Annotated in this window: 420 protein-coding genes, 4 tRNA genes, 2 other RNA genes, 3 pseudogenes and 2 riboswitches (1 of these 431 cut by a window edge); of the genes and pseudogenes, 244 read left to right on the top strand and 185 right to left on the bottom strand. The window is 63.0% G+C overall.

Annotation, left to right across the window (positions count from 1 at the left end; translation table 11 throughout):
• The 12 genes from GA0004734_RS14945 to GA0004734_RS14885 all read right to left on the bottom strand — a co-directional run.
• On the bottom strand, positions 1-1914 hold the 5' portion of the coding sequence (locus tag GA0004734_RS14945; RefSeq protein ID WP_092934934.1) for an efflux RND transporter permease subunit. Its footprint begins 1410 nt before the window's first position; only the first 1914 of its 3324 coding nucleotides appear in the window; it begins with the start codon at positions 1912-1914; its stop codon lies beyond the left edge, outside the window.
• 26 nt (positions 1915-1940) lie between these two features.
• Complete coding sequence (locus GA0004734_RS14940) at positions 1941-3197, bottom strand: efflux RND transporter periplasmic adaptor subunit (protein WP_245292432.1); 1257 nt, start codon at positions 3195-3197, stop codon at positions 1941-1943.
• Between the two features lie 292 nt (positions 3198-3489).
• On the bottom strand, positions 3490-4482 hold the full coding sequence (locus GA0004734_RS14935; RefSeq protein WP_092934932.1) for an ABC transporter substrate-binding protein: 993 nt from the start codon (positions 4480-4482) through the stop codon (positions 3490-3492).
• Positions 4483-4511: 29 nt separating this feature from the next.
• Positions 4512-5375: an ABC transporter permease gene (locus GA0004734_RS14930; protein ID WP_092934930.1), complete on the bottom strand. Its 864-nt coding sequence runs from the start codon at positions 5373-5375 to the stop codon at positions 4512-4514.
• Complete coding sequence (locus GA0004734_RS14925; protein ID WP_092934928.1) at positions 5372-6244, bottom strand: ABC transporter permease; 873 nt, start codon at positions 6242-6244, stop codon at positions 5372-5374. The genes GA0004734_RS14930 and GA0004734_RS14925 overlap by 4 nt, the downstream gene beginning before the upstream one ends.
• Positions 6241-6546 carry an endonuclease domain-containing protein gene (locus GA0004734_RS14920; protein ID WP_092934926.1) on the bottom strand — a complete coding sequence of 102 codons (306 nt, stop codon included), beginning with the start codon at positions 6544-6546 and terminating at the stop codon, positions 6241-6243. The genes GA0004734_RS14925 and GA0004734_RS14920 overlap by 4 nt, the downstream gene beginning before the upstream one ends.
• A 226-nt stretch (positions 6547-6772) precedes the next feature.
• Positions 6773-7579, bottom strand: a complete 807-nt coding sequence (locus GA0004734_RS14910; RefSeq protein WP_092936331.1) for an ABC transporter ATP-binding protein — start codon at positions 7577-7579, stop codon at positions 6773-6775.
• Positions 7576-7941, bottom strand: a complete 366-nt coding sequence (locus GA0004734_RS14905; protein WP_092934924.1) for a hypothetical protein — start codon at positions 7939-7941, stop codon at positions 7576-7578. The genes GA0004734_RS14910 and GA0004734_RS14905 overlap by 4 nt, the downstream gene beginning before the upstream one ends.
• The gene (gene hydA, locus GA0004734_RS14900) at positions 7941-9395 is read right to left on the bottom strand and encodes a dihydropyrimidinase (protein ID WP_092934922.1); all 1455 of its coding nucleotides are present in this window, start codon (positions 9393-9395) and stop codon (positions 7941-7943) included. Before hydA ends, GA0004734_RS14905 begins: the two co-directional genes overlap by 1 nt.
• A 22-nt stretch (positions 9396-9417) precedes the next feature.
• The gene (locus GA0004734_RS14895; protein ID WP_175386385.1) at positions 9418-9768 is read right to left on the bottom strand and encodes a type II toxin-antitoxin system PemK/MazF family toxin; all 351 of its coding nucleotides are present in this window, start codon (positions 9766-9768) and stop codon (positions 9418-9420) included.
• Between the two features lie 2 nt (positions 9769-9770).
• Entirely contained in the window at positions 9771-9983 is a 213-nt protein-coding gene (locus tag GA0004734_RS14890) for an antitoxin MazE-like protein (RefSeq protein WP_092934918.1), read from the bottom strand.
• A gap of 32 nt (positions 9984-10015) precedes the next feature.
• Positions 10016-11266 (bottom strand): Zn-dependent hydrolase, encoded by a 1251-nt coding sequence (locus tag GA0004734_RS14885; protein WP_092934916.1) that lies wholly within the window; start codon positions 11264-11266, stop codon positions 10016-10018.
• 274 nt (positions 11267-11540) lie between these two features.
• On the opposite strand from GA0004734_RS14885, the gene GA0004734_RS14880 reads away from it, so the two are divergent.
• Positions 11541-12206 carry a TetR family transcriptional regulator C-terminal domain-containing protein gene (locus GA0004734_RS14880; RefSeq protein WP_092934914.1) on the top strand — a complete coding sequence of 222 codons (666 nt, stop codon included), beginning with the start codon at positions 11541-11543 and terminating at the stop codon, positions 12204-12206.
• 23 nt (positions 12207-12229) lie between these two features.
• Here the strand turns inward: GA0004734_RS14880 and GA0004734_RS14875 are convergent, their stop codons facing one another.
• Positions 12230-13924 carry an adenylate/guanylate cyclase domain-containing protein gene (locus GA0004734_RS14875; protein ID WP_092934912.1) on the bottom strand — a complete coding sequence of 565 codons (1695 nt, stop codon included), beginning with the start codon at positions 13922-13924 and terminating at the stop codon, positions 12230-12232.
• 312 nt (positions 13925-14236) lie between these two features.
• Here GA0004734_RS14875 and mqo point away from each other — a divergent pair, with 312 nt between their 5' ends.
• Positions 14237-15940 (top strand): malate dehydrogenase (quinone), encoded by a 1704-nt coding sequence (gene mqo / locus GA0004734_RS14870; RefSeq protein WP_092934910.1) that lies wholly within the window; start codon positions 14237-14239, stop codon positions 15938-15940.
• Positions 15941-16027: 87 nt separating this feature from the next.
• Here the strand turns inward: mqo and preA are convergent, their stop codons facing one another.
• Together preA and GA0004734_RS14860 are read right to left on the bottom strand one after the other, a co-directional pair.
• Positions 16028-17341, bottom strand: coding sequence for an NAD-dependent dihydropyrimidine dehydrogenase subunit PreA (gene preA, locus GA0004734_RS14865; protein ID WP_092934908.1), 1314 nt, complete (start codon positions 17339-17341; stop codon positions 16028-16030).
• A 12-nt stretch (positions 17342-17353) separates the two neighbouring features.
• Positions 17354-18718, bottom strand: coding sequence for an NAD(P)-dependent oxidoreductase (locus GA0004734_RS14860; protein WP_092934906.1), 1365 nt, complete (start codon positions 18716-18718; stop codon positions 17354-17356).
• Between the two features lie 178 nt (positions 18719-18896).
• Here GA0004734_RS14860 and GA0004734_RS14855 point away from each other — a divergent pair, with 178 nt between their 5' ends.
• From GA0004734_RS14855 to GA0004734_RS14815, 9 genes are all read left to right on the top strand, one after another.
• Entirely contained in the window at positions 18897-19850 is a 954-nt protein-coding gene (locus GA0004734_RS14855; protein ID WP_092934904.1) for a sugar-binding transcriptional regulator, read from the top strand.
• A gap of 149 nt (positions 19851-19999) precedes the next feature.
• Positions 20000-21322: an ABC transporter substrate-binding protein gene (locus tag GA0004734_RS14850; protein ID WP_092934902.1), complete on the top strand. Its 1323-nt coding sequence runs from the start codon at positions 20000-20002 to the stop codon at positions 21320-21322.
• A 271-nt stretch (positions 21323-21593) separates the two neighbouring features.
• Positions 21594-22466, top strand: a complete 873-nt coding sequence (locus GA0004734_RS14845; protein ID WP_092934900.1) for a carbohydrate ABC transporter permease — start codon at positions 21594-21596, stop codon at positions 22464-22466.
• Between the two features lie 13 nt (positions 22467-22479).
• Positions 22480-23304 (top strand): carbohydrate ABC transporter permease, encoded by an 825-nt coding sequence (locus GA0004734_RS14840; RefSeq protein ID WP_092934898.1) that lies wholly within the window; start codon positions 22480-22482, stop codon positions 23302-23304.
• Positions 23305-23350: 46 nt separating this feature from the next.
• Positions 23351-24352: an ABC transporter ATP-binding protein gene (locus GA0004734_RS14835; protein WP_092934896.1), complete on the top strand. Its 1002-nt coding sequence runs from the start codon at positions 23351-23353 to the stop codon at positions 24350-24352.
• Positions 24349-25122, top strand: coding sequence for an L-iditol 2-dehydrogenase (locus tag GA0004734_RS14830; protein WP_092934894.1), 774 nt, complete (start codon positions 24349-24351; stop codon positions 25120-25122). The genes GA0004734_RS14835 and GA0004734_RS14830 overlap by 4 nt, the downstream gene beginning before the upstream one ends.
• 49 nt (positions 25123-25171) lie before the next feature.
• A complete protein-coding gene (locus GA0004734_RS14825; protein WP_092934892.1) occupies positions 25172-26656 on the top strand; it encodes a mannitol dehydrogenase family protein in 1485 nt (494 codons plus the stop codon).
• Positions 26657-26663: 7 nt separating this feature from the next.
• Positions 26664-27353 carry an HAD family hydrolase gene (locus tag GA0004734_RS14820; RefSeq protein WP_092934890.1) on the top strand — a complete coding sequence of 230 codons (690 nt, stop codon included), beginning with the start codon at positions 26664-26666 and terminating at the stop codon, positions 27351-27353.
• A 115-nt stretch (positions 27354-27468) separates the two neighbouring features.
• Complete coding sequence (locus tag GA0004734_RS14815; RefSeq protein WP_092934888.1) at positions 27469-29046, top strand: FGGY-family carbohydrate kinase; 1578 nt, start codon at positions 27469-27471, stop codon at positions 29044-29046.
• 306 nt (positions 29047-29352) lie between these two features.
• On the opposite strand, the gene GA0004734_RS14810 is transcribed toward GA0004734_RS14815, so the two are convergent.
• Together GA0004734_RS14810 and GA0004734_RS14805 are read right to left on the bottom strand one after the other, a co-directional pair.
• Complete coding sequence (locus GA0004734_RS14810; RefSeq protein ID WP_245292431.1) at positions 29353-30384, bottom strand: sensor histidine kinase; 1032 nt, start codon at positions 30382-30384, stop codon at positions 29353-29355.
• Between the two features lie 181 nt (positions 30385-30565).
• Positions 30566-31357, bottom strand: a pseudogene (locus GA0004734_RS14805) (response regulator); the annotation flags it as partial.
• Positions 31358-31497: 140 nt separating this feature from the next.
• Here GA0004734_RS14805 and GA0004734_RS14800 point away from each other — a divergent pair.
• The 3 genes from GA0004734_RS14800 (at position 31498) to GA0004734_RS14790 (ending at position 33920) form a co-directional block, all read left to right on the top strand.
• Positions 31498-31692, top strand: coding sequence for a NepR family anti-sigma factor (locus GA0004734_RS14800; RefSeq protein WP_092936330.1), 195 nt, complete (start codon positions 31498-31500; stop codon positions 31690-31692).
• Positions 31693-31700: 8 nt separating this feature from the next.
• Positions 31701-32255: an RNA polymerase sigma factor gene (locus GA0004734_RS14795; RefSeq protein WP_092936329.1), complete on the top strand. Its 555-nt coding sequence runs from the start codon at positions 31701-31703 to the stop codon at positions 32253-32255.
• 168 nt (positions 32256-32423) lie between these two features.
• Positions 32424-33920: a sensor histidine kinase gene (locus GA0004734_RS14790; protein ID WP_092934884.1), complete on the top strand. Its 1497-nt coding sequence runs from the start codon at positions 32424-32426 to the stop codon at positions 33918-33920.
• A gap of 71 nt (positions 33921-33991) precedes the next feature.
• Here the strand turns inward: GA0004734_RS14790 and GA0004734_RS14785 are convergent, their stop codons facing one another.
• From GA0004734_RS14785 to GA0004734_RS14760, 6 genes are all read right to left on the bottom strand, one after another.
• Positions 33992-34414, bottom strand: coding sequence for a phage holin family protein (locus GA0004734_RS14785; protein WP_092934882.1), 423 nt, complete (start codon positions 34412-34414; stop codon positions 33992-33994).
• A 71-nt stretch (positions 34415-34485) separates the two neighbouring features.
• A complete protein-coding gene (locus GA0004734_RS14780) occupies positions 34486-34845 on the bottom strand; it encodes a hypothetical protein (RefSeq protein ID WP_092934880.1) in 360 nt (119 codons plus the stop codon).
• 251 nt (positions 34846-35096) lie between these two features.
• Entirely contained in the window at positions 35097-35909 is an 813-nt protein-coding gene (locus tag GA0004734_RS14775; protein ID WP_092934878.1) for a heme ABC transporter ATP-binding protein, read from the bottom strand.
• A 5-nt stretch (positions 35910-35914) separates the two neighbouring features.
• Positions 35915-37087 carry a FecCD family ABC transporter permease gene (locus tag GA0004734_RS14770; protein WP_245292430.1) on the bottom strand — a complete coding sequence of 391 codons (1173 nt, stop codon included), beginning with the start codon at positions 37085-37087 and terminating at the stop codon, positions 35915-35917.
• Positions 37074-37994, bottom strand: a complete 921-nt coding sequence (locus tag GA0004734_RS14765; protein WP_245292429.1) for a heme/hemin ABC transporter substrate-binding protein — start codon at positions 37992-37994, stop codon at positions 37074-37076. Before GA0004734_RS14765 ends, GA0004734_RS14770 begins: the two co-directional genes overlap by 14 nt.
• 11 nt (positions 37995-38005) lie before the next feature.
• Positions 38006-39061 (bottom strand): hemin-degrading factor, encoded by a 1056-nt coding sequence (locus tag GA0004734_RS14760; protein ID WP_092934874.1) that lies wholly within the window; start codon positions 39059-39061, stop codon positions 38006-38008.
• Positions 39062-39286: 225 nt separating this feature from the next.
• Here GA0004734_RS14760 and GA0004734_RS14755 point away from each other — a divergent pair, with 225 nt between their 5' ends.
• From GA0004734_RS14755 to GA0004734_RS14735, 5 genes are all read left to right on the top strand, one after another.
• Positions 39287-39682 (top strand): hypothetical protein, encoded by a 396-nt coding sequence (locus GA0004734_RS14755; RefSeq protein WP_245292524.1) that lies wholly within the window; start codon positions 39287-39289, stop codon positions 39680-39682.
• Between the two features lie 43 nt (positions 39683-39725).
• Complete coding sequence (locus GA0004734_RS14750; protein ID WP_092934870.1) at positions 39726-40655, top strand: TonB family protein; 930 nt, start codon at positions 39726-39728, stop codon at positions 40653-40655.
• A gap of 153 nt (positions 40656-40808) precedes the next feature.
• On the top strand, positions 40809-41216 hold the full coding sequence (locus GA0004734_RS14745) for a DUF2325 domain-containing protein (RefSeq protein WP_092934868.1): 408 nt from the start codon (positions 40809-40811) through the stop codon (positions 41214-41216).
• Positions 41217-41233: 17 nt separating this feature from the next.
• A complete protein-coding gene (locus tag GA0004734_RS14740) occupies positions 41234-41464 on the top strand; it encodes a hypothetical protein (RefSeq protein ID WP_092934866.1) in 231 nt (76 codons plus the stop codon).
• A 4-nt stretch (positions 41465-41468) separates the two neighbouring features.
• On the top strand, positions 41469-41783 hold the full coding sequence (locus GA0004734_RS14735; protein WP_092934864.1) for an antibiotic biosynthesis monooxygenase family protein: 315 nt from the start codon (positions 41469-41471) through the stop codon (positions 41781-41783).
• An 83-nt stretch (positions 41784-41866) separates the two neighbouring features.
• Here GA0004734_RS14735 and GA0004734_RS14730 read toward each other — a convergent pair whose 3' ends face one another.
• From GA0004734_RS14730 to GA0004734_RS14715, 4 genes are all read right to left on the bottom strand, one after another.
• Positions 41867-42241, bottom strand: coding sequence for a DUF423 domain-containing protein (locus GA0004734_RS14730; RefSeq protein ID WP_092934862.1), 375 nt, complete (start codon positions 42239-42241; stop codon positions 41867-41869).
• 3 nt (positions 42242-42244) lie between these two features.
• Positions 42245-42640 carry a globin domain-containing protein gene (locus tag GA0004734_RS14725; protein ID WP_092936327.1) on the bottom strand — a complete coding sequence of 132 codons (396 nt, stop codon included), beginning with the start codon at positions 42638-42640 and terminating at the stop codon, positions 42245-42247.
• A 341-nt stretch (positions 42641-42981) separates the two neighbouring features.
• The gene (locus tag GA0004734_RS14720; RefSeq protein WP_092934860.1) at positions 42982-43275 is read right to left on the bottom strand and encodes a type II toxin-antitoxin system RelE/ParE family toxin; all 294 of its coding nucleotides are present in this window, start codon (positions 43273-43275) and stop codon (positions 42982-42984) included.
• Positions 43275-43529 (bottom strand): type II toxin-antitoxin system ParD family antitoxin, encoded by a 255-nt coding sequence (locus GA0004734_RS14715; protein WP_092934858.1) that lies wholly within the window; start codon positions 43527-43529, stop codon positions 43275-43277. Before GA0004734_RS14715 ends, GA0004734_RS14720 begins: the two co-directional genes overlap by 1 nt.
• 129 nt (positions 43530-43658) lie before the next feature.
• Between GA0004734_RS14715 and GA0004734_RS14710 the strand changes: the two genes are divergently transcribed.
• The 3 genes from GA0004734_RS14710 (at position 43659) to GA0004734_RS14700 (ending at position 45964) form a co-directional block, all read left to right on the top strand.
• Positions 43659-44000 (top strand): DMT family transporter, encoded by a 342-nt coding sequence (locus GA0004734_RS14710; RefSeq protein ID WP_175386383.1) that lies wholly within the window; start codon positions 43659-43661, stop codon positions 43998-44000.
• A gap of 126 nt (positions 44001-44126) precedes the next feature.
• Positions 44127-44912 (top strand): ThuA domain-containing protein, encoded by a 786-nt coding sequence (locus GA0004734_RS14705; protein ID WP_092934856.1) that lies wholly within the window; start codon positions 44127-44129, stop codon positions 44910-44912.
• 8 nt (positions 44913-44920) lie between these two features.
• Entirely contained in the window at positions 44921-45964 is a 1044-nt protein-coding gene (locus tag GA0004734_RS14700) for a Gfo/Idh/MocA family protein (RefSeq protein ID WP_175386505.1), read from the top strand.
• A 108-nt stretch (positions 45965-46072) separates the two neighbouring features.
• Here GA0004734_RS14700 and GA0004734_RS14695 read toward each other — a convergent pair whose 3' ends face one another.
• A complete protein-coding gene (locus GA0004734_RS14695) occupies positions 46073-47341 on the bottom strand; it encodes an alpha/beta hydrolase (protein ID WP_175386503.1) in 1269 nt (422 codons plus the stop codon).
• Positions 47342-47595: 254 nt separating this feature from the next.
• On the opposite strand from GA0004734_RS14695, the gene GA0004734_RS14690 reads away from it, so the two are divergent.
• The 6 genes from GA0004734_RS14690 to GA0004734_RS14665 are packed head-to-tail and all read left to right on the top strand — an operon-like array spanning position 47596 to position 53933.
• Positions 47596-48657 (top strand): dipeptidase, encoded by a 1062-nt coding sequence (locus GA0004734_RS14690; protein WP_092934850.1) that lies wholly within the window; start codon positions 47596-47598, stop codon positions 48655-48657.
• Between the two features lie 44 nt (positions 48658-48701).
• On the top strand, positions 48702-50342 hold the full coding sequence (locus GA0004734_RS14685) for an ABC transporter substrate-binding protein (RefSeq protein WP_092934848.1): 1641 nt from the start codon (positions 48702-48704) through the stop codon (positions 50340-50342).
• A 9-nt stretch (positions 50343-50351) separates the two neighbouring features.
• The gene (locus tag GA0004734_RS14680; RefSeq protein ID WP_175386381.1) at positions 50352-51425 is read left to right on the top strand and encodes an ABC transporter permease; all 1074 of its coding nucleotides are present in this window, start codon (positions 50352-50354) and stop codon (positions 51423-51425) included.
• Positions 51422-52351 carry an ABC transporter permease gene (locus GA0004734_RS14675; protein WP_092934846.1) on the top strand — a complete coding sequence of 310 codons (930 nt, stop codon included), beginning with the start codon at positions 51422-51424 and terminating at the stop codon, positions 52349-52351. Before GA0004734_RS14680 ends, GA0004734_RS14675 begins: the two co-directional genes overlap by 4 nt.
• Positions 52348-53181 carry an ABC transporter ATP-binding protein gene (locus tag GA0004734_RS14670; protein ID WP_092934844.1) on the top strand — a complete coding sequence of 278 codons (834 nt, stop codon included), beginning with the start codon at positions 52348-52350 and terminating at the stop codon, positions 53179-53181. Before GA0004734_RS14675 ends, GA0004734_RS14670 begins: the two co-directional genes overlap by 4 nt.
• Positions 53178-53933, top strand: coding sequence for an ABC transporter ATP-binding protein (locus GA0004734_RS14665; RefSeq protein WP_092934843.1), 756 nt, complete (start codon positions 53178-53180; stop codon positions 53931-53933). Before GA0004734_RS14670 ends, GA0004734_RS14665 begins: the two co-directional genes overlap by 4 nt.
• A 151-nt stretch (positions 53934-54084) precedes the next feature.
• On the opposite strand, the gene GA0004734_RS14660 is transcribed toward GA0004734_RS14665, so the two are convergent.
• On the bottom strand, positions 54085-56766 hold the full coding sequence (locus tag GA0004734_RS14660) for a glycosyltransferase (protein ID WP_175386379.1): 2682 nt from the start codon (positions 56764-56766) through the stop codon (positions 54085-54087).
• A 377-nt stretch (positions 56767-57143) separates the two neighbouring features.
• Between GA0004734_RS14660 and GA0004734_RS14655 the strand changes: the two genes are divergently transcribed.
• Positions 57144-58526 carry an ethanolamine ammonia-lyase subunit EutB gene (locus GA0004734_RS14655; protein ID WP_092934839.1) on the top strand — a complete coding sequence of 461 codons (1383 nt, stop codon included), beginning with the start codon at positions 57144-57146 and terminating at the stop codon, positions 58524-58526.
• Position 58527: 1 nt separating this feature from the next.
• Positions 58528-59319 (top strand): ethanolamine ammonia-lyase subunit EutC, encoded by a 792-nt coding sequence (gene eutC, locus GA0004734_RS14650; RefSeq protein WP_092934837.1) that lies wholly within the window; start codon positions 58528-58530, stop codon positions 59317-59319.
• A 146-nt stretch (positions 59320-59465) separates the two neighbouring features.
• On the opposite strand, the gene GA0004734_RS26010 is transcribed toward eutC, so the two are convergent.
• Positions 59466-59642, bottom strand: a complete 177-nt coding sequence (locus GA0004734_RS26010) for a hypothetical protein (protein ID WP_165906830.1) — start codon at positions 59640-59642, stop codon at positions 59466-59468.
• Positions 59643-59946: 304 nt separating this feature from the next.
• Between GA0004734_RS26010 and GA0004734_RS14645 the strand changes: the two genes are divergently transcribed.
• The gene (locus GA0004734_RS14645; protein WP_139056278.1) at positions 59947-60282 is read left to right on the top strand and encodes a hypothetical protein; all 336 of its coding nucleotides are present in this window, start codon (positions 59947-59949) and stop codon (positions 60280-60282) included.
• A gap of 237 nt (positions 60283-60519) precedes the next feature.
• On the top strand, positions 60520-62337 hold the full coding sequence (locus tag GA0004734_RS14640; RefSeq protein ID WP_092934834.1) for a methyl-accepting chemotaxis protein: 1818 nt from the start codon (positions 60520-60522) through the stop codon (positions 62335-62337).
• 205 nt (positions 62338-62542) lie between these two features.
• Here GA0004734_RS14640 and GA0004734_RS14635 read toward each other — a convergent pair.
• Positions 62543-62619 (bottom strand) — tRNA-Arg (locus GA0004734_RS14635).
• A 212-nt stretch (positions 62620-62831) separates the two neighbouring features.
• Between GA0004734_RS14635 and GA0004734_RS14630 the strand changes: the two genes are divergently transcribed.
• On the top strand, positions 62832-63530 hold the full coding sequence (locus GA0004734_RS14630; protein ID WP_092934832.1) for an SDR family NAD(P)-dependent oxidoreductase: 699 nt from the start codon (positions 62832-62834) through the stop codon (positions 63528-63530).
• A 43-nt stretch (positions 63531-63573) separates the two neighbouring features.
• Positions 63574-65127: a cryptochrome/photolyase family protein gene (locus GA0004734_RS14625; protein ID WP_092934830.1), complete on the top strand. Its 1554-nt coding sequence runs from the start codon at positions 63574-63576 to the stop codon at positions 65125-65127.
• Between the two features lie 31 nt (positions 65128-65158).
• Here GA0004734_RS14625 and iolG read toward each other — a convergent pair whose 3' ends face one another.
• Complete coding sequence (gene iolG / locus GA0004734_RS14620) at positions 65159-66154, bottom strand: inositol 2-dehydrogenase (RefSeq protein ID WP_092934828.1); 996 nt, start codon at positions 66152-66154, stop codon at positions 65159-65161.
• Between the two features lie 348 nt (positions 66155-66502).
• Between iolG and GA0004734_RS26420 the strand changes: the two genes are divergently transcribed.
• On the top strand, positions 66503-66784 hold the full coding sequence (locus GA0004734_RS26420; RefSeq protein ID WP_245292428.1) for a hypothetical protein: 282 nt from the start codon (positions 66503-66505) through the stop codon (positions 66782-66784).
• A 23-nt stretch (positions 66785-66807) separates the two neighbouring features.
• Here the strand turns inward: GA0004734_RS26420 and GA0004734_RS14610 are convergent, their stop codons facing one another.
• Both GA0004734_RS14610 and GA0004734_RS14605 read right to left on the bottom strand, forming a co-directional pair.
• Complete coding sequence (locus GA0004734_RS14610; RefSeq protein WP_092934826.1) at positions 66808-67320, bottom strand: hypothetical protein; 513 nt, start codon at positions 67318-67320, stop codon at positions 66808-66810.
• Positions 67321-67431: 111 nt separating this feature from the next.
• Positions 67432-68409: a LysR family transcriptional regulator gene (locus GA0004734_RS14605; protein WP_092934824.1), complete on the bottom strand. Its 978-nt coding sequence runs from the start codon at positions 68407-68409 to the stop codon at positions 67432-67434.
• 278 nt (positions 68410-68687) lie between these two features.
• On the opposite strand from GA0004734_RS14605, the gene chvE reads away from it, so the two are divergent.
• The 6 genes from chvE to GA0004734_RS14575 all read left to right on the top strand — a co-directional run bounded on the left by chvE (position 68688) and on the right by GA0004734_RS14575 (position 74419).
• Positions 68688-69755 (top strand): multiple monosaccharide ABC transporter substrate-binding protein, encoded by a 1068-nt coding sequence (gene chvE, locus GA0004734_RS14600; protein WP_092934822.1) that lies wholly within the window; start codon positions 68688-68690, stop codon positions 69753-69755.
• Between the two features lie 118 nt (positions 69756-69873).
• A complete protein-coding gene (mmsA, locus tag GA0004734_RS14595) occupies positions 69874-71409 on the top strand; it encodes a multiple monosaccharide ABC transporter ATP-binding protein (protein WP_092934820.1) in 1536 nt (511 codons plus the stop codon).
• Entirely contained in the window at positions 71409-72617 is a 1209-nt protein-coding gene (mmsB, locus tag GA0004734_RS14590; RefSeq protein WP_092934818.1) for a multiple monosaccharide ABC transporter permease, read from the top strand. The genes mmsA and mmsB overlap by 1 nt, the downstream gene beginning before the upstream one ends.
• A gap of 97 nt (positions 72618-72714) precedes the next feature.
• Positions 72715-73707: an AraD1 family protein gene (gene araD1, locus GA0004734_RS14585; protein ID WP_092934816.1), complete on the top strand. Its 993-nt coding sequence runs from the start codon at positions 72715-72717 to the stop codon at positions 73705-73707.
• Between the two features lie 57 nt (positions 73708-73764).
• The gene (locus GA0004734_RS14580; RefSeq protein ID WP_139056277.1) at positions 73765-74010 is read left to right on the top strand and encodes a type II toxin-antitoxin system Phd/YefM family antitoxin; all 246 of its coding nucleotides are present in this window, start codon (positions 73765-73767) and stop codon (positions 74008-74010) included.
• A complete protein-coding gene (locus GA0004734_RS14575) occupies positions 73976-74419 on the top strand; it encodes a type II toxin-antitoxin system VapC family toxin (RefSeq protein WP_245292427.1) in 444 nt (147 codons plus the stop codon). Before GA0004734_RS14580 ends, GA0004734_RS14575 begins: the two co-directional genes overlap by 35 nt.
• Positions 74420-74562: 143 nt before the next feature.
• On the opposite strand, the gene GA0004734_RS14570 is transcribed toward GA0004734_RS14575, so the two are convergent.
• The 5 genes from GA0004734_RS14570 to mnmD form a co-directional block, all read right to left on the bottom strand.
• Complete coding sequence (locus GA0004734_RS14570; RefSeq protein ID WP_092934814.1) at positions 74563-75381, bottom strand: transglutaminase family protein; 819 nt, start codon at positions 75379-75381, stop codon at positions 74563-74565.
• A 19-nt stretch (positions 75382-75400) separates the two neighbouring features.
• Positions 75401-76339, bottom strand: a complete 939-nt coding sequence (locus GA0004734_RS14565) for an alpha-E domain-containing protein (RefSeq protein ID WP_092934812.1) — start codon at positions 76337-76339, stop codon at positions 75401-75403.
• A gap of 5 nt (positions 76340-76344) precedes the next feature.
• A complete protein-coding gene (locus GA0004734_RS14560; protein WP_175386500.1) occupies positions 76345-77739 on the bottom strand; it encodes a circularly permuted type 2 ATP-grasp protein in 1395 nt (464 codons plus the stop codon).
• A 309-nt stretch (positions 77740-78048) separates the two neighbouring features.
• Entirely contained in the window at positions 78049-79605 is a 1557-nt protein-coding gene (locus GA0004734_RS14555; RefSeq protein WP_175386375.1) for a DEAD/DEAH box helicase, read from the bottom strand.
• Positions 79606-79897: 292 nt separating this feature from the next.
• Positions 79898-80671, bottom strand: coding sequence for a tRNA (5-methylaminomethyl-2-thiouridine)(34)-methyltransferase MnmD (gene mnmD / locus GA0004734_RS14550; RefSeq protein ID WP_092934806.1), 774 nt, complete (start codon positions 80669-80671; stop codon positions 79898-79900).
• Positions 80672-80709: 38 nt separating this feature from the next.
• Here mnmD and GA0004734_RS14545 point away from each other — a divergent pair, with 38 nt between their 5' ends.
• A complete protein-coding gene (locus GA0004734_RS14545) occupies positions 80710-81873 on the top strand; it encodes an NAD(P)/FAD-dependent oxidoreductase (protein WP_092934803.1) in 1164 nt (387 codons plus the stop codon).
• 52 nt (positions 81874-81925) lie between these two features.
• Here GA0004734_RS14545 and GA0004734_RS14540 read toward each other — a convergent pair whose 3' ends face one another.
• Positions 81926-82279 carry a PRC-barrel domain-containing protein gene (locus tag GA0004734_RS14540; RefSeq protein ID WP_092936323.1) on the bottom strand — a complete coding sequence of 118 codons (354 nt, stop codon included), beginning with the start codon at positions 82277-82279 and terminating at the stop codon, positions 81926-81928.
• A 219-nt stretch (positions 82280-82498) separates the two neighbouring features.
• Between GA0004734_RS14540 and GA0004734_RS14535 the strand changes: the two genes are divergently transcribed.
• From GA0004734_RS14535 to uraH, 5 genes are all read left to right on the top strand, one after another.
• A complete protein-coding gene (locus GA0004734_RS14535) occupies positions 82499-83305 on the top strand; it encodes a DUF1045 domain-containing protein (RefSeq protein WP_092934801.1) in 807 nt (268 codons plus the stop codon).
• Positions 83306-83443: 138 nt separating this feature from the next.
• Entirely contained in the window at positions 83444-84370 is a 927-nt protein-coding gene (gene puuE / locus GA0004734_RS14530) for an allantoinase PuuE (RefSeq protein WP_092934799.1), read from the top strand.
• Positions 84367-84885, top strand: coding sequence for a 2-oxo-4-hydroxy-4-carboxy-5-ureidoimidazoline decarboxylase (gene uraD / locus GA0004734_RS14525; RefSeq protein WP_092934797.1), 519 nt, complete (start codon positions 84367-84369; stop codon positions 84883-84885). The genes puuE and uraD overlap by 4 nt, the downstream gene beginning before the upstream one ends.
• Positions 84882-85388, top strand: coding sequence for an ureidoglycolate lyase (locus GA0004734_RS14520; RefSeq protein ID WP_092934795.1), 507 nt, complete (start codon positions 84882-84884; stop codon positions 85386-85388). The genes uraD and GA0004734_RS14520 overlap by 4 nt, the downstream gene beginning before the upstream one ends.
• Positions 85389-85446: 58 nt before the next feature.
• Positions 85447-85809 carry a hydroxyisourate hydrolase gene (gene uraH / locus GA0004734_RS14515; RefSeq protein ID WP_092936322.1) on the top strand — a complete coding sequence of 121 codons (363 nt, stop codon included), beginning with the start codon at positions 85447-85449 and terminating at the stop codon, positions 85807-85809.
• 62 nt (positions 85810-85871) lie between these two features.
• Here uraH and GA0004734_RS14510 read toward each other — a convergent pair whose 3' ends face one another.
• From GA0004734_RS14510 to GA0004734_RS14485, 6 genes are all read right to left on the bottom strand, one after another.
• Positions 85872-87005 carry an alpha-hydroxy acid oxidase gene (locus GA0004734_RS14510; RefSeq protein ID WP_092934793.1) on the bottom strand — a complete coding sequence of 378 codons (1134 nt, stop codon included), beginning with the start codon at positions 87003-87005 and terminating at the stop codon, positions 85872-85874.
• A gap of 95 nt (positions 87006-87100) precedes the next feature.
• Positions 87101-88411: a guanine deaminase gene (gene guaD / locus GA0004734_RS14505; RefSeq protein ID WP_092934791.1), complete on the bottom strand. Its 1311-nt coding sequence runs from the start codon at positions 88409-88411 to the stop codon at positions 87101-87103.
• On the bottom strand, positions 88408-89634 hold the full coding sequence (locus GA0004734_RS14500; RefSeq protein WP_092934789.1) for a urate hydroxylase PuuD: 1227 nt from the start codon (positions 89632-89634) through the stop codon (positions 88408-88410). The genes guaD and GA0004734_RS14500 overlap by 4 nt, the downstream gene beginning before the upstream one ends.
• Before the next feature lie 174 nt (positions 89635-89808).
• Positions 89809-90252: a hypothetical protein gene (locus GA0004734_RS14495; protein ID WP_092934787.1), complete on the bottom strand. Its 444-nt coding sequence runs from the start codon at positions 90250-90252 to the stop codon at positions 89809-89811.
• On the bottom strand, positions 90249-90503 hold the full coding sequence (locus tag GA0004734_RS14490; RefSeq protein ID WP_092934785.1) for a hypothetical protein: 255 nt from the start codon (positions 90501-90503) through the stop codon (positions 90249-90251). The genes GA0004734_RS14495 and GA0004734_RS14490 overlap by 4 nt, the downstream gene beginning before the upstream one ends.
• Positions 90504-90581: 78 nt before the next feature.
• Positions 90582-91478 carry a LysR substrate-binding domain-containing protein gene (locus tag GA0004734_RS14485; protein ID WP_092934783.1) on the bottom strand — a complete coding sequence of 299 codons (897 nt, stop codon included), beginning with the start codon at positions 91476-91478 and terminating at the stop codon, positions 90582-90584.
• Between the two features lie 109 nt (positions 91479-91587).
• Here GA0004734_RS14485 and GA0004734_RS14480 point away from each other — a divergent pair, with 109 nt between their 5' ends.
• The gene (locus GA0004734_RS14480; protein WP_139056276.1) at positions 91588-91788 is read left to right on the top strand and encodes a hypothetical protein; all 201 of its coding nucleotides are present in this window, start codon (positions 91588-91590) and stop codon (positions 91786-91788) included.
• Here the strand turns inward: GA0004734_RS14480 and xdhC are convergent.
• From xdhC to xdhA, 3 genes are all read right to left on the bottom strand, one after another.
• Positions 91764-92588, bottom strand: coding sequence for a xanthine dehydrogenase accessory protein XdhC (gene xdhC, locus GA0004734_RS14475; protein WP_092934779.1), 825 nt, complete (start codon positions 92586-92588; stop codon positions 91764-91766). The genes GA0004734_RS14480 and xdhC overlap by 25 nt on opposite strands.
• Entirely contained in the window at positions 92585-94936 is a 2352-nt protein-coding gene (gene xdhB, locus GA0004734_RS14470; protein WP_092934777.1) for a xanthine dehydrogenase molybdopterin binding subunit, read from the bottom strand. The genes xdhC and xdhB overlap by 4 nt, the downstream gene beginning before the upstream one ends.
• Positions 94937-95015: 79 nt before the next feature.
• Positions 95016-96512, bottom strand: coding sequence for a xanthine dehydrogenase small subunit (gene xdhA, locus GA0004734_RS14465; protein WP_092934775.1), 1497 nt, complete (start codon positions 96510-96512; stop codon positions 95016-95018).
• A 207-nt stretch (positions 96513-96719) separates the two neighbouring features.
• Here xdhA and GA0004734_RS14460 point away from each other — a divergent pair, with 207 nt between their 5' ends.
• The 4 genes from GA0004734_RS14460 (at position 96720) to sbmA (ending at position 101257) form a co-directional block, all read left to right on the top strand.
• Entirely contained in the window at positions 96720-97778 is a 1059-nt protein-coding gene (locus GA0004734_RS14460) for an LLM class flavin-dependent oxidoreductase (protein ID WP_092934773.1), read from the top strand.
• 135 nt (positions 97779-97913) lie between these two features.
• Positions 97914-98663 carry a type I methionyl aminopeptidase gene (gene map, locus GA0004734_RS14455; protein ID WP_092934771.1) on the top strand — a complete coding sequence of 250 codons (750 nt, stop codon included), beginning with the start codon at positions 97914-97916 and terminating at the stop codon, positions 98661-98663.
• Positions 98663-99862, top strand: a complete 1200-nt coding sequence (locus tag GA0004734_RS14450; RefSeq protein WP_245292426.1) for a YbfB/YjiJ family MFS transporter — start codon at positions 98663-98665, stop codon at positions 99860-99862. The genes map and GA0004734_RS14450 overlap by 1 nt, the downstream gene beginning before the upstream one ends.
• Before the next feature lie 123 nt (positions 99863-99985).
• Entirely contained in the window at positions 99986-101257 is a 1272-nt protein-coding gene (sbmA, locus tag GA0004734_RS14445; RefSeq protein WP_092936320.1) for a peptide antibiotic transporter SbmA, read from the top strand.
• A 20-nt stretch (positions 101258-101277) separates the two neighbouring features.
• On the opposite strand, the gene GA0004734_RS14440 is transcribed toward sbmA, so the two are convergent.
• Positions 101278-102327 (bottom strand): polysaccharide deacetylase, encoded by a 1050-nt coding sequence (locus GA0004734_RS14440; protein WP_092936319.1) that lies wholly within the window; start codon positions 102325-102327, stop codon positions 101278-101280.
• A 342-nt stretch (positions 102328-102669) separates the two neighbouring features.
• Between GA0004734_RS14440 and GA0004734_RS14435 the strand changes: the two genes are divergently transcribed.
• From GA0004734_RS14435 to der, 3 genes are all read left to right on the top strand, one after another.
• The gene (locus tag GA0004734_RS14435; RefSeq protein WP_092934769.1) at positions 102670-103257 is read left to right on the top strand and encodes an NnrU family protein; all 588 of its coding nucleotides are present in this window, start codon (positions 102670-102672) and stop codon (positions 103255-103257) included.
• 139 nt (positions 103258-103396) lie between these two features.
• Positions 103397-104059, top strand: a complete 663-nt coding sequence (locus GA0004734_RS14430) for a tetratricopeptide repeat protein (RefSeq protein WP_092934767.1) — start codon at positions 103397-103399, stop codon at positions 104057-104059.
• Positions 104060-104195: 136 nt separating this feature from the next.
• Positions 104196-105614 (top strand): ribosome biogenesis GTPase Der, encoded by a 1419-nt coding sequence (gene der, locus GA0004734_RS14425; protein WP_092934765.1) that lies wholly within the window; start codon positions 104196-104198, stop codon positions 105612-105614.
• Positions 105615-105761: 147 nt separating this feature from the next.
• On the opposite strand, the gene GA0004734_RS14420 is transcribed toward der, so the two are convergent.
• Positions 105762-106676: a sugar kinase gene (locus tag GA0004734_RS14420; protein ID WP_092934763.1), complete on the bottom strand. Its 915-nt coding sequence runs from the start codon at positions 106674-106676 to the stop codon at positions 105762-105764.
• 190 nt (positions 106677-106866) lie between these two features.
• Between GA0004734_RS14420 and GA0004734_RS14415 the strand changes: the two genes are divergently transcribed.
• The 3 genes from GA0004734_RS14415 to GA0004734_RS14405 are packed head-to-tail and all read left to right on the top strand — an operon-like array spanning position 106867 to position 109239.
• Positions 106867-108519, top strand: a complete 1653-nt coding sequence (locus GA0004734_RS14415) for a beta-galactosidase BglA (RefSeq protein ID WP_092934761.1) — start codon at positions 106867-106869, stop codon at positions 108517-108519.
• Entirely contained in the window at positions 108491-108973 is a 483-nt protein-coding gene (locus GA0004734_RS14410; RefSeq protein ID WP_245292425.1) for a putative toxin-antitoxin system toxin component, PIN family, read from the top strand. The genes GA0004734_RS14415 and GA0004734_RS14410 overlap by 29 nt, the downstream gene beginning before the upstream one ends.
• Complete coding sequence (locus GA0004734_RS14405) at positions 108970-109239, top strand: hypothetical protein (RefSeq protein WP_092934759.1); 270 nt, start codon at positions 108970-108972, stop codon at positions 109237-109239. Before GA0004734_RS14410 ends, GA0004734_RS14405 begins: the two co-directional genes overlap by 4 nt.
• Positions 109240-109243: 4 nt before the next feature.
• Here GA0004734_RS14405 and ade read toward each other — a convergent pair whose 3' ends face one another.
• The 9 genes from ade to GA0004734_RS14360 form a co-directional block, all read right to left on the bottom strand.
• Positions 109244-110941 (bottom strand): adenine deaminase, encoded by a 1698-nt coding sequence (ade, locus tag GA0004734_RS14400; RefSeq protein ID WP_092934757.1) that lies wholly within the window; start codon positions 110939-110941, stop codon positions 109244-109246.
• A gap of 153 nt (positions 110942-111094) precedes the next feature.
• Positions 111095-111823 carry an esterase family protein gene (locus tag GA0004734_RS14395; RefSeq protein WP_092934755.1) on the bottom strand — a complete coding sequence of 243 codons (729 nt, stop codon included), beginning with the start codon at positions 111821-111823 and terminating at the stop codon, positions 111095-111097.
• Positions 111820-112785, bottom strand: a complete 966-nt coding sequence (locus tag GA0004734_RS14390; protein ID WP_092934753.1) for an acetylxylan esterase — start codon at positions 112783-112785, stop codon at positions 111820-111822. Before GA0004734_RS14390 ends, GA0004734_RS14395 begins: the two co-directional genes overlap by 4 nt.
• Positions 112786-112926: 141 nt before the next feature.
• Positions 112927-114255, bottom strand: coding sequence for an aspartate aminotransferase family protein (locus tag GA0004734_RS14385; protein ID WP_092936317.1), 1329 nt, complete (start codon positions 114253-114255; stop codon positions 112927-112929).
• Positions 114256-114592: 337 nt separating this feature from the next.
• Entirely contained in the window at positions 114593-114934 is a 342-nt protein-coding gene (locus GA0004734_RS14380; RefSeq protein ID WP_092934751.1) for an ArsR/SmtB family transcription factor, read from the bottom strand.
• A 119-nt stretch (positions 114935-115053) separates the two neighbouring features.
• On the bottom strand, positions 115054-115794 hold the full coding sequence (locus GA0004734_RS14375; RefSeq protein WP_092934749.1) for a HugZ family pyridoxamine 5'-phosphate oxidase: 741 nt from the start codon (positions 115792-115794) through the stop codon (positions 115054-115056).
• A gap of 125 nt (positions 115795-115919) precedes the next feature.
• A complete protein-coding gene (gene choV, locus GA0004734_RS14370; RefSeq protein WP_092934747.1) occupies positions 115920-116969 on the bottom strand; it encodes a choline ABC transporter ATP-binding protein in 1050 nt (349 codons plus the stop codon).
• On the bottom strand, positions 116966-117811 hold the full coding sequence (gene choW / locus GA0004734_RS14365) for a choline ABC transporter permease subunit (RefSeq protein ID WP_092934745.1): 846 nt from the start codon (positions 117809-117811) through the stop codon (positions 116966-116968). Before choW ends, choV begins: the two co-directional genes overlap by 4 nt.
• Before the next feature lie 182 nt (positions 117812-117993).
• The gene (locus GA0004734_RS14360) at positions 117994-118950 is read right to left on the bottom strand and encodes a choline ABC transporter substrate-binding protein (RefSeq protein ID WP_092934743.1); all 957 of its coding nucleotides are present in this window, start codon (positions 118948-118950) and stop codon (positions 117994-117996) included.
• A gap of 396 nt (positions 118951-119346) precedes the next feature.
• Here GA0004734_RS14360 and GA0004734_RS14355 point away from each other — a divergent pair, with 396 nt between their 5' ends.
• The 3 genes from GA0004734_RS14355 to GA0004734_RS14345 all read left to right on the top strand — a co-directional run bounded on the left by GA0004734_RS14355 (position 119347) and on the right by GA0004734_RS14345 (position 121617).
• A complete protein-coding gene (locus GA0004734_RS14355) occupies positions 119347-119928 on the top strand; it encodes a thymidine kinase (protein ID WP_092934741.1) in 582 nt (193 codons plus the stop codon).
• A gap of 33 nt (positions 119929-119961) precedes the next feature.
• Positions 119962-120360, top strand: a complete 399-nt coding sequence (locus GA0004734_RS14350) for a c-type cytochrome (RefSeq protein ID WP_092934739.1) — start codon at positions 119962-119964, stop codon at positions 120358-120360.
• Between the two features lie 123 nt (positions 120361-120483).
• The gene (locus GA0004734_RS14345; RefSeq protein WP_092934737.1) at positions 120484-121617 is read left to right on the top strand and encodes a DUF2333 family protein; all 1134 of its coding nucleotides are present in this window, start codon (positions 120484-120486) and stop codon (positions 121615-121617) included.
• 9 nt (positions 121618-121626) lie between these two features.
• Here the strand turns inward: GA0004734_RS14345 and GA0004734_RS26690 are convergent, their stop codons facing one another.
• A complete protein-coding gene (locus GA0004734_RS26690) occupies positions 121627-122628 on the bottom strand; it encodes an extensin-like domain-containing protein (protein ID WP_092934735.1) in 1002 nt (333 codons plus the stop codon).
• A 352-nt stretch (positions 122629-122980) separates the two neighbouring features.
• On the opposite strand from GA0004734_RS26690, the gene GA0004734_RS14335 reads away from it, so the two are divergent.
• From GA0004734_RS14335 to queF, 3 genes are all read left to right on the top strand, one after another.
• Complete coding sequence (locus tag GA0004734_RS14335; RefSeq protein ID WP_092934733.1) at positions 122981-125170, top strand: anthranilate synthase; 2190 nt, start codon at positions 122981-122983, stop codon at positions 125168-125170.
• Between the two features lie 314 nt (positions 125171-125484).
• Positions 125485-126453, top strand: coding sequence for a cation diffusion facilitator family transporter (locus GA0004734_RS14330; protein ID WP_092934729.1), 969 nt, complete (start codon positions 125485-125487; stop codon positions 126451-126453).
• Positions 126450-126914: a preQ(1) synthase gene (queF, locus tag GA0004734_RS14325; RefSeq protein WP_092934727.1), complete on the top strand. Its 465-nt coding sequence runs from the start codon at positions 126450-126452 to the stop codon at positions 126912-126914. Before GA0004734_RS14330 ends, queF begins: the two co-directional genes overlap by 4 nt.
• 21 nt (positions 126915-126935) lie before the next feature.
• Here queF and GA0004734_RS14320 read toward each other — a convergent pair whose 3' ends face one another.
• A complete protein-coding gene (locus tag GA0004734_RS14320) occupies positions 126936-127766 on the bottom strand; it encodes a DUF2076 domain-containing protein (RefSeq protein WP_092934725.1) in 831 nt (276 codons plus the stop codon).
• A 205-nt stretch (positions 127767-127971) separates the two neighbouring features.
• Entirely contained in the window at positions 127972-128556 is a 585-nt protein-coding gene (locus GA0004734_RS14315; RefSeq protein WP_092934723.1) for a HupE/UreJ family protein, read from the bottom strand.
• Between the two features lie 274 nt (positions 128557-128830).
• Between GA0004734_RS14315 and GA0004734_RS14310 the strand changes: the two genes are divergently transcribed.
• Entirely contained in the window at positions 128831-129412 is a 582-nt protein-coding gene (locus tag GA0004734_RS14310; protein ID WP_092934721.1) for an ATP-dependent Clp protease proteolytic subunit, read from the top strand.
• A 56-nt stretch (positions 129413-129468) separates the two neighbouring features.
• Here GA0004734_RS14310 and GA0004734_RS14305 read toward each other — a convergent pair whose 3' ends face one another.
• Both GA0004734_RS14305 and GA0004734_RS14300 read right to left on the bottom strand, forming a co-directional pair.
• The gene (locus tag GA0004734_RS14305; RefSeq protein WP_092934719.1) at positions 129469-129855 is read right to left on the bottom strand and encodes a type II toxin-antitoxin system VapC family toxin; all 387 of its coding nucleotides are present in this window, start codon (positions 129853-129855) and stop codon (positions 129469-129471) included.
• On the bottom strand, positions 129852-130130 hold the full coding sequence (locus GA0004734_RS14300) for a type II toxin-antitoxin system Phd/YefM family antitoxin (RefSeq protein WP_092934717.1): 279 nt from the start codon (positions 130128-130130) through the stop codon (positions 129852-129854). The genes GA0004734_RS14305 and GA0004734_RS14300 overlap by 4 nt, the downstream gene beginning before the upstream one ends.
• Positions 130131-130296: 166 nt before the next feature.
• Here GA0004734_RS14300 and GA0004734_RS26685 point away from each other — a divergent pair, with 166 nt between their 5' ends.
• Together GA0004734_RS26685 and leuA are read left to right on the top strand one after the other, a co-directional pair.
• Entirely contained in the window at positions 130297-130422 is a 126-nt protein-coding gene (locus GA0004734_RS26685; RefSeq protein ID WP_274533663.1) for a hypothetical protein, read from the top strand.
• A gap of 202 nt (positions 130423-130624) precedes the next feature.
• Complete coding sequence (leuA, locus tag GA0004734_RS14295; protein ID WP_092934715.1) at positions 130625-132334, top strand: 2-isopropylmalate synthase; 1710 nt, start codon at positions 130625-130627, stop codon at positions 132332-132334.
• 68 nt (positions 132335-132402) lie between these two features.
• On the opposite strand, the gene GA0004734_RS14290 is transcribed toward leuA, so the two are convergent.
• The 4 genes from GA0004734_RS14290 to GA0004734_RS14275 all read right to left on the bottom strand — a co-directional run bounded on the left by GA0004734_RS14290 (position 132403) and on the right by GA0004734_RS14275 (position 135888).
• The gene (locus GA0004734_RS14290; protein WP_092934713.1) at positions 132403-133230 is read right to left on the bottom strand and encodes an anti-sigma factor family protein; all 828 of its coding nucleotides are present in this window, start codon (positions 133228-133230) and stop codon (positions 132403-132405) included.
• A 2-nt stretch (positions 133231-133232) separates the two neighbouring features.
• A complete protein-coding gene (locus tag GA0004734_RS14285) occupies positions 133233-133721 on the bottom strand; it encodes an RNA polymerase sigma factor (RefSeq protein ID WP_092934711.1) in 489 nt (162 codons plus the stop codon).
• Between the two features lie 192 nt (positions 133722-133913).
• Positions 133914-134822 carry a metallophosphoesterase family protein gene (locus GA0004734_RS14280; protein WP_092934710.1) on the bottom strand — a complete coding sequence of 303 codons (909 nt, stop codon included), beginning with the start codon at positions 134820-134822 and terminating at the stop codon, positions 133914-133916.
• 79 nt (positions 134823-134901) lie between these two features.
• Positions 134902-135888 (bottom strand): glutathione S-transferase family protein, encoded by a 987-nt coding sequence (locus tag GA0004734_RS14275; protein WP_092934708.1) that lies wholly within the window; start codon positions 135886-135888, stop codon positions 134902-134904.
• 273 nt (positions 135889-136161) lie between these two features.
• Here GA0004734_RS14275 and GA0004734_RS14270 point away from each other — a divergent pair, with 273 nt between their 5' ends.
• Together GA0004734_RS14270 and GA0004734_RS14265 are read left to right on the top strand one after the other, a co-directional pair.
• Complete coding sequence (locus GA0004734_RS14270) at positions 136162-136662, top strand: GNAT family N-acetyltransferase (protein WP_092936316.1); 501 nt, start codon at positions 136162-136164, stop codon at positions 136660-136662.
• A gap of 103 nt (positions 136663-136765) precedes the next feature.
• On the top strand, positions 136766-137632 hold the full coding sequence (locus GA0004734_RS14265; RefSeq protein ID WP_092934706.1) for an alpha/beta fold hydrolase: 867 nt from the start codon (positions 136766-136768) through the stop codon (positions 137630-137632).
• Here the strand turns inward: GA0004734_RS14265 and GA0004734_RS14260 are convergent.
• The 4 genes from GA0004734_RS14260 to GA0004734_RS14245 are packed head-to-tail and all read right to left on the bottom strand — an operon-like array spanning position 137629 to position 144526.
• Positions 137629-139710: a hypothetical protein gene (locus tag GA0004734_RS14260; protein WP_092934704.1), complete on the bottom strand. Its 2082-nt coding sequence runs from the start codon at positions 139708-139710 to the stop codon at positions 137629-137631. The genes GA0004734_RS14265 and GA0004734_RS14260 overlap by 4 nt on opposite strands.
• Before the next feature lie 10 nt (positions 139711-139720).
• Positions 139721-142588 carry a DUF4159 domain-containing protein gene (locus GA0004734_RS14255; RefSeq protein WP_092934702.1) on the bottom strand — a complete coding sequence of 956 codons (2868 nt, stop codon included), beginning with the start codon at positions 142586-142588 and terminating at the stop codon, positions 139721-139723.
• The gene (locus GA0004734_RS14250) at positions 142585-143508 is read right to left on the bottom strand and encodes a DUF58 domain-containing protein (RefSeq protein WP_175386373.1); all 924 of its coding nucleotides are present in this window, start codon (positions 143506-143508) and stop codon (positions 142585-142587) included. The genes GA0004734_RS14255 and GA0004734_RS14250 overlap by 4 nt, the downstream gene beginning before the upstream one ends.
• 4 nt (positions 143509-143512) lie before the next feature.
• Complete coding sequence (locus GA0004734_RS14245) at positions 143513-144526, bottom strand: AAA family ATPase (protein WP_092934700.1); 1014 nt, start codon at positions 144524-144526, stop codon at positions 143513-143515.
• Between the two features lie 209 nt (positions 144527-144735).
• On the opposite strand from GA0004734_RS14245, the gene GA0004734_RS14240 reads away from it, so the two are divergent.
• Genes GA0004734_RS14240 through GA0004734_RS14230 form a run of 3 tightly spaced genes read left to right on the top strand, consistent with a single transcriptional unit; the run spans position 144736 to position 147306 of the window.
• Entirely contained in the window at positions 144736-145371 is a 636-nt protein-coding gene (locus tag GA0004734_RS14240) for a DUF1285 domain-containing protein (protein ID WP_092936314.1), read from the top strand.
• Positions 145372-145396: 25 nt separating this feature from the next.
• On the top strand, positions 145397-146038 hold the full coding sequence (locus tag GA0004734_RS14235; protein WP_092934698.1) for a CoA pyrophosphatase: 642 nt from the start codon (positions 145397-145399) through the stop codon (positions 146036-146038).
• A complete protein-coding gene (locus tag GA0004734_RS14230; RefSeq protein ID WP_092934696.1) occupies positions 146035-147306 on the top strand; it encodes a CCA tRNA nucleotidyltransferase in 1272 nt (423 codons plus the stop codon). Before GA0004734_RS14235 ends, GA0004734_RS14230 begins: the two co-directional genes overlap by 4 nt.
• Before the next feature lie 56 nt (positions 147307-147362).
• On the opposite strand, the gene GA0004734_RS14225 is transcribed toward GA0004734_RS14230, so the two are convergent.
• Entirely contained in the window at positions 147363-147548 is a 186-nt protein-coding gene (locus tag GA0004734_RS14225) for a DUF1059 domain-containing protein (RefSeq protein WP_092934694.1), read from the bottom strand.
• A gap of 190 nt (positions 147549-147738) precedes the next feature.
• On the opposite strand from GA0004734_RS14225, the gene GA0004734_RS14220 reads away from it, so the two are divergent.
• On the top strand, positions 147739-148218 hold the full coding sequence (locus GA0004734_RS14220) for a DUF4168 domain-containing protein (protein ID WP_092934692.1): 480 nt from the start codon (positions 147739-147741) through the stop codon (positions 148216-148218).
• A 138-nt stretch (positions 148219-148356) separates the two neighbouring features.
• Positions 148357-148902 (top strand): adenine phosphoribosyltransferase, encoded by a 546-nt coding sequence (locus tag GA0004734_RS14215; RefSeq protein ID WP_092934691.1) that lies wholly within the window; start codon positions 148357-148359, stop codon positions 148900-148902.
• Positions 148903-148974: 72 nt separating this feature from the next.
• On the opposite strand, the gene ychF is transcribed toward GA0004734_RS14215, so the two are convergent.
• Positions 148975-150078 (bottom strand): redox-regulated ATPase YchF, encoded by a 1104-nt coding sequence (ychF, locus tag GA0004734_RS14210; RefSeq protein ID WP_092934690.1) that lies wholly within the window; start codon positions 150076-150078, stop codon positions 148975-148977.
• A 164-nt stretch (positions 150079-150242) separates the two neighbouring features.
• On the opposite strand from ychF, the gene GA0004734_RS14205 reads away from it, so the two are divergent.
• The 3 genes from GA0004734_RS14205 to clpS all read left to right on the top strand — a co-directional run bounded on the left by GA0004734_RS14205 (position 150243) and on the right by clpS (position 151315).
• A complete protein-coding gene (locus tag GA0004734_RS14205; RefSeq protein ID WP_092934688.1) occupies positions 150243-150512 on the top strand; it encodes an AbrB/MazE/SpoVT family DNA-binding domain-containing protein in 270 nt (89 codons plus the stop codon).
• Positions 150509-150811, top strand: a complete 303-nt coding sequence (locus GA0004734_RS14200) for a type II toxin-antitoxin system VapC family toxin (RefSeq protein ID WP_092934686.1) — start codon at positions 150509-150511, stop codon at positions 150809-150811. The genes GA0004734_RS14205 and GA0004734_RS14200 overlap by 4 nt, the downstream gene beginning before the upstream one ends.
• A 195-nt stretch (positions 150812-151006) precedes the next feature.
• Entirely contained in the window at positions 151007-151315 is a 309-nt protein-coding gene (gene clpS, locus GA0004734_RS14195; RefSeq protein ID WP_092934684.1) for an ATP-dependent Clp protease adapter ClpS, read from the top strand.
• 37 nt (positions 151316-151352) lie between these two features.
• On the opposite strand, the gene pth is transcribed toward clpS, so the two are convergent.
• The 4 genes from pth to GA0004734_RS14175 all read right to left on the bottom strand — a co-directional run bounded on the left by pth (position 151353) and on the right by GA0004734_RS14175 (position 156274).
• The gene (pth, locus tag GA0004734_RS14190; protein ID WP_092934682.1) at positions 151353-152069 is read right to left on the bottom strand and encodes an aminoacyl-tRNA hydrolase; all 717 of its coding nucleotides are present in this window, start codon (positions 152067-152069) and stop codon (positions 151353-151355) included.
• Between the two features lie 133 nt (positions 152070-152202).
• Positions 152203-152982, bottom strand: a complete 780-nt coding sequence (locus GA0004734_RS14185) for a substrate-binding periplasmic protein (RefSeq protein ID WP_175386370.1) — start codon at positions 152980-152982, stop codon at positions 152203-152205.
• Positions 152983-153036: 54 nt separating this feature from the next.
• On the bottom strand, positions 153037-155409 hold the full coding sequence (locus GA0004734_RS14180; RefSeq protein ID WP_092934678.1) for a putative bifunctional diguanylate cyclase/phosphodiesterase: 2373 nt from the start codon (positions 155407-155409) through the stop codon (positions 153037-153039).
• Between the two features lie 214 nt (positions 155410-155623).
• The gene (locus tag GA0004734_RS14175; RefSeq protein ID WP_092934676.1) at positions 155624-156274 is read right to left on the bottom strand and encodes a 50S ribosomal protein L25/general stress protein Ctc; all 651 of its coding nucleotides are present in this window, start codon (positions 156272-156274) and stop codon (positions 155624-155626) included.
• A 256-nt stretch (positions 156275-156530) separates the two neighbouring features.
• Here GA0004734_RS14175 and GA0004734_RS14170 point away from each other — a divergent pair, with 256 nt between their 5' ends.
• On the top strand, positions 156531-158615 hold the full coding sequence (locus GA0004734_RS14170; RefSeq protein WP_092934674.1) for a putative bifunctional diguanylate cyclase/phosphodiesterase: 2085 nt from the start codon (positions 156531-156533) through the stop codon (positions 158613-158615).
• A gap of 24 nt (positions 158616-158639) precedes the next feature.
• On the opposite strand, the gene GA0004734_RS14165 is transcribed toward GA0004734_RS14170, so the two are convergent.
• On the bottom strand, positions 158640-159839 hold the full coding sequence (locus GA0004734_RS14165; protein WP_092934672.1) for a benzoate/H(+) symporter BenE family transporter: 1200 nt from the start codon (positions 159837-159839) through the stop codon (positions 158640-158642).
• Between the two features lie 211 nt (positions 159840-160050).
• Between GA0004734_RS14165 and GA0004734_RS14160 the strand changes: the two genes are divergently transcribed.
• From GA0004734_RS14160 to GA0004734_RS14150, 3 genes are all read left to right on the top strand, one after another.
• Entirely contained in the window at positions 160051-160998 is a 948-nt protein-coding gene (locus tag GA0004734_RS14160; protein WP_092934670.1) for a helix-turn-helix domain-containing protein, read from the top strand.
• Between the two features lie 158 nt (positions 160999-161156).
• Positions 161157-162665 carry an aldehyde dehydrogenase gene (gene adh, locus GA0004734_RS14155; RefSeq protein ID WP_092934668.1) on the top strand — a complete coding sequence of 503 codons (1509 nt, stop codon included), beginning with the start codon at positions 161157-161159 and terminating at the stop codon, positions 162663-162665.
• A 280-nt stretch (positions 162666-162945) separates the two neighbouring features.
• A complete protein-coding gene (locus GA0004734_RS14150) occupies positions 162946-163317 on the top strand; it encodes a DUF779 domain-containing protein (protein WP_092936313.1) in 372 nt (123 codons plus the stop codon).
• Between the two features lie 12 nt (positions 163318-163329).
• Here GA0004734_RS14150 and GA0004734_RS14145 read toward each other — a convergent pair whose 3' ends face one another.
• Positions 163330-165162 (bottom strand): hypothetical protein, encoded by a 1833-nt coding sequence (locus GA0004734_RS14145; RefSeq protein ID WP_139056275.1) that lies wholly within the window; start codon positions 165160-165162, stop codon positions 163330-163332.
• A 185-nt stretch (positions 165163-165347) separates the two neighbouring features.
• On the opposite strand from GA0004734_RS14145, the gene GA0004734_RS14140 reads away from it, so the two are divergent.
• Genes GA0004734_RS14140 through GA0004734_RS14130 form a run of 3 tightly spaced genes read left to right on the top strand, consistent with a single transcriptional unit; the run spans position 165348 to position 167474 of the window.
• Positions 165348-166364: a glycosyltransferase gene (locus GA0004734_RS14140; RefSeq protein WP_092934664.1), complete on the top strand. Its 1017-nt coding sequence runs from the start codon at positions 165348-165350 to the stop codon at positions 166362-166364.
• A 16-nt stretch (positions 166365-166380) separates the two neighbouring features.
• Positions 166381-167112 (top strand): class I SAM-dependent methyltransferase, encoded by a 732-nt coding sequence (locus tag GA0004734_RS14135; RefSeq protein ID WP_092934662.1) that lies wholly within the window; start codon positions 166381-166383, stop codon positions 167110-167112.
• The gene (locus GA0004734_RS14130) at positions 167109-167474 is read left to right on the top strand and encodes an EamA family transporter (protein ID WP_245292424.1); all 366 of its coding nucleotides are present in this window, start codon (positions 167109-167111) and stop codon (positions 167472-167474) included. The genes GA0004734_RS14135 and GA0004734_RS14130 overlap by 4 nt, the downstream gene beginning before the upstream one ends.
• A gap of 30 nt (positions 167475-167504) precedes the next feature.
• Here GA0004734_RS14130 and GA0004734_RS14125 read toward each other — a convergent pair whose 3' ends face one another.
• From GA0004734_RS14125 to lgt, 6 genes are all read right to left on the bottom strand, one after another.
• Positions 167505-168437, bottom strand: a complete 933-nt coding sequence (locus GA0004734_RS14125) for a ribose-phosphate pyrophosphokinase (RefSeq protein WP_092934660.1) — start codon at positions 168435-168437, stop codon at positions 167505-167507.
• Between the two features lie 265 nt (positions 168438-168702).
• On the bottom strand, positions 168703-169701 hold the full coding sequence (locus GA0004734_RS14120) for a hypothetical protein (protein WP_245292423.1): 999 nt from the start codon (positions 169699-169701) through the stop codon (positions 168703-168705).
• 259 nt (positions 169702-169960) lie between these two features.
• A complete protein-coding gene (locus tag GA0004734_RS14115) occupies positions 169961-171112 on the bottom strand; it encodes a M24 family metallopeptidase (protein ID WP_092934658.1) in 1152 nt (383 codons plus the stop codon).
• A 1-nt stretch (position 171113) separates the two neighbouring features.
• Complete coding sequence (gene pgeF, locus GA0004734_RS14110; RefSeq protein ID WP_092934656.1) at positions 171114-171899, bottom strand: peptidoglycan editing factor PgeF; 786 nt, start codon at positions 171897-171899, stop codon at positions 171114-171116.
• Positions 171900-172094: 195 nt separating this feature from the next.
• Positions 172095-173186, bottom strand: a complete 1092-nt coding sequence (locus GA0004734_RS14105; protein WP_092934654.1) for a class I SAM-dependent methyltransferase — start codon at positions 173184-173186, stop codon at positions 172095-172097.
• On the bottom strand, positions 173183-174034 hold the full coding sequence (gene lgt, locus GA0004734_RS14100) for a prolipoprotein diacylglyceryl transferase (protein ID WP_092936310.1): 852 nt from the start codon (positions 174032-174034) through the stop codon (positions 173183-173185). Before lgt ends, GA0004734_RS14105 begins: the two co-directional genes overlap by 4 nt.
• A 270-nt stretch (positions 174035-174304) precedes the next feature.
• Between lgt and GA0004734_RS14095 the strand changes: the two genes are divergently transcribed.
• The 8 genes from GA0004734_RS14095 (at position 174305) to GA0004734_RS14060 (ending at position 180335) form a co-directional block, all read left to right on the top strand.
• Positions 174305-174565, top strand: a complete 261-nt coding sequence (locus tag GA0004734_RS14095; RefSeq protein ID WP_092934652.1) for an accessory factor UbiK family protein — start codon at positions 174305-174307, stop codon at positions 174563-174565.
• Positions 174566-174998: 433 nt separating this feature from the next.
• Positions 174999-175499 (top strand): YbjN domain-containing protein, encoded by a 501-nt coding sequence (locus GA0004734_RS14090; RefSeq protein WP_092934650.1) that lies wholly within the window; start codon positions 174999-175001, stop codon positions 175497-175499.
• Positions 175496-176320, top strand: a complete 825-nt coding sequence (gene proC / locus GA0004734_RS14085; protein WP_092934648.1) for a pyrroline-5-carboxylate reductase — start codon at positions 175496-175498, stop codon at positions 176318-176320. Before GA0004734_RS14090 ends, proC begins: the two co-directional genes overlap by 4 nt.
• A gap of 22 nt (positions 176321-176342) precedes the next feature.
• The gene (locus GA0004734_RS14080) at positions 176343-176684 is read left to right on the top strand and encodes a tRNA-binding protein (protein ID WP_092934646.1); all 342 of its coding nucleotides are present in this window, start codon (positions 176343-176345) and stop codon (positions 176682-176684) included.
• Between the two features lie 292 nt (positions 176685-176976).
• Entirely contained in the window at positions 176977-177258 is a 282-nt protein-coding gene (locus GA0004734_RS14075) for a PilZ domain-containing protein (RefSeq protein ID WP_092934644.1), read from the top strand.
• Positions 177255-177833 (top strand): TadE family protein, encoded by a 579-nt coding sequence (locus GA0004734_RS14070; RefSeq protein WP_092934642.1) that lies wholly within the window; start codon positions 177255-177257, stop codon positions 177831-177833. The genes GA0004734_RS14075 and GA0004734_RS14070 overlap by 4 nt, the downstream gene beginning before the upstream one ends.
• Complete coding sequence (locus tag GA0004734_RS14065; protein ID WP_092934640.1) at positions 177833-178237, top strand: TadE/TadG family type IV pilus assembly protein; 405 nt, start codon at positions 177833-177835, stop codon at positions 178235-178237. Before GA0004734_RS14070 ends, GA0004734_RS14065 begins: the two co-directional genes overlap by 1 nt.
• 49 nt (positions 178238-178286) lie before the next feature.
• Positions 178287-180335, top strand: coding sequence for a Tad domain-containing protein (locus GA0004734_RS14060; RefSeq protein WP_175386368.1), 2049 nt, complete (start codon positions 178287-178289; stop codon positions 180333-180335).
• A gap of 9 nt (positions 180336-180344) precedes the next feature.
• Here the strand turns inward: GA0004734_RS14060 and GA0004734_RS14055 are convergent, their stop codons facing one another.
• The 3 genes from GA0004734_RS14055 to GA0004734_RS14040 all read right to left on the bottom strand — a co-directional run bounded on the left by GA0004734_RS14055 (position 180345) and on the right by GA0004734_RS14040 (position 183137).
• On the bottom strand, positions 180345-181718 hold the full coding sequence (locus GA0004734_RS14055) for an ATP-binding protein (protein ID WP_092934636.1): 1374 nt from the start codon (positions 181716-181718) through the stop codon (positions 180345-180347).
• A gap of 183 nt (positions 181719-181901) precedes the next feature.
• Positions 181902-182603 carry a response regulator gene (locus GA0004734_RS14045; RefSeq protein ID WP_092934632.1) on the bottom strand — a complete coding sequence of 234 codons (702 nt, stop codon included), beginning with the start codon at positions 182601-182603 and terminating at the stop codon, positions 181902-181904.
• Positions 182604-182684: 81 nt separating this feature from the next.
• Positions 182685-183137 carry a MarR family winged helix-turn-helix transcriptional regulator gene (locus GA0004734_RS14040; protein ID WP_092934630.1) on the bottom strand — a complete coding sequence of 151 codons (453 nt, stop codon included), beginning with the start codon at positions 183135-183137 and terminating at the stop codon, positions 182685-182687.
• A gap of 293 nt (positions 183138-183430) precedes the next feature.
• Between GA0004734_RS14040 and GA0004734_RS26005 the strand changes: the two genes are divergently transcribed.
• Positions 183431-183607 carry a hypothetical protein gene (locus tag GA0004734_RS26005; RefSeq protein WP_175386364.1) on the top strand — a complete coding sequence of 59 codons (177 nt, stop codon included), beginning with the start codon at positions 183431-183433 and terminating at the stop codon, positions 183605-183607.
• Between the two features lie 168 nt (positions 183608-183775).
• On the top strand, positions 183776-184417 hold the full coding sequence (locus tag GA0004734_RS14035) for an MBL fold metallo-hydrolase (RefSeq protein WP_092934628.1): 642 nt from the start codon (positions 183776-183778) through the stop codon (positions 184415-184417).
• A gap of 83 nt (positions 184418-184500) precedes the next feature.
• On the opposite strand, the gene GA0004734_RS14030 is transcribed toward GA0004734_RS14035, so the two are convergent.
• The 5 genes from GA0004734_RS14030 to GA0004734_RS14010 form a co-directional block, all read right to left on the bottom strand.
• Entirely contained in the window at positions 184501-184923 is a 423-nt protein-coding gene (locus tag GA0004734_RS14030) for a BA14K family protein (protein ID WP_092934626.1), read from the bottom strand.
• Positions 184924-185203: 280 nt separating this feature from the next.
• Positions 185204-185419: a cold-shock protein gene (locus GA0004734_RS14025; protein ID WP_092934625.1), complete on the bottom strand. Its 216-nt coding sequence runs from the start codon at positions 185417-185419 to the stop codon at positions 185204-185206.
• A 476-nt stretch (positions 185420-185895) separates the two neighbouring features.
• Positions 185896-186804: a DMT family transporter gene (locus GA0004734_RS14020; RefSeq protein WP_092936309.1), complete on the bottom strand. Its 909-nt coding sequence runs from the start codon at positions 186802-186804 to the stop codon at positions 185896-185898.
• Between the two features lie 184 nt (positions 186805-186988).
• Positions 186989-187177, bottom strand: a complete 189-nt coding sequence (locus GA0004734_RS14015; protein ID WP_092934623.1) for a hypothetical protein — start codon at positions 187175-187177, stop codon at positions 186989-186991.
• A gap of 5 nt (positions 187178-187182) precedes the next feature.
• Positions 187183-187635, bottom strand: a complete 453-nt coding sequence (locus tag GA0004734_RS14010; RefSeq protein WP_092934621.1) for a hypothetical protein — start codon at positions 187633-187635, stop codon at positions 187183-187185.
• 404 nt (positions 187636-188039) lie between these two features.
• Here GA0004734_RS14010 and GA0004734_RS14005 point away from each other — a divergent pair, with 404 nt between their 5' ends.
• Together GA0004734_RS14005 and GA0004734_RS14000 are read left to right on the top strand one after the other, a co-directional pair.
• Entirely contained in the window at positions 188040-189242 is a 1203-nt protein-coding gene (locus GA0004734_RS14005) for a pyridoxal phosphate-dependent aminotransferase (protein WP_092934619.1), read from the top strand.
• A gap of 21 nt (positions 189243-189263) precedes the next feature.
• Positions 189264-190418, top strand: coding sequence for an MFS transporter (locus GA0004734_RS14000; protein ID WP_139056274.1), 1155 nt, complete (start codon positions 189264-189266; stop codon positions 190416-190418).
• 80 nt (positions 190419-190498) lie between these two features.
• Here the strand turns inward: GA0004734_RS14000 and GA0004734_RS13995 are convergent, their stop codons facing one another.
• From GA0004734_RS13995 to trxB, 4 genes are all read right to left on the bottom strand, one after another.
• The gene (locus GA0004734_RS13995) at positions 190499-191626 is read right to left on the bottom strand and encodes an alkene reductase (protein ID WP_092934617.1); all 1128 of its coding nucleotides are present in this window, start codon (positions 191624-191626) and stop codon (positions 190499-190501) included.
• A gap of 37 nt (positions 191627-191663) precedes the next feature.
• Entirely contained in the window at positions 191664-191957 is a 294-nt protein-coding gene (locus GA0004734_RS13990) for an ArsR/SmtB family transcription factor (RefSeq protein WP_092934615.1), read from the bottom strand.
• Between the two features lie 668 nt (positions 191958-192625).
• Positions 192626-193522: a LysR family transcriptional regulator VtlR gene (locus GA0004734_RS13985; RefSeq protein WP_092934613.1), complete on the bottom strand. Its 897-nt coding sequence runs from the start codon at positions 193520-193522 to the stop codon at positions 192626-192628.
• Positions 193523-193633: 111 nt separating this feature from the next.
• On the bottom strand, positions 193634-194608 hold the full coding sequence (trxB, locus tag GA0004734_RS13980; protein ID WP_092934611.1) for a thioredoxin-disulfide reductase: 975 nt from the start codon (positions 194606-194608) through the stop codon (positions 193634-193636).
• Between the two features lie 359 nt (positions 194609-194967).
• Here trxB and GA0004734_RS13975 point away from each other — a divergent pair, with 359 nt between their 5' ends.
• The 4 genes from GA0004734_RS13975 (at position 194968) to GA0004734_RS13960 (ending at position 198454) form a co-directional block, all read left to right on the top strand.
• Positions 194968-195810: a glycosyltransferase family 2 protein gene (locus tag GA0004734_RS13975; protein ID WP_175386362.1), complete on the top strand. Its 843-nt coding sequence runs from the start codon at positions 194968-194970 to the stop codon at positions 195808-195810.
• Between the two features lie 10 nt (positions 195811-195820).
• Positions 195821-196843: a glycosyltransferase gene (locus GA0004734_RS13970; RefSeq protein WP_092934609.1), complete on the top strand. Its 1023-nt coding sequence runs from the start codon at positions 195821-195823 to the stop codon at positions 196841-196843.
• Between the two features lie 231 nt (positions 196844-197074).
• Positions 197075-197542: an Lrp/AsnC family transcriptional regulator gene (locus tag GA0004734_RS13965; protein WP_092936306.1), complete on the top strand. Its 468-nt coding sequence runs from the start codon at positions 197075-197077 to the stop codon at positions 197540-197542.
• Positions 197543-198454 carry a hypothetical protein gene (locus tag GA0004734_RS13960; RefSeq protein ID WP_092934607.1) on the top strand — a complete coding sequence of 304 codons (912 nt, stop codon included), beginning with the start codon at positions 197543-197545 and terminating at the stop codon, positions 198452-198454.
• Between the two features lie 9 nt (positions 198455-198463).
• On the opposite strand, the gene GA0004734_RS13955 is transcribed toward GA0004734_RS13960, so the two are convergent.
• Both GA0004734_RS13955 and greA read right to left on the bottom strand, forming a co-directional pair.
• A complete protein-coding gene (locus tag GA0004734_RS13955) occupies positions 198464-199537 on the bottom strand; it encodes a glycosyltransferase family 4 protein (protein WP_092934605.1) in 1074 nt (357 codons plus the stop codon).
• Between the two features lie 148 nt (positions 199538-199685).
• Positions 199686-200162 carry a transcription elongation factor GreA gene (gene greA, locus GA0004734_RS13950; protein ID WP_062592294.1) on the bottom strand — a complete coding sequence of 159 codons (477 nt, stop codon included), beginning with the start codon at positions 200160-200162 and terminating at the stop codon, positions 199686-199688.
• A 237-nt stretch (positions 200163-200399) separates the two neighbouring features.
• Between greA and GA0004734_RS13945 the strand changes: the two genes are divergently transcribed.
• Positions 200400-200720, top strand: coding sequence for a hypothetical protein (locus GA0004734_RS13945; RefSeq protein WP_139056273.1), 321 nt, complete (start codon positions 200400-200402; stop codon positions 200718-200720).
• Positions 200717-201061 (top strand): hypothetical protein, encoded by a 345-nt coding sequence (locus tag GA0004734_RS13940; RefSeq protein ID WP_092934601.1) that lies wholly within the window; start codon positions 200717-200719, stop codon positions 201059-201061. Before GA0004734_RS13945 ends, GA0004734_RS13940 begins: the two co-directional genes overlap by 4 nt.
• 74 nt (positions 201062-201135) lie before the next feature.
• On the opposite strand, the gene GA0004734_RS13935 is transcribed toward GA0004734_RS13940, so the two are convergent.
• Positions 201136-201327 carry a DUF2283 domain-containing protein gene (locus tag GA0004734_RS13935; protein WP_092934599.1) on the bottom strand — a complete coding sequence of 64 codons (192 nt, stop codon included), beginning with the start codon at positions 201325-201327 and terminating at the stop codon, positions 201136-201138.
• A gap of 256 nt (positions 201328-201583) precedes the next feature.
• A complete protein-coding gene (carB, locus tag GA0004734_RS13925) occupies positions 201584-205069 on the bottom strand; it encodes a carbamoyl-phosphate synthase large subunit (protein WP_092934595.1) in 3486 nt (1161 codons plus the stop codon).
• A gap of 265 nt (positions 205070-205334) precedes the next feature.
• Here carB and GA0004734_RS13920 point away from each other — a divergent pair, with 265 nt between their 5' ends.
• The 4 genes from GA0004734_RS13920 to GA0004734_RS13905 all read left to right on the top strand — a co-directional run bounded on the left by GA0004734_RS13920 (position 205335) and on the right by GA0004734_RS13905 (position 211281).
• On the top strand, positions 205335-206246 hold the full coding sequence (locus GA0004734_RS13920) for a KPN_02809 family neutral zinc metallopeptidase (protein ID WP_092934593.1): 912 nt from the start codon (positions 205335-205337) through the stop codon (positions 206244-206246).
• A gap of 107 nt (positions 206247-206353) precedes the next feature.
• Entirely contained in the window at positions 206354-208267 is a 1914-nt protein-coding gene (locus GA0004734_RS13915) for a PhoX family protein (protein WP_092934591.1), read from the top strand.
• A gap of 221 nt (positions 208268-208488) precedes the next feature.
• The gene (locus GA0004734_RS13910) at positions 208489-209730 is read left to right on the top strand and encodes a TCR/Tet family MFS transporter (RefSeq protein ID WP_092934589.1); all 1242 of its coding nucleotides are present in this window, start codon (positions 208489-208491) and stop codon (positions 209728-209730) included.
• A gap of 153 nt (positions 209731-209883) precedes the next feature.
• Positions 209884-211281 carry an MATE family efflux transporter gene (locus tag GA0004734_RS13905; protein WP_092934587.1) on the top strand — a complete coding sequence of 466 codons (1398 nt, stop codon included), beginning with the start codon at positions 209884-209886 and terminating at the stop codon, positions 211279-211281.
• Positions 211282-211478: 197 nt separating this feature from the next.
• Here the strand turns inward: GA0004734_RS13905 and carA are convergent, their stop codons facing one another.
• Positions 211479-212690 carry a glutamine-hydrolyzing carbamoyl-phosphate synthase small subunit gene (carA, locus tag GA0004734_RS13900; RefSeq protein ID WP_092936305.1) on the bottom strand — a complete coding sequence of 404 codons (1212 nt, stop codon included), beginning with the start codon at positions 212688-212690 and terminating at the stop codon, positions 211479-211481.
• A gap of 312 nt (positions 212691-213002) precedes the next feature.
• Here carA and GA0004734_RS13895 point away from each other — a divergent pair, with 312 nt between their 5' ends.
• The 3 genes from GA0004734_RS13895 (at position 213003) to recQ (ending at position 217871) form a co-directional block, all read left to right on the top strand.
• Positions 213003-213461 carry a GatB/YqeY domain-containing protein gene (locus tag GA0004734_RS13895; RefSeq protein ID WP_092934585.1) on the top strand — a complete coding sequence of 153 codons (459 nt, stop codon included), beginning with the start codon at positions 213003-213005 and terminating at the stop codon, positions 213459-213461.
• A gap of 144 nt (positions 213462-213605) precedes the next feature.
• Entirely contained in the window at positions 213606-215657 is a 2052-nt protein-coding gene (gene dnaG / locus GA0004734_RS13890) for a DNA primase (RefSeq protein ID WP_092936304.1), read from the top strand.
• 414 nt (positions 215658-216071) lie between these two features.
• Positions 216072-217871: a DNA helicase RecQ gene (recQ, locus tag GA0004734_RS13885; RefSeq protein ID WP_245292520.1), complete on the top strand. Its 1800-nt coding sequence runs from the start codon at positions 216072-216074 to the stop codon at positions 217869-217871.
• A 57-nt stretch (positions 217872-217928) separates the two neighbouring features.
• On the opposite strand, the gene GA0004734_RS13880 is transcribed toward recQ, so the two are convergent.
• A complete protein-coding gene (locus GA0004734_RS13880) occupies positions 217929-218267 on the bottom strand; it encodes a hypothetical protein (RefSeq protein WP_139056272.1) in 339 nt (112 codons plus the stop codon).
• A 193-nt stretch (positions 218268-218460) separates the two neighbouring features.
• Here GA0004734_RS13880 and rpoD point away from each other — a divergent pair, with 193 nt between their 5' ends.
• The 7 genes from rpoD to GA0004734_RS13845 all read left to right on the top strand — a co-directional run bounded on the left by rpoD (position 218461) and on the right by GA0004734_RS13845 (position 224719).
• Positions 218461-220515, top strand: a complete 2055-nt coding sequence (gene rpoD / locus GA0004734_RS13875; protein WP_092934581.1) for an RNA polymerase sigma factor RpoD — start codon at positions 218461-218463, stop codon at positions 220513-220515.
• 302 nt (positions 220516-220817) lie between these two features.
• Positions 220818-221393 carry a GNAT family N-acetyltransferase gene (locus tag GA0004734_RS13870; protein ID WP_092934579.1) on the top strand — a complete coding sequence of 192 codons (576 nt, stop codon included), beginning with the start codon at positions 220818-220820 and terminating at the stop codon, positions 221391-221393.
• A 460-nt stretch (positions 221394-221853) separates the two neighbouring features.
• A complete protein-coding gene (locus GA0004734_RS13865) occupies positions 221854-222714 on the top strand; it encodes a DUF930 domain-containing protein (RefSeq protein ID WP_175386359.1) in 861 nt (286 codons plus the stop codon).
• 107 nt (positions 222715-222821) lie between these two features.
• Positions 222822-223175 (top strand): DUF1428 domain-containing protein, encoded by a 354-nt coding sequence (locus GA0004734_RS13860; RefSeq protein WP_092934575.1) that lies wholly within the window; start codon positions 222822-222824, stop codon positions 223173-223175.
• A gap of 39 nt (positions 223176-223214) precedes the next feature.
• Entirely contained in the window at positions 223215-223637 is a 423-nt protein-coding gene (locus GA0004734_RS13855) for a secondary thiamine-phosphate synthase enzyme YjbQ (protein ID WP_092934573.1), read from the top strand.
• 132 nt (positions 223638-223769) lie between these two features.
• Entirely contained in the window at positions 223770-224174 is a 405-nt protein-coding gene (locus GA0004734_RS13850; RefSeq protein WP_092934572.1) for a nuclear transport factor 2 family protein, read from the top strand.
• A gap of 170 nt (positions 224175-224344) precedes the next feature.
• Positions 224345-224719 carry a hypothetical protein gene (locus GA0004734_RS13845; protein ID WP_092934570.1) on the top strand — a complete coding sequence of 125 codons (375 nt, stop codon included), beginning with the start codon at positions 224345-224347 and terminating at the stop codon, positions 224717-224719.
• 281 nt (positions 224720-225000) lie between these two features.
• Here GA0004734_RS13845 and GA0004734_RS13840 read toward each other — a convergent pair whose 3' ends face one another.
• The gene (locus GA0004734_RS13840) at positions 225001-225759 is read right to left on the bottom strand and encodes an SIMPL domain-containing protein (RefSeq protein WP_092934568.1); all 759 of its coding nucleotides are present in this window, start codon (positions 225757-225759) and stop codon (positions 225001-225003) included.
• Positions 225760-225913: 154 nt separating this feature from the next.
• Between GA0004734_RS13840 and GA0004734_RS13835 the strand changes: the two genes are divergently transcribed.
• Positions 225914-225989 (top strand) — tRNA-Ile (locus GA0004734_RS13835).
• A gap of 211 nt (positions 225990-226200) precedes the next feature.
• Here GA0004734_RS13835 and GA0004734_RS13830 read toward each other — a convergent pair.
• Positions 226201-226755 (bottom strand): flavin reductase family protein, encoded by a 555-nt coding sequence (locus GA0004734_RS13830; protein ID WP_092934567.1) that lies wholly within the window; start codon positions 226753-226755, stop codon positions 226201-226203.
• A gap of 219 nt (positions 226756-226974) precedes the next feature.
• Positions 226975-228423: an FAD/NAD(P)-binding protein gene (locus GA0004734_RS13825; protein WP_092934565.1), complete on the bottom strand. Its 1449-nt coding sequence runs from the start codon at positions 228421-228423 to the stop codon at positions 226975-226977.
• A 182-nt stretch (positions 228424-228605) separates the two neighbouring features.
• Here GA0004734_RS13825 and GA0004734_RS13820 point away from each other — a divergent pair, with 182 nt between their 5' ends.
• The 5 genes from GA0004734_RS13820 to GA0004734_RS13800 all read left to right on the top strand — a co-directional run bounded on the left by GA0004734_RS13820 (position 228606) and on the right by GA0004734_RS13800 (position 234060).
• Entirely contained in the window at positions 228606-229586 is a 981-nt protein-coding gene (locus GA0004734_RS13820; protein ID WP_092936303.1) for an aliphatic sulfonate ABC transporter substrate-binding protein, read from the top strand.
• The gene (locus tag GA0004734_RS13815; protein ID WP_092934563.1) at positions 229586-230473 is read left to right on the top strand and encodes an ABC transporter permease; all 888 of its coding nucleotides are present in this window, start codon (positions 229586-229588) and stop codon (positions 230471-230473) included. The genes GA0004734_RS13820 and GA0004734_RS13815 overlap by 1 nt, the downstream gene beginning before the upstream one ends.
• On the top strand, positions 230473-231264 hold the full coding sequence (locus GA0004734_RS13810; RefSeq protein WP_092934561.1) for an ABC transporter ATP-binding protein: 792 nt from the start codon (positions 230473-230475) through the stop codon (positions 231262-231264). The genes GA0004734_RS13815 and GA0004734_RS13810 overlap by 1 nt, the downstream gene beginning before the upstream one ends.
• Complete coding sequence (gene ssuD / locus GA0004734_RS13805) at positions 231261-232430, top strand: FMNH2-dependent alkanesulfonate monooxygenase (RefSeq protein ID WP_092934559.1); 1170 nt, start codon at positions 231261-231263, stop codon at positions 232428-232430. The genes GA0004734_RS13810 and ssuD overlap by 4 nt, the downstream gene beginning before the upstream one ends.
• Positions 232431-232620: 190 nt before the next feature.
• Complete coding sequence (locus GA0004734_RS13800) at positions 232621-234060, top strand: FAD/NAD(P)-binding protein (protein WP_092936302.1); 1440 nt, start codon at positions 232621-232623, stop codon at positions 234058-234060.
• On the opposite strand, the gene GA0004734_RS13795 is transcribed toward GA0004734_RS13800, so the two are convergent.
• A complete protein-coding gene (locus GA0004734_RS13795) occupies positions 233994-236519 on the bottom strand; it encodes a class I SAM-dependent DNA methyltransferase (protein ID WP_348626093.1) in 2526 nt (841 codons plus the stop codon). The genes GA0004734_RS13800 and GA0004734_RS13795 overlap by 67 nt on opposite strands.
• Positions 236520-236554: 35 nt before the next feature.
• Positions 236555-237370 carry a type IIL restriction-modification enzyme MmeI gene (locus tag GA0004734_RS26775; RefSeq protein ID WP_348626092.1) on the bottom strand — a complete coding sequence of 272 codons (816 nt, stop codon included), beginning with the start codon at positions 237368-237370 and terminating at the stop codon, positions 236555-236557.
• Positions 237371-237638: 268 nt separating this feature from the next.
• Here GA0004734_RS26775 and GA0004734_RS13790 point away from each other — a divergent pair, with 268 nt between their 5' ends.
• From GA0004734_RS13790 to GA0004734_RS13760, 7 genes are all read left to right on the top strand, one after another.
• A complete protein-coding gene (locus tag GA0004734_RS13790) occupies positions 237639-239165 on the top strand; it encodes an aldehyde dehydrogenase (NADP(+)) (RefSeq protein ID WP_092934557.1) in 1527 nt (508 codons plus the stop codon).
• Positions 239166-239318: 153 nt separating this feature from the next.
• The gene (locus GA0004734_RS13785) at positions 239319-240077 is read left to right on the top strand and encodes a sulfite exporter TauE/SafE family protein (protein ID WP_092934555.1); all 759 of its coding nucleotides are present in this window, start codon (positions 239319-239321) and stop codon (positions 240075-240077) included.
• 66 nt (positions 240078-240143) lie between these two features.
• Entirely contained in the window at positions 240144-240752 is a 609-nt protein-coding gene (locus tag GA0004734_RS13780; RefSeq protein WP_092934553.1) for a DedA family protein, read from the top strand.
• Between the two features lie 195 nt (positions 240753-240947).
• Positions 240948-241490 carry a sigma-70 family RNA polymerase sigma factor gene (locus GA0004734_RS13775; protein WP_092934551.1) on the top strand — a complete coding sequence of 181 codons (543 nt, stop codon included), beginning with the start codon at positions 240948-240950 and terminating at the stop codon, positions 241488-241490.
• Positions 241487-242206 (top strand): anti-sigma factor, encoded by a 720-nt coding sequence (locus GA0004734_RS13770; protein ID WP_092934549.1) that lies wholly within the window; start codon positions 241487-241489, stop codon positions 242204-242206. Before GA0004734_RS13775 ends, GA0004734_RS13770 begins: the two co-directional genes overlap by 4 nt.
• Before the next feature lie 161 nt (positions 242207-242367).
• Positions 242368-242925, top strand: a complete 558-nt coding sequence (locus tag GA0004734_RS13765; RefSeq protein WP_092934547.1) for a fasciclin domain-containing protein — start codon at positions 242368-242370, stop codon at positions 242923-242925.
• A 270-nt stretch (positions 242926-243195) separates the two neighbouring features.
• On the top strand, positions 243196-243342 hold the full coding sequence (locus GA0004734_RS13760; RefSeq protein ID WP_092934545.1) for a DUF1127 domain-containing protein: 147 nt from the start codon (positions 243196-243198) through the stop codon (positions 243340-243342).
• A gap of 250 nt (positions 243343-243592) precedes the next feature.
• Here GA0004734_RS13760 and GA0004734_RS13755 read toward each other — a convergent pair whose 3' ends face one another.
• A complete protein-coding gene (locus GA0004734_RS13755) occupies positions 243593-244924 on the bottom strand; it encodes a dicarboxylate/amino acid:cation symporter (protein ID WP_092934543.1) in 1332 nt (443 codons plus the stop codon).
• A gap of 314 nt (positions 244925-245238) precedes the next feature.
• On the opposite strand from GA0004734_RS13755, the gene GA0004734_RS13750 reads away from it, so the two are divergent.
• The 3 genes from GA0004734_RS13750 (at position 245239) to GA0004734_RS13740 (ending at position 251338) form a co-directional block, all read left to right on the top strand.
• Positions 245239-246987, top strand: coding sequence for a sensor histidine kinase (locus GA0004734_RS13750; RefSeq protein WP_245292422.1), 1749 nt, complete (start codon positions 245239-245241; stop codon positions 246985-246987).
• Positions 246984-248333: a sigma-54-dependent transcriptional regulator gene (locus GA0004734_RS13745; protein WP_092934539.1), complete on the top strand. Its 1350-nt coding sequence runs from the start codon at positions 246984-246986 to the stop codon at positions 248331-248333. The genes GA0004734_RS13750 and GA0004734_RS13745 overlap by 4 nt, the downstream gene beginning before the upstream one ends.
• A 311-nt stretch (positions 248334-248644) precedes the next feature.
• Positions 248645-251338: a bifunctional diguanylate cyclase/phosphodiesterase gene (locus GA0004734_RS13740; RefSeq protein ID WP_348626091.1), complete on the top strand. Its 2694-nt coding sequence runs from the start codon at positions 248645-248647 to the stop codon at positions 251336-251338.
• Between the two features lie 143 nt (positions 251339-251481).
• Here GA0004734_RS13740 and GA0004734_RS13735 read toward each other — a convergent pair whose 3' ends face one another.
• Positions 251482-253191, bottom strand: a complete 1710-nt coding sequence (locus GA0004734_RS13735; protein ID WP_092934535.1) for a methyl-accepting chemotaxis protein — start codon at positions 253189-253191, stop codon at positions 251482-251484.
• A 316-nt stretch (positions 253192-253507) separates the two neighbouring features.
• On the opposite strand from GA0004734_RS13735, the gene GA0004734_RS13730 reads away from it, so the two are divergent.
• Together GA0004734_RS13730 and GA0004734_RS13725 are read left to right on the top strand one after the other, a co-directional pair.
• Positions 253508-253915: a DUF4112 domain-containing protein gene (locus GA0004734_RS13730; RefSeq protein ID WP_092934533.1), complete on the top strand. Its 408-nt coding sequence runs from the start codon at positions 253508-253510 to the stop codon at positions 253913-253915.
• A 111-nt stretch (positions 253916-254026) separates the two neighbouring features.
• Complete coding sequence (locus GA0004734_RS13725; protein ID WP_092934531.1) at positions 254027-254233, top strand: hypothetical protein; 207 nt, start codon at positions 254027-254029, stop codon at positions 254231-254233.
• Between the two features lie 127 nt (positions 254234-254360).
• Here GA0004734_RS13725 and GA0004734_RS13720 read toward each other — a convergent pair whose 3' ends face one another.
• Entirely contained in the window at positions 254361-254648 is a 288-nt protein-coding gene (locus tag GA0004734_RS13720; protein WP_139056271.1) for a hypothetical protein, read from the bottom strand.
• Positions 254649-254844: 196 nt separating this feature from the next.
• Between GA0004734_RS13720 and GA0004734_RS13715 the strand changes: the two genes are divergently transcribed.
• Positions 254845-256710, top strand: a complete 1866-nt coding sequence (locus GA0004734_RS13715) for a DEAD/DEAH box helicase (RefSeq protein WP_092934527.1) — start codon at positions 254845-254847, stop codon at positions 256708-256710.
• 58 nt (positions 256711-256768) lie between these two features.
• On the opposite strand, the gene GA0004734_RS13710 is transcribed toward GA0004734_RS13715, so the two are convergent.
• From GA0004734_RS13710 to GA0004734_RS13700, 3 genes are all read right to left on the bottom strand, one after another.
• A complete protein-coding gene (locus GA0004734_RS13710; RefSeq protein WP_092934525.1) occupies positions 256769-257443 on the bottom strand; it encodes a sulfite oxidase-like oxidoreductase in 675 nt (224 codons plus the stop codon).
• A 76-nt stretch (positions 257444-257519) separates the two neighbouring features.
• Positions 257520-257777, bottom strand: a complete 258-nt coding sequence (locus tag GA0004734_RS13705; RefSeq protein WP_092934523.1) for a DUF982 domain-containing protein — start codon at positions 257775-257777, stop codon at positions 257520-257522.
• 125 nt (positions 257778-257902) lie between these two features.
• The gene (locus tag GA0004734_RS13700) at positions 257903-258637 is read right to left on the bottom strand and encodes a GntR family transcriptional regulator (protein ID WP_092934521.1); all 735 of its coding nucleotides are present in this window, start codon (positions 258635-258637) and stop codon (positions 257903-257905) included.
• A 245-nt stretch (positions 258638-258882) separates the two neighbouring features.
• Between GA0004734_RS13700 and GA0004734_RS13695 the strand changes: the two genes are divergently transcribed.
• The 6 genes from GA0004734_RS13695 (at position 258883) to GA0004734_RS13665 (ending at position 265379) form a co-directional block, all read left to right on the top strand.
• Positions 258883-259971, top strand: a complete 1089-nt coding sequence (locus GA0004734_RS13695; protein WP_092934519.1) for an ABC transporter ATP-binding protein — start codon at positions 258883-258885, stop codon at positions 259969-259971.
• Between the two features lie 47 nt (positions 259972-260018).
• Entirely contained in the window at positions 260019-261314 is a 1296-nt protein-coding gene (locus tag GA0004734_RS13690) for an ABC transporter substrate-binding protein (protein ID WP_092934517.1), read from the top strand.
• Between the two features lie 138 nt (positions 261315-261452).
• The gene (locus GA0004734_RS13680; RefSeq protein ID WP_092934515.1) at positions 261453-262373 is read left to right on the top strand and encodes an ABC transporter permease; all 921 of its coding nucleotides are present in this window, start codon (positions 261453-261455) and stop codon (positions 262371-262373) included.
• Between the two features lies 1 nt (position 262374).
• Entirely contained in the window at positions 262375-263196 is an 822-nt protein-coding gene (locus GA0004734_RS13675; RefSeq protein ID WP_092934513.1) for an ABC transporter permease, read from the top strand.
• Between the two features lie 8 nt (positions 263197-263204).
• Entirely contained in the window at positions 263205-263945 is a 741-nt protein-coding gene (locus GA0004734_RS13670; protein ID WP_092934511.1) for an aspartate/glutamate racemase family protein, read from the top strand.
• Between the two features lie 132 nt (positions 263946-264077).
• Entirely contained in the window at positions 264078-265379 is a 1302-nt protein-coding gene (locus GA0004734_RS13665; protein ID WP_092934509.1) for a flavin monoamine oxidase family protein, read from the top strand.
• A gap of 6 nt (positions 265380-265385) precedes the next feature.
• On the opposite strand, the gene GA0004734_RS13660 is transcribed toward GA0004734_RS13665, so the two are convergent.
• Positions 265386-266201: a DUF1194 domain-containing protein gene (locus tag GA0004734_RS13660; protein ID WP_280949515.1), complete on the bottom strand. Its 816-nt coding sequence runs from the start codon at positions 266199-266201 to the stop codon at positions 265386-265388.
• A gap of 166 nt (positions 266202-266367) precedes the next feature.
• Between GA0004734_RS13660 and GA0004734_RS13655 the strand changes: the two genes are divergently transcribed.
• A complete protein-coding gene (locus GA0004734_RS13655; protein ID WP_092934507.1) occupies positions 266368-267657 on the top strand; it encodes a glucoamylase family protein in 1290 nt (429 codons plus the stop codon).
• 47 nt (positions 267658-267704) lie between these two features.
• Here the strand turns inward: GA0004734_RS13655 and GA0004734_RS13650 are convergent, their stop codons facing one another.
• The 4 genes from GA0004734_RS13650 to GA0004734_RS13635 all read right to left on the bottom strand — a co-directional run bounded on the left by GA0004734_RS13650 (position 267705) and on the right by GA0004734_RS13635 (position 270318).
• Entirely contained in the window at positions 267705-268463 is a 759-nt protein-coding gene (locus GA0004734_RS13650) for a CbtA family protein (protein WP_092934505.1), read from the bottom strand.
• A gap of 206 nt (positions 268464-268669) precedes the next feature.
• On the bottom strand, positions 268670-268846 hold the full coding sequence (locus tag GA0004734_RS13645; protein WP_092934503.1) for a CbtB domain-containing protein: 177 nt from the start codon (positions 268844-268846) through the stop codon (positions 268670-268672).
• Between the two features lie 48 nt (positions 268847-268894).
• A riboswitch (cobalamin riboswitch) is annotated at positions 268895-269156 on the bottom strand.
• A gap of 50 nt (positions 269157-269206) precedes the next feature.
• Positions 269207-269692 (bottom strand): SRPBCC family protein, encoded by a 486-nt coding sequence (locus GA0004734_RS13640; RefSeq protein WP_245292421.1) that lies wholly within the window; start codon positions 269690-269692, stop codon positions 269207-269209.
• A gap of 92 nt (positions 269693-269784) precedes the next feature.
• On the bottom strand, positions 269785-270318 hold the full coding sequence (locus tag GA0004734_RS13635) for a hypothetical protein (protein WP_092934501.1): 534 nt from the start codon (positions 270316-270318) through the stop codon (positions 269785-269787).
• A 172-nt stretch (positions 270319-270490) separates the two neighbouring features.
• Between GA0004734_RS13635 and GA0004734_RS13630 the strand changes: the two genes are divergently transcribed.
• Positions 270491-270994, top strand: a complete 504-nt coding sequence (locus GA0004734_RS13630; protein ID WP_092934499.1) for a YciE/YciF ferroxidase family protein — start codon at positions 270491-270493, stop codon at positions 270992-270994.
• 79 nt (positions 270995-271073) lie between these two features.
• Here GA0004734_RS13630 and GA0004734_RS13625 read toward each other — a convergent pair whose 3' ends face one another.
• From GA0004734_RS13625 to GA0004734_RS13580, 10 genes are all read right to left on the bottom strand, one after another.
• A complete protein-coding gene (locus tag GA0004734_RS13625) occupies positions 271074-272198 on the bottom strand; it encodes an ABC transporter substrate-binding protein (RefSeq protein WP_092934497.1) in 1125 nt (374 codons plus the stop codon).
• Between the two features lie 6 nt (positions 272199-272204).
• Positions 272205-272984 carry a siderophore-iron reductase FhuF gene (gene fhuF / locus GA0004734_RS13620; protein WP_092934495.1) on the bottom strand — a complete coding sequence of 260 codons (780 nt, stop codon included), beginning with the start codon at positions 272982-272984 and terminating at the stop codon, positions 272205-272207.
• A 6-nt stretch (positions 272985-272990) separates the two neighbouring features.
• Positions 272991-275168, bottom strand: coding sequence for a TonB-dependent siderophore receptor (locus tag GA0004734_RS13615; RefSeq protein ID WP_092934493.1), 2178 nt, complete (start codon positions 275166-275168; stop codon positions 272991-272993).
• Positions 275169-275335: 167 nt separating this feature from the next.
• A complete protein-coding gene (gene msrA / locus GA0004734_RS13610) occupies positions 275336-276067 on the bottom strand; it encodes a peptide-methionine (S)-S-oxide reductase MsrA (RefSeq protein WP_092934491.1) in 732 nt (243 codons plus the stop codon).
• A 387-nt stretch (positions 276068-276454) separates the two neighbouring features.
• The gene (locus GA0004734_RS13605; RefSeq protein WP_092934489.1) at positions 276455-276940 is read right to left on the bottom strand and encodes a 6,7-dimethyl-8-ribityllumazine synthase; all 486 of its coding nucleotides are present in this window, start codon (positions 276938-276940) and stop codon (positions 276455-276457) included.
• Between the two features lie 89 nt (positions 276941-277029).
• Positions 277030-277195, bottom strand: a riboswitch (FMN riboswitch).
• Between the two features lie 73 nt (positions 277196-277268).
• Positions 277269-278330 carry an ABC transporter ATP-binding protein gene (locus GA0004734_RS13600; RefSeq protein WP_092934487.1) on the bottom strand — a complete coding sequence of 354 codons (1062 nt, stop codon included), beginning with the start codon at positions 278328-278330 and terminating at the stop codon, positions 277269-277271.
• 14 nt (positions 278331-278344) lie between these two features.
• The gene (locus GA0004734_RS13595) at positions 278345-279133 is read right to left on the bottom strand and encodes an ABC transporter permease (RefSeq protein ID WP_092934485.1); all 789 of its coding nucleotides are present in this window, start codon (positions 279131-279133) and stop codon (positions 278345-278347) included.
• Complete coding sequence (locus tag GA0004734_RS13590) at positions 279130-280047, bottom strand: ABC transporter permease (RefSeq protein ID WP_092934483.1); 918 nt, start codon at positions 280045-280047, stop codon at positions 279130-279132. The genes GA0004734_RS13595 and GA0004734_RS13590 overlap by 4 nt, the downstream gene beginning before the upstream one ends.
• A gap of 92 nt (positions 280048-280139) precedes the next feature.
• On the bottom strand, positions 280140-281243 hold the full coding sequence (locus GA0004734_RS13585; RefSeq protein WP_092934481.1) for an ABC transporter substrate-binding protein: 1104 nt from the start codon (positions 281241-281243) through the stop codon (positions 280140-280142).
• A gap of 162 nt (positions 281244-281405) precedes the next feature.
• Positions 281406-282317 (bottom strand): MurR/RpiR family transcriptional regulator, encoded by a 912-nt coding sequence (locus tag GA0004734_RS13580; RefSeq protein WP_245292420.1) that lies wholly within the window; start codon positions 282315-282317, stop codon positions 281406-281408.
• A gap of 183 nt (positions 282318-282500) precedes the next feature.
• On the opposite strand from GA0004734_RS13580, the gene GA0004734_RS13575 reads away from it, so the two are divergent.
• The 6 genes from GA0004734_RS13575 (at position 282501) to GA0004734_RS13550 (ending at position 290014) form a co-directional block, all read left to right on the top strand.
• On the top strand, positions 282501-283268 hold the full coding sequence (locus GA0004734_RS13575; RefSeq protein ID WP_092934477.1) for an N-formylglutamate amidohydrolase: 768 nt from the start codon (positions 282501-282503) through the stop codon (positions 283266-283268).
• A 215-nt stretch (positions 283269-283483) separates the two neighbouring features.
• Entirely contained in the window at positions 283484-285067 is a 1584-nt protein-coding gene (locus GA0004734_RS13570) for an amino acid permease (RefSeq protein WP_092934475.1), read from the top strand.
• A gap of 89 nt (positions 285068-285156) precedes the next feature.
• Positions 285157-286521, top strand: coding sequence for a glutamine synthetase family protein (locus GA0004734_RS13565; RefSeq protein WP_092934473.1), 1365 nt, complete (start codon positions 285157-285159; stop codon positions 286519-286521).
• 87 nt (positions 286522-286608) lie between these two features.
• Positions 286609-287994: an aldehyde dehydrogenase family protein gene (locus GA0004734_RS13560; protein WP_092934472.1), complete on the top strand. Its 1386-nt coding sequence runs from the start codon at positions 286609-286611 to the stop codon at positions 287992-287994.
• Positions 287991-289136 (top strand): iron-containing alcohol dehydrogenase, encoded by a 1146-nt coding sequence (locus tag GA0004734_RS13555; protein ID WP_092934470.1) that lies wholly within the window; start codon positions 287991-287993, stop codon positions 289134-289136. Before GA0004734_RS13560 ends, GA0004734_RS13555 begins: the two co-directional genes overlap by 4 nt.
• A gap of 185 nt (positions 289137-289321) precedes the next feature.
• Positions 289322-290014: a ParA family protein gene (locus tag GA0004734_RS13550; RefSeq protein ID WP_092934468.1), complete on the top strand. Its 693-nt coding sequence runs from the start codon at positions 289322-289324 to the stop codon at positions 290012-290014.
• Between the two features lie 66 nt (positions 290015-290080).
• Here GA0004734_RS13550 and GA0004734_RS13545 read toward each other — a convergent pair whose 3' ends face one another.
• Both GA0004734_RS13545 and GA0004734_RS13540 read right to left on the bottom strand, forming a co-directional pair.
• Positions 290081-291382: an NAD(P)/FAD-dependent oxidoreductase gene (locus GA0004734_RS13545; protein ID WP_092934466.1), complete on the bottom strand. Its 1302-nt coding sequence runs from the start codon at positions 291380-291382 to the stop codon at positions 290081-290083.
• 241 nt (positions 291383-291623) lie between these two features.
• Entirely contained in the window at positions 291624-293015 is a 1392-nt protein-coding gene (locus GA0004734_RS13540; protein WP_092934464.1) for a L,D-transpeptidase family protein, read from the bottom strand.
• A gap of 197 nt (positions 293016-293212) precedes the next feature.
• Between GA0004734_RS13540 and GA0004734_RS13535 the strand changes: the two genes are divergently transcribed.
• Positions 293213-294058, top strand: a complete 846-nt coding sequence (locus GA0004734_RS13535) for a DUF4432 family protein (protein WP_092934462.1) — start codon at positions 293213-293215, stop codon at positions 294056-294058.
• Between the two features lie 76 nt (positions 294059-294134).
• On the top strand, positions 294135-294476 hold the full coding sequence (locus GA0004734_RS13530; RefSeq protein WP_092934460.1) for a TIGR01244 family sulfur transferase: 342 nt from the start codon (positions 294135-294137) through the stop codon (positions 294474-294476).
• A gap of 47 nt (positions 294477-294523) precedes the next feature.
• Here GA0004734_RS13530 and GA0004734_RS13525 read toward each other — a convergent pair whose 3' ends face one another.
• Entirely contained in the window at positions 294524-295474 is a 951-nt protein-coding gene (locus GA0004734_RS13525) for an alpha/beta fold hydrolase (protein WP_092934458.1), read from the bottom strand.
• A gap of 161 nt (positions 295475-295635) precedes the next feature.
• Here GA0004734_RS13525 and GA0004734_RS13520 point away from each other — a divergent pair, with 161 nt between their 5' ends.
• The 4 genes from GA0004734_RS13520 (at position 295636) to metF (ending at position 300630) form a co-directional block, all read left to right on the top strand.
• Entirely contained in the window at positions 295636-296679 is a 1044-nt protein-coding gene (locus tag GA0004734_RS13520; protein ID WP_092934456.1) for a ribonuclease T2 family protein, read from the top strand.
• Between the two features lie 151 nt (positions 296680-296830).
• The gene (ettA, locus tag GA0004734_RS13515; RefSeq protein WP_092934454.1) at positions 296831-298480 is read left to right on the top strand and encodes an energy-dependent translational throttle protein EttA; all 1650 of its coding nucleotides are present in this window, start codon (positions 296831-296833) and stop codon (positions 298478-298480) included.
• Positions 298481-298701: 221 nt separating this feature from the next.
• Positions 298702-299715, top strand: a complete 1014-nt coding sequence (locus GA0004734_RS13510) for an ArsR/SmtB family transcription factor (protein WP_092934452.1) — start codon at positions 298702-298704, stop codon at positions 299713-299715.
• Complete coding sequence (gene metF / locus GA0004734_RS13505; RefSeq protein ID WP_092934450.1) at positions 299716-300630, top strand: methylenetetrahydrofolate reductase [NAD(P)H]; 915 nt, start codon at positions 299716-299718, stop codon at positions 300628-300630.
• Positions 300631-301105: 475 nt separating this feature from the next.
• Here metF and GA0004734_RS13500 read toward each other — a convergent pair whose 3' ends face one another.
• Entirely contained in the window at positions 301106-302044 is a 939-nt protein-coding gene (locus GA0004734_RS13500; RefSeq protein ID WP_092934448.1) for a DMT family transporter, read from the bottom strand.
• A 343-nt stretch (positions 302045-302387) separates the two neighbouring features.
• Here GA0004734_RS13500 and GA0004734_RS13495 point away from each other — a divergent pair, with 343 nt between their 5' ends.
• Positions 302388-303689: a cation:proton antiporter gene (locus GA0004734_RS13495; protein ID WP_280949493.1), complete on the top strand. Its 1302-nt coding sequence runs from the start codon at positions 302388-302390 to the stop codon at positions 303687-303689.
• A gap of 68 nt (positions 303690-303757) precedes the next feature.
• Here GA0004734_RS13495 and GA0004734_RS13490 read toward each other — a convergent pair whose 3' ends face one another.
• From GA0004734_RS13490 to GA0004734_RS13475, 4 genes are all read right to left on the bottom strand, one after another.
• A complete protein-coding gene (locus GA0004734_RS13490) occupies positions 303758-305017 on the bottom strand; it encodes a lytic murein transglycosylase (RefSeq protein ID WP_245292418.1) in 1260 nt (419 codons plus the stop codon).
• A 144-nt stretch (positions 305018-305161) separates the two neighbouring features.
• Positions 305162-305962, bottom strand: a complete 801-nt coding sequence (locus GA0004734_RS13485; protein ID WP_092934446.1) for a glycoside hydrolase family 25 protein — start codon at positions 305960-305962, stop codon at positions 305162-305164.
• A 243-nt stretch (positions 305963-306205) separates the two neighbouring features.
• The gene (locus GA0004734_RS13480; RefSeq protein ID WP_092934444.1) at positions 306206-306856 is read right to left on the bottom strand and encodes a class I SAM-dependent methyltransferase; all 651 of its coding nucleotides are present in this window, start codon (positions 306854-306856) and stop codon (positions 306206-306208) included.
• Between the two features lie 5 nt (positions 306857-306861).
• Complete coding sequence (locus tag GA0004734_RS13475) at positions 306862-308142, bottom strand: DUF3419 family protein (protein ID WP_092934442.1); 1281 nt, start codon at positions 308140-308142, stop codon at positions 306862-306864.
• A 234-nt stretch (positions 308143-308376) separates the two neighbouring features.
• On the opposite strand from GA0004734_RS13475, the gene GA0004734_RS13470 reads away from it, so the two are divergent.
• Positions 308377-309759: a putative bifunctional diguanylate cyclase/phosphodiesterase gene (locus tag GA0004734_RS13470; RefSeq protein ID WP_092934440.1), complete on the top strand. Its 1383-nt coding sequence runs from the start codon at positions 308377-308379 to the stop codon at positions 309757-309759.
• A gap of 224 nt (positions 309760-309983) precedes the next feature.
• Positions 309984-311348 carry a serine hydrolase domain-containing protein gene (locus tag GA0004734_RS13465; protein WP_175386357.1) on the top strand — a complete coding sequence of 455 codons (1365 nt, stop codon included), beginning with the start codon at positions 309984-309986 and terminating at the stop codon, positions 311346-311348.
• Positions 311349-311580: 232 nt separating this feature from the next.
• On the opposite strand, the gene GA0004734_RS13460 is transcribed toward GA0004734_RS13465, so the two are convergent.
• Together GA0004734_RS13460 and GA0004734_RS13455 are read right to left on the bottom strand one after the other, a co-directional pair.
• Positions 311581-312609: a lytic transglycosylase domain-containing protein gene (locus GA0004734_RS13460; RefSeq protein ID WP_092934436.1), complete on the bottom strand. Its 1029-nt coding sequence runs from the start codon at positions 312607-312609 to the stop codon at positions 311581-311583.
• A gap of 279 nt (positions 312610-312888) precedes the next feature.
• On the bottom strand, positions 312889-314103 hold the full coding sequence (locus GA0004734_RS13455; RefSeq protein ID WP_092934434.1) for a pyrophosphate--fructose-6-phosphate 1-phosphotransferase: 1215 nt from the start codon (positions 314101-314103) through the stop codon (positions 312889-312891).
• Positions 314104-314414: 311 nt separating this feature from the next.
• Between GA0004734_RS13455 and GA0004734_RS13450 the strand changes: the two genes are divergently transcribed.
• The 17 genes from GA0004734_RS13450 to murB all read left to right on the top strand — a co-directional run bounded on the left by GA0004734_RS13450 (position 314415) and on the right by murB (position 333040).
• Positions 314415-315122, top strand: coding sequence for a J domain-containing protein (locus GA0004734_RS13450; RefSeq protein ID WP_092936297.1), 708 nt, complete (start codon positions 314415-314417; stop codon positions 315120-315122).
• Entirely contained in the window at positions 315119-315883 is a 765-nt protein-coding gene (locus tag GA0004734_RS13445) for an N-acetylmuramoyl-L-alanine amidase (protein ID WP_092934432.1), read from the top strand. The genes GA0004734_RS13450 and GA0004734_RS13445 overlap by 4 nt, the downstream gene beginning before the upstream one ends.
• Positions 315884-316088: 205 nt before the next feature.
• Complete coding sequence (locus GA0004734_RS13440; RefSeq protein WP_245292417.1) at positions 316089-316733, top strand: lytic transglycosylase domain-containing protein; 645 nt, start codon at positions 316089-316091, stop codon at positions 316731-316733.
• 42 nt (positions 316734-316775) lie between these two features.
• On the top strand, positions 316776-317957 hold the full coding sequence (locus GA0004734_RS13435) for an NAD(P)/FAD-dependent oxidoreductase (protein WP_092934430.1): 1182 nt from the start codon (positions 316776-316778) through the stop codon (positions 317955-317957).
• A 65-nt stretch (positions 317958-318022) separates the two neighbouring features.
• Positions 318023-318425: RNase P RNA component class A (rnpB, locus tag GA0004734_RS13430), an RNA gene on the top strand.
• Positions 318426-318861: 436 nt separating this feature from the next.
• Positions 318862-319302 (top strand): division/cell wall cluster transcriptional repressor MraZ, encoded by a 441-nt coding sequence (mraZ, locus tag GA0004734_RS13425; RefSeq protein ID WP_092936295.1) that lies wholly within the window; start codon positions 318862-318864, stop codon positions 319300-319302.
• A gap of 14 nt (positions 319303-319316) precedes the next feature.
• Entirely contained in the window at positions 319317-320342 is a 1026-nt protein-coding gene (gene rsmH, locus GA0004734_RS13420; RefSeq protein ID WP_092934428.1) for a 16S rRNA (cytosine(1402)-N(4))-methyltransferase RsmH, read from the top strand.
• Positions 320343-320345: 3 nt separating this feature from the next.
• Entirely contained in the window at positions 320346-320750 is a 405-nt protein-coding gene (locus tag GA0004734_RS13415; protein ID WP_092934426.1) for a cell division protein FtsL, read from the top strand.
• Positions 320750-322501 carry a peptidoglycan D,D-transpeptidase FtsI family protein gene (locus GA0004734_RS13410; RefSeq protein ID WP_092934424.1) on the top strand — a complete coding sequence of 584 codons (1752 nt, stop codon included), beginning with the start codon at positions 320750-320752 and terminating at the stop codon, positions 322499-322501. The genes GA0004734_RS13415 and GA0004734_RS13410 overlap by 1 nt, the downstream gene beginning before the upstream one ends.
• A gap of 64 nt (positions 322502-322565) precedes the next feature.
• Positions 322566-324059 (top strand): UDP-N-acetylmuramoyl-L-alanyl-D-glutamate--2,6-diaminopimelate ligase, encoded by a 1494-nt coding sequence (locus tag GA0004734_RS13405; protein WP_092934422.1) that lies wholly within the window; start codon positions 322566-322568, stop codon positions 324057-324059.
• A 4-nt stretch (positions 324060-324063) separates the two neighbouring features.
• Positions 324064-325500, top strand: a complete 1437-nt coding sequence (locus tag GA0004734_RS13400; protein WP_092934420.1) for a UDP-N-acetylmuramoylalanyl-D-glutamyl-2,6-diaminopimelate--D-alanyl-D-alanine ligase — start codon at positions 324064-324066, stop codon at positions 325498-325500.
• A gap of 74 nt (positions 325501-325574) precedes the next feature.
• Positions 325575-326675, top strand: a complete 1101-nt coding sequence (mraY, locus tag GA0004734_RS13395; RefSeq protein ID WP_092934418.1) for a phospho-N-acetylmuramoyl-pentapeptide-transferase — start codon at positions 325575-325577, stop codon at positions 326673-326675.
• Between the two features lie 4 nt (positions 326676-326679).
• Positions 326680-328068, top strand: a complete 1389-nt coding sequence (murD, locus tag GA0004734_RS13390) for a UDP-N-acetylmuramoyl-L-alanine--D-glutamate ligase (protein WP_092934416.1) — start codon at positions 326680-326682, stop codon at positions 328066-328068.
• Positions 328069-328141: 73 nt separating this feature from the next.
• The gene (ftsW, locus tag GA0004734_RS13385) at positions 328142-329296 is read left to right on the top strand and encodes a putative lipid II flippase FtsW (RefSeq protein ID WP_092934414.1); all 1155 of its coding nucleotides are present in this window, start codon (positions 328142-328144) and stop codon (positions 329294-329296) included.
• 224 nt (positions 329297-329520) lie between these two features.
• The gene (gene murG, locus GA0004734_RS13380; RefSeq protein WP_092934412.1) at positions 329521-330645 is read left to right on the top strand and encodes an undecaprenyldiphospho-muramoylpentapeptide beta-N-acetylglucosaminyltransferase; all 1125 of its coding nucleotides are present in this window, start codon (positions 329521-329523) and stop codon (positions 330643-330645) included.
• Complete coding sequence (murC, locus tag GA0004734_RS13375) at positions 330642-332069, top strand: UDP-N-acetylmuramate--L-alanine ligase (RefSeq protein WP_092934410.1); 1428 nt, start codon at positions 330642-330644, stop codon at positions 332067-332069. Before murG ends, murC begins: the two co-directional genes overlap by 4 nt.
• Positions 332066-333040, top strand: a complete 975-nt coding sequence (murB, locus tag GA0004734_RS13370) for a UDP-N-acetylmuramate dehydrogenase (RefSeq protein ID WP_092934408.1) — start codon at positions 332066-332068, stop codon at positions 333038-333040. Before murC ends, murB begins: the two co-directional genes overlap by 4 nt.
• 462 nt (positions 333041-333502) lie before the next feature.
• Here murB and GA0004734_RS13365 read toward each other — a convergent pair whose 3' ends face one another.
• A complete protein-coding gene (locus tag GA0004734_RS13365; protein ID WP_092934406.1) occupies positions 333503-334807 on the bottom strand; it encodes an MFS transporter in 1305 nt (434 codons plus the stop codon).
• Between the two features lie 458 nt (positions 334808-335265).
• Between GA0004734_RS13365 and GA0004734_RS13360 the strand changes: the two genes are divergently transcribed.
• The 12 genes from GA0004734_RS13360 (at position 335266) to GA0004734_RS13305 (ending at position 349668) form a co-directional block, all read left to right on the top strand.
• A complete protein-coding gene (locus GA0004734_RS13360; RefSeq protein WP_092934404.1) occupies positions 335266-336192 on the top strand; it encodes a D-alanine--D-alanine ligase in 927 nt (308 codons plus the stop codon).
• A gap of 47 nt (positions 336193-336239) precedes the next feature.
• Entirely contained in the window at positions 336240-337115 is an 876-nt protein-coding gene (locus GA0004734_RS13355; RefSeq protein WP_280142390.1) for a cell division protein FtsQ/DivIB, read from the top strand.
• Positions 337112-338443: a cell division protein FtsA gene (gene ftsA, locus GA0004734_RS13350; RefSeq protein WP_092934399.1), complete on the top strand. Its 1332-nt coding sequence runs from the start codon at positions 337112-337114 to the stop codon at positions 338441-338443. The genes GA0004734_RS13355 and ftsA overlap by 4 nt, the downstream gene beginning before the upstream one ends.
• 87 nt (positions 338444-338530) lie before the next feature.
• Positions 338531-340300, top strand: coding sequence for a cell division protein FtsZ (ftsZ, locus tag GA0004734_RS13345; RefSeq protein ID WP_092934397.1), 1770 nt, complete (start codon positions 338531-338533; stop codon positions 340298-340300).
• 320 nt (positions 340301-340620) lie between these two features.
• Positions 340621-341568, top strand: coding sequence for a UDP-3-O-acyl-N-acetylglucosamine deacetylase (lpxC, locus tag GA0004734_RS13340; protein WP_092936294.1), 948 nt, complete (start codon positions 340621-340623; stop codon positions 341566-341568).
• Between the two features lie 207 nt (positions 341569-341775).
• Positions 341776-342609 carry an outer membrane protein assembly factor BamD gene (locus tag GA0004734_RS13335; RefSeq protein WP_245292517.1) on the top strand — a complete coding sequence of 278 codons (834 nt, stop codon included), beginning with the start codon at positions 341776-341778 and terminating at the stop codon, positions 342607-342609.
• A gap of 21 nt (positions 342610-342630) precedes the next feature.
• Positions 342631-344304, top strand: coding sequence for a DNA repair protein RecN (gene recN, locus GA0004734_RS13330; protein ID WP_092934393.1), 1674 nt, complete (start codon positions 342631-342633; stop codon positions 344302-344304).
• 137 nt (positions 344305-344441) lie between these two features.
• The gene (gene ligA, locus GA0004734_RS13325) at positions 344442-346592 is read left to right on the top strand and encodes an NAD-dependent DNA ligase LigA (RefSeq protein ID WP_092934391.1); all 2151 of its coding nucleotides are present in this window, start codon (positions 344442-344444) and stop codon (positions 346590-346592) included.
• A 115-nt stretch (positions 346593-346707) separates the two neighbouring features.
• Positions 346708-347583, top strand: coding sequence for a pantoate--beta-alanine ligase (gene panC / locus GA0004734_RS13320; protein ID WP_092934389.1), 876 nt, complete (start codon positions 346708-346710; stop codon positions 347581-347583).
• Positions 347580-348413 (top strand): 3-methyl-2-oxobutanoate hydroxymethyltransferase, encoded by an 834-nt coding sequence (panB, locus tag GA0004734_RS13315; RefSeq protein ID WP_092934387.1) that lies wholly within the window; start codon positions 347580-347582, stop codon positions 348411-348413. The genes panC and panB overlap by 4 nt, the downstream gene beginning before the upstream one ends.
• 236 nt (positions 348414-348649) lie before the next feature.
• Positions 348650-349345: an AzlC family ABC transporter permease gene (locus GA0004734_RS13310; protein ID WP_092934385.1), complete on the top strand. Its 696-nt coding sequence runs from the start codon at positions 348650-348652 to the stop codon at positions 349343-349345.
• Positions 349342-349668 (top strand): AzlD family protein, encoded by a 327-nt coding sequence (locus GA0004734_RS13305; RefSeq protein WP_092934383.1) that lies wholly within the window; start codon positions 349342-349344, stop codon positions 349666-349668. Before GA0004734_RS13310 ends, GA0004734_RS13305 begins: the two co-directional genes overlap by 4 nt.
• Before the next feature lie 43 nt (positions 349669-349711).
• Here the strand turns inward: GA0004734_RS13305 and GA0004734_RS13300 are convergent, their stop codons facing one another.
• From GA0004734_RS13300 to GA0004734_RS26000, 5 genes are all read right to left on the bottom strand, one after another.
• Complete coding sequence (locus GA0004734_RS13300) at positions 349712-351541, bottom strand: aminopeptidase P family protein (RefSeq protein ID WP_092936293.1); 1830 nt, start codon at positions 351539-351541, stop codon at positions 349712-349714.
• Positions 351542-351705: 164 nt separating this feature from the next.
• Positions 351706-352649, bottom strand: a protein-coding gene (locus GA0004734_RS13295) for an IS630 family transposase (protein WP_175386493.1) whose coding sequence is annotated in 2 segments (ribosomal slippage) — positions 351706-352313 and positions 352313-352649 — 945 coding nt in all. Because the reading frame shifts where the segments join, the coding sequence is not laid out codon by codon here.
• Positions 352650-353057: 408 nt separating this feature from the next.
• Entirely contained in the window at positions 353058-353939 is an 882-nt protein-coding gene (locus GA0004734_RS13290; RefSeq protein WP_092934381.1) for a 50S ribosomal protein L11 methyltransferase, read from the bottom strand.
• A 115-nt stretch (positions 353940-354054) separates the two neighbouring features.
• A complete protein-coding gene (locus GA0004734_RS13285) occupies positions 354055-354654 on the bottom strand; it encodes an SCO family protein (RefSeq protein ID WP_092934379.1) in 600 nt (199 codons plus the stop codon).
• A gap of 157 nt (positions 354655-354811) precedes the next feature.
• Complete coding sequence (locus tag GA0004734_RS26000; RefSeq protein WP_175386355.1) at positions 354812-354967, bottom strand: hypothetical protein; 156 nt, start codon at positions 354965-354967, stop codon at positions 354812-354814.
• Between the two features lie 211 nt (positions 354968-355178).
• Between GA0004734_RS26000 and GA0004734_RS13280 the strand changes: the two genes are divergently transcribed.
• The 3 genes from GA0004734_RS13280 (at position 355179) to pncA (ending at position 358454) form a co-directional block, all read left to right on the top strand.
• Complete coding sequence (locus GA0004734_RS13280; RefSeq protein ID WP_092934377.1) at positions 355179-357236, top strand: methyl-accepting chemotaxis protein; 2058 nt, start codon at positions 355179-355181, stop codon at positions 357234-357236.
• Positions 357237-357238: 2 nt separating this feature from the next.
• Positions 357239-357703 carry a chemotaxis protein CheW gene (locus tag GA0004734_RS13275; protein WP_092934375.1) on the top strand — a complete coding sequence of 155 codons (465 nt, stop codon included), beginning with the start codon at positions 357239-357241 and terminating at the stop codon, positions 357701-357703.
• A gap of 115 nt (positions 357704-357818) precedes the next feature.
• Positions 357819-358454, top strand: a complete 636-nt coding sequence (gene pncA / locus GA0004734_RS13270) for a bifunctional nicotinamidase/pyrazinamidase (protein WP_092934373.1) — start codon at positions 357819-357821, stop codon at positions 358452-358454.
• Between the two features lie 27 nt (positions 358455-358481).
• Here pncA and GA0004734_RS13265 read toward each other — a convergent pair whose 3' ends face one another.
• Positions 358482-358982, bottom strand: a complete 501-nt coding sequence (locus GA0004734_RS13265; RefSeq protein ID WP_092934371.1) for a CreA family protein — start codon at positions 358980-358982, stop codon at positions 358482-358484.
• A 449-nt stretch (positions 358983-359431) separates the two neighbouring features.
• Between GA0004734_RS13265 and GA0004734_RS13260 the strand changes: the two genes are divergently transcribed.
• A complete protein-coding gene (locus GA0004734_RS13260) occupies positions 359432-360646 on the top strand; it encodes a DUF2778 domain-containing protein (RefSeq protein WP_092934369.1) in 1215 nt (404 codons plus the stop codon).
• Positions 360647-360719: 73 nt separating this feature from the next.
• Entirely contained in the window at positions 360720-361409 is a 690-nt protein-coding gene (locus GA0004734_RS13255; protein ID WP_092934367.1) for a spermidine synthase, read from the top strand.
• 3 nt (positions 361410-361412) lie between these two features.
• Here the strand turns inward: GA0004734_RS13255 and GA0004734_RS13250 are convergent, their stop codons facing one another.
• The gene (locus GA0004734_RS13250) at positions 361413-363971 is read right to left on the bottom strand and encodes an ATP-dependent helicase (protein ID WP_092934365.1); all 2559 of its coding nucleotides are present in this window, start codon (positions 363969-363971) and stop codon (positions 361413-361415) included.
• 231 nt (positions 363972-364202) lie between these two features.
• On the opposite strand from GA0004734_RS13250, the gene GA0004734_RS13245 reads away from it, so the two are divergent.
• The 4 genes from GA0004734_RS13245 (at position 364203) to GA0004734_RS13230 (ending at position 374200) form a co-directional block, all read left to right on the top strand.
• A complete protein-coding gene (locus GA0004734_RS13245; protein WP_092934363.1) occupies positions 364203-365429 on the top strand; it encodes an efflux RND transporter periplasmic adaptor subunit in 1227 nt (408 codons plus the stop codon).
• A complete protein-coding gene (locus tag GA0004734_RS13240; RefSeq protein ID WP_092934361.1) occupies positions 365426-368581 on the top strand; it encodes an efflux RND transporter permease subunit in 3156 nt (1051 codons plus the stop codon). The genes GA0004734_RS13245 and GA0004734_RS13240 overlap by 4 nt, the downstream gene beginning before the upstream one ends.
• A gap of 188 nt (positions 368582-368769) precedes the next feature.
• A complete protein-coding gene (locus GA0004734_RS13235) occupies positions 368770-370179 on the top strand; it encodes an FAD-binding oxidoreductase (RefSeq protein WP_092934359.1) in 1410 nt (469 codons plus the stop codon).
• Positions 370180-370378: 199 nt separating this feature from the next.
• A complete protein-coding gene (locus GA0004734_RS13230; RefSeq protein ID WP_092934357.1) occupies positions 370379-374200 on the top strand; it encodes an AsmA family protein in 3822 nt (1273 codons plus the stop codon).
• A gap of 120 nt (positions 374201-374320) precedes the next feature.
• Here the strand turns inward: GA0004734_RS13230 and GA0004734_RS13225 are convergent, their stop codons facing one another.
• The 5 genes from GA0004734_RS13225 to GA0004734_RS13205 form a co-directional block, all read right to left on the bottom strand.
• Positions 374321-374569, bottom strand: a complete 249-nt coding sequence (locus tag GA0004734_RS13225) for a ribbon-helix-helix domain-containing protein (protein WP_092936292.1) — start codon at positions 374567-374569, stop codon at positions 374321-374323.
• A gap of 73 nt (positions 374570-374642) precedes the next feature.
• Positions 374643-374867 (bottom strand): DUF4169 family protein, encoded by a 225-nt coding sequence (locus GA0004734_RS13220; protein ID WP_092934355.1) that lies wholly within the window; start codon positions 374865-374867, stop codon positions 374643-374645.
• Between the two features lie 6 nt (positions 374868-374873).
• The gene (locus tag GA0004734_RS13215) at positions 374874-375416 is read right to left on the bottom strand and encodes an SspB family protein (protein WP_092934353.1); all 543 of its coding nucleotides are present in this window, start codon (positions 375414-375416) and stop codon (positions 374874-374876) included.
• Between the two features lie 197 nt (positions 375417-375613).
• Positions 375614-376010: a transfer-messenger RNA gene (ssrA, locus tag GA0004734_RS13210) on the bottom strand.
• An 82-nt stretch (positions 376011-376092) separates the two neighbouring features.
• Positions 376093-376971 (bottom strand): transglutaminase-like domain-containing protein, encoded by an 879-nt coding sequence (locus tag GA0004734_RS13205; RefSeq protein ID WP_092934351.1) that lies wholly within the window; start codon positions 376969-376971, stop codon positions 376093-376095.
• A 349-nt stretch (positions 376972-377320) separates the two neighbouring features.
• On the opposite strand from GA0004734_RS13205, the gene GA0004734_RS13200 reads away from it, so the two are divergent.
• The 5 genes from GA0004734_RS13200 (at position 377321) to GA0004734_RS13180 (ending at position 381514) form a co-directional block, all read left to right on the top strand.
• A complete protein-coding gene (locus tag GA0004734_RS13200) occupies positions 377321-378115 on the top strand; it encodes a thymidylate synthase (RefSeq protein ID WP_092934349.1) in 795 nt (264 codons plus the stop codon).
• Positions 378112-378666: a dihydrofolate reductase gene (locus tag GA0004734_RS13195; protein ID WP_092934347.1), complete on the top strand. Its 555-nt coding sequence runs from the start codon at positions 378112-378114 to the stop codon at positions 378664-378666. Before GA0004734_RS13200 ends, GA0004734_RS13195 begins: the two co-directional genes overlap by 4 nt.
• A 144-nt stretch (positions 378667-378810) precedes the next feature.
• Positions 378811-379938, top strand: coding sequence for an FtsH protease activity modulator HflK (gene hflK, locus GA0004734_RS13190; protein WP_092934345.1), 1128 nt, complete (start codon positions 378811-378813; stop codon positions 379936-379938).
• On the top strand, positions 379935-380885 hold the full coding sequence (locus GA0004734_RS13185; protein ID WP_092934343.1) for a protease modulator HflC: 951 nt from the start codon (positions 379935-379937) through the stop codon (positions 380883-380885). The genes hflK and GA0004734_RS13185 overlap by 4 nt, the downstream gene beginning before the upstream one ends.
• Positions 380886-381127: 242 nt before the next feature.
• Positions 381128-381514, top strand: a complete 387-nt coding sequence (locus GA0004734_RS13180; RefSeq protein ID WP_092934341.1) for an ACT domain-containing protein — start codon at positions 381128-381130, stop codon at positions 381512-381514.
• A 36-nt stretch (positions 381515-381550) separates the two neighbouring features.
• On the opposite strand, the gene GA0004734_RS13175 is transcribed toward GA0004734_RS13180, so the two are convergent.
• Positions 381551-381769, bottom strand: coding sequence for an alkylphosphonate utilization protein (locus GA0004734_RS13175; RefSeq protein WP_092934339.1), 219 nt, complete (start codon positions 381767-381769; stop codon positions 381551-381553).
• A 321-nt stretch (positions 381770-382090) separates the two neighbouring features.
• Between GA0004734_RS13175 and GA0004734_RS13170 the strand changes: the two genes are divergently transcribed.
• Positions 382091-383734, top strand: coding sequence for a DegQ family serine endoprotease (locus tag GA0004734_RS13170; protein ID WP_245292416.1), 1644 nt, complete (start codon positions 382091-382093; stop codon positions 383732-383734).
• 48 nt (positions 383735-383782) lie between these two features.
• Here the strand turns inward: GA0004734_RS13170 and GA0004734_RS13165 are convergent, their stop codons facing one another.
• Positions 383783-384328: a GNAT family N-acetyltransferase gene (locus GA0004734_RS13165; RefSeq protein ID WP_092934337.1), complete on the bottom strand. Its 546-nt coding sequence runs from the start codon at positions 384326-384328 to the stop codon at positions 383783-383785.
• Positions 384325-385227, bottom strand: a complete 903-nt coding sequence (gene serB, locus GA0004734_RS13160) for a phosphoserine phosphatase SerB (protein WP_092934335.1) — start codon at positions 385225-385227, stop codon at positions 384325-384327. Before serB ends, GA0004734_RS13165 begins: the two co-directional genes overlap by 4 nt.
• A gap of 1 nt (position 385228) precedes the next feature.
• Between serB and miaA the strand changes: the two genes are divergently transcribed.
• Positions 385229-386122, top strand: coding sequence for a tRNA (adenosine(37)-N6)-dimethylallyltransferase MiaA (gene miaA, locus GA0004734_RS13155; protein ID WP_175386491.1), 894 nt, complete (start codon positions 385229-385231; stop codon positions 386120-386122).
• Positions 386123-386146: 24 nt separating this feature from the next.
• Here miaA and GA0004734_RS13150 read toward each other — a convergent pair whose 3' ends face one another.
• On the bottom strand, positions 386147-388195 hold the full coding sequence (locus tag GA0004734_RS13150) for an ATP-binding protein (protein WP_092934331.1): 2049 nt from the start codon (positions 388193-388195) through the stop codon (positions 386147-386149).
• A 333-nt stretch (positions 388196-388528) separates the two neighbouring features.
• Here GA0004734_RS13150 and GA0004734_RS13145 point away from each other — a divergent pair, with 333 nt between their 5' ends.
• The 4 genes from GA0004734_RS13145 (at position 388529) to ilvN (ending at position 391695) form a co-directional block, all read left to right on the top strand.
• Positions 388529-390334: an acetolactate synthase 3 large subunit gene (locus tag GA0004734_RS13145; protein WP_175386353.1), complete on the top strand. Its 1806-nt coding sequence runs from the start codon at positions 388529-388531 to the stop codon at positions 390332-390334.
• Positions 390335-390419: 85 nt separating this feature from the next.
• On the top strand, positions 390420-390716 hold the full coding sequence (locus GA0004734_RS13140) for an AbrB/MazE/SpoVT family DNA-binding domain-containing protein (protein ID WP_175386351.1): 297 nt from the start codon (positions 390420-390422) through the stop codon (positions 390714-390716).
• Positions 390697-391104 (top strand): type II toxin-antitoxin system VapC family toxin, encoded by a 408-nt coding sequence (locus GA0004734_RS13135; RefSeq protein ID WP_175386349.1) that lies wholly within the window; start codon positions 390697-390699, stop codon positions 391102-391104. Before GA0004734_RS13140 ends, GA0004734_RS13135 begins: the two co-directional genes overlap by 20 nt.
• An 18-nt stretch (positions 391105-391122) precedes the next feature.
• On the top strand, positions 391123-391695 hold the full coding sequence (ilvN, locus tag GA0004734_RS13130) for an acetolactate synthase small subunit (RefSeq protein ID WP_092934325.1): 573 nt from the start codon (positions 391123-391125) through the stop codon (positions 391693-391695).
• A gap of 116 nt (positions 391696-391811) precedes the next feature.
• On the opposite strand, the gene GA0004734_RS13125 is transcribed toward ilvN, so the two are convergent.
• The gene (locus GA0004734_RS13125; protein ID WP_092934323.1) at positions 391812-392654 is read right to left on the bottom strand and encodes an aldo/keto reductase; all 843 of its coding nucleotides are present in this window, start codon (positions 392652-392654) and stop codon (positions 391812-391814) included.
• Between the two features lie 63 nt (positions 392655-392717).
• Entirely contained in the window at positions 392718-393812 is a 1095-nt protein-coding gene (locus GA0004734_RS13120; RefSeq protein WP_092934321.1) for an AbrB family transcriptional regulator, read from the bottom strand.
• A gap of 333 nt (positions 393813-394145) precedes the next feature.
• Between GA0004734_RS13120 and GA0004734_RS13115 the strand changes: the two genes are divergently transcribed.
• Positions 394146-395273, top strand: coding sequence for an ATP-dependent DNA helicase (locus GA0004734_RS13115; RefSeq protein ID WP_092934319.1), 1128 nt, complete (start codon positions 394146-394148; stop codon positions 395271-395273).
• Between the two features lie 43 nt (positions 395274-395316).
• Here the strand turns inward: GA0004734_RS13115 and GA0004734_RS13110 are convergent, their stop codons facing one another.
• Positions 395317-396576: a hypothetical protein gene (locus GA0004734_RS13110; RefSeq protein WP_092934317.1), complete on the bottom strand. Its 1260-nt coding sequence runs from the start codon at positions 396574-396576 to the stop codon at positions 395317-395319.
• A 572-nt stretch (positions 396577-397148) separates the two neighbouring features.
• Here GA0004734_RS13110 and GA0004734_RS13105 point away from each other — a divergent pair.
• Positions 397149-397904, top strand: coding sequence for a pyridoxine 5'-phosphate synthase (locus GA0004734_RS13105; RefSeq protein ID WP_092934315.1), 756 nt, complete (start codon positions 397149-397151; stop codon positions 397902-397904).
• 21 nt (positions 397905-397925) lie between these two features.
• Here GA0004734_RS13105 and GA0004734_RS13100 read toward each other — a convergent pair whose 3' ends face one another.
• Positions 397926-398810 carry an SDR family oxidoreductase gene (locus GA0004734_RS13100; RefSeq protein WP_092934313.1) on the bottom strand — a complete coding sequence of 295 codons (885 nt, stop codon included), beginning with the start codon at positions 398808-398810 and terminating at the stop codon, positions 397926-397928.
• A gap of 195 nt (positions 398811-399005) precedes the next feature.
• On the opposite strand from GA0004734_RS13100, the gene GA0004734_RS13095 reads away from it, so the two are divergent.
• Positions 399006-399368 (top strand): winged helix-turn-helix transcriptional regulator, encoded by a 363-nt coding sequence (locus GA0004734_RS13095; RefSeq protein WP_092936290.1) that lies wholly within the window; start codon positions 399006-399008, stop codon positions 399366-399368.
• A gap of 11 nt (positions 399369-399379) precedes the next feature.
• On the opposite strand, the gene GA0004734_RS13090 is transcribed toward GA0004734_RS13095, so the two are convergent.
• Positions 399380-400102 carry an aspartate/glutamate racemase family protein gene (locus tag GA0004734_RS13090; RefSeq protein ID WP_092936289.1) on the bottom strand — a complete coding sequence of 241 codons (723 nt, stop codon included), beginning with the start codon at positions 400100-400102 and terminating at the stop codon, positions 399380-399382.
• 164 nt (positions 400103-400266) lie between these two features.
• Between GA0004734_RS13090 and GA0004734_RS13085 the strand changes: the two genes are divergently transcribed.
• Positions 400267-400731: an Lrp/AsnC family transcriptional regulator gene (locus GA0004734_RS13085; RefSeq protein WP_092934310.1), complete on the top strand. Its 465-nt coding sequence runs from the start codon at positions 400267-400269 to the stop codon at positions 400729-400731.
• Positions 400732-400735: 4 nt separating this feature from the next.
• On the opposite strand, the gene GA0004734_RS13080 is transcribed toward GA0004734_RS13085, so the two are convergent.
• Positions 400736-401182 (bottom strand): hypothetical protein, encoded by a 447-nt coding sequence (locus tag GA0004734_RS13080; RefSeq protein WP_092934308.1) that lies wholly within the window; start codon positions 401180-401182, stop codon positions 400736-400738.
• A 176-nt stretch (positions 401183-401358) separates the two neighbouring features.
• Between GA0004734_RS13080 and GA0004734_RS13075 the strand changes: the two genes are divergently transcribed.
• From GA0004734_RS13075 to GA0004734_RS13060, 4 genes are all read left to right on the top strand, one after another.
• On the top strand, positions 401359-401988 hold the full coding sequence (locus GA0004734_RS13075; RefSeq protein ID WP_092934306.1) for a TetR/AcrR family transcriptional regulator C-terminal domain-containing protein: 630 nt from the start codon (positions 401359-401361) through the stop codon (positions 401986-401988).
• 52 nt (positions 401989-402040) lie between these two features.
• A complete protein-coding gene (ilvC, locus tag GA0004734_RS13070) occupies positions 402041-403060 on the top strand; it encodes a ketol-acid reductoisomerase (RefSeq protein WP_092934304.1) in 1020 nt (339 codons plus the stop codon).
• Between the two features lie 551 nt (positions 403061-403611).
• Positions 403612-404841 carry an aminotransferase-like domain-containing protein gene (locus GA0004734_RS13065; RefSeq protein WP_092934302.1) on the top strand — a complete coding sequence of 410 codons (1230 nt, stop codon included), beginning with the start codon at positions 403612-403614 and terminating at the stop codon, positions 404839-404841.
• Positions 404842-404936: 95 nt separating this feature from the next.
• Positions 404937-405884 (top strand): SHOCT domain-containing protein, encoded by a 948-nt coding sequence (locus GA0004734_RS13060; RefSeq protein WP_245292415.1) that lies wholly within the window; start codon positions 404937-404939, stop codon positions 405882-405884.
• Positions 405885-405933: 49 nt separating this feature from the next.
• On the opposite strand, the gene GA0004734_RS13055 is transcribed toward GA0004734_RS13060, so the two are convergent.
• Positions 405934-406992 (bottom strand): aldo/keto reductase, encoded by a 1059-nt coding sequence (locus GA0004734_RS13055; protein WP_092934300.1) that lies wholly within the window; start codon positions 406990-406992, stop codon positions 405934-405936.
• A 174-nt stretch (positions 406993-407166) separates the two neighbouring features.
• On the opposite strand from GA0004734_RS13055, the gene GA0004734_RS13050 reads away from it, so the two are divergent.
• The 4 genes from GA0004734_RS13050 (at position 407167) to GA0004734_RS13035 (ending at position 410206) form a co-directional block, all read left to right on the top strand.
• Positions 407167-408270: an endonuclease/exonuclease/phosphatase family protein gene (locus GA0004734_RS13050; protein ID WP_092936287.1), complete on the top strand. Its 1104-nt coding sequence runs from the start codon at positions 407167-407169 to the stop codon at positions 408268-408270.
• Entirely contained in the window at positions 408263-409024 is a 762-nt protein-coding gene (locus GA0004734_RS13045; protein WP_092934298.1) for an NUDIX hydrolase, read from the top strand. The genes GA0004734_RS13050 and GA0004734_RS13045 overlap by 8 nt, the downstream gene beginning before the upstream one ends.
• Before the next feature lie 90 nt (positions 409025-409114).
• Positions 409115-410032 (top strand): PhzF family phenazine biosynthesis protein, encoded by a 918-nt coding sequence (locus tag GA0004734_RS13040; RefSeq protein WP_092934295.1) that lies wholly within the window; start codon positions 409115-409117, stop codon positions 410030-410032.
• A gap of 98 nt (positions 410033-410130) precedes the next feature.
• Positions 410131-410206: transfer RNA gene (locus GA0004734_RS13035), tRNA-Lys, on the top strand.
• Positions 410207-410546: 340 nt separating this feature from the next.
• Here GA0004734_RS13035 and GA0004734_RS13030 read toward each other — a convergent pair.
• Together GA0004734_RS13030 and GA0004734_RS13025 are read right to left on the bottom strand one after the other, a co-directional pair.
• Positions 410547-411554, bottom strand: a pseudogene (locus GA0004734_RS13030) (TRAP transporter substrate-binding protein).
• A 345-nt stretch (positions 411555-411899) separates the two neighbouring features.
• On the bottom strand, positions 411900-412637 hold the full coding sequence (locus GA0004734_RS13025) for a GntR family transcriptional regulator (protein ID WP_092934293.1): 738 nt from the start codon (positions 412635-412637) through the stop codon (positions 411900-411902).
• A gap of 334 nt (positions 412638-412971) precedes the next feature.
• On the opposite strand from GA0004734_RS13025, the gene uxuA reads away from it, so the two are divergent.
• The 7 genes and pseudogenes from uxuA to GA0004734_RS12995 all read left to right on the top strand — a co-directional run bounded on the left by uxuA (position 412972) and on the right by GA0004734_RS12995 (position 420409).
• The gene (uxuA, locus tag GA0004734_RS13020; RefSeq protein ID WP_092934291.1) at positions 412972-414168 is read left to right on the top strand and encodes a mannonate dehydratase; all 1197 of its coding nucleotides are present in this window, start codon (positions 412972-412974) and stop codon (positions 414166-414168) included.
• A 3-nt stretch (positions 414169-414171) separates the two neighbouring features.
• A pseudogene (locus GA0004734_RS26410) lies at positions 414172-414648 on the top strand (mannitol dehydrogenase family protein); the annotation flags it as partial.
• Positions 414563-415582: a mannitol dehydrogenase family protein gene (locus GA0004734_RS26405; RefSeq protein ID WP_348626090.1), complete on the top strand. Its 1020-nt coding sequence runs from the start codon at positions 414563-414565 to the stop codon at positions 415580-415582. The pseudogene GA0004734_RS26410 and the gene GA0004734_RS26405, both read left to right, overlap by 86 nt.
• Positions 415583-415620: 38 nt before the next feature.
• Positions 415621-416637 (top strand): Zn-dependent oxidoreductase, encoded by a 1017-nt coding sequence (locus GA0004734_RS13010; RefSeq protein ID WP_092934289.1) that lies wholly within the window; start codon positions 415621-415623, stop codon positions 416635-416637.
• A gap of 160 nt (positions 416638-416797) precedes the next feature.
• Positions 416798-418507, top strand: a complete 1710-nt coding sequence (locus GA0004734_RS13005) for a methyl-accepting chemotaxis protein (protein WP_092934287.1) — start codon at positions 416798-416800, stop codon at positions 418505-418507.
• Positions 418508-418681: 174 nt separating this feature from the next.
• Positions 418682-419710 carry a four-carbon acid sugar kinase family protein gene (locus GA0004734_RS13000; RefSeq protein ID WP_092934285.1) on the top strand — a complete coding sequence of 343 codons (1029 nt, stop codon included), beginning with the start codon at positions 418682-418684 and terminating at the stop codon, positions 419708-419710.
• A 3-nt stretch (positions 419711-419713) separates the two neighbouring features.
• Positions 419714-420409, top strand: a complete 696-nt coding sequence (locus tag GA0004734_RS12995) for a FadR/GntR family transcriptional regulator (RefSeq protein ID WP_092934283.1) — start codon at positions 419714-419716, stop codon at positions 420407-420409.
• A 46-nt stretch (positions 420410-420455) separates the two neighbouring features.
• Here the strand turns inward: GA0004734_RS12995 and GA0004734_RS12990 are convergent, their stop codons facing one another.
• The 3 genes from GA0004734_RS12990 to GA0004734_RS12980 are packed head-to-tail and all read right to left on the bottom strand — an operon-like array spanning position 420456 to position 423738.
• Positions 420456-421574 (bottom strand): iron-containing alcohol dehydrogenase, encoded by a 1119-nt coding sequence (locus tag GA0004734_RS12990; protein ID WP_092934281.1) that lies wholly within the window; start codon positions 421572-421574, stop codon positions 420456-420458.
• A 5-nt stretch (positions 421575-421579) separates the two neighbouring features.
• Positions 421580-422545 carry a 4-hydroxythreonine-4-phosphate dehydrogenase PdxA gene (gene pdxA, locus GA0004734_RS12985; RefSeq protein WP_092934279.1) on the bottom strand — a complete coding sequence of 322 codons (966 nt, stop codon included), beginning with the start codon at positions 422543-422545 and terminating at the stop codon, positions 421580-421582.
• Entirely contained in the window at positions 422542-423738 is a 1197-nt protein-coding gene (locus GA0004734_RS12980; protein WP_092936286.1) for a sialidase family protein, read from the bottom strand. The genes pdxA and GA0004734_RS12980 overlap by 4 nt, the downstream gene beginning before the upstream one ends.
• Positions 423739-424059: 321 nt before the next feature.
• Here GA0004734_RS12980 and GA0004734_RS12975 point away from each other — a divergent pair, with 321 nt between their 5' ends.
• From GA0004734_RS12975 to GA0004734_RS12945, 7 genes are all read left to right on the top strand, one after another.
• On the top strand, positions 424060-425559 hold the full coding sequence (locus GA0004734_RS12975; protein ID WP_092934277.1) for an ABC transporter substrate-binding protein: 1500 nt from the start codon (positions 424060-424062) through the stop codon (positions 425557-425559).
• A 96-nt stretch (positions 425560-425655) separates the two neighbouring features.
• Entirely contained in the window at positions 425656-426570 is a 915-nt protein-coding gene (locus tag GA0004734_RS12970; RefSeq protein ID WP_092934275.1) for an ABC transporter permease, read from the top strand.
• 10 nt (positions 426571-426580) lie between these two features.
• Positions 426581-427504, top strand: coding sequence for an ABC transporter permease (locus GA0004734_RS12965; protein ID WP_092936285.1), 924 nt, complete (start codon positions 426581-426583; stop codon positions 427502-427504).
• Entirely contained in the window at positions 427497-429113 is a 1617-nt protein-coding gene (locus tag GA0004734_RS12960) for an ABC transporter ATP-binding protein (RefSeq protein WP_092934273.1), read from the top strand. Before GA0004734_RS12965 ends, GA0004734_RS12960 begins: the two co-directional genes overlap by 8 nt.
• 45 nt (positions 429114-429158) lie before the next feature.
• Positions 429159-430046, top strand: coding sequence for a dihydrodipicolinate synthase family protein (locus GA0004734_RS12955; RefSeq protein ID WP_092934271.1), 888 nt, complete (start codon positions 429159-429161; stop codon positions 430044-430046).
• A gap of 135 nt (positions 430047-430181) precedes the next feature.
• A tRNA-Lys gene (locus GA0004734_RS12950) sits at positions 430182-430257 on the top strand.
• Between the two features lie 339 nt (positions 430258-430596).
• Positions 430597-431532: a dihydrodipicolinate synthase family protein gene (locus GA0004734_RS12945; protein ID WP_092934269.1), complete on the top strand. Its 936-nt coding sequence runs from the start codon at positions 430597-430599 to the stop codon at positions 431530-431532.
• Between the two features lie 80 nt (positions 431533-431612).
• On the opposite strand, the gene GA0004734_RS12940 is transcribed toward GA0004734_RS12945, so the two are convergent.
• From GA0004734_RS12940 to xylF, 4 genes are all read right to left on the bottom strand, one after another.
• A complete protein-coding gene (locus GA0004734_RS12940) occupies positions 431613-432599 on the bottom strand; it encodes an aldo/keto reductase (RefSeq protein WP_092934267.1) in 987 nt (328 codons plus the stop codon).
• 186 nt (positions 432600-432785) lie between these two features.
• Complete coding sequence (locus tag GA0004734_RS12935; protein ID WP_092936284.1) at positions 432786-433541, bottom strand: ATP-binding cassette domain-containing protein; 756 nt, start codon at positions 433539-433541, stop codon at positions 432786-432788.
• A 98-nt stretch (positions 433542-433639) separates the two neighbouring features.
• Positions 433640-434953, bottom strand: a complete 1314-nt coding sequence (locus GA0004734_RS12930; protein ID WP_092936283.1) for a sugar ABC transporter permease — start codon at positions 434951-434953, stop codon at positions 433640-433642.
• 196 nt (positions 434954-435149) lie between these two features.
• Positions 435150-436190, bottom strand: coding sequence for a D-xylose ABC transporter substrate-binding protein (xylF, locus tag GA0004734_RS12925; RefSeq protein ID WP_092934265.1), 1041 nt, complete (start codon positions 436188-436190; stop codon positions 435150-435152).
• A 208-nt stretch (positions 436191-436398) separates the two neighbouring features.
• Here xylF and GA0004734_RS12920 point away from each other — a divergent pair, with 208 nt between their 5' ends.
• Positions 436399-437628 (top strand): ROK family transcriptional regulator, encoded by a 1230-nt coding sequence (locus GA0004734_RS12920; RefSeq protein ID WP_092934263.1) that lies wholly within the window; start codon positions 436399-436401, stop codon positions 437626-437628.
• Positions 437629-437694: 66 nt separating this feature from the next.
• Here GA0004734_RS12920 and GA0004734_RS12915 read toward each other — a convergent pair whose 3' ends face one another.
• Both GA0004734_RS12915 and GA0004734_RS12910 read right to left on the bottom strand, forming a co-directional pair.
• Complete coding sequence (locus tag GA0004734_RS12915) at positions 437695-439341, bottom strand: Na/Pi cotransporter family protein (RefSeq protein WP_092934262.1); 1647 nt, start codon at positions 439339-439341, stop codon at positions 437695-437697.
• A gap of 178 nt (positions 439342-439519) precedes the next feature.
• Positions 439520-440182, bottom strand: a complete 663-nt coding sequence (locus tag GA0004734_RS12910; protein WP_092934260.1) for a TetR/AcrR family transcriptional regulator — start codon at positions 440180-440182, stop codon at positions 439520-439522.
• 116 nt (positions 440183-440298) lie between these two features.
• Here GA0004734_RS12910 and GA0004734_RS12905 point away from each other — a divergent pair, with 116 nt between their 5' ends.
• The 5 genes from GA0004734_RS12905 (at position 440299) to GA0004734_RS12885 (ending at position 447230) form a co-directional block, all read left to right on the top strand.
• On the top strand, positions 440299-441384 hold the full coding sequence (locus GA0004734_RS12905) for an efflux RND transporter periplasmic adaptor subunit (protein WP_175386347.1): 1086 nt from the start codon (positions 440299-440301) through the stop codon (positions 441382-441384).
• Positions 441381-442445 (top strand): efflux RND transporter periplasmic adaptor subunit, encoded by a 1065-nt coding sequence (locus GA0004734_RS12900; protein ID WP_092934256.1) that lies wholly within the window; start codon positions 441381-441383, stop codon positions 442443-442445. Before GA0004734_RS12905 ends, GA0004734_RS12900 begins: the two co-directional genes overlap by 4 nt.
• Positions 442442-445534 carry an efflux RND transporter permease subunit gene (locus tag GA0004734_RS12895; protein ID WP_092934254.1) on the top strand — a complete coding sequence of 1031 codons (3093 nt, stop codon included), beginning with the start codon at positions 442442-442444 and terminating at the stop codon, positions 445532-445534. Before GA0004734_RS12900 ends, GA0004734_RS12895 begins: the two co-directional genes overlap by 4 nt.
• A gap of 183 nt (positions 445535-445717) precedes the next feature.
• A complete protein-coding gene (locus tag GA0004734_RS12890; RefSeq protein WP_092934252.1) occupies positions 445718-446449 on the top strand; it encodes a haloacid dehalogenase type II in 732 nt (243 codons plus the stop codon).
• Positions 446439-447230, top strand: a complete 792-nt coding sequence (locus GA0004734_RS12885; protein ID WP_092934250.1) for an aldolase — start codon at positions 446439-446441, stop codon at positions 447228-447230. The genes GA0004734_RS12890 and GA0004734_RS12885 overlap by 11 nt, the downstream gene beginning before the upstream one ends.
• Before the next feature lie 16 nt (positions 447231-447246).
• On the opposite strand, the gene GA0004734_RS12880 is transcribed toward GA0004734_RS12885, so the two are convergent.
• The 3 genes from GA0004734_RS12880 to GA0004734_RS12870 all read right to left on the bottom strand — a co-directional run bounded on the left by GA0004734_RS12880 (position 447247) and on the right by GA0004734_RS12870 (position 449706).
• Positions 447247-448737 carry a PAS domain-containing protein gene (locus tag GA0004734_RS12880; protein WP_092934248.1) on the bottom strand — a complete coding sequence of 497 codons (1491 nt, stop codon included), beginning with the start codon at positions 448735-448737 and terminating at the stop codon, positions 447247-447249.
• A 153-nt stretch (positions 448738-448890) separates the two neighbouring features.
• Positions 448891-449043: an entericidin gene (locus GA0004734_RS12875; RefSeq protein WP_092934246.1), complete on the bottom strand. Its 153-nt coding sequence runs from the start codon at positions 449041-449043 to the stop codon at positions 448891-448893.
• Positions 449044-449112: 69 nt separating this feature from the next.
• Positions 449113-449706, bottom strand: coding sequence for a DNA-3-methyladenine glycosylase (locus GA0004734_RS12870; protein WP_092936282.1), 594 nt, complete (start codon positions 449704-449706; stop codon positions 449113-449115).
• 100 nt (positions 449707-449806) lie between these two features.
• Here GA0004734_RS12870 and GA0004734_RS12865 point away from each other — a divergent pair, with 100 nt between their 5' ends.
• Together GA0004734_RS12865 and GA0004734_RS12860 are read left to right on the top strand one after the other, a co-directional pair.
• Positions 449807-450112, top strand: coding sequence for a hypothetical protein (locus tag GA0004734_RS12865; RefSeq protein ID WP_092934244.1), 306 nt, complete (start codon positions 449807-449809; stop codon positions 450110-450112).
• Positions 450113-450210: 98 nt separating this feature from the next.
• Positions 450211-451164, top strand: a complete 954-nt coding sequence (locus tag GA0004734_RS12860) for a YihY/virulence factor BrkB family protein (RefSeq protein ID WP_245292515.1) — start codon at positions 450211-450213, stop codon at positions 451162-451164.
• A 107-nt stretch (positions 451165-451271) separates the two neighbouring features.
• On the opposite strand, the gene GA0004734_RS12855 is transcribed toward GA0004734_RS12860, so the two are convergent.
• On the bottom strand, positions 451272-451448 hold the full coding sequence (locus tag GA0004734_RS12855) for a DUF2735 domain-containing protein (RefSeq protein WP_092934240.1): 177 nt from the start codon (positions 451446-451448) through the stop codon (positions 451272-451274).
• Between the two features lie 423 nt (positions 451449-451871).
• On the opposite strand from GA0004734_RS12855, the gene GA0004734_RS12850 reads away from it, so the two are divergent.
• Complete coding sequence (locus GA0004734_RS12850; RefSeq protein ID WP_092934238.1) at positions 451872-452912, top strand: glutamine synthetase beta-grasp domain-containing protein; 1041 nt, start codon at positions 451872-451874, stop codon at positions 452910-452912.
• A gap of 347 nt (positions 452913-453259) precedes the next feature.
• Here the strand turns inward: GA0004734_RS12850 and GA0004734_RS12845 are convergent, their stop codons facing one another.
• The 4 genes from GA0004734_RS12845 to GA0004734_RS25990 all read right to left on the bottom strand — a co-directional run bounded on the left by GA0004734_RS12845 (position 453260) and on the right by GA0004734_RS25990 (position 454951).
• The gene (locus GA0004734_RS12845; protein ID WP_092934236.1) at positions 453260-453958 is read right to left on the bottom strand and encodes a TerC family protein; all 699 of its coding nucleotides are present in this window, start codon (positions 453956-453958) and stop codon (positions 453260-453262) included.
• A 227-nt stretch (positions 453959-454185) separates the two neighbouring features.
• On the bottom strand, positions 454186-454356 hold the full coding sequence (locus GA0004734_RS25995) for a hypothetical protein (protein ID WP_175386346.1): 171 nt from the start codon (positions 454354-454356) through the stop codon (positions 454186-454188).
• Positions 454357-454443: 87 nt separating this feature from the next.
• Positions 454444-454626, bottom strand: coding sequence for a hypothetical protein (locus tag GA0004734_RS12840; RefSeq protein ID WP_092934233.1), 183 nt, complete (start codon positions 454624-454626; stop codon positions 454444-454446).
• Between the two features lie 148 nt (positions 454627-454774).
• Entirely contained in the window at positions 454775-454951 is a 177-nt protein-coding gene (locus GA0004734_RS25990; protein ID WP_092936281.1) for a hypothetical protein, read from the bottom strand.
• Positions 454952-455573: 622 nt separating this feature from the next.
• Between GA0004734_RS25990 and GA0004734_RS25985 the strand changes: the two genes are divergently transcribed.
• Both GA0004734_RS25985 and GA0004734_RS12835 read left to right on the top strand, forming a co-directional pair.
• Complete coding sequence (locus tag GA0004734_RS25985) at positions 455574-455738, top strand: hypothetical protein (RefSeq protein ID WP_175386344.1); 165 nt, start codon at positions 455574-455576, stop codon at positions 455736-455738.
• Between the two features lie 112 nt (positions 455739-455850).
• A complete protein-coding gene (locus GA0004734_RS12835; RefSeq protein WP_092934229.1) occupies positions 455851-456087 on the top strand; it encodes a DUF6894 family protein in 237 nt (78 codons plus the stop codon).
• Between the two features lie 32 nt (positions 456088-456119).
• Here GA0004734_RS12835 and GA0004734_RS12830 read toward each other — a convergent pair whose 3' ends face one another.
• The gene (locus tag GA0004734_RS12830; RefSeq protein WP_092934227.1) at positions 456120-458153 is read right to left on the bottom strand and encodes an acyltransferase family protein; all 2034 of its coding nucleotides are present in this window, start codon (positions 458151-458153) and stop codon (positions 456120-456122) included.
• Positions 458154-458200: the final 47 nt, after the last annotated feature.

Here is a 458200-nt window from a genome sequence, read left to right as displayed (position 1 = left end):
TTGCCCGACCAACGGCAGATTGCCGAGCAGCGTGTTGACCAGCTTGTTGATCAAGGAATGGTCGAGCTTTTCCAGCATGACGGTGATGGTGGCGCGGCGCAACTCCAGATCGCCCTTCGGCGAGGCGCCGCCGAGCACGAAGATGCCCTCGACACCCGGGAAATCCTTGATCCGGTCGTAGATCTCGGCCGTCGTGCTGTCGGTATCTTCCAGCATGGCATCCGGCGGCAGTTCGACTGAGAGAACGATGCGCGAGGCGTCCTCCGGCGGCAGGAAGCCGCCGGGAACGGTGAGAAGCAGCATGACGGAACCGACGAGGAAGGCGAGCGCCAAGGAGAGCGTGAGGTAGCGCATGTACCAGCGCCGCGTGGTGGCGGCGACCAGCCAGGTGTAGCCGCGCATGAAGAGGCCGTCGCGCGCTTCCCCATGTCCGTCACCATCGCCGGAGCGCATGAGATAGGCCGCCATGACAGGCGTGATCAGGCGGGCGACCATGAGCGAGAAGAACACCGAGACGGCGACCGTCAGACCGAACTGGATGAAGTACTGCCCGGCAATGCCCGGCATGAACGACACCGGCACGAAGACGGCGATGATGGTGAAGGTGGTGGCGATGACGGCGAGGCCGATCTCGTCCGCCGCCTCGATCGATGCCCTGTAGGGGGATTTTCCCATCTTGATGTGCCGGGCGATGTTCTCGATCTCGACGATCGCATCGTCCACAAGTATGCCGGTCGCAAGCGTTAGCGCGAGGAATGAGACGAGGTTCAGCGAGAAGCCGAGCAGGTCCATGATCCAGAAGGTCGGGATGGCTGAGAGCGGAAGGGCAAGGGCGGAAATCAGTGTCGCGCGCCAGTTGCGCAGGAACAGCAGCACGACGGCCACCGCCAGCAGCGCGCCTTCGAGCAGCGTGTGAAGGGCTGCTTCGTAGTTGCCATAGGTGAAGTAGACGCTGTCGTTGATCAACTGGATCGACACGCCGGGATTGGCGGCGCGCACGGCATCCAGTGACTTTGCGACGGTTTCCGCGACGCTGACCTCGCTCGCGCCCTTGGAGCGGAAGACGGCGAAGGTGACGACGGGCGTGCCGTCGAAGCGCGAGAAGCTCTTCGGCTCCTCATAGGTATCGGTGACGGTGCCGAGTTCCGAGAGGCGCACGAAGCGTCCGTTCGGCATGGCGATCATGGTGTCGGCGAGTGCCGAGACCGAGCGGGCGTCGCCGAGCGTGCGGATCGCCTGTTCGCTGCCACCGATCTGCCCGCGGCCGGAGCCGAGGTCGGTGTTCATCTTGCGCAATTGCGCGTTCACATCGGTCGCGGTTATGCCGTAGGAGTTCAGGCGGCTTTCGTTGAGTTCGACGCGGACCTCGCGGTCGGCGCCGCCGTAGCGGTCAATCCGGCCAATGCCGGTCTGGCCCTGAAGCGCGCGCTTGACCGTATCGTCCACGAACCAGCTGATTTCCTCCAGCGTCATGTCGGGCGCGGAGACGGCGAAGGTCTGGATCGCCTGTCCCTCGATATCGACCTTGGCGACGATCGGCTCCTCGATGCCGGCCGGCAGATCGCCACGGATGCGGTCGATTGCGTCCTTGGTATCCTGCACAGCCTGGTTGGTCGGGATTTCGATCTCGAACTGGACGGCGGTGGTCGAAAGCCCATCGGTGATGGTGGAGGTGACGTGCTTGACCCCAGCGATGCCGGCCACGGCATCCTCAATTTCCTTGGTCACCTGCGTTTCCAGCTCGGCGGGGGCTGCGCCGCTCTGCGCGACGGCGATGGAGACGACGGGAACGTCGATATTGGGGAAGCGCGTGATCGGCAGCGTGTTGAACGACTGATAGCCGAGGAACATCAACAGCACAAAGGTCAGGATCGGTGCGATCGGATTTCGAATGGCCCAGGCCGAAAAGTTCATGGCGGGTCGATCCTCGGTTGGTGGCCTCAGTTGGTGGCCGTCTTGTCGGTGGGGACTGCTGCCTTGACCGGGGTGATGCGATCGCCATCGCGGACATAGGCGCCGGCCTTTGCCACGACCTCGTCACCGTCCTCGATGCCGGAGAGGATCTCGATATAGCGGCCGTCCTGAATGCCCGTCTCGACGCGCGCCATCTCGACCACGCCGTCGCGCACCTTGCGCACCACGGTTTCGGACTTGCCGCTGGTCACGGCGGTGAGCGGCAGGGCCAGCGCCTGCTTTTCCTCGATCGTGATGTCGGCGTTCGCATACATGCCCACACGCGCCCTTTCCGGCTCGGCGATGCTGATGAAGACGGTGCCGAGGCGCGTATCGGCGTCTACGGTCGGCGAGATCAGCCGGATCGTGCCGTTGAGCGTGACGCTGCTATCCGCAAGCTTCAGCTTGGCCTTCTGCCCGACTGCGAGCTTCAGAAGATCGCTTTCCGAGATGTCGGCGCGCATTTCCACCGCGCCATCGCGGATGATGGTGAAAAGCGGCTGGCCGGAGCCCGTGGCAATGGCCCCGACTTTCGCCGTGCGGGCCGAGACCACGCCGGCCACGGGCGCCTTGATGACGGTGCGGGCGAGACGGAGATCGACATCGGAAATCTGGGCTTCGACGACCTTGATGTCGGATTGCGCCACCGCGATCAGTTGCTCGGCGGAATTAACGCGGGCAAGGGCGGCGGCAGCCGCCGCTTCCGTCTGGTCGGCAAGCGCTGTCGAGACGGAGCCGGCTTCCCGCAGCTTGGCATTGCGTGCGGAGACGCGGACGGCTTCCTGCGCATTGGCCTGTGCTTCCACGAGCTGCGCCTGGTACTGGGCGAGCGAGGCGCGAGCCCGGGCAAGGTTCGCCTCGTTCTCGCTGCGGGTCAGCAGCAGAGCGTCGTCGTTCAGCGTGGCCATGGTGCCATCGGCCTTGACGGTATCGCCGATATCGACGGCGAGACTGCGGATCGACAGGCCTTCGACAAGCGGCTGCACGAAGGTTTCCTCGACGGCCTGGATGGTTCCCGTCGCGATGACGCGGTCGATGACTGTCCGTATTTCGGCTTTGGTGACGACGATGGAGGGGTAGGCGGTGTCGGGTGCTGCCTGCGTTTCCGCTTTGGCCGGCGTTGCGTCCTGCGCCAGGGCCTCGCGCGTCAATACGGGTGCCGCCGCCAGCAGAAGCGCCGTCAGAAGTGTGGGAGCCCGCGCAGCCGTGCGCATGCCGTTTGCAAACGTACCTTCACCAGCCATCGGCCTGTCCTCACTGTCGAAATATGCTGAAAGGCGACTGTGTCGCCTTGCTGCCCCGTCATCTCCCGGCACGCGCCACGCCCCCGCAGCACTGCACCCATGAGCGTCTATACCATCATCCCGTATCTGATGCTTGTCGAAATGGAGGCCAAGGTCGCCCTCGCACGTCGCCGAACCCGCGCAAATGCGGGCAGTCTTCACGGTATATGGCGTCGGGATCAGGCATTTTTCAGGCAGAACGCAAAACGCGCGACCGAAGCCGCGCGCTGTCGAATTTGCTCGTGCTAGAGGGCTATTTCAGGGCTGCGTCGGTGATCTCATGCGTCCAAGCGCCGGTCGGTTCCTTGGTGATGACGGGGTCGGAGCCGCCTTTCATCAAGGACGCGACGGTGCGTGCGTAATCGGCTTCATCCAGTGCGCCGTTGGAGCCGGCGGTGAGCTTGGCGATCTCGCCCATCATGCGCTTCTGGTGCTCTTCGGTCTGGGCGCCGGTGGCGTCGTTCTCAAGCACGATGCCGGCGGCTTCATCCACATGCTCCTCGGCATATTTCCAGCCCTTCATCGAGGCGCGGACGAACTTGACCATCTTGTCCTTGAAGGCCGGGTCCTTCAGCTTGTCTTCCAGCACATAGAGACCGTCTTCGAGCGTCGCGACGCCCTGATCCTCGTACTTGAAGGTGACGAGATCCTCCGGCTTGATGCCGGCGTCGAGAACCTGGCCGTATTCGTTATAGGTCATGGTGGAGATGCAGGCGGCCTGCTTCTGGATCAGCGGATCGACGTTGAAGCCCTGCTTCAAGACGGTCACGCCCTCCGGCCCGCCATCCGTCTTTAGGCCGAGCTGGCTCATCCAGGAGAGGAACGGATACTCGTTGCCGAAGAACCAGACGCCGAGCGTCTTGCCCTTGAAATCCGCCGGCGACGTGACGCCGCTTTCCTTGAGGCAGGTCAGCATCATGCCGGATGTCTTGAAGGGCTGGGCGATGTTGACGAGGGCGACGCCCTTTTCGCGCGTGGCAAGCGCCGAGGGCATCCAATCGACCACGACATCGGCGCCACCACCGGCAATGACCTGCGGCGGTGCGATATCCGGCCCGCCCGGCTTGATCTCGACATCGAGACCTTCCGCCTCGTAGAAACCCTTGTCCTTGGCGACGTAGTAGCCGGCGAACTGGGCCTGCGTGACCCATTTCAGCTGCAACGTCACTTTTTCTGCCGCCATGGCGTCGAAAGCGGCCAGCGTCAGCGCGCTGGACAGGAGAAGCGATGCGATTGTCCGTTTCATGTCTGTTCCCTTTGTTATCGTTTGTCTTTTTACGCCTGTCCACCACGGACGGACGGATGCCAGAAGGTGACGACGCGTTCCACCAGCGCCACCACACCATAAAATACCGAGCCGGCCAGCGCCGCCACAGCGATTTCTGCCCAGACCATATCGACATTCATGCGTCCGACTTCGGTGGAGATGCGAAAGCCCATGCCGACGATCGGCGTGCCGAAGAATTCGGCGACGATGGCACCGATCAGCGCCAGCGTCGAGTTGATCTTCAGCGCATTGAAGATGAACGGCCAGGCGGCCGGCAACCGGAGCTTGACCAGCGTCTGGAACCACGAGGCCGCATAGGTCTGCATCAGGTCCTTTTCCATGCTGCTGGCGGCGGCAAGCCCGGTCACCGTGTTCACAAGCATGGGAAAGAACGTCATGATAACAACGACCGCGACCTTGGAGGGCCAGTCGAAACCGAACCACATGACCATGATCGGGGCGACGCCGACGACGGGCAGGGCCGAGACGAAATTGCCGAGCGGCAGCAGGCCCTTTTGCAGGAATGGCGAGCGATCGATGGCGATGGCGACGAGGAAGCCGAGGCCGCAGCCGGCGACATAGCCGGTGAGGACGGATTTGAGGAAGGTCTGGCGGAAATCGGCCCAGAGCGTCGGGAGCGACGAGATCAACCGCGTCCAGATCATGGAGGGCGGGGGCAGCAGGACCGCCGGCACCGCGAAGCCGCGCACGAAACCTTCCCACAGAACGAGCAGGCTGATGCCGAAGAGGATTGGAACGGCGAGGCGAATGGCGCGCTCCGCCGCTTTGGAGGCCGGCTTGCGGCGGACGAGCCATTCGTTGAGCGCCCAGGCCCCGAGCCAGAACAGGATGGCAGGCAGGATGGCGTTCATGGGCGTGCTCCCATCCGGCGCAACACCGCGCTATGGGCATAGCCGACGATGAGGACGAGGATGGCGGCGAGGCCTGCCGCCATGAACAGAGCCGACCAGATCTGTACCGTTTGCCCGTAATAGGAGCCTGCCAGCAGGCGCGCGCCGAGGCCTGCGACAGCGCCCGTCGGAAGCTCGCCCACGATGGCGCCGACCAGCGAGATCGCGACCGCAACCTTCAGTGAGGTGAACAAATAGGGCATGGAAGCCGGCCAGCGGAGCTTCCAGAAGAGCTGCGAGGAGCTGGCGCTGTAGGTGCGCATCAGGTCAAGCTGGATCTGCTCCGGGCTGCGCAGGCCCTTCACCATACCCACGGCGATGGGGAAGAAGGAGAGATAGGTCGAGATCAGAGCTTTGGGCAGCAGCCCGGAAATGCCGATCGCGTTCAGCACGACGATGATCATCGGGGCGATGGCGAGGATCGGGATGGTCTGGCTGGCGATGATCCAGGGCATCAGCGAGCGATCCATCGCCCTGTTGTGCACGATGCCGACCGCCAGCGCGACGCCAAGCAGCGTGCCGAGCCCGAAGCCGACCAACGTGGCCGAAAGCGTGATCCACGCGTGGTAGACGAGGCTGCGCTTGGAGGTCACCGGCTTGTTGATCGTGGTGTCCCACAGTTCGACCAGCACCTGATGGGGCGCCGGCAGAACAGGCCGCGCCTGAGCCATCGTTCGCGGTACGATGTCGGAGAAGGCGATGGTGGTGCCGGCCCGGGCGGCGGTGTCGCGCTCGAAGGGCGCATTGAGGAAGACGGCGGCGGCGTACCAGATGACGAGCAGGGCCGCGAGGATGGTGAGGACAGGGAGGATTTTATCGCGGGCTGTCATGGGGTTGCCTCGGAGAGCAGGTGTGCGAGGCGGTGTTCGATCAGGAAGGCATCGCGATGGCGGTCGTGAATGCGGCCCTTTTCGGTTTCATGACTGTCACCATCCACCTCGATGACGATGCGTGCTGTGAGCCAGGCGAAGTCGGCGATGTAGGGGCCGATGGGGGTTTCACGCCGGAAGCGGGCGCCGCGGGGGTGGAAGTCCCGCAGGATGCTCCACATGATTTGCTCGGCCTTGGTGCATTCCCGGCGGAGGCGTTTGGCGCGGGTTCGCGTGAGTGGGGTGATGTTGGAGTGGGCCATGGTTCGGGTGGTCCCGTTGAGGCGGCGGTGGTTTGGGGAAGGAAGGCCCTCTCTGCCCTGCCGGCCATCTCCCCCACAAGGGGGGAGAGGACCCGTGGCTGGCCGCTCGATCCAGCCAAAAACGTTCAAGACAGAAGCCATGCGCGCGCCACGACTCTTCTCCCCCCTTGTGGGGGAGATAGCCGGCAGGCCAGAGAGGGTTTTTCTTTTCTCCCCCAAACCCGCGCTACTCGTCATAGCTGTGCCCCGCCCGTAGCCCGTCGCGCACGCGGCTGGCGATCTCCAGAAACTCCGGCGTCTCGCGGATATCCAGTGGCCGCTCTCGTGGCAGAGTAGACTCGATGATGTCGGTGATCCGGCCGGGGCGGGGGCTCATGACGACGATCTTGGTGGAGAGGTAGACGGCCTCCGGGATCGAGTGGGTGACGAAGCAGATGGTCTTTTCGGTGCGCGCCCAGAGGTCGAGGAGCTGCTCGTTCAGGTGGTCGCGGACGATCTCGTCGAGCGCGCCGAAGGGCTCGTCCATCAGCAAAAGATCGGCGTCGAAGGCGAGCGCGCGGGCGATGGAGGCGCGCTGCTGCATGCCGCCGGAAAGCTGCCAGGGGAATTTCTTGCCGAAGCCGGAGAGGTTGACCAACGCGAGCGTACGCTCGATCCGCGCCCGCTTCTCGGCCTCGCTATGGCCCATGATCTCCAGCGGCAGGGCGACGTTCTGCTCGATCGTGCGCCAGGGATAGAGCGCCGCGGCTTGAAAAACGTAGCCGTAGGAGCGGTTCTTGCGCGCGTCCTCGGGCGTCGTGCCGTTGACGGTGACGGTGCCGGCGGTCGGTTTTTCCAGATCGGCGATGACGCGCAGGAAGGTGGTCTTGCCGCAGCCGGAGGGGCCGATGAAGGAGACGAAATCGCCCTTGCGAACGTCGAGGTTGACGCCCGTCAACGCGGTTACCGGCCCGTCATCTGTCTTGAAGGTGAGGCCGAGATCGCGGGCCAAGACCACGGAGCGGGCGCTGGGAGAAACGGCGTCGGGTATCATCTGCGGCATTGCGAAAGCGGTCCCCATGTGGTGCCGTCGTTGAAACGGATCGTGTAGCCCGTCGCGCTTCTGTCGAGCGCAACGGTTTCCTTCGGGCCGACCTCGCCTCCGGCGTCGCATCGGGTGCGGATGGAAAAGCCCGATGCGGTTTTCGCCGCCGTTCCCTCGAACTGGCAATACGCGGTGGCGGTGGTGATCCCCTCATCGTTGAGGAGGAAGAAGGCGTCCGCACCGCTCGATTGACCCGTCTTGGCATAGACGCAGCCTTCGGCATTGCCATAGGCGCCGTCGAGAAAGGTGGGTGCGGCGATGCTGACGCCGGAGACGCAGCCGCAGGCGGCAAAAAGCGCGAGGGAACGCATCAGACGCCGCTCGCCGGGATGCCGGTGCGGGTGACCTTGCGCGGTGTGGTGATGTCTTTCCAGGTCGAAAGCGCCTTTGCGACAGGGGTGACCGGCGGGCGGCGCACGAAGGCGCCATGGCCCTCCCGCGTCTTGACCGTATCCTCCTCGATGGCGACCACACCCCGGGTGAGGGTGTAGCGGGGCAGGCCGGTGACGGTCTTCCCTTCGAAGACGTTGTAGTCGATCGCGGATTGCTGGGTCTTTGCCGAGATGGTCTTCGTCCGGCTCGGATCCCAGACGACGAGATCGGCATCGGCGCCGACGAGGATCGCGCCTTTTTTCGGATAGATGTTGAGGATCTTGGCGATGTTGGTCGAGGTCACGGCGACGAACTCGTTCATGGTGATGCGGCCGGTGGCGACGCCGTAGGTCCAGAGCATCGGCATGCGATCTTCGAGACCTCCCGTGCCGTTCGGTATCTTGCGGAAGTCGCCGAGGCCGGAGCGCTTCTGCTGCGTGGTGAAGGCGCAATGGTCGGTCGCCACGCATTGCAGCGAGCCGGAGGACAGACCCGCCCAGAGGCTGTCCTGATGCTGCCTGCTGCGGAACGGTGGCGACATGACGCGGCGGGCGGCGTGGTCCCAGTCGGGGCTGGCATATTCGCTTTCGTCCAGCGTCAGATGCTGGATCAACGGCTCGCCATAGACGCGGATGCCTTTCTGCCGGGCGCGGCGGATGGCCTCGTGGCTCTGCTCGCAGGAGGTGTGGACGATATAGACCGGGCAGCCCGCCATGTCGGCGATCATGATGGCGCGGTTCGTCGCCTCGCCCTCGACCTCCGGCGGGCGGGAATAGGCATGCGCCTCCGGCCCGTCATTGCCCTCGGCCATGAGTTTGGCCTGCATCTGCGCTACCACGTCGCCATTTTCGGCATGAACGAGCGGCAGGGCACCAAGCTCCGCACAGCGCTGGAACGAGGCGAACATCTCGTCGTCATCCACCATCAAGGCGCCCTTGTAGGCCATGAAGTGCTTGAAGGTGTTGATGCCCTTGTCGCGAACGATCGTCTCCATCTCGTCAAACACCTGCGCGCCCCACCAGGTGATCGCCATGTGGAAGGAATAGTCGCAGGCCGCGCGCGAGGTCTTGTTGTGCCACATGTCGAGCGCGTCGAGCAGCGACTGGCCGGGGTTCGGCAGCGCGAAATCCACCACCATCGTCGTGCCGCCAGCCAGCGCCGCCCGGGTGCCGCTCTCGAAATCATCGGCCGAATAGGTGCCCATGAACGGCATTTCCAGATGCGTATGCGGGTCGATGCCGCCGGGCATGACGTAACAGCCGGTCGCGTCGAGACTGTCGCCACCTGTCAGATTCGGCCCGATCTCAGCGATCACGCCGTTCTCGATGCGGATGTCTGCGGTGTAGGTCAGGTCGGCGGTGACGATGGTGCCGTTCTTGATGATGGTGGTCATGGATGCTCCTCCCTCCTGCTTCCTAATGCGGCTGCGGGATGATTGCCTGTCGCAGGCCGGTAATATTAATCAGTGCCGCTTCGACCTGCGATATGTCCGAATCCGTCAGGAAGCCGATCACACCGCGCATCGCCGTTTTCTTGATATGCGTCATCTTGTCGACCATGATCTGAGATGTCTCCTCAAGGCCGTTCTCCGGTGACGGGACGATCGTCGGCCGGTAATTCGGTGAATCCGCCAGATACGTCGTGAAGGCGCAGACAAGCAGAGTGACGTGATTTTCGATATATTCGTCAGCATGAAGAATGACGGCTGGCCTGGGTTTCCCAAGGTTTCCCTGAAACACCGCCAGGACCACATCGCCGCGCTTCAATCTCACGGACGGTCCCAATCTTCATAGGCCGTGGGATCGTAGAGTTCATCGATGCCCGCCTTTTCATCTGCTTCGACCGAGTTCGCTGCCTGACGGCGTGCGTCCGCGAGATAGGACGGGTTGGTGGGGTCAGGCACCCAGACTTCGACCGGGCGATAACCTCGCCTTATAAGGAGGTCACGCTCTTCCGGCGACAATTCTCTCGGACGTCCCATCGTGGTTCTCCTGCTGCCTTTGTCACCCGATCCTACTCCACAATCCCCGCCGTCTCCACCACGGCATGAAACAGCACGTCGCAGCCGGCGCTGGCCCAGTCTCTGGAAATCTCCTCAGCCTCATTGTGCGAAAGACCGCCGACGCAGGGACACATGATCATCGTTGCAGGCGCGACTTTCGCCGCCCAGCAGGCGTCGTGGCCGGCGCCGGAGATGATGTCCATGTGGCTGAGGCCGAGCTTTTCGGCGGCGCTGCGCACCGCCGAGACGAGCGTGGGGTCGAAGGTGACGGGGTCGAAATGGCCGACGGCTTCGACCGCGTAGCCGACGCCGAGATCCGCGCAGATCCGGGCGGCCTCCGCCTCGATACGGGCGCGCATGCGGTCGAGTTTCGCTTGGTCGGGCGTGCGGATGTCGACGGTGAAGACGACCTTGCCGGGCAGGACGTTGCGGGAGTTGGGAGAGAAGAACACCTGACCGACGCCTCCGACGGCGCCCGGCTGCTCGCCCATGGCCACGGTCTGCACCATCTCGACGATGCGCGACATGGCAAGCCCGGCATTGACGCGCAGGTCCATCGGCGTCGAGCCGGTATGCGCCTCGCGTCCCGTCAGGGTGAATTCCAGCCACCAGAGACCCTGGCAATGGGTCACCACGCCGATTGCCTTGTTCTCCGCCTCGAGAATAGGCCCCTGCTCGATGTGATATTCGAAGTAGGCGTGCATCTTGCGCGCGCCCACCTCTTCCTCGCCGAGCCAGCCGATCCGCCTCAGCTCGTCGCCATAGGTCTTGCCCTCCGGGTCCCGGCGGCTATAGGCGTAGTCGAGCGTGTGGACGCCGGCAAAGACGCCGGAGGCCAGCATGGCGGGGGCAAAGCGCGCGCCTTCCTCGTTCGCCCAGTTTGTGACGACCACCGAGTGCTTCGTCTGGAGGCCGAGGTCGTTCATGGTGCGCACGACTTCCAATCCTGCAAGCACACCGAGAACACCGTCATATTTTCCGCCGGTCGGCTGGGTGTCGAGATGCGAGCCAATATAGACGGGCAGGGCAGCCGGATCGGTGCCGGGGCGGGTCGCGAACATGGTTCCCATGCGGTCGATACCCATGGTCATCCCGGCGTCGCGACACCAGGTCGCAAACAGGCTGCGGCCTTCGGCGTCCGCGTCGGTCAGCGTCTGGCGATTGTTGCCACCGGCAATGCCCGGGCCGATCTGCGCCATTTGCATGAGACTGTCCCACAGACGGTCGGCGTCGACGCGCATATTTTCGCCCGGTGAGGCCATGATATCATCCCTCTTTATCCGAACACGGCGATGCGCATTGGCGCGATCCGGCCTTATGTTCGATTGCATTGTTCCCACCGGTCGAATGGGGCATTCTTTTTGTTCGCTCTCGTATCCGTCATTGCGTTTGTCATTGAAGTGACTGATAATTTAACCGGTTGGTAAACATTACAACTTCCGTTGCAGCACTCAAGACGGAAAAACAAAAAAACCGAAAAGCTGCGGGGCGACGGGACGGACATGGCGGCCGGAAGGCCGGCGAAGGGGGTGTGGTATGGCATTGCCAAGAGCAGCGAGAACGCAGCGGCGCACGCGGATCCAAGAGGAGAAGGAAGAGCTCATTCTGGAGGCGGCGCTGGAGGTGTTCGCGACCAACGGCTTCCGTGGCAGCACCATCGACCAGATCGCCGAGGTCGCGGGCATGTCGAAGCCCAATCTGCTCTATTATTTCCGCACGAAGGAGGCGATGCACCGGGCTCTGATCGAACGGGTGCTCGACAGCTGGCTCGATCCGCTGCGCGAGTTCGATGCGGAAGGCAACCCGGTGACCGAGATCCGCAGCTACATCCGGCGCAAGCTTGAGATGGCACGGGATTTTCCGCGCGAAAGCCGGCTTTTCGCGAACGAAGTCCTGCAAGGCGCACCACGGATCGAGGATGCGCTGATGGGGCCGCTGAAGGCGCTTGTGGACGAAAAGGCAACGGTGATCCGCGCCTGGGCCAAGGCCGGCAAGATCGCGAAATGCGACCCCTACCACCTCATCTTCGCTATCTGGGCGACAACCCAGCATTACGCCGACTTCGACGTGCAGGTGCGGGCGGTGCTCGGCAAGGACCGGGCCGGCGAGGGGCGTTTCGAAGACGCGGCCCGGTTTCTGGAGCTTCTTTTCGTCAATGGGCTCGCAGTGAGCGGGCCTGCAACAGGTGGCCCTGCGGCGTAAGATCCTTGTGCGGTAGAGCCTGATCAGGCGCCGGTGCGTGCGGCGTGCGCCACCGCCGCTTTTCTGGCGCGGGCGGCGGCGAGCGGCGTGCCGATCTCCTCGGCATTTTCGACGATCAGTGTTTCCAGCGTACCCTTTCGGCCGCGGATTGCGATATTGTGGCTTTCGCGGTCGTCCAGCGTCAGCCCGGCATAGCGGATAACGTCGGCGGAGACGGCGAGTTGCGCGTCGTATTCCTTGGCGAAACCTTCGAGGCGGCTCGCCGCGTTGATGGTGTCGCCGACAGCCGTCAGGGACGAGGCGCGGCCGTAGCCGATATGGCCGATGATCGCCGGACCCGCATGCATGCCCATGGCGATGCGCAGCGGCTTGTCGAGTTCGCTCGTGAAATTGTGGTTGAGCGTCTCCATGCCGCGGGCGATGCGCGCCGTGGCCTCCAGCGCATTTGCGCAGGCGTCCTCGATCCGGCCGGTGAGGCCGAAGATCGCGAGCACGCCGTCGCCGATGAACTTGTCGATGACGCCACCGGCACCCTCGACGGCTTCGCCGATCGTCTCGAAATAGCGATTGAGCAGGAAGACCGTATCGAACGGCAGCTGCTGCTGGGTGAGCAGCGTGAAGTCGCGCAGGTCGCAGAACAGCACCGCGATACGGCGTTCGCGACCGGCGGCGACGTCCTCGCCGATCTGCGGTCGCACACCGACATTGTCCGCGCCGAGCACAGGAGCGATGGCCACGTCGTGATTTGGCCGAAGCTGGCAGCCGAGGCGAACATTCTCGCCGGCGCGAATGCGGATCAGCGTCTGGCGCTCGCCTTCGCTCGGCGGGGGAAGGCCTTCCAGCCCATCCGTGACGCGGACGCGACAGGTGGAACAGCGCCCCCGTCCGCCGCAGACGGAGAGGTGCGGTATGCCGGCGGAGCGGCTGGCTTCCAGTACGGAGAAGCCGCGCGCGACCGACAGCACCTTGCCATCGGGATAACGGATACGCACCTTGCCGCGAATGGGAAAAGACCGCCAGAGCAGTGTGAAGCCGATGCAGGCCGCAAGCGTATAGAAGATGACCTGCCGGATCTCGGCCAGACGTGCGGGATCGGTGCGGCCCGACATGAACCAGGCATTCGACGGCATTGCGGGTCCGAGGGCGCGGGCGGCGACCATGAAGCCGAGCAGCGACAGCACCGGGACCAGAAGCGCAAGGGTATAGAGCGGCAGTGCCATGCGCGGATACCAGTCCCGGCCGCGCATCCAGAACCAGAAACCGAGACAGCCATGCGCCCAGGCGATGATCAGCGCCGCGGACTGCCAGACGGTGTTGCTGGTTCTCGACCAGATGCGCGGCAGGACATCGCGATAATCGGCGGAGTAGCCCGACAGCATCCAGTCGATGCGGGTGACGGTGACGTGGCTGATCAGCAGGAAGGGCAGAGCGAGCCCCAGCCCGATCTTCAGGGCCTCGCGCATCGGCATGCGCAGCGTCTGCCGCCGCCGCAGGCCATCGAGTGCCAGAACGAAGTGGACGGCGAGCGACCCATAAAGGGCGATAGTTCCCGGCAGGCTGCGCCAGATCTGATTGAAGAGATCCCGGCCACGCTCCATGGCGTCGATCGAAATGAGACCGAGCGCGTGGTTGAGAAAGTGCGTGAGCAAAAAGAGACCCAGGCACACGCCGGTCCAGATATGGAGGCGCTTGCGCAGCTTCGAACGATCGCGTTTCAAGCAGGCTCCGGTCCCAACGGTTGATCACTGGATGCTTATCGGCCAGATTCCCACGCGGAGCAACGCACGAATTGCGACGCCGGTTCGGACAGGATCTCCATCAGCCCATCGCCAGCGGAAGCTCGGCTGCGAGCCGGTCGATTACCAGGCGCGTCCTGCGCGACGAAAGGTCTTCGACGCCGGAAGAGCCACCGCAAAATTTCTGAATGGGCGGATCGTGCATGATTTTCCGTTGCGACAAATTGCCTTGTCACCAAAAAAGGTTTCCCTTATACGGCGATCCTGGGAGGACTAACAAGACGTGAGGTTGACATGGCCGGTGAGAAGAAGAGCGGCGCTCCGCGTTCGGGAACGTCGCAGCATCTGGCCATAAGTCGTCGGCAACTTCTTGGATCCGCTGCAACCGGTGCGGCCGCTCTCACCCTGTCCTCGCTTCCCAGCTGGGCTCTTGCGCCCGAAAAGACGGTGGACGTGCTTCTCGTCGGCGGCGGCATTATGAGCGCAACGCTCGGCCTTCTCATCAACGAGCTGGAGCCGTCCTGGTCGATTGAGATGATCGAGCGGCTGGACGATGTAGCGCTTGAGAGCTCCAACGGCTGGAACAATGCCGGCACCGGGCATTCCGCGCTCGCAGAACTGAATTACACCCCCAAGGATGTGAACGGAAACGTCGATATCAGCCGTGCCGTCGGCATCAACGAATCCTTTCAGATTACCCGTCAGTTCCTCGCGCATCAGGTCGATCGTGGTGTCCTGAAGGATCCCCGGTCCTTCATCAATTCGACACCGCATATGAGCTTCGTCTGGGGTGACGATAATACGGAATTCCTGGAGAAGCGGTTCGAGGCGCTGAAGGCAAGCGCGCTCTTTTCCGGCATGAAGTTCTCGCGCGATCATGACGAGATCGCGAAGTGGGTTCCGATCATGATGGAAGGCCGCGATCGGTCGCAGACGCTGGCCGCGACATGGTCGCCGCTCGGCACCGATGTGAATTTCGGCGAGATTACCCGTCAGTATGTCGCGCATCTGAAAACCCAGCCGACCTTCGGCCTGACGGCCTCCAGCGAAGTGCAGGAGATCACCCGGAACGAGGATGGCACCTGGCGGGTCAGCTACGCCGACACGCGGACCGGCACCCAGAAGGGTGTCATCAACGCGAAATTCGTCTTCCTCGGGGCTGGCGGAGGCGCTCTGCCTCTCTTGCAGATGTCGGGCATTCCCGAAGCTGCGGACTATGCCGGCTTCCCCGTTGGCGGGTCCTTCCTCGTTTGCGAAAAGCCCGAGATCGTCAACCGGCATCTGGCGAAGGCCTATGGTCAGGCTTCGGTCGGCGCGCCGCCGATGTCGGTTCCGCATCTCGATACGCGCATGCTGGACGGTAAGCAGGTCGTGCTCTTCGGCCCCTTTGCGACCTTCTCGACCAAGTTCCTCAAAGACGGCTCCTACTTCGACCTTCCGGCCTCGGTGACGCTGGACAATATTTGGCCGATGCTCCAGGTGGGCATGAACGAGTTCAGCCTCGTCCAGTATCTCGCCGGCCAGCTCCTGATGTCCGACGAGGATCGCCTTGCGGCCCTACGCGAGTATTTCCCGCAGGCCAAGGGTGAAGACTGGCGCCTTTGGCAGGCCGGTCAGCGCGTGCAGATCATCAAGCGCGACCCCGAAAAGGGTGGCGTGCTGAAGCTCGGCACGGAAATCGTCGCCTCGTCTGACGGCACGATCACGGCTCTTCTGGGCGCGTCCCCCGGTGCCTCGACGGCTGCGCCGATCATGCTGGATGTCCTCAAGAAGGTCTTTGCCGAGCGTCTGGCGACGCCGGAATGGCAGGCGCGGGTGCAGGCGATGGTGCCGAGCTACGGCAAGAAGCTGAACGACGATCCGCAGGCGCTCGCGCTGGCCTGGGCCGCGACGAGCGAGCGCCTTCAACTCGCCATCGCCTCGCCGGCCATCGGCGCGACGACGCCTGCCGCCCTTCCGGCCGGTGACGTGCGGCGCGTTCCGGATATGGCGCTCTAAGTCTAGCGACGTTCTCCCTGCCAGCGTCGTTCGCAGCAGGTCATCAGGGGAGCATGGCGATCCGTTCGCCATGCTCTGCTTCATCCGCTACTCCGCCGCCTGCCGTGACATCGGGTTGTTCGGGTGCGTGGTCCAGTTCGCATAGGCGGAAACGACCACTTTACCGGTGCGCTCGTCAAGGGTGCCCGGGGGCAGGGCGACCATGGTGATGCAGTCCTGCACGGGACAGACGTTGACGCAGAGATTGCAGCCGACGCACTCGTCCTCCATCACTTCGAAATGCCTGACGCCATCGACAGACTGCGTGATCGCCTGATGCGAGGTGTCCTCGCAGGCAATGTGGCAGCGGCCGCATTTGATGCAGGCATCCTGATCGATCCGGGCCTTGGCGACATAGTTGAGGTTGAGATACTGCCAGTCCGACACGTTGGGGATCGCCCGGCCGGTGATGTCGTCGAGCGACCGGTGGCCCTTGGCGTCCATCCATGTCGAAAGCCCTGTGATCATCTCCTGGACGATCTTGAATCCGTAGGTCATGGCGGCGGTGCAGACCTGCACGTTGCCGGCACCAAGCACGAGAAACTCCGCCGCGTCGCGCCATGTGGTGATGCCCCCGATGCCGGAGATCGGCAGCCCCTGTGTTTCCGGATCGCGGGCGATCTCGGCCACCATATTGAGCGCGATCGGCTTGACCGCCGGGCCGCAATAGCCGCCATGGCTGCCCTTGCCGTCGATGGAGGGTTCTGGCGCGAATGTGTCGAGGTTGACGGAGGTGATCGAGTTGATCGTGTTGATCAGCGACACGGCATCGGTGCCTCCGGCCTTTGCCGCGCGGGCCGGGTGGCGGATATCGGTGATATTAGGCGTCAGCTTGGTGATCACCGGCATGCGGGTGTACTGCTTGCACCAGCGCACCACCATCTCGATATAGGCGGGCACCTGACCGACGGCCGCACCCATGCCGCGCTCCGACATGCCATGCGGACAGCCGAAATTCAGCTCGATGCCATCGGCGCCGGTCTCCTCCACCAGCGGCAGGATCGCCTTCCAGCTTTCCTCCTCGCAAGGCACCATGATCGAGGCGATCAGGGCGCGGTCGGGCCAGTTCATCTTGACCTGCTTCATTTCCCGCAGGTTGGTGTAGAGGTCGCGATCGGTGATCAGTTCGATGTTGTTGAGGCCGAGGAGCCGCCGGTCGGCGCCCCAGATCGCGCCGTAGCGCGGACCGTTGACGTTGACGACCGGAGGCCCGTCCTCGCCAAGCGTTTTCCAGACGACGCCGCCCCAGCCGGCCTTGAAGGCCCGCTCGACATTGTAGGCCTTGTCGGTCGGCGGGGCCGAGGCGAGCCAGAACGGGTTGGGGGATTTGATGCCGACGAAAGTGTTGCGCAGATCAGCCATGGTTCATCTCCCTCAGGCAACGGCCACCGCCGGCTGGCGCTCGGCCATCAGCGCGCGGTGGATCGATTGAGCGGCGTCGCGGCCCTGGGCGACGGCTGATACAGTGAGGTCCTCGCCGCCGAGACGACAGTCCCCGCCGGCCCAGACGCGGTCGAGCGAGGTTCGCCCCTCCTCATCCACGACAATACGACCGGACTGGAGCGCCACGATGCCGAGCGCGTCGGCCTCGAGGATCTGGCCGATGGCCTTGAGAATATGGTCGGCTGCGAGAATGCCGGTCTCGCCGGTGGCAACCAGCCGTCCGTCCACATCCGATGTATAGTCCAGCTCGATCCCGACGACATTGCCGTCGTCCCGCGCAAGGATGCGTCTTGGCTGCAGCCAGTGGCGAATGGTGACGCCGCGCGACGTGGCGAGATCCTGCTCATAGGCGGAGGCATTCATGTGCTCGCGTCCGCGGCGGTAGCAGATGGTGACTTCCTCGGCACCCAGAAGCTTCGCCTGCACCGCCGCATCGATCGCGGTCATGCCGCCGCCGATGACCACGACGCGCCGGCCGACGGGGATGTCTGTCTTGCCGGGGGATTGGCGCAGGGCCGCAATGAAATCGATCGCATCCTCAACGCCTTCGGCCGCTTCGCCTTCCGTGCGCAGGGCGTTAACGCCGGTCAGGCCCATGCCGAGAAAGACGGCATCGTGGCGTGAGAGGAGATCGGCGAGTTTGATGTCCCGGCCGAGCATTTGGCGATTGCGAATCTCGATGCCGCCGATGGCGAGCACATAGTCGACTTCCCTCTGCGCGAAGTCGTCCGTCGCCTTGTAGGTGGCAATGCCGTATTCGTTCAGACCGCCGGCCTTCTCGCGGGCGTCGTAGATCACGACATCATGGCCGTTGACGGCGAGCCGGTGAGCGCAGGCTAGGCCCGCCGGTCCCGCGCCGACGACGGCCACGGTCTTGCCGGTGGACGGTGCGCGTTCATAGAACTGCCGGCCTTCCGCCATGGCGATGTCGGTGGCAAAGCGCTGGAGCCGGCCGATGGCGACCGGGCGGCCCTCCGCCTCCATGCGGACGCAGGCCTCCTCGCACAGCGTTTCGGTGGGACAGACCCGCGCGCACATGCCACCGAGGATGTTCTGATCGAAAATCGTCTTGGCCGAGCCGATCGGATTACCAGTCGCGATCTGGCGGATGAAAAGGGGGATGTCGATGGAGGTGGGACAGGCCGTCATGCACGGCGCGTCGTAGCAGAAGTAGCAGCGATCGGATGCAACGAGCGCCTCGTGCTCGTCCAGGCGCGGATGCAGATCCGCAAAGTTTACCTCGTATTGACCGGGCGTCAGCCGCCCGCCGATCATTCCGGAGTCCGTCGTTCCCATGTTTTCCTCCCAATGGCAACCGCACGATCAGCAGAGGCTAACATGGAAAATTTCTTGATCAAAAGGTAAAATTTTGGCGCACTCTTTCGTCTTTCCATGCGGCGGCGGGTCGATTGACAGGTCTGGCCAAAAGGTGTCAGCACTTCGGGTTCCCGCTGGACCTTGGGAGAGGCATGGAATGGCACGCAGACCGGAAGCGAATGCACGGCTCGACGATGCGGCACGCGCCGGCTGGCTTTACTACGTCGCGGGACGGACGCAGGACGAGATTGCCGGGCAGATGGGCATCTCGCGCCAATCCGCGCAGCGCCTCGTGTCGCTCGCCATGGCCGAACGGCTGATCAAGGTCCGGCTCGACCACCCGATCGCCGCCTGCATGGAACTCGGGCTTCGGCTGAAAGAGCGTTACGATCTGCGGCAGGCAGAGGTGGTTCCGAGCGATCCGACGTCGTCATCCACCACGGTCGGCATTGCCGAAGCAGGTGCGGCCGAGATCGAACGCTGGCTGAAATCGAGCGATCCGATCATCATGGCGATCGGCACGGGACGGACGCTGAAGGCGGCGATCGACCAGCTGCCGGCCATGGACTGCCCGCAGCATCGCATCGTCTCGCTCACCGGCAATATCGGCGTCGATGGTTCTGCGGCCTATTACAACGTCATCTTTTCCATGGCCGACGCTGTGAAGGCACGGCATTTTCCCATGCCCCTGCCGGTCATCGTGTCCTCGGCCGAAGAGCGCGAGGTGCTGCACAAGCAGATCCTCGTGCAGTCTGCCCTCAGCCTCGGAACGCAGGCCAATATCGCCTTCGTCGGTGTCGGTGAAGTGGGGACGGATGCGCCGCTCTGCCAGGATGGCTTCCTGTCGCGCGACGAGATGGCGCAACTGGTGGAGCAGGGGGCCGCCGGCGAGATCTGCGGCTGGATGTTCGATGGTCATGGGCAGCTCATCGCGGGCGACATCAACAATCGGGTGGCTAGCGTGCCCTTGCCCTCGCGCGAAACATCGACACTGATCGGCATGGCGAAAGGCCGTCGAAAGCACCTCGCTCTGCGCGCCGCCCTGCGTGGCGGACTCATCAACGGTGTTATCACTGACGAGGATACGGCTGAATATCTGCTCGCCCCCTGAGCAAATATGTCAAAAAATTGTCAATTTTTCCGATGGCTTACCGATGTGTTCGGCATCGCAGCATGGAATGCGATTGACAAGGCGGCCCAGAAAATGAGTAATTGCCCGTGAGCGAGGCAAATGCTCATTACTCTTCTGGGAGGAAGATCATGAATTTGAAGACATCTCTGCTGGGCGCATGCTCGGCACTCGTCATTGCAGCCGTTTCCGGCGGTCTGGCCCAGGCCGAGACCCTCACCATCGCGACGGTGAACAATGGCGACATGGTCCGGATGCAGACTCTCACCGACGATTTCACCAAGGCCAATCCCGACATCCAGCTCGAATGGGTGACGCTGGAAGAGAACGTCTTGCGTGAACGCGTCACCACAGACATCGCCACGAAGGGTGGCCAGTACGACGTGCTGACCATCGGCACCTACGAGGTTCCGATCTGGGCCAAGCAGAACTGGCTTCTGCCGCTCGACAACCTCGGTGCCGACTACGATGTCGACGACCTGCTGCCGGCCATCCGCTCGGGCCTGACGGCCGACGGCAAGCTCTATGCCGCACCGTTCTACGGTGAAAGCTCCATGGTGATGTACCGCAAGGACCTCATCGAGAAGGCGGGGCTGACCATGCCCGACGCGCCGACCTGGGACTTCATCAACGACGCGGCGCGCAAGATGACCGACCGTGCCAACGGCATCAACGGCATCTGCCTTCGCGGCAAGGCCGGCTGGGGCGAGAACATGGCGTTCCTGACGGCCACGTCGAACGCCTTCGGCGCACGCTGGTTCGACGAGAACTGGAAGCCGCAGTTCGACCAGCCGGAGTGGAAGAACACGCTCGACATGTACGTCAAGCTGATGAACGATGCCGGCCCGCAGGGCGCCTCGTCCAACGGCTTCAACGAGAACCTGGCGCTCTTCCAGCAGGGCAAGTGCGGCATGTGGATCGACGCCACGGTGGCGGCATCCTTCGTGACCAACCCGAAGGACTCTACCGTTGCCGACAAGGTCGGCTTCGCACTGGCGCCCGACACGGGCCTCGGCAAGCGCGGCAACTGGCTCTGGGCCTGGAACCTCGCCATCCCCGCCGGCACGCAGAAGGCCGAAGCGGCCGAGAAGTTCGTTTCCTGGGCGACCAGCAAGCACTATCTCGACCTCGTCGCGCAGAAGGAAGGCTGGGCCAACGTTCCCCCGGGCACGCGCACCTCGCTCTACCAGAACGCCGAGTACCAGAAGGCGGCACCCTTCGCCAAGATGACGCTCGAGAGCATCAACGCGGCCGACCCGAAGAACCCTTCGACCAAGCCCGTTCCCTACGTCGGTGTCCAGTTCGTGGCCATCCCGGAGTTCCAGAGCCTCGGTACGACGGTCGGCCAGCTGTTCTCGGCAGCCCTTGCCGGACAGATGTCTGTCGACGATGCACTGGCGCAGGCCCAGACGGCAGCGACACGTGAAATGACGCGCGGCGGGTATATCAAGTAAACTCGTAGCTCGATGGGTGGGGTTGTCCGTCACGCGTGATGCGTGGTTGCCCCTCACCCTAGCCCTCTCCCCGCTCGCGGGGAGAGGGGACGTGCCACACGGTAACTCCGAGTGCCCTTCGCCCCGCCAAAGCGGGGAGAAGGTGCCGGCAGGCGGATGAGGGGCCGACCCGCACGCCGCCCGAGACCGACAAACAACCCACACAACAACAAGCCGCCCCTTCCATGGTCGAGGAAGTCAGAGCCGGCGACACCAGAGGGAGGGTCTATCCATGGCAACGCAGAATACCCGAGGCCTTGCCCGGATCATGATGGCGCCGTCCGTCGGGCTGCTGCTGATCTGGATGATCGTGCCGCTGGCAATGACGCTCTGGTTCTCGTTCCAGAACTACAATCTGCTCAATCCGGGCAATGTCAGTTTCGCCGGCCTGTTCAACTATCAGTATTTTTACAGCGATCCCGCCTTCTTCCAGTCGATCTGGAATACGTTGATCATCGTCGTCGGCGTGCTCGCCATCACCGTCATCGGCGGCATCGCCATCGCGCTGATGCTGGACCAGCCGGTCTGGGGGCAGGGGATCGTGCGCATCCTCGTCATCTCCCCGTTCTTCGTCATGCCGCCGGTGGCCGCACTCGTCTGGAAGAACATGATCATGCACCCGCAATACGGGGTGTTTGCCGATATCAGCCGGTTCTTCGGCGTGCAGCCTGTCGACTGGTTCGGGCAATATCCGCTGTTCTCGATCATCATCATCGTCGCCTGGCAGTGGCTGCCGTTTGCGACGCTCATCCTGCTCACCGCCCTGCAATCGCTCGACGGCGAGCAGAAGGAGGCAGCCGAGATGGACGGGGCGAACTTCTTCAACCGGTTCATCTATCTCACCGTGCCGCATCTCGCCCGCTCGATCACCGTCGTCATTCTCATCCAGACGATCTTCCTGCTCGGCGTCTATGCGGAAATCCTCGTCACCACCAATGGCGGACCGGGCTATGCCTCGACCAACCTGCCGTTCCTGATCTATCGCACGGCCCTTCTCGGCTACGACGTCGGCGGCGCATCCGCCGGGGGCATCATCGCCGTAATCCTCGCCAACATCGTCGCCTTCTTCCTGATGCGCGCCGTTGGCAAGAACCTCGACAAGTAGGGAGATCAAGACCATGGCACGCGCCGTATCCACCCGCAGGACCGTCTTCTTCACCGTGCTCGCCTGGATCGTGGCGCTAGTGATCTTCTTCCCGATCCTCTACACGATCATCACCTCGTTCAAATCCGAGACCGAGGCGATCCAGGGTTTCAACCTGATCCCGTCGGGGACCGTGGAGAGCTACGCGGCCGTGCAGGCGCAGAGCAACTACTTCAAGTTCTTCCTGAACTCGGTGATCATCTCGGTCGGCTCGACGTTTCTGGCGCTGCTGATCTCGGTCCCCGCCGCCTGGGCGATGGCCTTCTCGCCGACGCCGCGCACCAAGGACATCCTCATGTGGATGCTCTCCACCAAGATGATGCCGGCTGCCGCCGTCATGGTGCCAATCTACCTTCTGTTCCGCGATTTCGGCCTGCTCGACAGCCGGTTCGGCCTGACCGTCATGCTGACCATGATCAACCTGCCGATCGTCGTCTGGATGCTCTATACCTACTTCCGGGAAATTCCGGGCGAGATCCTCGAAGCCGCCCGCATGGACGGCGCCTCGCTCTGGGGCGAGATCGCCTACGTGCTGACGCCGATGGCGGTGCCGGGCATTGCCTCCACCATGCTGCTCAACATCATCCTCGCCTGGAACGAAGCCTTCTGGACGATCCGCCTGACGACCACGAACGCGGCACCGCTGACGGCCTTCATCGCCTCGTTCTCGTCGCCTCAGGGCCTGTTCTGGGCAAAGCTTTCGGCAGCCTCGACGCTTGCCATCGCGCCGATCCTGATCATGGGCTGGTTCAGCCAGAAGCAGCTTGTGCGCGGCCTGACCTTCGGCGCCGTGAAGTAGCAGATCAATAAAAGATATAACGACAAGACGAGCGGGAGCGCGCACCATGGGCAATATACGTCTGAAGAACGTCTCGAAGAGTTTCGCCGCCACGACGGTCATTCCGGGCATCGACCTCGAAATCAAGGACGGTGAGTTCGTGGTCTTCGTCGGACCGTCGGGCTGCGGCAAGTCCACGCTGCTGCGGATCATCGCAGGCCTTGAGGATGCGACCTCCGGGCATATCGAAATCGACGGCCGCGACGTCACCAACGAGGCGCCCGCCAAGCGCGGCCTCGCCATGGTGTTCCAGTCCTATGCGCTCTATCCGCATATGACGGTGCGCAACAACATCGCCTTCCCGCTGAAGATGGCGAAGATGGAGGAGGGCGCGATCGACAAGAAGGTGACCGAGGCTGCCCGCGTCCTCAACCTCACCAACTATCTCGACCGCCGTCCGGGCCAGCTTTCGGGCGGCCAGCGCCAGCGTGTCGCCATCGGCCGGGCCATCGTGCGCGAGCCCTCCGCCTTCCTCTTCGACGAGCCGCTTTCCAACCTCGATGCGGCGCTGCGCGGCACGATGCGGCTGGAGATCAGCGAACTGCACAACCAGCTGAAGACCACGATGATCTACGTGACCCACGATCAGGTGGAAGCCATGACCATGGCCGACAAGATCGTGGTGCTGAACGCCGGCAATATCGAGCAGGTCGGCTCGCCGCTCGATCTCTACCACAAGCCGAACAACCTGTTCGTCGCGGGCTTCATCGGCTCGCCGCGCATGAATTTTGCGACCGGAGCCTTCGCCAGCGGCTACGACGCCCACACGATTGGCGTGCGGCCCGAGCACCTGAAGCTGTCGCGCGACAGCGGCACGTGGACGGGCAAGGTCAGCGTTGCCGAACACCTCGGCGCCGACACATTCCTGCACATCCAGGTCGAGGGCATCGGTCAGGTGACCGCGCGTATCGCGGGTGACGTGCCCGTGCAGCACGGCGACACCGTCTATCTCACGCCCGACGAGGCGCGCATCCACAAGTTCAACGAGAAGGGCATGGCGATCCGATGAAACGTCTTGAAGGAAAAAGCGCGCTGATCACGGGTTCGGCCCGGGGCATCGGCCGCGCATTCGCGGAAGCCTACATTGCGGAGGGCGCAACCGTCGCAATCGCCGACATCAATCTTGCGCGCGCAACGGAAACCGCGGCCGAACTGGGACCACAGGCCTATCCGGTGGAGATGGACGTGACCCGGCAGGCCTCCATCGACGCGGCGATCGCAACCGTCGTGGAGAAGGCTGGCGGGCTCGACATCCTCGTCAACAATGCGGCTCTGTTCGACCTTGCGCCGATCGCCGAGATTACCCGCGAGAGCTACGACCGGCTGTTTGCGATCAACGTTTCCGGCACGCTGTTCACGCTACAGGCGGCGGCCAAACAGATGATTGCGCAGGGGCGCGGCGGCAAGATCATCAATATGGCGAGCCAGGCCGGAAGGCGCGGCGAAGCGCTGGTTGCCGTTTATTGCGCGACCAAGGCGGCGGTCATCAGCCTGACCCAGTCGGCGGGCCTCAACCTCATTCCGCACGGGATCAACGTCAACGCGATCGCCCCCGGCGTCGTGGACGGCGAGCACTGGGACGGCGTGGACGCGATGTTCGCGAAATACGAGAACCGGCCGCTCGGCGAGAAGAAGAAGCTCGTCGGCGCGGAAGTGCCCTTCGGGCGCATGGGAACCGCGCAGGACCTGACGGGCATGGCCGTGTTCCTTGCCTCTTCCGACAGCGACTACATCGTCTCCCAGACCTACAATGTCGACGGCGGAAACTGGATGAGCTGAGGCTGACGCCCGCTCGATCTCCAGGCCGCTTTCCGAAAAGGGTAACACCATGACCAACAAGCTTTCGCTTGCAAACCTCGACGCCATCAAGGCCACGGCGACCGTTCCTGCCTTCGAGCGCTCCGCGCTGAGCGCCGGGATCGTCCATTTCGGCGTCGGCAATTTCCACCGCGCCCATCAGGCGGTCTATCTGGACGATCTGTTCAACACCGGCCGGGATCTCGACTGGGCGATCGTCGGCGCGGGCGTCTTGCCGTCGGATACCGCCATGCGCGAGAAGCTGGCCGGTCAGGATTATCTCACCACCGTGGTCGAGCAGGACAACAACCGGTCCGCCGCCCGTGTGACCGGGCCGATGATCGACTACCTCGCGCCCGGCAATCCCGCCGAGACGATTGCACGGCTCGCCGATCCGGCAATCCGCATCGTCTCGCTGACGATTACCGAGGGCGGCTACTTCATCGATCCCGCGTCAGGCCACTTCAATCCGCAGCACCCGGCCATCGCTGCAGATGCCGCAAACCCGGATGCGCCGAAGACGGTGTTCGGCCTCATCATCGCTGGGCTCAAGGCGCGGCAGGAAAAGGGTATCCAGCCGTTCACGGTCATGTCCTGCGACAACATTCCCGGCAATGGCGAAGTCACGCATGCCGCCGTCTCCGGGCTCGCCCGGCTGTCGGATACGGCACTCGCCGACTGGATCGACGCGAATGTCGCCTTCCCGAACGGCATGGTCGACCGCATCACGCCGGCAACCGGCCCGCGCGAGATCGGAATCGCGGCCGAGGAATACGGCATCGACGATGCCTGGCCGGTGTTCTGCGAGGAATTCAAGCAGTGGGTGCTGGAGGACCATTTTCCCGCCGGGCGGCCCGCGCTCGAAGCGGTCGGCGTCCAGTTCGTCTCCGATGTGGCGCCCTACGAACTCATGAAAATCCGCATTCTCAACGGCGGCCATGCGGCCATCGCCTACCCAGCAGCCCTGCTCGACATTCATTTCGTGCATGACGCGATGGAGGAGCCGATCATTCAGGCCTTCCTCGAAAAGCTCGAGCACGACGAGATCATTCCGATCGTTCCGCCCGTGCCTGAGACCGATCTCAAGGCCTATTACAAACAGGTCGAGACGCGTCTCTTCAACCCGAAGATCGGCGACACCATTCCCCGCCTCGCCCAGGACGGGTCGAACCGGCAGCCGAAATTCATCCTTCCCTCGACCGGCGACCGCCTGCGTCAGGGCCTCGACGTTGTCGGTCTGGCGCTGGTCTCCGCTCTCTGGTGCCGCTACTTCGCCGGCACGACGGACAGCGGCGCCGCCATCACCTTCAACGACGCCAGCGCGGACCGCCTGCACGAGGCGGCGGTGAAGGCGAAGGACGATCCGATGGCTTTTCTGGCGCTTTCCGACATCTTCGGCGAGGTGGCGCAGTCCGAACTTTTCCGCAAACGTTTTACTCATGCCTTAAAGACGCTATGGGAGCAGGGCACGCGCCAGACGCTGCAGCTTTATCTCGACGGAAAACTGACGGAGTAAGATCATCATGGCCGCACCCGAACTTGTCATCTTCGATTGCGATGGCGTGCTGGTCGACAGCGAGCCCTTGTCTCTCGATGTGCTGGTACGGGTGCTGCGCACCGCCGGTGTCGAGATGGATGCCGAGGAAGCCACCGAGCGGTTTCTCGGCAAGAGCCTGATGACGATGACGAAGATCCTGCATGACGACTTCGGGCTGCATGTGGACGAGCCGTTTCTGGAAGACATGCGGCGGGATCTTTACCAACGGTTCGAAACGGAACTGCAGCCGATTGCCGGGATCGCCGGTGTTCTCGACCATCTGGATGTGCCGCGCTGCGTCGCGTCGTCGAGCCAGATGGAGCGCATCCGCCTGTCGCTGACAATTACCGGGCTCATCGACCGGCTGGACCCGCATATCTTCAGCGCGACCATGGTCACCAACGGCAAGCCGGCCCCCGACCTCTTCCTGCATGCAGCGGGCGTTATGGGCGTGGCGCCGGAAAAATGCATCGTCATTGAGGATAGCCCGGCGGGAGTCGTGGCGGCGAAAGCTGCCGGCATGCGCGTCTTTGCCTTCACGGGCGCCTCGCATGCCCGCACCGAGCGGCATCTCGGCGCCATTCGTGCGCTTCAGCCGGATGCGGTGTTTGACGATATGCGCGAACTCATCCATCTTGTGGCCAAAGAACAAAAGCGGGATGGACACCCAGGCTGACGCACCGCATCGCTTCCAGCATCGACCTTGCGACACCGGCGAGCCTTCGGACAGCGCCGCGCGCCTGTTCGTTGTCCGGAGCCTGGCCGACCATGCGTGACATGACGGGTGCGACATGGGCGATCTGATCGTCGCAGTGGATATCGGCACGGGCAGCGCGCGGGCGGGGATCTTCGATGCCGCTGGTGGCCTTCTGGCGCGGGCGGACTATCCGATCCTCATGAACCGGCCGGAAGAAAACCACGCCGAGCACGATTCCGAAAATATCTGGTCGGCCGTCTGCATCGCCGTGAAGACGGCGCGTGCCAAGGCGGGCGTTCCGGCCGAAGCTATCGCCGCCATCGGTTTCGATGCGACATGCTCGCTTGTCGTGCGCGATCATAACGGCGCGCCGCTGTCGGTCAACCGCAAGGGCGATCCGCGCTGGGACACGATCGTCTGGCTGGACCATCGTGCGCTGGTGCAGGCGGATGCCTGCACGGCGACGGAGCATCCGGTGCTTCGTCACTCCGGCAGCGTCATGTCGCCGGAAATGCAGATGCCCAAACTCCTCTGGCTGAAGCAGACCTTGCCGGAGCAGTGGGAGCGGATCGGCTATCTCTTCGATCTCGCGGACTTCATGTCATGGCGGGCGACGGGCAGTACGATGCGATCGCGCTGCACGCTCACGGCGAAATGGAACTATCTCAGCCATGCCGGCGGCTGGCAGCGGGATTTTCTCGATGTGATCGGACTTCATGACCTTCTGGAGCGCGGAAGCCTTCAGGCCGATGCTTGCCCCGTCGGATCTGCAATCGGCGTGCTGACGGCGGAGGCTGCGGCTGATCTCGGGCTTCACGAGGCGTGCCGGGTCGCGACGGGAGTCATCGATGCCTATGCCGGCGCTATCGGCGTGCTGGGTCAGTTCGCCAGCCGACCCGAGGTGCTGGAGCGGCAACTGGCGCTGATCGCGGGGACATCGAGTTGCGTCGTCGCGTTCTCCCGCGAGATGCGCCCCGGCTTCGGCATGTGGGGACCCTACTACGAGGCCTGTTTTCCCGGACAATGGCTGATCGAAGGGGGACAGTCGGCGACCGGGGCTCTGCTCGACCATGTGGTGCGCAGCCACAGTGCCGGCGGCGAGCCGGACGCGGAAATCCATGCGCGGATCGTGCTGCGCGTTCAGGAACTGCGCGCGGCTTACGGCACGGACTTCGCCGCGCGGCTGCACGTGCTGCCGGATTTCCATGGAAACCGCTCGCCGCTTGCCGATCCGCATGCGCGCGGCGTCATCTCAGGTCTGACGCTCGACAGTTCTTTCGACGCACTTTGCCGGCTCTACTGGCGAACCTGCGTCGCCATCGCGCTCGGCGTGCGGCATATCCTCGCGATGATGAAGGATGCCGGCTATCACGTGGATACGCTGCATGTGACAGGCGGCCATGTGCGCAACCCGCTGCTGATGGACCTGTACAGCGATGCGACGGGCTGCCGTGTCGTGGTGCCGGAAACCACGGATGCGGTACTGCTGGGAACAGCGATGGTCGCTTCCGTTGCCGGTGGTGTTCATGCCGATCTGGCGGCCGCCGGCGCAGCGATGAGCCCGGGCGGCTTCGCACGCCAGCCCGACCCCGCGATGCAGGCTGTCTACGACCGCGACTATGAAAAATTCCTCAGCCTGTACCGTCACCGGGCAGAGCTCGAGGCTGACTGAAAGCCTGACCCCCGCCTGTTTCTCGGCGCGTCAGAAAATTTTGAAAAAAGATATGGAGCCCGGGAACCAATGCTTGGCCGGCGTGTTTACTGAATGTCCGGACCATGGCTCTCATCGCCCCCAATGAGAGCCACCCAAGAATATCCGGCTTCCGACTCACATGCCCCCTCGGTGAGTTGTCGAATACAGCCAGTGCCTCCCCCCGGCACTGGCTGTTTCTTTTTCAGCTTCAGAAAAAATCACACGATTGCGCCGCACTGTCCGCAAAAGTGCGCTCATAATATCCAGATCGCATGAAGGCCTCGTCTAGTCCTCGACGGGGGTGAGGATCTCGTATTCGTGCGCGGGAATCGTCAGATGGTATTCGATCCGATCGGCAGAGGTGACGTAGAGGGCCTTTCCGGCCACGGCGATGGGCACGACGCGTTCAAGCACGGTCCGGGCGAAGCTCGGCTCGTCGTGGTCGCGCGTGTGGTCCGCCTCTGGAAGATGTTCGATCCAGGCGAGCTCAAGGGCGCGTTTGTCATTGAAGACCGTCTCGAAGCAGTCGAGCGTCAGCGAATTCACGCCGGCGGCGATGGCGCCGTGGGAGGCGGAATTGACGATAAGTTCATGCAACGCGAGACCGATGTGGAGCGCGGCATTCGGTGAAAGATGCGCATTGATGCCTGTGGCGACAATCGGCATGCGGGGTTCCGACCAATAGGCAGCGAACTGTTTTTCGGCCAGCGCGAACAGGAACGCTCCCCGCCAGCTGGAATCTGTCACCAGATCCTGCGAATAGGCCAGCGACTGGATGCGTCCGCGGAACTTGACCATGAAACTCTCAAGCGACAGGGCCTGACGCGCCGTCTGGGTCGCGATACCCTGGATGATGGCGAGCAGGTTCTTGGAGCGGTGGCTGAGTTCCCGAAGGAGGGTCTTCAGGACACGTTCCCGGTGACGCGTCTCCGAAATATCGGTGATGACCGAGAGAATGCCATCCGTGCCGTGTGTGGTAATCCGCTCTAGGTCAATCCTGAAGGTCATGAGGCCTGCGGAGGAGGGAAGTTCGACCTCCATGCAGTCGGCTTCCGCTGTGTCGTAAACGGCTTTCTTCATGGCTAGCAGCCGGTTGCCGTCCTCATCGCCGAGAACGCCGATGTCGCCATTTTCGAAGAGAAAGCCGCTCAGGCGGTCGGGCAGGTTGCCGGAGAGAAGAATGTCGAGAGCTTCGGACTGGAAGATGTAACCTGCGCCGGTTTTCTTCACGACGCGGTCCAGCAGTCCGATACTCTCTCCAGCTTCGGCGGCGTTCATCTTGCCGGCTGGAGATGTTGAACTGCTTGCGCTGGTCACGCGGGATGCCTCTTCATTCACTACAATACGGGGCGGCTGACGCGTTAACGAGGCAAAGCCGGGTCCGTTCCATCATTGTTATGATGTTGCGACGATGCCGGCTTGATCGACCGATGAGAAAAGCCGCGCCCGGAAAGGCGCGGCTCGAAGAGGCGGTGCAGGCATGTGCTGCGAATCCCCAGGCAGCCGCCTGGGTCGATTCGTTGAAGAACAGGGCCTGACTGATCAGCGCCTTGACCATGTCGGGATTGAACGGCTTCGTCACGAGGAAGGTCGGTTCGGGACGCTCGCCTGTCAGCAGACGTTCCGGGAAGGCGGTGATGAAGATGACGGGAATGGCTGCGCTGCGCAGGATCTCGTTCACCGCATCGATGCCCGAGCTGCCATCGGCCAGCTGGATGTCGGCGAGCACCATGCTCGGCTGCGTCGCGTTGAAAAGAGCGACCGCCTCGTCGCGCGTGCGCGCGATGCCCGTGACGCGGTGGCCGAGGCTTTCGACCATCTGCTCGATATCGATCGCGATCAGCGGTTCGTCTTCGATGATCATGATGTCGGTCGCCACCTGACGGGAGATTTCCTCGGACGCCCGCTCGATCAGTTGCGCCATGCCGCTTTCCGACGTACCGAGAACTTCAGCGGCTTCGCTGGTGCGGAAGCCCTCGACGGACACCAGCAGGAAAGCCTGACGGGCGAGGGGAGACACGGATGCCAGATTGATGGAGGCGCGTTTCTCCCATGCGAAGGGCGATACCGGCTCCGGAATGAGGACCGAAGAGGATCCGAACAGCTTGGTGTAAAGCTGAAACAGCGCGACGCGGTCGCTGCTCGCTTCCGGGAAAATCGACATATCCGAGATCAGCGCTTCCAGAACGGCGGCGACATAGGCATCGCCCGAGGTCTGGGACCCCGTCAGGGCGCGGGAATACCGGCGCAGATAGGGCAGGAACGGAGCGATCCGGGTGGACAATGACATTCAAAAACTCCCTCAATCCGGCCGAAATCTTGGCCATGACAGTTATGGGAACGTTGATCCAAAAAAAAGGTTCCGTTACGGGAACAAATTTTTCCGTCATGCATTTAGGGTGCGATCACCACGCGAGGTATTTCGTATTCATGACCGATAAAACTGGGGCAAGTTCCGGAGCCGGCGAGCCGGTCCGGTCCGATAATCCACATGCGCAGATCGCGACGAAGTTACGCGCGCTATATGTTTCCGTACAGGAAGAAGCCATTCCCGATCGTTTTCTGGATCTCCTCGAGCAACTCGACGCAGTCGAGCGTCGTCACGTTCCGGATGGTGCGAAATGAGTACGAAGATGCCGGCTGAAGAACCCAGCTTCAAGCGCGAAATGCTGGCCGCCCTGCCGAGCCTGCGCGCTTTTGCCATGTCCCTGATCGGTCGTCACGATCGCGCCGACGATCTGGTGCAGGACACGATCATGAAGGCCTGGGCCAAACAGGATCACTTCGAGATGGGCACCAACATGAAGGCTTGGCTGTTCACGATCCTGCGCAACGAGCTTTACAGCCAGATGCGCAAGCGCGGCCGCGAGGTGCAGGACAGCGACGGTTTCTTCACGGAGTCGCTCGCCCAGCATCCGTCGCAATACGGTTCGCTGGACCTGCAGGATTTCAAGCGCGCGCTGAATATGCTGCCGCCGGACCAGCGTGAAGCTATCATTCTCGTCGGCGCCTCTGGCTTTTCCTACGAGGAAGCCGCGGAGATCTGCGGTTGCGCTCTCGGCACCATCAAGAGCCGCGTGAACCGTGCCCGCCAGCGCCTGTCGGATATTCTGCAGGTGACGGGCGAGAACGAATATGGGCCGGATGCGACATCTGCGCCGCTGACGTCCCGCGCCTTCGTTTCCTGAGCCTAACTGACCACCCAATATCTGTCGGCGCGTTTTCGGACGCGCCGATTTTTTAACCTTGCGCCTTTCACCATTGCTGTCGCGCGCAGGATCATGCAGATTCCGGTCGAACCGATTCAACTCCGCGGACCATCCATTCGGTCCTGGGGATGCCGCAGGCGAGTATTGATGACTGAGACGAAACCGGATTTGCTGCCAGATATCCCTGCGATCATTCTGGATCAGGGCAGGCTTGCTGCCCTGCGGTCGCTTCAACCGGGACGTCTCGGTATGTCGGCCGAATTCCAGGAAGTCGTGGAGGTTGCCGCCGGCATCTTCGACGCACCCGTGGCGCTCCTGACCCTCATCGACGACCGGCGCGAATGGGTGATCGCCCGTGTCGGCACCGACCTTTCCGAGATTGACGCCTTCACCTGTTTCGGCGCGCATGCAGTGGCGACCCATCCGCCTGCACCTTTTGTCGTGCGGGATGCGGCCAGCGATCCCCGGTTTGCCACACAGCCCTGCGTTGCGGATGGGGTGCGCTTTTATGCCGGTGCGCCGCTGCTGGTCGAGGGGCATGCTGTGGGCATGGTCTGCGTCATCGACCGGGTGCCGCGCCTCGACGTGCCGGCGGCGCTGACGGCGCAGTTGCAGCGTCTGGCGCGGATCGCATCGCGCCTGATGAGTTTCAAGGAGGATGCGCGCGCTCGCGCTGCGCGTGCCGAGGTACTCTCGCGCGACGAGAAGCGGCATGCGCAAGCGCTGGAGGCTGCGAATGTCGGCAGCTGGCTCTGGGATGCGGAGACGGGACAGGTGACCTGCAATGCGGCGATGTCGCGGATGTTCGGCGTGACCGCGACGACGATGAGCGCGCGCGACATCATCGGTTTTATTCACCCGGAAGATCGGGCCGGAATGCTGGACAATCTGCGCGCGGCGATGACCGAAGATGCGGAATATGCCAGCACGTTTCGCATCGAGACGACGGGCCGCTGGGTGCTGGGGCGTGGGCGGGTGCACGAGCGCGACGCCTTGGGCAAGCCGAAGAGCTTTCTCGGCGTCAATATCGACGTGACGGCCGAACAGTCCACGACGCAGCGCACGCGTCTGCTTCTGCGGGAGCTCAATCACCGGGTCAAGAACACGCTGGCCATGCTCCAGTCGCTGGCCCGACAGACCCTGCGGCAGACGAGCGATCCGCAGGAGTTCATGACGGCCTTCGCCGGACGCCTTCAGGCGATCTCCGAGGCCCATGGTCTGCTCTCCGACCACGAATGGGGCGAGATCCGGTTGTCGGCCCTGCTCAAGAAGCAGCTGTCTCCGCATGTGCGCGACTACGAGGCACAGATCGAAATCCATAAGGACGAGATCCTTCTCGGCCCCGATCAGGCTGTCGGCCTTGGCCTCGTTTTGCACGAACTGGCGACGAATGCCTATAAATACGGTGCTCTTTCGGTGGCAGACGGGCGTATTGTCATTACGGCGCGCGGTCATCAGGAAGAGACGGGGCGTATCCTTAACCTGACCTGGACGGAAGTCGGTGGCCCCGCGGTGAAGCAGCCCGGCCGGCGCGGCTTTGGGTCCATTCTGATCGAGCGGAGCCTCGACAAGGTCATGGGCAGTTCTGTGAAAGTGGAATATCTCGCTGCGGGTGTCACGGCCCTCGTGCGGCTTCCCCTATAAGGCAGGGACCCTGCTCCAGACGTCGAAAAAGGCCCGGAAGGGCCTTTTTGATGTTCGCATATGAAACGGTATCAGTCGTCATGGCGTCCGCGTGTGACGCCGAGAAGCGCACCGACGGCCATGGCGACGCCTGCGGCGACCAGCGGCTTGCGGCGAAAGACGGTCAGAGCCGTGGTGATGGCAACGTTGGTCTTCAGCTGCGACTGGCGGCGGCGCTCGGCGGCGCGACGCTTTTCGGCAGAGGTCATGGCCGACATGACGATGAAGAGAACGACGGCGATGGCAATGAAGACGCCGCCCATGATGAGCGTTGCCGGGATCATGCCATAGGCGTTGGAAAGCGCGATGGTGCCGGCGACAAGCAGGAAAACATAGGCGGTCAGAAAGAAGACGCCAGCAATCGCCATGAAGATGGCGTTGCGTTTGGTCCGTGCGACGACCGTTGAAATATCAGTGAGTACGACGCCTGACAGTAATGCCGCCAAAGACCCCATGCAGATTCTCCCTCAAACCCTGAAAAGCCGCCCCTCTAGGAGGGACGGCATCCTTAACCTAAGACGGTGCCTTAGCGGCGCGACAACGCGATGAAAGCAATGCCAATCGCGGCAATGGCGCCGACGGTGGCGAGGGGATGTTCGCGGACGGTGTGGCGGACCTGGCGCTCCGTGGACGCGTAACGGTTACGGAGGTCGGAGAGCAGTTGTTCTGCACCGTCCATCATATCGGAAAGACCGGTCTCGGCCTGGCCACGAACGTCGCTGGCGCGCGATGAGAGCATGTGGCTCGCCTTGTTGCCGCGCTTCGACACGAGACTGGCGAGCGAAGCGATGTCGCTGCGCAAATCGCTCAACTGGTCCTCAATGGCGCTACCCATCAGATGATGGCGCTTGCGGCTGGACGAGCTGGAAAACAGACCGAGAGACATGATTTACTCCTTGTTGCCGCGGGTTCTACGACGTCGGTCGGAACAGCCCGACCTTGTGCACCGCAAACGCGGCGAGCGGTCTTTTGTTCCCGGCAGGGCCATTCTCGAGCGCAGTTTGGCGGGATCGAACCGTGGAGGAGGGGGTCCAAAGCATGTCGCGCAAACGTGTGCAGCGGTTTTGCGGGGGACGACATGCGGTAAAACAAGGACCCAAAACCTGTTGCGTGAATCCTTTTTCACGCAACAGGCTGTTAGAGGGCTGTGGTTTGCGGCAGGACGAAGGGCATGCCGGCCGGCGGCAGGGCGCTAACACGCATCGGGCAGCCGAAAACGGTTTCCATCATCTCGTCCGTCATGATCGCGGCGGGAGCGCCGGCTGTCACCACGCGCCCATCCTTCATCATGACGAGGTGATCCGCGAACATCGCCGTCAGGTTGAGATCGTGCATGATGGCGACCACCCCGCCGCCGCGCCGGCAATAGTCGGCGGCCAGCCGCATGATGGTCAGCTGGTGGCGGATATCGAGGCTGGAGACGGGCTCGTCGAGAAGCAGGAAGGCCGGGCGACCGTCCCGTACCGGTTCCCAAATCTGGCTGAGCGCGCGGGCAAGCTGCACGCGCTGCTGCTCGCCGCCGGACAGTTCCTGATAGAACCGGCCGGCAAAACCGCCGAGATCGACGGCTTCGAGAGCATCCTGCGTAATGCGATCCACGAGACCTGGATCGGCCGGCGTGCCGTTCGCACGTGTCGTGGACGCGCCGACGGTGAGGCCCATGCGGACGATCTCGCGAACCGTGAAGGGAAAGGAGATGATGCTGGCCTGCGGGAGAACGGCGCGACGGGTGGCCAGCTGCCACGGCTTCAGGCTGCGGATGTCGTCGCCGCCGATCAGGACGCGGCCGTCGCAGGCGATCTCGCCGGCCAGCGCCTTCATCGTCGTCGTCTTGCCTGAGCCGTTGGGGCCGACAATTGCGGTCAGCTCGCCTGCCCGGGCGGTGAGGCAGACATCATGAAGGACGGCCTTGCTGCCAAGGCGAACATTTACGTCGAGCGCTTCGATCATTGACGTCACAAGCCCATCTGCGTGCGGCCGCGCAGCAGGATCCAGAGGAAGAACGGTGCGCCGGCAAAAGCTGTAATGATGCCGATCGGCAGTTCGGCCGGCGGCACGATGGTGCGCGCAACCATGTCGGCGACGATCAGCAGCGTGCCGCCGAGGAGGGCGGAGGCCGGCAGGAGATAGCGATTGTCGGGGCCGATCAGCAGGCGCAGCACATGCGGCACGACGATGCCGACAAAGCCGATGCCGCCGCTGACCGCGACGGCCGCACCCGTGGATGCGGCGACGGTGACCACGGCCACCGTCTTCAGGCGCTGGACCGGAACGCCCATGTGGAAGGCCGCGGCTTCCCCCAACGTCAGGGCGTTGAGGCCACGCGCAAGAAACGGCACGACGGCGAGCGAGAGCAGGATAATAGGGGCTGCACCGGCGATCTTCGCCCAGCTGGCGCCGGCGAGCGAGCCGAGGCCCCAGAAGGTGAGATCGCGCAACTGCTTGTCGTCGGCGACGAAGATGAGCACGCCCGTGACGGCGCCGGCAAGCGCTGCGAGCGCGACGCCGGCGAGCAGCATTGTGGCGACCGAGGTCTGCCCGCCCCGCGTCGCGATCCGGTAGAGGAGGAAGGTCGTCAGCAGGGCGCCGAGGAAGGCCGCGACCGGAAGCGCATAGAGCCCGACCAGCGCGAAGAGCGGACCGAAGACGGACGCGCCGAGCACGATGGTGAGCACGGCCCCGAGACCCGCACCGGCGGAAACGCCGACCAGGCCGGGATCGGCCAGAGGATTGCGAAACAGGCCCTGCATGACGGCGCCGGAGACGGCAAGCGCCGCCCCTACCAGCAGGCCGAGGACGGCGCGGGGCAGGCGGATGTCGAGGATGATGATGCGGTCGCGCAGGCTGAGCGCGGCGTCCGCGGTTTCCGTGCCGGTCAGCCAGCGCAGCAGATTGCCGATCGAGGCATCGGCGGCACCGGTCATGACCGAAGCGCCGAAGGCGAGAATGGTGATGCCGAGGAGAACCACGATCAGGAGACGGGCAAGGCGCGAGCGATCGCCCGCAGCCCAGTCCGCGCGGATGCCGGCAAGTGGCGAGAGACGCGGCACAGGGTGCGTTTGCCGATGCTGCGCCTGCTGGGGTTCAGGGGCCATGAATTCGCCCGTGATGGCCTTACTGGGATGCATTCGCTTTTCCGTAGATCGCGCGGTTCAACTCCCGCACGGCGCTGGCGGTGCGAGGGCCGAAACCGAGCAAATGGAGACCGTCCATGCGGATAACGCTCTTGCTGGTGGCGGCGGGCGTGAGCGCAAGGGCCGGCTGCTTGAAGACCTCCTCGTCGGAGGCGCTGTGCGATCCGCCGCGCGTCATCATCAGCACCAGATCGGGCTTCGCCTCGATGATCGCCTCGTCGGTGACAGGCTTGTAGCCCGTGAAGGTGTCCGTCGCGTTGATGGCGCCCGAGAGTTTGACGATGGCATCGGCCGCCGTACCCTTGCCCGCAGCCATGATCTTGCCGCCCTGCATGCTGAGGATGAACAGCACCCGTTTGCGCTCGGCGTCCGGACGCGCATCGGCGGCGGCCACGGCGGCATCGAGGTCGGCCTTGACCGTTGCGGCCAGCGCGCTCGCCTTGTCCTCCACGCCGAGGACGGTGCCGACGCGCTCGATCTTGGCGACGATGCCGGCACCGTCATAGCGTTCCGGTACGGTCTCCATGGGGATGGCGGCGTTCTTCAGGACGGCGAGCGTCTCGGGCGGGCCACTGCCTTCGACGGCCAGGATGGCGGTCGGGTTCGTCGCCATGATGCCTTCCGGCGAGAGCTGGCGCATGTAGCCGACATCGGGAACCTTCGTTGCCGCTTCGGGATAGATGCTGGTGGAGTCGCGTCCGACCAGTCGTTTCTCCTCGCCAAGCGCATAAATGATCTCCGTCACATCGCCGCCGACGGAAACGAGACGGGAGGTGTCGATGGGCTTGGCCTCCTGCGCCACGGCCGGTGTGACTGCGGCCAGAGGGGCTGCGAGGATGAGGAGAGCGAGACTGAGAGGCGCAAGATTGGCGCGCAGCCGGCGGTCGAGACGCAGGGTCATGAGACGGTCCTTCAGGCAGCGACGGTGAGATCGAGGCGCGGCAGAGCCTCCATGATGGAACGCCATTCCTCGCGTTCGGCGACGCCTTCCTTGCGCTTGCCGAAAAACTGGATGACCATTTCGCCGCGGGCGTCCAGCGCCTCCAGCGAGGTCACATGGCCATCGGCCGTCGGCTTGCGCACCGCCCAGATCTCGGCGAGCTGGTCCGTGCGCAGGTGCAGGTGGAAGGTCGGGTCCATGATATTGAGCCAGGGACCCATGGTCTTGATATTCTCGACCGGGCCGGAATGGATCTGGATGATGCCCTGATTGCCGACGAAGCACATCAGCGGCAGGGCCACTGCTGCCGAGCCGCGCATCATCGCCTCGACGGCGCTGCCATCGAGCTGCCAGGCGTAATCTTCGCCGATCGCATGCAGGGCCGCACGGCGCTCGATCTTCAGCTTGCGGAGCAGGCCGTGGAACTGGTGCGTGTCCGTCATCCGGCTCCAGCCATCGCGCAGGCCTTCGAGATCCGGGGCTTCGGTCCCGGCGGCTGCGACAGGTGCCAGCGCTTCTGCCGTGAAGGTCTGGGACTGATCCTCTACCGCAAATTCCTTCACAAGGCGGTGATAGGCTTCGAGGTTGGAGTTCGGGCGCAGGTGCACCTTGTGGACGGCGGTGCCTTGGCGGTCGAAATATTGCAGGCTGCGGCGAACGTCCTCGCCATCCGTCTTGGTCACGGCGAAGGCATGTGCCCAGGCGCCCGGGAACACACGAAGGTCGATGTTCTCACCAAGCACGATAGACGCGCCCTTGCCGGTCTTCGGCGTTTCGAACAGGCCGATCTTCTCGTGAACGGTGCTTTCGTTGCGGGTGAGTGCCATCACTTCGCCAAGCTGCGGTGCGAACTCCAGCAGGCGGTTCGCGTCCGCATCGATCCGGATTGCCGTCAGCCCGCATTCGGCCGCAACGAGGGCCGCTTCCGAAATGCCGAGCTGTGCGGCGATCTCGCGCTCGCGCATTTTCGGGTGTTCAGCCCGGTAGGCGCGGATGTCGGCGGGAGAGGGGCGGTTCGGTTCGGTCATGATTCGCTGCCTGGTTCTGGTGGCTGTTTCGGTCAAAAGACGCCGCTTTTCGGGGTGATCCGCGCGCCTTCTATCTTGACTTCATAACTCATCTTTTAATATGGACGCAATATGCCAGCAACGTTCCCCAGGGGACGACGTGCCGGCCAGACCATCGTACCGGAGTTCCGCACCATGATCCGTCGTCCCTTGTCGTCCCTCGTTGCCCTTTCCGCGCTCGCGTTGATGACCTCGTTTGCGCCCGTCTCCGCACAGGGCACCGAAGCTGCCGCTGCCGGGCTTTCGGTCGAATTGAACGATGTTGCGACCTCCGAGCGCGGCTGCAAGCTGACCTTCGTGGCCGGCAACGATCTGACGCAGCCGCTCTCCAAGGTATCGTTCGAATTCGTGCTGTTCGACCAGAAGGGACGCGTCGAGCGCATGGCGGTGCTCGATTTTCGCGATCTGCCGGCGGGCAAGACGAAGGTTCGGCAGTTCGATCTGGCGGGAACGAAATGCGATGCGCTCGGCAGCCTGCTGATCAACGACGCTCCGGTCTGCACCGGCGAGGGCATCGACAAGAGTGCCTGCATGCAAGGTCTGCGGACCGGCTCCAAGTCGCCGGTGGAGTTGAAGGGCTGAGGCAGGAAGCGGGACGCGACGTCAGGAAGGATGGGAACACGCGATGAAGAAAGCGGCGAAATGGGCTCTGGCCCTGTCAGTCTCGGTAGCGGCGCATGCCGGTGCGGCGATCGCCTTCCTGCCGGATGCGCCGCCGCCGCCCTTTGCCGCGACGCAGGGCGGGGAAGAGATGGAGATCGCGCTTCTCGGTAACGCGTTCGAGGATACCGTCGAGTCCGGCACGATCTCCGACACGATCACCCCGATTGAGACGCCGCCCGACGAGGTCGCCGCGCTCGAACCGGAGATAACGGAGACCGAGAGCGAGACGCTGACGCCGACCGAGACGGTTTCCGAGGTGGTGCCGGAGACGGTTCCGACCGAGGCCGACGTCATCCTCCCCGCAGATGCCCTGCCGCCTGTCGTCGCCGAGGAGCCGGAGGTGGTCGCCTCGCTGCCGCCGGTGGCGACGGTCATTCCGGAGACGCGTCCCGAAACGCCGCCGGACGTGGCGGAGAAGCCACCGATACGCAAGCCTGCGCCTGTGAAGAAGGCCCAGGTCGAGAAGCCCAAGAAGAAGCCGGCGCCCATGAAATCCGGCAAGGAAGGCCAGTCGGAAGCTGCCGCCAACAAGGGTCGGGACGATGGCTCGAAACTGGCGACTGCCACCTCCTCTGGCAAGGGGACAAGAGCCAGTTCGGCTGGCAATGCGTCATTCTCGAACTTTGAGGGCAAGGTTCACACAGCGCTGAGGCGGGCCGTTCGCTATCCTTCCCGCGCCGAGAGCAACGGCGTGAAGGGAGTGGTTCAGTTGCAATTCGTGCTTGCCGCCAATGGAAGCGTGAGCGGCTTGAAGGTGCTAAGAAGCAGTGGATCGCCTGTGCTGGATTCGGCGGCACTCGATGCCGCACGCCGTATGCGGTCCCCCAAAATCCCGCCCGAATCCGGAAAATCGACTTGGCTTTTCAACGCTCCGATTTCGTTCACGCGCTGAGGCTTTACGCAGTCGACGCCGTTTGAAGTCGAGGATGTTAAAATATGACAAAAATAATCATGTTTTAACTTTACTCCTTTTATCAAGTTTACTAGGGTCGCTGTAGAAGAAGCGGCGCGAGACGTGCCTGCAGATGGAACGTGGAGATCCACCATGGGCGACAAGCGTCAGCAACAGCGGACAAAACAGAAGCGTTCTGCGACCACTACGGCACCTACAGCGCCGGCCGTGCAGGAAGCACTGAACGTCCGCAGCTTTCTCTACGTCGGCGGGCGGGATTGTCAGGTCGCGCATCTGCGGCAGATCGCCAGCAATTTCGGTGCGGAGCTGATCCATCACGATGGCGGCCTGCGCGAAGCCGTCTCCCGGATCGACAACGTCCTTCCCTCCGTCGATTGCGTCTTCTGCCCGATCGACTGTATCAGTCACGATGCCTGCCTGCGGGTGAAGACCGGCTGCAAGAAGTTCGGCAAGGCCTTCGTGCCGCTGCGCAACGGCAGCAAGTCCAGCCTCGAACGAGCGCTGCACGACCTGCAGGCGGCACGCTCGCGCGCGAACTGACGCGGGATGGATTTTCCATGCAGGACGTTACTTTCTTCGCTTTTCTGGGGCTTCAACCGGCCGAGACGCTTCTCGAAATCCGCGCCCTGAGCGAAGCGCCGATGGCGGGTGCCAACGTCGTTTCGTTCCTGCCGCGCCGGGTACGTTCCTGTCATCAGGGGGTTGCGTCCGGGCAATGCGGCGTTATCGTTCGCTTTCCACAGCGTGGAAAACCTGCTGCGCCGGAGACCATGACGAAGGAAATGTGAAGCGATGTATTTTGCCATGAACCGGTTCCGGATCGCGCTCGGCCATGAAGAGGCCTTCGAGGCGATCTGGAAGAATCGCGATTCCAGCCTTGCCGAGAACCCGGGCTTCAAGGACTTCCGGCTGCTTCGGGGCGAGACGGTGGCGGACGAGGGCTACACGGTGTTCGTCTCGTCTTCGATCTGGAACAGCCATGACGATTTCGTCGCCTGGACCAAGTCGGAGAATTTTCGCGCGGCCCACCGCAATGCCGGCGACAATCGCGCGATGTATATCGGTCCACCGAAGTTCGAGGGCTTTACCGTCGTAGACGGTGCTTGAAGCGCCTGCCGATCCGATTCCGCTTGTCGGGCCAAGATGTTGGCATCATTGGCCTTGCTCTGATGGCGAAGGCCGGTGTGTTTTCAGGCCCGCTTCGGCAGGATGGCGCTGAGGGCGATCAGAGCCCAACCCAGCATCATGAGCATGCCGCCGAGCGGCGCCGACATCGGGAAAAGCCCATGCCCGGCCACGTGCCGCAGCACGAGGTCGCCCGCGAAAATAGCTGTTCCCAGCGCCATGGCGGAGCCCGCGGCAGCGCCGAGGCGGAGGCGTGGCAGAAGACCGGCGAGCGCGAGGAGCGCCGGGGCGTGTGCGAGACACATCGCCGAGGCGCTGCCAAGAAGGCGGGCATCCGTGCCATGCGAGGCCGCGGCGGCAAGCGCCACCCCGGAGAGGCCGAGAAGGCCGGCCGCGGCAAGGAACACGGCCGGAAAAGGGAATTGCAGGCGCTCGGCCATCTCTCAGCCCTCCCGATTGTGCATGTGATGGGCGAGGCGCGTGACCGGCTCCAGAATGATCTTGCGGAACTCGGGGTGATCGACGCTTTCCTCCAGCGCCGTCCGGAAGCAGAAGAGCCAGCCTTCGATTTCCTCCGGGCCGATGGAGGCCGCGAAGTGGCGACGGCGCAGCATCGGGTGACCGTGCTTGTCCGTGTAAAGCGGCGGCCCGCCGAGCCATCCCGTCAGGTAGTCAAAGAGCTTGGCCTCGCTGCCCGCGAGCGATGGCGGATGAACGGCGCGACAGGCGGCGGCTTCCGCCGCCGTATCCATGATCTCGTAGAACCGGCGTGTCAGGCTCCGCACGGTGGCGTCGCCGCCGATCGCGTCGTAGAGGGTGGTGGTACGGGCATCTTCCATGGCGGGCATTCCGGTCTCAGGCAGGGGCAGGCGCGTCTTCACATCTGCGATGAGCGTCTTAAACCCGATTTGCAGAGGGGAGAAGATTCTCCAGCCGATTCAATTGGTCGCTGCTTTGCGCTCTCATGGTGAATCGGGTGGTCGAGACACTGGTGCTCTTGATGGGATATGGACGATCGACCGAGAGAATTCTGCGTTCAAAGTTGCCGATCCTAAGCCGTTGAGATGTGGCAAGCATGTATTTTGAACGAGCGGGAACGCGTTCCCAATGCATAGTCAAAGGCATCGACAGCCTAACTTCGGGATCGTCCATGATGGGTCTGCGGCCATGCCGCGGAGTGTCAGAGGATCTCTCCGATCCAGTCCTCATGCCCGTGGCGAATACGGATCACGAGGATACTCCCGTCATCACCGACCCGATAGACGACGATATGAGCCTTGAAAGGATGAATCCTGACAGGCGGAAAAATTTCGTGGCGCTCACGCGCCATTCGAGGGTTCGAGGCTATGAGTTCGAGCACAGCAAAAAGCTCGTCGTGATATTGCCGGGCAACCAAGGAGCCGAAGACGCGGACACCTTGTTCTGCGATTGCGACGATATCCTCTTCCGCTTCGACAGAGAGGTTAAACGGCATCAATCGCGTCTGCTGGCGTCGTTGGCACGACGAACGGCTGTGGCAAACAAGTCGTCTTTCGATCGGGTCCCAACACCGCTCTCGATTCCGTCATCGACAAAGCGTTGCATTTCGGCAATTTTGTCCGTGCGCGTTTGATCCCTGCGGATAAGGTCTCGAACGTAATCACTTGCATTCGCATAACGACCGGTCTTGGCTTGCGCTTCGACCCACTCTTTCATCGGGTTCGGTAGAGACACATTCATCGTTGCCATTCGAGTCTCCTTCCCGTTCAGGATACGTCTCGGTGGCAAACTTTGTCAAACAAGCGGATGGTGAAAACGGTGGTCTTGACCGGGCATCCGGCGGAACCCAAGATCGACTTTCCCCGTACGGAGATCGCCTTGAGTCCCTTGATGCTCTACGCCGTTCTGATCGTCGCCATCGTCTTCGAGGTGCTCGGCACCTCGGCCATGCAGGCAGCCCAGCACTTCACGCGGCTCGGGCCGACGCTGGTAATGGTCGGTTGCTATGCGGTCGCCTTCTTCTGCCTCTCCTACACGCTGCGCGCCATTCCCGTCGGCATCGCCTATGCCATCTGGAGCGGCCTCGGCATCGTGCTGATTTCCGTGGTGGGCGTCGTCGCCTTCGGGCAGCGGCTCGACGTTCCCGCCGTGCTCGGGCTCGGCCTGATCATTTCCGGTGTGATTGTGATCAACATTTTTTCCAAATCGACCTTCCATTGATGGCAAGGTCGCCGGGCGGGGCTATGCACGTGCTGTGGATGGATCTCCAAGTGCGTCTCCGGAACCTTTTCGATCGTCGGGCCTTGCCCCCGCTGGGGCTGATTCAGTGTTTTGCAGGAGATGATTATGACCATTCGTGCCGTCGTCTGGGGCGAGAACATTCACGAGCATACGAATGCGATTGTCGGAGGCGTCTACCCCAACGGGATGCATACCGCGATCGCCGCCGGCCTCAACGAGCATCCGAACATCGAGGCGACGACAGCCACGTTGCAGGAGCCGGAACACGGCCTCTCCGAGGCGCGTCTTGCGAAGACCGACGTGCTTCTCTGGTGGGGGCACAAGGCGCATGGCGAGGTCGAGGACGAGATCGTCGAGCGCGTGGCGAAACGCGTCTGGGAAGGCATGGGCCTGATCGTGCTGCATTCGGGCCATTTCGCCAAGCCGTTCAAGCGACTGATGGGAACGCCCTGCGCGCTGAAATGGCGCGAGGCGGGCGAGCGGGAAAGGGTCTGGGTCGTCAATCCGCGCCACCCGATTGCCGAGGGTCTCGACGATCATTTCGTGCTCGAGAACGAGGAGATGTATGGCGAGCAGTTCTCCGTGCCGGAGCCGCTGGAAACGGTGTTCATTTCCTGGTTTGCCGGTGGGGAGGTGTTCCGCTCCGGCCTGACCTGGCGCCGCGGTGCCGGCAATATCTTCTACTTCCGTCCGGGACACGAGACCTACCCGACCTATTACGATGCCAATGTAAAGACGGTGCTGAAGAATGCCGTTCGCTGGGCCTATAACCCGCAGAGCGCGCTGACATCGATCTATGATGCCCCGAACGTGCCTGTCGAGCGGGCACTGGAGCCGATCCTGGAGCGCGGGCCGCGTCTGCATAAAGCCGGCGAAGAGGGCTACAAGTGATGCCGCCGATCCGGATCCTCATTCTCGGCACCGGCGGTATGGCAAACACCCATGCGATGAATTTCGAGACGATCTCGGATGCCGTGCTGGTCGCCGCCGTCGATGTGGACCATGCCCGGGTGCGGGCGTTCGCCCTGCGGCACGCTATCCCCACAACATTCACCTCGCTGGACGAGGCGATCGCCTGGGGGAAATTCGATGCCGTGGCGAACGTGACGCCGGACCGCGTGCACCATGCAACGACGCTGGCGCTGCTGGCAGCCGGCAAGCATGTGCTCTGCGAAAAGCCCTTGGCGGAAAACTTCGCCAAGGCCGACGAGATGGCGACGGCGGCGGAGAAGTCCGGCCTCGTGACGATGGTGAACCTGACCTACCGCAACGTTGCCGCGGTGCAGAAGGCGCGGCAGCTCGTCATTTCCGGCGAGATCGGGCAGGTGCGCCATATCGAGGCGTCCTACCTCCAGAGCTGGCTCGTCTCCAAGGCCTGGGGCGATTGGGCGACGGAGTCGCAATGGCTGTGGCGGCTTTCGACCAAGCACGGCTCGAACGGGGTTCTGGGCGATGTCGGCATCCACATCCTCGACTTCGTCGGCTATGGCGCGGCCACCGAGATCGATCACGTCTTTGCCCGGTTGAAGACGTTCGACAAGGCGCCGGGTAACCGGATCGGCGAGTATGACCTCGATGCGAACGACAGCTTCACCATGACGGCCGAGTTCACCAACGGCGCCATGGGCGTCATCCATGCCAGCCGCTGGGCCGTCGGTCACCTTAACGAGTTGCGCCTGCGGATGCATGGCGACAGGGGCGCGCTGGAGGTGGTCCATACCCCCGACGGCGCGACGTTGCGCGCCTGCCTAGGCGACGATGTGGAAAAGGGCATCTGGAAGGTCATCGACCCCGGCACCGTCTTCACCAACTACCAGCGCTTCATCGACGCCATCAAGGTCGGTAAGACCGCCGAACCCGGCTTCCGCCACGCCGCCGACCTGCAAAAGGTGCTGGATCTGGCGCTGGAGACGGAGCGGGAGAGGCGGGAGATGGCTGTTTGAGCGCAGCGTTTGGCCGGCGTTCGGTTGCAACGCTTTGACGGATGTGCGCAAAAAAGAATGTTGCCTCCGGCTCTAAGACCGGAGGCAACAGCTATCATATCCTACGGATCACTGCCCCGTTGCCGTTTCCAGCGTGCCGCCGACCGATCTTCCGAGCCGGTCCACCTGACCGCGGTAGTTCTCGCGGGTTTTCGGATCGAAGATCAGGATCGGCGTGCTGACCGCGATGCTGGCGGCGCTGCCCACCGTCTGCGCGGTGCCGAGCGCCACGGCGCCGACGCGTTCGCCGAGGCCGATATCGCTGTCGGTGACGGTTTGGCCGGCGATCAGGCGGTTGCCGAGCAGTTTCACCACTTCCGGGCTTTCGGCGAATTTACCGTGGTTGAGGCGGTCGCCGGTCTGAAGCGCGGTAAGATCAAGAACGGTGATGCCCGCCTTTTCCAGATTGGTGCGGTAGGGCTCCTGAGTCGGGTCGATCTGGCCGAGGCGTTCCACATTGCCGGAAATGCGGCGCGAGATGGAGAGCGCCCGGTCGTCCTGTGAGACGAAAAGGGTGAATTTTGGCTTGTTCGGCCCCATTGCCTCCCACTGCTTGCCGAACACATCGACGTCGAGATCGGGGGAGGCGAGGATGACGTTGTTGATCTTCGGCGCGACGCGTCCGTCGCGGATCGCCATCTGGCGCAGCGCCTCGACGGTAACCCAGGAGCCCATCGAATGCGCCATGATCGTCACGTCGGCGATGCGCGGGTCGTTCGCGGTGCGGCGCAGCAGGTCTTCCAGCGCGTCGCGGGAGTAGTTTGTGCTTTCCTTGTCGTAGTTGTAGTCGAAGATGCTGGCGCGTGACGGCCATGTGAAGATGATCGGCGCCACGTCGGCCCGGCTGTCGTGCACGATCTGCGCGAAGCGATAGACCGCATCCTCATAGCGATTGTTGAAGCCATGGACGAAGATCAGCACGCGGCGGCTCTTGGGCAGCGAGTCGCGCGTCCATGTCTCCACCTCCGCACGCTCGGCGAGCGGCGTCACCGAGACGGTCGAAAATTCCTTCGAGGGATCGGCCGGCAGCCGCTTCGGCCATTGGACTTGACCGATCTTGCGATTTTTATCCGGCGGGATGGAGACGACGATTTCGGCCGCCGAAAGCTCCGTGCCGCGCTCGCCGCCATAGAGAACGCCAGCCTGCTGCGAGGGTGCGCGGGTCGTCGCCACGAGCATATCGACTTCGGTTGCGCCAGGGGCGGTGCCGGAGGGGATGAGCACGCCGACGGGCCGGCCGGCGCAGGCCGACAGGCTGAGCGCCAGAGCGAGGAGGCCCGCAATGCGCAGGCTTCTGGAGAGGGACGGTGCCGGACGTCCTGTCCGCTGCTCTGTCATCATGACGGAACCCTTCATTTGTTCGTCCGAGACTTGCCAGATTTGACGGGCCACGGAAAACCGTTTCTTGGTCCATCACAAATTGCTGGGATACCGTCACCCGAATGCCACGCCGGCTCTCTCCCGTGCACTGCACATTTTGTTTGCAGTTCGCCGTTGCCAGCCCTTGCTGCATTGTCTAGCATTCATTTTGCCGACAGGCATCCAGCGCATCATGTGATAGTTAATGTCCTGTTTTAGAAGGTTTTTTGACAATGCAGGCAGTTTTCGACGGGCATAATGATGTGCTCTTGCGGCTCTGGAGCCACGCGAGGAGTGGGCAGGATCCCGTCGCGGAATTCCGGAATGGCACGCCTTCCGGGCATATCGACGGCCCGCGTGCAGCCAAGGGTGGTCTCGCAGGCGGTCTCTGCGCCATCTACATTCCCTCGGGCGACCTGATCCTCAAACAGCCGGATGCGAACGGACACTATGTGACACCGATGTCGGCGCCGCTGGAGCGCGCGCCGTCGCTGGAGATCGCCCTGCAATTTGCCGCCATCGCGCTGCGCCTCGATCAGGCCAAGGCCTGGCGGCTCTGCCGCACGACGGCAGAGATCCGCAAGGCGATGGCGGACGGTATTTTCGCGGCCGTGTTGCATATGGAAGGCTGCGAGGCGATCGATGCCGATCTCGCCGCACTCGAGACGTTCTACGCGGCCGGCCTGCGGTCGCTCGGTCCCGTCTGGAGCCGTCACAACATCTTTGGGCATGGCGTGCCGTTCGCCTATCCGATGGACCCGGACACCGGGCCTGGCCTGACGGATGCAGGGTTCGCGCTCGTGCGAGCCTGCAACCGGCTCGGCATCGCCATCGACCTCGCACATATCACCGAGAAGGGCTTCTGGGATGTCGCGAAAACGAGCACGGCGCCGCTGATCGCCAGCCACTCCAACGCCCATGCTCTGACGCCCGTTGCCCGGAACCTGACCGACAAACAGATGGACGCGATCCGTGAAAGCAGCGGACTGGCCGGCCTCAACTATGCCACCACCATGCTGCGCCCGGACGGGCAGGAAAATGCGGCGACGCCGCTCTCCGACATGGTGCGGCATGTGGACTATATGGTCGAGCGCATGGGAATCGACTGCGTCGCGCTCGGATCGGACTTCGACGGGGCAACGATTCCCGCCGAGATTTCGGATGCGGGTGGAAACCAGAACCTGATTGCCGCTCTGCGGAGCGCCGGCTATGGTGAGGACGATCTTACGAAACTCTGCCGGGAAAACTGGCTGCGTGTTCTGTCCAAGGTCTGGCACGAGACCGACCAGGGCTGACGATCAACGGCCGCAAAGGCCAGAATGATAAAGGGAACAGAGCGATGATGCATACTTTCGGCACAACGATGCGACGGTTGACGGCAGGGGCGGCGATCGCGCTCATCATGGCGGCAGCGGCACCCGCCTATGCCGCGACGCCCGCGGACACACTGGTTCAGGCCTGGGCCATCGACGACATCATCTCAATGGATCCGGGCGAGGCCTTCGAGATCTCGACGGCCGAAATCACCGCCAACACCTATAGCCTGCTCGTCCGGCTCGATCTTGCCGATACGTCCAAGGTCAAGGGCGATCTGGCCGAAAGCTGGACGGTGTCCGACGACGGGCTGACCTTCACCTTCAAGCTCAAGCCGGGCATGACCTTTGCCTCGGGCAACCCGATCACCGCCGAAGATGTGGCCTGGTCGATCGAGCGCGTCATCAAGATGGACAAGAGCCCGGCGTTCATTCTGACGCAGTTCGGCCTGAGCGGCGACAATGTGACCGAGAAAGCGAAGGCCGTGGATGCCACCACCTTCACGCTGACGGTCGACAAGCCCTATGCTCCGAGCTTCGTGCTGAACTGCCTGACGGCCACCGTCGGCTCGATCGTCGATAAGAAGCTCGTGATGGAGCATGTCGCACCGGTCGAAAAGACTGCCGAGAACAAGTACGACAACGATTTCGGCAATGCCTGGCTGAAGACGAACTTCGCCGGCTCCGGCCCCTTCAAGCTGCGCGAATGGCGCGCCAACGAAGTCGTCGTGCTGGAGCGCAACGACACATATTTCGGCGAGAAGCCGAAGCTTGCCCGCGTTATCTATCGCCATCTCAAGGAAAGCTCGGGCCAGCGCCTGGCACTTGAGAACGGCGATATCGACATCGCCCGCAACCTCGAGCCGAACGATCTTGAATCGACCGCCGGCAAGGACGGCATCGTGCAGACCAGCGCGCCCAAGGGCACGGTGTTTTATTTCAGCCTCAACCAGAAGAACCCCAACCTTGCCAAGCCGGAGGTGATCGAAGCCTTCAAGTATCTGGTCGATTATGACGCGATCGGCTCCACGCTGATCAAAGGTGTCGGCGAAGTGCACCAGACGTTCCTGCCAAAGGGCGTCCTCGGCGAACTGGACGAGAAGCCCTTCAAGTTTGACGTTGCCAAGGCCAAGGAGTTGCTGACCAAGGCCGGTCTGGCGGACGGCTTTACCGTGACCATGGACGTGCGCAGCAACCAGCCGACCACGGGTATTGCGGAGTCGATCCAGCAGACGGCAGCGCAGGCCGGCATCAAGATCGACATCATTCCTGGTGACGGCAAGCAGACGATCACCAAGTTCCGTGCCCGTACGCACGACATTTACATCGGTGTCTGGGGCCAGGACTATTTCGATCCGAATTCGAATGCCGAGACCTTCACTATCAACTACGACAACGCCGATGACGGCAAGAACAAGACACTCGCATGGCGCAATGCCTGGGACGTTCCGGACCTGACGGAACAGACCAAGGCCGCCCTTCTCGAGAAGGATCCGACGAAGCGTGCCGACATCTACAAGGGCCTGCAGAAGGCCGTTCTCGATCGCGGTCCGTTCGTCGTGATCTATCAGCAGACCGAAGTGGCGGGCGTGCGCAATGACGTGCAGAACTTCAAGCTCGGCCCGAGCTTCGACACGACCTTCCTCGGTGGCGTCACCAAGGAATAGGCCGACCGCATGACCCTTCCCGAAACGTCGCAGATGGTGGCCGGGCGCTCGAAAGGCGCCCGGGCGCGGGGGCGGGCGGCAATCGTCGCGCGCTTCCTCGTGGTCATCGTCACTACCTATCTCGGCCTTCTCGCCGTGACCTTCTTCATCGGCCGGGTGATCCCGATCGATCCGGTGCTCGCCGTTCTCGGCGACCGTGCGCCGGCCCATGTGGTGGAGCGGGTGCGCGAGGAGATGGGTCTGAACCTGCCGCTCTACCAGCAGTTCTTCCGCTATCTCGGCGATGCGCTGCAGGGGAATTTCGGGACGTCGGTGCTCACCACCAATCCTGTGATGACCGACATCCGTCGCGTGCTGCCGGCGACCTTCGAACTTGCAACACTGGGAACGCTGATCGGCAGCCTCATCGGCGTGCCCTTGGGGGTTCTGGCGGCGGTCAAGCGCGGCAGCCTGATCGACCAGGCGGTGCGCGTCGTCGGGCTGATCGGATATTCCGTGCCGATCTTCTGGCTGGCGCTGCTGTCGCTGTTGCTGTTCTACGCACAGCTTCGCTGGGTCGCCTTTCCCGGCCGGATCGATGTGGTCTACGAATATACCTTCACGCCGGAAACGGGGCTTTTCCTGCTGGATTCGCTCTGGCAGGGGCAGTGGGACGTGTTCCGCGACGTCTTTCGCCACATCATCCTGCCGGCAAGCCTGCTCGGCTATGTCTCTCTTGCCTATATCAGCCGGATGACGCGCAATTTCATGCTCAATGAACTGTCGCAGGAATACATCGTTGCGGCCCGGGCAAAGGGACTTTCCGAGGCGCGGATCATCTGGTTCCACGCGCTGCGCAATGCGGCCGTGCCGCTGGTCACCGTCATCGCGCTCTCCTATGCGAGCCTTCTCGAAGGCTCTGTGCTGACCGAGACGGTGTTTGCCTGGCCGGGCATCGGGCTCTACATCACCAATTCGCTGCAGAACGCCGACATGAACGCCGTGCTCGGCGGCACGATCGTGATCGGCTCCATCTTCATCGCCATCAATATCCTGTCCGATATTCTCTACCGGACGCTCGACCCGAGGACGCGCGCGCGATGACGGCTGTACCCTCCGCTCCCATGAGCCGGCGCGACTGGCTTCTTTCCGACCGGCCGCAATCGCGGATGCAGGCGCGGCTCGGCCGGGCCTACATGACGTGGCGCCGGTTTTCCGCCAACCGGCTGGCGCTCGTCGGCCTCGGCATTCTCCTCCTGCTGATTTTCATGGCGGTCTTTGCCGGCGTGTCGTCGCCGCATTCGCCCGTCATCGGCAATCTCGCCGGCGCGCGTTTGCTGCCGCCCGGTTCGCCCGGATATCTACTCGGCACCGACGAGCAGGGGCGCGATATTCTTTCGCGGCTTCTGCACGGGTCCCGGCTGACGCTGTTCGTCATCATCCTCGTCGCCGTCATCGCCGCGCCGACCGGGCTTATCGTCGGCGCGGTCGCCGGCTATGCCGGGGGCTGGGTCGATGCGGTGCTGATGCGGATCACCGATATCTTCCTCGCCTTTCCGAAGCTCGTTCTGGCGCTCGCGCTCGTTGCCGCCCTCGGGCCGGGAATCGAGAACGCGGTGCTGGCCATCGCCGTTACCTCCTGGCCGCCCTATGCACGCATCGCACGGGCGGAAACCATGACCGTGCGCAATGCAGACTATATCGCCGCGGTGCGGCTGATGGGGGCGTCGCCGCTCCGCATCGTGTTGCTGCATGTCATGCCCATGTGTCTGTCGTCGCTGATCGTGCGCATCACGCTCGATATGGCAGGCGTCATCCTGACGGCCGCGGGCCTCGGCTTCCTCGGGCTCGGCGCTCAGCCGCCGCTGCCGGAATGGGGCGCGATGATCGCATCCGGCCGCCGCTTCATCCTCGATCAGTGGTGGGTGGCGACCATGCCGGGCATCGCGATCCTGCTCGTCAGCCTCGCCTTCAACCTTCTGGGCGACGGCCTTCGTGATGCCCTCGACCCGCGCGAGGCCGGACAATGAACCCGTTGTTGACGGTCGAGGACCTGCGCGTCAGCTTCCCCACACGCACTGGGCTGGTGGAGGCGGTGCGCGGCGCGACGTTCTCGCTGGGACGCGAGCGCCTCGGGATCGTTGGCGAAAGCGGTTCGGGAAAATCCCAGACCGGACGCGCCATCATGGGGCTGACACCGCCGCATGCGCGTATCACGGCGAAGACGCTGAATTTCGACGGGATCGATCTGCTCAAGGCCTCTGCACGCCAGAGGCGCGACCTGCGCGGCAATCGCGTCGCCATGATCCTGCAGGATCCGAAATATTCGCTGAACCCGGTGATGACCATCGGCCGGCAGATCGTGGAGACCTTGCGCACGCATCGCAAGATCGGCGCCTCCGAGGCGAAGGAGCGGGCGATCGCCATGCTGGAGGCCGTGCAGATCCGAGATGCCGCACGCGTCTTCGACCTGCACCCGCACGAGGTTTCCGGCGGCATGGGACAGCGCGCGATGATCGCGATGATGCTGATCGCCGAGCCGGAGTTGCTGATCGCCGACGAGCCGACCTCCGCGCTCGACGTGACGGTGCAGCTCGATGTGCTCGGCATTCTCGACAAATTGGTGTCGGAGCGCGGCATGGGGCTGATCTTCGTCAGCCACGACCTGCGGCTGGTCTCGTCCTTCTGCGACCGGGTGATCGTCATGTATGCCGGGCGCATCGTCGAGGAGATCGCTGCCGCCGATCTGCGGAATGCGCGCCATCCCTATACGCAAGGGCTCTTGTCGTGCATGCCGGAGATCGGCAACGACCGGCATCCGCTGCCCGTGCTCGACCGCAAGCCGGAGTGGGCGCTATGAAAATTGCCGTTTCCGCACGCGATGTGACGGTCATCTACGAGGATTTCAAGGCGCTCGACGGTGTCAGCGTCGCGGTCGAAAAGGGGCAGTCCTACGGTCTCGTCGGCGAATCCGGTTCCGGTAAATCGACGTTGCTGCGGGCGATTGCGGGCCTTGCCCCGGTTGCCTCGGGTGCGTTGGAGGTCAACGGCCGGACGCTCAAGCCGCGTCGCCGTGACAAGGCCTTCTATCGCGACGTCCAGATGGTCTTCCAGGACCCCTACGGCTCGCTGCATCCGCGCCAGACCATCGATCGTCTGCTCCAGGAGCCGCTGGCGATCCACGGTATCTCCGACGCCGAGGCGCGGATCGCGCGGGCGCTGGACGAGGTGGGCCTGGGGACAGGATTCCGGTTCCGCTACTCGCACCAGCTCTCCGGCGGGCAGCGGCAGCGCGTGGCGATCGCCCGGGCGCTGATCGTCGAGCCCTCTATCCTGCTTCTGGACGAGCCGACATCCGCGCTCGACGCTTCGGTTCAGGCCGAAGTGCTCAATCTGCTCGAGCAGATCCGGCGCGACCGTGGCCTGACCTTCCTGATGGTCAGCCACGACCTCGGTGTCGTCACGCATATGTGCGACCAGCTCGCCGTGATGAGCAGCGGCAGGGTTGTGGAGCACCTGAGTGCGTCCGATCTCGTTGAAGGCCGGATCACTGCGGACTACACGCGGAACCTGATGGTCGCAAGCAAGGGCTTCGTCCGCACGGAGGCGTGACGTCGCTCGCGCTCCCTGAAGCCGGTCTACGAACCTGCGGTTATGCCCGACAGCGTGCGGGGGTACACACGCGTTTACCCGTTTGTCATCATCACAAAAACGCCCGCGCGTCCTTTACAGAGGCGCGGGCCAAATCTGCGGAATGCCGATGTCAGAGAGATGCACTCTTCCTGACAGGCTCTGCCGAAACCGTCGTCGTGGCCTTGCCGGGCTGAGAGATGGTCTCGGCCAGTGCCAAAAGCGCGTCCGAAAGGGCCGTCGGGCTGTTGATCAGCTTCGGGTCAAGGATATGGCCCGTGCCGGCCTCGCGGATACGATCGGCCTGTGCGCCGAGGTCGAAGACAACCGTGGGGACGCCGGTCTTCAGCGCGATCGATAGGGTATAGCAGAAGGTTTCCGGCCAGACGCTGGGGATGAAGATCATGTCGGGCTGGATGCGCTCGAGCTCGATGAAGGCTTCCTCGTTCGTCGTATAGGCCCCGGTGATCTCCACATCGGCCTTGGTGAGGGCTTCATCGTTATTGGTGTAGCCGACCACGCTGTAGTCGATGCCGAGATAGCGGTCTCGGGAGTCGTTGGCCAATGCCAGCAGGATATCACTGCCTTTGTGAGAGCCGATGGCGCCGATGAGGCTGATGCGGATCTGCCCGTCCGGACGACGCGGCAGGACATCAGGCAGGACGTCCCATGTTTCCTCGTGCGGGACGACGCGGATATCGGCCTTCGGGAAGAAGGTTCGGAAGATCTCGGCCGATGCCTTGCTTGGCGATTCCACCTTGGCATCCACGAGAAACGCGTTGTAGGCCGCGTGGCGGATGTCGGGATCGCAGGGGTCGGTTGCCTGCGGGTTCTTCATCAGAGCCCACTGGCGCAGGTCGGCCATCGTCGGCAAGCCTGCATAGATCTGGTCGGGGCGAATGAGCTGGTAGTGGTGGGTGATGGCCGAGTAGTCGTGCAGCACCAGCGTCTTTTCTGCGCTGAGGCCTGAGAGAGAGGCGAGCAGGGCGCTGTGAAATTCCCAGGTCAGACCGGCGAACGAGTTCACCATGATACGGCTCGGCGAAAGATCGGCCAGCAGTTGCAGCACGAAGGCCATCTCGGTGCGCATGTCGATGTCCACGAGGTTCGGGACATAGATGTCGTCCTGCGAGAACGAGACCATGTGCTGATCATGCACCTTCATCATCAGAGACTTGGTGCCGAGGAGAGCAAGCTCGGTGGCCTTGTCCTTCAGGTAGGTGTCGATGCCGCCGCCCCAGTTGTGGGTGACCATCAGCGCGGCGCCCTTGGCCATGTCGATCAGCCGCGCACGATCCAGCGTGCGGCGGGCCGTCAGTGCCGGATCGGCTTCGAAATGATGACGCACGAGCGCCGGGTAGTTCGGATGCTTGCGCAGCAGCGCCTTCTGACCGGCATCGAAATTCTCCGCCTTGGAGGAGGAGAACGAGACGGAGCCGACGTGGAAGGTGAAGACGTCGCAGGCAAGCAGGTTCTTGTATCCCGCATTCAGGCTGCGCATGCAGAAGTCGTTTTCCTCGCCATAGCCGACCTTGAAGGCGACGGGGTCGAGTGCGCCGATCTCCTCGATGACCGAGCGGCGCATGTAGAAGCAGAAGCCGACGCCGGTCGGCGCCTCCACCGCGACGCCCGCATTGGCACGTCCGGCGATATCGTTCATTTCGGCCGGCGTGCACTCGAGCGACAGAAGGTTGTTCTTGTCGCGCAGCGGATAGCTGCAGAGCGTCGCGTTGTTGGAAAGCGGCGTGATGGTGGCAACGCGCGGGTCCTTGTCGGCATGGGCGATCATCCGCTCGAACCAGCCGGGGAAAACGAAGGCGTCGGAGTTCAGGAGCACGACATCCAGCCCACCCGAGAGATCGGCGATGGCATGGTTGCAGGTCTGGACGAAGCCGCGGTTCTTCTCGCTCAGGTGATAGTCGAACAGACCCTTGTCACCGAGGCGGGCCAGTTCTGCGTTGAGCTTCTGGTCCGGGCCGCAATCGTTGATGACGAGAAGGCTGTAGGCCGCATCGCCGCGTGCTGCGAGTGCATGATAGACGGAGGCAAGCGTCTCGTCGTAGCCCTTGTAGACGGGGAGGATGACGACGGCGCGCGTCTTCTTGCCGAGGATGGCCGGTGAGAGGGCGTCCCACGCAGCGCTGTCGGGCGCCTTTGCCGTGAACCAGCGTTTTTCGCTGAGCGCATTGCCGCGAAAGCCCTTGCTGCGGTTCTTGACGTAGTGCAGGAGCGGCATGGTGCCGGGCTTCAGGTACTTGCGGTACTGGCGCTCGTAGTACCACGGGTCGAAGATATGGGAAGGAGACCGCTTTTCCTTCCAGCCGAACAGGAGGTAGTGGAGGCGCGGATCGACGCCAGCCGATGCGATATCGCCGTTCAGTTCGAGATAGTCTTCCGTAGTGAAGACCTCGTCGATCATCCGGATCGTTTCCGGATAGGAATATTCCGAACCGAGCATCAGGCCCAGTTCCTTCTCGGCTTCCGGGTTGCCGTCGGCCTCGAAGGCTTTGAGGAAGTTCTCGTATCCACCCCACATGTCGCCGCGAAAGCGAAGCATATGCGCAAGGTGGAAGTAGGCTTCAGACTGGTCCGGCGCCAGTTCGCTCGCGGTCACGTAGGCGCTGCGGGCACTGCCGATGTCGCCCATTTCCTTGCGGCAATGACCGAGCTGGATCCAGATCGCAACCTTCGTCGGATCGGCCTTGAGGACCTGTTCATAGAGACGCGCAGCCTCTGCCCAATTGTGGGCGGCGTTCGCCGCATCCGCCCTTTGCAGGAGGGACGCTGTCGCACCTTTGCTTGATGTTCCTTTCAAGAGATCCAACCAGTTTCCGGCAGCCATGAATATCCTCGAAATGAAAATCTGAAAGATGAAATATGCGCCATAGGCGCCCGCTCGATCCGGTGTTCTTAAAGTGCACCTGCACTGACTGTCAAAGGATATCAAGGCTTTCCGATGGCAGGGCAAGCCTCTGTCGGCCCCGAATTATGGTCCGTCACGGCTAACACACTAACAAAGAAAGCGATTTCCCTCGCAGCGCGGCAAGCATTGTGCACTGCGGCGATTTCACCTTGCGGTACTCGGCGTACCGTGGTCTGTATCAGAACGGTCCTGAAGTGAATGGCGAGATCCGGGTTACGCGCAGCGCCGCTCTGCAGTCGTCGTCCGGATGCATGAAGCGGAGACGACACGTGACCTATCGCATCATTGCCGGTGGAACCCTGTGGGCCTTTGCCGACCTGAAGCAGCTGATGACCAAGGCCACGCCGCTTCGCTCGGGCGATGTCCTGGCCGGGGTCGCGGCGTCGAGTGCGGAAGAAAGCGTTGCCGCTCGCATGTGTCTTGCCGACGTGCCGCTGAAGCAGTTCCTCAGCGAGGCGCTCATTCCTTACGAGGTCGATGATGTCACGCGGCTGATCATGGACAGCCATGACGCGACCGCGTTCCGGCCTGTTGCGCACATGACGGTCGGGCAGTTCCGGGACTGGTTGCTCACGCCTGTCGCGAGTCCCGCCGTTCTCTCCGCGCTATCTCGCGGGTTGACGCCCGAGATGGTCGCGGCGGTGTCAAAGCTGATGCGCAACCAGGATCTCATTCTCGTCGCGCGGAAATGTCGCGTCGTTACGCGCTTCCGCAACACGATCGGCTTGGCCGGCACGATGGCGGTGCGACTACAGCCGAACCATCCCTATGACGACAAGCGCGGCATTGCGGCCAGTATCGTCGATGGGCTGCTTTACGGCTGCGGGGATGCGGTGATCGGCATCAATCCGGCTTCCGACAACATTGCCGTGCTGAGCGACCTGAACCACATGCTGGACGAGATCGTGCACCGCTACGACATTCCCACGCAGACCTGCATTCTCACGCATGTGACGTCGTCGATCGGCATGATCGAGCATGGCGTGCCGGTCGATCTGGTGTTCCAGTCGGTGGCCGGGACGCAGAAGACCAACCAGTCGTTCGGCGTGACGCTCGACATACTCAGGGAAGGGCGCGACGCGGCGCTGTCGCTGAAGCGCGGCACCGTCGGCGAAAATGTCATGTATTTCGAGACAGGCCAAGGGTCGGCACTCTCGGCCGGTGGCCATCATGGCGTCGATCAGCAGACCTGCGAGGCCCGCGCCTATGCCGTCTGCCGCGCGTTCGATCCCCTCATCGTCAACACGGTCGTCGGTTTCATCGGCCCGGAATATCTGGCCGACGGCAAGCAGATCGTGCGGGCCGGGCTGGAGGATCACTTCTGCGGCAAGCTCCTTGGCGTACCAATGGGCTGCGACATCTGCTACACCAACCACGCCGAAGCGGACCAGGACGATATGGACGTGCTGCTGACGCTGTTGGGGGCGGCCGGCGTCAACTTCGTCATCGGCGTTCCCGGCGCAGACGATATCATGCTGAACTACCAGTCGACCTCGTTTCACGACCAGCTCTACATCCGCGAGGTTCTCGGCCTTAAGCGCGCGCCGGAGTTCGAGGCATGGTTGCAGCGCATGGGGCTGACGGACGCTGCCGGTCAACTGACCCATTATGGGCTCGACCATCCCTTGCTCACGATTCTGGAGGCGTCCTGAGATGGCGAAGGATCTTCAAACAGCCCATGCGGCCCGTCTGCCGGAGAACAGGAATACGGCACTGAACACGCTGACGGACGCTCGTGTGGGCCTCGGCAGGGTCGGTGCGTCTATGCCGACGGAAGAGGTGCTGAAGTTCGCCTATGCGCATGCCCGCGCCCGCGATGCGGTGCATGCGGACTTCAACGTGCAGACCCTGGCGAACGCATTGGAGGCCATCGGCCTCAAGAGCGTTTCGGTCCGCAGTGCTGCACCGGATCGGATGACCTATCTTCGGCGGCCCGACCTTGGACGTCGGCTTGCCGATGACGATCGTGAGCGTCTGGACGCCTTGCAGACCGAGGGCGTCGATATCGGGATCGTCGTTGCCGACGGTCTTTCGGCAACGGCGGTGCATGTGAATGCCACGCCGTTTCTCGCCGCCCTTCTGCCGCTTCTGCACAGAGCTGGGCTATCGGTCGGTCCGGTCATCTTCGTGCAGAACGCGCGCGTGGCCGTCGGCGACGAGATCGGCGCGCTTCTGCGGGCGCGTCTCGTGCTGGTGCTGATCGGGGAGCGGCCGGGTTTGTCCTCGGCCGATAGCCTCGGCGTCTACCTGACGCATGGGCCGTTGCCCGGACGCTCGGATGCGGAGCGAAACTGCATCTCCAACATTCGCGAGGGCGGCCTCGTTCCGCCGCTTGCTGCCCGCAAAGCGATGTGGCTCGTGAACGAGTCCCTGCGGCGGCAGTTGAGCGGGGTGGCGTTGAAGGAAGAAGAAGCAATGATGATCGGCACGGCTGCCGAAGGCTGATCCTTGCTGGGGTAGCCTTTCAAGCGTCCATGTTGATGACGATACCTTCCCGAATGCGGCCTGCGACACACAGCGCACTCATGCTTTACGCACCTTTCGTCGCGTTCTCAGATTTCTCGACGCTGATCGGAGTTTGGATCCAATGCTCAAGGAATGAGCCAGACGATAACGGCGATGATGAGAGCCCAGGCGGCCAGCGACAGGAAGACGGCGAAAGCCAGCGCCAAGATGCGCAGCGTCGGGGCGAAACGTGACACCTCGTCCGGCCGACGTGCGGCCCATCCGAGAAGAGAGAATTCGCAGGAGAAGATCCAGGCTGGCATCGGTGTTCCCGGTAGGTTCGTCAACACTGACTTGAATACTAGGAGGCTGGGCAAGGACGCAAGCATAAACCGCACGATGTCGTTGTCCGCGGATTTTTCGCAACGTGAGGCGCTGTCTTTGGCATGTCTCGGGTTGTATGCGAAGGCGCCAGCGCCGCCTGGGCTTTCGCCGCCGTTTCTCCAATTAAGGTAAACATCAGCTAACTTAGACGAGGCTTGCGTCTGTTGCCGGCTGTGTGCACTGTGATAGTCGTAACTTATATTTCGCTGGCGGCTTCATCCCCGTGGCCGGAGGTTTTCAGGAATGCGACGTCATCGATACGGGTTTCGACCCACGCGGCGTCTGGTGGCGCTTCTTGGCGCCATGCTGATGTCGCTGGCTCTCTGGTGCCTGCTCTACGTCTCCTCTGTCATGGTGGCGTGGATGTGGTTCGGATGTCTCGTCGTGCTGGCCCTCGCTGCGATGGTCTTCTACGAAAGCGGAGACTTTCACAACGCAAGCTGGCCATTGACCATCCTTGCCTACGCATTCTGGCCACTGACCCTGATCGCCGCGCTCATCTATCTTGCCATTGTCGGTACTGCGGGCGCCGGCAAGCAGGCGGATACGGCCACCGCCACCCGCCTAACGGACTGCTGAGTGTACGTATTCAGTATCTTTCTGCCGCCTCTGCGCATTCCGGCGATCGGGCTTTGCCTGCTTCGGAAGATGCCGCAGAAAAGCACACATAATTCTAATATAAGAAAACCTTGTGTTACCTAAACTTAAGGGTTGAACAGCATACTGTCGCCAAACGCCGCGATGTAGGTCGGTGCCGTTGCGCTTCCCTGGTCATGATGGCCGGGCGGATGTGCGTCCGTCCATTATAGGTGTTTCGTGACAAGGCCATCCATCCGTACATCGCTTATCGGTATCTTCGCCGCCATCGCCGTTCTCACGGCGATTTTCTCCGTCGTGACGCTGCGGTCGCTGTCAAAAACGCAAGCGATTTCGGACAATGTCGTCACGGACGTGTTTCCAGCCGTCTCGGCCGTCAAGGATATCCGCATCGAGCTTGTGTCCATGCGGCTCGGCTATTTCCAGTATCTGGCGGCTCTGACGCCGGAAGCGACGAAAAAGGCTGAAGCCCTTCTGAGCGAAACGCGCCTCCGTATCCAGCATGCTGTGGCGGTCTACACGCCTTACGTCGGTTCCGATTCCGAGCGCGCGCTTCTGCAGCGCGTCACGGACAGCCTTGCCGCCTACGGCAAGGCCGGTGACGACATGATCGCGCTCGCCAAGGTGGGCAATTTCCAGCAGGCCAACGGTATGCTCGAATCCATGGGCAGCATCATCACGCCGGCAGAGACGGGTCTCGACGAACTGATTGCCGAAAACACCGCGCAGGTCACCGAGTCCACTAACCTCATGCATGCGACCTCCGCCGATGCGACCGTGCTGACCTTTATCCTGATCGGCATCGTCTCGACCCTTCTGATTGCCTCGACGCTCTACATCCTGCGCGGGATCGCCAGCCCGATCCGCGCGATCACGACCGCGATGACGGGCCTTGCCAAGGGCGACACCGACAGCGCCATTCCCTACGCCCAGCGCTCCGACGAAATCGGCCAGATGGCCAGCGCGGTCGAAGTCTTCCGGGCGGCAGCCGTGAGCAACAAGGAGCTCCAGAACCAGGCCGAATCCCTGCGGCGCACTGCCGAGGCCGACCGCGAGCGTCATTCGGCCGAGGCCGAACGTGCCGCGCAGGCGCGTCTCGATCAGGCGACATCGAGCCTTGCGGACGGCCTGCGCCGCCTGGCGGCCGGCGATCTCTCCTTCCGTCTCGATGTGCCCTTCGCCCCCGATTTCGAGGCTCTCCGCCACGACCTGAATGCAGCCGTCTCCCAGCTCGACGAGACGCTCGGCGCCGTTGCCCTGGCTGCCGACCAGATCGACAACGGCGCCCGCGAAGTCAGCGAAAGCGCCAACGACCTCTCGCGCCGCACCGAACAGCAGGCAGCCTCGCTCGAGGAGACGGCGGCCGCACTCGACCAGATCACCGCGAATGTCGGCCAGTCCTCCATGCGCACCAACGAGGCCCGCGAAGTGGCATCGCACGCCAACAAGAGCGCGTCCCGATCGGGCGAAGTCGTTGCCGAGGCCGTGACCGCCATGGGCCGTATCGAACATTCGTCGAGCCAGATCTCCTCGATCATCGGCGTCATCGACGAAATCGCCTTCCAGACGAACCTGCTGGCGCTGAACGCCGGCGTCGAGGCGGCGCGGGCCGGCGAAGCCGGCCGCGGCTTTGCCGTCGTCGCGCAGGAGGTCCGGGAACTCGCCCAGCGGTCGGCCAAGGCCGCCAAGGAAATCAAGGACCTCATTCGCAATTCCACGGCCGAAGTCGAAAGCGGCGTCAAGCTGGTACGCGACACCGGCGACGTGCTGAAGATGATCGAGGCGCATGTGATCGAGATCAACGGCCATATGGAGGCTATCGCCACTTCGGCCCGCGAGCAGTCGACCGGCCTTGCCGAGGTGAACATCGCCGTCAACCAAATGGACCAGGTAACGCAGCAGAACGCCGCCATGGTGGAAGAAACCAGCGCCGCCGGAAGCACGCTCGCCAGCGAAAGCGCCCGCCTGCGCGAACTGATCTCCCACTTCACCCTGGGCGGCCGCTCCTCCAACACCCACCAGCGCTACGCCGCCTAAGGCCCAAAGCCCTTCAACCCGAAAACCGGCCGCGTTCGCTCGGCCGGTTTTTTATGTCGGAACCACGGACGCCTCGATGCTCCGGCGTAGGGTCGAGACCGACCCTCTTATAGGAGAGACGGGTAATGAAGGCCTTTGTAGGCTCGGTGTCGGGTTGATCGATTGCTCTCGCCACGGACGTCTGATGCCGGGTATGAGAGGGAAATGGCGCACCCGACAGGATTCGAACCTGTGACCTTTGGAATCGGAATCCAACACTCTATCCAGCTGAGCTACGGGTGCAGCAACCGGCTTTGCCGGGTGGATGAGGGGTTCATAGCTTAGGTTTCGGTTGGCATCAATGGGGAAGAGGGGGATTGGTGGAAATTCAGGTGGGGGGTGGTTGGTGAGGTGGTGCAGGAGATCCGGTTGGGTGTGTGGGGCGTAGATGTTTTAGGATCTGGATCACGGGCCTGCTGGTGGGCCAACGGCGCAGGTGTGGCAGGGAGGATGGGATGCTGGGGTTTCGGCAAGGGTATCGGGCAGTGGTTCTCGGGGCCAGCGGCGGGATCGGGGCTGCGGTTCTGGCGGCGCTTGAGAGCGATCGGGGGTGCGGTGATGCGGTCGGGCTGTCGCGGCGGGATGACGGATTGGATGTGACGGAGGAGGAGGCTGTGCGGGCTGCCGCACTTGGCGTTGCCGAGCGGCTGGGATCGGTGGATCTGGTGTTCGATGCGACCGGGGCGCTGGAGATCGACGGGCATGGACCGGAGAAGACGATCCGGGCGATCGATCCCGCCGTCATGGCGCGGCAGTTTGCGGTGAACGCGATCGGGCCGGCGCTGCTGATCAAGCACTTTGCGCCTTTGCTGCCGCGGGATCGGCGCTGCGTGTTCGCGACGCTGTCTGCGCGGGTGGGGTCCATCGGCGACAACCGGCTCGGCGGGTGGATAGCCTATCGCTCGGCGAAGGCCGCGCTCAACCAGATCGTTCGGACGGCGGCGATCGAGATCGCGCGTACGTGCCCTGAGAGCATTGTCGTATCCTTGCATCCCGGCACGGTGGAAACCGGTCTGACGGCCCTGCATGGGCGGCACGCCCAAAAGCTTTTGCCAGCAGAGGCGGCGTCTGCGCTTCTCTCTATCATCGATGGCCTTTCGCCTTCGCAGACGGGGCAGTTCTTTGCCTATGACGGGACGGAAATTGCATGGTAGCGGCGGCATCGAACGCGCGGCAGATGGCGGGAGGCGATGTGCGATGAGCGGTGGCAACACTCGCAACCTGATCCTCATCCTTGGCGACCAACTGTCGCCGGAGATCTCGAGCCTTGCCAAGGCATCGGCGGATGATGTGGTGCTGATGTGTGAGGTTATGGAGGAGGCGCAATATGTGCGGCATCATCCGAAGAAGATCGCGTTTCTCTTTTCCGCCATGCGCCACTTTGCCGAGGATCTCAGGGCGCGCGGGCTGGCGGTGCGGTATCTGCGCCTGGAGGACGAGGGGAATAGCGGCTCGTTCGGAGGCGAGGTCGGTCGTGCCGTCTCAGAGCTGCGGCCGGACCGCGTCATCGTGACAGAACCGGGCGAGTTCCGCGTGCTGGAGATGATGGACGGCTGGCAGCGGGCGTTGAACGTTCCGGTCGAGATCCGTGACGACACGCGGTTTCTCTGTTCGCGGTCCGAATTCGCAGCCTTTGCCGGCGGGCGACGGCAGTTGCGGATGGAGACGTTCTATCGGGAGATGCGGCAGAAGACGCAGCTTTTGATGGAAGGCGACACGCCGGCCGGCGGGCGCTGGAACTTCGACGCCGATAACCGCAAACCCGCAACGCTCGATCTGTTCTCGCAGCCCCGCAAGGGGTTTAAGCCCGATGCGATCACCCAGGACGTGCTGGAGCTTGTCGGGCGGCGGTTCAGTGCGCATTTCGGGCGGCTGGAGGGCTTCGACTTCGCGGTCACGCGCGCGCAGGCAGAGACGTTGCGGGACCTGTTCATGGTCGATCACCTGCCATGCTTCGGCGAGCGGCAGGATGCGATGCTCTCGGGCGATCCCGCGCTCAGCCACTCGCTGCTCTCGTTCTATCTCAATGCGGGGCTGCTCGATCCTCTGGATCTCTGTCGGCGGGCGGAGGCCGTCTATCTCGCAGGCGATGCGCCGCTGAATGCGGTGGAAGGCTTCGTCCGCCAGATCATCGGCTGGCGCGAGTATATCCGTGGCGTCTACTGGCTGAAGATGCCGGATTACCGCGATATGAATTTTCTGGAGGCCGACCGTGCGCTTCCCGATTTCTACTGGACGGCCGAGACGCGCATGGCTTGCCTGCGGCAGGTGATCACGGAGACGCGCGACAACGCTTATGCCCACCATATCCAGCGGCTGATGATCACCGGAAACTTCGCCATGCTGGCTGGCATCCGTCCGCTTGAGATTCACCAGTGGTATCTCGAAGTCTATGCGGATGCCTATGAGTGGGTCGAGCTGCCGAACGTGATCGGCATGAGCCAGTTTGCCGATGGCGGCTTTCTCGGATCGAAGCCCTATGCCGCGGGCGGCAACTACATCAACCGCATGTCGGACTATTGCGAAGGCTGTGCTTACGACGTGCGCAAGAAGACAGGAAAGAATGCCTGCCCGTTCAACGCGCTCTACTGGGATTTCCTCGATCGCAACGCAGACAAGCTGAAGGGCAACCATCGGCTGGGGCCGGTCTATGCCGCATGGGCGCGGATGAGCCCGGAGAAGAAGCGGGAGACGCGGCAGAGCGCTCAGACATTCCTTGCGGAACTGGACGCCCTGCCGAAAACATACTGACGGCAGCCCTCCGGCAGAGGGCCGTTCGGGTTCAGATCTCGACGTCGATCCGGCGCTTCTCCTTGACCGAACGCAGTGCGGCTTCGGCGAGCGCGAGTGCCGCCAGGCCGTCCGCGCCGGAGGGTGTGATCGGCGTGCCGGTCTCGATGGCGGAGATGAAGCTCGCGATCTCGTTGGAATAGGCCTGGGTATATCGGGTCATAAAGAAATCGTGGAGGGGCGGGCGGGTATAGCCTTCGCCATTGGCGATCTCGATCGAGACGGCGCGCTGGTTTTCCGCCGAGGCGACGCCCTTGGAGCCGTGCACCTCGATGCGCTGGTCATAGCCATAAGTCGCGCGGCGCGAGTTCGAGATGATCGCCTGCTTCCCCGTGGCCGTTTCGAGGATCACGGACACGCTGTCATAATCGCCGGCGGTACCGATGTCGGGATCGACCAGCACCGCAGCATGGGCCGTGACAATGGTCGGCTCTTCGCCGAGGAGGAAGCGCGCCATGTCGAAATCGTGGATCGTCATGTCGCGGAAGATGCCGCCGGAGCGCTTGATGTAGTCGACCGGCGGCGCGCCGGGATCGCGCGAGATGATCGTCACCATTTCGACATCGCCGATGCGGCCGTCATCGATGGCCTGTCGTACCGCCATGAAATGTGGGTCGAAGCGACGGTTGAAGCCGACCATCAGCTTTCCGTCCGTCTCCGCGACCGTCTTCAGGCAATCGCGTACGCGTCCCACGTCGAGGTCGATCGGTTTTTCGCAGAAGATCGCCTTGCCGGCGCGGGCGAAGCGTTCGATCAGGTCCGCGTGGGTATCGGTGGGCGTGCAGATGACGACGGCGTCGATATCGTCGGCCGCCTCGATGGCCTCGATGGTGCGGACATCGCAGCCGTAGCTTTCGGCAATTGCCTGTGCGGCAGCCGGAAACGCATCGGCGACGGCCACGAGACGCGCATGCGCATCGCCGCTGACGGCCTTGGCATGAACCTTTCCGATACGGCCGGCGCCGAGGAGACCAAATCTCACTGTCATGTTACCACTTTCGATAGCGCGGCCCGAGAGCCACAGGACGCGGAATGATGCGCTCACTCCGCTGGAAGCGCTTGGCGATCCGCTCACGGCGGATCAGGCATGTCGAGGAGGGTAAGTGCCGGCAACGCCGTCTCCTCCCGAGGCGTCGCGTCGTCCTGATCGATGTCGAATCCTCCGGAACGAAACATTGATCTGGATTAATTTTTGGAATTTTTATTCCGTCTTCTTCCTGCCCGTCAAGCCGGTACCCTTGCGCTTGCGATGTTTTTTGCGCATGTCATCTGCGCAGAGTGACGCGATCCCGTGATATGGTGCGCTCGGCAGACGTTTGGTCATCCAAGAGGACGCATGCAGAAGTTCATCGACCCGGATCATCCTTTTTATCGTCCTCTCTGGAGGCGGCTGCTGATCGTCGGGAGCTGCGCGCTCTGGACGGCGGTCGAATTCTGGAACGGCGCCTCGACCTGGGGCATGATTTTCCTGGCCGTCACCGCCTACACTTCGGCCACCTTAATCGTGTTCTTCAAGCCAACGATACCATCGACCGATGTCGTGCCGCAGGAGACGGCGGTCGCCCCGCAGCCGCTCGCAGATCCCGACGCGCCGCCAACGGAAGAGCCGAGGGGCTGACGTCAGAGCTCGAGGCCCGCGTGCTATCGGGGGCGCTGTGGTGTCATGCCGATCGGCAGGCCGCGCTTCAGCCGGTGCAATGCTTCGTCCACCAGCATGTTGGCGATCGTCATCCGCGTCGTCGCCGCCTCTCTATCCTCCGGCGCGTGGCGATCCGGATGGTTGCGGTTGGCGAAAGCCCGGCGCTTTTCCGCGAGCGTTACCGGCGTTTCGGCATTCGAGAATTCCAGGTCTTCGGCGATCTGCGCGGGTGTCAGCCGGTCGAGATGGGCGGGACGTTGCCGGGGCAGGGGCCTTGCCGTTTGGAGACCCGGGGCGGGTCGCGGAAGCGGCGGTTCCGGCGCGGTGCTTCCGGCCTCGTCCATTTCGGCATAGGCTTGCCGCACGGTATCGCTGCCGGCGGCGCGTTCCGTATCGAAGGCGAGGCCTGCATTGAAGCCTGCGATGCCCGCACGCGGGGATGCCTCGCCCGCGTCCCGCGGGTCTTCCGCCTCTATGCGCTCGAGCACGGACTGGAAGAGCGATTTGCCGAACATGGCCGTCCTTCCGGCTGAACTGCACATGGATATCGCGCAGCGTATTGTCGTCGTCGCAAGCCAAGCACGACAGGATTGCGTAAGCCTGTCCATGCTGAGACCGGACGCCTGTCAGCCTTTGCTTTCCTGAAGGATCAGGTCGTAAAGCAGCTTGGCGCTCGGCGGCAGTTCGCGACCGCGGGGGGTGATGAGGCTGTAGGGGCGGATGGTGATGGCGAAATCGATCGGGAGGATGCGGATCTCGCCGATCGACGTTCCGTTGCTGGCGACCAGTTCCGCAACGTCCTTGGCCACGGGCGCAATCGCATTGGTGTTGCGCACGATGGAGAGGGTCAGGATAATCGAGGACGTATTGATCGTCGTGGTCGGCAGGGGCACGCCACTTGAGAGAAAACTATCCTCCACGGACCGCCGCAGCAGCGTGCCGGCCGGCTGAAAGACCCAGTCGTAGCCTGGCAGGTCCTCGTGCACGATGACCGGCTTTTCGAGCAGGGGATGGCCCTCGCGGACGATGAGACAGACGTCTTCCGAGCCGATTTCCACAAGGTCGAACTGGCGAGGATCGATATCGTCGGGAATACGACCGATGACGAAATCGTGACGTGCGGCCATCAGTTCGCGGATCAGCACGTTGCTGTTTTCCACCTGGATGCTGATCTCGATACCGGGATAGGCCGTCGTCACCTGGTGCATGGCGGGCACGGCGAGATGCAGGGCAGGGCCGGTGACCGAGCCGAGCGAGACCGAGCCGCCGCGGCCCGTCTTCAACTCGCCGATCTCACGGGCGGTTTCGCGAAGTTCGAGGAAAATGGTGCGCGCGCGTCGAGCAAGCGCCTTGCCATAGGGTGTGAGTTCGACGCCTCGCGCCACGCGCTCGCAAAGGGGTGCCCGCAGGATCGATTCGATTTCTCCGAGCATGCGTGAAGCTGCCGGTTGTGATATGCCGAGGGCCTCCGCAGCCGCGCTGATCTGTCCCCGGTCCTCAATCGCCAGGATCAGGTGCAGGTGGACAAGCTTCAAGCCCGACTTGAAAACATTGCGTGCAGACGTGCCAAGGGGCACAAGCCCTTGATTTTCTGTCTCTTCCATGTGACGTCACCCTCCCAGATCCCCAGTCTTCCAAAAATCACATTCTTTTCGTTTATTATACCAAAAAAAATATGCTCCTAGCCGAATATTGTATTTGACAGTTATGGAGATTGATTCCAGTTTGCGGCGATGTGCGCCGGCGCTAGCGGAGGTTAAAGCCGGGGGGATTTCTTCATTCATTTTCCCTCCACCCTGGAACGAGGTTCCGGGTGCGTCCAGCGCTGCACATATCGCGATGGCCCCAGGCCGGCGCGGTCAACACTCCAGGGAGAGACCTTATGAAATTGGTTACATCACTTCTGGCCGCTGCCGCCATCGGCGTCGCGTCCTTCGCCTTCCCCGCTTTCGCACAGGACAAGGGCGTCGTTGGCATTTCCATGCCGACCAAGACCTCGACCCGCTGGATCTCGGACGGCGAGACCATGGAAAAGCTGTTCAAGGAAGCCGGTTACACCGCCGACCTGCAGTTTGCTGACGACGATATCCCGAACCAGCTCGCCCAGATCGAGAACATGGTCACCAAGGGTGCCAAGGTTCTCGTCATCGGCGCCATCGACGGCACGACCCTCTCCGACATTCTCGCCAAGGCGCACGAAGCCGGCGTCAAGGTCATCGCTTATGACCGCCTGATCCGCGACAGCGGCAACGTCGACTACTACGCGACGTTCGACAACTTTCAGGTCGGCGTTCTCCAGGCAACCACGCTCGTCAACGGCCTGAAGCTGGACGGCGCGACCGAGCCGAAGAACGTCGAACTGTTCGGCGGTTCGCCTGACGACAACAACGCCTTCTTCTTCTACGATGGCGCCATGTCGGTTCTCCAGCCGCTGATCGACGCCAAGAAGATCGTCGTCAAGTCCGGCCAGATGGGCATGGAACAGGTCGGCACGCTGCGTTGGGACGGTGCCGTCGCACAGGCCCGCATGGAAAACCTGCTCTCCTCGACCTACACGGACGCAAAGGTCGATGGCGTTCTTTCTCCCTATGACGGTCTCTCGATCGGCATCATCTCGGCCCTGAAGGGCGTTGGCTACGGCTCGGGCGACATGCCGATGCCGATCGTCACCGGCCAGGACGCCGAGCTGCCTTCGGTCAAGTCGATCATGGCTGGCGAACAGTATTCCACGATCTTCAAGGACACGCGTGAACTGGCCAAGGTTACCGTTGGCATGGTCGATGCCGTGATCAGCGGCAAGGAGCCCCAGATCAACGACACCAAGACCTACGACAACGGCGTCAAGGTCGTCCCGGCCTACCTGCTGAAGCCGGTAGCCGTCGACAAGACCAATGCCAAGGACGTTCTGGTCGGTGCCGGCTACTACACAGCCGAGCAGATCGACAACTAAGCGATCACGCTATCATGGGGTCCGCGATACCCGTCGCGGACCCTTTTGGCATATGGGGAGCCTGACCCTCGGCCGGTCCCACCTCATCACACGACGGACGGCCACTGGAACGCCTGACATGGACAAATACATTCTCGAAATGCGGGGCATCACCAAGACGTTTCCCGGCGTGAAAGCGCTCGACAACGTCAATCTCAAGGTTCGCGAGGGCGAGATCCACGCGCTCGTTGGTGAGAACGGTGCCGGCAAATCGACCCTGATGAAGGTTCTGAGCGGTGTCTATCCCGCCGGCAGCTATGATGGCGATATCGTTTATGACGGCACGGTTCGCCAGTTCAAGGATATCACCGACAGCGAGCATCTCGGTATCATCATCATCCACCAGGAACTGGCGCTCGTTCCGCTGCTCTCGATCGGGGAAAACATCTTCCTCGGCAACGAGGTGGCGACCAAGGGCGTCATCGACTGGAAGGAAACATTCGCTCGGACGCGCGAGCTTCTCGCCAAGGTCGGCCTGAAGGAATCTCCCGCGACGCTGATCACCGACATCGGCGTCGGCAAGCAGCAGCTGGTGGAAATCGCCAAGGCGCTGTCGAAGAAGGTACGCCTGCTGATCCTCGACGAGCCGACCGCGTCGCTCAACGAGACGGATTCGGCAGCCCTGCTTCACCTGCTGATGGAATTCCGCAAGCAGGGCATGACCTCGATCATCATTTCGCACAAGCTGAACGAGATCAAGACGGTCGCCGACAAGATCACCATCCTGCGCGATGGCGGCACGGTGGAAACGCTCGACTGCCACAACGAGGATATCGGCGAGGACCGTATCATCAAGGGCATGGTCGGGCGCGATATGGACGACCGCTATCCGCCGCGCGATCCGAAGATCGGCAACACGCTGCTGGAAGTGAAGAACTGGAACGTCTATCACCAGCACCACCGCGACCGGCAGTTCCTGCATGACGTGAATTTCACGGTTCGCGCCGGCGAAGTCGTCGGCATCGCTGGCCTGATGGGCGCTGGTCGCACCGAAACGGCGATGAGCATCTTCGGTCGTTCCTGGGGCCACAAGATCACCGGCGATGTGATGATGCATGGCAAGCCGGTCGACGTCAGCACCATCCAGAAGGCCATCGAAGCCGGTCTTGCCTATGTCACCGAGGACCGCAAGCATCTGGGTCTCGTGCTGAACAACAACATCATGCACAATACGACGCTCGCCAATCTGCCGGCTGTTGCCAATGGCGGCGTGATCGACGGGCATCGCGAGCGCGAGGTCGCCACCGACTATCGCAAGCGCCTGCGCATCCGCTCGCACTCGATCTATCAGGAAACGGTCAATCTTTCGGGCGGCAACCAGCAGAAGGTCGTGCTGTCCAAGTGGCTGTTCACCAATCCCGAAATCCTCATCCTCGACGAGCCGACACGCGGTATCGACGTCGGTGCGAAATACGAAATCTATTCCATCATCAACCAGCTGGCCGCCGAGGGCAAAGGCATTCTCATGATCTCGTCCGAGATGCCCGAGCTTCTGGGAACCTGCGATCGCATCTACGTCATGAACGAAGGTCGCATCGTCGCGGAGCTTCCCAAGGGTGAAGCCAGCCAGGAATCCATCATGCGAGCCATCATGCGCTCCGGGGAGAAGCACTAATGGTCCTTGAAACCAGCGCACCAACAGCAAAGCCGTCCGTCGGCGCCTATCTGAAAGCCAACATCCGCGAATACGGCCTTCTGGTCGCACTCGTCGTCATCATGTTGTTCTTCCAGTTTGTCACCGGTGGCGTGCTGTTCCGCCCCGTCAACATCACCAACCTGATCCTGCAGAACTCGTTCATCGTCATCATGGCGCTGGGCATGCTGCTGATCATCGTCGCCGGCCATATCGACCTCTCGGTCGGCTCGATCGTTGCCTTTACCGGCGGCTTGTCGGCCGTGATGATGGTGAAATGGGGCATTCACTATTCGCTCGTAGTGCCGCTCTGCCTGGTCCTTGGCGGTCTCGTCGGCGCAGCGCAGGGATACTGGGTCGCCTACCAGAAGATCCCGTCCTTCATCGTGACGCTGGCCGGCATGCTCGTCTTCCGCGGCCTGACCTATCTCATCCTCCAGAACCGCCCGATCGGTCCTTTCCCCAAGGAATTCCAGATCCTGTCAACGGGTTTCGTTCCGGACCTGCTCTATTTCGCAAATCCGAACCCGGAGATCGTCACCAACCTCTTCGCGCTGGTTGCTGTTATCGTCCTCGTCGGTCTCGCCGTCTATTTCGGCATGAAGGACCGCCGCAACAACGACAAGCATGGCACGGAGAACGAGCCTTTCGTGTTCTTCGCCATCCAGATGGCCATCATCGGCGTCGTCGCGATCTTCCTCGGCTTCCAGCTTTCGACCTATCGCGGCTTCCCCAACGTGCTGATCGTCATGGCGCTTCTGATCGCGCTCTACACCTTCGTCACCACGCGTTCGACCATCGGCCGGCGTATCTACGCCATGGGCGGTAACGAGAAGGCCGCTAAGCTTTCGGGTATCAACACCGAGCGCCTGACCTTCCTGACCTTCGTCAACATGGGCGTTCTCGCCGCTCTTGCCGGCATGATCATCGCGGCCCGCCTGAACTCGGCAACGCCGAAGGCCGGCGTCGGCTTCGAGCTCGACGTCATCGCGGCCTGCTTCATCGGCGGCGCATCCGCTTCGGGCGGCGTCGGCAAGATCACCGGTGCGGTCATCGGCGCGTTCATCATGGGCGTCATGAACAACGGCATGTCGATCATGGGTCTCGGCATCGACTACCAGCAGCTGGTCAAGGGCCTGGTTCTGCTCGCTGCCGTGTTCTTCGACGTCTACAACAAGAACAAGGGCTGATCGTCGCCTGAAAAGGTCACGTTCACGTCGTTGAGATCGCGCCGCCGTCCGACACGCTCGGATGGCGGCGTTCGCATTTGAAACGGGAGAGAATACTATGCTGATGTCGCAGATCCGCAATGAGGACGGTCCGATCACGGTCGCGGTTCGCGAGGAAGGCGAGCCGGCCCGTGCCGTTCGCGGTGCGTTGAGCGTCTATGATCTTGCGATGGAGGCTGCAAACTCCGGCCGAACGCTTGGCGATGTCGTGACGGCGCGGGGCGTGGCGGGTGTGGTCGATCTTCAGGCAGCCTATGCGGAAGGCCGGTTCCTGCCGCCGATCACCCATCCCGATCCGGCGCATCTCCACCTGACCGGCACGGGCCTCACCCATCTCGGCTCCGCTGCCACCCGCGATGCGATGCATACCTCGGCAACGACCGACGAAGCGGCGATGACGGATTCCATGAAGATGTTCCGAATGGGGCTGGAAGGCGGCAAGCCGAAGCCGGGCGAGACGGGCGTTCAGCCGGAATGGTTCTACAAGGGCAACGGCCTGCAACTCGCGTCACCGAGCGGCGATCTCGTCTCGCCCGCCTTCGCCGCCGATGGCGGGGAGGAGCCCGAAATCGCCGGGATCTACATCATCGCAGACAACGGCCAGCCCTTCCGGCTCGGCTTTGCCGTTGCCAACGAGTTTTCCGACCATGTCACCGAGCGGGTCAACTACCTCTTCCTCGCGCACTCCAAGCTGCGCCCCGCCAGCTTCGGCCCGGAGATCCGCATCGGCAATGCCCCGCGGGATATCCGGGGCACCTCCCGCATCCTGCGCAACGGCGCCGTCCTCTGGGAAAAGCCCTTCCTCTCCGGTGAAGCCAACATGTCCCACAGCTTCGCCAACCTCGAATATCACCACTTCAAATACAGCCTGTTCCGTGCGCCGGGCGATGTGCACGTGCATATGTTCGGCACGGCGACGCTGTCGTTCGGAGATGGTGTGCGGGCCGAGGCGGGCGATGTGTTCGAGATGGAGGCTGCTGGGTTCGGGCTGCCGCTGAGGAACCGGCTGGTCGCGGGGGCTGAGGTGGTTGTGAGGGTGGGGGTGTTGTGAGGACTTGTGCCTTATCGGCGAAGGTCTTATCTTTTCCTCCTGAACCGGAGATGTGCCATGAACGTTCGGCATGTGGGTACTGTTGAATTTGAAGCGACGTGCATGACCATCATCGACCGTATGAAGGATGATGGGGAGGCTGTGATCGTCACCAAGGATGGCGAACCCGTAGCGCTGGTAACCCCGCTTTCCCCATCAAATGGTCGTCGGAGTGTGATCGGCGCTCTCAAGACGCCAGCTTATAGCTTTGCGGATCCATTCGGTTCGGTTGTCGAGCCTGGAGATTGGACCGCACTGTCTTGATGGTGCTGGTACGCATGTCCTCGTCTGGGCCATTCAGGACGATCCCAAGCTGAAGCGCGAGGCAAGAACGCTTCTTGACACGGCGACGGCACAAGGCCGGGTGCTTATCCCTGCGATCAGTTTATGGGAAATTGCAATGCTCGTGGAAAAGGGCCGTATTGTTCTCGGCATCGATGTCAGTCGATGGATAGAGCAGGTCACTGCGTTGCCGGGCATTGAGATTGCGCCGCTTACCGGTCCGATCTCCGTCGAGAGTGTCCGGTTGCCTGGAACCTTCCACGCAGACCCGGCCGACCGGATGATTGTCGCGACGGCCCGTCATCATGCTTTGCCGTTGATGACGGCGGATAAAGCGATTTTGGCCTACAGCGCGGCCGGGCATATCGATACAATTCCGGCATTGCGCTGACATTGCTCTGCGTGCTGCTTAAGCATTGGACGCGAGAGTTGTGATCGGCTCTATCCGGTTGCCGAGAGGTCGCTGACATATCTTCGGACATAGCCTGGTTCGTCGCAGCCTCTCGGATAACCGGACATTCCGAGCTTCGACCCTCAACTCTGACTCTGGCTCTGCCCCTGCTGTTCCACCGTTAACGCCACCGTCAGCGTTTCGTTCGCGGCCCCGTGGACCAGTCCCGAGATCGGGGCTGCATCGCGGTAGTCCAGGCCGGTGGCGATGCGGACGTAGCGTTCGTCGGGGCAGACGTCGTTGGCTGCGTCGAAGCCGACCCAGCCGAGGCCGGGAAGGTGGGCTTCGGCCCAGGCATGGGTGGCGGTCTGCTCGATGCGGTCGTCCATCATCAGATAGCCGGAGACGTAGCGGGAGGGCAGGCCGACCGAGCGGGCGCAGGCGATGAAGATGTGGGCGTGGTCCTGACAGACGCCGATACCGCGGGTCAGCGCCTCGTCCGCCGTCGTTTCCGTGCCGGTCGATCCCGGCTCGAAGGCGACGGCCTGGTGGATCGCGCCCATGAGGTTGTGCATCTGCGCGAGGACACCGTCGCCGGATTGGGACTTGGCGAGATCGCGGATCTGCTTCGTCCGCTTGGTCAGCGGTGTGTCGCGCTGGAAGAGCCAGAGCGGGATGTAGGACTGGTGTGGCCCGAATACCCCGGCGCGATCCTCCGTCTCGACCTCGCCGCGCGCCACGATGCGCATGCGGATCTGGTCTCCCATGACGCTGACGAGGGTGACGCGGTTGGCGAAATGATCCTCGTAACCGACCTCCACCTTCGCGCCTTCCACCGATGTCTCCCAGTTCAGAACGGTCTGTCCCGGCTGGGTGAAGGGCGTGAGGCGGAGCCGTTGCAGCGAGTAGCTGACCGGCTCCGCATAGCTGTATTCGGTCGTATGGGTGATTTTCAGTCGCATGCGCCTGATATGTCCTTGTTCAATAGAACCGGTAGCCGTCGGAGATTTCTTGGCTCAGACGATTGTTCTGGATGATGAACGTCTCGATATACTCGTGCAGGCCCTGATCCATCACGTCCTTGATCGAGCAGTTCCGCAGCGATTTCAGCGTGTTCCCAGACGTTTCATGCGCGCTGTGCCGCTCGCCGTATTCCCGTTCGAGATAACCGAGATTGCTGTTGATCTTGTCGTAGCAATAGGCGAGCGAGCGCGGCATGCGACCGTTAAGGATGAGGAAATCGGCGATGTTCGCCGCCTTGTATTCCGCCTCGTACACCCAGCCATAGCTGCGATGGGCCGAGACGGAGCGCAGGATCGACTCCCATTGCACGTTGTCGATGGCGGTACCCACTTGCGAGACGGCCGGCAGCAGGACGTAGTATTTCACGTCGAGAATGCGGGCGGTGTTATCGGCGCGCTCGATGAAGGTGCCGATGCGCGAGAAGTTGAACAGGTCGTTCCGCAGCATCGTGCCGTGGAACGCACCACGGATGAGGCCCGTTTTGCGCTTGATGGCGTCGATGACCTCCGGCAGGTCGGCGGCCTTCACACGGCGGGCGAGCATGGATTTGAGATCGAGATAACACTCATTGACCGCCTCCCATGTTTCGCGCGTCAGGGCGGTGCGCACCATGCGGGCATTGCTGCGGGCGGCTTCGATACAGGACAGCACGCTCGACGGATTGGTCGTCTCGCGCAGCAGGAAATCGACGGCGTCGGCGCTGGTCGCGCTTTCGTAGCGTTGTTCGTAAATGTCGATGACGCCCGAGCTCTGAAGCACGCTTTCCCAGTTGTCTTCGCCGAGATGCGAGCGGGTGAGGGACATGCGCAGTCCGGCATCCACGAGGCGGGCGCTGTTTTCGGCCCGCTCGATATAGCGGAACATCCAGTAAAGGCCGTTTGCGGTTCTTCCAAGCATGCCGGTCAGTCCTCCAGTACCCAAGTGTCCTTCGTGCCGCCACCCTGGCTGGAATTCACCACCAGAGAGCCGGCCTTCAGGGCCACGCGGGTCAAGCCGCCGGGAATGATCTGCACCTTGTCGGACACCAGCACATAAGGTCGGAGATCGACATGGCGCGGCGCGATGCCCTTGTTGACCATGATCGGTACGGTCGAGAGGGATAAGGTCGGCTGGGCGATGTAGTTGCTCGGACGCGTCTTCAGCTTGTCGGCAAACAGCGCACGTTCTTTCTTGGAGGCCGTCGGGCCGACCAGCATGCCGTAGCCGCCGGAGCCGTGGACCTCTTTCACGACAAGGTCGGCGAGGTTGTCGAGCACATATTGCAGGCTCGAAGGCTCGGAACATCGCCATGTCGGCACGTTCTCGAGCAGCGCCTTCTGGCCTGTGTAGAACTCCACGATCTCGGGCATGTAGGAGTAGATCGCCTTGTCGTCGCAAATCCCGGTGCCGGGGGCGTTGGCGATGGTGATGTTGCCGGCGCGGTAGACATCCATGATGCCGGGAATGCCAAGCGCGGATTCCGGCTTGAAGGTCAGAGGATCGAGGTAATCGTCGTCCACACGGCGGTAGAGCACGTCGATCGCCTCGTAGCCGCGCGTGGTGCGCATGCGCACCTTGCCGTCGATGACGCGAAGGTCCGAGCCTTCGACCAGCTCGACGCCCATCATGTCCGCGAGGAAGGCGTGTTCGTAATAGGCGGAATTGTAGATGCCCGGCGTGAGCACGGCGACGCGGGGCTTGCCCTCGCAGCCGGGAGGCGCCACGGCGGCCAGCGAATGGCGCAGCAGATAGGGGTAGTTTTCCACCGGCTGGACGCGGTTCTGGTAGAACAGCTCGGGGAACATCTGCATCATCGTTTCGCGGTTTTCGAGCATGTAGCTGACGCCGGAAGGCGTGCGTGCATTGTCCTCGAGAACGTAGAATTGGTCTTCGCCGGTGCGCACGATATCGGTGCCGACGATGTGGGTGTAGACCCCGCCCGGCGGCCGCATGCCGACCATCTGCGGCAGAAAGGCGTCGTTCTTCTCGATCAGCTCGCGCGGAATGCGGCCGGCCTTGATGATTTCCTGCTTGTGGTAGATGTCGTCAAGAAAGGCGTTGAGCGCCAGCACGCGCTGCTCGATGCCCTGCGCAAGGCGGCGCCATTCACGCGCGGAGATGATGCGCGGGATGATGTCGAACGGGATGAGCTTTTCGGCGCTGTCGGCATGACCGTACACGGCAAAGGTGATGCCGGTCTTGCGGAAGATGTTCTCGGCCTCTTTCGACTTGGCGATCAGGCGGGCTCTGTCCTGGTTGGCATACCACTCGTTATATGTCGTGTAAGGCGGTCGCGGAGTGTTGTCCGCATTCATCATTTCATCGAATGCCAACGGCTTGGTCCCCTTTTTAAGCCATTTGATTACAAGCGCTTTGGCAATGCAAGAAGCATGCTCGTTTCAGACAGAAAGAAATTTTCACCCGTTCTGGCTGTCCCCTCAAGGGGTGACATGGCTTTCGCGTGCGGAATGGCAAGGCGCGTTTCATCTGGACGCGCTGCATTTTCGCGCAACATCTTCGCAACTGCTTATTGAATAAGCGTATGCCTTCGGTGCGCTGGGGCCTTGCAAACAAAAACGGCGGAACTTTTGGTCCCGCCGTTTTTCCTTACTCATTGGCCAGCGTGATTACGCTTCTTCGCGGCGCGAGCCTTCGCGGCGCTGGGCTGCCTGTGCGCCCGGGCTACCGGCTGCCGGGCGAGGGCCGCGGCTGGAGGTGCGGGGTGCGCCGCCCGGGCGGCCGTTCCGGTTGCCGTTGCGCTTGGCAAGGGCTGCCTGATGGGCGGCCTGTGCGGCAGGACCCTGGCCCTTGCGGTGCTCGCGGCGCGCGCTGTCGTCACCGGCCAGCAGGTCGTCGCCTGCAAACGGGCTCGGTGCCTGTGCCACGCGGGCCGGGCGGTTGTTCTCGCCGCCACGGTTCTCGTTGCGACCGTCATTGCGCCCCTGGCCACCGCGGTTCTCGCCACGGCCCTGGCCGTTGCGACCTTCATTGTTGCTGCCACGGCCGCCATTGCCGCGCGCATTGCGGGCTGCCGGTGCGCGGGAGATGTTGGCCGGCGCTTCGCCGCTGGCGACCGTTATGGTCATGCCCATCAGCTTCTCGATGTCGCGCAGCAGGCGAGCTTCGTCCGGTGCGCAGAAGGCGATGGCGATGCCGTCGCGGCCGGCACGAGCCGTACGGCCGATGCGGTGAACATAGGCTTCGGCGACTTCCGGCAGATCGTAGTTGTAGACATGGGTGATGCCGGGAATGTCGATGCCGCGTGCGGCGACGTCGGTGGCGACCAGAACCTTGATCTCGCCGTCACGGAAGGCCTTGAGGGCGCGCTCGCGCTGGCCCTGGCTCTTGTTGCCGTGGATGGAGGCTGCGGAATAACCGACCGATTCCAGATGCTTCATCAGCTTTTCGGCGCCATGCTTGGTGCGCGAGAAGACGATGGCGCGGCCATCGGGGTTTGCCGTCAGCGACTGCTTCAGCAGCGTGACCTTGCCGTCCTTGCCGTTGACGAAATGCACGAACTGCTCGATCTTGTCGGCAGCCTTGCCGGCTGTTGCCACTTCGACGCGCTTCGGGTCGGTCAGGTAGTCGCCGGCCAGATCCGCGATCGCCTTCGGCATGGTTGCCGAGAACAGCAGGGTCTGGCGGTTCTTAGGAACGAGCTTGGAGATTTTGCGCAGGTCGTGGATGAAGCCGAGGTCCAGCATCTGGTCGGCTTCGTCGAGCACGAGATAGCGCGCGGTGGTCAGCGTCACGGCCTTGCGGTTGAGAAGGTCGAGCAGGCGGCCGGGGGTGGCGACGAGGATCTCGACACCGCGTTCCAGCTGCTGGGTTTGCTTGTTGATGGAGGCGCCGCCGACGACGAGGCCGATGCGCAGCGGGCTCTTCTTGACGAAGACCTTCAGGTTGGCGGCGATCTGGTTCACCAGTTCGCGGGTCGGGGCGAGGATCAGGGCGCGCACGTTGCGCGGATCGGCGCGCTTGCCATCGGCGAGCATGCGCTCGATCATCGGCAGGCCGAACGCAGCGGTCTTGCCGGTGCCGGTCTGTGCGAGGCCAATGAGGTCATGACCTGCGAGAACGAGCGGAATGGCTTCGGCCTGAATCGGCGTCGGCACGGTGAAACCTTCAAGGGTAAGGTTCGCAACCATCTGCTCGGAGAGGCCAAGGGAAGAAAAATTGGTCAAAGGTATGCCTTTCGGGGCGCCAAACGACAGGGACCGGAACAACGCTTCTTTGCGGTTCCGGGTCATCTGGTTTCAAGAACCCCGCGTGAAATGGGATCTTGGTGGGTTGAAAAAGCTGTCTGCGCTGCGGGTGCCGAATATGGCACGGTCTCATGGGTGCGCTTGGCCTTCGCGACGGAATGACAAAATCCGCTGGGCACGCTCACGCGGCGGCCGGAAGGTGACGCTGGCCCTCATGTCGTTGTTTCCCGGCCGAAAGTCAAGCTGTCTTTTCGCATGTGCGAACGGACCATCATTCGTACAGGGTGCGTGCAAGCTCCGTTGGCTTGGTGCCGCACAACATTTCCCGCTTGCCGGCAAAGCCCTTGCGGCGCTCCACCACGAAGCCCGCTGACTGCAGATTGCGGCGCACGAAACCGGCGGCGGCGTAGGTGGCAAACGTGCCGGCTGGCGCCGTGCGGTCGTGCACCGCTGCCATGAGCGCCTGCGACCACATGTCGGGATTGCGCGAGGGTGCGAAGCCGTCGAGGTACCAGGCGTCGATCGTGCCGGCATAGGCTGCAACGCCGTCGATGGCCGGGCCGCAGACGATGGTGAGCGTGATGTCGTTTGCGAGGTCGAGACGGACGCTGCCGGACAGCGTCTGCGGCCATGCGGCAACCAGCCCGTTGCGCTCGTCCGTGATCTCGGGCCAGGCGGAGAGGGCGCGCGCGATGTCTGTAGCCTGCATCGGGAAACGCTCGAACGAGGTGAAGGCGAAGCGGGCGTCGGCCGGTTTCTCAGCCATCTTCCATTGCCGCCATGTTTCGCAGAAATTGAGACCGGTGCCGAAACCGAGTTCGCCTATGGAGATGTCCTGCCTGTCGCGCCAACGATCCGGCAGGCCATTACCGTTCAGGAAGACATGACCGCATTCCAGCCGTCCATCCGTGCGGCAATAAAAATGATCGTCAAATTCAACGGAATACGGCATATCGCCGGTATGCCAGTCGAGTGTCTGGCGGTCCGGCGCCTGATGGTTCGGCGTCGGGGCTTCAACGGCTTTCGTCGGGTGGCTTTCGGTCATGGACAAGCGATAATGAGCCCTTTGGGCAAGGTCAATCGATGGCGGATGTTAAGACGGATCTGGTCGTCATCGGCGGGGGCATCATGGGCCTCTGGGCGGCGCTTCATGCGGCGCGCGCGGGGCTTGAGGTGCTGCTCGTGGAGCGGGCGACGATCGGGGCAGGCGCGAGCGGCGGGCTGCTCGGCGCGCTGATGCCGCACACGCCGGACCGCTGGAACGACAAGAAGCAGTTCCAGTTCGATGCGTTGGTTTCGCTGGAGGGCGAGATCCGACGGATGGAGGCCGAGACCGGTCTTTCCGCAGGATACCGGCGAACGGGCCGGCTCATTCCGCTCGCAAAGCCGCATTTACGACAGATCGCGCTGCGGCAGGTGGCGGATGCAGATGTGAACTGGCGAAGCGGCGAGCGCCGCTTTGCCTGGAGCGTTCTGGATACCGCACCGGATGGCCTTTTCTCGTCGGATGTCGTCGCGCACGGAGCCGTTTTCGATCGACTGGCCGCACGTGTTTCGCCGCGCGGATTCCTGAGCCTGTTGACGTCCGTACTCTCTGGTATGCCCAATGTGACCATCCGCGAGGGTTGCGCCGTACGCGAAATTGATCCGCGTCAGGGGCGGGTGGTTATCGCCGAAGGAACCGTGGTCCATGCCGGCCATATCGTGCTGGCGGCGGGCGTCGATAGCTTTCCACTCATCGACGGCTTGCCGACGTTGGCTGGCGGAGTGGCAAGGCCGGGGAGCGGCACGGGCGTCAAGGGGCAGGCGGCGCGGCTGGCGGTCGATCTCGATCCCGCGCTGCCGATCCTTTATTCGGACGGCATCTACGTCATCGCGCATGACGCGGGCGGCGTTGCGATCGGCAGCACCAGCGAGGTAGATTATGCCGATCCGTTTTCGACCGACTATCGGCTCGACGATCTGCTCGTCAAAGCGGAGAGGCTGGTCCCGGAACTGGCGGGCGCGCCGATCCTCGAGCGTTGGGCGGGCCTGCGTCCGAGGGCGATCGGACGGGATCCGATGGCCGGGCCGCATCCGGATCATTCCCGCCTGCATCTCCTGACCGGCGGCTTTAAGATCAGCTTCGGCATCGCACATCGTCTGGCACAGGCCGTGGTGGAGGGGATCACCGCACACGCGGGCGATGGAAACGGGGGTATCGTACTGCCTCAATCATTCCGATGCGAAAGCCATCTTTCTCCCTGAAAGAAGGGCGCTGCCTCCCGGCGCGCCCTTCATCGTCGTATTTCACGCACAGCTACATCCAGTAGGGCGGCACACCGTAATAATCGTAGACAAGGCGACCGTTTTCGCGGTTCCAGTCATATTCGTCGTCGCTGCGATACTTCGGAGCTTTCTCGACCTGCTCGCGGGTCAACTGTGTCCTGTAGCCGCCAAGCTCTTCATCATAGCTGAGCTTCGTCCACGGGATCGGGTAATGATCTTCGCCAATGCCAAGAAATCCACCGAAGCCGAGCACTGCGTAGGCGACCTGACCGCTGCGCTTGCCGATGATCAAGCGTTCGATCGAGCCGATCCGCTTGCCGTCTGCTCCGTAGACGCGCGTTCCTTCAACCTTGTCACTGGCAATAAGATCATGAGTCTCGACGATGCTGGCGTCCTGAAGCTTCTGGCCGTCCCCCGGATGATCGGGGCTGTCGCCGTGCAGATTGGGGTTGTGATAGGTCACGTTCCTTCTCCTCTTCTGGCTTGATGGTCTTAAAACGTGCGAATGGCCGTCCGGGTTCCGTTGTTTTCGATGCACATTGAGGCTGTCTTCGTCAGGCTGTCATGCAAATCACGTAGCGCAGGGGGCAAATCGAGGTTTGCCATGCGCTACGCCATTTGCTTCACCCCGCCGATCCATGATCCGCTCTCCGTTGCCGCAGCCGAATGGCTGGGGCGAAACGTCTATTCCGGTGACCTTTGCGAGCAACTGTCGGTGGCAGGATGCAGCGCGCAGGATGTCGCCTTCTACACCGCCGTGCCGCGTCGCTACGGCTTCCACGGGTCGATCAAGGCGCCATTTCCTCTGGCGCCGGACCGGACCGAATCAGCACTTCTGAAGGCGATGATGCGGTTTGCCGGCGATATCACCCCGTTCGAGATTCCGGATCTCGAGGTCTCCTGGCTCGGCAGCGCTTTCGGGCTCAGCCCGCGCGTGCCTTGCGAGCCGATGACGCATCTCGCGGCACGGGTCGTCCAGGCCTTCGATGAGTTCCGTGCGCCCTTTACCGAGCAGGATATTGAGCGGCTTGATTCCGACAAGCTGACGGCACCGCAGTTTTCGAACCTGCACCGCTGGGGACATCCTTTCGTCATGGACGAATTCCGGTTCCACATGATGCTGACCGGACCCATGACGGCTGCCATGCGCGCGAAGATGGAAGGGCCGTTGCGGGCGCATTTCGAGCCCCTGCTCGCGCAACCGGTAAAGGTGGCGAGCCTTGCGCTGTTCATCGAGCCCGGGGCGGGCGCGCCGCTGCGCGTGCATTCCCAGCACCCTCTCGGCAAGCTTTCGGCACATAAGCCGACGGCGCGCTTTGCCGTGCCTTCCGATCCCACCGCCTCGGCGGCGACGCCTGCGCGTGAGGTGCAGATGGCGCAGGCCATGCGGCGGCTGACGACGAGCGCCTGATCACCGGCGCTGGAGACAGGCGCATCCGACCGACGTTCGAGCCGTGAAGGCCTCTCCGATTTCGGCTGTCGATATCGCTCTTTATGCCTCGACTTTCCTGCCTCGGATGGTACCGTTTGGCGACAAAGAGGGGTGACTATGGATTTTTCGACACCGCGCGATCTCGTCGGCTACGGCCGTCATCTGCCGGAGGTTCAATGGCCCGGCGAGGCCAGGATCGCCGTTCAATTCGTCGTCAACTACGAGGAAGGCGGCGAGAGCACGATCATGGACGGCGAGAAGGCCTCCGAATCGCTGCTGTCGGAGATCGTCGGCGCGCAGCCCTGGCCCGGGCAGCGCAATCTGAACATGGAATCGATCTATGAATACGGCTCGCGCGCGGGCTTCTGGCGGCTGTGGCGCCTGTTCACAAGCCGCAACGTGCCGGTAACGGTCTATGGTGTGACGCTGGCGATGGCGCGTAACCCGGACGCGGTTGCCGCCATGAAGGAAGCCGACTGGGAAATTGCCAGCCACGGTTATCGCTGGCTGGAATACAAGGACTTTACCGAGGAGGAGGAGCGCCGCCACATCACGGATGCGGTGCGGCTGCACACGGAACTCACCGGCTCGCATCCGCTCGGTCTCTATCAGGGCAAGCCTTCCGACAACACGCTGAAGCTGGTCATCGAGGAAGGCGGCTTCCTCTATTCCTCTGACAGCTATGCCGACGAGTTGCCCTATTGGGTGCCCGGCAAGACGCCGGAGACGCCGCATCTCATCATTCCCTACACGCTCGATGCCAACGACATGCGGTTCGCCACGCCACAGGGGTTCAATTCCGGCGACCAGTTTTTCACCTATCTCAAGGACACGTTCGACGTGCTCTATGAGGAGGGTGCCGAGGGGAGCCCGAAAATGATGAATATCGGCCTTCACTGCCGTCTCGTCGGGAGACCCGGGCGGGCAGCGGCGCTGGCACGTTTCGTCGATTACGTGCTGTCCAAGGATAAGGTTTGGATCGCCAAACGGATCGACATCGCCCACCACTGGCATGCACATCACAAGCCGGAGGCTGGCCTATGAGCATTGCGAAGGACAGCGCCGAGGGCCAGGCGTTTATCGGCCGGTTCGGAGGTATCTTCGAGCATTCCCCATGGGTCGCCGAAGAGGCACTCGAAGGGTTGCCGGACGGGCCGCCGACGGCCTCAACCGTGCATACGGCGATGGTGAGGGCTTTCCGGGCCGCCTCGGACGAGAGGCGGCTTCAGGTCCTGCGCGCGCATCCCGATCTGGCCGGCCGTCTGGCCATTGCCGGCGACCTGACAGCCGACAGCAAGGCTGAACAGGCCTCGGCCGGTCTCGATCGTTTGACGCCGGAGGAGCATGAGCGCTTCACCACCTGCAACGCGATCTATACCGACAAGTTCGGCTTTCCCTTCATCATCGCCGTGCGCGGCAAGACGAAGGAGGATATTCTCGCGGCGTTCGAGGCGCGTCTGGACAATACGCCGGACGAGGAATTCGCGACAGCCACCGCCGAGGTGGAGACGATCGCGCGGCTGCGGCTCGACGCTCTTCTTCCGGGATCGGCCGCATGAGCGGGCTCGTCCTGCCCATCGAGCCGCTGACAACGGAGGCCTTCGCGCCTTTCGGCAGTGTCATCGAGGCCGATCCCGCAACGATGCGGCTCATCAATGGCGGCACGACGGAGCGGTTTCATGCGCTCGCAAGGGCCGAAGCTGCCGGCGAGGACGCGCGCGTCGTCATCAACATCTTCCGAGGACAGCCACGGCTGTTTCCCTATGCCGTCGATATGATGGAGCGGCACCCCTGGGGCTCGCAGAGCTTCGTTCCGCTCGATAACCGGTCCTGGCTGGCGGTCGTGGCGGAAGACGAGGGCGGGTTGCCCGGTCGTCCGCGCGTGTTTGCCTGCTCGGGGCGTCAGGGTGTGCAGTACGGCCGCAATGTCTGGCACCACCCGCTGATCGCCGTCGGCGCGGTCAGCGATTTTCTGGTGGTCGATCGCGAGGGCGGCGAGCATAATCTGGAAGAGGTCTTTTTCGAGACCGCTTTTACGATCGCAGCATCTTCGATTTCCTGATCTTTCTGTTCACCAATCCCATCGGCATTCAGCCGGTCGGTTCTGAAAAGAGGTAATGATGACCGCCACCGGCCGCTTGACCACCCATGTTCTCGATGCGGCGCTGGGCCGGCCGGCCGCCGGCATGCAGGTCGCGCTTTTCCACATCGAAGGCGAGGCGCGGACGCTCTTGAAGATCGTGGCGACGAACAGTGACGGACGGGTGGACGCGCCGCTTCTCGAGGGCGAGGCCCTTGTGCGCGGGACCTATGAACTCGTCTTCCACGCCGGTGACTATCTCAAAGCGAGCGGAACGTCGCTCTCCGATCCGCCGTTTCTCGACATCATTCCTCTGCGCTTCGGCATTGCCGACCCAGCGGCGCATTACCATGTGCCGCTGCTGCTTTCGCCCTACAGCTACTCGACCTATCGCGGAAGCTGACCGGCCTTCGTATTCTGCATGTCGTTATCGCAAAACCGCCGCGCACTTTTGCGCGACAGGCTTCAGGTATCGAGGATATCCCTGTTGACGTCGAGGATGTCGCGCTTGCCGCAGAGCGCCATGGTGATGTCGAGTTCCTTGCGCAGGATGTCGAGCGCCAGCAGTACGCCGGTCTTGCCGCCGGCGCCCAGACCGTAAAGAAACGGGCGGCCGATATAGGTGCCGCGCGCGCCGAGGGCCACGGCCTTGAGGATATCCTGTCCCGAGCGGATGCCGCCGTCTATATGGATTTCGATGTCGCCGCCGACCGCATCGACGATGCGGGGCAGCATTGAAATCGAGGACGCCGCGCCATCGAGTTGCCGTCCGCCATGGTTGGAAACGATGATCGCATCCGCGCCGGTCTTTGCCGCCATGCGGGCATCTTCCGGATCGAGGATGCCCTTCAGAATCAGCGGACCGCCCCAGAGCTGTTTGATCCAGGCGACGTCGTCCCAGGAAAGTTTCGGGTCGAATTGCTCGGCCGTCCAGGCGGACAGGGAGGAGAGATCCGAGACGTTCTTGGCGTGACCGACGATATTGCCGAAGCCGCGCCGCTGGGTTTGCAGCATTTTCAGGCACCAGCCAGGGCGCGTTGCCATCTGCCAGATATGTTTCGGCGTGAATTTCGGCGGCGCCGAGAGACCGTTGCGCAGATCCTTGTGACGCTGCCCGAGGATCTGCAGGTCGAGCGTCAGCACCAGCGCCGAGCATTTCGCAGCCTTGGCGCGCTCGATGAGATTGCGGACGAAATCCCGGTCCTTCATCACGTAGAGCTGGAACCAGAACGGTTTGGTCGTCACCGAGGCCACGTCCTCGATCGAGCAGATGCTCATGGTCGAAAGCGTGAACGGCACGCCGAACTCTTCCGCTGCCTGTGCCGCCAGCATCTCGCCATCGGCATGCTGCATGCCGGTCAAGCCCGTTGGGGAGAGGGCGACCGGCATCGAGACCTTTTGCCCGATCATGGTGGTGGCCAGCGAGCGGTTGGTCATATCGACCAGCACACGCTGGCGCAGCTTGATCGTGTGGTAGTCCGCCTCGTTGGCGCGATAGGTGCCTTCGGTCCAGGCGCCACTATCGGCGTAGTCGAAGAACATTTTCGGCACGCGGCGCTTGGCCAGAGCTTTGAGGTCGCTGATTTCGAGGGACGGCATGGGCAAGCTCCGCAGTGGGGTGTCGCTTTCCTCCTATCACGCGGGAGCGCTGTCGTTAAGCGGTTGCGGTCCATCTGGTCAATAAAATTGACCAGTCAACGCAATGTGCTTTTTGCCGCGCGCCCGGCAATGTAGGTTTCCACCACGGCGCGGTCGTCGCCCATGGTCTGGAGCAGGAACAGTTCGTCGGACAGGGAGGTGACGACCTCGGCTTTCAGCGTCATGGCCGGCGTTGCCGCCATGTCGAGCACGATGAGGTCGGCGTCGGTTCCCGCCTCCAGCGTGCCGATGCGCTCCGACAGGGACAGGGCCTCGGCATTGCCGAGCGTCAGGTAGTAATAGCTGTCGAACGGGTTCAGCCGCTCGCCCAGCAATTGCTGGATCTTGTAGGCCTCGTCCATGGTGCGCAGCATAGAATAGCTCGATCCCCCGCCGATATCGGAGGCGACCGAAATGCGCACAGGTTTTTCCCGCCGCTCCAGTTCCTTCAGGGGAAACAGGCCGGAGCCGAGGAAAAGGTTGGATGTGGGACAGTGCACGGCGATGGAGCCTGTCTCGCTCATCGCATCCCGCTCGCGCTGCGACAGGTGAATGGCGTGACCGAACAGGGATTTCTGTCCCATCAGGCCGTAGTTTGCATAGACGTCGGTGTAATCGGCAGCGTTCGGGTAGAGCGAGAGGGTATAATCGATCTCGTCGCGGTTTTCGGACAGATGCGTCTGGATGTGCAGGTCCGGGAATTCGGCGGCGAGCGCTTGTGCGGCCGACATCTGCTCCGGCGTCGAGGTGATGGCAAAGCGGGGCGTGATGGCGACGTGGTTTCGGCCCTTGCCGTGCCATTGGGCGATGACGGCGCGGGTCTCGTCATAGCCCATCTCGGGCGTGTCGAGCAGGCCCTGTGGGGCATTGCGGTCCATCATCACCTTGCCGGCGACCATGCGCATGTCGCGCTTCATCGCTTCCGCGAAAAACGCATCGGCTGAGGTCTTGTGGACGGAGCAATAGGCGACCGCCGTCGTCGTGCCGTGGCGGATCATCTCGTCGAAGAAATGCACCGCGATGCGCTCCGCATGCGCTGTTTCCACAAAGCGGCATTCTTCCGGGAAGGTGTAGGTGTTCAGCCATTCCAGCAAGTTGGCAGCGTAGGAGCCGATGACCTGCATTTGCGGAAAATGGACATGGGTATCGATGAAACCGGGAAGGATGAGGTGTGGCCTGTGGTCTATCTCGATGACATCTTCCGGTGCCTGCTCGCGAACGGTCGCATAGGCTCCGTTCGCAACGATCAGGTCATCGCGCAGCAGCAGGGCGCCGTCGGTTTCGTAGATATAGGCCTGTGCGTCGTCCATCGACAAAGGGCGGCGGCGGAATGTCAGCGTGCGGCCGCGAAGAAGCGTAGATGTCATCGTGTGGTGGTTCCCGCGGCGCTTTCGAACCAGGCGGCGATCAGCGCCCGTTCGTCGGCCGTCATGTCGGTGAGGTTGCCGGGCGGCATGGCGTGGCTGCGGCCGGCCTGAAGGTAGATCTCGCGGGCATGGGCTGCGATCTCGCCGTCATTCTCCAGCATCACGCCCTTCGGCGCCCGCACGAGACCCTCATAGACCGGTTCGGCGGCATGACACATGGAGCAGCGGGTCGAGACCGTGTCGCGTACGGCGGGAAAATGGGCGTTCTCGGCGAAGCGGGTGAAGGCGGGTGAGACGGCGGCCGTGCCGGGCAGTTTCGGCGCCGTCGAGAGCCACATGATGAGGATGAAGAGAAGGACCGTAACGAGCCACGTCCATGTCGGGCGGCCCTTGCGGGCATGTGTGGTGTTGAACCAGTGGCGGATGGTGACGCCCATGAGGAAGACGAGCGCCGCGATGATCCAGCTATAGGCCGTGGCGAAAGCCAGCGGGTAGTGGTTCGACAGCATGAAGAAGATGACCGGCAGCGTCAGGTAGTTGTTGTGCAGCGAGCGCTGCTTGGCGATCGCGCCATATTTCGGATCTGGCGTGCGCCCGGCGATCAGGTCCGCCACCACGATGCGCTGGTTGGGCATGATGATGAAGAAGACGTTGGCCGACATGATGGTGGCGGTGAACGCGCCGAGATGGAGGAAGGCGGCGCGACCGGTAAAGATCTGCGTGTAGCCCCAGGCCATGGCCACCAGCGCCACATAGAGCAGGCCCATCAGCGTCCAGGTGTTCTTGCCGAGGGGCGACTTGCAGAGCAGGTCGTAGAAGAGCCAGCCGATGCCGAGCGATGCGAGCGACAGGAGGATCGCGGTGGTGGAGGAGATATCGAGCACATGGCGATCGACGAGGAACAGGTCCGCACCGCCGTAATAGACCAGACAGAGGAGGGCGAAGCCCGACAGCCAGGTGGTGTAGGCCTCCCATTTGAACCAGGTCAGGTGCTCCGGCATCATGGCCGGGGCAACGAGGTATTTCTGGATATGGTAGAACCCGCCGCCATGGACCTGCCATTCCTCGCCATAGGCCCCGACCGGCAGATGCGGCCGCTTGACCAGTCCGAGATCGAGCGCGATGAAATAGAAGGAGGACCCGATCCAGGCGATCGCTGTGATCACGTGCAGCCAGCGCACGGCGAAGGCCAGCCACTCCCAGACGATCGCGTATTCGTACATTCCTGTCCCCTTTCATGCCCCCCGCCTGTCACATTGCGAGAATTTTCAGGGCGAGGGAAGGGGCGCTTTCTCAAAGATCGGCGTGCTCGACAAGATATTTGGTGGCGAGCGCGATATGGCGGGGGATTGAGGACGTCAGTTGCTAACGCAGCGGCGTTGCAGGGGGGGGCGGGATCACTCGTCCCGTGGGGTGAACGAGAGCTTCTTCCTCTTATTTTCGGCCAGAATGGCCGATTTGATGCGCTTGAAGAACGCTTCTGGAATGAACCCGTAATCGACACGCTCTGGGACATCCGGTCTCGGGCGTAAATCGTAACCGGGCCAAATGAAGCGGTTGAGCTGCGTTAGCCGTACCCAATGCCTGCCACCGTCCAGTCCCAGGGTCCGAGCGACCGCGCGGGGCATTTCGAGCGATGCCGATACCTCTTCAGGTGCGGGCGCGGAATGCGTTATAGGTACGACAACGATCTGGATTTCTGCCGTTTCCCGGAGATTTGCCGCTAGAACGATGGCGCAGGGTCTGTCCTTGGCTGCTTCGTATCTGCCTTTGTCGTGATCCTCTTTCCAGAGGAAGGCATATCGAACCACCAGACCCGGTGCAGGGGCCGGTAATTTCACGCCGGTGAAATGCCATAGCGCGCACTCTCGAGATCCGATAGTGTTTCATCGTCCAGCTCGCCGACGATGAGTACTTCGCGCTCCCGGCGCTTCAGTCTTTTGTAGTGCTCAAGCTCACTAGCTGAGAGATAGCCACCGACGACCCGGCCATGGCTGGTGATTTCGATCATCTTTTCGGTAATGGCCTCGTCCTGATAGCGCGCAAAGCTGCGAGAAAAGACGGTCGCTGGTATTTTCAGAGCCTCGGACATCGATATCTCCCGTTCTGTGTAAAATACGTAAAATACAAAAATCGTCAAGGTTTAACTGGAGCCGGGTTACCGCAATCGTTACGCCTGAGCCCCGGCAAACTCCTCCAGAACCCAGTCGCGGAAAGCGCGAATCTTGGGAACGTTGCGGCGGCTTTCGGCGTAGGCGAGCCAGTAGTTCCGTCCGTCGTTGCAGAGGATATCGAAGGGAACGAGGAGGCGACCGGCGGCGATGTCGTCCGCGTAGTGGGCGGGGTTGACGATGGCGACGCCCTGTCCGGCCATGGCTGCCGCCGCATCGAAGGTCTGGACGCCGAAATCGTTCGGCGTGAGGGTGTCGAGTTTCGGATCGGCGACGCCGGCAGCCGTGAACCATTGTTTCCACCACGGATCGGATGGACTGATGAGCGGCAGTTTCAGAAGATCGGCGGGCGCGCAGATGCCGCCATGGGCTTTGGCAAGCTCCGGGCTGAGGATGGGCGCGAAGTCGAGGCGCATGATGTGGTGGCTGATCAGGCCCGGCCAATCGCCCGTACCCCAGCGGATGGCGATGTCGGCGTTCTCTGTCTGGAAATCGATCATGCGGGCGCCGGTGACGAGTCGCACGGCGATTTGCGGGTGCCGGAACTGAAAGGTGCCGAGGCGCCGGGTCAGCCATTGCTGGGCGAAGGTGGGCGTGGAATGCAGGATGAGGATTTCGCTCGATGCGCGCCGCGCCGCCACCACGGCCTCTCCCAGAAGATCGAACCCTTGGGCGACCTTCGGCAGCAGCCGTTCCCCCGTCTCCGTCAACGTGATCTGGCGCGGGCGGCGCAGGAAGAGGGGTTCGCCGATATTCTCCTCGAGCAGCTTGATCTGATAGCTGACGGCCGTCTGGGTGAGGCCGAGTTCCTCGCCGGCGCGGGTGAAGCTCGACAGGCGTGCGACAGCCTCGAAGACGCGCAGGGCGTTCAGCGGGAACTGTCGGGACATCTTCATGGATCAGGTCTCTTGATGGCATCAGGCGAATGTTCGATTGGATTTCGACCATGCGCAGGCCGATGATGCAAGCCACTCCTGACCGAATGGTGATGCCATGAGCTTGCAGATGACACGACCCGTCCTTCTTCCTACGCGGAAAACTTGCGGGCTCGGCCATGCCCTGCGGCGTCTGCGGGCGGTGTTCGCGCGGCTCCTGCCGGCGCGATATCCACGGCTGGATCTGGAGGGCATGCCACTGCATCTCCAGCGCGATCTCGGCTTTCTCGATGGCCGCGATCCGCGCTACGAGCCGGCGGTGCGCCAGTAGGCGTCGAGCGCGGCCAGCACTTCGGCCACCGTCATCGCTGCGATCACGGCGGGGCGCTTGTCGCTCACGGTCTTGCCGCCGATGGGCAGGACGAGGCGGGAGAGGGCGGCGTCATCAAGCCCTTCGTCGCGCGCCCAGCTGGCGAAGGTCGCGCGTTTGGTCTTCGAGCCGATCATACCGGTATAGGCGAGGTCCGTGCGGGAGAGGGCTTCCCGAGCGATCAGAAAATCCAATGCATGGTCATGCGTGAGAATGATGACGGCGCTGCCGGGGGCTATGTCCTTCACGAGGGCTTCCGGCATAGCCGTCAGGCGGTGGCTGGCGCGCGACGACATCAAGTCGAGTTCGGTGCCGCGCGTCTCCACCGCGATGGTGCGTACCGGCAGGAGCACCAGCGCATCGGCCAGCGCCCGGCCGACATGACCGCCGCCGAACAACCAGACCTCCGGAAAGCCGTCGACGCGGGCTTGCAGCATGGCATCGAGGTCGTCCCGCGCCGATGCGTCGAGCGGGCGGAAGGAAAGCGCAACGCGGCCGCCGCAGCATTGTCCGATCTCAGGCCCGAGCGGGATGTCGAGACGCGTCTCGGCCGTCATGCCCGCCAGCATGTTGCGGGCGTGATCGATCGCCATATGCTCCATCTGCCCGCCGCCGACGGTGCCGTGGCTGTCGGTGGGCGAGACGAGCATGAAGGCGCCGGTCTCGCGCGGGGTCGAGCCGCGCGTTTCCGAAACGTCGATCCAGACGATATGTGCCTCGCGGGCGAGAAATGCCTGCAGGCTGCCGACGACATATTTCATGAGGCGGCACGCATCCGTTCGACGGCCATCAGCACGCGTTCCGGCGTGGCCGGTGCATCGAGGCGGGGGCACTGACGATACTCGCCGACGCTTGCGACCGCCATGGAGATGGCTTCCAGCACCGAGATCGGCAGGTTGAACGGCGGCTCGCCAACGGCCTTGGAGCGGCCTATGGTCTCCTCGCCGTTTTCGCTCCACTCCGCCAGTTTGACGTTGAAGATCTTCGGGCGGTCGGAGGCGAGAGGTATCTTGTAGGTCGAGGGCGCATGGGTGCGCAGCCGGCCTTTGTCGTCCCACCAGAGCTCTTCCGTCGTCAGCCAGCCCATGCCCTGCACGAAGCCGCCTTCGATCTGCCCGATATCGATCGCCGGGTTGAGCGAGCGGCCGACATCGTGGAGCACGTCCACCCGCTCGACCATGTATTCGCCGGTCAACGTATCGATCGAGACCTCCGAGACGGCAGCGCCATAGGCGAAGTAGTAGAAAGGGGTACCGCGCCCGGTGTTGCGGTCCCAGTGGATTTTCGGCGTCTTGTAGAAGCCGGCGGCGGACAGCTGGATGCGGGCGAAATAGGCTTGCTTGACGAGGTCGTTGAAGGGGACGCGCTCCTCGCCGATGAGAACATGGTTCGGCACGAAGGAGACCTTGTCCGGCGTCGTCTGCCAGCGTTCGGCCGCAAAAGCGACGAGACGTTCCTTGATCTGGCGGGCGGCATCGGCCGCAGCCATGCCGTTGAGGTCGGTGCCGGAGGAGGCGGCGGTGGCCGATGTGTTCGGCACCTTGCCCGTCGTGGTCGCGGTGATCTTCACGCGGTCGATATCGACCTGGAAGCTGTCCGCCAGCACCTGCGCGATCTTGGTGTAGAGCCCCTGGCCCATCTCCGTGCCGCCATGGTTCAGGTGGATCGAGCCGTCCTGATAGACATGGACCAGAGCGCCCGCCTGATTGAAGGCGGTCATGGTGAAGGAGATGCCGAACTTGACCGGCGTCAGCGCGATGCCCTTGCGGATGATGCGGCTGCCCGCGTTGAAAGCGAGAATATCGGCGCGGCGCTTCCGGTAGTCGGCACTTTCCTCAAGGTCCGCCACCAGCTTGCTGATGATGTTGTCCTCGACCTGTTGGTGATAGGGGGTGAGATCGCGGCCGGAGCCTTTTTCGCCGTAGAAGTTCAGCTTGCGGATATCCAGCGTGTCCTTGCCGAGCGCATAGGCGATCTCCTCGATCATGCGTTCGGCACCGACGATGCCCTGCGGCCCGCCAAAGCCGCGATAGGCGGTGTTGGAGACGGTGTTGGTCTTCAGAGGTTCGGAGGTCAGGCGCACGTGCGGATAGAAATAGGCGCCATCCGCGTGGAAGAGGGCGCGGTCTGTGACCGGGCCGGACAGGTCGGAGGAGTAGCCGCAGCGGGCAGCGAAGGTTGCGTCCACGGCATGAATGCGGCCGTCATCGTCGAAGCCGACCTCGTATTCGACGAGGAAATCGTGACGCTTGCCGGTGCAGGCCATGTCCTCGTCGCGGTCGGGGCGGAATTTCACCGGACGGTTCAGCTTCTTGGCTGCAACGGCCGCGATGGCGGCGAACTGGTTGCCCTGCGTCTCCTTGCCGCCGAAGCCGCCGCCCATGCGGCGAACCTGCACGGTGACCGCGTTGGAGGGGACCCCGAGCACATGCGCGACCATGTGCTGGACCTCGCTCGGATGCTGGGTCGAGGACCAGACGGTGATATCGTCGTCCTCGCCGGGAATGGCAAAGGCGATGTGGCTTTCGAGATAGAAGTGCTCCTGCCCGCCGATGCGCATTTCGCCCTTCACGCGGCGCGGCGCGTTCGGCATTTCGTGCGCGGCATCGCCGCGCGAAAGCGTCAGCGGCTTGGTCACCAGCTTGCCGCCGGCCTCGCGCGCCTGGATGACGTCGATGGCGTGCGGCAGGTCGTTGTAGACGATGCTGGCAAGGCGGGTGGCCCGGCGGGCGGCGTCGCGCGTTTCGGCAATGACGGCGAATGCAGCCTGACCGTGGAACTCGACGCGACCCTCCGCCAGCACCGGTTCGTCATCGAGGTGGCTGGGGCTGATGTCGTTGGAATGGGGCATGTCGCGCGCGGTGAGAACGCAGACGACGCCGGGATAGGCTTCCACGGCGCCGAGATCCATCGAGACGATCTCGGCATGGGCGCGGTCGGTCAGGCCGAGGGCCGCATGTAAAGTCCCCGCCGGCTCGGGCATATCGTCGATATAGTCGGCACTGCCGGCCACATGCTTGTGCGCGCTGTCATGGCGCAGGTTCTTGTGCATACCGCCGCGAATGGTGGTTGCGATGGTCTTGCGCTCTTCGAAGGTGGAGGTGTCCATGGCGTTCCTGACGTTCGTTGGCGTCTTGCATACATTGGGCGGGATGGAAGACAGGCCAGAGAGGGCCTTTCTTCTCACATCATTCCGCGGCCTCGAACCGCACCAGCTCCGCCGGTGCGCCGGATGTTTCCAGATAGAAGCGCAACAGCAGGTTCTTGGCCGTCAGCGCGCGATAGGTGCTCGTAGCGCGCCAGTCGCTTAACGGCTGGTAATCGAGGTCGAAGGCCGGGCGGGCGGCTGTCACGGTTTCCTCTGTCCACGGCTTGCCAATCAGCGCATCCTCGACGGCCGTGGCGCGCTTCGGCGTGCCGGCCATGCCGCCGAAGGCGATGCGGGCGGATGTGACGATGCCTTCCGGCGATACGGCAAGGCGAAAGGCGGCGCAGAGGGCGGAAATATCCTCGTCGCGACGCTTGGAGATCTTGTAGACGGCGAAGTGCTCGTCAGTGGGCAAGGTGGGGACGAACAAGCTCTCGACGAACTCCCCCGGGTGGCGGTCCTGCCGGCCATAGGCGATGAAATAGCTCTCCAGCGGCAGGGTGCGCGTGCCGGAGATGGAGCGGAGCGTGACGGTCGCCTCGAGCGCGATCAAAGGCGGCGGCGTGTCGCCGATGGGCGAGCCGTTGGCGATGTTGCCGCCGATGGTACCCATGTTGCGCACCTGATCGCCGCCGAGCCTGTCGAGCAGCTTCCCGAGCGGCGGCAGGCGGCGCGCCAGCGTGGAAAAGGCGAGCGAATAGGTGACGCCGGCGCCGATGGTGATGCCGTCGGGCGTTTCGGTGATCGATTGCAGATCCGAAAGGCCGTTGACGAAGATGACGGGATTGATGGCCCGCATCTGCTTCGTCACCCAGAGGCCGACATCGGTGGAACCCGCAACGACGGTGGCGCCCGGATATTCGGCGAGCGCTCCGGCCAGCGCCTGCGCCGAGCCGGGAACAACGAGGCGGGCGTCGGGCGGGCCGAGAACGATGGTTTCGCCGGTGGGCAGACCCGACAGAAACCCACGAACGCGATCGCGCATTTTCAGGATCGGATCGAAGACGGCATCGGGCCGGGCGGTGGCGACGGCTTCGGCCGCGCGCACGATCGGCTCGTAGCCGGTGCATCGACAGAGATTGCCCTGAAGCGCCTTTTCGATGTCGGCGCGGCCGGGATTGTCCTTCGACAGCCAGAGGCCGTAGAGCGACATGACGAAGCCCGGCGTGCAGAAGCCGCATTGCGAGCCGTGGTAGTCCACCATGGCCTGCTGCACCGGATGCAGGGTGCCGTCGCGTGCCGCCAGATGCTCGACGGTGACGACATGGGTGGCGCTGAGCGAGCCCACGAAACGGATGCAGGCATTGACGCCTTCATAGACGAGGTTTCCGGCGACCAGACGCCCGACGAGAACGGTGCAGGCGCCGCAGTCACCTTCGGCGCAGCCTTCCTTAGTGCCGGTCAGCCGGCGCTCCAGCCGAAGAAAATCGAGCAGGGTCGCGGTGGGCGCAACGGTCGTGAGGGCGATTTCGCGGTCGTTGAGCAGGAACCGGATGCTGCCGGAAGACGAATGGACGGTTTCGGTGGTGCTGGTCATACGGACCCCTTGTCTTGACGGGCAAGACTAAGCGCAAAGACAGCCGCATGACAATTGCTTTTGGCAGCCGGCTCACTCATCCCGAGCGGACTACGCTGCCTTTGGCCGTAAACAGCGCGGCGACGCAGCGTTCTGTCTTTGGCTGTGGGAAAACGCGATGCCCATGTTTATGTGTAGGACGAACATCATCAGCAGGGCAGGCGCATCATGGAACTCGGTCTTTATACCTTCGGCGATGTCGACCCCAAAGCCGCCGACAAGGGCCGCGAGGGCGAGCGCCGGCTGAAGAACCTGCTGGAAGAAATCGAGCTCGCCGACCAGGTCGGCCTCGACGTGTTCGGGCTCGGGGAGCATCACCGGGCCGATTATGTCGTCTCGTCCCCGGCCGTCGTGCTGGCGGCGGCGGCGGCGCGCACCAGCCGCATCCGCCTGAGCAGTGCCGTGACCGTGCTATCGTCGGACGATCCGGTGCGCGTGTTCCAGCAGTTCGCGACGCTCGATCTTCTCTCCGGTGGACGTGCGGAGATCATGGCGGGGCGTGGCTCCTTCATCGAATCGTTTCCGCTGTTCGGCTATCCGCTGGAGGATTACGACGACCTGTTTTCCGAAAAGCTCGACCTCTTGATGGCCTTGCGCAACGACGAGATCGTGACGTGGGAGGGCGAGAAGCGGGCAGCCCTTCACGATCGCGGCGTCTATCCACGACCGTTGCAGGCACCGCTGCCGCTGTGGGTGGCCGTTGGCGGCACACCGCAGTCGGTGGCGCGGGCCGGTGCGCTCGGCCTGCCGGTGGCGCTGGCCATCATCGGCGGCGAGCCGGCGCGTTATGCGCCGCTGTTCGATCTCTACCGCGAGGCCGCGCGGCGGGCCGGGCAGCCGGCAACGGGGCTGAAGACCAGCATCAACGTGCATGGCTTCATCGCCGATACGACTCAAGCTGCAGCCGACCAGTTCTACGGCCCGCAGGCCGAGGTCATGGACCGGATCGGCCGCGAACGCGGCTGGGGGCCGACAAACCGGGCGCATTTCGATCAGGCGATCGGTCCGCGCGGCAATCTGTTTCTGGGCGATCCGGAGACGGTTGCCGAAAAGATCGTCCGGCATCACCGGATCTTCCGCAACGATCGTTTCCTGTTGCAGATGGCAATCGGCCCGATGCCACACGACCAGATCATGCGCGGCATCGAGCTCTACGGCACGAGGGTCGCGCCGCTGGTGCGCGCGGGGATCGCCGAGGACGCAGCGCGGGCGGCGAACGCCGTTTGAGACGCGATGGCGATTCCCGCCAGCCGCCCGGCTTCCTTGCGGGCAATAAGCGGAGTACATAGGTTTGCTTTTCGACCGGCGCACCGGGGGCCTCGTTCCCCACTGCACCGCACCAGCTTTCGGATATGAACGACCATGACCCTTGAAAATGCCGACGATCTCGAACGCCTGAAGGAGATCGGCCGGATCTGCGCCAATACGCTTCAAATCATGGGCGCAGCTCTTGAACCGGGCATGACCACGGCAGAACTCGACCTCATCGGCCGCAAGGCGCTGGAGGCGGAGGGCGCGCAGTCTGCACCGGAGCTTTCCTATCGCTTTCCCGGCGCGACCTGCATCAGCGTCAACGAAGAGGTCGCACATGGCATTCCCGGGCCAAGGGTGATCGCGGCCGGCGATCTGGTCAATATCGACGTTTCAGCTGAAAAAGGCGGTTTGTTCGCCGATACCGGCGCGTCCTTCGCCGTGCCGCCGATCTCGCGCGCGACGGAACGGCTCTGCCGCGACGGCAAGCGCGCCATGTGGGTGGGGCTGAACGAGGTCAAGGCGGGCAAGCCGCTCGCCGCCATCGGCAATGCCATCGGTGCCTTTGCCCGCAAGAACCGGTACACGCTGATCTCCAACCTCGCCAGCCATGGTGTCGGGCGCTCATTGCACGAGGAGCCGACCGAAATCTCTACCTGGCCGGACAAGCACGAGAAGCGGCGCATGGAGGACGGAATGGTTTTCACCATCGAGCCCTTCCTGTCGATGGGCGCGCAGTATGCCGAAGGCGGCGACGATGCCTGGACGCTCTACAGCGAGCCGCGCGCGCCGACCGTGCAGTACGAGCACACCGTCGTCGTGACGCGCAACGGTCCTCTCGTCGTGACGCTGCCCGGCTGATGCCCCATACGCGCACATCGGGTTTCCGGCTCTTGGCGACGGCAATGGCCGGCGCGATCGCGATGGCGGTTGCCATGGGCTTTGGCCGGTTCTCCTACACGCCGATCCTGCCGGGTATGATGCTGGACATTCCGCTATCGCCGGGGCAGGCCGGGATCATAGCGGCGGCCAACTTCGTCGGGTATCTGCTCGGCGCCGTGCTGGCCGGTCTCTCCTTCGCGCAAGGGCGAGAGCGGGTGATCGGTCTCGGCATGCTGGTTGCGACCACCGTGCTGCTCTGCGCCATGGGGCTGACAACCTCTGTGGCGATGTTCGCGCTGATCCGGTTTCTCGCCGGCATGGCCAGCGCCTTCACCATGATCATGATCTCCCAGATCGTGCTGACCCGAGGTGCGGCGGCCGGCAGCAGCCATGTGCAATCCCTGCATTTCGCGGGCGTCGGGCTCGGCATCGCCGCCTCGTCGCTGATGGTCTGGCTGCTGCCGTCGGGCCAGGGCGAAGCCTTGGCGAACTGGCGGGAGGCGTGGTTTGCGGGGGCTTTCCTCGCTCTGCTCGGCACCGCCTGCGTGGCGCTGCTGCTGCCGGATGGGCCGACGAGCACCGCGAGCGCGAGCGTGGCCGAGCCGCCGCTCGTCTGGACGCGGCCGTTTGCGGCCTTGACGCTGACCTACGGCCTGTTCGGCTTCGGTTACGTGATTACCGCGACCTTTCTGGTCGCCATGGCGCGCGCGGGTGCGGTGGATCACACGATCGAGTTTCTCTCCTGGCTCGTTACGGGTCTGAGTGCCGCGGCCTCCGTTGCCGCATGGCGGAAGGCGGTGCCGCGCTTCGGCATCGTCGGCGTCTATCTCATCGGCCTCCTCGTGGAAGCGCTCGGCCTCATCCTTACCGTGGTTCTGCCGTTTCCGGCGGCACCGCTGGCCGGCGGTCTGCTTTTGGGCGCCACCTTCGTCATGATCACGGCCTTCGGCCTCCAGATCGGCCGGGCGCTGGCGCCCGCCAGCCAGCGCCGCGCGCTCGCCGTCATGACCGCCGCCTTCGGCATCGGCCAGATCGTCGGCCCGCTCGTCGCCGGCTGGCTCGCCGAAAGCACCGGCAGCTTCACGCTGCCGACGCTCATCGCCAGCGGCGTCCTCATTCTCTGCGCGGTCATCATCTTCGCCGAGCGCCGGGGTATCCGCAGGGCATCGGGGCTTTGAGATGCCCACCCGGGATTAAAAAGCTGTAACCTTTCAAGGGTGTGATTGTGAAGCCTCTCCAATTGGCCTAGGTTCGCCGCCATGAACGCGGGCGGTTCGCCCGCCAGCCAGAAGGTTCCCGCCTTGTTTCATTCGTTCTTTCCCAAGCCGAAGTTGTTTTTCACGTCGCTGATCGTGTGGACGCTCGTCTGCATTTTCCTCTGGTATGGCTTCGTTGCGGATTGGGGTGCCTCCATCGGCTATGCGCCGATCCCGGAGGATCAGATGCCGATCGATCTGCGCTTCTTCCTGACGCCGGACAATCGTTTCTTCTATGCCTATTTCTTCGTCTGTACCGTGCTCTTCGGTGGGGTCTGGAACTATATCGCCCGGGATCATCCCTGGATCGATTGGTCCATCTGGGGCTCGGCGCTTATCCTCTTCTGCACCTATTTCGGCGTGCAGGTGTATGTCGCGATCAACAACTGGCGCCGCCCTTTCGGCGATCTCCTGCAGAATGCCCTGACGGGCAAGCCGGGCGTTACCGTCTGGGATTTCTATTCGCTGCAGCTGATCTTCTGCCAGATCGTCTTTCTCAGCATGTTCGTGTCGATCCTCACGGACTTCTTCGTCAGCCATTATGTGTTCCGCTGGCGCACCGCGATGAACGACTACTACATGTCGCAGTGGGAGCGTGTCAGGCACATCGAAGGCGCTTCGCAGCGTGTGCAGGAAGATACGATGCGCTTCGCCAACATTCTCGAAGGGTTGGGCGTCAGCCTCATCAATTCGGTGATGACGCTGATCGCCTTTCTTCCCATCCTGTTTGCCCTGTCGAGCTACGTTACGGAACTGCCGGTCATCGGGCCGATTGCGCATTCGCTGTTCTGGCTGGCCATTGGTTGGTCGGCATTCGGCACGCTGCTACTGGCCTTTGCCGGCATCAAGCTGCCGGGCCTGCATTTTCGCAACCAGCGCGTCGAGGCGGCGTACCGCAAGGAGCTCGTCTATGGTGAGGATCATGCCGATCGCGCACAGCCGATCACCGTCGTCGAGTTGTTTTCCAATGTGCGCCGAAACTACTTCCGCATGTATTGGCACTACCTGTACTTCAACGTCGCTCGTTATTTCTACATTCAGGCCGATGCTCTGTTCGTGACCTTCATGCTGGTACCGACCATCGTCGCGGGCAAGATCACCTATGGTATCTACCAGCAGATCGCCACTGCCTTCGGTCAAGTTTCCAACTCGTTCCAATACCTCGTCAATTCCTGGACGACGATCATCGAACTCTTGTCCATCCACAAACGCCTGAAGGCATTCGAAGCTGCGATCGATGATCTGCCGCTGCCGGATATCGATCAGCGATACCTGAAAGGTCAGAACGAAGAAGAGGTAAGTCCCGCTCAGCCCTGATCCGTTCTTTCCCGTGACGATCAAAAGGCGGAGGGATCCGCCTTTTTTCGTGCCTCGATCAGCGGGAGGGCCTGCGCATAGCTGACGCAGGCGACGTCCTGTTTCCGGCAGGTCTCCGTGAGGAAGGTCTCCAGCGCGCGCCAGTAGGCGCCGCCGTTCATTTCCACGAAGTGGAAGCCGAGCTGGAGCGGGATGCGGGCGCCGTCGTACTGGGCGGCGAAGGCATCGCGGTAGGCCTTCAGCGTGCGTTGTTCGAAGGTGGCGCTGTCCTTGCGGTTTTCGACCCCCATCGAGTGGCGGACGAAGAGATTGTAATCCATGCCGATGACGCGGCGGCCGGTCGGGCCTTCGGGGATCAGCGGCAGGCCGAAGCGCTGGATGCCATCCTCAAGGGTGGGCCAGGCTGGCCCCTTGGTGACAAGGCTGGCGTCGTAGGACAGGCCCGCCTTTCGCTCGGCCGGAACGAGCCCGGCGCTGGTCGAGAGATACGGCGCGCGAAACCCCTTGATGCCGTCGATCATGCTGCGCCAGCCGTCTGGTTCTTCGGGGCCAATGCCGCCGGCCTTCCAGCCATTGTCGAGCGCTGCATCGAAGGCGGTGAATTCGGCGCTCCAGTCCTTCTCGCTCCAGTCCTTGCCATCGAAGTGGCCGCAGCCATGACTGCCGATGTCGTGGCCATCCTGATGGGCCTGCCAGATGTGACGCACGCGCGTCGCGATTTCGTCGCGGCTCTGGGCATAGCCAACATTGGACGCCCCGACCTTGTGGCCGCTCGCTTGATAGGAGCGCCCACCCTCGGCCCTGGTCATCAGGAAGGTGCAGGAGAGGAAATAGGTGAAGTGCGCGCCGACCCTCGGCCCCATGGCGAGGCTCCGCTCCCAGAGCCGATTGTCGTGGGCACCGTCGAACGAGATGATGACGAGTTGCTGGAAGTTCGATGGTGTCGTCGTGGACAGTGATGGCGGAGCGGTCTGTGCTGCCGGCTGCGGCGGGTCCGCCCGCACGACCGACGGCGCCAGCGTCATCGACGGCAGGAGGAGGGCGGCCAAGGGGGCAGAGGATCTGTGCATGCGGAAACCTGACGTGATGCGCCCGCTGCGGACCATGGCGATCTGGGCGCGATGTCGGCCCGCAGCAGAGAGATGTTGAACACGGCGCGACCGGAGGGAGACGATCGGCGCTCGCCCATGCGACAGGAATGCGGCGATCCTTTGAAGCCGTGACAGCCAAAGGCCATAGAATGCGGAAAAACCGACGGAAAGTGGCTTTCGAGGCGTGCGGAGCGCAGCATATCAGAAAAGCGTTGCAGATGCCCGGATTTGCTTCATAAATCTTTGTTAACCCTTTCGGGTGCCGTCTATGGGCGGCTGAAGCTGTTGGGCGACGGCGTGACACAGTGATGGGGTGCAGCCATGGGACTACTGGTTCTCGGTATCGTCGTTCTCTTGGGCGTGCATCTGCTGCGGATCGTGGTGCCCGGCCTGCGCGCAGCGCTGATCGTGCGGTTGGGCAAGCCCACCTTCATGGTGCTCTACGGGCTCGTCAGCCTCGCGGGTCTCTGTCTTGTCGTGGTGGGCTTCGGGCAGGCGCGGGCCGTCACCGGCCTGCTCTATGCGCCGCCGGTGTTCCTCAAGCATGTGGCGCTGCTGCTCATGTTGCCCGCCTTCATCTGTCTCGCCGCCGGGTTTCTCCCGGCCGGGCGGATTGCGGTGAAGACACGGCACCCGCAGGTGCTCGCCATCAAGATCTGGGCGCTGGCGCATCTGCTGGCCAATGGCGAGACGGCATCCGTACTCCTGTTCGGCGCATTTCTTGTCTGGGGCGTCATTGCAAGAATGTCGCTGAAGCGGCGCGCAAGGGCGGGTGAGGATGTGCTGCCGGTCTTTCGCTCGCCGCGCTTCGACGTCATGGCGATCGCGCTCGGCCTTCTGGCTTATGTCCTTTTCGTGCTGAAGCTTCACGAGGTGATGATCGGAGTGTCGCCGATCGCGCTCTCGTGAAACGCTTTCGAGCGGATTTATGAGAGCGGGGTGCTCACAATGGCGCGATTTCGCCTTGCCCCCTTACAATATGCGCGAAATAGGCTAGAAGCGCGGCTTTGACAGAAATGGCAGAGAAGGCCGGTCCGCCGGAACCCGAATGGCGCATCAGAACGACAGTTTCATCCGCGAGGTCAATGACGAGCTTCGCTCCGAGCAGGTCAAGGCGGTCTGGCTCCGCTTCGGCGGCATTCTTGCCATGCTCGCGATTCTCATCGTCATCGGCACGATCGGCAAGGTGGCCTATGATTACTGGCACGAGACCTCGGCCTCGGCATCGGGCGATGAGTTTCTGGCAGCCCTGACGCTGGCCAAGGACAACAAGACCGACGAGGCACTTGCCGCCTTCGACAAGCTGGAAGCCGACGGTTATGGCGCCTATCCGGTTCTGGCGCAGATGCGCGCGGCGACGCTGAAGGCCCAGAAGGGCGATACCGCCGCCGCCGTCACGGCTTTCACCGAGATTTCGAAGAACGATGCGATCGTGCAGCCGATGCGGGACGCAGCCCGCATCCGTGCCGCTTATCTGCTGGTTGATACCGGCACCTACGCGCAGGTCGCGGCAGAAGCCGAACAGCTGGCGGTGGACGGCAACGGCCTGCGCAGCTCCGCCCGCGAAGCGCTGGGCCTCGCCGCCTACAAGGCCGGCGACAAGGTCAAGGCGAAAGAGTGGTTCCAGCAGATCGTCGACGACAACCAGGCACCCCGCGGCCTTGCCAACCGGGCGCGCATGCTTCTGGACGTCATGGCGTCCACGCAGTGACATGAACCCCGCGACGCTGCCCCTCGCAGGGCGGTTTGCGGGATGAACCGAGAGGTCGCAACGCCCAGTGCCCGTCATGACGACGGGCGGCGCTACGGCCGGTACAGCGGCGTGAACGCCGCGACAGGATTTTGAGATGAACTTCACCGTCGCCATCGTCGGCCGCCCCAATGTCGGCAAGTCCACGCTCTTCAACCGCCTTGTGGGCAAGAAACTGGCGCTGGTCGATGACACCCCGGGCGTAACGCGCGACCGGCGGCCGGGCGATGCGAAGCTCGTCGATCTCCGCTTTACCATCATCGACACGGCCGGCCTCGAGCAGTCCGGCCCCGAGACCTTGCAGGGCCGCATGTGGGCGCAGACGGAGGCCGCGATCGACGAGGCCGACCTGACGCTGTTTGTGGTCGATGCCAAGGCAGGCCTGACGCCGGCCGACCAGACGCTGGCCGACCTCTTGCGCCGGCGCGGCAAGCCCGTCGTGCTCGTCGCCAACAAGTCGGAAGCCAAGGGCTCCGACGGCGGCTTCTACGATGCCTTCACGCTCGGCCTCGGCGATCCCTGCCCGATTTCGGCCGAGCACGGGCAGGGCATGATCGACCTGCGCGATGCCATCGTCGAGGCGATCGGCGAGGAGCGGGCCTTCCCGCCCGTCGTGGACGAAGCCGAGACGGATATCGACCTGCGCAAGACGGCTGACGAGGGCGACGACGACGAGGAGCCGGTCTATGACGAGACCAAGCCGCTCCGTGTCGCCATCATCGGACGTCCGAATGCGGGCAAATCGACGCTGATCAATCGCTTTCTGGGCGAGGATCGCCTGCTGACCGGGCCGGAAGCGGGCATCACGCGCGACTCCATCTCGGTGGAATGGGACTGGCGCGGACGCACGATCAAGATGTTCGATACGGCCGGCATGCGCAAGAAGGCGCGTGTGCAGGAGAAGCTGGAAAAGCTCTCGGTTGCCGACAGCCTGCGCTCGATCCGCTTTGCCGAATCCGTCGTCATCGTCTTCGACGCCACCATCCCGTTCGAGAAGCAGGACCTGCAACTGGTCGATCTCGTGATCCGCGAGGGTCGTGCGGCCGTGCTCGCCTTCAACAAATGGGATCTTGTCGAGGACCCGCAGGCGCTGCTGGCCGATCTTCGCGAGAAGACCGAGCGGCTGTTGCCGCAGGCACGCGGCATCCGGGCGGTGCCGATGTCCGGGCAGACCGGCTACGGGCTCGACAAGCTGATGCAGTCGATCATCGACACGGACAAGGTCTGGAACCGCCGCATCTCGACGGCGCGACTGAACAAGTGGCTCGATGCGCAGCAGACGCAGCATCCGCCACCGGCTGTCTCGGGCCGTCGCCTGAAGCTGAAATACATGACGCAGGTCAAGGCCCGCCCGCCAGGCTTCATGATCTCGTGTACGCGGCCGGACTCCGTGCCGGAAAGCTATATCCGCTACCTGACCAACGGCCTGCGCGCCGACTTTGAGCTGCCCGGCGTGCCGATCCGCATTCACCTCCGGGCGTCCGAGAACCCGTTCGAGGGCAAGAAGCGTCGCTGAGATCGCTCCATCGGGTGCCGTCTGAAGACGGCCCGATGCGGATCTTTTCTCAGGTCATCGCCCAATGCGGTGGTTTGCGAGTCGATCCCGGAATTTTGAGCGGCAGTTCGCGTGAGTTTTCACGCGAACGGGCTTGTTAAAGGGGTGTTACGCCTGCGGCAGATGCTCGACAGGCACGAGCGCGCCGTGATGCGCGATGACGGCGGCGGCGACGCGGGCGGAGAATGCTGCGGCCTCGGCCGGAGCAACGCCCGTGAGAACCCTTGCCAGAAACGCGCCGTTGAAGCTGTCGCCTGCGCTCGTCGTATCAACGACGGTCTCCACCTTCGGCGGCGATATGCGCGCGACGTCGTTTGCTCCATCGGAGAGAAGCGCGTCTCCGCCGCCATTCTTGACGAGGACCATGTCTGCGCCCCACTGCCGGTATCGGGCAATCGTCGCCTCGGGGTCGGCATCGCCGAAATGCGCCTGCTCGTCATCGAAGCTCGGCAGAAGCACGGTCGAGGCGCGGGCGCCGGCCTCAACAGCAGCGCGCAGGGTTGCCGCGTCGTCCCACAGGCGGGACCGGATATTAGGGTCGAAGACGACGCGCTTTCCCGCAGCCTTTGCGCGGCGCAGTTCGAGGATCAGCGTCTCGCGTGCCTCGGGAGGAAGGATGGCCAGCGTGATGCCGGAGAAGACGATGGTGTCGGCTTTGTCGATGGCGCTGCGCAGATGCGTGGCATCGTCTGCGAGCTTTCGCGCGGCAGATGCCGAGCGCCAATAGGAGAAGCTGCGCTCGCCATCCTTGAGGTGGATCATGTAGAGGCCGGGGGCGGCGCCCTCGATCTGCCGGATATCCTCGGTGAGGATGGCCTTGCTGCCGATGAAGGCGAGCATCTCCTGCGACAGGAGGTCGGTGCCGACGGCGCTGAGATAGGCGACGTCGACATCGGCGGGGAGGTAGGTCCGGGCATAATAGGCGGCGTTCAGGGTGTCGCCGGCAAAGCCCTTGCGCAGCAGCCCGCTGCCGGCATCGCCCAGTTCCACCATGCATTCGCCGATCGCCAGAAGCCGTGCCATCGCTGTTCTCCTCTTTGCTTTTGCCGGATAAAGCCTGCGCGTGGGGATAGCAAGGCAGCGCGTCTGTTTGAGAGACTAAATTAGCAGTGCTTTCGTTGGCGCGCGCCGGAAAGGCGCTCTCGCGTCATTGCTTCACGGGGTGCCGATCGTTAAACATCGATTTGTCCCCCTCATTCAGAAGGAATCGTCCATGGCCTCTTCCTCGAAGACCAACCCGGACTGGTGGCGCGGCGCGGTGATCTATCAGGTCTATCCGCGCTCGTTCCAGGATACGAACGGAGACGGTATCGGGGACCTCAGGGGCATCACCGCGCGGCTGCCGCATATTGCGAGCCTCGGCGTCGATGCCATCTGGCTCTCGCCCTTCTTCACCTCGCCCATGGCGGATATGGGCTACGACGTCTCGGATTATTGCGATGTCGATCCGATGTTCGGAACGCTGGCCGATTTCGATGTGATGCTCGCGGAAGCGCACCGCCTCGGTCTCAAGATCATCATCGATCAGGTCATCTCCCACACATCAGACCAGCATCCCTGGTTCAAGGAGAGCCGGACGAGCCGCAACAATGCGCGCGCCGACTGGTATGTCTGGGCGGATGCGAAACCCGACGGAACGGCGCCGAACAACTGGCTGTCGATCTTCGGCGGGCCGGCTTGGGAATGGGACGGCGTGCGCCGCCAATATTATCTGCACAATTTTCTCGGCTCGCAACCGGACCTGAACTTCCACAATCCGCAGATTCAGGAAGCCGTGCTCGACACGGTCCGCTTCTGGCTGGAGCGCGGCGTGGACGGTTTCCGGCTGGATACGGTCAATTACTACTTCCATGATAAGGAACTGCGCGACAACCCGCCGCTCGGGCATGGAGATGACGGGCCGGGGCTCGATGCGCCCGACGTCAACCCCTACGGCATGCAGAGCCATCTCTATGACAAGACGCAGCCGGAGAACATCGGCTTCCTCAAGCGTTTCCGCGCGCTGCTGGAGGAATATGACGATCGCACGGCTGTCGGCGAGGTTGGCGATGGCGGGCGCTCGCTGAAGACGCTGGCGGCCTATGTCAGCGACGGCGACAAGCTGCACATGTGCTATACGTTCGATCTCCTGGGGCCGGACTTCACGGCGAGCCATATCCGGCATTGCGTCTCGTCGTTTCAGGAGTCAGTGACGGACGGCTGGGTCTGCTGGGCGTTTTCCAACCATGACGTCCAGCGGCACGTGTCGCGTTTCATCCAGAACGAGAGCGAGCGGGAGCGGATCGGCAAGCTGGCCATCTCCGTGCTCGCAACGCTGCGCGGCTCCATCTGCCTCTATCAGGGCGAGGAACTGGCCTTGCCGGAGGCCGACCTCGAATTGCACGAGTTGCGCGACCCCTACGGCATCCGCTTCTGGCCGGCCTTCAAGGGCCGCGACGGGTGCCGCACGCCGATGCCATGGGAACATGTCGGCCAGAGCGGCGGCTTCTCCACGGGGCAGCCCTGGCTGCCGGTGCCGGATGTGCACAAGGCTATCGCCGTCGATGTGCAGGATGCCGCGCCCGACTCGGTGCTCGCGCACTACCGGGCAACGCTCGCTTTCCGCAAGGCGCACCCGGAGCTCTTCGACGGCGGCATGACCTTCCTTGAGACGAATCAGGACATCCTGATCTTCACCCGCGAGAAGGCGGGCGAGAAACTGCTCTTCGTCTTCAACCTCCGTCGGGGTCCGCAGACCGTGACGTTGCCAAAGGGCATGACCATTGCCGCGGCGCTGCCTCTGCCGGGCTTCGACACGGCGCGCATCGAGAAAGGCGAGATCGTGCTGGAGGCGCTGGATGCGTTTTGCGGGCGGGTTTCCGGATGACGTTCGAGCTTCGTTGCCGTTCCTTCGAAGCTTCATGAGGGTCGTGATAGACACGAATGTCCTGACCGGTGCATTTCGCAGCCGGGCAGGCTCTTCCTATCAGATTCTGGTCCGAATGCATGCTGGTCAGCTCCTGCCATTGGTCAGCACCGCCTTGTTCTCTGAGTACGAGGGGGTCATGAAGCGACCTGAACAGCGCACTGTCAGCGGCCTATCGGAAGCCGACGTCGATGACATTCTTGCGATCATCGCAAATCTGGCGCAGGGTGTTCATATATATTTCAGTTGGCGCCCGCAGCTGATCGACCCAGGGGACGAGATGGTTCTTGATACCGCCGTCAACGGGCGGGCAGAGGCGGTCATCACCTACAACGTTCGCCATCTAAAGGATGCCTGCCGGAGGTTCGGTATACCCGTCATGACGCCGGCAGACTTGTTGAGGAGATTGGTATGAACAAAGCTGTCCACGCCGTCGAACTTCCGGCTCGTCTCCGGGATGCAGCCGAGAGGCTTGCTGAAATGGAGGGCGTTTCCGTCGATGATTGGATCGCCTTTGCGGTTGCCCAAAAGGTCGGGTCATCGGAAGCTGTTGCTGAGTTTCTGAAACATAAGGCAACCGGTGCGACAGGACGGGATCTCCTTTACTATCTCGACCGGGTTCCGAATGCTGCTCCTATGCCTGGCGACGAGCTTCCAGAGGGTTGGAATCAGAGTAACTGAAGCTTCACCCGATCAGCATGAACCGATCCACATCCACCAGCCCCCTGTCCGAAATCTTCAGATGCGGGATCACGGGCAAGGGTAGGAAGGCGAGCTGGAGGAAGGGTTCCTGCAAGGTGGCGCCGAGAGCGAACGCCGCCTGGCGGAGATGGTGGAGCGTGTCGCGGACGCTTTCATAGGGTTCCGGGCTCATGAGGCCTGCAACGGGGAGAGCGATTTCGCCGGTTACGACGCCGTCTTCCACCACCACGAAGCCGCCTTTGATCTCGCCGAGGCGGTTGGCTGCAAATGCCATGTCGTCGGGATCGACGCCGACGACGCAGATATTGTGGCTGTCGTGTCCGACCGTCGAAGCGATCGCGCCCTTCTTGAGGCCGAAGCCCTGGACGAAGCCGTTGGCGTGGTTGCCGTTCACGCCATGGCGCTCGATGACCGCGACCTTGATGATATCCCGTCCCAGATCGACGCCCGTCTGGTTGCCGTCCTCCGGCAGCTGAAACCGGCGATGCTCGGTGATGATCTTGCCCGGGAGCACGCCGATGACGGACGTCTCTCCTTCCGCATAGGGTACGGCGAAGGCGGCGGCGTGGATATGGCCCGCCTTGACGCTGTCGAGCCCGACGGCTGCTACAGGGCGGCGGCTCGCAAAGAGAGCATCGGTCACGCGGCGCCCGCCAGAGAAAACCATCTGCGCCTTGCAGGTCTCGAGGCTATCCACCACCACGAGATCGGCGCGCCAGCCGGGGGCCACCAGTCCGCGGTCTCTCAGGCCGAAGGCGCGGGCGGCGGAGATGGAGGCGGCGCGATAGACGACGAGGGGGGCCACACCGTGCGCAATCGCCTCGCGGATCATGTAGTCGAGATGGCCTTCCTCGGCGATATCGAGCGGATTGCGATCGTCGGTGCAGAGCGCTAGAAAGGGCGACAGCCGCTCGGTCAGGATCGGCATCAGGGCATGCAGGTCTTTCGAGACCGAGCCTTCGCGCACGAGGATGTGCATGCCCTTGCGGATCTTCTCCAGCGCTTCCTCCGCCGTCGTGCATTCATGATCGGTGCGGATGCCGGCTGCGAGATAGCCGTTGAGGTCGAGACCGCGCAGCAGCGGCGCGTGGCCGTCGATATGGCCATCCTGAAAGGCCTCGAGCTTGGCGAGACAGATGGGATCTCTATGGATGACGCCCGGGAAGTTCATGAATTCGGCAAGGCCGATGACCTTCTCGTGGTTTCGATAGGGAAGAAGGGCCTCGATCGGCAGGTTGGCGCCCGACGTCTCCAGATGCGTCGCCGGGACGCAGCTCGAAAGCTGCACCCGAATATCCATGATGGTTTCGCGGGCGCTGTCGAGGAAGAATTCGATGCCTTCGGTGCCAAGCACGTTGGCGATCTCGTGCGGGTCGCAGATGGCGGTCGTGACGCCATAAGGCAGAACGCAACGATCGAACTCGTGTGGCGTCACCAGCGAGGATTCGATGTGCAGATGCGTATCGATAAAGCCCGGCACGACGATACGGCCGGAAATGTCGATCTCTTCTACGCCCCGATAACTGCCGCAGGTGCCGACGATGCGGTCTCCACAGAGGGCGATATCGGATTCGATGCATTCGCCGGTGACGAGATCGAAGAAGCGGCCATTCTTGAGGACGATGTCTGCAGCGACGCGGCCCGTGCCCTGGTCGATACGGTCGGAGAGGGAGGCGGACATGGGAGCTCCGATTCTGGCGGCGATAAGCGGGATGATAGGGTGGCGATGTCTGGTGCGGTGCGCCAAGGCACATCATAGAGGGCGAAGCGGGCAGGGGAAGAGTGGTCTGCGAATTGTCCTGTCGCCGGTGCTCTGGATCGGTCCGCGCGGCCGTCAGATGTAGAGCGCGGCCATCTTGCGCCAGGACTGGCCGCGATGGGCGCGACCGTCCCAGACGTGGAGCTGGTGGCCGACGCCCTTTTCGCTCAGCAACTGGCTCAGATGCCGGTTGTTATCGAGGAAAGGGTCGGCATCGCCGATGGTCAGAACGATTTCGACGGACCTCAACCGATCTAGCCGCCAGTCCTGCGAGAGGCCGGGGAGGAAATGCGTCGGCGTGTGGAAATAGACCTCTTCGTCATAATGGCCGTCGAGCAGATTCGAGAAGCTCTCGATCTCCAGCGTCAGGTCGTAGCGGCCGGAAAAGGCGACGAGCTTGGAAAAGAGGTGAGGATGGCGGAAGACGAGGCTGGCTGCCTGATAGGCGCCGAGGCTGCAGCCATGGACGATGGTGGCGCCGTACGGGTTCTTGTGCGCCATGAGCGGCAGCACCTCGTTGAGGACGTATTCCTCCAGCGCCCTGTGGCGGCGGATACGGTCGGCGGGATGGAGGCTGCGGTCGTAGAACGTTTCCCGCGCAAGCCCCTCGATGCAGAAGAGCTGTAGATGACCGGCGCGCACCTTGTCTGCCAATGTATCGACGAGGCCGAGCTTCTCGTATTCCCAAAATCGTCCTTCACGCGTGGGGAACATCAGCACCTTCGCGCCTGCATGCCCGAACACGAGCAACTCCATGTCACGATGGAGCCGCGGACTGTACCAGCGCAGATATTCGCGATTCATGGTGCCCCGAAGAGGTTCCCGACTTTTGCCATCAGTGCAGAGGACTGCGCTGCCTGACCAGGATAATCGAAATGCCCGGCGTCGAGGATGAAGATTTCGTTACAAGTTCTGATCGGCAGCGCGTTGGCAACGGAGAACTGGCAGGGCGGGGCGACGGCGGGATCGAAGCGAGCCACGGCGCACAAAAGAGGGACGGCGATGCGGCTAGCGGCGGTCGCCGCATCGAAAAGCCGTAGCGTCTGCCCTACCTCCGGGTGGTTGTGTCCATAGGCCTGAACGGCGCGGGCGCTGCCGATGGTAGGCAGAGTGAGCCAGAGCGGCCGGTTTCCGAATGTTGGAACCACGAGGTGGCCCCGGTCGATACGGTCGTCATAGGGAATGGCGAGCGCGCCAATTCCGCCGCCAAGGCTGATGCCGCTGTAGCCGACACGGCCTTTCGTGCCTGGATAGAGCCTGTTCAATACGCTGACGGCGACCCACACGTCCTCGACGCAGCCGCCGATGATGTACCGGTCCGGCTTGTCGATATCGTGCAGCACGTGCCAGCCTGGCTCGGGCGAGATCGGCGGGCGGGAACTGCGGGAAAGGCCGCGAAAGCAGGGAAAGAGAATAGCCGTGTCTTCGACCGGCAGATCGAGATCCGGCTGGTCGCGTCCGCCATAGCCGTGGCCGACGACGAGGCCGCGGCGTACATTGCCGTGGCCAGGAACGAGAAGCCAGCCGCCGATGCGGAAGCCGTCCGTCGAGGTATAGGAGAGATCGTGGACGACCCACTTTCGATGCTGCGTCGCCGAGGGTGTGAGACGCGGGTTCGGATCGATCCCGCGCGCCGTGCGGTGGCGTGCCTGCCAGAAGGCGTCGAACCCCTCGACTTCCGGCGGTAGGCGGATCGCGCGGAGTTCCGGCAGCCCGAGGCCATAGGTGGGGTCGAAATCAAAGGGGTGACGTTTTGGTATGCTCATGGTCGGCAAGGCTCGTTTTGCGGCAGAGGGTGGCCTGACGCGGAGCGCGGAAAGGCCTGCTGCCGATCTTGCCGTGCGGACATGGTTCGTGCATGACCATCTCCCGCGCCCTGTCGTGACGCGGGAGACGACGAAGGTCGCTCAAATTCCGCTTTCGAGCACCTGCCGGATGCCGCCAACGAGCTCATCGATCTCAGCTTCCGTGATGATCAGCGGCGGTGACAAGGCAATCGTGTCGCCGGTGGTGCGGATCAACAGGCCATTCTCATAGGCTTTGAGGAAGGCCGAGAAAGCGCGCTTCGTGGGCTCGCCGGCGATCGGAGCGAGCTCAATGGCGCCGATGAGGCCGATGTTGCGGATGTCGATGACATGCGGGCAGTCGCGCAGCGCATGCAGAGCGTTTTCCCAATAGGGTGCGAGCGTGGCTGCGCGGGTCAGAAGGCCCTCGTCACGGTAGGTGTCGAGCGTGGCGATAGCGGCGGCCGAGGCGATCGGGTTCCCGGAATAGGTATAGCCGTGGAAGAACTCGATCATGTGTTCGGGTCCCTGCATGAACGCGTCGTGGATCTCCGACGTCACGAAGACGGCGCCCATGGGGATGACGCCGTTGGTGAGGCCTTTCGCCGTGACGATCATGTCCGGCATGACGTCGAAATACTGTGCCGCGAACGGCGTCCCCAGCCGCCCGTAGCCGGTGATGACCTCGTCGAAGATCAACAGGATGCCGTGCTTGGTGCAGATCTCGCGCAGTTTTTGCAGATAGCCCTTCGGCGGGATGAGCACGCCGGTGGAGCCTGCGACGGGCTCCACGATAACGGCGGCGATGGTGGAGGCATCGTGCAGGGTGACGATGCGTTCGAGTTCGGAGGCGATGTCGCCGCCATGCTCGGGCTCGCCCTTGGTGAAGGCGTTCTTGTCCGGCATATGCGTGTGCGGCATGTGATCGACGCCGCTGAGCAGCGTGCCGAACATCTTGCGGTTCGAGACGATGCCGCCGACGGAGATGCCGCCGAAATTGACGCCGTGGTAGCCGCGCTCGCGGCCGATGAGGCGCGAACGCGCGCCGTCGCCCTTCACCCGGTGATAGGCGAGGGCGACCTTGAGAGCCGTATCGACCGATTCAGAGCCGGAATTCGTATAGAGCACATGGTTGAAGCCCTCGGGCGCAATGTCCACGAGGCGGTTGGCAAGCTCGAACGCCTTGGGGTGGCCGAGCTGGAAGGCGGGGGCATAATCGAGCTCGCCCGCCTGTTCGCGGATGGCCTCGGTGATCAGCGGGCGGCAGTGCCCGGCATTGACGCACCAAAGTCCGGCCGTGCCGTCGAGAACGGTGCGCCCGTCATGCGTCTTGTAGTGCATGTCCTTCGCCGAGACGAACATGCGTGGTTCCTTCTTGAACTGCCGGTTCGACGTGAAGGGCATCCAGAAGGCGCGCAGATCGTTGGGAGTGGCGTTCAGGCGGTTCGACATGACGGTCTCCATGGCCAACACGGCCATTTGGCGTTTGAGCTGATCGGCGAATTTTATCCGATGGTCAAACTATCAGCGGGCCTGAGGGCGTCAAGATATGCCGCATGCGTTGTCGTGCCGGGGCAGGCGTCACGAGAATAATTTATGTAAGTCACAAATAACACTTGAGATGATTGAGAAAAGAAAAAAGCCAGGAACCGTTCTGACTCCTGGCTTTCGTCACGCAAAATTTGCCCGCCTCGACAAAGGCTGGGTTGAGGGTTATGCGTTGCTATCTGCCCGCTTCGCGCCGCCGTACATCTCGACTTTCGCCGATACCAGCGGCTTTCGCGCAATATTACGCAGAGCGGCGACGCGGCTGTGCTTCTTCCTTCGCGTCTGCTGCGCCGTAGATTTCGGACAGCATCGAGAGGACCTTCAAAACGGACTCGGACGAAGACGAGTAGTAGATCGTCTGGGCGTCGCGGCGTGTCGTAACCAGGCTCTGGGCCCGAAGCTTCGACAGGTGTTGCGAAAGTGCAGACTGACTAAGGCCGACCTGAGCAGCAAGCGCTCCGACAGCCATTTCGCCCTTGACCAGTTCGTTCAGGATCAGCAGCCGCTTCGGGTTGGCCATAGCCGAAAGAAAATCCGCAGCGACCTCGGCTTTTTCATGCTGGTGGGGAGGAATTGTTTCCATGCCATACTCCATGCGACGTCTTGGCCCCACCCATTTGGTGCGGCTAGAATGAGACAATTAGGCATGACGCATAAAGGGAACAACAGGCCTATGCGAGATTTAGGGGTACTTCGGGGGAGTTAACGGTAAAGTTTGACGAACATTGCGCGGAGATCCGCTGTGTTTTCAACCTGCCGGGGAAAGACCACCCGACGGAATGCGTCTCCGAAGGCAAGATCGATTCCCTCGGCATCGATGCCCGTCACTTGCCAGCCCGGAGTAACCGGCTCGGGATCGTCCACAACCCTATATGTGACAGCATCTCCGTTGCTTTCGAGTTCGTCAAGAAGAACGCGTTCTGCTGCTGCGATTTCTTCCAGCGCAGGCGACGCGATCAGAAGGTCATTTCCTCCCAACACGTAAGCCCGGCCGAAGCCCGCATTGAAGCTTGCGCGGAGAGGTGCAAGCCGGAAAAACAGGAAATCGGGGAAATCGATATAAAGCTGCGCTTTGGGATGGCGCCCCAGGAAGCGGGACCGCAAGCGCGGGTGCCGCGGGTCCGTGTGCGTCACGGGTTCCGCCTCGCACTGCACGGTGATTCTCGGATGTGCGAGTGGATCGCCCTTGCCCGTGCGTCCGGCAAGCAGCGAGCACCTGACATCGGCGAGCAGCGCCTGCGTATGGGTTGCCAGCCGCGAGGCCAAGATGACCGGCGTGCCGTCGATGTCGAAGCCAAGGAGCACACGGCTGACGAAGGGGAAGCCGTCGCTGGCCGGTTCGAGAACGGCGATGGCTGCGCTGCGCTGTTCACGCAGGACAAGGCGGGCGAGCTTTCGCGCCGCCTCGTCCGTTTCGCGCAATACGGGTGGTTTGTCTGTCATTTCGGGGCTCCCTGACGTCGCGACGCTTCGTCGTTCGCGGCACGTGTCGCGAACGATTCGGCTCGGGAGCCTACAGAGCAAAGCTGTCTTGTGAAGCCGCTTTGGCTGGACGCGTGCTGGAGGCCTCAGGGGCGCGTTCGATGCCGCGTCAGGCCCTCAATCACGTCCTGAGCGTCGATGGTCCCGATGACGGCACCGTTTTCGACGACGCCGATCGCGCCCGGCTGGCGGGTCATGGCGTCGAGGATGTCGATCAGCGGCGTATCGGGTGCTGCTGTGGCACTGACGCCACCAGGCGAGGGGCGCTGGGCAAGGCCGCGCTGCATGACATCTGTCGCGGTCAGCATGGTGATCGGGTTCATGTGCTGAACGAAATCGGCCACATACTGATTGGCGGGGTTCTTGACGATTTCCTGCGGCGTGCCGCACTGGATGATGCGTCCACCCTCCATGATGGCGATGCGGTTGCCGATCCGGAAGGCTTCGTCCAGATCGTGACTGACGAACAGAATGGTCTTTTTCAGCCGGCGCTGGAATTCGAGAAGCTCGTCCTGCAGGCGCGTGCGGATGAGCGGGTCGAGTGCCGAAAAAGGCTCGTCCATCAGGAGGATCGGCGCGCCGGTGGCAAAGGCCCGGGCAAGGCCGACGCGCTGCTGCATACCGCCGGAGAGCTCCTGCACCTTGCGGCCGGCCCACTGCGTGAGGTTGACCAGTTCCAGCTGTTCGCCGACGCGGCGCCGGCGCTCGGCATCTGGCACGCCGGCAAGCTCGAGTCCGAAGCCGACATTGTCCTCGACCGTGCGCCAGGGCAGAAGCGCGAACTGCTGGAACACCATGGAGACGGTGTGCATGCGGAAGTCGCGCAAGGCCTTGGACGTCGCGCGGTAAGGGTCGATCGTGCCGTTGCCCGTCTTCACGCTGACATTGCCACGCACCACAGGCGCCAGACCATTGACCGCTCGCAGCAGCGTCGACTTTCCAGAGCCCGACAGCCCCATCAGCACGAGGATTTCGCCTTCGCGCACGGTGAGCGATGCACCGGCCACGCCGAGAACGAGACCCGTGGCCTCGCCGATCTCGTCGCGGGTCTTGCCGGCATCGACCATCTGCAAGGCCCTTTCGGGGCGTTCGCCGAACACGATATCGACATTTCCGAAGATCACGGCATCGCTCATGCGCCTTCTCCTTCGTCCGAGGAGCGGAAGAGGCGATCGAGAATGATCGCGAGAATAACGATGCAGAGGCCGGCCTCGAAGCCCTTGGCGACGTTAACCGTGTTCAGCGCGCGCAGCACGGGAACGCCGAGCCCGTTGGCACCGACGAGGGCGGAGATGACCACCATGGACAGCGACAGCATGATGGTCTGGGTAAGGCCTGCCATGATCTGCGGCGTGGCGAAGGGCAGCTCGATCTTGCGCAGCACCTGCGATGGCGTGGCGCCGAAGGACACGGCCGCCTCTGTCAGGGAGGGTGGGGTCGAGATGATGCCGAGCCGCGTCAGGCGGATGGGCGCCGGAATCGCGAAGATGACGGTGGCGATCAGACCGGGGACCATGCCGAGGCCGAAAAGGATCAACGCAGGAATGAGATAGACGAAGGTCGGGATGGTCTGCATCAGGTCAAGTACGGGGCGCATGAAGGCGTAGACCCAGGCGCGCCGCGCGGCGGCGATGCCCAGGGGAATGCCGATGGCCATGGAGACGACGCTTGCCGCCAGCACGAGGGCCAGCGTTTCCGTCGTTTCCTTCCAGTAACCCTGGTTGATGATGAGCAGCAGGCCAAGGCCGGTGAAGAGCGTGACGCCGATGGAGCGGCGCAGCCACCAGGCCAGTACGGTGACGATGCCGACGACGACGAGGGGATGTGGATACTGCAGAACGAAAAGAATGGCCGTGACGACGCCCGACAGGAAGCTGGAGAGCTGGTCGAAGAACAGGCTGAAATTGGTCGTCAACCAGTCGACGAAGGCCTTCGCGCCCTGGCCGATAGGAACACGGTGTCCTGTCAGAAAATCCATGCGGGATCCTCTCCTGAAAGAGTGACGGATGATACGACATCGATCGCTGAGACATCATGGACCGCGCAGGCGCGGATCGCAAAGGCCGGATCGAAGAAAGACGGATCTGAGGGAAATGGGGCTTGGATAAGCCTGGATGCCAGTGCGGAAAAGGCGGAGTTTCCCCCGCCTTCATGTCTGGATCAGAGGCCGAGTGCCGCTTTGACGGCCGGTAGGCCATCCTTGCCGTCCAGCGTCGTGACGCCGGCAAGCCAGGGTTCGATGGCGGTCGGGTTGGCCTTCAGCCATTCCTTCGCTGCCGTCTCGGGCTCCTCGCTGTCGTTCAGGATCTTGCCCATGATATGGTTTTCCATATCGAGGGTGAACTTCACGTTGGAGATCAGCTTGCCGATATTCGGGCATTCCGACACATAGCCGGCGCGCGTGTTGGTGTAGACGGTCGCGCCGCCGAAGTTCGGGCCGAAGGTGGAGTCGCCGCCCGTAAGGTAGGTCATCTCGAATGTCGAATTCATCGGGTGGGGAGCCCAGCCGAGCCAGACGACCGGCTTGTCGTCCTTCTGGGCGCGCGCGACCTGCGACAGCATGCCCTGTTCCGAGCTTTCGACGATCTCGAGACCGCCCATGCCCATCTCGTTCTTCTCGATCAGCGTCATGACGAGGCGATTGCCGTCATTGCCTGGCTCGATGCCGTAGATCTTGCCGCCGAGTTCGTCCTTGTGCTTGCCGATGTCGGAGAAGTCCTTGATGCCGAGAGCGGCACCCTTTGCATTGGTGGCGAGCGTGTATTTCGCGCCTTCAAGGTTCGCGCCTAGCGATTCGACCGTCTTGTCGTCCAGATAGGGCTTTACGTCCTTTTCCTGCGCCGGCATCCAGTTGCCGAGGAAGACGTCGATGTCCTTGTTCTTCAGCGACTGGTAGGTGACGGGAACCGATAGCACCTTGATGTCCGGCGTGTAGCCGAGGCCTTCGACAACAGCTGCAACCGTTGCGGTCGTGGCCGTGATGTCCGTCCAGCCGACATCGGAGAAGCGCACGGTGGCACAGCTTGCCGGGTCGGCGGCGAGCGCGGTTCCAGCGCTCAGCGCGCTCAGAGAAACGGCGGCGGACAGCGTGAGCAGGCGGGCGAAACTTCTGGTCATTGGTTTTTTGTTCCCCTGTTATGACGTCAGAAAGAGCATCGGATCCTCGGCATGTCCAGATCCGACGGTGAGGTCAGTGTATTGCGCTTGCGAACTCACGCGGCCCGTAATGCGACAGCAGATGTCGCAATGGCGCATTCCATGATCACGATCGAATTTAGTGGACCGTCGATCCGGAGTGCGATGTCGAACCGGCGAGGGCGGTCGAGCGTTCACGATCGTGAACATAGGGCATCGAATTACCGAGGCATAGGTGCAAGGGCGAGAATGACCGAAGCCGGCCCCCCGAACAGGGCTCTGGCCAAATGGCGTTTGGTCAGGCATGAAGCCGCCGGCCGGGGCGCTATGCGCCGCCCCATCCCGCGGTGCGCTTGAAAACCCGAAAGGATCGTCGGCATGGCCAAGCTCTATTTCCACTACGCCACGATGAACGCCGGCAAATCGACCCTGCTGCTGCAATCCTCCTACAATTACGAAGAGCGCGGCATGCGGACGGTGGTGCTGATAGCCGCCTTCGACAACCGGGCCGGCGAGGGGCGCGTTTCCTCCCGCATCGGCCTGTCATCGGATGCCATCGCGTTCAGCGTTGCGGACGATCTTTATGCACTGGTCAAGGATGCGATATCGCAGACGGATGCGGCGTGCGTATTCGTGGACGAGGCGCAGTTTCTGAGCGAGGCGCAGGTGTGGCAGCTTGCACGGGTGGCCGACCGGCTCGGCGTGCCGGTCATGGCCTATGGTCTGCGCACCGATTTCCGCGGACAGCTGTTTCCGGGTTCCGCAGCGCTTCTGGCGATCGCGGACGAATTGCGCGAGGTGCGGACCATCTGCCATTGCGGCCGCAAGGCGACCATGGTGGTGCGCCTCGACGGGCAGGGCCGCGTAATGCATGAAGGCGCGCAGGTCGAGATCGGCGGCAACGAGAAATACGTGTCCTACTGCCGCCGGCACTGGGACGACCGGATGCACGAAGCGTAAGCTGTGTTTCCACCTTATCCACGGGAGCACGACATGCGCATTGGTTTCATCCTCTGTCTTCTGATCTGCTTCGTTGCAGCCGGAGGTGCGGCGCGCGCCGGAGATGCCCCGATTGGAGATGCAGGAGCGGGGGAACGGGTGTTTCGCAAATGCGGCGCCTGCCACACGGCGACGGGGCCAGAGAACCGTGTTGGCCCCAGCCTGCAAGGCGTCGTCGGCCGGGCCGTCGCGCATGTCGCAGGCTATGGCTATTCGGATGCGATGACGGCGTTCGCCAGCGACGGCAAGGTGTGGGACGAGGCAAGGCTCTCGGCTTATCTGCTGGCGCCGCGCGCCATGGTTCCCGGTACGCGCATGAGCTTTGCCGGCCTGAAAACCGACAAGGATATAGCCGACGTGATCGCCTATCTGAAAAGCACGGCTGCGCAATAAAGCGCGAGGCCGGACGAAGCCGGTTGTGGCGGGTGGCCGCTATGCCTATGTCTCAGGCTGGGCAGCAAGCGCCGTGTCCCAAGTCCTGTGTCATCCGTCCTATCAATTAAGGAACACGCCTCCATGCTCGAACCGGTCGTCGCGTTCTTCCAGCGCCTCTTTTCAGCGATCGGCCGGGGGCTGGGCATTGCCATCTCCTGGCTCCTGTTTCCCTTCGTCAAATTTGCCGGCTGGTTCCGGGCAAGTGGCGGCTGGATCGTCAAGGGACCGGTCGCCGCCATCGTCATCCTGTTCGTCGGTCTCTACGGCTATTTTCTCTATACCACGCAGGCCTGGACGAATTTCGATCCCGACTACGTCAACCGCTATAACTTCGCGGCACGCAAGACCGATGCCGGGCTGCCGGTGAAGCTGGCGCCGGGTGCCGCCGCTCCGGCAACGCCAACCTGCGAGCGTTCGGCCATCGTCGATGTCGCCTCGGACCTGATCGATTTCAATGTCGACGAGAATGCCTGGATATCCTCCATGCTGCTCTACAAGGCGGGCTTCTTCGGTATCGACTGGGACCACACCCCGTTCCTCGACAACAAGGCATCCTTTCAGCGCGGCGTGAATCAGGCGGTGCGGCGCACGACGGTGGAGCTGGTGGATTCGCTCGGCCGCGTGCGCGGCACGTCTGGCATCAACGAGAACCTGCAAAAGGCCCGCAGCAACATGCAGTTCGATGAGGGCGCATGGTATTTCGGGCTCGACCCCTTCGGCCCGAAGACGCCAACACCGAGTTTCTACCGGTCCGCCAAGCGCGATCTGCAGGCGTTCAACGAGAGTCTCGTGAAATGCGAGGCGACCTTCGATGGCCGCTCGGACAATCTGATCGAGTTCATCGACCGCATTTCCAACGATATCGGCAATACCTCGGCGATGATCCGCGAGCGTTCCGAAGACCATAATGGCGGCTGGTTCGATACGCGGGCGGACGACCGTTTCTGGTTCGCCTATGGTCAGCTCTACGGCTATTACGGCGTGATGGCAGCGGCCGGCGCCGACTTCGACGGCGTCATCACCCAGCGTGGGCTGGCGCCGATCTGGGCGGAAAGCCTGAAGCAGCTGCGCTCGGCGCTCCGCATCCAGCCGGCCATCATCTCCAACGGCCGTGAGGACGGCTGGATCATGCCGACCCACCTCGCGACCATGGGCTTCTACATCCTGCGCGTTCGCTCCAATCTCGTGGAGATGCGCGACATTCTGGCCCGTTAAGCTCTGAAATCAGCGGCAATAACGGTAGTTACCGCGCCGTTGCAGCACGTCGAAATGCAGGTGGTTTTCGTGAGCCTCGTCGCTGCCGGGGTCCAGCACCGTTTCGAAATAGAGGCATCCGGTGGCCGTCACCGCACGCTGGAAGGCGCCGGAAAGCGTGCCGTCCTCGTCGCGCGGCTGGATCGCGATCGTTTCGCCGTTCCTGAAGGTGAAGGAGGCGATGTCGATGGCATTGCCGCGGGCATGCTCGGAAATCTTGCCCGTCGAGGCATTGTTGCGCAGGCGGCAGATATAGCTGGAGGCCTGGTTGATGGTCTTCAGCGCGCCATCCTCCGACATCGCGACGCGGGCCGCTGGAAGTACGGCCTCCTTCGTCCAGCGGGCAAGTTCCAGCGCGGCCTCGCAGCGCAGCGTCGCCTCTGGCGCGAGCTTGATGCCCGGCAGGATCTCGGACACGGAAATCGGCTTGTCGATACCGCAGCCCTGGCCATCGTCGATGCGCGGCTTTTCCGAGAAAGTCGTGCCGAGCGCCTTCAGATCCGTCAGGCACTGCGCATAGGCTGCGGGCTCTTCCGGGGTGATGACGCGTTCTGCGGCGGGCGTCGTGGTCTTGGGGTCGGCGGGCTTGTCAGCAGGCGCAGAATCGCCCGGTGCCGGCACGTCGGACTTCGTCTCCGGCCGGGCGGCATCGGGCTCTGCCGGGGGCTCCGCCGGTTTCTTCGTCTCACTCTCCGGCTTCCCGGTTTCGGGCTCTGCCGGCGCGGCGTCGGTTGCCGGTGGCGCAGGTTTCGTCTCGGGCTTTGGAACATCTTTGGACGCTGCCGGTTCGACCGGCTGACCGTCGGTGCTCGTTGCCTCGGACTGCTTTTCCGTCGTCGGCGCGGATTGCGTCTCGGCGGTTGCGGGCTTCGTGTCCGGAACGGGGCCGGCCTCCGGCAGGCCTGCGCCTGCGAGGACAAGAACGGTCGGGATGACCATCAGGGGGAAAAGCAGCGGCAGATGTCGACGCATAGGGACCCATCCAGTTTCAGGCGGCGCTCTGGCCGGTCATGCTCAACTAGGTGCGCGACAACTGTCGGCGAGGGGCATGACGAACGGTTTGCCGCGAGGTGTCGCCCTTTCGCCACGGTGTCATCATCGCGAAGCCTGCTTTTGCAGCGCTTGCCGCTTGCCAGATCGCGATCTCCGCGCTAACAGTTTTTCATGATCAACGCACGCATCCTTTCTGTCTGGTGGTGGGCTCGCTAAAGCGGCCTCGATCAGTCCTGCGTGATGGATTTTTACGATAAGCCGCCCGGAGTTTCGAGGCGGCTTTTTTGCATTCTGGCCGTGCTCGTTTCCCGAGCCAGAACGGAGCGAACGAATGGCGACGACTAAGCTTGAAGACGGTGCGGAATCCTACGTGACGCAGGGCGGGATCACCGTCACGCGCCGCCGGCGCGAGGCGTCCTATGCCGATGCGATTTCGACCTATGTGGACCAGCTCGACGAGCGGCGCGGCGCGGTGTTTTCCTCCAACTACGAGTATCCCGGTCGCTACACCCGCTGGGATACGGCGATTGTCGATCCGCCGCTCGGCATCTCCTCTTTCGGCCGTTCGCTCTGGATCGAAGCCTATAACGAACGCGGCGAGGTGCTGCTTGCTGTCATCGCCGGGCACCTGAAGGGCGTGAAGGACATCACCTTGGGAGCGCTGACGGCCCGGCGGCTGGACCTGACGATCGACATGCCGGACCACGTCTTCACCGAGGAAGAGCGCTCGAAGACGCCCACCGTCTTCACGGTGCTGCGGGCCGTCACGGCGCTGTTCTTCTCGGCCGAAGATGCGAGCCTCGGCCTCTACGGCGCCTTCGGCTACGACCTTGCCTTCCAGTTCGATGCCATCGATTTCAAGCTGAAGCGCCCGGACGATCAGCGCGATATGGTGCTGTTCCTGCCCGACGAGATCCTTGTGGTCGATCACTACGCCGCCAAGGCCTGGATCGACCGCTATGATTTCGCGCTCGGCGATCTCTCCACCTTCGGCAAGGCCGGTGACATCGAGTCTGAAGCTTTCCGCGTCGTCGACAGCATTCCACCGAAAGGCGACCATCGCCCCGGCGAGTATGCCGAGTTGGTGACGAAGGCCAAGGAAAGCTTCCGCCGGGGCGATCTCTTCGAGGTCGTACCCGGCCAGAAATTCTACGAGCGCTGCGACAGCAAGCCCTCGGAGATCTCCAACCGGCTGAAGGCGATCAACCCGTCGCCCTATTCCTTCTTCATCAATCTCGGGCATCAGGAGTATCTGGTCGGCGCATCGCCGGAGATGTTCGTGCGCGTGTCCGGCCGGCGGATCGAGACCTGCCCGATTTCCGGCACCATCAAGCGCGGCGCGGATCCGATTGCCGACAGCGAGCAGATCCTGAAGCTCCTGAACTCCAAAAAGGACGAATCCGAGCTGACGATGTGCTCGGACGTCGACCGCAACGACAAGAGCCGCGTCTGCGTACCCGGTTCCGTAAAGGTCATCGGGCGCCGGCAGATCGAGATGTATTCGCGGCTGATCCACACGGTGGACCATATCGAAGGGCGCCTGCGCGACGATATGGATGCCTTCGACGGCTTCCTCAGCCACGCCTGGGCCGTGACGGTCACCGGCGCGCCGAAGCTGTGGGCCATGCGCTTCATCGAGAGCCATGAGAAGAGCCCGCGCGCCTGGTACGGTGGTGCGATCGGCATGGTCGGGTTCAACGGCGACATGAACACGGGGCTGACGCTGCGCACCATCCGCATCAAGGATGGCATCGCCGAGGTGCGGGCGGGCGCAACGCTGCTCAACGACAGCGATCCGCATGAGGAAGAAGCCGAAACCGAACTGAAGGCATCCGCGATGATTGCAGCCATTCGTGACGCGAAATCCGCCAACAGCCATGGCAAGGGCCGCGACGTTGCGCCTGTCGGCACCGGGGTCAAGATCCTTCTGGTCGATCACGAGGACAGTTTCGTCCACACGCTGGCCAATTATTTCCGCCAGACGGGCGCGACGGTCACCACGGTTCGCTCGCCGGTTGCCGACAGCATTTTCGACAGCGTGAAGCCGGATCTCGTCGTTCTCTCACCCGGTCCCGGTTCGCCTAGGGATTTCGATTGCAAGGCGACCATCAAGAAGGCGCGCGCCCACGATCTGCCGATCTTCGGCGTCTGCCTCGGGCTCCAGGCTTTGGCGGAGGCCTATGGTGGCGATCTGCGCCAGCTGGCGGTGCCGATGCATGGCAAGCCATCGCGCATCCGCGTGCTGGAACCGGGCATCGTCTTTTCCGGTCTCGGCAAGGAAGTGACCGTCGGGCGTTATCACTCGATCTTCGCCGACCCCTCGACCTTGCCGCGTGATTTCATGATTACGGCCGAAAGCGATGACGGCACCATCATGGGCATCGAGCATACGAAGGAGCCCATCGCGGCCGTGCAGTTCCACCCGGAATCGATCATGACACTTGGCGGCGATGCCGGCATGCGGATGATCGAGAATGTGGTGGCGCATCTGGCCAAGCGCGCCAAGGTGAAAGCCGCCTGATAAGCTGGATATAACCCTGTTCGGCCTGTTTTAGGGTCTTGCATGCCCGTGCCTTTTCCGCGAAAGGGTGCGGGCAAACGCGTTTCGGGCAGAGACATCGAGGCCGCGACCGCTCCCTTCGACGGGATGGCCGGCGACCGTGCAGATCAGGCATTCCAGATAATTCCGCGTTAGAATACGTCGCGCCGTCGTCACCATCGCGCCGTCGGGCGTCAACAGCATGAGAGGCCGGCCCGTCGTCTTCTTTGATTTCGTTTGTCTTTTCGGGATAACCAGTTTCCACTTATCCCTGACAAACTCCAGAGGTACGTTCCATGACGACGACAAGCACCATTAACCGCGCCCAGCGGCTTGCCTTCTGGACCATTCCGTTGTCGCTTCTCGTGCTGGCCATGAAGATGGCGGCGTGGTGGTTCACGGGGTCCGTGGCGTTGCTGTCCGATGGCCTGGAATCGATCGTCAATGTCGTCGCCGCCGTCGTCGCCTTCGTGGTGATCGGCTATGCTGCAAAGCCAGCCGATGACGACCATCCGTTCGGGCATCACAAGGCAGAGTATTTCTCGGCCGTCATCGAGGGTGTGCTGATCGTCGTCGCGGCGCTCGTGATCGTCTACGAGGCGGTGCCAGCGGTTCTTTCGCCGCAGCCGATCGAGGCGCCGGCCATCGGCCTTGCGATCAACCTTGCGGCCGGTGTCGTCAACGCGATCTGGGCGACCGTTCTGCTGCGCGCCGGAAAGGCGTTCCGGTCGCCGGCTCTGTCGGCCGACGGTCACCACATCATGTCGGATGTGGTCACCTCGGGCGGCGTGCTGGTTGGCCTGCTGCTGGCGATCGTCACGGGCTACACCATCCTCGATCCGCTTCTCGCCGTCATCGTTGCAGGCAACATCCTGTTTCAGGGCTGGAAGGTCATCGCCGGCTCGATCAGCGGCTTGATGGATCGGGCGGTGGAGACCGCGGAAGACGCGGAAATCCGCGCGGCGATTGCGGGCAATGCAGCGGGCTCGCTCGGCGTGCACGACTTGAAGACCCGGCAGGCTGCCTCCGTCATCTTCGTCGATTTCCACATGGTGGTGCCGGCGGACATGACGGTGGGGGCCGCGCATGATATTTGCGACCGCATCGAGGACGCCATCCGCGCCGTCAACGGCGCCGCCAAGATCGCCATTCACATCGAGCCGGAGAGCGAAAAAGCTCACGGCATCCGCGTAAAGGTGACGCCGAGCCGCGCCGAGCCGGGTTCGCGCGACGCACCACGACACCAAGAAGGAGCAGACACATGAGCAAGACCGATGTTTCCGGGCTGTCCATGCTGGGGCAGGCCGCCGCCAGTCCAACCAACCCCGAAGAAGCGGTGCTGGAGCGCGTTCCGAGCAACCACGCAGGCACGGATTTCGTGGTGCGCTTCACCGCGCCCGAGTTCACGTCGCTCTGCCCGATGACCGGACAGCCGGACTTTGCGCATATCGTCATCGACTACGTGCCGGATGGCTGGCTGGTCGAGTCGAAGTCGCTCAAGCTGTTCCTGCATGCGTTCCGCAATCACGGCGCTTTTCATGAGGATTGCACGCTCGATATCGCCAAGCGTCTCGTGGATCTGCTCTCGCCCAAGTGGCTGCGGATCGGCGCCTACTGGTATCCGCGCGGCGGCATTCCGATCGACGTGTTCTGGCAGACGGGCAACCCGCCCGAAGGCGTCTGGTTGCCCGACCAGGGCGTCCAGCCCTATCGCGGCCGGGGCTGACCGCCTAAAGCGCGGGGCGGCTTACACGTCCGTCGTGTCGTCGGAGCCGAAGTCGGTGTCGACATCATCGCCCTGCGATGTGTCGAAATCGGCCTGCTGCCAGCCATCATTGTCGGCGGGCGTATCCGGCGTAGCGTCTGTCGGTGTGGTATCGGACGCCTGTGTCACGGCATCGTCGCCATAATAGTTGTTGATCGTGGTTTCCTCGATCGGTGCCGCGGTTTGCGTCGCGCTGCTAAGGCCGAGCGACGACATGTGGTTGCCGAAGATGCCACTGAGCGAGTTGGCAAGCAGCATGCCGCCCGCAACACCCGCCGCCGTTCCTATGGCGCCTCGCAGGAAGCTACCGCCTGCCGACGTCTGTTGCGGCTGACGTTCCCACGGTCCGCTCGCGGGCTGCTGCTGCGGCGAATAGGGCTGTTGGGGTGCCGGATAGGCCGGGCGCGGCGCGCTGCCCCAGGGGCCGCCGGCGGCGGAACGATCGGCAGGGTAAGCCTGTCCGCCCTGAGGGGCAGTCGGATTCGGTTGCGGCTTTTCCGACGATCCGAAAAGTGAGCCGAGAAAGCCGCCCGAATGGCTTTCGCGCGGCTCATTGTCGCGTTCGGTCTCCAGCGCGTGGATGCGTTCCTCGCTGCGGCGAAGCTGCGTCTCGAGGGATTCGATTCGCTGTGCTGCGGCCTCCAGGCCCTTTTCCTGAATGATGACGGCTTGGGCGAGGTAATAGGGCGCTGAGGGCTGGCTGCGGACGGCCTGATCAATCAGTGTTTCCGCCTCCCGGTCGCGTGGCGTCGAGGATGCTGTGCGGACTCGCTCGAAAAGGCCGCTGAGAAGGGATTGTTCTTCCGGTGACATGGTCGTCTCCCAAGGGCGGGATCATTCCAGAATGATGCTGCCGCTTGTCGCTTCTTCATGGACCGGTCTCGCGGCGATGTACCGCCCGATCCACGCTGGCAGGGTTGCCATGTTCTCGACTAGACGAAGAAAATCCGGCTTTTCAGGGCCGGATTTGGGCAGGAAGCGAAAGATTTTTCGGGTCGTTCGGAAGCAGATAGCCCGGTCAGCCGGCGACGAAGAGCGCCGCACCCGTCACTGCCGTTGCGGCACCGAGAAAGCGGGAGACGAGGCGCGCATTGCCCATGCGGCCGATCATGAGGCCGAGGCCGATACCGGCTGCGTGCAGGGCTGCCGTGGAGATCGCGAAGCCGAGGCCAAAGGGCAGGGCAGTTGCCGCACCCAGTTCGCCGCCATGCGCATAGCCGTGGAAGAGGGCGAAGATGCCGACGACGCCCGCGCCGGCGGCGGCGGGCATGCGCACCGCCATGGCCACCAGCAGGCCCAGAGCGACGATGGAGGCCAGGATGGCGGGCTCGACAAAGGGCAGGTGCAGGCCGGAGAGCGCCAGCGCGAAGCCGAGCGCCATCGTGACGACGAAGGCGGTGGGCACGGCAAGAATGGCGCGGCCGCCCATCTGCGCCGCCCAGAGGCCGACGGCGACCATGACCAGCACATGATCGAGGCCCGATAGCGGATGGGTGATGCCTGCCATCATCGAGCCATGTCCGGCCGGGTCGAGATGGGCGAAGGCCGGAGCGGCGGAAAGCGCGAAAGCCGCGGCAGCGGCGGCGAGAAAGCGACGTGTCATGATGGTCCCCTCAGTTCATGGCGGCGTGTGGGATCTGCTTGGGAGGCTCGCCGCCGTTATCGTTGCCATGCACATCCTAATCCGCCTTCGCGCGGTGTCCATACGGCAAATGCCCCAGATGGGTCCAAAGGCCGGCTCTTAACCATCGCGAACGGTCGGGCCTTTGCCGGGCTCGGGGCTTGTTGCCCCGGGTCTTGTGTTTGTTGCATTGTCATCGCGGTCGAGTCGCCTTATCTGAGCGGGTAGACAGATGAAATCTCGCGGGAGACAGCGGATGAACGAAGACGAGGACGACAAGAAGACGGAACTGCCCCTGGGCAAGGAAACTGAGGCGAACCTTTTCAAGTCGCGCTCTATTTTCATCTACGGCCCGATCAACCAGGAACTGGCGCAGAAGGTCTGCTCGCAGCTCGTGGCCCTCTCGTCTGCCAGCGATGAAGATATCCGCATCTTCGTCAATTCGCCGGGCGGCCATGTCGAATCCGGCGACAGTATTCACGACATGATCAAGTTCGTGAAGCCGAAGGTCTGGATCATCGGTACGGGCTGGGTCGCCTCCGCCGGTGCGCTGATCTATGTTTCGGTGCCGAAGGAGCAGCGTCTTTGCCTGCCCAACACCCGCTTCCTGTTGCACCAACCCTCGGGCGGCACGCGCGGCATGGCATCCGACATCGAGATCCAGGCACGTGAAATCATCAAGATGAACGAGCGCCTGAACCGGATCTTCTCGGAAGCAACCGGCCAGCCGATCGAAAAGATCGCCAAGGACACGGACCGCGACTACTGGCTGTCTGCCGAAGACGCCAAGACCTACGGTCTGGTCTCGCGGATCGTCACGAACGTCGCCGAGATCTGAGCCATTCTGCCTCCGATGAAATTCTGGACCCCGCCGCTTACCGGCGGGGTTTTTCGTTATGGGGCGGCGGTTGCCGAGAGGGGATGATCTGCCAGAGCCCGGTCGATGGTGACGAGCCGCATGTTCTCGATGGCACACTGGACGACGAGGAGCCTGTCGAACGGATCGCGAGTCGACGGCTCCGGCGAGATGGTATGGAGGGCATGATGTTCGTTGATGGGAAGGATGATCATTCCGGCTCCGGCGATGCTCCTCGGCAGGTTCTCCAAGCTGTCTCCGAACGCCAGCTTCCCGAGCCGGAATTTGATGGCCATCTCCCACAAAGTCGCGGTGCTGATGTAATTCGTGTGGCCATCGAGACGTTGCCTGATGTCGTCAGGCAGGGCGGACGTCTGTTGACGCAGAATGGAAATAAAGATCTGCGTGTCCAGCAGATGTCTCACCGATCGTTTACCCGCGGCGGCAGCGGCGTAATGAGAAAGTCCTCTGGAAGCGGATCATCGAAATCCGCGGCCACGTAAGTAACGATATCGGTAATACCGTTTTCGCGCTTATAGGCTTCCAGCCCCTCCCAATCGATCCCGCCTTGCTTTTTCGCCGGAACCAACTCCATCACCGGCTTGCCGTTGCGGGTCACGGTGAAGCGCTCGCCGTCTTCGACGCGACGGGCGAGTTCGGTCAGACGATTCTTGGCGTCTCGGATCGGGATCATGGTCATGTGGCTATTGTAGCCGCAAAATCGGAATTTGCAATTTCTCCGCCACCGGCATCCGATCGGACGAGCACGTATGGTTCTTTCGTCAAAAGATGCATTCCACACGCGCAACTGCCTTTTTCTTCACCCACCCTTGCCCTTTCTTTTGCCTCCGGCTATAGAGCCCGTCATGTCGAAGAACAGCGCCAAGATCATCGAGCAGTTTTCCCGTGGACGCACCGTCGTTCGCGATCGCTCGCGCGCGTTCACCTCGCTTCTCCTTCTCGGCCTTACGCGCGGTTGCCGGGTTCTTTAAGGAGCGCCCGGTGGCCGACAAGCCCACCGGCACAGCTCCTTAGACTCCGCTAAAATCCAACGTCTGCGCAGCACATCTCCTTATTTGCCATCGTCAACCGACGTGCGATCGGTTATGGCATCCCGCGCGACGTTTCACCGTGACAGCGATCCATGCCCGTATCGACCCGATGCCGGACGCTGTGAAGTCGAAGAGAACCGAAATGATCCTGAAGTCCCATACTGTCAAACAGGGCATGCCCGCGGCCGCCGTCAAATATCAGCCTTATCCGCAGGTTCCGATCACCGACCGTACATGGCCGTCGAAGACGATTTCGAGCCCGCCCATCTGGTGTTCCGTCGATCTGCGTGACGGCAATCAATCGCTGGTCGATCCCATGGGGCATGACCGCAAGGCGCGGATGTTCCAGTTGCTGGTCGACATGGGGTTCAATGAAATCGAGATCGGCTTCCCCTCCGCATCGCAGACCGACTTCGATTTCGCGCGCTGGTGCATCGAGGAGGGCAATATCCCGGCCGACCTCTCCTTGCAGGTTCTGGTTCAGTGCCGTCCGGAATTGATCACGCGGACGTTCGAGGCGCTGCAAGGCGCCAACAAGCCGATCGTGCATTTCTACAATTCGACAAGCGAGTTGCAGCGCCGGGTGGTGTTTGCCAAGGACGTTCCGGGCATCAAGCAGATCGCCACGGATGCGGCGAAGATGATTGCGGACATGGCGGCGAAGGCCGGGGGCGATTTCCGATTCGAATATTCGCCGGAAAGCTTTACCGGTACGGAACTGGAGGTGTCGCTGGAGATCTGCAATGCCGTCGCCGAGATCATCAAGCCGACAGCCGAGAACAAGCTGATCCTGAACCTGCCGTCGACCGTGGAAATGTCCACGCCGAACATCTACGCCGACCAGATCGAGTGGATGTGCCGCAATCTCGACAATCGCGAAAACATCATCATCTCGCTGCACCCGCACAACGACCGGGGCACGGGCATCGCCGCGGCGGAACTCGGTCTGATGGCCGGTGCCGACCGTGTCGAGGGAACGCTGTTCGGCAATGGCGAGCGCACCGGCAATGTGGACATCGTGACGCTGGCGCTGAACATGTTCACGCAAGGGGTGGACCCGCAGATCGATTGCTCCGACATCGAGCGCATCAAGGACGTCTACGAGTATTCCAACCAGATGGCGATTACCGAGCGTCACCCTTATGTCGGCGAACTGGTCTACACGGCCTTCTCCGGCTCGCATCAGGATGCGATCAACAAGGGCATGAAGGCGATCAAGACCGCCAACAAGCCGCAGTGGGAAGTGCCCTATCTGCCGATCGATCCGCGTGACGTCGGGCGGTCCTACGAGGCGATCATCCGGATCAATTCCCAGTCGGGCAAGGGCGGCATCGCCTACATCCTGCAGGAGGATTACGGCATCAACCTGCCGCGTGCGCTGCAGGTCGAGTTCCGCGAGGACATCCAGCGGATCACCGACGAGCAGGGCAAGGAGCTGCCCTCCAAGGCGATCCATGCGCGGTTCCTGGAGCGCTATATCGAGCAGCCGGGCGCACGCATCCGCTATGTCGATCACACGACGCTGCCGCTCGGCGAGCATCGCGGCGCACGCATCGTGCAGGCCGAGATCACGGATCGCGGCGAGACGAAGATGATCGAGGGGCGTGGCACGGGACCGATCGACGGCTTCATCAATGCGCTGTCGCTCTATCTCGGCGTCGATATCTCGGTTGCCGACTATTCCGAGCATTCGCTCCAGCAGGGTTCGAACGCGGCGGCTATTGCCTATGTCGAGGTGCAGCACAATGGCGGCAAGCTGTTCGGGGCCGGCATTAACACCAATATCGTCACGGCGTCTCTGGAAGCCATCGTGTCGGCTGCCAATCGTGTGATCGAGGAGCAGGTGGCCTGATCGTCTGCCGCTGATCCTGAGAGATCATCATCCCCGGATGGCAACGTCCGGGGATTTTTGTTTTCAGGCTACATCACGTCCGCGATCGCGTCGGCGAGGTCCTTGAAGTTGGCGGTGGCCGAGGGGCCGACGACGACATAGGTGGCGCCCGGCTCGTTCCAGGAAATGAGCGCGAGGTCGTCTCGCATGCTTTCTATCATCCGGCCGCTCTCGTCCGTGGTCGGTGAGCGCTGGAAACAGATGGCGTAGACCTCGCCGTCCTCATCCTTGAAGAGCAGTTGTGCGGTCGGCTTGCCGGCGGCGACCAGCAGGCGGGCGCCCTGGAAGGTGAGCTTGCTTGTCGAGAGATCCGGAACGGCGAAGGACACGCCGGTGCTGGCGGTCAGCCAGTTGCGGATCTCCTCGTCGTTTTCGGCGGTGACTTCGACCAGATGGCGTGGCTGGCGCGAATAGACCCGGTGCGCATCCGTGACGTCGTCGAGCCAGGTGCGGGCCTTGACGACCGGCGTCGGCGGTGTGTTGTCGTCGATGGTGCGGCCGATGAGATAGCCGGTGGAGCCGCCGATGAGCAGCATGCCGCAGGAGGCGGCCAGCGCTCCGCGCCAGAGCTTGCGCCGTTGTTTCCGTGGTGCGCCGACCACGCGTTCCTGCTTGGGGTTGATGTCGATACCCTGGCGGATGCGGCGGGCAAGCGACAAGGGCACGGGATCGTGCAGGAAAGCTTCGAAGCCGGAGGCACCGAAGGCGCTGCCCTGTTTCAGGTGCTCGAGCAGCCGACGGGCCTCGGCATCCCTAGCCAAAAGCTGGTCGATCTCCCGGCGCTCGTTCTCGTCCACTTCGCCATCGAGATAGGCTGACAGCCGCGCCTCGATGGAGGGACTTTTCGTGTTCTGCAAGGTCAGGCCCTTCTTTCCGTCATGTCGGAGGCCATCGAAGCCAGCCGCGCCCGGGCGGTCGCCAGCTTGGCCGCGATGACATCCGGCGCCAGGTCCAGGATCCGGCCGGCGTCGCGATAGGTTCTATGCTCGACGGCAACCAGAAGGAAGGCGCTGGCAAGCCCTTCGGGCATTGAAATGATCATCTGCTGCACGACGCCGGCAGTGACCGCTTTCCCCGACGGGCTATGGCCGTCCTGCAGATTAGCGGGGATGCGCTTGCGGCCCGTGGTCTCGTCGCGCAGGGTGCGCGCCAGCGTGTACAGCGCGTCTTCCAGCCGACCATGGCCGTTCCAGACCGGCTGGCGTCCCGTTGCGCGCTCGCACACCGTCTGCACAAGGTCATCGGCCTGCAGTCCGTCGCGCGTCAGGGTCAGGGCAAAGCGCCTCAACCTCGGCAGCAGACTGACGAGATCACGGCTGATGTCGATCGTTTCCTGAGCTGGGCGCATCGCTTTCACCTGCGGAGGTTTAGTCCGGACTCCCGACGCTTCATGGTCGGCGTCAAGCCATCGGCTCCCGTTTGTCGAACCGCTGAGATATGAAACCATCGGCTGCCGCTTCGCAAGCCGAGGCATGGTTCTATCACGGTTTTTTGCCGATCACGATGTGGTGGCGCGGTGGTGGTTTCCGTTTTTGCGCGCTCAGGCGAGGAAACGCGTGGTTTCCGCCAGGTGCACGCCTTGTCCGATCTCGTTCAACTCGAAGCGCTCCCGCAGCAGTTTCCAGTTGCCAGGGCTTCCCGATATCGAGAAGAGGTTGAACCCGGCAGGGGGCTTGGAGCCGCCGAGGCCCTGCGATGCCGAGGCGATGCCGACGACGGGCACGGGCATCTTCTGGCCGCGCAAGGAGTAGACCGTGTTGAGATGGGTATGCCCATGGAGCACGAGCTCCGCGCCGCCTGCCGAGATGGTGGCGCCGAAGCGGCGGATACCGATCATGCGCTTATGGGTGGGCGTCGCACCGCGGATCGGCGGATGGTGGATCATGACGACGCGGAAGAGGCCGGCCTCTCCGGCGGCCCGCAGCAGGTTGACCGTCTCGCGGGCCTGACGGCGGCCGAAATAGCCGCTGGCGGCGAAGGGCGGCGTGGCAAGGGCCGTGGAACAGCCGATGATCGCGACATTGCCGCGAACGCGCATATAGGGGTAGCAGTGGAAGTCCTCGTTCCACACCGCGGGCGCATCTTCGCCCCGCATGAAGGGATACCAGGCCTTCGTCGCCTTCTCATAGGCGCCCGGCACATAGGCGTCGTGATTGCCGGGGATCACCGAGATATTGCGCGGCTCGCCGGCATCCGTCAGCCATGCTCTTACCGTCTCGATCTCCCGAGAGGAGGCGAGGTTGACCATGTCGCCGGTGATGGCGAGATGATCCGGGTCGATCCGGTCGATCGCATCCATCAGCGTGTTCAGCGTATCCCCCACCATATGGCTGCGCCGGTTGCGATGCCAGTTGATGAAACCGGTGATGCGTTTCGAGGCGAGTTCGCGAAGGGACAGGCTGGGGAGGGGACCGAGATGGATGTCGGAGATATGCGCTAGTTTGAACATGGGTTCTACCTAGCGCATATCCTCGCAAAAGCTAACCGCCGCGGCACGCTTTTGCCACGATCTTGAACGGCACAGGCAATCAGCCCGCTGTCAGGTGTTCCCGGCCATGCGGGCTGTCGAGGTCGAGGCGGGGACCTTCCGGCACAATGCCGGTCGGGTTGATGGTGTTGTGGCTCTCGTAATAGTGATGCTTGATGTGGTGCATATTCACCGTGCCGGCGACACCGGGGGTCTGGTAGAGGTCCTTCAGGTAGCCCTGCAGGTTGGGATAGTCGGCTATGCGGCGGATGTTGCATTTGAAGTGGCCGACATAGACCGGATCGAACCGCACCAGTGTCGTAAACAACCGCCAGTCGGCCTCGGTCACGCGATCGCCGAGGAGATAGCGCCGGATCGACAGCCGCTCTTCGAGATCATCGAGCGTTTCGAAGATCGCCTCGACGCTTTCCGCATAGGCGTCCTGTGTGGTGGCGAAGCCGGCCTTGTAGACGCCGTTGTTGACGGTGTCGTAGATGCGGGCGTTAAGCCCATCGATCTCGCTGCGCAGGTCGGTCGGGTAGAGGTCGAGCGTCGATCCGGTCAGCCCGTCGAAGGCGGCGTTGAGCATGCGGATGATGTCGGCGGATTCGTTGGAGACAAGCTTGTTCTGCGTCTTGTCCCACAGGACGGGAACGGTGACGCGGCCGGAGTATTTCGGATCGGCACGGACGTAGATTTCGGACAGCGCCTTTGCGCCGAAGAGATGATCCCGCGTATCCCCCGGACCGTCCTTGAACTCCCAGCCCTTCGACAGCATGAGGTAATCGACGACGGAGACCGAGATCAGGTCCTTGAGACCCTTCAGCGTCCGGAAGATCAGCGTGCGATGGGCCCAGGGACAGGCAAGCGAGACATAGAGGTGGTAGCGTCCGGCTTCGGCCTTGAAGCCGGCTTCGCCCGTCGGACCCGCACGGCCATCTGCCGTCACCCAGTTGCGGAACTGCGATTCGGAGCGCTTGAAATGCCCCTTGGTCGCTGCGGTATCGTACCAGACGTCGTGCCAGATGCCCTCGACCAGCATGCCCATGGATCGGTTTCCTCGTTGTCGTTTCCCGTGTCTTCGATGTCACACAAGATAGGAGACCGGCAATGTCCGGACAGGCATGTCGCGGTGAACGATGCGTTTTCACTTGGTGATGCATTTTTTTTCTGCTATCGGCGCACCAGCTTTTTCTCGAAAGACGTGAACATGCATTTTGCAGGAAACCCTCGACGACGCTGATGACCATGCTTTCGGGCATGCGCGGTCGCGCGTTGCCGTTCCCCATGTTTCGTTCGCCAATCGGGTTTCCCTATGTTCATGCACAAGCACGACCTCGTCTATCTGACGGAAGATGCCTCCCACACCGCCGCTATCGAACTGATCAATGAGGAAGCCTTCGGCCCCGGCCGGTTTGCGCGCGCGGCCGCTCGCATCCGCGAACAGGGGCCGCATGATCGCTCTCTGTCCTTCATCTGCGCCGACGATGGCGAAACGATCGGTTCCGTTCGGATGACGCCGGTCTTTGCCGGTCCTGTCTGCGCCCATCTGCTGGGGCCGCTGGCCGTGCGGCCTTCCCACAAGAACAGGGGAATCGGGCGGGAACTGGTGCGGATCGCCGTGGAGGCCGCCCGGCGGAAGGGCTCGGAGGCCGTGATCCTCGTCGGCGACGCCGCCTATTATCAGCCGCTCGGCTTCGAGCCGGTCGCCCGCGGCGCGCTGGCGTTTCCCGGCCCGGTCGATATGGCGAGGGTTCTGGTGGTGCCGATCGGCGCCGACATCCATGCGCGGCTTGCCGGCGACATCCGCTGGCGCGGCTGATCGCGCCAATTGTCGGGCTTCACGTAAGCGTTCCTCAACACCGTACGGGTAGTCTCGCGGTGTATCCGGACGCTACGCCGGACGAAGCCAAGGTTGCGTGCTCATGTCCGGTCTCAAGGGTCTCGTGCTCGCGTTCATTGTCTTTGCGCTCGGCTACCTCGGAGTAGCGGGCGACGAGCGGTGGTACCGCTTCAATCCGCCGCCGCCGCTGCCGCGCGCCGATGAAAGCGGCTTTGCCGCCGTCAACGGGATCCGCATGTATTATGCGGTCTACGGCAAGGGGAAGGGATCACCGATCCTGCTCATCCATGGCGGTATGGGAAGCGCCGATGTCTGGGGTTTCCAGGTGCCGCTCCTTGCGAAGACCCACGAGGTCATCATTGCCGACAGCCGGGGGCATGGCCATTCCACCCGAACGAATGCCCCCTTCACCTATCATCTCATGGCCGAGGACTACATCGCCCTGCTCGATGCGTTGAAGATCGAGCGAACGGCGCTCGTCGGCTGGAGCGATGGCGGCATCATCGGGCTCGACATCGCCCTGCATCATCCTGAACGGCTGACGAAACTCTTCGCGCAGGCCGCCAACGTCTCGCCGGACGGCCTTCTTCCCCAACCGCGTTTCTCGCTGCACCAGTCTGATGGCAATCGTGACGAGACGGATTATCGCCGTCTCTCCTCGACGCCCGACGACTATCCGGTATTTCGTGACGCCATAGCCAAGCTCTGGGAGACCGAGCCTCATTACACCGAAGCCGACCTGAAGAGTATCCGCGTGCCCACCCTGATCGCTCTCGGGGATCATGACGAAGCGGTTAGCCGTACGCATTCCGAATATATCGCCCGCACGATTCCCGGTGCCCGGTTCCTTCTGCTCAAGGATGTCGGCCACAAGGCGATCTATCAGGACCCGGCAGGCTATGCCGCCGCCGTACTTGCTTTCATCGACGGCACAAGTCCCAAGAGCTAGCGGCCTTCGCGATACCAGGTGCTGGAGAGCACGAGGAGCAGCGCCGCAAGGCCGAGGAAGCCGGCGAAGAGCGGGAGAGAGTTGACGCCCTTCAGAACGGTTTCATCCGTCATGCGCAGCGACATCCGATTGGCATCGGCGACGCGGACCGGACCCCGAACGGGCAGGATGGCGGGGAGGTCGATGGTGCCGGAGGCATCGGCCACGCGGTGGACGATCCCCTTCGTCTTCTCCGCCAAAGGCGACAGTGTATCCTCCGTCGAGACCGTCGCCTTGAACTCCGGCGCGTCCACGCTGCCGACATGGACGAGCGTCGTCAGGTCGCCATTGGCCACCTCGAACAGGCCGGTTTCGCCGGTGCGCACATCCGCGCGGTAAAGCCCGGGCTCGCGCTCGGTCAAGGCAACGTCCTGCGTTTCGCCCGAGGGCAGAGTGAGGCGCGCGGGGCCGGGATCGCCGGCAATGGTCTGGCGGGTGAGTTCCAGCGTCCGGCCGCTGGCGCGCGCGGTCAGGGCTTCCTCTTCCAAGGCGGGTTCCTGCATCAGCCAATGGGCCATGCGGCGGTAGAGCGAGACGCTCGGACCACCGCCCTCGAAGCCGCGTGCCCAGAGCCAGCCCTGATCGGACAGGAGCATGGCGACGCGGCCCTTGCCAACCCGGTTCAGCACCAGCAGGGGCTTGTTGTCGGCGCCCTGCATGATCGTCTGTCCTTCCGGCGGATCGACATCGACGGTGCGGAACCAGCGGCCCCAATGTGGCGGTTCGCTGTTTGCGCCCTCGAGCCCGCGTGTCACGGGATGCTTCCGGCCCTCGTTGGTCAATCGCGGAAAGAAGGCTTTGTCGTTCATCTGCCCGGTCGGACTCGCGGGAAGGACGGCGGAGAGGGGCGTGGTGGCGATCGAGTCGGCACCCGCATGTTCCGGGCCGGCGGCGATCAGCAGAGCGCCGCCGTTTTCGACATATTGCGCGATGTTGTCGTAATAGATGATCGGCAGCACGCCGCGATGCTGGTAGCGGTCGAAGATGATCAGGTCGAACTCGTTGATCTTCTCGATGAACAGTTCGCGCGTGGGGAAGGCAATCAACGACAGTTCGTTGATCGGCGTGCCATCCTGTTTTTCCGGTGGGCGCAGAATGGTGAAATGTACGAGATCGACCGATGCGTCGGACTTGAGCAGGTTGCGCCAGGCGCGCTCGCCGGAGTGTGGTTCGCCGGAGACGAGGAGCACGCGCAGGTTCTCGCGGATGCCGTCGAGCACGTGAACCGCGCGATTGTTCGCCTCGGTGACTTCGCCGGCCAGCGGCGCCACGGCGAACTCCAGAATATTGTTACCGCCGCGTGGCACGGTGAAGCTGAACGGGATGTCGGTTCCCGGCTCCGCCTGCTGCGTGGCGATCTGCTGGCCGTTCAGGCTGACGGTGACCTCGGCGGCGCCGACAGGTGTCCGCCCGTCGTCGATGACGCGGAAGGTGACAGCCTGCTCCTCGCCGACGATGCCAAAGCGAGGCCCGCTGATGACCTCGATGCGGCGGTCGTATTCATCGGGTTGGCCCGTGATGAGCCCGTGGACCGGTGCATCGAAGCCGAGTGGCTGGTTGATGTCGGGTACGTCGTGGATCTGCCCGTCGGTAATGAAGATGGCGCCGCCGACACGGGCCGGCGGCACGTCGGACAGCGCGTTCGAGAGAGCCGAGAACAGGCGCGTCGATGGCGTCTCCGTTTCGGCATCGTCGGCGGCTTCCACGATGCGCGGCTCGATCTGCGGGAAGCGCGCAAGGCGTTCCTTCAGGGTTGCGAGAGCCTGATCGGTCATGGCGCGCCGGCTGGCCGCACCCTGTCCCACATCCTGGCTCTGGCTGCGATCGACCACCACGGCGACGATGGTGGACAGCGGCTCGCGTTCTTCCTGAAAGAACACCGGATTGGCCAACGCAAGGCAAAGCGCGGCCAGCGCTAGCGCGCGGAGCACGGCGCCGCGAACGCCGCGCCATAGCGACAGCGCGACCAGAAGGGCAGCGACGATCGACAAGGCGATCAGCGCGGCCTGGGGAACGAGGGGCGAAAATTCGATGGTCATTGATGGGCCTTCACTGGCCGAGCCGTTCGAGCAGCGCCGGGATATGCACCTGATCGGCCTTGTAGTTGCCGGTGAGCATATACATCATGATGTTGACGCCCGAACGGAACGCGTATTCGCGCTGCATCTCGTCCGGTGGCACCGTTGGCAGCAGCGGCGCGCCATTGTCGTCGGTCGCCCATGCGCCCGCCAGATCATTGCCCGTGATCATGATCGGCGACACCCCGTCGCCCGAGCGGGCAGGGCGTTCCGATTGTTCGCTTGTGCTTTGCGGCTGCGCTTCGATCCACAAAGGACTGCCGGTATAGCGGCCGGGGAAGGACGTGAGCAGGTAGAATGACTTGGTCAGCACATTGTCGGTCGGCACGGGTTCGAGCGGGGGAATGTCGAGATCCGCCAGAATAGCCTGCAAGCGCTCGGTGTTCGGGCTCGTGCCGGAGGCGGCCGACAGGGAGGAGAGCTGATCGCGCGTGTCGAAGAGCACTGTACCGCCGGCGCGCATATAGGCGTCGATCCGGCTGATGGCGGCAGGGCTCGGTATTTCGGCACTGGCGGAAATCGGCCAGTAGATCAGCGAGTAGAACGACAACTCGTCCTTGGAGATATCCAGACCGACAGGCGCGCCGGGCTCCAGCGTCGTGCGGTAGGTCAGGAACTCGGTGAGGCCGGCGAGCCCGCGCTCGGAGATACGATCGACCTCGCTTTCTCCGGTGACGACATAGGCCAGGTGCGTGTTGTCGAGATGACCGAGGATTTCGTCGTCGCCGGGACGGGTATCGTCGAAGGGACCTTGCGCGGGCGCTGCCGGCGCCTGCGGGGCGGTTTGCGCCTGTGCATGTGCCGCCTGTGGCGAGAGCGCGTTCACGCCAAGAGCAGTGAAACCGAGGGCCAGCATGGCGGTTGCCGTGCGTAGGCGATTGTTACGCGCGAACGTGCCGGCCATGAAGAGAACGATCAGCGTGTCCACCAACAGCAGAACCAGAGCGGCAGTAAAGAGGGCGGGTTTCATCGACCAGGCCTCGCTGCCGATCAGGGCTTCGCTCGTGTAGGGCATCGGCAGATCCGTGCTTTCGATCGGACGCAGGGTCGCATCCCGGGGCAGGAGATTAAGCGCGACGAAGCCTTCCTCGGAGCCGTAGAGGCCGGGAGGATGCTCCCCATCGGCCACGGGCGTGACGCCGGCCGCGATCTCCAGCGGACGCGCGCCGCCGGTTTCGGTCACGAGGGTGCCGTCGGCATTCATCAAGCGGTAGGGTGGCAGGGCCTGCGCCGCAGCGCTGCCTTCGCTGGTCACGCCGCCGCTGCGCGACAGCTGCACGACGCGGCGCAGCATCTCCACGAAATCGCCGGAGATCGGCAGGTTCGACCATGTCGCCTCGGCGCTGACATGGAAGAGAACGATGCGGCCGGCGCCGAGCGTGCGCGTGGTGACGAGCGGCGTGCCGTCGGCAAGGCTGGCCCAGGTCCGCTGCGAGAGGTCGGCCGTGGGCTCGGCCAGCACCTGCCGGTTGACGGTAATGCCTTCCGGGCGCGGCATGCCGGCAAATGGGCTGGTGGCAGGGTAGGGCGCGAGCGGCTGTGGTTCCGACCAAGAGAGGGTGCCGCCAAGCGCGCGTTCGCCCTGGCGCAGGCGCACCGGCACCAGCGGGTCATCGGCCGGAGCGGCTGCAAGACGTGGCCCGGCGAAGCGCACCAGCGTGCCGCCGTTCTGGATCCAGCGCGTCATGGCCGGCGTCGTATCCTCCGGCAGCCGGCCGATATCGGCCATGATGACCATCGATGGCTTCTGCTCGAGAAGCTGCGGCAGCGCGATTGCGAGGTCGGTCTCCGTCGGCTGGACGAGATCGGCATAGGGCGCCAGCGCGCGATTGATGTAGTAAAGCGGCGACAGGAGCGGCTGGGACTGGTCGCGCGCCTCACCGGAGAGAAGCGCCACGCGGCGGCGGCGGAAGCCGTCATCCAGCAGATAGGTGCTGCCCGCGGTGGCAAGGCCATCGATACCGATGCGGGCGAAATCGTTGCGCAGTTCGAAAGGCGCCGTCAGTGTACCGGAGGCAGTGGCTTCACCCGCTGGAAAGATGATGCTGCCGTTCGAGATGGCCCTGCCGCGCGTGTCGAAGGCGGTGAGCGCCACGGTGCGGGGGGCAGCACTCTGAAGCCGCGTCGCGGTGATCCGCATGGCATCTGCCTCGTTGACGGCGCCGGTCAGCGCGATTGCATCCCCGCCGTCACCCTCAATCAGCCGCAGGCTTTGCGGGGACAAGGTCGCAAGATCGCGCATGACCGTGTCGTCGCCCGAAGCAATGCCGTCGCTGATGAAGGCGAGCGTGCCAGGGCGCGTGCCGTCAAGCCCGGTGCGCAGGGCCGCGACGGCCTCTGCACGGTTCGGGCGCAGCGGACGTGGAGCAGCGGCGGCCAGACGCGTGCGAGCGGCCGTGGCTGTGCCGGGAACGCCGTCATTCTCCGGGTCTGCGGAAAAGACGATGGACACCGGAACGTCGGCGGCTTCGGCTTCTGTGATCAGCGCATCGGCTGTGCGCACGCGGCGTTCCCAGTCGTTTGCCGTCGCCCAGCCATTGTCGATGACAAGCGCCAGCGGCCCCGAAGACGACAGCGTGCCGGCTCTCGGGTTAACAACCGGATCGGCGATGGCGAGGATGATCAGCGCCGCCATCAACATCCGCAAGGCCGTCAGCCACCACGGGCTTTTCGACGGCGTTTCTTCGCGCTTCAGGACGCTGGCGAGAATGCGCAGCGGTGGGAAGACCTCGGTGACGGGTTTGGGTGGTGTCAGCCGCAGCAGCCACCAGATCGCAGGCAGCGCGACCAGCGCTGCGAGCATCAACGGGCTGGAGAAGACGAAGGGCAGGAAGCTCATAGCTGGCCCCCATGCGTGGCGCGTCCGGGCATGCCGGACAGGTGCATGTGAACGGAAACGAGAGCTTCGGAAGCGAGATGGTCTGTGCGGTGGGGAATGAAGGTCCAACCCATGTGGCGCAGGCCTTCGCCCAGACTATCACGCCGCGCGAAGTAGGCGCGGCGATAATCCTCGGCCAATATTTCGGCGCGGCCGGCGGTCAGCTTCTCACCCGTTTCCGGATCGGTGAATTCGGTGCGTCCGGCATAGGGGAACGTTTCCTCGGCCGGGTCGGCGACTTCGATGACGTGACCGCGCATGCCTCGCCGGCCAAGCGGACCGAGGCGTTCCATGATGGCGGGGGCGGGATCGAGGAAGTCGCCGATCAGCACGAGATCGCTCCAGCCACGGATCATGCCGGTCGCCGGCAGTCCGGCAGACAGGTTGCTGTGCATCAGCGCTGTCGCCAGACGTTCGGCGGCATTGCGCGCAGAGACCGGTTCCATCACGCCGGGGCAGCCGATGCGCTCGCCCGAGCGGGCGAGGATTTCGGCCAGCGCCAGCATGAGCACCAACGCGCGGCTTTCCTTCGACACCGCGCCGAAGCGGGACTTGTACATCATCGACGGCGACAGGTCGGCCCAGAGCCAGATCGTGTGGGCGGCCTCCCATTCCCTGTCGCGGACATAGGTGTGGTCATCGCGGGCGGAGCGGCGCCAGTCGATGCGCGACAGGCTCTCGCCATCCGAATAGGGCCGGAACTGCCAAAAGTTCTCGCCGATGCCGCGACGGCGGCGGCCGTGCCAGCCGGAAATGACGGTGTTGGCGATGCGGCGGGCTTCGACCATGCAGTCCGGCACCAGCGCGGCTCGGCTCTGGGCGCGTGCGAGGACCTCGCCGGAGGGCGTGCGATCGACGATGTGCCCGACGGCGTTCACCATCCGGTCAGGCCTTAAGGGTCTTGACGAGGCCGGCGATGACGTCGCGCACCGACATGCCTTCCGCACGGGCGGCAAATGTCAGCGCCATACGGTGCTGCAGAACGGGTTCCGCCAGCGCTGCGATATCGTCGACCGAGGGTGCGAGGCGACCATCGTAGAGCGCGCGGGCGCGGGCGGTCAGCATCAGCGACTGGCCGGCGCGGGGGCCTGGACCCCAGGCGACATGGCGATCCGTTTCGGCGTTGCCGTGGCCCGGGCGGGCGGAGCGGACGAGCGTCAGGATCGCATCGACCACGGTTTCGCTCACCGGCATCTGCCGGATGAGGTTCTGGATGCCCATGAGCTGCGGCGCATCCAGCACCGCCTTGACGCTGCTCTCCTGCGTTCCGGTGGTCTCCAGCAGGATGCGGCGTTCGGCGGCAAGCTCCGGGTAATCGACATCCACCTGCATCAGGAACCGGTCGAGCTGGGCTTCCGGCAGCGGGTAGGTGCCTTCCTGTTCCAGCGGGTTCTGGGTGGCGAGCACGTGGAACGGGCGCGGCAGGTCGTTGCGTTGCCCGGCGACGGTCACGTGATATTCCTGCATGGCCTGCAGTAGAGCGGACTGGGTGCGCGGGCTCGCACGGTTGATCTCGTCGGCCATCAGCAACTGGGTGAAAATCGGGCCGGGCACGAAGCGGAACGAGCGGCGTCCCGTCTCGTCCTGATCCATCACTTCGGAACCGAGAATATCGGACGGCATCAAATCGGGGGTGAACTGCACGCGGTTGCTGTCGAGACCGAGTACAGTGCCGAGCGTCGTCACGAGCTTGGTCTTCGCAAGGCCGGGCACGCCCACGAGCAGTGCATGGCCGCCGGAGAGAACGGCGAGCAATGTCTGCTCGACCACGCTTTCCTGGCCGAAGATGACCTTGCCGACTTCCGTGCGGATGACGGCGATGTCGGCCAAAGCCTTTTCGGCAGCGGCCACGATCGCCTTATCGTCGAGCGCGGCGTCCGCCGTGTTCATCAGTCCCATCGCTTAACTCTCCGCTCGCCCGGCGCCCTCGATGACCCTGATCCGAACGGGAATTCGAATCGCATCCGCGCCTGTTCCGTGTTCCATTTCAAACTAGCTATCACCTTCAGGCTGACAAGCCACGCAAGGCGCACTATCTCGTGAAGCTCATTCTGATAGAACGCAAGATCACTTTATGCCGCACGATCACGGGCAAACGGGACGGAACGATGGCAGCTGCGAAAACGGATGACAAAAGCGATGCTGCCGGTCTTGCAGCCATGATCGCCCGCGCGGCGGGACAGGCCGTTACCGTAGAGGGGGCCGCGCCGCGCGGCGTACCGCCCGTGGAACGCTGGAACCCGCCCTTCTGCGGCGATCTCGATATGGAAATCCGTGCCGACGGAACCTGGTTCTACATGGGGACGCCCATCGGCCGGCCGGCGCTGGTGCGCCTGTTCTCCACCGTTCTGCGCAAGGACGAGGACGGCAAGACCTATCTGGTGACGCCGGTGGAGAAAGTCGGTATCCGCGTGGTGGATGCGCCTTTCCTCGCGGTGGAAATGACGGTGACGCATCGAGATGGCGCGCCTGTGCTGTCGTTTCGGACCAATGTCGGCGATGTCGTGGAAGCCGGCTTAGAGCATCCCCTGCGTTTCGAGATCGCCGGCGAGCATGCCGAGATGAAGCCTTACCTGCATGTGCGGGGCCGGCTGGAGGCGCTGGTGTCGCGGGCGGTGATGTACGATCTGGCGGCGCTTGGCGAGGAGATCGAGATCGATGGCGTGCCCACCTTCGCCGTGCGCTCCGGTGGTTCCGTATTCTCGATGATGCCGGCGGAAACGCTGGCGGCCCTGGCCGAATGATCGCGGGCTGGACGATGACGCTCTCATGACGGACGCTATCAACACTGATTTCTCCGCGGCGGCATTCCGGAGTCGCGCGGTTTCGCAGACCGGCGGGCCGATCGATCTCGCCTGGCGGGATCACGCCGACATCCTGCTCAATCCCGATGTCGTGCCTTACATCGAGACTCTGTCGCTGAAGGACGCCGCCGTGCTGGTACCCGTGGTGGACGACGGTGCCGATGCGCGGGTGATCTTCACGGAGCGGACGGCGACGCTGCGCAAGCATTCCGGGCAGATTGCCTTTCCCGGCGGTTCCGTCGATCCCGAAGACCGCTCGGTCGAGGACGCGGCGCTCCGGGAAACCGAGGAGGAGATCGGCCTCCATCGTGCGTTCATCGAGCCCGTCGCGCGGTTGCCGCATTACATGGCGCTCTCGGGCTTTCGGATCACGCCGGTGCTGGGCATCGTTCGTCCCGGCTACACGCTGTCCCTGAACCCGGCGGAGGTCGCATCGTCTTTCGAGGTGCCGCTGTCCTTTCTGATGAACCCTGATAACCACACCGTCGACAGCGGGATGTGGAAAGGCTCGACGCGCCATTATTACGCCATGCCCTATGAGGGACATCGGATCTGGGGCATCACGGCCGGCATCGTCCGGATGCTGTATGAAAGGCTTTACGCATGACACCTGCCGCACTCTCCGTCACGGATCAGCCCTGGTTTCAGGCGCCGGCGCTTCGCCGCGTCTTCGACCTCTTGAATGCGGATGGCGGGGAGGTTCGCGTCGTTGGCGGTGCGGTGCGCAACGCGCTCATGGGTGCCGCGGTCAGCGAGGTGGATCTGGCGACGACGCTGACGCCGGATGTGGTGACGGCGCGGGCGAAGGCGGCCGGTATCAAGGTCGTGCCGACGGGGATCGCGCATGGCACCGTGACGCTGGTGGTGGACGGCGCGCCCTTCGAGGTTACCACGCTGCGCCGCGACGTTTCGACCGATGGCCGGCACGCCGAAGTCGCATTCGGGACCGATTGGGCCGTGGACGCGGCCCGGCGCGACCTGACGATGAACGCGCTCTACGCGACCGCATCCGGCGAGGTGGTCGATCTCGTTGACGGTGTCGCCGATATCGAACGGGGCATGGTGCGCTTCATCGGGCCGGCGGCCGAGCGGGTGGCGGAAGACTATCTGCGCATCCTCCGCTTCTTCCGGTTCTTCGCCTGGTACGGCGCCTTCCGGCCGGATGCGGATGGCTTGCGGGCCTCGGCACAGGCAAAATCGAAGCTTTCAACGCTCTCGGCGGAGCGGATCTGGGCGGAGCTGAAGAAGCTTCTGTCCGCGAAGGATCCCGGTCGGGCGTTGTTGTGGATGCGGACCTCCGGGGTGCTCACCGAAATCCTGCCGGAGAGCGAGAAATGGGGCATCGACGCCATCCCCGGTCTCGTGGCGACCGAGCAAGCCCTTGGGTGGCCAGTCGATCCATTGCTGCGGCTGGCGGCCATGGTTCCTCCAGACACCGGCAGGCTGGAGGCGATGGCTACGCGCCTGCGTTTCTCCAAAGCAGAAGGCGCTGCCATGCAGGCTTTTGCTTTGGCAGGGTCGATCAAGGATAGCATGGCTGAGGCTGCGCTCGACCGGGTCCTGTATCGGCAAGGTGCGGGCGGCGTGGTGTTCCGTCTGAAGCTGGCGCTTGCTTCCGCACGCCAGAAGGCGGAAGGCGACGGCGATGCGATGGCAATGGTCGGACGTCTCGGGCGGTTGCTCGACCGGGCAATGGCCTGGCGAAAGCCGGTGTTTCCCGTCAGCGGCAGTGATTTGATTGCGGCCGGCATCTCGCCGGGTCCAGCCATGGGGGCAACGCTGGCGGAGCTCGAAGAAGCCTGGATCACCTCCGGTTTTCACGAAAGCCGGGAAAACCTGCTTGCGCGGGTGACAGACGCGCCCACGGCGCGCTGAGCTCGGACACGAACGAAAGCCGCAGGCCGGATACCTGCGGCTTTCGTCCCATTCGTTCAGGCCGCTTTCGTTTCATCCGCTATCCGCGACTTGATGTTGTCGATCATCGTCTCGCGGATCACATCTTCACCATGAGCCTGTCGCAAGTGCTCTACCGTGCGCCTCACGATTTCAGCGTCGTTATCGGCCCGGGTATGCCAGTCGCATCCCGGCACCAGCGCGCCACATTCAAACAGTCTCATCTCTTCCTCCTCTGTTTCCTCCTGCCGCTTAACCTCTTGGATAGCGGCTGAGGCAAACCCACGAGATGGACGGATGGTTCCAGAAATCGGCTTCTCGTCACATTCTCGCCGGGTGGACAAGTCAGAAGGGGCGCGGGCTGAGAAACGCAACGGAAGCGCATTGCTTCCCGGAAACACGGAAGGACACTTCATGAACAACCGCCCTACGACGCTCCGTACCAAGGCTGCCTCCACCCCCGTCGCATCGTTGACGGCTGCACTCCTCGGTATCCTTGTCGTCCAGTCGCCGGCCTTCGCGCAGGGTGCGGCCGAGCCGCAGGCGACCCAACCGCGCACGCCACAGGCCGGAGCCTCTCAGGTTCCAGCACCTCAGGCTCAGATTCCCCAAGCGGCGCTCACCGACGAGAAGCTGAAGGCCTTTGCCGTCGCCTATCTTCAGGTCGATAAGGTGCGGCAGGATTATACCCAGAAGATCGGCACCACCACCGATGCGGCGGCCAAGCAGAAGCTGCAGAACGAGGCCAACCAGCAGATGATCAAGGCCGTGGAGACCTCACCCGGCATGTCGTTGAACGACTACAAGACGATCATTACCGCTGCGCAATCCGACCCGACCGTCGCGCGCAAGGTGCAGGAAAACCTGCAGAAGAACCCCTCTGCAGCCGATTGATCGACACCATTGACGGTCCGGCGGACGGCCGGACCGCTTCCTTGCGGGATGCCGTTTTCGCGAAAAATGCTGTAGGGCCGGGAGGGGTCCGGTGCTAAAGGTTGGCGGTAACAGACCTTTGCGAGGCCTTCCGTTTTCATGACGTCTTCCCTACAGAGCGAGCTTGCCGCCGCCATCCGCACCATCGAGAATTATCCGAAGCCCGGCATTCTCTTTCGCGACATCACCACACTTCTCGGCAATCCCCGGGCGTTTCGTCGTTCGATCGACGAACTCGTTCACCCCTATGCCGGGACCAAGATCGACAAGGTCGCCGGCATCGAGGCGCGCGGCTTCATCCTCGGCGGCGCCGTGGCCCACCAGCTGTCTTCGGGGTTCGTGCCCATCCGCAAGAAGGGCAAGCTGCCGCACGATACGGTGCGCATCGCCTATAGCCTCGAATATGGCGTGGACGAGATGGAGATGCACCGCGACGCCATCACGCCGGGGGAGAAGGTCATCGTCATCGACGACCTGATCGCCACGGGCGGCACGGCGGAAGGGGCCTGCAAGCTCCTGAAACAGATGGGCGCCGATATCGTCGCCGCCTGCTTCGTCATCGACCTTCCCGATCTCGGCGGCCGCAAAAAGCTCGAGGCCCTGGGCGTCGAGGTGCGCACGCTGGTCGAATTTTCAGGTCATTGAACAAAACGGCCTCAGGCACGTCCGAAGAGGAGATGTCTGAGGCCGTTTATTCTTGCCGCTGCTTGTCAGCGATTAGGTGTTGAAGCGGAAGTGAATGACGTCACCATCCTGCACGACATATTCCTTGCCTTCGTCGCGTGCCTTGCCGGCTTCCTTGGCACCGCTTTCGCCGCCGAACTGAATGTAGTCGTCGAAGGCGATAGTGTTCGCGCGGATGAAGCCGCGTTCGAAATCGGAATGAATGACGCCGGCTGCGGCCGGTGCCTTGGTACCGCGCTCGATGGTCCAGGCGCGCGTTTCCTTCGGGCCAACCGTGAAGTAGGTAATCAGGTCTAGCAGCTTGTAGCCGGCGCGAATGAGACGGTCGAGACCGGCTTCGCTCAGCCCGAGCGCTTCGAGGAATTCCCGCGATTCTTCTTCCGGCAGCTGCGCGACTTCGGATTCGATGGCGGCAGAGATGACCACGGTTTCCGCGCCTTGCGCCTTGGCCATCGCCTCGACAGCACGCGTATGGGCATTGCCATCGACCGCGTCGGCTTCGGCGACATTGCAGACGTAAAGGACGGGGTGCGAGGTCAGGAGGTTGAGGCCCTTCAGGATCAGCAGTTCCTCGGCGTTCAACGTTGACAGCAGCGTGCGGACCGGCTTGCCCTCGTTCAGGAGCTTCAGCGACGCATCCATGATCGGCAGGGCGGCGACCGATTCCTTGTCCTTGGAGCTTGCTCGCTTGCGGGTCTGCTCGGTGCGGCGCTCCAGGCTTTCGAGGTCGGCGAGCATCAGCTCGGTCTCGATCGTGTCGGCATCCGCAACCGGATCGATCTTGCCCTCGACATGGGTGATGTCGTCGTCCTCGAAGCAGCGCAGCACGTGCACCACGGCATCGACTTCGCGGATGTTGGCGAGAAACTGATTGCCGAGGCCTTCGCCCTTCGATGCGCCGCGCACGAGACCGGCGATATCGACGAAGGCGATGCGGGTCGGAATGAGCTCCTTGGACTTGGCGATATCGGCCAGCTTGCGCATCCGCGGATCCGGCACGGCGACTTCACCCGTGTTCGGCTCGATGGTGCAGAAGGGATAATTGGCCGCCTGCGCCTGCGCCGTCTTCGTCAGCGCGTTGAACAGCGTGGACTTGCCGACATTCGGCAGACCGACGATACCGCATTTGAAACCCATGGCGTGACGACCCGTCTCTTCTCGTTTTGCAATGCGGTGCCTATGGGCGAAAGCGGCTAAGGGGTCAAGGGGTGGGCTGCCGTCGGCAGGTCCGAGCGCTCGCGCGCCTTGTCGCTCCTGCTGTCTGTGTTACCATCCCGCGATAACGAAAGGACGGTGGGAAGGTGCGCCTCAAAGTCTCGGACGATGGAAAGATTGTGCTGAACAGGGATGTGCTGGAAGCGCTTGGCCTCCGGCCCGGTGACGAAGTGGACGTCGATGTCGTTCCGCACCATCGGACATCGCGGCAGGTCGTTCCGCGAGCGCGTCCGGTTGAAAGCCTGTTCGGCATGTTCTCTTACAAGGCCGACCGGCCGCATACGCTTGATGAAATCAAGGAGGCTATCGCTGCAGGCTATGCGGGCGAGATTGGTCAAGACGAGCCGAAACCGTGAAGGCGACCATCGATACCAACATTCTCGTTCGCATGCTGACCCGGGATCACCCCCAGGAGAGCCCCGTCGCCGAGGTATTCTTCCGTCAGAACGACGTCGTGATCACCAACCAGACACTGTGCGAGATGTGTTGGGTTCTCAGGCGCGTTTACCGGTTCACCACGGCGGAGTTGCGGCAGGCGATCACAGCGCTTCGAGATACGCAGACGGTGACGGTCGATCGGGATGCGGTCGCGCTCGGTCTTTCGTTTCTGGAGGCTGGCGGTGATTTTCCCGATGCCATTATTCTCCACGAGTGAGCGAAGATGGGTGCGGGAACATATGCAACGTTCGACCGCAAGGCGGTCGCCAGAGCCGAGCGGCACGGTCTGCCGGCGCAGCTTCTCGTCGCGGGTGGGTGAAGCGGTGCTCGTGCCGGGCTTGAAACAGGCAGCTTGCGATGTGATATAGCGGCATGCCTGCATCCGGGCCTTTCCGTCAGAAGGCACTTGCCCATGAGCGATGATACCACCACCACGCCGAAGACCGTGACCAAGCCGAAGCTCGATCGGCCGAAGCTCTACAAGGTCATTCTCCTGAATGACGACTATACGCCGCGCGACTTCGTCATCATGGTGTTAAAGATCGTCTTCCGGATGAGCGAGGAGACCGGCTACCGGATGATGCTGACCGCCCACAAGATGGGCTCCTGCGTTCTTCTCGTCTGCGCGCGCGATATCGCGGAGACGAAGGCGAAGGAAGCGACGGACCTTGCCAAGGACGCCGGTTTTCCGATGATGCTGACCACCGAGCCGGAAAACTGATCGGGTCATCGCGGCGGCATTGAACGCTGCGGGATGCTTACTCGTCCTTGTTGCCGAACAGCTTCTTCAGCATGTCTGCCATCGGACCTGTCGTCGGCAGGATCTTCGGCTGGGCATGGTTGCGCGCCGCACGGATATGGGACTGGCCGGCGGGCTTCCCCTTCTGCGCCGGTTCAGCCGGTGGTGGGCTGCCGGTGGCGAGCGCGAGCTTGTTCATGAGTTGCGAATCCTCACCCCTGGCCAGCATGTCGGCGTTATCGGCAAGCGCTTCCAGCAGCGGGTCCAGCCAGATGCGGTCGGCCTTGGCGAAATCGCCGAGAACGTGGCGTTCCACCAGTTCCTTGGCACCGGGATGGCCGATGCCAAGGCGCAGGCGACGGTATTCGCGGCCGCAATGGGCGTCCATGGACTTGATGCCGTTATGTCCTCCGTGGCCGCCGCCCGTCTTCAGCCTGGCCTTGCCGGGCACGAGATCGAGCTCGTCATAGATGGCGACGACGCTGCCGACCGGAACCTTGTAGAAGCGCATGGCCTCGCCGACGGATTCGCCCGAGAGATTCATGAAGGTCTGTGGCTTCATCAACAACACACGCTCGCCCCCCAGGTCACCTTCGGCGATCTCGGCCTTGAACTTCTTCGTCCACGGGGAGAAGGCATGACGGCGGTGGATCGCGTCGAGGGCCATGAAGCCGATATTGTGGCGGTTTCCCGCATATTTTGGGCCAGGATTGCCCAGTCCTGCAAAGATCAGCATGTTTCGTCTCGAGTCGGTCACCGGTTCGGGAGCATGGCCGCTCTTGCCGACGCATGCTGTTAAGCCGATGTCTTGCACCGTGCAGGGCCGTTCGTGTCAAGCCGGTTCGCTATGCGGAGGCGTCGGCACAGCCCTATTTCGAAGAATTTTCGTAGCGACGCTCCATCTCGGCCTGGGTGCCATCGGCGATCAGGCGGTCGAGCACCGCCTGCATGTCGGCGATGGTCCTGTCCGGCACGGCCTTGTTGCAGGCGATGCCCGAGCGTGTCGTTTCCACGTCGAGGATCGCTTCGAGCGGCTGCCCCTGTTCGCGCAACTTGTCGAAGGTCTTGCGGGTCAGCAGCACCAGGTCGACGCGGCCGGCCAGAAGTTTCTTCAGGGAGAGGTCGATGCTCGGAGCGGTGTCGAGGTGCGGAAATCCCCGGGCGAGAGCGAAGAGTTCACCGCTGTCGTCCTTGTGAACGGCGACGGTGAAAGCCTTGGCGGCTTCGATCGAGCGGGGGCGGGCTTTGCCGCCGGTGCGGCCGATCAGCATGAGGGTATCGATATTCAGCGGCGACACCCATTTGAAGCGCTCTGCGCGTTCCGGCAGCAGGGTCGTCGTAAAGACGCAGGTCGCGGGGTTGGTTTCCGCCGTCGCGATCGCGCGGGCCCAGGGAACGATGTCGAGCGTGTAGTCGGGATGGACCTCGGCCATGATGCGGCGAACCTGATCCACCGAGGAGCCGGTGATCTCGCCGTCCTGCGTGAAGCCGAAGGGTGGATATTCCTCCGTCAGCATCGTGAGCGTACGGAGGCCCTCAGGCGCTTCGGACGTTTGCGCAAGCGTGCGGGTATTTGGGAGAAGGAGACCCAGAAGGACCACGCCCGATACCGTCAAACCCCGTGCCTGCCATGATCTCATTCGCTGCATGCCTGCCGTCATTCCTTGTTGCTTTCTCGGGGGCGGCTGTCTGGTGTGGTCCGTTCAGGCCGTCGTCGCCTTGGCTTCCGAGTTGCTCTCCAGCATTTTCAGCATCTCGCCGATCGGCATCGGCTTGCTGAAGAAGTAGCCTTGGCCGTAGTCGATGCCGAGCTTCTTCAGAAGCTCCCAGTCCTCGAGTGTCTCGATGCCCTCGGCGACCGTGTCATATCCCATCTGGTTGGAGATGGTGCGGATGCCTTTGATGAGCATGCGGCTCTTGCGGCGGACGTCGACCTCATCGGCCGTCAGCGACCGCGTGAAGGATTGGTCCACCTTGACGATATCGACGGGGAAGCGGTTGAGGTAGCTGAGCGAGGAATAGCCGGTGCCGAAATCGTCGAGCGCGATGCGGCAACCGAATTCGCCGAGCTGCTTCAGCACGGCATGAACATCCGGGCTGTCGAGCATGAGGACGGCTTCCGTGATTTCGATCACGATGCGGCTCGGCGCGATGTGGTTCTTCAGAAGCAGCGCCGCGAGTTTGTGGGGCAAGGTGGTCTCGAACTGCATCGGCGAGAAGTTGACCGCGAGATAGGTCTCGCCGGTGCCTTCCAAACGTGAGATGACGGCGAGATGGCCGATGGCTTTCTCCAGAATGCGCTCGCCGATGCGGCCGATCGTGCCGGTTTCCTCCGCGATGCCGATGATGCGGGCGGGGGCAAGAATGCCCTTTTCCGGATGATTCAGGCGCATCAGGGCTTCGAAGCCGACGATGCGGCCATCGCTCATGCCGACGATCGGCTGGAGATAGGCCTCGAACCAGTCCTCGCGCAGGCCGGCTTCGATGTACTGTGCAATCTCGTGGCGTTCGCGTGCCGCGTCGAGCATGGAGGTGTCGAACATCTGTTTGCCGTTCTTGCCGCCATGCTTGCGCGCATACATGGCGATGTCGGATTTCAGCAGGAGGTCAGAGGCGTTTTTGGCATGGATCGGGTAGAGCGCGATGCCGATGCTGCAGCTGACCGACAGCTCAGTGCCGCGCACGGTGATCGGTTCGGCAAGACCCGCACAGATATTGTCGCCGATATCGCTCGCCAGCGTCTCCACATTCTCGCCGTTGATGAGGATGGCGAACTCGTCGCCACCGATGCGCGACATCGTATCTTCCGGCCGCAGGTTGGCGCGAATACGGGAGACGACCTGCCGCAGCACTTCATCGCCAACCGCATGGCCGAAATTATCGTTGATCCATTTGAAGCGATCGAGATCGATGAAAACACAGGCAAGTTCGCCCGACCGCTCGTCGGCTTTGCGGATGCCCGCATCCAGCGCCGCCTCGAAGCCTTGACGGTTCAGGAGGCCGGTCAGATGGTCCGTCATGGCCTGTACGTGATTGCGGCTTTCGGCCTGCTTCAGCGCGGTGATATCGGTCATAACGGCAAGGGCGGCGTCCTCGGTCTGGCCATGGCCGAGCGTCATGGTTTCCTGGATCAGCACGGTCATCATCTCGCCGTTCGCCTTCACGAAAGGGACGGTGACCTCGCAGGTGCTCTGGAGGCCGGCCGCGATGCGGCGTTCGCGATAGGCCGCATGGGCCGAAGGTTCGATGAGGTCCGAAAACAGGCGGTCGATGACGGCTTCCCGTGCATAACCGGTCTTGCTCAGCCAGAAATTGCTGACGGCGACGATCCTGTCTTCAAGATCAATGGAAAACAGCATGGCAGGGGTCAGGTTGTAGATCTCGGTGGAGCGGGCGTGGGCGCGACGAAGGGCGTTCTGTTCGTTCTCCAGACGGCTCTGCATCTCGTTGAACTTGAGCACGAGCGCGCCCATCTCGTCGTCCGACTCCCACTCGACCCTCTGGCGCGACCCGAACATGCGGCTCATCTCGATAGCGGCGGTCAGGCGCAGGAGCGGGCGGATGACGGTGATGCGGTTGCCGACGATGGCAGCGATGAACACCACCGCGATGGCGACGATGAGAATTGAGAAGATGACGAGTTCGTCGTTGCCGAAGCGGGTCAGGAGACCGTCGGTCCGCACGTGCAGCTCGACCGTCCCCACGAACTTCCTGCCCGTCGGGGCGTAGTAGACGATGTCGCGCGACAGGACCGAATGCGGCCCCGCGGTTTCGTTGTCCGCGGCGGGATAGGCTGCCGAGAGGCCGGCCGACGTGCCGGAGACCTTCACGAAGGCGATGTTACCGTCGGCGGCGAGCGCACGCGCGATCTGGTTCATGGCTTCCGTGTCGAAGTCCCAGAGCGGCTTTGCCAGAGCTTTCGACCCGGCATCCAGCATGACCTCGGCATTGGCGAGATGCTCGCGTTCGATGCGGCCGGACGAGAGATAGAGGAAGAGGACGATCAGCGGCGCGACGAAGACCAGCATGGCGCCGCAGACGATCGCAACGAAGCGATGTTCCACAGAATGCATCATTGTCCTGCCTCAAAAAACGTCCGTGCCATCGCCCATTCCCTGCACAGTGCAGCATGATGGAGCACGCAGCACGACCTGCGGCAACATGATCATAAAAGCATTAAATGTTATTGAAGCGATGGAGTCCTGGCGGAAGACAAAAGGCCCGCCTGCGGGGTGCAGGCGGGCCTTTCGATGGGGCAGTGGTGCTCGTAAACTTAACCGGAGTTAAGGTTTACTCAGCGTTACCTTCGTTCGCAGCATCACCGGCAGCTTCGCCAGCCGGTGTGCCTTCTTCTTCTTCGGCCGTCAGGACGTCCGGAGCAGCGATCGTCGCAACCGTGAAGTCACGGTCGGTGATCGTCAGCGTGGCGTTCTCGGGCAGCTTGATGTCCGAGATGTGGATGCCGTCGCCGACCTTGGAAAGGCCGCTGAGGTCAACGGTGATGGCTTCCGGGATCGCGTTCGCGGGAACGACCAGTTCGATCGTGTGACGGACGACGTTCAGAACGCCGCCGTTCTTGATGGCAGCGGACTTGTCTTCGTTTTCGAAGTGAACGGGCACTTCAACAGTGACGACGCTGTTCTTCGACACGCGCAGGAAGTCGACATGCATGGTGAAATCGCGCACCGGGTCGAGCTGATAGTCCTTCGGAAGGACCTGGATCTTCTCGCCATTGACGTCGATCGTGGCAACCGTGGTCATGAAACCGCCGGCATGAATGCGCTGCGTGACTTCCTTCGTGGACAGGGCGATGGAAATCGGCGTCTGCTTGTCACCGTAGATGACAGCAGGAATAAGACCGTTGCGGCGAAGTTCACGGGAGGACCCCTTACCAACCCGTTCGCGCGTTTCGGCCTTGAGCTCGTAAGTTGCGTTGCTCATGGCAGTACCTTTCTTGTTGTGAAGCATTCGCAGGGCGCAATGGCCTTGCGAATTGAGGTTTTGAGGCCTCATCCGCGTTTGCCTCCAAGGGTGTCTGCGCGGACGCGCGTCCATAACGGAGAACGCCCGGAATTGCAATGCTTCGCGCTCCACGGCCGTTCAGAGGTCGCTAACCGTTTCAAGAGAACGCGTCGGAGCATTAACGGCCTGAGGGGTGCGGGCATGTCAGGTGTAGGCCGTCTCTCATAGGTGTTTCATGCTGAAATTTCTTACCTGCGTGACGAACGACCATGCATATCCTCTGCTGGTCGCAGCGCTCGCCGTCTGCGTTCTCGGCTCCGTCCTGACGATGCGGCTTTACGCCCGCGTGCGGCGGACGCAGGGCGTCCAGAAGCTGAACTGGCTGTTTCTCTCAGGATGCATCGGCGGCTCAACCATCTGGTCGACGCACTTCATCGCGATGCTCAGCTACCGGATGCCGCTCGATCACGCCTATGATCCTCTGATGACTCTGTGGTCGCTGGCCATCGCGGTCAGCTTCACGCTGTTCGGCTTTGCCGTCACCGCCGGGCGGCAGACCGGCGCCACCATCGAGGTCGGCGGCGGCATCGTCGGGCTGGGTATCGTCTCCATGCACTATGTCGGCATGGCTGCACTGCTCGTCGCGGGCATCAAGACGTGGGACACGGTGCTGACGATTGCGGCTGTCGTGCTGTCCGTCGGCTTCGGTGCCGTTGCCACCAACCGTATCGCGCGGCCGGTCACCCGTTTCTGCAAATATGGCGGTGCTGCCGGCCTTATCCTTGCGATCCTCTCGCTGCATTTCACGGCGTTGACGGGTATGACGGTGTCCCCGGACCCTACGATCTCGATCCCTGCAATGGCGGTGGAGGAGAGCGTGCTGGCCGCGATGGTCCTTTTGATCATGACCGTCATGATGGCGCTCGGCGCCTCGGCCTATGTGATCGACCTGAACTCCAACCAGATGGCCGCGGAACGATACCGTCATCTGTCGTCGCACGATGCCTTGACCGGTTTGCCGAACCGGCAGGCGCTTCACGAGCATGTCGGTGAAGCGATGCGGCAGCCGCGCGACGATACGGCGCGTCTGGCGCTGGTGTTCATCGGCATCAACCGGTTCAAGGACGTGAACGATGCCCATGGTCAGGTCTTCGGCGACCGCGTGTTGCGGGCAATTGCAGAAGGGGTGTCCGGCATCCTGCAACCGGGCGAATTTCTCGCGCGGGTCGGCGGCGACGAGTTCGTGGCCGTTCGAGACCGCTTCTTCATGAAGGCCGATGCAAAAGAATTCGCCGAGCGGATCCTCAGCGCCGTGAGCCTGCCGATGGACCTCGAAGGGCAGGCTTTCCGGGTGACGGCGAGTGCCGGTATCGCACTCTTTCCCGGTTCGGCCCAGACCGCCATTGACCTTGTTGCGCAGGCGGATCTCGCCATGCACCGAGCCAAGATCAACGGGGCGAGCGCGGTTCGGTTCTACAAGCCGAGCATGGATACGGCCACGCGCGACCGTAGCCTCCTGTCGATCGACCTTCATCAATCCATCGACCGTGGCGAACTCGAACTCTATTACCAGCCGCAGAACGATACGCTGAGCCGCGATATCATCGGCTACGAGGTTCTCCTGCGCTGGCGTCACCCGACGCGGGGCATGGTGTCGCCTGCCGAGTTCATTCCGCTGGCGGAGCGGACGGGCTTCATCCAGACGCTCGGCGACTGGGTGCTGGAAACTGCTTGCCGGGAAGCATCATCCTGGGCACAGCCGCTGCGCATTGCCGTCAACGTCGCACCCGCCCAGCTGGCGGACGTGGCTCTGCCGCACCGGGTGCGCGACATCCTCATCCAGACGGGACTTCCGGCCGGCCGGCTCGAACTCGAGATCACCGAATCCGGTATCATCGGCGACCAGCAGCACGCCCTGCACATCATCCGACAACTGAAGGCCATGGGCGTGAAGATTGCCATGGACGACTACGGCACCGGCTATTCCTCGCTGTCGACGCTGCAGAACTTCCCGTTCGACAAGATCAAGATCGATCGCAGCTTCGTTGACGGCATCGGCCGCAGCCGGCCCGCCGAGGCGATCGTGCGCTCGACCATCATCCTGGCACGCAGCCTCGATATTCCCGTTCTCGCCGAAGGGGTGGAGACCGAGGAGCACATGACCTTCCTGTGCGGCGAGGGGTGTCTGCAGGTTCAGGGCTTTCTGTTCGGAAGGCCTCAGCCGCTGTCGGACATCAAGACCGCTGTCATGACAGTCGTCGAGATCGCCCCGCCGGTGGACGCGGAGATCGTCGATCTTCCCCAGGCGACGGCCGCCTGACGATGTCAGCCGGCCTGAAGCAGCTTAGGAGGGCCGCGAAGACGTGCCACGTCGGGACCGGACATGGCCGAGGACCAGCATGAGCCCGCCCGCGACGATGCCCCAGAAAGCGCCCGAGATACCGGCAAAGCTGACGCCTGATGCCGTGACGAGGAAGGTGATGGCGGCACCGTCCCGGCTTTCCGCATCCTTGAACGCGGCGGACGCCGATGTCGCGAAGGCGCCGATCAGCGCGAGGCCCGCCACGGCCTGGATGAGCACAGGCGGCGCGAGACCGACGAGCAGGGTCACGGTGGCCGCGAGAAGCCCGAAGACGATGTAGAAGATGCCGGCGATGATGGCGGACCAGTAGCGTCGTGCCGGATCGGCATGCGAATCCGGCCCGGCGCACATGGCTGCCGTGATCGCCGCCAGGTTGACGGCATGCCCGCCAAAGGGGACGGCAAAGAGCGAGAAGACGCCGGTCGCGGCAAAGAGCGGGCCTGGTTCGGGTGCGTAGCCGTGGACTTTCAGCACCGCGATGCCCGGAATATTCTGCGACGCCATGGTGACGACGAAGAGGGGCAGGGCGATGGAGACGAGCCCTGCGAGCGTGAACACCGGCATGACGAACACCGGCTGCGGGACAAGCGTTGCGACGACCCGATCCATCGTACCGGGGGGAATGTCGATGCCGAAGACGATGACGAGGGTGAAGGCGAGGAGGGCGGCGGGTACCGCCAGCAGCCGGTTGATCGCCCCAGCAATCGCCCAGGCCAGCACGATCGGCAGGCCGAGCGCGGGATCGACACCTACGGCCTTGACCGGAGCGAAGCAGAGCGACAGGAGGACGCCCGCGAGCATGGCGTTTGCGAGCGGTGCCGGGATCATGGCGACAAGTCGGCCGAGCGGGCGCCAGAGGCCGGCAATCACGATCATGATGCCGCAGAGCACGAAGCCGCCGGCGGCAGCCGGAAATCCACCCGCGATCGCGCCGGAACTGGCAATCAGGGCTGCGCCCGGCGTCGACCAGGCGATGCTGATGGGCAGGCGGGTCCAGACGCTCAACAGGATCGCGAGGATGCCCATCGAGACCGACAGGGCCATCAGCCCGGATGCCGCCTCGGCCTCGGTCGCACCCACGGCCGACAATCCGTGCAGGATGACGGCGAAGGAACTGGCAAAGCCGACAAAGGCCGTAAGGAGGCCCATGAACAGGCTCTGGAAAGAGATGTCGCGCAGCATGATGGTCCGTGGGAAAGCAGAGAAGGAGTCTGGCCCTTGCGGGCACGGTGTCTCCTCGCTGTAGCAAGTTGGAAGCCGTGAGAACACATGCCGGCGCGAAATTTCCCGGGCGCTTTCCCGGCTACAGCGAGAGGACCGGCGCGCCCGGCATGGACGTTTCCCGAAATCCCGTTATAGTGCCGTTACCGTCAGCTTTCGGGGAGGAGAGCGGATGAACCATTCGGATCACGTCCAGGCCGTGGCGCATCATGCGTCGGCGGCAGCCAGTTCGCCCGTTGCCGCCTCGTGGCGGCGATGCGTGACTGTGCACGGGCTTTCGCCGGAGGAAGCGCGTTCCCCGCTGCGGCTCGACGAGCGGGCGTTTCGTTTCGCGCGCGAGGAAAACGGAGCTCTGCTCGAAGAGGCACGCGGCGAGATCGACAGGCTGTTTGCGACCGTCGGGAAGGCGGGTTGCTGCCTGCTGCTGACGGATGGCAACGGGGTCGCACTGGAGCGACGAGGTGCTGCCGGCGATGACGACGATTTTCGCGGCATCGGTCTCTGGTCCGGTACGCTCTGGAGCGAGGCCAGCGTCGGCACCAACGGCATCGGTACGGCGATCGCCGACGAGCGACCCATCGTCATCTATCGCGACCAGCATTTCCTCAGCCGCAATACCGGCCTTTCCTGCGCTACCGCGCCGATCCGCGACCATCGCGGCAGGGTGACGGCGGCGATCGACATTTCCACCTGCCGCGACGATGCCGGGGAGATGGCGATGAGCATTCTCTCGCAGGCGGTGCGCGATGCCGCCGCACGCATCGAATCGAATCTCTTCCATCGTGCCTTTCGCGGCCATCGCGTGCTGCTGGTGCCGGCGGAGGGCAAGGCGAGCCCGGCGCTGCTTGCCATCGATCGCGACGACCTCGTCCTCGGTGCGACGCGGGCGGCCCGACTGACGCTCGGAATCGACGATGTGAGGATCGCCGCCGGCATTCCCGCCTCCGACCTCTTGCACGACCGTCCCTCGGGCGAGCACGAGAACCTGGACGACGCGGAACGCGCGGCGTTGCGTCGGGTATTGTCGCGCGCCAGCGGCAACGTGTCGGCGGCGGCTGAATGCCTCGGCATCAGCCGCGCCACGCTCTACCGGAAGATGAAAAAGCTCTCGATCGATTGATATGCTCGATGTTTGCACTGCAACACGGGTTGCAGCGCACGCGTGTCGCAAATGTGAGACAGTCGTGCGTTCGATCGGCTTATCCCCCCTTTTGCCGGAGGGTCTTCCGGCGCAGGGTCTTCCCAGACAGACGTTGCTGTTTCTTGGAGGAGACCCACATGCTGCACCAGAAGATCGTCGAAAACCCGTTCAAGCAGAAGTACGGCAACTTTATCGGCGGCGCATGGCGCGATGCCGCAAGCGGCCGCACGTTCGACAATACGACGCCGATTACCGGCGGCGTGCTGTGCCAGATCGCCCGTTCGGAAGCCGCGGATGTGGAGCTGGCGCTCGATGCCGCCCATGCCGCCAAGGACAAATGGGGCCGCACCTCGACCACCGAGCGCGCCAATATTCTCATGAAGATCGCGCAGCGCATGGAAGACAATATGGAGCTTCTGGCGCGGGCGGAAACCTGGGACAACGGCAAGCCGTTGCGGGAAACCATGGCGGCCGATATGCCGCTTGCCATCGACCATTTTCGCTATTTCGCGTCCTGCGTCCGAGCCCAGGAGGGTACGATCGGCGAGGTGGACCACGATACCATCGCCTATCACTTCCACGAGCCGCTCGGCGTCGTCGCCCAGATCATACCCTGGAACTTCCCGATTCTCATGGCGGCCTGGAAGCTCGCGCCGGCGCTCGCCGCCGGAAATTGCGTGATCCTGAAGCCGGCCGAACAGACGCCGGCCTCCATCCTCGTCTGGGCCGAGCTGATCGCCGACCTGCTGCCGCCCGGCGTGCTCAACATCGTCAACGGCTTCGGTCTGGAAGCCGGCAAGCCGCTGGCGACCAATCCGCGCATCAATAAAGTGGCCTTCACCGGTGAGACCTCCACCGGCCGGCTGATCATGCAATATGCCAGCCAGAACCTCATTCCCGTGACGCTGGAACTCGGCGGCAAGTCGCCCAACATCTTCTTCGAAGACGTGATGCGCGAGGATGACGACTATCTCGACAAGGCGCTCGAAGGCTTCGCCATGTTCGCGCTGAACCAGGGCGAGGTGTGCACCTGCCCGAGCCGCGCGCTGATCCACGAGAAAATCTACGACCGGTTCATGGAGAAGGCGCTGAAGCGCGTCGCCGCCATCAAGCAGGGCAATCCGCTCGATATGTCGACCATGATCGGCGCGCAGGCCTCCAGCGAGCAGCTGGAAAAGATCCTGTCCTACATGGATATCGGCCGGCAGGAAGGCGCGGAGGTCCTGATCGGCGGTGAGCGCAACACACTGGAAGGCGAACTGGCCGGCGGTTTCTACGTCAAGCCGACCGTGTTCAAGGGCCATAACAAGATGCGGGTGTTCCAGGAGGAAATCTTCGGCCCGGTTGTCTCGGTCACAACCTTCAAGGACGATGCGGAAGCGCTGGAGATCGCCAACGACACGCTCTACGGTCTCGGCTCGGGCGTGTGGAGCCGGGATGCGAACCGTTGCTACAACTTCGGCCGCAATATCCAGGCCGGTCGCGTCTGGACGAATTGCTACCATGCCTATCCCGCCCACGCGGCGTTCGGCGGCTACAAGCAGTCCGGCATCGGGCGCGAGACGCACAAGATGATGCTCGATCACTATCAGCAGACCAAGAATATGCTGGTCAGCTACAGCCCGAAGGCGCTCGGCTTCTTCTGAGCAGCAGATCGCGGAATGAAGAAACGCCATCTCCCGGCTTGCCGGGGGGTGGTCACGAGCGGTTTAGCTCAGCCATGATGGACGACCAGCGCCAGCGCGCTCCAGAGCAGAAGCGACAGGCTTATGCAGCTCAGATAGCACTCCGTGCGATATGACATGATGTGATCCTCCCAAATCCTGATCGCAAGTATGACACAATGATGAACGGTCGGCCAATCGATAAATTTAGGTATTGCTCATGAAGGATGGCATTCATATGCAGGGCGTTTTCGTCGGCGATATGCAGGACGGGCAGAAGCGGGTTTTGGCGACAGAGGCGGCGCTCGCCTTCATCGAGGAGATCCGCCTCGACCATCCCGACATCCTGTTCCATCAGTCGGGCGGTTGCTGCGATGGTTCCTCGCCCATGTGCTATCCGGCGGACGACTATATCGTCGGCGACCATGATGTGCGCCTCGGTGAGATCGGCGGCGTGCCGGTCTATATCAGCGGCAGCCAGTTCGAAGTGTGGAAACATACGCAGCTGATCATCGACGTCGTTCCCGGACGCGGCGGCATGTTCTCGCTCGACAATGGTCGCGAGCGGCGGTTTCTCACGCGCTCACGTCTGTTCTCCGGCGGGGAGGCTTGCGCCGTTCCCGCCCGCAACTGACCGGGCGGGTGCTCACGGGATGACGCGGAAGATCTTCAGTGCTGGGTCTTCCGGCGTTGCGACAGGCTGAAGGTAGGCGGGGATGAACCCTTTGCCGAGTGTCGCATAGAGCCCGTCGGGCGCACGCTCCGCGATCAGGCTCGTCTGGCCGTCCTCTGCGCAGAAGGCGAGCAGGGTGACGCCGTCGCGGATCAGCAGATCTTTCGCCGTCTCCGTCGAGGCAAGGCCGATGTTGAGTTCCGCCAGCATGCCGGCCTGGTTGCGATGATAGGGTGCGGTGAGCACGCTGTGATGCGTGAAGCGCAGAATGGACGCGCCGAGGTTGGAGGGCGCCGCGACGACGCCCGCCGGCTCATGGGTCAGGGGCGTGATCGCATCGCGCGCGACGCAGGCGCCTTGCTCCATCCCCGCCATCACCGTGTCGTCCGTACCCGCAATCTTCGCCACGGCTGCCGAAGCGACTGCCCAGACGCTCGGAATCGAGACCAGCATCAGCCCGGCGAAGGCGAGTTCCACGCCAATCTTTCTCGGTTCGCGGTGCGCGCGGGTGCGAAGGTCCGAAACGGCAAGCGACAACGGGAAAATCGACAGGACGTTGAGAAAGGTCGTGCCCCGGATTTGCAGCATGCTGATCGCGAGAGTGGGAAGGCAAAGGGCGAGAAAGACGAGATGCGGCTCCCTCCGCTCATTTCGCCAGATGCGGACGAGGCAGACGATGATGGCGATGGTGCCGGCTGCAAAGCCGAATCCGAGATAGGAGGGCATGGTCTGCACCATCTGCACGATGGACTGCGCTTCCTGCACCCTCTCCAGCCACAGGGTCTTGAGAAGCGGATCGAGCGAGGCGAGCGGATTTTGCAGGCATTGCGGCGCGATCGACACCGTGACGGCGGCAACGGCTGCGCCGGACGCTGCGAGGGCGAGGAGCCGTGCTCGCCGTGAACGGCGGCTCGTGCAGCGGGCGGAGAGAGAGAGCGCGAGGCCGCCCGCGGTCGCGATGGCGAAGAAGCCGAGCGAGAGATTGTCGCAGGTGACCATGGCATAGAGGCGCGGCGGCGTGGTGGCGAGGAAGACGGCCGCGACCGTGGCGGCGAGCGACAGGCCGAAGGTTCTGGCGGCGCCCTCCATCGGCTCGCCATGCCACGCCCAGCGCAGCGCGACGACGATACCGGCGATGGCCACCAAGGGCGTCGTTTCCACACCGACCGCGACGGCGAGCCCGGCCGTGACACCGGCGAGGGCATGGCCGCTCTTCCGGCCGAGAGGGTCGGTGAGGCCCGCCACGAGCAGGGCGATCAGGGCGAGCTGGACGTTGTGATGGTCGATATTTCCCGGCTGGAAGCGCACATTGCTGATCAGCGACAGGACGATAAGAACGAGACCGATCATCATGCTCTGGCGTCCGCCGATGTTCCAGCAGGCTTTTGCCACGCCGATGACGACGGGGACGATCAACAGGATCGGCCAGAGGAAGAGGGCTGCCGCCTCGCTGGCCTCCGGTGTCAGGAACAGGCCGAAGAGGGCGATCAGCCCGGCAATCGGCAGGTCCACGAGGCGCGACCAGTGCATCAGGGTGCCGCCGTCGAGGCCGAGGCGGTACTGCATCATGTCGAACCAGCCTTGCCCGGCGAGAAAATCCCGGATCTCGACGAGGCGCATGGCGTCGTCATTGTCCGCCCCGACATAATCCGTGGCCCTGATGCCGGCGACGACGGAAGCGATGGCGACGATGAGAATGGCAAGGATGACCGCGACCCGAGGCTCATGCGTCCATGCCCGTTTCGTCTTGGGCGATGCATTTGCTCTGGGTTCGGCGTTGCGGAGGTCGTGGTCGGAAAGGGTCACGGCGGATGGCCTCGCAATCGTCGTCCGGGGCGTCCGGCTGGCGGGAACCATAGAAGGGGAAGGTGAAAAAACCTTTGTCGAACAGGGCGGCGGCGGGCGCACCGTAGATCGGTGCGTGTGCAACATCTTCAACGAGACCTTAAGAATTCCCGGTCATTGTCGTGCGACCGCCACGGATGAACCCGATGCAGACGCTTCCGACAGATCTCAGGATCGCCGTACTCCTTCCCTGTTACAACGAAGCGGCGACGATCGTGTCGGTCGTCCATGCGTTCCGCATGGCGCTGCCTCTCGCGCGCATCCATGTCTACGACAACAACTCGACCGACGAGACGGCCCTGCGGGCAGCGCTTGCCGGCGCGGTCGTCACGCGGGAGACCCGGCAGGGCAAGGGCCATGTCGTCCGGCGCATGTTCTCGGACGTCGATGCCGATATCTATGTGATGGCGGACGGGGATGGCACCTATTCGGCGGCGGACGCGCCCACGCTCATCGCCACGCTGATCTCCGAGCGCGCGGACATGGTGGTGGGGACGCGACGGGGCGTGACGGCGGATGCAGGCCGGCAGGGGCACGCCTTCGGCAACCGGCTGTTCAACCGGCTTTACCGCACACTGTTCGGCAACGATTTCTCCGACATTTTTTCAGGATACCGCGTGTTCTCGCGGCGCTTTGCCAAAAGTTTCCCGGCCGTTTCCGGCGGGTTCGAGATCGAGACCGAGATGTCGGTGCATGCCTCGCGGCTGAAACTGCCGGTCTGCGAGATGCCGCTGGATTATGGCCGGAGACCCGAGGGATCGCATTCCAAGCTTTCCACCTTCCGGGACGGGGGCAGAATCCTCTGGATGTTCGCGATGCTGATGAAGGAGACGCGGCCCTTCACCTTCTTCGGTGCCATCAGCACCGCCTTCATGGTGTCGAGCCTGATCTTCATGGCACCGGTTCTGGTCGAATATTTCGAGACCGGTCTCGTCCGGCGCATGCCGACCTGGGTTCTGTCGGTGGCGCTGATGATGATCTCCTTCATGATGTTCACCGCCGGGCTGATCCTCGACTCGCTTGCCCGCGCCCGCGCCGAGCAGCTGCGGCTGCACTACATGGCTCTGCCGTCGAGCCCCTTCCTTTCCGTGGCCGTGTCCATGCCGGTCTCGGCCGAGCCCATGCCGGGCGAGACAAGCGATGTGCAGAGCGCGGCTGCGTGATTCCGGAGACCGAGCGATGAACCGCGAGACCACCAACCGTATCCGCTTCGTGCTGGAGGACCTGCTGCCGCCGGTGCTGCGGGATTCCAGCCTGTTCCGGGCGGCCGCCAAGCTGGTCTGGGGTGAGCACATCGTCCACCTCGCCCGGTTTCGCGCCCGCGCGCCGTTTCTGTCGGAGGCGGAGTATGAGGACCTCTACCGCAAGCATCCCCGCGTGCATGAGGGGACCGACAACTCGTCCGCCTGCATTCGCCGCATTGCAGGCGCGATAGAAGGCGAGAGCGTCTGCGACGTCGGCTGCGGGACGGGGGCGCTGCTCAGGCATATCCAGGCGGCACAGCCCGGCCTCAGCCGCGTGACCGGCGTCGATTTCGTGGTCGAGGATGCCGCAAGTCTTCCCGGCGTCGAATATGTCGCCGCGCGGATCGAGGATCTGCCGTTCGCGGATGGCGAATTCGATACGGTCGTCTGCACCCATGTGATCGAGCATGTGCTCGACTATCAAAAGGCTATTGCCGAGTTGCGCCGGATCGCGCGCCGCCGGCTGATCATCGTCGTGCCGCGCGAGCGGGAGTATCGCTACAGCTTCAACCCGCATTTCAACTTCTTCCCCTATACGCACTCCTTCCTGCGCGCCGTCCACCCGGTTCCCGCGATCCACGTTTGCGAGGATATCGGCCGCGATATCTTCTATTGCGAGACGGTGGAACGGCTGGGGGACGGCTGCGGCATCGAGGCGGCGGCGTGATCGGGGGAAACTACAGCCCCGCGCTCTGGCTGGGCCTGACAGGCACGCCCATGATGATTGCGATGGGGCAGGTGCTTTTCAAGCTGTCGAGCCGCACGACGGGCGAGTTCAACGTGGCGGGCATCGTCGCGCTTCTGCTCAATCCGCTGATGATCGCGGCGCTGACCGTGTACGGCATCGGGACGCTCGTCTGGATCTTCGTGCTGAAAAGCGTTCCCCTGACGATGGCCTATTCGTTCATGGCGCTGACGTTCTGCTTCGTGCCGGTGCTCGCCAGCGTCTTCCTTGGGGAAACGCTGACGCTGCGCACCGCCATCGGTGCCGCGCTGCTCGTCGGCGGCATGATCGTTATCAACAGTTGAGACACACGCCCGTCGCCGGGCTGCTCCCGATCAGTCGAACAGGCTGGAAACGGATTCTTCCTGGCTGGTGCGGTTGATGGCTTCGCCGATCAGGTTTGCCGTCGAGATCACGCGAATATTGTGCGCGGACTGCACGGCCGTCGTCGGCTGGATGCTGTCGGTGATGACCAGCTCCTTCAGCTTGGACGAGGTGACGCGGGCGACCGCGCCGCCGGAGAGGACGCCGTGGGTGATGTAGGCGGTGACGCTGGTCGCGCCGTTCTTGAGCAGGGCTTCCGCCGCGTTGCAGAGCGTGCCGCCGCTGTCGACGATGTCGTCGATCAGCAGGCAATCCTTGCCGGTGACGTCGCCGATGACGTTCATGACTTCGGACTCACCGGCGCGCTCGCGGCGCTTGTCGACGATGGCCAGCTGACAGTCCAGTCGCTTGGCGAGCGACCGGGCGCGCACCACGCCGCCCACGTCGGGCGAAACGACCATGACGTTGCTGAGGTCGTAGTGTTCCTTGATGTCGCGCGTCAGGATCGGCACCGAATAGAGGTTGTCCGTCGGGATGTCGAAGAAGCCCTGAATCTGGCCTGCATGCAGGTCAAGCGTCAGAACGCGGTCGGCGCCGGCCTCGGTAATCAGGTTGGCGACGAGCTTGGCGGAGATCGGTGTGCGCGGACCCGGTTTGCGGTCCTGCCGGGCATAGCCAAAATACGGGAGGACCGCCGTGATGCGCCGTGCCGACGAGCGGCGCATGGCGTCGATCATGATCAGCAGTTCCATCAGGTGATCGTTCGTCGGGAAGGATGTGGACTGGACGAGGAAGACATCCTCGCCGCGCACGTTCTCCTGAATCTCGACGAAGATTTCCTGATCGGCGAAACGCCGGACCGTCGCCCGCCCGAGCGGAAGATTGAGATAGTTGCAGATCGCTTCGGCGAGGAGCCGGTTCGAGTTGCCCGCGAAAACCTTCATCGATGGTCCGCCTGTCGTGCTGTCCGGGATAGGCCCGAACCGGACGGTCCGTTTGCCGTAATCCGCAAGATTCCGTAAACCCGCATCCCAATGCGCGTCGGTCTCAGGGAGCGTGCCCCCGTCAATGCCGATGGGCGCTTCATAGCGGCCTTGTCCCCGAATGCAAGAGGAACGCCGGCATGGAGAGGGTTTATCCGAAAAAGATTTCGAAGGCGCTGCCGAGAAGGGCGCTTTAGAGGTCGTGAAAACACGGTCATGCTCATTTTCAACCGGCCGTGGCATCCCGCCAGGTCAGGTATTGCCCGACGCTCTTGGTGGCGATGTCGCGCATGGTCTGCGGCGGAACGCCCGACCAGAGATCGGCGCCTTTGGTATCGACGCTGTCTTGCCCCTGGATGCGATGCAGACGGTTACCGGCTTGGTCGAGCACGTCCCAGACATAGACGATGGTGGTCTTGCGGCCGTCCTTGAACGCTGAGAAATAGCCCTTCAGGATATGCTGGCTTCCGCCATCCGCTGCCGTCTTGATGGTGAGGCCATGCGAGCGTGCGTCCGCGCCCAACTGTTCGGAGAGGGGGCGGATGGCCTCGACGGGTGCGCCCATGATGGGGAGGAAGCGGATGCTGCCGGCAGGGCCGGCCTTGGCGGCAGGCGCGATGGCAGCTTGCTCTTCCGGTGCGCTGTTGGCTTCTGCGGGCACATCGGTTTGCGCTGCCTCTGCCGGCTCCCTCGCCGGTTCGGATTGCGGCGCCTCTGCCGTGTGGGTGCGTGCGGCCGCCTCGGTCTCGCTGACCTGATTGCCGTTTGCAGGAAAGCCGACCGCGCTTTCGGACGATGAGATCTGCGGGGGCGGGTTGCTGGCGAGCGCCTGGGCCTGCGCCTCGAAGGAGCCGGCGGGGTTGCGGTAGCTTTCGTCGCCGCGCGCAAAGGCGGTGCCGGTGATGTCGGGCTGGTCGGCCCGCGGCGCGGACGGATCGGTATAATTCGGATCGGAGAGGCTGGCCAATCGCTGCACCCGCATCTCATGAACTGCCACCGCGCCAGCAGGTGCGCTGTTCACGACCGGTTGTTGCGATTGCATGGTGTCGAGGTCGGCCTGATTGACCGGGGAGGACTGGTAGCTCCCATCGCCGACGTTCTCCGGCGGCGTCAACGCGTCGATGCTGTTGCAGGACGACAGGGCGAGAAGAAGGGACATGGCCAAGAGCGGCGTCGCCGCACGAATGCGCGCGATGTTCGTCGTCGTTGCGAAAAGGGTGCGCACGGTCGACCTCCGTCCTGGACAGATGCAGCGTATGTCGCCCGTCTCCAGCACCGGTCACGCCTCGTGAGGCCGATCGAACCCGCTGGAGTATTACACGCCGATACGCTGGCACAATACGACGCCATCCGACGGGCCTATCCCGCCGGTCCTGACATCAGACAACCAGTCTACGGCAATAATCCTAAGAAGGCGTATTGATCTGGCTTCCCCTTTTTGGGGCTGGCGCGGGTTCGATCCCGCTCTATCGCCCGGCAAGACCTCAGAGGTCGATGACGTCGAGACCGTAGCGCGACATTGCCCGTGGCGCGCCGTCGGTCGTCAGGTAGGTCTGCCCGAGCGTCATGGCCGTGCCGCTGTCGCTGTCCATGATGATCATGTGAACGAAGAGCGACATATTGGGCAGTATCTCCTGCGGATTGCCGGCATGGAACATCTGCTGCTCCATCCATGAGGGGGAGAAACGGGCGCCAAGCGAGTAGCCGCAGGCGTTCAGCCGGTGCTTGGCGAGGCCGCGCTCGTCCATGATCTTCGCATGGACATCGAAGACGGTGCCGAAGGTATTGCCCGGCCGCAGGACCATCTCGATCGCCTGAATGGTTTCGCGGCAAGCGCTGTAAAGCTCGCGATGACGGTTGGTCACCTCACCAACCACGATCGTGCGCATCATAGCCGCGTGATAATGGGCGCTGACGCCCGCCCATTCGAGCGTCAGCTGGTCCTGCGCGTCGAGCTTGCGGCGGCCGGCCTTGTAGCGGCAGAGGAGGGCGTCCGCGCCGGAGCCGATAATGAACTCGTTGGCCGGATAATCGCCGCCGCCTGCAAAGACAGCACCCTGCATGGCCGCGAGGATCGCCGCCTCGTCGCCGCCGGGGCCGATTAACGGCAGGGCGGCATCCAGCGCGTCGTCGGCAAGGCTTGCGGCCTTCTCGACATGAGCGATTTCGGCCGGGCTCTTGATGAGCCGCAGCCGGCCGACCAGCATGGATGCGTCGATGATCTGGCCGAAGCTCGCCATCTGGTTGTCGAGCAGCCGGGCGATGCGGCCGGTCATGCCGTGCGTGTCGTACTCGATGCCGATGCGGGCGCCGAGGAGGTCGAGTTCGCTCAGCAGGTTTTTCAGGTCCATCGTCGGGTCGGCATTGACCCTGTCGACCCAGACCTGGATGCGCTCGATATTGGAGGTGTGGCGCGCCTGGCGCAGGTCGGCCGACCGCGTGAGCAGCACCATCGAGCCGTCGGACTTCACCACCAGCGTCTGGAAGAAGCAGTAGCCGAAGGTGTCGTAGCCGGTCAGCCAGTACATGCTCTCCTGCGCAAAGAGCAGCAGCGCGTCGAGCTTGTCCTCGCGCATCTTCGCCGTGAGGCTGGCAAGGCGTGCGGCGTACTCGTCCTGGGTGAAGTGAAGGGCCATGTCATGCCTCCCTGATGCTGATGGCGGAAATCTGCCGGCCGTAATCCGGCTCGCCGCGATGAGTCGTCCGGCGGTACGAAAAGAAACGTGCCTCGTCCTCATAGGTGCAGAGGTCGAGCTTCTCGGCCTTGACGCCGGCTGCCAGAAGGCGGGCGGCGGTAAGGCCGGGGAGGTCGAACATCGCGTGATCCGCGCGCGTCGAAGGCGTAAAGAAAGGAGCGTATCCGGCATCGTGTGCGAGAAAGCGTTCGACGAATTCCGGGCCGACCTCGTAATTGTCGGGGCCGATGGAGGGGCCGAGGCAGGCGATGATGGTTTCGCGTGTGGCGCCGAGGGCGACCATGGCCGAAATCGTGTTTTCGAGGACGCCCGTCAGTGCACCCTTCCAGCCGGCATGTGCCGCGCCGACGACGCCAGCTTGTGGATCGGCAAAGAGGATCGGGCCGCAATCGGCCGAGAGGACACCGAGCACGATACCGGGCGTCGCCGTAACCAGCGCATCGGCTTCCGACCGCGTGCCATCGTAATCATCGCCTATGGTCACGACATCCGGCGAGTGGATCTGATGGACAGTGGCAAGTCTTTCGACGGGCTGGCAGAACCATGCGGCGACGCGGGCGCGATTTTCCTCGATATGGGCACGGTCGTCCCTCGAACCAAGGCCGACGTTCAGGCCTTCGTAGAGACCTTCCGAAACGCCGCCCTTGCGGGTGAAGAAGCCGTGGGCAACGGATGCAGAGGTCAGCAGCGGGCTCTGGAGCGGGGAGGTCAAGGCGTCGTTCTGCATTGGTCTTTCGCCCCTTTTGATGTCAGCGTTCTTCGGAAAGCGGGAGATGCCGGGAATGGCTCGCCTCTGATGTGTGCGGGATGTTGACCCTTTGCCGCCCGCCCTGTCAATCGCGCAGGCGGCAGACAGTGTCGGCGGCGACGGACCGTCATCCGCTCTCGATGAGGTCGAGACCAGGTGTCGGTTGCGATCCGCTCAGGCCTGAAACGGTACCAGGGCAATGGCCGGGTGGCTGACGGCGAGGACTTTGAACAGTTCGCCCATCTTGCCTTCGCCCGAGCCGGAAAGCCGTTCCGCATCCTGGCGCACGCCTTCCTGCACGAGGATGTCCTTGCCGCGCGCGAGCGCCTCGGCACGTTCGCGGATGCCCAGAGCAAGCAGGAAATCGCCCTGATAGGTCAGGCCATTGATGCGGAGGCCTTCCGCAACGGCGCGGCGAGCCAGCTGTTCGAAATCGACATGGCTGGTGATGTCGGCTTCACCCGGATGGGCGAGCGGGGGGTCGAACTGGTGGGCGCGAACCGCTTGCAGCGTATCGCCGTAATTCGTTGCCATATGGCCATAGTCGATGATGAGGGCCGAGCCGTCTGTGCGCTTCAGCCGTGCGGAAATCGCGGCCATGACGGCGTCACGGGCCGGGGCGACCTCGAAGATGGTGCCGAGGGGCAGGTTGTCTCCCGGCGGCAGAAGGTCAGGATCGATGGTGGCGACGCCTGCCGTGAAGCAGAGATTGTCCTCAGCGTCGAGGCCGACCATGCGCTCGCGAAAACCCTGCTCGGTCTTCACGAACTGGCGGATGGGGATGGCGTCGAAGAGTTCGTTTGCGACGAGCAACAGGAAGCCGTCCGGGATCTCCTCGAAGCTCTCGTGCCAGGCGATCTTGAACTTGTGGGCGACGAGGGTCTGGCTTTGGACTTTCTGCAGGCGCTCGCTGGTTTCGACCAGATGCACGCTGGCCTTTTCGTAGAGCTCGGGCGACAGGCGCGAGAGGACGCGCAGGATATCCGCCATCATCGTGCCGCGGCCGGGGCCGATCTCGGCGATGGCCACCGCTTCCGGCTGTCCGTGCCGGCGCCAGGCCTCGAACAGGAACATGCCGATGAGTTCGCCGAACAACTGGCTGATTTCGGGTGCCGTGATGAAATCGCCGCTCTGTCCGAAGGGTTCGCGGGTGCGGTAGTAACCGTGCTCGGGATCTGCGAGGCAGAGGGCGAAGTAGTCGGTGACGCTGATCGGTCCCGTTGCCAGGATGATCGCCTTGATCTTGTCTGCAAGCGGCGTGGTCATCGGCGTCCCCTCGAAAGGGATGCCGACCGGCGGGCGCGCAGGATCGCCCAGAGGCCGAGACCGACCATCGGCAGCGACAGCAGCATGCCCATCGTCAGCCAGCCCCCGGCGAGATAGCCGATCTGCGCGTCGGGCTCGCGGAAGAACTCGACGAAGATGCGGGCAAGGCCGTAGCCGGTGATGAAGACGCCGGCGACGAGGCCGGGCTTGCGCAGGGCATGGCGCTTGTAGATGAGGAAGGCGAGCACGAGGAGCAGAAGGATGCCTTCGAGGCCTGCCTCGTAGAGCTGGCTCGGATGGCGGGCGAACGGCCCGCCGGTCGGGAATACGATCGCCCAGGGCATGGAGGAGAGGCGGCCCCACAGCTCGCCATTGATGAAGTTGGCAAGGCGGCCGAACAGCAGGCCGATGGGTACCACGGCGGCCACGACGTCGAACAGGCTCCAGATCGGAATGGATCGCTTGCGGGCGAAGAGCAGCATGGCGAGGATCGTGCCGATAAGGCCGCCATGGAAGGACATGCCGCCGTTCCAGATCTCGAACGCCCGCAGCGGATTGGCGATGACGGAGGGCAGGTCGTAGAACAGGATGTAGCCGATGCGTCCGCCACCGACGATGCCGACCGCCACCCAGAGGAGGAAATCGTCGAGATCGACCTCGGTGATCGGTGCCTTGCCGCCCCACAGCGTCTCGTTGCGCACGATCCGCCGGGCGTAGAACCAGCCGAGCAGGATGCCAGCGACGTAGGCAAGGCCATACCAGTGGATCTGCAGCGGGCCGATGGCGATCAGGACGGGATCGATCTCCGGGAAGGGCAGGATCGAGAGAAGGCTTGCGATGGGTTCCAAAGGACGTGCTTCAGCCTCGGTTTCACCCGGCCGATCCTTTGGCAGACCCGGCAACGGATCAGGACCTGCGGCGGGTGGTTTCTCTGCGGACCGGTCTTTCGCCACGCCCGCCTGCTCGGGACCATGGCGGGCGGCATGCATGGGGTCAAGCGAGGCGAGGGGTGCAAGCCCCATGATTCACTGGTTTTTCCTTGCAAGCCGGCCCTGCCTCTCCTACCTCCATATCACAGGCGCCGTGCGGCGCTCCAACCGCTATCCCGGAGGGACATCATGACGACGACAGGCGCAAACCGCATTCTCGACGATCTTGCCAAGCTGATGACGGACGCGGCCGGTGCGGCGCAAGGTGTGCGGCGCGAAGCGGAAACCATGTTCCGCACGCAGGGCGAGCGCATCCTCAACACGATGGACGTGGTGAAGCGCGAGGAATTCGAGGTGGTGCGCGAGATGGCACTGCGGGCGCGCGAGGAAAACGACGCCCTTCTGGCGCGTGTCGCCCTTCTGGAAGCCCAGCTCGCCGAGAAGGGCTGATCGGGCTTTCGATCTGCTGATTTCCAGAAGCGGGGAGCGCATCTCTCCGCTTCTTTGTCGTCTTCCCGCGGTCTTGGGTCCGCAGATGGACGTCGGACGGTCGAAAACGAGAAAAATTTCGACCCTGTGGACATCCCTAAAAAACGCAATCCGCTGAATCCTTTACTGACTCAGGCTGAATCAGTTTCCAAAGCTCTATCCACAGCTGCGACGCCTTTTTCAAGCCGTTGGGGCTGGTCTGCAGACTCCGGCGTTATACACTGATTTTACAAGATGATTCGAAACGGGTCACACGAGATACGGGCAGAGTCATCGGTTCGACCTCGTCGTGCGTTCGTCGATCATTCCATGTTGTTTCCGGTGTCGTCGGGCTTGTGGGGCTTCGCGTGAGAACGCGATGGCGCATGCCACGCTGGAACTTTGAAGGTGAAGCATGAGCCTCGTAGAACTGGAACTGCAGCGTCAATCCAATCCGGTCGATATGATCGAGTTCGTCGCGGCCAACAACGACTGGACCTTCGAGCGTTCCGGAGAAGACGAGATCGCGATGACGGTGGAGGGCAAGTGGTCCGACTACCACGTCTCCTTCTCGTGGATGGAAGAGTTCGAGGCCCTGCATCTCGCCTGCGCCTTCGACATCAAGGTTCCCGAAAGTCGCGTCAACGAGGTCATCCGGCTTCTGTCCCATATTAACGGCCAGGTGCTGATGGGCCATTTCGATCTCTGGCGTCAGGAAGACGTCGTCATCTTCCGCCAGTCGCTGTTGCTGTCTGGCGGCGCGGAACCGACGAACCGCCAGGTCGAGGTTCTGTTGTCGAGCGCGCTCGATGCCTGCGAGAGCTATTTTCAGGCATTTCAGTTCGTGGTCTGGTCCGGCGTCGATGCCGAACGCGCGGTCGAGGCCGTGATGTTCGAAACGGTTGGAGAAGCCTGAGCGTGGCGGCGAGCAATATGGGGCCGATCGTCCTCGTCGGTGCCGGCAATATGGGCGGCGCCATGCTGGCCGGCTGGTTGAAAAGCGGTATCTCCGGCACTGATGTGCTGGTGCTCGATCCCGGTCCTGCACCCGCCATGGCGGCGCTGATCGCAGAACATGGCGCGCGTCACGTGACGTCCGCGCCGGAGGGCGTCACGGCATCCGTGCTGTTCCTCGCGGTCAAGCCGCAGGTCATGGGCGCCGTGCTGCCGGGCCTTGCTGCCCTTGTCGGGTCGCAGACCGTGGTGGTGTCGGTTGCCGCCGGCAAGACGCTCGGTTTCCTCCAGTCGCATCTCGGCGACGCCGCCATGGTGCGGGCCATGCCGAACACGCCGGCCATGATCGGTCGCGGCATTACCGGGGCTTTTGCCAATGCGAAGGTCGGCGAAGATCAGCGCACGCGGGTCAACGATCTCCTGAAGGTGTCCGGTCCGGTCGAATGGGTCGATAGCGAGGCCGACATCGATGCCGTCACAGCGCTTTCGGGCAGCGGGCCGGCCTATGTTTTCTATCTCGTCGAATGCATGGCAGAAGCCGGTCGCAAGGCCGGCCTTCGGGCGGACCTCGCCATGCGTCTCGCACGGGAAACCGTCGCGGGGGCTGGCGAACTGCTTCACCAGTCCCCCGATGACGCCTCGAAGCTTCGCCACAACGTGACATCGCCCGGCGGCACCACGGCCGCGGCACTTGCCGTTCTGATGGCCGACGACGGCATGCAGCCGCTTTTTATCGCCGCCATCGCCGCCGCGCGGCAACGGGCCGAAGAACTGGCCAACTAGAGATTCCTGAAAGGGCGGCCCTATGACCGAAACAATCACCTATGCCGATTTCGAACGTGTCGATATCCGTACCGGGACGATCGTTGAGGCCTCCGCCTTTCCGGAAGCGCGCAAGCCCGCCATCAAGCTGGTCATCGATTTCGGCCCGGAGATCGGGCTGAAGAAATCCTCGGCGCAGATCACCGTCCATTATGATCTGGAAACGTTGGTTGGGCGCCAAGTGCTCGGGGTCGTCAACTTTCCGCCCCGGCAGATCGGGCCGTTCCGGTCCGAAGTCCTGACGCTGGGTTTCGAGGACGAGGCCGGCGCCATCGTTCTTGCCGCGTCCGACAAGCCGGTTCCGAACGGCCGGAAGCTTCTCTAACGCCGATATGTCCTGCTTTAGACTGAGCCCGCGCTTTTCGCTGCGGGAGGCGACGGCATGTTTGCTCGACCGCCTCTACGGCGGGACGCGGAGCGTCGCGATGTCCGAATTTCACGGACACAGAATCGTAAATCTTAGAAATTGCTAATTTTGCTAGCGTCGCTTTAGAAAAGCATTAAGTTATCAACGGTAGTCTTTTCTGCACAACCGGTCGCAGACGCACGTCACGTGTCGGCTGAGGCGGCCATGGGACCGCAACGGTTTTTGCTCCTCGTTGCCTCGGGAGAGATGCATGGAAGAACATCGAAGTAGACCTCGTATGAGAACGTTCAAATCCGGTCGTTTGGTCTTCAATGAAGGCAGATCAACCCTTGATTGTGTCGTTCGTAATATCTCGGACGGTGGAGCGAAGCTTTCTTTCAATCATGTTGCTGCCATTCCTGACGTCTTTCAAATCTCGCTGTCAGACGGCGCGCAGAAGACCTGCCGAATCGTGTGGCGAAAGTCGTTGGATGTCGGCGTGTCATTCGACATGTCAGGCGGCGATACGAACCCCTCGGCCGAGAACGTATGAAAATCGTGTCCCGCGGTCGCTGCGCTCGTGTCTGGATGGGCGGTCTAGGTCTGCCTTTGCAACAGGCCGGGGAGTTGCGGAGAGATAATTCCGGTGTTGCAGCCGTCGAGTTCGCTCTGGTTGCGCCGCTGTTCCTGTTGTTGATTGTCGGGCTTGTCGATCTCGGTTTTGCCTATCACGCGAAGCTGAGGGTCAATGCGGCCATTTCGGCGGCTTCCTACTACGCATTCCAGAAGGGCCAGGCGCTGACCGCGGCCACGGCTGCTGCCTACAAGACAGATGTCGAGGGCGTTGCGAGCAACCTGCTGGCCAATCTGAGCGACGATCTCTCGGTCGAGGTCGTTATCAATAACGATCCTACGGGAGCGCAAGCATCGACCACCTTCTGCGTTTCGGGCTATCCGCCTGCATTCACTGCTGCGGGTGCGAAGAGCGTCAGCTGTGGCGGCAACGTCACGTCGGGAAAATTCGTTCGGATCGATGTCAGCGGCCACATCACGCCGATTTTCGTCTCCGCGAACCTGTTCGACGGCTATCTCGCCGTTGCCGACTCCGCACTTGTAAGGATTCAGTGATGCACACGTTTCTAAACCGGCGTGACGGGGCGACAGCCGTCGAATTCGCCATCATCGCACCCGTGTTCCTGTCGATGATGTTCGGCGCGATCGTCATGGGGATCGCCATCTGGAGCACGTCGGTGCTCAATCAGGTCGCGGCTGAGTCCGCGCGGTGTCTGGCTGTGGGCGGCGCCGACTGCACGGATCTTCCGAGCGGCTGCATATCCGCTGCGGCGATCTGCTTCGTCACGACGCTTGCGGACCGTCGCGGCCTGCCCGGGCTGTCGGTATCGGATATCAGCATCGAACCCGACGCGTCTATCGGGGTGGCCGTTTCCACGCGCGTCACGCTCACCCGGCCCTTCACGCTGCTTGGCTATACCATGACGCTCTCCGGCAGTGCGTCCTATCCGAACAGCTGATTCCACGCCGCCGGGGCGCTCAAGATCGATGCTCAGAAAGGGCAATGACATGAGGGACATCCGCACGGACGACGAGGGATCTGTGGCGATCATGTCGGTGTTTGCCATTTTGCTGATCCTGATGATCTCTGCGCTCGTGCTGGAGACGTCGTCGCTCTCTGTCGATAAGCTTCGGGCACAGCGGACGGCCGACATCGCAAACCTGGCCGCTGCGAATACGGGATCACCGATCGTCAATGGTGCGCCCAGCAACACAGCGCTCGCGACGGCCCGGCAGATGGCCATCGCCAACGGCTTCCCGCCGAGCGGCGTCGTAACGAGGGTCACGGCCGGGCGTACGGGGCTTTCCGAACTGTCGACGGACATCCGGTACGACAGTCCGCTCGCTTTCGGTCAACTGCTGACGGCGAGCCCGACGGTCCCCGTGGATGGATCATCGTCAGCGCGCATCATAGCGATGTCGGCGGAAGGCGATTGCATCCGGTCGATGACGGGGCCTGTCAACATCTACGGGAATGCCGTCATCGATGGTCCCGAGTGTTATATCGGGGCTGCCACCTATCTCCATGTGTGTGGCAACGCATCCGTTGCCGCCAGAAAGGCAACTGTCCACTACCCTCGTACATCGGAGAAAGCCTACATCTGCAAGGAGGGGCAAATCGATCCGCCACTCTCGAGCTTTACTTTCGACACCACCAGCGTCGATCTACTGGCGACCGATCCGCGCATCGTGGCGATCAAAGCGCGCCTGAAGGCCATGACAAAGTGGGCCTACGGAACGAAGATCCCGAAAACGTCACTCCAGCCAACCACGCCCAATGGCAAGGACGAGAGCTATGCGGATACTACCGTTTCGCTGTCCGCGACGCGCCTTTACGGCACGCTGACGATCTCCAACTCCACTCTGGACTTCACCGGAACCGGGGCGCCCGATCCGAACTGTCTGACGCCGACGACGATCAGCGGAAACCTGATCCTTTCGGGGGTCAACCGGCTGACATTCGCGTCCGGTTGTTACGCCATCGGCGGCTACATCCTGAACGAAGATGGCGCTTCCACCCGTTTCGATCCGTTGCCGGGCGCTCGCGTCACATTTGCGTTCAAGCAGTATATCGATAATAGAGCGGCGAAACTGTCGTTCGGCGATATGACGCTTTTGCCCTCGGGTGACGTTCGCAACCCGGAAGAAAACGTCCTGACGACGAGCGACATGGCTTTTTCGCTTCTCGGGGACGTTCGCAATGCGGACGGAGGCACACTGACGTTCGGCGACGGATCATTCCGCTTCGGGGCCGGCATCATCAACGGGAGCGGAACCCTGTCGTTCGGGAATGGCGCCTATTATGTCAATGGGGGTTCCATCATCAACGGAGCAGGGTCCATGACATTCGGCAACGGCGCCTTCTATCTCTGGGGTGGCTCGCTCGCCAACAGCTCGACCGGCTCCGTCACCTTTGGAAACGGTGGCTTCTATTTCTACGGGGGGACCGTCACGAATGTGCGCGGGCGTCTGACATTCGGCGATGGGCCTTTCGAGTTCTGGGGCGGATCGCTGGCGCTCAATCCCGGCTCGGATACCGTCTTCGGCTTCGGAGACATGAACTTCTACGGGGGTACGGCTTATTTCCACGGCGCCAGCACGCTGATCGGGCGAAATGCGATCGGCGATTCCGTGGGTGGTTCGAGTTCGGTTTTCTTTTACGGCGGATCCTTCTCCATGAAGTCGGAAAGGCTTGTCGCCGTGGGCACGACGCTCGCGTTCTACGGTGGCAGCGTTAGCCTGTACGGCGTTGGCGAGATGAATGTGACGGCTCCCACGGGAGATCTGCCGGCTTTCGGCTACAAGAACATTCTCTTCTACATCTATGGCGGGGCCTTCAGCCTCTATCAGTCGAATGTCACCGATATCCTGTCGGGTATCATCTATGTGCCGGGCACAAATATTTCGATCTATGGCAGCCAGACCGTAACGATACCCGATGGCGGCTGCTTTCAGGTCGTCGGCGGGGTCGTGGACATCTACCAGAACGCGTCGTTGAAGATGCGGCCTTGCAGCGGCGGGGCGGCGGTGCCTCAGACAGTATCGCTTACGCGGTAACGCTCTGCCTCACGCGGGAACCCGCGCGACGGCCCTTAATCCTCCGAGCGGACTGTCCGACAGGATGACGTTGCCACCATGGCTTCGGGCGATGTCGCGTGCGATGGACAGGCCGAGGCCCGTGCCCGTGCTGTCGAGATTGCGGGCTTCGTCCAGCCGGAAGAAGGGCTTGAACACGTCCTCTCGGGACCGCTCGGGAATGCCCGGGCCATTGTCGTCGATGGTGACGGACAGCCACCGCTGCCCGTGCCGCGCCTCGATATGGATCGTATCGGCATAACGATAGGCGTTGGATGCGAGATTGAGGATGAGGCGCGTGAAGGCATTGGGGCGCACCCGGACGTCGTCGTCGCCTTCGATGACGGTGGTCAGCGTCTTGCCGTGCAGTTCGGCCTCCGCCGAGAGGCGCGTCATGACATCCGTCAGCTTCAGCGTGCCGACATCTTCCTCCGCCTCGCCGCGCACGAAGGCGAGGTAGCCTTCGAGCATGCTTTGCATGTCCTCGACATCCTGGTTCAGCGGCTGCAGATCGGGATGGTCGCCGGCAATGGCGAGCTGCAGCTTGAAGCGGGTGAGGATGGTGCGCAGGTCGTGGCTGACGCCCGACAGCATGGTGGTGCGCTGCTCCATCTGCCGCTCGATCCGCTCGCGCATCTGGATGAAGGCAAGGCCTGCCCGGCGAACCTCCTCCGCGCCGCGCGGCGAGAAATCGTCGATCTTCTGTCCCTTGCCGAAACTCTCGGCGGCCCGCGCCAGATGCAGGATCGGCCGGATCTGGCCCCGCAGGAACAGGATGGCGATGAGCAGGAGCACCAGGGAGGCGCCGACCATCCAGACGATGAAGATGTGCGTGTTGGAGGCATAGGCGGAATTGCGGCGCACGGTGACGCGCAGGATGCGGGCGCCGTCGAGCTTGATGCGGACATAGACGTTGTCCTCGCTGGAGATCGTATCCAGCCAGAAAGGCAGTTGCGTTTCCTGCCGGATCTCGTCGGAGAGAATACGGTTGAGGATATCGAAATAGGGCTGGCGAACCGGCATCGGCAATTCGCCGCCGTTCTCCAGCGAGATGACGAGCCCCAGCTGCCGGCGGGCGATCGTTTCGATATCCGGATAGGAGGTGGGCGGCATGGTGTTGATCAGGTCGATGACCGCCGCGATATCGGAGGTCACCGCTGCCGAGAGCCGTTGCGTAACAAGTTGCCAGTGCCGCTCCATGAAGACGAAGGCGACGATGGACTGGAGAAGCACCATGGGGATGATGACGATCAGCAGCGAGCGGGCATAGAGTCCCATCGGCAGGTGCCGGCGGAGCCAGCGGGCAAACGGGCTGCGCGGCTTCTCCCCGCGTTCCGTCTTCGTCTGGCGAACGGCTTCGATCATCGTCGTCCTCCGGGGTATCCGGGATGGTGGCATCTGTTCAAACGCAGTTTATAGCCGCTGGCCGCTGGCCGCTGGCCGCTGGCCGCTGGCCGCTGGCCGCTGGCCGCTGGCCGCTGGCCGCTGGCCGCGCCGCTGGCCGCTGGCCGCTGGCCGCTGGCCGCTGGCCGGCCGTCACGACATAGTTCAGTCCACAGCCAGCTTGTAGCCGATGCCGCGCACGGTCTGCAGCCAGACGGGGTTCGACGGGTCGTCCTCGATCTTGCGGCGCAGACGGTTGATCTGGACATCGATGGTGCGCTCGCCGACCTCGATGTCATCGCTCACCAGCTCGTGCCGCGGGATGGTCTCGCCGGCGCGCTGGGAGAAGAGCATCATAATCTCCTGCTCACGGTCCGTCAGGCGGATATGATCCGCGCCACGGCGCAGTTCCCGCCGAACGACAGAAAAGGTGAAGGGGCCGAAGATGACCTGCTCCACCTTTGGCGACTGGACTGGCATATTGCGGCGCAGGATGTTGTTGATCCGCAGGACCAGTTCGCGCGGGTCGAAGGGTTTTGGCAGGTAGTCGTCAGCGCCGGCTTCCAGTCCCTCGACACGGGCATTGGTCTCGGCAAGGGCCGTCAGCATGATGATCGGCACGGTCTTGAGGCGGCGCAGGCTCTGGGTCAGCGAAATTCCGGTTTCGCCCGGCATCATGACGTCGACGATGAGGAGGTCGAAGTCGATACCCTGGAGACGGCGACGCGCCTCGTCGGCATCGGCCGCCGTCGTGACGCGAAAGCCCTGCTCGACGAGATAGCGGTTGAGAAGGTCGCGAATGCGGCGGTCGTCATCGACGACAAGAAGATGCGGCGCATCGTCGGGGAGGGAGAAGTGTTTCGTCATCGTCGTCGCTCTCTGGAACCTCTCCGGCCAACTCCGGCTCCCTGTTTTCAACGCTGTGCCCGGCAGCGAAGCTATCGGGCTTTAGACGGGTCCTGTCTTCATGCTGGCGAGAAAGCGACGAACGACATCGCGGCCGCCGGGTCCGACCTTTGCCAGAGCGTCAGCTATGCGCTTCGACTGTGGCTCCGCCAAGGCTTTGGCCAGCGCCTTGCCCTCGCGTGTCGTGTAGAGCATGCGCTGGCGCCGGTCTTCGGGGCCTGCAAGCTGATGGATGTAGCCGCCATCGATCAACTGCTTCAGCACACGCGCCAGGCTTTGCTTGGTGATCTTCAGCGTCTCCAGCAGGTCGGCCACGGTCATGCCGGGTTCGCGATCGACGAAGTGCAGCACGCGATGGTGCGCCCGGCCGAAGCCTCGCTTTTCCAGAATGACATCTGGGTCGGAGGTGAAGTCGCGATAAGCGAAGAAGAACAGCTCGATCAGCTCGTAGTCGAGGCCGTTGCGCTCGGCAGAGGACGGCTCGGCAGGGCGCATCTTCTCTGCGGGAGTAACGTGTTCAGCCAAAGGTGTCTGTTCTGCCAAATGCCTGTGTCCTGCGGATATATTGTCCCGTACGAGCGGATCGCCATCGCCTCGCTCCGGAAGCGCGGCCACGACGTTGTGCTCTTTCTACCGTTTGCACAGGCGCTCTGCCAGCAGGAAAGCGTGTTTGTTGCCGCTTTGCAACAGCGTCTTTCGACCATCTTGAAATAGCCGCACTTGGCGGCGGAGAGGTGGAACCTTTGCCGCGGAACTGCATTGCGAGGTCAGATACAAGGACCCGTGCCATGCAGACCGAAACAATCTCTCCCGTCTCCTCGACAGCCGAACAGCTTCGCCCGGTCGTCATCACTGTCGTTCTCGCCAAGATCGCCGTCTTTGCCCTGTTAATGACCACGATCAATTATCCCGTGTTGCCGACGTTGAGCACCAGCGACACGCTCGAAATCGCAGCCGTCCGTTAAGCTGACTGCGCGATAAACGTTGGGCGAGATGTCGTTCGGCCCGATTGCCTGTTTCCCCGCAGCGACGTTGCGCCTATATCGGCTGCGCGTCGCAACCTTGCCGGCAAGGCGAGCGTCGTTTGGTTGGATTGGCAGTCCCCCGCGGGCTAGCCTTAGGCGAGGTTTCTCATGCTTCAGGCAGGCATCATTCCCGTTACGCATTTCCAGCAGAACTGCACTATTCTTTTCGACAGCGAAACCAAGGAAGGTGTCGTTGTCGATCCCGGTGGCGATGTCGATGTGATCCTCCAGACGGTCCGCGAGAATGGTATCGACCTCAAGGCCATCTGGCTGACGCACGGGCATATCGACCATGCCGGTGGCGCCAAGGAGCTGAAAGAGGCGACCGGTCTCGAGATCATCGGGCCGCACGAGGATGACAAGCCACTTCTGGAAAAACTGGAAGCGCAGGCTGAGCGGTTCGGCCTGACGATGAAGGTAGAGAACGTGCTGCCGGATCGGTGGCTATCCGATGGGGATACGGTGTCGTTCGGAACCCATGTCTTTGACGTTCTACATTGCCCCGGCCACGCGCCCGGCCATGTTGTCTATGTCAATCAGCTTCAGCGCTTCGCCCATGTCGGCGACGTCCTGTTCCGCGGCTCGATCGGACGGACGGATTTGCCAGGCGGGGATCACCAGCAGTTGCTCGATTCGATCCGCACCAAGATCCTGCCGCTCGGCGATGATTTTGGCTTTATCTGCGGCCACGGCCCCGGCGGGCAGATCGGCGAGGAGCGCCGAACGAATCCCTATCTGCGCGGGCTCTGACGGCGCGTCATTTACGGCTGATACGAAGAAGGCCACGCTTCCGGGAAGTGTGGCCTTCTTCGTCAGAGTCTTACGCCGGTTTATCAGCCGGCGTTGCAGAAGTAGGATCGGCCGTCATATCCGACGAAGGTACCTGTGCGGGAGTCGAACGAGCGGTAGCGGTTCGAGCAGTAGCGATACCAAGACGGGGACCAGGGCTCCAGCGAGCCGTAATTGTTGACGACGACAGGGCGCGGACGGCGATAGACCGGGGCTGGTTCATAATAGTCGGCGGCCGGCGGGTCGATGTAGACGCGTTCTTCGTTGCGGTAGCGCGGTGCGCTGGCAATGGCGCCGCCGACGATCAGGCCGGTGGCAAGGCCGACGGCGCCGAGCGCCAGGCCGTCATTGCCGCGATGATGATGGCGACGGTACCGCCAGTCGTCCGCATGCGCCGGCGTCATGCTCGGCAGTACTGCAGAGAGCGAGGCGATGGTAAGAACTGCAGCTTTGACCAAGGTTCTCATAGCTTTGATCCTGTCTCACGGGACGAAACGGCTCGTCCCTTACGATGACACCAATTTAGGTGGGCCAAACTGAATGCAAGGTGAACGGTTCATTTTCGTGGCGATCGGTGAAAAGCTCGAGCTTTCCGGCGCGAGAGCGGTAAACGTCACTTCACTCTCAAGCGCAGAGGTACAACATAATCGACAGCGCGCCAGTGGAACCGCTTGTGCTTGTCGAATGCGGCGCAAAAACCCGGCGCTGAAGCCGGGTCTCCGTTATCGTCTGCGAGGGGCTTACGTCTCAGCCGGAGACGTTGAGGTTGACGGCCTTCGGGCCTTTGCCGCGGCGGTCTGGCTCGGTGTCGTAGCTGACCTTCTGGTTTTCGGTCAGGTCATTGAGGCCGGAAGCCTGGACGGCAGAGATGTGGACGAAGATGTCCGCGCCGCCATTGTCAGGCTTGATGAAGCCGAAGCCCTTGTCGGTGTTGAAGAATTTTACAATGCCAGTTTCGGCCATACGTCAGGTCCTTTTTCCTCTGCCCAGATGCGGCGGGCAGCATTGCGAATGTGCCCATGGGGCGAGTGGCAGGCATGTCTCGACTGTGAGGAAAGGTCCCGTCATTCATGTCCCGTACCGGACCTACCGCCCCGACACTGGCCACCCGGAGAATTTTTGCGTCCCCGGTGCGCATTTATTCTTAAGGTCTTCCCGTGTTCGCAGATTGCCCGAACGCATTAAACTTGATGCGTTTATTTTCAATTGGCAAGCAAAAGTTTATTGAAACAAGTCAGTCATTTGCGTTTGTCTAAAATCGGCGCAGCTGCCGATAAACCTCGCTTTTACCTCCTGTATTGCAAGCTATTGAAAAGATTTTCGTTTGAGCGCGGTCTGGTTAAAAAACAGGCTGAATGCGACGTGAGATGTCGTCATCCTACATCCGCATTGCCAGGCTGCCGCCGGGCCGCACACGCGCCCAAGGTTGTAAGATCGAGCTAACCCACTGACGAGACAGGGCTCTCGCCGGTTCTGCGGCGACCGAGTTCCGGGACGATTTCCACCATCAGCATGGCTGCGAAGATGATGATGCCGCCGAGGTAACCAATCGGCGCGATGGTTTCGCCCAGAAGCAACACGCTGAAGAATGCTGCAAACAATGCTTCGCTCGACAGGAAGATCGCGGCTTGCGGCGCCGTCGTGTAGCGCTGCCCGACGACCTGCAGGGTGAAGGCGACCGCGCTGGAGAAGATGCCGGAATAAAGGAACTCCGTCGTCGTTGCCCGGATGGCGTCGAGCGACAACGGCTCCATAAAGAGCGCGATGCCGCCGGCAAGGACGGCACAGGTGGCGAACTGGATGAGCGACAGAGCGAAGGGGCGGCCGCTCGAATGGGCGAAGACGGCGATGAGGATGACCTGCACGGCGCAGAAGAGCGCGGCGAGAATGGTCAGCAGATCCCCACCCGTCAGCGCCGATAGGGAGCCTCCGGACAGGAGGAAGATGCCGAGGAACGCCAGACCGGCAGCGGGCCAGATGATCCAGTGGGGGCGTCGGCGTAGGAAGAGGACGGTGAGGATGGGGACGAGCACGACGTAAAGACCGGTGAGGAAGCCGGAATTGGCGACCGAGGTCGTCATGATGCCGATCTGCTGGGCGAGGGCGGCGAGGAAGAGAGAGACGCCGATGGCGATGAAGCCGCGCATATCCCGACGACTGAGGGGGACTGCCGCCTGGCGGCGTTCGCGGAGTGCGAACGGCGCGAGCACGACGGCGGCGATGAGGAACCGCAGGCTCGTGAACCAGAGCGGGCCGATGGTTTCCATCGCCGTGGATTGCGCGACGAAGCCAGCGCCCCAGATGGCGCCGGCGAGAAGAAGGACGAGATTGGCCTGAATGCGCGTCACGACCTGCTCCCTCAACCGCTTGCTCGGCGCCTCGGCTAGCAGGCGGGGGGTATCATGACAAGGTCTTCTACTGCGCTCGACCTAAAGCTTCTCGTGCAAAAGTGGGCCGCGGCTGTGCGACAACGACATGAGAAAAAACACGAGCTTAATGCGTGTGCGGCAATCTGAAAGATCGCGACGCGCTTCAAAGCGCTGCGACAAACACCGCGCCCGGGCCGGCGACGATGCGGCTCTGGAGGAAGAGGCCCTTGCCGACCAGCATCATGCCGGCAAGCGCCACGATGACGATGGCGGCGACGACGATGGTCTCCAGCGCGTTCAGGCCGGAGAAAAGGCCGAGGCGGGTCTGTTTGTGATCGGGTTCGGAGGCCATATGTATCACGCTTCCCACGACAGGCCGCGAACCTGCCAGCGCCAGAGACCGAAGCTGACCGCAGCCATGGCCGCGCCTGCCAGGAGCATCAGGCCGATGGCGATATGGCGTTCCGCCGGCATGATGCGGCCAGGCAGAGAGAAGGCGCTGATGCTGGCAAGCTGGCGGGCCGAGAGGATGGCGCCCGTCGACATGCGGTCCGGCTCCGTCAGCGTCGCATTATCCAGCCAGAGCATCGGATTGTTGACCGTTGAACCCGTCGCTTCGATCAGCGCCGGCGGTTTGCCGAGCGGAAACAGCGTGTCATCCGCCTGCTCGATCGCCAGTTCCGTCTGCCACCGCATCTCGCTGCTCTCTCCGGCCGCCGCACCGCCCGCAAAGGCAAGCGTCGTCGCAATCGCCAGGCCGAAAACGGCGCGGCGTGGCAACGACAGGGCAGGTGGTGCGGAAACGGACATGACGAACCTCGGTGGCAGGCGGCAGGAGCTTTGGCGGATAGGATGTAGAAGGCGCTCCGAAATCGGCCTCATATCGACCGAATTGCGGCATGCTCCGGCAAATGTCGTGGCAAAAAAAAGGCGGCGGGATAAGGCGGAAATATCTGTTTTTATTAAGGAAAAATAAACGGATGCGGCAGGCTCCGCGCAAGCCTTCGAGGCCTCGGAATGGAGGCCAAATTGCTTGATTCGCCGTTGATTCAGCATTCATCGACGCTGATCATGTCATCCATCAAACCTCGTCATGTCACGAGGCGTTGCGGCCTTTCTGCTTGAATTGACGGTTTACATTCGACATACAGCTAACGCTCCGGGCCAATTCTTTGCCGGGGCATCCTTGTCGTAACCATCAGGACCGTCCCATCATGGCCTTTCTCGCCGACGCTCTTTCCCGTGTGAAGCCCTCCGCCACCATCGCCGTGTCGCAGAAGGCGCGCGAACTCAAAGCGAAGGGCCGGGACGTGATCGGCCTTGGCGCCGGCGAGCCGGATTTCGATACGCCCGACAACATCAAGCAGGCGGCCATCGAGGCGATCAACCGCGGCGAGACGAAGTACACGCCGGTCTCCGGCATTCCGGAACTGCGCGAGGCGATCGCCAGGAAGTTCAAGCGCGAAAACAATCTCGATTACACCGCAGCGCAGACGATCGTCGGCACCGGAGGCAAGCAGATCCTGTTCAACGCCTTCATGGCGACGATGAACCCCGGTGACGAGGTCGTTATCCCCGCGCCCTACTGGGTGTCCTACCCGGAAATGGTGTCGATCTGCGGCGGCACGCCTGTGTTCGTCGAAGCGACGCAGGCCAACAATTTCAAGCTGACGGCCGAGGATCTGGACAAGGCGATCACGCCGAAGACCAAGTGGTTCATCTTCAACTCGCCATCGAACCCTTCTGGTGCCGCCTATTCGCACGACGAGTTGAAGGCGCTGACGGATGTGCTGCTGAAGCATCCCCATGTCTGGGTGCTGACCGACGACATGTACGAGCATCTGACCTATGGCGAATTCAAGTTCGCGACACCCGTCGAAGTCGAGCCCAAGCTCTATGAGCGGACGCTGACGATGAACGGCGTTTCCAAGGCCTATGCCATGACGGGATGGCGCATCGGCTATGCCGCCGGTCCGCTGCCGCTCATCAAGGCCATGGATATGATCCAGGGTCAGCAGACGTCGGGCGCCTGCTCGATCGCCCAGTGGGCAGCCGTCGAAGCGCTCAATGGCACGCAGGATTTCATCCCCGAGAACAAGAAGATCTTCGAAGGCCGCCGCGACCTCGTGGTGTCCATGCTCAACCAGGCAACCGGCATCGAGTGCCCGTCTCCGGAAGGCGCCTTCTATGTCTACCCCTCCTGCAAGGGGCTGATCGGCAAGACGGCGCCCACCGGCAAGGTGATCGAAACGGACGAGGACTTCGTGTCGGAACTGCTGGAATCGGAAGGCGTTGCCGTCGTTCATGGTTCGGCCTTCGGCCTCGGTCCGAACTTCCGCATCTCCTACGCCACGTCGGAGGCGCTTCTGGAGGAAGCCTGCAAGCGCATCCAGCGCTTCTGCGCCGCCTGCAAGTAAGCACAGGAATAGGCGCGCCTCTTGACCATCGCCGGGCATCACAGGATCTACATCTGCTTCTTCCTGTTTGCCGTGGCGCTGGGGGCGTTGCTTGCGCGCATGCCCGACCTGCAGGTTGCCCTGCAGGTCGACAAGTCGGAACTCGGCCTGACCCTGATCGGCATGGCCATCGGCGCGCTGATCTCGCTGACCGTGTCCTCGCCGCTGATCGAGCGGCTTGGCCCGAAAATCACCGCTTATATCACCGTCATCGGTACGGCGGCGTGCTATGCGTTGGTGCCGTGGATGCCGGGTCCTGCCGGAGTCTTTGCCGTGCTGCTCGTTGCGGGCATGCTGGCCGGTGCGCTCGAAATCAATCTCAATGTCGAACTCGGGCGCGTCGAGGCGGCCACCGGCCGCAGTGTGATGAACCGGGCGCATGGCTGCTGGAGCCTCGGCTTCTTCGTAACGGCGCTGGTCGCGTCGTTCATCCGCCAGTCCGGCGTGTCCATGCAGGTCCATCTCGGCGTGACGCTGCTTGCGGTCATCGTCTTCGCGTGGGTGGCAATCCGGGGGCTTGAGGCCGCGCCGGTGGATGCGACGCATCTGCCGGAGGAAAAGGCGCCGGCCTTCGCTTTCCCGACCATGGGCCTCCTGCCGCTCTGCCTGATCGGTATCGCCGCATTCCTGGTGGAGGGGGCGGGCATCGACTGGTCGGCGATCTACATGCGCGACGTGTTCCAGTCGGAGCCCTTCGTCGGCGGATTGGGGCTGACGCTCTTCACGTTCTTCATGGCGCTGGTGCGCATGGTGGCCGATCCCCTTGTCGAGCGCTTCGGCAGCCGGACGGTTGCCGCCTCGCTGCTGGTGCTGTCGGCCATCGGGATTGCCGCCGTCGGCCTGTCGCCACATCCTGTCGTGGCGCTCTTCGGCTTCGCGCTGATGGGCGCAGGGTGCAGCGCCGTCTATCCGCTCGCCGTGTCTGCCGCCGCCCAGCGGCGCGACCGCGCCCCGCATGTCAACGTCGCCTCGCTCGGGCAGGTGACGTTCATCATCTTCTTCTTTGCGCCGCCGCTTCTCGGTTTCGTCGCCGAACACGCCGGCATCCGGGCCTCTTACTTCATCTGCCTGCCGCTGGTCATCGGCGCGCTGTTCTGCGTGCCGTCCTTGAAGGGCGTTGCCGCGCGCACCGCTTGACCCCCACGCAGCATCCGAGCTTCCGGCATGAAAAAGGCTCGCATTGCTGCGGGCCTCTCGGTATTCGATATATGAGATGATTATTCCGCGGCCTGCTGGGTCAGGACGGGATAGTCCGTGTAGCCCTTGGCGCCGCCGCCGTAGAACGTGTCCGGGTCGAACGCGTTCAGGGGTGCGTCCTGCTTCAGGCGGTCCACGAGGTCCGGGTTGGAGATGAAGGGCTTGCCGAAGGCGACGAGATCGACGCGGCCGCTTTCAACCGACTCGATCGCCAGCTTGCGGTCATAACCATTGTTCGCCATCCAGGCAGCCTTGCCGCCGGCGGCCTCGTAGGTCGCGCGGAGCGCTGCGAAGTCAAACGCGGTATCGCCCTGCTTGAAATCGCGATCGCCGCCGGTCGCGCCTTCGATGATGTGGATATAGGCCAGATCGTGCTTTGCGAGGCCCTTGACGACATGGTCGAATAACGGCTGCGGCTCGGGATCGAACGCATCGTTTGCCGGCGTTACGGGTGAGAGGCGGATGCCGGTGCGGCCGGCGCCGATTTCCGCAACGATGGCGTCGGTGACGTCGAACAGGAATCGAGCACGGTTCTCGATGGAGCCGCCATAGGCGTCCGTCCGCTCGTTGGTTCCGGAGCGCAGGAACTGGTCGATTAGGTAGCCGTTGGCCGCATGGATTTCGACGCCGTCGAAGCCTGCATCGATGGCCGCACGGGCGGCCTTGCGGTAGTCCTCAACGATGCCCGGAAGCTCCGAGGCTTCCAGCGCGCGCGGCTCGGACGTCGGTACGAATTCGCCCGTGCCATCAGGGTGGCGGATATAGGTCTTGGCCTTGGCGGTGATGGCAGACGCCGAAACCGGCTGGCCTTCGCCCGGCTGCAGCGAGGTGTGCGAGATACGGCCGACATGCCACATCTGGACGACGATCTTGCCGCCGGCCGCGTGCACGGCGCTCGTGACCTTCTTCCAGCCATCGAGCGCTTCCGACGTGTAGAGGCCGGGAACGTCCGCATAGCCCTGTCCCTGATGGGTAATGGCTGTGGCTTCGGTGATGATGAGGCCGGCTGTGGCGCGCTGTTCGTAATAGGTGACGTTCAGCGTGTTCGGCACGGCACCCGGCGAGCGATTGCGCGTCAGCGGCGCCATGACGATGCGGTTGGCAAGCGCGATGTCGCCGGCGGTCGTGGGGTCGAAGAGAGACGTCATGGAATGTCCTTTCCAGTCGGGTCGGGGGAGGGAAGCTTCAGAGGGCTGTGCCGATTTCGGCAAGGAACGCCTGAATGGTGTCTTCGTTGCGCTTGTAGAAGATCCACTGGCCGACGCGTCGGGTCGTCACCAGGTCTGCGCGCTGAAGGATGGCAAGATGCGCCGATACGGTGGATTGCGACAGGCCGACCGTCTCGAACTGGCTGGCGCAGACGCCCATCTCGACGGGGTGCGCCTGAGACGAAAAATGCGCGTGGGGATCCTTCAGCTTGGTCAGAATCTCCACCCGCTTGGGATGCGCCAGCGCCTTGAGAATTTCGGTCAGGTCCATATCAGCCCATCGCACGATGGCGATTTCTAAATTGTCTTCTCCCGATATGTGGATCGTCTAAATACGATTTACAAGATCGGCGGGAGAGAATTTGGGAAGCGGGCAAAAAAAAGGACCTGCGGTCAAACCGAGGTCCTTGAGATGTGAAGGTTGGATAACCTCCAGAGGGGAACAGCTGGTGCGGTGATACTGGGAGGGAAAAATGATCACCAAGTGCATCAGCTGAATTTTATATGGGAAAGGACTGTGACGAATTCAACATTCGCATTGCGATTTCGGTGAGAATTTTTAGAGCAGACGTCGAGGGCGCTGCGCGTGTGGCAGAGCAAAATCCGGACAAAAAAAGAGGGCGCCAAGTAAACTTGGGCCCTTTTAAATTATGAAGGTTATTCAACCTCCAGAGGGGAACAGCTGCTGCGGTGGCACTGGGAGGAAAATCGCCACCAAAGATGCATCAGCTATGGTCGGTATGATCGTTTCTTAGGCGGCCAGCAATCAATTTATATGCACATCAGCCATGCACAAGGCGCATCTCTGCTTAAGTTTCAAGCAAACTAAATGCATAGCTCCTCTCAGCGATATGCCGTTGCCGAATAAGCGTAACATTAACAGGATGTTGAGATAGGGACTTTGGGTGGCTGAAATTTCGGCACTTCTAAAACGCGCGGCTAGAAGTTCCAGTTGCGCGCCTTGGAGACGATGAAGTCCCGGAAGACCTTCAGCTTCGCCGCATTTTTCAACTCATCGGGATAGCAGAAATACGTATCGAATGACGGGATATCGGCGCCGATGGGCAACTGGATCAGGCCAGGATCGCGCCCGACGATGTAGTCCGGCATCATGGCAATGCCGATGCCGAGCAGACAAGCACGCTTGATGGAGGTCTGACTGTTGATCTGCAGGTGCGAAGTGCGTGGATTGTCGCTCTCTCGTCCCGCAATCGCCAGCCAGTTCACGTCGAGAAGATAGTTCGGCGCCGGCTCGCCGAAGGTGATGATACGGTGGTTGTCGAGGTCCTCGATAGACTGCGGCTCGCCATGCTTGTTGATGTAGGAGGGGGCGGCGTAAAGGTGCATGTGCACCGTGAACAGCTTGCGCTGGATCAGATCCGACTGCTGCGGCTGACGAAGGCGGATGGCGCAATCGGCGTGGCGCATGTTCACGTCGAGTTCCTCGTTGTCGAGGATGAGCTGGACCGACATATCGGGATACAGCGCCAGAAACTCCTGCACCTTATCCGTCAGCCAGCCTTGGCCGAGGCCGACGGTGGTGGTGATGCGCAGCTTGCCGGACGGCTTGTCGGTCGTTTCCGTCAGGAGGACCTTCACGCTTTCCAGCTTCATCAGCACTTCATGCGCAGTGCGATACAGGATCTCGCCCTGTTCGGTGAGGATCAGGCCGCGGGCATGACGGTGAAAGAGCTTGATGCCGACATCCTGCTCCAGTGAGGAGACCTGCCGGCTGATGGCTGACTGGGACAGATGCAGCTTGTCGGCCGCATGGGTAAAGGAACCTGCTTCCGCCGCCGCATGGAAGATGCGCAGTTTATCCCAGTCAAGCGGCATTCCGTCCCCCCACTCAACGCCCGCAAGGGAAAGCGGTGCTGCTTCCCCTCATCCGGCGCTTCTTTCGTTCCCACATGGCACCATCAGTGATGCCTCGTTCTCTCGCAGCGTCTACTCGGCTGCAATTGCGACGGGCATATGACCCGCCAGAAATTTCTCGGCTTCCAGCGCGGCCATGCAGCCCATTCCTGCCGCCGTGATCGCCTGCCGGTAGATATCGTCGGTCACATCGCCGGCGGCATACACGCCCTCGACATCCGTTGCCGTCGAATCGGGTGCCGTCCAGAGGTAGCCGTTCGGCTTCAGACGCAGCTTTCCCTTGAAAAGTTCGGTTGCCGGCGCGTGGCCGATGGCCACGAAGACGCCGTCGATCGGCATCTCCGACATCTCGCCCGTGCGCGTGTTGCGTAGAGTGACGCCGGTGACGGAGGCCGGCATAGGCGGCTTCGGTGGCGTGCCGGTATAGGCGGCGATCTCGTGGTCCCAGACGATCTTCACGTTCGGCTTGGCGAACAGGCGCTCTTGCAGAATGCGTTCGGCCCGGAAGTGGTCGCGGCGGTGCACGACGGTCACGGTTTTCGCGAGGTTCGACAGATAGAGCGCTTCCTCGACGGCCGAGTTGCCGCCACCGACGACGATGACGTCCTTGTTGCGGTAGAAGAAGCCGTCGCAGGTCGCGCAGGCGGAGACGCCGAAGCCCTTGAATGTCTCCTCCGTCTCGATCCCGAGCCACTTCGCCTTGGCGCCGGTGGCGATAACGATGGTATCGGCGGTCCAGGCGGTGCCGCTATCGGTCGTCAGGCGGAACGGGCGGACCGAGACGTCCACGGACGTCACGAGGTCGCTGACGATCTCCGTGCCGACATGCACGGCCTGCTTCAGCATCTGCTCCATCAACCACGGGCCTTGGATCGGATCGCCGAAGCCCGGATAGTTTTCAACATCCGTGGTGATCATCAGCTGGCCGCCCTGTTCCATGCCGGCGATGAGAACGGGGTTCAGCATGGCGCGGGCGGCGTAGATAGCGGCGGTGTAGCCGGCCGGGCCGGAGCCGATGATAAGGAGTTTCGTGTGGCGGGACGTCATGGCGTATCCTTGGGCGCGGTCTCAAGCCCGGTTTCCGGAACATGCGCGCGAAACGGGCGATTTTGATAACGGCAGAAGTGCTCAGTGTAGGTATGAGGGTCAAGCAGTTTCAAGTGCGCCTCACAGGAATACCACATTTGATTGTCGACGGTACCGGCTTTTCGGCCCTCCGGCGCGGATCAGGCGCATCCGCGGGGCAAGCGGGCCGAAGGGTGCCGAGACAGCCAATGCCAAGGCGTCCGATCGACAAATAATTAAACATTAGTAATTTAGATCATTTTCTTTTAGCGTGCGTTACCGGTCCGGGGCGCTGATCATGTGTCTCGATCCCTACGCCGGAAGCCGTCGATGGTCGAGACATGATGCACAGCAGAATAGAACTTACCCCCAAGGCGGCGCCTCTTGCCCTTTCTGTGTTCATCATCTGCAAGAACGAGGAAGCCTATCTCGAGAACTGCATCGAGAGTCTTGCCGGATGTGCAGAGATCGTCATCGTTGATTCCGGTTCGACCGACGGCACCCTGCCGCTCATCCGCCGCTACATCGCCGCAGGCTGGCCCATCCGCCTCTTCGAGGAGGCATGGCGGGGCTATGCCGGGCAGAAACAGTTCGCGCTCGACCAGTGCACGCAGCCCTGGTGCCTGAACGTCGATTCCGACGAGCGGCTGGACGGGCCGCTTCGCGCAGACTTGCCGAGGCTTCTGAATGCGGAGCCCGAGGTGGTCGCCTGGAGGGTCGCAAGGCGGCCGTGCCTCATCGGCCATGGGTTCACGCCTCTGCATGTCCGCGAGCGCAAGAACCTGCGGCTCGTTCGGCGCGGCAAGGGCGCCTACGATCTCAGTCAGGCGGTGCATGAGGGGATCTCGGCGGATGGCACCGTGCGCAATGCGCAGACCGGCAGCCTGCTGCACTACCGTCCGCTGCCGATGGACGAGCAGATTCTCAAGGAAAATCATTACTCCACGCTGAAGGCCGATCAGGCCTACAATACCGGCCGGCGCCCGAAGGCGCTCAGTCTGGTTTTCTCGCCCCCGATCTATTTTCTCCGGCTTTACCTGAAGACCGGCCTCTGGCGCTGCGGCACCTCCGGCTTCATCGAGGCCATGACCGGTGCGGTCTATTCCTTCCTGACCCAGGCAAAGCTCCACCAGCGGCACGCTCTTCGCACCCGCGCCAATCTCGACGATTCGCAGAACAGGTAATCCCAGCATCATGAAAGTTTTCCACTTCCACTTCGGAAAGGATGGGGGAGCCGAGATGTTTTTCGTGCACCTCGTCGGTGCCCTCGGGCGTCGCGGCGTCGAGCAGACGGCGGTCATTCGGCGAGATCGAAAATGGCGCGTGGATATCGCGCCCCATGCCCGGATCATCCAAAGCAATTTCCGCAATATGTCGCTCGACAGGCTGACACTGCCTTTGCGGGTTCAGTGGCTTGCAGAGCGGGAACGACCGGACGCCATCATGTCCTGGGCAACGCGGGGTAGCCGGCTGATGCCGCGTTACCGCCACGGCCTTACGCTGTCCCGGCTGGGCGACTACCCGACACATCTCGGCTATTTCAAGAACACGGATGCGCTCGTCTGCAACACGCCGGGCATTGCAGATCATGTGCGTCGGATCGGCTGGACACGCGGCGTCGAGGTCATCTCCAACTTCACCACGACGGAGCCGGTGCAGCCCGTGCTGCGCAGTACGGTCAATACGCCGGAGGGCGTGCCTGTGGTGATGACGATGGGGCGTTTCGTCAGGCGCAAGGGCTTCCACACCCTTATCGATGCCGTCGCGAAGCTGCCTGACGTCTTCCTCTGGATCGCGGGCGATGGCGAGGAGCGTCCGGCGCTCGAAGCGCTTGCGCTGGAACGCGGCATGCAGGGGCGCACCCGGTTTCTCGGCTGGCAGAAGGATACGCGGGCCTATGTCGCCGCAGCCGACGTCTTCGTGATGCCGTCGTCGCACGAGCCACTGGGCAATGTCATCCTTGAGGCGTGGGCACAGAAGCGGCCCGTGGTGTCTTCGCGCTCGGAAGGTCCGTCCTGGTTCATGCAGGACGGCGAGAACGGGCTGTTTGCCGAGATCGACAATGCGGGCCAGTTTGCCGATGCGATCGCGCGGATCCTCGCCGATCCGGTTCTTGCCCGCGATCTCGGGGAGGGCGGGCGTGCGACCCTGATGCGGCAGTTCTCGGAAGAGGCGACGGCGGCGGCTTATATCGATCTTTTCAGCCGTCGCAAGTGAAGCGCGGCCGCTGTCGCGGTGAGCGTGGACTCGGGACTCCGCGTCGGCCGCTTATAAATCTTCTTGCTCCAAGCGGGACGATGATGCAGAACCCGAAGGGTCTGCAGCGCGTCGGTGCCCGGGCCAAACAGGCCATCGTGTCTCTCGCGTGACAGCGTCATATCCTGCAGCGTTCCAAGCGCGCCAGAAACGGTGCCGCGCTGTGCAGGCGAAGAAGAGGTGGTCACTCCCGTGCTGCGCGCCGATCTCGATCAGATCGACATCAAAATCCTCCGCGAACTTCAAGCCGATGGACGGATCACGAATGTAGAGCTTGCCGCCCGGGTCGGCATTTCCGCGCCGCCCTGTCTGCGCCGCGTCCGGCGGCTGGAGGAAACGGGGATCATCGAGGGTTATCGCACGGTGCTGAACGGCCCGATGCTGGGCCTCGATCTAGTCGCCTTCTGCATGGTGGGCCTGAAGCATCAATCGGACGCCAATCTGAAAGCCTTCTCGGCTGCGACCACGGCCTGGCCCCTCGTCCGGCAGGCGTGGCTCGTCAATGGAGACAGCGATTTCCTCCTTCATTGCGTTGCCGAAAACCTCACGACCTTCCAGAATTTCGTGATCGAGGACCTGACGGCGAACGAGCAGGTGGACACAGTCCGGACAATGCTGACGATCCGCCCGGTCAAGAAGGTCGGGCTGGTGGATATCTGAATGGCTTCCGATCGACCGCTTCGCCGCCGGATCTGGAAACTGGCCGCCACGCTCGCCTACGGCCGTCGTCGCGCCCACGCTTATGACTGGGCGCCATCGCTGCGCATCGAGCCGGCACCCTACGGCCTGGAGAAAACGATCCTCTTCCGCAATCGCCCGGCCGGTACGCTGTTGCCGCCGTCTGCGCTGTCGGACCTTGCAGGCAGCGACATCACCATCGTCGGCTCCGGGCCGTCCGTTCGCGATGCCGATCTCGGCGCGCTCGCCAACCGCAGCACGCTTCTCCTCAACGGGGCCATCGCGCTCGTTCCGGAGCGGATCGCCCGGCCGCTTGGCTTCGTCGTCGAGGATGAACGTTTCGTCTATCGGCATTTTCAGGCTTTCATGGCCGGTCTCGACCCGAGCATTCTTTGCCTGTTTTCCGTCGCCGTTATCCGGGCAATTCTGGAGCACGACCCCGACTGGCTGATCGAGAGGCCCGTCATCCTCATCGACAATCTGCTAAAGCCCTATGGCGAGAACCGGCGGGATCTTGCCGCCGTGTCCCGCATGCCGGCGGTCACCGTGGATGCACCAAGCCGCTCCGGTGTGTCGCTCGACCCGGCTTTGGGGGTCTTTCAGGGGGGGAGCGTGGCGGTGTCGGCGCTTCAGTTTGCGCTGATCTGCCGCCCCCGGATCATCGGCTTTATCGGCATCGACATTGCCAATGCGGCACAGCCGCGGTTCTACGAGACGCACGGTGAGACAGTCTTTTCGGGCGTGTCGGAAGCCGAGGGACGAATCCTTGGACATATGCGGCTTGCAAAGACGGTCGGCGAGGCGCGGGGATCGACCTTCGTCAACTACTCGCCTTCGTCGGCACTACAGAAAATCGGTATTCCCTACAGCAACAGGCTCACCGGTTCGCGCTGAGGGCTGGGTTCAAACGGGCGGGACGTCTCTGCCCAGCAATCCATCGTAAACCTTCGACAGCGCTTTCGCCTCACGTTCGATGCCAAACTCGGCGCGGACATGGGCAAGGCCGGACTGGCCATGGGCCGTCGCGCGGGCAGGGGCCTGGAGGTAGAGGCGGAGTGCCGTCGTGAGGGCCTCTCCGTCGCCGGCGGGCACGACCGCACCGGTTTCGCCGGGGCGAATCATCTCGGCATAGGCGCCGGCATCGGAGGCAACGACGGCGGCACCCGAGGCCATGGCTTCGAGCGGCGTCAGGCCGAAGCCTTCGTTGCGCGAGGGGGCGACCAGCAGCGAGACGCGACGGTACCACGGCTTGATGTCATTGACCTCGCCGAGAAACCGGATGCGGTCGGACAGGCCGGCGTCGGCGATGGAGGTTTTCAGGCCGGAGGCGAATGTCTCGTGCTCGGGGGTCACGCGGCCGCAGATCACGGCGGTCCATTCGGGATGATCCGGCAGCAGCGCGATCATTGACTCGACGAAAAGATCGGTGCCCTTCTGCGGTCGCACGCGCCCGAAACAGCCGACGAGCCGGCGGCCGGCAAGACCGTCCGGTGCGGGTTCGCGTCCGCCGGTCGCAGGAGGGTGAAAGCGGTCGAGATCGACGCCATGGCGGATGACGGTGTGGGGCACGTCCAGAAAGCTGCCGGAGCGGGCCGATGTGGCCACGACGGCGTCCATGCGCCGGATCAGTCCCTTGGTCCACCGCGAATGCCTGCGCTGTGCGGCGGAGGTGAACAGCAGCTTCAGCGGCAGGCGCAACACATCGCGCAGAAAAATCCCCGGGAGCATTTCGAGGTTTCGGCGGGCATGCCAGATGCGTGCCGTGCAGCCTTCCGGCGGACGTCGTAGATGGACAAGATCGCGAAAACGGATTGCGGGCAGGTCTTCCGGCAGGCCGGGGCCGAGCGTCGCGATGCGCTCGCCCATGCGGGTCTGCACCGGCACGAGTTGCACAATGGTCGAGGTGACGCCGGAAAGCCGCTTCTTGAAATTCGGAGCGATGATATCGACGGTGCGGATGTCCAGAAACCTGCTCATGATGGTGTGAGGATAAAGGAACTGCAGCGATCCGTCACGCGCGGGTACAGGTCATCCACCACGCATTCACGCCGGTCGCGGTTTCCTGCCACCGGAAGCACAACGGCCCCCAACGTGAGTCGGGAGCCGTTGCAGTGTACGTTCAGGATCAACCCCAGTTGATCGCGAGGATTTCGTAGGCCTTCGAGCCGCCCGGGGCGACGACCTCGATCGAATCGCCGACTTCCTTGCCGATCAGCGCGCGGGCGATGGGCGAGGAGATGGAAATACGGCCCTGCTTCACGTCGGCTTCCTGGTCGCCGACGATCTGGTAGGTCTTGTTTTCTTCCGTGTCTTCGTCGATCAGCTTGACGGTGGCGCCGAACTTGATCTTGGAGCCGGACATCTTCGAAAGGTCGATCACTTCAGCGCGGGCGACGTAGTCTTCGACCTCACCGATACGGCCTTCGTTGTGGCTCTGCGCTTCCTTGGCGGCGTGGTATTCGGCATTTTCCGAAAGGTCGCCATGGGCGCGCGCTTCGGCAATCGCCTCGATGATCCGCGGCCGCTCTTCCTGCTGGCGCCAGCGCAGCTCTTCCTGCAGCTTGGCAAAGCCGCTCTGCGTCATCGGTACTTTTTCGACCATTTCAACGTCCTTCATGGTGCGCCCCGGGCCTGCGCAGGCAGGCCCGAAGCAAAATAAAACGGCATCCGGAGCGTCAACTCCGGAACCGTTCAAAACATCAAGGCAATAACTATAGCAGAAACGTCCGGTGGGAAGCCAGATGTTTCGAAGAATGTCGATGGGCCATGGACTTGTCCGGCGTTCACAGGAACCAAGCGGCGCATGAGACAGTTCCGACCGACAACATGGAGCATGTCGATGAACCCCGAATTTCCCGAGCAATCCCGTGATCAGATCGATGGACGCCTGAACGCCTACAGGCGCCTCCTGATCGGCCTCATGACGCATGTCGCCCGCGATGCCGACGGACGTGCACTGCTCGAAACGATGGCACGCGATACCGAGATCGTCGCGGACCATGAAGAGGATCCTGGCGTGGTCTCAGACGAGGGCTTTGCAGGCCAGCGCCTTGCCGACGACGAGATCCGCTCCATCATCATGACGGCTTTGACACGGGCGGAGGCGCTTGCCGCCACGCGATTGGCTGCATCCAGAACTGAAAAAGGAGACCCATCATGACCCAGAACGATATCCGCCAGCTTCGGCTCTACCGGCTGGTTCCCTTGGCCGAACCGGGCGATCCGGGCTGGAGCAACGCACCGAGCCAGGGAGAGATCGTCGTGCGGGCCGAGTCGCCGGCCGACGCTCGCATCGTGGCAGCCGAAGCGGAATTGGACTTCACCGAGATCGACGCCAAACCGGCCGAAGGCACGGACACGCGGATGGCCAGCGTCTTCCGGAACGAAAAGCTCTATACGGTCATCGAGGAGCCAGTCAGCCCCGCCTTCGGACACGAGGGTGAGCGTGGGGTGGTACAGGGTACGGTCTCTGTCGGGACGATCAGGCCGACACAGGTCTAAGGTCGTTTCCATTTGGTCGGGAGAAGAACAAAGTGCCGCGCGACGCCTTTGGCGTGACGCAACCGCTCGCGTTGTCAGGCGACGTCGAGAAGCGACGAGGAGAGATGCGAACGGGCGTTGAGAACTTCCATCCCGACAATGCGGCCCTGATCGTCGTAATCCAGAACGATTCCCTCGGAGACCTCCGCACTTTCCGTGACGATTTCGCTTGAGAGCCGGATGTAGGCCGCGTCGGACGACCTGTCATATTCAACAATGGGCTTCATGCCGGTTTCCTTGCATCGCGATCGAGGAACGCAGACACTACACGACATTCAACGTCGTCTTCAACGCATGCGACGCGGAGAATCCGCCCGTCTCGCATGGGGATCGCTCGAAAACACCGTCGGACGGCCGGATCGCGGGGATCCGGTTCCGTCCATTCCGGCGTCCGTATGGTTTCTTCGATCCAGTCTTTGGACAACTCTCGCTGCAGGATAACCGTTTCCGCATGCATCGTGTAGCGGACCGGCTTTTCCATTGTCAGAAATAGCTCTGGAGCGGCCGGACTTCCAGATTGCCGGCCTTCAGCGCCTTGATCGCGGCAGCCGCTGCTTCGGCACCGGCCATCGTGGTGAAGTAGGGGACCTTCTGCATCAACGTGGCGCGGCGGAGGGACTTGGAATCCGAGATTGCCTTGTTGCTGTCGGTCGTGTTGATGACGAGCTGGACCTGACGGTTGCGAATGGCGTCCTCGATATGCGGACGGCCTTCCTGAACCTTGTTGATCTTGGTCGTCGCGATGCCGTTGGCTTCGAGGAAACGGGCGGTACCGCCAGTTGCCAGCACCTTGAAGCCGATATCCGTCAGGATGCGGATGGCCGGGAGGACGCCGTCCTTGTCTCCGTCGCGAACAGAGACGAAAACCGTGCCTTCGCGCGGTAGATCGACGCCGGCGCCGAGCTGCGCCTTGGCAAAAGCGAGTGCGAAATCGGTATCAAGGCCGATGACTTCGCCCGTCGAGCGCATTTCCGGTCCAAGCAGGATGTCTACGCCGGGGAAGCGGGCGAAGGGGAAGACGGCTTCCTTGACGGCGATATGCTTCAGCGCGCGCGGGTCGGGCTTGCCGCCATAGGCTGCGAAGCACTGGTCGAGCGTCTCCCCGGCCATGACGCGGGCGGCGATCTTGGCGATTGGCGCCCCGATCGTCTTGGCGACGAAAGGCACCGTGCGTGAGGCACGCGGGTTGACTTCGAGCACGTAGACCACGCCGTCCTTGATGGCGAACTGCACGTTCATCAGGCCGCCGACGTTCAGCGCTTTCGCCATGGCTTTCGCCTGCCGCTCAAGCTCGTCCAGCATGTCGTTGGACAGGGTGCGCGGGGGCAGGGAGCAGGCGCTGTCACCCGAATGGATGCCGGCCTCCTCAATGTGCTCCATGATCCCGGCGACGTAGACGTCCTTGCCATCCGAGATGCAGTCCACATCGACTTCGATGGCGTTTGCCAGATAGCTGTCGAAAAGAAGCGGGTTCTTGCCGAGCAGCGTGTTGATCTGGCCCGTCTTGTCGTTGGGATAGCGCTGCTTGATGTCCTCCGGCACGAGTTCCGGAACGGTATCGAGCAGGTAGGTCTGCAACATGCTTTCCGAGTGGATGATCTGCATGGCGCGGCCGCCCAGAACATAGGACGGGCGCACGACCAGCGGGAAGCCGATCTCGGAAGCAACGAGGCGGGCCTGCTCGACGGAGTAGGCGATGCCGTTATTGGGCTGGTTGAGGTCGAGCTTCATCAGAAGCTTCTGGAAGCGGTCGCGGTCTTCGGCTAGGTCGATCATGTCGGGTGCCGTGCCGAGGATCGGAATGCCGTTCTTTTCCAGGGCTTCGGCAAGTTTCAGCGGGGTCTGGCCGCCGAACTGCACGATGACGCCGACGAGTTCGCCGCGCGTCTGCTCCATCTTCAGGATCTCGATCACGTCTTCGGCCGTCAGCGGCTCGAAATAGAGCCGGTCGGACGTGTCGTAATCGGTGGAAACCGTTTCCGGGTTGCAGTTGATCATGATCGCTTCGAAGCCCGCATCCTTCAGCGCGAAGGCTGCGTGGCAGCAGCAGTAATCGAACTCGATGCCCTGTCCGATGCGGTTCGGGCCGCCGCCAAGGATGACGACCTTCTTGCGGTCGGAGATCCCGGCTTCGCTGCGGGCCTTGCCGACGAAGGGTGTCTCGTAGGTCGAATACATATAGGCGGTGGGCGATGCGAACTCGGCAGCACAAGTGTCGATGCGCTTGTAGACCGGGCGAACGTCAAGGGCGTTGCGCTTTTCGGCGACTTCCTTCGGGCGCTTGCCCGAGAGGGTGGCGAGGCGGGCATCCGAAAAACCCATGGCCTTCAGCATGCGCAGGTTCTCGGCATCATCCGGCAGGCCGTGCTCGCGAATGCGGGATTCCATGTCCACGATGGCCTTGAGCTGGGCGATGAACCACGGGTCGATCTTCGAGCCGTCATGCACGTCGGCTTCCGACATGCCGAGGCGCAGCGCCTGTGCGACCATGCGCAGGCGGTCGGGCGTCGGCGTGCCGATGGCGGCGCGGATGGCATTGCGGCCGTCGCTGCCGTCGTCGAGGCCGGGGATCTCGATCTCGTCAAGGCCGGTGAGCCCCGTTTCCATGCCGCGCAGGGCCTTCTGAAGCGATTCGGCGAAGGTGCGGCCGATGGCCATGACCTCGCCGACGGACTTCATGGCGGTGGTCAGAACGGGCGAAGCGCCCGGGAACTTCTCGAAGGCGAAGCGCGGGATCTTCGTCACCACATAGTCGATGGACGGTTCGAACGAGGCCGGCGTCGCGCCGCCGGTGATATCGTTCTCAAGCTCGTCCAGCGTGTAGCCGACGGCGAGCTTGGCGGCGATCTTGGCGATCGGGAAGCCGGTCGCCTTGGAAGCCAGCGCCGACGAACGGGAAACGCGCGGGTTCATCTCGATGACGACGAGACGACCGTCCTTGGGGTTGACGGCGAACTGCACGTTCGAGCCGCCGGTTTCGACGCCGATCTCGCGCAGCACCGCGATCGAGGCGTTGCGCATGATCTGGTATTCCTTGTCGGTCAAGGTCAGTGCAGGGGCAACGGTGATGCTGTCGCCGGTGTGGACGCCCATCGGGTCGATATTCTCGATCGAGCAGATGATAATGCAGTTGTCGGCCGTGTCGCGCACGACTTCCATCTCGTATTCCTTCCAGCCGAGCACCGATTCCTCGATCAGCACTTCGGTGGTGGGCGAGGCATCGAGGCCGGAGGAGACGATCTCGAAGAATTCCGAGCGGTTATAGGCGATGCCGCCGCCGGTGCCGCCAAGCGTGAAGGACGGGCGGATGATGGTGGGGAGGCCGATCTGGTCGATCGCCTGCGCGGCGATCGCCATCGCGTGGCTCATATAGCGCTGCTTGCGGTCGGTCTCGCCGAGGTTCCACTGATTCTCGAGCGCATCCAGCGCGGTATCGAGATCGGCGCCCGACAGGCTTTCCTTCAGCTTGTTGCGCTCGGCCTCATGCATCTTGCGGTCGGCGTCCTTGATGTCGGTGGCGTTCGCTAGCATCGACCTCGGCGTTTCCAGTCCGATGCGGGCCATGGCCTCGCGAAAGAGCGCGCGGTCTTCGGCCATGTCGATAGCTGCGGGCTTCGCGCCGATCATCTCGACATTGTAGCGGTCGAGAACGCCCATTCTTTTCAGGGAGAGCGCGGTGTTCAGCGCCGTCTGGCCGCCCATGGTGGGCAGCAGCGCATCCGGGCGCTCCTTGGCGATGATCTTGGCCACCACTTCCGGGGTGATCGGCTCGACATAGGTCGCGTCCGCAAGACCGGGATCCGTCATGATGGTCGCCGGATTGGAGTTGACCAGAATGACCCGGAACCCTTCTTCCTTCAGCGCCTTGCAGGCCTGTGTCCCGGAATAATCGAACTCGCATGCCTGGCCAATGACGATCGGTCCAGCGCCGATGATGAGGATGGACTTGATATCTTGGCGCTTGGGCATGGTCTCGGTTCCGCTTTTCAGGCTGCGCGAAAAGCCGGCTCCGATGGCGGGTGTCCATCGGCCGGTCGTGCAGTCTCACGTCTTTAAGGCTAGAAGGGGCTTATAGGGAAATGGCGGCCGGAGCGAAACCCCGAAATCGCGATCACAACAGGAAAATGCGGGCCGAAAAGTGCTGGCAAACGCATTCGGCGCCGGGGATACCCTTTCGCCCGGCATGCGTTATATCGGATCCATCTGTGATACCGAACCAAGGGAGTGAACCGCCATGGAATGGAAGGGCCGTCGCCAGTCGAGCAATGTCGAGGATCGGAGCGGCTCCGGGCCAGTACGGGGCGGTTTCGGCCGCGGTGGGGGTTTCCGCATTCCGATGGGCGGCGGACGCGGGGGCGGCTTGAGCATCGGCACCATCATCTTCCTCGTGGTCATCTATTTCATCTTCAAGGCGATGGGCATCGACCTGCTGCAGGTTCTCGATGGCGGCCAGACGGGGCAGTCCGGTTACGAGCAAAGCCAGAGCAGCACGCAGGGCACGGCCGAGCAGGAGGAAACCAAGGCTTTCATCCGCACGGTTCTCGCCGAGACGGAGGATACGTGGAACGGTATCTTCCAGTCGAACGGCCAGACCTATCGCGAGCCGACGCTGGTGTTCTTCACGGGCGGCGTGCAGTCGGCCTGCGGCCAGGCCTCGTCTGCCTCGGGGCCGTTCTACTGCCCGGGCGACCAGAAGGTCTATCTCGACACCTCCTTCTTTGATGAGCTTTCTCAGCGTTTCGAGGCCTCCGGCGATTTCGCGCAGGCCTATGTCGTTGCGCATGAGGTGGGGCATCACGTACAGAACCTGCTCGGCACGCTGCCGCAGGTGAACGAGCAGCGTCAGGGAATGGACGAGGCTTCGTCCAACGAGCTTTCCGTGCGGACCGAGCTTCAGGCCGACTGCTACGCCGGCATCTGGGGCAAGTATACGCAGCAGAAGGGCCTGCTGGAGCAGGGTGACCTCGAAGAGGCGCTCAATGCCGCGACCCAGATCGGCGACGATACGCTGCAGAAGCGGACACAGGGCTATGTCGTGCCGGAAAGCTTCAACCACGGCACCTCTCAGCAGCGCGCAACGTGGTTCAAGCGCGGCTTCGATAGCGGGCAGCTTCAGGCCTGCGATACGTTCAACAATCCTGTCTGATCAACACGGCACGCGGGCCGTTTCACCTGCCCGCGTGTTCGCTGTCTCTTCCATGTCATGAGCGGTCGCTAATCCAGGCGCATTCCAACGCATCAGGAGCGCTTCTCATGGCAGACTGTCCCAGCACATCATCGCCCGTTATCCGCGACATCATCGCGGCGCGTGCCTCGCGTCGCAGCTTTCTCAAGGGCTTTACGGCGATGGGCACCATCGCGGCGACCGGCACCGGCTTCGTCGGATCGCTGTTTTCAGAGGAGAGCTTCGCGGCTTCGTCCTCGTCTACCTTGCAGTTCACCGAGTTGAAGCGTGTCTACGACAAGGACATGGCGGTTGCGCCCGGCTACAGGGCCGACCTGGTCGCGCGCTGGGGCGACCCGCTGACCGGCGCCACATCCGCCTTTGACGGAACCGTGCCGTCCGCCGCCGAGCAACAGGTGCGTTTCGGCTATAATTGTGACTACATCGCCTTCATGCCATTGCCCAAGGGTTCCACCAGCGCCGATCATGGCCTCCTTTGCGTCAACAATGAATACATCTCCCCGAACGTGATCTTTCCCGGCATGACCGAGGACGATGCCGGTGCGAAGATGACGCGGGAGCAGGTCGATTTCGGCATGGCTGCCATGGGCCACTCCATCGTCGAGGTGAAGATGGAGAACGGTGCCTGGGCCATGGTTCAGGACAGCATGTACAATCGCCGCCTGACGGTGGAGACCCCGATGGCGCTGTCCGGCCCCGTCGCGGGCCATGATCTCGTCAAGACCAAAGACGACCCTGCGGGTCGCCTTGCGCGCGGCACCAACTACAATTGCGGCGGCGGCGTCACCCCCTGGGGCACGGTGCTGACCTGCGAGGAGGGTGCTTCCGATACGTTTGGTGGCAAGCCCGAGGGGTCGGCGATCGCGCCGGTGCTGGAGCGCTACGGCTTCGATGGTTCCGATATCTATGGCCGCGCCCGCTTCCATGATCGCTTCGATATGACCAAAGAGCCCAACGAACCGAACCGTTTCGACTGGGTGGTCGAGATCGACCCTTACGATCCGTCCTCCACGCCGATCAAGCGCACGGCGCTCGGCCGCATGAGCCACGAGGCCTCCACAGTCGTGCACAACAAGGACGGCCGGATCGTCGTCTACATGGGCGATGACGACTATTTCGAATACACCTATCGTTTCGTCACGAAGGCGGCCTTCGACCCGGCAAAGCCGGAAACGGCGAAGGACATTCTGGACGATGGCATCCTGTCCGTCGCGCGCTTCGATCCTGACGGTACGCTGCACTGGCTGCCGCTGGTGCACGGGCAGGGGCCGCTGACCGCTGAAAACGGCTTTGCCTCCCAGGCGGAGGTGCTGCTCAAAACGCGGCTTGCCGCAGACGCGGTCGGGGCGACGCCAATGGACCGGCCGGAAGACATGGAGACCAACCCGGTCACGGGTCGTGTCTATGCCGTCATGACCAAGAACAAGAAGCGCGCGCAGGACAAGCTGAATCCCGCCAACACCCGGCCGGAAAACCTCTGGGGGCATATCGTCGAGCTGATCCCGCCTGGCGGACGCGGTAAAGACGCAGACCATACGGGCGACATCTATGAATGGGACCTGTTCGTTCTCGCGGGCAATCCGGCCGATGCGGCGACGAAGGCGAGCTTCCACCCGGAAACCTCCGAAAACGGCTGGTTCGTCTGTCCCGACAACATCACCTTCGACCCCTCCGGCCGGCTCTGGGTCGCGACGGACGGCGCCAACGATTTCGGCCTGCCGGACGGGATCTACGGTATTGATACCGAAGGTCCGGCCCGCGGTCTGCCGAAGCTGCTCTTTACCTGTCCCGCCGGTGCGGAGGCGACCGGTCCTTGCTTCACGCCCGATGGCAAGACGCTGTTCGTCTCCGTGCAGCATCCGGCGGAGGATGCCGAAACACTGGACAAGGCCGAAACCCTCTGGCCGGACTTCAAGGGCACGCTGCCCCGGCCGTCCGTAGTCGCGATCCGCAAGATCGAGGACGGTGCCGTCGGCGCCTGATACGTATATCGTTGCTGGATGACCCGGCCGTCTCACGGGCCTGGTTATCTTCTCTTTCCCCCGCCGGCACGAGAGGTGAGGATTGCGTCGACAATGGTCGTTGCCTCACCTCCCGCTTGCCTTTACAGGAGCAAGAAGCAGACCGAGCCCGCCGGAGTTGGACGGTTGGCGGCAAGGCCTCGCGTTTTCAGACGCGCGGTGCGGGAGTGGGGAGGTTTGGCATGATCGATCCGGCTGCTGCGAGACGGGGGCTTTTTCTCGTCTTCATGATTCTCTTCCTCGACGTCATCGGCATCGCGATCATCATGCCGGTGCTGCCGGCCTTCCTTGCGGAACTGACGGGAGATACGGTCAGCGGCACGGCCATCGACGGCGGATGGCTCTTGCTCGTCTATTCCGGCATGCAGTTTCTGTTTGCCCCGCTGATCGGCAATCTTTCCGACAGGTTCGGACGCCGCCCCGTGCTTCTCGCATCGGTACTGACATTCGCCATCGACAATCTGATCTGCGCGCTGGCCACCAGCTTCGGCATGCTGTTCGTCGGGCGCATCCTCGCCGGCATTTCCGGTGCCAGCTTTTCCACCGCGTCCGCTTTTATTGCCGACGTTTCCGACGACAGCAATCGCGCCAAGAATTTCGGCCTGATCGGCATCGCCTTCGGTACAGGCTTTGCCCTGGGGCCAGTCATCGGTGGCGCCCTCGGAGAGTTTGGCCCACGCGTGCCGTTCTACGGCGCGGCGCTGCTCTCCTTCGTCAACTTCGTTATCGCCTTCTTCCTGCTGCCGGAGACTCTGGAGCGCAAGCATCGCCGGCGGTTCGAGTGGCGGCGGGCCAATCCGCTCGGCGCGCTTCGCCAGATGCGCAACTATCCCGGTATCGGCTGGGTCCTGCTGGTGTTCTTCCTCTATTGGCAGGCCCATGCGGTCTATCCTGCGGTCTGGTCCTTCGTCGCCACCTATCGCTATGGCTGGAGCGAGGGGCAGATCGGTCTGTCGCTCGGCGTCTTCGGGATCTGCAGCGCAATCGTGATGGCGTTCATCCTGCCGCGCGTCATTCCCGTGCTCGGCGAATGGCGCGCCGGCGCGGTCGGCTTGGCCTTCTGCTGCGTCGGGCTTTTCGGCTATGCCTTCGCCTTTCAAGGCTGGATGGTCTATGCCGTGATCGCGTCCACGTGCCTGGAGGCGCTTGCCGATCCGCCGCTGCGCTCGATCGCGGCTGCCAAAGTACCGCCTTCCGCGCAGGGTGAACTGCAGGGCGCGCTTTCCAGCATCTCTTCCTTCACGACCATCCTCGGGCCGCTGGTCTTCGCGCATCTCTTCAGCCGGTTCACGGCGCCGGATGCGCCGGTGACCTTTGCCGGTGCACCCTACATCCTCTCCGCCGTCCTCATCGCCGCCGCCGTTTTCCTCTACGTGACGCGCCTGAGACCGAACGGGGCCTCGGACGAACTTCCGCGGATCTGACCGGAACTGCTTCGAAAACGATCAATCCGTGTGATGTTTCGATGAAATTGTTAGCATGACCTGCCTTTTGCTGGAGGTTTGCAGCCATTCGCGCTATGAGCGACACGTCGCGTGAGCCCATTCCGGCCGCGACGGACCAGAGGCTTCTCGATTATGCTGACGTCAACGCACCCCGCTGCGGGGGATATCCGTGGGGACAATTCCTGGGCTGCACATTTCCGTGGAAGCGTCATTCTCGGCGTGCCTTTCGTGGCCGCGCAGATCGCGCAGCTGGCCATCAACACCACGGATGTCGTGATGGTGGGAAAGCTGGGTGCGACGGAACTTGCCTCCATCATCCTCGCGACGCAGATGTTCTTCACCATTTTCGTGTTCGGATCCGGCTTTTCCAACGCGGTCGTGCCGATGGTGGCGCAGGCTGTGGGGCGTGGTGACGTCGTCTCGACGCGGCGTTCCGTTCGCATGGGCATGTGGGCGGTGCTGATCTATGGCGTCCTCACCGCACCGATCCTGTGGGCAGCCGAGCCGATCCTGCTCTTTGCCGGACAGCAGCCGGAGGTGGCCGCGAAGGCCGCCGGCTATCTGCATGTCGCACAATGGGCTGTCTTTCCGAGCCTGGTCTTCATGGTGTTGCGCGCCTTCCTCAGCGGACTGGAGCGCGCGGGGATCATTCTCTACATCACCCTGATCACGCTCGTTCTCAATGCCGGCTTCTGCTACCTGCTGATCTATGGCCATTTCGGCTTTCCGGCGCTCGGCATGGTCGGAGCGGCCTGGGCGGCACTGGCGGTCGCCATCCTCGGCCTCGTGCTCGCCATCGTCTACATCCAGCGACACGCGGAACTGCGCGGCTTCGAACTCTTCGTACGGTTCTGGAATCCGGACTGGCATGCGCTGAAGGAAGTCGTGCTGCTGGGCCTGCCGATCGCCCTAACGATTCTCGCCGAAGTCAGCCTCTTCACTGTTGCGTCGCTGCTCATGGGCACGATCGGCACCGTGGAACTGGCCGCCCACGGCATCGCCCTGCAATTTGCCTCCATCGCCTTCATGATTCCGCTCGGACTTGCCCAGGCTGCGACCGTTCGCGTCGGGCTTGCCTATGGCCGCGGCGACATGGAAGGTGTGCGAAAAGCCGGCATCTCGGCACTCGCGCTCGGCATCATCTGTGCCGCCCTCGGCTCGACGCTGTTTGCCGTCATACCTTACGCACTCGCCGCACTCTATCTCGACACCACCCGGACGGATGCAGCGCTTGTGCTGGCCTATGCCGGCCCGCTGATCGTCATTGCTGGCGCCTTCCAGCTCGTCGATGGCCTGCAGGCCATTGCCGCCGGCATGCTTCGCGGATTGAAGGATACGACGGTGCCGATGGTGCTGGCGCTGATCTCCTACTGGCCGATCGGCTTCTTTTCCGCCTGGATCTTCGCCTTTCCGCTTGGCTTCGGCGGGCAGGGCGTCTGGTACGGCTTCTCGCTCGGCCTGCTTGCCGCAGCCGTGCTGCTGAACGCGCGGTTCTTCCGCATTGTTCGCAAATTGAGCGAACCGGCCTAGGAGAGTTCGGGCCTGCCTCGCAGGTTCGGGCGGGTTCCGACAGGACTTCATCTCAGACGGTGGGGATAACGCCGGCGCGCATCGGGCAGGCGCGGACCGTCAACTGCGGCATCGATCCGCGCCGAGGTCCCGTTCTCGAAGCCGGCTGCTGGCAAGCTGACCGGCGGTGATCCGGCGGCTCAGCCTGCGTCAGCCCATCAGGCGCGTTCCGCCAGAGCGACCTCGCCCTTCTTCTCGCGCAGCAGGTTGACGAAACGGCGGAAGAGGTAGTGGCTGTCCTGCGGGCCGGGAAAGGCTTCCGGGTGATGCTGGACGGAGAAGACCGGCTTACCGGAGAGGCGCAGGCCGCAATTGGTACCATCGAACAAGGAGACGTGGGTCTCCTCGACGCCGGCCGGGAGCGAGGCCGAGTCGACCGCGAAGCCGTGGTTCATCGAGACGATTTCGACCTTGCCGGTCGTATGGTCCTTCACCGGATGGTTGGCGCCGTGATGGCCCTGGTGCATCTTTTCGGTCTTGCCGCCGAGCGCAAGGCCCAGCATCTGATGGCCGAGGCAGATGCCGAAGACCGGGATGTCGGTTTCGATCAGTTCGCGGATGACAGGCACGGCATATTCCCCGGTCGCTGCCGGATCTCCCGGGCCGTTCGAGAGGAAGACGCCATCCGGGTTGAGCGCGAGGATATCGTCCTTGTTCGCCGTCGCCGGGACGACCGTCACCTTGCAGTCGAGCCCGGTGAAGAGGCGCAGGATGTTGCGCTTCACACCGTAGTCGATGCAGACGACATGGTACTTCGCCGCATCCGCTGTCAGTTCGCTGGCGCCTTCGTTCCAGACCCAGGGCTTTTCGCTCCAGACAGAGGACTGACCGGAGGTCGCGACCTTGGCCAGGTCGAGGCCTTCGAGGCCGCTCCAGTCCTTCGCCATCGCCTTTAGCGCGTCGATGTCGAACTGCCCATTGGCATCATGGGCGATGACGGCGTTCGGCGCGCCGTTCTCACGGATCCAGGCGGTCAGAGCGCGCGTGTCGATGCCGCACATGCCAACGATCCCGCGGGCCTTCAGCCAGGCGTCGAGATGGCGCACGGCCCGGTAGTTGGAGGGGTTGGTGATATCGGCCTTGAAGATGACGCCGACCGCGCCGTGGCGGGCAGCCGGCGTCAGGTCCTCGATGTCTTCGTCATTGGCACCGACATTGCCGATATGGGGGAAGGTGAAGGTGACGATCTGGCCGAGATAGGACGGGTCGGTCAGGATTTCCTGGTAGCCGGTGAGGGCCGTGTTGAAACAGACTTCGGCAGGAACGGCGCCGGTCGCCCCGATGCCCTTGCCTTCGATCACGGTGCCGTCCGCCAGGACGAGCATGGCGGTTGCGGTTTCAATGGTCCATGGAGCGGTCATCGGCGTCATCCCGTTGCGGCGAGGCGGCGGAAGATCGGGCCACCGGGTCGCCAAGCTTCTCAGCACCCGGTGCCGCCCGGCGCATGCGGGCGCGGGTCGCAATTCGGGTCTCTCTTGGTGCAGGTCCCCGACATAAGCGCGCGGTTGCGCGCGGTCAACCACTGCCAATGGAAATCCGCTGAATAATGCGGTCCCGCGCAGCGCCGCTCGCAACAGGTCGCCGGCCATCCCATTTGATGACGAAGCTGTTTGTTGCGGCCTTGCCGATGGTCTATGAGGGCCGCCAGGACGACACACCCACAAGAGACGAGGGAGATACCCATGCTGCGCGACACGATCAACGATGCCCTGAAGACGGCCATGAAAGCCAAGGATGCCCGCCGGGTTTCCACGCTGCGACTGGTGCAGGCCGCGCTGAAGGACCGCGATATCGCCAATCGCGGCGTCGGCAAGCCGGAAACGACCGATGACGAACTGCTGCAGATCCTTGCGAAAATGGTCAAGCAGCGCGAAGAATCGGCGAAGGTCTACGAGGATGCGGGCCGGCCGGAACTGGCGACCCATGAGCGCGAGGAAATCGCCATCATCGCCGACTTCCAGCCGGAGCAGTTCTCCGAAGCGCGGGTGAAGGAGGTCGTTGCGGCCGCGATTGCCGATGCTGAGGCAACGGGGCCGAAGGACATGGGCAAGGTCATGGCGATCCTGAAGGAGCGGCATGCCGGCCAGATGGATTTCGCCAAGGCATCCGGCGTGCTGAAGGGCCTTCTGTCGGGCGCCTGACGTCGCGCGTTTGCGCGATGTCCGGCGGTCGATGACACGGCTGCCGGCTTCGTTTTCCCCGCCCGCGAGTGTCTTGCCTGTGGATAGCGGTGAGGGATGTTGCGCGCTGTAGCGGTGCGGCGCGCAAGCGACTATATCGGGCGCATGCGTTTTTCCCCGACCTTTCTCGAAGAGATCAAGGATCGCGTTCCGATTTCGGACGTGATCGGCAAGCGCGTGACCTGGGACCGGAAGAAGACCAACGCGTCCAAGGGCGACTATTGGGCCTGCTGTCCCTTTCACGGAGAGAAGTCGCCGAGCTTCCACTGCGAAGATCGGAAGGGGCGCTATCACTGCTTCGGCTGCGGTGTTTCCGGCGATCATTTCCGGTTTCTGAACGAACTCGACGGGATGAGCTTTCCCGAGGCCGTGCAGCAGATCGCCGATCTCGCCGGTGTTGCGATGCCGCAGCCGGATGTGGAAGCGGAGAAGCGCGACAGGGAGCGTTCGACCCTGCAGGACGTCATGGAAATGGCGACGCAATTCTTTCAGGATCAACTTCAGACGGCGAACGGCGCGCGTGCGCGGGCCTATCTGCGTGACCGGGGCCTGACGGGGCGGACGATCGAGACGTTCCGGCTCGGTTACGCGCCGGAAAGCCGCAATGCCTTGAAGGAGCACCTTGCCAACAAGGGCATTCCGCGCGAGCAGATCGAGGCCTGCGGTCTCGTGGTGCACGGTCCCGACATCGCGGTATCCTATGACCGTTTTCGCGACCGGATCATGTTTCCGATCCTGTCGTCGCGTGAGAAGGTGATCGCATTCGGCGGGCGGGCCATGTCGCCCGATGCGCCGGCAAAATACCTGAATTCCAACGAGACCGAGCTCTTTCACAAGGGCAACGTGCTCTATAATTTTGCCCGCGCCCGCCGGACGCTGGGGGGCGCGGATGGCAACGACACGATCATCGCCGTCGAAGGCTATATGGACGTCATCGCTCTCCATCAGGCGGGAATCGAGAACGCGGTGGCGCCGCTTGGAACGGCGCTGACCGAGAACCAGCTGGAGCTTCTCTGGAAGCTGACGCAGGAGCCGATCCTCTGCTTCGATGGTGACGGCGCCGGTATCCGGGCTGCCAATCGCGCCGTCGATCTGGCACTGCCGCACCTGAAGCCCGGTCGCTCCGTGCGGTTCGCGCTGCTGCCGGACGGCAAGGACCCCGACGATCTCGTGCGGGAAGAGGGGCGTGCGCCGTTTGACCGCGTCCTGGTGGCGGCGCGATCCCTTTCCGAAATGGTCTGGACCCGGGAGATTCAGTCGGGAAGCTTCGAGACGCCGGAAAGGCGGGCGGAGCTCGAGGCGAAGCTGAAGCAGGTCGTCGGCGTGATCGGCGACGAGAGCGTTCGCCGGCACTACGGGCAGGCGATGCGCGACCGGCTCAATACCTATCTGCGTGGGCCGCAGCGCTCCGGCTTTCAAGGCGGCGCCTTTCAGGGCGGAAACCATGGGCGCGGCGGAGGGACGAGCGGCTTCCTGTCCGGTGGCGGACAAAGGAGCGGTGGGCAAGGCGGTGGCCGATCCGGCGGTCGCGTCGGTTTCGGCAAGGAATCGGCGCCGATGCGCAGTCTTTCGGGCGTATCCGACCGGCTGGCGCGGTCCTCGATCGTCTCCGGCGTGCAGTCGCTGCCCCCGCTGAAGGAAAGCGTGCTGGCCCTGACGATCGTCAATCATCCCGACGTGCTGTTTGCCGAGTATGACGAGATCTCGGTGATCGACTACGAGAGCAAGGAGCTTCAGCGCCTCTGGTCGCAGGTGCTGAACGCGGCGGCCGCCAAGGGGCCGCGGCTGACCCGGGAAATGCTGGTCGAAAACCTGGAGGCCGCCGGTTTTGCCGGGCTGCTTGCCATGCTCGACCAGCAGGTTCGCTTCGCCCGCCTCTGGATCGCCACGCAGGCGGCCGACCCTGCCGATGCGCTGGAGGGTTATCGACAGGCTCTGGCGCTGCACAAGCGTACGAAAGCGCTTCTCTGGCAGCGTCGCGAGCTGGAGCGCGATCTCGCACGGGCGACGGAAGATGGCGACGACGACCTGGCAAGCCTTGTTCTGCGCAATCTGGAAGAGGTGCAGAACGAAGTGGAGCGCCTGGAGAACCAGGAGGCGATTATTGAAGGATTCGGCGTGCTCTCCGGACGGGTCAAAGGGCCGGGTGCCAAATGACGGATGGACTGTAGAGGTCATTCCGCTGCTCCTTGTCCCGGCTCCGGTTGATGGCTTCCAACACGCGATGCGCTCTGGTCTGCGCGAAGAGGCGCGTTTCGTTCATGAGTCAAGCCTAATTCATATTCTGAACAAATCAAGAACAAATTGCTTTTCTTTCGTCTCTCTTTCTGTATTCTCTTAAGTCACGCCAGCTGGGCAGCAGGTGCACTCTGCTGTGGTCTTCATGGCGTTCGGCAGCCGGCGCCCTCGCGCAGACTGGTGGAATCGTGCAGAATGGCTTTTATGACATCTTCTCAAGTGCCTTCTCTCTCGACACGTAACGATCCGCCTTTCGATCCGGTTCTCGATCCATCGGGCAGACAACGGCGTGAGTCCGGGCCGACCACATTTCAAGCAACCGGCAAGGCGCCGCTGGATGTGTTGAAATCCGTCTACGGCTATTCCGTTTTTCGCGGACAGCAGGGCGATGTGGTCGAGCATGTGGTTTCCGGCGGGGATGCGGTGGTGCTGTTCCCGACGGGGGCCGGTAAGTCTCTCTGTTTCCAGGTGCCGGCGCTGTGCCGCTCGGGGCTCGGGATCGTCGTGTCTCCCTTGATCGCGCTGATGCGCGACCAGGTGGAGGCTTTGAAAGCGCTCGGCGTTCGGGCGGCGGCGCTGAACTCGTCGCTGTCCCGCGAAGACTTCATCGATGTGCGACGTTCCGTGCGAGAGGGGACGCTCGATCTGCTCTACGTCACGCCGGAGCGGATCGTGACCGATGGGTTTCGCGAGATGGTGGCGGGGGTGGAGATCGCACTGTTCGCGATCGACGAGGCGCATTGCGTATCGCAATGGGGGCATGATTTCCGGCCGGAATATCGCACGCTCGGGCAGCTTGCGACGCTCTATCCCGGCGTGCCGCGTCTGGCGCTGACGGCGACGGCCGATCCGCAGACGCGCGGGGATATCATCGAGCGGCTGGCACTGTCCGATGCGCGTGTGTTCAGCTCGAGTTTTGACCGGCCGAACATCGCCTACGAGATCGTCGAACGCGACCAGCCGCGCCAGCAATTGCTGCGTTTCCTCTCGCGGCACAAGGGGGCGAGCGGCATCGTATATTGCCTGTCGCGTGCGAAGGTGGAAGACACGGCGGAATGGCTGAATGGGCAGGGCATCCGGGCGCGCGCCTACCATGCCGGCATGGATCGCGCCGTGCGTGACGCGAACCAGGACGCCTTCCTGAAGGAGGAAAACCTCTGCCTCGTGGCGACGGTCGCCTTCGGCATGGGGATCGACAAGCCGGATGTGCGCTATGTGGCGCATCTCGATCTGCCGGGCTCCGTCGAGGCCTATTACCAGGAGACAGGGCGCGCCGGGCGTGATGGCCAGCCGTCTCAGGCCTGGATGGCCTATGGCATGGCCGACGTCATTCAGCGGCGCAAGATGATCGATGAAGGCGGAGCGGCCGAGGACATCAAGCGCATCGAGCGGGGCAAGCTCGGGTCGCTTCTCGGCATCTGCGAGACGGCCTCCTGCCGGCGGCAGGCGATCCTCGCGCATTTTGGAGAGCGGCATGCCGGCGGCTGCGGCAACTGCGATACCTGCCTCAATCCGGTGGAGACATGGGACGGCACGGAGGCGGCCATCAAAGCGCTGGCCGCCGTCTATCGCACGGGCGAACGCTTTGGTGCAGGTCATGTCATCGATGTGCTCACCGGCACCGTGAACGAGAAGACGACGCGGTTTGGCCATACGGATATGCCGGTGTTCGGGGCGGGCAAGGAGATTGCGGCGAAGACCTGGCAGTCGATCCTGCGGCAGTTGCTGGCCGCCGGCTTCCTCAGCGTCGATCACGCCGCGTTCGGCGCCTTGAAACTGGAGTCGACAGCGCGGGCGGTCTTCAAGAAGGAAACGGACGTGCGGTTCCGCAAGGACCGCCCGACATCTGCCAAGGCCGCCAGACATGCACGCTCGCCGGCAGCAAAGGAAAAGGCCGCGCTGGACGGATCGGATCTTGAACTCTTCGAGGCGCTCCGGGGGACGCGTGCGGAAATCGCCCGCGGCATGAACGTGCCGCCCTATGTCGTCTTCCCGGATACGACGTTGATCGCGCTTGCCAAGATGAGGCCTGATGATGCGGACGATCTGCTGGATGTTCCCGGCATCGGGCAGAGCAAGAAGGAGCGGTTCGGCGAGACGTTCCTGGAGGTCATCCGGACATTCCGCGGATAGTATCCGCCCGTCCTTGAAGCCTGTCTCTCGACCGAATGCCGTGGTTCAGCTGGACCGTCATGCGCGAACGCAGCCTTCGTCTTGTTGGAAGGCTCTTTTCATGCCAAGTGCAAGAAAGTCTTGTGGGATGTGACTTACCCGTGGGAGCGTCTCGGGTGAAAGAAGACCAGCGCGGTTGCTTGCGTGCGCAACCTTTCGTCTTGCTCTTGTCTTGCGGGTGAAACGTCCTACATCTGCATAGCAGATAGACATAGCGGCAATGCCGAGCCTTAATTCCGGCGTTTTTCGCCTAATTGCGCTGTTTTCTGCCGGAAGAGCTTGACGTAGCCAAAGAATCTGGGAATCAACCGTCTTTGGCTTGGAAGGTTTATTGGATACGGCGGAAACGATCATCATGCAAGTGATGTTTGGAGCGTGCTGCTGTCGCAGCCGACCGGGATGATCGCGGCAGATGCCGTGGTTAATCGGGAATTAATATCAGCCCGTTAGGTCAGGGGTAATGTTCGCGGTGTTGCGCCGAAAGGCGCCCGGGCCACACGGCTCGTCACCGCTCCAACGTGGAATGCTGGTCCAAAGAAAGCGACGAAGAATGGCAACCAAAGTCAAAGAGAACGAAGAAGCCGAATCTGAACGCGACGGCGCAACGGACGGCCCGCTTCTCGATCTCTCGGACGACGCGGTCAAGAAGATGATCAAGGCCGCCAAGAAGCGCGGCTACGTCACGATGGACGAGTTGAATTCCGTGCTTCCGTCCGAAGAGGTGACCTCCGAGCAGATCGAAGACACGATGGCCATGTTGTCCGACATGGGTATCAATGTCGTCGAGGATGAAGAGGTCGACGAGAGCGCGTCCGGCGGCGAAGAAGAGGCAAGCGACGACGAGCCCGATAGCGAGGGGGGCGAAATCGCGACCTCAAGCGGCACCGCGCTTGCAACCGCCAAGAAGAAAGAACCGACGGACCGGACGGACGATCCGGTGCGGATGTATCTGCGCGAAATGGGCTCGGTCGAGCTGCTGTCGCGCGAGGGCGAAATCGCGATCGCCAAGCGCATCGAGGCTGGTCGCGAGACGATGATCGCGGGTCTCTGCGAGAGCCCGCTGACGTTCCAGGCCATCATTATCTGGCGTGACGAACTGAACGAAGGCCAGACGCTCCTGCGCGAGATTATCGATCTCGAAACGACCTATTCGGGGCCGGAAGCCAAGGCTGCGCCGCAGTTCCAGTCGCCCGAGAAGATCGAGGCAGACCGGAAGGCGGCCGAAGAGAAGGAAAAAACCCGCCGTTCGCGCAGCAGCGAAGACGACATCACCAATGTCGGTGGCGAGGGCCTGCCGCCCGAGGAGGAGGAAGAGGACGACGACGAGTCGAACCTTTCGCTCGCCGCGATGGAAGCGGAACTGCGCCCGCAGGTCATGGAAACGCTCGACATCATTGCCGAGACCTACAAGAAGCTGCGCAAGCTGCAGGACCAGCAGGTCGAGTTGCGGATGAATGCTGCGACGGGATCGCTGACATCCGCCCAGGAAAAGAAGTACAAGGAGCTCAAGGACGAGCTCATCACCGCTGTGAAGTCGCTGTCCCTCAACCAGAATCGCGTCGATAACCTGGTCGAGCAGCTCTACGACATCAACAAGCGGCTGGTGCAGAACGAAGGCAAGCTGCTGCGTCTGGCCGAAAGCTACGGCGTGAAGCGCGACTCGTTCCTGGAGCAGTATTCCGGCAGCGAACTTGTGACGAACTGGATGGAAACGGTCAGCAACCTGACGGGACGTGGCTGGGCGCCCTTCGTGAAGAACGAAGAGCACATGATCAGCACAATTCGTGGCGAGATTCACAATCTGGCGACGGAAACCGGTATCTCGATCTCGGAATTCCGGCGGATCGTTCACATGGTCCAGAAGGGCGAACGTGAAGCCCGGATCGCGAAGAAGGAGATGGTGGAAGCCAACCTCCGCCTCGTGATCTCGATCGCCAAGAAGTACACGAACCGTGGCCTTCAGTTTCTGGATCTGATCCAGGAAGGCAATATCGGCCTCATGAAGGCGGTCGATAAGTTCGAGTATCGTCGCGGCTACAAGTTCTCGACCTATGCCACATGGTGGATCCGGCAAGCGATCACACGTTCGATTGCCGACCAGGCGCGCACGATCCGTATTCCGGTACACATGATCGAGACGATCAACAAGATCGTCCGCACATCGCGCCAGATGCTGCACGAGATCGGCCGCGAGCCGACCCCGGAAGAGCTGGCCGAGAAGCTGGCCATGCCGCTTGAGAAGGTCCGCAAGGTCCTGAAGATCGCCAAGGAGCCGATTTCGCTCGAAACCCCGGTGGGCGACGAGGAAGACAGCCATCTTGGCGACTTCATCGAGGACAAGAACGCGCTTCTGCCGATCGACGCCGCCATTCAGGCGAACCTGCGCGAGACGACGACACGCGTTCTGGCATCGCTGACGCCGCGCGAAGAACGCGTCCTGCGCATGCGCTTCGGCATTGGCATGAACACGGACCACACGTTGGAAGAAGTCGGCCAGCAGTTCTCGGTCACGCGCGAACGTATTCGCCAGATCGAAGCGAAGGCGCTTCGCAAGCTTAAGCACCCAAGCCGGTCGCGCAAGCTGCGATCGTTCCTCGACAGCTGAGCCAATCATTTAAGCACGATAATCAAACGGCGTCCGCGACCAAGCGGGCGCCGTTTTCGTTTATGGGCTGAGGTGTGCGGGAGGTGACGGCATCATGCGCTGGCCGGCCTCCTTGACTGTCGGCAGTAAGCTGCATACGCTTTGTCGTATGAACCGCATCTGCTTCATGACGACCTGCATCGTGACATCCCGCATGGGGTGTGCGGAGCGTTGTCGGGACTGATCGTCTGTTCCGCCGTCCGTGCCCCCTTCCAAAGGGTGGCCCGGTGACGGCTCGCCCTTGACCCTTCAAGGAGCGATCCATGGCTGATCCATTACCTTTCTCACATTCTTACCCCGATCGTCGTCTTCCCGAAGGGCTGAGACTTCGAGCGGCCGAACAGCGCGATGTCGCAGGGATCACGGAGCTTTCCAATCTTCCGCTTTATCGGGCGGGCACGCAAAGGCTGCCGTTTCAAAGCGAAGAAGCTACGGCACGGTGGTTGGGGGCAGGCGGGGAGGCGGCATCGACGGTGGTGGTGGCGGAGATCGATGGGCGAATCGTGGGGCTAGGTGGCCTGCATCGCCAGACCGGCCGGCGCCAGCATGTCGCCATTCTCGGCTTCGGCGTTCATGACGATTTTCAACGGCAGGGTATCGGCGTCGCTCTGCTCGATGCGCTTCTGGATGCGGCTTTCAACTGGCTGCAGATCCGGCGTGTGGAACTGACGGTGTTTTCCGACAATGCTGGGGCGATCGCGCTTTACGAGCGTTCTGGCTTTCGGCGCGAAGGCCTGTTGCGGGCCTATGCGTTTCGCAACGGTGCCTATGCCGATGTTATCGCCATGGCGAAAATGTCCTCGGACCTCGGCTTTGAACCTGTGCAGGCAGAAAGCTGATCGTTATCCGTGACGAGAAAACCCCGGCGAGGCCGCCCTCCGCTTGGTCTTGCGGCGGAAAGTGCCTATGTCCATCCCCGTGACATCAGATTCTTCTCAGCGGCGGTACGATAGACCTCTCCTGGCGATCCTCGCCTCGCTAGCGCTTCATGCCGCCGTTGTTGCGCCATTCCTTCTGCACCTTCCCGAGAAAACGGCAGAGGCGCCGGTCGAGCCGAGCGTCACCGTGGAAATCGTGCCCGAGCCGGAACCACCACAGCCGCCGCCGCCAGAGCCCGAGGCCACGAAAGCGGAGAAGGCACCGCGGCAGCCAGCCGCTGCCGCCAAGCCGGAGTCTGCATCTCCTCCTCCACCACCCGGCGAGACACCGGCTCCGGCCGAGCCGCCGCCTGCCGCGCCATCGCGGCCCTTCGAAGCGTCTGCGGCGGCAGAGCCGGATGCGCCTCCGGATCCCGTCGAGATGCCGGCACCGGACGGTGACGCGAAACACGTTGATACGGTACCGCCCGAGCCGGTCGAGGCGCCACCGACGAGCCCCGCGCAAGCGGACAAACCGGATACGGCACCCCCCACCACGGCCAAGGCGCCTATCACAGAACCGACGCCGGGTTCGGCCGCATCACCAACGCCTGCGCCAGAACCAGAACAGACGGAGACGCCTTCGGCCGTACCGGAGATCCTCGCGGGCACAACCATTTCGGGTGAAGGAAAGGGGTCGGCCGTTTCTCCCGTGTCACCGAAGCCCGCCACCGAGGCACCTTCTGCCGAGCAAGAGCCGCAGCCTTTGCGCGAAACACCTCCCCCGGAGGATGGTAAGAGCTCAGAGGAAACGCCAGCCGCTCCGCTGCCGGAGAGTGCGGACGACTCGCCGATGACGCCGAGTGAGCAGGCGGCCTACGTTCCCGCCACGCCCGCCATCCCGCAGGCAAAGCCGACACCGGCGCCGGCACCGAAGCCGGCGAAGACGCTCTATTCCAAGAACATTCTGGCAGATCCGCGTGTGCGCGGCGCCTTGGACACGTTGCCGCCGGAAGCACGTCTCGTGCAGATCTGCAGCATCGAGGCGCTTGAGCAGACAAGACACTCCAGCGCGGCGTTTGTCCCGGAGATTATCAAGGTGTTCGGGAGGAATGGTGGTTTGATTTCCGGGCAGCATCTCAGCGCCCGCGGTGGCGCCGTCCGATCCCGCGGCGTGTGGCGCGAGATCACGTTCGAATGCACCGTCAACGCCACGTTCGATACGATTACGGCCTTCCGCTTTGCCCTTGGCGGAACGATTCCGCGCAGCGCCTGGGCCAGCCGCCGTCTTCCCGCGGATTGAGTTTGCACCTTTTGCGGCCGGCTCGTCCCTCATTGCGGAACATCTCGCCAGCCTTCGCCTTCTTTCGCCATACCGAACGCACGCTCTTGCGCGTGAAAGGAGGAGATATGACCTACGTCGATGGCTTCATCGTCGCCGTGCGCCGGGATCGGCTCGACGCATATTCGGACCTTGCGCGCTTGGCCAGCGCAGTCTGGAAGGCGCACGGAGCACTGGGTTACGTGGAATGCGTCGGCGACGATCTGCCCTATGGGCACGTCACCTCGTTTCCCCGCGCCGTGCAGGCAACCGCGGACGAGGTGGTGATCTTCGCCTGGATCGTCTACGCCTCCAAGGCCGAGCGAGACCTGATCGTGCCGAGGGTCATGGCGGATCCGCGACTGAAGATCGATCCTCAGGCCATGCCGTTCGACGGACAGAGAATGATCTATGGTGGGTTCAACATGCTTGTTCAAGTATAGAACAGGCTTCCGCCGATCCATCAGCATCCGGGAGATATCATGCCACAGACTATGCTGACCGTATCGACCCGCGGCGCGGGGCTCTACGAGTTTACCGGCGAGGTGCAGGCCTTTGTGCGACAGTCCGGGGTCGAAGAGGGATTGCTGACGGTGTTCGTCCGTCATACCTCCTGCTCGCTGCTCATCCAGGAAAATGCTGATCCCGACGTGCGGCGGGATCTCGACACGTTCTTCTCGCGCCTCGTACCGCCGTCCGACGACCCCACCATGTGTTGGGTCATTCACACCGACGAGGGGCCGGACGACATGCCGGCGCATATCAAGGCGGCACTCACCGCCGTGTCGATCGGCATTCCCGTATCGGTGGGGCGCCTTGTGCTCGGCACGTGGCAAGGCCTCTATCTCTTCGAACATCGCCAGCGCCCGCATCGGCGCGAGGTGGTGCTTCATCTGGGATGTTAGTCGAGAGCATTCATGCCGGCTGTGCGGCGACGGTCCGCACGAGACCGCTGCTTGACATCGGCTGCGCCCACATCCTCCTTTCTCATGGGCATATGCTTTGATAATGTGTGGGCGGACGACGATGGAGGAGAGATGACCGACGTACAGACGATCGCGCAACGTTTCATGGAGGCGCTGAACCACCGCGATTTCGAGACGATCGCAGGGTTTCTGGACGAGGATGCGGCACTCGATACCCTGACCGGACAGCGTGCCATCGGCTCGCATCCGTTGCGGCTGGCGATCATGAGCTACTTCCGGCATTTTGATGAGGAATTCGTCGATATGGTGCCGATGCGCGATCAGCTCGGCCAGCGCGTCGCCGTGGATGTTACAGCGCGCGGACACTATCGTGAGAGCATGGCCGGCTTTCCCCCGGCAAGTGGGCAGTCCTATTCGATCCCGAGCGTCTTCGTCTTCGAGTTCGACGGGCCGAGCGTGACGCGCCTCACCCATTACCGCAACATCCGCATCTTCGAGCAGCAATTGCTGCGCTAGAGGGCATCTCTCGGGGCGGCTCGTTCAAAATGAACGGGACGTGAATGTGCGATTTTACCTACATTCAGCTTCCTCGCGCTAGAAAGGGGGCCTTCGCCAGAAGACGGCGAGCAACAAATGAACGCCCTGCGGCGACGCCGCTGCGCTCCAGACGATCGAGGAAACGCTCTATGAAAACCATGATCACCCGACTTGCCGTTGCCGCGCTGATCGGCGTCTCCGGCCTTTCCGCCTTTGCCGGCACCGCATCCGCCGACCAGATCCGTCTCGGCCTCCACTCCGGCTCCGTGGTCGATGTTCAGTATCGCGACGAGCGCGACTGGTCGCGCAACCGCCACGATCGCGACCGCCGCGACTGGGGCCGTGACCGCCGGGGTCGTTGCGCACCGTGGCTTGCTGCCGACAAGGCCAGCGCCTACGGCCTGCGGCGCGCCCGTGTGGTTGATGTCACCCCACGCCGTGTCGTCGTGGAAGGCCGCTTTCGAGGCGGTTTCCGCACGGTAACATTCGCAAATGTCCGGGGATGCCCCGCTCTCGGCCGGTAATCCAGCTACCGGCCTTATGATCGGCGTCTTGCTATGCCGATCGCATGAATCGAAAAGCCTGCCGGGTCCAAACGGGGCCGGCAGGCTTTTTCAATGATGGGTGCTCTTGATGAGAATTTGCAGGGAAGAGGAGAGAGCCTGGCGACGAACCGTCCCGCTGCTTCGGCGCGAATCTCCTCTGCCTCCGCCGGGCCTTGGGCCTTACGAGCGGCGATGGGCATTCCTAGCCCCCAGAGGACGGAGCGGCGAGCCAGGACAAGGCTCGCCGCTTCATTTTGCTGTCAGGAATTGATCGCAAAGGTTACGTTGACAGTGACGTTATAGCTGTTTTCGCCGTTTGCGATCGGAACGGACGTTTCGGCCATATCCTTGGCCATGGCGCGGGCCATGGGCATCGGTTCGGGGCGGCCGGCACTCTCGTTGATCTCGATCACCCGCCCGAGTTTGACGCCCGCCGCTTCGGCAAGCGTCCGCGCCTTTGTTATCGCGTCGGCAACGGCCGCCTTGCGGGCTTCGTCGAGCGTTGCCTCCGGCTTGTCGTTCGTGAACTGGATGCTGCCGCCCTGATTGACGCCGAGTGTCACGGCCTGATCGATGATCGCGCCCAGCTTGGCGATCTCGCGCAGACGCACGGTCAGCGTGTTGGCCACCTGATAGCCGATGAGGGTCGGGGGCTCGGTGCCGTTGTTGTTTTCGGGGTAGCGGTACTGCGGATTGACCGCAAAGCCGGAGGTCTGGAGATCCCGATCGGCAATACCGCCGGTGCGCAGGGCGCCCAGAACATCGGTCATCGCCTTCGAGTTGCCATCGAGCGCTTCCCGCGCCGTCTTGCCATCCGTCACCACGCTGAAGGAGAGGATCGCCATATCTGGCGCGACAGCCGCGCGTCCTTCGCCGCTGACCTCGATCACGGCCTCGCGATGCGGCGGCGGCGGTGTCTGGGCGAAAGCGGGCAGGGCCGCCGTGGTCGCCACGGCGAACGCAAGAGTGGCAGCGAGGCCAGCCGGAAGGGCACGGCGCAGGCGGAGCGTTGACGTCATATCAGGTTCTTTCTCTTCATCTATTTCGTCCCTGCGACCTTGTTGCGGGCCGAATGTGAAGGGAATACGGCGGTCCCTTGTGACAATCCCGAAATTCCGCTAAAGCCATCCCGCGGAGGCCACCATTGACCTCCCGCAAACGGCACCGCCGTCAGGGCCTGTAGCTCAATGGTTAGAGCCGGCGGCTCATAACCGCTTGGTTGGGGGTTCGAGTCCCTCCGGGCCCACCATTTCAATTCCTAGTAATTGAAATCATTTCATTATTTTGAATGCACCCCTTCTAAGTTTCTCTGTGAGGGGCAAGTCCGGCTTCGGAATCTGCGCTGTAGCTCAGCCTTCAGCAGCCATGTTCCTGAGCGTCATCGTCCGTCCGGAAAAGCCCGGACCTTGCAATCGAGTCTCTCACGAACAGTTCGGAGGCCACCCCTGAACGGGCTTCCTTTACCCTCGGAACGTGCCGTATCCACCGTTGTGGTAGAGCAAGGGTACGCCATCCTTTTGCCTGATGGCGAGGACGCGGCCGATGATGATGGCGTGGGTGTGGTGTTCGATGATGTGCTCGACCTCGCAGTCGATAGCGGAGAGGGCCTCGCTGAGGACGGGGGCGCCGCTGGCGAGTCTTGTCCACGCGGCGCCTTCATAGCGGGCGGGGCCTCGGAGACCGTCTTTTCCGGCGAAGCGATCGGCGATGTCCCGTTGGTCGTCCGACAGGATGTTGACGCAGAAATGGCCGTGGCGGGCGATCACCGGCCAGCTGGAGGACGAGCGGTTGATGTTGACGATCATCGTCGGAGGATCGACGCTCAGGGCCGTTGCGGAGGTGACCGTCGCGCCGGTCCGGTCGTCCGTGCCCGCGGTGATGACGGAGACCGTGGCGGCGACGTGGCGCATGGCCTGCTTCAACTGCTCTGTTCCATCGTACGGGACGATGGACGGCGGCGCTTTGGCCGCAGCGCTGATACCGTTTGCGGCTGAAGAGGTCTTGGCAAGGCTCATCGCATTTTCTTTCCGGAATGGCCGGGCTTGAAGCTGGCGGCATGTGTTCGGCGCGGGCGATGTGGCAGATCCGTATGTCTGTCCATCTCCGGTCGGCCGGCAGGATAATGTCTACGTTAATTCTAGACAAAGAAGAGAATGCCACCGCAGGCATCGCACCGGGAATGGATTACCGTTTTTCACCGGCTCTTACGGTGCGGTGATCGCGGCGGCGTGCTGTTACGCAAGCAGCGCTTCGGCGACGCGAGCGGCGACGAAGCGGGCGTGCTCGCTCACCTCCGGCAGTCCCATCAGCTCGCCGAAGCGACCGCGGGCAAGCGGACCGGAGATCATGAGGCTGTCGTTCGGTAGGCCGTCTGTGTTGAGCGCGCGAAATTCCGCGTCGCAATCGATGCCGAGGCCCGTCGGGTCGAGGCGGAGATGGCCGGCGTCCCGGAGATCGCGCAGCCAGGCCTGGCTGTCGAGAATGCCGCCATGGGCGGGGCCGGTGGTCACGACCACGGCGTCGAAGAGGCGTTCGATGGTGCTGGCCAACCCTTTCAGCTTCAGCGTGACACGGATGCGATCTTCCTCGATGCGGGCCTGCCGGACGGAGCCTGCGACGATGTCGAGACGGCCCGCTTCGATCGCCGTATCGAGGGCCTGTTCGACCTGCGGGGCGATGCGGAAGCGGTGGACGTCCCAGAAGACCCGAAGGTGTCGGACGATGCGGCGGCGCTCGGAGATCGACAGGCCGGGCCAGAAGGTGGCGGCCTGTGTGCGAACCTGATCGATGACGGCATGCCATGTGAGGCCGGCGGCTTCCGTCGTGCGGATCGCGTCGCGGATCTGTTTGACGAGCTCGCGGGCAGAGGTGGGTGGTGGGGTGAGAAAGTCGCCGAAGGGCTCCTGCGGGAACGGCGCATGGCCGCGTGCGCGCAGACCACGGCGCGAAACGGAGAGGATGCGGCCGTGATGGCCAGTGCCCGTGAGCGAGGCAACGACATCGGCGGAGGTCAGGCCGTTTCCGACGATGAGGACATCGTCGTGCGGGCGGATCGCGGCGAGGGAGCGGGGTCGCGTCGGATCGGGCACGAAGCGTGGATGGTCACCCAGCGCCTCGGCGAGCGCGCGGGGCGGTGCCGGTGGCGGATGCGTCGTGGCGATGACGACGAGGGCGGCGTCGTGGCGTGTCCCGGTGTCGTCCTCGACCTCCCATCCGCCAGCAGCGCTGCGCACCGCCGTCACGGCCGGGCGGACGTGGCGCACGGCGCCGCTTTCGATGTGTGGTTTCAGGCTGTCGGCGACATAGGCGCCGAACATGCCGCGTCGCGGGTAGAGTGCACCGTCCGGGCGTCTTGCCTCGTTGTCTTCGGCGATCGCGTTCGTCCGCTCGAGCCAGGCTACGAAGTGCTCGGGCTCGTCCGGGTGCAGGCTCATGCGGGCCGCGGGCACGTTGATGCGGTGGGCCGGATCGGCGGTGTCATAGGCAAGGCCGCGGCCGATTTCGGCGCGGGGCTCGAAGACGACGATGTCGGTCTGGAAGGCGACGTCGGCGTTTCCGGCTAAGTGATAGGCGACCGCCGCACCGGAAAACCCGCCACCGATGATGGCGATGGTCTTGCGGGCGGCTACCCTGGGCTGGCCTGTCTGAACCGCGGCCGACAGGCGCACATCGGTGATCGTCATGAGGGTATCACATCCATTCGCTTCGAGTGGGCGCACCTTCCACCGAATGCGGGTCTCCTGCAAATGTAGAAATTCTAAGGATTTGGTAGATAATAGAAAGGCATTCCTTCTTCCCGGCATGTCTCCTTTCTACCTTCCTGATCTTCCCGGCAGCGGCCGGCGGCGAAAGGACGGTGGGCGACATGGCGACGATTTTGGACAAATTTCTGGCACTCGGCATTGCTACCGGCGTGGTGCTTGGCGGGGCCGTGAGCGGCGCGCTCGCTGCCGATGTGAAGGAGATCCGGATCGACTGGGCAACCTATAATCCGGTCAGTCTGCTCCTCAAGAAGGAAGGCCTGCTGGAAAAGGCGTTCGAGAAGGACGGGATCAGCATTCGCTGGGTCCAGTCTGCCGGGTCCAACAAGGCGCTCGAATATCTGAATGCCGGCTCGATCGATTTCGGGTCCACGGCCGGCGCTGCGGCGCTGATCGCCCGCGTCAACGGCAATCCCATCAAGTCCGTTTATGTCTACTCGCGTCCGGAGTGGACGGCGCTGGTGACGGGCAAGGACTCCAAGATTGTGAGCGTCGCCGATCTCAAGGGCAAGACGGTTGCCGTGACGCGCGGAACGGATCCGCACGTGTTTCTGGTGCGGGCGCTGGCAGATGCCGGCCTGACATCGAAAGACGTGACGTTCGTGCTGCTGCAGCACGCCGATGGCCGGCTGGCGCTGAGCCGCGGCGATGTCGATGCCTGGGCGGGTCTAGATCCGCTGATGGCGGCGTCCGAAGTGGAGGAGGGCGCAAAGCTCTTCTATCGCAACCCGGAGAACAACAGCTGGGGCGTTCTGAACACGCCGGAAAGCTTTGCCGCCGAACACCCCGACATCGTGAAGCGTGTTCTGGCCGCCTATGAGGAGGCGCGCAAGCAGGCGCTGGCCGATCCCGCTGCGTTGAAGGCGGCGCTAATCAATGCCGCGAAGCTGCCCGAGGCGGTCATCGACCGACAGCTGGAGCGCACGGATCTTTCGACATCGCGCATCGGCGATGTGCAGGCCGAGACCATCACCAAGGCGGGCCTTGCTCTTCAGGAGGCGGGCGTTCTGCCGGCCGATGCCGATATCCGGAAAACGGTGGCCGACCTTATCGACCCAAGCTTCAGTCAGGATCTCATTAAGTAATGACCATCGGCGCGGCAGAAGCAGGATTGGGAACGGGCATCGGCGACGGGCGGACGGACAAGGCTGCCGTTTCGCGACGGGCATTCTGGCTCCGCTCTTCGACAAGCGGCTGGGGCGGTGCGCTCATTCGGTTCGCCCTTGCCGTTGCACTGCCGATCAGCGCGTTTCTTCTTTGGGAGTTGGCTGTCGATAGCGGGCTGACTACCGGGCGGCTCGTTCCGCCGCCGTCGCGCATTCTTGCCACGCTCGCCGATCTGTGGACTGAGGGGCAACTGGCCGACCATATCGCCTCGACTTGTCTGCGGGTGCTGCTTGGCTTTCTCACTGGCGCCGCGGCCGGTGCGCTTGCGGGAAGCCTTACCGGCTATTTCCGGCTCGTGCATGCAGCGGTCGATCCGACCTTGCAGGCGCTGCGCGCCATTCCGTCGATCGCCTGGGTGCCGCTGTTCATTCTCTGGTTCGGCATCTTCGAGACGTCCAAGGTGGTGCTGATCGCCACGGGCGTGTTCTTTCCCGTCTATCTCGGCGTATCCACGGCGCTGCTGTCGGTCGATCGCAAGATCGTCGAGGTCGGGCGGATCTTCCGGCTGAGTGGGTTCGATCTCGTTCGGCGCATTCTCTTTCCCGCCGTGCTGCCGGCCTTCATCGTCTCGCTGCGGGCGGGGCTCGGGCTCGGCTGGATGTTCGTCGTCGCAGCGGAGTTCATGGGGGCATCGGAAGGCCTTGGCTATCTTCTTGTGGATGGCCAGCAGCTCGGCAAGCCGGACCAGATCATGGCGGCGATCCTGATCTTCGCGGTCATCGGCAAGCTGTCGGATGCGCTTCTGGTGCGCGCCACCGCGCCGCTCATTGCGTGGCAGGACAATTTCAGCCGGGGAGGTCTCTGATGCTCTCGCTGACAGGACTGGGCAAGACCTATGCAGCTGGCATGCAGGCGCTCGCCGGCTTTACACTGGACGCACGGCCGGGCGAGATCGTGGCTGTCATCGGGGGTTCCGGCTGCGGCAAGAGCACGCTTCTGCGGCTGATCGGCGGGCTCGACACGCCGACCACGGGCACCGTCAGCATCAATGGCGAAACGGTGAAGCAGCCGCATCCGCTGATCAACCTCATCTTTCAGGAGCCGCGCCTTCTGCCCTGGCTCAGCGTTGGGGACAATGTCGGCTTCGGGCTTGCGCATCTGTCACGGGCGGAGCAGGCATCGCGGATCCACGAGGCGCTCTGTCGTGTGAGCCTGGAGGCCTATGGCGACCGGCTGCCCAAGGCGCTCTCCGGCGGGCAGGCGCAGCGCGTCGCCATTGCCCGCGCGCTGGTGACCCGGCCGGAGGTTCTACTGCTCGACGAGCCGTTCTCCGCGCTCGACGCCTTGACGCGCGAGACGCTTCAGCAACATCTCCTCGATATCTGGTCGGAGACGCAGGCGACGATGATCCTCGTGACGCTCGATATCGACGAGGCCGTTTCGCTCGCCCACCGCGTCATCGTCATGAAGCCGTGGCCCGGCCGCATTCTCGACGAGATCGTCATCGCGCGACCGCACCAGCGCGGCGGTGCCGATTTCGATCGTGCGAGGGTCGCCGTCCGCGCCGCGCTCGATCAATCCCTTTCCGCCTCCGCCCCTGCTGAAATCCGCAAGGTCTGGACACAGCATCCTTCCGTTCTGGAGACATCGTCATGACTTCCGCCCCTGAAAAAATCAACGTCCTCTGGTTCCTGCCGACCCATGGCGACAGCCGCTATCTCGGCACCACCATCGGTGGCCGCAATGTCGATCTGGCCTATCTCAAGCAGGTTGCGCAGGCAGCCGATTCGCTCGGCTATTACGGCGTGCTCATCCCCACCGGCAAGAGTTGCGAAGACAGCTGGGTCGTCGCGTCGGCGCTCGCACCCCTCACGGAAAAGCTGAAATATCTGATCGCCGTTCGTCCCGGCCTGTTGTCGCCGACGCTAGCCGCCCGGATGACGGCGACGCTCGACCGCATTTCAGAAGGCCGCGTGCTCATCAACGTCGTGACCGGTGGCGATCCGATCGAGAACAAGGGCGACGGCATTCACTATGCCCACGCCGAGCGTTACGAGGTGACGGAGGAGTTCCTCCACATCTACAAGGCGCTGCTTCAGGGCGAGACGGTCAACCACAAGGGCAAGCACTTCGATATTCAGGATGGGCGCGTGCTGTTCCCGTCCTACCAGACGCCGCATCCGCCGCTGTACTTCGGCGGCTCCTCCGGTATCGGGCAGGAAGTTGCGGCCCGCACCATCGATAAGTATCTGACCTGGGGTGAACCGCCGGAGGACGTGGCAAAGAAGATCGCCGAGGTTCGGGCGCTGGCCGACAGCGAAGGCCGCGAGGTCACCTTCGGTATCCGCCTGCATGTCATCGTGCGTGAGACGGCGGAAGCGGCCTGGCGGGCGGCCGACGAACTCATCCAGTATCTCGATGACGATACGATCGCGGCGGCCCAGAAGGTATTCGAGCGCATGGACTCGGTGGGCCAGAGCCGCATGAGCCGCCTGCATGGCGGCCGTCGCGACAAGCTGGAGGTGAGCCCCAATCTCTGGGCGGGTGTCGGCCTCGTGCGCGGTGGCGCCGGCACGGCACTGGTGGGCGATCCCGACCAGGTGAAGGCGCGGATGGAGGAGTATCGCGAGATCGGCATCGATACGTTCATCATGTCGGGCTATCCACATCTCGAGGAGGCCTACCGTTTCGGCGAGCTGGTCCTACCGAACCTGCCGCTGGCACATCCCGTCAGGACGCGCGAAAAGTCGATCAATACCGGGCCGTTCGGCGAGACGATCGCAGGCGACCATCGCCCGACGCTGAAGGTCAGCCAGTCCTGATGTCCTGACATCATCGCCGATACCGGTGCCTGCTCTCGGGGCACGGTATCGGCAATGGCTATGCTGCTTCGTCTATAAAATTACTCGACAAAAGCCGTCATGTCTCTACCTTGGGCATGGTGTGGCCATCAGGCGTTTCTGTTTGCTGCCGGATACTTCCGCGATGCCGCGCCGAACACAGACGGAGGGGATGCTCTTGCATTATGATGTTGCGGTCGTCGGCTCGGGGTTTTCGGCCATCGCGGTCAGCGTTCACCTGTTGCGGTCGCTGCCGCCGTCGGCCACCATCGCGGTTGTCGGTGACGATCCGGCCTTTGGCCGGGGCACCGCCTACCGCACCGAGTTCCATCTTCACCGGTTGAACGTGCCCGCGGGGCGCATGAGCCTGTTCCCGGACGAGCCGGATCATTTTCTCAATTGGCTGGAGCGGCAGGGGCGCGGTATCTCACGCGACGAGTTTGCCTCGCGGGGCGACTATGGGCTCTATCTCCGCGATACGCTCGCCTCTCTGCTGAGGGATCGCCATGCGCGCCCCAAACTCGATTTCATCCGGGCAAAAGCGACCGGATGCGTCCGCTCGCAGGAAGACGGGCTGCTGTTTCAACTGGCGGATGGCGAGAGCCTGCATGCGCGTGCCGTGGCCCTGTGTCTTGGTGTCGGCACGGCGGATCTGCCGCTTCGGGAAGAGCGGATCGCAGACGCTGCGCGCCGGCGGCTGGTGCGCAATCCGTGGCGGCTGAAGTGGCTTTCGAAGGTGAAGCCGGACGACACCATCTGTATCCTCGGCTCCGGCCTGACGATGATCGACCAAGTGCTGACGCTGCGGGGACGGGGGCATCGTGGCGTGATCCACGTTCTCTCGCGGCGCGGGCTGGTGCCGCATGCTCATGCCCGGCATCATGGCACGGCCGTGCTGCCGTACCTTCCCGAAGATCCTCTGACGATCAGCGGTATTCTGAAGGCGCTGCGCGCCCAGGTCCGTGCTGGTGCGGAATGGCGGTCGGTGATGGATGGCCTGCGACCGCGAACGCAGGCTCTGTGGCAGCGGCTTTCCCCGCCCGAGCGGTCCCGCTTCCTGCGGCATGCTCTTGCCTGGTGGAACATCCACCGCCACCGTGTCGCGCCGACCGTGTTCGAGCAGTTCGATGCGCTGCGTCGCGATGGGTCCGTGAAGGTTCATGCCGGGTTTTTGCGCGATATCGGCATCGACGGAAACCGGCCCTGCCTTTGCTACCGGCCACGCGGTTTGCAGGATGTCGTGTCCTTGCCCGTCGACTGGGTGGTCAACTGCACCGGTATGGAGCGCGCCGGCATCGGGCATTCGCCCCTGCTGGTTGAAATGTCGGATCAGGGGATCATCATTCCCGACCGGTTGGGCCTCGGCTTGCAGGTCGATGAGATGTCGCGCGCCATCGGCGCCGAGGGCGTGGCTCGCCGGGGTCTCTTTGCCGTGGGTGCGTTGACGGCCGGACAGTTCTGGGAGATCACGGCGGTGCCGGATATCCGCGTCCAGGCACAGACGGTTGCCGGCGCCATCATCGCGGATATTGCGCTGGTCAAAGCTCACGCCGCGCGGCGGAATGCGAACGTTCTTCCCATGTCCGAGGTGGAGACCAGCCCCATCCGGTAGAGAGATGCGAGCACGCTGGCGACGGCCGGGCGGATCCGCTGTCCCTGGCGGAACCGTCCGGCGATGTCGGCCGCATCGACGGCACCGCCGCTGGCAATCAAGGCATCGATGACAAGCGCGGTCTGCGCGGCGTCGTCGCGGGCGGGGAAGGGTGGCAGGCTTGCTGAAGCGGCAGCAACGCTTTGGGGAAGGCCGAGATCGGCCTCGATCTGCTGCGCTCTTTCGGTTTCGGAGCCAAAGCGCTCGATCTGGTAGTCCGGGCGGACCCAGCGAACGATTCCACGCTTCTCCTCCCGGGCGCGTTCCCTGTTCAAGGCAACGAGGTGGGCCAGCATGTCGGCTTGCGGCAGGTTTGCCGGCCAGCCATAGGCGGCGGCCACGGCCATATCCAACTCGTCGTGAAGCTCTCTCAGGATCAGAACGAGACCGTTTTCGAAGATCCGGCGTTCCCTCGGCTCCAAGCGGTCGGGATGCGTGCCGGCGACGATGCGGTCGAGCACGTTGTAGAGGCCGGTCAATGTCAGGTGGGGATGGGCTTCAAGCACGCGTTTGCGATGGGCGTCGAGCGCTTCACCGCCAAGGCCGATCCGGTTCCGGTGCGTGTCCGCCAGAATAGGGAACGGGAAGGGGTTGAAGCAGCGGGATTTCGAGTATCGGGGCCTGTCTTCAAGCGTGCCACCCTGCGCCGCCGCCCACATCGCGTGCCAGCGGGACGAGAGGATGCCGAGGACCGCAGCGTCGTCCGTGGCGATGACGACCAGCATGTTGTCGGGCAGGATATCCGCATCGAGGAACTGAAAGACGCGATGCTTTGCCGTCTCGACCGTGGCGATGTAGCGGGACAAGCCGGCAAGGGCCGGGCGAAGCTCGCGGCGCGGTTCGCCGAAGATCCACCAGTTGTCGCGGTAGGTCGCCCTGTTGTTGCGGTCCCGTTCCGGCTTCACGGTCAGCCTCAAATGCTGGTAGAGTTCGGGGTAGAATGTGCGCACGTCCTCCTGCGTTCGCCCGAGGAGGTCGATGGCCATCGCCTCACGAGGCCGGCTCGTCAGATCGCGGCTGTTGCGATAGGCCCGGATGTGCGTGTCGAGACCGGCATGCCTGCCACGTCCGAGATGCTCCGCCTCTTTCCGGCTGACGATGAAGCCCGCCCCATGAAGTTTGACGCCGGGCGAGCAGATCCCGATATTCGCCCTGAGGCCTCCCGCGGCGGAGACATCGGCGCCGATGGTCAGGTCCGCGTTAATCCTGCCGGACGTCTCGCGAAACAGGATCACCGGCGTATCCGTCGCCACGCCGTCTTCCGAGACCACCTCCATCAGCCGTCCTTCCAACCTGCCGGCTTCGACCACGGTCATGGCGATCCGCACGGCGGCGCTGTCGCGCGTGACCTTCGTCCAGGGATGGTCGGGAATCGCCATGACCAGCGAGACCGGCGACCTGGCGCTCATATGGCGTTCCAGGACGCGGCGCTGGAAGACCTGGCTGATCGAATTTGTGGTGACGAAGCCGAAGCGCTTGAGGCGGGTGCCTTGGCGGGTCAGAAGCTCGGCGGACCTGTCCCACCAGTACATCACGAAATCGGCGCTCTCGTTCATGTGGGGGTGCGCGGCCCAAAGGGCTTGCGCATAAGCGTCGCCCATTCGGTTGCGCAGGTCCTTGCCGCCGATGAAGGGCGGGTTGCCGACGATGTAGTCGGCTTCCGGCCAGTCCGGTGGACGAGGATCGCCGGGTGAGGCGAGAACCGCATCCATGCAGCGGATATTGTGAAACGCCTTGAGGATCGGCTCGGAGGGGATGCCGCCATTGTTGCGGAAGTGCAGTTGCAGATGACCGATCCAGAGGACGAGTTCGGCGATGGCCGCGGCACGGGGGTTGACCTCCAGTCCGAGAAACTGGTGCGGATCGACGGTGTGGCTCTCCAGCCCGTGCAGCGCTTCCTGTCCGCCGAGATCGTTGAGCGCCTCCAGCACATCGCTTTCCAGCGTTTTCATCAGTTCCAGCGAGACATAGAGAAAGTTGGCGGTGCCGCAGGCGGGGTCGAGGATGCGCAGGTTGCAGAGCCGGTCGTGAAACGCCTGAACGCTGGCAATCGCCTGCTTCTCCCGGCCTTCGGTCTTCTGTCGGTCCGCTGTCGCGCGGATGCCGGCCCACTCCAGCCGCAAGGGGTCGATGACGGTCGCGATGACCAGCCGCTCCACATAGGCACGGGGCGTGTAATGCGCGCCGAGGCGGCGGCGGTCGGTCGGGTCGAGCGCCTGTTCGAGGAAAGTTCCGAAAATGGCGGGCTCGACATCCTTCCAGTCGTGGTTTGCCGCGGCGGCCAGTTCACCGATCTCCTCGCGCCGCAGGGGCAGGGCACGGCGATTGCGGAAGAACTCGCCGTTGAAACGCCGCACCGGGTGGCGGATGGTGGCGGAGAAGCCGCCTTCGTCCATTGCGCGCCAAAGCTCCTCCATCATGCCGGGAAAGATTTCCAGCCGATCGGCACAGTCCTTCAGCAGGACCTTGAACTGTTGCGTGGCAGAAGGTCCACGTCCTCGGCGAACATGGTGAACAGCACGCGCATCAGGAACATCGCGACGTCTTCCGTGGGATGGCCCGCCTTCTCCAGTGCTTGGGAGACCTTGGCGATCCGGGTGGCGATCTCGCGGGTGACCTTGGCGGCGTGGCGGGCGGGGTCAAGAGACAGCGGATCGGACCAGATGGCGACGAGGCGCTTGCGCACAGTCTCGTCGCGCAGGTCTTCCAGATAGATGCGGTAGGCGCGTCGGTCCGGGAAGATGTCGTAGGCCTTCCCGTCGCGTCGAAAGTTCGCGTAGATTTCGATGCAGTGGCCGACGTCGCAGACGAGGAGGAAAGGTGGAGGATCATGATCGGGCGGTAGCAGACGCACGTAATCCTCGGCTTGCGCGCGCGCATTGCGCATCAGCACGTCCCAGGCGCGACCGGCTCCGCGCCGGCCGCGGGTCTGCGGCTCCATACCGGGGAAGGCCAGCATGTTCTCTGCGGAGCCCGCCGTGCCGCGCAGGCTCTTGTCGCCGAAGATCCGGCTTTGCTTGGCCTCCAGCACGAAGCAATCACGCTTATAGAGGTCGATCCGGCGGCGCGTGGGTGCGCCTTCGCGGTTGGGCTCGCGAACCACCCGCTCGAAGACGTAATCATTGCCCTCGGTGCTGGCGGCGGCTGGCTGGGCGTGGGGCAGGCCGAGAAGATCGCAGAGTTCAGTGAGAAACAGGGCGTAGTTGGCGCGCTCCTGCCCACCTTCCTGTCCCTGCCACCGACGAATGAACGTTTCAACTGCGGACTGCACGCACGTCCCCCTTGCATCCGTTTATCTCTGGGAGACTCCTGACCGAGATGCAAGTATAAATTACATTTCAACCTGATGCTCGTTTTACGTGCTGTCTCTGGCTTAGGGTGAAAGTCGAAATTCTGCAGGGCTGTGTGGTAATCCGGCTCTTGCGGTTTAAATCACCGGCGCCACACCCTATACAAACCTCCACACGCTGCGGTGCGACAGGCGCCGTGGCGAACGGTGGCATCGGACGCTGCCTCATGACAGGACCAAGGAGACAAGCATGACCCTCACAGGCGAACTTCTCATCGGTGCAACGGCGCGGCGCGGGCAGGGCGGTGCAATCGCCGGGTACGACGCCGCAACAGGTGAGGCGCTGCCCACGGTCTTCTCGGGTGCGACGGTTGCCGATGTGGAAGAAGCCGCAGCGCTCGCCTGGGAGGCGTTCGGCATCTATCGCGAGACGGCGCTCGAAGCTCGCGCGGCGTTTCTCGAAACCATCGCCCAGAATATCCTCGACATCGGCGATAGCCTGATCGAGCGCGCCATGGCCGAGTCCGGCCTGCCGCGCGCACGACTGGAAGGCGAGCGGCGCCGGACGGTCGGCCAGCTTCGGCTGTTTGCCGCCGAAGTGCGGGCCGGCGAATTCCAGAGCCTGCGTTTCGATGCGCCGGACCCGGAGCGCAAGCCCGCGCCGAAGCCGGACCTGCGCCTGCGCAACATCGCCGTCGGCCCGGTCGCCGTTTTCGGCGCCTCCAACTTTCCGTTGGCCTTTTCGGTTGCCGGTGGGGATACGGCCTCGGCGCTTGCCGCCGGTTGCCCTGTGATCGTCAAGGCGCATTCCGCCCATCCGGGCACGTCGGAGCTCGTCGGCCGCGCCGTACAGAAGGCGGTTGCAGATTGCAGCCTGCCGGCTGGAACGTTCTCGATGCTGTTCGATGAGGACCGCGCAATCGGTCAGGCACTGGTGGCTGATTATCGCATCCGCGCCGTCGGCTTCACCGGCTCGCGAGCCGGTGGTACGGCGCTGATGAAGATCGCGGCGGAACGCCCGATGCCGATCCCGGTCTATGCCGAGATGAGCTCGATCAACCCGGTCATCCTGTTCGAACATGCGCTCGCCACTCGCGGTGCCGCCATCGGCAAGGCCTTTGCCGGCTCGCTGACGCTCGGCGCCGGCCAGTTCTGCACCAATCCCGGCCTGATCCTCGCCATCGACGGGCCTGGACTCGATGCCTTCATCGCGGCCTCCGGCGAGGCGCTGAGCGCCATTCCCGCGCAGACCATGCTGACCAGCGGCATCTGCAAGGCTTATCTTTCGGGCGTTGCCCGCCTTTCGGGCCATGCCGAGGTGAAGACGCTGGCACAGGGGCTGGAAGGCACCGCTACGCAGGGACGTGCCGCCTTGTTCGAGACGAGCGCCAAGGCCTTCCTCGCGCATCACGAATTGCAGGACGAAGTCTTCGGGGCTGCCGGTCTCATTATCCGTTGCGCCGATGCCGGCGAACTGGAAGCGGTGATCGACGCGATGGAAGGTCAGCTGACGGCTGCGCTGCATATCGACGAAGCGGATCACGAAGCGGCCCGCAAGCTCCTGCCGAAGCTCGAACTTCTGGCCGGGCGCCTGCTCGTCAACGGGTTCGGCACCGGCGTCGAGGTGTCTCCGGCGATGGTCCATGGCGGACCCTATCCGGCAACGTCGGACGGCCGCACGACGTCCGTCGGCACGCTGGCGATCTATCGCTTCCTGCGTCCGGTCAGCTATCAGGACCTGCCGCAGGCACTGCTGCCGGAAGCTCTGGTCCGCTAAGTTTCGACGCTTCCTCGGACGGCCCACCGGGCAGCTTTGGACTTGACGACGTGCCGCCGATCCTGAAGAGATCGGCGGACACGCCGCGGTCTCCGGAGGAGCCTCGATTGCGGCATCCTCTCGCGTTAAGGCGGCGTCCGCGCCGGCAATTCCATGATCGAACACACGCCGCTGGTGGTCGCCATCGCCGTCGTCGCCGCCTTTCTGGTCGGTCTGTCCAAGGGTGGGCTGCCGATGGTCGGCACCATTTCCGTGCCGCTGCTGGCGCTCGTCATCTCGCCCGTGACGGCGGCGGCGCTGCTGTTGCCGATCTATGTCGCGAGCGACATGGTCGGGCTCTATCTCTACCGCAAGGACTTCTCGCGCCGGAACCTGGTCATCCTGACGCCTGCGGCGCTCTTTGGCGTGTTTCTTGGCTGGATGTTCAGCGCCCATCTCTCGGCCGTGGTCATCGGCGCGCTCGTCGGGCTCGTCGGTGTGCTCTTCTGCCTCAACATCTGGTTCGGCGCGCGCTACCGGAAGGCCGCTCGTGAGGCCGATGTTCGAGGCGGTCTCTTCTGGGGAACGCTGACGGGACTGACGAGCTTCGTGTCCCATTCCGGCGCGCCGCCCTACCAGATGTATGTGCTGCCGCAGCGGTTGGAGAAAATGACATTTGCCGGGACGTCCACCATCCTTTTCGCCATCGTCAATGTCGCAAAAATCTTTCCGTACTGGCAGTTGCAGCAGTTCTCCAACTACGACACCTCGTTGGTCCTCTGGCTGGCGCCGGCCGCTGTCTTCGGCACGATTGCGGGCCGTCGGCTCACGCTCGTCATCCCCGATGGCCTGTTCTTCCAGATCGTGCAGTTCACGTTGATGATACTGTCGATCAAACTTATTGCCGATTACGTGATCACACTCGTGCGGTAAGCCTCTTCCTTTCGCACCGCAGCAACATCACATTGGGGCCGGAACAATACCCCTGTTCGAGGACCCATGGAAAATATCGTTGAAAGCCTGATGCAGATGTTCGGCCCCTGGGGCATCGCGCTTCTCATGTTCCTGGAACACATTTTCCCGCCGATCCCGTCGGAACTCATCATGCCGCTCGCCGGCTATCGTGCCTCGCAGGGCGATATGTCGATCGTGACCGTCATCGTTGCCGGCAGCATCGGATCGCTGCTCGGGGTCATGCCGTGGTATTATGCCGGGCGGAAGCTCGGCGAAGCGCGGATGAAGCGGCTGGCAGCAAGGCATGGGCGCTGGCTGACGCTGACAGAAGCGGACGTAGACGCGGCAAGCCGGCGGTTTCGCGAGAAGGGGGCAACCGCCATCCTTGTCGGACGGCTCATCCCGACGATTCGCACGTTGATCTCGGTGCCCGCCGGCATTGCCCGTATGCCGCTCTCCACCTTCACCATCTTCTCGCTCATCGGAACCGTCGCCTGGACCTCCGGGCTGGCGCTCGCGGGCTATCTGCTCGGTCAGGCTTATGATGTCGTTTCGACCTATGTCGATCCGGTCTCCACCGGCATCTTCGTGCTGATCGTTCTTTTCTACGGCTACCGTGTTGCAACCTTCAAGCCGCAACCGAGCGATGCGTAGCGGTCGTTTTATCGCCGTTTTGACGGCAATGGCGCCCAGTGCGATCCTGGGCTGGAAATGCTCGCTTACGTCACTGGACAGTGAAATAAAGCGCTATATCTAGCGCTGCAGTGTGGAGGAGCGGCCTGACGGCGGCTCGTTGTTCGAAGGCGTCTTGGCCACCAAGGCCGCGTCTCCCGTGAGAAAGGCGGCTTCGTGCCCAGTCTTGACATCGCCGGACTGATTTCAAAGGTCGCCATGGGCGATCGTGCAGCGCTGGCGTCGCTTTATTCCGCTGTCTCCCCGAAACTCTTTGCCATCTGCCTGCGTATCCTCAAGGATCGGGCGGATGCAGAAGATGCTCTTCAGGATGTCTTCGTCAAAATCTGGCAGCGTGCCGACCGGTATGCGGCGACGGGCGTAAATCCGAACGGCTGGCTGGCGGCGATCGCGCGCAACCAGGCAATCGACATGATCCGGGCACGCCGGCCGGCAGCCGACACGATCGGTGACGAGGGGCTCGAGATCGCTGATGGCAGCCCTGATCCGGAGGCCGTCTCGATCGGCCTCGGCGAGGGGCGGCGGATCGACCGGTGCATGGGCGAACTTCCCCCGGAGCGGGCGGATGCCGTCCGGAACGCCTATGTCGAGGGATTGAGTTACCAGGAACTGGCGGAGCGCTATAGCGTGCCGCTCAATACGATGCGAACCTGGCTGCGCCGCAGCCTCCTGAAACTGAAAGAGTGCCTGGAGCGATGACCGAGTTGGATGACAGCGACAGAGACCGCTCCCGCGACGAGGTGCTTGCCGCCGAGTATGCCGTGGGCGTGCTGTCCTTCGCCGACCGAAAGCGGCTGGAAGCCCGGATCGAGCGCGAACCGGCGTTCGCCCTGCTTGTCGCCCAGTGGGAAGACCGTCTGAGCCCGCTGGAGCCGGCTGGCGAGGAAACGCCGGCGCGCACCGTCTATCCGAAGATCGAAGCGCGCTTGTTCGGCACTCCCGTTGCAGCCGGCGCCTCACGTGGCGGATGGTGGCATTCCCTGGCGCTCTGGCGCGGCATCGCCTTCGCCTCGTTGGCGGCGGTCCTCGCTATGGTTGCCGTCCAGCAAGGACTGCTCGGATCTGCGACGCCGCCGGCCCCGCTTGTTGCGTCCATGACGGGCGAGGGGTCGCCTCTGGCACTGCTCGCCTCCTACGATGCTGCGAGCGGACGGATCGCCGTGACGCCGGTTGCCGCCGATGCGGCGCAGCCACGCTCTCTGCAGCTGTGGATGGTTCCGGGCGGCGATGCCGCCCCCGTGCCGCTCGGTGTCCTGCCGCAGGACGGCCGCGGCGTGATTGAGGTTCCCGCAGCGCTGCGGGCGAACCTTGGCGATGGTATGACGCTTGCCGTCAGCGTCGAGCCGCCCGGCGGGTCGCCGACCGGCCTGCCGACCGGGCCTGTGATCGCGGCCGGGCAGGCGCGCCATCCCTGACCGGAATTTTCTTAACACATCTTAATGTTTATTCGGCCGGGGCTCTCTCCGGCCGAAACTCTTTCTGCGGCCGGCTCGTCTCTTGTCTGTCACCCGAGACGTGACGCCCCGAAAGGCGCGACCGCGCCGGGCCGAGAACCGAACAGGAAGAGGAACCATCCATGTTGACGTCCGCACTCCGTACCATCGCCCTTGCGACACTCGTTTCCGCCACCGCCGTTTCCGCTTATGCTGCCAACCCGAAGGTCGGCGGCGCCGCCATGTTCGAAGACAAGAACATCGTTGAAAATGCCGTCAACTCCAAGGACCACACCACGCTCGTCGCCGCTGTCAAGGCGGCCGGTCTGGTCGAGACCCTGCAGGGCAAGGGTCCTTTCACGGTCTTCGCCCCCACCAACGAAGCTTTCGAAGCGTTGCCGAAGGGTACGGTTGAGACGCTCCTGAAGCCCGAGAACAAGGCCCAGCTGACCAAGGTTTTGACCTGCCACGTGGTTGCTGCCGATGCGATGTCCACGGCAATCGCCAAGATGATCAAGGACGACGGCGGCGAACATGACGTGAAGACCGTCGGCGGCTGCGTGCTGAAGGCCAAGGAAATGGGCGGCAAGATTACGCTCACCGACGAAACCGGCGGCGTGGCGAATGTCACCATTGCCGACGTAAAGCAGTCGAACGGCGTCATCCACGTCATCGACAAGGTTCTTCTGCCGAAGATGTAAGCTATCAGCGATAGCGCGATATGACGAGCCGGTCGTTCCGAAAGGGGCGGTCGGCTTTTCATATGTTGCCGCCATGTGTTGCTAAGGGAGCGAACCGATTGAATGCGGGAAAGCCGTGCGGCTGGCGCATGGGTGGCCTGAGGGCTTTGCGCTGGTTGGTGGCGGTGTGGAGGCGTATAAAACGGTCATCGAACAGCAACGGGGTCTGGCACTCGGAAACACCAGACGGTGTTTCGAAAGGCCCCTCGAAGACCTTGGAAAGGGAATATCATGAACGTAGCACGCTCTTTCAGCACGTGGCGCAAGTACCGTCAGACGGTTAACGAACTCGGCCGCATGACGACCCGCGAACTCAACGATCTCGGCATTGCCCGCAGCGATATCCGCACCGTCGCCCGTTCGGCCGCCGCTCTCTGATCCGACATTGAATGCCTGCCGCCGGCGCCCGCCGGACGGCCCCACCAAACGCCCGCGCCTTGTCGCGGGCGTTTCGCGTTTTGAGCATTCGACGGAGGCGGGTCTTGGCTGATCCGGGGGGCGAAATGCTTTGACCGGGCAAATGGAAACCCCCGCTTGTGGCGGGGGTCTCGGCCTTGGGAGGCACCCCACGGGCGATGCCGGGGGAGGGTGGCACCGAAGCCGAGAGGCATCCGGTGCAATTCGAAGGTTATTCCGCAGCCTGAAGGGCAGGCACCGGTTCGACCAGCGGCGGGGCGTTGCCGGCGAGAGCTGCGGCGAGCTGGTCCTTGTCCAGTTCGTTTTCCCAACGGGCGACGACGACGGTTGCGACCGCGTTGCCGATGAAGTTGGTGAGCGCGCGGCACTCCGACATGAAGCGGTCGATGCCGAGGATCAGCGCCATGCCGGCGACCGGAACCGAGGGAACGACCGAGAGTGTTGCGGCGAGCGTGATGAAGCCGGCGCCGGTGATGCCCGCCGCACCCTTGGACGATAGCATGGCGACGAGCAGCAGGAGAATCTGGTCACCGTAGCCGAGCGGCGTATCGGTCGCCTGGGCGATGAACAGGGCGGCAAGCGTCATGTAAATGTTCGTACCGTCGAGGTTGAACGAGTAACCGGTGGGGATGACGAGGCCGACGACCGAGCGCTTGCAGCCAGCACGCTCCATCTTTGCCATCAGGCCGGGAAGCGCTGCTTCCGAAGACGAGGTGCCGAGGACGAGCAGAAGCTCTTCCTTGAGGTAGCGAATGAGCGCCAGGATCGAGAAGCCGTTATAGCGGGCGACAGCGCCTAGGATGCCGAAGACGAAGATCGCGGCCGTCAGGTAGAAGGTGCCGATGAGGAAGGCAAGGTTGGCGATCGAGCCGATGCCGTACTTGCCGATGGTGAAGGCCATGGCCCCGAAGGCACCGATCGGTGCGGCCTTCATGAGGATGGCCACGAGGCGGAACATGGGGGCGGTCACGGCATTCAGGAAGTCCGTGACGGGACGGCCCTTGTCGCCGACCATGCCGAGCGCCACACCGAACAGCACGGAGAAGAACAGGACCTGCAGGATGTCGCCATCGGCAAAGGCGCCGACGATGGTCTGCGGGATGATGTTCATCAGGAAGCCGACGATGCTCGCCTCATGCGCCTTCGTCGTATACGTCTCTACAGCCGTCGCATCGAGCGAAGCCGCGCTGATGTGCATGCCCGCGCCCGGCTGTACGAGGTTGGCGACAACGAGGCCGACAGCAAGCGCCAGCGTCGAGAACGTCAGGAAGTACAGCATCGCCTTGCCGGCGACGCGGCCGACCTTCTTGAGGTCCGACATGCCGGCGATGCCGGTGGTGACGGTGAGGAAGATGACCGGCGCGATGATCATTTTCACCAGCTTGATGAAGGCATCGCCGAGCGGCTTCAGCTGGGTTCCGAGCTGCGGGTAGAAGTGACCCAGCAGGATACCCGCGATGATCGCGGTGAGGACCTGGAAATAGAGATGTCGGTAGAAGGGCAGCTTCGCCTGGGGTGCCATCGGTTCGGGTATCGCGTGCATGTCGTTCCTCCTTGCGTCCCCCGCCAACTGGCTCTCCCGGGACTGTTCCTACTCAAAAGAGGGATTTGCAAAGAGCGTGCCAGTTTTCAGACGCATGTCAGCCTATTGTTTTTCCTCAAGAAGATCCTACCGCCAGTCGGACGTAGAGACAGGTCATGCGGATTTCCGCACGACACCGTTTGTGGTTTGTCCGAATTTATGCACAATAGGATATGCATCATCCGCTTCAGATCCGTCCGACTGCCACGCCTTGGAACCGCGTTCTTCCCTGGGTCGTCCTGGGGGCGTTTGTCCTTGCCGGCCTGATGGTGGGGATGTTGGCGGGGTCGTATCTCGGACGGGAGGATGCGCTCCGGACGCTGGAAGCGCAGGCCCGCACGGATACCAGCTTGAAGGTCGCGCATCTCAGAGCCGTTCTGGAGCGACCGCGTGCCTTGCCGATGCTGCTGGCCCGGGATCGTCAGCTTGCCGATACGCTCGAGCGGCCCAATCCGGAGCGCAGCCTGAGCCTCGACCGCAAGCTGGAGGAGATCGTCGCCGATACGAACGCAGCCGTCATCTATGTCATCGGGCGGGACGGAATCGCGATTGCATCGAGCAACTGGCAGGAGCCGACGAGCTTTGTCGGCAACGACTATACGTTCCGCGAATATTTTACCAAGGCGATGGCGGCGGGGACGGCCGAGCATTTCGCGCTCGGATCGGTCAGCAAACGTCCGGGTCTCTATATTTCGCAGCGGATCGAAGGCGCATCCGGCCCTCTCGGCGTCGTCGTGGCCAAGATGGAATTCGACCAGATCGAGACCGACTGGAGCGTGGCGGGGCGGCCGACCTTCGTGACCGACCAGAACGGCGTCGTGCTGATCACCAGTGTTCCCTCCTGGCGGTTCATGGCGATGACGCCGCTCGCCCCCGACAGCCTCGATGCGATCCGCACCAGTCTTCAATTCGGCGATGCGCCGCTGACGCCAGTGCCGATCACTGTACTTGAGAGGATGTCGCCGGGTGTCGAGCGGGTGAGCGCCGTCATGCCCGGTGAGCGCCAGCGGGATTTTCTGCGTCTCGCCGTTGCCGTGCCCTCGACGGGCTGGAGCCTCGATTATCTCGTGGAGACCGAAGCCGCCGTCGCTGCGTCGGTTCAGAGCAAGCGTTTGCAAGGCCTCGCGGTCGTCCTGCCGCTGGCCGCGCTGGCGGCGTTTCTGCTGGCCCGTCGGCAGCAGGCAATCGGGCGGCTCGCGCGGGAACTGGCCGCGCGCGAGGAGTTGGAGCGGCGGGTGCGCGAGCGCACGGAAGCCCTGACATCGGCACGCGACCGGTTGGAAAACGAGATCGCCGGTCACCGGGCGACGGAAACCAAGCTTCAGGGCGTGCAGCAGGAACTCGTCCATGCCAACCGGCTTGCCATCCTCGGACAGGTTGCGGCGGGCGTCGCGCACGAGATCAACCAGCCGCTCGCCACCATCCGCGCCTACGCCGACAATGCCCGCGTGTTCCTGACGCGATCGCAGATGGGGCCGGTCGACGAGAATCTCGAGAGCATCGCCGCACTGACCGACCGGATCGGCAGCATCACCGATGAGTTGAAGACGTTTTCCCGCAAGGGACGGGCGCCGGCCGGGCCGGTGTCCGTCCGCGCCATCGTGGAGAGCGCCGTCATGCTGTTGAAGAGCCGGTTCGCCGGGCGACTGGATGCGCTGCAGATCGGCCTGCCGGACGCGGATCTCTTGGTGCTCGGCGATCGCGTGCGGCTGGAGCAGGTGCTGATCAATCTTTTGCAGAACGCACTGGAGGCTTTGTCCGGCCGCATCGATGCGCGGGTGGATGTCGAGGTCGAGACGGAAGGTGACGCTGTCCTTCTGCATGTCCGGGATAACGGTCCGGGCATCTCGCCGGATATCATGAGCGCGCTCTTTACCCCGTTCAACACCTCCAAGGAGCGTGGCCTCGGGCTCGGGCTCGTCATCTCGCGGGATATCCTTGCCGACTACGGCGGGCGCATCGCCGTCGAGAGTTCGGATCGTGGGGCGCATTTCACCATTCACCTGAAAAGGGCACAGGCATGAGCGAGGTCAGCGTTCTCCTGGTCGATGACGACCGCGATCTTCTGAAGGCGACGCGGCAGACGCTGGAACTCGGCGGCTTCACCGTTACCGCCGTCTCCTCCGCGCTGGAAGCGCTGGCCCTGCTCGATCCGCGCTTTTCCGGCGTCGTCGTCACGGACATCCGCATGCCGCTCATCGACGGTTTGGAGCTGTTCGACCGTATCCGCCGCATCGATCCGGATATCCCCGTCATCCTCATGACGGGGCACGGCGATATTTCGATGGCGGTGAAGGCAATCCGGGATGGCGCCTATGATTTCCTGCCGAAGCCGTTTGCGACCGACCGGCTTGTGCAGGGTGTCATGCATGCGAGCGAGAAACGCCGGCTGGTACTGGAAAACCGGGCTTTGCGCGATGCGGCGGAAGAGGCGCGGGACGGCGGACTGCTGATTGGGCAGACCCCCGCTATGGAGCGCCTGCGTGAGACGATCCGTCAGATCGCCGATACGGATGTGGACGTGCTGATGACAGGGGAGACCGGCAGCGGCAAGGAGGTCGTGGCGACGCTGCTGCACCGCTGGAGCCGGCGCGCGAAGGGACATTTCGTCGCACTGAACTGCGGTGCGCTGCCGGTGCAGGTCATCGAGAGCGAGCTTTTCGGGCACGAACCCGGCGCCTTCACCGGCGCGCAGAAGAAGCGCGTGGGTCGGATCGAGCATTCGAGCGGAGGCACCCTGTTTCTCGACGAGATCGAGAGCATGGCGCCTTCCACGCAGGTGCAGATGCTGCGCGTGCTGGAAATGCGCGAGGTGACGCCGCTCGGCACCAACGAGGTGCGCCCGGTCGATCTGCGGGTGGTGGCGGCGACGAAGGTGGACCTCAGCGATCCCAGGTCTCGCGGCGATTTTCGCGAGGATCTCTATTACCGGCTGAATGTCGTGACGCTGTCGATCCCGCCCCTGCGCGAGCGCCGCGACGATACTGCGCTGTTGTTCTCCACCTTTGCCGTCCGGGCCGCATCGCGCTTCAAGCGGGACGTGCCCGTTATGACCGATGCCGTGCGTCGCTATCTGGCTGATCATGACTGGCCCGGCAATGTGCGCGAACTCACCCATTTCGCCGAGCGGACCGTGCTGGGTTTTTCGCCGGAGGGGGCGTCTGCGGGCACGCTGGATGTGTCGGATACGGGAGCCGGTTCGCTGCCGCAACGGATGGACCGGATCGAGGCGGAGCTCATCCGTACGGCTCTTCGCGAGGCCGGGGGAGACGTCCAGCGGACGATCGAGGCGCTCGGCATTCCCCGCAAGACCTTCTACGACAAGCTCCAGCGGTACAGGATCGTCCGCAGCGACTTTGCCCGGAAATAGGGGTGCATCTTCACCCCAAAAATAGGACGCATTAATGCGGCTTGAAGGATTCCGGCGGTAGTGTGGGCCGGGATGCCGGTCGGGTCGCTGTTCCCACGACCTTGCTCCGGTGTCCCCATCGCTTTCTTCACGCAGTCAGCCGTTCGGATGCCTGTATCTCTTTATTTTCGACCCACGCACCTTTTTTCGGTTGCGGCGGTTCGCCATGAGGCGTGCCCATGCTCAGAGTTCTCTCGTGCATCACAACAGAGCATGATTTGCGTCTGGTTGTTTTTGCCGGTTTTCTGTGTCTCGTTTCCTGTGCTGCAGCCATGATGCTTCTGCAGCGCGCCCATCGTGCAGGCGGATATGTGCGGTGGATCTGGCTCGTCAGCGCCGGGACGTCCGGCGGTTTCGGTATCTGGGCGACGCATTTTGTTGCGATGCTGGCTTATGAGGCTTCGCTGGTTCTCGGCTACGAGCCGTCGCGCACGCTGCTGTCGCTTGCGATTTCGGTGACCACGACCTTCCTTGCCGTCGCGGTTGCCTCGTTGCTGACCGGCCGTCTCGCTTTCATCATGGCGGGCATTCTTTTCGGTCTCGGTGTTTCCACGATGCACTTCGTCGGCATGACGGCCATCGAGTTTCCTGGCGCGATCCACTGGAATGTCAATCTCGTCTGGAGCGCCATTCTTCTTGCCGTACTGTTCTCTGTTCCCGGATTTGCGTGCGTGAGCCTTGGACGCCGGAGCCCGAAACGTCTGGCCGCTGCGGCAAGCCTTCTGACACTCGGCATCGTCTCCATGCATTTCACCTCGATGGGTGGTGTTGTCATGACGCCGGTGGCTGACTCGCCGCTCCCGTCGAACCTGCTGTCGCCGGCCCTTATGGTCATCGTGATCGCCACGACCGCCTTATCGCTGTTGTTTTCCGTTCTTGCTGCCGCTCTTTTCGCCAGCCGGTCCGAGAACGTGACCATGGCCATGAACATGCGGTTCCGGCACCTCGTCCAGGGCGTCAGCGACTATGCGATCTATCTGCTCGATCCCTCCGGTCGGGTGACCAACTGGAACGTCGGCGCGCAACGCATGAAGGGCTATGCCGACGGCGAGATCGTTGGCAAAAGCTTTGCCGTCTTCTACTCCGAAGACGAGCGACTGACCGGTGCGCCCGAACACGCTCTGCACACGGCGCTTGCCACGGGCAAGTTCGAGACGGAGGGATGGCGGTATCGCAAGGATGGTACGGCGTTCTGGGCGTCCGTCGTGATCGACCCGATCTACGACGAGCACAACGATCACATTGGCTTTGCCAAGATCACGCGCGACTGTACCGAAGCCAAGGACAGCGCGGCACGGCTGCTCGACGTTACCAACAATCTCTCGATTGCCCTCAACACGATGGGACACGGGATCGCGCTTTTCGACGCGAACGAGCGGCTGATTCTGCACAACGAGCTCTTTCGCGAGATTATCGAATTTCCGCGCTCGTTTGAGATCGTCGGGCGGACCTTTCATTCGCTCTGTTACGAGCGTTTCAAGACGGACCAGACGGGATCGTATAACGCCGACGGACTCTACGAGCAGCATCGCGCACTGTTTACGGCCCCCGGTGGTGGCGAGACGGCGCGGGAGGTGTCCAGCGGACGGACGATCCGCACCGTGCACCGGCCGACGGGCGACGGTTCCTTCGTCATGACGCTCGAAGACATCACCGCGCGTGTGGATGCCGAGGAAAAGATCCGGCATCTCGCCCGGCACGACGCCCTGACGGGCCTTGCCAACCGGCACCGGTTCGGCGAGCGGCTCGACGCCGCGATCGAGACTGTCAGCGACTCTGAGAAAGTCGCGGCCATCTGCATCGACCTCGACGATTTCAAGGAAATCAACGACCGCTATGGCCATGCGATGGGCGACAAGGTGCTTTATGCGCTGGCGAGCCGGATGCAGAAGCTCATGGGCGAGAACGAGGCTGTCGGACGCTTCGGCGGGGACGAGTTCGTCGCCTTCAAGCGTTTCGTGCAAGAGAAGGATCTCGAGGATTTCATCGGCCGCCTTTTCCGGGCATTGACCGAGCGCATCGTCATCGATGAGACAGAGATCCTGCCCGGCGCCAGCATCGGCGTGTCGGTCTATCCCTCGGACGCCCCTGACCGCGAAAAGCTGCTGAACAATGCCGACATGGCGATGTATCGCTCCAAGGCGCAACCGGAACAGCGCATCAGCTTTTACGAGGCCGCGATGGATGAGGCTGCGCGCGAACGTCGCGCCATGGGCCGCGATCTCGGCGTCGCGCTTGAGGAGAAGCAGTTCTTCCTCGTCTACCAGGTGCAGAAGTCGGCAAGAACGCGGGAAACGACCGGATACGAAGTCCTGCTGCGCTGGCGGCATCCGCAGCGCGGGCTGATCTCGCCGGCGACCTTCATTCCGATCGCGGAAGAATGCGGGCTCATTTCCACGATCGGCGACTGGGTGCTCGAAGAGGCCTGTCGCGAAGCCGTTGCCTGGGGTCTCGGTCACAAGATCGCAGTCAACCTGTCGCCGCTGCAGCTCGGGGATGTCTCGCTCGTGGACAAGGTTCGCTCCGTCCTGCTGCGGACGGGTCTCCCGCCGTCGCGATTGGAACTGGAGGTCACGGAAAGCGCCATCATCGGCGACAAGGGCAGGGCGCTCCATATCCTCCGGCAGATTCGCGCGATGGGGGTGATGATTGCGATCGACGATTTCGGAACGGGGTATTCCTCGCTGGAAACGCTTCGGGCGTTCCCGTTCGACAAGATTAAACTCGACCGGAGCTTCGTCAACGAACTCGACGGCCGGCAGTCGAAGGCGTTCATCCGGGCCATCGTTGCGCTTGGCAAGAGCCTCGATGTGACCATCCTTGCCGAAGGTGCGGAGACGGACGAGCAGCTCCACGTCCTGGTTGCGGAGGGCTGCGACGAGGTGCAGGGCTTCTTGTTCGGCCGTCCATGCCCGATCGAAGAGCTTCAGGATCCATCGCTCGACCTCCCGGCGCTTACGGCCTGACGCCGGTCACGTCGAACCTCGCCTCGCAGAGGTGTGGTGAGGTGACCGGATTCTGGATGACGTGCGGTCGTCGCAACGCCAAAAGGCCCGATGCTGCACCGGGCCTTTTGTTTAACCATTTGAAAGGCTTCCAGCCTTGACGGTCAGGCGGTCTTTCGAAACGCTGGCGTCTCGATGGGGCGTGCCGGCTTTGCCGCGGCGGGCTTGCCGATGGTGCTGTGGTTGAGCTGGAAGCGGCAGACGAGGTCGGCGAGCGTGCCCGCACCCTGTGCGAGCGTATGGCTTAGTTCCGTCGTGCGGGCCACCATGGTCGCGTTCTGTTGCGTCATGCCGTCGAGGCTGTTGACCGAGGCGCTGATGTCGCCAAGGCCTGTGGTCTGCTCGGATGCGGCGGCGGCGATGGCGTCGATGTTCTCGTTGATCGAGGCGACGAAGACCTCGATTTCCGTCAGAGCCCTTCCGGTATCGCCGACGAGGCGGACGCCGTCCACGACTTCCCTGGAGGCGTTCGAAATCAGATCCTTGATTTCCTTCGCCGCACGCGCCGTGCGCTGGGCCAGTTCACGCACCTCCTGCGCAACCACGGCAAAGCCGCGACCGGCTTCGCCGGCCCGGGCCGCCTCCACGCCGGCGTTCAACGCCAGCAGGTTGGTCTGGAACGCGATTTCGTCGATGACGCCGATGATGTGCCCAATGGAGGATGAAGCGGTTTCGATGCGCTGCATGGCGGCAACGGTGTCGCCGACGACGGTCACGGAGTGGCCGGCCTGTTCCTTGGCCTGCTTGACGAGATTGCGTGTATCCTGCACGCGCTCGTTCGACTGGCGTACGGTGATGGTGATCTGCTCCAAGGCGGCCGACGTTTCCTCGAGCGCGGCGGCCTGTTCACGGGTGTGCTGCGCGAGGATGCCGGACGCCTCGCGCATGGTGTGGCTATGGTCGTTGAGGTTTTCCGTCTGCCCGAGAACATTCACCAGCGTCTGCTGGAAACCGCCGAGCGACATATTGAAGTCGTGGCGCAACTGCTCGAACTCCCGCGTGAAGGGACGGTCGAGCGTCTGGCTGATATTCGCGTGCGCGAGGCGTCCGAGACCTGCGCCCAACTCTTCGATGGCGCGAACCCGCTCGGTCATGTCGGTTGCGAACTTCACGACCTTCATCACCCGACCGTTCTCATCCATAATCGGATTATAGGTCGCCTGAATGTGAACCCGTTGGCCATTTTTGCCGAGACGCAGGAACTGGTCGGTCACGAACGCGCCGCCGGCAAGCTGTTCCCAGAACGTCCTGTAGGCTGCTGACTGCACGTAGGCCGGCTCGCAGAACATTGCGTGGTGCTGGCCGACAATTTCCTCCAGCCGATAGCCGAGCACGGACAGGAAGTTCTCGTTCGCCGAAACGATGCGGCCGTCCGGCGTGAATTCGATGACGGCCTGCGCACGCGACAAGGCCTCGAGCTTGCCATTGTCGCTCAGGCTCTTGATCTTCGATGCGGTGATATCCGTTGCGAACTTCACGACCTTGACGGGTCGCTTTCCTTTGAAGATGGGGTTGTAGGAGGCCTCGATCCAGACTTCGCGTCCGCCTTTGCCCAAGCGCTTGTACTGCGCCTGCTGGAACTTGCCGTTGGCGAGCGCCTGCCAGAAGGCCGCATAGGCCGGCGAGCGTGCTTCCTCCGGCACGACGAACATGCTGTGATGGCGGCCCACGATCTCGCTGGAATCATAACCGATGGCGCGGCAGAAATTGGCGTTCGCGCGCAGGATCTTTCCCGTGAGGTCGAATTCGATACAAGCTTGCGATTGATCGAGCGCTTGCAGCACTGCACCGTCAGACGAAGAGAAGAGAGACATTCGGCCGGTTCGCTTTTTTAGATGAGGTTAATACGCACCCCCGAAAATAGGGTGCTAGGTCTAAATTATTTCTAAAGTACAATCGGTTCCTGACGTTGTCCGACCCTTATTCCACCGTTGTGAGACTTCAGCTTTTCTTTGCATCGTCAGGTATTTTCAAATCCTCCGGGCATGCATCCTAAGTTGCGAACATCTCCAGTCCGGCCGCAGTTCCGGTGTTGGAGCCTGCTTCCTGCAAAAGTGTTCTTCCACAACCTTGTCTCACGCAAACCAGCACTCCACATATGAAGGGACACGAACACAGGAGTGGCTTTTAATGGCGACGACAGCGTACACAGCCGATTTTGCCGAAGCGGCCAGCGACGTCAGCCGTGTCGAGCAGCTGCGCCGATTGCGCCGGCTCGCCAAGCTCGCGCGCATCATGGATACGGCCGTCGGGATTCCGGGAACGCGGTTCCGATTTGGTGCCGACGCCCTGCTCGGGCTTGTCCCAGTGTTCGGTGATGCGACGGGTGCAATCATCGGTCTCGCCATCGTCAACGAGGGCCGCAGGTTGGGTCTTCCCAAGCGGAAGATCGCGCGCATGCTCTACAATCTCGGCGTGGATGCGACGATCGGCGCCGTGCCTCTGGTGGGCGACGTTTTCGACGTCTACTTCAAGGCGCACAAGAGAAATATCCGCGTGATCATGGACCATTTCGCGCTGACCGAAAACGATCTGTGACGGATCGAGATCGTTCGCCCGGACATTCCCAGACATATTACGAACAAAAAATGGAACCAGTTTTGATCTGAGTCCATTCGGCGGAGTCTGAAAATTATAGGAGAAGAGATCATGTCCATGCAGAAGCCGGCCGCCGCTGTCGCTGAACCGAACGTCGTAACAGCGCAGGAAGCGCTCGAACCCCTCTTCGTGAAGCTGGAAGTGGAAGCTGATGCGCGCCTGATCCGGGCTGCTGTCAGCGCAGGCTGGACGGCGGAGCAGGCTGTGGCAGCCATCGACGATCTGCGCCGTCAGGAGATTGAGCCCTCTCGCCATTAATGGCTTATACCTCACGCGATCTCGGCAAGGCGTTTCGTCGGGCTCTTCGCGTCAAAAAGGCCGGATGAGATACCCGGCCTTTGTCGTTCGAATGATGGCCGTTATCTCTAAGGCTCGACAACTGGCACTAGTGCTGCGTATCCGACTGCGGCTCCGAATAATCCCAGTTCTTTCGGGCGAATTGAATGGCGGCAGCTTCTGCGCTCTCTTTCGTGTTGAAGCGCTCAACAAGCACATGGCTTTTATCGCGGCACTGGAGCAGGACTGTTCCGCTTCTGAAGTCGTATTGCACTCTCAGATGACCTGACGTTTCCATCATCATTCCTCCCATAGGCTTCGGCGACTCCTCATCGCATTTATAAATGTAAGCCAAGGACTCGCAGGCGCAAGGAAACTTAACCGTAAAACCATTCACGGTTTCATGATCTCCACCATGATCGCTGAATAGGTGCCGGGTTAGCCAGCCTATCGGTGTTGCGGCGCTCCTCTGTACATTTGCTGTCGGAGGGATTAAGAGATCGCTATGGTATGGGCCGCAGCGTGCGGTCCTCAATGCATGTGCGCATCACTTTGCGCATGCTGCACGGTTCGAACTTCCGAGAGACAAACATATGACAGAATTCGCAGGGGTCGTTCCGGCGATCGCCGAGGCGTTGACCAAACGCGGCTATTCCACCCTGACGCCGGTCCAGGCCGCCGTCATCGAAGCGGAAATGTCGGGTCGCGACGCGCTCGTCTCCGCCCAGACCGGCTCCGGCAAGACCGTCGCCTTCGGGCTGGCGCTCGCCTCGACGCTGCTGGATGGTGCAGATCGCTTTGGCTCGGCGAGCAAGCCGCTGGCCGTCGTCGTCGCCCCGACCCGCGAACTGGCGCTTCAGGTCCAGCGCGAACTCGAATGGCTGTACGAAATGACCGGCGCCGTCATCGCCGCCTCCGTCGGCGGCATGGACATCCGCACGGAGCGCCGCGCGCTCGATCGCGGCGCGCATATCGTCGTGGGTACGCCTGGCCGTCTCTGCGACCATGTTCGTCGCGGTGCACTCGATCTCTCTGCCTGCCGGGCCATCGTGCTCGACGAAGCCGACGAGATGCTCGATCTCGGCTTCCGGGAAGACCTCGAATTCCTGCTGGAGACGGCACCGGCCGATCGCCGCACGCTGATGTTCTCGGCCACGGTGCCGAAGTCCATCGCGACGCTTGCTAAGAACTATCAGCGCGATGCGCTGCGGATCTCGACGCAGGCCGAGGCGAAGCAGCATCTGGACATCGACTACCGCGCGCTCGTCGTCGTTCCCTCCGACCGCGAAAACGCGATCATCAATGTGCTGCGCTATTATGAGGCGAAGAATGCGCTGGTGTTCTGCTCGACCCGTGCGGCCGTCAATCATCTGACGGCGCGCTTCAACAATCGTGGCTTCTCCGTCGTCGCGCTTTCGGGCGAACTCAGCCAGAGCGAGCGGACGCATGCGCTGCAGGCCATGCGTGACGGTCGTGCCCGCGTCTGCATTGCGACCGACGTTGCCGCACGCGGTATCGACCTTCCCGGCCTCGAACTCGTCATCCATGCCGACCTGCCGACCAACCCGGACACCCTGCTGCACCGCAGCGGCCGTACCGGTCGCGCAGGACGCAGGGGCGTCAGCGCCATCATCGTCACCTCGAATGCACGCCGCAAGGCCGAGCGGCTGCTGCGCGACGCGCGCATCGAGGCCGTCTGGGCCAAGCCCCCGTCGGCCGATGAGGTCTCGCAGAAGGACGACGAGCGCATTCTCTCGGATGCCGCGCTCAACGATCCGATCCGCGAGGAAGAAACGGCCTTCGTCCAGCAGGTCCTGTCCGGCTTCACCGCCGAGCAGGTTGCGGCCGCTTTCGTGCGCCTCGCGCGTGCCGGTCGTTCCGCACCGGAAGACATCATCGATACGCCGGCCTTTCAGCCATCCGGTGCGTCGTCCAATCAGGCATCCGGTGACCGTGGTCCTCGGCCGGAACCGCGCGCCCCGCGTGGCGATTTCGGCGATGCCGTCTGGTTCTCCATCTCGGCCGGCCGCAAGCAGAATGTCGAGCCCCGCTGGCTGATCCCGATGCTCTGCCGCATCGGCCGGATCACCAAGCAGGAAATCGGCGCCATCAAGATGATGCCGGAGAACACGTTCGTGGAAATCGCGCGCGAATTCTCCGACAGCTTCGTCGAGGCGCTGGGACCCAAGCGCATGCTCGAAAAAGGCATTACCGTGACCCAGCTCGACAGCGCGCCGGATCTGTCTACCGCACCACGCAAGCCGTTCGTTCGCAAGGACAATGCGGGGCCTTCGGACAGCAAGCCGCGCTGGAAAGAGGGCGGCGAAAGCGCCGACCGGCCGGACAGCAAGCCCTGGGCAAAGAAGTCGGCCAAGCCCGGCTTCTCGAAGTCCGGACCAAAGCCGACGGACGATGGCAGCAAGCCCGCCAAGAAGCCTTTCAAGAAAAAGGCGTACTGATCAAAAAGGGCTCCGGCGAACACCGCCGGAGCCCTTTTTCCTGATCGATTAGGGTTCCTCAATCCTCGGAATAGCGCTGCTCCCGCCATGGATCGCCCAGCATATGGTAGCCGTTCTTCTCCCAGAATCCGGCGCGATCACCGGTCATGAACTCAATCTTCGTCAGCCATTTCGCGCTCTTCCAGAGATAGAGGTGCGGTACGATGAGGCGGGCGGGTGCGCCGTGCTCGCGGGTCAACGGCTGTCCCTCCCAGTCGGTGGCGACAAGAGCATGCTTACTCGCGAAGTCGGCGAGCGGCAGGTTGGTGGTATAGCCGTCATAGCTGGTGAGCATGACATAGGTCGCCTCGGCCTTCGGCACGACCAAGTCCATCAGATCATGCGTCGAGACGCCCTTCCAGTTGTTGTCGTATCGCGACCACGTCGTGACGCAATGGATGTCCGACAGGAATTTGCTCTGCGGCAGCGCCTTCAGTTGCGCCCAGTCCAGCGTCACAGGGTTTTCGACGGCGCCTTTCAACGTCAATGACCAGCTTGCGGTCTCGATCATCGGGTGTTGGCCGAGGTCGAGGACGGGCCAATTCTTGACGAGATGCTGGCCCGGCGGCAGCCGGTCGGTCTCCGACCGCGAGACCTGTCCGGTCAGGAATTTGCCTTCGTCCGCCCAACGGCGCTTCGAGCGGGTCAGTTTGGTGTCGTCGGAAGGATCGTCCGGGGAATTGATATCCGACATGTCGTGCTCCTGGCCGCGCTCTTCGTGACTCTATGGTCGTCCGTGCCTTATGCCTTCGTCAAGAGACGATGCCCGATCAAGCCGGCGCCTTGGCTGTCGCCAATATTCCGGCCTCGCGTGCCGCGGCCATGAACGAGGCCTGCGCCTTGCGCGGACTGAGGATGCCGTCGAGGGCATCCATGCAATGCTGGAGCGCGATGCGATAGGCTCTGCCGGCCTGTCCCGCGGGCCAGCCCCGCAGGAACTCAAGCGCATCCCAAGCGGACGCGATGGTGAATTCCTGGCTCTGCTGGAGAATGATCCGGACCGGTTTCGGAAAATGCTTGTAACTCATACGCGCCTCGCATGCTGTCTGTCGTGCGCGTGCAAAACTCGTTGCGGGGATTTTGGTTCCACCTTCGGTTAACAAAAAATCTTGAAGAAATTCAGTGGGTTGTTGATCGATATTTCTTTCCCGTCTTAAGGGAGAAGAACGTCTCGGAGTTCGTTGGCGCGGCGAATGCGCAGATCGAGATCGGCCTCGATATGGTGAATATGATGCACCATCAGGCGGTTGGCGCGGTCGAGCTGGCCGGCTTCGATGGCGTCGACGATATCGGTGTGCTCGCTGTGGCCGCAACTGGAGACCGTAGATTGTCCGTAGAGCGAGATGACGAGCGAGGAGCGCGCGATGAGCTCGTCCATGAAGCGCTGCATCACGGCGTTTCCGGTCATGGCGGCGATCATCAGGTGGAAGTCTCCGGATGCCTTGATCTCCGCCCGACGGGCGCTCTGTCCGCGCTCGCTCATCAACCGGCCTTCATCGACCAGTTGCTCGCGAAGCTGCCGGAAATGCGACGGCGTCATGTGGCGTGCGGCCTCTGTCAGGATGCCGGGCTCGATAATGCGGCGGGTCGCGAAAATCTGGCGCGCTTCTTCCGGCGACGGGTTGGCAACGAAGGCGCCGCGATTGCGCTCGACGGTGACGAGACCTTCATGCACGAGCGCCTGAAGGGCCCCGCGGACCAGCGTTCGGCTGACATGGAACAGGGCGCCGACGTCCGTCTCCGTCAGTTTCGTCCCCGGAGCCAGGCGCCGGTCGACGATCGCGTCGCGGATGGCGTCGCGAATGGCGCGTTGGCTGCCGTCGATCCCGTTGCCATCGGCGTCGGGTCTCGCAATCAGGGCTTCCGGTTTCGTCTGGCGATTGTTCATGGTCGCCTAATCTAATGCAAATACCGGCGTGACAGAAGGCCCTTTCGTATTCGGTAGAGGGCTCGATTGTATACGATCTGGTGGATTATTTTGCACAATAGATGAAAATATAGGCGAATTCCGGAGGCGGCATTCCAGCGAGCCTCAGGGTCTCGGCAGTTTTCTTTTAGAAACAGCTCCCTAACGGCCGCCCGACGAACTGGCACGGTTGATGCATTCTCCAAATCACGACAGGGGAACCCATCATGACCAAAGCGGCAGAGATCGACATCGTATCCGTTTCCAAGATCTATGGAAGCACCACGGCCGTCCATTCCATCAGCCTCAAGATCCCGTCCGGCAGCTATTGCTGCTTTCTTGGGCCGTCCGGATGCGGCAAGACCTCGACGCTGCGGATGATTGCCGGGCACGAGACGATTTCCTCGGGCGATATCCGGCTCGGAAATACGGTCGTGACCGACCTGCCGCCGGCCAAGCGCGGCACGGCGATGATGTTCCAGTCCTACGCCCTGTTCCCGCATCTCGACCTCATCGACAACGTGGCCTTCAGCCTGAAGATGAAGGGCGTGGAGAAGGAGGAGCGCCGTGCGAAGGCGCTGGAGATGCTCACGCTGATGCAGATGGAGCCCTATGCCAACCGGCGTCCGGCCCAGCTTTCCGGCGGTCAGCAGCAGCGCGTGGCGCTCGCCCGCGCGCTGATCACAGACCCGGAAGCGCTGCTGCTCGACGAGCCGCTGTCTGCGCTCGATCCGTTCCTCAAGATCCGCATGCGCGCCGAGCTGAAGAAGCTCCAGAAGAACCTCGGCATCACCTTCGTCCATGTGACGCACAGCCAGGAGGAGGCGATGGCGCTCGCCGACATCATCGTCATCATGAGCGACGGGCGCATCGAGCAGGCGGCCAGCCCGCGCGAGGTGTTCGAGCGGCCGGCAACGGCCTTCGTCGCGCGCTTCATGGGTGATCACAACGTGCTGACCGGTCGCGTTCTCTCCAGCGCCGATGGCGTGCTGACCCTGCAGGTGCCGGAGGGGCAGACCTTTACCGTTGCGGGCGAGGGGCGGGAGGCGGGCTCTCCGATCGAAATCGGCATCCGCACCGATCGCGTCCGTCTTTCGGAGCCGAGCGAGAAGACGCTCGGCTTCAACGGCGTCGTTTCCAACGTCGAATATCGCGGCGCTTCGGTGAAGATCACCGTCATGGGCGCCGGTTCGGAGGATTTCACCGTCATCGCCACCGATGCGGATTATTTCGAAAAACCCGTCGCCGTGGGCGATGCGGTTTCCCTGAGTTGGGGCCTGGAGGATGCTGTCCTCCTGGGCGCCATGGCCGCCTGACCTATCACAATAACGACCTGTCCAACCGGAATAAAAGGGAACAGACGATGACCGAAATCAAGGACACGAAGAAGGCGACCGGCATCAGCCGCCGCGCTCTGATGAAGACAGGGGCTGCGGCCGTCGGCGCCATTGCCGGCTCCGGCGCCATCACCGGTTTCCCGACCATCTGGGCGCAGAACCCCGTCACGCTGCGCCAGTTCGGCACCGGCGTTTCCAACATCAATGCCATTGCCGAGAAGTGCAAGGCCGATCTCGGCATCACGCTCGAGATGACGGCGACCGACTCGGATGCCGCCGCCCAGCGCGCCGTGACGCAGCCCGACAGCTACGATATCGCCGACATCGAATACTGGATCCTCAAGAAGGTTTTCCCGGCGGGCGTCATCCAGCCGATGGAAATCTCCAAGTTGAAATATTACGACCAGATCGTGCCTCTGTTCAAGACGGGCAAGCTGACGCCGGACAGCGTGATCGCGCAGGGGACCGCGCCGCATACGGTCGGCTTCGTGGAGAAGGCCGGCGACAAGACGTTCGCCAAGTCCGAGACCGGTCTCTTCACGATGGTTCCGACCATCTACAATGCCGACACGCTCGGCATCCGCCCCGACCTCGTCGGCCGCGACATCACGTCCTGGGCCGATATCATGGACCCGGCCTTCAAGGGCAAGACCTCGATCCTCAACATTCCCTCGATCGGCATCATGGATGCCGCGATGATCATGGAAGCGCTCGGTAACATCAAATATGCCGACAAGGGCAACATGACCAAGGCGGAGATCGACGCGACGATCGACTTCCTGATCAAGGCGAAGCAGGACGGCCAGTTCCGCGCTTTCTGGAAGTCGTTCGACGAGTCGGTCAACCTCATGGCCTCCGGCGAAGTTGTCATCCAGTCCATGTGGTCGCCGGCTGTCGCCGCCGTTCGCTCCAAGGGCATCGCCTGCAAGTACCAGCCGCTCAAGGAAGGCTACCGCTCGTGGGGCGGCGGTCTCGGCCTTGCCGCGCATCTCCAGGGCGCGCAGCTGGATGCGGCCTATGAATATATCAACTGGTACACGTCGGGCTGGGTCGGTGGCTACCTCAACCGCCAGGGCTACTACTCCGCCGCCATGGACACGGCAAAGAAGTTCATGACCGAGGACGAATGGGGCTACTGGATCGAAGGCAAGGCCGCCAAGGGCGATATCATGTCTCCGGAAGGCAAGGTCATGGAAAAAGCCGGCGCCGTTCGCGATGGCGGCTCCTTCGAGGAGCGCATGGGCAAGGTCGCCTGCTGGAACTCGGTAATGGACGAGGATCGCTACATGGTTCGTCGCTGGAACGAGTTCATCGCGGCTTGATGCGGTGCGGGGTCGCCCGTGCGGCGGCGGCCCACAGCTTTCCTTCTCCCCGCAGGCGGGGAGAAGGTGCCGGCAGGCGGATGAGGGGCAGCCTTCTCCCTCCGCTCGGCTTGAGTATTCAACGGAGACCGACGGATCATGGCGACCATCGCTGCAAGCAAGCCGACACCGGCGCCGGATGCGCGGGTGCGCACGCCCAAATCCTTCCGCCTGCCGCCGCGGGCCATGTCCTATCTCCAGTCGGCACCGTTGATCGCGATTCTCGGCTTTTTCTTCCTGCTGCCGATCCTGATGATCCTGATCGTCAGTTTCTGGGATTACGACTTCGCGGGGCTCTATCCGGATTTCCTCACCCTGAACTACGAGGAAACGCTGGGCTCCTGGGTCACCTGGAAAACCTATCTGAACACGCTGAAATACACGGTCGTCGTCTGGGCGCTGACGACCTTCATCGGCTTCTGGGTCGCTTATTTCCTGGCCTTCCACATCCGCACGACGACGATGCAGATGGTGCTGTTCCTCGTCTGCACCGTGCCGTTCCTCACCTCCAACATCATCCGCATGATCTCGTGGATCCCGGTCCTCGGGCGAAACGGGCTGGTCAATTCGACGCTGATCGAGATGGGGATCATTCCGGCGCCAATCGAATGGCTGCTCTATTCGGAGTTCGCCGTTATTCTCGCCATGGTGCATCTGAACACGCTGTTCATGGTCACGCCGATCTTCAACACGCTGATGCGCATCGACAAATCGCTGATCGAGGCGGCGCGCGACGCGGGCGCCACCGGCTGGCAGATCCTCTGGAACGTCATCATTCCGCTCGCCAAGCCCGGCATCGCCATCGGCTCGATCTTCGTCGTCACGCTGGTCATGGCGGATTTCTCCACTGTGCAGGTCATGTCCGGCGGGCAGAGCGCGTCTGTGGCGCTGATGATGCGCAACCAGATGTCGCTGCTGCAATATCCCGCCGCCGCCGCCAATGCCGTTGTGCTGCTGATCGTCGTGCTGCTGATGGTGGCCGCGATCCTGCGCGTCGTCGATATTCGCAAGGAGCTGTAAGATGAGCCACGAGAAACGCACCTTCGAATTCTACGTCCTCGCCGCATTCTTTGCGCTGTTCGTGCTCTTCCTCTACGGTCCGCTGTCGGCGGTCCTCATCCTGTCCTTCCAGGGGCCGAACGGCGGCCTGACCTTCCCGATGAACGGCGTGTCACTGCGCTGGTTCTACAATCTTTTCGAGCAGCAGGCGGTCGGCAACTTCGGCGCATCGTTCCGGCGGTCCTTCTCGCTCGGCATCATGGTCATGGTCGTCAACGTGCTGGTATCGCTGCTGGCGGGCCTTGCCTTCCGGCGGAAGTTTCGCGGCTCGACCACGCTGTTCTATCTCACGGTCGCCAGCCTCGTCGTGCCGTCCATCATCATTTCGCTCGGCATCGGCGTCGTCTTCCAGCAGTTCGGGCTGAAGCCCGCTTGGTACTCCTCGGCCTTCGGCGCGCACCTCACCTGGACGCTGCCCTTCGGCGTGCTCATCATGTTTGCCGTGTTCAACCGGTTTTCGCCGGCCTATGAGGAAGCGGCGCGGGACCTCGGTGCAAGCTCCTGGCAGACGTTCCGCCATGTGGTGCTTCCGATGATCGCGCCGAGCCTCATCGGCGTCGGCCTCTTCGGCTTCACGCTCTCCTATGACGAGTTCGCCCGCACGCTGATGACATCCGGCACCTACAACACGCTGCCGCTGGAAATCTACGGCATGACCACGAACGTCACCACGCCGGTGCTCTATGCGCTCGGCACCGTCACCACCGTCTTCTCCTTCACCGTCATTCTGCTGGCGCTCGGCATCATCCTGATGCTTGGCCGCAGACAAGCCAAACTGGTCTGATCGCCCGCATGCGCATTCTCGTCGTCAATCCCAACACCACTGTTTCCATGACCGAAAAGGCAGCGGAGGCAGCTCGCCTCGTTGCCGCCGATGGCACGGAGATCGTCGCCGCCACGGCCGCGATGGGGCCTGCCTCGATCGAGGGGCATTACGACGGCGCGCTGGCGCTGCCGGGACTGCTCGATGCGATCCGGGCTGGCGAGGCGGCGGGCGCGCAGGCGGCCGTCATCGCGTGTTTCGACGATACCGGGCTCGACGCGGCCCGGTCGCTCGCCTCCATTCCGGTGCTGGGGCTTTGCGAAAGCGCGCTGGTCACCGCCGGCTTTCTCGCGCAACGCTTCACCGTCGTCACCACGCTGGAGCGCTCCCGCGTGCTGCTCGAGAACCTGACGCGGCATTATGGTTTTGGCGGGCGGGCCAGGGTTCGCGCGGCGGATATACCGGTTCTCGATCTCGAGAAGGAGGGCTCGGGTGCGCTCGACAAGCTCCGACACCAGATCGAACGGGCGCTCGCCGAAGACGGCGCGGAGGCCATCGTGCTCGGCTGCGCCGGCATGGCGGATCTCGCCTATGAACTGCAGTCGATCTACCACGTGCCGGTGGTCGACGGCGTTTCCGCCGCCGTCAAGCAGGCCGAGGCGTTGATCGCCCAGCGGCTGACGACCAGCAAGCGTGGCTCCTACGCTGCGCCTTTGGCCAAGCCCTATTCCGGGATTCTCAGTGGTTTTGCACCCCCGGCATCTGTGTAAAAAGTCCTGATCTCCGGACGCGCAAAGCCCGTCCGACAAACCCACGCGCCGCATATTCTTTCTCGCCGTTCTTTCTATATTGTCCGATCGAAGGGCCGGACCTGTGGTCCTCAGGCGGAAAAGAGGTACGGCATGGAACGGGATGCGGATGTGATCGTGGTCGGTGCCGGGTTTACGGGGCTGGCGGCCGCGCAGACGCTGATGGATCGCGGGCTGTCGGTCATCGTGTTGGAGGCCCGCGCCGACGTCGGCGGACGCGTCCGCTCGTTCGAGACACCGGATGGGACGCGGCGGGATGCCGGCGGGCAATTCATCTGCGACGACATGCCGGAGGTAATGACGCTCGTGCGGGAGGCCCGGCTGGAGATGGTCGAGAGCCGTTGGAAAGGTGCTGCAAAGACGGTATCGGCGACACCTTCGCGACGCGCATCGCACCGTGACAATCCCCTCTCTGCAAGGATGGAGGCCGCTGATCCTGCCGACCCCGCACTGGCGGGTCTTTCCATTGCCGACTGGCTGGACGAACAGGATGCGACGGAGGAGGCCAAGCGGGAATTTCTCAGTATGGTGCATGGGCTTTGGTGCCTTCCGGCCGATATCATTCCCTTCTGGTATCTTGTCGATAGCGATCGGCGGAATACGGCCGACGTGTCCGAGCTGCAATATTTCCTGAAGGACAGCGCCGCCTCGCTGGCCGATGCCCTGGCGGCGCGGCTGCGCCCGCACGTCTTTCTGTCCACGCCTGTCTCGGCCATCCACCGGGATGAGCATCATGTCATTGTGGAAACTGTCAGACGGCAGCTGACCGCGCGACATGTGCTTGTCGCCGTGCCGCCGGTGCGTGCGCGCGATATTATCCATCATCCGCCGCTGCCGGAGCCGCTTGTCCGGGCGCTCGGCTGCTGGCGGAGCGGGGCCGTGATCAAGATCCTGCTGCGCTACGACGAGCGCTTCTGGTCGCCCGAGGTGTCGTCCGGCGTCTCCTGGGAGGATGTGAGCGGGCTCTACGCCTTCGACGTCAGCCAGGGTGACGCGCATGCTGCTTTCGTCGTCTTCGTCGGCGGGCCGCTTGCCCTCGAATGGCAGGCACGGGGCGCGGCGTTCATCGAGCGGACGGTGCGGGAGCGCATGGGTGCGTTGCTGGGCGACAACGCGCCGGAGCCGGTCGATGTTATTCTGCACGACTGGACGGATGATCGCTGGAGCGGAGGTGGCTATAGCGATGTCATCGTCGATGCCGAGGCTTATGACGCAGAAGCGCTCTTGCGGCGGGGCGTCGACCGTGTCGCATTTGCAAGTTCCGAACTCTCTCCGTCCTTCCCGACCTATATCGAAGGAGCAATCGTGGCAGGACGTCTCGCAGCCGGGCGTATTTCGGACGCAGTGAATGCCGAAGACGAAGCGCCTGGCGCAGGCTTGAAGCGGGTGCGATGACGCGTCTTACCTGTCGAAGAATCCGGGCCGCAGCTTTTCACCGATCAGGCAATCCACGGGGGCGGGATTTGCAACGGGAATGGGAAGAAGCGTCGGCTGGCGCCCGCTGACCTCCATCACGAGCTTTTGCCGGATGGCGACGCCGAAGTCTTCCGGGTTGTGGATCGGCAGCACGAAGGCGCCGGGGCCGCCGATAACGCAGTCGCTGTAGTAGCGGTCGAGCCGGACGCCGACACCGGTGGGGCGGATGATGATCGCGAGGCCGTTGACGATGATTCCGCTGCGCACCGCCATGTCCCGGGCGGGCAGAACCGGTGGACCGAGATTGTTGGGACCGTCGCCGGAGACATCGATGACGCGGCGCTGGCCGTTGAAGGCGTTCGTGTCGATCATCCCCGTCGCGTAGGTCAGCGCGTTGGAAATCGAGGTGCCACGGCGGGTGGTGACAGGCCGGGCGGCGATCTCGTCTGCAAAGGCGGCAGCGTCCGCGGCACTCGCAATCACATGCCAGTCCACGCGCGAGCTTTCGTTGACGCTGCCGGCCCACTCGAAATAGCTGATGGCGATCTCGCCGATCAGTCCGCCACGAACGGCATCGATGAACGCCTTGTGGCGTAGGGCCTCGAGGTAACCGGCGCGCTGGATGCGCGCTTCCTCCAGATCCATCGATCCCGACATATCGACGGCAAGAACCAGTTCGACATCCACGTCTCGGCGGCCAAGCGCCGCGATGGTCGTTATTTGAGTTACGCCGGTTGTGGAAGGGGCCGATGGGAGGCCGTGGCTGGAAAGGCCCATCAGCAATGCAATTCCCGCCAAGATCATGTCATCCAATCCCCGCTTCGCACCGTAGAGGCGAACATTAACACAACGGGTGATGGCGGCGACCGGTAAGCGACTGCTCGGCTTCAACACTCGGTGAGCAAAGAAATTTCGCAGGGATAAAGAGATGAGGCACGTGCTGCGTGCCCGCTCATGAGGAGTTGCAATGCTTTTCAAAGATACGACCGACGCCGGGCTGATTGACAGATTCCAGCTGGGGGCGTTTCGGTATTTCATGCGGTATACGCATCCGGAAACGGGTCTCGTGGCCGACAGTTCGCAGGAAGGTTCGCCGGCCAGCATCGCCGCGACCGGCTTCGGCCTGTCGGCGCTCCCCGTCGGTGTCGAGCGCGACTGGCTGTCCCGCGAGGATGCGGCGCAGCGGGCGCTGACGACATTGCGCTTTCTGCGCGACAGCGAGCAGAGCCGCGACACGCTGGCCACCGGCTATAAGGGTCTCTACTACCACTTCCTGGATATGAAGACCGGACGGCGGGCGTGGCGGAGCGAGATCTCGCTGATCGATAGCGCGCTGCTGATCGCCGGCGCCATAACGGTCGGTACATATTTTTCCGAGAACACGCCTGCGGAAAAGGAGATCCGGGACATCGCCGATATGGTTTATGCCCGTGCCAACTGGGCTTGGGCGCTGGACGAGCAGGATACGCTGGCGCTCGGCTGGAAGCCGCGCAGCGGTTTCCTTCCCTATCGCTGGCATGGATATAGCGAGGCGGTCATTTTGTACACGCTGGCGCTGTCCTCGCCGTCCTACCCGATCCCGGCCAACAGCTACATCGCCTTCGGCAACCAGTGCGACTGGAGGGAGGCTCTGGGCAAGCCGTTCCTCTATGCCGGACCGTTGTTCATCCATCTGTTCTCCCATGCCTGGATCGACTTCCGAGGCATCCGTGATACGGCAATGGTCGAGCATGACAGCGATTACTTCGAGAACACCCGCCTCGCCATCGATCTGCAGCGTGACTACGCGGAGCGAAACCCGGAGTCCTTTGTGGGTTACGGCGCGGATTGCTGGGGGCTGACCGCTTGCGACGGGCCTGAGCGTTCGCGTCGTCTGCGGGATGGTCGCCAGCAGAATTTTTCGGGCTATGCCGCGCGTGGTGCGCCGTTCGGCCCGGATGACGGGACGCTGGCCCCTTGGGCGCCCCTTTCCTGCCTGCCGTTCGACGAAAAAGCGGCACTTTCCGGAACCCGGCATATCCTTGAGACCTATCCGGGTGTGATCGAGGAAGACGGCTTCATCGGAAGCTTCAATCCGAGCGTACCGGCCCGCACGGCGGAAGGCTGGATGAACACGCGGCGGATCGGCCTTGATCAAGGCATTCTGCTGATGATGATCGAGAACCACAGGACCGGCTTCTTCTGGAACCTCCTGCGCCAGTCGGCTCCCATTCGGCGCGGGCTGAAGCGCGCCGGTTTCGCGGGTGGGTGGCTGTAAGCTCCATATGATCATGCGACCTTCCAGATAAGGGGGTAGCATGTTTGTCATGCCGTCTTGAGGAAGCGGTCGTTGATGGCGCCGGAGACGATGCCGAGGACGAGCCAGAAGGCCAGCGTCGTCGCCAGGGCAGCCACTGCGAATTCCGCGCCGAGAACAGCGGGAACCGGGCTCGCGATATCGCCGGGCTGGGGTGCGCCGTAGATGTGGGGCAGAGCGAGGAGAACAAGGCCAACACCCTTGGCCACGATTTCCGTTCGCAGCGCGATCAGGCCGAGACCGAGCGCCGAGAGCGTCGTGGTGACGAGCCACCACGTCTGGCGATCGCCGAGATCGGCGGCGGGAAAGCCGGGCAGTTCGGGCGGAAGGCCGAGAGCCGGAAGCATGTGGACCGAGAGCCAGCCGAGGGCACCCCAGGTGAGGCCGGTGCGCAAGGTCGGCGGGTTGCCGATGAGAACGCCGAGGCCGCCCAGAAGCAATCCGAAGCCGACGCCCGTCACCAGATTGGCCATCAGCGTCCCGGAGAAGCGGCTCAGACCGAACATGATGCCGCCATCCTCGTGTACCTCGCCATCATGCGCATAGGCGGGCGTTACCGGCTGAAGCGCGGATGCGAGGGACTGGAGCAGCGCGCCGGATTCGCGTGCGGAATGCTCGTGTGCCGCGGGTGTTCCGTGGGCAGGTTCTCCCTCGTAGGTTTCGGCGTGGAGGATCAGCGGCACGACGCGGAGTTCCTGCGCGGCGGTCATGAACAGGCCCGCGATGAGGCCGGCGCAGATGGCGGCCAGAAGTGTCTTGACGATCATGGTTATACCTTTCGGAGCAACGCCTTACCGGCGTGCCGTCGTCCTGTGCAGGTGTGGGATGATCCGATCGATCCGCACGACAATGCGCAGCGCGACCGATGCGGTCACACAGAGGCGGTCGCGTCGGGCATGCAGGCGTCAGCAACGCAAGGCCCGGTCACGAGGCTTGCGTTCGCCTGTCGCTTGGGAGATCGGGCTTGTTTACCCTAGTGGCAGGGGAAGCCGAACGCATGGCGGACGTCGTGCGCGGTGTCGTGCAGCACGGCCGAATTGGCCAGACCTGCTCCGAACACGAGGAACGCCCCGATGCACAGGGAAAGGAGACCCGCAATCATGCGGTCATTGAGAGAAAGCGAAACGCCGGATGCGTTGGTAACAGCCATGACAACCTCCGTGATGGCAACGTGGGACGTGTCCCACTCATTTGGGCGACATGCCCGGCATCAATCGGCAGGTGTCCTGGCTCGCGGCGTCTGATGCCCAATGGCACCGTCGGGTCTTTCTCGCCTTCCCGCAGATCCGGTTTCCCGTTTCCGCAGTGACTTCTACCGGTCGCCCGGCATGAAAGACCCTGACCGCTCTACAGTCGCGGGGTCGGCCGTGATTGAGGTGCCGCACTGGGTCCACCCGTCACGTTCCCATTTACTCCCCGGATGGTGTGGCACCCGGAGAACCTATTGATGAGCATCACTATGACGCCTGCGGAAGGGCTGTCAATCGCACCGGTCCGCCTGCGTCTCAGATCAGAGGGTCGCGGCAAGGGCCGCGAGCTGGTCCGCGCACTGGTTCCAGCCCTCTTGAAAGCCCATCTGCTCATGCGCGTCGCGGTCGGTCTTCGTCCAGTGGCGGACGCGGGCCGTGTAGCGCGTACCACCATCCTCCGGCTCGAAGGTGATGATGCCGGTCATGAAGGGCTTTTCGGAGGGCGTCCATGCGTGGATATAGGCGTCGGTAAAGACGATCTTCCGATCCTGCACAACCTCGAGGTAGACGCCGCGATTGGGCATTTCCTCACCTTCCGGGCTTCTCATGACGATGAGGTTTGAGCCGCCGACGCGCAAATCGACCTCGGCCGCCGCGATCGTCCACGGTTTCGGCACGAACCATTGCTGGAGAAGAGCAGGCTCCGTCCAGCAGCGGAACAGCGCGTTCGGCGTGACATGGATGTGGCGGGTGATGACGAGGTCGCGATCGTCGGAGGTGGTGGGTACTGTCATAGGCTCGGGCATGGGCATTGTCCTGGGGCGGCTCGTCTGTTTTGCCGAGTTTCCGTCATTCGGCGCCGACTGTCGAGGTCTTTGCGATCGGCTTCGAACATCGGTTACGGACCGGCAGGGGAGGACTGGATCTTGACGATCGCGGTGGTCCACTGCGGAGCCTCGGGCGGGCCGGTGCGTGGTGCCGGGAAGACGAGGGAGGACCGGAGCGGCGCGGAATGACCCGGCGGGATGCGGGAGATGATCAGCGCGTCGTCGCGACCGATCGTGCGGCAGGCGCCGGCCGGGCAATCGTCGAGCGTGACGTCGAGGGTGAAATAGTCGAGGAAGGCGGTGCTGTCATTATGGACCGTGCCGGTTACCACATAGCTGCTCGCGGGTGTGCTCTTTTCAAACTGAAGGTTTTCCAACCGGACCTGGCTCTCCGCGATCGTGGCGACAGGCTGATCCGCGGTGACCGGCGACAGAGGTTCGGACGGGCGGGCATTGTCGTCGGTCCACCAGACGACGAAGGCGCTGATGAGGCCGACGGCGACGAGCACCGAAAGCGCCGGCTCGGCCATCTTGCGAAACCGCTGGTCCCAGACGGCAAGCGCGACGACCACAAGGCTCGCGATCGCGAGCGAAATCCAAAGCATGAACTGCCTCCCCATGCACCTATATATAGGGACGACACGGTCGGGTTGAAAGCGCATGCGGTGAATCAAACCGGGAACAAAGGTGAGATCACCAAGTTCCTCAGCCGCAGAAACACCGTTTGAACCACCGCGGCGACAAACCTGTCCCGCGGACCCGTGAAAGGATAGAACAATGGCAGGAAAAGCACTCGAGGACCTGTTCCACGACATGCTCAAGGATGTCTACTACGCTGAAAAGAAGATTGCGAAGACGCTGCCGAAGATGGCCCGCGGCGCACAGAGCCCGGACCTGAAGGCCGCTTTCGAAAAGCATCGCGAAGAGACCGAAGGCCAGATTGAACGCCTTCAGCAGGTCTTCGACATCTTCGGCAAGCGTGCCACCGGTAAGACCTGTGCCGCCATCGAAGGCATTATCGAGGAAGGCGAGGAAGTTCTTGAGGAATTCAAGGGCTCGCCGGCCGTCGATGCGGGCCTGCTGGCCACGGCGCAAGCCGTCGAGCACTACGAAATGGCGCGCTACGGCACGCTGAAGACCTGGGCTGGTCTGCTCGGTCTCGATGAAGCCGTCAAGCTGCTCGACGAGACGCTGAAGCAGGAAGAAAAGACCGACGCCGACCTGACGAAGCTGTCGAAGGCCGTCAACGCCACCGCCATGGACAAGGCGAAGGCTGCCTGAGCTTCAGGCCAGGTGCTACGAATGAAAACGCCAGCCGGATCACTCCGCGCTGGCGTTTGCATGTTCGGGAAGAGCTGCGTCAGTCCGTAAGGCTGATCCAGTAGGCGCCGTCGAACGGCACCGCGGCGAAGCGCTTGTTGATCTCGGCAAGCGTCGTTTTCGGGTCGAGATCGGTGAAGAGATTGGGCCGCAGCCAGCGGGCGAAGGCTTCTGCTGCCAGAATGTTGAGCGGCACCGCGTTGAAGAAATTCCACAGGCCATGCACGCGTCTGTCGCGCACGGCCTTGAGGTTGGCGAGGATAGGGGAGGTGATGACCTGCTCCAGCGTCCGTCTCGCTTCCTCATCCGGCACGCCGGGGCCGATGGAGAAAGCGCTGTAGGTGCCGCCGGGGGAGCCCGTGGCGATGTAGACCTCGGGGTCGGCAGCGATCAGATATTCCGTCGAGACGATGCCGCCCTGGGCGGGCAGGTTACCTTCCGCGATATTCCGGCTGCCCGTAAGCCCGATGAAGGCGCCGAGACCGCCGGTGCCATAGGCGTAGCAGCACTTGTCCGGATTGGGGAAGGCATCCATCAGCACCGTCGGCCCGGGGGCGGTCGCTTGCGCCACGCGGTCGCGAATACGGTGAAGATGCGTCTCGTAGAAGGTCGCGAAATCATCCGCCTGCGCCTCGCGGTCGAGCACGGTGCCGAGCAGCCGCATGGCAGAGGGCGTGTTCTTCAGCGCATCGCTGTTGAAATCCACCACGATGACGGGGACGCCCGTGCTTTCCAGATAGTCGATGGCGCGCTTGCCGAGCTCGGTATCGGCCTGCCAGTTGGCCATGATGGCGAGATCGGCCTTCAGCGACAGGATGGTCTCGAACGACAGACCATCGCCGGTGCCATCGCCAATGGTGGGCAACGTGGCAATAGCGGGAAAACGCTTCTCGAAGGCGGCGTAGATTTCCGGGTTGTCGCCCTTCATGTCGCCCGACCAGCCCGCGAGCAGGCTGACCGGATCGGGATGGATGAGCGATAGGGCGACGAGATTGAAGCCGCTTCCCAGCAGGATCGCTTTCGGCTTCTCCGGGATCGTCACGGTGCGCCCGATGGAGTCGGTCACCGTCAGCGGATAGGTGGACGCATTTGCCGTGCCGGGCGGGAGAGCGGCGACCAGCGATATCAGACAGAGGAGAACGGCGAACAGGCGGCAGGGAAGCATCGGGTCTCAGTGTCCTCTTTGCGGGCCTTCGCCACGCTGGCTGGGCAGCGCGCAGAGCGCGCCGCAGCTCGGAATACCGGGAAGGAGGTAGCGCAGGCAGCAGACCTTGCGACGACAGACGGTCTCGTCGCCCACGGGTTCATGCCGCAGACAGCCGCGAAAGGGGTTGGCCGTACCGTCCGCAAGGACCGGCTGCTCGAACAGCGCGCGGGAAGCCCAGGCGTCGCTGCCGCTTGTCGGGGCCGTGGCGTTGAACGCGTAGTCGATGTAGACGGCGGCATTGTTCCACGCGAGCTTCGGTGCCAGACCGGCGGCCGCTTTCATGGCCGCGATCACGGCAGCGAGATGGCGGTGAACCAGAGGCACGACATAGCCATCCGCGCCGTCCGCTGCATCGGCCTCGCTCCAGTCGCCTTCGGTTTCCAGTCCAAAGGCCCGCGGCAGGCCGTCTTCGGCGAGCGCGATGGTCATGCTGGAGAGATCGACCGGCAGGACGTAATCGGCCCGTCGCGCGACGATAAAGGGGATCGTCAGACCGGCGAAGTAGTAGAGCGACCACATGGAGGCCACCGCCCGCTGGTCGCTGCCTCCATGGGTTTGCGCATACCGATCGAGCGCTTCGGTAAAGGCGGGAGACGAAAAAAAACCGGCAAGGGGCAGCGCCCCTTCCAGATCGCGTGACAGCATCATCTTTTCGCCGCACCAGGCATGCTCGCCGGTGAACACGGATTTCAGTTCCGGCGGCCGGAAGGCATCGTTCGGCGGAGAGGGAGGGGTTGGGTTCATCCGGGCCTACCAGCTGTATTTGAGCGAGCCGATGACAGTGCGGCCCTGATCGCGATAGCAGAAACCGCCTGAGCAGACGGCGTCACGCCGGTCGAAGAGATTGGTGGCGTTGACCTGAAGTTTCAGCCCCTCGTACTTCTTGTCGATGGCGGCGAAATCGTAGTGGACGGCCGCATCGAACAGAACCCGCGACGAATTTTTCACCGTGTTGATGTCGTTGCCGAAGCTCGAGCCGATGAAGCGTGCGCCAGCCCCGACGCCCAGCCCATATGCGAACGTATCTTCCGGCATGTCGTAATTTGCCCACAGCGAGGCCATGTGCAACGGCACTGAGGAGACGAAATTGCCCTGGCTGTCTGCCGGCCCCTCGATGATCTTCATGTGCGTGTAGGTGTAGGATGCCGTCAGCGAGATGCCGTTGTCGAGGCTGGTCGTCGCCTCCAGTTCCAGTCCGCGCGACCGCAGCTTGCCGCGCTGGACCTGGATGTTTTCAGGACCCGTCGGCAGGTTGACGACTTCGTAATAGAGGCCGTTGTCTTGATCGATGTTGAAGAGGGCGGCTGTCAGCAGCGTGTTGCTGTCCGGCAGCAGATATTTCACGCCGATTTCCTGCTGCCGGCTCTCCGTCGGGTCGAAGGGCCGCCGTGTTTCCTGATTGATGCCGGCATTGGGCGAGAAAGCTGTGGAGTAGCTGGCATAGGGCGCTAGGCCGAAATCCGTCTCGTAGGTCAGGCCGATGCGGCCGGAGAATGCCTTATCGCGCTGCGACGTCGTGGTCGTGTCGCCGCTCGCCAGCACTGTGTCGTCGGTGTCCGTATCGACCCAGTCGTAGCGGCCGCCGAGCGTCAGCGTCCAGGCATCGTAGCGGATCTGGTCCTGCACATAGGTGCCGATCTGCCACTGGTCCTGAACGGTGCGGGTGGAGAAGGGGATCGGGTCCACATCACGCCCGGCATTCGGGTTGGCGGTGTCGAGCGGCGGGGTGGTGCCGGTGCCGTCAAGCGAGCGATAGCGCAGCTTCTGGAAGTCGAGCCCGATGAGGAGCGTATGATCGAACGCGCCGGTCGCGAACTTCGCCTCGATCTGGTTGTCGATGACGCCCGCCGTCAGGCGCTCGTCGAAGGTGCCGGCGCTGCTGTCGAGCAAAGTCGGGTCGAGCGCGTTGGGCGCATAGGCGAAGGCGTAATCGGCATCGATGTTGAGGGTCGAGAGGCGGGCGTTCTGGCGGAAGACGAAGACGTCGTTCAGGCGGTGCTCGAACTCGTAGCCGACCCGCGCCTGCTTCTGGACGGAATCGTTGAAGTCGGGATTGCCGCCGAAGATGTCGGTGACCTTGCCGGTCAGCGGATCGTTGTAATAGGCGGCCGTGCCGCCCGATTTCGTGCGGGAATATTCGCCGAGAATGGTGAGCTTGGTGTCCTCGTCGGGCTTCCATGTGATTGCGGGGGCGATATAGGCACGGTCGTCGGAAACGGAAACCTGTTCGGTATCGGCATCGCGCAGCAGACCGGTCATGCGGTAGTAGACCGGGTCTGTTTCGTTGATCGGACCGGAGAGGTCGAACTGGCTCTGATAACGCTGGTTCGTGCCGTATTGCACCTCGATCTCGCGCAAAGGCTCGATCGTCGGTCGCTTGGTGATGAGGTTGTAGAGCCCGCCGGCGCCGGATGCGCCGTAGAGTGCGGAGGAGGGGCCGCGCAGGATCGAAACGCCTTCGAGCCCGTAGGGTTCGGTCTTGAAGAGCGAGGAGCCCGCGCCCGGCTGGCGCAGGTTGTCGCGGAAAATGCCGGTATAGGTGACATCGAAGCCGCGGACGGAAAAGCTGTCGAAGCGCGGATCGAAGCCGAAGGCGCCGATGCGCGTACCGGGCGTGTAGGCGAGGGTCTCCTGAAGCGACTGCGGATTGCGGTCTTCAAGTTGCGCGTCCGTGACCGAGGAGATGGATTGGGGCGTCTGGAGGAAGGGCGTGTCCGTCTTAGCGCCCGTGGCGCTCGCCGTGCCGACATAGCCTTCGCCGGTGATGACGCCGCCGCTGCCGCCGGTGACGACGATTTCCTCAAGCACCGTTGCATTGCCGGTTGCCCCATCCTGTGCAAAAGCTGTCGTGCCGATATCGAACAGGGCGATGGCCAGCATGGATGTGCTGGTGACAAGGGCTGAGCGAAGCGGAAAACGGCGTGACATGCGAACCTCTCGGTGAAAAGATGATTTTCACTATCAAGATTCTGCCGCAAAGACAGCCCTAAAACATGATTAATCCGATCATGTTTTAGGGCTGTGGGAATTTCGCAACGCTTGGCTTACGAGGAGCCGACTTGGCGCGGGCATCGAAGGCGGCTCTTACGCGCCGTTCAGCCCTTGGCCTGCGAGACCAGTGCCGGCTTGTCGCGATAGGTCTCCGGGAACACGGTTTTGAGGTTCTCGATCTTCGGCAGGTCGTTGTAAACGATGTAGGGGTAATCCGGATTGAGCGTCAGAAAGTCCTGATGATAGGCCTCTGCCGTAAAGAAGCCCTTGAGGTTGGCAACCTCGGTCACGACCTTGTCCGGAAAAACCTTCGCCTTGTCGAGCTGCGCGACGTAAGCGTCCGCCACCTTCTTCTGCTCGGGGCTGAGCGTGAAGATGGCCGAGCGATACTGCGTGCCGTGATCGGGGCCTTGAAAGTTCAGCTGCGTCGGATTGTGCGCGACCGAGAAGAAGATTTGCAAGAGCTGGCCGTAGCTGATCTGCGAGGGATCATAGGTCACCTCGACAGCCTCTGCATGCCCGGTCTTGCCGCCGCTGACGGTCTCGTAGGACGCCGTTTCCTTCGCGCCGCCGGAATAGCCGGAGACGGCGTTGGTCACGCCCTTCACATGCTGGAACACGCCCTGCACGCCCCAGAAACAGCCGCCGGCAAAGACGGCTTTTTCGGTCTTGGCAGACGTCGTCTCATCGATGCTCGGCGGTGGAATGACCACGGCCTCTTCCGCGGCACCGGCGCGGACGGCCGTAACGGCGATGATGAGGGCCGTCAGCGCGAAGGCGCCGAGAACGCCGCCTGTCAGGTTGCGGCGGAGATTGGAACGGGAGGTTTTCGACATACGGTAATCCCTGAGGGCGCGGATGGCGAAAGAGCCTGACGACGCGCCGCGACGTTGCGGATGTGCGGGGATTGTGAGCCGATCCGCCACCGGCGTCAAATCGCGTTTTCGTGTAGTCTGGCAGGGCTCATCCGCTCCGGAGAAGGTGACGGTGAAGCTCTGATTCAAGGCGCTCGCCTGACGCTTCAACGGGCCGGGAATGTCGAATCATTCGCGTTGCTTGAGCACTGTCGTTGAGACCCTGAGTCACGGGCTGGTCCGGCGTAATGTGCCATTCAGGCTCCGAAAACGGCGATGGCGTCCGACGTTTCTCAAGACGTCGGACGCCATCGCATTCGATCCAAGGCAAAAGCCCACCCGCCTCGAAAGCCGCGGGCTTCCGTCTTGTCAGGCGGTTGCTTCTGCCGGAACGAGCGCGATCTCCGCACGGGCTGCCAGCAACTGGCGGGCAGCATTGGCCGCCTCAGTGCCCTTGATCACGAAGTGATCCGTGAAGAAGCGGATATGCGCTTCCGATTCCTGGAAGTGATGCGGCGTGAGGACGGCCGAGAGGACGGGAACGCCGGTGTCGAGCGAGACGCGCACCATGCCGTCGAGCACGGTGGAGGCGACGAAGTCGTGGCGATAGATGCCGCCATCGACCACGAAAGCGGTGCCGAGGATGGCCGAGAAGCGGCCGGTCTTTGCCAGCGTCTGGGCATGAAGCGGGATTTCGAGCGCGCCGGGCACGTCGAAGATCTCGATATCCGCTGCATTGCCGCCGAGTTCCTGCCAGCGGGCGGCAAACGCGTTGACGCACTGATCGACGATGGCTGAGTGCCAGCGCGCGCGGATGATGGCGATTTTCTGTGAGGGATGGGATGCGATGGTCATGCAAGTGGCCTTTCAAGGGTTAGCCGTTCGACGGGATCCCTTGGGCGAACACGCGGACACGACGCGGCCTTGTCGGGCCGTGACCTGCCGTTTGCTCTCTTTCATCCGGACTATACCGTCGGCTCCGGAGTCACACCGGATCTGCTGACCTTCCTGCCGCCCGGCACGGTGCCGGAGACCTGAAGCGCTCGCGGGCTCCAGGCATTACCGCCTGTTACCGCCGGTGGGGAATTTCGCCCCGCCCTGAGAACGTACGGTGTTGACTATAAGCACCTGCAACAAGCCGTCAAATCCGCTTTGTTTCATGCGGCCGGGTTTTTGAAGAAAACTATTCTCTGACGATGAGAAGATCGCCCGCCGTGAAGCGCAGGGTCACCGCTTCGCCGATCGCCGGCGGCTTCAGGCCGGGATTGTTGAACATGTCGAAGGAGATCACGCTGTCGGCGATCTTCATGCGGGTGCGGATGACCGAGCCGAGGAAATTGGTGGCGATGACAGTGCCGGTCAGGGCCGTATCGCCCTTGGCATCGGGTGCAATCGAGCCGGCTTCCGGCCGGAGCGCCAGCGAGATCGTGTCGCCGGCCTTCGCGGTGCCGAGCGGTTCGCGCAGCGTGATCGCCTGATCGCCGATGGCGATGCGATTGGTTACGGGATCGGTAATCTTGGCATCGATCAGGTTCAGCGTTCCGACGAAGGAGGCGACGAAGCGGGTCGCGGGACGGTTGTAGATCTCGAACGGGGTGCCGATCTGGTCGGCGCGCCCGCCGTTCATGATCACGATGCGGTCCGAGATCGACAGTGCCTCTTCCTGGTCGTGCGTGACGAAGACGGTGGTGATGCCAAGCTGCTGCTGGATCATGCGGATCTCCTCGCGCAGCGACACGCGGATCTTGGCGTCGAGCGCTGAGAGCGGTTCGTCGAGGAGGAGAACCTGCGGCTTGGGGGCGAGTGCGCGGGCCAGCGCCACGCGCTGCTGCTGCCCGCCCGACATCTGGTAAGGGTAGCGATCCGCGAGGTGATCGAGGTGGATCAGCGCCAGCATTTCCTTCACACGGCTGTCGATGTCGGACTTCGGAGCGCCCGCGACCTTCAGGCCGAAGGCGACATTGTCGCGGACCGTCATGTTGGGAAACAGGGCATAGGCCTGGAACACCATGCCGATATTGCGCTGGTTGGGCTTCAGTTCGTTCTGGTTCCGGCCGTTGATCATGATGGTGCCGGAGGAGGGCGTCTCGAAGCCGGCGATCATCCGCAGAACGGTCGTCTTGCCGCAACCGGACGGACCGAGGAACGAGACGAATTCACCTTTCTCGATCGCCATGTCGAAGTCGTGCACGACCTGTGTCTGGCCAAAGGATTTCCGGATGTGGGTCAGGGTAAGAAAGGACATGGAGCCTGTGACCTTTATGCCTTGGCCGGGGCGGACTTGCCAAAGCGCGAGACGAGATTGAGGAGGCCCATGGAGAGCCATGTGATGGAGAAGGCGATGACGGCGAGCGCCGAAGGCTCGTAGGCTTTGTTGGCGCCGACGAGTTGCAAATAGGGGCCGAAGGCCGGACGGTTCAGAAGGGCCGCCATGGTGAATTCGCCCATGACGATGGCGAGCGTGATGAAGGCACCGGAGAGCACACCGCTCATGACGTTGGGGAAGATGCAGCGGAAGAGGATGGTCGACCAGCTGGCACCGAGGCTCTGGGCCGCTTCCGTCAGCGTGCGGACGTCGATGGCCCGCATGGCAGTGTCGACCGCCTTGTACATGTAGGGCAGCGACAGGGTGATGTAGGAGAACATCAGCAATATGTTCGTGCCCGTCGTCGAGCCGGTGAGCGGCAGCACGGACGACGAATTGTACAAGCGCAGGTAGCCGAACACGATGACGATGGCGGGAATGACCAGCGGTAGCAGCGTGATGAACTCGACCACGGGTCGCATCTGCGGCAGGCGCAGGCGCACCCAGTAGGCCGTGGGGACCACCAGCAGCATGCCGAAGACGATGGTCAGCAGTGCCATCATCATGGAATAGCCGAAGGTCTCGCGGAACTGCATGTCCGAGAACACGGAGCGATAGGCGTCGAAGGAATATTCGCCGCGGCGCATGCGCAGCGAGAATTCGAAGGTGCCGATCAGGGGAATGACGAAGTAGCTCGCCCCGATGGCCATAGCGATCCAGGCGCCGATGCGGTTCGTCTTCATTTCTGCCACCTCTCGGCGCGCATGCGCAGCATGAGGTAGAGGACGTTGGAAAGGCCCGTGATGACGATCATGCCGAGCGCAATGGCATAGCCAAGGTTCGGATTGTGCAGCACGTCGCCGCGGATCTGCGCGTAGAGCAGGATCGGCACGATGTTGAGCGAGCTGCCGGTCAAAGCATAGGCCGTGGCGATGGCGCCGAAGGCGTTGGCAAACAGCAGCAGCGTGGTGCCGAGCAGGCTCGGCCACAGGATCGGCAGGGCGACCATCGTCCAGTATTGCCGGTTCGTGGCTCCGAGGATCTCGGAGGCCTCGCGCCACTCCTTCTTCATGCCGTCGAGCGCGGGCGTCAGGATCAGCACCATCAGCGGTATCTGGAAGTACATGTAGGTGAGCGTGAGGCCGGTGAAGCTCAGCAGGTTGAAACCGGTCGAGTAGAGATTGAAGCCGAACCAGTCGCGCAGGAGCACCGTCGCCAGACCCGTGCGGCCGAGCGTGGCGAGGAAGGCGAAGGCGAGGGGGACGCCTGCGAAGTTGGAGGCGACGCCGGAGAAGGTGAGGAGCGTCGAGCGCACCGAGGAAGGTAGTCCGCCCAGCACGACGGCCCAGGCAAGGAAGAAGCCGATGAACGCGCCGCCGAGAGCGGAGGCCAGCGAGATGCGGATCGAGATCCAGTAGGCCGACAGGATCGACGGGGTGAAAAGGTCGGAGATGTTCTTGAGCGTCAGCTGGCCGTCCGGCGTGAAGAAGGCACCGATGACGAGGTAGAATGTCGGTGCCAGCAGGAAGAGAAACGCAAAGAGCATGAAGGGCGCAATGCCCAGCCAGTCGATGATCCGGTCCTTGTTGATGGTCGGGCCAGATTTCGGTATCGGCGCTGTCGCTCTGCTGATCGGGGGGCTGATCGGTTGGCTCATCGGCGAGCTTTCGTTCGGGAGGGCGTAGCGGAAGCCTCTCCGCGCGAACGCGGAGAGGCTGGGTTTACGGGTCGTACGACCGGTCCAGTATCTTACTGGACGTTGGCGCCGACGACGCTGTCCCACTTGCCGGTGATCTCGGTCTTGCCGGCAGCCTGCTCGTCGAGCGTCGGGAACACGGCCTTTTCATAGGCGGCGGCCGGCGGCAGCTTGTCGAGCATTTCCTTCGGGATCTTGTTGTTCTTGGCAAGATCGTTGAAGCGGATCGGGTGGCAGTAGCCCTTCAGCCAGCCAAGCTGACCTTCGTCGGAATAGAGGTACTCCATCCACAGCTTTGCAGCGTTCGGATGCGGTGCGAAGGCGGAAATGGCCTGTACGTAGACGCCGGCGACGACGCCGCTCGTGGGTACGACGACTTCGACCGGCGGGTTGCCGTTGAGGCTGTCGCGCCAGGAGAGACCGTTATAGTCCCAGGCAATGACGATCGGCGTGGAGCCCTGCGCAAGCGAGGCCGACTTGCCGATGACGGGCACGAGATTGCCGGCCTTGTTCAGTTCGCCGAAGTAGGAGAGGCCAGCGGTGCCGGCCTTTGTTGCGTCCGTTTCGCCGGCAGCAAGACCCGCGGCGTAAACGGCCTGAACGGCCTGGTTGGAGGCGCGGGGATCGCCGGCCAGCGCGATGCTGTTGGCGTAATCCGACTTCTTCAGGTCGGCCCAGTCCTTCGGCACGTCCTTGACGATGTCGGTGTTCACGACGAAGGAGAGAACGCCGTAATAGTCGCCGTACCAGAAGCCGTCGGCATCTTTGGCGCTATCGGGGATCGAGTCCCAGGTGGAGACCTTGTAGGGCTGGATCAGGCCTTCGGCCTTGGCGGACGGGCCGAAGGAGAGGCCGACGTCGATCACGTCGGGCGCCTGCGGGCCGGTGTTGCCCTTGTTGGCCTTGATGGCTTCGATCTCGTCGCCGGAGCCGGCGTCGGGGTTCAGTTCGTTGACCTCAAGACCGTACTTGGCCTTGAAGCCGGCGATGACGTCGCCGTAGCCGCACCAGTTGTGCGGAAGCGCGATGGTGGTGAGCGTGCCTTCCTTCTTGGCGGCAGCGATCAGGTCTGCGCTCGGCTCGGCGGCGGCAAGCGCCGTGGAAGCGACGAGCATCGCCGATGTCAGCGACAGAAGGCGGTGGGTCTTTGACAGCACGAAAGTCTCCTTGGGTTTGTCAGGCCGGGGTTTCCGGCCCGGTGGGTCAAGCTGATAGAGCGGCGTCATGAAGCTTCTATGACAGACGCGGTGGACAGTTTTACGCTTCGTCTCCCGGCTAAACCCCTGTATCTAGGGTTTTTTGTTGCAGGGTTTCCGGTGTCATCCCTCTCTCTTCCGGAAAGGTTTGCTCTCTAGAAAGGGTTTGCGAAACAGTGGTGTCGCGTCGAACAGTGTTTCCAGCGCCTTCATCCGGTCGCGGGTTTCTTCCCAGATCGAGCTCTGGACCGCTTCGATCAGCGCCTCCACGGTGAAGAGGGTCACCACCGAGCTATCCCAGGCCGACGGCACCTCGATATGCACGCGGAAGACCTTGGCCGCGGACTTGGCGACGGGCGAGGACCACTGGTCGGTGAAAAGGATGATCTCGGCACCGCGGGAGCGGGCGGCCTTGGCCAGCGTTTCCAGTTCCTGCTCGTAGCGTCGGATGTCGAACACCACCAGCACGTCGCCCTTCTTCATGTCGAGCACGTAATGCGGCCACGGGCTGGAGCCGGAGGCGATGAGGGTCACGCCGGCGCGGATGACCTGAAGATGCGTGAAGACGTAGTCCGCAAGCGTGCGGGTGATGCGGCCGCCGATCAGGTAGATGCGCCGCTTCGGGTCGGCGATCAGCGCTGCCGCGCCGTCGAAGTCCTGCGTCTCCATCTGGGCAAGGGTGGTCCTCAGATTGTTGATCGTGGCGTCGGCGAAGCGGTTGAGGATGTGGGTGCCGGGCGCGTTGGTCGCCCAGCGGTCGTGCTTGCTGATCGGGTTTGAGATGGTCGCTTCCAGCTCCTGGTGCAACCGGGCCTGAAAATCCGGAAAGCCGCGAAAGCCGAGCTTCTGCACCATGCGCGCGACGGTCGGAGTCGACACCCCGGCGTTCTCGGCCACGGTCGTGATGCTGCCGAGCCCGGAAACGGGATAGTTGTCGAGCAACGTCTCCGCCAGCTGCTTCTCCGCCCGCGTCAAAGCGGTGAAGTTCGCGGCGATCACGTCCGACACCGTCTTGTGTGTTTCGGTGCTGATCAAGATTTTCCCCTGAGACCGATCTTCGCCGGCCTTATGTGACAGAGTAAACATCGCTGTCACAATCGGAGTCAATGGGGTTCATGAAGAGATCGTTTCAGTTTGTCATTGACAGGCACGAAATTGTGAAGAATTCTCTTCAGTAAGGGAGGCCTGCCATGATGGCGGGCAGCGACGGAGCCGGATGTGAGTGCTCTTCTGACTGCCGAGGATGGTGCGCCGGTTGCGCTGGAGAATGCGGATGCCGGTTCCCGCATCCTGCTCGTCTGCGAGCACGCATCTCGCCGGCTTCCCCGGAGAATGGGCACGCTTGGGCTTTCGGCGGAGGCGCTGGAAAGTCACATTGCCTGGGACCCGGGCGCGCTTGCCGTTTGCCAACTGCTGTCAGCTTCGCTCGATGCGACGCTGATTTACCAGCGTTTTTCCCGCCTCGTCTATGATTGCAATCGCCCCCCGGATTCGCCGAGCGCCATGCCGGCGGTCAGCGAGATTTTCGACATTCCCGGCAACGCAGCGCTTTCTGCGGCCGAACGGCTGGCGCGAACGGAGGCGATCTACACCCCGTTCCGCAAAGGCCTGTCCGATCTCATCAAGACTCGGGTTGCAAACCGGCGCCCGCCGGTTATCGTCACGATACACTCCTTCACGCCGGTCTGGCACGGCCGACCGCGGGAGGTGGAGGTGGGCATCCTGCATGACAGCGACAGCCGGCTTGCCGATGCGTTTCTGGTGGCTTCTGCGGAGGACGATGCCTTCGTCACGCGTCGCAATGAGCCCTATGGGTCGCAGGACGGGGTGACGCATACGCTGATCGAGCACGGCATTCATAATGGCCTGCTCAACGTCATGATCGAGATCCGCAACGATCTCATCGCAAGCAAAGACGGCCAGAGGGTCCTGGCCGGCTATATCGGGGATCATCTGGGCAAAGCCCTGATGCGCCTCGAACCATAAAAAGACCTGGGGAGCGGCATGTCCGCGGAGATCGTTCCCGCTTCGTTGGCGGGGGCACTGGCACGACTGCGTGAAGACCTCGAAACGAACCTGAAAAACGGGGCACACACGCAGCACGATCAAGCGTTGCAGCGTTCGCGCGCCACCACGGTCGCGTACCGCTGCACCGGCATCCGGCAATACCGCCCGGCGCCGAGCGTTCAGAGGGGAAAATCATGTCCGACTATAGCGATGTCGACAAGCATGCGGACCTACAGGTCCTACATTCCATGGGTTACGCGCAGGAACTCGAGCGACGCATGAGCTCGTTCTCGAACTTCGCCGTTTCCTTTTCGATCATCTGCATTCTTTCCGGCGGCATCAATTCGCTGGCGCAGGCGACGGCGGGAGCCGGCGGGGCCGCCATCGGGATCGGCTGGCCGATCGGCTGCTTCGTCTCCTTCGTCTTCGCCATGGCGATGGCGCAGATCTCCTCGGCCTATCCCACGGCCGGCGGCCTCTATCATTGGGGCTCGATCCTTGGAAACCGCTTCACCGGCTGGCTGACCGCGTGGTTCAATCTGCTCGGCCTCGTCACTGTGCTCGGCGCCATCAATGTCGGCACTTACTACTTCTTCATGGGCACCTTCGGCACGCCGTATTTCGGGTTCGAGGATACGACCACGTTCCGCATCCTGTTCCTCGTGGTCATCACCGGCCTGCAGGCGCTCGTGAATCACATGGGGATAGGACTGACGGCGAAGCTCACGGACTTCTCCGGCTACCTCATCTTCGTCACGGCCATCCTGCTGTCGCTGGCCTGCCTGATCGCCGCCGATAGCTACGATATCGCCCGCCTCTTTACATTCTCCAACTTCTCGGGCGCTGCCGGCGGCAATGTCTGGCCGGAAACATCCTCCACCTGGGTGTTCCTGCTCGGTCTGCTTCTGCCGATCTACACGATCACAGGTTACGACGCGTCGGCGCATACGTCGGAGGAGACGGTCAAGGCCGCGACATCGGTGCCGCGCGGGATGATCTCGTCGGTGCTCTGGTCGGCGCTCTTCGGCTATATCATGCTGTGCTCGTTCGTGCTGATGATCCCGGCGCAGGCGCCGCTTGCCGACGGCACGGTCGCCGACGGCATGACGGCTGCTGCGGCTCAGGGCTGGAACGTGTTCTTCTGGTCGATGGACACGCAGATGAACCCGATCGTCAAGGATGTGCTCTATCTCGCGATCCTGCTGTGCCAGTGGCTTTGCGGCCTCGCGACGGTGACGTCCGTTTCCCGCATGATCTTCGCCTTCTCGCGTGACGGCGGTCTGCCGGCGTCGAAGGCTCTGGCCAAGGTCAGCCCCAAATTCCGCACGCCGGTCTCCGCCATCTGGACCGGATCGATCCTCTCGGTGCTCTTCGTCTGGGGCTCGTCGCTGATCACCATTGGCGAGACGCCTGTTTACACCATCGTCGTCTCCTGCACGGTCATCTTCCTGTTCTTCTCCTTTGCCATTCCGATCACGCTCGGCCTCTTTGCCTGGGGGACGTCGAAATGGCCGGCGCAGGGGCCGTGGAATCTCGGAGAGGGCGTCTTCAAGCTCTTTGCCGGCCTGACGGTTCTGGCGATGATTCTGATCTTCGTTCTCGGCGTGCAGCCGCCGAACGGTCCGGCGCTTTACGTCACCGTGGGCTTCCTCGTTCTCACCGGCGTGATCTGGTTCGGCTTCGAAAAGCGCCGCTTCCGCGGTCCGCCGATCGGCGAGGAGGTCAAGCGCCGCGCGGCCGAGATTGCCGCAGCGGAAAAGGCCGTGGGCCAGGCATAAGACGCTCCGCAAGCGAGGCGGCACCCGAAAGCCGGGTGCCGCCGATGACAGACACCAATGCATTCCGACCATCGCAGACAGGACGCCCGATGACGTATTCGTTCGAAGAGCTGAAGACCGACGTTGCCGAAGGTCGTATCGACACGGTCCTTGCCTGCCAGATCGATATGCAGGGGCGGCTGATGGGAAAGCGCTTTCAGGCCGAGTATTTCGTCGAGAGTGCGTTCGAGGAAACGCATAGCTGCAACTATCTGCTGGCCACCGACCTCGAAATGGAGACGGTGACCGGATACAAGTCCACGAGCTGGGAGTCTGGCTATGGCGACTATACGATGAAGCCGGATCTCGGCACCCTTCGCCGGATTCCGTGGCTCGAAGGCACGGCGCTGGTGCTTTGCGACGTGCTCGATCACCACACGCATCAGGAAGTCCCGCATTCGCCGCGCGCCATCCTCAAGCGGCAGGTGAAGCGGCTGGAAGCCATGGGGCTGAAAGCCTTCATGGCGAGCGAGCTCGAATTCTTCCTGTTCGACCAGACCTACGACCATGCGCGCGAAAGCGGCTATCGCGACCTGAAACTCGCCAGCGGCTACAATGAGGACTACCACATCTTCCAGACCACGAAGGAAGAGGACGTGATGCGGGCCATCCGCAAGGGGTTGCAGGGTGCCGGCATTCCGGTCGAGAACTCCAAGGGCGAGGCGTCCTCCGGCCAGGAGGAGATCAACGTTCGCTATGCCGAAGCACTCGATATGGCCGACCGGCACGTCATCATCAAGAACGGCTGCAAGGAGATCGCCTGGTCGAAGGGTAAGGCGATCACATTTCTCGCGAAATGGCACATGAATGCCGCCGGCTCCTCCTCGCACATTCACCAGTCGCTCTGGAGCCTCGACGGCAAGACGCCGCACTTCTTTGATACGCAAGGCGAGTACGGCATGTCGGAGACGATGCGGCACTATATCGCCGGCCTGCTGACGCATGCGGGCGAGATCACCTATTTCCTTGCGCCCTACATCAACTCCTACAAGCGCTTCATGGCCGGCACATTTGCGCCCACCAAGGCCGTCTGGTCCAAGGACAACCGCACGGCCGGGTATCGCCTCTGCGGCGAGGGCACAAAGGGCATTCGCATCGAGTGCCGCGTCGGCGGCTCCGACCTCAATCCCTATCTCGCCATGGCTGCACTTCTGGCGGCGGGCATCGCCGGCATAGAGGGCAAGCTGGAACTGGAGGCGCCGTTCGTGGGCGACGCCTATTCCGGCAAGGATATTCGCGAGATTCCGAAGACCCTGCGGCACGCGACGGACCTGATGACGAACTCGGCCATGCTGCGTCAGGCCTTCGGCGACGACGTGATCGACCATTATACCCGTGCCGGCACCTGGGAGCAGGAGGAATACGATCGCCGCGTGACGGACTGGGAGGTGGCGCGCGGTTTCGAACGTGCGTGATTGCAAAAGCTTGCCGGGTGCGGCATGCCTGGGAACCCGACCACGTCGTGACTTTGGCACGCGGGCCGACTTCTTCCGGAGACCCTGATGACGATGATTCAATGCATTTCGCCGGTCGACGGCTCGGTCTATGCCGAGCGGGAGACCATGCCCTATGAAGCGGCGGCGCAGGCCGTTGCGCGTGCGCGAAAGGCGCAAAAGTCCTGGGCCAAGCGGCCGCTGGAGGAGCGCGTGCAGCTGGTGCTCAAGGGCGTGACGCGGCTGAACGAGATGGCGGCCGACGTGGTGCCGGAGCTTGCCTGGCAGATGGGCCGGCCGGTAAAGTATGGCGGCGAGTTCCGCGGCTTCAACGAGCGCTCGAACTATGTCGCCTCGATTGCCGCCGATGCCATGAAGCCGATGGTGATCGAGGAGAGTGACCGCTTCGAGCGGCGGATCGTGCGCGAACCGCACGGCGTCGTCTTCGTGATCGCGCCGTGGAACTATCCTTACATGACGGCGATCAACACGATTGCGCCGGCGCTGATGGCGGGCAATGTCGTCATCATCAAGCATGCGAGCCAGACGCTGCTCGTCGGCGAACGCATGGTGCGTGCCTTCGGCGAGGCCGGTATGCCGGAGGATGTGTTCCAGAACCTCTTCCTCGACCACGAGACGAGTGCGCGGCTGATCGCCGCCAAGAGCTTCGATTTCGTCAACTTCACCGGCTCCGTCGAGGGTGGCCGATCGATCGAGCGCGCGGCGGCCGGCACCTTCACCGGGCTCGGCCTTGAACTCGGTGGCAAGGACCCAGGCTATGTCATGGAGGATGCCGACCTCGACGCCGCCGTGGATACATTGATGGACGGCGCCACCTACAATTCCGGTCAGTGCTGCTGCGGCATCGAGCGTATCTATGTGCACGAAAGTCTCTACGACGATTTCGTCGAGAAGTCGGTCGCCTGGGTGTCGAACTACACGCTTGGTAATCCGCTCGATCCAGAAACGACGCTGGGGCCGATGGCCAACAAGCGCTTCGCCGCTGTCGTGCGGGCGCAGATCGCCGACGCCATTTCGAAGGGCGCGCGGGCGACGATCGATCCAAAACTGTTTCCGGCCGATGACGGCGGTGCCTATCTCGCGCCGCAGATCCTCGTCGATGTCGATCATTCCATGGAGTTCATGACCGAGGAAACCTTCGGCCCCGCCGTCGGCATCATGAAGGTGTCGAGCGACGCGGAGGCGCTTGCGCTGATGAACGACTGCAAATACGGGCTGACGGCCTCGCTCTGGACGCAGGACCCGGAACGCGCCGCCGCCATCGGCGCCGAGATCGAGACGGGTACCGTGTTCATGAACCGCGCCGACTACCTCGATCCCGCCCTTTGCTGGACGGGCGTCAAGGAAACCGGTCGTGGCGGTTCGCTCTCCATCTTCGGTTTCCACAATCTGACCCGGCCGAAATCCTACCATTTGAAGAAAGTCACGGCATGACCATCACCGCTAACTGGAGCTACCCGACGGCCATCAAGTTCGGGGCAGGGCGCATCAAGGAACTCGCCGAGCACTGCAAGGCCGTGGGCATGAAGCGGCCGCTGCTCGTGACGGATCGCGGCCTCGCGCCTATGGCCATCACGCAGAACGCGCTGGATAGTCTGCAGGCAGCCGGCCTCGGTCGCGCGATCTTTGCGGATGTCGATCCCAATCCGAACGACGTCAACCTCGAAGCCGGCGTGAAGGCCTTCCACGACGGCGGTCATGATGGCGTCGTGGCCTTCGGCGGCGGCTCCGGGCTCGACCTCGGCAAGGCCGTGGCCTTCATGGCGGGCCAGACCCGGCCGGTCTGGGACTTCGAGGATGTCGGCGACTGGTGGACACGGGCCTCCGTTTCCGGCATCGCACCGATCATCGCTGTGCCCACGACGGCCGGCACCGGCTCGGAGGTCGGCCGGGCCAGCGTCATCACCGATCACAAGACGCACACGAAGAAGGTCATCTTCCATCCGAAGTTCCTGCCTGCCGTGACGATCTGCGACCCCGAACTCACCGTCGGCATGCCGCAGGTAATCACGGTCGGCACCGGCATGGATGCCTTTGCGCATTGCCTGGAAGCCTATTCCTCGCCGTTCTACCACCCGATGTCGCAGGGTATCGCGCTTGAAGGCATGCGTCTGGTCAAGGAATATCTGCCGCGCGCATTTGACGACGGGCAGGATATCGAGGCCCGCGCCCATATGATGAGTGCAGCGGCGATGGGCGCCGTGGCGTTCCAGAAGGGCCTCGGCGCCATTCACGCGCTGTCGCATCCGGTGGGCGCTCTCTACAACACCCATCACGGCATGACCAACGCTGTCGTCATGCCAGCGGTGTTGCGCTTCAACCGCCCTGCCATCGAGGAGAAGATCGCCCGGGCCGCTGCTTATCTCGGCATTTCCGGCGGGTTCGACGGTTTCACCGATTATGTGCTCGACCTGCGGTCGAGCCTTGGCGTTCCCGATGCACTTTCGGGTCTTGGTGTCGGCACCGACCAGATCGAGCGCATGTCGGAAATGGCGATCGTGGATCCCACGGCCGGCGGCAACCCGGTCGAATTGACGCTCGATGCGGCGCGGGCGCTGTTCATCGAAACGATCTGATCTTGAAATGCAGCCTGGCGCGAGCGTCTTCCGAAACTCGCGCCAGGCTGTCTCTCATTGGTTCTCGTATGGCGAGTTAACACTTCGTTAACCACGATTTGAAAGGTTCGGTTAACCACAGCGGCTTCAGGGGCTGGAGCTGTTTGCGGGGCAAACCGGGGCTTTGCATCCCCAACGAGGTTTCCATGCCAGTCATCACATTCGCCAACACCAAGGGCGGCGCGGGCAAGACCACCGCAGCACTCATTCTCGCAACCGAACTGGCACGTGCCGGCAACCGTGTGACGGTGCTCGACGCCGACCCGCAGCGCTGGATTTCGACATGGCACGACATTTCGGGCCGCGTGCCGAACATCGATGTCATCTCGGAAATCACGATGGCGTCAATCCAGGGCCACATCATCGAGAACCGCCGCAGCACCGATTATTTTGTCATCGATCTTGCCGGTGCGCGCAACAGCCTGCTGGCAACGGCGATCGGCCTTTCCGACCACGTTCTCATCCCTATTCAGGGCTGTTCCATGGATGCCAAGGGCGGGGCGCAGGTGCTGGAGCTGCTGGCCCAGCTGGAGAAGCAGGCCGGTGTGCGCATCGATCATTCCGTGGTTCTGACACGTGTCAGCTCGCTGGTGACGACGCGGGCGCTGCAGGTCGTGAAAGGGCTTCTGGCCAGCCGCAACGTGCGCGTTCTGGAAACGCCGATCATCGAGCGTGCGGCTTTCCGCGACGTGTTCGATTGCGGCGGCACGCTGCAGACCATGGATCCGGCTCGCGTCAGCAATCTCGACAAGGCGAGAGAGAATGCCCGGGTGTTTGCCGAGGAGGTCCGCCACCTCGTGCCGCTCCACGTCACCCGCGCCTTCCGCCGCGCCGCTTGACCCGCTTGTTGGAAGACGCGGCCTGATCGGTGCCGCGTCCTGCGGAGGGACGATTCCCTGTCGCTCTCAGAAACGTCGGTCGATCAGGTGCTTCGCCTGCGCGCCGACATGGTAGAACGCCGATTTGACCGTTCGCAACGGATCGGGTGCGAGTCGCGTTTCATCGAGTGGCATCGCGGAGGTGCCGCCGGCGATGTGATGGGCAAGCGCCCGGCCGAACACGGTGCCGGGTGCAATGCCGCGGCCATTGTACCCGCTGACCGCAAGAACATCGGGTGCCACAGTATGCAGGCGGGGCAGGGCGTTGGTGGTCATGCCGATGCGGCCATCCCACCAATATTCGAAATCGACATCGCCGAGCCGGGGAAAGAGTGCCGTCACCGAACGTTTTGCGAATGCGCGATGCGTGCCGGTCGCCAAGGCATCGAGACGGCCGATGCTGCCGAAGATCAGGCGGTTCTGCTGGTCCATGCGGAACGAGGTCATCACCATGCCGGTATCCCAGCACCCCTGCCGTTCCGGCAGGATCGTGGCCGCGACATTTGCCGACAGCGGCTTCGTTGCGAACTGAAAATAGGGGAGAATCGTCAGCTCCGTCGTCGGCGCGCTCCAGGGCATGCCCTCGACCAGTGTGCCATAGGCATTGGTGGCGAGGACGACTTTTGGCGCGGTCACGCTGCCGGCCGGGGTTTTTAACACCCAATCACTTCCCCGGCGGGTGGCGCCGGTCAGCGGTGTCTCGGTGAAGAGCCGAACGCCGGCGTTGACGGCCGCATGCGCCAGACCCCGGGCATAGGCCAGCGGCTGGATCGTTCCAGCACGGCGGTCGAGAAGGCCGCCCGCAAAACCCTCCGCACCCGTCAACTGGCGCGCGCGATCCGCATCGAGCACCTCCACCGGCGCGCCGAAGCCCGCCCACTGCGCCTGCCGATCGGTAATGTCACCGAGGCCTTCGGCACCCACGGCCATATGCAGCGTGCCGTTGCGAACGGCCTCGCACCGGATCTCGTGCCGGGCGATCAGGTCGAAGACGAGCGTCGGACCATCGCCGAGCGCGTGCAGAAGGCGCTCGCCGGGCTCCTTGCCGAGCGAGGCGATGAGATCAGCCGGCTTCGTCCACATGCCCGCATTGACGAGCCCGACATTGCGACCCGATCCACCAAAGCCGATCATGCGGGCTTCAATGAGGACGACCTTCACACCCTGTTCCGCAAGGTGCAGCGCCGCCGACAGGCCGGTGAAACCACCGCCGATCACGGCGACATCTGCAGTCACATCCGTCTGCAGGGCCGCGGTCTGCGGTGCGGGCGGTGCGGTTGCATGCCAGAGGTTCGGCCCGATCTTGTAACGCGCGCGTTCATCCGCCATGCGGCCATCCTTGTCGTATCGCTAGGTCTTTCACCGCAGAAATAGCCGATCGCCCGCGCCTTGCGTCATGACAATAGCGGATGACGTGATGAGCCGGCGCGATCCGCGTCGCCAGTCGACCGAGGATTATTGCGAGATTTTGCTGGACGGTCGGATTTATCCGACAATTCCGTTTTCCGAATACCGTCATTGCTGTCGCGGCAGCCGTTTTTCCCGTCGATGCGGCAGACCGTCGATCGCCTTATTCGAGGAACTCCACCGTCGTGCCGACGCTCACCATCTTGGCCAGTTCCGTCGCATCCCAGTTGGTCAGCCGTACACAGCCGTGACTCTGTGTCTTGCCGATCTTCGACGGTTCCGGCGTACCGTGAATGCCGTAGGTCGGCTTCGACAGTGCAATCCAGACTGTGCCGACGGGGCCGTTGGGGCCGGGCTGCAGGGTCAGGACCTTGTCGTTCTCGCCCTGCTTGAAATTGATCTTGGGATTGTAGGTGTAGCCGGGATTGAGCGCGATCCGGTCGACCTGCACGGTGCCGGAGGGTGACGGCGTATCCGACGAGCCGATCGTCGCGGGATAGGCCGCAATCAGCGCGCCTGCCTCGTCATAGGCAAATACCTGCTTGCGCGCCTTGTCGGCAACGACGCGCGTGACCTTGCCCGTCTTTGGTTCGCCCGGATTGATGACCTTGATGATCGTCCCGGGAATCGTGAAATCGACACCGGGGTTCAGTTCGCGCAGATAGGCCTCGTCCATATGGAAGCGCTCGCCGAGCATTTCCGTCGTCGAGGTGAAGGACATGTGCGGAAGCAGAGCCTTGTGGGCGTAGTCTTCCGGAATCTCCGCGACATAGGGTCCTGCCGCATCCGCCGCTGTGATGGTGTAGCTGGTGATCGCGAGCCCGCCGCTGAGGCGCAGGCGCTCCAGCGTGTCGTCTGTATTGTTCGGATCGAGCGTTTCCCCCGTCGCCTGCTGCCAGGCTTCGATGGCCTTGGTGACGTTCGAGCCATTCTTGCCGTCGATCACACCGGGAGAGAAACCTTCCCGATCGAGGAAGACCTGCAATGCGGTGATTTCCGCGCTGGACTTGCTGGTGATCGCCGCCGCACGCGGCAAGGTGGTGCCCTGCGATGCCGTTGGCTGTTCCGGCGGAAGCGCGGCCATGTCATTTTCGTCCAGGGGAGCGTCCTGGCCGGTGGTCGGAAGATCGCCACGCTCGACGCCCGGGGGCACGAAATTGCGGTAATCCGGCACGCCATCCGCACCGCCGCGCTGCCGGATATAGGGACGTTCACCGTAGGCCTCGTTTCCGAAGGTTCTGTCGCGGGAGGGCTGGCCGCCGAAAGCTTCGTCGCCGTAGGGTTCCGCACCGTAAGGATCCGGTGGCGGGCGGCGGCGGCCTTCGTTTGCGGCACGCGATCCCATCACCGTTGCGACGATGTTGCCCCAGTTATCGACCAGCACCGTACGACCGCGCGCATCGCGCATTACCCGCACCTCGCCGTTCTCGGGCACATAGTCGAGAATATCGCCCTGCGGCGTCACCAGAACCTGATCTGGAGACAGCGCGATGCGGGACTGCGCCGCAGCCGGTGTGGAAACCGGCGTGAAGCCGGCCGCCACGAGGGCGGCCATGAGGAAAGAAGGGATACGTCTCGGAGCAATGGTCACGACAAGAACCTGTTGATGGGCGGGCCGACCCGCGAGCTACAAGCGGAATGGGACGTTAATATGAAAAGACTGAATCCAACGTTAAAGAACTGCTAACCATATGCCGGGCAAGACGGCCGACGGCAAGAGAGACGCTTCGAGCGCTCCGAAGAGGTGACGAGATGCGCATGGACGGAAGCCATGACGGGACAATCGTGACGCTGTTGCTCGATCCCGCATCGGCCGTGGATGTCGCGGCGCTGGTGGTCGATGGTATCGATCTTTCGCCGGGCCACGCCATCCCCTCTGACGGCGATCCGCGCATCGACCAGGCGCTGAAGGGCTTTCTTTTCACGTGCGGTCCCGACCATATCCGGCATCCCGAGCCGGTGTTGAGCGGTGGACACTATCCACTGCACGGCTCTCTGTCCGGCACGAAGGTGCCATCGGAGACGCTGACCGCGACGGAAAGCATGTGCTTTGCGATCGTCGATGTCCCTCTCGCCGATGGCGGAGGCGCGCGACTGACGCGCAGATGGTCGATGACGCGCGGCGCCGTTCATCTCGAGGACCGAATCGAAAATATCGGCGGGGCGCCGTTCCCGCCCATGTGGATGTATCATCTGAATATCGCCGGTCGGCTGTTTGACGACAACACCCGCATTCGGGGAGACATGATTCCGGATGGATCGCTGGGATGGCGATTCGGTGTTGGCGAGAGCGCGCATGTGCTGTTTCCGGCGGTCGATCCGGATGGGTGGGCGAGGGTCGGCATCGGGCCGTTTCCGGCGCTGGGACATCGCATCCTCGAGGTCCGGTTCAAGACCGACAGCCTGCCGTTCCTGCAGCTGTGGCGCTGCCAGCGCGGTGACGCCGATGTGGTCAGCATCGAGCCGGCATCGCACAGGATCGCCAAACGTTCGGCGCTTTCCGAAAGCGGTGCATTGTCCATGCTCATGCCGGGTGAGTCGATTGCCTATGAACTGATGTTCGGCCTCATTGATGACGCTTCGGCCCGTGGGCCATGATTGACGTGCGCCGCAAAGGCGTCCTACATCTTCGTGAACGAAGGTTGCGGCACGCCGCGCGTCGAGGAGAACTTGCATGGACGATATCCGCCCGATCAACGATGAATATTCCGTAACCGGCCAGATCACCGCGGCCGATCTTGATCAGATCAAGGCCTTGGGCTTCAAGTCGATCGTCTGCCATCGGCCCGATCACGAACAGCCCGGCCAGCCGGATTTTGCCGAGATCGAACAGCGCGCGCATGCACTGGGCATCGAAACGATGCACATCCCGGTCGGCCCGGCCGGCGTTACCGCCGACGCCGTTCACAAGATGGTCGATGCGCTCGATACGTTCCAGCGCCCCATACTCGGCTACTGCCGCTCCGGCGCGCGCTCGACCGCGGTTTACCAGCAGACGCAGCATATTCGCGGCTAACGTTGCTGGATAATCGGCGACGGGGCATCCGGTGCCCCGCAACGCCTTCATACCGGAGATCGCTCGTCTTTGTTCTCAACGACACGCAGGCACCAGGCTGAAAAGTCGTCGATCGCCTGCTCGCGGTTGGTGTCGTTCAGCGTCTCATGGCGCGCGCCCGGGTAGATGGTTGCCGTGACCTCTCGCAGGCCCGCCGCTTTCATCCGAGCTTGCAGCCACTGCATGGCCTTGCCCATCTCTGTGGCCGGGTCTTCTCCGCCGCCGACTAGGTTGATCGGCACGCCGGGCGGCAGCCGGCGGAGGCGGTCAGGCTGGGCGCCCGCATAGCTCATGCGAAACAGGTCGATCCACAGCGAAACCGTGACGTCGAATCCACAGAGCGGGTCGGCGATATAGCGATCGACCTCTGCCGGGTCATGCGAAAGCCAGTCCAGGTCCGTTCTGCGCGCCGGTATCGTCCGCGCCCACGTTCCAAACGAGAGGCGGTGAACGAGCGGGCTCGGAACGTCCGAGCCTTTCAACATGCGCTCGATGGCCAGCAATCCCTGCCCGAACCGGCCGGCAAGGCCCGGGTTGAAATTGGCGTTCCAGACGGCAAGGCCGTCATAGAGCCTGGGCTCTGCTTCCGCCGCATTCAATGCGATCAACCCCCCCATCGAGTGCCCGAAAAGGATGACGGGAAGACCGGGATGCCGCGAAACCGCATGGTTCCTGACGGCAGCAACATCCGCCAGAACCGCGCCGATCCCGTCATCGGGCGCAAATCTCCCCTGCAGCTGTGCAGCACTTCGCGTCGCGCCATGCCCGCGATGATCGTGCGTATAGACCGCAAAACCCCGCGCGGCCATGGCGGCCGCGAAATCCTGATACCGCCGAGCATGCTCTGCGAGACCATGGTTTATCAGAAGCACGCCGCGCGGCCCGGTGCTTGCTGCTATATAGTAGAGCGCAAGGTCCGCCCCAGATGGACTTGCGAGCCGAGCCTCTTCGAATGCCACCTTTACCACCTCCCCAAGCCGTCCCGAGCACCACTATCCCGTCCTGAAACAGGGTCTGTCAACATGAGGATTGTCTAAAAAAATTGCCGCTATACGTAAATCGCGCTTGCGCTATTCCTGTTTTAGCCCTCTATTGATCATGGTTTGTTCTGGAGGTAGAGATGACGTCAACATATATGGAAATCACCGTAATCGCTCTGAAGCGGTGGCTGCACACCTTTCGTCCGGTGCTGGTATCGTGCGCCATCATCACGGCAAGTTGGGCTGGGTATGACGTGCAGGCCGCGGAGTTAACGGCTCCTCAAGCGGCGATCGGACAGGAGGCTTCCCGCCTTGCCGACAGCGCAGCTCCTGTCGGAACATCCGGGATCCTTCCCAGCGTGACGCCAGCTCTGCCCGTTGCAGCGGAGGCCTCGCCGCCAACATCTGTTCGGATACAGCCTGATCCCTCCGTCACGCAGAAGGTCGAGACACGTCCGTCAGTGCCCGGCAAAACCGGCTTCGTCCTCGGTCTCAGCTGGCTACCCGCCTTTTGCGAAACCAGGGCGAAGCGGCCTGAATGCGTTGGGCAAAGTGGTGGGCGCGCGGATGCGACGCACCTGACACTCGCGGGGCTCTGGCCGGTCCGCAACAGCTTCTGCAAGGTCTCCGAGACGCTACAGGCCGAAGATCGGAAGCGCGACTGGCTGGCCTTGCCGGCCGTACCGCTCTCGGCGGACGTCGCGACCAAGCTTGCCGCTTCCATGCCGGGTACCGCCTCGGGCCTCGACCGCCACACATGGCTGCGCAGCGGTACCTGTCAGGTTTTCGATCCCGATGCGTATTTTTCCCTGCAGATCCGTTTGCTGGACGCCGTCAACGCGTCGGCTGTCGGCGCGCTGTTTCGAAGCCGGATCGGCAGCGATATCACCGAGGCCGAGGTTAAGGCCGCATTCGACGAGAGTTTTGCGGCTGGAGCCGGGGATCGTATTCGCCTCCAGTGCCGGCAGGTCGGTGACCGTATGCTGGTCACGGGGCTGACGATCGGTCTGTCCGCAACGATGGAAGAAACATCGGATCTCGGGGCTCTGATCCATGCGGCAGCGCCGACACGGTCGCGCTGCAATGGGGGTGTCGTGGATGCGGCGGGCCGGGTTCGTCCCGAACGTCAGGCCGTCGCTGGGCAAATGGCGCCCGGGGCTGCCAAGCTGGTTGACGTTCGCTAGCGATGGAGCCCGGCGGCGGCATTTGGCTCTCGTCGCGCAAGCGCTTCCGAAGGGTATGTGGGTGGAAATGACGGCGAGCGTCATTGCTCCCCCGGCGCAATTCGCCTACATAGCGGGCCAAATTCCAATTCCCGCGGAGCATTGATCGAGCATGGCGCGTCAATTTATCTATCACATGGCCGGGCTGAACAAGGCCTACGGCACCAAGAAGGTCCTGGAGAATGTCCATCTTTCGTTCTACCCGGACGCGAAGATCGGTATTCTCGGCCCGAACGGTGCCGGTAAGTCGACGGTCCTGCGCATCATGGCCGGCCTCGACAAGGAATATTCCGGTGAGGCCTGGCTGGCCGAAGGTGCGACGCTCGGCTACCTGCCGCAGGAACCGCATCTCAATGCCGAAAAGGACGTGCTCGGCAACGTGATGGAAGGCGTGGCCCACAAGACGGCCGTGCTTGAGCGTTACAACGAACTGATGATGAACTATTCAGACGAGACGGCCGACGAAGGTGCGCGTCTGCAGGACGTCATCGACAGCCAGAACCTCTGGGATCTCGACAGCCAGGTCGAAATGGCCATGGACGCCCTGCGCTGCCCGCCGGCCGATGCCGACGTCACGGCGCTGTCGGGCGGTGAACGCCGCCGCGTGGCACTCTGCAAGCTGCTTCTGTCGCAGCCGGACCTTCTGCTTCTCGACGAACCGACAAACCATCTGGACGCCGAAACGATCGCCTGGCTCGAAAAGCACCTGCGGGAATATCCGGGTGCCGTCATGATGATCACCCACGATCGCTACTTCCTCGACAACGTCACCGGCTGGATCCTCGAGCTAGACCGCGGCCGCGGCATTCCTTACGAAGGTAACTACTCCGCCTACCTGCAGTCCAAGGCCAAGCGCCTCGCCCAGGAAGGTCGTGAGGACGTCGCCAAGCAGAAGGCGCTGTCGCGCGAACAGGAATGGATGGCGTCCAGCCCGCGTGCCCGCCAGGCCAAGTCGAAGGCGCGTATCCGGGCCTATGACGAGTTGGTGGAAGCAGCAGAAAACCGGAAGCCCGGCGAAGCGCAGATCGTTATCCCGGTCGGAGAGCGGCTGGGGACGGTGGTCATCGAGGCCGAGAACCTTTCGAAGAGCTATGGCGACCGCTTGCTGATTGACAACTTGACGTTCAAGCTCCCTCCGGGCGGCATCGTCGGCGTTATCGGGCCGAACGGCGCCGGCAAGACGACGTTATTCCGCATGATCACGGGTCAGGAAACGCCGGACAGCGGCAAGATCACCGTCGGCGAAACGGTCGATCTCGGCTATGTCGACCAGAGCCGCGACTCGCTCGGTGGCGACAAAACCGTCTGGGAAGAGATTTCCGGCGGCAACGACATCATCAAGCTCGGCAAATACGACATGAACAGCCGCGCCTATTGCGGTGCGTTCAACTTCAAGGGCGGCGATCAGCAGCAGAAGGTGGGTTCGCTTTCGGGCGGTCAGCGCAACCGCGTGCACCTCGCCAAGATGCTGAAGGACGGCGGCAACGTCATCCTTCTCGACGAACCGACCAATGACCTCGATACGGAAACGCTCTCGGCCCTGGAAGAGGCTCTGGAAGCGTTCGCAGGCTGCGCCGTGATCATCAGCCACGATCGCATGTTCCTCGACCGCCTCGCCACGCACATCCTCGCCTTCGAGGGCGACAGCCATGTCGAGTGGTTCGAAGGCAACTTCGAAGACTACGAAAAGGACAAGGTCCGTCGTCTCGGCCCGGACTCCGTCAACCCACGCCGCGTCACCTACAAACGCCTGACGCGGTAATCGCCGGTTCGCAAGGATCGCTTCCAGCGTGCCGTTTCGTTTGGAGCGGCACGCATCACTCTCTGGCCTGCTTTCCGGTGCGCCAGTGAAAGTGTGCGGAGGTCTAAACGCTTTCGCCATGAATGCCGTCGTCGGGGTGCGCATTCGTGTCACTCCGTCTTTCCGCTTGCAGATCTCCCGTTTATCACATAAACATATCTTTATGTGTTGATGGGAAGAGCATGACAAGCGAGACGAGATTGCGGCTGGATGAGGTGGTGGATGTGCTGAAGGCGGCGGGAGAGCCGACGCGCCTGCGGTTGCTCGCTCTTTTGGCTGCTGGAGATCTGACGGTAACGGATCTGACAGAGATTCTCGGGCAGTCGCAGCCGCGCATTTCTCGCCATCTGAAGCTCTTGACGGAAGCCGCCCTGATCGACCGTTACCAGGAAGGGGCCTGGGCGTATTTCCGTCTTCGCGGGCAGGGACAGAGCGTTGCGCTGGTTCGGCAGATCCTCGGCGCGGCGGATGGCGACGACGCCGTTCTCGCGCGGGACAGCGAGCGTCTGACCGCGCTGAAACAGGCCCGGTCCGATCGTGCGCAGGCCTATTTCAGCCGCAACGCCGCGGAATGGGACGCTATGCGGCGGTTCCATGTGAGCGAAGCGGAGGTCGAGGCGGCGCTGGTGGCGGCTGTCGGACCGGAGCCGGTGGAGAGCCTGCTTGATCTCGGGACGGGGACGGGCCGCATTCTCCAGCTCTTCGAGGGACTCTACCAGACGGCCACGGGCGTGGATGCAAGCCGGGACATGCTGGCGGTCGCACGCGCCAACCTCGACCGCACCGGGGTCTCCACGGCCTCCGTGCGCCACGGCGATATCTTCAACCTGCCGCTCGATGGCCGTCAGTTCGATCTGGTGACGATCCATCAGGTCCTTCATTTTCTCGAAGCGCCGGAAGCGGCCATCGAGGAGGCGGCGCGCCTGCTGGCGCCCGGTGGACGTCTGGCGATCGTAGATCTTGCGCCTCATGCGCTTGAGCATCTGCGTCAGGATCATGCCCATCTGCGTCTTGGTTTTTCGCATCAGGTGATGGGAGAATGGCTGGAAATGGCCGGCCTTTCCGTCCAGCGTGTCATCGATCTTTCGCCGAAGGCGGCGCAGGATACACCGCTCACCGTGACCATCTGGATCGCCGGCAAGCCCGCCGATTCCTCTGCCGACCAGACCCGACGTCTTGCTTCAGGAGCCCGCTGAATGTCCACCCGCACGCTTTATCCGGCCGAGCGCGGCGATCTGCGCCTCTCCTTCGAGTATTTTCCGCCGAAATCCGAGGAAATGGATGCGCAACTGACACGGACGGCTGCGGCCCTGAACGCCTACGCGCCGGAATTCGTCAGCGTTACCTATGGGGCGGGCGGCTCCACCAAGGCGCGTTCGTTGACTACGGTTCGCCGTTTGATCGACGATTGCGCCATTCCGGGCACGGCCGCGCATCTAACCTGCGTCGGCGCGACGCGGGCCGAGGTCGATGCCGTTGTCGAGGAGTTCGCGGCAGCGGGGGTTCGGCATTTCGTGGCGCTGCGCGGTGATCCGCAGGGCGGCATCGGTGCGCAGTACCAACCCTTTCCGGATGGCTATGAGAATGCGGCGGCGCTCGTCGCTGCGCTTTCCCGCAGCGGCCGGTTCCAGATTTCGGTTTCCGCCTATCCCGAGAAGCATCCGGAGAGTTCCGATGTCGATGCCGATATCGACATGCTCAAGCGCAAGGTCGACAATGGGGCGACGCGGGCTTTGACCCAGTTCTTTTTCGACAACAATGATTTCGAGCGCTATCTGGAGCGTGTTCGCAAGGCCGGGATCTCGATACCCGTCGTTCCCGGCATCCTGCCGATCAACCAGTTCGGGCAGGTTTCGAAGTTTGCGGGTCTCTGTGGCGCGCGTATCCCCGAAGCCCTGTCGGCTCGGCTTGCGCATCTCGACGAGTCTCCGGAAGAGCGCTTCAAGGAGGCGACGCATATCGCGGCCGAGCAGATCGTGGATCTTGCGCGACGCGGTGTTCGGGATTTCCATCTCTACACGATGAACCGCTCGCCGCTGATCACGGCCGTCTGCGATCTCGTGGGTTTCAAGCGTACGGATGAGGCAGTTGTCGAGGGTGCCGCTGCCTGAAATTGAGCCCGGACGTACAAAAGCCCTCGAAGGTTCATTTCGAGGGCTTTTGCCTGCCAGATCAGGGAGACGATATTCTCCCGTCCCACGCTGAGAGTTTCCCGTCGGCCTCCATCCTCAAGGCCACCGAGATTTTCATCTCCTCCTAGATGAAGAGCATCATCGCAACGAATGCGAACGAGGCACCTATCATGAGAACATTCACGGACCGTGCGATTCCCATTCCACCCTCCAAGCGTTAACGCATGAAACATAGGTTGAAAATGTCACACCTCCAAGGAAATCTTGTGCTGCACTGCGGTGGCTTGAGAGGCAAAAGGACGCATAAAAATCCTAAGTCCTTGCGTTTGCTTATTTAATACGCATTAATGGATTGTTCTCGGCTGTTAACAACTTCCTGTGCCAAAGCGATCATCGTTAACGTCTGCGGCCGAAATGCGACAGGCCTGATGGTTTGTCCTCTGTCGCGTGATCTCTAGCGCGTCCTGCTGCGGGCCAGCAGGCGCCCATCCAGCACGATCAGGCCGGCTGCGATCAGCGTCATGCCGCCGATGTCGGTCGTGTCGAGACGCTCGCCGAGGAAGACGAGCCCGAAGAGGAGGGCGCTCGGCGGCACCAGCAGGGTGACGAGCGAGGTATTCGTCGCCCCGGCCCGCGCCATGATCCGGAAGAACAGGATGTAGCCGTAGGCGGTGGACACAAGCGCCAGCGCGAGGATGGCGAGGATCGTCGTCAGCGGCGGCATCTCCAGAGTCCAAGGATGATCCGCCAGCAGCGAGACGGGCAGCATGATCAGGCTTGAGGCGGTCAACTGGCCGGCGGCGGTGACTGGAGGCGCGAGCGCCCTGAAGCGGCGGCCATAAATCCCCGCAAGACCATAGCTGATCGCGGCGCCGAGCGGCAGGACCAGAGCCCAGAGCGGGATGCCGGCGGAGGTTGCGCCGAGATGGCCGACAGCGCTCGGGCCGATGAGAAAGATCGTGCCGGCAAGGCCAAGCGCGGTGCCGCCCAGTTTCCGCGGGCTCAGCTTCTCGTCGTCGGTCAGCGCGTGGGCAATCAGCACGGTCCAGATCGGCGTCGTCGCATTGAGAATGGAGGCGAGGCCGGCACCGATCTGCGTTTGCCCAAGGAAGATCAGGCTGTGGGGGATCGCATTGTTGATGAGCCCGAGGACAAGGAAGGTACGCCACCGTGCGACGAGCTGGGCGTAGATGTCGAACCGGCCGCGAATGAAGAGATGCAGCGCGACCGCGGCGATGAAGACGCGCAGGAAAACCAGCGTGAAGGCGGGAACGTGCTGAACGGCGATGCGGCCGAAGAAGAACGAGGCCCCCCAGATGAGCCCGAGCAACGCCAAAAGGCCCCAGGTGAGCGGCGTCATCCGCGTTTCCACCGGCGTCATCGCGATCGACATGCTGCTTGTCCCTCCTGGCCTGAATGTCCGCAACAGCATTCGCACGGCGAGACATGATCCTCCGGGCTGTAGCGTCTTGCGCGTTCGTCCTCCACCCGTTTCTTGCGTTGCTCGCCGGTGCTCGGCAGGAAGGGCAGGAGCATCGGGCCGCCGATGCCCCGACGGGTTGACCTTGGCGGCTTCATGCCGATCATGGCGGCATGTTCGCATCCGTTGCCGTATACCGGTGGGGCGCTGAGTCGAAGCGCATGGACCGAGGGAGACGACGCTGCAGCCATCATCCGCCGCACACACGGCCGCTGAGGCGGCCGGTCATGGACAGGATCTTGTCTCGATCGCGCTGGTGATCGCGGTGGCCGCCTTTATGGGGCTGGGTTTCCTGCGCCTGCGCCAACCGCCGCTCGTCGGGTTTATCCTGGCCGGCGTCGCACTGGGGCCGACGGGCCTCGGGTTCATCGCCGATAGCGCCAATGTGACGCTGCTGGCGGAGATGGGGGTGATCGTGCTCCTGTTCTTCATCGGCATGGAATTGTCGATCAGAGCATTCATCCTGAGCCTCCGGCAGGCTTCGCTCGTTGCTGGCGGCCAGATCGGGATTTCCGTCGGCGTGGCCCTGCTGGTCTCGGCGTTATCCGGCACGCCGTTTGCCGAAGGGCTTATTCTCGGTTTCGTGGTTGCGCTGTCCTCCACCGTCGTCGCGATGAAGATGCTCGATGACCGCGGGGAACTGCGCGGCGAGACCGGCCGTATCGCGGTTGGCGTATTGATCGCGCAGGATATCGCCGTCGTGCCGATGCTGATTCTCGTCACCAGCCTCGGGGGTGCGGAGAGCGGTGAGATCGGGCTGCTGCAGATCGCGGTCAAGATGCTGCTTGCGATCGGGCTGCTTGGCGGCTTGCTCTGGTGGCTCGGGCGCCGGGGTAAGCTGCGGCTGCCGTTCAGCGAGGCCATCGAAGATAAGGTGGAGATTCTGGCGCTGGGCGCGCTTGCCGTCTGCTTTTCCGCGGCGGCGCTCTCGGGCGTTGCGGGCATGTCGCCGGCCTATGGTGCGTTTCTCGCCGGCCTCGTCATCGGCAATTCGACGCTGCGGTCACGGGTTATTCCGGTTATCGAGCCGATCCAGAGCGTGCTTCTCGTCGCGTTCTTCCTGTCGATCGGACTTCTGATCGACCTGACCTTTATGACCGAGCATCTTTTTCTGGTGCTCTCGCTGGCCATCGTGGTCATCGCGGCCAAGACGGTACTGAACATCGCGCTGTTGCGCCGCACCGGTTCGCCGCCGCAGGTGGCGCTGGTGGCCGGGCTTTCCATGGCGCAGATCGGCGAATTCTCGTTCGTACTGGCCGCCGCAGGGCTGTCGGCCGGGGCGCTCGATCTCGATGCCTATCGCATTGCCATCACTGTGACGGCCCTGTCACTGCTGGTGTCGCCGCTCTGGGTATCGATCATGCATCGGCTGGACGGGCTGGCCGCCGAGCACCGCGAGAGCTATCGCCACGCCTTCGCAATCGCCTATGCACGGGAGCTGGCCGAGGTGTCGCGGGGCGGGGCGGCGCTGGTGGGGATCGGGCGGGCGCTTCGCATCCGCTATCGCGCGCTGCGGCTTGCCCGGCAGCATCGGCGTGATCGCGCCGACGGGGCGTGATCGCACAAAGCAAAACGCCGCGGTCGTTTCCGACGCGCGGCGTTTCGGAACCTCGGGATTGCAAGGGCTTATGGCAGGGCGTCGAGGACGGCCTGCGTCGCCCAGCCATCGGCGGGGATGCCGAGGCGCAGCTGCTCGCGCTGCAGGGCAGCACGGGTGCCGGAGCCGAGAATGCCGTCGATCTTGCCGACATCATGGCCGATGGCGTCCAGCTTGGTCTGCAGCACCTTCATCTGCTCGTCGTTCAGGCCCGGTTCCGGGTTGCGTGCCTCATAGGGCGGCGCGCCGGCGAGGCGGGTGGCGAAGTAGGCAGCCGAAGTCGTGTAGATGAACGACTGGTTCCACTCGAGATAGATGTTGAAATTCGGGTACGTCATGAACGCCACGCCCTTGCGACCCTGCGGAATGACAACCGAGGCGGGGAGGTCGCCGAATTGCGTGTTGCCGTCGCGCGGCTTGACGCCGAGTGCGAACCACTGTCCCGTGGTCATGCCCGGCTGGAGGCCCGTCTTCTCCCAAGGCAGGTTTTCCGGCAGAGTGACTTCCTGAATCCAGGGCTGTCCGGCGGTGTAGCCGAGGCTCTTGATGAACTTTGCCGCCGTCAGGATGGCGTCGGCCGAGCTTTCCTTCAGATTGACGTGGCCATCGCCATCGCCATCGACGCCCTGCGCGATGATGTCTTCCGGCAGCATCTGGACCTGGCCGATCTCGCCGGCCCAGGCACCCGTCGTCGTCGCCGGATCGAGGTCGCCATGCTGGACCATTTCGATGGCGGCGATCAGCTGCGGGCGAAACATTTCCGGGCGGCGGCAGTCATGGGCGAGCGTGACCAGAGCGTTGCGGGTGTTGAAATTGCCTTGCACGGCGCCGAAGTCGGTTTCCATCGCCCAGAAGGCGGTGATGACCGGGGCGGGAACGCCATATTCCTGCTCGGCCCGGGCAAAGACGCTGGCATATTCCTTCATCTTCTTCGCACCGATATCAAGCCGCGCCTTGCTGACGGTGCGGTTTGAGAATTCGGCGAAGGTCTGTTTGAAGACGCCCTGCGCCCGGTCGCGGCCAAGCACCTTCTCGTCGATGACGGCACCAGCCAGCGCGCGATCGACCACGTCGGCCGGAATGCCCTTGGCCACGGCTTCCGTCTTCACGCCGGCGAGGAAGGCTGCGAGATCGCCGCCGCAGGGTGCCGCCGGTGCCGCAGCGGCCGGAGCCGCGACCGGCGGTGTCGCGGTCTGTGCCGATGCCGTTCCCGAAACGGCAGCCGATGTCATGAGCGCGAGCAAACTGGCGGTGACGAGGCGGGACGGGAGCGGGCGTGTGCTAGGCATGAGGGGTCCTTAAAGACGGTTCGGGCAAGATGACGGCAAACAGAGGGCCGCCGGTCGGAGGACCGGCGGCGTCAGGCCGATTTCACACGGCAATAGGGCGGAATGAAGAGCGGCGGCCAACGAAAAGCAGCAGGCGCAGGGCCGTCAGTTTCCGGCCACCTGTTTCGGCTCGGAGACCGCCTTCACCCACTTGCGCCAGTTCTTTTCGGAGCCTGCAAAGACGTTGATGTCGGTGTTTCCGGAAATGCCGGGGATCTGGCCGGTGCTGGTATACTGCCAGAATGCCCAGCGGCGGTCCTTGTAGATCTCGACCGGATGCTTGGCGACGGAGCGGACCCAGAAATGATGCTCGTTGAACTGCCCGACGAGATTGTCGCGGTGGAAATCGACGGAGGTATAGATGATCGGGCGCTTGCCGTAGTACGACTCGAGCCTGTCCATGAAACGCTTCATCTCGCTCTGGACGGTCAGCGGCGAGGGGCGGTAGCGGCAGGTCTTGGACTCGCCGTTCCACTCCACGTCCAGCACCGGCGGCAGGTGAACGGCGCTTCTGGGAACGTTGCGGATGAACCAGTCGGCCTGCTCGTCGGCCGTCGAGCAAAAGTAATAGAAATGATAGGGCGCGTAGGCGATGCCGGCCGCGCGGGCCTTCGGCCAGTATTCCGAGAAACGCGTATCGACCACATCCTTGCCCTCGGTCGCCTTGATGAAGGCGAAGGACACGCCGGACTGCTTGACGGCTGCCCAGTCGATATCGCCCTGCCACTTGGACACGTCTATGCCGTGAATGCTGTGGTGCTGGGGCGTGCGATCGCCGAAATCCTGCGGGTCCTTGTCGTGGAAACGCGGCGGTATGGATGCCGTCTGCACGAGGTCGTAGTCGGTGGACGTGCACGCGGACAGGAGCGTGACGATCGGCAGAAGAGCGAGGAGCAGCCGGCGCATGGAGTTCCCGTTCGTTGATGATGGAACGTTATGCCTCACCCGTGACTGCCCATTCGTGCCGACCCCCCGGAGACCTTGAACCCCATGTTCATCATATCAACGTAAAAATTGGGTTAGTTTCAAGCCCTGATCGTAGCATAGCGTTCGTGGCTTGTGTCAGACGGCCCATTCCGGCGGACCGATCCGGCGAGGTTTCCGGCCGTCAGGTGCGTTTCGCGCGGATCTCGTCGGTTGGGAGAAATGTCACGTGCGCCGGCAGGTGATGAGCCAGGCATAGCCCCGGCCGATGGATCGGGTCTCCGTGACCATGCCGCGTGCACGAGCCTTCGCCGCGACGACCGACATCAGATGCGCCCGTGGCGTTACGTGGAAGCGGGTGAGCCAGGCCGTGAGGATGCGGCGGGCGATTGGCGGCAGGCCTTCCTGCTGGCCGAAATCCGCGATGTGCAGGGCGCCGCCCGGTGCCAACGCGTCGAGCGCGGTCTCCACGGCCTTCTCCCAGTCGGGAATCATCGACAGGGCGTAGGAGATGACGATCTGATCGAAACCCTCGACACCGAAGGCACGTGCGTCGAAATCCGTGGCATCGGCCGTCTTCAGGGTCGCGTTGCTGCCGGCGAGCGCCTTCTCGGCGGATATGAGCATTTCCGCCGAAATATCGAGGCCATAAAGCCTTGCACGCGGGTAGCGTCTGGCCATCAGCGCCAGATTTCGCCCGGTGCCACACCCCACTTCCAGCACGCGGGCACCGCTTGCCGCGCCCAATTCTTCGATGAGCGTATCCCGCCCGAAGAGGTAGTATTTGCGCGTGGCATCGTAGATGTGACGCTGGGTGCGGTACATCCGGTCCATGCGACCGGCATGCGCGCTGTCGGAAACGATGACCTCGCGCATGCGGCTCACGCCTGCCTGCGGTAGATGTGGAAGCCGCCATAGATGGCCGAGCGGTCCTTGACGTTCAGTGCGCCCGATCTCGTGCGGTCGTAGTGCCAGTGCGCGAGCAGGCTTTCCGACACGCGGCCTTCGAGGATGCTGCGTTCGGCCGCGGTGCGGAAGATGACGACGGCGCCCGGAGCGGCGGTGCGGGTGATCTCGGTCCAGAGGTCGTTGAGCTGCTGGTCCGTCATCCAGTCCTGCGCATCGAGAAGGACGTAGCGATCCACCGTGCCCGGCTGCTTGCGCGCGAGGAGGTCGGTAAAGCTTTCGTGATGGACGTGCACCCGCTCGGCATTGTCGCGAATCGCCTCGTAGGCTTCCGGCTGGAGATGGAGCGGCAGCATGCCTTCGTGTGGTAAGGGGTAGCGGCGGCCGAAGGCCTGCCAGGCGAAGTAGTTGTGGCGCAGCGGGAAGTGGCAGACGAGCTTTTCCAGCCGGTGGCGAAGTACCGGCGCCAGCGTCTTCTCGGTGCTGAGGCTTGCCAGCTCGTCGAACTGCTGCGGCGGGATGCCGAGGCCGAAGAGGGAACTCTTGCGCCCGGTCAGCCAGCGGATCACTGGACGCTCGAACAGAGGCGCAAGGCGCTCGTCGAAGAACTGGCGTTGTTCGCGCAGGGAGCGGGTGGCCACAAGCTCGGACGGGTCGACGCCATGGGCACGGGCCAGCATGTGGCTGAGCCAGATGAAACGCCCGAGCAGGCCGGTGCGATAGAGATTGGCACCGAAGACGGAGATCCGCCGGCGACCGTTCGGCTTGCGGCCTTCCCAGTAGCTGCGCGTGGACGCATCGAGATGCGGCGCGATGAACCGGTCGTAGGCGGCGATGTTGGACGCCAGATGTTCACGGGCGAGGAAGCGGACGAGGTCGCTATGCGCGGGAAGATGGCGGAAGGCGGCCAGCTTCAGCCGGTTCAGCGCCACATGATGCCTGTTCAGATCCACGACATCGATGCGCTCCGGCGCAGCGGAGAGATAAGCAAGCATGTTGCAGCCGCCGGAGCCGATGGTGACGATGTGGTGCTCCCGGCGGATCTGCATCGCCTCCATGTCCACGGCGGGGTCTTCCCAGATCTGGGGATAGACGAGGCCGGAGAAGAGAAGGCCGAAGAGACGCTCCGACAGCCCGGACGCCGTCAGCGGCTGGTGCTGAATCAGCGCCTTGCGAAGCTTCTGGTTCTTGCGCCCGCTGGGCGCATCCGCAACGCGCGGGGAGGATACGAGATCGATGGGCGCCAGATCGGTCATGGTTAACAGCCGTTCGTTGAAGATGCGACGCTTCTAGGATGCTTGCGCAACACTTTCGTGACGCGGGCTGTGGACCTCTGTTGCAACGCCCGGTTCGTTTACCAAACCTTCAAAGTCCGCTTGGCAGGCCGCTGCAGATCAACCAAAGGTATAGCTTGGCGACGTTTGTCGGTCTTTCGAACGGCCGCGGAGGGCGTGGCGCCCGCGAAGCAGTTGATTCCTTTTGGAAAGAACATGATGTTGACGTGGCTGCAGAAAAGACGATCCGAGCGCAAGAGCGTGAAGGACGCGCACGCAGACCGCGAAACGGCGACGGCGATCGCGCCGATCCTGCACATCGATCATCTCACCGGCATTTCCAACCGTTTCGCGCTCGAATATGACCTGACGGCGGTGTTGAGCCATCCGCAGGGTCATGGACGGGGCGCACTGCTGCTGATCGATCTCGACCGGTTCAAATTCATCAACGACGCGATGGACCATTCTGCCGGGGATGAGGTGTTGATCCGAATCGCCAAGCGTCTCTCCAATGTGCTGACCGGCGTTGGAACGATCTATCGGCTGGGCGCGGACGAATTCGCGGTCCACGTTGCCGGATCACCGTCCCGTGGCAAGATCGAGGATATCTGTGCAACGATCAAAACCGTTCTGGGCACGCCCTTTGAGCTTGCGGCCGGCGAGGTCTGGATCGTGGGGAGTATCGGCATCGCCGTACCGGCGCCAGAGGACGTGTCCATGTCGGCGCTGTTGCGGCGCGCGGATCTCGCTGTGATGAAGGCGAAACAGATCGCCGGCAACAGCCATGTCTTCTACGAAACAGGCATGTCGGCCGAGGCATCGGTCCGCTCCGAGCTGGAATACGATCTCTCGCGGGCGCTCGACCGGAACGAGTTCTTCCTCGAATACCAGCCGATCGTCTGCTCGGAAACGCGCATGATCAAAGCTTTCGAAGCGTTGATCCGGTGGCGGCATCCGCAGAAGGGCGTGATCGCGCCCGACCAGTTCATCTCCATTGCCGAGGCGACGGGCCTCATCCTGCCGATCGGCAATTGGGTCATTCGCACGGCCTGCGAGGAGGCCATGTGCTGGCCGTCGCCGATCGGCGTCGCCGTGAATGTGGCGGGCGATCAGTTCCGCGATCCGACCTTCCTGCCCTATGTCCGCGATTGCTTGCGCCAGTCGGGTCTCGCGCCCGAGCGGCTGACGATCGAAGTAACCGAATCGATCTTCTCGGTGGATCCTTCCATCATCGCCGACAGCCTGACGGAACTCCGTGCGGAGGGCGTGAAGATCGCGCTTGACGACTTCGGCATCGGTTTTTCCTCGATCAACAATCTACGCCGCTTCCCGCTCGATCACCTGAAGATCGACCGGACCTTCACCGCGGCCATGCTGGGCAGCAAGCGGGATGCGGAGCTTGTCGATATCATCCTGAAGCTCGGCTCCACATTCGATGTGTCAACGACGGTCGAGGGCGTGGAAACGGAACCGCAGCTCGAATATGCGCGCTCGCGTGGCGCCAATGCCATACAGGGCTTCCTCATCTCGCGGCCCGTGGCGGCGGGCGACGTCTCGGCCATTCTGGACCGTAACCGCGTGCACCACGCGAAAGCCTGAGCCAAGCGACAATCGGTCCTGCGGGTTGCGTTCCCCCTGTGGAAGCGGCCATAGTGGAAATGGCGTCAGCTTGGGCGCGGCGTCCTGCCGCCGCCCGGCTTCCGCTCGTGCACGTTACCGCTCTGTCCTGCAGAGCGTGACGTCGTGGCAGCTTCATTTGCTGCATGGCCTGCCGTCCTGCCGCTTCGGCCGGCTGCGGGCGTGCAGTTATGCGGAACCGGATCATGCGCAGACGCACGTTTCTCATGTCGATGGCCGGCGGGCTGTTCACGCTCGTTGCCGGTGTCGGCACCTGGTTGACGGTGGCTCCCCCCGACCTTCTGAAGCTCGGCGACAGCTATGCGGCAAAGATGGTCTGCTCCAGCCTGTTCGTTGCCGGTCGTAATGCGTCGGAGGTTCTCGCCGACGACGTGCAGGCGCCGGGTCATCCGTTGCTACGCTTCATTCGCGTGTCCGTGGACGAGCAGCGTAAGACCGTGACGGCGCGAATGTTCGGCTTTGCCGCACCAGGGCACGCGATCTTCCGCGACGGCCTCGGCTGCTCCAACGTGACCGACGGGGCCTTCGCGGCCTTCCCCGGCAACCGGTCGCTGCGCCGTCGCAGTGTGGAGCCTGACACGACGCAACCCTGGCCGGATGGCGGCGCGCTTGTGGCGGATGCCGGCGTTCAGGCGCTGATCGAGGACGACCAGCGGGCAGGGCCTGGGCTGCGCGGCCTTGTTGTCATCCGCGACGGGCGGATCATCGCCGAACGCTACGGTCGCGGCTTCTATGCCTCCACGCCGCTTCTCGGCTGGTCCATGACGAAGACGGTGACGGCGGCACTCATCGGCTTGCGCGTCCGGGACGGGCAGATGGCGCTCGACAAGGCCGACCTCCTGCCGCAGTGGCGCAACGACGAACGCAGCCGGATCACGCTGTCGGACCTGCTCGGCATGCAGAGCGGCCTCGGCTTCAACGAGAGCTACGGCAGCGTGACGGACGCCACCCGCATGCTCTTTCTCGAAAACGACATGGCGGCCTATGCCGCGTCGAAGACGCTCGACACGGCACCGGGTACCCAGTTTTCCTATTCCAGCGGCACTTCGGTCATCCTGTCGCGCCTGTGGATGAATTCGTTCGCCAGCCCCCGCGAGGCGCTGACGTTTCCACGTGCGTCCCTGTTCCGGCCGCTCGGCATGAGCAGCGCCATCCTCGAGCCCGACGCGCACGGCACCTTCGTCGGCTCGTCCTACATGTATGCAACCGCGCGGGACTGGGGGCGGTTCGCGCTCTTTCTGCTCCAGGATGGCGTCTGGAATAACGAGCCGATCCTGCCGCCGGATTATGTCCGCCTGATGCGCACGGCGACCTCAGCCTCCAACGGCCGGTTCGGCTCCGGGCAGGTGTGGATGAAGACGGGGCCGGAGGCTCAAGGCTTTCCGAGCGATGCCTACTGGATGCGGGGGCATGACGGGCAGTCGATCCTGCTCGTGCCCTCGATGAAGCTTGCCGTGGTCAGACTGGGCCTGACGCCGCGCCTGATGGGCTATGACGACAGCGTGCTCCATCGCGACATCATCGCCGCGCTGGCGAAGCCCCAGCCCTAACGGGGTTTCAACGTTAGCGGTAAGATTATGGGAGAGAGGGCTGACAGAATGAGGCGGCTGGGGACGCCGGGTTGATGACGCTGTCAGGCCCGTGTCAATGACAAGAACGTGGCTCGCATCTTTCGATCACCCGAGGCGACTTCAGCGACCGCTTCGCTCGAAATCATCACAAATCCACAGAGCGGGCTATCGAGCCAGCTTCGATCACGGTGGAGATGTAAGGTGGGTTCAATCAGCGCATGCCGAGGGTGTCGAGCAGACCCTTGCGCTTGGCGTGGTAGTAATAGCCGCTGGCATAGAGCTTGACGGCATTGTCGTTCTGGTTTTCAGCGACGACCCAGGCGCCGCGCAGATATTGCGTCGCATATTTCAGGTTGGTTTCCGCATCGAACAGACCTTCCGGCGGGCCGTCATAGCCAAGGCCCTTGGCCGTGTTGTAGCGGATCTGCATGAGGCCGTAATTGCCGTTGTGATAGGCGCGCGGATTGTAGGTGCTTTCGCGGCGGACGACGCGATGGACCAGGTCCTCCGGGACGCCGTTCAGCTTGGCATAATGGGTGATGAGCTTGTCGAGTTCGGGACGAGAGCTCGTCGGCTTTTCGCGACCGAGGAGAGCGCTGGCTGCCGATTCCATCTTGGAGTAGGCGACGGAAATCAACTGAGGCTTCGCGGCTGGAACGATCATGCGCTTGGCGACGAGCGTTTCCAAGCCGACCGGTTCGCCTGTGTCGAAGTCCGAATCCATGGCGCTGGCGCTGGCAATGGTCGGCTGTACCGGGACTTTGCGCACGGTGATCATCGCATTCGCGGTTTCCGGCAGGGCGTCGGTCGCGGTACGGGCGAGAAGCGGGTTGGTCGCTGTCGTCGCTTTGGCCGGAGCCAACGATGCGACCTCGGTATTGGCCAGTGCGGTCATGGCGGACGGTGTGGCCGGCGAGGTCTTTGCGGCCTCGGCCGAAGCCGTGGCTGCGTTGGTCGTCGCCGTGGCAATGCCGGGTGCAGTCGCAGGGGGCGTTGCCGAAGCGTTGGCCGTCTGGGCGGCGAGGGCGGCTGCGGCTGTGGTGGCTGCGCCGTCCGGGGTGGGCAGAGCGTAAGCCGTCATTTCCGTTCCGGGCTTGGCAAGCGGCGTGACCGACTGCGCTGCCATCAATTGCTCCATCGGGGTGCGCTCGACGCTCGAGCAGCCGGCCATCAAGGTCGCCGAGATCAGGGCGCATGCCGTAAGAGATTGTTTATGAACGGAAAGACGTGAAACTGCCATGCTGTCGCTTTCGTGCTTTGTGGCCCCGTAGCCTTACCAGTGCTGCAGCCAAAAGCCGCCATGTCGAGCCCGTCATTAACCTATATGAAGGCCGGTCGCAAGCGAGGGCGGGATGTCGGTCCTGTCCGTGGACGTTTCCACAGGCGCGAAAGCCCGGAAATGCGGGCGCCGGAGCTCCTGTTTTTTCGAGCCCCGGCGCCGTGTCCTGCCGTCCATCAGCGCCCGGGAGCGGGGCGGCGCATCACAAAACCAGCCGCCATGCTCCCGGATTTCGTGTCGTCAGTGCGCCGGCTTCCAGCTCTGTCCGATCGCATCCATCACCTCGCCGAACCATGGCGTGGCCGTGTTGAAATGCTTGCCGCCGCGGATGCGGGGGAACTCGATCGTGCGCAGCTTGCCGCCCTGATCCTCGTCATGGCCAGTGACGCCCGAGACCTTGTCGAGGGCGCTCTGGACCGCGAGATCGACCATGCCCTGGATGAGGCGAAGGTCGTCGATATTGGCCGGGGCCGAGCGTGCGTAATAGCCCGACTTCTGCACCATGGCGCGCTGGGCGCCGAGAAGGTCTGCGAACTGCTTGGAGAACCAGTTGCCGACATTGATGGTGTCGAGCTTGACGTGGCCGAAGGCGTCACGCTTGACGGTTTCGCCAGCTGCTTCGCGCTCGGCAACGATCGCATCCATGCAGGCGCCTTCGCTGACGAAGAGGGTGACATAGCCGGTCTTTGCCATGACGGCGCGAAGGCGCTCGGCTTCCGCTTGCAGATCGAAGGCTGTCTCCGGGAGATAGAGGCCGTCGATGGTCTTCAGCGCCTTGTTCATCATGAAGCCGTCGACGAACTCGGTCTTCTCGACCGTCTGCATGTAGGAACGCGCCGTGGCGGCGGTCAGCCAGCCGCAGTGGCGGCCCATGACCTCGTGAACGATCAGCGTCTTGGGTGCCGCGCTCTGCTCGTTGCTGACATTGTCGAAGAACTTAGCGCCATATTCGGCAGCGGTCCAGGCACCGAGCGACTGGCGGATCGGCACGACGTCGTTATCGACGGTCTTGGGCAGGCCAACGACGGTGAGGTCGTAGCCGTTGGCACCGAGATAGGCGGCAAGGTCGGCGGCCGTCGTGTTGGTGTCGTCGCCGCCGATCGTGTGGAGGATCGTCACGCCGTCGGAGGCAAGGCGCTCGGCTGCGACACGCAGCGGGTTCTCGCCTTCCTTGACCAGACCGCGCTTGACGCAGTCGGCGGCATTGGTCAGCTTGACGCGGCTGTTGCCGATGGGCGAGCCACCGTAGCGATGCAGAAGGCCTGCCTTTTCGCGCATCTGCGGCGTGATTTCGATCCGGTCGGCCAGAAGCAGGCCGTGATAGCCGGAGCGGTAGGCCATGAGTTCGATATCGGGGGCGATATCCGTATAACGCTCGATCAATCCGCCTACGGCAGACGAAAGGCACGGAGCGAGACCGCCCGCCGTGAGCATTGCGACTTTCTGCTTGGCCATGATTCCTCCTCGGGATATTGCCATTCATCGGGTTCCGCACCTGTCCTAGCCCAGATCCCCCATAAGTAAAATGACATGAGCTGCACGGCTGCCGAGCGTGGAGCGCAAATTGCAGCATAAAAATAGTGAGGGCCATCACAAAAGTGTCATTCGAGGTCTCGCTCGTCTTGCAATCGCGGACGACATCTGATCAGACTTGAGCGCCTTGCAGGACCGTGACCGGAGATGTCGGCGGTTTCGATGCAACAAATCGCACGTGCGATGCTTTCGTCCTGACATCACCGCCGGACAAAACGGGAAAGAAAATCCTCATGTCGATCTGGGATCGCCTCATCGGAATCGTGACATCGACCGGCAATGCGCTGTCGGGCCTCGTCGAAGCGATCCGGACGCTGTTCGAGGGCGACCCGGAGACACGTCGCAAGGTGGCCTTTTCCGTTGCCATGATTGCGCTCTCTGCCAAGATGGCGAAGGCTGATGGCGTGGTGACGGAAGCCGAAGTGTCGGCATTTCGCCAGATCTTCAAGTTCCCCGAGGATCAGGCTCAGAACGTGGCCCGGCTCTACAATCTCGCTCGCCAGGATGTGGCGGGATATGAGGCCTATGCAGAGAAGCTTTCTGGGCTCTGCGTTTCCGGGGAAGCCAACTGCCCTGTGCTGGAAGACATCGTCGACGGGCTGTTCCATATCGCCAAGTCCGATGGCGCCTTGCACGAGAAGGAGCTCGCCTTCCTGCGCCGCGTTGCCGAGATCTTCGACATGGACGATATGAAATTCGAGGCGATCCTCTCGCGGCACGCCTATCTTGAGGGTGTCGATCCCTATGACTTGCTTGGCGTTTCCCGGAAGGACGATTTCTCGACCATTCGCCGGCGTTATCGCGTGCTCGTCTCCGAGTACCATCCCGACCTTCTGGTCGCCCGCGGCGTTCCGGCCGAGCAGCATGCGACAGCCAACGACCGGATGGCCGCCTTCAACGCTGCCTATGAGGCGATCGAGAGAGAACGTCGCGCGGCATGAGCCTTCCCGTTTGCGATTTCCCGAAGGCGCGGTTTGTCGCCTCGCCCAATCATAACGAACGCCTGGGCGTCTCCGGCCCGGATATGATCATCCTCCACTATACCGGCATGCCGACGGCGGCCGGCGCGCTCGACTGGCTGTGTCGCGAGGAGAGCCAGGTCTCCAGCCATTACTTCGTGCATGAGGATGGCCGGGTGGACCAGCTCGTGGCGGAGGATCGCCGTGCGTGGCACGCGGGCAAGAGCGTGTGGAAGACCGAGACGGATATCAATTCCCGCTCGATCGGCATCGAGATCGCCAATGCCGGCCATCCCGGTGGATTGCCGGATTACCCGGAGGTCCAGATCGCGGCGGTCGTCGAACTGTGTCAGTTTTGTGTCGAGCGCTGGTCCATCGCCCCCGAGAGGGTGCTGGCGCACAGCGATATCGCCCCCGTTCGCAAGGTTGATCCGGGGGAAAATTTCCCCTGGAAGAACTTGTATGAAAATGGCGTTGGCCACTGGGTCGAGCCGGCCCCTGTCGGCGGCGGGCGCTACTTCCAGCGGGGCGACCGAGGCCAGCCGGTCGAGGCGGTGCAGAGCATGCTTTCGCTCTACGGCTATGGCCTTGAGGTGACTGGGGAATTCTGCGAGAAGACCCAGGGTGTCGTGGAGGCTTTCCAGCGGCATTTCCGACCGAGCCAAGTCGATGGCATCGCCGATATTTCGACGCTTGACACGCTGCATCGGCTGCTCGGTTCGCTGCCGCAGTTCACGCGCTGACGAGACGCGTCACATTTACCGTTTCGCAGCAATTTGCTGCATCGCCACATCATGACCATGTTCCACACGGATTTTGACACCGTACCGAGGGCGGGGTCCTGAGGGTTGCGTACCGTTCCCCGCTAATGACCATGATCATGGATCGGAATGAGGCCGGGGCGGGGCGTCCGCTGGCTTCCCGATCCCAGCGGAGTTTACAAAATTCATGAGACGAACGACTGTCGTCCAGGCAGCCGCCTGCTTTTGCGTGCTTTTTTCAGGGGTTCAGCCGTCATTCGCCGGGGCATTAGACGGTGCATTCGCGCCGGTCGTGCCGGCACCGGAAGCCGCTTATCAGACGGCTTCCACGGAACTCTCCTTCCAGTCGCCGCCGACGGAAACAGCCTCTCTCGAAGACCTCAAGGCATCCGAGATGACGCGTGCGCTGCCGGATATCGGGCAAACACTCGGCTTTCCGCTTACCGATTTCGAGATCGATGCTCCGGCCTATTCGAGCCTCATCAGGACCTATGCGCAGGCCTTCGGCGTGCCGGTTGATCTGGCGCAGGCCGTCATCCGGGTCGAGAGTAACTTCAATCCGAAGGCGCGCGGCAGTGCCGGTGAGATCGGGCTGATGCAGATCAAGCCTGCAACGGCGCGCATGATGGGATATGGCGGCAGTCGGGCAGGGCTGTTCGATCCGGAAACGAACATCAAGTTCGGCATGAAATATCTCGCCAAGGCGCATCGCCTCTCCGGTGGCTTCACGTGCGGCACCATCCTGCGCTACAACGCGGGCCATGGCGCCACCCGTATGAACCCGGTCTCCAGGCGCTATTGCGGCAAGGTCCAGACGCTGCTGGACTCGTAAACGACAGGTCTTGGTGGAGACGGGTAAAGACCGGAGATGGCGATGAGCGGAACCTTCGATACGATCGTGATCGGCAAGGGCATGATGGGCGCGGCCGCCGCGCGCCATCTGGCCGTCAGCGGGGCAAACGTCGCCCTGATCGGCCCGGACGAGCCGCGTGATTGGGTAAGCCACCAAGGCGTGTTCTCCAGCCACTACGACAATGGGCGGATCACCCGCACCATCGATAGCGACGGCGACTGGGCGCGCATGGCCCGCCGCTCCATCGAGCGCTACCACGGGATCGAAAGCCGGTCCGGCGTTTCCTTCTACACCGAGGTCGGTTGCCTGATTGCGGCGGCAGACGGGGGTGCCTATCTCCGCAATGTCGATGCCGCCGCCAAAGGGCTGGGCGTGCCGGCCGCGCCTATGGATGCACCCGGCCTGCAATCGCGCTTCCCCTATTTCTCCTTCCGTGATCATGAAAGCGGAATTTTCGAGGCCAGCGACGCCGGGCATGTCAATCCACGGGCGCTGGTCGCGGCGGAAACCGTCTGCGCGGCGATGGCCGGCGCCTCCGTCATCAGCCGTGAGGTGACGGGCCTTGCCGAGGGGGCGGACGCCGTCACTGTAACGACGGCCGACGGCGCCACCTATCAGGCGCAGAAGGTGCTGGTGGCGACCGGTGGTTTCGCGCTGTCGGATGCGCTTCTGCGCCGGAAGCCCACCATGCAGGTCATGGCGCGCACGGTTCTTTTTGCCGAGGTTGCCGAGGCGGATCGGGAGCGCCTGTCGGCCATGCCGTCGCTCATTCGCAACGGGCCGACGGAAGCGGAGAGCTTCTATCTCCTGCCACCGATCCTCTATCCGGACGGCAAGACCTACATCAAGATCGGTGGCGATCCCGACGATCTTCAGCTTCATGACGAGGCGCAGATCCGGTCGTGGTTCCGCGGCGGCGGACGGGAAGAGGCAGCAGCGCATCTCGCGCGGCATCTTGCCGATGTCCTGCCGGACGTCACGCCGGCCTCGACACATTTTTCGCCATGCGTCGTCTCGCTGACGGAAACCGGCTATCCCTATATCGGCTATGTCTCATCCGATCGGGTTGCAATTCTGACCGGCGGCAATGGCATGGCGGCGAAAAGCTGCGACGAGATCGGCCGGCTGGGGGCTTCGCTGATCCTCGATGGCACGGTGGACGGCGAAGGATACAGCCAGTCCTTCGCGCCGGTCTTCGCGTGAGACCTTCCATCTCCGGCGTGGATAAACGCTGGCCAAGGCTGGAAGTCTCCGCTATCAGGGCGCTGCCAGTCGGCCGGGCAGCCGCTCTCCGCTATGACCGAAAGGTTGCGGGGGGAGGAAAGTCCGGGCTCCACGGAAAAACGGTGCCGGATAACGTCCGGCGAGGGCGACCTCAGGGAAAGTGCCACAGAAAGCAAACCGCCCGCGTCTGACGCGGGTAAGGGTGAAAGGGTGGGGTAAGAGCCCACCGCGCGTCTGGTAACAGGGGCGGCACGGTAAACCCCACCGGGAGCAAGACCGAATAGGGATGACGTGGGAGCCGCAAGGCTTCCGGCCTGTTCCGGGCCAGTCATCCGGGTGGGTTGCACGAGGCGGCGCGCGAGCGTCGTCCCAGATGAATGGCTGCCACGTTCCGGTCCTCAACCGGCCGGAGCCATACAGAACCCGGCTTACAGGCCGACTGGCGCTTTTCCTCCTGCCATTCCCGCGTGCGGTGCACCATCTTGGCCCCACGTCTGTATTTCCCTTATGTCACTGTTTTTTCACGTATTTGAGAATTTCCGAATGCTTCCTACGGTGTTTTTGCTGTGTCCGATCGGGCTATGCAAACAAAGCCTTGCCGCGGCATTCGTAACCATTTGTTAAACTTAACAGTCTATCAATGACCGGTGGAGGTGGCCCCTCCATCGACCCAAATCCCATTGACCCCCATATGGTCCCATGCTATCCCAATCATGCACTGCACAGGGGTCGTTGACGGCCCGATCATCGCGAGTTTGGTGGTTGCCCCGAGAGGGGTTTTGGAACGGGCACGTCGCCCGGCGGTGGCGTATTGTGTCTGCTTCCGGGGTTGCTTGCGGGCATTTGCCGTCGGCGCATTGGATGAAAACGGCTGTTGCGCGTCATGAACCGCTTTCTCTCGCATGCCACCAACCGTATCGATGCGAAGGGACGGGTTTCCGTTCCCTCCTCGTTTCGCGGCGTGCTGGCGCAGCTGGAGATACGGGAGTTGTATTGTTTCCAGGATTTCGTGTTCCCGGCCATCAGTGCGGGCGGACCGGAATTGCTGGATCGTTTCGAGCGGCAGATTGCGGGCGAGGATCCGTTTTCACCGCAGGCCAACGAGATGTCGCTCCTCATTCACGGGGGCGGGGTCTTCATGAAGCTCGACCAGGAAGGTCGGTTGATGGTCACGGATTTTATCCGCGACTTCACCGGCATCACCGACGAGGTGACTTTCGTTGGTCGGGCGGATCACTTTCAGTTATGGGCGCCGCAGGTGTTTCAGGAAACACAGGCGGCGGCACGTCAGGAACGCAGGTTGCGAGGTCTGCGCCCCGGCTAGCATGGAGAGACGGAATGGTGGCGGATCTTGGCGACAGTGCAACTGGAGCCGATGGCGGACCGGTCCGCCACATTCCGGTTCTTCTCCCAGAGGTTTTGAACAGTCTTCAGCCGGGAGCGGGCAAGATCGTCCTTGATGGCACGTTCGGTGCCGGAGGATATACGTCCGCGATCCTGCAAAGCGGCGCCGACGTCATCGCGCTCGACCGCGATCCGAGCGCCATTTCTGCCGGACAGGCGCTTGTCGCGGCGAGCGATGGCCGCCTCACTCTCGTTCACGCACAGTTTTCCGAACTGGCCCGGCATGCGCCCGAAGGCGGGCTCGATGGTGTCGTGCTCGATATCGGCGTTTCCTCCATGCAGATCGACGAGGCGGACCGGGGCTTTTCCTTTCAGCGTCGCGGCCCGCTCGATATGCGCATGTCTTCCGATGGCGTTTCGGCGGCCGATGTCGTCAACCGTGCGAAGGTTGGCGATCTCATCCGTATCTTCGGCTTTCTCGGCGAGGAGCCGCAGTCGGGCCGCATCGCGCGCGCCATCGAGAAGCGCCGTGCCGAGACGCCGTTCGAAACGACGCGCGATCTCGCGGGTCTGATCGAGGTGGTGACCCCCCGCAAGGCCAAGGACAAGATCCATCCGGCAACCCGTGTCTTCCAGGCGCTGCGCATCTTCGTCAACGACGAGCTCGGCGAGCTGGCGCAGGCGCTGTTCGCTGCCGAGCGTGCGCTGAAACCCGGCGGCCGGCTGAGCGTCGTCACGTTCCATTCGCTTGAAGACCGGATCGTCAAGAAATTCTTTCAGGACCGGGCCGGCAAGGCATCGGGCTCCCGTCATCTTCCCATCATGCACGAGCGACCGGCAACCTTCGCACCAGTTGGTAAGGCGATGATTGCTGCCAGCGAAGACGAATCATCCAGAAATCCGCGCGCCCGTTCCGCCAAGCTGCGGGTCGGGGAACGTACGCATGCCCCAGCCGAGGCCGCCGACATGTCGATTTTCGATCTGCCAGACCTTGCAAGTCTTTCGAAACTGGGAGGCTGACGCATGCTGAGAACGCTCGATATCGTGCTGATCGTCGTCATGACTGCTGCGGCGACCGTGACCTACACGATCAAGCACAAGGCCGAGAACAAGCTCGAGGACGTCCGCTCGCTCGATGCGCAGATCAAGCTCGAGGAAGATACGATCGACCTCCTGCGGGCCGACTGGGCTCTTCTGACCCAGCCGAACCGGCTCGATCGTCTCGTGAAGGCCTATGACAAGGACCTGCAGCTTGTTCCCACGGATCCGACGCAGCTTGCGCATCCCGAAGAGCTGCCGATGCTGAAGGCCGACGTCCCGCCGCCCGAGGAGAAGGACAGCAAGGGCAAGAAGAAAGCCGCTCCGGCCGTCGCATCGAGCGATAGCCAGACGACCGACAAGATCTCAACAGGTTCGGTGGCGCGCTGATGTCGTTTCTTTCCCGCATCATGGTCGTCAAGAGCAAGGCGCACTTTTCCGCCGGCGGCAACAATCATCCCGGCGACCTTTCGCGCGGCGCGCCGTTCGAGGGCATCCGCAAGCGGCGTGGCAACCAGGCGCGCAGCCGCGTCGCCATCGTCATTGCCGGCTTCTCGGTCGTCTATTGCATCATCGGCGGACGGCTGATCCAGTACGGCTTCGCCCAACCCGAGACGGTATCGAGCATCGGCCGCGCCGATAACCTGATGGCGTCGCGGCCCGATATTCTCGACCGCAACGGCCAGATTCTGGCAACCGATATCCGCACCGTCTCGCTCTTTGCCGAGCCGCACAAGATCGTGGATGCGGACGAGGCCGTCGAGCAGCTGGCGACCGTGCTGCCGAACCTCAACAATGCCGACATCTACAACAAGCTGAAGTCAAAATCGCGCTTCCAGTGGCTGCGCCGCCAGCTGACGCCGAAGCAGCAGAGCGAAATCCTCGCGCTCGGCATTCCCGGCATCGGCTTCCGGCCGGAGAAGCGCCGCTTTTATCCGGGCGGCGTCACCGCTTCGCATATCGTCGGTCACGTCAATGTCGACAACCGTGGCATTGCCGGCATGGAGCGCTGGATCGACAACCAGGGCCTCGCGGATCTCGCCGCCATCGGCATGACGAGCGATGCGAAGCTGGAGCCCGTGCGCCTGTCGATCGACCTGCGCGTCCAGAACATCATGCGCGACGTCGTCGTCGATGCCATGGTCAAGTTCAAGTCGCTCGCGGCCGGTGGCGTCGTCATGGACGTAAAGACGGGCGAAATTCTCGCCATGGTTTCCTATCCCGACTACGATCCCAACAAGCCGGCGGACGGGGCCAAGGAAGGCTGGATGAACCGCATGTCGAACGGTACGTTCGAGATGGGCTCCACCTTCAAATCGTTCACGACGGCGATGGCGCTCGACAGCGGCAAGGTGAAGCTGACCGACAGTTTCGACGCGCGTTTCCCGATCCGCATCGGTGGCTTTACCATCAAGGACTTCCACGGCAAGCATCGCGTACTGACTGTGCCGGAAATCTTCCAGTACTCGTCCAACATCGGCACGGCCAAGATGGCTGATATCGTCGGCATCGACGCCCACAAGGAATTCCTCACACGCCTCGGTCTTCTGACGAGGATCCCGACGGAGCTGCCCGAGATCAAGATGCCGAGCCAGCCGAAGGTCTGGAAGAAGATCAACTCGATCACCATCTCGTTCGGCCACGGTGTCTCGACCACGCCGCTGCAGACGGCGGTTGCCGGCGGCGCGCTGCTGAACGGCGGAAAGCTCATCGAGCCCACCTTCCTGCCGCGCTCGATCGAGGACGCCGCCGCCGCCTCTACGCAGGTCATCAAGAAATCCACCAGCGACGACATGCGGTATCTGTTCCGCTGGAACGGGGTCCACGGTTCGGGCCGGAACGCGCGCGTTCCCGGCTTCAACGTCGGCGGCAAGACGGGGACGGCCGACAAGGTCGTCAACGGACGCTACTCGAGCGACGCCAACTTCAACGCCTTCCTTGCCGGCTTTCCGATCGACGATCCGCGCTATGTGGTGCTGACCTTCATCGACGAGCCGAAGACGGACAAGGGCAATGGCGCGGCGCTTGCCGGCAACACGGCGGCCCCGATGGTTCATGACATCATCAGCCGTTCCGCGCCGCTTCTGGGTGTCGAGCCGAAGTTCGGTGCCGACGGTTCCGCCTTGCTTGTGGCGTATTGAGCGGTAAAGGACGATCACGCGGCCGTGATGGCCTTGGGGAATCGTGTTGGGAAAAGTGCAATCGATGAAGATCAGTGACCTTGCGACGCTTGCAGATGGTAACAACGGGGCCGGGACCTTTCCGCCTTCGGGTCAGGCCGATGCCGATATTGGCGGGCTGACCGCCGACAGTCGCAAGGTTTCGCCCGGCATGCTGTTCGTGGCGGTTCCCGGCAACAAGGCGAACGGCAGCGTGTACGTGAATGACGCCGTGTCGCGCGGCGCGGTCGCCATCGTCACCGAGGAGGATCTCGGCACCGAGGTCTCCGTGCCTGTGCTGCGTGTTGCCTCCACCCGCACGTTTCTCTCTCTCGCTGCGGCACGGTTCTACGAGGCCCAGCCGGAAACGATGGTCGCCGTGACCGGCACGGCCGGCAAGACCTCCGTTGCGTCCTTCACGCGTCAGATCTGGGCGCAGGCCGGTCTCGCGGCCGCGATGATCGGCACGACCGGCGTCGTGGCGCCCGGCCGCAATGATTACGGCTCGCTGACCACGCCCGATCCGGTCTCGCTGCACCAGCTGCTTTCGGAACTGGCTGCGGCCGGCGTGACGCATGCGGCCATGGAGGCCTCCAGCCACGGGCTCGACCAGAGCCGGCTCGACGGCGTGCGCCTCTCGGCTGCGGCCTTCACCAATCTCGGCCGCGATCACATGGATTATCATCCAACGATCGAGCATTATCTCGGCGCCAAGATGCGCCTGTTCGAAGCGCTGCTGCCCAAGGGCGCACCAGCCATCATCTTCTCCGACGGCGAATGGTCGGACGCCGCGATCCGGGCCGCGAAAGCGGCCGGCAGCGACGTGCGCACCGTCGGGCGCAAGGGCGATTATCTCGCGCTGAAGCGGGTCGAGCATTTCCGCCACAAGCAGATTGCCGAAGTGCATGTCGATGGACGCATTTTCGAGGTGAACCTGCCGCTTGCGGGCGACTTCCAGATTTCCAATGCCCTCGTGGCCGCAGGTCTGGCACTGTCGACAGGCGTGGATGCGCCTACGGTAATGCTGGCGCTTGAAAAGCTGCAGGGCGCTCCGGGCCGACTGGAACTTGTGGGCCAGACGCCGGAGGGTGCGCTCGCCTACGTCGATTACGCCCACAAGCCGGACGCGCTGGCGCAGGTCCTGTCCTCCGTCCGGCCATTTACGACCGGACGCGTCGTGACGGTGTTCGGCTGCGGCGGCGACCGTGACAAGGGCAAGCGGCCGCTGATGGGCGAGATCGCTGCCAGACTCTCCGATGTCGTGATCGTGACGGATGACAATCCACGTTCGGAAACGCCGGCAACGATTCGCAGCGAGATCCTTGCTGCGGCACCCGGCGCGACCGAAATCGCCGATCGCGCCGAGGCTATCCGGCATGCCGTCGGTATACTCGGAACCGGTGACACGCTGATCGTCGCAGGCAAGGGTCACGAGCAGGGACAGACGGTCGGTACAGTCACGCTGCCGTTCTCGGACCATGCCGAAATCCGCAGGGCTCTGGATGGCCAACAAGCCGCCAGTTCGGAAATGGGAGGCTGACGACATGGGTTTTCTCTGGACCAGCGCCGACCTGATGGCCGCCATGAACGGTCGCCCGGTGGGCAATCTGCCGCAGGGCATTACCGGCATCTCGATCGACAGCCGTGCCATGGGCAAGGGCGAGGCCTTCTTCGCCATCAAGGGCGACCGCGTGGACGGGCATGACTATGCCGGGCTCGCCATTGCCAATGGCGCAGCACTTCTGGTGGTCAGCGAAGGCAAGCTGCCGGCGCTCGGGCGTCTGATCGCACCGATGATCGTTGTGGACGATGTTCTGGCTGCTCTGGTACGGCTCGGCTGCGCGGCGCGCGACCGGAGTGCGGCCAAGATCATCGCGGTCACAGGCTCCGTCGGCAAGACGACCACCAAGGAGATGCTGCGGCACGCGTTGTCGCCGAGCGGCCGCGTCCATGCGTCTGTCGCCTCCTTCAACAATCACTGGGGCGTGCCGCTGACGCTCGCACGCATGCCGGAAGCGACCGATTACGGCGTCTTCGAAATCGGCATGAACCACTCGGACGAAATCCGGCCGCTGGTGCGCATGGTTCGTCCGCATGTCGCCGTCATCACCACGATCGCGGCCGCCCATCTCGGCAATTTCCGCGATCTCGATGAGATCGCCACGGCGAAGGCCGAGATCATGGAAGGGCTGGTCGATGGCGGCCACGTCCTTCTCAACCGCGACAATGCGCAATTCGGCACGCTGGAGAAGGCTGCCGCGATGCTTGGCGTCTCCAACGTCCACAGTTTCGGCGTCGATCAGCGCGCCGATTTCCGGATGATCGAATATGCGGCGACGCCTGAGGGCGGTACGCTCTGGGCGATGATCGATGGTCGCACGCTCGAGATCCCGCTCGGCGCTCCGGGCCGGCACATCGCCGAGAACGCGCTCGCGGTGCTCGGTGCAGCGGCGCTTGTCGGCGCAGACCTCGACACGGTGATTTCAGCGCTGGCGACCCTGCAACCGGAAAAGGGCCGCGGCGAACGTCATCGCCTGTCCGTGGGTACGGGCACGATGACGCTGATCGACGAGAGCTACAACGCCAATCCCGCCTCCATGCGCGCGGCCATCGCGCTTCTCGGCGAAGCCGAGATCGGCGTCGAGGGCGGACGACGGATCGCCATTCTCGGCGACATGCTGGAGATGGGCGCGCATTCCACGCAGGCGCATGCGTCCCTTGCCGGCCCGCTCTCTGAGCAGGGCATCGACACGGTCTGGCTTGCCGGACCCGAGATGACGCATCTGCGGGATGCTCTGCCGGAGACGGTGTCCGTCGTTCACTGCGATGCGGTGGACGATTTGCGCAACCACGCGGTCGCCTCGGTGCGAGCCGGCGATGTCGTCATGATCAAATCTTCCAAGGGAACCGGCTGCGGACGGATCGTTCAGGCGCTTCTCGATACATTTCCGGCGCAGGCCGAAACGGAGCAGGCGCTCTAGCGCTCGCTCCACCTCATTTTCCTCTCCGGTCGGGAGAGGCATGTCGATATCGAATTTTCGGGGAAGGGTCCCTCATGCTCATCTGGCTTGTCGAACTGGCGGACCATTTCCAGTTTTTCAATCTGTTCCGGTACATCACGTTCCGCACCGGCGCGGCGCTCTTCACCTCCGCAATGATCGTCTTCCTGTTCGGGCCGAAGATGATTTCGTCGCTGCGCGTGCGACAGGGCCGTGGACAGCCGATCCGTGCCGATGGACCGCAGACGCACTTCAAGAAGGCGGGAACGCCGACCATGGGCGGCCTGATGATCCTTGCCGGCATCGTCGTATCGTCGCTGCTCTGGGCCGACCTGTCCAGCGTTTACGTGGTCTCAACCTTGCTCGTCACGCTCGGCTTCGGCGCTATCGGTTTTTATGACGACTATCTCAAGGTGACGAAGCAGTCGGACAAGGGGTTCTCCGGCAAGGCGCGTCTGGCTATCGAGTTCGCGGTCGCTGCCATTGCCGTGTTCTTCATGATGCGGTCGGCGATATCGGCAGGCACGGCCGGCTCCACCTTCGGCTCATCGCTGACATTCCCCTTCCTCAAGGATTTCACGCTTAACCTCGGCTATTTCTTCATCCTGTTCGGCGGCTTTGTCATCGTCGGGGCCGGCAATGCCGTGAACCTGACGGACGGGCTCGACGGTCTCGCCATCGTCCCGGTGATGATCGCTGCGGCGTCCTTCGGTGTCATCGCCTATCTCGCCGGCAATGCGGTGTTCGCCAACTACCTGCAGATCCATTTCGTGCCGGGTACCGGCGAGCTGGCCGTCATTCTCGGGGCGGTCATCGGTGCCGGTCTCGGGTTCCTGTGGTTCAATGCGCCGCCGGCCGCCATCTTCATGGGCGACACCGGCTCTCTGGCGCTCGGCGGTCTCATCGGCACCGTTGCCGTCGCCACCAAGCACGAGATCGTCATGGTCATCATCGGCGGCCTGTTCGTCATGGAGACGCTGTCCGTCATCATCCAGGTCTTCTGGTTCAAGCGCACCGGCCGCCGCGTGTTCCTCATGGCGCCCATCCACCACCATTTCGAGAAGAAGGGCTGGACGGAAAGCCAGGTCGTTATCCGCTTCTGGATCATCGCCGTCATCCTGGCCATGGTCGGCCTGTCCACGCTGAAGCTGCGGTAAGCCGATGATCCCCGTCACCACGCTCAACGGCCATCACGTCGCCCTCTTCGGTCTCGGAGGCTCCGGGCTCGCCACCGCGCGCGCGCTGGTTGCCGGCGGAGCGACCGTGACGGCGTGGGACGACAATGCCGGGGGCGTGGCGAAGGCCGCTGCCGAGGGTATCGGCACCGGCGACCTGCGGGAGGCCGACTGGTCGCTCTTTGCGGCCTTCGTTCTGTCGCCCGGCGTGCCGCTGACGCATCCGAAACCACACTGGACGGTCGATCTCGCGCGCGCGGCGGGGGTGGAGGTCATCGGCGACGTCGAGCTGTTTTCGCGCGAGCGGCGGGCTCTGTTTCCAGAGGCGCCGCTGATCGCCATCACAGGAACCAACGGCAAATCCACGACCACGGCGCTGATCGCGCATATCCTTGCCGCCAGCGGCCGGGATACGCAGCTTGGCGGCAATATCGGCACCGCGGTGCTGACGCTCGATCCACTGGCGAAAGATCGGTTCTACGTGGTCGAGTGCTCGTCCTACCAGATCGACCTGACGCCGTCGCTGGAGCCGACCGCCGGCATTCTTCTCAACCTTACGCCCGACCATATCGACCGGCACGGGACCATGGAAAACTATGCGGCGATCAAGGAACGCCTCGTCGCCGCGAGCCAGACCGCCATCATCGGCGTGGACGATGTGTGGTGCGAAGCCATTGCGGACCGCGTGGCGCTCGCCGGTCGTCCCGTCATCCGAATCGCCCGCCACCGGTCGCTTGGCGATGGATATTTCGCCGAGGACGCCGCCGTGATGCGCGCCGAGGCCGGCCATGCGGAGGTCTACGCCGATCTCTCCGGCATCGCGACGTTGCGGGGCAGTCATAACGGACAGAACGCGGCCGCGGCGATTGCCGCCTGCCTTGCCGTCGGCGTGTCGAAAGCCGAGATCCTATCGGGGCTTCAGTCTTTCCCCGGGCTGAAGCATCGCATGCAGCCGGTTGCGACCGTCGGAGACGTCACGTTCGTCAATGACAGCAAGGCGACGAATGCCGAGGCTGCGGCCCCGGCCTTGTCGAGCTTCGAGCGGATCTACTGGATTGCCGGCGGTGTGCCCAAGGAAGGCGGCATCACGTCGCTTTCTCCTTATTTTCTCAGAATTGCGAAAGCCTACCTGATCGGTCAGGCTGCGGACGATTTCGCGGCGACGCTTGGCGATGCCGTTCCGTTCGCGCGTTCGGAAACGCTGGAGAAGGCCGTGGCGGCTGCGGCGGCCGATGCGGCACGGGACGGGCTGCCGGCAGCTGTTCTGCTATCACCGGCTTGCGCAAGCTTCGACCAGTACAAGAACTTCGAGATGCGCGGGGATGCATTCGTGGCTCACGTGGCCGCACTTCCCGGCGTGACCATGCTGATTTGACAGCCGTGGCGGCTCATGTCGCCGCGGCCGGACGGTTTACGGCGCGACTGCGCTTTTCAACGAGGATGAAGACATGGTGAGTCGTGCGGAGCGTGGCCCGGTGGCCGACTGGTTCTGGACCATCGACAGGTTCTTCCTGGCAACGTTCATTCTGTTGATGGGCATCGGGTTCATGCTGTCCTTCGCCGCGAGCCCAGCGGTGGCCGAGCGGCTAGGTCTCGACAGCTTCCACTTCGTCAAGCGTCAGGCGGCCTTTCTTATTCCATCGCTGATCGTCATGATCGGCCTGTCGTTCCTGACGCCGCGTCAGGTGCGTCGCACGGCCATCGTCATTCTCGCCGCGTCCATCGCCATGATGATTCTGGCGCTGTTCTTCGGCGTCGAGATCAAGGGCTCGCGCCGCTGGTTCTCCATAGGCCCGATCGGCATCCAGCCGTCCGAGTTCATGAAGCCGGCCTTCGTCATCGTTTGCGCCTGGCTCTTCTCCGAACATGCCCGCCAGCCGGAAATTCCGGGCAATCTCTTTGCCATCCTGCTGTACGGCATCGTCGCCACGCTTCTCATCGCCCAGCCCGATCTCGGGCAGACCATCCTGACGACGGCCGTCTGGGGCGGCATGTTCTTCATGGCCGGAATGCCGTGGCTGTGGATCGTCGTTCTCGGCGGCTCGGCCGTCGGCGGTCTGGTCGTCGCCTACACGCTGCTTCCCCACGTGGCCGGCCGTATCGACCGGTTCATGACCGGCGAGGGCGACACGTTTCAGGTGGATACGGCGCGCGAAGCGATCATCCGCGGTGACTGGCTGGGGCAGGGTCCGGGCGAGGGCATCATCAAGCGGATCATCCCGGACAGCCATACCGACTTCATCTTCTCGGTTGCGGCCGAGGAGTTCGGCATCGTGTTCTGCATGGTCATCGTCGCCATCTTCTCGTTCCTCGTCATGCGCGGCCTCAGCCATGCGTTCCGCGAGCGCAACGACTTCAACCGCTTCGCCGTCGCCGGCCTCGTGCTGCAGATCGGCATCCAGTCGATCATCAATGTCGGGGTCAATCTCGAACTGCTTCCGGCCAAGGGCATGACACTGCCGCTGATTTCCTACGGAGGTTCCTCGATGATCGCGATCTGCGTCACCGCCGGCTTCATTCTGGCTCTCACCCGTCACCGTCCGGAAAAGCGCGCTCTGGAGCGCAGCCTGTTCCGCACCGGTGCGCCTGTCGCGGCGGAATAGCGATCATCGCGTTCCGGGTGTGCGCTGTAAGCGTGCGCCAAACAAATGATAGCGTCGCGCGTCTTTCCGACACGCGGCGCTGAGGCACTTCAAGTTGCTGGAAAGTTGAAGGAAACCGGTGCCGGTTTTCGATATTATGCGCTAGAACGTTTCGGCCGTGCTTTTTTGATACATATTCGCTGCGCAGCTTTGCGCAACACGCTTCGTACTGGAGGTCTCGAGTCTTGACCAAGGGCATCGTCATGCTAGCCGCCGGAGGTACCGGCGGCCATCTTTTTCCAGCCGAGGCGCTCGCGCACGAACTGGCCGCGCTGGACTTTACGGTTCACCTCATCACCGACCACCGTGCCGAGCGCTATGCGGGTTCGTTCCCGGCCGAGGGAATCCATGTCGTCCGCTCCGCCACGATCGGGTCGCGTAACCCGGTGAAGGTCGCGTCCTCGCTCTGGCAATTGTGGAGCGGCATGCGCGAGGCACGGACCGTCCTCAAAGCGGTAAAGCCGCAGGTGGTCGTGGGCTTCGGTGGGTATCCGACCGTGCCGCCGCTTCTCGCTGCCAGCCGACTGCGTATCCCCACCATCATTCATGAGCAGAACGCCGTGATGGGCCGCGCCAACAAGGGCCTTGCAGGGCGCGTCACGGCCATTGCCGGCGGTTTCCTGCCGGAAACGGACGGGCGCTATGCGAAGAAGACGGTGACGACAGGCAATCCGGTGCGTCCCGCCGTGCTCGAAGCCGCCGAGGTTCCCTATGCGGCATCCGGCCCGGGTGAGGCGTTCCGTCTCGTCGTGTTCGGCGGCAGCCAGGGCGCGCAGTTCTTCTCCAAGGCCATTCCGTCGGCCGTCGCGCTGCTGGAGCCCGAGCTTCGCGCCCGGTTGCACGTGACGCAGCAGGCCCGGCCGGAGGATCTTGACGGCGCCCGGACGGCGATGTCGAAATTCGAGCTGACGGCGGAAATCTCGCCCTTCTTTACGGATATGGCCGGACGGATCGCCGCCGCGCATCTGCTCGTCTGCCGTTCCGGAGCTTCCACCGTATCGGAGATTGCTGTCATCGGTCGCCCGTCCATCCTCGTGCCTTATCCCTTCGCGCTCGACCACGACCAGTCGGCAAATGCCGCCGCTCTTGCCGAGACGGGAGCCGCCCGGCTCGTGCCGCAGAAAGACCTGACGCCGGAGGTTCTGGCGAACTTCATTCGCGATGCGATGAACAACCCGGAGAGCATGGCAGCGATGGCGACCAGCGCCAAGGCCGCCGGCCGGCCGGACGCCGCGCGCTTGCTTGCCGGCATGGTAGAGGCTATTGCCAGCGGCCAGACAATTGCCCAATTCAAGGAAAAGCGCTCATGAAACTGCCGCAGACGATCGGCCTCGTCCATTTCATCGGTATCGGCGGGATCGGGATGAGCGGCATTGCGGAGGTGCTGCACAATCTCGGCCACCGCGTTCAGGGTTCCGACCAATCCGAAAGCGCCAACGTTCAGAGGTTGCGGGAGAAGGGCATCGAGGTCTTCGTCGGCCACAAGGCGGAAAACCTTGGCGAGTCGGAAGTCGTCGTCGTGTCCACGGCGATCAAGAAGACCAATCCGGAACTGATCGCGGCGCGCGAAAAGCTGCTGCCCGTCGTGCGCCGCGCCGAGATGCTGGCCGAACTCATGCGTTTCCGCAGTTCGATCGCCATCGGCGGCACGCACGGCAAGACGACCACCACGTCTATGGTCGCCGCCCTCCTTGAAGCCGGCGGTCTCGACCCGACCGTAATCAATGGCGGCATCATCAATGCCTATGGCACCAATGCCCGCATGGGTGCCGGGGAATGGATGGTGGTCGAAGCCGACGAATCGGACGGCACGTTCCTCAAGCTTCCCGCCGACGTGGCCGTGGTCACCAATATCGACCCGGAGCATCTCGACCATTACGGGACGTTCGACCAGGTGCGGGCCGCGTTTCGCCAATTTGTCGAAAACGTACCGTTCTACGGCTTCGGGGTGATGTGTCTCGATCATCCCGAGGTCCAGACGATGGTCTCCAAGATCGAGGATCGCAAGGTCATCACTTATGGCGAAAACCCGCAGGCGGACGTTCGGTTCTTCAACATCCGCATGGACGGTGCCACCTCGATTTTCGACGTCGCCATTCGCCGTCGCCGTACGGGCCAGCTAATCGAGTTGAAGGACCTGCGCCTGCCGATGCCCGGCCGCCACAACGTCTCCAACGCGACGGCCGCCATCGCGGTCGCAAACCGGCTCGGCATGAACTCCGAGGATATCGCCAAGGGCCTTGCGGCCTTCGGCGGCGTCAAGCGGCGCTTCACCTTTACCGGCGAGTGGAACAACGTCCGGATCTACGACGACTACGGCCACCACCCGGTCGAGATCAAGGCGGTGCTGCGCGCCGCGCGGGAGGCCTGCCAGGGCCGAATCATCGCGGTGCATCAGCCGCACCGGTTCTCGCGCCTTCAGAGCCTGTTCGAGGATTTCGCGGCCTGCTTCAACGATGCCGATACGATTCTTCTGTCGCCCGTCTACTCGGCCGGCGAGGAGCCGATCGAGGGGATCACCTCGCAGGAGCTGGTTTCCCGCATCAAAGCCGGCGGACATCGCGATGCCCGCTACGTCGAAGGGCCGGAAGCCCTTGCGCCGCTCGTCTCCACCATTGCACAACCCGGTGACTTCGTGGTTCTTTTGGGCGCCGGCAGCATTACCTACTGGGCTGCGGCGCTGCCAAAGGAATTGGCCGACATCACAGGGCAGGGGACAGGACAGGACGCATGAAACAGGTCGACGGAACAAAGCTGCTCGCATCTCTTGGCGAGGGCGTCAACGCGCTTCGGGGACGGCTGACGCCGAATGCGCCCATGGACCGCGTGACCTGGTTCCGCGCCGGCGGGCTGGCCGAACTGATGTTCCAGCCGCATGACGTCGATGATCTCGTGACCTTTCTGAAGCTCGTTCCGGAAGAGGTTCCGGTCATGGTAGCCGGCGTCGGTTCCAACCTGCTGGTGCGCGACGGCGGTATTCCCGGTGTCGTGATCCGTCTCTCGGCCAAAGGTTTCGGCGATGTCGAGCTTGTGGGCGAGAACCGCGTCAAGGCCGGCGCCATCTGCCCGGACAAGAACCTCGCCGCCATGACGCTTGATCACGGGATCGGCGGTTTCTTCTTCTATTACGGTATTCCCGGCACGGTCGGCGGCGCATTGCGGATGAACGCTGGCGCGAATGGCGGCGAGACGCGCGAGCGGGTGGTCGAAGTGCATGCCATCGACCGGCAGGGCGAGAAGCACGTGTTGAGCAATACCGACATGGGCTACAGCTACCGGCATTCGAGCGCGCCCAAGGAACTGATCTTCACGCATACCGTGTTCGAGGGCTATCCCGAGGACAAGGCGAAAATCCGCGCCGATATGGATGCGGTGCGCCAGCACCGGGAGACCGTTCAGCCGATCCGCGAGAAGACGGGCGGTTCGACCTTCAAGAATCCGGAAGGGCATTCCGCCTGGAAGCTGATCGACGAAGCCGGCTGCCGCGGCATGATGATCGGCGGCGCCCAGATGTCGCCGATGCACTGCAACTTCATGATCAATACGGGGCAGGCGAGCGGCTACGAACTTGAATATCTAGGCGAAACCGTTCGCCAGCGCGTGATGGAGCATTCCGGCGTCAAGCTAGAGTGGGAGATCAAGCGGATCGGCAAGTTTATGGCCGGTTATGAGGTGCGGGAGTTTCTGGGTCGGGCGATGGCGTGATGGCAGAGGCACGCGTGTCTCCGCTTGTTCATAACGAGCGTCTGAAGCTCGTTGCAAGTTCCCTCGACCGCCTTTCCACTGCATTGGTTGTTGTTGGCGTTCTTGGTCCAGTTGTTGCGCTGACGCCCTCGTCCGCTTCGCTCTGGAGCGTTTTCAATGCGACCTGTTGGCTAATCGGCGCGGTTATCCTACATTTGATTTCGCAACGTGTTCTTGGAAGGTTGAAGACATGACACAACAAGTGCTGTTCTGGTGGGGTGTACCCATTACGGTGTCAGTCCTCGGTCTGGCGTGGCTTGCGGTCGATTACATGCGTTACCCCAACCAGGATAAGAAATAGACTTTCTGATCAGTGGACCGCCTTCTTAGATGACGGATACACACATAGGTCTTCAAGATGCATAAAAGGCCGCGATGTCAGAGACTTCGCGGCCTTTTTGTTTGTTCTGATTCTGCTTTAGGTCAGACCTCGTGCTTGCCTGACAGCAGGATGCAGACGAGCGTTATGACGGCTGCGAACAACACGTAGTAGCCGACGGCGGTCATGCCGTAGGTCGCCTGCAGGTAGGTGGCGATATAGGGCGCGAGCGAGGCGCCGAAGATGCCGGCGAAGTTGAAGGTGATCGACGAGCCGGTGTAGCGCACATTGGTCGGGAAGGGGGCGGCGAGCGCCGTTCCGATCAGGCCGTAGGTGATGCCCATCAGCGCCATGCCGATGACGACGAACAGAACGACACTCGCTTCGCCGCTGGTCAGAAGGCCCGGCAGAAAGAAGGAGAAGACGCCGATCAGCACCGTGACGCCGATCAGGATCTCGCGGCGGCCGAAACGTTCTGCGAGCTTGCCGGCGATGGGGATGAAGATGCCGAAGAGAACGGCGCCGAGCAGCTGGATTTCGAGCGCATCGACGAAGGGCAGCTTCAGAACCTTGATGTTGTAGGACAAGAGATAGGCCGAGCCGATGTAGAACAGCACGAAGGTGGCCAGCGCAACGAAGGTGCCGAGAACGAGGCTCCGCTTGTGGTTGCGGAAGAGTTCGACCACAGGAACCTGAACGCGTTCATGGCTGTCGATGGCCTTCTGGAACGCCGGTGTTTCAGTGATGGACAGGCGAACCCAGAGGCCGACAGCGATCAGCAGGATCGAGGCGATGAACGGCACGCGCCAGCCCCAGCTCAGCAGCGCTTCCTGCGACATGACATGTAGCAGCAGCCAGAAGACGCCGGAGGAGAGGAAGAGGCCGACGGGCGCGCCGAGCTGCGGGAACATGCCGTACCAGCTCTTCTTGCCTTCAGGCGCATTTTCCGTCGCCAGCAGAACGGCACCGCCCCACTCACCGCCGAGGCCGAAGCCCTGACCGAACCGGCACAGAGCCAGAAGCAGCGGTGCAAGAACGCCGATCGATTCGTAGGTTGGGAGAAGGCCGATGATGACGGTGGAGATGCCCATCGTCAGAAGGGCTGCGACCAGCGTCGTCTTGCGGCCGACGCGGTCTCCATAATGGCCGAAAACGACCGCGCCGAGCGGGCGGGCGAAGAAGGCGATGGAAAAGGTGGCAAACGATGCCAGCAGCGCCGTCGTCGGGTCGGTGTTCGGGAAAAACAGCGTCGGAAACACCAGGACGGCAGCCGTTGCGTAGACGTAGAAGTCGAAGAATTCGATGGTGGTGCCGACGAGGCTCGCCAGGAGCACGCGAGCCGGGGAATTGGTAGCGCGTGCGTCCAAGACATCTGCCTTCGACGATACCGGAGATATCGCGTTGCTCATGATCTTGTCCGTGTTGAGGATCCGCCACCCTCATAGGTAGCTGCCGGCTTCATACGGCAAGTTAATGTCGGAAGAAACCCTTTCTGGGCAAGAATATGACGCGATTTCCCGCTGTTTCGCATGAGATGGAACGATGGCGCATAGCCGGTCGATGAACCGCCTTACCGCTGCCCTGTCTTTGGGCGAATGCATGGCGGTGGGGAAGCTTTTGAGCGGAAAGCGCGTCGGAACCCGCTTCAGCCATGCAGGATCTGTACCCGTGCTATTTTCAACACAGAAGCCATTCGCCGTGACGAAAGGCTCTACCTGAGGTGCCGCTCACCGCTCCCGGTTAACGAAAGTAAACGGTTCGTTAACCTTACTGACGCTTTAGTGAGCGCAGGCAGGCAAGCGTTGAGTCGGGGTTCGGCCCGGTCGCTTCGCCGCAGGATGATGGATCAGAAACGTCGGGGGTTTTCATGAGTGGCAAACACGTCGCAGTGCTGATGGGAGGCTTTTCGTCGGAACGGCCGGTCAGCCTGTCTTCGGGCGCCGCCTGTGCCGATGCCCTCGAAGCCTTCGGCTATCGCGTCACCCGCATCGATGTCGAGCGGGATATTGCGACGGTTCTCGGCGCCCTGCGCCCGGATGTGGCGTTCAACGCGTTGCACGGCCCCTTCGGCGAAGATGGCACGATTCAGGGTATTCTGGAATATCTCGAGATTCCCTACACGCATTCCGGCGTGCTGGCCTCGTCGCTCTCCATGGACAAGGGTCAGGCAAAGATTGTCGCAAAGGCGGCTGGCATTCCCGTCGCCGAGGCGAAAGTCATGGATCGGCACGATTTCGGCCAGGATCATCCGATCCCCACGCCCTACGTGGTCAAGCCTGTGCGCGAAGGGTCGAGCTTCGGCGTCGTCATCGTCCAGAAGGACCAGTCGCATCCGCCGCAGATCATCACCTCCAGCGAATGGCGCTATGGCGATCTGGTCATGGTCGAGCGGTATATTCCCGGACGGGAGTTCACCTGCGGCGTCATGGGCGGCGAAGCGCTCGGCGTGACGGAGATCATTCCGCAGGGTCATGCCTTCTACGACTTCGATGCGAAATATGTGGCCGGTGGCTCGCAGCATGTCATTCCGGCGGAAATTTTACCGAATATTTACCAAAACATTCAAAGACTGGCCGTTGCGGCACATCATGCGATGGGGTGCCGTGGTGTCAGCCGCTCCGACTTCCGCCTTGACGAAAGCGCACCCGGAGAGGGTGAGCTGATCTGGCTCGAAATCAACACGCAGCCGGGCATGACCCCGACATCGCTGGTTCCTGAGATGGCGGTTCATGCCGGCCATTCCTTTGGTGAGTTCCTCAGTTGGATCGTGGAGGATGCGTCGTGTTTGCGTTGAGAGGTCGTTTCCAGGAGCGCGTCCGTGCGCCGCAGGAGTTCCGGGACATGGATGGCCATGTGGTCCTGCCGCGTCCGCTGCGCCGCGTCGTCCGCTTCTTCGTTGCGCTCGGCACGGGCCGGATCCATTTCGCGCCTTATACCGGTACGGTGTCCGCGCTGGCGCTCTTTGCTGCAACGGGCCTCTATGGCATGGCGATCGGCGGACACACGCCTGAAGTCGCAAAGGCGACGACGTCGGCTGCCGGCTTCGCCATTGAGGACGTGAAGATTGCCGGTAACGACCAGACCTCGGAAATCGACATTCTTCAGGAGATCGGTCTCGATGGTGCGACGTCACTCGTCGCTCTCGATATCGATGCCGCCCGGCAGGCCATCGCGAAGATGCCGTGGGTCGAAGAAGTGACGGTCCGCAAGGTCTATCCCGGCACGATCGAGGTCAACCTCAAGGAGCGCAAGGCTTTCGGTATCTGGCAGCACGGATCCGACCTGTCGCTCATCGAGAAGAGCGGCAGCGTGATTGCGCCGCTGCGCGACAACAAGTTCGCCGAATTGCCCCTGTTCGTTGGTCGGGACGCGGAAACCGCCGCGGCCGGCTTCTATGCCCGCTTTGCCGACTGGCCGGAAATCGCCAGCCGCGTGAAGGCCTATGTCCGTGTCGCCGGTCGTCGCTGGGATCTGATCCTCGACAATGGCGTCATGGTGAAGCTTCCCGAGCAGGATCTCGACCGCGCCATGCAGGTGCTGTCCACGATGGAAGAGGGCCAGCAACTGCTGGAGCGCGACATCGCCGCCGTCGATCTTCGTCTCGAAGATCGCACCACCATACAACTGACCCCCGGCGCCGCAGAGCGCCGACAGGTCGCCCTTGAAGCCCGTACCAAACAGCTCAAGAAAATCGAGAGCCAAGAGGACCGCATATGAGCCTGTTCGGTTCGTCGCATTTCGGCCTGCCGCGTCTGAAGCCCCTGTCGGCGAAGCGATCCCATATCGTTTCGGTCCTCGACATCGGTTCGACGAAGGTCGTCTGCATGATCGGCCGCCTGACACCGCGCGCCGAAAGCCAGATCCTGCCCGGTCGCACGCATGCGATCGAGGTGATCGGTCTTGGCCATCACAAATCGCACGGCATGAAGAACGGCGTGATCGCTGATCTGGATGCCGCCGAAAGCGTCGTGCGGCTTGCCGTCGATGCCGCCGAGCGCATGGCCGGGCTGACCATCGACAGCCTGATCGTCAACGTCTCCGCCGGCCGCCTGCAGAGCGATATCTATACGGCCTCCGTCGATCTCGGCGGCCAGGAAGTGGACGGCGCGGACCTCAAGCGGGTTCTCGCGGCTGCCGGCCAGCGCTCGCAGCGTCAGGACCGAGTCATTCTCCATTCGCTGCCGACAGGTTTCTCGCTCGACGGTGAACGTGGCATCCGCGATCCGCTCGCCATGTTCGGCGACACCCTCGGTGTCGACATGCACGTGCTGACGGCCGAGCGTGCGGCGCTGAAGAACCTCGAACTGTGCATCAACCGCGCGCATCTTTCGGTCGAAGGCATCGTGGCGACCCCGTATGCCAGCGGTCTTTCCGCACTGGTGGACGACGAGGTCGAACTCGGCTGCGCCTGCATCGACATGGGCGGCGGCACGACGACGATCTCGGTCTTTGCGGAAGGCAAGCTTGTGCATGCCGACGCCGTGAGCCTGGGCGGTCATCATGTGACGACGGACCTTGCACGCGGTCTCTCAACCCGGATCGAGGATGCCGAGCGGCTGAAGGTCGTGCATGGCTCGGCCATGCCGAACGACGCCGACGAGCGTGAAATGGTGACGGTTCCTCCGATCGGGGAAGACGATCGCGATCAGCCGACTCACGTGCCGCGCGCCCTCGTTTCGCGAATCGTTCGCGCTCGCGTCGAGGAGACGCTGGAACTCATTCGCGACCGCATCCAACGTTCGGGCTTCTCGCCGATCGTCGGAAAGCGGGTCGTGCTGACCGGCGGCGGAAGCCAGCTAACGGGCCTGCCGGAAGCGGCGCGCCGTATTCTTGCCCGCAACGTGCGGATTGGTCGCCCTCTCGGTGTTTCCGGCCTTCCGCCGGCCGCCAAGGGTCCGGCCTTCTCCACGGCTGTCGGCCTGATGATCTATCCGCAGGTCGCCGAAATGGAGACGCATGCCGCCCAGGGCGGGATGCTGTCTGCGCTCGGCGGCGGCGACAGCCGCATCGCCCGAATGGGGCAGTGGCTGAAAGAGAGTTTCTAGGTTCGCGTAAGGTAGGACCTGCATAAGGGTAAATTGAGATTTGGTCGGCTCGGCAAGGCGACCAGAAACCAGGAAGGAACGGGTAAAATGACCATCAACTTGCAGAAGCCGGATATCACCGAGCTCAAGCCCCGCATCACTGTCATCGGTGTCGGCGGCGGCGGCGGCAACGCCGTCAACAACATGATCACCGCAGGTCTCCAGGGCGTCGACTTCGTCGTTGCCAATACGGACGCCCAGGCGCTGACCATGACCAAGGCCGAGCGAATCATCCAGATGGGTGTGGCCGTTACCGAAGGTCTCGGCGCGGGTTCGCAGCCGGAAGTCGGTCGTGCTGCTGCCGAAGAGTGCATCGATGAAATCATCGACCACCTCTCCGGCACGCATATGTGCTTCGTCACCGCCGGCATGGGCGGCGGCACGGGTACGGGTGCTGCGCCGGTCGTCGCACAGGCGGCCCGCAACAAGGGCATCCTGACCGTCGGCGTTGTTACCAAGCCTTTCCACTTCGAAGGTCAGCGCCGCATGCGGCTTGCTGATCAGGGCATCGCCGAACTGCAGAAGTCGGTCGATACGCTGATCGTCATCCCCAACCAGAACCTCTTCCGCATCGCCAACGACAAGACGACGTTCGCCGACGCTTTCGCGATGGCCGACCAGGTCCTTTATTCGGGTGTTGCCTGCATCACCGACCTGATGGTCAAGGAAGGCCTGATCAACCTCGACTTCGCCGACGTTCGCTCGGTCATGCGCGAGATGGGCCGTGCGATGATGGGCACCGGCGAAGCCTCGGGCGATGGCCGCGCCATGGCCGCTGCCGAAGCCGCAATCGCCAACCCGCTCCTCGATGAAACGTCGATGAAGGGTGCGCAGGGCCTCCTGATCTCGATCACCGGTGGTCGCGACATGACCCTGTTCGAAGTCGATGAAGCCGCGACACGTATCCGCGAGGAAGTCGATCCGGACGCCAACATTATCCTCGGCGCGACGTTCGACGAAGAGCTCGAAGGCATGATTCGTGTCTCCGTCGTTGCAACCGGAATCGATCGCACGGCCGCGGAGGTGGCCGATCGGACTTCCAGCTTTCGCCCGGTAGCATCCAAGCCACGTCCGGCAGCACCTGCCGCCGCGCCCGCCATGCAGGCTCAGCCGGCACCCGTCATGCAGCAGGCGGCACCCCAGCCGCAGGCATCGCAGGCCGACCATATCGCAGAAGCGATCCGTCAGGCTGAGATCGAACGCGAGCTTCTGATCCAGGCGCGCGCTGCCGAAAAGGCCCAGGACGACTTCCGCCCGCAGAGCAAGCTGTTTGCCGGTGCTGCACCGGAAGCCGCTCCGGTCATGCGCGCTCCGGCTCCACAGGCTCCGGTTGAGATGCCGGTCTACCAGCAGCAGCCGGTTCAGGCCGCTCCGATGCATGCCCAGCATGCTCCGGCGCACCACATGCAGCATGAACCGATGGTTCAGCGTCACGAGCCCGCTCCGATGATGCGCCAGCCGGAACCTGTCCGCATGCCGAAGGTCGAGGACTTCCCGCCGATGGTGAAGGCCGAAGCCGAACACCGGTCCCAGCCGGCCGCCGCGCACCACGAAGAGCGCGGTCCGATGGGCCTTCTCAAGCGAATCACCAATTCGCTCGGCCGCCGCGAAGAGGAAGATCATTCCGTCGCGTCGGACATGACCTCGGGAGCGCCGAGCGCTGCATCGCAGCAGCGCCGTCCGCTGTCCCCCGAGGCGAGCGTCTACGCACCGCGTCACGGTGCGCTCGACGAACGCGGCCGCGTGAACCCGCAGCCGCGTGCGCAGGACGACGATCAGCTCGAAATTCCGGCGTTCCTTCGCCGTCAGTCGAACTGATTTTCCACCCGCCTTCTACCTTGCCGGAACGCCTGGGCCAAAAGCCCAGGCTTTTCCGTTTTTTACGAGAGGTTACAAGGGCATAGGGCGCGAAGAAGAAGCGTTACAATGCGAAAGAAACAGTGATTTGGAATGGCTGCTCGCGGGCCTTATCTTCGGGCTTGAAAGTCTGCGGATATCAAGGCTCCCGATCGTATCGAAGGCTGGGGGCGGCAAGTTGGACTTGCCGTCGAGAGGTTGACCTGGGGCTCAAAGACGTATCTTGCAGACACGGAATAAGGCGCTTCGCCGCCAGAATTGTGAAAGTGAAGAGCATGGGACTGGGAATTGGACTGCTGGGGTTTCAGACGACCATTGCCGATCAGGTAACCCTGAGCGGGACGGGCGTGCACTCGGGCGCCGATGTATCGATCACCTTCCATCCGGCTGAAGCCAATACCGGTATCGTTTTCCAGCGTCTCGACGGCAAGCGGGTCCTCGGCGAATACCGTGCCGTTTCCTCCAATGTCGGCAATACCGATCTCTGCACCATTCTCGGCACGTCGCCGGCCACCTGGATCGCCACGATCGAGCATGTCATGGCCGCGATCTACGCCGTTGGCATCGACAATCTGCTGGTCGAGGTTCACGGCGCGGAAATGCCGATCATGGACGGCAGTTCGGCGCCCTTCATCGAGGCCATCGAGCAGACCGGCATCAAGGCTCTCGCCGTGAAGCGCCGCTACATCCGCATCCTCAAGCCGGTGCGCATCGAACATGGCTCCTCCTGGTCGGAATTTGTGCCTTATGAGGGCGGCATGCGCTTCGAGGTCGAGATCGATTTCGATACGCCGCTGATTGGCCGCCAGTCCTGGCAGGGCGACATGACGGCTGCGACCTTCAAGAACGAGTTGTCGCGCGCCCGCACGTTCGGCTTCATGCGCGATGTCGAGCGGATGTGGGCGGCCGGTCGCGGTCTCGGCTCCTCGCTCGAAAACTCGGTCGTCATTGCCGACGACCATACGGTCATCAATGCCGAGGGTCTGCGCTACGCCCAGGACGAGTTCGTCCGTCATAAGACGCTGGACGCCGTCGGCGATCTCGCGCTGGCCGGCCTGCCGTTCATCGGCTGCTACCGCTCCTATCGCGGCGGTCACAAGATGAATGCCAATGCCTTGCAGGCTCTGTTCAGCGATCCCACGGCCTACGAGATCGTGGAAACGGCGATGCCGCGTACGCGTGTTGCGCGCGAGAAGCAGGTCGCAGGCGCGTCCGAGCTTTCGGCCTGACGCACAACATACATAAAAATTGCCTTAAAGCCGGTCATATGACCGGCTTTTTCATGGACGCGATGCCACAAAATTGCGTTAATCGGTCACCATGACGTTGCGGACTTGTTCTAGTATGATCTAGAACCGCATGGTCGGCGGCGGGGCAGCTGCCACTCGAGTTGGGATGTTCTGATGGTTTTTGCAGACGGCTTCGAATGGAAGACGATGGCGCGCGTGGCGATGGTCACGCTTGTAGCGGCGACAACCAGCGTCGTCGTAACCGCCTGCCAGAACGACCCCGACATCGACATCACCAAGCTGACGGCCGAGACCGATCCGCCGGAGGTTCTCTACAATCAGGGCCTCGCCAACCTGAATGCCGGCAAGACGACGGAAGCCGCGCGCAAGTTCGATGCCATCGACAAGCAGCAGCCGTTCTCCGAATATGCCCGCAAGGCGCTGGTGATGAAGGCTTTCGTCAACTACCGGCAGGGCCAAACGCAGGACGCGATCAACGCGGCCACGCGCTATCTCAACCTCTATCCCGAATCGGAAGATGCGGCTTACGCCCAGTACATTCTGGGACTTGCCTATTCCAAGCAGATCCCGACGGTGACGCAGGACCAGAAGCCGGCCTTCAAGACCATCGAGGCGATGCAGGTCGTCGTCACCAAGTATCCGAATTCCGAATATGTCGAGGATGCGCAGGCGAAGATTCGCTTTGCGAAGGACCAGCTGGCCGGCAAGGAAATGCAGGTCGGGCGCTACTATCTGGAACGCAAGGAATATCTGGCAGCCGTCACGCGTTTCCGCACCGTGGTCGAGCAGTATTCCGGCACCAATCAGGTCGAGGAAGCGCTGGCCCGCCTGGTCGAGAGCTACTTCGCCATGGGTATCACCAGCGAGGCGCAGACGGCAGCCGCCGTTCTTGGTCATAACTATCCCGACAGCCAGTGGTATGCGGACAGCTACAAGCTGCTTCAGACCAACGGGCTCGAGCCGCGCGAGAATGGCGGGTCCTGGATTTCCCGGGCCGGCAAAAAGATCCTCGGCGTCTGATCCGAAAGAACAGAAGACCGAATGCTTTCACAGCTCTCGATCCGCGATATCGTCCTGATCGAACGGCTTGATCTGTCCTTCGATGCCGGCCTGTCCGTCCTGACCGGCGAAACCGGGGCCGGCAAGTCCATCCTGCTCGACAGCCTGTCGCTGGCGCTCGGCGGGCGTGGCGATGGTTCGCTCGTGCGCCACGGCGGCAGCAAGGGGCAGGTAACGGCTGTCTTCGACATCGCGGCGGATCATCCCGCGCGTTTGCTCGTGCGGGAGAACGGCATCGATGACGATGGCGAGCTGATCTTCCGCCGCGTGCAGACGTCTGACGGGCGCACAAAGGCCTACGTCAACGACCAGCCGGTGTCCGTGCAGCTTCTGCGGCAGGCGGGGCAGATGCTCGTCGAAATCCACGGACAGCATGACGATCGCGCACTGGTCGATACCCATGCACACCGCCTGCTTCTCGATGCCTTTGGCGGCCTAACGGCGGAAGCGGAGATGGTGGGTGACCTTTTCCGGATCTGGCGCGATGCCGAACGCGGTCTGAAGCGTCACCGCGAGAAGGTGGAAGCCGCCGCCCGCGAAGCCGATTATCTCCGCGCCGCCGTCGAAGAGCTGGAGGCTCTGGCACCGCTCGATGGCGAGGAGGACGAGCTTGCCGAGCGCCGGGCGACGATGATGAAGTCGGAGCGCATCGCCTCGGATATCAGCGAAGCGAGCGATTTTCTCAATGGCAATGCCTCTCCCGTGCCGCAGATCGCCTCGCTGGTGCGCCGTCTGGAGCGCAAGAGCCATGAGGCACCGGGTCTGCTGGAGGAAACCGTCAACCTGCTCGATGCGGCGCTGAACCAGTTGTCCGACGCGCAGATGGCGGTGGAGGCAGCGCTACGGCGCACGGAATACGATCCGAAGGAACTGGAGCGGGTAGAAGAGCGGCTGTTCGCGCTGCGCGCCGCCGCCCGCAAATATTCGGTTCCCGTGACGGAGCTTCCGGCGCTCGCCGTCCGCATGATCAACAGCGTCGCCGATCTCGATGCGGGCGAAGAGAAGCTGAAGCAATGGGAAGCACAGGTCAGCATCGCGCGGTCGGATTTCGATGCGGCGGCGGCGGCCCTGTCTTCCAAACGGCATAATACGGCGAGCGCCTTGTCAGAGGCCGTGATGGCCGAGCTTCCGGCGCTGAAGCTGGAACGGGCGCGCTTCATGGTCGAGGTCGCGAGCGACCCGACGCAGCTGACGGCTGACGGTATCGATGTCGTCGAATTCCATGTGCAGACCAATCCGGGCACGCGACCGGGGCCGATCATGAAGGTGGCGTCGGGGGGCGAGCTTTCGCGATTCCTGCTGGCGCTAAAGGTTGCGCTGGCCGATCGCGGCTCCGCACCGACGCTCGTCTTCGATGAGATCGACACGGGTGTCGGCGGCGCGGTTGCCGACGCCATCGGGCAGCGGCTGAAGCGGTTGTCGAAGACGGTGCAGGTGCTCTCCGTCACCCACGCGCCGCAGGTCGCGGCGCGGGCGGCGACCCATCTTCTGATCTCGAAGGGGCCTTCCGAGAAATCTTCGGAGATGATTGCCACGCGGGTTGCGCGCATGAACGACAAGGACCGCACGGAAGAGATCGCCCGCATGCTCGCCGGTGCCTCGATCACCGAAGAGGCGAGGGCGGCGGCGGCGAAGTTGCTGGCGGGTGGCGGTTGAGTCGACACCGCTTTTCCATGCATTCTTAAGCCTTTGCGCAACAAAAGTTCGCGCGATGAGCTTGGGATCGCCGGGTTCGTCCTCTTCTCAAAAGAGCGATTTTCGGTACAACATTCCCGACAGCAGGAGTGACCGCCATGACCGATATCAAGCCCGTGGACGCGCTGAGCGAAGCCGATGCCGTGGAAGAACTGGCGTTTCTGGCCTCCGAGCTCGCGCGTCACGATGCGCTCTATCATGGCAAGGACGAGCCCGAGATTTCGGACGCCGACTATGATGCTTTCAAGCGGCGCAACGGCGAGATCGAGGCGCGGTTTCCGGATCTCGTGCGGCCGGACAGTCCCTCCGGCAAGGTCGGCGCAGCGCCCTCCGGTCTCTTCCAGCAGGTCACCCACGCCCGCCCCATGCTGTCGCTCGACAACGTGTTTTCTGACGAGGATGTCAGCGATTTCATCGCCAGCGTCTACCGTTTCCTTGGTCGTCTGCCGAATGATTCCATCGCGTTTACGGCCGAACCCAAAATCGACGGCCTGTCCATGTCGCTGCGCTACGAGAAGCGCAAGCTGGTGACGGCCGCGACACGGGGCGATGGCACGACGGGGGAGAACGTCACCGCCAATATCCGTACGATTTCGGAAATACCCCAGACCTTGCCCGATGGCGCGCCCGATGTGGTGGAGGTGCGCGGCGAGGTCTACATGGCCAAGAGCGACTTCCTCGCGTTGAATGCGCAGATGGAGGCGGAGGGGCGCCAGACCTACGTCAATCCCCGCAACACCGCCGCCGGTTCGCTCCGCCAGCTCGATCCGGCAATTACGGCAACACGCAAGCTGCGCTTCTTCGCCTATGCCTGGGGGCAGATGTCGGAGATGCCGGCGGATACCCAGTCCGGCATGGTCGAGGCGCTGAAGGGCTGGGGCTTCCCCGTCAATCCGCTGACGCAGCGGCTGACCTCGGTTGCCGCCATTCTCGATCACTACCGGGAGATCGGCCTGAAGCGGCCGGAGCTCGACTACGATATCGACGGCGTCGTCTACAAGGTCGATGACCTCGTGCTTCAGGGCCGGCTCGGCTTCCGCTCGCGCTCCCCGCGCTGGGCGACCGCCCACAAATTTGCGGCCGAACAGGCCTTCACGATCCTCACCGCCATCGACATCCAGGTCGGGCGGACCGGCGCGCTGACCCCTGTGGCGCGTCTCGTGCCTGTCACCGTCGGCGGGGTCGTCGTGACCAATGCGACGCTGCACAATGAGGATTACATCAAGGGCCTCGGCAATGCCGGCCAGCCGCTGCGCGAGGGGCGCGACATCCGCATCGGCGATACCGTCATCGTCCAGCGCGCCGGCGACGTCATTCCGCAGATCGTCGATATCGTTGAGGAGAAGCGTGAAGCCGCTAGCACGCCTTACGTCTTCCCGAAGACATGCCCGGTCTGCGGCAGCCATGCCGTGCGGGAGGTCAACGAAAAGACCGGCAAGGTCGATTCGGTCACGCGCTGCACAGGCGGCTTCGTCTGCCGGGCGCAGGCGGTCGAGCATCTGAAGCACTTCGTCTCGCGCAACGCCTTCGATATCGAAGGCTTCGGCGCCAAGCAGATCGATTTCTTCTTCGCCTCGGACGATCCGACGCTGTCGATCCGCACCGCGCCGGACATTTTCACGCTGGAAGAGCGCCAACAGGGCTCTCTCTCCAAACTCGAAAACATCGACGGCTTCGGCAAGGTCAGCGTTCGCAAGCTTTACGAGGCGATCAACGAGCGGCGACAGGTGGCGCTTGCCCGCTTCATCTACGCGCTCGGCATCCGCCATGTGGGCGAGACCACGGCGAAGCTTCTGGCGCGGTCCTATGGACGCTACGGCGAATTCGACAAGGCCATGCGGGCGGCGGGCGAACCGGGTGCGGAGGCCTGGGACGACCTGAACCGCATCGACGGGATCGGCGACGTCGTCGCGCGCGCCATCGTGGAGTTCTACAAGGAAGACCGGAATGTCGCCGTGGTCGATCGGCTGCTCGAACAGGTGACGCCGCTCGATGCCGAAGCGCCGTCGGGTGAGGGGAGCCCGGTTGCTGGCAAGACCGTGGTCTTCACCGGATCGCTGGAGAAGTTCACCCGCGACGAGGCGAAGGCGCGGGCGGAAAGCCTGGGCGCAAAGGTTTCAGGCTCCGTTTCCAAAAAGACGGACATCCTCGTTGCCGGGCCGGGGGCGGGCTCCAAGCTCGACAAGGCTCGGGAACTCGGCGTGGAGACGATGGACGAGGACGCGTGGCTGGCTTTGATCGGCGGCTGATCCGGTGGACGCCGTGGGTCTATCAGCAGTTTATTTTGCACCCGCTCCGTCTTTCAATTGTTTTTTTGCACCGCACGCGATACCGGATGCCGGATAACGGAGGGGGAGATCCGGGATGGAGACGGTTTCGACAATCGGCGATCTGCGGCGGCTGCTCGGCGAACATCGGCGGGCGGGACGATCCATAGGCCTTGTGCCCACCATGGGGTATCTCCATGCCGGGCATATGGAACTCGTGCGGCAGGCCCGCGCGAAAAACGACGTCGTCGTCGCCAGTATTTTCGTCAATCCGCTGCAATTCGGCGCGGGCGAGGATCTTTCGCGCTATCCGCGCGATCTGCCTCGCGATCAGGCGATGCTGCTGGAAGGCGGCGTCGATATCCTGTTTGCGCCCGGCGTTTCCGATATGTATCCGCGGGCGATGGAAACGGTGGTCGATGTCCCCACGCTCGGCGCGGAGCTTGAGGGCTCTGTCCGTCCCGGTCACTTTGCCGGCGTCGCGACCGTGGTGACGAAGCTCTTCAATCTCGTGCAGCCGGATCGCGCCTATTTCGGCGAGAAGGATTTCCAGCAGGTGCAGATCATCCGCCGGATGGTGGAGGATCTCGCGCAGCCGGTGGAGGTGGTGGCCGTGCCGACCGTGCGCGAGGCCGACGGGCTCGCCTTCTCCTCGCGCAATGTCTACCTGTCACAGGCTGAGCGCCGCGCCGCCGCGATCGTGCCGCAGGCGCTGGAGGAAGCTGGCCGGTTGCTCGGTTCCGGTTTGACGTCTGCCAGCGACCTCGAACAGGGAATTGCGGACTTCATCCGGCGTGCGCCGCTTGCCGTTCCCGAGGTCGTTGCCGTTCGCGATCCGGAAACGCTGGCGCCCGTCGATACGCTCCGGGGCCGCGCCGTTCTGGTTCTGCTGTTCGTCCGGTTCGGCGCCACGCGTCTCCTCGACAATCGCGTCTATCCTCCGTCCTCTTCTTCCGAAAGCCGCCTGCCATGAGCGTTCAGCCCGGTTCCGCCCCCACCCGTCGTCGCCTGACGCCCTCCGCCATCCAGGCGCTGAAGGGCGAGCGGCCGATCGTCAGCCTCACGGCCTATACGACGCCCATCGCCCGGCTGCTCGATCCGCATGTCGATTTTCTGCTGGTCGGCGATTCGCTCGGCATGGTGCTCTACGGTATGGAGTCGACGCTCGGCGTCACCTTGGAGATGATGATCGCGCATGGGCAGGCCGTCATGCGCGGAACGTCGGCCGCCTGCGTCGTCGTGGATATGCCGTTCGGCTCCTACCAGGAAAGCCGCGAGCAGGCTTTTCGCAATGCCGCCCGTATCCTGAAGGAAACGGGGTGCAGCGCGATCAAGCTCGAAGGTGGGGCGGAAATGGCCGAGACGGTCGATTTTCTGTCGAGCCGCGGCATTCCGGTGCTGGGTCACGTCGGGCTGATGCCGCAGCTGGTCAACACCACGGGCGGCTATCGCTCGCTGGGGCGAACGGAGCGCGAGGCGGCGAAGATCCGCCGGGATGCCAAGGCGATCGACGATGCCGGCGCCTTTGCCATCGTGGTCGAGGGGACCGTGGAGCCGCTCGCGCGCGAGATCACGGCCTCTCTGAATGCGCCGACCATCGGCATCGGCGCATCCCCCGCCTGCGATGGCCAGATCCTCGTGTCGGACGATATGCTGGGTCTCTTCAACGACTTCAAGCCGCGCTTCGTTAAGCATTTCGCCCATCTTGCGCCGGAGATTTCGGCCGCTGCCGAGGCCTATGCGGCCGAGGTGAAGGCCCGCACCTTCCCGGGGCCGGAGCACACGTTCACGGTGAAGAGCTAAGGGCGGCGCTTTCACCTTCGGTGCATGACGCGGACTGATCGGGCCATCAGCGGAATTCATTTGCCGTTGACGAGATCCGTGGCTAGACACTGGCAGGTTCATTCTGAACCAGCCAGTGTCTCGATTCCCCTGTGGTCGTTTGTCTCTTCGGGATAACCGGATTCCACTTATCCCTGACAAACTTTAAAGGCGAGGGCCTCAAGCCGCAGCCCCGGCAACGCCCTTGGATCTTCAGTATGACCTCTCGTGATTTCTGGGACGGCGCGCGCCGCGGCGTTCCCATTGTGCTGTCCGCCTCTCCCTTCGGCGCCCTGTTCGGCGCGCTAGCAATCGACAACGGGTTCAGCATCGTCGATGCGGTGTTCATGAGCGCGACCGTCTTTGCCGGCGCCAGCCAGATGGTGGGGCTCGATCTCTTCGGTCATGCCGTCCAGCCATGGCTCATCGTGCTCTCGGTTTTCGCCGTGAACTTTCGCCACGTGCTTTATTCCGCGTCCATGGCACGGCACATCGCGCATTTCTCGCTCGTCCAGAAAGGGGCCGCGCTGTTCCTGCTGACCGATCCGCAATATGCGGAAACGGAGAAGCGGGGCGAGCGCGGCGAGCCGGTGACCTTCGTCTGGTATATGGGGCTCGGCCTTGCGATCTACCTGCCGTGGCTGGTTGCCACCTTGCTCGGGGCCGTGTTTGGCGGGTTGATCGGCGACCCCAGGGCAATCGGGCTCGATGTCATGCTGCCGATTTATTTCATGGCGCTGGTGCTCGGCTTCCGCAGCCGCGACAACTGGCTGCCGGTGGTCGCCGTCAGTTCCGTCGCCTCCGTGATCGCGATGCATCTGGTCGGCTCGCCGTGGCATGTCAGCATCGGGGCGCTGGCCGGCGTCGTGCTGGCCGCCTGCCTGCCGGTGAAATCCGGGGAGACGGCCCGATGAGCTTCGATCATTTCCTGCCGCAGGACCTTCGCCTGATCGGCATCGTCATTCTCGCGGCCGTCGCCACCTATCTCACGCGCATCGGCGGCGCGATCATGATGGCGCGGATGGAGCGCATTCCGCCGCGCATGGAAGCCGCGCTGAACGCCGTACCCGCAGCCGTCCTCTCGACGCTGGTCGCGCCGGCGCTCTTCTACGGTGGAGCGGATGTGACAATCGCGATCTTTGCCGCCTTCCTTGTCGGCCTGCGGCTGTCGGCTCTGCCCATGCTGTTGGCCGGATGGGCGGTGGTGATGGTGCTGCGGCACACGGGGATGTTCTGATCGGGCCGACGAGCGTGCAGCCTGTCGGCCCTCTCTCCTTTTTCTAAAGCTCGGCCGTCGCAGCCTCCAGCCATGCCTTTACATCTGCACCGTCGATAAGCGGCATCAGCTTCTCCCGCGTTTCGGCGTGGTAGGCATCGATCCAGTCGCGCTCTTCTACGGTCAGAAGCGCGGGCAGGATGAGGCGGCGGTCGATGGGGCAGAAGGTCAGCGTTTCGAAGCCGAGCATCTTCTGGTCGCCGCCTTCGATCGAGGCTGCTTCCAGCACATGCAACAGGTTCTCGATCCGGATGCCGAAGGCGCCGGGCCGGTAGTAGCCGGGCTCGTTGGAGAGGATCATGCCCGGCAGAAGTTCCTGCATGCCTGCACGCGAGATGCGCTGCGGCCCCTCATGGACGGAGAGGTAAGAGCCCACCCCATGGCCTGTGCCATGCCCATAATCGGCGCCGGCCTTCCAGAGGGCGATGCGGGCCAGCGGATCGAGTTCCACGCCGCGTGTGCCCTTGGGGAAGCGCGCTGTGCTGATCGCGATCATGCCCTTCAGCACCAGCGTGAAGAAGCGCTTCTGCTCCGCCGGCACATCGCCGATGGCGACGGTGCGGGTGATGTCGGTGGTGCCGTTGACGTATTGCCCGCCGGAATCGACAAGGAACATGGTTCCCGCTTCGAGCGACTGGTCGCTTTCGGTCGTGACGCGGTAGTGCATGATGGCCGCATGCGCACCCGCGCCGGCAATCGTGTCAAAGGAGACGTCCTTCAGCGGGTTTTGCAGGCGCTCTCCGCAGGCGATCCGCACGGCTTCCAGTTTTTCCGTGGCGGCAATCTCGGTGACGGTGCCGGGCGTCTTTCCATCGAGCCAGGCGAGGAACTCGACCATAGCCGCTCCATCCTGAAGATGCGCGCGCGCAGAGCCCTCCAGTTCGACCGGGTTCTTGCGCGCGCGGGGAAGGCGGGCGGGGTCGGCCGCCTCGATGACGGTGCCGCCGTCCTTGCGGATGCGGTCGGCAAGCGCGAAGGCGGCGTGGTCGGGGTCCAGCATGAGGCCGACGCCGGATGCGGCCAGCGCCGAGACACGGGTCTCGAAGGTTTCCGGCGCGACGATGTCCGCCATCTGGGTAAGATAGGCTTTTTCCTCGATGCCGGTCTTGCGGGCGTCGAGGAAGATTTCGGCCCCGCCATCCGCGTGGATGATCGCGCGGGCAAGCGGGTGAGGCGTGTGGGGCACATCATTGCCACGCAGGTTGAACGTCCAGGCGACGGAGGAGGGGTCGGTGAGGATGACGGCGGCGGCCCCGGCTTTCACCACCGTCTCGGCCATGTCGGCAATCTTCTCGGTCGCGAGGATGCCGGCCTGTTCGATCTTCTGGATTACGACGCGGCCCATCGGCGCCTCCGGCCGGTCGGTCCAGAGGCGGTCGAGGGGATTGTGGTCCAGGTGAACGAGCGTGCTGCCGATCTTCGCCAGCGCGGCTTCCAGCTTGCGGACCTCCGCGCCCGTGTGCAGCCAGGGATCGATGCCGAGCCGAAAGCCCTTTGGCGCATGGCGCTCGATCCAGAGGTGCGGCGGTTCGCCGATGAGGTCCCCGCCGGTAAAGACCGTACCATCCACCTGCTCGGCAAGCTGGGTGACGTATCGCCCGTCCACGAAGACGATGGCCGCGTTGCGCAGGACGAGGGCGATGCCGGCAGAGCCGGTGAAACCGGTGAGCCATGCCAGCCGCTCGGCGGAGGCCGGCACGTATTCTCCCTGAAACTCGTCTGCGCGGGGCACGAGGACGCCATCGATGCCGAGCGCATCGAAAGAGGCCCGGAGACCATCAGCCCGTTCGCGACCGAACTGCGGTGTGGAGGTGACGTCGAACGACTGGAACATGATGTCTTCCTGCATGCGGATGAGATGGGACATTCGCTTATAGCAAATCCGGTCCCGATGTCCCAACATCGCAAACAGCCGACAAAGCGCTGTGAAAACATTCATCATACTTATGCAGATTCCGCATGGCACCTATTCGCGTCAGCCCCTAGAGCAGATCCTGTTCAATCCGGGTCATATCCAGCAGCCCTGAAGTAGTTTGCGCATTCTGTCGGCGTGAAGCGGGGCATCAATGCGCCGACCGCGTCCCACAAAGCATCGATCTTTCTCTCCGCCCGAGCCCGCAACATGGCCTTCAACTTTGAGAAGGCGTTTTCGATAGGATTGAAGTCGGGGCTGTAGGGCGGCAGGAACATGAGCGTGGCACCCATGCGTTCGATGGCATCGCGCACCCCGGCTGCTTTGTGTGCGGGCAAATTGTCCATGACGACAATATCCCCGGGCTGAAGGGTCGGTAACAACACCTGCTCGACATAGGCCAAGAAGACGTTGCCGTTCATCGCTCCGTCGTAGACAAACGGCGCGGTCATGCCGGTCAGGCGCAGGGCGCCGGTGAATGTCGTTGTTTTCCAATGACCATGCGGCACGCCAGCTCGACAGCGCTCGCCGCGAATTGCACGTCCGCGCAGCCGTGCCATCTTCGTTGAAAGACCGGTCTCGTCTATGAAGATCAGCTTTTGCGGATCGAGATCGAGCTGCTCATCAAACCAGGCGCGTCGGCGCTTCAGGACGTCCGGTCGGTCCTGCTCCAACGCGTGTGCGGACTTTTTTTAAATGTCCAGCCGCGACCACGCAACCTGGCACCGAGTGCGCTCCGGCTGATGCTGACATGCCGCTCAGCCGACAGGCGCTCGACCATTTCATCGAGCGTTACGTCCCGGCGATCATCGATCATTTCGACAACAAACGCCTCGTGAGCGTACAGAACGGAGGGTCGTTTCCAACCCTGCGGCCGCGGTGTTGGCTCGCCCTCTACCGCTCTTGCAATCCAGCGGATCGCCGTGGAAACCCCAACCCCGAACCGACCGGCAGCCTGGCGGGCAGACATACCGGTAGCTGACGCCTTCAAGACGCGGATCCGAAGATCATCGCTCAGTGCTCGTGCGATCATCAACCTCCTATTCGTAGAGAAGTTGAATCAGTTTCGGTCGCTCTCGTCACATCACGTTTGATTCATCAATCACGGGATCTGCTCTAGCTGTCGTCGGTCAATGCGTTAGAAGCACCGCCAACGGACGGGCCGCAAACAACCCGTTCCCGTAGATGCCGCAAGGCAATCTTCTGAGTGATCCGTTCGATCGGTTGCCTTCTCCTCCTCCCTCCGGGCGCCGTTTTTGGGATCACGCAGAGTCCGCTTGAGCGATCCTCCTCCTTTGGCTCGCGGATATTGGCCGGCTTGCCGGTCACGGGCGATGCTTCGGCATCGCCTTCGTCTTCGAAAGGCCGTCCCATGCTCCCGCATCGGACGGCCTTTTCGTTTTGCCTGCATGCTGCCGTATACGGTGGTTGCCGCGCCTCAGGCGCGGCTATCCAGATGGATGGTGACCCAGCCGTTGCGCCAGAGCGTGCGAACGTGGCGCAGCTTCTGGGCGTTGTAGGCCGAGAGGACCTTCCAGCGCTGTTCCGCGAGAATGCCCGAGAGAATGACAGAGCCGCCGGGCAGTAGGTGGCGGGCGAGGTCCGGCGCCATGCGCATCAGCGGGCGGGCGAGAATGTTGGCGATGATGAGGTCGAAAGGGCCGTGTTCGCCAAAAGCGGGCGACTGGAAGCCGGTGGCGGTGACGGCCGCGATGCCGCTGGCGATACCGTTGCGGCGGACGTTTTCACGGGCGACGCGGGTAGCGATCGGATCGATATCGGTCGCCAGCACCGGCACGGTCTTGATCTTGCGCAGGCCGATCGCGAGAACGCCGCTGCCGGTTCCCAGATCCAGCGCGTTGGTGACGGTGCGCGAGCGCACGACGCTCTCGATCATCTCCAGGCAGCCGGCCGTGGTGCCGTGGTGGCCCGTTCCGAACGCTTCGCCGGCGTCGATCTCGATGGCGATCTGTCCTGCGCGGACCTTTTCCCGGTCATGCGAGCCGTGGACAAGGAACCGCCCGGCTGCAACCGGGCTCAGTCCTTCGAGCGACTTTGCGATCCAGTCGATATCCGGAATTTCTTCGCGGAGGATTTCGGTGCCGGGCTTCCAGCCGTCCAGGATCTCCGCGAAGCGCGCCTGGATCTCGTCCTCCTCGGCAAAGTCGAGATAGACGGAAGCCTCCCAGATGTCGCGCTTCTCGTCGATCTCCATCGTGGCGATGGCGTAACCCTCGTCTTCAAAGGCATCGGTCATTAGAGCGAGAACACTGTCGGCACCTTTTTCGGTGGTGGTGAGATAAAGGCGCAAATCAGCCACGGGCGGTCCTTCAGGTCTTTTGAGCTTCGGATGAGCGCTTTACCACGACCACACGGCATTGCACGGCGAAAATGCCGCTTGCGGTCAAAGCCTATGCCTGCAGGGGGGAAGACGCTCAGCTCTTGGTCAGGTTTTCGAGCTTCTGGACGGCCGTGTCGGTGTTCTCGCCATAAGCGATGGTACCGCGGAAACGACCTTCGGCATCCAGCAGGAAGACGGAGGCCGAGTGGTCCATCGTGTAGTCGCCATCGGGCTTTTCCGTATCGAGAGGGACCTTCTTGGCATAAACCCGGAAGCCCTTGACCATCTCCATGACCTTGTCCGGCGGGCCGGAAATGCCGGTGACGCGGGCCGAGACGTTTGAGACGTACTGTCCGAGGATCTCCGGCGTATCGCGTTCGGGATCGACGGTGACGAAGAAGGCGTTGAGCTTCGTGTTGTCGGGATCGACCTTGGCGAGCCAGCCGTTCATTTCGAACAGCGTCGTCGGGCAGACCTCCGGGCAATGGGTGAAGCCGAAGAATACGGCCGAGGGTCTGCCGGTCAGGGCCTTCTCGGTGATCGGCTGGCCGTTCTGCGCCACCAGCGTGAAGGGAACGCCGAACGGCCCGCCCACTGTGGCCTCCTTGGTTTCCGTCATCTTGTAGGTGAGGAACCCCAGTGCCGAGGCGGTGGCCAGAACGGCAATCCAGAGGACGATCCGAAAGAGTTTCATGTCAGGCCCGTTTCATGTCCATGCTGCGTCTTTTGATGTCGAACCCAAGGCTTAGAGCCAAGTTGCAATGGGTGCAAATCGATTTGCGAGAAGCTTCCGGCGGGACCGGTCACCTCTGCTGCACCTGCTTCTGTCCAAACTGGCGGCAGTCTCGACGTTAGAAGCAGAGCGACAGGCTGCCGGCGGCAAGCGCCAGCACCATGTCCGGACCATATGTCCACCAGCCGAGCATGCCGGCCCAGCCCACCAGCAGAAGAGCTGCGGCGAGGAGGGCGATCCGGGTGGCGGTGCCGAGCGAGATGCGATCCATCATGGGGTGTTTATAGCCGGTATTTGCCCGCGCCAGAAGCCGCAAGGACGGTTTGTTATCTTTACCGGATCTTTAACGCATCGCTGTTATGCTTCTTTTCCGTGCAGGTCCTCCCGCGCGTCGACATGAGGTCGGCCGCTCCCGCCATCGCCATCTGTGAACGCTGCTCCTCCATCTGCGCGCGACACGTTTCGCGCCATCCCGGACCTCGATCATGAAACATGAGACCCGCCAGAGATCCCTGACCGTCAGCCAGAGGCTTGCCACACTGGGCGTCGTCACCTTCGTCGGAATCAGCGCGATTCTGGCCACGGGGTGGTTCGAGCAGCAGCAGGTAGAGCGTGTTCTCGCCGAGGCGGATGCCGCGAAATCCGTCGAGAACCGAGCCATCGATCTGCGGGTCACCAGCCTCGACCTCGTCCTCGCGGCCATGGACACGATCGTCGACAAGGACGACAAGGTTATCGCGCCGGATCGCATGACGGAAATCGATACGGCTGTGTCGGATCTCAAGAGCGCTAGCGGTAGCATTGCAGGTCTTGCCATCGCCGTCGGCAAGCCCGATCTGGGTGCCGGCGTTCCCGAGATGATATCGCAGCTGACCCAGTCCATCCAGACGGACCTGAAGGCGCTTGTCGAAGCCGGCGCCGACCAAGCCGCGTTCGATGCCATCGACGACCGGATCGATACGGCAGGGTCGCAGCTCACAGAGCGTTTTGCGAGCCTCGCGGAAGGCGGCATGGCACTGACGAAGACGCGCGTCGAAGAGGCGGGTGCGATTTCGCGCTCGGCCTTCTTCTGGCAGTTCGGCTGCGGTCTCGGTGCGATGGTGGTCGTTCTCGGGCTTCTGACAATTCAAGGTAATATCCTGCGCCGCGGTATCCTCGGCGTTCGCGACAGCATGCAGCGCATTCACGGCGGTGATTATGCGACGCCTGTCGGCGCGGTGGAGCGCAGCGACGAGATCGGCGACATGGCGCGCTGCGTCGATCGCTTCCGCACCGACGCCATCGACAAACAGCGGCTCGAGCGTGATGCCGCCGACAGCCGCAGCCACAACGATACCGATCGCCGCCAGCGCGAAGTCGCGGCCACCGAAGATGCCCGCCAGGTTCAGGTTGCCGTCACCGCGCTCGGCCAGGCGCTGAACAAGCTGGCGGACGGTCAGTTGACGGTCGCCATCGACACGCCGTTCCGTGCCGATCTCGAATCGCTTCGTCTCGATTTCAACCAGGCTGTCGAAAAGCTCCGCAACGTTCTCTCCGGCATGCGCGACAACAGCGCCTCGATCACGGCCAACGGACGCCAGATGCGGTCTGCGGCGGACGATCTTGCCAAACGCACGGAACAGCAGGCGGCCTCCCTCGAGCAAACCTCTGCCGCGCTCGACGAAATCACCGTCACCGTTCGCACCGCGACGGATAAGGCGGAAGAGGCGAGCCAGATGGTCAGCCGGACGCATGCCAATGCCGAGGAGTCCGGCCGGATCGTCAGCGAGGCCGTGGCGGCCATGGCGCGCATCGAAGATGCGTCTGCCGAGATCGGCAAGATCATCAACGTCATCGACGAAATCGCCTTCCAGACCAATCTTCTTGCTCTGAATGCCGGCGTCGAAGCGGCACGCGCTGGGGAGGCGGGCAAAGGCTTTGCCGTCGTCGCACAGGAAGTCCGCGAACTGGCGCAGAGAGCGGCCGGTGCGGCCAAGGACATCAAGGGCCTCGTCAACAGGTCCTCGACCGAAGTCGGCACGGGTGTGCGGCTGGTGCAGGAAACCGGCGAAGCGCTCGGCCGCATCGGTACGGACGTCGAACAGATCAACGAGCATATGCGCACCATCGTGGTTGCGGCGCGCGAGCAGTCGACCGGGCTGACCGAGATCAATATCGCCATCGGCCAGCTCGACCAGATGACGCAGCAGAATGCGGCCATGGTCGAGCAGACCAATGCCGCCAGCCATACGCTTGCGCAGGATGCCGAGAGCCTTTCGAGCCTGATTGCCCAATTCGCCATCGGTGGTGCTGCCGCGTCCTACGCATCGGCATCGTCGCCGCGCGCCGTGACGACGACGTCGTCGAGCTATCGCCCCACGCCGGCGGCGAAGACTTCGTCCTCCGCCAGGAGCCCCATCGCTATCCGTCCCGCGACCATAAAGCCGGCTGCCGCGAATTCGCGCCCGGCCCCGTCGCCCGCCAAGGCACTTATGGGCAAGCTTTCCGGCGCGTTCGCAACGCCGTCGACCTCCAGCTCCAACGATCAATGGGAAGAATTCTGATCATGAACATCACCTCCAAACAGTCGGGAAGCTCGATGGAAATTGTGTCTTTCCATCTCGGCAACCAGGAATTCTGCATCGACATCATGGCGATCCGCGAAATCCGCGGCTGGGCGCCGGTAACGCCGATGCCGCACACGCCGCCTTACGTCCTCGGCCTCATCAACCTGCGCGGCGCCGTCATCCCCGTGATCGACATGGCCTGCCGCCTCGGCATGAACATGACGGAACCGTCGGAACGTTCGGCCATCATCGTCACGGACATCGCCGGCAAGCTGGTCGGCCTGCTGGTCGAACAGGTCTCCGACATGATGACGATCCGCAGCGAGGACCTGCAGTCGGCACCGGAGATCATTCCGGAAGCCCAGCGCGCCTTCTGCCGCGGCATCGTGGCGCTGGAAAAGACCATGGTCTGCTTCCTCAACCTCGACACCGTCATCGCCGACGAGCTGGCGCAGGCTGCCTGATCGGCCGGCCTGATAGAAGGTCTCACGTTCTGACATGGCATGTCGGGCTAGCCCGGCATGCAGGGGCGGTCTATGCTCGGTCTCACCAGATCCTGCCTTGGGAGACGCCCGGCCGATGAAATGCCTTTTGCTTGTCGATATCCAGAACGGTTTCTGCCCCGGCGGCCATCTGGCCGTGCCCGGTGGCGATGCCGTCGTGCCTGTTGCCAACCGGCTGATGGCCGAGGGCGGTTATGATCTCGTCGTCGCGTCGCAGGACTGGCATCCGGCCGATCACGGCAGTTTCGCCTCGCAGCATGACGGCGCTGAACCATTCACGATGGGAACGCTGAATGGCCAGCCGCAGATGCTGTGGCCGGACCATTGCGTCGAGGGTACCGAGGACGCGGCCCTCCGGCCGGATCTCGACCAAAGCCTGATCGACACGATCCAGCGCAAGGGCCTCGACCGCACCGTCGACAGCTACTCCGCCTTTCGCGACAACGAGCAGACGGCACTGACGGGTCTCTCCGACCTTCTTCTCGCGCGCGGCGTAACGCGGCTCGACGTGTGCGGGCTGGCGACGGATTACTGCGTGAAATTCACCGCGCTCGATGCGCGTGCCATGCTGCCGGAGGCGCATATCCGGTTCATCGAAGATGCCAGTCGGGCGATCGATCCGAACGGTGTTCGCAGCGCGATCAACGAGATGACGCAGGCAGGCATTGCCGTGGTCACCTCGGATACTGTTTTAAGCGAGACGCGGCTCTGACGCCGATCTCGCTGAAGGAGCAGCGCCTTATTGCGGCGCGCCCTTCTTCCACGTGACCTGCTGGTTGAAGAGGGGAACGGTCGAGATCGACATTTTCGCCGAACCTTCGACGACCTGGCGGGAATGCGCGAGGTAGATCAGCGTGTTGTTCTTCCGATCGTAGATGCGGGTGACTTCCAGCGACTTCCAGATCAGCGACAGGCCCGAGCGGAACACTTCTTCGCCGTCCTTCGAGAGGTCGATGTCGTCGATGACGACAGGGCCGGTCTGGCGGCAGGCGATGGAGTTGTTGGAGGGGTCTTCGAACCAGTTGCCCTTGCGCAGGCGATCGATAACGCCGCGGTCAAAGTAGGTGACGTGACAGGTTATGCCCTCGATCTTCGGATCGCTGACAGCGTCCACGATAATATCGTTACCGGTCCAGTCCACGCCGACCTCGCCGACGGTTTCAGCCGTGGCGGGCGCCGAAAGGGCGGCAAAGCTCAGCAGGGCGGCAGCGGCGGCGAGTCGAATTTTGGGCAGGGGCATCGGCAGATCTCCGGAACGGGTTCACAGCCGAAATAAGCGTCCGGGAATGCAATGCAAGCCGTCGGTGATGAATATGCTGTTCCCGCGACATCCCATTTGACCTTGTCCGACGAGAATCCGGGATGCTGGCGGTCGGGGAGGGATTTCTCACGCTCAGGGTCTCGATCCCCCGCGTCATCCCTGGAGTTGAAGCAGCCAGCGCTGTGCGGCGTCCGTTTTCCATCTCTTGCGAAGCCGTGGGCGTGCCCTGCGGCTTCTTCATTTTTGACAATCCTCAGATTTCGGGATGCTCGTAAAGGAAATGGTTACCATGTTTCGCCATTCTTTCGCCTAGCCGCAGTGTTCTAGGGAGCGCGCAACTTCAGCGCCAGGCGACCCAAACGGCCGGCTTCGACAACAGTGCGTCGTGCTGTTTTCGGATTGCGTAACCAATTTGGGTAAAGAGTTCCATGGCGCTAGCGATTGAGAATGTTCGACAGGTCGATACGCGTTCGCAGACGCGCCCCCTCCGCCAGCAGTCCCCTTCGTTGCATAAAGCCGGCCCTGCCAAAACGCAGCGCCCGCGTCTCCTTCCCGCCGTTCTTGCCGCAGGCGTCGGCCTTGCCGGCGTCGGCTGGCTTATGGCCACCATCCTCACCATGCATGGCGTTGCCAGCGATCTCGCGACCGGCGGGCGCCCGACATTCCAGACCTCGCTTGGACTCAACGCCATTCCCCGCGGCCCGACGGGCGAGCGGACGGTGCATGTGGCGAAATTCTCGCGTCTCGTGAAGACACCGGTCGTGGCCGTTGCCGCAGCCAAGACGCAGCCGCAGATGGCATCCGCCAGCACCGCTCACCGCATCGTTCTCGCCGCCCTGCCGCCAAAGCCGGCAACACCTGCTGCGACGGCTGCACCTGTTCAGGTCGCCTCGCTCGACGCGCGCGCGGATGTCACCGTTCCCCTTCGTGAAAATGCGATGCTGGAGCCGGATGCCCGGCCGACCGGATCGCTGCCGAAGCCCTTCAGCCTTGTTCTCAATGACGACGAGACGACGGAGCATCTGCCGGATCTCGGACCGCTCCCGCTATCCCGTCCGGGGATTACGATCGAGGCGGACGACGCGCCGACCGCGAGTGAGCGCCCTCGCAAGCCGCCGGTGCAGCTGGCCTATGCCAAGCCGAACGCGCCGATCGACATGGATGACGACGAGCCGTCCATGGCGCCGCGCAAGCCGCTGTTCGGCAACCGCAAGGGCGTCGCCTATTACGATATCTCGGCCGGCGTCGTGCATATGCCGAACGGCGAGAGGCTGGAAGCGCATTCCGGGATCGGCAAGCTGCGCGACAATCCCGATGCCGTGCATATTCCGATGAAGGGTCCGACGCCGCCCGGCACCTACAAGGTGACCATGCGCGAAGCGCTGTTTCATGGCGTGGAAGCCGTTCGCCTGACGCCGACCGACGGGGTCGCACCGCATGGCCGCGTCGGTCTGCTGGCCCACAGCTACCTCCTGCGCAACCGCGGCGACAGCCACGGCTGTGTCGCCTTTGCCGATTATCCCCGCTTCCTCAAGGCTTTCAAGCGCGGCGAGGTGACCCAGATGGTCATCGTCAAGAGCATGAAGGGCGGGTTCTCCAAGCCGGCAAAGACGCTCGCCTCGCTGTTCTCGCGCAACGGGTGATCCGGGCGACGGCCGGTTCCCGTCTGCCGCGATCTGCGGTAGGGAATGCCTGTGTTCAACGGGACCCTTGCCCATGCTTCCCTGGATCGAAATCGATAGAGCTGAAATTCCCGGCGCAACCGCTGCCGGTGGTGCGGGCGAACTGCGGCTGAAAAGTCGGGGCCAAGAGTTCTCCATCATGCTCGGGAACAACGAGTTGATGAACAGCCGGCTCAGCGGTTCGGAGGAGGCGCTGGCGTCTCTCGCCCGCGAGAAGATCGGCGATCGCCCGCGTCCCGCCTTCCTCATCGGCGGGCTCGGCATGGGGTTCACGCTGCGCGCCGCGCTTGCGATCCTGCCGGAAGACGCTGAGGTCACGGTTGCCGAACTGGTGCCAGCCGTCGTGCGATGGGCGCGGGGGCCGATGGAGAGCGTGTTCAAGGGTTGCCTTGATGATCAGAGGGTGACGATCTATGACGGTGATGTCGGTGCCTGCATCGCCGCCGCGCGGTCGGCCTATGATGCGATCCTGCTCGATGTGGACAATGGTCCCGATGGGCTGACCCGTGCCTCCAATGACAGCCTCTACGACCGTCAAGGGCTGCGGGCGGCGCAATCGGCGCTTCGACCGGGCGGCGTGCTGGCCGTCTGGTCTTCCGGGCCGGATCCGCGTTTCACGCGCCGGCTGAAAGACGCAGGATTCGAGGCCGAGGCGGTGTCCACGCGTGCCAACGGCAAGCGTGGCGGCGCACGCCACGTGATCTGGCTGGCGGTCAGGCGCTAGGATTCACACCTTCTCGACGAAACCGTCCAGAACGCGTTTCTGTCCGGCACGATCGAAGTCGATGGTCAGCTTGTTGCCTTCGATACCCGCGATATTGCCGTTGCCGAACTTGATGTGGAACACGCGGTCGCCGACGCCGAACTTCGACGGGGTTTCGACCGTCGAGCGGACGGTGAGTTCACCCTCGATGGTGCGGGCTTTGGGGCCGCTTTCGCCATAGCCGATGCGATCGATGGCGACGCCGGAGCGGTTGCCCCAGTTGTCGCGGGTCGCGTCGGTCTTGTTGGCCTGCGCGCGTTTCCAGCCCGGTGTCGCATAGGTGTTCTGGAACGGCTCCTGCTTGTCGAAGCGGGACTGGCCGTAGCCGCCGCGCCCGTAGCCACCGTAGGACTGTTCCATCTCTGCCACTTCGACGTGATCGACAGGAAGTTCCTCGATGAAGCGCGAGGGGATGGTCGATTGCCAAAGACCGTGGATGCGGCGATTGGAGACGAACCAGAGGTGGCAGCGGCGCTTGGCGCGGGTCAGGCCGACATAGGCAAGGCGCCGCTCTTCCTCCAGCCCCGAGCGACCGCCTTCGTCTAGCGAGCGCTGGTGTGGAAACAGGCCTTCCTCCCAGCCGGGAAGAAACACCGTATCGAATTCGAGCCCCTTGGCCGAATGCAGCGTCATGATGTTGACGGCGTCGAGGTTCTCGTTCTGCTCGGCATCCATGACCAGAGACACGTGTTCGAGGAAGCCGCGCATGCTCTCGAACGCCTCCATCGAGCGCACGAGTTCCTTCAGATTTTCGAGCCGACCCGGGGCTTCCGCCGTCTTGTCGACCTTCCACATGTCGGTGTAGCCGGATTCCTCGAGGATGATTTCGGCAAGCTCGGTGTGCGGCGTGTTTTCGAGAAGTCCCTGCCAGCGGCGCACCATGGTGACGACGTCGAACAGCGACTTGCGGGCCTTGGCCTTCACCTCGTCGGTCTCGATGATATCGGCAGCGGCCGCGAGCATCGGGATATCGCGGGCGCGGGCGTAGTCGTGCAGCAGGCGGATGGTGGTATCGCCAAGGCCGCGCTTTGGCGTGTTGACGATGCGCTCGAAAGCGAGGTCGTCGGCATCCTGACAGACCAGCCGGAAGTATGCCATCGCATCGCGGATCTCCATGCGCTCGTAGAAGCGCGGACCACCGATGACGCGGTAGTTGAGGCCGAGCGTGACGAAACGATCTTCGAACTCGCGCATCTGGAACGAGGCGCGCACGAGGATCGCCATGTCGTTCAGCATGTGCTTGTCGCGCTGGAGCTGTTCGATCTTCTCGCCGACAGCGCGGGCTTCCTCTTCCGAGTCCCAAGCCGCGTGAACCTGGACTTTCTGGTCGTCAGGGTCATGGCGGTCGGTGAAGAGCGTCTTGCCGAGGCGGCCTTCGTTGTGTGCAATCAGATGACCAGCGGTGGCAAGGATATGCGCGGTCGAGCGATAGTTGCGCTCCAGCTTGATGACAACGGCCCCGGGGAAGTCCTTGTCGAAGCGCAGGATGTTGTCCACCTCCGCGCCGCGCCAGCCATAGATCGACTGGTCGTCGTCGCCGACGCAGCAGATGTTGACCGTGTTGTCTGCCGTGCGCGGCTCTCCCTTGGCAGGGCTTGGTCGCTGCGCAAGAAGCCGCAGCCACATATACTGGGCGGTGTTGGTGTCCTGATACTCGTCCACGAGAATATAGCGGAAGCGGGCGTGATATTCGCGCAGCAGATCGGGATGCTTACGGAAAATAGCGATGGGGTGCAGCAGCAGGTCGCCGAAGTCGCAGGCGTTGAGCGTGCGCAGGCGCGCCTGATAGGCGGCGTAGAGTTCACGGCCCTTGCCGTTGCCGAAGGCGCGCGCGTCGCCTTCCGGAATGTCGGCGGGCGTCAGGCCCTTGTTCTTCCAGCCGTCGATCAACTGGGCGAACTGCTTGGCCGGCCAGCGCTTGTCGTCAATGGATTCGGCCTGCAGAATCTGCTTGATCAGACGGGTCACGTCGTCGGTGTCGAGAATGGTGAAGTCGGAACGGATGCCGGCAAGTTCGGCATGGCGCCGCAAGAGCTTGACGCCGATGGAGTGGAATGTGCCGAGCCAGGGCATGCCCTCGACCGCGCCGCCCACCAGAACGCCGATGCGCTCCTTCATCTCGCGCGCCGCCTTGTTGGTGAAGGTAACGGCAAGGATCTGGCTCGGATAGGCGCGACCGGTGGCCATGATATGCGCGATGCGCGTGGTGAGCACACGCGTCTTGCCGGTGCCGGCACCTGCCAGCACGAGCACGGGGCCATCCAGCGTTTCCACGGCAAGGCGCTGCTCCGGGTTGAGACCCGAAAGATAGTCCGGCGCACGGTCGCGGTCGCGGGCGGCCATGGCGCGGGCTGCAAGGCCGGAGGGACCTCGTGCCGGGGCGTTGTCTTGATCCTGCTCTGGACGCCCATCGCGTGCACCAACGGGCACATCTGTCGCGTCAGCACCTCGGCGTTCGCCTCTCGCGGGCGCGCGTGCGGGCTCTTCGTCGAAGAAGGGGATGTCGTCGAAACCGTTGCTCATGCGGTTCAATGTAGTGATTCGGGTTCGAAAGGCCAGAATTGCGTTCTTCTTTTATTCCCTGCGCAGAGGTGCAGCTATCTCTTGAACCGGGGAAATCCATCATCATTACAATTGCGTAATGATGATGTTGCGGGATTGCGTCACATGCGGGCTGCCCGGTACCTTGGGCAAAGTATTGCATTCCGCTCATCTGAACCGTCCCTTTCGGGAATGCCCACGTCGGAGACCTGCATGCAGATCTGGAAACAGCTGGCCCTCGGCCTCGTCATTCTCCTTGTCGGCCTCGCCGCCTGGGTACGCTTTGGGCCATCGGCCGGGCCGATGCTCGTGTCTGCCGGTGTGCCCGGCAGCGTTGTTGCACTGGTCGCGCCTTCGGCTGCATCGGGCGACAAGGGACAGGGACGGGGCGGACAGAGCGGGACGCAGCGGGCAGCAGCCGGCAACCAGACGCCGCTCGTCGTGACCGAGGCCGCGGGAACCGCGCTCGTCAATGACCGGCTGAACGCCATCGGCAACGGCGAGGCCATCCTCTCCGTCGCCGTAACGCCGCTTTCCACCGGCAATCTCACAGAAGTGCTGGTCAAATCCGGCGAGCGGATCGAGCAGGGGCAGGTGATCGCCAAGCTCGACAGCGACGAGCAGGTGCTCGCCGTCGCTCAGGCCAAGGTGCTGCTGGACGCCGCCCGCGACAAGGTGGAACGCAACCGCCGCCTCGGCAATGCGGTTTCGATCGCGACGCTGCGCGAGGCCGAGTTCGCCGAGCAGGCCGCCGAGCTGGCGCTGAAGACCGCCGAACTCGATCTGACGCGGCGCGATATCGTCGCTCCGTCGAAGGGCATTGTCGGCATCATCACCGTCAATCCCGGCGACTACGTCACCACCTCGACGCCGATTGCCGTGGTGGATGATCGGTCGCAGATCCTCGTCGATTTCTGGGTTCCGGAACGGTTCGCAACCAGTATCAAGGTGGGCCAGGAGGTTTCCGCCGTTGCGGTGGCGCAGGTGACGCGCCAGCTGACCGGTGCCATCCACGCCATCGACAACCGGATCGACCAGGCGAGCCGAACCTTGCGGGTGCGGGCGCGTCTCGACAATCCGGACGACAGCCTGCGGGCCGGAATGTCCTTTTCCGTCAACGTCCGCTTTCCCGGCGACAGCTATCCCACCGTCAATCCGCTCGCGGTGCAGTGGAGCGCCGACGGCTCCTATGTCTGGCGCGTGGTGGGAGCCAAGGCGGAGCGCGTACCGGTGACGATCATCCAGCGCAACTCCGACAAGGTGCTGGTGGATGCCAAGCTCGAGAAGGGCGATATGGTGGCGACCGAGGGCGTGCAGAGGCTGAGGGACGGCGGCGAGGTCAAGGTCGCCAATGGGCCGGCGGGAGCTGCAGGTGATGCGGCCGAGCAGAAGGTTTCGAGCGCGCAACCCGCGGCGACGGGCGCGGAGGCCGCGCGATGAGCGGTGCTCACGAGACAGGTGCGGGCGGCTCTGCGGGCTTTACCGCCCTTTTCATCCGGCGGCCGATCTTCGCGCTTGTCGTCAACACGCTGATCATCGTGGCCGGCCTTGCGGCGTTGAACGGCGTCGAGATCCGCGAATTGCCGGAGGTCGATCAGCCGGTCGTATCCGTCAATACGCGCTTCGAAGGGGCGGCACCCGAAACGGTCGATCGGGAGCTGACCTCGGTGATCGAAGGGGCCGTGTCGCGCGTGCAGGGGATCAAGGATATCTCCTCCACCTCGCAATATGCCCAGAGCCGGGTGACACTCCAGTTTTCAGACACGACCGATATCGGGCAGGCATCCAACGATGTGCGCGATGCGCTCGGCCGGGTGACGAACGATCTTCCCGATGGCGCCGATGCACCGCAGATCGTGAAGGCGGATGCCGACAGCCAGCCCATTCTGCGCCTCGCGCTCACCTCCGACACACTGTCGATGGAAGACCTGACGCTGCTGGCCGAAAACGAGGTGACCGACCGGCTCGCCTCCGTCGAAGGCGTGGCCGACGTCCAGCTGAACGGCGAGCAGGAGAAGATCTTCCGCATCGACGTCAACCAGGGCAAGCTTGCCGCCCGCGGCCTGACCGTGGCTGACCTGCGCACAGCGTTGGCAAGCGCCTCGCTCGACGTTCCCGCGGGATCGCTGACCAGCGCCAATCAGGACCTCTCCGTCCGTGCGACGGCGGACCTGCAGACGCCGGAGCAGTTCGAGAAGGTTATTCTCGGGCAGAACGTGCGACTCGGCGACGTCGCCACCGTAACGATGGGGCCGGATATCGGCACGTCGTCGCTGCGCTCCGGCGGCAAGCAGGGCATCGGCCTCGGCATCATCCGGCAGGCGCAGTCCAATACGCTCGACATTTCGAACGGCGTAAAGACCACGGTGGCCGAGATCGGCAAGATCCTGCCGCCGGGCACAGATCTGACGATCACCAGCGACGATGCCGTGTTCATCCAGGGCGCCATCCACGAGGTCGAGATCGCACTGGTCGCCTCCGTCATCATCGTGACGGTGGTGATCTACATGTTCCTGCTCGACTGGCGGGCAACGCTGATCCCCGTTCTGACCATGCCGATCGCGCTGATCGGCACCTGCGCCGCCATCTACATGGCCGGCTTCTCGATCAACATCCTGACGCTGCTCGCGATCGTGCTCGCCACCGGTCTCGTGGTGGATGACGCGATCGTCGTGCTGGAGAACATCGTGCGACGGCGAAGCGAGGGGATGGGACCACGGGCCGCGGCCGTTCTCGGCACGCTCGAAGTGTTTTTCGCGGTCATCGCGACGACGGCGACCCTGGCCGCCGTCTTCATTCCCTTGTCGTTCCTGCCGGGGCAGACGGGTGGCCTCTTCCGCGAGTTCGGCTTCGTCCTCGCCTTCGCCATCCTTCTCTCCGCCTTCGTGGCACTGACCTTCTGTCCCATGCTGGCGTCGCGCATGCTGAAGGCACAGCCCGAAGGGCATGGCCATAGCGGGTTCCTCGGCCGCCTCGGCGGAATGTTTGCCCGCGGTTACAGGCGATCGCTCAGGGCCTGTCTCGATTCACCGCTTGTGGTCTTTCTGGCGGCCGTGATGGTCGTCGTCGCCGGCGGCATCGCGTTCACGACCCTGCCATCCGAACTCACGCCGACGGAGGACCGGGCACGTATCCTGCTGCGCATGCAGGCACCGCAGGGCGTCTCGCTCGATTACACGCAGGCGCAGATGCGCCGGGTGGAGGATGCGTTGCAGCCGATGGTAAAGGCCGGCGAGATCGCGAATGTCTATTCCATCTCGGGGCAGGGCGGTTCGGTCAACAATGGCTTCATGGTCCTGTCGCTCTCGCCCTGGGGCGATCGCGAACGGACGCAGCAGCAGATCTCGCGCGAAATCTCACGCCTCTCGGCCGAGATCCCCTCGATTCGCGTCTTCCCGGTGCAGCCGAACAGCCTTGGCATCCGCGGTGCCGGCAACGGTCTGCAACTGGCCCTGGTCGGCAACGACTACAAGGCGCTCGGCGATGCCGCCGCCAAGCTGGTGCGGCAGATGGAAGACAGCGGCCGCTTCGAAAACGTGCGTCTGAACTACGAGGCGAACCAGGCGCAGCTATCGGTCACCATCGACCGCGAGCGCGCCTCCGATCTCGGCATCGACATCAATGGCCTGTCTGCGGCATTGCAGGCCATGCTCGACGGCAATAGCGTCATCGACGTCTATGTCGAAGGCGAGGCCTATCCGGTCAAGCTGCTCTCGACCACCAATCCCGTCAACGACCCGACCGATCTCGAAAACCTGTTCCTGAAGACCAGCGACGGCAAGATCGTGCCGATGTCGTCCATCGCCACCGTCAAGGAGCAGGCGGTCGCACCGCAGCTGTCGCGCGAATCGCAGTTGCGCGCCGTGTCGCTCTCGGCCGGGCTCGCGCCCGGTACCGGCCTTGGCGAGGCGCTGGCCTATGCCGAACAGGTTGCCAAGCCGTTGCTGCCGGCCGGCTCCCGCGTGGTGCCGCTGGCGGAAGCTGCGACGCTCAACGAGAACTCGGGCGCGCTGTTCGTGACCTTCGGCTTTGCCATCGTGATCATCTTTCTGGTGTTGGCGGCCCAGTTCGAAAGCCTGATCAGCGGCCTCGTCATCATGTCCACGGTGCCTCTCGGTCTCGCCTGCGCCGTGTTCGCCATGATCCTCACCGGCAACACGCTGAACATCTACAGCCAGATCGGGCTGGTTCTGCTGGTCGGCATCATGGCGAAGAACGGCATCCTGATCGTCGAATTTGCCAACCAGCTGCGAGATCGCGGGCAGGGGCTGCGCGAGGCGATCGAGAATGCCGCGAACATCCGGCTTCGTCCCGTGATGATGACGATGATCGCGACCATCGTCGGTGCCGTGCCACTCGTGCTTGCCAGTGGCGCCGGCGCGGAGGCGCGCGTCGCGCTCGGCTGGGTGCTTGTCGGTGGCCTCGGGCTCGCGACGGTCGTCACGCTCTACCTGACTCCCGTCGCCTATCTTGCCATCGCACGATTCTCCAAGCCGCAGGTCGATGAGGAGCGGCGGCTTCAGCGCGAGCTGGCTGCCGCTCACGGTGTGCAGGAGGTCGAGCCGGAGGAGACGCTGCGCGCCGCGGAATAAGATCGCGGCCTCGCCGGGATGTTCCGAATCGGAACATCTGTGGCGCTTGTGCGCCATGCGTTTCCAAAATGCGGAGTGACGCTCGTGCGACGAAGGAGGTGCTGGACAAAGCGATTCCGGATTCTACAGTAGGGCATTGATATTTCAGCAGGACCGCAGGCAAGAGCATGCGGCGGAGGATGCGGTCGATGGCTCTGAAGGCGATCAGGTCGGGCGTTCGCAACGAGACGGGCATCGCCGAAGCGATTGCGGCGCTGAAGGGCCGGTTCGGCGAGCGCCTGCAGATGGGCCATGCGATCCGGGTGCAGCATGCGCACACGACCACCTATATCCCGGCACAGCTGCCGGACGCTGTGGTCTTTCCGGAAACGGGTGCCGAGGTTCAGGCGATCGTCGGGATCGCCGCGGAAAACCGCGTGCCGCTGATCCCGTTCGGAACGGGCTCGTCGCTCGAAGGCCATGTCAACGCGCCCCATGGTGGCATCAGCATCGACATGAGCCGGATGAACCGCGTTCTCTCCGTCAATGAAAGCGATCTCGACTGCACGGTCGAGCCCGGCATCACGCGGGAAGAGTTGAACAGGGAATTGCGCGCGACCGGGCTGTTCTTCCCGATCGACCCCGGCGCCAATGCGTCGATCGGCGGCATGGCATCGACACGCGCCTCTGGCACCAATGCCGTGCGCTATGGCACCATGCGCGAAAACGTACTCGCGGTCACCGCCGTCATCGCCGACGGGCGCGAGATCCGCACCGCCCACCGGGCACGCAAATCTTCGGCAGGCTACGACCTCACGCGGCTGTTCGTCGGTGCGGAAGGCACGCTCGGCGTCCTGACCTCGGTCACTCTTCGGCTGCACGGTATTCCCGAGACGATCGCGGGCGGCGTCTGCGCGTTTCCGGATATTGGTGCTGCGTGCAACGCCGTCATTCTCACCATCCAGTCCGGTATCCCCGTTGCGCGCATCGAGCTTCTGGACGAGACGCAGGTGAAGGCCAGCAACGCCTATTCCGGTCTTCACCTGCCGGAGATGCCGACGCTCTTCGTGGAGTTCCACGGCAGTGCGGACAGCGTGGCGATGCAATCGGCAGCATTCGCGGAGATCGTCGAAGCGTTCGGCGGCGGAGATTTCAGCTGGACCTCGAATGCCGATGAGCGGGCCGTGCTGTGGAAGGCGCGGCACGACGCCTACTGGGCGCAGAAGGCATTGCGGCCGGACTTCGCCATGCTCTCGACCGACGTCTGCGTGCCGATCTCACGGTTCGCGGACTGCGTCGAGGCGACACGGGAGGACATTCGCGAAAACGACCTGATCGCACCTATCGTCGGTCATGCCGGCGACGGAAACTTTCATGTCGGCCTCCTGTTCGACGACAAGGATCCGGCCTATGTCGATCGGGCGGAAGCGTTCGTGGAGCGGTTGAATGCCCGAGCGCTGGCGATGGACGGGACCTGCACGGGCGAGCACGGCATCGGACAGGGTAAGATGCCGTTCCTGGAGGCGGAGCTTGGCGATGCGCTGGATCTAATGCGTCAAGTCAAGCGCGCGATCGACCCGGTAGGAATCTTCAATCCAGGCAAGATTTTTATGGGATGAACGAGAATTTGCCGCCGTGCCATGCTACTGCATCGCCAGCGCGATGCCTCGCCCGCAAGGGCGTGATGGCGGATATTTGATGTGCGCCGGCCGGCATTCTTGCATCGTTGACGACGCGGGGCGCAGGGCGGCGAAGACCAAGAGGTTACACCGGCCCGTTGTGGGCTGCGTGGCAGGATCGGACAGGACGTAAGGCTCGGTGCTTTCGCGTATTTTCGTCATCGTCGGCGGTTTGTTTGTGCTCGCGCTGTTTGCTGCGCTGATCGCGCCGCTGTTCATCGACTGGACGGATTTCCGCAAGGACTTCGAGCGTGAAGCCGGCCGGATCATCGGCCAGCCGGTCGTCGTGCACGGCAGCGTCGATGCGCGGCTGATTCCCTTCCCATCCGTCACGCTCAATGACGTCCGTATCGGCGAAACCGAGGCTGGAGCGCCTCTGGTGCAGGTCGAGCATTTTTCCATGGATGCCGAGCTTGCGCCGTTCCTGTCCGGCGAGGCGCTGATCTTCGACATGCGGCTGGACAAGCCGAAAGCGAAGATGCGGCTTCTGCCGGATGGTACGCTCGACTGGGCGCGGGGTCGCCGCGCCGCCATTCCCGCAAAGACCGTGGTGCTTGAAAACGTCGAGATCACCGATGGTGAGATCGAGTTTATCGACGAGCAGACCGGGCGGACGCGCGAAGTAACCGGGTTGAACGCAGATCTTTCCGCGCGCACTCTTGCCGGACCCTGGAAGGTCGAAGGCCGGGCAGCGCTCGATGGCGAGGCCGGCAGCTTTTCCTTCTCCAGTAGCGAGCCGCTGGAAGCCGGCGGGCTGCCGCTGCGGGCACGGTTGATACCCGACAAGCGGCCGTTCGGCGTCGATCTCGATGGCGAACTGAAGATCGTGGAATTCCGCCCGGTCTATCTGGGCAAGTTCACCATGACGGAGAACCGGCCCGCCGATGCCCCGAAGCGCGAGGACGATGCGGCCGCGCTCCGGATCAACGGGCAGTTCGAACTGACCAATGACCGGATCCGTGTGCCGGACTACCGCGTCGAGGTTGGACCGCGCGACGATCCCTATCTCGTGACCGGCGAGGCGACGCTCGACACCGGCAAGACGCCGGAGTTCCTGCTTCTGGCCGACGGACAGCAGATCGACGTCAGCCGCATCGGCGGCAAACCGGGTGCTGCCGGCAAGACCGGACGAGATCCCGCGATCTCCATCCGCCAGCGGCTTTCCGCCATGATGGAGATCATCGCCAACATTCCCATTCCGCAGGTGCCGGGTCGCGCGAGCCTCAAGCTTCCTGCCATCGTCATTGGCGACACGACCGTGCGCGACGTGCGGCTCGATCTTCGTCCCGATGGTGCGGGCTGGATGATCGACAACGCGGTGGCGCAGTTCCCCGGCCGGACGCAGCTGGAGGCCAAGGGTCGGCTCAATCTGTCCGGACAACGCGCCTTCCGGGGCGATCTTCTGGTGGCGTCCAACCAGCCCTCGGGGCTCGCCTCCTGGCTCGCCGGTTCGGTCGATCCCGCGATCCGTCGGCTTCGCACGGCCGGCTTTTCCGCGACCGTCAACCTGACGGACACGCTGCAGCAGTTCGAGCGCCTAGAGGTGGCGGTGGGGCCGGCGACGCTGAACGGGCGCGTGGAGCGGCAGGCGCTGAACGGCGTTCCTCCGACGCTCTCCCTGCAACTGAAGGGCAACCGGATCGACCTCGAAGCCTTACAGGCGCTCACCGGACTTGTGGCGGGCGATGCCTCCTACGAAACCCTGCTGTCGCACACGATCGCCGCCGATATCTCCGCCGACACCCTGCTGGCCTTCGGCGAGGAAGCGCGGGATGTGCAGCTGGTGGCGACACTCAAGAACGGCCAGCTGCAGGCCGAGCGCGCTTCCATCGGCAGCATTGCCGGAGCACAGCTCGCGGCCTCCGGCCGCATGGGCGGCACGCTGGCTGCCCCGATCGTTTCGGCCAAGATGAAGATCGCCGCGCCGGACATGACCTCCTTCTTCCAGATGGTCGAGCGGCACGCGTCGGCCCACCCCATCCTCACGCGGCTTGCCCGCAGCGGCAGCTACTACAATGATGCGGCGCTGGATGTGACGCTGACGGCGGGCAGTCGCGAGGGCGACGCGCCGGTGACCTTTGGCATCGTCGGCACGGCCGGTGGCAGCCGCGTTGCCGCGAACTATCAGGCGCCGACGATCGCGCAAGCGCTTGCGGGGCAGGGCATCTTCCTCGAGGCGACACTTGAGAACCCGTCGAGCCTCGTGCTGCTCGGGCAGGCAGGTTTCGATCCGCTGCCGTTCGACACGGATGCCAACGGGCTCCTGTCCATCAAGCTGCAGAGCACGGAGGGCGACAGGGCGAACGGCACGCTGAGTTTCACGACCGAAAAGACGGCTCTGAACGCCAGCGGCGAGATCGACCTGTCGCGGGATCGATTCCTCAGCGGTCAGACCAAGATGACGCTGGAAAGTCAGGATTTCGAGCCCTTTCTGCTGGGGCAGGGCATCGCCCTGCCGCAAACGGGAACGGGCCTGCCCCTGAGCCTGAAGAGCGACGTGACCGTGACGCCGGAGGCGGTGACGCTTTCCGCTGTGGAAGGCAAGGCCGACCGGAACGGCTTCACCGGCCAGATCGCCTTTGATCGCACCGTGCCCGGCAAGGCCACCGGTCAGCTGGCTGTGGATACGCTCGATTTCGCCTGGGCGGCCGAAGGCTTGCTCGGGCCGGTGCAGGATCCGCTCGAGGGGACGCTGGCGACATCTCCGGTCGCGCCCGTTGCCTGGAACGGATACGATGTTGCACTGGATCTCACCGCCAAGCAGGTCTGGCCCGGCGTCTACGGCGCCATTTCCAATATGATCGCCAAGGCCGTCTGGAAGGGCGACCAGCTCGAGATCACGGATGCCGCCGGCGAATGGCTGGGCGGCAAGATGTCGGGCCGTATGCTTCTTGGCAATGGTAACGGGTCCGGCTTCCTTCAGGCGCGTCTCGATCTTGCCGGTGGTGATCTGTCTGCGGCGGCGTGGAAGACGTCTGGCGCTTCCGTTGCCAATGGCCGGTTCGATCTGTCGCTGGCGCTGGAGGCTTCGGGCAAGACGGCAAAAGGCATGGCGGAGTCGGCCAGCGGGTCCGGTGCCGTAAACCTCTCGGATCTCACCGTGCGCGGGCTGAATGTCGGCGCGCTTCCCGCTATTCTTGCCGGAGCCGACCGGCTCGAAGGCGAGATCACACCCGCGGCTGTCGAGCCGATCGCCCGTCCGGCTATTCTGTCCGGCGACGCTGCCCTCGGCACGGTCAAAGTGCCGTTCAGCATCGCCGGAGGCACGCTGCGCGCGCAGAACGTCACGTCCAAGGTCGATGGTGCGACGGTGACCGGTGATGCCGAGGTGTCGCTGCCTGACCAGACGCTGAATGCAGCCCTGCATGTCGTCTTCAATGTCGGCGACCAGGCCGTTGCCGGTGCCGAGCCCAAGGTCGAATTGTCCTACAAGGGCGCGCTGGACGCGCCGGGCTTCCAGTTGCAGACAGGGGAACTTGCGAGCTTCCTGTCGCTTCGTGCCTTCGAGCGCGAGCGGCGGCGGGTGGAGATTCTTCAGGCCAATGTGCTGGAAAAGCAGCGTCTGCGCCGGGAGGCCGCTCTCTACAAGGCGCGTGCCGAGGCGCGCGAGGCGGACCTCGTGCGGGCTGCGGAAGAACAGCGCCGCCGTGCGCTGGCGCTTGAGGAAGCGGCGCGGCAAAAGGCGGAAGCCGAGGCGCGCGCGGCTGCCGCCGCCAAGGCTGCGGCAGAGGCAAAGGCTATCGCTGACCAGTGGGCTGAGCAGGCAGAACGTATGGCCGCGGAGAAGAAGGCCGCCGCAGACGCCCGCGATGCCGCAAGGGCCGCGGAACAGGAGCGCCAGCGACGCCTGATGCCGGTCGATCCCGGCGAACAGGTGGAGCGTGGTGGCACTCTGACGGCGCCGGGGGCGATACCGGATAGGCTGAACTTTCAGACATTGCCGGGCGTGACGCCGCAATAACAGCCGCGCGGGAACGTGTGGTGCTCCGACCATCTCTGACGGCTGAGAGCCTTGGCGACATCTGGGTGAGAGCGCTGCCCCCACCGCATTCCTCGAAACGATGCGAGGCAGGCCTCAGGCCTATCCCGCATCGTTTCTATCGGGCGCCGACGAGTTCGGACCCTGTGACTTTACCGAGGCGAGCACGTGCACCCGAAGCGCAGAGGACAGGTTGCTGTCGGCCGGGCGGGCATCGTCGATCTCGGCGATGAGGCGCGCAAGGGGAACCATGCGGGCGGCAGAAATGGCTTTCAGTTCCTGCCAGAAGACATCTTCGAGCGAAAAGCTCGTGCGGTGGCCGTGGAGGGTAGCGGAGTGCTTTTTCAGCATGGCCGGTGCGGCCGTTTTGGGGTTCGAGGCGCCGCGCATATCGCGCGGTGCCAGCCGATCGACTTTGAGCGGATCAATCCTTGTCCTGCCCGGTCTTGTCCTGCATGCCGGTCTCGGACGGCGTCTCCCGCCGACCCTGGTCCAGCCGACGCTCGGCCGTCTCGTTCAGCGCCTTCGTCAGCGTCTTCTCGGACTTGGTGCGGCCGAAGGTGATGCGGTTCTGCTCCGCCGTCTTCTCGTCTTTTGCGCGGGTCTTATGCTTGCGAAATTGGCGCAGATTGACGACGTCGCCCGTCATGATGCGTCAGTTCTTCTTGCGGAACGCGTCGAGGGACACAACAGAAGCGCCGGCCTTGCCGTCTTCGGCCTTCGGCGCTTCGGCTTCCATCTCACCATCGCCATCGACGGTCACGCTCGTGCGCTCTACGGTCATGCCGGGATAGGCGGTGATCTCGGCGGATTCGGTTTCCGCATCCTCGTCTTCGGCAACGGCCACGTCGAATTCCAGTTCGAAATTCACCGAGGGGTCATAGAAACCGCGGATCGCGTTGAACGGAATGACCAGCTTTTCCGGCGTGTCGGAGAAGGAGAGGCCGATTTCGAACAGCGATTCCGTCACCTTCAGTTCCCAGAACTGGTGCTGCACGACGATGGTCATCTGCTCGGCATATTTGGATTTAAGATGCTGGGATATGCGCACGCCGGGCGCGCCGGTCAGAAAGGTGATGAAGAAGTGGTGATCGCCAGGAAGGTGACCTGTCGCTGCAACTTCGCTCAGAACCTTGCGGATAACGCCACGCAGCGCGTCCTGTGCGAGAATGTCGTAGCGGATATGGTCCTGGCCCATCGGATCCCCGTCTTGTCTAGCTGTTTCAGTGTGCACTGCCATGTGCCACGCGAGCGGCGATCGATCGCGCGTCGTTCACGAAACCATTTGCACTATTGATGGACGATTTCAAGGCGCAGCGGTCGGAGGCCGGGAATTGGCATGGCCGCCTATGCGTCCATCACATGGCTTGCGGTATTTTCAGTCCTGTGGGGAGAAGTGGAGGTTTCTGTTGCCAGGTACCTCCGAACCCCGCCTTACGGTGCGAACCGGAAGGACTTGATTTGAAGTGTCACACCGCGATTAAGCAGCGAGACGAGCTTCCGCATAGTTGTCGTTTGCAACTACTGTTAAGCCCGATAACGGTGGTACAATGCCGAGCAAAAGTTCGATCTTTACGCCCTTGTCGATCCTATTTCGCCCCCATCAAAAGCCGGCCTTAGAGCTATCGCCGTTCGGACGCGCTGTTTCCAGAACATCTTCGGGCCGGTTTTTGGTGGAGGCGCCGGGTACCGCCCCCGGGTCCAATAAGTTTATTACACCGACAGTTTATTGCCATATCCGCCTTGCGACGGCAGAATGGATATAGGCGTTCCCGCAGCCGATGAAAAGGGCAAAGGGCAGGGAAAAGGGCACCTCCGCGGAAAAGCAGGTGCCCTTTCGTATCTTTCTCAACAATTAGTCTACGCTGCCGCCCTCAGGCGGCATCCTGCTCGATTTCGGCGATCTCGATGCGGTCGTCCGTCGAGATGGCATCGATCGTGCGGCCGGGCTGCTCGGGCGAGCCATCGGCATGTTCGATGGTGATATCGACGGCGCCGGGGTCCATAAGGCCGAAGGGCGTGCAGAAGGCGATTTCCGCTGCGTCGCGGCCGACGCCGATCCGCACGAGGCCATCGAGATTGGCCTGACGCGTCGCATCGAACAGCCACCAGCGGCCGTCGAGATAGGCTTCGAAGACGGCATGAAAATCGGAGGGACGCAGGCCGTAGGCATAGCAGCTGACGAAGCGGGCGGGAATGCCGAGTGCCCGGCAGAAGGCAATGCCGATATGGGAGAAGTCGCGGCAGACGCCGGCGCGCAGCAGCAGGCTTTCGTCCGCCGTTGTCTGACCGTTGGAGGAGCCGCGCTGGTAGTCGATGTTGTTGTAGATCCAATTGCAGATCGACGTCACGCGCTCATGCCCCTTGGGCAGATAGCCGAACTCGCGGAGGGCGAAGGCGGCGAGGCGGTCCGAGGAGACGAAGCGGGAGGGCAGGAGGAAGGGCATGATGTCGAGCGGGATTTCCGACAGCGGCGTCTCGTTGATCGTGGCCGGGTCGGCGCGGAAGACGTCCAGAGTGACTTCGGCGGCGTAATTGATCTCCAGCGGACCAGGGGCGACGTCGATCTTGAAGTAACGATTCTGCTCTTCGGGTACGGTGTAGGTCCAGCGCGGACCCTTGGGGCTGATCGTCAGCGTTTCCTCCAGATCGTGGTGGCGCTGCAGCTTGGCGACTTCGACGTTGAAGATGAACACGGTGGGTTCGCGAACCTCATAGGTGAGGGTGCAGCCAAGCTTGTAACGGACGGTCATGAGCGCGCTTTCGTAGAGGGAGGATGCAGGCCGGGCGGACGCTGGGAGGTGGCGTTGCCCAGTTGACGGGTATGATGAGGGTGCCGGGGAATGCGCTGGATGATAAAAGGTTCCATCGTCTTTTCGAAACTTATAAACGTCATGCCGAAATTGATAAATGGCATGAATGTCAGGCCTGTGACCGATCTCCGCAGGACGGCAACACGAGCGAGTGTCGCTACAGTAGACCGGGAGACGTAAATCGCCAAGGTACCGGCAGTTCGCTTTGGAGAATGGGCTTCCGGGTCTATCGCACGAGCACCACAGGTCTTATCCTCAGGCGAACTCGAAGTTCGCGGACACGCCGATCATGAAACAATATCTCGACCTCCTTCGCCATGTGATGGACACTGGCTCCGACCGCAGCGACCGGACCGGAACGGGCACGCGCTCGGTGTTCGGCTACCAGATGCGGTTCGACCTTGCGGAGGGCTTTCCAGTTCTCACAACGAAGAAACTGCATCTGCGCTCGATCGTCCACGAGCTTTTGTGGTTTCTCCGTGGCGATACGAACATCGCCTATCTCAAGGAAAACGGCGTCAGTATATGGGACGAATGGGCCGACGCGGCCGGCGATCTTGGGCCGGTCTACGGCTATCAGTGGCGTTCGTGGCCGGCACCCGACGGGCGGCATATCGACCAGATCGCGCAACTGGTGGAAGGACTGAAGACCAATCCGCATTCCCGCCGGCATATCGTTTCGGCCTGGAACCCGGCTTTGGTGGATGAAATGGCGCTGCCACCGTGCCATTGCCTGTTCCAGTTCTACGTGTCCGATGGAAAGCTGTCCTGCCAGCTTTATCAGCGATCCGGCGATATCTTCCTCGGCATTCCGTTCAACATCGCCTCCTACGCCCTGCTGACACTGATGGTGGCGCAGGTGACGGGGCTGCAGCCGGGAGATTTCGTGCACACGCTCGGAGACGCGCATATCTACAGCAACCACTTCGAGCAGGCGCGGCTGCAGTTGACCCGGACGCCGAAGGCGCTGCCGGTCATGCGGCTGAACCCCGACGTGAAGGACCTGTTCGCGTTTCGCTACGAGGATTTCGAACTCGTCGGCTACGAGGCCGAAGCGGCGATCCGGGCGCCGATCGCGGTATGACGGCTGCAAAGATCGTCATCGTGGTGGCTGCCGCGCGGAATGGCGTGATCGGCCGGGACGGGGACATGCCCTGGCGGCTGCCGACTGACCTCAAGCATTTCAAGGCGTTGACGCTCGGGCGACCGGTTGTGATGGGTCGCAAGACGTGGCAATCGATCGGCCGCCCGCTGCCGGGCCGTCCGAACATCGTTATCACGCGCGACGAGACCTTTGCGCCTGACGGTGCCGAGCGAGTTCGTTCACTGGAGGACGGCTTGAAGCTGGCGGGGGAGAAGGCGGCTTCTCTTGGCGTAGACGAGGTCTGCATCATCGGCGGCGGTCAGGTCTATCGTGATGCAATGTCCTTTGCCGACATCATCCATATGACCGTGGTCGAGGCCGACCTCGATGGCGATACCGTCTTTCCGGAGATCGACGCTTCGATATTCCAAAAGATTTCCGAGGTTTCCCCGCCGCGTGGCGAGAAGGACAGCCATGGCGTCGTATTCACGACATGGCAGCGGCGAATCGGCATCGCGATGGGGACCCGCATCGGTTCGCTCGAACTTTAGCGATAAACGGAACGAAATTGCCTTGTTAACGCCAAAGTTATGACGCGCCGCGTTGAAAGGCCTCGGGGCGATCCCTATAACGGGTTTACTTCCCAGTCGGTTCCGCCGATTGCCGGAGGTGGGAGTGTAACGAAAGAGGTATGAATGCCCTGGAGCAATCAGAACGGCGGCGGCGGTGGTCCTTGGGGCGGCGGCGGTAACGGCGGTGGTGGAAACAAAGGCCCCTGGGGTCAAGGTCCCAACCGCCCGCGTGGCGGCGGCGGCGGCCGTGGCAATGGCGGTCCGCCGGATCTCGAGGAGATCTTGCGCCGGGGCCAGGACCAGCTGAAGAACGTCGTTCCCGGCGGTTTCAACGGCGGCGTGGCCGCGATCATCGGCCTGCTCATCATCGGCTTCATCCTCATCAATTCCGTCTACACCGTCCAGCCGGACGAGCGTGGCGTCGAGATGCGCTTCGGCAAGCCGAAGGAAGAGATCTCCATGCCGGGCCTGCATTATCATTTCTGGCCGCTGGAAACCGTCGAACTGGTCAAGGTCACCGAGCAGCAGCAGAACATCGGCAGCAAGTCGGTCTCGGCCGATCCGTCGTCTGCCGGCCTGATGCTGTCGGGCGACCAGAACATCGTGAACGTCCAGTTCTCGGTGCTGTTCTCGGTCACCGACCCGAAGGCCTATCTCTTCAACGTCGAGGATCCCGCCAACACCCTGCAGCAGGTCGCCGAAAGCGCCATGCGCGAGGTCGTCGGCCGTCGTCCGGCACAGGATATCTTCCGCGACAACCGTCAGGCGATCGCGCAGGACGTGAAGGCGACGATCCAGGCGACCATGGACACCTACGGCGCCGGTATCTCCGTCAACACCGTTGCGATCGAGGATGCGGCTCCGCCGCGCGAGGTTGCCGATGCATTCGACGAGGTGCAGCGCGCCGAGCAGGACGAGGATCGCTTCGTCGAGGAATCCAACCAGTACGCCAACCAGGTGCTCGGTCGTGCCCGCGGTCAGGCGGCTCAGAACCGCGAAGAGGCGGCGGCCTACAAGGACCGAGTCGTCAAGGAAGCCGAGGGTGAGGCGCAGCGCTTCGTCTCGGTCTACGATGCCTATGCGCAGGCTCCAGACGTGACGCGCAAGCGTCTCTATCTGGAAACCATGCAGGAGGTTCTCGGCAAGTCCAAAAAGGTCATTCTGGACGAGAAGAACGGCCAGGGCGTGCTGCCCTACCTGCCGCTCACCGAAATCGGCCGACCGGCCCCGCAGGTCGGAGGAAGCAACTGATGAATAGCCGTCTTCCCTATTTCCTGATCGCTTTCGCGGTCATCCTGATGGCCGTCTATTCCTCGGTCTTCGTCGTCACCGAACGCCAGCAGGCGGTCGTCGTCCGCTTCGGTCAGATCCAGGACGTGAAGACCGAGCCGGGCCTCTATTTCAAGCTGCCCTTTGCCTTCATGGATGCCGATCGCGTCCAGTATGTCGAGGATCAGGCCCTGCGCTTCGACCTCGACAATATCCGCGTGCAGGTTTCCGGCGGTAAATTCTACGAGGTCGATGCCTTCGTGGTCTACCGTATCCAGGATCCACGCCGCTTCCGCGAAACGGTGTCCGGTGACCGGTCCTCCGCCGAAGCTCGCCTTCGCACGCGTCTCGATTCGTCGCTGCGTCGCGTCTACGGTCTTCGCGGCTTCGAATCGGCTCTTTCCGAAGAGCGCGCGTCGATGATGCGGGAAGTCCGTGCCGATCTGAAGACCGATGCCGAATCGCTCGGTCTCAACATTCAAGACGTTCGCATCCGCCGGACCGACCTGACGCAGGAAGTCTCGCAGCAGACCTTCGACCGCATGAAGGCGGAACGTCTGGCCGAAGCGGAGTTGATCCGTGCGCGCGGTAACGAGGAAAGCCAACGCCGTCGCGCCATCGCCGACCGTCAGGTCGTCGAGATCGTGGCCGACGCGCAGCGTGATGCGGAAATCCTGCGCGGTGAAGGCGAAGCCGAACGGACGCGCGTGTTTGCGGAAGCCTTTGCGCGCGATCCGAGCTTCTTCGAGTTCTACCGCTCGATGACCGCTTACAGCGCAGCGATCGCAAGCCCGGAGACGACACTCGTGATTTCGCCGGACTCGGAGTTCTTCCGCTTCTTCAACAGTTCGCAAGGTACGCCCTTGCCGTCCGCGGCTCCAGCGACTCCTGCTGCACCGGCCACTCCGGCGACGCCTGCTGCGAACTGAGCCAAAACGGACCACAGGATAAAAGAAGGGGCCGGCAGCGATGCCGGCCCCTTCTTTCTTGACGGCATGCGCTAGGGATGGCAGGGCAAGCTTGCAGGGCGGCGCATCTCCCATGTCCGGCCCTCACCGAATGGTTTGACCTGCTGCCCGAGCGCAGCAGACGTTACGTCCACAACGCTTGCCGCCCGTCAGGCCTGATGTCGAAGGTCTTTTCTCTGGCGCTGGCGTATCGAGGGGTATGAATGTCTCGCAAACTGCTGATCCGGCTGGTTGAAGCCGAATATTCGATCACCCGGCTGAATGTCGGCTCGCCGCTGCCGGAATGGCTGCAGGGCGCCGGCTTCTGGTCGGTCTCCTCGTCGCGCGAGGAAATCACGCTCGTCTGTCGCGCCGCACGCGTGCCGACAGGGGTTATATCGTCAAATGGCTGGCGGTGCCTCCGGATCGAAGAGCACTTCGCTTTCGATATTCCCGGCATTCTGTCGTCCGTGCTTGAGCCGCTGTCGACGGCCGGTGTCGGCCTGTTTGCGAACTCGACCTTCAGCACCGATTACATCTTCATCCTCGGTTCCGACCTCGACAAGGCGGTTGCCGCGCTCAAGGCCCACGGCCATGAGGTCATGGTCTGAGCGGGATTATCCCGAGCGCCGTCAATCTTGGTTTAATCAGGCCTTCTTGAGGAATTCCGTCCGCAGCACGAGACCCTTGACCTTTTCCGCATTGCATTCGACTTCCGCCGGGTCGTCGGTCAGGCGTATGTTCTTGACCAGCGTGCCGCGCTTCAGCGTGACGGATGTGCCCTTGACCTTGAGGTCCTTGATCAGCGTCACCGAGTCGCCATCGGCGAGTTCGGTTCCGTTGCTGTCCCTGACGACGATGCCCATGGTTGTATCTCCTCTGGCGCGCCCCCGCGCCTGCGTGTGCGTTTCGCCGCTTATGACGCCCGGGCGGTGCCGACGCAAGGGCCTGCGGCACCGAACGGTATGCGGTGCCTCGTCGCATACAGGCCATAACGAAAAGATGACTGGACGGGTCGGGCGTGCGCCTTATCTTCGCTTCCATGGGCGTGCAGGAATTCGGACTGTCTGCCTTGCCTCTATCTGCTCCCGCACCGTGGGTCTGTCTCGCCCGAGGCTTTTCCTTCCGCCGTGCTGCCGGTAAGGTACCGGCGAACCGACGGCCTATTTTTCCGAAACGAGGACTTCATGGGATCACACCGCTCCAGCTTCACCCGGACGGCGGCGCTTGCCCTGTCGACGGCTCTCGTTTTCGCAGGTCCTTTCGAGGCAGCGGCGCAGGTCGCCAAGCCGATCGCGCCGCCAGCGGCGACCGGGCCGCTCCCGGTTCCGCCGCAGCCGTCGCCCTCCATCGCCCCGTCGGGACGCGCCGCCCAGGGTCCGGATTCGGTGGCCGATCTTGCTGCCGGGCTTCTGGATGCCGTCGTCAACATTTCCACCTCGCAGAACGTGAAGACGGACGACGACGCACCGATGCCGAAGGTGCCACAGGGCTCGCCCTTCCAGGATTTCTTCGATGAATTCTTCAAGGGCCAGGATGGGCAGGGTGCGCCCGGCCGCAAGGTCGAATCGCTCGGCTCCGGCTTCGTCATCGACCCCACCGGCTACATCGTCACCAACAACCACGTCATCGAGGGTGCTGACGATATCGAGGTCAATTTCGCTAACGGTTCGAAGCTGAAGGCGAAGCTGATCGGAACGGATACCAAGACCGACCTTGCGGTGCTGAAGGTCGAGCCGAAGAAGCCTTTGACGGCGGTGCCGCTCGGCGACAGCCGCACGATGCGGATCGGCGACTGGGTGATGGCGATCGGCAATCCGTTCGGTCTCGGCGGTACGGTCACCGTCGGCATCATTTCAGCCCGCGGGCGCAACATCAACGCCGGTCCCTACGACAATTTCATCCAGACGGATGCTGCCATCAACCGCGGCAATTCGGGCGGGCCTCTCTTCAACATGAAGGGCGAGGTGATCGGCATCAACACGGCGATTATCTCGCCCTCCGGAGGCTCGATCGGCATCGGCTTCTCCGTGCCGACGGAGCTTGCGTCCAACGTCATTACCCAGCTGAAGGATTTCGGCGAGACCCGGCGTGGCTGGCTCGGTGTCCGCATCCAGCCGGTCACCGACGATATCGCCGAGAGCCTCGGCATGGACACGCCGCGCGGCGCACTGGTCGCCGGCATCATCGAGGGCGGCCCGATTTCGAAGGGTGAGATCAAATCCGGCGACGTCATCACAAAATTCGACGGTCGGGACGTTGCGGAGATGCGCGATCTGCCGCGGGTGGTGGCAGAAAGCCCGGTCGGCAAGGCCGTGGACGTCATCGTTATCCGGGATGGCAAGGAGATGACCGTGCAGGTCACGCTCGGCCGGCTGGAAGATGCCGACGTTGCGAGCGCCGAGGCGTCTACAGATGAGGCGCCGGGGTCCGCGGACGACGCGCCGGCAACCAAGGGCGAGGGAGAGGGCGGTGCGGGCAGCCAGGAAGGCACCGACCAGGCGGAGCCACCGGCTGCCGATCTGCCGAAGTCTGACGAGGTGCTCGGCATGAAGCTAGCCTTGCTGGAGGCCCCGAACCGCCGGAGCTTCGGCATCGGAGACGATGTCGAAGGTGTCGTCATCACCGAGGTTGCCCAAAGCTCGGCCGCCGCCGAGCGGCGGATTACGGCGGGCGATGTGATCGTGGAGATCGGTCAGGAAGCCATGAAGACACCCGAGGACGTGACCGCACGGATCGAGGAACTGAAGGCCGATGGACGCCGCAACGCCTTGCTGATGATCTCCAACAAGACAGGCGAGCTTCGCTTCGTCACGGTGCGCATCGAATAGCCACGAGATCGCGTCGGAAACGATGGGCCTCCGATGGGAGGCCCACGATCACTCCGGGCGCTTCATTCGATAGAGTACGTGGCGTTTCAGGTGCGGATGCGTGTCCGGCACACGCGGGTGGTCGAAGTCCCCATCGATAGCGCGGATAAGGCCGATGCGCCGCATCACCGCGATCGAGCGATGGTTGTCAGTGACCGCGAAGGAAACGATCTCGTCTACGCCGCGCATCTCGAACCCGAAGGCAAGCAGGGCGCTTGCCGCCTCCGTCACATAGCCTTTCGACCAGTGGCGCCGCGCCAGGCGCCAGCCGATCTCGACGGTGCCGACCGGCAGGATCGGCGCGAGATCCGGAATGGCGAGACCGCAGAAGCCGATAGGCTCATCCGTCTCCTTCAGGGCCAGCGCGAAGAAGCCATAGCCTGCTTCTGCGATCGCCTGCCGGTTCCGCTCGAACAGGGCGTCGGCATCCGCGCGATCCCGGCGGAACGGGAAGAACGTCATGACCTCGGGATCGTTGTTGATCTCGAAGAAGAGATCGCGATCCGAGTCCTGCCAGTTGCGGATGCGAAGGCGTTCTGTTTCTGTAATGATCATGCGCGACCGGTGGGGGTAATGAAATCCGTTTTGCGGTAGCCCTGGATGTAGAGGAGCGCGGTGAGGTCGCCATGGTCGATGCGGATCTTCGCTTCGGCAGAGACTGTCGGTTTCGCGTGCAGGGCGACGCCCGAGCCGGCAAGTTTGATCATGCCGAGATCGTTGGCGCCATCGCCCACCGCCATCGCATCTTCCGGCGTGATGCCGAGCCGTTCCGTGATCTCGATCAGCGCATCGACCTTCGCCTGCCGGCCGAGGATCGGCTCCTCCACGGTCCCGTCGAGAATGCCGTTCTCGACCACCAGCCGGTTGGCGCGGTTCTCGTCAAAGCCGATTTGGCTGCCGATGGGGCCTGTGAAGACGGTAAAGCCGCCGGAGACGAGGGCGGTATAGGCGCCCTTCGCTTTCATGGTTGCGACCAGCTCGATTCCGCCGGGCGTCAGCGTGATGTGCTTGGCGATCACATCATCCACGACGCTGATCGGCAGGCCCTTCAGCAGGCCGACGCGTTCGATCAAGGCCGGTTCGAAGGCGATCTCGCCGTTCATGGCCCGCGCGGTGATGGTCGCGACCTGTTCCTTCAAGCCGACTTCGGCTGCGAGTTCGTCGATGCACTCCTGCCCGATCATGGTCGAATCCATGTCGGCGATCAGCAGGCGCTTGCGCCGCATTTCCGCATCCTGCACGATGACGTCGATCGGCTGTCCGGCAACGGCATCGCGCAATTGCCGCTCGGCCTCGGCCGGGTCGGTGCCGTCGCGCAGGGCGATATCGCAGGCGACTCCGTCGGCAAGCCAGTAGAGACCGGACGCCTGAACGGCCGCTGCGGCCTTTTCACCGAGAGCCGCGCTCAGCACCGGATTTGACGGATTGGCGACAAGCGTGGCAACGAGAGCCATGATGAAAAACCTTGAAAGAGGACAGGACACGATCCTGATAACGGGACCGACTGCCAGCGGCAAGTCCGCGCTGGCCGTTCGGCTGGCGCAGGCGCATGGCGGCGTGGTCGTCAATGCCGACAGCATGCAGGTCTATGATACGCTCCGCGTGCTGACGGCGCGGCCCTCGGAGGTCGACATGGACGGGGTGCCGCACAGGCTCTACGGGCATGTGCCGGCCGGACAAGTCTATTCCACCGGCGAATGGCTGCGAGAGGCGACCGTGCTTCTGGGCCAGCTTCACGCGCAGGGGCGTGTGCCCGTCATCGTTGGCGGCACCGGGCTCTATTTCAGGGCGCTGACGGGCGGGCTGTCGGAGATGCCGGATGTGCCGGACGAGATCCGGTCGCGGCTGCGAGCCCGCCTTCAGGCGGAAGGGCCTGGCCCGCTGCATGCTCGGCTTGCCGAACGCGATCCCGAAACGGCGGCCGTGCTGAAGCCCGGGGACGGGCAGCGCATCGTCCGGGCTCTCGAAATCTTCGAGGCGAGCGGCCGGTCAATCCGCGGTTTTCAAGCCACGCGCGGCGCGATGGTGGTCGATCCGGACAGGGCGTTGAAGATGGTCGTGCTGCCGGAGCGGGACGAACTTCGGCGACGGATCAACCGACGCTTCGAGACGATGCTGGATCAGGGCGCAATCGACGAGGTCGCGTGTCTGCTGGCGAAACACCTGTCACCCGATCTGACGGCCATGAAGGCGATCGGCGTGCCGCAGATCGCGGCAATGCTGCGCGGAGAAATGGACCGGCGCGGCGTCATCGAGACCGCGTCGGCCGCGACGCGGCAATATGCCAAGCGGCAGATGACGTGGTTTCGCAATCAGCTGGACGAGAGCTGGGAGCGGGTGGTGCCTTGACCAAGCCGTTTCATCGGTGTCGGCCTATTTGCGGATCATGCTGCCGAGCGGCTTCCTGAGCAGGGTTTCGCGAAGGGACGGTGCCCGCGTGGGCGCTGACAGGTCGTCCAGCGCCTGGGGAACCGGCACATCCGGTGGGCGACGATCGGTTTCGCCGCCGAGGATCTGTCGGCGATAGGCATTGAAGCGGTCGGCCTGCGGATTGGAGAGGGGGTCGGGGTGCTGCGGCTCGACGCGCGGCAGCATGTCCGGGCGATAGCTTTCGAGCCTTTCCGAACTTGCCGGTGTTTCCGCTCGGTTCTGGCTTTCTTGCCGCTCGGGTGCACGAGGCGGGAGCGGCGGTGGCTCGATGCTGTCGCTGAAGGAGAGGCTGCCGGCTCCCGAAGGGCTCACCGCGTATGGCGTCGTCTCGCCGCCGGAGCTTGCGCGCATCCGCGCGACGATCGTGCGCAGGTCCACATTGGCAGGCGTGTCGTCGTCGGCCTTTATCAGCCCGCCGGCCGCCTTCGGCAGGCGGCTCTCCGGTATCCGCTCGAATCGCATGCGCATCGGCACGGAAACGGCCTCACCGAAGGCGATAGCCTCGCCGTTTCCGATCGAGGACAGAAAGCTCATGGTCGAGACGGAGGAATCCGGAATGGCCGAGCGGATGATGTCCTGGTCGCGATCGTTCGACAGGCGCATGGCAAAGACCGTCGAGCACTGCGAGAGGATCGTCGGATCGAGTTCGCCGGGGCGCTGTGTGATCATGCCGAGAGAAACGCCGTATTTTCGGCCTTCTTTGGCGATGCGGGCGATGGCCTGGCGCGTTGGCAGGAAGCCGAGCGACTGGTCGGACGGGACGTAGCGGTGCGCCTCCTCACAGACGACGAGCATGTGGACGCCGCCATTGCTCCACAGACCGATTTCGAACGCCATGCGGCAGAGCACCGACGCGACCGAATTGACGACTTCCGAGGGGATACCCGCTAGCTGGAACGTGGTGATGGGGCGACCATCGCCGGGGATGCGAAAGATCTTGGCGATGGTCTCCAGGATGGTGTCGTTGATCGTGTTGGAGGAGAACATGAAGGTGTAGCGCGGGTCGTTGACCGCCGCCATGATGCGGACTTTCAGCGAGCGGAGCGCCGGCTTTTCGGTGCGCCCTTCCAGACGGCCGATGCGCTCGTCGATCAGCGCCATCAGGTCGGCGATGCGATAGGGGACCGGCGTATCCGCCGTCAGAGAGCTCTTCTCCGTCTGCCGCCGCATCAGGCCGCCATCGCCCTTGAAACCCTTCTTGGCGTCAGGAATGAGATCGCGGAGGATGTCGAGTTCCTCGGCAATGGCAGGGCGTCCCCGGAAGACGACTTCCGCGAATTCCTCAAGCCGCATCAGCCAGAATGGCAGGTCCAGCGTGTCGGTGTCGATGACGACGGCATGGTCGGGGAAGGCGGCTGCGAACTCGTTGTGCGGGTCGAGGATGAGAATGCGCAGCTTGGGATCGGCCTCGATCGCCTTGCGCAGGAGCAGCGTCACGGCTGTGGATTTGCCGACGCCGGTGGTGCCGACGACGGCGAAATGCTTCGAGAGCATGGAGGGAATGTGGATCGCCGCATCCAGGCTTTCGTCCTGCGTCAGCTTGCCGATGGAAAAGCTGCCGCCGCGGCCGGTATCGTAGATGCGGGCGAGGTCGGCCGTGCGGATGCGGTGCGCGATGGCGCCGAGATAGGGATACTGGCTGATGCCGGCGGAAAAGGCTTCTCGCCCGTCGATATCGACACGGACCTCGCCCACGAGTTCCACGTCGATCCGAAAGATATTGTCCTGCTGCTCCGCCCAGTTGTCGTCGCTCGTGCGCATGGAGGAGACGAGGGCGACGACGCGATTGACGCCGACGGTGATGGAGACCAGCCGCCCGACGGACCAGAGTTCCGTGAGGGACGTCTCACCGTTTTCCGCAAGGGCTGCAATAGTCGCATGGGAGCCATTGCAGGCGATGACGCGACCGAGGAAACGATTGCCCCGTGCGACCGTGTCGCGCCTGTCCGCCTCCGCTGTGCGGCCCTCGGCCTGAAGTTCGTTGTTTACCACGTCGTAACCCCGCTTACGTGGCGAAATGTAAACGAGGGACTTTAAGAATATGTTTCTCTTTGGCTATTTTCGATTTCGCGGAAGACTGTAGGGCGCCGGGACGCCTTCATATCCCAAGCGGCTCCCGCCCGGCAAAGGTGTAAAAAGCGTTGACGGCACGGCCGAATGCCGGTATCAGTGCGCCCCATGAACATTCAAGCAATCATTCTTGTGGTGGGATCGCGCATGGGCAGGATGGTGTAACCATCCGGCGACAGCCACCCATGCGCAAACCAAGGCTCCTGACGGGGCCTTTTTTTATGCCTTCGAACAAGCAGAGCACAGGATCGAGACATGTCGGGCGGAGATAGCGAAATGGATGCAGCGAGCAGGGATAACAGAATGACGGGCGCGGAAATCGTTCTGCGCGCACTCAAGGACAATGGCGTCGAGGTCATCTTCGGCTATCCCGGCGGTGCCGTTCTCCCGATCTATGACGAGATCCACCAGCAGGAAGACATCAAGCACATCCTCGTCCGTCACGAGCAGGGCGCCGGCCATATGGCCGAAGGATATGCCCGCTCTACCGGCAAGGTCGGCGTCATGCTCGTCACCTCCGGCCCCGGCGCCACGAATGCGGTAACCCCGCTGCAGGACGCGCTGATGGATTCGATCCCGCTCGTCTGCCTCTCGGGTCAAGTCCCAAGCTCGCTGATCGGCTCGGACGCTTTCCAGGAGTGCGACACCGTCGGTATCACCCGGCCCTGCACCAAGCACAACTGGCTGGTCAAGGACGTCAACGAGCTGGCAGCCACGATTCACGAGGCGTTCCGCATTGCGCGGTCCGGTCGTCCCGGCCCGGTTCTGGTCGATATCCCCAAGGATATCCAGTTTGCTACGGGCACCTATACGCCGCCTTCCGCCGTTCCGATCCAGACCAGCTACCAGCCGAAGGTGGAGGGCGATATTCGCCGGATCGAGGAAGCCGTTGCGCTGATGAAGACGGCGCGCCGTCCGGTCATCTATTCCGGCGGTGGCGTCATCAACTCGGGCGACGAGGCAACGCGGCTGTTGCGCGAACTGGTTTCGCTGACGAATTTCCCGATCACTTCGACCCTGATGGGGCTCGGCTGCTACCCGGCTTCCGGCACCAACTGGCTCGGCATGCTGGGCATGCACGGCACCTACGAGGCCAATATGGCCATGCACGATGCCGATGTCATGATCTGCATCGGAGCGCGTTTCGATGACCGGATCACCGGCCGGCTGAACGCCTTCTCGCCGAATTCCAAGAAGATCCATATCGATATCGATCCGTCCTCGATCAACAAGATCGTTCGCGTCGATGTTCCGATCGCCGGCGATGTCGGCCGGGTTCTGGAGGAGATGGTTCGCCTGTGGCATGCCGGGTCGGCTGATGTCGACAAAGCGCGGCTCAAGGACTGGTGGGGCGACATCGCGCGCTGGCGCGGCCGCAAGTCGCTGTCCTACAAGCCGAGCGACGACGTCATCATGCCGCAATACGCTATTCAGCGTCTGCATGCGCTGACGAAGGATCGCGACACCTACATCACCACCGAAGTCGGCCAGCACCAGATGTGGGCGGCACAGTTCTATGGCTTCGAAGCGCCGAACCGCTGGATGACGTCGGGCGGCCTCGGTACGATGGGTTATGGTTTCCCGGCCGCCATCGGCGTTCAGGTCGCGCATCCCGACAGCCTCGTCATCGATATCGCGGGCGATGCGTCGATCCAGATGTGCATTCAGGAAATGTCCTGCGCGGTCCAGTATGGGCTGCCGGTCAAGATCTTCATCCTCAACAACCAGTATATGGGCATGGTGCGCCAGTGGCAGCAGCTGCTGCACGGCAATCGGCTCTCGAATTCCTACACGGAGGCCATGCCGGACTTCGTCAAGCTGGCGGAAGCCTATGGTGGCGTCGGCATTCGCTGCGAAAAGCCGGGTGAACTGGACGATGCGATCCTGCGCATGATCGACAGCCCCGCGCCCGTCATCTTCGACTGCCGTGTCGCAAATCTTGCCAACTGCTTCCCGATGATCCCTTCGGGTAAGGCACATAACGAAATGCTGCTGCCGGACGAAGCCACGGACGAAGCGGTTGCGACAGCGATCGACGCCAAGGGCCGCCAGCTCGTTTGATTGGATGGGCGGGACGCGGTAGATTGGGCGCGTCCCGTTTCGGAGAGGTGAGGCTATGGCGAGAGCAAGGATGTCGGAGACCGGAATGGTGGAACTACCGCGGGCACTCCGCGACGCTGTGGGGCTCTTTCCGGGATCCGAAGTGGAGATCACGGAGAGTTCGGGCAGGTTGATCGTGGAGCCTGTGCCTGCGGTTTCGCCGGAAACGATGAACAAGCGGAAAATGGCCATGGAGGCCCTTTTGGCAAAGCGGATCAGGTACGAAGGTCCGCCGATTACCGACGAAATGATTGATAAAGCCATTCTTGATGAGGCAAAACGGCGGTGGGACGGGGTTCAGCGACGGTGGGGCAAAGACGTCGATGAAAACGCTGTCGATTGATACCAATGTTCTTGTCCGGCTGCTGGTCCTTGATGACACCGAGCAGAACGAGATCGTTGAGCGCCTTTTCAAGACCTCTCGGTTTTCTGTCCTGTGGACAGTGTTATTGGAAGCAGAGTGGGTGCTGCGAAAAGTCTTCAAGATAGATTCACTGCGGATCAACGACGTATTCAGATCCATGCTGATCGAAGAGGTGGTCCAAATCGAGCGTCCAGACGCGCTGGCGAGAGTTCTCGATCTTCACTCCTATGGCATGGATTTCGCTGATGCGGTGCATCTCTGCCTGACGGATGAAACCATGCCCTTCGTCACCTTCGACCGCGATCTCGTGCGCCTTGCAAAGAAGCTTATACCCGATGCCAGCGTCGAACTGGCAGATACACTCTAGAGGAAACGGAACCAGACCATGAACGCCCATCTGCAGCCGACCGGCTCAGCCTATTTCATCGCCAAGGAAACCGAGATCGCGGAGAAGCATACGCTGTCCGTTCTGGTGGCCAACGAGCCGGGTGTTCTGGCGCGGGTGATCGGGCTGTTTTCCGGGCGCGGCTACAATATCGAAAGCCTCACCGTGTCGGAGACCGAACATGAGGCGCACCTGTCGCGCATCACGATCGTCACACGCGGCACGCCGCATGTGCTGGAGCAGATCAAGTCGCAGCTTGAGCGGCTGGTGCCGGTTCATCGCGTCGTGGATCTGACGGTGCGTGCCGGCTCGCTTGGGCATGACCGGCCGATCGAGCGGGAGGTTGCGCTGGTCAAGGTCAAGGGAACGGGTGAAAACCGGGCGGAAACGTTGCGGCTCGCCGATGCGTTTCAGGCGAAGGTGGTGGATGCGACGGTGGAGCATTTCATTCTGGAGATCACCGGCAAGTCGTCGAAGATCGACCAGTTCGTTGCCGTCATGAAGCCGCTCGGACTTCTGGAAGTCTGCCGCACCGGCATCGCCGCGATGAACCGCGGTGCGCAGGGCATGTAATTAAGTTTGGTATTTCAGGTGCTTGAGGCGGGTTTTGCGAATACAGAATCCGGCGCCTCACGTAGCGATTCAAGAACAAGGGCCGCGTCTTCGTGAGGAGGCGCGGCCCTTGTCGTTCAGATCATTTCGAGGGACCGTTTTCGCGATGGAGGTGGGAAGGCAGCATCCAGTGTTGCCATATCCTCGTCCGTCAACCGAATGTCCAGGGCAGCGAGATTGTCGCGGATGCGGTCGGGGCGACCCGTCTTCGGTATGGCGATGATATCCGGTGTTGCGAGCACGAAAGCGAGCGCGATCTGGGCGACCGTCGCGCCATGCGCGGCAGCAACGCGCTTCAAGGTGGGGTTGCCGAGGAGACGTCCCTCATCCAGTGGCGAATAGGCCATGATCGGCACACGCCGCTCTGCGCACCAGGGCACGAGATCGAAGGCGATGCCGCGGCGCGACAGGTTATAGAGAACCTGATTGGTCGCCATCCTGCCCGGCGCCAGTTCCTCGACCTCTTCCATATCATCGACATCGAAGTTGGAGACGCCCCAGGCACGGATCTTGCCGTCCTGCTGCAGACGCTCGAATGCCTCCACCGTTTCGGACAGGGGAACGCCGCCGCGCCAGTGCAGGAGGTAGAGATCGATATGGTCGGTGCCGAGCCGCTTCAGGCTGTCCTCGCAGGCGCGCAACGTCTTTGCTCGCGCGGCGTTCGACGGCAGGACCTTGCTGACGATGAAGGCGTCGTCGCGACGGCCCGCAATGGCTTCGCCCACCACCTGTTCCGCACCGCCATCGGCATACATTTCCGCGGTGTCGATCAGCGTCAGGCCGAGATCAAGCCCCAGTCTGAGGCTCGACACTTCGTCCGTGCGAGAGGCCGGACTTTCGCCCATGTGCCAGGTGCCTTGACCGAGAACGGGAACGGACAGACCGTTCGGGAAGGTGGTGCTGGGCAAAGTCGTGGTCATCGGGCGCATCCTCTCTGTGTCTTCAGAGGGATATAGGCGCATGCCGGTCGGACGGAAGAGGCCTCAGCCGAGGGGCGGCCGGGCACCGGCGCGCTTGGCGACGAAGCGAGCGAGCGGTGGACCCATGGCCATGACGAGGAGCAGCCGCGCCGTCTGCAAGGCCATGACGAAAGAAATGTCGACATTGCTGGATGCCGCGATGATGGCGATCGAGTCCATGCCGCCTGGACTGGTCGCGAGATAGGCGGTCAGCGGATCGATGCCTGCTGTCTGCGTCAGGATGAAGGCGAGGATGCCCGAAATGCCCATCAGCACGAGGATGGAAGCGACGGTCGGCAGGAGGACGCGGCGGGCATGGGCGATGACGGGCCGCGTGAAGCCGAGGCCGATATTCCAGCCGAGCGCGGCATAGCTGATGGCGAGCAGCCATTCGGGCAGGTGGATGTGAACGCTGCCGGTGACGCTGAGCAGTCCGCCGATGAGGAAGGGCATCAGGAGAACGCCGGCGGGGATACGCAGGTACCAGCCGAGAAGCCCCCCGAAGACAGCAACGGCGAGCGTCTGTGCCAGCGAGAGGGCGGCGACCGGTTCGAACCAGACGATCGCGGTGGTACCGCCTTCAATCCCTGCCCAGTAGCGGGCGACGAGCGCGGCCGCGGCGGCGACGAAGACCACGCGCAGATATTGCATGAAGGCGACCAGCCGCACATCGGCGCCATAGGCCTCGGCCATGACCATCATCGTGGTGGCCGCGCCCGCCGAACAGCCCCAGATGGCGGTGGTGCCCGGCAGCACGTTGAGCCGGGTGATCATGTAGCCGCTGAGCGTGCTCATGGTGATGACGCAGACGACGATGCCGAGAAAGAGGGGCCAGTTCCCTAGGAAGGTACCGACGATGTCGCCGGTGATGGAGCCCGCGATCATGGTGCCGATGAGCGTTTGGCAGGCGAGTACGAGCACGCGGTTGAGACGAATGGTGCCGCTGTTCAGCCCGACGATGCCGCCGGCAACCATCGGCCCCATCAGGAGCGCTGCCGGGATGCCGAGCGCTTCGATGCCGCCGGCAATCGCGAGGGAGAGAACCAGCAACAGCGACCATTGCGCGATGTGCGACCGCCGGCCGAGGCCGGTTTTCACGGGAGAGATGTGTAGTGTCATCAGGCGGGCCGATCTCAGGCAGGTCCAGCCGAGATGTGAAAGTCTCGGTGCAGGACATGCGGAAAAGCAATGGCCGGATATTCTCTGGTGAGCCGAGGTTCACCGGTAATGCTCGGGCCGGGATAGGGGGCATCCGGCGCGCGTCACGCACAGGTGCCTGTCGTCAGCGGGTTAAGGACCATGGGCCGCCGGAAGTCAAGGTTCGGGGGCGCAGAGACAGGCCCCGGATGCTCATCTGTTTTTGCTCTCGCTACTGGGCCGTGAGGCCTGTCCACGAGGGGAAAGCGCACGGCCGGGCTTGCGCTCCGGCGCCGAATCCTGCCACGTCGTCTCATGGAATTTGCACCCCAGCAGGATGAGGCGCTGAAGGCCGTCAGTCAGTGGCTGAAGGCCGGGCGCAAGCCGTTGTTCAGGCTGTTCGGCTATGCCGGAACCGGCAAGACGACGCTTGCGCGCCATTTTGCCGAACATGTCGATGGCGAGGTGCTGTTCGCAGCTTTCACCGGCAAGGCGGCGCAGGTGCTGCGCTCCAAGGGCGCCTCCAACGCAAAGACGATCCATTCGCTGATCTATCGGCCACGCGGCGAGGAGGAGGTTTCCGATGAGGAAACCGGCAAGACGTCGGTCTCGCCCATGTTCTCGATCAACCGCCAGAGCCCCGTCGCGAAAGCGGCGCTGATCGTCGTGGACGAATGCTCCATGGTCGATGAGGCGCTCGGCAAGGACCTGATGAGCTTCGGCACGCCGATCCTCGTTCTCGGCGATCCCGGGCAGCTGCCGCCGGTGACCGGCGGGGGATATTTTACCAATGACGAGCCGGATTACCTTCTGACCGACATCCACAGGCAGGCGCGCGACAACCCGATCATCAAGCTTGCCATGCAGGTGCGCGAAGGCAAGGAGATCATGTTCGGCGACTATGGCACGGCGAAAATCATTCCGAAGTCCGAGGTGACGCAGGATCTCGTGCTCAAGGCGGACCAGGTGCTGGTGGGCACCAACAAGACCCGGCGCCGCTACAATACGCGGCTGCGGGAGTTGAAGGGGTTCACGGCGGAATATCCGCAGTCCGGCGACAAGCTCGTCTGTCTGCGCAACGATCCGGCAAAGGGGCTGCTCAACGGGTCTCTCTGGCAGGTGATGACCTCGTCCAAGGAGACGGTGAAGCCGGGGATCAACCTGATGATCCGGCCGGAAGACGACGACATCGATCGGGGCGCGGCCAAGATCAAGCTGCTCAAGACCGCCTTCGAGGATGTCGAGGGGGAAATCCCCTGGTCGACCCGCAAGCGCTACGACGAGTTCGACTATGGCTATGCATTGACGGTACACAAGGCTCAGGGATCGCAGTGGAACGACGTCGTGCTGTTCGATGAAAGCTGGGCATTTCGCGACACGCGCGAGCGCTGGCTTTACACGGCAATCACGCGCGCTGCGGAAACGTTGACGATCGTACGCTGATCCGGACCACGGTCTCGTACATCCGGATCGAAACGCTCACCCGTCAGGGGTGAACGTTTCGTTTCAACTCGCTGGCGCTGATGATGAATTCGCGCTCGTTCTTGCGCCTGCCGAGCAGTTTCTCCTGGCAGAGGCGCGCCTGCTTCAGAGCATCCCGGCTTTTCTCGCGGCGATAGGTGTCCGTGATCAGCATGCACTGCATCAGCGGGCTCGATATCCCCTTGTCCACGGCGTAGTGGAAGAGGTCGCCGTTGGTCGCCAGCGTCTTCGCAGCGATTCCGAGACTTTCGAAAAGCAGGTCGAAATCGTTGGAGAGGTTTTCGTTGTCGATCCAGCTTTGCGAGACGATATCGCCGGTCGCATCGCTCGACACGGTGACACGCGTCTGACTGTCGGTCTCTGCGGGACTGATCGAGATCGTGAAGGCAAGGGGGCTTTTCGATGGTGGAGGTGACGCTGGTACGGGCGACTTTGAGACCGGGATGATGACCGTATAGTAGTCCATGGCGCCGCGGATCTGCCCGGCCAGCTGTGCCGCAAGGCTCGTTTGCTCGCCATCGGAGCGAACCGTAACGCGCGGCAGGTCGATATCGTTCGCCATCGTGGAGATCGAAAAGCGGGCCTGAACCTGCGGGCTGACGCCGAGCGCCGTCGAACTCAGAGGCACGAAAAGAAGGAGAGGGAGAAGAGAGATCATGGCGACGGGCGATGCCAGTGGAGCTGGAAGCCAACTCGGTTTCGCCCGCCGGGCGATCGACAAACGCGATCGCGCGCGAGCGCCGGCGGTTACCGGCGGTGCCTCGCTCACCGCGCTTTCAGCCGACACGTCAGCGGTCGCCACCTCTTTGACGATCTCGACCGGCTCCGCCTCTCGATGTGGCGTCTCGACGATCACTGCAGGGGTCATCACCTCCGCGCTCGTCTCTGGGGCTATTGCTTCCGGCACGTTCGTCATGGGCGGGCGGCGCAGGTAGATGGGTGCGTATCCGCCTTTGGGAATATCGATCTGCCAGGCGGCATCCTTCCCTTCGGCCTCGTAAAAGGCTGCCAGAAGCTTGCGCAGCTTGCCGGCGTGAACGCGGACGAGGGGATCGCTATCGGCGTTGAAGGCGTCCGGCCGGCGGAAAACGTCCACGGCAATGGTGTAGCCCTTCAACTGCATGGCCTGCCCGGCCAGGTCCTTCGTGACGACGTAGGAAAGGAACGCGCGCAGACGCTCGGATCGGGCGAAAGCGGTGCCGGACAGCACATCGGCAAGAGCCCTGCGAATTTCGGTATCGGTTGGTCTGTCCAACGGCTTCAAGACACTGTGCCTCCTTCCTTTGCAAACGGCCTGCCAGCTATCCCCGTCCCAGGGAGGCACCTGCGTCATTGCGATTCTCGACGCCCTCGATCCCTATCAAGCACGTCTTCATGCGGTATGACCAGTAAGACGCACGTTATCATACAAGCAAGATTCTTTCCCGTTTTTGCATGATGCAACCTTCACATGCCGGTATCGCCGAAAGCGCTCGTCATGGGCGAAAACCTGTCTTCGGGCACGACTCGACGTCCTCAAAGCACGTTCTGCGCGCCTATTGTTGTCTTCGCGTTCCTCCTAGCAAGGTCTGAACTGCGTGGCGTTTAAAAATGATGTTATTTACTTACTAATAATGGAGAAATAAACCGGCGACGCACCATAACGGGGCTTTGATCCGCATTTCCGTGCCGCATCCTGCCAGGAGCGTTCCGTGAGCCCTTGGTGGTCCCATGCTGATCGACCGAGGCTCGGCCGTTACCAGCTCTGGAACGGCGTCTCGCGGGATGGTAGAGGTGGCGTCGTCGCCCAGCGGCGTCGTCTGCCGTTCCGATTTACCCGGTTTCCATAGGTGTCACATGCCCGCCAAGCTTTCAGTCAACCTCAACGCGATCGCCATGCTGCGAAACCGGCGCGATCTTCCGTGGCCTTCGGTTGTGGGCATCGGCAAACGTGCGCTTGAGGCTGGCGCACATGGGCTGACCGTGCATCCGCGTCCCGACCAGCGTCACATTCGCTTTTCGGATCTCGGTCCGCTGCGCACGCTGATCGACGAGACGTTTCCGCAGGCAGAATTCAACATGGAAGGCTATCCGAATGCCGAGTTTCTGGGGCTGGTCGAGCGGCATCGCCCTGAGCAGGTGACCCTGGTTCCCGATGATCCGGCCCAGGCGACGTCGGATCACGGATGGGATTTCCGGGCAAACCACGCGCTGCTGACGGATGTGATCTCGCGCCTCAAGGATCTCGGGCTTCGCGTCTCCTTGTTTGCGGACGGTGATGGTAACCGTGAAGCGCTCGAGCTCGCACGAGCGACCGGGGCCGACCGGATCGAGTTGTATACCGGTCCTTACGGCGGCTGCTTCGGCGCGCCGGACCGGGCGGCGGCAATCGCTAAGGAACTGGGGCGCACGGCCGAGATCGCCCGCGAACTGGGCCTCGGGGTCAATGCCGGCCATGACCTGACGGTGGAAAACCTGCCGCTGCTCGTCGAGCACGTTCCCCATCTCGATGAGGTTTCGATAGGCCATGGCCTGACAGCCGATGCGCTCGAATACGGGATGACGGAAACGGTCCGCCGATTCCGTCGGGCCTGCGGCGAGCTTGTCGCCTGACCGCAGGCCCTTCCGGATCCATCAGCCGGCGAGTGCGGCCTTGTTTGCCTCAAGGAACGTCTTGAGCGGCGTCGATGGCCGGCCGGTCAGCGCTTCCACCGAGTCGGTGACGATCTCGATATGGCCAAGTCGTGTGTTCGCGTCGAAGGACACGAAGGTCGGGATGAGGAATCCGGGGAGGCCGGCGGCGGCCATGCCTTCGGCCAGCTGCTCATCGGTCAGGTTGACGATGGCGAGCGGCTTGCCCGTGATCTCGCTGACGAGCGCGGCGACCTCCGCATTGGTGTAGCCGACCGGGCCGGTGAGGGTGAGTGTGGTGTTGCCGGTCTCGTCGCCCAGAAGGGCTGCGGCGGTTGCCGCGGCCAGATCGGCCCGGGCGACATAGGATGTGCGGCCATCGCCTGCCGAGGTGTACCACGTGCCGGACTGGATCGCGCTCGGCAGCGACAGGAACAGGTTCTCCATGTACCAGCTGTTGCGAAGGATCGTGTAGGCGAGCCCCGACGCCTTGATGGCTTCTTCGGTGCCGAGGTGATCCGGCGCGAAAGTCACGGCCGATGTCTCGGCATTGGGCAGGGACGTGTAAAACAGGCGACCGACGCTTGCGCGCTTGGCGGCGGTAACGGCATTGCGGTGCTGGGTCAGGCGCTGACCGGGGACGGCGAGCGCATCGGTCGAGATGATCAGCGCCTTGTCGATGCCCTGGAAAGCAGCGTCGAGCGTGGCGGCGTCGTCGAAGTCGGCGGTGCGCAGCGTCACGCCCTTTTCGGCATAGGCCGCGAGCTTGCCCGTGTCGCGGCTGGCGGCGACGATGTCGGCTGGGGCGACCTTGCCCGAAGCGAGGAGGGCGTCGAGAACGAGACGGCCGAACTGGCCGGAGGCGCCGGTAACGAGGATCGTGGACATGGACTTCCTTCTCAAGAATGACGGCTGCCGCATTGCAGGCTGCGCCGATGAAAGATATGGTCTCAAAAAGAGACCTGCTCTTCATTCATGACTGAGCGATATCTGTAAAGGCGGCAGTTTTTTCGCCTATAGGCACAGAAAGGGAACCGACCGGTGAACACGAATGTTCGCAAGACCAAGGGTGAAAGCGCCATCATGATCGGCGGCATCGTTTTCACACCCGGCAATTGCCCCATGCGGGACGTGCTCGGGAACATCGGGGGCAAGTGGACGACCTTGATGATCCACGCGCTGAGCGAGGGGCCAATGCGGTTCTCGGCGCTGAAGCGCACCATCCCGGATATCTCGCAACGCATGCTGACGCAGACGCTGCGCGATCTCCAGCGCGACGGGTATATTTCGCGCACGGTCTATCCGACCAATCCGCCGAGCGTGGATTACGCTCTGACGGATCTCGGCCGCTCGTTCCTCACCGTGCTTCTGCCGCTCGTGGACTGGTCGGCGCAACACCACGGTGCCATTCGCGAAGCCCGCACCGAATTTGATGCCACGATGTAGCGTGGTCGGCTTCAGGCCGCCTTTTTCCGGATCGTTTTCGCCACCTCATCAAGGGCGAACGCAACGGCGGCCTTGGCATGAATGGCGGTCGAATCGAAGCCGGGAAGGGCAAGCGCGTCGGGATCGAGGATGAGGCAGATCTCGGTGCAGCCGAGGATCACCGCATCGGCACCTTCCGCCTTCGCCTTGGCGATCACTGCATGCAGGGCCTCACGCGAGGCATCATGGACATGGCCGGCGCAAAGCTCCTTGAAGATGACGTCGTGGACGAGCGTCCGATCATCAGCCGAGGGCACCATGACCTCGATCCCGAGGCCTGCCATGCGGTCCGCATAAAAGCCGTGCTCCATGGTGTAGCGGGTGGCGAGCAGCAGCGGGCGGCGGATGCCGGCTGCGGTCATGGCCTGCGCAGTCTCGTCTATGATGTTGATGAGGGGCACGCCGATGGCTGCCTGCACGTCCTCTGCGACGAGATGCATCGTGTTCGTGCAGATCAGGACGCAGTCCGCGCCGGCGGCCTCCAGACCGCGCGCGACGTCGGCGAGGCGCTTGGCGGCATCGGCCCAGCGGCCGGCCATCTGGAGGTCCACGATCGATTGGAAATCGACCGAATGCAGCAGGACCTCGGCCGAATGCAGGCCACCAAGGTGGGAACGCACCGCTTCGTTGATCATGCGGTAATAGACCGCCGAACTCTCGAAGCTCATTCCACCGATAAGACCGATCTTGCGCATGATGCCGTTTCCCCTGCTGAGCTCGCGATGACGGTCATGATGCGGCAGATCGCGTGGCATGTGCTTGCATTTTCGAGCTTTTCTCGTTTCGGAGACGCAAGACAATTGCGCATTTATACGTCGCTGTGCAATATTTCAGCGTAACATGCCATGGAGGCGCCGGAATGCTCGATGATCGCGACCGAAAGCTGCTGGGACTGTTGCAGGAGGATGCGGACCAGTCGGTGACGGTGCTGGCCGAAAAGATCAGCCTGTCGCTCTCGGCCTGCTCGCGCCGCATCCAGCGGCTGGAAGAGGCGGGCTACATCGCACGCCGAATCGCAGTGCTCGACCGCGACCGGATCGGCGTGCCGACGACCGTGTTCGCCCTGATCAAGACGACGCAGCATTCCGACGAGTGGATCGACGGGTTTCGTCGGATCATCCGTGACATCCCGGAGATCGTCGAGGTGCACCGGCTGACCGGCAATTACGATTACATCCTGAAGATCGTGCTGCCGCGCGTCGAGCATTACGACGTTATCTACAAGCAGATCGTGCGCAAGACGGAACTCTTCGACGTCTCCGCCTCGATCTCGATGGAGGTCCTGAAGAGCGGCGGCGCGTTTCCGATCGACTACGCCGTCTGAGCCGTCAGTTGTTGATGCTGGTGATGGCCCAATGCGAGACGCTGCAGTCGTCCGTGTCGCAAATTGCTGTCATCCACAGCGCGCCATTCGCAAAGCCGACGCCGTCGCTGTTGACGATGAGGTCGCCATAGGTCTGTTCTGCCACGCTGTTCTGCGTTTCCTGCATCACCAGCTTCTCGTAATTCTCCGCCATGTCATCTTCCGACTGGATGTCGTAGCTCTCGCCATTGGCGTTGACGGTCAGCGGGTACGCGCCGAGATTGGCCACGGTAACGGGATCGCCAAAGCGCATCGCCTCCGTGAGGAGCTTGAAACTGTCATCGAACCCTTCGGAATTGCCGTGGAGTGCCTCGATCCTCTCCCGGGCCTCCGCCGTCGATTGCGCAAAGCCTGGATTCGCTGACAAAAGCGTGGCGACGAGCGTGAATGCGATGACGCAACGCTTCAGCATGGTGTTCCTCCCGAATATTTCCCGTCAATCTGTAGACCAGCCCACGGCGAAGCGGGAGGCCCATTTTTGCGTTTCCGCGCATTCGATAAATTTCCTTTCAGCCGCTTGACCGACAGCGTGGCATTCGGCATAAGAAGAACCGTACCGTACGGTACTCATCTGGAGGTTTTTCACCTGTGTCGTCCCTGTCCACCCAGCCGGAGTTTTCGCCGCGCCAGAACGCTGTTCTCGACAGCGCGCTTCGGCTGCTGGTCGATGGTGGCGAACGGGCGTTGACGACGGCAGGCGTTGCTAGGGCTGCGAACTGTTCCAAGGAGAGCCTCTACAAGTGGTTCGGCGATCGCGACGGCATTCTGTCGGCGATGATCGGGTATCAGGCGAGCAAGGTGCGCACGCTGGAAGAGCGGGCGGAAACGCTCACCGTGGACAGCCTGCGCGCACATCTGGTGGTGTTCGCGCGCGATCTGCTCGACGTCCTCAGCGGCGACGTCTCGCTGGCGCTCAACCGTCTTGCGATCGGGCAGGCGAGCCGCGATGGCTCCCATCTCGGGCAGATGCTGCAGGAACGCGGCCGGCGCCAGATCGGCAAGCGTGCCGGTGGGCTGCTCGATGCCGGACGCAGGGCAGGGCTCTTGCGGTTCGACAATGGCGAAGAAGCTTATGGCATGCTCTACGGGCTCGTCGTCACCGACCTTCATCTTCGCATGCTGCTCGGTGAAGACCTGAAGCTGACGAAACAGGATTTCAGCCGCAGGGCGGAACGGGCGGTCGACGCCTTTCTCGATCTCTGCGGCACGAAGAAGTAAACGGCCAAGCCCTGAAGGCGGCCTAGAGTTCAACAAGGGAAGGATACATTCCATGCGCGTTTATTACGATCGTGATGCCGATCTCAATCTCATCAAGTCCAAGAACGTCGTCATCGTCGGCTACGGTTCGCAGGGTCGCGCGCACGCGCTGAACCTCAAGGATTCCGGCGCGACCAACGTCGTCATCGCCCTGAAGGCCGGTTCGCCGACCGTCAAGAAGGCTGAAGCCGACGGCTTCAAGGTCATGACCGTCGCCGAAGCCGCCAAGTGGGGCGACCTTCTGATGATGGCGACCCCGGATGAGCTCCAGGCCGACATCTACAAGGCCGACATTGCCGGCAACATCCGTGACGGTGCTGCTATCGCGTTTGCGCACGGGCTCAACGTTCACTTCGGCCTTATCGAGCCTAAGGACACGCTCGACGTCGTCATGATCGCGCCGAAGGGCCCGGGCCACACGGTTCGCGGCGAATACCAGAAGGGCGGCGGCGTTCCCTGCCTCGTTGCCGTCGAAAAGGACGCTTCGGGCAACGCGCTCGACCTCGCTCTCTCCTACGCCTGCGGCGTTGGCGGCGGTCGTTCGGGCATCATCGAGACGAATTTCAAGGAAGAGTGCGAAACCGATCTTTTCGGCGAACAGGTCGTTCTCTGCGGCGGTCTGGTCGAGCTGATCCGCGCCGGTTTCGAAACGCTGGTCGAGGGCGGCTACGCGCCGGAAATGGCGTATTTCGAGTGCCTGCACGAAGTGAAGCTGATCGTCGACCTGATCTATGAAGGCGGCATCGCCAACATGAACTACTCGATCTCCAACACGGCCGAGTGGGGCGAATACGTCACCGGTCCGCGCATCATCACGGCGGAAACGAAGGCCGAGATGAAGCGCGTCCTGCACGACATTCAGACCGGCAAGTTCACGTCGGACTGGATGCAGGAATACCGTTCGGGCGCCGCGCGCTTCAAGGGTATCCGCCGCATGAACGATACGCACCAGATCGAGGAAGTCGGCGCAAAGCTGCGTGGCATGATGCCCTGGATCGCCAAGAACCAGCTGGTCGACAAGGCCAAGAACTGATCCGCCTTTCACGGTCGGATAAGAGAATGCCGGGCTGTCATGCCCGGCGTTTTCGTAGAGGGTGGGCATCATCACCCCTCATTGTTTTTGCAGTGCAAAATTGATTGTGCTTCGCAAAAATTTACATTGAAGGTTGCATGATCGCGCTGTTGGGCGCACACTGTCCCTGTCTCGTTCCACATCGAGGAGGATAGTGTGATGACGACTTTGATGGAGTATTTCGCCTGGTTCGACTTTGCGATTCTCTGCGCCATCGGCGCCCTGATCGCTTGCAGTGTGACATCCGGCAATGCTTGAGACGTGTCAGCGACGCTGATGCCCGCGGAGGACGGCAGAGGACCGGACCCTTCCAGAGAGACCTCGCCGGGCATTCGTGCCCGGCGCTCCACGTCCGGCTAGAACTCTCTCGTCTCACCACCCACAGCACCCCGCCGCCCGCCTCTCTCGGCCACCCCGTAGAGAGGACTTTTTCCGCTGATTTAGGTCAGTATTGTTGACTTATTCCGCCTGCCGTGATGTGGTTCGGCAAAAGCATTATCGAGGAAACATCCATGCTGGACTGGGAATCCATTTTCGCAACGCGCTCGAGCCGTATGCGCGCGTCGGAAATCCGCGAACTTCTGAAGCTGCTCGATCGCCCCGACATCATCTCGTTTGCCGGCGGCATTCCGGACCCGGCGCTGTTCCCGGATGCGGAATTCAAGGCGGCCTATGCCGACATCTTTTCCGGCCCGTCCGTCGGCGCCGCGCTCCAGTATTCGGTCAGCGAAGGCTATCTGCCGCTGCGCGAATGGCTGGTTGGCGAGATGGCGAAGATCGGCATTCCCTGCGAGGCGGAGAATATCCTCATCACGTCGGGATCGCAGCAGGCGCTCGATTATCTTGGCAAGCTGTTCCTGTCGCCCAACGATACGGCGCTGGTGACGTGGCCGACCTATCTCGGTGCGTTGCAGGCCTTCAACGCCTACGAGCCGAGCTACGACCAGCTGACGCCGGGCGGCAACCGCACGCCAGCGGCCTACCAGGAAACGGCTGCGAAGGCCGGCGGTCGCGTGAAGTTCGCCTATCTCTCTGCCGATTTCTCCAATCCCACCGGCGAGACCGTGACGCGCACCCAGCGCGAAGCGCTGATCGATATGGCCGACGAGATGGACATCGCGATCATCGAGGACGGCGCCTACCAGTCGCTGCGCTTCAACGGCGATGCGATCCCGCCGATCCTCGCGCTGGAAATTGCCCGCAAGGGCGCCATCAACGAGACGCGCACGATCTACAGCGGTTCGTTCTCCAAGACGCTCGCGCCGGGTCTGCGCGTTGGCTTCGTCGTCGCGGCCATGCCGGTCATCCGCAAGCTCGTTCTGATGAAGCAGGCGGCCGACCTCCATTCCTCGACCATCAACCAGATGGCGATCTGCCACGTCGCCGAGCGAGGCTTCGATCGGCAGGTCGACAAGATCCGCTCCGTCTACAGCCAGCGCCGCGACGCGATGCTGAAAGCGCTGGAAACACATATGCCCGACGGTGTGTCCTGGACGCGTCCGGAAGGCGGCATGTTCGTCTGGCTGACGCTGCCGGTCGGCATGGAGGGTGCCGCATTGCTGGCGAAATCGCTGGTCACGGCCAAGGTCGCCTTCGTGCCCGGCAAGGCCTTCTTCGCCGATGGCTCGGGCGCAAACACGCTGCGCGTCAGCTTCTCCTGCGCCAACGAGACCATGATCGAGGAGGGCATCTCGCGCCTCGCCAAGCTCATCCGCAGCGAAATACTCGACAAGGTCGCCTGATCGTCGTCACGCATCGCTCTATGTATTCGCGTACCACTCTGTCATGAGAGTGGTACGCGGCTTTCTCCGCGTGATGTCACCTGAGAGGACGATCGATGCAGGGCCAGAGCGACGCTACAAAAGCCTTTATTTCCGAGCTTGCCGGACGCTTCCAGCTGAGCGAAAGCGCCGTCACGGCGATGCTCGTCGCGGTGAAGCGCGGGCATGGCACGATGGCGCAGTTCGATATCGCCGAACTCGGTGGCAACGGACAGTGGATGCGCGGCGGCATGACCATGGTCGGCGATATGTTCAATCACGGCCTGAAGAACACGGTCGACAATCTCTGCAACAGTTTGGCAGAAGCTCTGTCTTCGGGGCGCATCGACGTACCTGGCGCATCGACCGGGCGGCATGCCTGGTGGCCGCAATGGCTGGGCGTGCCCTCTAGCACCGGCGCGCAGAACGACAGCGCCTATGCCGTCTTCCCGTCCCAGCGCTGCCTTGCCATCAAGGACGGCGATGGCGTCACCCTCTACGATACCGAGGACCATCTGATCTCCGGCGTCGGCCAGCAGCAAGGCTTCGGTGCCTCGCAGACCTTTACCAGCCAGCGCGGCTCCTTCTCCGTTTCCGGTCTTCGCCGCCTCAACAATGGCGGGGATCTGCCGGGTGCCGAGCCGACCGGCGATCACGACAGGAACCATGCTGGCGCGGGATATACCGATGCGCCGAACAGGGCCGAGCGCTGGTCTGCGCAGGAGACGGGCGCTGCTGTCAACCAGGCGGAAAGCTGGTCTTCCGCTCAGTCCGCACCGCTCGCCGCCATCAACCCTGCCAGCGCATCGCTCGATGAACGGCTCGTAGACGCGGCGGAAGCCCGGCAGGGCGCTTCCCTTCCATCACCGGAGAGACCGCAGCCTGCGGCCCCGATCGCCCAGCCGGCCCCGGACGGATTTCAGATCATCGCCTTGATCGAAAAGCTCGCGGCCCTGCGTACGGCCGGCATCCTGTCGGATGAAGAATTCGCGACGAAGAAGGCCGAGCTTCTCACGCGTCTCTGACCGGAATTCCCCGCGCGGCGGACCATGATCCGTCGCGCGGGTTTTTGTTTTACGCCTTGGCGATATATGGGCCTAGGAGCGAAAGATCCGCCTCGCCGAGACGCTCGGCAGCCGTCTGCATCTGGTGCCAGTAGGGATAGAGGATGGGCGGCGCGCTGACAGTGTCGAGGCGGCTGCGTTCCTCGTCCGTCAGTTTCAGGTCGGCGGCGGCGAGGTTGTCGCGGAACTGCTCTTCCGTTCGTCCGCCGATGATGACCGAGGTCACGGCCTTGCGGCCGATCAGCCAGGCCAGCGCGACCTGCGCACCCGACACCCCGCGGCTTTCCGCAATCTCGACCAGCACATCCACGATCGACCACAGGCGATCGACATCCCGGATCGGCGGCTCCGTCCAGCCGGCGGCCTGGCGGCTGCCCTCCGGCGTGTGGTTGCGCCGGTGCTTGCCGGAGAGCAGGCCGCCCGCGATGGGGCTCCAGACGAGGACGCCGAGGCCTTGATCTATGGAGATCGGCAGAAGCTCGTATTCGGCCTCGCGGGCTTCCAGCGTATAATGGATCTGCTGGCTGACGAAGCGGTGACGATGGTCGCTGGCACTGATGCCCATCGCCTTCATGATGTGCCAGCCGGAAAAGTTGGAGCAGCCGATATAGCGGACCTTGCCGTGCTGCACGAGCGTATCCAGCGCTGCCATCGTCTCTTCCAGCGGCGTCTGCCCGTCCCACTGGTGCACCTGGTAGAGGTCGATCACATCCGTGTTCAGCCGCTTCAGGCTCGCCTCGCATTCGCGGATGAGGTGGTGGCGGGAGAGGCCCTGATTGTTGACGCCTTCGCCCATTGGGAAGCGCGCCTTGGTCGCTATCAGAACATCGTTCTTGCGCTTGCCGCCGAGCACTTCGCCGATGATCTCCTCCGAGGCGCCGGCTGAATAGGCGTTGGCGGTGTCGATCAGGTTGACGCCTGCGTCGAGGCACATGTCGATCAGCCGTCGCGCCTCATCCACGCCCTGGCTGCCGACCATAGAGGCCCAGCCTTTGCCGCCCATGGTCATCGTGCCCATGGTGATGGTGGAGACCTTGAGGCCGGAGCGGCCGAGATTGCGATATTCCATGCTGTTTCCTCCTGTTGTCCGTCGTGAAGCGGAAGATAGGGCGCGGCTACGATGCCGGGAACGGCACCGGGAGCAAATGAGGCATGGCTTGCAGGGGCATCGCGCCGCACCGCTTCCGGACTTGCCTCTTCCACCGGCCCGTCTATGGTTTGGCATCAGACAGCGGATGCCTTCATGACCCTTCGACTTGCCACCTTCAACATCGAAAACCTTATGCGCCGGTTCGATTTCTCCGGCTTCCGCAACCCATCGAAGCAGGACCGCGTGCTTCGCCTGTTCGATATCGGCAACGAGGCGGCCTATGAGCGTCTCGAGGAGGCTCGTACGATCACCCATGCCGACGACACGCGGCAGATGTCGGCACTGGCGATTGCCGATTGCGATGCGGACATTCTCTGCCTGCAGGAGGCCGACGACATGGCTGCGCTGGAGGCCTTCGAATATGGCTATCTCTACCGGATGATGGGCAGCGGCTACCGCAAGAAGGTGCTGATCGAGGGCAATGACGGACGTGGCATCGATGTTGCCGTGATGATGCGCGAGACGTCGCGGGACGGGGAGGCGATTGTCTGCACCAGCGCCATCTCGCACGCCGCGCTGACCTACGCCGACCTCGGCCTCCACGATGCGGCCATCGCTCGCACGAATGTGCCGGAGGATCGCATCTTCCGCCGCGATTGCCTGCAACTGGAACTGACTATCGGCGGGCGGCCGCTGACGCTGTTCGTCGTGCATTTCAAGTCCATGGGACCGAGCCGGGACGGGGTGGACGGCCGGCTCTCCACCATGCCGGTGCGGCGCGCGGAGGTGCTGGCGGTGCGCAGTATCATCGAGAAGCGCTTTGCGGGACAGTTGCCGGCGGCGAGCTTTGCCATCTGCGGCGACATGAACGACTACCGGGAACGCATCGACGTGACCGGCGATCGCCGCAACGGCTACGGCTTCGAGCCGATGCCGGATACGTCCGCAGCCCTCGACGTGTTTGCGGCGGACGGTTTTGCCGAGAATGTGGTGCAACGGCGGCCGGTGCTCGACCGCTGGACATTGTTCCACAGCCGCGGCCCGGCGGAGCGCCATCTCTGCCAGCTCGATTACATCTGGCTGTCGCCGGCGCTCGCCGCGCGCAATGTCGATGCCGTTCCCGAAATCATTCGCGGCGGACAACCCTACCGCACCGTGTTTCCCCCGGGGCAGGATGTGGAGCGCTATCCCCGCACCGGCTGGGACCGGCCGAAGGCATCGGACCATTGCCCCGTCGTGGTCGCGCTCGATGTCTGAGGCGGCGCATTTCCATCCGTCCGGTATCGGTGCGGGCTGGCCCGCGGAAGGTCTTGTCTTTCCTGTCGCCGGCACGGACCTGCGTGTCCTGCCGGGGCCGCATCCCATTCTCGCGCAGCATGGTCCTGAGATTGCGGCGAACTGGGTGCGGGAACAGGCGGCCAACCCCGCGCTCTTCAATGGCAAGATGGTGCTGCAGCACCGCCTGACCGTGGAGGCCGGTACCATCGTGGGCGAGGGCTACCTCGCGCCCTATGCGGCGTTTCTCTGGTGGCGCAACGTGTCTCGCCCTCCGGTCGCCTGCCACCTTGCCGCCATTCCTGTCATCGAGACCTCGGACGGTGCCGTCATCGCGGTGCGCATGGGCAAGCGGACGGCCAATCCGGGCAAGGTTTACTGTGCGGCCGGCTCGATAGATTCCTCCGACATCTTGGAGGATGCTCGTGGCCGGGTCTGCGACGTGCCGGGCAACATGCGCCGCGAGGTGCTGGAAGAAACGGGGATCGATATCGCTGAGGCGGAAGCCGGGCCTTTTCAGGCGCTGCATATCGGCGGCGCGGTCACGCTGTTTCGCCGGCTCCGCTTTGCGGAAACGTCGGCCTCGATTCTCTCCCGCATCCAACACCATGTCGAGACGGCTGAGGAGGAAGAGATCGAAGGTGCGGTCGCGATCTTCGATGCCGATCCCGAGAAGCACGACTACCAGCCGTTCATGCGGGTGATCCTCGCGCATATCTTCGGAACGTCGCAATAACGTTTTGGCCTTGCCCGCGGCGGAACGCGAAGGCAAGGTTCGCGCGCGGCCGATGATACCGAGGCGGGCGCATGGAGTGGGAGAACGGATTTGGCACGCCGCTACGCGATCTACGACGTCTTCACCAGCGAGAAGCTTCAGGGCAATCCGCTCGCCGTGGTTTTTGACGGCGACGGTCTGTCGACCGAGGCCATGCAGGCGATCGCCGGCGAATTCAACCTGTCAGAGACCGTGTTCGTCTGCCGGCCGGAGAACCCGACGTCTGCCGCGCGGCTGAGGATCTTCACGCCCGGCACCGAACTTCCTTTCGCCGGACACCCGACCGTCGGCACGGCCGTGGCGCTGGCAGAGGACGCGCAGGCCGGCGAGGGGGTCAATCGCGATCTCGTGCATGTGCTCGAGGAGAACATCGGCCCGGTGCGCTGCGCGGTGAAGCTGCGGCCGGGCGAGGCCGGCTTTGCGGAGTTCGACCTGCCGCGCAAATCTGTGCGGCTGGATGCGCGCTTCGACATTGGCAGGATCGCCGACGCCTTGAGTTTGAAGTCGACGCAGATCGGCTTTGAGAACCACGTGCCCGCCCTCTGGAGCGCTGGCGTGCCGTTCGTGGCCGTGCCGCTGCACGACCTCAAGGCCATGACGGACTTGGAGTTCGATGCGGCGCGCTGGGAGCAGATCGCGCCGATGGCCGACGGGCGGCTGGCCAGCGCCTATCTCTATTGCCGTGGCGGCATCAACCATCATGCCCGGTTCCACACCCGCATGTTTGCGCCCGCCATGGGCGTGCATGAGGATCCTGCGACCGGCTCGGCGCTCGCCGCCTTTTCCGCGGCAATTCACGGCTTCGATCAATTGACCGAAGGGCACCACAGCTTCCTCGTGGAGCAGGGGGTGGAGATGGGCCGGCCCTCCTACCTGCACCTCCATCTCGACATCGCCAACGGCGACATCGTCGGTGCGCGGATCGGTGGACACGCGGTCAAGATCGCTGCCGGGGAACTCTATCTCTGATAAGTTTGCAGTTTCTACGAATTCCTGTCCGCGACAACTGGACAAGCCGCGCGAAGGCCTCTATACGCCGCGTCAGGCCGCAGCAATGCAGTCCTCGTGGGTGATTAGCTCAGTTGGTAGAGCAGCTGACTCTTAATCAGCGGGTCGTAGGTTCGAACCCTACATCACCCACCAAACCGTCTTTTCCAGTGATTTGTCTTTTTACCTTCGTGTTTGAAGCACCATTCTTCACGAGATTGTCTCCCGGTACTCCCCTTCATTTCAGTCGGGACGGCCCTCACTTATTAACGATCGTGGCAGCAATGGCTTCGACGAGATGGCCGAAAAGGCGGTCGAAGCGCTGGAATGCGCCGGTTGGAGCGGGAAGTCCGCGGTTGTTGTTGCTTCCATGATGATTCCCCCCGAAAATCCGCTTCAACGCAGCACATCGTCCTGTTTCGGGAGTGCTCAGCGGCTTCCCGAAGCAACACGGCGCACCGTCCCCATGAGGGACCGAGCGCCGCGCTTTCGATCGTCAGAGCGTGCCGACGGCCTTCTCGAGCAGGCCCCAGGCTTCGCCGCCGAACTTTTCTTTCCAGCCGGTGTAGAAGCCGGCCTTGGCCAGTACGTCGCGGAAGGGCGCCTTATCGACCGTATGGAATGTCAGCCCGGCGGCCTCGATATCGGTTCTCGCCTTTTCATTCAGAGCCTTGATGTCCTCGCGTTCGTGGACGGCAGCACTGTACAGCTCTTCCAGAATGATGGTCTGCGCCTCTGCGGGTACGGCCGACCAGCGGCGGTTGTTGCAGAAGATGTGGTGACCGTCCCAGATGTGGCCCGTCATGGAGACGTGCTTCTGGACTTCATAGAGCTTGGAACTCTGGATGAGGGCCAACGGATTTTCCTGTCCATCAACGATATGGGTCTGGAGGGCCGCATAGAGTTCGCCGAAATTCAGCGGCGTCGGCGCGGCGCCCCGGGGTCTGGAACAGGGTGTACAGAGCTGGTTCCCGGGAACGCGAATCTTCAGGCCCTGCAGATCCGCCGGCGTGACGATCGGCTTGCTGCCCGTCGTGATGTTACGGTAGCCGTTGTCGAGCATTTTCGGGAAGACGAAGAGGCCCGCTTCGAAGAAGGCCTTGCGGACGAAATCCCCGAGATCGCCGTCCATGGCCTTCCAGACGTCGTCATATGTCGGGAATGCGAAGGCAACGGCGTTGATGGCCGCGAAAGGCACGATGGTCTAATTGACGCTCGAAGTGGACATCAGGTCAAGGGCGCCGCCGCGGACCTGCGCAAACATGTTGGATTCGCCGCCGAGTTGGCTGCCCGGATAGACCTGAAGGTCGATGGCGCCTTCCGAGCGCGCTGCGATGGCCTTCGACGCCTCGACGATACGGGTGACGCCGGGGTGCGTGGGCGGAAAGGCCGTGCCGTAGCGCAGCTTGACCTTGGGGGCCGCGCGCAGAATGCCGGGGGCCGCAATAAATCCTGCAGCGGCACCCGCCGCAAATGTGCCGAACGCTCTCCGTGTGATGTTCATGATGTTCCTCCCAGGTTGATATGTGTCAAACCTTCCGCTGCAGCCTTTGGCGCGCGGTTCGGTCGTTATGATCGGTCGGTGTCGGTGGTGATGAGCGAGACAAGCTGACGAAGCCGTCTCGTGGATCGTCCGGTTCCCCGCGGTCGGTTCGGAAAACACGATCTCGATAGCGATCAAGCTCCGTGGCTACCAAGCCCCGTGGCAATCCAGCCATTGCATTCCGTCGATGCAGCTCCCCCTGCCTCTTCCATTCGCCGATCCGCGGCTATCCTCCCACCTTGTTTATGACTGCCATGGTAGAATGTCAACTAGATGCGCAAGAGGTATTTTAGAGAGGTCGAGAATTCACGCTTCGATGAGATCGGCACGCTGTTCGCGCAGGCGATGCGCCGTCCGCAGGACCTCGCGCAGATGCGCCGCCATGCTGTTTCCAGCCGTGACGGCATCGCCCGCTTCGATGGCATCCACGACGGCGCGGTGTTGTCCGAGGAGAGTGCGAAGGTGAGACGGGTCAGGTAGGCTGAGATAGCGCACGCGGTCCATCTGCAGCTTGACGGACTGGATGACACGCCAGCTCTTCAATAGGGACGCCTCCTCGCAGAAGCTGCGGTGGAACGCTTCGTCGAGATCGAGGAAGAGGTCGAGCGCCTCCGCGTTGACGGCCTTTTCCTGGTCGTAGAGATTGCTTTTGATTTCGGTCAGGAAGCGCCGGGAACAGCCTTCTGCCAAGCGCTTTGTGATAGAAACCTCCAATGCTTCCCGAATGAACTGCGCCTCTTCGACGTCCCGAAGGCGGATCGGTGCGACGAAGCTGCCACGTTGCGGGAGGATGTCGATGAGGCCTTCATCGGCCAGCCGGATCAGCGCCTCGCGCACCGGCGTGCGGCTGACGCCGAGCTGAAGGGAAAGCTCCTTTTCGCTCAGTGCCTCGGACGGAGTCATGGCAAGCGTGATGATCGCGCGCCGCAGCTTCTCGTAAATCTGCGCAGCGATCGGCTGGCGGGGATTGATGGTCAGAAAAACCGACGAGGCGGCGGCCCCTATTCCGGATTTCGAGATTTCATCCGTACGCTTCACCACCATTTCGGCGATCCTTCATGTCTATCGTTTGAACGGTAATCGCACAGTTTCGAGAGAATATCCACGCCCGACACGTTGACAGTCTGCCATGGTAGTATATTAAAGGGCGCGACCCTAATGGTCGGGATGGCGAGGAGTGCGTCCCGACTCGGTCGACTGGGGAGGCTTCCGTGCTTCACTTACCGTCGATTTGTATCGCCCGATTCGTATCGTCAGGCATTTCCCTTGGCCGAGCCCGGTCGATGTCGGTCACGCCCTCTGTCGAGCCGGCGCGGCGCTTTGGGTTCCCGATGAGACGCGCGCACGCGAAGTCGCGAAGCCCGAAGAGGAAAAGAGCATGAGACATATCTGGCGCTGGTTTGGTCCGATCGACAAGGTCACGGTGCAGGATGCCGCGCAGGCTGGGGCCTCCGGTATCGTCAGTGCGTTGCATCATGTGCCGACGGGCACGGCCTGGACCCTGGCGGAAATCCAGAAGCGGCAGGCGGAGGTTCGCGCGGGCGGTCTGGAGTGGGAACTCGTCGAGAGCATTCCCGTGTCCGAGAGTATCAAGACGCAGACCGGCGACTGGAAAGCGCATATCGAAGCCTGGAAGGAAAGCCTGCGGCAGCTTGCCAAGGCTGGTATCTCGACGGTCTGCTATAATTTCATGCCGGTTCTCGACTGGACGCGGACGGACCTTCGCTGGGAAACGGACGACGGCGCCCGCGCCATGCGCTTCGACCTCGTCAATTTCGTCGCCTTCGATGTTCACGTGCTCAAGCGTCCGTGCGCTGCGGAAGACTATCCGGTGGCCCTTCTTGAGACGGCCAAACAGCGTTTCGCAGAGATGTCGCCGGAAAAGATCGCTTCGATCTCGCGCAATGTCGGCGCCGGCCTGCCGGGTTCGGCAGATGGCTACAGCATCGACGAGCTGAATGTCGCGCTGACGCGTTATGACGGTATCGGGGCCGAGAAGCTGCGAGCGAACCTCATCGATTTCCTCGCCGAAGTCGCCCCCGTTGCCGAAAGCCTGAACATGCGCCTGTGCGCCCATGGTGACGATCCGCCGTGGCCGCTCCTCGGCCTGCCGCGGGTGCTTTCGACCGAAGCGGACTATGTAAAGGTTCTGGAGGCGGTCGATCTGAACGCCAACGGGGTCACCTTCTGCACCGGTTCGCTCGGCGCCCGGTCCGACAATGACCTGCCGGCCATGATCAAGCGCCTGGCGCCGCGCATTCATTTCGCGCATCTGCGCAATGTGACGCGCGAGACGGACGGCTTGCCCTGCTCCTTCTTCGAGGCGCAACATTTGGGCGGCAATACGGACATGGTCGCGGTGATTGCCGCGCTCGTCTCCGAGGAGCGCCGCCGCAAGGCCGAGGGACGTGCGGACCACGTGATCTTCATGCGGCCCGATCACGGCCAGGAGATCCTCGAAGACCTGACGCGCGGTGCGCAGCCGGGCTATCCGGCCATCGGCCGCCTGAAGGGCCTCGCGGAATTGCGCGGCACCGAGCAGGCTTTGTCTCATGCGGAATATGGACTGAGTTAAGTGATGACACGGCTCGATAGAACGACTCACCTGCCTGTACATGTCGAGCGCCCGGCGTTCGATCCGGCGACCTTGAAGGCCGGCATCGTGCATATCGGCATCGGCGCTTTTCATCGTGCCCATCAGGCCGTCTATACCGATCTGGCACTTGCGGCCGAGGGCGGCGACTGGGGGATCGTGGGCGCCAGCCTGCGGTCCGTCGACATCGTCGCGGATCTGAAAGCGCAGGGCCATCTCTACAGCGTCGTCACCCGCGGGGCGGACGGCGATCGGCCGCGCATCGTCGGCTCGATCGTCGAGGCGATCGCCGCGACGGAACAGCGGGAGCATCTTCTCGACCGGCTCGCCGACAATGCCATCCGCATCGTCACCCTGACCGTGAGCGAGAAGGCCTATGGTATCGATCCGGTGTCGGGAGGGCTCGACCTTTCCCATGCAGCTATCGCGCATGATCTTGCAGCACCCGGCGCGCCTGTCGGCGTCATCGGGCTACTGGTCGAAGCGCTGGCGCGCCGCATGCAGCTGGGCCGTGAACCCCTTGACCGTTCTCTGCTGCGACAATCTTCCGGGCAATGGACAGGTGGTTCGCCGCCTCGTTCTGGAAATGGCGGAAAGACGCGATGCCGCACTGGCGCAGTGGATCGAACGGGAGATCCGCTTTCCCTCCAGCATGGTCGACCGGATCGTGCCGGCGGCAACGGACGTGACGCGGGGGTTAAGCGCCTCCCTCATCGGCGCGGACGATCATCTCGCGCTGGAAACCGAGCCTTTCACCCAGTGGGTCATCGAGGACGATTTCGTAGCCGGTCGCCCCGCCTGGGAAGCGGGCGGTGCGGTCTTCGTTAGGGATGTCCACGCCTATGAAACGATGAAGCTCCGGCTTCTCAACGGTTCCCACTCCCTGATCGCCTATCTTGGCCAGCGTCACGGCCTTGAATTTGTGCGGGACGTCATGGCTGTTCCCGAGCATGCCGAGCGGGTTCGCAACCATATGAAGGTCGTCCTGCCAACGCTCGACGCCGTTCCGGAGATCGACCTCCCGGCCTATTGCGACCAACTCATCGCGCGATTCTCCAATCCGGCCATCGCGCATCGCACGGCGCAGATCGCCATGGACGGAACGCAGAAGATGCCGCAACGCATCTTCGCGCCGGCTATGGAAAGGCTGGCAGCCGGCGATGATGCCGCAGGTTTTGCCGATGTCGTGGCACTCTGGCTTGCCTATGTCGTTGCCGTCGATCGCCTGTACGATCCGCGTGCAGATGAGCTGAAGGTCGCCGCGCAGCAGACGGTTGCCGTCAAATCTTCCGCGCCCTTCTTCGAGGTCGCCGGACTGTTTCCGCCGGCACTTCAGGAAAACACGGCCTGGCGCACCTTGGTCGAGACCCGGCTCTCGGCAATGAACGCTCTCTGAAAACTCCGAGGCGCGAAGGCGCGCAGGAGACTGACGACATGGTGACGATTTCCGTTCGCGAGCCCTACAAGCTCGAAATCGACGACAGACCCGTTCCCCAGCCCGGCCCGGGCGAAGTCGCGATCCGGGTTCGTCGTGCCGGCATATGCGGGTCCGATATGCACATTCTCCATGGCTCCAATCCCTTCGCGGTCTACCCGCGCGTCATCGGTCACGAATTTGCCGGTGTCATCGAGGCGCTGGGCGAGGGCGTGTCGTCGCTCGCCATCGGCGAGCATGTGGTCGCCGATCCGGTCATCTCCTGCGGCACCTGCTATCCCTGCCGCATCGGGCGCTCCAACGTCTGCGCCAACCTGCAGGTCATCGGTGTCCATCGCGATGGCGGCTTCCGGGCGGTTGCGATCGTTCCCGAAGCGAATGCCGTGAAGGTCTCGTCCAAACTCGGACTCGACGTCGCAGCGCTTGCCGAACCGCTGGCCGTCGCGGCCAATGTTCTCTGGCGCACCGAGTGCACGCATGAGGACGTCGTCCTGATCTACGGTGCGGGCACCGTCGGCATCACCGTTCTCCAGATGGCCAAGATGAAGGGTGCCCGCTGCATCATCGCCGATATCGACGCCGACCGCCTCGTGCGTGCACGCGAATTCGGCGCCGATGTGGCCATCAATTCGCGCGAGCAGTCGGTGGCCGAGGTCGTCGCACCGGAACTCGGTGGTCTCGGTCCGTCGATCGTCATCGACGGTGCCGGCATTCCGAGCCTGCTCGAAGAGGCCTGCCGGGTCGCAGCACCGGCTGGACGCATCGGGCTTCTGGGCTTCTCGCCCGGCCCCTGCAACATCAGCCAGCAGGAAATCGTCCGCAAGGAACTGACGCTGGTCGGCTCGCGCCTCAACCGCCGTTTCATTCCCGAAGTCATCGGCTGGCTGGAAGCTGGTCTGCTTCGCCCGGAAGCCATGATCACGCAGACATTCGACGCCCATGATGCCCGCGCCGCGTTCGATCTTGTCGAAAAGCACCCCGAGCAGACGCTGAAGGTTCAGCTTGTTTTTTCCTGACATGCGCGCGATGGCGGCCTTTCGGGCACAGTCGGAAGCCGCCCATCATTAAAATTGCGTGACCTGACCCGGAATGATCCGATGTCTTGCATTCAATCTTAGTGGTCCCTTAATTTTAAAGGCTGATAGTCCTCCGCATGTTTTGGATGGAGGATTATTTATGGCTGGGCTTTTTTCATCGACGTCAGACCGTGTTTTGGAGGCGCTCGATCTTTCGTTCGCCATCATCGAATTCGATATGACGGGTAAGATTCTCAAGGCGAACGAGAATTTTTGCGATCTTCTGGGCTATTCCGAAAGCGAGATCGTCGGCCGTAACCATCGCATCTTCGTCGAAGCGGACTATGCAGTATCCGACGCCTACACGGCCTTCTGGAAGAAGCTCCGGGACGGAGAGTTCGTCTGCAGCGAATTCACGCGGATCACGAAGAGCGGCGCTGAAGTCTTCATTCGCGGCAATTACAATCCCATCCGGAACGCGACCGGCAAGGTCGTCAAGGTCATCAAATTCGCCAACGATATCACCGAGACGAAGATGACGGCTATCGATTCCGGTGCCAAGATCGACGCGATATCCCGCGCGCAGGCGGTGATCGAATTCAAGCCCGACGGCACGGTCATCACCGCCAACGACAACTTCCTCAAAGCCCTTGGGTACAGCCTTTCGGACATCGTCGGCAAGAACCACAGCCTGTTCGTTGATCCCGCCTACCGCGCGTCCAGTGCCTATGCCGACTTCTGGAAGAAGCTGAATGCGGGCGAGTTCGTATCCGGAGAGTTCACGCGTATCGGCAAGCGCGGGCAGGAGGTCTTCATTCAGGCGTCCTACAATCCCGTTTTCGACCTGAAGGGCCGGGTCATGAAGGTCGTCAAGTTCGCGACCGATGTGAGCGAGCGCGTGACGAATGTCGATCGTCTGGCGGAGAGCCTGTCGAAGCTTGCGGACGGCCATCTCGGGCAGCAGATCGAGACGCCGTTTCTGCCGAGCCTCGACAAGCTGCGGACCGATTTCAATGCAGCCTGTCGTAAGCTCGAAAGCGCGCTGAAGGCGGTGAGGTCGAATGCCGAAGCGATCGCCGCCGGTGCGGACGAGGTTCGTGTGTCGGCCGACGACCTTGCGCGGCGAACCGAGCAGCAGGCGGCTTCCGTCGAGCAAACCGCGGCGGCGCTCGAGGAAATCACCACCACGGTCAAGGGATCCAGCCAGCGTGCCGAGGGTGCAGGCGTTCTCGTCGGTCGCGCCAAGGAAAGTGCGGATCATTCCGGCGATATCGTGCGCGAAGCGATCTCGGCGATGGACAAGATCGACAATTCCTCCCGCGAGATCGCCAACATCATCGGCGTCATCGACCAGATCGCGTTCCAGACCAATCTGCTGGCGCTGAATGCCGGTGTCGAGGCGGCACGGGCAGGGGACGCCGGCAAGGGCTTTGCGGTCGTCGCCCAGGAGGTTCGCGAACTCGCCCAGCGCTCTGCGGTCGCTGCCAAGGAGATCAAGGCACTCATCACGACGTCCACGTCGCATGTCGAAGACGGTGTGTCGCTCGTCAGCAAGGCCGGCGAAGCCCTGCAGACGATCGCCGGGCATGTTGGGCAGATCAACGAGGATATCCGCGCGATCGTGGAGGCCGCCCGCGAGCAATCCACCGCACTCGGTGAGATCAACCAGGCGATCAACACGGTCGATCAGGGCACGCAGCAGAATGCGGCCATGGTCGAGGAGCAGACGGCTGCAAGTCATGGTCTTGCGGAAGAAGCCCGGGCGCTCTTCGATCTTCTGGAGCAGTTCCAGTTCGACGAGCCAGTGTCGCATCGGGCAGTCTCTTCTCTCTCCGTTGCACGCGGCGGCCGTACCAAGGTTGCGGCGTGATCCGTCAAGGTTAGAAAACCTTCAGTGGAACGGCCATCGCGTCTCTGTGACGCAATGGCCGGGCGGGCCGTGACGGGAATAAACAGAATACCTGTCATCTCCGGACGGAAAATCTTGACAAATCAACACATCATGTTCGAATAAAGATGACAACTTATTGCGGAGACTGTCATCTTGCTGGTCATTCTTGCCGACGATCTCACGGGCACGCTCGATGCTGCGGCGCCCTTTGCTGCGCGGGGGTTGGCGGTCGAGGTCGCGCTCGCGCCGGCTGCGATCCCTGAGGCTCTGGCAGATGGGCCGGATGTTCTCTCGATCAATCTCCAGTCGCGGGAAGTCGGTGCAGAAGCCGCGCAGGCTGCGACACGTGCCGTTCTAGATGCGTTGCCTGCGGATATCATACTCTTCAAGAAGGTCGATTCGCGGCTGAAGGGGCATATTGCTGCTGAGCTCGACCTGATGTCGTTTCGGGCGGCATTGGTGGCCCCCGCGATCCCTGACTTCGGCCGTATCGTTAAGGACGGGAAAGTCTGCGGCTTCGGCGTCGATGTGCCGATTCCGGTTGCCGAGCGCCTCGGCGCGCACGCCGCCAAGGCGCGGATACCCGACACGGCCGACATGGACGCAATGGCGGCGCACCTTGATGACGCTCTGGCTGCGGGTGTGGATCTGCTCGTCGGAGCGCGGGGCCTTGCAGAAGCTTTGGCGCGGCGGATGACTGGCGATGCGCCGGCCCACGCGGCCGAGGTTCCAGCGGGGCCTGGCCTGTTCGTCATCGGGTCGCGCGATCCCATCACGCTGGCACAGATCGAGCATCTTCGCGCCCGTCATGCCCCGGCTTATGTCGCCGCACCGAACGGACGCCTGGCACCCGATGATCGTGCCGGCTCTGCCCTGACACTGGTGCAGGCCGTTCCGGGGGAGAAGGAGGTGTCGTCGCTCGATGTGGCGCGCCATCTCGCCTCGGGTGTCTATCCCGCCTGCGTGGCCCCCTCTGCGACATTGATTCTTTCGGGGGGCGCGACGGCAGAGGCGGTGCTGGAGCGCATGGGCATCCATCGGTTCCGGCTGATGGGAGAATGCATGCCTGGTCTTGGTGTTGCCTTTGCGAACGGGCATTGCATTATCGCGAAATCGGGTGGTTTCGGCGGGGCGGAAACGCTGAGCGAGATCGCCGGGCAGATGCTTCGGGACGGGGGTTGAGAAATGGGATTGGAAGCGGGAACAACACGCAAGAGCCTCGGCGACGTGGTGTTCGAGCGCATGCTCCGCGCCATCAAGTCCGGAGCCTACCAGCCGGACGAGCGCCTGCCGACGGAGCATGATCTTGCTGCGGAGTTCGAAGTGTCGCGCCCGATCATCCGCGAGGCGTTGCGACGCCTGCGCGAGCAAGGGCTGATCTACTCGCGACGCGGGGCGGGAAGCTTCGTGCGGGCGCTGGGTCTGAAGGAGCCGCTCGGCTTCGGGCAACTCGAAAACGTCGCCGATCTTCTGAACTGTTACGAGTTCCGACTGACGCTGGAGCCAGCTGCAGCCAGTGCCGCTGCAGCGCGGCATACGGAGGCAAGCCTCACCGCCATCGCCCAGGCACTGGAACTGATGCGGGACGCGACCAACCGCCAGTCGCACCGCGTGGATGCGGATTTCGAGTTCCATCTCGCCATAGCCCGGGCGGCGCGCAATTCCTACTTCTCGACGGCCATGGAAGCCTTGAAGGAACACATCGCCGTCGGCATGAAATTCCACGGCGCGTCGGTGAAGCGCGACAGCGCCGGGCTTGCCCGGGTTTTCGGCGAGCACGAAGCCATCGCCAGAGCCATCGCCTCGGGTGATGGTCCGCTCGCGGGACAGTTGATGCGGGAGCACCTGACGGGGTCGCGCGAGCGGCTGTTTCCCAACTGAGAGCATGATGCCGGCGTCTTTTGTCGGAAGACGCCGGCCGGGGCCGTTAGTAGGCGGCGCGGTAGATCGCAAGGACGTCTTCGACGCTCATGTCGATCGGGTTGTTGTCCATCAGACGACGGTTGGCGTGGGCATCCGCCGCATAGACCGGCAGATCGGCCTCGGTCGCGCCATGCGCGCGCAGCGACATCTCGATGCCGAGATTGCGGCAGAAGGTGTGGGCGGAGCGCTGGAGGTCGTCCTGCGAGAGCCGTTCGCCGAGACCGAGCGCCTGCGCGACTTCGGCAGACTTTTCCGCTGCCACCGGCTGGTTGAAGGCGAGAACCTGCGGAAAGATGATGGCGTTCGCCAAGCCATGGGGCAGGCGAAGCCGCGTGCCTAGAGGGTAGGCGATTGCGTGGCCCGCCGCGGTGTTGACAGGCCCAAGGCAGATGCCACCGTAATAGGAGGCGAGCATCATTCCCTCGCGGGCTTCCGTATCCGTGCCGTCGCGGACGGCGCGAGCGAGAAAGCGACCGACGAGATGAAAGCCCATGCGGGCAAAGCCATCGATCATCGGATGGGCGCGGCGGTTGGTGAAGGCCTCGACGCAATGCGCCATGGCATCCACGCCGGTGGCGGCCGTTACGGCCGGGGGTACGGAGTAGGTCAGTTCGGGATCGAGCACGGCCACATCGGCGATCAGGTGCGGGCTTTCCACCGCGATCTTGTTGCCTTTTCCGGGATCGGTGATCAGCGAGCGGATGCCGGCTTCCGACCCTGTGCCGGCGGTGGTGGCGACCTGCACGAGGCGCGTCCGACGACCGGCGACCTTGTTCGGTCCTGCCACGTCGGCAAGCGTCTGGTCGCCGTCCCAGAGGGCGGCGACGAGTTTCGCGACGTCGAGCACCGAGCCGCCGCCAAGGCCGACGACCAGGTCGGGACTGCAGCCACGCGCCGCCTCGATCGCCGCATCCAGCGTCGTGATGTCGGGCTCTCCGGGAATGGCGTCGAAGACGGTGATGCGGCCCTTCAACGCAAGGCGATCGATGAAGCCGGCGGTGATAGGCGTTGCGATGACCAGCACAGAGGTCGCGTCGGCGGCCCAGGTGCCGACGTCGCCGATGGTGCCGGCGCCGACGATGAGGCGTCGCGGCTGATGAAGGGTGATGGGCGCTATGGTCATGGCGGTTATCCCTGCTCTGCGTGCGCGACGCGGCCGGCGACGAGCTTGCGCGCATAGGCGATCGCTTCGTTCATGTTGCCATGGTTGGCGATGCCCTTGCCGGCGATGTCGAAGGCCGTGCCGTGATCGACCGAGGTGCGGTCGATGGGCAGATCGACGGAAACGTTGACGGCCGTGTCGAAGGCGACGAGCTTGATCGGGATATGTCCCTGATCATGGTACTGGGCGACGATCAGGTCGAACGCGCCGGTATAAGCACGATGGAAAACGGTATCGGCCGAGATCGGGCCGTAAGCGTCGATACCTTCCGCCCGCGCCGCCACGACGGCCGGGCCGATCTGGTCGTCATCCTCCGTGCCGAAAAGGCCGTTTTCACCGCAATGCGGATTGATGCCGGCAATGGCGATGCGCGGCGCGGCATAGCCGATGCGCTTCAGGTGGGCGTCGCCGGCGCGGATGGTGGCGAGCACGCGCTCCGTTGTGGCCCGCTGGATGGCCTCTTTCAGGGAAACATGCGTGGAGACGTGGATGACCTTCAGCTTCTCGGACGCCAGCAGCATATAGGCGGCCTTGGAGCCGGTGAGGCTGCGTAGCATGCCGGTGTGACCGTCATAGTGATGGCCGGCAAGGTTCAGCGCTTCCTTGTTGATCGGCGCGGTGACGATGCAGCCGATGGTCTTGGCTTCTGCGTCGCGCACGGCCTTCTCGATGAAGCGAAAGGCGGCATCGCCGGCAACCGGGCTCAGCTGTCCCCATGCGAGCGGCGCGCCTTCGATCGGCAGATCGACGACGTAGGGCACGAGATCGATGTCGAGGCCCAGCGCATCGCGTGCCGCTTCGAGCGTCGGCAGGTTGCCGTAGATGCGGGTGCGCTCGCGGTCTTCCGCCGACATGTCGATGAGGGCGCGCACGGAAATCTCGGGGCCGACGCCGCAGGGGTCGCCCATGGTGATGCCGATGATATTGCTCATGAAAGTCTCCGTCCAGCCGCACTGTCCCAGCCGGGAGCCAGGCGGACATGTTTGATCGCGCGACGATGATAGGTGTAGGCGAGATGCAGCGTCCCGTCCGGCTCTTCGAGCAGCCAGGGATAGGACATCTCCTTGTTGCGGCCGTCGATCGAGTCGTTCGACAGGCAGGTGCCCGGTCCCGTCTCGATGATCAGCCGTTCGGGAAAGGTCAGGCCGTCATCGGTCGAGAAGCAGAGCGCGACCGGTGCACGGGGCACACCCCAGACCGGCACGCAGCCGCCCGTGGGATCGGCGTCCGGGCGGTCGTCGGCGTCGCCGAGCTCGTCATAGAGCGAAGCGCGCCGCTCGGAAGACTGGCTGGCGTTGACAGGGTTGCAGATGATGGCGAGCCGGCCATCTCTCAGCTGTGTGGCTGCGATAGATGAATTGTTGTTCGGAACGTCGGTGGGGGCAGGCGCCGACCATGTCCGTCCGCCGTCCGTGGTTTCGGTGCGATAGATAAAATCGGCTTGCCTGCGGCGGAAGAATGCGGCGTAGCGATCGTCTCCCAGGCTGACCGGGCCGAGATGGACGCAGCCGATCGAGGCGTCGATATCCTGCAGCGTCCACGTATCGCCGCCGTCTTGCGAGATAGCCGCGGCCGCTTTGTCGTGGCTCCCGTTCCATTTCTGATTCGGGCGCTGGATGCAGCGGAAAATCGGAAGCAGCCATGCGCCATCCGCCCTGACGACCACGCCGGCCCGCACGAAGCAGCCGAGCGGCAGGTCGAGATAGCGCCCGCCTGGCGCCGTGAGCACAAGCGGATCGGAGGCATCGCGAAAGACTTCGGCCATGCGGATCCGGCATTCGTCCTGGTTTCCGGAGGGCTGCGCGGTGTGGAACAGCCAGAGCTTTCCGTCCGGAGCCGCAAAGAACATCGGGTTCTGTTCGGAATGCGCCGGATCATTGCTCAGTTGCTGAGGCGGTCCCCAGTTCGATGCGCCTTTAGGAAGCACGCTGGCGAAGATCGAAATATCGGATTTGCCCTCCAGCGTTCCACCGAACCACGCGCAGACGAGTGCACCATCTTCCAGTCGATGCAGAAAGGCGGCGTGGTTCTGGATCATCGGCGAGGGAAGCAGCGCTTCCTCGCGTCCTGAGGCCACGGATACAAGGGCTCCGGTCATGCCGCGGGCGATTTCTTCGGGATTCATCTGGTCCTCCATGCCGGTCAAAAGTCATGGATTTTGCATAGTTGTCAAGTTTTGCAATGTCATTCAAGCAAAATATTCCGACAAGCTAAAACATTATGCCATTGTAACTAATGATATTTTTATAGAAAATTTTTTTATGAGAAATGACATTGGAAATTAATTTGACAAAGTTGCGGTGACGTTAGATGGTATGGCAGTCTTGGCGAGAGGAAGCTCGGGACAACGGATCATTGCCGGCCGGACGTTTCGAGCGGCAGCGCGACATGAATGCCTTGAGAAGGCGAGCGTCGCGTTCAACGGATAAAGAGGGAGGAGACTATCGTGAAGAAAACACTGATTCTCGGCGCGCTGATGTTGTGCACCGCCTTGACGCCGGCATTCGCCGCGTCCGGCCCGATCAAGGTCGTGCTGCCCGAAGAGGCCGACCTGCTGGAGCCCTGCATGGCGACCCGCTCGAACATCGGGCGTGTGATCATGCAGAATGTCAGCGAGACGCTGACGGAACTCGACGTGCGCGGACAAGAGGGCGTGAAGCCGCGTCTGGCCGAGAAGTGGGAGCAGAACGCCGATGGTTCGTGGCGTTTCAATCTGCGCCAGGGCGTCAAGTTCTCTGACGGCACGACATTCGATGCCAAGGACGTGAAGCACAGCTTCGACCGTATCTTCAGTGACAAGAATGCCTGCGAATCCCGCCGTTACTTCGGCGGAATCAAGATCGAGGCAAAGATCGTCGATGATCACACGATCGATTTCAATGCGGATCCGGTTCAGCCGATCCTGCCGCTGCTGATGTCGCTCGTCACGATGGTTCCCGAGGAAACGCCGCTCGAGTTCATTCGCGAGCCGGTCGGCACCGGACCGTACAAGCTTACCAACTGGACACCGGGCCAGCAGATCGTGCTCACCGCCCGTGACGACTACTGGGGCGCCAAGCCTGACGTGACGGAAGCGACCTACCTGTTCCGTGCCGACCCTTCGGTTCGCGCGGCGATGGTGCAGGCCGGCGAAGCGGATCTCGCGCCGTCGATCTCTCAGCTCGAAGCGACGAATGCCGCGACCGACCTGTCCTATCTCGACAGTGAGACCGTCTATCTGCGTATCGATCACAACATTCCGCCGCTCTCCGATGTGCGTGTCCGGCGCGCGCTGAACCTTGCAATCGATCGTCAGGCGTTCCTGGGCACGCTGGTGCCTGAGAGCGCGGTTCTCGCCACGGCCATCGTGCCGCCGACGACGCTGGGCTGGAACCCGGATGTGAAGCAATTCCCGTTCGATCCTGAAGGCGCAAAGAAGCTGCTCGCGGAAGCCAAGGCCGATGGCGTGCCGGTGGATACCCCCATCGAGGTCATCGCGCGTTCCGCGAACTTTCCGAACGTCACGGAAATCATGGAAGCGATCCAGGGGCAGCTTCAGGATGTCGGCTTCAAGATCAACCTGAAATTCGTCGAAGTGGCCGAGCACGAGCAATACTACTCCAAGCCCTTCAAGGAAGGTCGTGGGCCGCAGATCGTTGCGGCGATGCACGACAACTCGAAGGGCGATCCGTCGTTCTCGATGTTCTTCAAGTACGCTACCGAAGGCACGCAGTCCGGCTTCTCCGATCCGAAGGTGGACGACCTGATCAAGCGCGCCTCGGCTGCCGTCGGCGACGAGCGCGCCAAGCTCTGGTCCGAAGTCATTGCCTACGTTCATGACGATGTGGTCGCCGATGTGCTGCTCTTCCACATGGTCGGCTTCGCCCGGGTTTCCGAGCGTCTGGCATTCACGCCGACGATCGCCACGAACTCGACGCTCCAGCTGTCCGAAATCAAGATCAAGTAATGCAGGATGGCGGGCGCTACGGCGCCCGTCTCCAGGTTACGGCAGCGGCGGGATGATCCCGCCGCCCATGCCGCAGGAATTTCTGGCGAGGATGCCATGTTAAGCTTCATTCGAAAACGCGCCATCGCCAGCCTGATCTCCCTCGTCGGATTGATCGTGCTGGTGTTCTTCCTTTCGCGACTGACGGGCGATCCCGCGGCGCTGTTTCTCCCCGTGGAAGCCTCGGCCGAGTTGAAGCAGCAGTTCCGTGAACTGCACGGCCTTAACGATCCGCTGATGGTGCAGTTCGCACATTACGTCGGCGATGTCGTCACCGGTGATTTCGGCGAATCCCTGCGCAAGGCGCGCCCGGCGCTCGACGTGGTCCTTGAAGCTTTCGTCTGGACGCTCTGGCTGGCGGCCATCACCATGACGCTTGTGACGGGCGCCGCTATCGTCGTCGGTTCGCTCGCTGCCTTTCGTGCGGGCGGCTTCTTCGACCGCTTCTCCTCGGTCGTCTCGCTGATCGGTGCCTCCGTGCCGGATTTCTGGCTCGCGATCGTCGCCATCGTCGTTTTCTCGGTCAATCTCGCCTGGCTGCCGACGTCGGGCACGGGCTCGATCTGGCACTGGATCCTGCCGATCTGCGTGCTCTTCGTGCGGCCCTTCGGCATCATCGTCCAGATCGTGCGCGGCTCGATGATCGGTGCGCTATCCTCGGCCTACGTCAAGACGGCGCGGGCGAAGGGCGTGAAGTCGGGGCCGATCATCTTCATCCACGCGCTGCGCAACGCCATGCTGCCGATCATCACGGTCATCGGCGATCAGGCCGCCAGCCTGCTCAATGGTGCCGTCATCGTCGAGACGATCTTCGGTTTTCCCGGCGTCGGCAAGCTGATGATCGACAGCATCCTACAGCGGGACTTCAACGTCGTGCTGGCAGCAATCCTCGTCACGGCGCTCGCCATCTTCCTCATGAACATTCTGATCGACCTTGCCTATGCGCTGCTCGATCCGCGCATCCGGCATTGAGGGGCAACGCATGACACTCCAGACGATCGACGCGCCGCTGTCGGAAGAACCATCCTTCCTCGTGCGCATGGGCCGCATGCTGTGGGCCGACAAGTTCGCACTCTGTGCGGCCATCTTCCTTTTGATCATTCTGCTCCTCGCCATCATCGGCCCGCATTGGCTGGGCGATCTCGCGACCAAGCAGAACCTGCGCGGACGCAACGCCGCGCCGTTCGACTGGGAGCGCGGCTGGGTTTGGTGGATGGGCGCCGATGCGCTCGGCCGGCCGCTGCTTGCGCGTATCGTGGTCGCAACGCAGAACACGCTGATGGTCGCGGCGGGGGCCGTTGCCATTTCCTCCATCACCGGCACGCTGCTGGGCCTGATTGCCGGCTTCTCCTCGCCGCGCGTCAACCAGATCATCATGCGGCTTGCCGATGTGATCATGTCCTTCCCGTCGCTGCTGATCGCGGTCATCGTGCTGTACGTTCTCGGCGCCTCGATCCTCAACCTTATGCTTGTCCTCGCCATCACCCGCATCCCCGTCTACCTGCGCACGACGCGGGCTGAGGTGCTGGAGATCCGCGAGCGCATGTTCGTGCAGGCGGCGCGGGTCATGGGCGCCTCCAGCAAGCGCATCCTCTTCCGCCACATCCTGCCCGTGGTTCTGCCGACGCTGACGACGCTGGCGACGCTCGATTTCGCCTATGTCATGCTCGCCGAAAGCGCGCTGTCCTTCCTCGGCATCGGCATCCAGCCGCCGGAAATCACCTGGGGCCTGATGATCGCGCAAGGTCGCCAGTATCTTCAGAATGCCTGGTGGCTGTCCTTCTGGCCGGGCCTTGCCATCATCCTCACGACCATGTCGCTGAACCTCCTGTCCAACTGGATGCGGATCGCCCTCGATCCCGTACAGCGCTGGCGTCTCGAAATGAAGGGTCGCAAAAATGGTTGACCATCTCCTTGAGGTCCGCAACCTCTCCGTGGAATTCCACACGGCCGTTGGGGTGGTGAAGGCGGTTCGCGATATCTCCTATCACCTCGACCGCGGCGAAACGCTCGCCATTCTCGGCGAAAGCGGCTCGGGCAAGTCCGTCTCGTCCTCGGCGATCATGAACCTCATCGACATGCCGCCGGGGCGGATCAGCGGCGGGCAGATCCTGCTCGACGGCGTCGATCTCCTGACCATGCCGGCGCAGGCGCGGCGCGAGGTCAACGGCCGGCGCATCGCCATGATCTTTCAGGATCCGCTCAGCCACCTCAATCCGGTCTATACCGTGGGCTGGCAGATCCGCGAGGCCCTGACGGCGCACGGCACGGATGGCGCCAAGGCGCAGGCCGAGGCGTTGCGGCTGATGGGCCGCGTCGGCATTCCCGATCCGGAACATTCGCTCGACAAATATCCGCACGAGTTTTCCGGTGGCCAGCGTCAGCGCGTCATGATCGCCATGGCGCTCGCGCTGCGGCCGGATCTGCTGATCGCCGACGAGCCGACGACGGCGCTCGACGTGACCGTTCAGGCGGAGGTTCTGGCGCTGCTCGAAGAGTTGCAGCGGGAAACCGGCATGGCGATCCTGATCATCACGCACGATCTCGGCGTCGTCGCCGAGGTCGCCGACCGCGTCGTGGTGATGGAGAAGGGCCAGCTGGTGGAAAGCGGCACGGTGCGCGACGTCTACCGCAACCCGCAGCATCCCTATACCCGCAAGCTCATCGCCGCGGCTCCCGGCAAGGGCGAGATGCATGCGCCGCTGCCCCGTGTCGAGCCCGTGCTTCAGGTGCGCGATGCCCGCAAGACCTATGGCGCCTTCGACGCGCTGAAGGGCGTTTCGTTCGACCTCATGCCCGGCGAAACGCTGGCGGTGGTCGGCGAGAGCGGATCAGGCAAGTCGACGCTCGCCCGCATTCTCTTGCGCCTCGACGAGCCGACCGCAGGCAGTGCGCTGTGGAAGGGCAGGGACCTCTTCAAGATGGGGGCCGCCGAACTCTACAAACTGCGGCGTGACCTGCAGATGGTCTTTCAGGACCCGACGCAATCGCTCAACCCGCGCATGACCGTCTACCAGCTCGTGTCGGAGGCCTGGGTCATTCATCCGGATATCCTGCCCAAGGCCAAGTGGCGCGCCCGCGTCGCCGAGTTGCTCGTCCAGGTCGGTCTCGGGCCGGAGCATATGGGGCGCTATCCGCACCAGTTTTCGGGCGGACAGCGACAGCGCATCGCGATTGCGCGCGCTCTCGCGCTCGAGCCGAAGCTGATCATCTGCGACGAGGCTGTCTCGGCGCTCGACGTGTCCGTGCAGGCGCAGGTCATCGCGCTGCTCGACAATCTTCGCAAGACGATGGGCATCGCCTTCATCTTCATCGCGCACGACCTGCCCGTGGTGCGCGACTTCGCCGACCATGTGATGGTGATGCAGAACGGCAAGGTTGTGGAACTCGGCACCGTTCGCGAGGTCTTCGAGACCCCGCGCGAGGCCTATACGCAGGCGCTGCTGGCAGCCGGCCTCAACCCCGATCCCGACGTGCAGGCCGCTCATCGCGCTGCCCGTCTCCAGCGGGCCTGAGGCCTCCGGCCACCGCTGCACATATCCAGAATTCAGGAGAATGTCATGTCCAAGAAAGCCTTCGTCGCGCTCGTCACCTGCTTCAACGACGATGAAACGATCAACTACGCCGCCACGCGCGCCCAGGTGCGCCGGCAGGTGGCGGCGGGCAACAACATTATGTGCGCCGGCACCAATGGCGACTTTTCCGCCCTGACCTACGACGAGAAGGTGCGGCTGACCGAAGAGGTCGTGGACGAGGTCGGCGGCGAGGTCGATGTCATCGTCAATGCCGGCATGCCGGCGACCTTCGAGACGCTGAAGCTCGCCCGGACGTTCGACCGCATCGGCGTCACCGGCATCGCCGTCATCACGCCCTTCTTCATCGCCTGCACGCAGGACGGCCTGATCCGGCACTTCTCGACGGTCGCGGACGCTGTGCAGACACCGGTCTATCTCTATGACATTCCCGCCCGCACGCAGAACCACATCGAGCCGGAAACGGCGCGGGTGCTGTCCGCGCATGGCAACATCGCCGGCATCAAGGATTCTGGCGGCGCCAAGGAAACGCTGGAAGCCTATCTCGCCGTCGGCAAAAGCGTCGAGGGTTTCGAGGTCTATTCCGGCCCGGACCATCTCGTGCTCTGGTCGCTGCAGAACGGCGCTGCAGGCTGCATCTCCGGCCTCGGCAATGCCATGCCCGACGTGCTCTCCGGCATCCTGAACGCCTTCAACAGCGGAGATATTGCCGAGGCGGAACGTCAGCAGGCCATCTACACCGCCTTTCGCACCGACCTCTACGCGCTCGGCTTCCCCCCGGCGCTGGTCAAGCGCGCGCTCTACCTCACCGACCCCTCGGTCGGCGCCAGCCGCCAGCCGGCCTTGCTGCCCGACCGCGAGCAGGACGAAAAGATCGCCGTCATTCTCCAGCGCTACGGTCTCATGGCAGCCTGATCGGCATTCTCGAGATTTCCCGTGGGACATCGCAAAAAGATGCCTGCTGCAACTGGACAAGCCGGGCGAAGGTCTTTATACGCCCGATCACACCGCAGCGATGCAGTGTCGCACGGCTCACAAGCCTTGCGGGATGGGTGATTAGCTCAGTTGGTAGAGCAGCTGACTCTTAATCAGCGGGTCGTAGGTTCGAACCCTACATCACCCACCAAAACTTATTCAGAGACATATATATGATGTTTGACCGCGCTGTGGCGCGGCTTTCGTCGTTTTCCCAGTTTCCGGTCATCCGTTTGAATCAGCAGATGCGCGTCTTGCGTCAGCGTCCTGTCTCGGCCCGGCACTCCCTCCATCTTTCACACGCGGACCCGGACAACCCGTCGAACGCGCTGGTGCAGCAGCGATGGCGGCCTTAGCGACGGCTTTGTTACGCCGCAAGACCTTCTGTATTTATTTTGTCGACAGGGATTGCGTGATTTGCTAAACCCTTCTCAACAGCGGGTGAGCGATGGAGATGTCGTTCGGTGCGCGCTTCTTTTGGAGAGATGAGATGACCGATTCCGTTTTTGCCGGCTGCATTCCCGCACTGATGACGCCTTGCCTGTCCGATCGCACGCCGGACTTCGATGCGCTGGTGCGCAAGGGTCGCGAACTGATCGACCTCGGCATGTCCGCCGTCGTCTACTGCGGGTCGATGGGCGACTGGCCGCTCCTGACGGATGAGCAGCGGCAGGAGGGGGTTCGTCGTCTGGTGGAGGCCGGGGTCCCGGTCATCGTCGGCACGGGCGCGGTCAGCACGGCTTCGGCCGCCGGACATGCGGCCCATGCCGCGAAGGTGGGTGCGAAGGGCCTGATGGTCATCCCGCGGCTTTTGTCGCGCGGTTCATCGCTTGCCGCTCAGAAGGATCACTTCTCGGCTGTCCTGAAGGCGGCCGACGGTTTGCCCGCCGTCATCTACAACAGCCCTTACTATGGCTTCGCCACGCGCGCCGATCTTTTCTTCGCGCTGCGCGCCAGCTTCTCGAACCTCGTCGGCTTCAAGGAATTCGGCGGCAAGGCCGACATGACCTATGCGGCCGAGAACATCACGTCAGGCGATGACGATCTCATCCTCATGGTCGGCGTCGACACCGGCGTCTATCACGGCTTCGTTAATTGCGGCGCTGGCGGCGCGATCACCGGCATCGGCAATGCGCTTCCGAAGGAAGTGCTGCACCTCGTGGCGCTGTGCGAAAAGGCAGCGGCGGGCGACGCCGAAGCGCGCCGCGATGCAAAGGAGCTGGAAGAAGCGCTGTGGGTGCTTTCCACCTATGACGAAGGTCCGGACCTCGTGCTGCACTACAAATATCTGATGGTGCTGAACGGCGATGCGGAATACGAGCTGCACTTCAACGAGGGCGACGCCCTCAGCGCTTCGCAGCGCCGCCACATCGAGAACCAGTACACGCTGTTCAAGGCCTGGTACGCATCGCGCTATCCGGCATAAGCGTATCGCTTGACGACGTGAAAGAGCCCATGCCGTAACCCACGGCATGGGCTCTTTCGTTTCGGAGAATGCCGATCAGACTACCATTTCTGATGAACGTGCGGCGCGATCAGGTTCTTGTAGATCTCGCGCGAGGCGGACATCACGTCGTTCGACAGCGGTGCGAGATCTGCAGCTCCAGCATTGGCGCGGGCTTGCTCCGCATTGCGGGCGCCGGGGATGACGACTGTGACGGCGTCGCTCATCAGGATCCAGCGGAGCGCGAAGGCGGCCATCGTGGCACCCTGCGGCACCAGCTTGCGAACCTCTTCTACGGCCTGCAGGCCGACCTCGAAGGGAACGCCAGCGAAGGTCTCGCCGACGTCGAACGCATCGCCGTTGCGGTTGAAGTTGCGGTGATCGTCGCTGGCAAATGCCGTGTCCGCGGTGATCTTGCCGGACAGGAGGCCGCTGGCGAGCGGTACGCGGGCGATGACGGCGATGTTCTTGCGGCGGGCTTCCTGGAAGAACAGGTGGTCGGGACGCTGGCGGAAAAGATTGTAGATGATCTGGATGCTGACGACGCCGGGATATTCGATCGCCTTCAGCGCTTCCTCGACCTTCTCGACCGACACGCCATAGCCGCTGATCTTGCCGGCCGCTTGCAATTCGTCCAAGCCTTCGAACACTTCGGGACGGTAGAGGACCTCTGTGGGCGGGCAATGAAGCTGAACAAGGTCGAGCACATCGACGCCGAGATTGAGCAGGCTGCGGTCGATGAAGCCTTCGAGGTTCGCCTTGGTGTATCCGTCGGCGACATGAGGGTTCAGCCGGCGACCGGCCTTGGTTGCCACCATCGGCCGTGTTCCACCGCGCGTTTTCAGCACGTCGGCAATGATCTTTTCCGAGCGGCCGTCGCCATAAACGTCGGCCGTGTCGATGAAGGTGATACCGGAATCGAGCGCGGCGTTGAGGGCCGCGCGGCCATCGGCTTCGCTGACGTCGCCCCAGGAACCGCCGATCTGCCAGGCGCCGAAGCCGACATTGGACACGGTGAACGGCAGTCTGCCGAAGGAATGGTTTTTCATGATGATCTCCCTTTCGAAGTCCCTGCTATGACCCGCAGCGCGGGTCTCAGGGTGCCTTCCGATCGAAGGCTATGGCCGAACGACATCGCCATGGCAAGCAATGCCATGCTGGCGGCGAAGGTTCCAAAGACGAAAGCCGGGCATTGCTGGAATGCCCGGCTCGATGAAGCGTGATGAGGATGGCTGTCAGGCCGGCTGCATGGCGCCGGGACCGGGAATGGCCTTTGGCGGCACCTTGCCGAGGATGATCATGCCGAGCACTTCGTCCTTGGTCACATCTTCCGTGCGGGCATGCCCGACGACCTGACCGTTCTTCATGACGGAGACCCGATCGGCGAGATCGAACACGTCGTGTATGTCGTGGCTGATCAGGAAGATGCCGATGCCTTCGCGCTTCAGCTGCCGGATAAGATCGCCCACCTGCGCCGTTTCCTGCGGCCCGAGTGCGGCCGTCGGCTCGTCCATGATAAGGATGCGGGCGTCGAACAGGATCGCACGGGCAATGGCCACGGATTGCCGCTGCCCGCCCGAAAGCGCCTTCACCGGCTCCTTGAAGCGGCGGAAGTTCGGGTTGAGCCGGCCCATCACTTCGCGGGCCTTTGCTTCCATCGCCACGTCGTCGAGCGTGCCCCACGGCGTGCGCAATTCGCGTCCGAGATAGAGGTTCGCGGCCGCATCCACATTGTCGGCGACGGCGAGCGTCTGGTAGATCGTCTCGATCCCGTATTTCTTCGCGTCTCGCGGATTGGAGATCTCGGCCGGCTGGCCGTTGATCAGGATCTCGCCGGCATCGCGCTTGTAGGCGCCCGAAAGGATCTTGATCAGCGTCGATTTGCCGGCGCCGTTATGGCCGAGAAGCGCCACCACTTCGCCGGGGTAGAGATCGATCGAGGCATTGTCGACCGCGTGGATGCCGCCGAACGAGATCGAAACGTTCTTCATCTCGACGAGGGGTGTGCCGGACTGGCTGGTCGCGGCGTTGTTTCCGCCGGCTGTTGCAGGGATGCCTTGGGGTGTTGTCGTGGTCATGATCGGCCTCCTTACTTGGCGCGCGCGCGATAGACGGTGTCGAGCCAGACGGCGACGACCAGCACGAAGCCGACGACGATGCGCTGGAGCGGGCTGTCGATGCCAAGGAGCACCATGCCCGACTGCAGGGACTGCATGACGAAGGCCCCGAGCATGGCGCCAGCGATGGTGCCGACCCCGCCGGCAAGCGAGGTGCCGCCGATGACCGCTGCGGCGATCGTATAGAGCTCGTCAAGCTCGCCCTGCGCATTGGTGGCGGCGTTGAGGCGGGCGGTGGAGATGGCGGCGGCGATGGCGCACAGAATACCCATCAGCGCGAAGATGCGCACCGTAACCCAGCGGGTCTTGATGCCGGCGAGTTCCGCCGCCTCCTGGTTTCCGCCGATGGCAAAGACATAGCGACCGAAGCGCAGGCGGGTGGAGATGAAGGTCATCACGATGCCGACGGCAATGGCGATGAGCACGGGAACGGCGATGCCGTGGGAGATCTTCAGCCCTCCCTCAGGCACGGGAATGGCGTTGGCCTCGGCATAGCGAAGGGCGATGTTGACGGGCCAGTAATAGTTGTTGGCAACGAGCACGGCCCCAATGACGACGGCGCAGGAGAGGGTGGCCAGCACATATTCCGCCCAGACCGGCCGACGCGGAAAGCCGAAGCGCTTGCGCTGCTTGCGGGCGTTGAGAATGGCGCCGACGATGGCGAGGCAGGCGATGAGGCCGACGACCCAGCTGGCGGTGGCGCCGATGGAGCCTTCCGTGCCGCCGCCCATCAGGCGGAAGGTGGCATTCATCGGGGCGACCGTCTGCCCTGACGTGACGAACCATGTGGCACCGCGCCAGACGAGCAGGCCGCCGAGCGTGACAATGAAGGAGGGCACGCCGAGAAAGGCGATGATGACGCCGTGGAGCGCGCCGATGAGACCGCCGACGACGACGCCACAGGCGAGCGTGACGATCCAGATGAGGGAGCTGTCGAGGCCAAGATATTGCGGCAGGATCTGCGCCTGCATGACGCCCATCACCATCCCGCAGAAGCCGAGCACGGAGCCGACGGACAGGTCGATGTTGCGCGTGACGATGATCAGCACCATGCCGGTTGCCATGACCGCGACGGACGACGTCTGCACCGTGAGGTTCCAGAGGTTGCGCGGGGTCAGGAACAGGCCACCCGTCAACAGGTGGAAGCCGATCCAGATGACCAACAGCGCGCCGATCATGCCGAGCAGGCGCGTGTCGATCTCGGTGGCGCGAAAGAAACGCCGAACCGGATTTTCGGTCGTCGCCCGTGCCGGGTTGAATGGTATCGTATTGGTGGTTTCGGCCATGGCCTCGTCGTTCTCCCTCATGAACCGGGCAATGAACCGGGCAGGCGTGCCGTGTTTCCACGACCGCGCGCGATCCTCCGCCTGTGCAGATCCCTCATCCGCTCAAATCGGGGCGGACGCGGCATGCGCGATGCCCCGTCCGCCCCGTTTCACATTGGCTTGCCGATCAGCTGCAGGCCGATCAGTTGCAGGCGCATCAGTTGCAGGCGGGGACCGAGCCGGCCTTCACGCCCTGGCAGGCTTCTTCCTTGCTGATCCACTTGGCGTCGATCACGGCGTTCAGATTGTCCTTGGTGATCGGCATGGGGGAGAGGAAGACGGACTTCATCGGCACCTTCTTCGGGCCGCCTTCGAAGGTCTGGACGTCGGTGATCGCGTCCATCTTCTTGCCGTTGGCGAGATCGACCGCGATTTCCGCGGCGCGCTTGCCGAGAACGCGGCTGTCCTTCCAGACCGATACGGTCTGTGTGCCGAGCGCGACGCGGTTGAGCGCAGCCTTGTCGGCATCCTGGCCGGAGACGGGAACGGAGCCTGCGAGACCCTGCGCATCCAGCGCTGCGATCGCGCCGCCGGCAGTGCCGTCATTGGAGGCGACAACGGCATCGACCTTGTTGTCGGCGGCGGTCAGGAACTGCTCCATGTTCTTCTGGGCCAGTTCCGGCTTCCAGCCATCGGTATAGGCTTCGCCGACATTCTTGATCTTGCCGGCGTCCATGGCTTCCTTCAGCACTTCAACCTGGCCGGAGAAGAGGAAGTCGGCGTTCGGATCGGCCGAGGAGCCCTTGATGAAGACGTAGTTGCCTTCGGGCTTTGCCTTCAGCACTTCGCGGGCCTGCATACGGCCGACTTCCTTATTGTCGAAGGTGATGTAGAAGGCTGCGGGGTTTTCGATCAGGCGGTCGTAGCCGACGACCGGGATGCCTTCGGCGGCAGCCTTTTCGATAGCCGGGCCGATCGCATCGGAATCTTGCGCCAGAACGATCAGGGCGTTGGCACCCTGCGAGATCAGCGACTCGACATCGGTCAGCTGCTTGGCGGCGGATGACTGGGCGTCGGCCGAGATGTACTTGTCGCCGGATGCTTCGAGTGCAGCCTTGATGGCAGCCTCGTCGGTCTTCCAGCGCTCTTCCTGGAAGTTCGACCAGGACACGCCGACGACGAGGTCCTTGGCCTGCACCGCGGTGTGCAGGGATACGATGACGGCAACGCCGGCCATGAGTTTCAGAACGGATTTCATCAAAACCTCCCAAACGCGGCTGACCGTTCGCGCGAACCTCCCGCACGACCCCCGCCCAGCCCGAAAACCTGTCGAACACTCCTCCTGAGAGTTTTTTCTCGACAGTCGAGAAAATAGATGTCAGAGATTTCCAGGGCTGTCAACACGATCATTTCTGGGGTTTTTCGGCAGGTTTTTTGGATTTCGGGCAGGGAAGGTCAGACTACACATGCTCATCAAGTCCGGCTCCGAACAGATGCGCCAGCAGAACATCCTGCTCGTTCTCTCAGGCCTGCGGCGTCATGGTCCGCAGTCGCATACGGACCTTGGAACGCGCACCGGGCTGTCGTCGGCGACCGTCTCCGCCATCACCGTCGAGCTGGAAAAGGCAGGCGTGCTGGAGCGGAGCGAGCAGCAACCGGGGGCAGGGCGCGGCCGGCCCCGTGTGCTGTTTTCGCAAGTGCGCAATTGCGGCTATCTGATCACCGCGCAGATCTCGTCGGATGCCGTGCAGTATTCGCTGGTCGATTATGCCGGCCGACTGATCGACCGGTTCGACGAGGCGCGGCGCCATGATGCACAGAGCACGTCCCTCTTCGCGCCTCAGTTTCGCGAGGCGCTCAGCCGGCTCGCCGAGCGTTCGCGGCTTGCGCGCGAGACGGTGATGGCGATCTCGATCAGCAGCAAGGGCACAGTCGATGCCGACGGGCATCGGCTGCTTTGGTCGCCGCTTCTGGGCGAGCAGGAGATCGACTTCGCAGCCCTTCTGGCGCCGGACTGGCATGCGGCCGTGACGCTGAGCAACGAGACGTTGCTGGTGGCGCAGGCGCTTGGGGTTGCTGCTAAGTCCGCCTCGGAGGATGGCGCGCTGGCCGTTGTTTCGCTCGGTCATAGCATCGGGCTCGGCATCGCACGCCTGCGGCGACATGACGAGGTGGAGGCAAGCGCGCCCAATTTCGGGCATATGCTCCACGCTCCGGGCGGCGGGCTCTGCCGTTGTGGCGGGCAGGGGTGCATCGAGGCGACGGCAGGGTTCTACGGCATCCTGCGCACGGCCTTCCAGGTGCCGGCAGACACCATCCCGGCGAAATTCGTTCCGCTGCCGGAGATGGACAAGATCGCGCAATCGGCGCGGGGAGGAAACCGGATGGCGGGCTATGCCTTCCGTCAGGCCGGGCTCGCGCTGGGCAACGGCCTGTCGCGGTTGATGAGCTTCCATGGCCGCATGCCGATCGTTTTCACCGGACCGGGAACGCGTTATTTCGATCTCCTGGCGCCGGGTATCGATGAGGGTCTTTCCGCCTCGCACGAAGTGCGGCTGAAGGGGCGGCCCGAGATCACGGTGCACCCCGACGAGCAGCGGCTCGTCTTCGAGGGTCATCTCGACCGGGCTCTGACGAGGATGGATCAGACCATCGCCGAAGCCCGGCTCTCGCCCTCCGAGAAGCGCTCTGCCTGACGAGATTTCAAGTTTTTCCCGTTTGTCTTTTCGGGATAACCGGTTCCCACTTATCCCTGACAACCTTTAGACCCCGAGGGTCTTCAGCCGGCTCTCGCGCAGGAGGCCGCTCGCATCCATGATCGGATGGGCGACGGAGACGATATGGGCGTTGATGCGCTTGAGGTCGCGCAGCATGTCGAGATGCAGCGAGCTGGTCTGCAGACTGTCTGTATGTCCGTCGCGCAGGCGCTGGAAATGCCGCTCGGCCGACTGTTTCTCAAGATTGCGGACCTCGACCTTCACCTCCATCAGTTTGCGGGCAAGGTCCATGTCGCGGGTGACGAAGATCGTCTGAGCGATGCGCAGATTGTCGATCGTCATGTCGAACAGGGTCTGCAACTCCTGAAAGCCGGCGTCGGAGAATTTGAGCCCGAGCGTGATCTTCTTCGTCACCTGATCGAGCAGCCCTTTCTCGATGATGTCGCCGATATGCTCCAGGTTGATCGCATAGTCCACGATGACGATGGAGCGCCTGCCGTTCTCGTCGTCCAGACCCTTCCGGCCGAGCTTCGAGAGGTAGATCTTCACCTCCTGCTGGAGGCTGTCGACGCTGTGCTCCAGGCCTGCGATCTGCCGCAGCGGCCCCATGTCGTTGGTGCGGAAGCTGTCGGACGCGAGGATCAGCATGCGCTCGATGAGATCGCCGACGCCCAGCACCTCGCGCGTGGCGCTGGCAAGGGCGACGACGGGGGTGGAGAGTTCGTGATCATCGAGGAATTTCGGCGCGTTCTCCCGCTCGGGCTGGTCGGGTACCATGCGCATCATCAGGATCGAGAGGCTGCGGGCGAAGGGCCAGGCGGCGATCGCCAGCAGGATGTTGAAGATCAGATGCGCATCGACCGGCAGCTTTTCCGGCGGCAGGGGCAGACGTCCGAGCAGTTCCGCGCCGATGCCGGCGAGCGGCAGGGCGATGAGACAGCCGCAGGTCCGCACGATGAGGTTGCCGAGCGTCACCCGGCGCGCCGCCGGCGGCCCGTTGAGGGTGGCGACGAAAGGTGGGATGGCGCCGCCGAGATTGGCGCCGAGCACCAGCACGACGATGAGGCCGGGGGAGAGAATGCCGGTGGAGGCGAGCGACAGGATAAGGACGACGATCGCAAGGCTTGAGGACGAGATGAAGGCGAGCACTGCGCTGAAAATGAGCGCGACCAGCCAGGCGCCGTCCAGAAGCGCGATGAAAGCGGCGAGCGCCGGCGAGGCGCGCATCGGCTCCGTCGCGAGACCGAGGAGATGCAGCGAGAGCAGCATGAGCCCAATGCCGATCAGCGCCGTGCCGGCGCCCTGCCGGCCGCTATGTTTGCCGCGATAGAGCGCGGTGCCCGCGAGAATCAGCAACGGCGAGAGCCATTCGATGCCGGTCGAGACGATCCAGGCGGTAACGGCGGTGCCGATATTAGCGCCGAGAAGCACGATCTGCGCCAGCCGCTGCTTGACCATGCGGCGCTCCACGAAGGACGACACCATGAGCGCCGTGGCCGTGGAACTCTGAAGGGCCACGGTCGCCACGAAGCCGGATAGAAAGGCCCGCCAGCCGCGCTTCGTGCCCGTCGCAAGACCCGTGCGCAGCCGGGCGCCGAAGGCGCGCGATACGCCGTCCTTGACCAACGACAGGCCGAAGAGCAGGAGCGCGATGGCGCCGAACAGGTTGATCATGACGATGGTGGATTGCATCGATCTTTATCCCGGCATGTCAGGCAGGTGGGGCTTCGCCCGCAGACATCAGGAGCATAGGATGCGCAATGAGGCGGGGCAACGATACTGCTGAAAGTAGCGCGTTGTGTGCGTTTTGCACGGTGTCGCTGCGACGCCGCTCGTCGCTCCCTCTCTTCCACGAAGCGACGAAAATGCTTCAGAGACCCTGATCGGGTTCGTTCGGCATCAGCGAGGGACGCACGAGCGACAGCAGATGGTCGATGCGTCCCTCCCGCTCGCGTTCCGTCATGGGCTGCGGCCGGCGGATGAGGGCGGTCACCAGCGATTCGCCGATGATGGCGCCGACGAGCAGGCTTGCAAGTTCCGACGGACGCTCCGCCTTCAGGCGGCCGGTGTCGTTGAGGCGGGAGAGGATGCCGGTCAGCTTCTCCTTGCAGTAGCGCAGGCCGTTGTCATGAAAGGCGGCCGCGAGTTCCGGCGCGTGCGCGCTTTCGGAAATGACCAGCCGGGTGATGTTGACCTGGCGGTCGGAGAGGACGAAGGCCGAGAGCCGGGAGAGGATATCGCCAATTACGGCATCGGCCGGCTGGTTGTCCTCCGGCATATCCAGCTTGATGTCGTCATGCATGACCCGGTCGATCAGGGCGACGAACAGGTTTTCCTTGGTTCCGAAACTCCGGTACACCGTCTTCTTCGACATGCCGCAGGCCTTGACCACATCGTCCATATGCGTCGAGCGGTATCCTTGCGAGACGAAACATTGCTCCGCGGCAGCGAGAATCTGGTCCCGGCGCTCGGCTTCGCTCAGAGCGGCGGGACGGCCAAGTTTTTTCTTGATACTATATCCGCATATGCTCATGAGGGACCTCTTGACTTTCGGAAACCGATGAGTTTTCTATCATTAGGAAACTGCAGGGTTTCCCGTCAAGCCCGAGGGGCCTTTACCCCGGACGAAACGGCAATATGGATCCGATCATGACCTTCCCCTTCGTCCGTATGGCGCTTGTCGCTGCCATGGCGGTGTTTTCCCTGACGGCCTGTTCCGATGATGAGGCGCCAGCGCCGAAGCCGGTGCCGCGCGTCCGCGTCGAGACCGTCGCTCCCAAACCCTCGAAGAGCGAGATCAGCCTGACGGGCTCGATCGCCGCGCGCACGGAGACCAATCTTTCGTTCCGGACCAGCGGCCGCATCATCGAGCGCCTGGTCGATGTGGGCGACGCCGTGCGCAAGGGGCAGCTTCTGGCCCGGATGGACGACGAAGTGCAGCGGGCCGATCTCGATTCGGCCCGTGCCACGCTGTCTGCCGCCAATGCCGACCTGTCGCATGCCACGGCGGCGTTCGCGCGCCAGCAGACGCTGCTTCGCGCCAATTCGACGGCGCAGACCACCTACGATCTCGCGGAAGAGAACCTGAAGGTCGCGCGCGCCTCGCTGAAGTCGGCCGAATCGGCGCTGACCAATGCCGAGGAAACGCTGTCCTACACCGAGCTGACCGCCGATGCGGACGGGATCGTGACCGCACGCAATGCGGATGTCGGCGAAACGGTCCAGGCGGCACAGGCCGTCTTCTCCGTCGCCGTGGACGGGCCGCGCGATGCGGTCTTCGATATCTACGAATCGCTTCTGCGGAGCGGAGAGCCGCCGGACGTCACTGTCAGCCTCGCATCGGATCCCTCCGTCGTCGCCCGCGGCCCGGTGCGCGAGATCGCGCCGACGGTAGATCGGCAGACGGGCACCGTGCGCGTCAAGGTCGGGCTCGACCAACCGCCGGCCGCCATGACGCTTGCCTCGGTCGTGCGGGGCACCGTGTCGCTTGTCGGTCCGCCGGCCTTCACGCTGCCGCCGACCGCGCTGGCCGCCTCGAATGGAAAACCCGCTCTGTGGATCTTCGATCCCGCCAACACCACCGTTTCGCTCCGCCCGGTGACACTCGCCGAATACCAGACCGGCGCCATGATCATCGCAACCGGCCTGAAGGCCGGCGATCAGGTCGTGGTCGATGGCACCAAGCTGCTGCGCCAGGGCCAGACCGTCATGCTGTCCGAGGGGACCACCCCATGAAGCCCGTCCTCATTCTTCTTCCGCTCGCTTTCATGCTGGCGGCCTGCTCCGACGACACCGAAGCGCCGCTGCCGCCGCCGCGGCCGGTGAAGTCGCTGGTACTGGAGGAGACGAATTCCGTTCCGCTGTCCTTCGCCGGCACCGTCGAGCCGCAGATCGTCACCAATTACAGCTTCCAGATCCTCGGCCGCATGATCTCCCGTAACGTCCAGGTCGGCGATCCCGTGGAGCGCGGCACGTTGCTGGCCGTGCTCGAAGCCACGGCGCTGGAGCAGGACGTGCAGGCCGCCCAGGCGTCGCTCGTCAGCGCCCAGGCGTCCGCCAACAATGCCCGTGTCGTAGAGCAGCGCCAGAAGGGTCTTTTCGCCAAGACCGTCGTGTCGCAGGCCGCCGTCGAGGATGCGGTGCAGGCCGCGCAGGCTGCGCAATCCGCCGAACTGCGGGCGAGGGCGAACCTTGCAAAGGCGCAGGAGCGTCTGAGCTATGCGAAGATCGCCGCCGACTATACCGGCGTCGTCACCAGCACGGCCGCCGAACCCGGCCAGGTGGTTGCCGCCGGACAGACGGTGGTGACGGTGGCGCGGCCCGATCTGCGCGATGCCGTGGTCGATCTCCCCGCCTCTGCGGCGTCCGGCATCAAGATCGGCGATCCCTTCTCGGTCGTTCTCCAGTCCGACCCGACGACGGTGGTCAAGGGCCGCGTGCGGCGCATCGAGCCCTCGGCCGATCCTGTCACACGTTCCCAGCGCATCCGCATCGCGCTGCAGGCGGCGCCCGCCGCTTTCCGTCTGGGCTCGGTCATCGCGGTTTCGCTACCCGATACCCGTCCGTCCGAATTGCTGCTGCCCGCCTCCGCTATCGTCACGCGTGACGGCAAGACGCTGGTGTGGATCATTCCGGACGGGACCGATGCCGTCGCCACGCGCGAGGTCACGACCACCGGCACCGGCGACCGTGTTGCCATCACCTCCGGCCTCAAGCGCGGCGACCGCGTCGTCGTCGCCGGGGTCAATAGCCTGACCGACGGGCAGAAAATCCGCGTTTCCGGAGATTTGAAATGAAGCCGTTCAACCTGTCGGACTGGGGGCTGGGTCACCGCTCGCTCCTCTGGTATTTCATGCTGGTCTTCTCGCTTGCCGGCTTCCTGTCCTATCTCAATCTCGGTCGCGAGGAGGATCCCTCCTTCACGATCAAGACGATGATCATCACTGCGCAGTGGCCCGGCGCCACCGTCGAGGACACGATCAAGCAGGTAACGGAGCGCATCGAGAAGAAGCTCGAGGAACTGCCGCAGCTCGACTACACCAAGAGCCAGACGGTCGCCGGCCAGACGACGGTATTCGTCTATCTGCGCGAAACGACGCCGGCAGCGCAGGTCCCGCCGACATGGGTGCGGGTGCGCAATCTCGTCGGCGATATCGCCGGTAACCTGCCGTCCGGCGTTCAGGGGCCGTTCTTCAACGACAGCTTCGGCGACGTCTACGGCAATATCTACGCCTTCACCTCGGATGGCTTTTCTCAGCGCGAGCTTCGCGACACTGTGGAATCCGTGCGGGCCGAAGTGCTGACCGTGCCGAACGCCGGCAAGGTCGACATCATCGGAGCCCAGGACGAGGTCATCTTCCTCGAATTCTCCTCTCGTCAGCTGGCGGCCCTCGGGATCGACCAGCAGAGCGTGGTCGATACGCTGCAGGCCCAGAACGCGGTTGCGCCCTCCGGCGTCATGCAGGATAGCCCGGAGCGCATCAGCGTCCGCGTGTCGGGCCAGTTCTCCTCGGAAGACAGCCTGCGCAATCTCAACCTGCGGGTCAACGACCAGTTCTTCCGGCTGAGCGACGTGGCCTCCATCCGCCGTGGCTATGCCGATCCACCGAGCACGATCTTCCGCTACAACGGCGAGCCGGCGATTGCGCTGGCGGTGAACATGAAGCAGGGCGCCAATCTCCTGGCCTTCGGCGAGGCGCTGACGGAGCGCATGGACAAGATCGAGCAGAAGCTGCCGGTCGGCATCGATGCGCATCTGGTCTCCGACCAGCCGAAGATCGTGGACGAGGCGGTGTCCGGCTTCACGCGTGCACTGTTCGAAGCTATCGCCATCGTGCTTGCCGTCTCCTTCGTCAGCCTCGGCCTGCGGGCCGGACTGGTCGTCGCCGTGGCCATCCCGCTCGTTCTCGCGATGACCTTCGTCATCATGGAATATCTCGGCATTTCGCTGCAGCGCATTTCGCTCGGCGCGCTGATCATCGCGCTCGGGCTGCTTGTGGACGACGCCATGATCGCCGTGGAAATGATGGTGGCGCGGCTGGAGGCGGGGGACGACCTGCGCAAGGCCGCAACCTATGTCTACACGTCCACAGCATTCCCGATGCTGACCGGCACGCTGGTGACCGTTGCGGGCTTCATTCCCGTGGGCCTCAACAACAGCGCGGCGGGTGAGTTCACCTTCACGCTGTTCATCGTCATCGCGGCATCGCTTATCCTCTCCTGGATCGTCGCCGTGCTCTTCACACCGCTTCTCGGCGTGCTGATGCTGCCGAAAACGATGAAGCAGCATCACGGCTCCAAGGGCATCGTCGCCCGCGTCTTCTCGCGAGTCCTGCTCCTATGCATGCGCTTCCGCTGGGTCACGATTGCCGTGACGCTGATCGTGTTCGCGGGCTCCGTCTACAGCATGCAGTTCGTGCAGCAGCAGTTCTTCCCCTCATCGGACCGCAACGAGCTTATCATCGACTGGAACCTGCCGCAGAGTGCCTCGATCCGCGAGACGCAACGGCAGATCGCGCAGTTCGAAGCGGAAAAGCTGAAGGGCAATCCGGATGTGGAGCATTGGTCGAGCTATGTGGGGCAGGGCGCGCTGCGCTTCGTCCTGTCGTTCGACGTGCAGCCGAACAGCCCGGCCTTCGGGCAGACGATCATCGTCAGCAAGAGCATCGAAGCCCGCGATCGGCTGAAGCCGGATCTCGAGGCCTATCTCAAGAAGACGTTTATCGGCACGGATGCCTATGTGAAGCTCCTCGATATCGGCCCGCCCGTTGGTCGCCCCGTCGCCTATCGCGTCAGCGGTCCGGACATCCAGACGGTGCGGCAGCTGGCGCTCGACCTTGGCAATATCGTCGGTGAGAACAAGCACCTCGGCGACGTCGCCTATGACTGGAACGAGCCGTCGCGCGTGGTCAAGATCGACGTGCTGCAGGACAAGGCGCGCCAGCTCGGCATCACCTCGCAGGACATTGCAACGACCATCAATGGCATTGTCGGCGGCACGACGGCAACGCAGGTGCGCGACGATATCTACCTCGTCAACATCGTCGGCCGTGCGGTCGAGGCGGAGCGCAGCTCCATCGAGACCTTGCGAGACCTCCAGTTGCCCGTCGGCGATGGCCGGTCCGTGCCGCTCGCCGCCGTGGCCTCCTTCCGTTACGATGTCGAGCAGCCGCTGATCTGGACCCGCTCGCGCATCCCCACCGTCACGGTGCGGGCCGGCATGATCGACAAGGTGCAGCCGGCAACGGCCGTCGCCGAACTCGATCCGGCGGTCAAGTCGTTCGAGGCGACCCTGCCGCCCGGCTATTCGATCGCCGTTGCCGGTGCCGTCGAGGAAAGCGGCAAGGCGCAGGGACCGATCGCTGCCGTCGTGCCGCTGATGCTGTTCGTCATGGCGACGATCCTGATGATCCAGCTTCAGAGCTTCAGCCGGCTCTTCCTCGTCTTCGCGGTCGCGCCGCTCGCCATCATCGGCGTCGTCGCGGCGCTGCTGCCGAGCGGGGCGCCTATGGGCTTCGTGGCCATCCTCGGCATCCTGGCGCTGATCGGCATTCTCATCCGCAACTCGGTGATCCTGATCGATCAGATCGAGACGCTGCGGCGGGACGGCGTTGCGCCCTGGCGTGCCGTCGTGGAGGCGACCGAACACCGCATGCGGCCGATCATGCTGACGGCTGCCGCTGCCAGCCTCGCGCTCATTCCGATCGCCCGCGAGATCTTCTGGGGGCCGATGGCCTACGCCATGATCGGTGGGATTATCGTGGGGACCGTCCTGACGCTGCTCTTCCTGCCTGCGCTCTATGTCGCCTGGTTCCGAATCCATGAAGAGAAGCCCGAGGACAAGCCCCGGACGGACGCGCCTCCGGTGGCGCAGCCCTCGGCCTGACGCCATCGCATCGATCGTCATTATCTCCGCCGCCCGTTCATCCGACGGGCGGCGTTTTCGTCTGGCATATCGGCTCGGCCTGACGGGCAGGTCAGCGTCAAACCCGATCGCGCGCATCCGAACATTTCATTTCCAAATGGTGGAATCCTTTGCCAAAACATTGGGGACCAAGGAGGCGATGCGATGACACTGACGGGGCCACGGCCGGACTGGCTGACATTCGATTGCTACGGAACGCTGATTCAATGGGACGAAGGCCTGATGGCGGCGATCTCGACGATCCTGTCGGGGCAGGCCGGCACCGTCGATCCCGGCGCCTTCATCTCCACGTTCGACGGGTATGAGCATGCGCTCGAAGCCGAGCGGCCGCATCGGTCGTTTCGCGAGGTCAGCGCGCTCGCGCTGGAGAAGACGATGGTGGCGTTCGACCGTGCGTTCGATCCCGCGGATGCCGGCATCCTCACCGGATCGATCGGCCGGATGCCGCCTTTTCCGGAGGTGGTGGACACATTGCGCCAGCTCAAGGCTGCCGGTTTCAAGCTGGCGATCATCTCCAACACGGACGACGCAATCATCGCGGGCAATGTCGCCCAGCTCGGTGGCGTCATCGACCGGGTGATCACGGCCGAGCAGGCGGGTGCCTACAAGCCGTCGGCGCAGATCTTCCATCACGCGTGGAAGAGCCTTGGCATTTCGCGCGAAGAGCTGGTGCATATCTGCGCCAGTCCGCATCTCGATCTTGCGGCGGCGCGAGACTTAGGCTTTCGTACGATCTGGATCGACCGGGGAACGGGGCGCAAGCCGCCGGAGGATTACCGGCCGGATGAGCGTGTTCCCACGCTCGACCAGGTGCCCGGCCTGCTTAGGGCTGCCGGCTGGATGCAAGAGGATTCTGGAGGCCGATATGGCGCATGAACTGACGATCTCCAAGACCGGCCCCGCACTGCTGCGCAATTCGTCGCTCGAGACGGAGGACATCTGGCAGGCCCGTGTCGATCTCGCCGCGAGCCTCCGCATGGCGGCGCGGCTGGGGCTGCAGGAGGGCATCTGCAACCACTTCTCGGCCGTCGTTCCGGGCCATCGCGATCTCTTCCTCGTCAACCGTCTCGGCTGGGCCTTTCAGGAGGCGACGGCATCGTCGCTGCTGATCTGCGACTTCGAGGGTCATGTGATTGCGGGCGACGGCGTGCCGGAGGCGACCGCCTTCTACATCCATGCCCGGCTTCACAAGATGAGCCCGCGCGTCGGCGCCGCGTTTCATACGCATATGCCGAATGCGACAGCACTCAGCATGGTCGAGGGCGAGCCGCTTGTCTGGGCCGGGCAGACCGCGCTGAAGTTCTACGGCCGCGTGGCGATGGACGAGGAATATAACGGGCTGGCGCTTGACGAGCGGGAAGGCGACCGGATCGCCGCCGTCCTTGGTGATAAGGACATTTTGTTCATGAAGAACCACGGCGTGATGGTCTGCGCACCGAATATCGCTGAGGCCTGGGACGATCTCTATTATCTGGAACGCGCCGCCGAGGTGCAACTGAAAGCGATGAGCACCGGTCGGCGCCTGCTGCCGGTGTCGGACGAAATCGCAAGCGTCACTGCCCGCCAGATGCGGGAGGGAGACCCGGAAAGCGCCCGGCTTCATCTGGAAAGCGTGCGGCGCGTACTGGACCAGCAGCAGCCGGCCTACCGGACCTGACGGCTTCGGAAGTGCTTTAGCCGGGGCGCATGTCCTCGCCGTCTTCATCTTCGTCTCCGATCGGCGCTTCCATCGTGAAGACGACGCCCGTGACGTCGTAACGCAGTTCGGCGCTGCCACCGAGACTGTTGGACAGCACGCGCTCGATCATTCGGGTGCCGAAGCCACGGCTGGTCGGCGGTGATACCGGCGGGCCGCCGCTCTCTTCCCATGTCAGCTTCAGGCGATGCAGGGATGTGTCCGCCACCGCATGCCAGCGGACGCGGATGCGTCCGGACAGGTTGGAGAGCGCGCCATACTTGATAGCATTGGTCGCAAGCTCGTGCAGCGCCATCGCCAGCGTTAGGACAAGGTTGGACGAGACCTGCAGATCCGGACCGTCGATGTCGATCCGGTTGGGATAGCTGTCCCAGAAGGGATCGAGCGTGGCCCGGATGATCCGGCCGAGATCGGCACCCGAGAAATTGCCAGAGACGAGCAGATCCTGTGCCGCGCCGATCGATTGCAGGCGCGAGGTGATGGCCTTGCCCGCGGCCTCCTTGTCCGGTGCCTGCCGGAGCGTCTGGTTGATGACCGACTGCACCGTCGTCATCAGGTTCTTCATGCGGTGACTGAGTTCGCGCACGGTGATGGCGCGAGCCTCTTCGGTGCGCTTGCGATCGGTGATGTCCATCGAGAGGCCGGACATCTGCGATGCCTGCCCGTCGGCCTCGTAATAGACCAGCCCGCGAATATGCACCCAGCGCATCCGGCCATCGGGAAAGACGCATCTATGCTCGACGTCATATTCCTCGTGACGTTCCACCGCCTTGCGGAACGCGTCGCGCACATGCGCCTGATCTTCCGGCAGAACCGCGTTCAGCAGGTCGTCGACCGTGAAGTTCTGATCCGGCGCGTAGCCGAAGTTCGCCTTGCAGTCCGGCGAGGCGACAAGCTCCATGGTGGAGAGGTTGAGCGTCCAGTAGCCGAGATGACCCGCCTCCATGGCGAAGCGCAGCTGCGTCTCGTTGCGCTTCAGCTCTGCCGTCCGCTTCTGCACCTCGCCTTCCAGCAGATCGCGGTCGCGCTCAAGCCGCACCACGCGATCGCGTTCGAGCGTCACGTCCAGCTGAGATGCAAAGAAATAGGTGAGTTCGCCTTGCTCATCGAAGACGGGCGAGATCAGAAGACGATTCCAGAAGGGCTCGCCGTTCTTCTTGTAGTTCACGACGTCGATTTCGATCGGATGCCGCTTCTCGATCGCCTCGCGCACCTTCTGGATATCGTCGCGATTCGTATCCGGCCCCTGAAGGAAGCGACAGTTCGTGTTGATGATCTCGTCGCGCTCGTAACCGGTGAAGCGGAGAAACGCGTCATTGGCAAAGACGATCGGATTGTCGGGCTTGGAGGGGTCCGTGATGAGCATGGGCATGCGCGTTGCGCGGACGGCCGCTGCGAAGGGATCATGGCCCACGTCCTTCCGGACAATCTGGGCTTCAATACGCTGATGCTCTGTGACGTCGTTCAATGATCGTCCTCTCGGTGACCTTTCTCCTAGACGGTAAATTCAGGGCGGCCATTTAAAAAAACAATGTCTACTGTCGAAACTTGATAATGCGAACCGCGTCCCGGCTGGGGGACGCGGTGATTGCATGATATACGGTGGGAACGCTACGGAGCCTCATTTTCCGTTTTGCGACAGCACGCGGTTGCTGGCATCGTCGAGCGCCCGGCTCGTGTTCTGCCCATCACGCTTCAGCCCGTTTGCCGTATTGCCACAGCCGGTCAGCGTGAGGGCGGCGATGCCAAGGATGGCGATAAAGATTGGGCGCATGGTGTCTCCTATGGGTTGAGGATGTTTTCTCGGACAGAAAATTGTGGCGAGACGGGACTTTTTCAATCCTCATCTGGGGGATGTGTTTGAAGCCCATGTCGATGCCGCTTTCGTCCGCGTGAAACTGCGGCTGACATAGGGAGAACCGGCAAGGCCGAACCGCCAGGGATGCTCGATCGCCTTGGTAATGCCGATCCGGGGGCCTGTGATCACCTCTGGGGGCGCCTCGGGGGCTGAGAGAAAGAAGGGCGCCGCAAACAGCGACAGACCATCGTGCCCGCCATCGATGCCGAGCGCCTGACAGACCCGACCGGGGCCGGCACAGAGGAGCCTCGGATGATCAAGCCCGCGGCGTTGCGCCATGACATCCTGCCCGGATGTCGGCTGTAGAGCCCGGATCAACACGGCGCTGCCCGGACGGCAGACCATGTTGACGCACCAGTGAATGCCGTAGGACCTGTAGACATAGGCGTGCGCGGACGGCCCGAACATGGCGCGGTTGCGGGTCGTCGGACCGCGAAAGCTGTGCGACGCGGCATCATCGGGCTCGTAGGCCTCGGTCTCCACGATGACACCGCCGATACCATCGACGAACAGGGACGCACCGATCAGATCCCGGGCAACGTCCACAGCGGAGCGATCAAAGAAGTCAGCGTCGATCATCATGTTCTCTGGCGTTCCGAGCCTGCAGGTGAGGGCAATCCGGGGGCTTCCGAGGGAACCATACCGGCGATATCCCGTTTTGAAAAAAAGGAGATTTTTCATGTTCGTCAAGGATTTCATTCGTGTCACGCTTCTTTCCGTGGCACTGGCTTTGCCTGCCGGTGCCACCGTCGCGCAATCGCAGCAGGGCGAATGCGCCGTCGGTGTACCGCCGTCGGGAACGTCACCAAATGCCAATCCCGGCAGCGGCTCGCTGACAGAGAAGCTCAACGACTGTAACAGCGTGCTGAAGCCTCCGGCCGTCGGCGATGGAGAGATCGTCGAGCCGGCGCCTCAGACCGGTCAGATGCCGGTGATCACGCCAAATGATGTGCCGCAGGATGGAAATCCGCCGAAACAGCCGTAAGTCTCTCTCAAAGACTGTGAGAGGGTTCCATGGCAGACGGACATCAGGCCGGCAGGCAAGCGGCAACAATCGGCGGTGTACCGCTCAAGGATAGCGCGATGGAAGGTGACAGACGGGGGCGCCTTGCGGAAAAGCCCTCTGCCATCCCCTATCCCGGGTTGAAGGATGTCTTCTGGCGGGTCATCGCCGAGATTGGCGAGGACCGGGTGACGCTGATTGCGGCCGGCGTCACCTACTATCTTCTGCTTGCGCTCTTTCCCGCTCTTGCCGCGCTCGTCTCCATCTACGGCTTCGTTGCGGACCCCGGTGCGATCGGTGCTCAGGTGACCCTCCTTGCCGATGTCGTACCCACTGGATCTCTCGACATCATTCTCGACCAGTTGAAGACGCTGGCGACGCAGAAGACGTCAACGCTGTCGATCGGCTTTGTGTTCGGCCTCGTCGTCGCGCTGTGGAGTGCGCATAACGGCATGCGCGCCTTGTTCGACGCGATGAACATTGCCTATGGGGAAACCGAAAAGCGCGGCTTCTTGAAGATGACAGGCTTGGGCTTTCTCTTTACGCTCGGTGCGCTCGGCGTCGCCGTTGTCGTGATCTCCGCGATCGGCATTCTGCCGGCCGTGCTGTCTTTCCTCTGGCTCGATCGCTGGGTCGAGCTTCTGGCGCGGTTCGCGCGCTGGCCGCTGATGCTGGCCATTGTCTGCTTTGCCACGATGATGCTCTATCGCTACGGCCCGAGCCGGGAGACGGCGCAACTGCGCTGGCTGACCTGGGGGGCGGCTTTCACCAGCATCGCCTGGCTTGGCGCATCGCTCGGCTTTTCCTACTACATCGAGAACTTCGCGAATTATAACGCGACCTATGGCACCCTCGGCGCCCTGATCGGCTTTATGGTGTGGACCTGGATGTCGGTGATCATTCTGATCGTCGGGGCGGAGATCAACGCCGAGCTGGAGCACCAGACAACCATCGATTCCACGACCGGGCATCCGAAGCCGATGGGCGAGCGCGGTGCCTATGTGGCCGACACGATCGGCGACCCCGCGGCATAATCGCGCCGCATGAGGCAAGTCCCGGATGGAGCGCACAAGAAAGAAGAGATTGTCGCATCTCCGCGGCAATCGCTCTTAACGTCTGAAAAAATATCGCATCTGTAGCCTTACTGGGGCTTCGTCTCGTTCATGGCGGCTTCGTGGTACCAGCTGTCGATGATCACGGGGGAGGCCGGAGCCTCGACCTTCGCATCCATGCCGGTCTTCCAGGTGTTCAGCCCCTTGAGGCCGCCGATCGGGAATTGGTAGATCGTTGCCGAGTGGCGCTGTGGTGTCGTTGTCATGGCATCGGCTCCCTTTTCTGTGTTGGAGTTATATGACGTTCATATGCACATATTTTGCGCTGAATGTCTAAAAATAAATCAAATCTCTGTCAGGTTTTCGCGCATTTTCCCATTGGGCGGCAGATTTCCGGCTGTTGCCCGGTGTTTCTGCCTTCATTTTCCACTTACCAACGGCCAGAGGGCATGCGCTGTTCCCGCTAGAGTGCAACGCTCTGCTGTGCCGGGGCAGAAATTGCTTCGTCTTTTCAACATCGCCGTCGCGAGGCTCCGGTTTTCCGTGCTTCAGCCGTTAACAAAATCGTCATCTTCACCGAGCGGGCGGCAAACTGGCACGGCGTGTGCATTCCTTTCAGTTCAGAGGGGCCGGTTTTCGGTTTCGGGCATCGACCTCCTGAATTGCTCACCACCTATGAGAGATTTGTCATGACCAAGTATAAGCTCGAGTACATCTGGCTCGACGGGTACACACCGGTACCGAACCTGCGCGGCAAGACGCAGATCAAGGAATTCGACGCGTTCCCGGCACTGGAGCAGTTGCCGCTCTGGGGCTTCGACGGTAGCTCGACCATGCAGGCCGAAGGCCGCAGCTCTGACTGCGTTCTCAAGCCCGTTGCTCTCTATCCCGATCCGGCCCGTACGAACGGCGTTCTCGTGATGTGCGAAGTCATGATGCCCGATGGCGTCACGCCGCATCCGACCAATGCCCGTGCGACGATCCTCGACGACGAAGGCACGTGGTTCGGTTTTGAGCAGGAATACTTCTTCTACCAGAACGGCCGTCCGCTCGGCTTCCCGGAGCAGGGCTACCCGGCTCCGCAGGGTCCGTACTACACCGGCGTCGGCTACAGCAATGTCGGTGACGTCGCACGCGAGATCGTCGAAGAGCATCTCGACCTTTGCCTCGAAGCCGGCATCAACCACGAAGGCATCAACGCCGAAGTGGCCAAGGGCCAGTGGGAATTCCAGGTCTTCGGCAAGGGCTCCAAGAAGGCTGCCGACGAAATCTGGATGGCACGCTACCTTCTGCAGCGCCTGACCGAAAAGTACGGCATCGACATCGAGTACCACTGCAAGCCGCTCGGCGACACCGACTGGAACGGCTCGGGCATGCATTGCAACTTCTCGACCGCCTACATGCGCGAAGTCGGCGGCAAGGCTTATTTCGAAGCCCTCATGGCCCAGTTCGAAAAGAACCTCATGGACCACATCGCCGTCTACGGCCCCGACAACGACAAGCGTCTGACGGGCAAGCACGAAACGGCTCCGTGGAACAAGTTCAGCTACGGCGTTGCTGATCGCGGCGCGTCCATCCGCGTTCCCCACTCCTTCGTCAAGAACGACTACAAGGGGTACCTGGAAGACCGCCGCCCGAACTCGCAGGGCGACCCCTACCAGATCGCTTCCGCCGTCCTCAAGACGATCTCGGAAGTCCCCACCGAAGGCTATGCTTCGGCCGCAGCCTGACACTGTCAGCGTGTTCCGCCTCTTTGCCGTTGGCGAAAGGGGCGGGCGGGTGATGGGCCTGCGACGCGGGCCAATTGAAGAGAATGAAAAGCGGCGCTGGGTAACCAGCGCCGTTTGTCTTTGTCTAAACGACAGAATTCAAACGAATCGATATCGACGTGGCCGCGCGTCATATGTAGCGCTCGGCTTGGCTGTTGTGCCGGTGTGGCTGCTCCGGATCACTGCGACCAAGAAAGGGGGCAGATACAAAAAAGCCCTCCCGCCAGTTTCGGCGAAAGGGCTCGACGTTCTAGCAGTCTGCAGATCATCATCTGCAGAACAGCAGCGGTATGACGCTCTTCAGCGCGTTACGGCGCGGGCGCTGCGGCCGGAGGCGTTACTGGAGCGACTGCAGGCGGCGTCGTCACGGCTGGCGTCGCAGCGGCGCTGCCGTCGATGTAGGGCAGGACTTCCATGCCGCCGTGGTAAAGCATGCTAAGCGCCACGTAGAAGATGACGGCGAGGCCGACATAGGCGATCCAGCGGTGCTTGTGCAGCAGATTGGCGATGAAGCTGGCGGCAAGGCCCATGAGTGCGATCGAGACAATCAGGCCGATGACGAGCACGGTCGGGTGATCCTGTGCTGCACCGGCGACGGCAAGAACATTGTCGAGCGACATGGAAACGTCGGCGATAACGATCTGCGTTGCCGCCTGCAGGAAGGTCTTGCGGACTCGGGTTTCGTCTGCGGCGTCGCCCGTTTCATGTGCAGCATTCTGGTCGGCCTGGCGCAGTTCGCTCCACATCTTCCAGCACACCCAGAGCAGCAGCAGACCGCCGGCGAACTGGAGACCGACGATGGCCAGAAGCTGTACTGTGATGGCTGCAAAGGCAATGCGCAGCACGGTTGCCGCGATGATGCCGACAAGGATCGCCTTGCGACGCTGGTCGGCGGGCAGTCCGGCTGCGGCGAGGCCGATGACGATGGCATTATCGCCCGCCAGCACCAGATCGATGGCGATGACCTGTAGAAATGCGGCCAATCCGGCTGCGGTAAAAATTTCCATATCCGATACGTCTCCCTCGTGCCGTTCGCTTCGAATGACAATTGCGTTATCTGTCCGCTAAAGCCATTCAATCGGGTTAGGCAAGGAGAAATCGACGAATTCGACGTGCTGTCGCTGATCGTCGTTGCGGGATGTCACAAATTGGCATTTCGGAAGTGCATCAAAGTCGTTCGATGGCCGTTAAAGCTAGGGCGTCCCTGCGCCGAGGACAGAATTCGGTCGATGGTCTATCGGCGTAACGGATCGACAGCAATGCTCTCGCGCTGTGTCACATCATAGAGCGCCGGTTCGATCCGGCTCGTTTCGACATTGGGGAGATAGTAAAAGTGGACAAAGCCCAAGGCGAGCAGTCCGCCAATGACATTCATGGCAGCGAAGATCAGGATTTCAGAATCCATTTTGCGTCTCTCGTGAGAACGCCCCGGTTTCAGGGAAGGCCGTGCGACCCTTTTGCCCAAGGGTCGCACGGCCGGTTTCGGTCTGTCCTACAGCGCCGGTACGCGGCGTTTTGCTGCCATCAGCAAGTCCAGTTCGGTCATGGAGGGTCCGAAGCGTTCATAGAGACGCTTTGCCTCGTCGGTCTCGAGACCGTAGCGCGACTGAAACTCTTCCAGGGTGCAGGATTCGCCACGCACCGTCTTCCCCCGTATTCCCTTCAAATCCGTCATGTCACCGCTCCCTTGCACGTCTCAACTGCAAACTCGCATGTGAACGCCTCGGTTTCGGCGAAGTTCCCTTAGCGCCGCGCAATTCGGAGACACGGAGAAAGGTTTGCTGGAGGCAACGATTAGGGCACTACAGCGCGTACTTGGCCGCTCAGACTTGCCGATTACCCTGCAGAGCGTTCAGAGCGGTCATCCCCGCTGCCTGCGCCTGAAGCTGTGATGAGAACTTGCCGGTTGCGGGGTGGGTGACGCCGCGGAAGGTCAGCGTGAAGCTCCATTTTCCATCCCGCTGCTTGGCAACGGTTACGCTGGACGTCGCCTGTGTCATCTCGTCTCTCCCGCTTGAGGCCCGGCCATCCGTCTTGGAGTTGCCACCCGTATCGACAGTTGTCCCATAGTCCATCTGGATGGCAGCGGAAATCTCTTTCGCATATAAGGCTCGGGGAGGTGTTTTCTTCGCATGTGCAAAACGCATAGCTGCGATGCAATAAATCTGCTCGTACGCGCGGCGGAAAATTGTATGATGAACGTATCGAAGCGATGCACCTCCTCCCGCAAAGCTTCGACGTCCTTGACGATCCTATCCTCCTCCCGGGATTGTCGATGGTGGTTGCAGCTTATCCTCCTCCCAAGCTGCCAACCGGAATTGAGAGCCTGCTGCACCTCCTCCCGCAGCGGGCTCTTTTCGTTTTTGGTTGGTGTTGTCGCGAAAGCGCCAAAGGCGCTTGAAAGGCCTCGGTCAACGTTCGGATCCATGGCCTTCTCTCACCTCGATACGCCGTGCTGCGCCTACGCGGCATCGAGCTTCTGTCATTTCATCACCACGCCGCTATGTCAGAGGAACATCAAACATAGGCACGCGTTCCGACTGTGCGTTCGAAGATGGACGGAATGCCGGTCGTGGTGACCGCGAGCTTGTGTTCCGGAGAGTGATTGTCGAGGAGAGCGTTTTGCCAGTCCGTACCATCATGCTGGGGGTCTTCGGCTTCGTGATTGCAGCGATCCTGAGCGTCGTTTTCGTCCAGCGTCTCGAAGGGAAATCCGGCGACCAATCCATTACCTCTCCGGATCCGCTCGTCGTCGCGCCGGAAAAGGCCGCCGAGCAGAATCCGTGAGCGCCGGAAGCTCGCCAAAATCGACGCCAACCGCCGGCGCCCGTCATGCCGGTCCCGGCATTAGCTCTTTCTGCCGTTCACCCTCGCTGAACGCATCATCAAGGCGGTCGTGATGCCTCTGTTTTACTTCAATCTGTTCGATCATGAAGGCTTCTCTCGGGCAGAGGAGCCCTACGCTTTCACGGATGTTGCCGCAGCGCTGGCCGAGGCCGAGATTGTGCTTGCGGAAATGGCACTCGATGGTCTTCCGCGAGGGCCTGACAGCCGCATCGAGGTCGAGGTGCTCGATGTGAACCGGACCTGCGTCGCGAAGGTCAGCCTCGAACTTCGGCGGCAGATTTTCACCTGACGCCCGTCTTTTCACCTGACGCCCGTCGTCGCTCAACGGCCCGCCGAAGCGGTTTCTCCCAGACGACGTACCGCGTCGATGATCGGTGGCATCAGCAGCGCGGCACCGGCGTTCGACAGGTGGTCGTCGTCGAAATAGAAGATCCGGTCCGTCGAAAGGCTGTTGATGCAGCGGCCCTGAACAAAGCTGTCGCAGAAGATCGCGGATGGTTTGATCTTCGCGAGTCGGGAATGCTCAAGCGTGTCGAAAGCCGCGATGATGGCGGCGTTGCGGGCGCGGTAGCGATCCGACGACGTTCCCAATGGCTCGACATCCGTCGACGTCATGGCCGCGCGGGCCAGCAGATCCGGTACGTTCCAGCCCGCTTCGGGTATAGGATAGACGAGCACGACGTTCACACCCCGGTCGAGATAGGCATGGATATCGCCGAGAAACGCGGCGAGCACACGCTCCTTGCGGGCAGGGTCGGTCTCGCCGCCCATCTCGTCGCGACGGTCATAGAGGTCGGCATAGGTCGGCTTCAGAGCCTCGATGCCCCCCTCGCCATTGTCGAACGCGTTGCCATCCAGATAGAGCGACCAGCGGCTGACCATGATGACGGTCCTGATGCCGCTCTTGGCTATGTAATCCTCCACGCCTTCGAAGAAGGGGTTGCAGCGGAGGCGGTATTTTGCGTTCGAGACCACCAAGCCAGAAAAGCCGGCGCAGGAGGAGTGGGAGAGAGCATAGAGGTTGAGCCCCGCCCGCGCGAAAGCTCGCAAAGCCTCGCCGGTGATCGCGCCGGCATGCGAATCGCCGATCAGGATCGTGTCGCTCTTCTCCGTGTTCGGCGTCATGCAAGCACGGATCGGATGGGGCAGCGTCGCCTCGCCCTTGTCGAAAAGACAGGTCGTCATCGCCGGGTCGGGGTGAGCCTGCACCTCGAGTGCTGCGAGGGCCGCCGGTGGCAGGCGGAACGACAGGCCGTCGTCCAGCCGCCCCGCTGCTCCGATCGCCATCATCACAACGGCGACCGCGCCGGTCGCGCCGAGAATACGGGGGCCGCTGGCCAGCGCCTTGATGCGGCCGGTGCGAAACGGCGTCTCGACGAAGCGCCAGGACAGGATGGCGAGGAGCACGGCGGTAAGGGTCAAGAGCGCCATCAAAAGAGGCGTCGGCTCGGTCAGGCTGCGGATGCGCGCAAAGGCGAACAAAGGCTGGTGCCAGAGATAGAGACTGTAGCTGATCAGCCCGATGCCGGTCAGTAGCCGCAGGGAGAGGAGCCGATGCACGAGCGTGCCTTGGCCGGCAAAGAGAATGATCAGCGCGGTGCCGCCGACCGGCGCCAGCGTCCAGGCCGAGGGAAACGGCGTGCCGTCGTCATAGAGGAAGACCCCGGCGAGCACAGCGGCTAGGCCGATCAGGGAGAGGACGTCGTTGCCGGGCTGCTCGCGCTTCAGGAGAATGAGCGCGCAGAGCGAGCCGGCCAGCAATTCCCAGGCGCGGGTGTGGGGAAGGTAGAAGGCTGCGTTCGGAAAAGCCACGGCGCCGTAGACCGCGAGCGCGAAACTGGCGAGAGCCATGAGGAGAACGGCGGCGAAGCGGACGCGGGCGCCGTAGCGATGGAGAGCCATGAGCAGGATCGGGAAGACGACGTAATACTGCTCCTCGACCGCGAGGCTCCATGTGTGCAGCAGCGGCTGCTTCTCGGCGGCGGCGGCGAAATATCCGCTTTCCTGCCAAAAAAGGACGTTCGACAGGAACAGGCAGACGGCGATGATGCTCTCGCCAAAGCTTTTCATCTGCGCCGGCAGCATCCAGGCCCACGCGAAGGGCAGGCAGCAGAGGATCACGGTGAAGAGCACGGGCATGATGCGCCGCGCCCGCCGCTCGTAGAAGCCGAGAATGGTGAAGGTGCCCTTGTCCTGCGCGGCCGCGATGATCGTGGTGATCAGGTAGCCGCTGATGACGAAGAACACATCGACGCCGACATAGCCGCCGGCGAACCAGCCGACGCCCGCATGGAAGAGGATGACCGGGACGACGGCCACGGCCCGGAGGCCATCGATTTCGGGTCGGTGCTGCATGGGATCTTCGCGTCAGGGGGGCGGCTAGGGAGAACGTAAAATGACGG

This window comes from Rhizobium sp. 9140 (genome assembly GCF_900067135.1).
Lineage (GTDB): Bacteria > Pseudomonadota > Alphaproteobacteria > Rhizobiales > Rhizobiaceae > Ferranicluibacter.
Note: the sequence above shows the minus strand (reverse complement) of the source record. Positions and strands in the feature narration are given on the sequence as shown.

Bases quoted from the DNA above. Each gene is read 5' to 3' on its own strand.
- GA0004734_RS14520 (WP_092934795.1), top strand. From the start codon at position 84,882: ATGAGCGGGCTCGTCCTGCCCATCGAGCCGCTGACAACGGAGGCCTTC.
- GA0004734_RS14315 (WP_092934723.1), bottom strand. From the start codon at position 128,556: ATGACACGTCGCTTTCTCGCCGCCGCTGCCGCGGCTTTCGCGCTTTCC.
- GA0004734_RS14335 (WP_092934733.1), top strand. From the start codon at position 122,981: ATGGCGACGACTAAGCTTGAAGACGGTGCGGAATCCTACGTGACGCAG.
- GA0004734_RS13920 (WP_092934593.1), top strand. From the start codon at position 205,335: ATGGAATGGAAGGGCCGTCGCCAGTCGAGCAATGTCGAGGATCGGAGC.
- GA0004734_RS14570 (WP_092934814.1), bottom strand. From the start codon at position 75,381: ATGCGACTGAAAATCACCCATACGACCGAATACAGCTATGCGGAGCCG.
- GA0004734_RS13530 (WP_092934460.1), top strand. From the start codon at position 294,135: ATGGACGATATCCGCCCGATCAACGATGAATATTCCGTAACCGGCCAG.
- dnaG (WP_092936304.1), top strand. From the start codon at position 213,606: ATGCGTTTTTCCCCGACCTTTCTCGAAGAGATCAAGGATCGCGTTCCG.
- GA0004734_RS14665 (WP_092934843.1), top strand. From the start codon at position 53,178: ATGAAAATTGCCGTTTCCGCACGCGATGTGACGGTCATCTACGAGGAT.
- GA0004734_RS13935 (WP_092934599.1), bottom strand. From the start codon at position 201,327: ATGAAGCCCATTGTTGAATATGACAGGTCGTCCGACGCGGCCTACATC.
- GA0004734_RS14035 (WP_092934628.1), top strand. From the start codon at position 183,776: ATGCTTCAGGCAGGCATCATTCCCGTTACGCATTTCCAGCAGAACTGC.
- GA0004734_RS13540 (WP_092934464.1), bottom strand. From the start codon at position 293,015: ATGGCCGCCCTCGTGGCGGCCGGCTTCACGCCGGTTTCCACACCGGCT.
- GA0004734_RS14500 (WP_092934789.1), bottom strand. From the start codon at position 89,634: ATGTACGAATACGCGATCGTCTGGGAGTGGCTGGCCTTCGCCGTGCGC.
- GA0004734_RS14435 (WP_092934769.1), top strand. From the start codon at position 102,670: ATGGGACTACTGGTTCTCGGTATCGTCGTTCTCTTGGGCGTGCATCTG.
- queF (WP_092934727.1), top strand. From the start codon at position 126,450: ATGAGCAAGACCGATGTTTCCGGGCTGTCCATGCTGGGGCAGGCCGCC.
- GA0004734_RS13870 (WP_092934579.1), top strand. From the start codon at position 220,818: ATGGCTGATCCATTACCTTTCTCACATTCTTACCCCGATCGTCGTCTT.
- GA0004734_RS13470 (WP_092934440.1), top strand. From the start codon at position 308,377: ATGATGTTGACGTGGCTGCAGAAAAGACGATCCGAGCGCAAGAGCGTG.
- GA0004734_RS13085 (WP_092934310.1), top strand. From the start codon at position 400,267: ATGCTCGATGATCGCGACCGAAAGCTGCTGGGACTGTTGCAGGAGGAT.
- xdhC (WP_092934779.1), bottom strand. From the start codon at position 92,588: ATGAAATATGTCGTCGGCAGCCTGCAGGCATTTCTCGCCCGCGAGGCA.
- GA0004734_RS14630 (WP_092934832.1), top strand. From the start codon at position 62,832: ATGCTGGGGTTTCGGCAAGGGTATCGGGCAGTGGTTCTCGGGGCCAGC.
- ftsA (WP_092934399.1), top strand. From the start codon at position 337,112: ATGAGCCTGTTCGGTTCGTCGCATTTCGGCCTGCCGCGTCTGAAGCCC.
- GA0004734_RS13520 (WP_092934456.1), top strand. From the start codon at position 295,636: ATGACGTCAACATATATGGAAATCACCGTAATCGCTCTGAAGCGGTGG.
- GA0004734_RS13975 (WP_175386362.1), top strand. From the start codon at position 194,968: ATGATGCACAGCAGAATAGAACTTACCCCCAAGGCGGCGCCTCTTGCC.
- hflK (WP_092934345.1), top strand. From the start codon at position 378,811: ATGCCCTGGAGCAATCAGAACGGCGGCGGCGGTGGTCCTTGGGGCGGC.
- GA0004734_RS14880 (WP_092934914.1), top strand. From the start codon at position 11,541: ATGGCATTGCCAAGAGCAGCGAGAACGCAGCGGCGCACGCGGATCCAA.
- GA0004734_RS13915 (WP_092934591.1), top strand. From the start codon at position 206,354: ATGGCAGACTGTCCCAGCACATCATCGCCCGTTATCCGCGACATCATC.
- GA0004734_RS14115 (WP_092934658.1), bottom strand. From the start codon at position 171,112: ATGGCCCTTCACTTCACCCAGGACGAGTACGCCGCACGCCTTGCCAGC.
- ychF (WP_092934690.1), bottom strand. From the start codon at position 150,078: ATGGGTTTCAAATGCGGTATCGTCGGTCTGCCGAATGTCGGCAAGTCC.
- GA0004734_RS13765 (WP_092934547.1), top strand. From the start codon at position 242,368: ATGTTGACGTCCGCACTCCGTACCATCGCCCTTGCGACACTCGTTTCC.
- ligA (WP_092934391.1), top strand. From the start codon at position 344,442: ATGACCGATATCAAGCCCGTGGACGCGCTGAGCGAAGCCGATGCCGTG.
- iolG (WP_092934828.1), bottom strand. From the start codon at position 66,154: ATGACAGTGAGATTTGGTCTCCTCGGCGCCGGCCGTATCGGAAAGGTT.
- GA0004734_RS14460 (WP_092934773.1), top strand. From the start codon at position 96,720: ATGGAACTCGGTCTTTATACCTTCGGCGATGTCGACCCCAAAGCCGCC.
- GA0004734_RS25990 (WP_092936281.1), bottom strand. From the start codon at position 454,951: ATGACACAGGCGACGTCCAGCGTAACCGTTGCCAAGCAGCGGGATGGA.
- GA0004734_RS14275 (WP_092934708.1), bottom strand. From the start codon at position 135,888: ATGGGCATGCTGGTCGAGGGCATCTGGCACGACGTCTGGTACGATACC.
- GA0004734_RS14140 (WP_092934664.1), top strand. From the start codon at position 165,348: ATGCAGACGCTTCCGACAGATCTCAGGATCGCCGTACTCCTTCCCTGT.
- GA0004734_RS14910 (WP_092936331.1), bottom strand. From the start codon at position 7,579: ATGATACCCGACGCCGTTTCTCCCAGCGCCCGCTCCGTGGTCTTGGCC.
- GA0004734_RS14185 (WP_175386370.1), bottom strand. From the start codon at position 152,982: ATGCAGCGAATGAGATCATGGCAGGCACGGGGTTTGACGGTATCGGGC.
- msrA (WP_092934491.1), bottom strand. From the start codon at position 276,067: ATGTCGAAAACCTCCCGTTCCAATCTCCGCCGCAACCTGACAGGCGGC.
- GA0004734_RS14815 (WP_092934888.1), top strand. From the start codon at position 27,469: ATGGGCGATCTGATCGTCGCAGTGGATATCGGCACGGGCAGCGCGCGG.
- murB (WP_092934408.1), top strand. From the start codon at position 332,066: ATGAAACAGGTCGACGGAACAAAGCTGCTCGCATCTCTTGGCGAGGGC.
- leuA (WP_092934715.1), top strand. From the start codon at position 130,625: ATGATCCTGAAGTCCCATACTGTCAAACAGGGCATGCCCGCGGCCGCC.
- GA0004734_RS14215 (WP_092934691.1), top strand. From the start codon at position 148,357: ATGACGTCTTCCCTACAGAGCGAGCTTGCCGCCGCCATCCGCACCATC.
- GA0004734_RS12940 (WP_092934267.1), bottom strand. From the start codon at position 432,599: ATGAAAAACCATTCCTTCGGCAGACTGCCGTTCACCGTGTCCAATGTC.
- GA0004734_RS13800 (WP_092936302.1), top strand. From the start codon at position 232,621: ATGCTCTTGCATTATGATGTTGCGGTCGTCGGCTCGGGGTTTTCGGCC.
- GA0004734_RS13595 (WP_092934485.1), bottom strand. From the start codon at position 279,133: ATGAAGACGAACCGCATCGGCGCCTGGATCGCTATGGCCATCGGGGCG.
- GA0004734_RS13820 (WP_092936303.1), top strand. From the start codon at position 228,606: ATGGCGACGATTTTGGACAAATTTCTGGCACTCGGCATTGCTACCGGC.
- GA0004734_RS13860 (WP_092934575.1), top strand. From the start codon at position 222,822: ATGACCTACGTCGATGGCTTCATCGTCGCCGTGCGCCGGGATCGGCTC.
- GA0004734_RS14410 (WP_245292425.1), top strand. From the start codon at position 108,491: ATGCGTTTTGCGGGCGGGTTTCCGGATGACGTTCGAGCTTCGTTGCCG.
- mmsA (WP_092934820.1), top strand. From the start codon at position 69,874: ATGGACAAATACATTCTCGAAATGCGGGGCATCACCAAGACGTTTCCC.
- GA0004734_RS12865 (WP_092934244.1), top strand. From the start codon at position 449,807: ATGTTCGTCAAGGATTTCATTCGTGTCACGCTTCTTTCCGTGGCACTG.
- GA0004734_RS13635 (WP_092934501.1), bottom strand. From the start codon at position 270,318: ATGCTTTGGATTTCGCTCGCGATCGCGAGCCTTGTGGTCGTCGCGCTT.
- GA0004734_RS13740 (WP_348626091.1), top strand. From the start codon at position 248,645: ATGATGCTTCTGCAGCGCGCCCATCGTGCAGGCGGATATGTGCGGTGG.
- GA0004734_RS26005 (WP_175386364.1), top strand. From the start codon at position 183,431: ATGCAGACCGAAACAATCTCTCCCGTCTCCTCGACAGCCGAACAGCTT.
- GA0004734_RS13630 (WP_092934499.1), top strand. From the start codon at position 270,491: ATGGCAGGAAAAGCACTCGAGGACCTGTTCCACGACATGCTCAAGGAT.
- GA0004734_RS14310 (WP_092934721.1), top strand. From the start codon at position 128,831: ATGAACGAAGACGAGGACGACAAGAAGACGGAACTGCCCCTGGGCAAG.
- GA0004734_RS13625 (WP_092934497.1), bottom strand. From the start codon at position 272,198: ATGCTTCCCTGCCGCCTGTTCGCCGTTCTCCTCTGTCTGATATCGCTG.
- GA0004734_RS14070 (WP_092934642.1), top strand. From the start codon at position 177,255: ATGAAAATCGTGTCCCGCGGTCGCTGCGCTCGTGTCTGGATGGGCGGT.
- GA0004734_RS12990 (WP_092934281.1), bottom strand. From the start codon at position 421,574: ATGACCATAGCGCCCATCACCCTTCATCAGCCGCGACGCCTCATCGTC.
- GA0004734_RS13945 (WP_139056273.1), top strand. From the start codon at position 200,400: ATGAACCCCGAATTTCCCGAGCAATCCCGTGATCAGATCGATGGACGC.
- GA0004734_RS14860 (WP_092934906.1), bottom strand. From the start codon at position 18,718: ATGGGAACGACGGACTCCGGAATGATCGGCGGGCGGCTGACGCCCGGT.
- GA0004734_RS14135 (WP_092934662.1), top strand. From the start codon at position 166,381: ATGAACCGCGAGACCACCAACCGTATCCGCTTCGTGCTGGAGGACCTG.
- GA0004734_RS13250 (WP_092934365.1), bottom strand. From the start codon at position 363,971: ATGAGCAACGGTTTCGACGACATCCCCTTCTTCGACGAAGAGCCCGCA.
- GA0004734_RS13355 (WP_280142390.1), top strand. From the start codon at position 336,240: ATGGATGGCCATGTGGTCCTGCCGCGTCCGCTGCGCCGCGTCGTCCGC.
- GA0004734_RS12900 (WP_092934256.1), top strand. From the start codon at position 441,381: ATGAAGCCCGTCCTCATTCTTCTTCCGCTCGCTTTCATGCTGGCGGCC.
- mraZ (WP_092936295.1), top strand. From the start codon at position 318,862: ATGAACCGCTTTCTCTCGCATGCCACCAACCGTATCGATGCGAAGGGA.
- GA0004734_RS12885 (WP_092934250.1), top strand. From the start codon at position 446,439: ATGGCGCATGAACTGACGATCTCCAAGACCGGCCCCGCACTGCTGCGC.
- GA0004734_RS14280 (WP_092934710.1), bottom strand. From the start codon at position 134,822: ATGTTCAAACTAGCGCATATCTCCGACATCCATCTCGGTCCCCTCCCC.
- GA0004734_RS13125 (WP_092934323.1), bottom strand. From the start codon at position 392,654: ATGACCACGACTTTGCCCAGCACCACCTTCCCGAACGGTCTGTCCGTT.
- mqo (WP_092934910.1), top strand. From the start codon at position 14,237: ATGGCCGGTGAGAAGAAGAGCGGCGCTCCGCGTTCGGGAACGTCGCAG.
- GA0004734_RS14905 (WP_092934924.1), bottom strand. From the start codon at position 7,941: ATGCGTTCCCTCGCGCTTTTTGCCGCCTGCGGCTGCGTCTCCGGCGTC.
- GA0004734_RS14625 (WP_092934830.1), top strand. From the start codon at position 63,574: ATGAGCGGTGGCAACACTCGCAACCTGATCCTCATCCTTGGCGACCAA.
- pdxA (WP_092934279.1), bottom strand. From the start codon at position 422,545: ATGAGCAATATCATCGGCATCACCATGGGCGACCCCTGCGGCGTCGGC.
- GA0004734_RS13005 (WP_092934287.1), top strand. From the start codon at position 416,798: ATGGCTGGGCTTTTTTCATCGACGTCAGACCGTGTTTTGGAGGCGCTC.
- GA0004734_RS13025 (WP_092934293.1), bottom strand. From the start codon at position 412,637: ATGGTGGTGAAGCGTACGGATGAAATCTCGAAATCCGGAATAGGGGCC.
- ssuD (WP_092934559.1), top strand. From the start codon at position 231,261: ATGACTTCCGCCCCTGAAAAAATCAACGTCCTCTGGTTCCTGCCGACC.
- GA0004734_RS13555 (WP_092934470.1), top strand. From the start codon at position 287,991: ATGACCATCACCGCTAACTGGAGCTACCCGACGGCCATCAAGTTCGGG.
- GA0004734_RS14760 (WP_092934874.1), bottom strand. From the start codon at position 39,061: ATGACCGAACCGAACCGCCCCTCTCCCGCCGACATCCGCGCCTACCGG.
- choV (WP_092934747.1), bottom strand. From the start codon at position 116,969: ATGAGCGATGCCGTGATCTTCGGAAATGTCGATATCGTGTTCGGCGAA.
- GA0004734_RS13690 (WP_092934517.1), top strand. From the start codon at position 260,019: ATGACCGAAATCAAGGACACGAAGAAGGCGACCGGCATCAGCCGCCGC.
- mraY (WP_092934418.1), top strand. From the start codon at position 325,575: ATGCTCATCTGGCTTGTCGAACTGGCGGACCATTTCCAGTTTTTCAAT.
- GA0004734_RS14790 (WP_092934884.1), top strand. From the start codon at position 32,424: ATGACTGAGACGAAACCGGATTTGCTGCCAGATATCCCTGCGATCATT.
- GA0004734_RS14235 (WP_092934698.1), top strand. From the start codon at position 145,397: ATGACGGACGCTATCAACACTGATTTCTCCGCGGCGGCATTCCGGAGT.
- GA0004734_RS12860 (WP_245292515.1), top strand. From the start codon at position 450,211: ATGGAAGGTGACAGACGGGGGCGCCTTGCGGAAAAGCCCTCTGCCATC.
- GA0004734_RS12845 (WP_092934236.1), bottom strand. From the start codon at position 453,958: ATGGAAATTTTTACCGCAGCCGGATTGGCCGCATTTCTACAGGTCATC.
- GA0004734_RS13850 (WP_092934572.1), top strand. From the start codon at position 223,770: ATGACCGACGTACAGACGATCGCGCAACGTTTCATGGAGGCGCTGAAC.
- adh (WP_092934668.1), top strand. From the start codon at position 161,157: ATGCTGCACCAGAAGATCGTCGAAAACCCGTTCAAGCAGAAGTACGGC.
- mmsB (WP_092934818.1), top strand. From the start codon at position 71,409: ATGGTCCTTGAAACCAGCGCACCAACAGCAAAGCCGTCCGTCGGCGCC.
- rsmH (WP_092934428.1), top strand. From the start codon at position 319,317: ATGGTGGCGGATCTTGGCGACAGTGCAACTGGAGCCGATGGCGGACCG.
- GA0004734_RS13675 (WP_092934513.1), top strand. From the start codon at position 262,375: ATGAGCCACGAGAAACGCACCTTCGAATTCTACGTCCTCGCCGCATTC.
- GA0004734_RS13095 (WP_092936290.1), top strand. From the start codon at position 399,006: ATGATCGGCGGCATCGTTTTCACACCCGGCAATTGCCCCATGCGGGAC.
- GA0004734_RS14330 (WP_092934729.1), top strand. From the start codon at position 125,485: ATGACGACGACAAGCACCATTAACCGCGCCCAGCGGCTTGCCTTCTGG.
- GA0004734_RS13200 (WP_092934349.1), top strand. From the start codon at position 377,321: ATGAAACAATATCTCGACCTCCTTCGCCATGTGATGGACACTGGCTCC.
- GA0004734_RS13400 (WP_092934420.1), top strand. From the start codon at position 324,064: ATGGGTTTTCTCTGGACCAGCGCCGACCTGATGGCCGCCATGAACGGT.
- GA0004734_RS14255 (WP_092934702.1), bottom strand. From the start codon at position 142,588: ATGAGCTTCCTGCCCTTCGTCTTCTCCAGCCCGTTGATGCTCGCAGCG.
- der (WP_092934765.1), top strand. From the start codon at position 104,196: ATGAACTTCACCGTCGCCATCGTCGGCCGCCCCAATGTCGGCAAGTCC.
- carB (WP_092934595.1), bottom strand. From the start codon at position 205,069: ATGCCCAAGCGCCAAGATATCAAGTCCATCCTCATCATCGGCGCTGGA.
- GA0004734_RS13165 (WP_092934337.1), bottom strand. From the start codon at position 384,328: ATGATCATTACAGAAACAGAACGCCTTCGCATCCGCAACTGGCAGGAC.
- GA0004734_RS13245 (WP_092934363.1), top strand. From the start codon at position 364,203: ATGCAGATCTGGAAACAGCTGGCCCTCGGCCTCGTCATTCTCCTTGTC.
- GA0004734_RS14775 (WP_092934878.1), bottom strand. From the start codon at position 35,909: ATGATCGAAGCGCTCGACGTAAATGTTCGCCTTGGCAGCAAGGCCGTC.
- GA0004734_RS14695 (WP_175386503.1), bottom strand. From the start codon at position 47,341: ATGACAGAGCAGCGGACAGGACGTCCGGCACCGTCCCTCTCCAGAAGC.
- GA0004734_RS13475 (WP_092934442.1), bottom strand. From the start codon at position 308,142: ATGACCGATCTGGCGCCCATCGATCTCGTATCCTCCCCGCGCGTTGCG.
- GA0004734_RS13710 (WP_092934525.1), bottom strand. From the start codon at position 257,443: ATGTCGGATATCAATTCCCCGGACGATCCTTCCGACGACACCAAACTG.
- GA0004734_RS12930 (WP_092936283.1), bottom strand. From the start codon at position 434,953: ATGGCCGAAACCACCAATACGATACCATTCAACCCGGCACGGGCGACG.
- GA0004734_RS14105 (WP_092934654.1), bottom strand. From the start codon at position 173,186: ATGACCACGCCGCTTGCAGACAAGATCAAGGCGATCATCCTGGCAACG.
- GA0004734_RS13825 (WP_092934565.1), bottom strand. From the start codon at position 228,423: ATGACGATCACCGATGTGCGCCTGTCGGCCGCGGTTCAGACAGGCCAG.
- GA0004734_RS12915 (WP_092934262.1), bottom strand. From the start codon at position 439,341: ATGCAATCCACCATCGTCATGATCAACCTGTTCGGCGCCATCGCGCTC.
- GA0004734_RS13145 (WP_175386353.1), top strand. From the start codon at position 388,529: ATGTCGGGCGGAGATAGCGAAATGGATGCAGCGAGCAGGGATAACAGA.
- GA0004734_RS13080 (WP_092934308.1), bottom strand. From the start codon at position 401,182: ATGCTGAAGCGTTGCGTCATCGCATTCACGCTCGTCGCCACGCTTTTG.
- GA0004734_RS12830 (WP_092934227.1), bottom strand. From the start codon at position 458,153: ATGCAGCACCGACCCGAAATCGATGGCCTCCGGGCCGTGGCCGTCGTC.
- guaD (WP_092934791.1), bottom strand. From the start codon at position 88,411: ATGACATCTACGCTTCTTCGCGGCCGCACGCTGACATTCCGCCGCCGC.
- GA0004734_RS14055 (WP_092934636.1), bottom strand. From the start codon at position 181,718: ATGATCGAAGCCGTTCGCCAGACGAAGACGGAACGCGGGGAGAAGCCG.
- GA0004734_RS14090 (WP_092934650.1), top strand. From the start codon at position 174,999: ATGAGCCTCGTAGAACTGGAACTGCAGCGTCAATCCAATCCGGTCGAT.
- GA0004734_RS14170 (WP_092934674.1), top strand. From the start codon at position 156,531: ATGCTGAAATTTCTTACCTGCGTGACGAACGACCATGCATATCCTCTG.
- GA0004734_RS13905 (WP_092934587.1), top strand. From the start codon at position 209,884: ATGCTGACGTCAACGCACCCCGCTGCGGGGGATATCCGTGGGGACAAT.
- GA0004734_RS14535 (WP_092934801.1), top strand. From the start codon at position 82,499: ATGCGCTACGCCATTTGCTTCACCCCGCCGATCCATGATCCGCTCTCC.
- GA0004734_RS13955 (WP_092934605.1), bottom strand. From the start codon at position 199,537: ATGAGCAGGTTTCTGGACATCCGCACCGTCGATATCATCGCTCCGAAT.
- GA0004734_RS13990 (WP_092934615.1), bottom strand. From the start codon at position 191,957: ATGGACCTGACCGAAATTCTCAAGGCGCTGGCGCATCCCAAGCGGGTG.
- xdhB (WP_092934777.1), bottom strand. From the start codon at position 94,936: ATGGACACCTCCACCTTCGAAGAGCGCAAGACCATCGCAACCACCATT.
- GA0004734_RS14890 (WP_092934918.1), bottom strand. From the start codon at position 9,983: ATGGGACGTCCGAGAGAATTGTCGCCGGAAGAGCGTGACCTCCTTATA.
- GA0004734_RS14220 (WP_092934692.1), top strand. From the start codon at position 147,739: ATGAACAACCGCCCTACGACGCTCCGTACCAAGGCTGCCTCCACCCCC.
- GA0004734_RS13845 (WP_092934570.1), top strand. From the start codon at position 224,345: ATGAAAACCATGATCACCCGACTTGCCGTTGCCGCGCTGATCGGCGTC.
- GA0004734_RS13895 (WP_092934585.1), top strand. From the start codon at position 213,003: ATGCTGCGCGACACGATCAACGATGCCCTGAAGACGGCCATGAAAGCC.
- GA0004734_RS14740 (WP_092934866.1), top strand. From the start codon at position 41,234: ATGCAGGACGTTACTTTCTTCGCTTTTCTGGGGCTTCAACCGGCCGAG.
- GA0004734_RS12895 (WP_092934254.1), top strand. From the start codon at position 442,442: ATGAAGCCGTTCAACCTGTCGGACTGGGGGCTGGGTCACCGCTCGCTC.
- GA0004734_RS14095 (WP_092934652.1), top strand. From the start codon at position 174,305: ATGACGACGACAGGCGCAAACCGCATTCTCGACGATCTTGCCAAGCTG.
- GA0004734_RS13735 (WP_092934535.1), bottom strand. From the start codon at position 253,191: ATGTCTCTCTTCTCTTCGTCTGACGGTGCAGTGCTGCAAGCGCTCGAT.
- uraD (WP_092934797.1), top strand. From the start codon at position 84,367: ATGAGCATTGCGAAGGACAGCGCCGAGGGCCAGGCGTTTATCGGCCGG.
- GA0004734_RS12910 (WP_092934260.1), bottom strand. From the start codon at position 440,182: ATGAGCATATGCGGATATAGTATCAAGAAAAAACTTGGCCGTCCCGCC.
- GA0004734_RS14040 (WP_092934630.1), bottom strand. From the start codon at position 183,137: ATGCGCCCTGCCGAGCCGTCCTCTGCCGAGCGCAACGGCCTCGACTAC.
- GA0004734_RS13175 (WP_092934339.1), bottom strand. From the start codon at position 381,769: ATGGGCATCGTCGTCAGGGACAGCAACGGAACCGAACTCGCCGATGGC.
- GA0004734_RS13010 (WP_092934289.1), top strand. From the start codon at position 415,621: ATGGTGACGATTTCCGTTCGCGAGCCCTACAAGCTCGAAATCGACGAC.
- GA0004734_RS14795 (WP_092936329.1), top strand. From the start codon at position 31,701: ATGCCGGCTGAAGAACCCAGCTTCAAGCGCGAAATGCTGGCCGCCCTG.
- GA0004734_RS14565 (WP_092934812.1), bottom strand. From the start codon at position 76,339: ATGCTTGGAAGAACCGCAAACGGCCTTTACTGGATGTTCCGCTATATC.
- GA0004734_RS13455 (WP_092934434.1), bottom strand. From the start codon at position 314,103: ATGGCCAAGCAGAAAGTCGCAATGCTCACGGCGGGCGGTCTCGCTCCG.
- GA0004734_RS13465 (WP_175386357.1), top strand. From the start codon at position 309,984: ATGCGCAGACGCACGTTTCTCATGTCGATGGCCGGCGGGCTGTTCACG.
- GA0004734_RS14250 (WP_175386373.1), bottom strand. From the start codon at position 143,508: ATGGTGAACGCCGTCGGGCACATCGTCGATCGCACGCCCTCCGGCGAG.
- GA0004734_RS13700 (WP_092934521.1), bottom strand. From the start codon at position 258,637: ATGAACAATCGCCAGACGAAACCGGAAGCCCTGATTGCGAGACCCGAC.
- GA0004734_RS13615 (WP_092934493.1), bottom strand. From the start codon at position 275,168: ATGTCACGCCGTTTTCCGCTTCGCTCAGCCCTTGTCACCAGCACATCC.
- GA0004734_RS13275 (WP_092934375.1), top strand. From the start codon at position 357,239: ATGAACATCACCTCCAAACAGTCGGGAAGCTCGATGGAAATTGTGTCT.
- GA0004734_RS14045 (WP_092934632.1), bottom strand. From the start codon at position 182,603: ATGACGAAACACTTCTCCCTCCCCGACGATGCGCCGCATCTTCTTGTC.
- hydA (WP_092934922.1), bottom strand. From the start codon at position 9,395: ATGACCACCATCATCAAGAACGGCACCATCGTCACCGCCGACCTGACC.
- GA0004734_RS13310 (WP_092934385.1), top strand. From the start codon at position 348,650: ATGACCTCTCGTGATTTCTGGGACGGCGCGCGCCGCGGCGTTCCCATT.
- GA0004734_RS13445 (WP_092934432.1), top strand. From the start codon at position 315,119: ATGAGCCTTCCCGTTTGCGATTTCCCGAAGGCGCGGTTTGTCGCCTCG.
- miaA (WP_175386491.1), top strand. From the start codon at position 385,229: ATGAAAAACCTTGAAAGAGGACAGGACACGATCCTGATAACGGGACCG.
- GA0004734_RS14420 (WP_092934763.1), bottom strand. From the start codon at position 106,676: ATGGCACGGCTTCTGGCGATCGGCGAATGCATGGTGGAACTGGGCGAT.
- GA0004734_RS14345 (WP_092934737.1), top strand. From the start codon at position 120,484: ATGCTCGAACCGGTCGTCGCGTTCTTCCAGCGCCTCTTTTCAGCGATC.
- GA0004734_RS14125 (WP_092934660.1), bottom strand. From the start codon at position 168,437: ATGAAGGTTTTCGCGGGCAACTCGAACCGGCTCCTCGCCGAAGCGATC.
- GA0004734_RS14730 (WP_092934862.1), bottom strand. From the start codon at position 42,241: ATGGCCGAGCGCCTGCAATTCCCTTTTCCGGCCGTGTTCCTTGCCGCG.
- GA0004734_RS13460 (WP_092934436.1), bottom strand. From the start codon at position 312,609: ATGGCAGTTTCACGTCTTTCCGTTCATAAACAATCTCTTACGGCATGC.
- GA0004734_RS13785 (WP_092934555.1), top strand. From the start codon at position 239,319: ATGATCGAACACACGCCGCTGGTGGTCGCCATCGCCGTCGTCGCCGCC.
- pth (WP_092934682.1), bottom strand. From the start codon at position 152,069: ATGCTGATCTTTGCAGGACTGGGCAATCCTGGCCCAAAATATGCGGGA.
- GA0004734_RS13225 (WP_092936292.1), bottom strand. From the start codon at position 374,569: ATGCTGAAAAAGCACTCCGCTACCCTCCACGGCCACCGCACGAGCTTT.
- GA0004734_RS13235 (WP_092934359.1), top strand. From the start codon at position 368,770: ATGGCTCTGAAGGCGATCAGGTCGGGCGTTCGCAACGAGACGGGCATC.
- GA0004734_RS13750 (WP_245292422.1), top strand. From the start codon at position 245,239: ATGTTGGCGGGGTCGTATCTCGGACGGGAGGATGCGCTCCGGACGCTG.
- GA0004734_RS13255 (WP_092934367.1), top strand. From the start codon at position 360,720: ATGCTTCCCTGGATCGAAATCGATAGAGCTGAAATTCCCGGCGCAACC.
- GA0004734_RS26685 (WP_274533663.1), top strand. From the start codon at position 130,297: ATGTCGAAGAACAGCGCCAAGATCATCGAGCAGTTTTCCCGTGGACGC.
- trxB (WP_092934611.1), bottom strand. From the start codon at position 194,608: ATGACGTCCCGCCACACGAAACTCCTTATCATCGGCTCCGGCCCGGCC.
- GA0004734_RS25995 (WP_175386346.1), bottom strand. From the start codon at position 454,356: ATGGATTCTGAAATCCTGATCTTCGCTGCCATGAATGTCATTGGCGGA.
- GA0004734_RS26000 (WP_175386355.1), bottom strand. From the start codon at position 354,967: ATGATGGATCGCATCTCGCTCGGCACCGCCACCCGGATCGCCCTCCTC.
- GA0004734_RS14680 (WP_175386381.1), top strand. From the start codon at position 50,352: ATGACCCTTCCCGAAACGTCGCAGATGGTGGCCGGGCGCTCGAAAGGC.
- GA0004734_RS12955 (WP_092934271.1), top strand. From the start codon at position 429,159: ATGTCCAAGAAAGCCTTCGTCGCGCTCGTCACCTGCTTCAACGACGAT.
- GA0004734_RS14785 (WP_092934882.1), bottom strand. From the start codon at position 34,414: ATGGGGTCTTTGGCGGCATTACTGTCAGGCGTCGTACTCACTGATATT.
- GA0004734_RS14485 (WP_092934783.1), bottom strand. From the start codon at position 91,478: ATGAAGATGTCCCGACAGTTCCCGCTGAACGCCCTGCGCGTCTTCGAG.
- GA0004734_RS14240 (WP_092936314.1), top strand. From the start codon at position 144,736: ATGGCAGCTGCGAAAACGGATGACAAAAGCGATGCTGCCGGTCTTGCA.
- GA0004734_RS13730 (WP_092934533.1), top strand. From the start codon at position 253,508: ATGGCGACGACAGCGTACACAGCCGATTTTGCCGAAGCGGCCAGCGAC.
- GA0004734_RS13100 (WP_092934313.1), bottom strand. From the start codon at position 398,810: ATGTCCACGATCCTCGTTACCGGCGCCTCCGGCCAGTTCGGCCGTCTC.
- GA0004734_RS26690 (WP_092934735.1), bottom strand. From the start codon at position 122,628: ATGCGTCGACATCTGCCGCTGCTTTTCCCCCTGATGGTCATCCCGACC.
- GA0004734_RS14320 (WP_092934725.1), bottom strand. From the start codon at position 127,766: ATGTCACCGGAAGAACAATCCCTTCTCAGCGGCCTTTTCGAGCGAGTC.
- GA0004734_RS13760 (WP_092934545.1), top strand. From the start codon at position 243,196: ATGAACGTAGCACGCTCTTTCAGCACGTGGCGCAAGTACCGTCAGACG.
- GA0004734_RS14840 (WP_092934898.1), top strand. From the start codon at position 22,480: ATGGCACGCGCCGTATCCACCCGCAGGACCGTCTTCTTCACCGTGCTC.
- GA0004734_RS13590 (WP_092934483.1), bottom strand. From the start codon at position 280,047: ATGAGCCAACCGATCAGCCCCCCGATCAGCAGAGCGACAGCGCCGATA.
- GA0004734_RS13050 (WP_092936287.1), top strand. From the start codon at position 407,167: ATGACCCTTCGACTTGCCACCTTCAACATCGAAAACCTTATGCGCCGG.
- GA0004734_RS14270 (WP_092936316.1), top strand. From the start codon at position 136,162: ATGCACAAGCACGACCTCGTCTATCTGACGGAAGATGCCTCCCACACC.
- eutC (WP_092934837.1), top strand. From the start codon at position 58,528: ATGGCGAAGGATCTTCAAACAGCCCATGCGGCCCGTCTGCCGGAGAAC.
- GA0004734_RS14560 (WP_175386500.1), bottom strand. From the start codon at position 77,739: ATGATGAATGCGGACAACACTCCGCGACCGCCTTACACGACATATAAC.
- GA0004734_RS14160 (WP_092934670.1), top strand. From the start codon at position 160,051: ATGAACCATTCGGATCACGTCCAGGCCGTGGCGCATCATGCGTCGGCG.
- GA0004734_RS14245 (WP_092934700.1), bottom strand. From the start codon at position 144,526: ATGGGACTGATGAACACGGCGGACGCCGCGCTCGACGATAAGGCGATC.
- GA0004734_RS14175 (WP_092934676.1), bottom strand. From the start codon at position 156,274: ATGAGCAACGCAACTTACGAGCTCAAGGCCGAAACGCGCGAACGGGTT.
- GA0004734_RS14385 (WP_092936317.1), bottom strand. From the start codon at position 114,255: ATGTCGAACCGCCTGAACGCCACTCCCAACGATCTGCGCGCCTTCTGG.
- GA0004734_RS12840 (WP_092934233.1), bottom strand. From the start codon at position 454,626: ATGACGGATTTGAAGGGAATACGGGGGAAGACGGTGCGTGGCGAATCC.
- murC (WP_092934410.1), top strand. From the start codon at position 330,642: ATGAAACTGCCGCAGACGATCGGCCTCGTCCATTTCATCGGTATCGGC.
- ftsZ (WP_092934397.1), top strand. From the start codon at position 338,531: ATGACCATCAACTTGCAGAAGCCGGATATCACCGAGCTCAAGCCCCGC.
- GA0004734_RS14845 (WP_092934900.1), top strand. From the start codon at position 21,594: ATGGCAACGCAGAATACCCGAGGCCTTGCCCGGATCATGATGGCGCCG.
- GA0004734_RS13305 (WP_092934383.1), top strand. From the start codon at position 349,342: ATGAGCTTCGATCATTTCCTGCCGCAGGACCTTCGCCTGATCGGCATC.
- GA0004734_RS13560 (WP_092934472.1), top strand. From the start codon at position 286,609: ATGACGATGATTCAATGCATTTCGCCGGTCGACGGCTCGGTCTATGCC.
- GA0004734_RS26420 (WP_245292428.1), top strand. From the start codon at position 66,503: ATGCAGAAGTTCATCGACCCGGATCATCCTTTTTATCGTCCTCTCTGG.
- GA0004734_RS13715 (WP_092934527.1), top strand. From the start codon at position 254,845: ATGACAGAATTCGCAGGGGTCGTTCCGGCGATCGCCGAGGCGTTGACC.
- GA0004734_RS13780 (WP_092934553.1), top strand. From the start codon at position 240,144: ATGGAAAATATCGTTGAAAGCCTGATGCAGATGTTCGGCCCCTGGGGC.
- GA0004734_RS13810 (WP_092934561.1), top strand. From the start codon at position 230,473: ATGCTCTCGCTGACAGGACTGGGCAAGACCTATGCAGCTGGCATGCAG.
- GA0004734_RS14030 (WP_092934626.1), bottom strand. From the start codon at position 184,923: ATGAGAACCTTGGTCAAAGCTGCAGTTCTTACCATCGCCTCGCTCTCT.
- GA0004734_RS13265 (WP_092934371.1), bottom strand. From the start codon at position 358,982: ATGCCCCTGCCCAAAATTCGACTCGCCGCCGCTGCCGCCCTGCTGAGC.
- panB (WP_092934387.1), top strand. From the start codon at position 347,580: ATGAGCGTTCAGCCCGGTTCCGCCCCCACCCGTCGTCGCCTGACGCCC.
- GA0004734_RS14830 (WP_092934894.1), top strand. From the start codon at position 24,349: ATGAAACGTCTTGAAGGAAAAAGCGCGCTGATCACGGGTTCGGCCCGG.
- GA0004734_RS14150 (WP_092936313.1), top strand. From the start codon at position 162,946: ATGCAGGACGGGCAGAAGCGGGTTTTGGCGACAGAGGCGGCGCTCGCC.
- GA0004734_RS12835 (WP_092934229.1), top strand. From the start codon at position 455,851: ATGCCTCTGTTTTACTTCAATCTGTTCGATCATGAAGGCTTCTCTCGG.
- GA0004734_RS12870 (WP_092936282.1), bottom strand. From the start codon at position 449,706: ATGATCGACGCTGACTTCTTTGATCGCTCCGCTGTGGACGTTGCCCGG.
- GA0004734_RS13940 (WP_092934601.1), top strand. From the start codon at position 200,717: ATGACCCAGAACGATATCCGCCAGCTTCGGCTCTACCGGCTGGTTCCC.
- xylF (WP_092934265.1), bottom strand. From the start codon at position 436,190: ATGAAATCCGTTCTGAAACTCATGGCCGGCGTTGCCGTCATCGTATCC.
- GA0004734_RS13570 (WP_092934475.1), top strand. From the start codon at position 283,484: ATGTCCGACTATAGCGATGTCGACAAGCATGCGGACCTACAGGTCCTA.
- GA0004734_RS13535 (WP_092934462.1), top strand. From the start codon at position 293,213: ATGCGCATGGACGGAAGCCATGACGGGACAATCGTGACGCTGTTGCTC.
- GA0004734_RS14300 (WP_092934717.1), bottom strand. From the start codon at position 130,130: ATGACCATGATCCCGATCCGAGACGCCAAGAATCGTCTGACCGAACTC.
- GA0004734_RS13755 (WP_092934543.1), bottom strand. From the start codon at position 244,924: ATGCACGCGATACCCGAACCGATGGCACCCCAGGCGAAGCTGCCCTTC.
- GA0004734_RS14580 (WP_139056277.1), top strand. From the start codon at position 73,765: ATGAACGTTCGGCATGTGGGTACTGTTGAATTTGAAGCGACGTGCATG.
- GA0004734_RS14780 (WP_092934880.1), bottom strand. From the start codon at position 34,845: ATGTCTCTCGGTCTGTTTTCCAGCTCGTCCAGCCGCAAGCGCCATCAT.
- GA0004734_RS13120 (WP_092934321.1), bottom strand. From the start codon at position 393,812: ATGACACTACACATCTCTCCCGTGAAAACCGGCCTCGGCCGGCGGTCG.
- GA0004734_RS12970 (WP_092934275.1), top strand. From the start codon at position 425,656: ATGTTAAGCTTCATTCGAAAACGCGCCATCGCCAGCCTGATCTCCCTC.
- GA0004734_RS14440 (WP_092936319.1), bottom strand. From the start codon at position 102,327: ATGCACAGATCCTCTGCCCCCTTGGCCGCCCTCCTCCTGCCGTCGATG.
- GA0004734_RS13215 (WP_092934353.1), bottom strand. From the start codon at position 375,416: ATGGGCCAGGACCATATCCGCTACGACATTCTCGCACAGGACGCGCTG.
- GA0004734_RS13090 (WP_092936289.1), bottom strand. From the start codon at position 400,102: ATGCGCAAGATCGGTCTTATCGGTGGAATGAGCTTCGAGAGTTCGGCG.
- choW (WP_092934745.1), bottom strand. From the start codon at position 117,811: ATGGATTTTCTGACAGGACACCGTGTTCCTATCGGCCAGGGCGCGAAG.
- GA0004734_RS13055 (WP_092934300.1), bottom strand. From the start codon at position 406,992: ATGGAATATCGCAATCTCGGCCGCTCCGGCCTCAAGGTCTCCACCATC.
- chvE (WP_092934822.1), top strand. From the start codon at position 68,688: ATGAAATTGGTTACATCACTTCTGGCCGCTGCCGCCATCGGCGTCGCG.
- GA0004734_RS14750 (WP_092934870.1), top strand. From the start codon at position 39,726: ATGAAGAAAGCGGCGAAATGGGCTCTGGCCCTGTCAGTCTCGGTAGCG.
- GA0004734_RS13830 (WP_092934567.1), bottom strand. From the start codon at position 226,755: ATGAGCCTTGCCAAGACCTCTTCAGCCGCAAACGGTATCAGCGCTGCG.
- GA0004734_RS14480 (WP_139056276.1), top strand. From the start codon at position 91,588: ATGACACGACCCGTCCTTCTTCCTACGCGGAAAACTTGCGGGCTCGGC.
- GA0004734_RS14490 (WP_092934785.1), bottom strand. From the start codon at position 90,503: ATGTCCGAGGCTCTGAAAATACCAGCGACCGTCTTTTCTCGCAGCTTT.
- GA0004734_RS12905 (WP_175386347.1), top strand. From the start codon at position 440,299: ATGACCTTCCCCTTCGTCCGTATGGCGCTTGTCGCTGCCATGGCGGTG.
- GA0004734_RS13485 (WP_092934446.1), bottom strand. From the start codon at position 305,962: ATGCGCCGGCTGCTCCTCGCTCTTCTGCCGATCGTCACGCTCCTGTCC.
- GA0004734_RS14725 (WP_092936327.1), bottom strand. From the start codon at position 42,640: ATGGAAGATGCCCGTACCACCACCCTCTACGACGCGATCGGCGGCGAC.
- GA0004734_RS14610 (WP_092934826.1), bottom strand. From the start codon at position 67,320: ATGTTCGGCAAATCGCTCTTCCAGTCCGTGCTCGAGCGCATAGAGGCG.
- GA0004734_RS14405 (WP_092934759.1), top strand. From the start codon at position 108,970: ATGAACAAAGCTGTCCACGCCGTCGAACTTCCGGCTCGTCTCCGGGAT.
- GA0004734_RS13600 (WP_092934487.1), bottom strand. From the start codon at position 278,330: ATGTCCTTTCTTACCCTGACCCACATCCGGAAATCCTTTGGCCAGACA.
- GA0004734_RS14690 (WP_092934850.1), top strand. From the start codon at position 47,596: ATGCAGGCAGTTTTCGACGGGCATAATGATGTGCTCTTGCGGCTCTGG.
- ilvC (WP_092934304.1), top strand. From the start codon at position 402,041: ATGCGCGTTTATTACGATCGTGATGCCGATCTCAATCTCATCAAGTCC.
- GA0004734_RS14010 (WP_092934621.1), bottom strand. From the start codon at position 187,635: ATGTCCGTTTCCGCACCACCTGCCCTGTCGTTGCCACGCCGCGCCGTT.
- GA0004734_RS12980 (WP_092936286.1), bottom strand. From the start codon at position 423,738: ATGAATCCCGAAGAAATCGCCCGCGGCATGACCGGAGCCCTTGTATCC.
- GA0004734_RS13545 (WP_092934466.1), bottom strand. From the start codon at position 291,382: ATGGCGGATGAACGCGCGCGTTACAAGATCGGGCCGAACCTCTGGCAT.
- GA0004734_RS13065 (WP_092934302.1), top strand. From the start codon at position 403,612: ATGCTGGACTGGGAATCCATTTTCGCAACGCGCTCGAGCCGTATGCGC.
- GA0004734_RS14005 (WP_092934619.1), top strand. From the start codon at position 188,040: ATGGCCTTTCTCGCCGACGCTCTTTCCCGTGTGAAGCCCTCCGCCACC.
- GA0004734_RS13855 (WP_092934573.1), top strand. From the start codon at position 223,215: ATGCCACAGACTATGCTGACCGTATCGACCCGCGGCGCGGGGCTCTAC.
- GA0004734_RS14165 (WP_092934672.1), bottom strand. From the start codon at position 159,839: ATGCTGCGCGACATCTCTTTCCAGAGCCTGTTCATGGGCCTCCTTACG.
- preA (WP_092934908.1), bottom strand. From the start codon at position 17,341: ATGGCTGATCTGCGCAACACTTTCGTCGGCATCAAATCCCCCAACCCG.
- GA0004734_RS13770 (WP_092934549.1), top strand. From the start codon at position 241,487: ATGACCGAGTTGGATGACAGCGACAGAGACCGCTCCCGCGACGAGGTG.
- uxuA (WP_092934291.1), top strand. From the start codon at position 412,972: ATGAGACATATCTGGCGCTGGTTTGGTCCGATCGACAAGGTCACGGTG.
- GA0004734_RS13180 (WP_092934341.1), top strand. From the start codon at position 381,128: ATGTCTCGCAAACTGCTGATCCGGCTGGTTGAAGCCGAATATTCGATC.
- ade (WP_092934757.1), bottom strand. From the start codon at position 110,941: ATGTCCGCCTCCCTCTCCGACCGTATCGACCAGGGCACGGGCCGCGTC.
- GA0004734_RS13970 (WP_092934609.1), top strand. From the start codon at position 195,821: ATGAAAGTTTTCCACTTCCACTTCGGAAAGGATGGGGGAGCCGAGATG.
- rpoD (WP_092934581.1), top strand. From the start codon at position 218,461: ATGGCAACCAAAGTCAAAGAGAACGAAGAAGCCGAATCTGAACGCGAC.
- GA0004734_RS13365 (WP_092934406.1), bottom strand. From the start codon at position 334,807: ATGAGCAACGCGATATCTCCGGTATCGTCGAAGGCAGATGTCTTGGAC.
- GA0004734_RS13045 (WP_092934298.1), top strand. From the start codon at position 408,263: ATGTCTGAGGCGGCGCATTTCCATCCGTCCGGTATCGGTGCGGGCTGG.
- GA0004734_RS14015 (WP_092934623.1), bottom strand. From the start codon at position 187,177: ATGGCCTCCGAACCCGATCACAAACAGACCCGCCTCGGCCTTTTCTCC.
- GA0004734_RS14685 (WP_092934848.1), top strand. From the start codon at position 48,702: ATGATGCATACTTTCGGCACAACGATGCGACGGTTGACGGCAGGGGCG.
- GA0004734_RS13405 (WP_092934422.1), top strand. From the start codon at position 322,566: ATGAAGATCAGTGACCTTGCGACGCTTGCAGATGGTAACAACGGGGCC.
- GA0004734_RS13695 (WP_092934519.1), top strand. From the start codon at position 258,883: ATGACCAAAGCGGCAGAGATCGACATCGTATCCGTTTCCAAGATCTAT.
- GA0004734_RS14770 (WP_245292430.1), bottom strand. From the start codon at position 37,087: ATGCATCCCAGTAAGGCCATCACGGGCGAATTCATGGCCCCTGAACCC.
- GA0004734_RS14935 (WP_092934932.1), bottom strand. From the start codon at position 4,482: ATGAAACGGACAATCGCATCGCTTCTCCTGTCCAGCGCGCTGACGCTG.
- GA0004734_RS13960 (WP_092934607.1), top strand. From the start codon at position 197,543: ATGGCTTCCGATCGACCGCTTCGCCGCCGGATCTGGAAACTGGCCGCC.
- GA0004734_RS14355 (WP_092934741.1), top strand. From the start codon at position 119,347: ATGGCCAAGCTCTATTTCCACTACGCCACGATGAACGCCGGCAAATCG.
- ilvN (WP_092934325.1), top strand. From the start codon at position 391,123: ATGAACGCCCATCTGCAGCCGACCGGCTCAGCCTATTTCATCGCCAAG.
- GA0004734_RS14285 (WP_092934711.1), bottom strand. From the start codon at position 133,721: ATGCGCCCAGCTCAGGAAACGATCGACATCAGCCGTGATCTCGTCAGT.
- ettA (WP_092934454.1), top strand. From the start codon at position 296,831: ATGGCGCGTCAATTTATCTATCACATGGCCGGGCTGAACAAGGCCTAC.
- GA0004734_RS13645 (WP_092934503.1), bottom strand. From the start codon at position 268,846: ATGGCTGTTACCAACGCATCCGGCGTTTCGCTTTCTCTCAATGACCGC.
- GA0004734_RS14675 (WP_092934846.1), top strand. From the start codon at position 51,422: ATGACGGCTGTACCCTCCGCTCCCATGAGCCGGCGCGACTGGCTTCTT.
- uraH (WP_092936322.1), top strand. From the start codon at position 85,447: ATGACCGCCACCGGCCGCTTGACCACCCATGTTCTCGATGCGGCGCTG.
- GA0004734_RS12850 (WP_092934238.1), top strand. From the start codon at position 451,872: ATGACCAAGTATAAGCTCGAGTACATCTGGCTCGACGGGTACACACCG.
- GA0004734_RS13415 (WP_092934426.1), top strand. From the start codon at position 320,346: ATGCTGAGAACGCTCGATATCGTGCTGATCGTCGTCATGACTGCTGCG.
- pgeF (WP_092934656.1), bottom strand. From the start codon at position 171,899: ATGCAGAACGACGCCTTGACCTCCCCGCTCCAGAGCCCGCTGCTGACC.
- GA0004734_RS14850 (WP_092934902.1), top strand. From the start codon at position 20,000: ATGAATTTGAAGACATCTCTGCTGGGCGCATGCTCGGCACTCGTCATT.
- GA0004734_RS12890 (WP_092934252.1), top strand. From the start codon at position 445,718: ATGACACTGACGGGGCCACGGCCGGACTGGCTGACATTCGATTGCTAC.
- GA0004734_RS13135 (WP_175386349.1), top strand. From the start codon at position 390,697: ATGAAAACGCTGTCGATTGATACCAATGTTCTTGTCCGGCTGCTGGTC.
- GA0004734_RS14800 (WP_092936330.1), top strand. From the start codon at position 31,498: ATGACCGATAAAACTGGGGCAAGTTCCGGAGCCGGCGAGCCGGTCCGG.
- GA0004734_RS14605 (WP_092934824.1), bottom strand. From the start codon at position 68,409: ATGGAAGAGACAGAAAATCAAGGGCTTGTGCCCCTTGGCACGTCTGCA.
- GA0004734_RS26405 (WP_348626090.1), top strand. From the start codon at position 414,563: ATGGTATCGATCCGGTGTCGGGAGGGCTCGACCTTTCCCATGCAGCTA.
- GA0004734_RS14430 (WP_092934767.1), top strand. From the start codon at position 103,397: ATGGCGCATCAGAACGACAGTTTCATCCGCGAGGTCAATGACGAGCTT.
- GA0004734_RS13220 (WP_092934355.1), bottom strand. From the start codon at position 374,867: ATGACGGGCGACGTCGTCAATCTGCGCCAATTTCGCAAGCATAAGACC.
- GA0004734_RS14375 (WP_092934749.1), bottom strand. From the start codon at position 115,794: ATGACAGACAAACCACCCGTATTGCGCGAAACGGACGAGGCGGCGCGA.
- araD1 (WP_092934816.1), top strand. From the start codon at position 72,715: ATGCTGATGTCGCAGATCCGCAATGAGGACGGTCCGATCACGGTCGCG.
- GA0004734_RS13795 (WP_348626093.1), bottom strand. From the start codon at position 236,519: ATGATGGAGGAGCTTTGGCGCGCAATGGACGAAGGCGGCTTCTCCGCC.
- GA0004734_RS13105 (WP_092934315.1), top strand. From the start codon at position 397,149: ATGCCCGCCAAGCTTTCAGTCAACCTCAACGCGATCGCCATGCTGCGA.
- GA0004734_RS13815 (WP_092934563.1), top strand. From the start codon at position 229,586: ATGACCATCGGCGCGGCAGAAGCAGGATTGGGAACGGGCATCGGCGAC.
- GA0004734_RS14835 (WP_092934896.1), top strand. From the start codon at position 23,351: ATGGGCAATATACGTCTGAAGAACGTCTCGAAGAGTTTCGCCGCCACG.
- GA0004734_RS14755 (WP_245292524.1), top strand. From the start codon at position 39,287: ATGACCTCGTTTGCGCCCGTCTCCGCACAGGGCACCGAAGCTGCCGCT.
- puuE (WP_092934799.1), top strand. From the start codon at position 83,444: ATGGATTTTTCGACACCGCGCGATCTCGTCGGCTACGGCCGTCATCTG.
- GA0004734_RS13280 (WP_092934377.1), top strand. From the start codon at position 355,179: ATGAAACATGAGACCCGCCAGAGATCCCTGACCGTCAGCCAGAGGCTT.
- GA0004734_RS14450 (WP_245292426.1), top strand. From the start codon at position 98,663: ATGCCCCATACGCGCACATCGGGTTTCCGGCTCTTGGCGACGGCAATG.
- GA0004734_RS14920 (WP_092934926.1), bottom strand. From the start codon at position 6,546: ATGGCCCACTCCAACATCACCCCACTCACGCGAACCCGCGCCAAACGC.
- GA0004734_RS14260 (WP_092934704.1), bottom strand. From the start codon at position 139,710: ATGACCATCGAATTTTCGCCCCTCGTTCCCCAGGCCGCGCTGATCGCC.
- GA0004734_RS13450 (WP_092936297.1), top strand. From the start codon at position 314,415: ATGTCGATCTGGGATCGCCTCATCGGAATCGTGACATCGACCGGCAAT.
- GA0004734_RS13840 (WP_092934568.1), bottom strand. From the start codon at position 225,759: ATGACGTCAACGCTCCGCCTGCGCCGTGCCCTTCCGGCTGGCCTCGCT.
- GA0004734_RS13285 (WP_092934379.1), bottom strand. From the start codon at position 354,654: ATGAAACTCTTTCGGATCGTCCTCTGGATTGCCGTTCTGGCCACCGCC.
- GA0004734_RS14720 (WP_092934860.1), bottom strand. From the start codon at position 43,275: ATGCCGTTTAACCTCTCTGTCGAAGCGGAAGAGGATATCGTCGCAATC.
- GA0004734_RS26010 (WP_165906830.1), bottom strand. From the start codon at position 59,642: ATGCCAGCCTGGATCTTCTCCTGCGAATTCTCTCTTCTCGGATGGGCC.
- GA0004734_RS13790 (WP_092934557.1), top strand. From the start codon at position 237,639: ATGACCCTCACAGGCGAACTTCTCATCGGTGCAACGGCGCGGCGCGGG.
- GA0004734_RS13550 (WP_092934468.1), top strand. From the start codon at position 289,322: ATGCCAGTCATCACATTCGCCAACACCAAGGGCGGCGCGGGCAAGACC.
- GA0004734_RS12965 (WP_092936285.1), top strand. From the start codon at position 426,581: ATGACACTCCAGACGATCGACGCGCCGCTGTCGGAAGAACCATCCTTC.
- GA0004734_RS13880 (WP_139056272.1), bottom strand. From the start codon at position 218,267: ATGATGATCGTTTCCGCCGTATCCAATAAACCTTCCAAGCCAAAGACG.
- metF (WP_092934450.1), top strand. From the start codon at position 299,716: ATGTCCACCCGCACGCTTTATCCGGCCGAGCGCGGCGATCTGCGCCTC.
- GA0004734_RS14545 (WP_092934803.1), top strand. From the start codon at position 80,710: ATGGCGGATGTTAAGACGGATCTGGTCGTCATCGGCGGGGGCATCATG.
- recN (WP_092934393.1), top strand. From the start codon at position 342,631: ATGCTTTCACAGCTCTCGATCCGCGATATCGTCCTGATCGAACGGCTT.
- GA0004734_RS13640 (WP_245292421.1), bottom strand. From the start codon at position 269,692: ATGCCCGAGCCTATGACAGTACCCACCACCTCCGACGATCGCGACCTC.
- GA0004734_RS13260 (WP_092934369.1), top strand. From the start codon at position 359,432: ATGGCGCTAGCGATTGAGAATGTTCGACAGGTCGATACGCGTTCGCAG.
- GA0004734_RS14025 (WP_092934625.1), bottom strand. From the start codon at position 185,419: ATGGCCGAAACTGGCATTGTAAAATTCTTCAACACCGACAAGGGCTTC.
- GA0004734_RS13140 (WP_175386351.1), top strand. From the start codon at position 390,420: ATGGTGGAACTACCGCGGGCACTCCGCGACGCTGTGGGGCTCTTTCCG.
- GA0004734_RS13205 (WP_092934351.1), bottom strand. From the start codon at position 376,971: ATGACCGTCCGTTACAAGCTTGGCTGCACCCTCACCTATGAGGTTCGC.
- GA0004734_RS13240 (WP_092934361.1), top strand. From the start codon at position 365,426: ATGAGCGGTGCTCACGAGACAGGTGCGGGCGGCTCTGCGGGCTTTACC.
- GA0004734_RS14765 (WP_245292429.1), bottom strand. From the start codon at position 37,994: ATGACCCTGCGTCTCGACCGCCGGCTGCGCGCCAATCTTGCGCCTCTC.
- GA0004734_RS14390 (WP_092934753.1), bottom strand. From the start codon at position 112,785: ATGAGCATACCAAAACGTCACCCCTTTGATTTCGACCCCACCTATGGC.
- GA0004734_RS14395 (WP_092934755.1), bottom strand. From the start codon at position 111,823: ATGAATCGCGAATATCTGCGCTGGTACAGTCCGCGGCTCCATCGTGAC.
- GA0004734_RS12855 (WP_092934240.1), bottom strand. From the start codon at position 451,448: ATGACAACGACACCACAGCGCCACTCGGCAACGATCTACCAATTCCCG.
- GA0004734_RS14080 (WP_092934646.1), top strand. From the start codon at position 176,343: ATGACCGAAACAATCACCTATGCCGATTTCGAACGTGTCGATATCCGT.
- GA0004734_RS12995 (WP_092934283.1), top strand. From the start codon at position 419,714: ATGGGATTGGAAGCGGGAACAACACGCAAGAGCCTCGGCGACGTGGTG.
- xdhA (WP_092934775.1), bottom strand. From the start codon at position 96,512: ATGACCAGCACCACCGAAACCGTCCATTCGTCTTCCGGCAGCATCCGG.
- GA0004734_RS14225 (WP_092934694.1), bottom strand. From the start codon at position 147,548: ATGAGACTGTTTGAATGTGGCGCGCTGGTGCCGGGATGCGACTGGCAT.
- GA0004734_RS14180 (WP_092934678.1), bottom strand. From the start codon at position 155,409: ATGATGCATTCTGTGGAACATCGCTTCGTTGCGATCGTCTGCGGCGCC.
- GA0004734_RS12875 (WP_092934246.1), bottom strand. From the start codon at position 449,043: ATGCGCCCAATCTTTATCGCCATCCTTGGCATCGCCGCCCTCACGCTG.
- GA0004734_RS14380 (WP_092934751.1), bottom strand. From the start codon at position 114,934: ATGGAAACAATTCCTCCCCACCAGCATGAAAAAGCCGAGGTCGCTGCG.
- GA0004734_RS13480 (WP_092934444.1), bottom strand. From the start codon at position 306,856: ATGCGCGAGGTCATCGTTTCCGACAGCGCGCATGCCGGTCGCATGGAC.
- murD (WP_092934416.1), top strand. From the start codon at position 326,680: ATGATCCCCGTCACCACGCTCAACGGCCATCACGTCGCCCTCTTCGGT.
- GA0004734_RS13360 (WP_092934404.1), top strand. From the start codon at position 335,266: ATGAGTGGCAAACACGTCGCAGTGCTGATGGGAGGCTTTTCGTCGGAA.
- carA (WP_092936305.1), bottom strand. From the start codon at position 212,690: ATGACGCCGATGACCGCTCCATGGACCATTGAAACCGCAACCGCCATG.
- greA (WP_062592294.1), bottom strand. From the start codon at position 200,162: ATGGTCGAAAAAGTACCGATGACGCAGAGCGGCTTTGCCAAGCTGCAG.
- GA0004734_RS13670 (WP_092934511.1), top strand. From the start codon at position 263,205: ATGCGCATTCTCGTCGTCAATCCCAACACCACTGTTTCCATGACCGAA.
- GA0004734_RS14745 (WP_092934868.1), top strand. From the start codon at position 40,809: ATGGGCGACAAGCGTCAGCAACAGCGGACAAAACAGAAGCGTTCTGCG.
- GA0004734_RS14230 (WP_092934696.1), top strand. From the start codon at position 146,035: ATGACACCTGCCGCACTCTCCGTCACGGATCAGCCCTGGTTTCAGGCG.
- GA0004734_RS13725 (WP_092934531.1), top strand. From the start codon at position 254,027: ATGTCCATGCAGAAGCCGGCCGCCGCTGTCGCTGAACCGAACGTCGTA.
- GA0004734_RS13500 (WP_092934448.1), bottom strand. From the start codon at position 302,044: ATGTCGATCGCGATGACGCCGGTGGAAACGCGGATGACGCCGCTCACC.
- GA0004734_RS13605 (WP_092934489.1), bottom strand. From the start codon at position 276,940: ATGACCATCGCATCCCATCCCTCACAGAAAATCGCCATCATCCGCGCG.
- GA0004734_RS14510 (WP_092934793.1), bottom strand. From the start codon at position 87,005: ATGCCGTCCCTCGAAATCAGCGACCTCAAAGCTCTGGCCAAGCGCCGC.
- GA0004734_RS14820 (WP_092934890.1), top strand. From the start codon at position 26,664: ATGGCCGCACCCGAACTTGTCATCTTCGATTGCGATGGCGTGCTGGTC.
- GA0004734_RS14075 (WP_092934644.1), top strand. From the start codon at position 176,977: ATGGAAGAACATCGAAGTAGACCTCGTATGAGAACGTTCAAATCCGGT.
- clpS (WP_092934684.1), top strand. From the start codon at position 151,007: ATGAGCGATGATACCACCACCACGCCGAAGACCGTGACCAAGCCGAAG.
- panC (WP_092934389.1), top strand. From the start codon at position 346,708: ATGGAGACGGTTTCGACAATCGGCGATCTGCGGCGGCTGCTCGGCGAA.
- fhuF (WP_092934495.1), bottom strand. From the start codon at position 272,984: ATGAACCCAACCCCTCCCTCTCCGCCGAACGATGCCTTCCGGCCGCCG.
- GA0004734_RS13565 (WP_092934473.1), top strand. From the start codon at position 285,157: ATGACGTATTCGTTCGAAGAGCTGAAGACCGACGTTGCCGAAGGTCGT.
- GA0004734_RS14415 (WP_092934761.1), top strand. From the start codon at position 106,867: ATGGCCTCTTCCTCGAAGACCAACCCGGACTGGTGGCGCGGCGCGGTG.
- GA0004734_RS14715 (WP_092934858.1), bottom strand. From the start codon at position 43,529: ATGGCAACGATGAATGTGTCTCTACCGAACCCGATGAAAGAGTGGGTC.
- GA0004734_RS13705 (WP_092934523.1), bottom strand. From the start codon at position 257,777: ATGAGTTACAAGCATTTTCCGAAACCGGTCCGGATCATTCTCCAGCAG.
- GA0004734_RS14925 (WP_092934928.1), bottom strand. From the start codon at position 6,244: ATGACAGCCCGCGATAAAATCCTCCCTGTCCTCACCATCCTCGCGGCC.
- GA0004734_RS14265 (WP_092934706.1), top strand. From the start codon at position 136,766: ATGTCCGGTCTCAAGGGTCTCGTGCTCGCGTTCATTGTCTTTGCGCTC.
- pncA (WP_092934373.1), top strand. From the start codon at position 357,819: ATGAAATGCCTTTTGCTTGTCGATATCCAGAACGGTTTCTGCCCCGGC.
- GA0004734_RS13490 (WP_245292418.1), bottom strand. From the start codon at position 305,017: ATGCCTAGCACACGCCCGCTCCCGTCCCGCCTCGTCACCGCCAGTTTG.
- GA0004734_RS12945 (WP_092934269.1), top strand. From the start codon at position 430,597: ATGACCGATTCCGTTTTTGCCGGCTGCATTCCCGCACTGATGACGCCT.
- GA0004734_RS14885 (WP_092934916.1), bottom strand. From the start codon at position 11,266: ATGGCCTCACCGGGCGAAAATATGCGCGTCGACGCCGACCGTCTGTGG.
- GA0004734_RS13195 (WP_092934347.1), top strand. From the start codon at position 378,112: ATGACGGCTGCAAAGATCGTCATCGTGGTGGCTGCCGCGCGGAATGGC.
- GA0004734_RS13060 (WP_245292415.1), top strand. From the start codon at position 404,937: ATGCAGGGCCAGAGCGACGCTACAAAAGCCTTTATTTCCGAGCTTGCC.
- GA0004734_RS13510 (WP_092934452.1), top strand. From the start codon at position 298,702: ATGACAAGCGAGACGAGATTGCGGCTGGATGAGGTGGTGGATGTGCTG.
- GA0004734_RS14060 (WP_175386368.1), top strand. From the start codon at position 178,287: ATGAGGGACATCCGCACGGACGACGAGGGATCTGTGGCGATCATGTCG.
- GA0004734_RS13680 (WP_092934515.1), top strand. From the start codon at position 261,453: ATGGCGACCATCGCTGCAAGCAAGCCGACACCGGCGCCGGATGCGCGG.
- GA0004734_RS13410 (WP_092934424.1), top strand. From the start codon at position 320,750: ATGTCGTTTCTTTCCCGCATCATGGTCGTCAAGAGCAAGGCGCACTTT.
- GA0004734_RS14705 (WP_092934856.1), top strand. From the start codon at position 44,127: ATGACCATTCGTGCCGTCGTCTGGGGCGAGAACATTCACGAGCATACG.
- GA0004734_RS13650 (WP_092934505.1), bottom strand. From the start codon at position 268,463: ATGATCGTCAAGACACTTCTGGCCGCCATCTGCGCCGGCCTCATCGCG.
- GA0004734_RS14350 (WP_092934739.1), top strand. From the start codon at position 119,962: ATGCGCATTGGTTTCATCCTCTGTCTTCTGATCTGCTTCGTTGCAGCC.
- GA0004734_RS12920 (WP_092934263.1), top strand. From the start codon at position 436,399: ATGCTCATCAAGTCCGGCTCCGAACAGATGCGCCAGCAGAACATCCTG.
- GA0004734_RS13665 (WP_092934509.1), top strand. From the start codon at position 264,078: ATGGAACGGGATGCGGATGTGATCGTGGTCGGTGCCGGGTTTACGGGG.
- GA0004734_RS13170 (WP_245292416.1), top strand. From the start codon at position 382,091: ATGGGATCACACCGCTCCAGCTTCACCCGGACGGCGGCGCTTGCCCTG.
- GA0004734_RS12960 (WP_092934273.1), top strand. From the start codon at position 427,497: ATGGTTGACCATCTCCTTGAGGTCCGCAACCTCTCCGTGGAATTCCAC.
- GA0004734_RS12935 (WP_092936284.1), bottom strand. From the start codon at position 433,541: ATGAAGAACGTTTCGATCTCGTTCGGCGGCATCCACGCGGTCGACAAT.
- GA0004734_RS13300 (WP_092936293.1), bottom strand. From the start codon at position 351,541: ATGTTCCAGTCGTTCGACGTCACCTCCACACCGCAGTTCGGTCGCGAA.
- serB (WP_092934335.1), bottom strand. From the start codon at position 385,227: ATGGCTCTCGTTGCCACGCTTGTCGCCAATCCGTCAAATCCGGTGCTG.
- GA0004734_RS13985 (WP_092934613.1), bottom strand. From the start codon at position 193,522: ATGCCGCTTGACTGGGATAAACTGCGCATCTTCCATGCGGCGGCGGAA.
- GA0004734_RS13440 (WP_245292417.1), top strand. From the start codon at position 316,089: ATGAGACGAACGACTGTCGTCCAGGCAGCCGCCTGCTTTTGCGTGCTT.
- GA0004734_RS14065 (WP_092934640.1), top strand. From the start codon at position 177,833: ATGCACACGTTTCTAAACCGGCGTGACGGGGCGACAGCCGTCGAATTC.
- GA0004734_RS14670 (WP_092934844.1), top strand. From the start codon at position 52,348: ATGAACCCGTTGTTGACGGTCGAGGACCTGCGCGTCAGCTTCCCCACA.
- GA0004734_RS14855 (WP_092934904.1), top strand. From the start codon at position 18,897: ATGGCACGCAGACCGGAAGCGAATGCACGGCTCGACGATGCGGCACGC.
- GA0004734_RS14645 (WP_139056278.1), top strand. From the start codon at position 59,947: ATGCGACGTCATCGATACGGGTTTCGACCCACGCGGCGTCTGGTGGCG.
- GA0004734_RS14360 (WP_092934743.1), bottom strand. From the start codon at position 118,950: ATGACCAGAAGTTTCGCCCGCCTGCTCACGCTGTCCGCCGCCGTTTCT.
- GA0004734_RS13995 (WP_092934617.1), bottom strand. From the start codon at position 191,626: ATGACGTCTCTCTTCGACCCCACGACCGCCGGCGACATCGCGCTTGCC.
- GA0004734_RS13655 (WP_092934507.1), top strand. From the start codon at position 266,368: ATGCTTTTCAAAGATACGACCGACGCCGGGCTGATTGACAGATTCCAG.
- GA0004734_RS14940 (WP_245292432.1), bottom strand. From the start codon at position 3,197: ATGGCTGGTGAAGGTACGTTTGCAAACGGCATGCGCACGGCTGCGCGG.
- mnmD (WP_092934806.1), bottom strand. From the start codon at position 80,671: ATGACCGAAAGCCACCCGACGAAAGCCGTTGAAGCCCCGACGCCGAAC.
- GA0004734_RS13435 (WP_092934430.1), top strand. From the start codon at position 316,776: ATGAGCGGAACCTTCGATACGATCGTGATCGGCAAGGGCATGATGGGC.
- GA0004734_RS13335 (WP_245292517.1), top strand. From the start codon at position 341,776: ATGGCGCGCGTGGCGATGGTCACGCTTGTAGCGGCGACAACCAGCGTC.
- ftsW (WP_092934414.1), top strand. From the start codon at position 328,142: ATGGTGAGTCGTGCGGAGCGTGGCCCGGTGGCCGACTGGTTCTGGACC.
- GA0004734_RS13865 (WP_175386359.1), top strand. From the start codon at position 221,854: ATGCCGGCACCGGACGGTGACGCGAAACACGTTGATACGGTACCGCCC.
- GA0004734_RS13745 (WP_092934539.1), top strand. From the start codon at position 246,984: ATGAGCGAGGTCAGCGTTCTCCTGGTCGATGACGACCGCGATCTTCTG.
- GA0004734_RS13910 (WP_092934589.1), top strand. From the start codon at position 208,489: ATGATCGATCCGGCTGCTGCGAGACGGGGGCTTTTTCTCGTCTTCATG.
- GA0004734_RS13115 (WP_092934319.1), top strand. From the start codon at position 394,146: ATGGAATTTGCACCCCAGCAGGATGAGGCGCTGAAGGCCGTCAGTCAG.
- GA0004734_RS14825 (WP_092934892.1), top strand. From the start codon at position 25,172: ATGACCAACAAGCTTTCGCTTGCAAACCTCGACGCCATCAAGGCCACG.
- GA0004734_RS14735 (WP_092934864.1), top strand. From the start codon at position 41,469: ATGTATTTTGCCATGAACCGGTTCCGGATCGCGCTCGGCCATGAAGAG.
- map (WP_092934771.1), top strand. From the start codon at position 97,914: ATGACCCTTGAAAATGCCGACGATCTCGAACGCCTGAAGGAGATCGGC.
- GA0004734_RS14930 (WP_092934930.1), bottom strand. From the start codon at position 5,375: ATGAACGCCATCCTGCCTGCCATCCTGTTCTGGCTCGGGGCCTGGGCG.